This is a genomic window from Lacibacter sp. H375, from assembly GCF_037892425.1.
In the GTDB taxonomy this organism is placed as follows: domain Bacteria; phylum Bacteroidota; class Bacteroidia; order Chitinophagales; family Chitinophagaceae; genus Lacibacter.
Map to the genome: position 1 here is coordinate 3,229,061 of NZ_JBBKTT010000001.1, position 461,373 is coordinate 3,690,433.

Sequence of the window (461,373 nt, forward strand, 5' to 3'; positions counted from 1 at the left end):
TCCTGCTCGTGTTCAACGCCTCCTCCTTCAGCAATTTTCATTTGTGGTTCATAGGCTGCAATAAATAGATAAAGGATTTCTGTAACTGATCCCGGCGACATATACGCTTCATATACTTTTTTTATCTCTGTTACTTTGTAACCTGTTTCTTCTTCTGTTTCACGGCGTATGCAATCTTCAGGATTGTCTTTGTCTAACAAACCTGCACATACTTCAATGAGCATACCTGTTTCATTACCGTTGATGTATGTAGGCAAACGGAATTGTTCTGTAAGTATCACAGTTCTTTGTGGCAAATTGTATAACAATATTGCAGCTCCATTACCACGGTCATACGCTTCACGTTGCTGCACCTGTATGCTGCCATCTTTTTTGCGGTACTCGTAAGTAACTTTCTTTAAGGTGTACCAGTTGTTGGAAAGAATATCTGTTTGCAGAATGTTGATATTGCTGTTCATAGTTTGATGAAGATAAAGTTTATAAGAACAGGGAAGATATAATTGTATGCGGTTACAGACTTCAGCGGTTAATTATTTTCCTTTAGTAATTTGACTAACAAGAAACCGACGCTCATATTATTAATGCGATTTATTCGCCCGGTGTTAAATGTAATACCGTTAGCAGGTTGTTGAGTAATGCTACTTAAACCAAAGCCCGTTAAGGTATAAAATTGTGGTAATTTATCTTTTTCCCAATTAAGCCAGGCTGTTGACCCTCCAACCGCTCCACCTTTATTCAGCTTCAACTCTTTTCCTTCTATTAATTCTAACCTAAGGTAATGTCCGGCTTTAATTTCTTTTGTTTCACCGTTCACGTTTAAAGTTACAGGTTTGTCATCCTCATTCTCCCGCCCAAAAACAAAGACTACATTTTTTTCATGGTTAGCTGTATTTATATCTATCAAGGTATCGGATGCAGCATAGCTGTCAAGTATCAGCTCGCATTCATTTTTTGATGTGTTTCTGGTAAAAGAATTTATTTTGTAACAATTCGCACCAAGCTTAGTTGCTTTTTTTCGAATCTCATAGTAGAGTAACTCAATCGCCGCTTTTTTGCCTCTTACCTTTGCAGCAAATGTCGCAACGAACTGCATTGTACTCGTATCGGTTGATGGCTGAATAAAAGCAAAGACTTTCCCTTCAGTTAGATTTCCAACGTCAGCTTTTTTAAGTACTTCAACTTTTTGTGCGTGACAGTTTATTACAATAAGTGAAAATAGAGAAGCAAAGATTCTTTTCATTAGTTAAGGTGTTGAGGTTGGTGCTAAATTAATTCTTTTCAAGAATTCTCACCCATTCTTCATCTTATAAATCACCAAAAAGCCCAGAACGATCAATACCAGTATTAAAAAAGTAGTTACAATAATCAACGATTGATTGGGCACAGGCCTGTGTTTCCGTTTGCGGCGCTGCTGTTGTAATTGTAGAGAGAGTTGTTTATTGAGATCGGCTACGGCATGCTGCATCTTTTTTTCATCGGCCAGTCGAAGTCCTTCTTCTGCATCGCTCATCATATCAGACGAAGAAAGACGTTGCTCAACTGCATTTCGTTCTTCGGGCGTGAGATTTCCCTGCAGGTAGTTAAGTAATTCCTGTTCAGTGAGATCGTCACGCTGGTTCAATATGTCAAGCAGGTTATCGGCCATTATTCTGTTGTTTCAGTAAAATCATTTTCAAGTTACGTTTTCCATTCTGAATATAGCTTTTCACCTGCATTAAGCTGTAACCGGTAGTGGAAGCAATATCCGTATAGCTTTTTTTCTGCAGGTAAAACAGTTCAATACAGGTGCGTTGTTCAGGTATCAGTTCAGTTACGGCAATGGTTAGCCGCTCCAGTAATTCGTCTTTTTGTAAATGCTCGGTGTGGTTCACATCCTCGGCAGGTGTAGCCATCATCTGTTCACTTAATTCTTTGGGCAGTTTGCCTTTATCACGCAGCTGCATCAGGCAATGATTCTTGGCCACCATGTAGATCCAGCTTTTGAAATAATCCACTTTGTATTTGCCCAATTCTTTAATGGATTTTTCAAACACCTGTTGCACGGCATCCTTCGCTTCTTCTTCGTTTTTCAAATATTTCATGCATACACCAAACAACAAAACCGTATAACGTTGCAGTAATTGGCCAAGCCATTTATTATCGCCATCGTGGTAAAAGCGGTTGAGTAATTCCTGGTCGGGTATGGTGGAGTAGGTTGTATTCACAAACAGGTTTGTGATGGCAAATTAGTTATTTCTGTTGAAGAGATGCAAGGGCACACAAAATTCCATATATTCATAGTACTCAATTTCTTTGCATGAATAACGCCCTTTGTATTGTTCCGGTTGCACCTGTCCGTAAGGAGCCGCAACAAGAGTCTGAGATCACCTCTCAATTATTATTTGGGGAAGCGGTAGAATTATTGGCCTCTCATGGCGAGTGGGTTGAACTGATATGTCTTTATGATGGCTACACCGGTTATTGTTTACGCAACCAGCTTACAGAAGTAAATGAAGCTATTGCATTGCAAGACCAGGTAGCATTGGTGAATACATGGAGCGGTATCATATTGGTAAATGATGTACCCATGCACGTGCCATTTGGCAGCGCACTTCCCGGGCTACATAATGGTGAAGCCATTTGGGGCGATCATAAAATCAAAAGCAGTAGTAAGTTAGTAATGGAAGGAGCTTATGTGTTTGATGAAGAAAGCATCAGGCAGGTAGCATTTTTATATTTAAACTCAGCTTATCTTTGGGGAGGACGTTCGGTATTCGGTATCGACTGTAGTGGTTTTGTGCAAGGGCTCATGCGTTTCTTTGGAAAGAAATTACCACGCAACTCGGCCAACCAGGCAATGGTGGGAGAGGATCTTGGATTTTTGCAGGAAGCACGTTGTGGTGATCTTGCTTATTTTGATGATGAAGAAGGAAAGATCATTCATGTTGGGTTATTGTTGAACGATCATGAAATTGTACATGCCGCAGGTAAAGTACGTATCGATAATATTGATGGTGCAGGAATTCTTCACAGCGAAACGGGTGAACGAACGCATCGGTTGAGGATGATCAAACGGGTTTAAGGCACAAGACTCAAAAAGGTCAAAGCACAAGAAAAACCCAAAAGCCAAAAAACAAAATCCAGTAAAGAAGAGCGAACGCCCAACTCCGAACTCAGAACTTTTTGAATTAAAAACTCTTTATCCAATTCACAACTGCTTTCTCCCAACCAATCATTTTAAACGCAGTATAAAATAAGAGAATAGCAAATACTTTTTTCACAGTTTCCTGAGGCAAACTCAAACTCCATTTGCTTCCGAAGTAACTGCCCACTACAAAACCAAGCGCCAGTAATCCCACTACTTTAAAATCAACATGGCCCGCTTTGTAATAGTTGATCATACCTAATAAAGCTACAGGTAATACCAATAAACCCAGCGATGTGCCTTGCGCAGTGTGTTGACTAAAACCAAGAAAGAATACCAATGCAGGCACGACAATCAAACCTCCACCAACGCCTACCATGCCACCCAGTATACCGGCTGCCAACCCAATAATGAGTACGGCGATAATAATTGTTGTATCCATTTTTTTTGTTTGCATGTATTAAAGTTTGTCACGGTATTTGTCTTTGTAAAATCCGATTGCCTCTTCTATGATCTGAAAGGCTTCAGCTTTATTCTGAAAATTATCGATCTCCACCACTTTATTCTCAAGTACTTTATACTCTTCAAAATAGTGTTTCAGCTCGTGAAAGAAATGTTCAGGCAATTCATCAATATCCTTAATGTGTTTAACAGTAGGATCGTTACTGGCAACTGCAATAATTTTATCATCACGTTCGCCCTGGTCGATCATTTGCATATTACCGATCACCGTTGCTTCAACAAGGCACAGGGGTTGAATAGATTGTGAACAGATCACCAGAATATCAAGCGGATCGCCATCCTGTCCGAGTGTTTGAGGAATAAATCCGTAGTTGACGGGGTAGATAAACGAAGAGAATATTACCCGGTCGAGACGGAGCAAACCAGTGTCTTTATCAATTTCATATTTACTGCGACTGCCTTGTGAAATTTCAATGAGTGCGTTTACACGTTCTGGGGCTTTAGGGCCATAATGGGCGCCATGCCAGGGATGAAGGACTGTGATCATATAATGCGAAATGAATGATGAATGAGGAGCCGAAGTTAATGAGTTTTAATGGAGCTTATAAAAAGAAAAAGCGGTGAAGAATCACCGCTCCTTATTAACCAAAAGCTGTCGCCTTTATTCGGCAGCTCTACAGAGTTTATGCAACTATTGAATTGCTTTTAATAGTTGTTGTGCTTTACTTCACAGAACAGGAACTTCTTTTTCTTCGCCATTGATAGCCGCAATCAAACCTATGATCCAGAGTACAAACAAACCCAGCAATACAAAATAGAGCAGAATGGAAATGATCCAGCCGATGATCGGAATTAAAATCAGCACCCATTGTAAAATACTTACTCCAAAACCTGTAAGCATTAAAAATAGAGATTGCCTTAGGTGAAAAGCGCCCAGCTGCGTTTTGTTGTTACCATGCATTACAAAAGCAATGATCCAGCCGATAATAGTGAGGTAACTGATGATGGCAATCGATTTCCCGTCCAGTGCAGTTTTATTTGTATTTACATTTTCTGTTTGCATGATTTGATATTTGATTAATAATTGTTTGTAATTCTGCTTTTTTACAGGTTATTATTTTCTTTTTGCTAACCCCGTGAAAATTCCGCTCCCGGGGTGGTTGGCATCGTTCATCCACAAAACTCTTCCGCCTTTAATGGCTGAGAAATAAACATCAAAAGTTTTATCCTGGCCTCCAATATTTGAAAAAGACATCTGCCAGTTATTAAGTGATTTAAAAATACCGTCGCTTTTTGATTGTGCGGCATTGATAACTCCTCCGCCTGAATTAGTCATAACCGCTTCCCAATGATATTTGTTACCGCTGCTGAATTCATACCATTGTGATGCTGAAAAGGTGCTCATGCCGGCAAAATTGCCGCTGTAATAGTTGTAGTAAAATGTATTGCTTGAAAAATTGGCATCCCATCTGCCAGTATTATTAAGGTCTGTGGCAGCTACAGCAAACTTATTCCTGCCTGTCATATTATCTAGTTTATTGTACAGTTCAGGCTCATCTGCTTTTATTACAACACCCTGACTGTTATCAACTACATATCCGCCGGAATAATCGGTAACTTTTGCCCAACGAATAGTTTCAGGGTTAAAGCCAAACTCCTGGGTAAACGTTAATACATCCGGTGTAATGACTTCCATCCATCCCGCACTTCTGCGAAACAGAACAACAAAAACAGAATTGCCTGAATTATTTTCGGTAACAGTACCCATGCCGAAATAGGGACGGTTGTTTGTTTCTACATAAGCTGTTTTGTAATTGACTAATTGAGAGTAACGTGGTGCTACCAATATATTCCAGGCTGCAGTAGTAAGTTTATCAGGATCAGCAGGGAAAATTGTGCCTTCTTTTGGGAAATGCAAAAGTACTTTGATGTTTCCTTTTACAACTTCTACCCAATCTTCCTGTATGGTACTGGTCCATCCATCATCAAAATTGGTAGTATTAAATGCATAACCGGTGTTTACAGAAGTTGTTTGTTGAGTTGTCGTTGTTTGTTGTTGTTCAGGTGTTGTTTGTTGGGTAGTTGTCTGTTGCTCAGTTGTTATTTGTTGCTGTGTGTTTATTTGTTGTGTCGTTGTTTGTTGTTCAGGCATTGTTTGCTGTTGCTGCTGAGGAATTGTATTTTGAAATGTCGTAGGAGCAGCTCCTAATTCGCCAAAGTATAATTCAATGGATGTTTTCTTCTTTTCAAAATACAACACGAGGTTTCGACTATCTTTTTGTAACCATGCATATTTGTTGTCAGTTTCTAATGGTTGAATAGCATAGCCAAGATTACTTAGCTGTGCTACCAAAGAATCTGATGAGAAGCCTGATTCAGCAGGTAATGTCAATACTTCTACTTTTGAAACAGTTGTGCCTGCTTTTTTTGTTTCCATTTCAAGTAATGTTTTAGCAGTTATTTCCGTAAGGAAACGACTGTCCTGTTTACTGCCATTCGGTAAACTCATGCCGGAAATGGCAGATTGATTTACAGGGGTTACTTTCTTTTGTGCTATTGTAACAGCACTCTGGAAGAGGATGATCAGAATAATGAGTTGTTTCATTTCAGTGATACTTATGTTTCAAAAATACCGGTACGGTGCAATTCTTGTTATCCCTTAAAAGAAGGAAATTTAATTCATGGTTCAGCCCTTAGTAACTTTAATATTACTGATGTATACACCTGTTTCCTTTGAGTTGCTGGTGAAGTTCTCCCAGCTGATTGTATTAAATGAAAGCCCTGCCGGTATTCTGCAATCCTTACATATACCACCATAAGCCAGTTTCATATCTTTCCCTGAAACAGCAACTCTTGTATTATTTATAAATAATTGAATTTCTCCATTGTTGAAACTGAGTTTTACCTGCACTTTCCTTTTTTTATTTGTGAACTCTGTAAGACTCTTGGTATAAAATGCTCCTTCATTAAAGTTTTCCCTAAACAGGGGCGGGTTGGTGTGCAGTTCAAGTTTAGCTTCACCTCTGTAATTATTATTATACAAGTCAGCTTCATTGCCTGCACCTATAGTAAGTTGCACATAAGCGCCATCCTTTGCTTTATTCTCTCCTCCTGTGGCTAATAATGGGTAGGTGCTCAGATAGAGTTTAACTGTTCCACCAGATCTGCTGCTGAAATCATCTGTAACAATGTCAAAGCTGATAGAAAAATTTTGTGGCAGCGGTTTTTTTAAAGAGAATGGTGTTACCGTATTATTGTATCCCAGTTTCAGCCATTTTCCTGTTTCATTTTTAATTGTTGTAATGGTGGAGTGCTCGCCTGAAGTGCTCATCTTCCAGCCTTTGGCATTGGTACCCTCAGCATTTATTGAAAAATCATCTGCAAGTAATACATTGGGTGAAGTGCTTGTATTTATAAAACTTACTGTTTCCATGCCTTTTTTTCGATAAGTATCTAAACGGGCTTTCAGTTGTTGTTCATTTGCCGGTGTATAGGGTTTGCCCTTTACTTTATCCGGGTTAAAGAAATAATTATAAGCATACTCATAGTTGAAATTTTCTATAACAGATTTGTACATCTCATATTCCTGGTTGCCATCCGTTTTTGTTGTGTAGGGTACAGTTATATTAAGCCATTGCGGTTGGTCTGTTTTGCATTTTTGAAGTAATTCTTTTGAGTATTTGTACACTCTGTAATAGTCTTTATTATTAAAAGCAACTTCACGAATAACAAAAGGATCGGGATCTGTTTCAAAGCTGTAAATATTCATACTGTAATTATCTACGATGGCTGGCTCATTTAATGTGGCACTGTGTTTTGCTTTTAATTTTTGAATATTGAGCAGGTGTTTTTCCATTACTTTCTTTCGGCCCTCATATGCTTTTTCAACAGCTACTTTATTACTACTGCCAAACTGCTGCTCAATGGTCATTTTCAATTCTTTCAAAAGAATTTCAAATGATTCTTCGGCCATTTGTAGTAATTCACCTTTTGTAACAGCAACAATTGGGAGTTTATTGCCAGGCACAAGAAAGACTGATTGAACTTGTTTATTCTGCCATGTTAACCATGGATACAAATTCGGATGAATTTTCGGGTCAGCCTTTTTTCTTTCATCGCCAATTAAGTTACTTGCCGTTTTATCTTCTTCCCAGGTAAAAACATACCTGTCATCATTATTGATCCATGAAATTGGCCAGGTGCCCGGTAGTGTATTTACTTCAATATCAAAGCGTGTATATTCTTCTGATACAGGTTTGAAATGTCCTTTGGCATCTAACCATTTGCCGTTGTAGGTATAGCTTACGTTCCATACACGAAAGTCTATGCCATACGAATGTGGGGGATAGCGTTTAATAGGTCTGTATTCGCCAGCGGTAATGAAAAGTTTTTTATCATGAGTTCCCAGCCCGCCTACCGGAGTATAGGTTTGTCGCATCCATCTGATGATTTCATTTAAGTTTTCCTGCTGCTTTACAGAAAACGTTTTGCCTTCGCCTGTAAATGGTGTTGTTGCCTTTTTGGGTTCTGCAGTATACCAACCAATAATACTATCCTGTATCCTTTCTTCAGGTGTTAGTTGGGCCATTATTTGGTTTATAAGAAAAAAAGAAAAAACGATTGATGCCGATATCTTCTTCATGTTGATCATTTTAATTTTGAAAATGAACTTTCTCCTTTTGCGCTATAACCACTGTTAACACTCCAGCGGCTATCAGCACTTACGTTTACTGACGGAGCAGCTGGTAAACTTAGTTTTACGGTTTCAGGTTCAGTTACTTTTCCTGATTTAGAGATCATCCCTGGTGTTACTTCAACTTCGTTGTCAACTTCCAGTTTACTTGCGATGTCCAGTTCTGATTTTTCTTTTACAATAAAGTCAGCAATGATTCCATCTTCACTTCTCGTAAGTTCCATGCTTACGCCTAATTCATTTTTCAAACCTACTTCCACAGGAGCTTCTTCTTCCATTGTTTTTGGAAGCAAGCTTAATTCTTTATCTATCCCCATTTCAATGCTTCCCTTTTTAAATCCTTTTTCATCAATTTCGGCGTCCATTTTTATACCAACTCCGTTAATATCAGTTCCAATGCTTCCTGAACCATTTATTTCTCCTTTTTTATTAATCTCTGCACCTATATTCACATCAACCCCTTTTATTTCAGTCTCAATACTTCCGGTACCTTTTTTAAAATTTCCCTTTTTATCAAACTCTGCACCTACATTAATTTTTACTTCTTTTATTTCAATTCCAACAGATGCCTGTTCTATAAAGCCATCAAAATTTGCTGTAAGGCTTGCTTCAAATGGAAGCATGATTGGGTTGAGCTGAAGACTCATCGTATTACATCTCATAACAATGTTACCAAGGCCCGGCGTGTAAATACGATTATATATTTTACAATTCACTTCATCGTAGTCATTCAGAGGTTTTAGAATACTGTATTCTGCTTTTTTCTGTATATCTGAACTGCAAGGATATCCTAAATCACTTTCATGAAATAATTCATATAATCTTTCCAGAAATCCTGCACGTAAATTCAAAACAATCATTTGTGCAGAGGCATCTGTTTTGGCAGTGGAAGGGTAATAATAGTACATATTATAAAACTCAGTAAGCCAAAAAGAAACCGATAGTTCGTTGGATTTTATATTCAGCTGATTTGTTTTTTCAAGAAATTCATTGATAATGGGTAATTGACCTTCGCAATTGACCTGTTTGTTTGCACCTCTTTTGATTTCTTCGTCAAACCGGATTCGCTCTTTTTCTAAAGCTATGTCAAACTTGATTTTAAGTTCAGTCTTTTGTTTAACAAGCAGTAACAATTTTTCAGTGTATTGTTTTAAACGGCGATCAAAGTCTTTTGTATAATTGTTATATCGTTCAACAGCTTTACTATAATATGGAGAATAGATGTTGAATTTGCTGGCCTGTGCTTTTTTAAAGAACGCCTGTTCTGCAATGCTTGCATTTTTGCTTACAAGTGTCAATTGTGCATTAATCTTTTCCTTCTCTGCCTTAATGATTTCTCTGAATTCACGCCATTGCAATTCTATATTGCTACCTAAATTGGTTGCATAAATTTTTGGAACCATTGCTGCATATTCATGTAAATTAAACGTGGTGGAATAGTATACTCTTGGTGCATAAAATCTAACAGGCTTGTATTGATCTGCTTCCAATTCTTTTAACAGGTTGTTTTTTTGGGTGGTGACACTGTGTTTTAACGAGCGGTGCAGTGCAGCAATTGCTTCAGCCCTTTTGCCTCTTGCTTTCAGCAGCAGGCATTTTGTATAGTTCGCCTGCGGGTGGTAGGTATAAACACGAACAGCGCTGTCTAAATACTTTTCACCTTTCAACTCTTCACCCAGTTGCAACCATGCCTGCCCAAGATTATTAAGTATAGTGCTGTTGTTTTTATGAACACTGTTTAGCTTTTCAAGAATTGGCAATGCGATATGTGCGGCACCACCCATTGTAAGATAGGATGCAAAATTGTTTAGATTGTCTGCATTTGGAATTGCTTCAACTGCTTTGCCCATTAAGTAGGTTGCAGATTCTTTATACCCATACATCCACATGCCATTGGCTGCTGATGCAATCATAAATCCGTAATAAGGATCGTTTTTAAATTGATCATTTATTTTATCAGCCATTTGCCGGGCTTCCGGTTTTATTAATGATGCAATAGATAGGTTGGTTTTTTTGATGAATGCCAGTAACTGCTCTTTTGAAAAAATTGTTTTAGGTAATGCGTTAATCAGTGCTGTTTTCCTGGCAGGTACAACCCTGTTTTCATCCTCCCATGCAACAGCCAATTGTTTATCAGTAACACCTGACATGTTCTTCTTATTCGGAATTTTTATTCCCATGCTGTCGAACATTCTCCTTTCTTCCGGTGTCATATTTTTTAAGATGTTATCCATCTCATTCATCATTTCGTCCATTTCTTTTTGCGTGGGCGGTTTTTCCTGTGGTTTTACAGGTTTGGGTTTGTTTTGCGCAAACATGTTGCTGCATGCTAATAGCAAAAGGAATAAAAAAAGTAATGAGTAAAATTTCACTGTTGCTGGTTTAAAATTTATTAGTTGAATTCAATATTTTATTAGTTGAAACCTGAAGTATCTTTAAGTATAGTTGAAATAATGGGCGTAAAATTTCCATCGGCTCTGCATTCAAAAAATTGTTCCCATTGATTTAAAAAACCGCTTGTATTATTAAATACTATTGTTTTGTTGCCAAGGGTTGGATGCAGGTTGCCATTTTGATCTTTAAATTCCAGTGTAACACTGATGCCCTCAATGCGCCATGCATCTGTAAACAGGTGAGGCATATACATAATGCGGAGTATGATGCCTGATTGTTGAATATCAGTCAATAAAAAACTACCAATGTTTACAGTGTTAGTCCATTTGTATAAACCGAACTCATTTATACTGTTTACCTGCATTTCATTTCTTGTATTGGTGCCCGGTTGTTGAAATAAAATACCCTTGCCTTTTTGAATAAGCCACACTGTTACTTCTGAAGGGAATTCTTTATTGTCTCTTCCTGTGCTAATGCTTACCCGGGCATTCGTTAAAGTGTAAACCGGTGTTTGAGTAACATTGATTGGTTTTAGTGTTGAGATTTTTGTTGGGCTTAGTATTTGAGCATTGGTTATAACTGTGCTCAACAGGCAAGGAAGTATAATTGTAATTAACTTATTCATTTTGAATTGGATTGTATAGTTGGATAATATATTGCCAAATTTTTATTACCTGATATTAGTAGTTGCAGACACAGCCGCTTTATTCATTACCCATCTGCCACCGCCTCCTGCATTTGTGCCCGGGCCCCATGTTCCGTTAAGTTGGGTGCCGGTTAAAGATGCTGAGAATGAAAAACCAGAACTGGCGCCGTTGTAGGTGTAGGAACCGCTAAGTTGGTTATTTGAAAACGTGTAACGGCCCGATGCAATACTGTTGCCGCTTGCATCCAGTAATTTCATAGTGCCATCAGTATTTAATTGAAAGCAATAAAAATTCGCTCCATTACTGCTGCCATTACCCCATGTGCCTTTCCATACACCTGCTATGGAAGTTGGTGTAGACGTTGCAATGGTACCCGTTGTAGTACCCGGTAACGTTTTATAGGTTGTGTTAATCGTTGCGCCCGTGGCTGGTACTGTATTGCCCGCAACAGTTGTGCTTTGCGCCGGGAAAAACTCTATTTTCATCAGCACCGTGTAAATGCCGTGATCCCTTAAATTACCAACCGCAGTTTCATCATATTGCACAGGTATAACACCCTTGCCAAATCCCATATCGCTATTACTGATGAATGCGAGGTTAGGTGTGTTCAATACAACAAATTTTGGAGAGAAGTCGCCATATTTTTCCATACCGATGGGTCTTGTGCCGGGTTTCCCTAATTCCCCCTGCTCACCGCCCGCTTTCAATTTTGGCATACCAAGCTGGCTGGCTCCTAAAATAATTGACGTAGGGTTCATTGTTAAAATGCCGAATCCAATTGCAAGTGGTGCAATTTTTTGATTGATGCTGTATGCCATGCTTTGAATGGTAGAACTAAATCCTGCCTGGTTATCTGCTATGGGATCTTGTTCCCAACCGGTAGGTATGATGGTTAATATGTCGCCACTTGTCATGTCGTATTCTCCAAGAAGCAGATTAGCCCGGTAATTATCGCCGGCTTTAATTCCGCCTTTGTTATTGCCAAATAAATCAACCCAGGTGCCAACACTTATACGGTTTGAAAATTGACCGGATGCATCACCATAAACCGGTGTTCGTTTTTCATAATTTAGTTTCGTGTTGCCGTTTTTATCACCCAGCAGAAAGGAAAATGTAAAATAAACTTCATCGCCTTTCCCGTCTGAATGTAAAACATCATCCCAGGTTTCACGATAGCACTCAAAACCTGCAAATGATATACGAATGCGGCCTGATTGTGCCAGCATTGTATTAGATGTAGCAATGAATAACATCAAATAAAATAGCTTTTTCATGTGTATGTTTTTGTTGATGTAAAAATGATGCAGTGTCCTGATTGGCACCATCCCTTAAAAAAAGGATATTTTAAAACGGGTAAAAAATCATGTGAAAAAGGGAGGTGCTACTATAAAATGGTTGATTTTATTTGCAGTATGCCAATTTGATTTTATATTAAGACATGCAAAAACTACTGTTCTATATTTCCCTTTTCCTTTTTTCAGTTGCAGATGCACAAGTACTGATGAACAGGGACAGTCTTTTGAAATTACTGCCCACAATTAAGGAAGATTCAGCAGGTGCAGAATTTTATATTGTTCTTGGTCAGCAATATGAAAGCAGTGAACCTGAACTGGCGAAACATTATTATCACAAAGCCGGAATCATCAGTGAAAAAATAAATTACCCGGCAGGGGTGTTGCGCTATATTTTCAATTACACATTTGTACTAAACCTGCAGGGCAGATTTGACTCTGGTCTCGCTCTCAATTTAAAAGCAGTACCTATTGCAAGAAAACTGAATGATCCCGTCATGTTGGGGAAAGCATTGTTTAATGCAGGATCTTCATACAGGATGCTGGCACAATTTGAAAAGGCAATTTCATTATACGAAGAAGGGCGAAAAATATTTGCATCGAATGGCGATAGTTTGTTAATGGCCAGGAGTTATGATATTATACAAATGCTTTACTATAATCTCGAAAACTATGATAAAGGAATTTACTATGGTGAAACAGCGGTGAAATGGCTTCGTACAATTGACGATCCTTTGTGGTTGGGTACTACTTTAAATAATTTAGGCATGAATTATATAAAGAAAGGCGATAGTAAAAAGGCAAAGGAGGCATGGATGGAAGCGTTGGCCATCAGCAAAAAAATCGGCAACTTGGAAATGGAGGGCTCTCAAATGCTCAATCTTGGCGATTTATATATGCATGCAGGAGAATTCGCAATTCTCAAAGACTATTATGGCAAAGCATTGGATTTGTATACTCAACTTGATGGAGCCGAAGGTATTGCCATTGCTTTACGTGGACTTGCCATTTATGAATACTTCAATAAAAATTTCGAGGCAGCAAAAAAATATGCAGAGCGGTCGCTTGAAGTGATTAATAAAAACAACCTGCAGCTTGAAAAAATAAAAACACTAGAAACTTTATCGAGCATTCATATTGCTATGCAGGATCTAATTACCGGACAGAGATATATGCAGGAAGCAACAGTTCTTTCTGATAGTTTGTTAAATGACCGGGTACGCAAAGCTTCTATTGATGCAGAAACCAAATATGAAACTGCAAAAAAAGATGTGCAAATACAATTGCAGCGGGCAGTTATTAAACAAAAGAACACGCTCAACTACTTTTTAAGTGCGGGTGCTGCAGCGCTATTACTTATTTCAGTTCTTGGCTACCGCAATTACAAACAAAAACAAAACCTGCAGCAGCAACGCATAAATGAACTGGAAACCGAAAAACAATTAGCCGCAACTGAAGCAGTACTTAAAGGCGAAGAACAGGAACGCACCCGGCTTGCAAAAGATTTGCATGACGGTTTGGGTGGTATGCTCAGCGGTATTAAATATTCAATGAATACTATGAAAGGAAACTTAATCATGACGCCTGATAATGCACAGGCCTTTGAACGCAGCATGGATATGCTGGACAGTTCTATTAAAGAAATGCGCCGTGTGGCACACAATCTTATGCCGGAAGCATTGGTGAAATTTGGATTAGATACTGCATTGAAAGATTTTTGTAAGGACATTCATCAATCAGGTGCTTTGAATGTTTCATATCAATCTGTAGGTATGGAAGGAAAAGCACCAGATCAAACAACTGCCATTACAGTCTTTCGCATTGTGCAGGAATTGCTGAACAATACGTTGAAACATGCTGCTGCAAAAAATGCCATTGTACAGTTAAACAGAACTGATGATCAGCTTTCCGTTACTGTGGAAGATGATGGTAAAGGATTTAACACAGCTGTCTTGGAGCACAATCGTGGTATTGGCTGGGATAATATTCAAAACCGTGTGGATTTTATGAAAGGAAAGTTGGATGTAAAATCGGGTGAGGGTAAGGGAACATCGGTGCATATTGAAATAAACGTTTAAATGAAGATCAAAGTTTTTATTGTAGATGATCATTATATGGTGGTGGAAGGAATCCGCTCCATGCTGCAAACAGAAATTTCTGTTGAGTGGATGGGGCATGCTTCCAATGCTGATTCCTGCATGGCTTTTTTGAAACAACAGCAACCCGATGTGTTGCTCATGGATATTAATATGCCCGGAAAAAACGGTATTGAGTTGTGTGGCGAAGTAAAACAAAAATATCCCGGAGTGTTTGTGTTGGCGCTGAGTACATTCAATCAGCAAAGTTTTATTGAAAAAATGATGAATAATGGCGCATCAGGTTATGTGCTGAAAAATGCATCTCAACATGAACTGATGGAAGCGATAGAAACCGTTGCTAAAGGAAAAATATTTTTAAGTGAAGAAGCTGCAGCGATGCTTCGTAAAGATGACAATAGTGAAGTACCTGTTATTACGAGGAGAGAAAAGGAAGTATTGGAATTGCTGGCCGACGGATTAACAAACAATGAAATTGCTGAGAAATTATTTGTGAGTGCCACTACAGTTGACAGTCACCGTAAAAGTTTAGTAGCCAAACTGAAAGCCAAGAACACACCTGAACTCATTAAACTGGCATTTATCCATAAACTTATCGGAACATAAATGAAATGGATTTTATTAATATCTCTGTTAAGTATTCATGTAGCACTTTCAGCACAGGATACTATTCAGCGTGTGAAACTTTCGGAGTTGCAGCAAACAAGGCTACTGTCATCACCAAGACTCATAAAATCTTCATTAACAACGGCACAAAAAATTGAATTGCGTATCAATCAGTTTCTGGATTCAATGGTTCGTACAGCTGATGCCAGTCCTTTTTTTATACAAAAAATAAAAAACGGTGTGTCAAATATTTTATATGAATTCTGGAAGATGGGTATGCTCACTGGTTTAGCACAGGAACAAGCTTTCTATGTAAAATGCAATGCTCAAACAATGACAGCTAAAGATATTGCCGAAGGGAGATTGGTTGTAATAGCAGGGTATGCATTAATCAAGCCTGCTGAATTTGAAGTGATCCGTTTTGAACGGATGCTTATCAACAAAACTCCACTCCAATACGCAGCAAATTTCTGACCGCTTATTCAAAATCTTTATAGATCAGGTATTTCTTTCGTATCGCTTTAAACTTCGCTAATGCAGGCTCCCAACTCTTGCGTATTTCCTCTTCTGTCTTGCCATCTTTTATTTGTTGCATCAACGTGCCGTTGCCGGCAAGTTTATTAAAGAAATAATCTGTTGGTTTTCCACTGGCGGGTGCAATAAAAAATTCATCTTTATTGGGGAAAAGGTTATAGGCTTCCAGCAGCCATTTCAATTGCACTCTGCTGCCCGCAGTGATAAATACTTTATCAGCAGGCCCGCTTAGATCCCAACCATAACAAAGTTGATCTTTCAGTTTTGGATCTTTTGCGCCATCTCTGCTGCGGGGCGTAAAAGGTTTTAAAGTTTTTGGCAAAGAAGGATGCCCAAATATCTGGAATGGAATATTGGTGCCACGCCCTTCACTCAATACAGTGCCTTCAAAAAAACATGTGGAAGGATATAACCAGATCGATTGACTGTTGGGTAAGTTAGGTGAAGGCTTTACAGGCAACTCATACTTTGTTGTATGCGTGTAATTGTTACATGGGATGATCGTTAATTCAAATTTTCCATGACGACCAGCTAACTCATACAAGCGTGGTTCCAGCCATTCTTCATCATAGATCATTTGAGCATACTCGCCAATCGTCATGCCATACACAATTGGTACGGGTTGCATTCCAACAAATGATTTGTATGCGGGTTCAAGAACAGGTCCATCAACATAATGTCCATTTGGATTTGGACGATCAAGCACGATCAAATGTTTACCCCATTCTAGCGCTGCTTCCATGTAATACTCAAGTGAAGAGATGTAAGTATAAAATCGCACGCCCACATCCTGTATATCAAACAACATTACATCAACGCCGGCAAGATCTTCTTTTGAAGGTTTACGTTTTGTTCCGTAAAGTGAAATAACCTGGATGCCTGTTTTCTCATCTTTGTAATTTCCAATTTTCTCGCCTGCATCTGCAGTGCCACGAAAACCATGTTCAGGTCCGAAGATCACTTTAATGTTAACGCCCAGTTTTCGTAGTGAATCTACAAGATGACTTTTGCCAATGGTTGAGGTTTGGTTGGCAAATACAGCAACCGTTTTTCCCTCAAGCAGATCAATATAGTTGTCAAGATTTTCAGAACCGGTTTGAAACAACCTGTTCTTAATGGAGCCACGGTTATAACCGGAGCGGGCGTGTTTTTGCTGTGCTTCGGTATAAAAAGTTCCGAACAGAACCAGTAAAAGGAGTAATTGTTTCATTCCAAATGGTTTGTAGCTCAAAGTTGCACAATTAGTAGCGTAAAAAAAATTTATTGGCAGGGCTGGCATTTGCCAGTAATTTTGCCTGAAATAAATAATTTATGCAGCAGGCAAAAAAAGGTGATACCGTACGTGTGCATTACACCGGTAAATTGACAACAGGTGAGCAGTTCGATTCAAGCGCAGGCCGTGAGCCACTTGAGTTTGAGGTGGGTGCCGGAATGATGATCAAAGGGTTTGACGACGCCGTGGTTGGTATGGCCATTGGAGATAAAAAAACTATTAACATCCCTCCTCATGAGGCATATGGAGAACGTAACGATCAGATGGTGATTGATTTCCCCCGTTCAAATTTTCCTGATGATATGACGCCGGAAATCGGCATGCAGTTGATGATGAACAACAGTGCCGGGCAGCAGTTCCCAGTTACCATAACAGAAGTGCAGGAAGAAATTGTTGTATTAGATGCAAACCACATGTTAGCTGGTAAAGAACTGGTGTTTGATATTGAAATGGTTGAGATTGATGCAAAGGGATTGATCATAGTTCCTTAGTCATTAGTCGATAGCAAAAGTCCACAGCTGATTTTATTCAACTGTGGACTTTTTGTATTTAGAACAAAAAATTAACCACTATCTACTATCGGCTTCTGGTTTTTACTTCCTTCTCATCCACCATCCCAACCAAACACCCACCAAAGCCCAACTCACCAGGGCGTCCATCAAATAGGCGTTAATATCATGTATAGGATACCATATATGCCCGGTATATGGACCATTGGCAAAGCAAATGATCCCAACAAATATGCTGGCAAATAAATAAGTGCCAAAACCCTGCGCTGTCATCTTTGAGAATATCCATGCAAGCAAACAAACAATAATGATATTAGTCAATGCTCCTCTTGCCATGTTCATGCCCATATTCATGTTCCAGGCTTTGTAATAACTAAGCTGGGCCCATGGTTTTCCATCAACTTCTTTCATGAATTTCTCCATCTCTTCCGATGAATTTTCATTTTGAAGCCGGGGCATAAAATAAGTGCCTTCTTCCAAACCGGAATTGTTTAAGAATTGAAGAATTGTGTCTTGCTTGGACGTGTATTGCTGTCCTTTGTCATGAAGATTAGCAACTGCAAATGAAATAGTTTGCCATGCAAAAAGTACAATGCCGCCAACAAGGCCGCCGATGAGGATCTTCTTCATGTTTTTGATTTTGGTGAAGAAGTAAAGTAGAGATTCTGTTTAGCATTCACAAATTCTGAATGCACATTTATTCAACGCTGCTGTTGTATTTGCGCTGAAACAAAAAGAAGAGGACAATTGCCATCAAGCTGGTGGCGAATGTGGTAAGCCACGAAGCTTCAAGTCCAAATGCTCCTCCGGTCAAGAGAACGGAACCTTTCAGATTTTGTTCTAATAAGGATGGTAACGAAAGCCCGCTTACTTCAAAGCCGAGAACAGGGCCCTGCACAAAATTCCAGGTAAAGTGAAAGAAGATAGCAAACCAAAGGTTACGTGTGTAAATATAATTTACACCTAGCAACACACCCGCAATAAAAATATTGATGAATGCAATGAGCGACATGTGAGAATTTAATGAATGAAACCCGGCAAATAATAATGCTGAGATAGATAATGCGGGCAACACGGAAGTTGATTGCATTAAATTGTTAAGTATATAACCACGAAAAACAACTTCCTCCGAAAAACTTACCGACACAAGTATTATTATAGTGAGAGCAAATTCAGCTACATTAATATCTGCCACAAACCATTCCAGCAATTTCATGAGCCATAATACTGTAGCCATTACTGTAAGCAACAGTATGCCGGTTACAACACCGGCAGTACGTTCTTTCCCAAATCCATTCCATATAAGCCCAAGACTTTTGAATGATTGTTTATCGAATACTTTACGGAATAACCAAACAGTAAAAAATGAGATCAAAAAGTTTAGCAATATAAAGCCATAAAATGTTACTGTAGTTGTATAGGTCATTTCTAAAAGCCCATACACAAAACCAAGCCCTCCGTTTCCAAGAATAAGAAGGAACATATAAACCAATATAAAAAGCAGTGCCCTCAGCCAGCCTTTTTTGATAATGGGAGATGATTGCATAGAGTTGATTTTGGTATGAGTGCCGAAACACTGTTATTTTACAAGTTCAAAAATAAGCGTATGGCAACAGAAAACAACTACGGAACGGCAGAAAGGTTAATGCGGTATGTGCAGGTAGATACACAAAGCGATCCCGAAAGCAATAGCTCACCCACAACTGAAAAGCAAAAAGACCTGTCGAAGATATTGGTGGAGGAATTACTGGCGATGGGAATTTCGGATGCACATATGGACGCTTACGGCTATGTGTACGCTACAATTCCGTCAACTACTGAGAGGGATGTTCCTGTTATTTGTTTCTGCAGCCATGTTGATACTGCTCCCGATTGCAGCGGCACGAACGTAAAACCCATTCTTCATAAAAATTATTGTGGAGCTGATATTGTGTTGCCCGATGATGGAACACAAATCATCAGCCCTTCGAAGTATAAATATCTTAAACAACATATCGGGAAAGATATTATCACTGCAAGTGGAGCAACTTTACTTGGTGCAGATGATAAAGCAGGTGTTGCTATTATCATGAGTATGGCGAATTATCTAATACAGCATCCTGAAGTAAAACACGGCACGATTAAATTGCTGTTCACACCAGATGAAGAAGTAGGAAAGGGAACAGATAAACTCGATCTGCAAAAACTGGGAGCAACAGTTGCATATACTTTAGATGGAGGCGAGTTAGGTACATTGGAAGATGAAACATTTAGTGCAGATGGCGTAAAGATCATTGTGCATGGAGTAATTGCACATCCCGGTTATGCGAAAGGGATTTTGGTAAATGCATTGAAAATTGCAAGTGAAATATTAACTGCTCTTCCCAAAACGGAATGGAGCCCTGAAACAACAGAAAAACGACAAGGCTTTGTGCATCCTGTAAGTGTAAATGGCATTGCAGAAAAAGCAAGCATTGATTTTATTGTCCGTGACTTTACTGTTGAAGGTTTATTGCAACACGAAACAAGATTAAAAACAATTGCAGAAGAAGTGTTGAAACAATATCCAAACTGCACAATGGAGTTTATTGTAAAAGAACAATACCGGAATATGAAACAAGTGCTCGATCAGCATCCTGCAATTGTTGCAAATGCAATAGAAGCTTATGAGCGTTGTGGCTTAACAGTAGTAAAAGAACCCATCCGTGGTGGCACCGATGGTAGTCGTTTAAGTTATATGGGTTTGCCTTGTCCTAATTTATTTACAGGTATGCAGGCTATTCACAGCAAGCATGAGTGGATTGGAGTGGAGGACATGGAGCAAAGTGCCAATATGCTTGTTGAATTGGTGAAAGTGTGGGAAGAAAAAAGCTGAGTTACATTTTCACAAAATTACTTTCCGGTTTTTCTTCGGGCCAAATGCGGATGCCCCAGTAAATGGGGAAAGCAATGCTGTGCACAAAAATGAACAATAATACCCAGATGATCCGTTCTTCATTCTTAACACGCTTGTTGTTAATAGCGTGAATGATGAAATAGATCATAAGGCCAAGCTGAACAAAAACGAGTATGATAATGGAAGCTATAAATCCCATCATGTTACCAAAGAAAAATTCAGGTGGAATGTCACCGTGTTCTTGCTCCATTCGTATAATGTCCGGGAAGAAAGTTGTAAAAAAATAAACGAGGAATATTGCTGCAGCAATTAATGGCAAAAAAGCAAGAATACCGATGAATATTTTTTTAGAGCGGGTCATGATGGTTTGTTTTCTTAAAATTAAACATTCAGTTGCATAGTTTCTACCTGTTTATAAATGGAATGTACTACTTTGTATGAAATTTTTACAACTATGGAATTTCTAGTCAGTTATTGGTGGGTTTTACTCATCGCCTTTATCATTTTCAGTGGACTTGTTACCGTTAACCAGGGAACAATTGCCGTTATTACGATGTTTGGAAAATACCAGCGGATTCTTCGCCCCGGTTTGGGATTTAAGATACCCATTCTGGAGCAGATCTATAAACGAGTAAGTATTCAAAACAGAAGTGTGGAATTAGAGTTCCAGGCTGTAACCATAGACCAGGCAAACGTGTATTTTAAAAGCATGTTGCTTTATTCTGTACAAAATTCAGAAGAAGAAACTATTAAGAAAGTAGCATTTAAATTCATCAGCGATAAAGATCTGATGCAGGCGTTGATCAGAACAGTTGAAGGTTCCATTCGTGCATTCGTTGCAACGAAGCGCCAGGCAGAGATTTTAACGGCCCGAAGGGAAATTGTTGAGTACGTCAAAGAGCAAATAGATCATTCTCTGGAAGAGTGGGGTTATCATCTGCAGGATCTTCAGATCAACGATATTACGTTCGACCAACAGATCATGGAAAGTATGAGCCGTGTGGTAGCAAGTAACAACTTAAAAGCTGCTGCAGAAAACGAAGGACAGGCTTTGCTCATCACCAAAACAAAAGGTGCAGAAGCAGAAGGTAATGCTATTAAGATCGCTGCAGAGGCAGAACGTGAAGCCGCCCGTTTACGTGGACAAGGTGTGGCGCTCTTCCGCCAGGAGGTTGCAAAAGGTATGACTGAGGCAGCCGAACAAATGAAGCAGGCAAATCTTGACACCAATGTGATCCTCTTCAGTATGTGGACCGAAGCGGTAAAGAATTTTGCAGAGTATGGAAAGGGCAATATTATTTTCTTGGATGGTAGTGCAAGTGGCATGGAAAATACCATGAAGCAAATCCAGGCATTAATGGTGAAACAGGCCGGAGTATAAATTCTTCAAACTTATATTAGAAAGGGTTAGCATTGCTAACCCTTTTTCATTATTCAAAAGTATGATTACTGTAAGTATTCAATTTTGTAATCACCCACATGTTTCTCACTATCGGCAATCAGTCTCTTTTGCCGGAAGTAGTTAATGATTCCTGTTACAAATAGTATGGCCGAAATAATGAAAAAGGGGATCTCAAAAAAGCGGTTGTTTTCTATATGGAGCAGGCTTTTGATACTCAACCCTGCCACGAGAAAATATAGTGATGTTCGTATAAACGACAGGAGAGTTGTTTGATTTGCCATTTTAGTGCGTTGAATGGCCAGGCGCTCTCTTAAAATCAGATCTTTATTAAGGCTGTTATCAACAGTTGTTTCCATATCGTAAATATATCAAATTGTTCACCAAGCGATGATCGGTATCCGGATGTGATTAGTTTGTGCTATTGATATTGGATATAAACCGGCTGCGGCTTTAATAGTAGAATTTCTTTGGGCTGCATTATTTTGTTTCCATTGGAAACATCTTTTTTGTAGAATACTTTGAAGCCTGTAAATTGAACGGGCTGTTTAAAAATGAAATGATAGTAAGTGCTTTTTTTCAGTGCAGCATTTCCAAATCCATCCATGTTGATGATAATCTGCACCTCGGGGTACGTTTTAATTTCCCGATAATTAGTAAGCATTGGTGAGGTAAAGCGATGTACAACCAGCATTTTTGGCGGTAGCTTATATTTCAGTACGATGGATTGTAGCCATGCTGTTGCAAAATTGATATCGGTTGCATCAAAACTTCCAATGGCAGAGCCGGGAATTCTTCCTGTTTTCATGGAGTATTCAGCATCAATTCCAAGATGTACATTTGTCCGTTGTAAATACTTTTCTAACCTTGGAAGTTCCTGTTGCAAGGTGCTGAACCCGGGTTGCACATCGAGAAAAACGAGCCCCTGAATTGAATCGCCTAATGCAATAGCTTTCATAATCTCCTTTTCGGGCATTCGTAACCGATAGTAACCATCGCCTGCACTTCCCTGCGCTGTTACGGCAATGTAATGTATAGCCGGGATTACTTCTGTTAATGAATCGGCTTCTTCCCATAAATCTGTTTGTGCTTTTATTTTTTCCAGCAAAACGGGAGTTGAGTATTCGCCCAGTATTCCCATATTACGGCTATAGAAATTTCCATAGAATGCAACAACCCGTTTGTAAGGAACAATGGCACCTGCAGCCGGTAAAGCAGAGTTTACAGGCCATCTTCCGGTTTTATCGTTGTTTGCTAACTGCGTTACTTTTTTCTTGTAAAGCACTGTATCAAAACCTGTCTGCTTTGGTATGCTATCGGGAAAAGATATGTTGACGATTGACACGGGTACGTGGTCATTTGCTTTACAGGCATTGAATTGAAACAGTATTAAACCGTAAAGAAAAAAATTATAACAAAGGTTTTTTTGTGATATCGTGAAACCTTTTTTCACCGGCTATATTTTAGCAGGAAAGTAAGACACAGAACTACTTTTAAAAAGGACCTGTATTGTTTTCTTCGCTGATTCACATCATTAGTTCAAAGGTTATCGATAATTTATGACGAACGAATGAACAGCAGATCAAAAACGAGTTGCAGCTTTTGAATCAGTTCTTGCACTGATGGGCATCAAAGGTTCGCAAGACAGTTCTTTTTAATTTGCTTTTATGAAAACCATCCTTCATTTTCTTAGTGTTCTCTGCTTTGTTCTTCCATCCGGTTTTTTATCTGCTCAAATGGATCAACGTTTAAAAGTGCTTCGGGAAATACCTGTTTTAAGTTATCACAATATTTACCTGCATCCGCCCAAAGTCAATACGCTTTATATCAGTGTCGGTCAGTTTGCCTTGCAAATGGAAGAACTGTACAAAAGGGGGTACAACGCTGTGTTGCCGGATCAAATTGAAGCGTTTTATAAAAACGGAAAGGCGTTGCCTGATCATCCATTTCTGATTTCGTTTGACGATGCACATATTGAGCATTACACGTTGGCTCTACCGGTACTGGAACAATATAAGTTTAAAGCCGTTTTTTTTGTGATGACGGTTTGTATTGATAAAAAGGGATTTCTTTCCGGAAGTCAGATCGCTGATCTATCAAAACGTGGACATATAGTAGGAGCGCACACATGGGATCACCCCAATATGACGAAACTCTCAATGGCCAAATGGGATACAGAGGTAGTTAAACCTAAAGGAAAGCTGGAGTCAATTATAAATAAACCAGTTACTTGTTTTGCTTTTCCTTATGGTGCATGGAATGAACAGTTATTGCAGAGGCTGCACGAAAGTGGATTTACCACAGCATTTCAATTGCAAGGTAAACTCAGTAATAAATATCCGTTATTAACAATAAGGCGTATGATGGTGAGTGGAAATACGTCGCCGGAGGTATTGGTTAAACAAATGAAAGGGCTCTTTAAATAGCAGTTTGTTTGGGGTATCAAAATAAATTTCATCTTTATAGAGAAACAACAGAGCCGGCAAAAGCCGGCTCTGATAAAAAATTGCAATTACATTTTTGGCGGCGGATTAATCTTTGCGGTTGGCACTACATTCTTAACCGGCGTTGTTGATTTAAGAAAAGCAAATACTTTACTTATTTCTTCATCTGTTAAATTCTTATAGGCTTCCCATGGCATTGGAGGTAAGATCGGCCGTGTATTGTCCATGCCTTTGTATTTTCCTTCACGCAACACTTTTTTAAATTGATCTTCGGTCCACATACCTATACCTGTAGAATCGCTGCTAATGTTGGCTGTGTAGGATTGGCCCCACGGACCGATCATGGAAGTGAAGTCAGGGGCAAACAGCACCCAGCCTGCTTTCACTGTAGCTTCATCAAAAGGAGGAAGCTGAGAACCTGCCTGGTGACCCCCGAACCGAAGTTCAGGAATTATCTCAGGACCTTTTGGCCCCATACGTTTTGGTGAATGGCAGATCTCGCAATCGAGGCTTGCAACTAAACGTTCACCTTCTTTAATTTTATCTTCCGCACTTGGAGTGGAAGCTGTTGTTTCTTTTGTTTCTGTTGCCTGGTTGTTACAGGCGTTAATGAACAGAATGCATGCTAAAGCCGAGCCGGCAATCTTGAATGTGTAACGCATGATTGGTAGTTTTGGGTTTATGGTGATGGCTGCTTAAAGCAGACGTTAAAACAAATTGTCGAAAAAAGGTGATCTCATTCAGGTAAGAATATAGTGCGGAAAAGTATAGGGTATAGGTGATTTCGAAACCTAAAGTAATATCTTCTTTCAGCAAATCATAACTTTTTTGAAAATGAATTCTGCGCAACAGGAATTTTGATAAGCAAATTGCCCTGCAGGCGTGGGCTTCCTTACCCAGCTTAAATTAAAAAACCTGTTGCGCTGCAAATGGCTTAAATTCATTTGTGTTATTGATCTTTTTTGCACGATATGGCCTTGCTTGCTTTTTAATTACATCAATCAGCTGTAATTATTTTCAAGAAGATCAACAGGATATGAATTCTGCCGATACTGTTGTTAATTCGATTCCTGATACGGTTTTAGATGAGTCTCAGAAGGTTTGGGTCGATTCGTTTCCCATCGACAATCATTTAAATAATGTTGTTGACAGTGGAAAGGAAGTATCACGTGATCAATTGCTGGCATATGCAAAAACGTTGATTGGCACCCCTTACAAATATGCATCAATTGATCCTGCTGAAGGATTAGATTGCTCAGGTTTTATTACGCACGTGTTCAATCATTTTTCTATCAACGTTCCCAGGTCATCAGTTGATTTTACGAATTATGGAGTACCTGTTAATCTCGCCGACGCTGAGACGGGGGATTTAATTCTTTTTTCCGAAACAGATACCTTATCCAAAGTTGTTGGGCACATGGGGATAGTTACAGAAATTATTGATGGTGAATTGCAATTTATTCATTCAACTTCAGGTAAAGCGTATGCAGTTACGATCAGTAAATTGAATGAGCATTACAGAAAGCGGTTCGTTAAAGTCATCCGCATTTCCTATGCTCGTAATGGTAAACTTTAAAATCAGAGATTTTTTGAAATACTGAAAAAGAACGTGCTGCCTTTTCCTTCTTCCGACTCTAGCCAGATATCTCCACCATGTCGTTCAGCTATTTTTTTGCAGAGTGCTAATCCAATCCCGGTTCCTTTGTGTGTTGAATTTGAATGCAGGCGCTGAAAGATCACAAAGATCCTTTCAAAAAATTGCGGATCTATCCCCAGCCCATTATCCTTAATTGCGAATATCCAGTGTGTAGCATTTTTAGTGGCTGTTATATTTATTTGTGGGGGTGCTTCGCTTCTGTACTTGATAGCATTGCCGATCAGGTTTTGAAATAATTGCGACATCTGCAACCTGTTTGCTTTTATTACCGGCAATTCAGAATAAAAAATTCCGGCACCTGGTTCGTTCAACTCTTCCGGAAAGGTTTTAGTGATCTCGTTAACCACATCGGCCACATTCACTTCATGGTAGTCAACGGCGGTGATACTTGTTTTAGAATAATCGAGCAAATCGTTGATCAATGTCTTCATTCTTTTTGCTCCATCAACTGCGAAGTGGACATAAGTTTGTGCTTTTTCATCCAACTGGCCATCATATTTTTTTTGTAATAAACCCATGTAAGATGATACCATTCTCAGCGGCTCCTGCAGATCGTGTGAGGCAGCATAGGTAAACTGTTCAAGTTGTTTGTTAGTATCATTCAGTTCTTTATTCTTAAGAATTAACTCTTTTTCGATCAAGATCAGATTGTTGATCGTTTTTACCGCATATATAGCAATAGCGCTTAATAAAAGAAGGATCAAAAATATATTGACCAACAGGAGATATCCTTTTACATCTCTGGCCGTTTCACCCAATGCGTTTGAAAAGGCACTTTCTTTTTCTGAAAGTTGCGAAGAAAGAAAGTTGATCTCCGTTGTAAATTTTACTTTTTGTTCTGCAGATAAAGTACCAGTTTCAATTTGTGAATGAATTTGCTTGCCAATAGTATCAAATTTGTTGATAAGCGGCTCAGCTGACGCCCAGATGTTGATCGCTTTTTTCATAAACGGTGCTTTATGAAAATTTTTAAAGAGCCAGATCATATCAGGGATATCCTCTGCATGGTTTTTCCCCATAATAAAACCTTTCCTGGCAAGTTCAACAGGCTTTTGAGAGAGCAAGGCGTTTCTTGCTATATTATCGCCTTTTGGTACTTCAATCGATTTATTGACCGCATACCAATATGCAATGTTTTTTGATTCAACATAAGTAACGAGGTATAGGGACGCATCTTTCTGTCCCTTTGAGTATTCAGATTCACCATTGATGTATGCTCTTGCTGCCGAAAGTACTTTTATGGTATAGTAATTCGTAACGATCAGCAGGAGTGAAACGAAAAAGATGAAGAGTAACAGTAGTGATTTTTGCTTTTTCATGGATGCTTTTGGCAAACCCTAAGATAAGTGTAATAGTTGCCATGCACAATAGAGAGGGCTGTTTTTAAGAGAACACTTATTACTTATATGACTGTAGTGGAAATCACTTAAAGCATCAGGAAATTTGCGACGTTGAAGAAACTACTACAGGTTCTGCAGAGGCAATAATTTCTTTAATGATTAATACAAGTTGTTGCTGCAGGTCGTCTGTGTTTTTGTAGATCACCCGGTGATCACTTGCACCTGAAAGCGTAGTAGAATGTTCTGCTTCTTTATGCCGGAGATAAACTACAGGTTTGTTCTTCGCTTTTGCATAACCCGCTTCAATACCGATGCCGATACCTTTGTGCGATGTTTCTGCTATCAATAAATCACACTGCTCTAATTCAGCAAGTGCCGAACGCATCATTTCTTCTTCGTGCGTTTCTTCAAATTTGTAATGATCAACAAAAACAAATGATTCTACCTGGTGTTCTTCAAGAACACTCATAATAGCAGTAATGGCGGTGTTAAGACTCCTGCGACGTTGGTAGCTGATGGAGATATAGGCTTTCATACATGTGCAAAATACGGATTGTGGATGATGATTTTGATTTCTGGCCAAGCTGGTGATTGAAAAAAGTTAGTCACATGGCTGGGGAAAACCAGAAAATGATAGTTGTTTAGCCTGAAACGCCCTGAAATTAACGTCTCACCTGTTAGGTCAGGTCACATTTTTAACGAAAATAGTAAGCATTGCAACCTTTTTTGATTAGCAAAAGATGCTGAAATCAATTTCAATGATCTGTAATAACATTGGCAATTTGGTTTAATATATGTGGTGTTAAAGGAAAATAATGTTTTCTGAATTTTCACTTCGCTGAACTTTCTGCAAATAATATTGTTTGAGAGCGGGTGTTTCAGATGTATAGTAAGTAAGCATAAGCTTTTCTTTTTGTTTAACTTACGTATTCTTTTTTTGTCTGTGGCCACATTAATTGATAAACAGCTATAATGAAATTACGATTGTTCTTATGTTTATTTCTATTAATCACCTGCATTGTCAATGCACAGGTAAACACAGCTCAACAATTTTCTATAAGTGGAATAGTGAAAGATGAAAAAGGGAAAGCTATTGCGCTTGCAACGGTGAGTGTTTATAAAACAGCTGATTCAGTTCTTCTTACTGCAACTGCAACAGATGAAAAAGGAAGATTTAGTGTAAGTGTTAATCCTGGCTCTTATTATTTAGCAGTAACATTTCTTTCCTACCAGGAAAAGAAACCAAGCAATGTTGTGGTTGATAAAAATGTAAATCTTGGAACAATTGTATTGCAGGAAACTGTAAAACAAATGTCGGAGATCGTAGTTACGTCCGATAAAAAGATGATGGAACTGAAACTGGATAAACGCATCTATAATGTAAGCCAGGATGTAAGTAATATCGGGGCAAATGCATCTGAGATATTGGCGAATATCCCTTCAGTAACGGTGGACCCAGACGGCAACGTAAGTTTAAGAGGCAGCGAAGGTGTGCGTATTCTGATCGATGGGAAACCATCTGCATTAACAGGATTGCGTAGTACCGATGCACTGCGTAACCTGCAGGGAGCAATGATCGAACGGATAGAAGTGATCACCAACCCGTCTTCACGTTATGATGCGGCGGGTGAAACAGGCATCATCAATATCATACTCAAGAAAAATAAAACTAGAGGCTTCAATGGAAATTTCACAGGAACCATTGGCTATCCTTCAAATTTCAGTGGAGCATACAGCATCAACTACCGCACGCAGAAGATGAATCTATTCTCAAGCTTTGGAAGTAATTATCGACAAAATCCGGGCAATGGTTCTTCCACACAACAGTTCAGCAGTGTAGATACAAGTTTTATTTATAATCAAACGCAGAACCGAACAAGACGTGATTTCTCTGTTAACTTTATGGCGGGTATTGATTATTACATTTCGTCAAACACAACTTTCACGGGTTCTTTTTTAATAGATGGTGGCAGAGAAAATAATCTCAATAAATTATTATACGAAGATTTTAACAGCGTAGGGTCGTTAACGGGCAACAGTGAACGAACAGATGCCGAAACAGCTACCGAACGTGATACAGAGTTGTCATTTAATCTAACAAAGAAATTTCGAGGAGATAAGGAGCGAGAATGGACCACTGATTTTAAATGGACAAACAGTGGTGAAAAAGAAAGCTCAGACTATCTTCAAATATTTTCTGATGGTACAAAACCATTGTCGCAGAGATCGGGTAATCCTGCATACGAAGACAATCTCCTATTGCAAACAGATTACAGTCATGCATTTGGTAAAGACGGAAAGTTTGAGACAGGCTTGAAAGGAACTATCCGGAGAATTACGAATGAATTTTTAGTTGAAGAACAGACTGCCAATGGCAATTGGATTACACTGCCAGCTTTTGATAATAATATGGAATTTATTGAGCAAGTGTATGCAGTGTATGGGCTACTTGGTAATAAAGTAAAAAACTTGTCCTATCAATTTGGTTTGCGTGGAGAATTAACAGCCATGCGTACAGGGTTAGTAAAAACAAATGAGATCAATGAACGGCGGTATGTAAATCTTTTTCCTTCAGCAAGTTTATCTTATGCACTTGATGAAAAAAATACCTTGCAATTGAGTTATAGTTACCGGATCAACCGACCTGATTTTCGTAACCTTACGCCGTTTGCTGATTTTTCTGATCCACGTGTTTACTTCGTTGGTAACCCTAACCTCAATCCAGAATTCACACATTCAATGGAAGCTGGTCATTTGCTTGAATGGGAAAAAGGTTCTTTGCTTTCGGGTGTTTACTACCGTTACAAAACAGGCGTGGTAGAGCGCATACGTACTATTGATACGGTTACTGGTATCAGCAATATCATACCAATTAATCTGTCAACACAAAAGGAGTTAGGTGCTGAAATAACGTTTGCTGTTACAGCAGCATCGTGGTGGAAGATCAACAGCACAATAAATTTCTTTCGTGCAGTTGCAAATGGAAGATATGAGGATAAGGAATTGAATAGTGAAACTATATCGTGGACCAACCGCACAACGTCACGCATGACATTTTTTAAAGACCTCGATTTCCAGGCATCCGTAAATTATCAATCGCCACGCATAACAACGCAGGGTAAAACGTTGGCCATCTATTCAATTGATCTGGGATTAGTAAAAGACATTTTTAAAGGTAAGGGTACACTTACATTCAATGTGCGTGATTTGATGAACAGCCGACGAAGAAGAACAGTTGTAGATATTCCCGGCTACTATTCCAACTCTGATTTTTTATGGCGGCCACGGCAAATGACATTGACGCTTAACTTCCGCATCAACCAACAAAAGATACAACGGGATAACGATGACAATGATAATGGAAATATTGAAGGATAAATAATTTATACGTCCTTCTCTGCAAACGACAGTTCAATTTTAGAGATATTAGCTTCAACTTTACGGTACTGTACACCTGCCGTATCAAGCATGCGCCTTGATGCCAATGAAGTATCGCTGCCATTATATTTATCAGACAGATATATTACTTCTGTAATACCTGATTGAATAATTGCTTTCGCACATTCATTACAAGGAAACAATGCAGTATAAATTCTGCAGCCGTGCAGATCCATGCCAATGTTATTAAGGATGGCATTCAGTTCTGCATGGCACACATATGGATATTTTGTTTGCAGAAAATCGCCTTGCTTATCCCATGGAAATTCATTGTCATCGCAACCAGCAGGCAAACCATTATAACCCGCTCCAACGATCTTGTTTTTTGTATTCACAATACAAGCACCCACCTGTGTTGCGGGATCTTTACTTCGTTTTGCAGAAAGTAAGGCCACGCCCATAAAATATTCATCCCAGGAAATGTAGTTAGTTCGTTTGCTCATTTTTTAAATAGAATGCTTTAGTGAGATTTAAGGCGGCGAAGGTAATGTGAAACGTGGTTTTAACGCAGACGAAAACTTCTTTGCCTTACAGTTTCAAAAATTATTAATTAATAATTCGAATAATCCCAAGTGAAACAATCACTTATACCCCAATCGTACTTTTACCAAGTATTTTGTCTATTTAGCTCCTGACGAATTTTACTAGTTTTACATCGAATTAGTAAGTGTTTATATCTATCCAATCCCAATGAAAATGAATAATACCTTGGCATTTACCCTTATTCAGTTTCATAAGTATTTACGGGATTCGATTAAAATGAACAAACCGAAAGGTTGCTGATTACGTAGTTAAAAACCGTATATCAACTATCTGTTCATCGTATCAACACGTAAGAATTCAGTAATTCTAATCTGTACTTATGAAACATTTTTTATCCGTAATTATTCTGCTTGCAATTAACAGCACGGTTGGTAATGCACAATTATCAAATGGTGGAACACTCGCCAATTTTACAATAGATGCCGATACAAAAGTCGGTTACGCAAAATTTGGTACCACAACACTTCTTGCCTACAATAACGACGATTGGTTTCTGCCAGCTTCCTACTCTGGAACCGGGAAAGGTGTAATAGATACCACCGGGGCATCAGCTTTCAGAACACGTTTGATGGCGGGTAATAATATTTCATTCAGCCGCAGAATGAATGTAGTGAATAACACTGTTGTTAACGGCAGAATATGGGTTGATGGTTTGTATGTAAGAGACTATATAGGCAGCAACATCGATTCATTGAACATGTCTTATGACAGTACTACGTTTGGCAATGCCGCTAAAAACGCCGGTAACCCAAATACGAACTGGAATGTAGGTACACAAACTATCCCGGGTAAAAATGATCTGATTGATGGCTTTGCCCATTTGCGCAGAGATGGAAGTTCCCCAAGTGATTCTTTATGGATGAACTTTGCAATAAGCACTCTTGGTGTGTTAGGCACACGTTATTATGATATTGAGCTTTTCAAAAAATCATGTGTTTATAACAGTACAACTGGTTTATTCAGTACTGGTGGTACAGAAGGTGGACATTCAGAATGGAAATTTAATGCCAGCGGTCAAATAATTCAGACAGGTGACCTTATCATTTCAGCAACATTCAGCCCAGGTTCTGCTCCTGTACTCGATATCAGGATATGGGTTTCTGCAACAACGCACAGCACAGTAAACCCTGCTTTTTTCAATTTCAATTCTAATTTCGATATGCCATCCGGTGGTAGCTATGGCTATGCGCAGATTGTATCAAACGCAAATACTACTGCCTTTGGTGCAGGAACTTCAAACTACAGTGGCGTAGAACTTATCGATACTACTTATGCTACGCCATGGGGTGCTACAACGTTTAATGCAACAAATACACAGCGAATCTGGTCGCAAAATTTCAATCAACTTCAATTAGTAGAAACTGGAATTAATTTAACCCGAATCGGATTAGATCCTTCATTGTACACAGCCTTGGGTATGGGTCAATGTTCGCCTTTATTCAATTCTGTTTTCTTTAAATCACGTTCATCTGCATCGTTTACATCAAACCTGCAGGATTTTATGGGCCCTTACGATTTTGGCGCATTACCTGCTGCTTCAACCGTTGCTGCATCTTCTAATTTTCCGGCATTGTGTCCTAATAACCCTGTCAGTACATTGTTTGTAAACAATCCTGTTAGTACATCTCTCTACGAATGGAGCACACCCAATGGTAGTATTGCAACAAATCCAGCAGCAGGTACAACAATTGATATCAATGGTCCCGGTATTTATTATGTTGCCCAACGCTTATTCAGTGGATGCGAAGTGTATGCAATAGACACAATACAGATCGTTTATACATCCGGAAGCTGTTCTATCTTGCCAAGCAGTAAAATTGAGATCAACGGAACAGTGAAAGCAAATAAAGCAATAGTTAGCTGGAGAGTTGAAGATGAATTACTTTCTTTAAGCAATAAGTTTGTGGTGGAGAGAACCATTAACAATAGTACTTATGCAACAGTTGCTGAGGTTAATGCAGAAGCAGGCAAAACTGTTTATTCTATTGATGATCTTCTTTCTGCTCCTGCTACCGGGTACAATTACCGGATTAGAATTGTTAAGAAAGATAATTCAGGCGCTTACTCTTCATCAATTCTTGTAAAGACAAAACACCTGGATAATGAAGTAAGTTTTTATCCTAACCCGGCTCAAAATGAGTTGAATTATTATACTGGAGCAACAGCAAAAAATGCACAGGTTGGTATCTATGATATTTCCGGCGCAGTATTGCAGCAGGCAACGTTTTCAGGTAATAATGTTCGGTTGAATATCAGTTTACTTAAATCCGGTACTTATTATTTAAAAGTGCAGCAACAGGATGGAAGCGAAGCGAAGTTGCACAAGTTTGTTAAACTCTAACACTTTCTCTTGTTAATTGATAGTTTGTTTATTGGTTAAATAAATGAAGCCTTGTAAAAACAAGGCTTCATTTATTTAAAAAGAGTTGGGTTTATCTGGCCGGTGCCGGTTTTGGCATTTCTTTTCTTGGTAATTTCTCTGCACGTTGTGCTGTGTTGTAAACAAACGTAGCAACAATGGTTGCCATTTGTTTCAGATCATCAGCCACAAGGTGATCGTAACTATCCATTGTTGTATGATGCGTTCGTGTGTCATACTCAATTTCATCCTGGATAAACTGGAAACCAGGAATACCTATTTCATTAAATGAAATATGATCGGTGCCACCAGTATTTTGTAAGGTGAGGGTAGAAGCACCTGCACTATGAAATGGTTCAAGCCATTTTGCAAAAATCGGTTGCACTGCAGCGTTACCTTCTAAATAAACACCTCTTATCTTTCCTGTTCCATTATCAATATTGTAGTAAGCAGAAATTTTTCCTTGCTCGGGTTTTACTTCTTTGGTTACACGATCACCAACATTGTTTTTTATCCAGCCACGTGAACCAAGTAAACCCTGTTCTTCACCACTCCATAATGCAATACGGATTGTGCGTTTTGGTTGCAGGTTCAATGTTTTCATAATGCGCATTACTTCAAGCATAACAGCACAGCCAGATGCGTTGTCTGTTGCACCGGTTGAACCTTGCCAGCTGTCGAGATGGGCACCCAACATCACCACTTCATCTTTCAGTTTAGGATCAGTACCTTTTATTTCACCAATTACATTGTAACCTTTCACATCGTTTCCTGTAAACTCTGATTGTACATCGAGATCAAGTGAAACGGTTGTACCCATATTCACCAAACGGTTGATGGTTTTCATGTCTTCAAACGAAACAGCTATTTCCAAAATAGAAGGTTTACCATTGGTAAAATCAACACGATTGCCAGCAGGGCCTTGTACAAAAATAGTTCCATCGTGTGATGCAGGGCTGCTGGTTAAATAAGCAGCAGCACCTTCTTCAGTAATGAGTTGTTTAATGAGTGTGTTCAAACGTTGTGCAGCACCAAAGCGTGCAAATGCTTGCTGATTGCCACCGGGACCCTGTGGCTGCGGATTAGGTTTATAATCAGCCATTTTTTTTAATTCGTCATCTGTATAACGATTTGCATCAGGCTTAAAACTGTGCTTGTATTCATCAATACGATTGACCAACACAACTTTGTCTGCTAGTTTTCCCTTGTATTGAACCAATTCAGTTGAATCTTTTACATTGATAACCACAACATCTGCTTTCACCAAACCTTTTGTGCTTTGTGTCCATGTTTTTGGATAAGCCATAATGGGTTTGTAGTAAGGAGCAGTCATAGCGATGTAACTTTTCTTCAGTTGCCAGCCCTGGCCAAAATCGCCCCATGCTTCTAAACCTGCTTTATCAGCACCCCATTTTTTCAATTGGTTCACAGCATAATTTGCTGCACGGAAATAACCGGGTGAATTGGTCAAACGTGGACCGCTTACATCGGTAAGATGAAAAGCAATATCCATGATCTGCGAATTGGTAGTGCCTTCTTTAATGATCTTGTTGATGATGTCAAGATCTGTTTTTTCTTCCTGGGCAAATACAGAAAAGGCGCTGAAGAGCAAGCCTGTGAAAAGCAAGAATTTTCTCATGTTATTTGGTTTAAGGTTAAAGATATCTTTTGAAGAGGACCGTTTAGTTAGCAACTTAAGAAAGATGAGTGACATGTGTTGTTTTAATTCATGAAACGGCATAAACCACTGATTAGCGGAGTGCGATTGAAACTTTTTTTAGAAAAATCAAAAAAAATATTTGTTGAGGGTGATGCTGTTTTTTTTGATAATAAACTATCACAGCAATTGAAATCTGTTTAATTACAAAGCAAATAAAAGAGGATTAAAGTTCACATAAGTAAAATTTGCGCTCATTTTTTTCTTCAGTTAATTTTCTGCTTTACCCCACTTGGGTATTGAATTGTGAACAATTGAAATGAAATCAATGTTTAATCAATCGTTTTGATTTCTTAAACAAAAAGTGATTCCATTTTTCACAACTGAGTCTTTTTTTAAACCATAAAACCATATAAAAGATGTATTACACACTCCTTGAGATCTTACCGATCTCGAACGACAATTATGTTGCCTTTACTTTCTTTATCGGATGTATGGCAATGCTTGCGGCCTCTGTTTTTTTCTTTTTCGAAATGTGGAATACCGATAAGAAATGGAGAACATCCATTCTGGTATCCGGTCTTATTACGTTTATCGCTGCAGTACATTATTACTACATGCGGGATTACAATCTTGCTACGGGTCAATCACCAACATTCTTCCGTTATGTTGACTGGCTGTTAACCGTTCCTTTGATGTGTGTTGAGTTTTATCTCATTACAAAGAAGGCAGGTGCAAAAATGAGTTTGTTATGGAAATTGATCGCTGCTTCTGTGTTTATGCTCGTTACTGGTTACATTGGAGAAGCCATTTATCCTACTGAAAAACAAAGCTGGATATGGGGCTTTGTAAGCGGTCTTGCTTATTTCTACATTGTTTATCTTATTTGGTTTGGCGATGTTGCAAAGCTTGCAAACAATTCAGGTGCGGCGGTTGCAAAAGCAAATAAAACGCTTGCCTGGTTTGTATTGGTAGGCTGGGCAATTTATCCGATTGGATATATTGCGGGAACAGAAGGCGGTTTGTTTGGTGTGAGAGTGTTAGAGGGATTGTCACTTGATGTTGTTTATAACATTGGTGATGCCATCAACAAAATCGGATTTGGGTTAGTTATATATGCACTCGCACAGAGTGATAAATCTTCAAGCGCACAGGCTTGATGAATTCAAAACGGGAGTAGTGTGATTCTTTACTCCCGTTTCTTTTTAATTCGTGACAGTGATTGTTTTATTTCTACTAAACGGAAATTTATGATAAGGATTCTGTTACTGTTGGTCGGGCTGTTGTTGCTGATCTTTCATGCTTATATTTCGCCACTTTCAACACAAACGCAGTTTGTTATTTTTTTAGTGGGAATTGTTTTGCTTGGTGTTCCTCATGGAGCTGCAGACTTATTAGTTGCCAACCAAACAGCCGATCATGCAAAAAGGAATTTTTCTAAATTTTCTTTCCTGTTTACCTATATCGGGCGTTTAGGAATGTTTGCTGCCATTTTATGGTTTTTTCCAGTGGTAGGAAATTTTCTTTTTATTGCCTTTGCGGCTTATCATTTTGGCGAAACCGATTTGCATCGTTTCAAAACAAATACTATTGCAGGAAAATTATTTGTATTCAGCTATGGCCTGCTCATACTCGGTGTTATTTTGTTACAGCATTTTCACGAGCTGAAACCGCTGTTTGCATTTTTTGAATCGGGCCGTGAAAATGAAAATCTGATTAGTTTTATTGACAGTAAAAAGTATCTGCTTTTATCAATTTGTACTGTGTTCTTTTTTGCTAGTACCTTTTTTTATTTCTCCAGTACGCCTAATGATCAAACTGATTCCGGCTATTTCCTTTTGCAGCTGGCTGTTTTGTTATTGTTGCTGTTTCATCTGCCTATGCTGATTGGGTTTACGTTTTATTTCATTGTGTGGCATTCGGTTTTATCACTTACCAACATAGTTATTTATCTCAGGCGTAACAATGTATATGCACCGGGTGTAATTTTGAAGCAGATTGTATTTTATAGTGGTCTTGCAATGGCCGGAGTAAGTATGGTGGGTTTTGGTGGATTTATGTTTGTGAATACCAATACTATTCTGGTGTATGTATTTCTTGGTCTTGCAGTGCTTACAGCGCCGCATATGCAGATCATGCATGATATGTACAACCGTTTACGACTTGATAAGCAGCATGGGTTGTAACAGTTTGCTGTTACAATTCCACAAAATCCAAATCTTTTGCAAAGGTTTCTTTTGTTTTTATAACGGAGTAGATACCGATTGCAAGAATGATGATGCCTGTAACCCAGGCACCTGTTATATAGTTATTGAACACAGTTTTGCTTCGCAGAAATTGGAACAATAATAACATCAATGGCAGAAAACCTCGTACAAGGTTAGGAACTGATACAGCTACTGTTGACCGTAAGTTGGTGCCAAATTGTTCAGCACTCATGGTGATGTATAACACCGAAATACCTGAACCAAAACCAAGCCCCATACAAATGAGATACATGTTAAATGCACTGCCGCCTCCTCTGAACACAAAGAACAGCAGAATAAAGAAAGCAGTAATGCCATAGAAGATGTACAATGTTTTCTTACGGCTTTTTAAATAGTTGCTTAACAAGCCGGCACTCATATCCCCAAACACCAATGCTACATACTGTAACATCAATGCTTTTGGCTGATCAAAACCTGCAATACCAAACTGCTTTGCAAACTCATCAGAAAAACTGATGATGATACCAATGATATACCACACAGGCAAACCAATGGTGATGGCACGCAGGTAACGCATAAAGCGTTCTCTGTTGTTTAATAGCATGAAAAATTTACCTCTTGGAGTGTTGTCTTTTTTGACAGCGTTAAACATGTGGCTTTCAAGAAACCCAACACGCAGGAACAAAAGTGCAAGCCCCATACCACCACCAATAAAATAACAGAGCCGCCAGTTTTCATCGCTGAGGTAATGAATGAAATAAGCCGTGATGGTGCCAAACACACCACTGGTTGCAATAATAGTGGCTCCAATCCCTCTTTTTTCTTTTGGCAATAACTCGCTTGTTAAGGTGATACTTGCTCCTAACTCACCTGCAAGTCCTAATGCTGCAATAAAACGAATCCATCTGTATTGCTCAACATCTGTCACAAATCCATTAGCAACAGTTGCGAGTGAATACAATAAGATGGAACTGAAGAGCACACTTTTCCTTCCTTTCTTATCGCCCAGAATTCCCCAAAGAATACCGCCGATGGTTAAGCCCAGCATCTGCCAGCTCAATAAATTTTCACCAATGTTTTTTAATTCGTTTTCAGGAACGCCAAGATCAGTAAGACTGGAACGGCGTGTGATATTGAACAGCAGCAGATCGTAAATGTCAACAAAGAATCCTAAAGCTCCAACGATAACAGGTAAGGAGAAAATGCCGTATTGTTTTGGTTGCATGCAAACGTGATTAGGAACGGAAGATAAAATTATTCTGAATAAATTGATTTACTCGCCGGTAAGTTCGTGTCCGCAATGTTTGCAATAATTAGCGTCTACATCATGTCCCTCACGTCCGCAGGCGGGGCAGGTTTCATGTTGTTCTTTTTTGCGTCGCATAGCGGCTGTCATTTCAGAAGTAACGATTCCGGTAGGCACGGCAATAATTGCGTAGCCAATAAACATGATCACACTGGCGAAGAGTTTGCCTAAAGGTGTAACGGGTGAAATATCACCATAGCCAACGGTGGTAATGGTAACAATGGCCCAGTATATGCTGTCAGGAATGCTGTTGAATCCATTCTGTCCATTTTCAATGAGGTACATCATGGAGCCAAGAATAATCACAACTGTAAATACCACCAGCATAAAAATGGTGATCTTATTCATACTTGCACGGATAGCATAACGAAGGAATCGCATCTCGCCAAGGAAATGTGTGAGTTTGAAAATACGGAAGATGCGAAGCAGTCTTAAAGCTCTTAATACCATGAGCGATTGGGTACCCGCCACAACCAAACTTAAAAAAGAAGGAAGAATAGCCAGTATATCGATCAGGCCAATAAAGCTCAACGCATATTTCAACGGTTTTTCCAGAGTAAGTAACCGTAGCAGGTATTCCAATGTAAACAGGATGGTGAAAAACCACTCAAGTATGATAAAGATGCGGCCATACTTTAGATGTAAAGAGGCTATACTGTCGAGCATCACAATCAAAATACTTACAACAATCGCAACCAGCAACGTCACATCAAAGGCTTTGCCGGCCCTGGTATGGCTTTCGAAAATGACCGAATGCAATTTTTGACGTGCAGAATCAGAAAGTAATGCCATTATGTAATTTATTAATTAGTAAGCAAATGCTATACAGCAATTGTTGTGCTTGGTTTGTTGGTAGCTGACGAAGATCATCTGTTTATACGTTTCCTGTCAGTTGTTTCACAACCTTATTACTATGAGTACAGGGTACTTTTGCGGCAGCAAAAAGTTCGTCAAATCGAACCGTTGTTTTATTTATCACTATCCAAAAATTACCAGGCAGGTTATTGTCTGTTTATCTCAACTCATGAATTATTCTTCTCCGCACAGGTTTCATATTCCGGTAATGGGATTAGCATATACTGTTGATAGTCCTATTAAAGTTGCACGCTTTGGCATTTCATCAGTTATTTCCATTGTAGAAGACCGTTTGATCGAAATGATGCGTAGCCACTATTGTCAAACAGCCAATCTTCCTTATCAACCCATCGCCATACATGAAGAAGATTACAGGGCCAAACGTATTGCCGATTATCTCAACCTCGTCAATACAATTGTACATGACCAGGTGGAAAAATTGAAAGCAGCTGCTTTTGAAAAAGGATCGGAGATCATCAAGTATTTTGAAATGCTGCCGGAAGATAGTGCGTTGAAGCATTTATACAGGCAGATGATGAAGATGAGTAATGAGCCTGAAAAAGAAAAGATAGAAAGTTATCTGCGTTCGCAGATCGTTCCGGGTACAATTGATGTAAACATCATGACCAAGGTTGACAGGGAAACATTTACTAAAGAAGGAACATTGGTAGAAGATGGATCGGACGCTGTAGCTGCATTGCGTGGATTTGTAAAAAGTAATCTCAGCAATTCATCGGTGATCTTTTCTGCAGGTATGAATCCACGTTTGTACAACTATCTTGAACATTGCAAAGAACTTGATGCAAATGAAGAAGGTGTGTTTACAAAGAAAGTGGTTGTAAAAGTGAGTGATTACCGCTCGGCATTGATACAGGGAAAATATTTAGCGAAGAAAGGTATTTGGGTAAGTGAGTTCAGAATTGAATCAGGTTTGAATTGCGGCGGACATGCATTTGCAACAGAAGGTTATTTGTTGGGTCCAATTCTTGAAGAATTCAGATCGAAGAAAGAAGAGCTTACCAATTCGTTGTTTGAAATATTTAACGCTGCTCAGCAGAAAACGAATAACCGCAGTTTTGATACAGCACCAGCAATTGTTTATTCTGTGCAGGGTGGAATTGGTACACACGAAGAAGATGAATTTCTGCACACGCAATACGGTATTGAAAGCACTGGTTGGGGCACACCATTCTTATTAGTGCCGGAAGCCACCACAGTTGATGATGAAACCATGCAACTCTTATGTGCAGCAAAAGAAAAAGATGTGGTGCTGAGTAACAACTCGCCATTAGGTGTGCGTTTTCATTATCTCAAAGGAACAAGTTCTGCGAAAGAAAAGGCAGCAAGGATCAGCAATGGAAATCCCGGCAGCCCTTGCACGGAAAAACATTTGTCGTTTAATACAGAGTTTACCAAAGAACCGATTTGCACTGCATCTAAAAAATACCAGAAACTGAAACTTGAACAACTGCAATCACTCGAACTTCCAAAACAGGAATACGAAAAGCAGGTGCAGGAAGTTTTGGATAAAGAATGTTTATGCGTTGGTCTCAGCAACTCTGCTGCCATTAACTGTCAGCAGCCGTTTGTAAAGAAACTGGAAGCAGTAACAATTTGTCCGGGTCCGAACATCGCAAATTTCTCCAAAGTGGTTTCATTGCAAACCATGACCGATCATATCTACGGCCGTGAAAATATTATAGAAAATAAAAGCAGGCCGCACATGTTTATTGCCGAGCTGAATTTATACATGAATTATTTACGGGAACAACTCGCAGATAGTAAAGCAAATGAACAAGATGCAAAAAAGAAAAAATACATTGCTTCATTCTGCAACAACCTGCGTGAAGGCATTCAGTATTACCGAAGCCTAACCAATGTAGCAGCAGGTGGGAGAGAGGCTTTTGATGCTGCATTGCAGAAAACAGAAATGGAATTAGATGTTTTATTGTGTTGATTCAATATCGAAGAAAAGCAAAAGCCTTACTGTTTTCAGCAAGGCTTTTATGTTATGAATTCTCTCTTTTTATTCTTCAAACGAAATGCATCTGACGTTGGTTTATTGAAGAACAAATTGCTGTGTTAGAATTTTTCCTTGGTTAATTACGGTTACGAAATATACTCCGGAAGATAATTTTTCCAAATTGATCGGTATTATGATCTGTTCATTATTAATCGATGCTATTGTTTTCTCCCATATCAATTTTCCATCCCAACTTCTTAAAATAACTGAACTCTGACCTTTAAGCTTTGCTTTAATAACCAGTTGTGCAATGTTCTTTGCTGGATTTGGAGCAATCTTCAGTGAGCCCTCCAGCAGCTGTATACCTGATATGCCTGTAACAACATCAACAGAGCGAATGCTGATTTTTGATTGATTCGTAACAATTGGCAAATTATAATCGAAATAAATACTTGCTTTATTACGAATCGTATCTCCCGGCAGCAGATTTGCGTTTGCTTTTATTCTGAATAAAACATATCCATTACTTCCGGCTTTGTCCCGTGTGCTGTCTGGCAACATGATGTTTTTAAATAACCAACATACCTGATTGTTGTTTTCTACTGTTACTTTGTTCGAGTGACTACTTTCAATCATCTCGAAACTACCCCAGTTTAATTTAGATTCAAGTGTGTCCCTCAGTATTACGTTATACGCTGCTGCATTTCCTGTATTCTGGAACCGGATCATGTAATAGATCCATGCAGTAGAATCAATTTCAGTTTTTCGCATTATACCCGCCCTGTTATCACGTTTATCATTAGGGTCATAAGCATTTACTACGAGTTGGTTGTATTTGTATTCATTATCAGTTGCATCAATTTCGCCTGTGTATCCGTTCAAAAGAATGCCATATCGTAATGTGTCTCCACCATTCACGGTGGGGGGAACGGCAACTGTTCCACTTATTTTAATTGTAAATACAGAATCAGGATTTGGAAGAAGTGTACCAATGCTCCAGGTAATGCTGTCATTTGAAATTGAACTGGCTGCCGGCTTTAAACTGTCAATGATAATTCTTGGATCTTTGACAAGTTTAAGTTTAGCATTATAGATCGTGTCATTCCCTGTGTTTTTAACCGGGATACTGTAATATGCCCGAAACCCTGGTCGGGCTGGTGAGTTAGGTACTATTGAAACCATACCGTCCTTTACTTTCGTTATTGGTTGCAATCCAATATTTACGGTATCCGAAACTCCGATTTTTTTCGTGAAGTTAATGGTGATGTTGGAAGGAGTTACAGTATAATGGGATTTTGCCAAAGTCAATTGAATATTCACAAGTCCACTGTCGGTAGTTAAACGAAAGCTTCCTTTTTCTGAGTAAGCTATAGAACTTTTGCTGTTTACTGTTCCTGTAATTTTTGCCAGTTGAGTATAAGGTTTTTCAGTGGGGTCTTTAATGCCATTCTTGTTTGCATCAATATATATATGCCCAATGATTTCATTCTTCCCTTGCCCTTGCTGAAAGTATCTGTATTCTCCGTCAATTTTAATTGTTCTTCTATAAATATCAACAACGGTTGATGTTTGAAAGCTTGCATTTATGGCATAGGTGCCATGAACCGGATAGCCCCACTGGCCATATAAATCTCCTGAGTAGAATGGTCCTCCTCTTGATTGTATACCTTCCTGGGTTACGCATCTAATATTACCCCTTGTGAGATAGTTGATTTCGTAAGGGTTATTTTTCGACTGCCAGAGTTCTAATGCATTGCCGTCAAAATCTAAGGTTAAGTTGATACTGTCTTCCGTTCTACAGCCTGTTATGGTGTCAACCACAATATGACGGATTAACCTGTTTGCTGAATCGAGATTATGAAGTTGATAGAGAGGTGTACTGTAGCAATATTGTACCGCATAGTTAACAAGACCTGACGAGTATTTATGTTGCAGAAAAGGAGTAGAGCCTGTTGAAATAATATCCTTGTTGTCTAAAATCCAAGTATGTTTTTTTTGATTTGCTTTGTCGAGCGGCTTTCCTTCAAAATCATACTTTTCACTTCCATAACTTCTTTTGATCCTTATTTTGCCAGTGCAGTCTGCAAGTTGTACTTGTAATGTATCATAGAATTCTTTGTAGCATTTGCCGCCATTAAATTGAAGCACGACCTTAATATTGTACTGGCCGGAATTAGTATAGGCGTGTGTAGGAACAGAACTGAATGTAGCAGAATCGCCATCACCAAAAAACCATGTAAACCGTTCCATTGTTTCACCCGCAAAGTCTTTCTGCTGATTATAAAATGTAAATGTATTGTTTGCAAATGTATCAAGGAGCACAGGGTTAATGTTATTAACTGCAGCGTCGCAATTTGTTAGCTTGCTGATAATTACCTGGAAAGAACTTTGACTGGTACATCCTGAAATAGGATCACGAATGATATGTCTAATAATGTAAGTTCCTTTTTGTGGGTACTGATAGACAGGTTTTACATCATACAATGTTACACCGTTGCCCATTTGCCATTCGTGGGTACGGTAGTCCAACGCTGTATCGTTTGGAGTTAACTTAACGGTGCTTGTGTCTTTTATTAATACTGCACTTGAAATGCATGTGTAATTCGGCATTCTTGTTTCCACAAATTGAACAGAAGTGTCGCTCCCGCTTGCATTTGTTACAATTAATCTGATTGTATCTTTTTGAAGACGGTTGCTGATATAAGAAGTGCTGTAATCGTTACTTAGAAGTTGACCGTTTTTTGTCCATGTATATGTGTATCCTTTTGATGAAAGATTATTGAGTGATACTTTATTTTGAGTGCTTAGTTGTGAAAGGTCTGTCCGGAATACAGATTCTGGCAAAGGAGTACCTCCCTGGTTAGTTGTTCTGAATGTTCCCGGACCTGATACAGACTGGTAAGCTGTTTGTTGATCATAAAAATATAGCGCCTGAAAAGTATAACTGCTTGAAGGATTGTCAGGAACACCGATCATACGATCCCATGTTTGTCCGCTGGTGTTTGTTTTATATATACCATTGCCCATTTGGGCAATACCGGTACTGTCATTAAAAAAATGCCATTGTGAAAGAGAAAAATCCAGAGGCGCCTCCGGTATAGTTTTTTTTGTGAAACTAGTGCTTCCATTTAAAGATTGGTATATTCCGTTGCTGGTATAAACATATAGTTTATTAGTACCGGTTGCAAAAACATTATAAACTTCTGAACCTGCAAGGGAGTTAACCAAGGTGATAGTGCTAGATGTAGTTGATACTTTATATAAACCATTTTCGCCCGCAATATAGCCTTCCGTTTCACTAACAAAAGACAGTTCCCTCATTATACCTGTTATACTCGTGCCTACCGCATTCCAGGTGTTACCTCCATTGGTTGTTTTGAGTAATTGTTTTTGATGAATAGCAAAACCCACTGATGCCGAAACAAATTGCATGTCTACAACATATTGGGGCAAAGGGGTAGTATTAGCAGGTGCAGCATAAACAAGTTGCCATGTTAAACCTTTGTCTACACTTTTAACTATAACCGGTAGTAATATATATGAACCAAAAGCAAACAAAGTATTGCTTGAGTTTAAGTATACACCATCCAGAGTCATACCCAATGGTAACTCAGGTACTACAATGTTTCGTTTTGTATATGTTGCTCCTCCATTTGTGGTATAACCGATAAAATCATCACCGAGATAATCATTTACAGCCATGAAGCCTTCGTCCGCAGTTATGAAAGCATAACCTTCGATAAATTGTTCATTATTTACAGGGTAGGAGCTTACTTTTTGCCATTGGGCATAAGCCGAGAGAACAGAGCAAAAAAAGAGAAGCAGCAAAACAAATAGGTTTTTTCTCATTAAGGGTTGCTTTGCGTAAAAATAATCAATCGATTTTAATATATGTATTAAGGAACTAGCATATTTCAATGAAATGTTTCAGATTTTTAATTTACAGTGAGTAATGTCGGCTCTTTCAACGCAGCAAAAATTGTAGTTTTCATTAATTAAAAGAGCCATCATAAATGATGGCTCTTTTAATTAAAAATATGACTCCTCGGTATTATTAAATATCAATCGCTTCACCATAAGCAGCAGCAGTTGCTTCTTTCAACGCTTCGCTCATTGTTGGGTGAGGATGTACACCGTTGAGTATTTCATGATAAGTTGTTTCCAGTTTTCTTGCAACCACCACTTCAGCAATTAACTCAGTAACACCTGCACCGATCATGTGCGCACCAAGGAACTCACCATACTTCGCATCAAAGATCACTTTCACAAAACCATCAGTACTTCCTGCTGCACTTGCTTTACCACTCGCCATGAAAGGGAACTTACCAACTTTTACTTCGTAACCCGCTTCCTTCGCTGCTTTTTCTGTATAACCTACTGAAGCAATTTCAGGCGTGCAATAAGTACAACCGGGGATGTTATTGTAATCCATTGCTTCAGGAGCGTGGTTGTGTTTCTTTTCCATGTAAGCAATATGCTCAGCAGCATTAATGCCTTCTTTACTTGCAACGTGTGCAAGTGCCTGGCCGGGGGCCACATCGCCAATTGCATAAATACCAGCAACTGATGTTGCGCCATATTTATCAACAACAATTCTTCCTTTATCGGTTTTAATACCTGTTTCTTCCAAACCAATATTTTCAATGTTGGCAACAACACCTGCAGCACTTAATAAAATATCAGCTTCAAGTACCTGTTCACCTGCAGCAGTTTTTACGGTTGCTTTTACACCGGCACCTGAAGTATCAACTTTTGTTACTTCGGCACTTGTCATTATAGCAATGCCTTTCTTCTTGAACTGTTTTTCAAGTTCTTTCGAAATATCTTCATCTTCAACAGGCACTACACGTGGCATAAATTCAACGATGGTGATTTTAGTACCCATGCTGTTATAGAAATCAGCAAACTCAACACCAATAGCACCACTTCCTACCACGATCATTGATTTCGGTTGAGTTGGCAACACCATTGCTTCACGATAGCCAATGATCTTTTTGCCATCCTGAGGCATTGAAGGCAACACACGGCTACGGCCACCTGTTGCAATAATGATATATTTAGCTTCAACTGTTTGTTTGCTTCCGTCAGCTGCAGTTACTTCCAGTTTGCCTTTGCCGGCAACTTTTCCGTAACCCATGATCACATCGATCTTGTTTTTCTTCATCAAAAAGGTAACACCCTTGCTCATTTTATCGGCCACACCACGGCTGCGTTTTACCACACCGCCAAAATCGTGTTTAACATCGCTGGCAGAAATACCATAATCGGCACTATGTTTCATGTATTCATATACCTGGGCACTCTTCAACAAGGCTTTGGTTGGGATACAACCCCAGTTCAAACAAACGCCACCAAGGCTTTCTTTTTCAACAATTGCAACTTTAAAACCAAGCTGTGAAGCACGGATAGCGGCAGGATAACCACCGGGGCCGCTACCAAGAACAATTACATCGTATGCCATATAATTAATTTGAAGATTTGAAATTTGGCTGATTTGAAAAATTATCGGCAGCGAAGGTAACTTAAGTGAGGGAAATAGCAAAAGGCAAGAAGCTACCAGCCGATAGCAGATAGCCGTTAGTTGTTAGTAAAGCCAGAAGCTGTTTTGCCCACTTGTTACTATCCACTAACCACACCGGGCTGTCTTTTAGCTTTCCTCTAACACAAATCGTTAAAACATGGACGCATATTTGACTGTGGAAAATAAACAGTAAAAGCGCACGTTTAGATGCTTTGCAAGATTTACATTTGACCGTCGCAACCTTTTAGGAATGTGACAATTACTAAAACCATTGAACAGATATGAATTTCTTTCTTCTCCAGGTTCAAAATGCAGTTGATACCTTAACCAATGCAGCAACAACACAAGTGGTACCCAAAAAAGAAATGCATCTCATCGATCTGCTGATGCAGGCCGGTTGGATCATGATCCCGTTGTTATTGTTGAGCGTTGCTACCGTGTATGTGTTTGTTGAACGCTGGATGGCCATTAAAAAAGCAACAGAGATCGATGGTAATTTCATGAACATCATCCGTGATAATATCCTTAGCGGAAATGTAACAGCGGCACGCAACTTTGCCCGTAACACACAAAACCCTGTTGGACGTATCATCGATAAAGGCCTGCAACGCATTGGCAAACCCATCGATTCTATTGAGAACAGCATGGAGAATGTGGCCCAGCTCGAAATGTATAAACTGGAGCGTAACGTCAACATCCTTTCCGTGATCTCTAAGGTGGCACCCATCTTTGGTTTCGTTGGTACACTGGTTGGTTTGATGCAATTGTTCTTCAACATTAACGCAACGGGTGAGTATGAATTGAGTACCATTGCCGGCGGTATCTATACAAAACTGATCACATCGATCAGTGGTTTGGTGATTGGTTTGATCGCTTACCTGTGCCATAACATTCTGCATACACAGGTGGAGAAGGCATTGAATAAAATGGAAGCATCAGCTGCCGATTTCCTTGATGTATTGCAGGAACCAACCCGTTAAACCAACTCACGCATGAATCTCAGAAAGAAAAGAGCAGAATCATCGGAGGTGTTTACAGATGCGTTGAACGATATCCTGTTCATCCTGCTGATGTTTTTCTTGATAGTATCTACACTGGCTAATCCCAATGTGCGTAAAGCATCATTGCCAAAAGCCAAAAGCAATACCCGCAGTAAGCAAACGGTGGTGGTAACAATTGATGCGACCAATCATTTTTATGTGGGCTCAAAACCTGTTGATCCGTTATTGATGGATACAACACTTTCTCAAATGATCAGCGCTAAACGTAACAGTGGTGAAGAGGTGAGTATTGTCATCAATGCAGATCGTAATGCAACAATTGAAAGCTTTGCAGCCGTACTTCGTGCCGCTGATCGCTTAGGTGTGAAGGCGGTGATGAGTGTTGATAAGAAGGGAGTGCAATAAGATGTTGTTAGTGGATAGCCGACAGTAGTTAGTAGATGGCTCATTAACGGCTAATAACTAAAAACTATCGGCTTGCTTTCACCATCCGTTCGTTCCCACTCATATCTTTTTTCAATTCAACAGTAAAACCTTTGCGCTGAAATAGCTCAACAGTTTCTTTTCCCAATTGCTGGTTGATCTCAACATAAACAGAACCGTTCGGTTGGAGATGTTGTAATGCAAAATCAGCGATCTTTCGATAAAACAACAATGCATCTTCATCTGGAACAAACAATGCTTTGTGTGGTTCAAATTCCAGCACATGTTTACTCATTGTGTTTGCTTCTGTTGTTTTGATGTAAGGCGGATTACTGACGATGATATCATGCTTGCTTAATTCATTCCATTTACTTTTATCCAAAAAATCCAGCAACTTAAAGTTGATCTCTGCTTCATTATTCACCGCATTGGTTGTTGCTGTGTACAACGCATCGCTGCAAACATCAATGGCTGATACTCCTGTTTCTGGAAGATTTTTTTTGAGTGCGATGGGAATGCAGCCGCTGCCCGTTCCAATATCAAGGATAGAGAGTGAGGCGGTTTCTCTTCGTATATCGTACTTCATACCTCGTACATCCTTCACGATCCAATCCACCAACTCTTCCGTTTCCGGTCGGGGTATCAACACACTTTCATTTACTTCAAATTTCAACCCATAAAACCATGCTTCGTTCAATACATATTGCAGTGGACGATGCTTGAGCAGCTGCTGCAGAATACGATCGGTCTGTTGAGCTTCCTCAGCTGCAATGTTCTCTTGTTTGAGTTGCGGTAGTTTCTTTTTACCTACATGCTCCACAACTAACGCAGCCATTGCTTCAGCTTCAGATGGTTCGTGTGCAGCAGTTAACGCTTGCCGTAAGTGTTGATATTGTTCCTGCCAAGTCATACGCAAATCTACCTGCTTCTTCCGAAACCGCTATTTTTGCAGCCTTACAATGACCACCCACGAACAATATATGCAGCGCTGTATAGAACTTGCCCGTAAAGGCGCAGGCTCTGTAGCACCCAATCCAATGGTTGGGGCGGTATTGGTGCATGATGGTGAGATCATCGGTGAAGGGTGGCATCAGCAATATGGCGAAGCACATGCTGAGGTGAATTGCATTGCTGCTGTCATCCCGACGAAGGAGGGATCTTCCGATCAACGAATTCAACACTCCACTTTGTATGTTTCGCTTGAACCCTGTGCCCATTTCGGCAAAACACCGCCTTGCAGCGACCTCATCATCGAACACAAAATTCCAAAAGTGGTGATCGGTTGCCGTGATCCGTTTAAAGAAGTGGATGGCAAGGGAATTGAAAAACTGAAAGCTGCTGGTGTGGAAGTGACCGTAGATGTGTTGAAAGACGAATGTATTGATCTCAACAAACGCTTCTTTACATTTCACCAACAGCATCGGCCTTATGTAATTCTCAAGTGGGCGCAAACAAAGAACGGGATGATCGCTTCCGGGTCATCAAAGCGATTATTGATCAGCAATGAAATGACCAATCGATTGGTTCATCAATGGCGCAGTGAAGAAGCTTCCATACTTGTTGGAACAAACACTGCTTTGGTTGATGATCCACAACTCACCAACCGTTACTGGCCCGGCAAACAACCTGTTCGTCTGGTGCTGGATAAACAGTTGCGTTTACCAAATACTTTAAAGTTGTTTAATGATGATGCAAGAACAATTGTTTTTAATTCAATAAAGAATACTGAAGAAGGTAATGTGCAATACTATCAATTGCCGACGGATGCCGATGCCGTTCCTGCGTTGTTAAACGCATTGTATCAACTCAACATCAATAGCGTTATTGTTGAAGGCGGTGCTCAACTGCTGCAAAGTTTTATTGCTGCCGGTTTGTGGGATGAAGCACGCATCATTACCAACGAACAACTAACTGTTGATGATGGATTAAGAGCTCCACAACTTATCAACGCTGAACAGACATCCGAACAAATAATCGGTACAGATCGTATTGTGTACTACCGAAACTCATCACTCATTACTCATCGCTCATTATAATATGCTTTTACTTCTGCTTGGTAGTATTGTATTCAGTTCATGGCTAACATTGTCGTTTAAGCTTGTTGAGAAATTTGGCATTAACACTTTCCAGGCAATTGTATTCAACTACATTACTTGTGTTATTACCGGTTCATTTGTAAACGGCGCATTTCCCATCAATAATGAAGTGATAGGTGAGGAGTGGTTTAGGTGGGCAATGCTGATGGGAACAATATTTATTTCACTGTTTAATGTAATTGCCAAAACAGCACAAACGATGGGCGTGGCTGTAGCATCAGTAGGAAATAAATTATCGTTGGTAATTCCTTTCTTGTTTTCTATTTATTTATATAACGAGGAAGTAACAGTATTAAAAGTGGCAGGAGTGATTTTAGCCTTGCTTGCAGTAGTGCTCACCTGCTGGCCCGCACCCGGACATGTTGAACTTTCTGGTAAAGTTGTAAAGACCGCCTATTTTCTGTTGCCCGTGGTTTTATTTGTTGCAAGCGGTTTACTTGATACAATGATCAAGTATGTAGAGACAACTTACATCAACGAAGCGAACCAGAATGCTTATCTAATCAGTGCATTTGCTGCAGCCGCCTCTATTGGCATTATCAGTTTAATATTCCTTTATACAACTGGGCGGGTAAAGTTTGAATCAAAATCTGTTATCGCAGGCATTATCATTGGCGTACCGAATTATTTTTCCATTTGGTGTCTTATGGGTGTGCTGAAAGCTTATGCAGGCAACAGTTCTGCCATCATTCCAATTAATAACATGGGAATTGTTTTGTTCAGCACAGTGGCAGCGTTCCTGATGTTCAGGGAAAAATTAACAAAACTGAACTGGATCGGAATAATCATATCGATCGCTGCCATTGCACTGATTGCTTACGGTTAGTTTTCTTATTTACTATTCACCATTGACCATTCACAATATTAAATGAACGAAGAATTTTATTATACCATTGCCCAACCGGTTGTAGCCGAGTTTAAAGACCGGGGCAGTCGTTTTTTGGCCTATGCTTACCCGTTAAGTTCTGTTGATGATTTTAAAGCAAAGATGAAATTGTTGAAAGAAGAACATCCAAAAGCAGTGCATCATTGTTTTGCGTATCGCTTAGGTGTCGACGGAAATACTTTTCGTGTGAGTGATGATGGCGAGCCATCGGGCAGTGCAGGAAGGCCTATTCTTGGACAGATCGACAGCAAACAGCTTTGTAATGTACTGGTGGTAGTGGTGCGTTATTTCGGCGGCACGTTGTTAGGTGTACCTGGTTTGATCAATGCGTACAAGACTGCTACTTCGCTTGCTTTACAAACAACGCCCATCATTCAAAAGCAAATTGAAGTAAATTATCAGTTACACTTTGATTACACACGTATGAATGATGTGATGATGATTGTAAAACAATACAACTGTACGGTGGTAAAGCAAGAAACAAATCTGTTTTGTGACGTAGAGATTAGCATACCCAAGAACAGGTTAGAAGAAGTGTTGTTTAAGTTGGGAGAAATGCATACGGTTGAAGTAAGAAAGTTGTAAGTAGTAAGTTACAGGTTCTAAGTTCTAAAGTTCTGAGTTTGCAGTTTCAAGCTTGTGCCTTGGATTTTGTTTTTTGGGTTTTCTTGAACCTTGTTCCTTGTGCCTTACTCACGCTTTTCCCGTCATCTTATACACCAGCAATCCCACCACTTCTTTCAAATAGTTATCCCATCCCTGGAATGCATGATGCGATGGTGTAACTGATTCCCAGAATAACTGCGGATTATTGATAGAGGTAAAGTTGCAGGGATAGGCAACAGTATTCAGCCCCACTTTTGTAAACACCTGTTGCGATCGTTTCATGTGCATCGCAGAAGTAATGAGCAGGTAAGGTCCTTTCAACTGCAATGAATCAAGCAGTTTCTTTGAATACACTGCGTTCTCATAGGTATTACGGCTTTGGTTGTCACTCAGTATATCCTCTTTTGCAACACCCATCAGCAACAATTCTCCTTTTACAAAATCCGCTTCTTTGTATTGCTGCCGTAATACACTGCCGCTGCCACCGGTAATCAATATTTTTTTGATATGCCCGAGTTTGTATAAACGAACGGCCTGTATATAGCGATCGCTTGCGCCACCATAAAAACCCTGTTTGCTTTTAAATTCAAACGAAACAAAACCCGCCAGCAAAATACCCGCCGGGTATTGTTCGCCGGTGGTCATTATTTTTTGTTGGGCCTGCCAGCTAAGCGAAAGTTTATGAATGAGGTAGGGGTTTGAAAAGAGCAGGAACCAGGCAAAGCAAAAAATTATTCTGCGACGTTTCCTTTGCTGATCCTTTGTAAACAAGGTGATAAGTACAAATATCAGCAGCCAGTTAAAGGGCGAAATAAAAACGGAGAGGAGTTTCGATAACAGAAAAAACATGCCGTGAAGATAAAAATTTCCTGTTGCCAACAAAGAAAGGGGGTGAAAACAAACTTTAGCAGGGATTTTGCAGTGTATGAGAAGCAATATTTGATGAATAGAACTTAAAAACCTCTAACAACAAAAAAGAACATATGAAACAGATTGCTCTCCTGCTTGTTTTGCTGGTAACTGGTTTCGCAACAGCCGCACAATTAAAAGTAAAACCTGATTGCGGTGTTTTAACAGTTGATGTGTACAAAGGCTGGATCAATGAAACAAAGCCCAATATCGATCCTGAACAAATAAAGGCAAACCTACCTTGTTTTACCTCGTTTGAAAAAGAAGGATCTTCATCAACTTGCGGTGGTGGTGTTTATTTCGATGATAAAGGCTTTCGTTTTTATACGCAGCGTGATTACATTGTGATCAACGAAAAATTCAAGGGAAAATTTACGGCTCCTGTAATGGGCGTTAAAAAAGGAGGACTGTTCACCCGTTTTGGCAATCCCAAATTAAAGGATGCAAATTGGGAGGCCTATCAGATGGCTTACGGCATCATGATCGTTTATTATAATGCAAAAGGCGTAGTTAACAAAGTGATCATTAGTACCAAAACAACCGATGACATAGATCTCTGTAGTACAAACTGATCTTCTTTCAATGTTCTGTTTGGTGCGATGAAAGTTTCCATAGAAATTTGTAGTATTACAACAAATAATTTCTATGAAGCATACTTTAACGCTATTACTTTTTGCCGTACTTACTATCAGCGCTACTGCACAATTAAAAACCAAGCCAGATTGTGGTGCTATTACAGTTGATGTTTACAAAGGCTGGATCAATGAAGCAAAACCGAATGCTGATCCCGAGCAGATAAAAGCCAAACTCCCTTGTTTTACCTCTGCTGACAAAGAAGGAAATGAATCAGGCTGTGGTGGCGGTGTTTATTATGATGATAAGGGCATCTGCTTTTATATACAGCGTGATTACGTGGTGATCACAGAAGCATTTAAAGGAAAATTCACCGTACCGGTTTTGGGTGCTAAACGTGACGATCTGTTTGTACGTTTTGGTAATCCAAAAATGAAAGACGCAAATTGGGAAGCCTATCAAATGGCTTTCGGCATCATGATCGTTTATTATAACATGAAAGAGGTTATCAATAAAGTGATTCTGAGCACCAAGTCAATGGATGAAATTGACCTGTGTAATATCAACTAAACATTTATTTCTGTATAGTAACAACAGTGCCTGCTTTTGCATAACGGGCAAGATCATCTATATGGGTATTCTTGAGTGAAATACAACCGTTGGTCCAGTTGTAGTAACGGTCAATAAAATAATCGTTACCTCTTTCCACTCCATGGATGCCTATGCCGTTACCAACAGTTGCAGTTGCAGGTATCAGTCCATTCTTTTTTCGGAGTTTGTATTTGATCATGCTTTCAGTTGTTGGGTAATCTAACATCAACATCTTTTTCCACAGTTGATGATCCCTGCTGTATGCAATTTTAAATGAACCTTCCGGCGTTCTGCGGTCGCCCTGCATAAACTTATCTTCCAAAGGTTTTAAACCGAATACAACAGGGTAAGCAGCTAATAAACCTTTGCTATCGTACACACGCAATTCAAAATCAGATTTGTCAATGATTATGCGAACCGGGCCGCTGATTGTTCCTGCCGGCCGGTAATATTTTTGCATAGGACGAATACCGGTCTTGTCAACTTTAGTCGAAGGAGTAGAAACGGTTTTATATACAACGGGTCTTGCCTTTGTTGTTTCAGTAACCGAGGTTACGGGATTTGAATTGGTAGAACAGGCTATTGCAAGCACTGTCACAAGCAGTAGTACCGATGTAAAAAGTTTCATAGCATATCTGGTTTAAATAAAGCAGTTGAAACGGTTTTACAGAGTAGAAGAGGGTAGTGGTCGATTAAATAACGCTGCAAAATAAATGCTTATTGCATACAAAAAACAGGTTGGGGAAAGCCGGTTAGAAAATGTGAAAAACAACGTGGTAGCTTTACTTAAACCGCTTTTCTATTTACAGGAATTGGAGTGGTGTAAATTCTTTTCATTGAGTATTTCATGCAAAACAATCTCGGGTTATTGGCTAAAATACCAGAATGGGTAAATATTCTTTTCACCCCGGCATTTGAGGACCATGATATACGAGAAATAAAAAAAGTGGAAAAAACTGTTGAAGTACAACAAGAATTTACAGCGTCAGCAGCATGTCTTCATTTAATCCATTGTACTGGAAATGACCCAATGAGCGGAATCCGTTTTTCTGATAAAAACGAACTGCTTTAAAGTTGTCGGTTTGCACACCTCCCCAAAGAATGAGCTGTTTCACTTTCCTGTTTTTCATTTCGTCAATGACATAATTAAATAGTAATTGACCAACACCTGTACTTTGCCATTCATCTGTTACGGATGGTGCAATTGTGTAGCAATGATCGTAGGAAATCTCCACTCCATATTGTTGAAGCCGGGGGTAATCGTGATGCAGGTAGCCTTTTTTTAAAACTGTATAAGCGATGATGGTTTCGGATGCTGGGTCGAAAGCGATCCATGCTTCATGCTCCTGATTATTATAAAAAATTACCACATCTTCCTTATGAAAGGAGTGTGGCTGAAAGCGCTTTACTGTTGCCGGGCTTAGTTGATTTAGATATGTAAGCAATTGATCAAGATCATCACCTGTTAGTTGCTTGAGTATAACCGGCTTGTTTTGCTTTGTAAAGACTGTCATTATTTTAGATTATCAGTACTTAATTGATGTGATGTAAATCACTTGTTGATTCTCTCTAAGTAGTACTGATGCCTTCATGGTTTGTCACGACAATTTACGCATTTGTATCGCCCAGGGTTTTGGTTAGTGAATAATTCTTGTTTCCATATCTTCCAAGGCAACCCCTTTGGTTTCCGGCATCAGAAACCGAACATAGAGCAATTGTAATGCCATCATAATACAAAAGAAAAGAAAAATGGGTGCCCCTCCATATTTACCTGCAAACCAAGGGAAGGCATTTGCAATAATAGCAGCAAACACCCAATGGGTAAGGCTGCCAAATGATTGGCCACTTGCTCTTACTTCGTTCGGGAATATCTCGGAAATAAATACCCAGATAACAGCACCTTGTCCAATCGCATGTGCAGCAATGAACATGAAGACAAAAAACTGCATACCTGTATATTGATCGGTGTAAAATGCATAAGCCATTAATCCTAACGATATAATATAACCGATGGAGCCGATGTACATCAGTAATTTGCGGCCAAACCGATCGATGAGTGACAGACCGATCATAGTAAAAATTAAATTCACCAAACCAATGCCGGTTGATGATAGAAGTGCAGATGATGTACCAAGCCCAGTCATTTCAAACACACGTGGTGCGTAGTAAATAATAGCATTAATGCCCGATGCCTGGTTAAAGAATGCTAACAGAAATGCAAGTAAGATGGGCCAGCGGAATTGTTTTGAAAAGAAACTTGCTTTTGTTTTTCGTTCGCTGTGTTTCGATTCTATGATGGCTTTCAACGTTTGCTCTGCACTTGATGGGTCAATTTGATTCAATACATCGATTGCTTTTGCATCATCGTTTTTGTGCAACACCAGCCAACGTGGACTTTCAGAAATGAACAACGTCAGCAATGTAAATATTAGAGAGGGAATGGCAACAATACCCAACATCCAGCGCCAATCATTTTCACCGGTAGCGCCAAGTAAATAATTGGATACATACGCAATGAGGATACCAAACACAATATTGAATTGAAATAACGCTACTAAAAACCCTCTTTTCTTTGGCGGTGCAATTTCTGAAATGTATAACGGCGATACAACCGATGATGCACCAATACTGAAACCGCCCAGCACACGAAAGATCATGAACACATATACATCCTGCGCCATGGCAGAACCCAGCGACGAGGCGAGAAATAATAATCCGATCCAGAATAATGAACGCTTTCGTCCCAGTTTATCTGCAATCATACCGCCGAATAATGCACCAATGACGGTGCCGTACAATGCAGTGGCAATTGCAAGGCCATGCATGGCATCGCTCAATTGCCAGAGATGCTGAATCTTTTGTTCAGCACCGGAAATAACGGCAACGTCTAACCCAAATAAGAAACCGCTCAACGCAACGGTGAGCGACCAGAGAAGTAATTTGTTTGTTTGCATAACAATCGTGGTTTGTACAGGCGAAGCTTTCAAAAGGTCACTGTGAAAATAATCTTTCTATTTAAATTATGGGCATGATCGTTTTTGCAATCGTTTGATGTTTGGAGAATTTGGAATGGAGTGCTACTGCAAAATTATGCTACCTGCTTTCGAAAAGCTGCAGCTATATAAGCCAATGGTATACCAATGCAAACAATAAGAATAAGAATTGCTGTTAATGTTCCATTTAAAGTTGATGGCTGCTTAGTGGCGAATGATAATGGAACTACAACAAAACGCATTACAGCCCAGGTGAAAATGCCATAGCCAATTCCTGTAAGCAAACGATTTTGCAGTAGAGCGGGCCGCCTGCTAATGAGCCAGAAAAAGAAAACAGTAAAGCATATAGCAATGATGTAGTGAAACAAAAATCCCCAGGCGACCATAGCTGCACCGCCTTTCATTGCCACGTTGCCAAATACGCCACTGGCAATAAACTTCATAACGATGAAAGGATCTTTCCCTGTTTTAATAAAGAACTGAAGCATGGCAGCTGTAATATCGAGTGTGCCGACAATAATACCTGCCAGCAATACTTTTGCAGTAAACAGTTTACTCATTGGAGTTGATTGTTAAGGACAATTAAGTTAGATCATTTTCTTTGGCCTGTTTGCTGATTTGGATGAAAGGAAAATGGCCTGCACCAGCAAGCCATTTTTTATTTTAATTGGGGATCAATTGTGACTTCGTGACGAAGTAGAAGCCGCCATCTATTCATCTGTGTCAATGGTCTCTTTGTTGAAATTTTTCCAACTGAGAAAATGGTCGATCGTCAAATACAAAAACAAGGGGATACTCGTAATACGAAGAAAAAGATCCATTTTGTCTTTGTTGTCTTGACCACGTATTGCTAATACCAGGTTCGCTAACACCACCAAAAGTGAAAGAGCAAAAAGAAATAAGTGGGTGTTTTTTGATTTGAGCATTTTTTGAAGTTGGATTAATAAAGATAATCAGATCGTTTGAATATCTTTTGTTGTTTTGGAGATGCTAACCAAATGAAATACTGTTATCAGTTAGCCACCTTAATATAGCCATAACCTTCGGCCTGTTTCTTCACCAGTTCATAAATACCATCGGGCACAGTTTGCACACCTGGTAATAAATTTCCTTTGTTGATCTCGTGTACTTTCATTGCTACTTCACACACTTTAAAGGTTGCTTTGTTAGCTGCCACGATCTTTTGAATATCATCGGTTACCGATGATTTTTCTTTAGTGACCATACCCAGTGATTTGCCATAAAACACCACGACGATCTTTGCTTTAGGGTCAGCTTCGGTAATTAAGTTGATCCAGCGTATGACACGTGCATGCACTTCGGGATCGGAACTGGTAAGATCGAATGCTACATTGTATGGTTTGTCTTGCGCAAATAACTGTGCTGTGGCAATACATACCAGTAGAAACACAAATATCTTTTTCATAACCTTGTTTTTTAAGATGTATAAGTTACACAACTTAAAAGGGTATGTCAAGTGGTTCATTAATTTTTTTAAAACGAAACGTGACGATGCGTTCAATTCACATAGCTAAAATTCTTTCCTCCATCCTGAACTTCTATCTTTTTAATATCTGCAAGTTTTATTTCTTTACGAATAGCAGAAATAAATCTTGATCGTACGCCATATAAAGTGGAATCGGAGATAAACAGACGATCAAAATAGAAAATTGTTTTCTTTCCATTTAGTTCTGTAACTCTAACTTCAATTGAAGGAGAATTTGAGAACGCAACTGTGTTGCCGCTTTTGTCGGTGCAATAAATCAAGGGAATGCCGTTGGCCAGGTAATTATACTTTTCTCCAATGGGACCTCTTACAGTAACTGATTTTAATTTTGCCGAATCAATTGAGGCAAATTGTTTTTTCAGGCTTTCTGTTGTGATGTAATATGTTTTGCAGGAACAAAGTACAAGACAACAAAGGGTAACACCGAAATTTATTCTCATTATGTATAGCGGTTAAGTTTGCTAATTACTCGAAAAGCCCGCCTCTTCAGCCACTGTTACTTCACTATAATCTTTCACCACATTGTACAATGTATCACGCTCAACAGGTTTGCGATTCACTTGTTTAATGAGTGCAACTAATTGCTCGGTGGTCATGGTAGGCGTTTGTTCTTCGCTGCCGGCCATGCTGTAGATTTTTGTTGTATCATCAATAGTGCCATCAATATCGTTTACACCAAAGCTCAACGTCATTTGTGCATTGTGGCGGCCAAGCATTGGCCAGTATGCTTTAATATGCGGGAAGTTATCGAGGAACAAACGTGCAATGGCATACATCTTCATGTCTTCAACAACTGTGCTTTCCGCAACATTGCTCATATCATTATCCTGGTTACGGAACTTCAATGGAATAAACGTCTGGAATCCTTTTGTTTCATCCTGCAGCTTTCTTAATCGACTCATATGATCAACCCGGTGCCAATATTGTTCAATATGTCCGTACAACATAGTTGCATTACTGTGCAAACCAAGTTTATGAGCTGTAGCATGAATATTCAACCAGCCATCTCCATCAACTTTGTCGGCACAAATTTTTTCACGTATCTCCGGATGAAAAATTTCTGCTCCACCACCGGGAATAGAATCCAGACCATGACTGATGAGTATTTTTAATCCTTCTTCTGCACTCACTTTTGCTTTACGGAACATGTAATCGTATTCAACCGCAGTAAATGCTTTGATGTGTAAATCAGGACGATGATCTTTAATTGCTTTCAATAGATCAGCAAAAAACTTCAGATCCATTTTCGGGTGAACACCACCAACAATATGGACTTCGGTAACAGGAACGCCATCATATTTTTTTACCATGTGCAACATCTGGTCGATACTCAGTTCCCAGCCTTCATCACGTTTTGCATAAAGTTTAGAATAAGAACAGAAATTGCAACTGAACACACATACATTAGTAGGTTCAATATGAAAGTTACGGTTGAAGTAAGTGGTATCGCCATGCATACGCTCACGCACAAAATTTGCCAGAGCGCCTAAAAAAGGTAGACTTGCTTTTTCAAACAACAACACAGCATCTTCTTCACTGATGCGTTGTTTATTATAAATTTTATCGGCTATCTGTTGCAGATCTTCACTGATACGGTTGCCTTTGAGTATAGCTTCAATTCCGGTTTGCATAATATTTCTTTGTTTGATGTTGTTGCCAACGTTGTCGCTGTCAATATTTGGTGCATTGAACACCAATCACTAAAACAAAACAGCGCAACTTTTGCAAAGTTACGCTGAGAACGGTTTCAAAACTGAACCTATATCTGCTATATAACAGTTTAATTATTGACCTTGATCACCCTGAAAGTATCTGTATTTCGTGAACGATAAACGATCTGAACGGTGTAAATGCCACTACTCATACTGCCAAGATCAATTTCCTGGTAGCCGGGAGTAGGAATGGAGCCCGGTCGGCCGAGAGCAATACGTTTCTGCCATACTAACTGACCAACCTGGTTGTATACATTTATGTATTCAATGTTGGCAGGCGGATCATAATACTGCAAAGAGAACCTTTCTCTGAATGGGTTGGGTGTTATCATTACACCCTTTGCTTTCAGGTTTGGATTAACATCACGCACTACAATATTTATATCATCAATGTAAATGTTGTTTTCATAGTTCGTGGTATTGCGGAAAACCACTTGCATGTATTGAGCAGTTGCTCCGGAGAAATCGCCCAGAAAAACGCTATCTCGCCGCCATTCGTTTGCATCGGGTATAAAAAATTCTTCAACAGCAATATTGCCTGTGGTGATGAGGTCACGTCCCCATTTTTTATAAACAGAACGGAGTGTTTTACCACAATCATCGGTTACAAATATTTCCAATGTATCAGTTGGTACATCTGCCTGGAATGGATTTGTGAACATGGCTGCAGCCACCTGGAAGGTCAGGAAGGCCGAGTCTTTTCCTCTTACTTCAAGCAACGGAGATTTCATGAGGTCCTGATTGCCATTTACATCGTAATCAAAATTATTGATGAACATCGAGGCACTACCTGTTTTAGCTGCAGTAGTTGTGCGTTCCCAGGTGATGGCGTTATCAGGATTTATACGTTGCCAATTTTGAGGAGGAAAGGTTGTTGATTCAAATCCTTCTGTTAATGGTAATGTGCCGACAGGAAAAATAACTCCATCAATGCGGCCAGTATCATTTGTTAAACGTTGATCAACATTTCCATTTGGGTTTGATGTGTACACTATCAGATTCGCATTGGTGCCCGTACTCAGCGTCATTGGGTTCAGCGTAACATCAACCGATGCAAGCGGTGCGAGGTTGCCAGTCCAATTGGTTATAGTTGGGGTGCCTGTTCCAAATCTTGCAGTAATAGTAAGAGCGGTGATATTATCAGTTCCTGCATTGCGGATTGTTACAACAGGACGATAAGAACTGCTGCATACATAAATAAAATTAGTGCCGTTACTGCAAGGCCCAAGTGCCGCATCATTGAAGCGTACAAATTTTGCATCACGGTTAAATGTTGCAACTGGCGTACATCCGTTTGAAGTGGCTAAAGACTGCATCCAGCTAACTGTTGCAAGTGTTGCTTCCATACGCAATTGTTGTTGCGTGGTATACATCACCATTGCACGATCATCAACATAGTCCATATAGTTCATCCACATAATGCCGGGTGCAGTTGTTTGGCATGCATCGAGAATAACACTATCTGCAGCAGGCGCACCAAATGTGCAATCAAACTGTGAAGGTGTATCTGCAATACCATCATCATCAGTACAACTTTGTGCGCCATCACAATTATTGGGTCCCCAGATATGTTCAAGATCAAAAAAGTGACCAATTTCATGCGTAGCTGTGCGGCCCTGGTTATAAGGTGCCACCGCTGTTCCGTTTTTGCCAAATGCCTGGTAATTGTTTACAAAACCACGTTCGTTTAAAGGCACATCGGGTAAGGGTAATGAAGCGTAGTAAGCGTAACCTAAAAAGCCATCGGGCATTTCACAAACCCAGATATTTAAATATTTTGAAGCATCCCATGCATCGCTGCCGCCTTCACATGTAAACTTCACAGGATCTCCTTCACCGGGATCAGACAAAATTGACGAAGCAACACGAACAATTCCGTTCGTTGCTTCTCCAAGCGGATCTCTTTTTGCTAAACAAAACCGAAGATTGCCTTTGCCATATCGTGATTTGAATGCTGCAGGTATACGAACTGAATCGGCATTGAGACCTCCATAGTCTGCATTCAGCACATCAATTTGTGATTGTATCTGTGCATCTGTTACAAGACCAGGGTTTGGCAGAATCACGTGAACCACTACTGGAATTGTAATGAGCGCATTGGTACGTAAGAGTTGATTGATTTGATTGAGTTGATCGTAACGGGCAACGGTGGTTTGCCTGTTGTTCAACATCCGGGTCTTTAATCGTGGATCTTTTTTTACAGCCTCATCAAAAAGCGTTTGGGTACCGCAGCGTTGAAAGCTATTGGCACGTTTAATCACTGGTGTTTTTTGTTTTTGTGCCGATATGTTTAAACAGCAGGTGCTTATCAATAAAAGGAAGAGAACCGGTTTGATCAAGTTCATACGGGATGTTATACTGTGAATGTACGAAGTGTGGCTCAAAAAGGTTGCTTCAGTCAGTCACAGATTTTAACCGCTTGTGTAAACTTGCGACACAATGCCACGCTGTTTAACAATGATTTAGATGTTACAAAAACCGTTATCTTTCAAGCTAAATACAAACGTTCAATCAAAACAGTTGTTGATGAATCTTAAATCACGCCTTACGGTTTTAAGTTTTTTACAGTTTTTTATCTGGGGTATATGGCTTATTTCTTTGGGGGGCTATATGTTCGCCAATTTTAATAACCCTATTGATCCTAATCTGGGTTCCAAAGTAGGCAACACATACGGTACCATGGGCTGGGCATCGCTGTTTATGCCTGCGTTGATTGGAATCATTGCTGATAAGTATATCCGTGCCGAGATCATGTTGGGCATCAGTCATATTATTGCAGGCCTAGGATTGTATTACGCCAGCACGGTTACCAATGCCGGAGATATGTATTGGGCTATCTTCTTTGTAAGTTGTTTTTATATGCCAACTATCGGTTTGAGTAATTCTGTTTCTTACTCATTACTCAGTAGGCAAAACCTCGACATCCAAAAATCATTTGCACCCATTCGTGTATGGGGTACCGTTGGTTTTATTGTGGCTGAGTGGGCTGTTGATCTGTTGGGCTGGACGCAAAACAACAATCAGTTTTATTTTGCAGCAGTGGCGGGCATCATTACAGGCTTGTATTGTTTTACATTGCCACGTATTGAAGTAAGTACATCAACTGAAAAGAAATCGTTTGCTACCCGTTTGGGTTTAGATGCATTTCAATTGTTCAAAAGCCCGATGATGACGAAGTTCTTTTTGTTCGCTATGTTTTTGGGTGCTGCATTGCAGATTACAAACATGTTTGGTAATCCTTTCCTTGGCGATTTTGGAAAGACACCGGAGTATGCAGAAAGCTTTGCTGTAAAACATAGTAATATTCTGATATCACTTTCCCAGATATCAGAAACACTGTTTATTCTTGCTATACCGTTTTTCCTGAAACGTTTTGGCATTAAGCAGGTAATGTTGATCAGTATGATCGCATGGGTACTACGCTTTGCGTTGTTTGGTTTAGGTAATCCGGGTTCAGGACTTTCGTTGCTTATTCTGTCGATGATCGTTTATGGCATGGCGTTCGACTTCTTTAATATCTCCGGTTCGTTGTTTGTTGACAGGGAAGCAAAGCCGGGCATCAGAGCAAGTGCACAAGGTTTGTTTATGTTGATGACAAACGGACTTGGTGCTATCCTCGGTGGACTTTTTGCAGGACAGGTTGTTGATTATTTTACTGATGCTGCAGGTATAAAAGACTGGCCAAATATCTGGTATAGTTTTGCGGCTTATTCACTCGTAATTGCAGTACTGTTCTTTGTTACCTTCAAATACAAACATGATCCCAATTCAATAAGTTCTGTAGAGCATTAAAATAACAGCCTCCGTTTATAACGGAGGCTGTTATTTTGCGATGTCTGTTCACCTGCAAGGTGACTGCACAACAAATTATCCTTTTTTCACTTCCTTTGCCCATGCATCTTTCAATGTAACAGTGCGGTTGAAGATGAATTTATTTTCAGTCGAATCTTTATCTAAACAATAATATCCTTTGCGCAGGAACTGGAAACGATCAGTGAGTGTTGCTGTTTTAATTGCAGGCTCTGCATAACCTTTTACAACCGTCAACGAATCAGGGTTGATGTAATCTTTAAAATCACCTTCTTCGCTTGCAGGGTTTTCTACTCTGAATAAACGATCATATTCCCGTACTTCAACTTCTACAGCATCAGCAGCGTTTACCCAATGCAGAGTTCCTTTTACACTGATGCCGCTTGTATCACTTCCGCTTTTACTTTCAGGAATATAACTGCAATGAATAGCTGCAATAGAACCATCTTCATTCTTCACTACCTCATCGCATTTGATGATGTAAGCACTTTTCAAACGCACCATTTGCCCCGGAGCAAGACGGAAATATTTCTTTGGTGCCACTTCCATAAAGTCATCTGCTTCGATCAATATTTCACGGCTGAAAGGTAAAGCCCGTACGCCGGTTGTTGTGTCTTCAGGATTATTTTCTGAATGAAGTGTTTCTGTTTGTCCTTCAGGATAATTTGTGATGATTACTTTAATAGGATTGAACACCACCATTCTGCGGAAGGCAATTTTATTCAAATGTTCTCGCACACAAAATTCAAGTAAACTGAACTCAATGAGGTTGTCACGTTTTGCCACACCCACACGTTCTGCAAAATCACGAATGCTTTCAGGTGTATAACCTCTGCGGCGCAAACCACTGATGGTGGGCATACGTGGATCATCCCAACCGGTTACATGTTTTTCATTCACCAGTTGTAATAATTTGCGTTTGCTCATCACCGTATAGTTCAGGTTGAGCCTTGCAAATTCATATTGTTTTGATGGGAATATTTCTAATTTTTCAATACACCAGTCGTACAACGGACGATGAGGAATAAATTCCAATGTACAGATGGAATGAGTGATCTTTTCAATGGAATCACTTTGTCCGTGTGCAAAATCATACATCGGGTAAATGCACCATGCATCACCTGTGCGGTGATGATGTGCGTGTTTGATGCGATAGAGGAGTGGATCACGCAAGTGCATGTTGGGTGATGTCATATCGATCTTTGCACGTAATACTTTTTCGCCGTCTTTGTATTTTCCTGCACGCATATCTGCAAACAGTTGAAGATTTTCTTCTACTGTGCGTTCGCTGTATTTGTTGCGAACACCCGGTTGGGTAGGAGTGCCCTTTTGTTTGGCAATTTCTTCGCTGCTGCTGTCATCAACATAAGCCAATCCTTTTTTAATCAGCTTTACAGCAAAGCCATACAACTGCTCAAAATAATCAGATGCATAAAACTCATTGGCCCAGGTGAAGCCCAGCCATTTAATATCTTCTTTGATGCTGTCAACATATTCTGTGTCTTCAGTTACCGGGTTGGTATCATCGAAACGCAGATTTGTTTTGCCGCCATATTTAATGCCCAAACCAAAGTTGAGACAGATGCTTTTCGAGTGACCGATATGCAGGTAGCCGTTTGGCTCGGGAGGGAAACGGGTAAGAATAGATTCATACTTCCCGCTTTTAAGGTCTTCTTCAATGATCTCTTCAATAAAATTCAGGCTTTTTTCGTCGCTCATGCTTTCTTCAATTGAGGTGCAAAAATAAGGGTTCTGGGGCAGCCGTTAGTTATAAGTAAATAGCCGATAGTCAGTTGCCTGGTGTCTTGGGCTTCTAACTATTGGCTATCGGCTAATGACTTTATTATTGAAGTACCTGCAAGCTCTTTCTAATGATATCAACACATTCATGAATCTGTTCCTCCGTTATCACCAATGGTGGAGCAAAACGGATTTTATCGCCATGCGTTGGTTTTGCAAGCAACCCGTTTTCTTTCATTCCCATGCAAAGATCCCATGCTGCCTCGGGGTTGCTGTGTTTGATCACAATGGCATTCAATAAACCTTTACCCCGAACCAAACTGATAAATGGAGAGTTGAGTTTTTCAATTTCATCACGCAATAATTGTCCGAGTTGTTCTGCACGCTCAGCAAGTTTTTCGTCTTTCAACACCTGCAATGAAGTAATCGCAACAGCGCATGCTAATGGATTTCCACCATACGTACTTCCATGTTCACCGGGTTTGATCGTCATCATAATCTCGTCATCGGCTAACACTGCACTTACGGGCAATACACCACCGCTGAGTGCTTTGCCAAGAATCAAAATATCAGGACGAACATTTTCATGATCACATGCCAGCATTTTTCCTGTGCGACAAAGACCGGTTTGTATTTCATCGCCAATGAACAACACATTAGCTTCTTCACAATATTTCTTTGCAGTTGAAAGGTAACCGTCAGTTGGTACAACTACACCAGCTTCGCCTTGGATAGGTTCAACTAAAAAACCGCAAACATCTTTATCAGCCAATGCTTCTTTTAAAGCTTCCAGATCATTGTAAGGAATTACTTTGAAGCCCGGCATAAACGGTCCGAATTTCGTATAAGAAGAAGGATCAGTACTGAACGAGATCACCGTGCTAGTTCTTCCATGAAAGTTTTGTGCACATACAATGATCTTCGCTTTGTTTTCTTCAATGCCTTTTATTTCATAACCCCAACGGCGTGCTAACTTAATGGATGTTTCCACAGCTTCAACACCGGTATTCATCGGCAATACTTTATCATAACCGAAATACTGTGTGATGTATTCTTCGTATTCGCCTAATAGATTATTATGAAATGCACGTGAAGTAAGTGTCAGTTTTTGTGCCTGCTCGATCAATGATGCAACAATGCGTGGATGACAATGCCCCTGGTTAACTGCAGAATAACCACTCAGGAAATCGTAGTAACGTTTATCATCAACATCCCACATAAAAACACCTTCGCCACGTTTTAATACAACGGGTAGTGGATGATAGTTGTGAGCGCCGAACTGTTCTTCTTTATCAATAAAATGTTGTGTATTGGCAGATGTTGCTGCAATAGAAGTATGCATAGAAAAATGAATAATGAGTGATGAATGATGAGAAAATGCAAAAGAGTGATCAGCATGGCTGATCAGAAACAGTGCTGCACAACTTAGTGGTTGAGCAGATCGAGATTTTGCTGGAGAAAGGAATGTTGCTGTTTCATTGCCTTACAAAAATACTGGCTTACTTTCATAAAATAAAATCGGAGTTATGAGCTATACTGTCCCTGCACAAACCCGTATTGGTCATGTGCATTTAAAAGTTTCAGATATAGAACGTTCATTAGCTTTTTATCACGAACTGCTTGGTTTTGAAATCATACAACGTTATGGTTCGCAGGCTGTATTTATTTCGGCAGGCGGTTATCATCATCATATTGGTTTGAATACCTGGCACAGCAAAGGAGCAGGACCAGCACCTGTGCATGCGCCGGGTTTGTATCATACCGCTATTCTTTATCCCACAAGAAAAGATCTGGCGGTGATTTTGAAACGATTGCTGGAAGCAAAGTATCCGTTAACCGGTGCATCGGATCACGGTGTGAGTGAAGCGCTTTACCTTGATGATCCTGATGGAAATGGAGTTGAACTATATTGGGATAAACCAAAAGAAGAATGGCCGTTTGATGCAAATGGGAATTTACAAATGGTGACGAAGAGATTGGATTTGGAGGGGGTGCTGAAAGAAGCGGAGTAAGTTTTGTTACGGGTTATCAGTTGAGTGTTACGAGTAATCCTGGCAAGGTTTTAAACCCTGTCGTTGGTTGAAGAGAAAAATCAAATTAGTTTATAAAAATAATTTTCAGAAAAATTCAACTGTGGCTCTTCTTTAAATATCCCAAACACAGTGCTTCCACTTCCTGTCATACTTGCATAAGCAGCACCAGCATCATACAATTGTTGTTTGATAGTTGCAATCTCCGGATGTGCTTTGCTTACCGGTTCTTCAAAATCATTTGTGAGTTGATCTTTCCAGGTTTCAATGGGCTGCTGAATGATTGCTTTCAGATCATGACGAGCTGAGCCATTAATGTTCAACTGTGCAAATGCCCACCCAGTATTTACATGTATTCCCGGATTTACAATTGCAAAATGATAAGCTGATAAATCAAGCTCAATTGATGCTAAGATTTCACCTCTGCCTGTTGCATAGCAAGGTTTGTTTAAAATGAAGAACGGACAATCACTTCCCAACTGCAATGCATAATCAATCAACTGTTGAGTAGATAATCCCAATTGAAATTTATCATTCAATAACTTCAAAGCAAACGCACCATCTGCACTGCCGCCACCTAAACCTGCACCCATGGGAATGGCTTTGTGTAAATGCATTTGAACGGGTGGGAGAGCAGGGAAATCTTTTTTGAGTAAGCGATACGCTTTGATGCAGAGATTGGTTTCGGGATCGCCAGCGATAGGTAAGCCCGTGCTGGAAAATGTAATCGAAGATTCGTCAGTGGTGAGCGGTGAGGGGTGAGTGTCGTCCGTCAACTGTCGTGCATCGTCTCTTCTCACTACTTCCAACGCATCCTTCAACTGCACAGGATAAAAAACTGTTTCCAGGTTATGATAGCCATCTTCCCGTTTATTGAGAATATGTAATCCGAGATTGATCTTACAATTGGGAAAAACGATCATGAAATTGAAGATAAGAATGTTGCCGGCATGAACGTCAGTTCATGAAACATCATCAGCGTTTATTTCTTCCTGTTCGATAGCTCATCACGTATTGCGATGGCCCTGATATAATCTTCCTGCTCCAATACATCGTTGAGCAAGGTTTGCAGTTCTTCAATACTTAATGATTTGAGGTCTTCTTTTTCTTCACCACTGCTGCTAACCGGTGAACTGCTCACAGCCACTTCTTCTTTTTTCTTCTCTTCATCTTCCATTAAAATGCCGGCACTTTCAAGAATATTCTCGTAGGTATAAATGGGGCAGCCAAAACGAACAGCAAGTGCAAGTGCATCGCTGGTGCGGCTGTCGATCTCAACCGTATCATGGTCAGTAGAGCAAAGCAGTTTGGAGTAGAAGATACCTTCCTGCAGATCGTTGATCACTATCTCATGCAACTCCACATTAAAAGCCATCATGAAATTCTTCATCAGGTCATGTGTAAGGGGGCGACTGGGTTGCATACGTTCAAGTGCCACAGCAATAGCCTGTGCTTCAAAACCGCCAATAACGATGGGTAACCGACGCAGTCCGTTTACTTCACCTAACACAACTGCATAGCTGTGCGTTTGAGTGATGCTGTGCGAAAGGGCAACTATTTCCAGTTCTATCTTTTTCATAACCTGTCGGCAAATTTAAGGGCTTTGATTTGAATAAATACTATAAATGCCGATAGCCTTTAGCCGATCGTCGTCAGTAAAATTCTAACAACTTTCAACCAAAGGCTATCGATTAAAGACTATCCACTATCGGATGACTTAAGCTACTCCCTTTAGTTTCTTTACTTCCTGTATCATTTTCGGTACCACATCAAAAGCATCGCCCACAATACCATAGTCGGCTGCTTTAAAGAACGGTGCTTCCGGATCTTTATTGATCACAACGATCACTCTGCTGCGGTTTACACCGGCAAGGTGCTGGATAGAACCGCTGATACCGACAGCAACATAAAGATTGGGTGCAATGGCACCCCCTGTTTGTCCAACATGTTCGTGATGCGGACGCCAATGTGCATCGGCTACAGGGCGACTACATGCAGTAGCAGCACCGAGTAAACCAGCCAGTTCTTCGATCATGCCCCAATTCTCTGGTCCTTTCAAACCACGGCCACCACTTACCACCAATTCAGCTTCGCTTAACGGAACCTGTCCGGTTACCTTATTCGTTGCCGTTACTTTTACTTTTGCTGTATCAACAGTAAAATTTGCTGCAACCACTTCTGCAGTTCCTTCACCAGCTTCTGTCTTAAATGAGTTAGGGCTTAGGGAAAGAATTTTTACAGGAGTGCTCACAGCAATATGTGCAAATGCTTTTCCACTGAACACGCCTTTCTTTGCAACAAATCCATTACTTGTATCGGGCAAACCAACTGCACCGGCTACCAAACCTGCTTTTAATCTTGCACTCAGTCGTGGTGAAACAGCTTTACCTGTTACATTATGTGAAAGGACGATCACAGTTGCACCTGCAGCAGTGGCCACATCAGCAATTGCTTTGGTATACACCTGTGCATCCACATGGTTTAAGCTCTCGTTGGCAACATGATGAATTTTTGTAACACCATATTTCCCCAATGCTGCCACATCATCAGCCACTGTTCCCAACAAAACGCCTTCGGCACTTGTGCCGAGTTGTTTGGCTAAATGTGCACCATAAGTTAATGCTTCAAACGAAGATTTTTTTACATGACCTTCGGCAGAGTCGATGAATATTAAAACAGACATAAAATTTGAAAATTTGAAAATTTGAAAATGAGAGAAGATGATTGAATGGCTAATTTTCACATTAGCACATGTTCAAATTCTCAAATTACCTTGGCTTCTTCATGAAGTAATCTCACCAATTCTCCTACATTCTCCGGATCAACCAGTTTTACACCGGCTTTTGCAGGAGGCAATTCAAACGAAGAAACAGATGTCAATGCATCTACGGCTACAGGTTCAACTGCTTTCAACGGTTTTGTACGTGCGCCCATAATTCCTTTCATGTTGGGGATGCGTTGCTCGGCCATTCCTTTCTGGCAACTGACAACAACGGGCAGACTAACCTCGCATGTTTCTTCGCCACCTTCAATTTCACGATTGATCGTTGCAATTGTGCCATTGATGTCGAATTTGGTTGCAAGCGATACATAAGGTTGATCGAGTAACTCGGCAACCATACCACCAATAGATGAACCATTATAATCGATGGTTTCTTTACCTGTAAATACTAAGTCGTATGCACCTTGTTTGGCGATCTCTGCAATTTGTGCAGCAATATAAAAACTGTCGTGACTATCAGCATTTACACGAATGGCTTCATCGCCACCCAATGCCAAGGCTTTACGGATGATGGGATCTGCATCGGCAGGTCCAACAGTTACAAGATGAATAACGGTAGAAGGATCTTTTTCTTTCAGTTCAATGGCACGTACCAAAGCATACCATTCGTCGTACGGATTAATGATCCACTGCACGCCATCCTGCGCAAACTTTGTGTTGTTATCGGTGAAAGCTATTTTTGCGGTGGTATCAGGCGTTTTACTGATACAAACTAAAATCTTCATGCAAGCAAATTTTGTATGAGGTTAAAAATAGTTGTTTATGCAACTATACAAAGATAAAGCTTTGTGCTTCACGCCAGCAATATTGTAGCAAAAAATATTCACAGATATGGAGAGAATTGAACAGTTGAAGAAATTTCTGGAAGCAAATCCCACCGATAGTTTTCTGAAGCATGCATTGGCGCTGGAATATAGTAAGCTGGGCGATGATGAGACAGCCCGTCAACTTTTTGAAGGATTACTAGCCGATGAGCCGGGCTACGTTGGTTCTTATTACCATCTCGGTAAATTGTTTGAGCGGATTGGTGATAACGATAAAGCCATTGAATGGTACCAAAAAGGAATGCAGGTGGCGAAGGAAAAAGGAGAGCAGCATGCTTTGGGTGAGCTGAGAGGTGCCTGGGAGGAATTGACGTTTTAGGATTTTTTGTTTCCGGCCACTTTGCCTTGATTAATCTTTTGTTGCGTCGCACACTTGTACTACTTTGCTCACTTCATCTGTGATCTAATTACATGAATTTACTTTCCCGTTTTCAACAATACATTCAGCTTCATCATCTTTTTCAATCAAACGATCAACTACTGCTGGCCGTTAGCGGCGGAGTCGATAGCATTGTTTTGGTTGATCTCTGCCACAAAGCCGGCTACCGATTCAGCATTGCTCATTGTAATTTTCAATTGAGAGGAGAGGAGAGTGATGCAGATGAGACATTTGTACGTTCGCTCGGTGAAAAATACGATGTTGAAGTACTGGTGAAGAAATTCGATACAGAGGAATATGCAGCAGCAAACAAGCTGTCGATCCAGGAAGCAGCAAGAGCATTACGTTATACTTGGTTTGAAGAAATGGTCAATGGTCAATGGTCAATGGTTAATGGGGAAAAACAAGTTAAGGTGACTCATACTCATCACCCTTCGCTTATCACTCATCTCCTCACTGCCCATCATGCCGACGACAATATCGAAACACTGCTGATGAATTTCTTCCGTGGTACCGGTTTACATGGACTCACAGGTATTTCTGTTGAAAACGGACATATAAAGCGCCCATTGTTGTCATTTACAAAACAGGAGTTGCTGGATTATTCAACGGAACAAGGTTTGCAGTTCAGGGAAGATTCATCTAATCAATCATCCAAATACACACGCAACTTTTTCAGGAATGAAATTATTCCTGCTATTGAAAACGTATATCCGCAAGTAAAAACAAATCTCACGGATAACATCAACCGCTTTTTGGAAATAGAGCAACTGTACAAACTCTCAACACAAGCCATCATAAAAAAACTGTGCAGAGTCAAGGGTAATGAAATTCATATCCCTGTCAAACAGCTGCTGGAATACAAGAACAAAGCATTGATCTACGAGGTCATTCATCCATATGGTTTTTCAGAAAAGCAGATCGATGAGGTGTTGAAGCTGGCTGAAAGTGATTCAGGCAAGTACATCGATTCACCTTCCTTTCATTACCGCATCATCAAACACCGGCATTGGTTTATTATTTCAGCTGTTCAGTCGGTTGAATCTGCCACGATCATCATTGAAGAAAAAGATACAGAGGTTTTGTTTGAAGAGGGGCGTTTGGCATTCAGAAAAATTGAAGCTTCAAAAGTTGAATTTGCTTCACCTAATAACATTGCATTGCTCGATGTAAAAGGAATTGCTTTTCCAATGGTACTTCGTAAATGGAAAACAGGCGATTACTTCTATCCACTTGGTATGAAGAAGAAAAAGAAAGTGGCCCGTTTCCTAATTGATGCTAAACTTTCCAAAACCCAAAAAGAAAAACTGTGGGTGTTGGAAAGTAACAAGAAGATCGTTTGGGTAGTCGGCCATCGTATTGATGACCGGTTCAAATTGATTCCTTCAACCAAGGATGTATTACAGATCAGTTACATTAAAAACTAGGATGCATCAGTTGATCAATAAAACGATTGATGATCGCAGGCTCCATAATTAGTGTAAACGCAACGCCCCATGCAGCCCCCCATAAGTGTGCACTGTGATTTACATTGTCACCACCTTTGCGGTCCATGTAAATTGAATAGCCAACATACAATGCCGCAAAAATAATTGCAGGTACAGGAAGAAAGAAAACATAGATTGTTTGCCAAGGGGCCAACAAAATAAACGAAAACAGAACAGCCGTAACCGCACCCGACGCACCCAAGCTACGGTAACTGTAATTGTTCCGATGTTTAATGTAGGAAGGTATTTCAGACACTATGATGCCGGCAATATAAAAAAGCAGGTAGCCGGTCTTCCCAATCCTTGGGATAAACAGGATTTCCTCAACCAAACGGCCAAAGAAATACAAGGTGATCATGTTAAATGCAAGATGCGGAATATCGGCATGTATAAAACCTGAAGTAACAAAACGGTAGAATTGTTTTTTCTCCTGGATCATCGGTGGCCAGAAAATAAGATCGTTGATGATCTTCTCACTGTTGAACGCTGTAAATGAAATGATACAAGTGATGATGATGATAATAACCGTAATTGTAAACTCCATGCTATACGTTGTTTGTTTTCAAAGCTAATGAGAAATGGGCAATAGTCAGTTGTGAATGGTCAGTCGTGACTAGTCAAGTCAAACGCCAATTAACAACAAATTTAAAATCCTACATCCTAAGTCAGACATCCATTTAACTATGATGATACTTTTCGTTCCTGTTAATGCTGCAAGCTCTGTACACCTGTTCTGCAAGTATCAATCGTACTAATTGATGTGGGAAAACAAGTGGTGATAAACTCCATTTATAGTTCGCTCTTTTCATCACTGCTTCATCAATACCAAATGCCCCACCAATAAGGAACACCAGGTTCTTCACACTCTCGTTTCCACGCTTCATAATAAATTCTGCCAGGCCTTCGCTGCTGATCAGCTTACCACGTTCATCTAATGCAACGAGGTAATCATCTTTCTGCAACCAGCCGAGAATGATTTCACCTTCTTTCTTTTTCAGATCAGCTTCACTCAACATACCGGCGTTTTTAGGCACAGGAATAATGGTCCACTCAACCGGGTAGTAATTTGAGATGCGTTTTGTGAAATCTTCCACACCTGCTTTTACATACGGTTCATGTGCTTTGCCAATACTCCAGAATCGAATCTTCATATGTTCACTTACAAAAAGGTGATTAAACTGTTCGGCGGTAAATTTCGGAAGAACCGAATTGATCGTTCATTTTTTCTTTTACACAAAAAAACCGGCTGCAAAAATGCAACCGGTTCATGGAAAGTCAGGAAAATAATATTATTGCCCGATAGCATAATCTTTACGGAATGCTTCGAGTGTTTTCTTATACAGTTCAAGTTCAGGATTTAACTGCGCAGCTTTCTGATAGTATCCATATGCATCAGAATAAAAACGTGCCGACTCGAGTAAGAAACCGATCCTGAAATTTTCTTCAGCAGGAGTTTCAGCACCTTTTTCTGCATTACGTAATTGCGCCACTAATTTTTCAAATGATGCTTTGTCCCAAACATAGATCACTTTGCGTTTCTCAGGATCTTCATTCTTCACATTCACCTGCCAGAAGTAAGGCGTTCCTTTTTTCAGTTTCGATGCGAAGTCAGAAATAGGAACAGTTGTTTTCTTCACTACCTTTTGAAAAATTGGTTTTGTGGCATCAGCTTCATTGTAAATGTCGAATGTAAATTCATCGGCATCAGAATAGCATTTCCATGAAACTGGGAAATTGCCGGAGTAGTAGTTAATTGTATCAAGCCTTGAATCGATCCAGATACTAATATTCGTACGGCTAACCGCACCTACGTTATTCATGTAGCTTTTGCGGTTTTTTTCCGGGCTTCCTTTTGGAGTGGTAAGCTGGTTCCAGATAAATTTCAGGTAGTTTGAAGTAATGGAACTTTTGTTCGACAAACAGGAGTCTTTGAACTGGTCCATGGTATAGGTTCCGGGTTTTGTAATAGAAAACAAACTGCTTTCATTACAAATAATACTGATCAATGAGTTAGCGCCAACAGTAAGTGTTGATTTGTCGGTGAGCAATTTCCCGATCTGTGCTTTGGTCCCTTTGCTGTTTTCAACAACAGAAACAGAACCTTTTACCGAGTAGATGAGAAATGAATTTGCTTTTTGCGCCTGGGTTGTTGCACTGCAAAGAGTGAGCAACAGGAGAATGTGGATGTGCTTCATGTTAATTAATGTGATTTTGAGTGAAAACTGGTTTGAAAACCAAATTTTGTATGTAGCCATACGGCAAGCGCTTCGTAGAAATAGATTATATCGATGGCCAAGATAATCACAATCAGCGATATTTTGGTATCAATTTTAATGCTGAACCAGTCGAAACACATGATACCAACGTAAACCGAAAGAATGGCGAAAAATATCTGTGCCACTTTTGCCACCAGGTGAAACCATATATGGTCTTCAATATAATATCGCATGAAAAGTGCTACATGCAGCCAGGCAATAAGAATTGTAATGACCCAGAAAATGCCTGAAGGTATATCCCGGATATATTTTCCATCAAGTATCATAGAGATAATATTCGCATGGATCACAATTCCGTTCATATCAGGAGTCGACTTGCCTGCAAACTGTTTATTGAGCGGGGTAAAATGTTTATCCTCCACGTTAAACGGATCGGGATTGATGTAACCCATCAACACGATCTTATCTTTAAAAAGTTCAGGTGCAATATTGTCGTCCAGTAAGTCAGTGCCTTCGATCAGCATGTACTGATCGAGCTTACGGCTGTAATGAATTACTTCATACTCACGTTTTCGGTTCTTTAATTTTATAAAAGCTGCACTGTCTGCCTTTGCAACAATTGCCGCCGGAAAGCTTGTGTAAATTTTGCTTTTGCTTTTCTCAAATGGAGAAAAGTTTCGGATGGTGCCACCTTCCTCACCAATTAAATTGGCATAACCTCTGTTTGAAGTAAAAACCCCGAAGTAGCCGATTTTCTCAGGATCGGTTTTTCTCGTCCAGTCGAGTTGAGATACGATGACAAGATTGGGTGTGCTGCCGATCATATGCCTGAGCAATGAATCGCTTTGCTGTTCTTTGGGGCCGTTAAAATTCACATCAAGCCCTATTACCTTTGGTTGGGCAATCCTGAGTTTTTCAATCATCAACGCCAGGCCCATCCTGTCTGCATTGCCTATATTGAGGATAACAATTCGGTTATCAATCGGCGTGTTTTCATTTTTGTTCAGTACAGAATAAGAGATATCGTTAAAGTCAAGATCCTTTAAGGCCGTTTTAAAAGGATTGAGAATACCTGTATTTAATGGCAAAAGGGAAAACAAACCAATAACAATGAACACGGAAAAAGTCGACAGGATGGTATCCCGTTTAAAAAGATACCGCAGGTAGAAATGGTTAAGCCATTGATAGGCCCGTTTAAAAAATGATGTTGATTTTTTTCCGGTTGGTGGTTTTGGGGGCGAGTGCATTTAGTTTGATACTTGTCTTCTTAAATCTGTTTAACTACTTTCGCCTTCGAATATATGCGAAATTGTAAAGCCTTCCTTATTCTGTGTGCTGCATTTTTTATACTTCACACAGAAATATCATTAGCCCAGACCACTGCTCCAACTGCTGCAGTTGATACAAGCGCTACGCCTAAAGTCGGGCAAAGCTATGCAATGATATTAGGCATCTCAACTTACCAACATATTCGTCCTTTGTCATATGCCGACAGCGATGCAGGATTATTCCGTGATTATTTGAAATCAGCAGGTGCAGGAAGTATTCCTGACGACAGAATGCTTTTTCTTGTGAATGAACAGGCAACTTCTGCTAATTTCTGGGTGAAGGGAATGGCCTGGTTGCGGCAGAAAAATTTGAAACAAGGCGATCGCTTATATATTTATCTCGCAGGTCACGGCGATGCAATTAACCAGGATGAATATTTCTTTCTTACGTATGACTGTAACCCTGCGGGTGATAAAAATAATTACATTGTAACCGGCAGTATACAGTTATATAATTTAAAAAGCCGTATTGCAGAATTAAGCCGCAAGCAGGTAGAGATATACCTGATCATGGATGCCTGTCGCACTAATGAATTGCCGGGCGGTCAGGATGGGCAACAAATATTGAACTCTGCCATTTCAGAACGTAAAGCAGGTGAAGTGATCATGCTTGCAACAGGTGCCGGGCAAGAGTCGATGGAAGATGCTACTATCGGTACCGGACATGGGCTTTTTACCTATTACCTCGTTGATGGATTGAGTGGTTTGGCAGATGGCTACGAAGGAAAAGATGGCATTATTACATTGGTGGAGCTTCGTTCATATGTTTTATCGAAGGTGCCTGTGGTTGCAGAAAAGAAATATAAACGCAAACAGGAACCATTTATTTGTTGCGATGATAACGGTCGGAAATATGTTGCCAATGTTGACAGTGCATATTTATTGCAATGGGAGAAAGGTAAAAATCTCAACGGCATGACAGATGGTGAGGGAATTAATGACATGGTTGTTAATGCCAGGGGGAGAGGAGCAACACTTGCTGATACAAATATTATTCGAATCTATAGCCAGTTTAGCCAATCGATCAAGAACAACAAACTCACCGGCGACAGTTCTGCTAATTTTTACTTTGATCAGTTACAGAAATTTTTTCCAGATGATGTGCTGACGATTGATGCAAAACAAACACTTGCCGCCGAGTTTATCAATTTTGCGCAACGAAAGATCAATTTGTATTTAAGTGGAAAAGATGCAGCTGGCATACAGCAAATAAGAACGCAGCTTGATGATAATGACCGGAGCGAAGAAATTCAATCGGGTATTGAACGGCTTGAATATATTGCCGGGCTCGATTTTGAAAAAGTGGCAATGATGATGAAAAAGGCGATCGATCTTGTTGAGCCTACTGAGCAATCGTTAATCACATCATTGAAAGGGAAATTATATTTCTTCCAGGCAAGAAGTTATTTTGATGGAAAGAATAATGTTACCAACATGCAGGCTGCAAGAGATCTTATCTACCAGGCCTATGCGTTGGACAGTAATGCTGCCTACGTGCTTCACACAATTGCATCTTTACAATTACAGTTAAAGAAACCCGATAGTGCGGTGTACTACAGTTTAAAAGCCATCAGCAAAGCACCGAAATGGCGCTATCCTTATACAACAGCAGCATTTGCATATACGCAGATGAAGCGTTTTGATCTTGCCCGTACGTTTTATGAAAAGGCTATTTCAGTTGATCCTAAAAATGCAGATGCTTATGTTGATCTTGGTTACTTCGAATTTCAACAACGCAGGGTAGAGAAAGCAGAAAACTGGTATCGTAAAGGATTGCAGCTCGATCCTTCAAATGTATCGGCGCTCAATAACCTTGGTTGGCTAATGAAAGACAAAGGCAAGTACAAAGAGGCCATTGAATTTTTTAACCAGACTGTAAGAAAGGATTCCTCTTTTGTATATGCATATAACGGATTAGCAAGAGTGTATGGTGCTATGAAGCGTTACGACTCTGCACGTATCTTTTACCTGCGTAGTGTAAATTATTATCCCGACAAGGCTTATGTTTACGAATTGCTCGGTAACTTCTTTAAAGAGATCAACCTTGCTGATTCTGCCTTACATTATTATCACAGCTCCATAAAACTCGATTCAAACTATACACAACCATACCTTGATCTTGCTCGTTTGCATGAACAAGGACGACGTCCTGATTCTGCTGCTTTTTATCTGCAGAAGATCATCCGCATGAATCCTAAATCAAAAAATGCGTACATCAGTCTTGCAACCTTCTACCAGAATTCAAGAATGTACGATTCTGCCAATGTATATTTTAATAAAGCCATTGATGTGGATGCAGGCGATGCCGGTACTTATAATTCAATTGGTGTTTACTACTACAGGAAAAATCAAACAGATTCTGCAAGGAAATATTTCCTCACTGCCATTAAATTCGATACACTCAATTCATCACTGTACAGCAACCTGGCAGCAGTGTATGACCGTACACGTCAATACGATTCAGCTTTTCTTTGTTTAAACAGGGCGCTTGCATTAAGTCCCGGAAATGCGCAGATCTATAACAGCATTGCTTTGTTGCATAAGAAACAAAACCAACCGGAACTTGCTCTGGAAAACTACCGGCAGGCTTATCAATTCAATAATGAAAACATTTCAGTGTTGATCGATATGGCTGATTTGTTCCGTGATATGAGCGAACCCGATTCTTCCATCAGGTATTTGCAGGAAGCTATCAGGTTGCGGCCTGAGATTGCCGACCTGTACAATAGTGTGGGTGTGGTTTATCTCCGTTACAAACAATACGATTCGGCGAAAGTATATTTATTGCGTGCGGTTGAGTTAGACAAGTCATTATTCAGAGCGTATAACAATCTCGGCAACCTGTTTTATGTGCAGCAACGGTTCGACGAAGCATTGCCTTATTATGAATTGGCATTAAAGCTCGATTCTGTGTATGAGAATCCGCTGTTGTTCATTGGTCTGATACAAGTTAATACAGGCAAATACGATAAGGCCGTTCCTTATCTTGAACGTTTGGTGAAAGCAAATTCAAAAAGTGGCTCGGGCTATTATTACCTCGCTGTTTCTTACGCTGCATTAAAGAACGATGCAAAAGCTATTTCAACACTTGAAAATGCTTTGAAGCTGAAATACGGCGAAGGTGGAGAGGTGTGGAGCCAGAAAGAGTTTGCTGCGATCCGCAATACAGCCCCATTTAAAGCACTAATGGGAAAATATTTCCCCGGCGAAAAATTCTGATCGATTTAGGTAGTCTCTTCATCACAGTTTTATGCTAACGGTTATGCAAAACAATGCCCGTTATCTGAATAGTTGTAAATTTCAGCACAACTAAAATTGCTATGAGATTAATTACAACTGCAATTGCATTCCTTTGCATGTTTTCTGTTGTTTCAGCACAGGTAACGAAAGCTCCCGTTAAAAGCGAAGGCGAATCTTACTCTCAATTAATTCTTCGGGGTGTTACAATGATCAATGGTACAGGCGCACCTCCAATGGGACCTGTTGATATTGTGATCGAGAAAAACAAAATTGTACAGATCGCTAATGTTGGTTATCCCGGTGTTGTAATTAATAACGATCGTCGTCCTAAGTTAAAAGAAGGCGGCAAAGAAATGAACCTTGAAGGGCATTATGTATTGCCCGGTTTTATTGATATGCATGGCCATATTGGCGGCACCGGGCAAGGTGCGAATGCTGAATATGTGTTTAAGCTTTGGATGGCGCATGGCATCACCACAATTCGAGACCCTTCCTGCGGTAACGGTCTCGATTGGGTGCTGGAAGAAAAAAAGTTAAGCGCTGCTAATAAAATTACAGCACCACGCATTTTTGCTTACACTGCATTCGGACAGGGAAGCAAACAAACCATCTCCACACCAGAACAAGCTATTGCATGGGTTCGGGAAAATGCGCAGAAAGGAGCAGATGGCATTAAATTTTTTGGTGCAGCTCCCGATATTATGGATGCTGCTATCCGTGAAAATAAAAAACTGGGATTACGGAGTTGTTGTCATCATGCACAAATGGATGTGGCCCGTTGGAATGTGGTGAACTCTGCGAAAGCAGGTATGACCTCAATGGAGCATTGGTATGGTTTGCCCGAAGCATTGTTTACACAACAAACCATTCAACAATATCCACTCTCCTATAATTACAGCAACGAACAACATCGCTTTGAAGAAGCAGGTAAATTATGGAAACAGGCGGCAGCGCCATACAGTGATCATTGGAATAAAGTGATGAATGAATTGCTTGCACTTGATTTTACACTTGATCCCACTTTTAATATTTATGAGGCCAACCGTGATCTGCAACGTGCAAGACGAGCGGAGTGGCACGAAGATTATACCTTGCCATCACTCTGGAAATTTTATGAACCAAGTCGTGTCTCGCATGGCAGTTACTGGCACAGCTGGGGAACAGAGCAGGAAGTGCAATGGAAAGAAAATTACCGCCTGTGGATGACATTCATCAACGAATATAAAAACCGTGGCGGCCGTGTAACAACCGGCAGCGATAATGGCTTCATTTATCAAACCTATGGCTTTGGTTATATCCGTGAACTGGAGTTAATGCGTGAAGCAGGCTTTCATCCGTTAGAAGTCATTCGCTCTGCAACATTATATGGTGCACAGGCATTGGGTATGGAAAAAGAGATCGGCAGTATTGAAACAGGTAAGCTGGCTGATCTTGTTGTGATAGATGTAAATCCTTTAGAAAATCTTCAGTTGCTGTACGGAACCGGGGCTATTCAATTAAATACAGAAAATAAAGTGATTCGTGCAGGGGGGGTAAAATTTACCATCAAAGATGGTATTGTGTATGATGCAAAGAAGCTGTTGGCTGATGTAAAACAAATGGTGCTTGATGAAAAGAAAAAAACAGGCTGGCAATTAAAGCAGCCCGGAATGGAATAGTTTGCCTGAATTTGAAGGCAGTTGCGGGATGCCTATATATACCCGTAGACCAAATAAGTAATTAATACTTAATGATATAAGAGCCGCTTTTTGTGGCTCTTTTTTTATAAAATGATGTTGCTGGCACAATCTTTGGCAAAGGAGGGTAGAACAAATTTTTTTTTATGAGAAAGACAACTAAGGCCGTTTATTACCTACTATCACTGAGTATAGTATTGGCCGCATGTAAGGGAATGACAAAAACGCAAAAAGGCGCCATTATTGGTACAACAGGCGGAGCGGCAGTAGGCGCCGTTATTGGCCGGGCATCAGGTAACACAGCATTGGGAACCATTATTGGTGCCGCAGTAGGTGGCACGGCCGGTGTATTGATTGGCAAGAAAATGGACAAGCAGGCAGAAGAGATTAAAAAAGATGTGCCGAATGCAAAAGTAGAGCGTGTAGGCGAGGGCATTGAAATTGAATTTGAAAGTAAGGTATTGTTTGATTACGATCAGGCTGGCTTAAAATCAAGTGCAAAAACAAGTTTGAATGAATTTGTAACCATTCTCAAAAAATATCCTGATACAAACATCGAAATTCAAGGCCATACAGATAATAAAGGTTCAGATGCTTATAACGATGGGTTATCTCAACGCAGGGCTAATTCTGTAATGATGTACCTGATCGATAAGGGCATTCCTAATTCCCGTATGAATCCAAAAGCAATGGGTGAAAATTATCCCAAGTACAGCAATGATACAGAAGAAGGAAGAGCGCAAAACAGGAGAGTAGAGTTCCTGATCACAGCAAATGAAAAAATGAAAGCTGACGCTAAGAAAGAAGCAGGAAGCGGACAGTAATTAAAATCGAAATAACCCATTTATAAAAACTAAACTCATCATTATTATGAAAAAGATCTTTTTTTCGACAGCCCTGATTTTATCAGGGGCATATTTTACCGCAACGGCACAATCAACCAGTTCATCTTCGGGTATCAGTTTTGGTATCCGTGCAGGTGTGAATCTGCAGAACATTAATGGGAAGATGGCCAACGGTGACAAACTTGAAAACAAGCTTGTTCCACGTTTCCAGGGTGGACTTACAGTGGATATTCCATTAGCAGACCAGTTTTACGTTCAGCCTGCTGTTTTGTATTCCGGTAAAGGAGCTAAACTGAACGATACTGAGATTCAAACTTCATTACATTATATCGATGTTCCCGTAACATTTCTATTTAAGCCAATGTTAGGCACAGGTCATATGTTACTAGGTGTAGGTCCCTATGTAGGTTTTGCTATTGCGGGTAATGTTAGCGATGATAACGACAATGAACAAAAAATAGAATTTGAGAACGAGATTACTCCAGCGCAATATGCTTCCGGGCCTTATGCCCGTCGTTTAGATGCGGGTGCTAATTTGCTGGTAGGTTATGAAATGAGCAGCAAGTTCAGTATACAGTTAAATGCGCAGTTGGGTTTGGCAAAGATCAATCCTGAAATAACAGGCGTGAGCGATAAAACGGCATCACGTAATACAGGTTTTGGTTTGTCAGTTGGTTACAAATTCTGATAACGGGTTCATCCGTTCCTTATAATGAATCCCCCATGTATTGGGGGATTTTTATTTTTCTCCATAGAAACAGATAAAGATTTCAAATTTCAAACCAACCGTCTTATATTTGCAGCCCGTTAAACGGAATGGCTGCGTAGCTCAACTGAATAGAGCATCTGACTACGGATCAGAAGGTTTCAGGTTTGAATCCTGACGCGGTCACAAACAATGTAAAAGGGTTTCATTTATGAAACCCTTTTTTTGTTGCGCTACTTTTCACGGGTTTGTTGCTGCTGGTGACAATACATTTTTTTCGCTGCTTTCAATGCCTGATAATTATGAGTTGATAACAATCATCACCGTAACGCTACTATTTACACGAAATATCCAGGAAGATGACTCTTTTGGTGCTCCTTGCCTTACCGCTGCCATGGAGGCCACCGATGTAAAGCAATGGGTGTAAAAGGAAAAGCCAACCGGTTAAATGAGTACAGGTGCAGACAGGCATGCGGTGTGCATTCCGGAGTGGTGGTGTGGGGGTTGAAAGCGGTCGGATTTATACGTGGTGAGCGCTTTTAATAGGGAGTATCATGGGAGTTGAGTGGGAGTTGAGTGGGAGTATCCTGCCCTTATAAGCGAAGGATGAGCGAAGGATGAGGCGGTAGGCAATGAGCAATAGGCAAAGGGATTGGGAATTAGGGATTAGGTCTGCTGTACCGAACCTGGGAGTTAGGATTTATAAATCCCGGGTCCACTGCGTAAGCCCCCGGGCGTACAAATTTGTTCTACTATTTTAATGCTCCTTCATACACATTAGCTATACCTATCGTTTCTCCATGGATAAGCTGTATTTGAATAGCCTCTTTGTTCCCAGAAACCCAATTTGTTCTCTTTAAGAAACTCTATTCTGTTGATCCATTTAGCTCCTTTCCATGCATATAGCTGTGGAGTAATCATGCGTGCCGGACCGCCATGTTCTTTTGGTAATGGATTTCCATCTACAGTATGAGCAATCAATACATCGGGTTTCAATGCTTCTTCCAACGAAACATTGACACTGTAGTCGTCATAACTATAGCACATGATATGGGTTGCTGTTTCTTTGGGTTGTGCAACGGCTGCGAGGTCAATAAATCTTACGCCATTCCAAATCATATTGAGTTTTGACCAGGTGGTAACACAATGGAAATCGGAAGTGTCCTGCGATTGTGGTAAGGCAAGAAATTCTTCCCATGTGAGGTTTAAGGGATTCTCAACTTCTCCATCCACAATAAGTCTCCAGTCATTTAATGAAATAGCAGGTTGGTGGCCAAGATCCAACACCGGCCATTTATGCGTAATCGTTTGTCCTATTGGTAAAACAGGCATCCCATGTCGGTTAATACTGCCTGTGCCCAAAGGTTTGTCATCAGCAACTGAAGGGGTTGATTGAATTTTTGTTTCAAACCTTGCTTTCAGTTTCATCCTGGCTTCAACAATCCGGTTTAGTTTTTCAGATTCGTGCATTGTGCGTATTTATTTTATAAAAATAACGAATAACTCTCTCCATCATTGCCACTGTATATTCCGGTTACGGGAAAGTTCTTTTACATGTTAGTGATGTTAACTGGTTTTATGTTGGATGTAACCGATTCTTTATTCTTCGATATCTTTTTTTACAGTTGCCCGCTTTAATTTTTTATCGATGGCGATGGATGATAACGTTTCGAATAATTGTTGCACAGTTTCCGGTGGCGTCATTGATTTAAAATGTCTGCGTTGTCCATTGTAGTAAACGATCAGTGTTTTAATGGAAAAGATGCCAACACCGGTTGAAATGATTGGAGTAGCTAATTCATTTGGAGAGAGTGGTACCCCGGCACAGCTGATGGGAAAATTTGGATTAAATGCGGAGAGCATTGTTGTAAAGGTGAAAAAGGTTATGACCAGAAAATAAAAATGGTTCTGCTTGTCAAACAGAGGTCGTTTCCGCCCAACTTAAAAAAGCATTTCAATTTGAATTGCCTTTTCTTTTATTCGTGCCCAGGACTAGCCAAAGTTCGAACTTGCTCATCAACGATCTAAAGCAATTGCTGGAGTTCCATAAAACATAACTATTACGCATGCTAATGATTTGCTTTCTTCCCAGCTTTAAATTCACAACTAAAAGGACCAAACTTCGATTCAACTTCTCTAAAAAATGCGAGTTATGCAAATCCTACATTAAAATCAAAATGCGAAATCCAAAGTTCCTTGCTGACCCAAAAAGCAAGCTCCTTCGGATTGCATGATTATAGTATTCAGAAATAGAGCCAGTTAAACACTTCTCCATCATTAAGATATGTCTATCCTGTATGTTTCCCCCTTAACCAGCTCATATTCGGTCACAATAAAAAAAATAAAAATTATTAGAAAAAAGTTTGCGGGAGTAGAAAACTTTGTACATTAGCATTCAACAAAGTTGAATTAAAGTAAACAAAGGGTCGAAAAAGTAAACAAAGTTTCATGTTGGATATATTACTTGAAGAGAAAATAAGTAACCTCAATATCGGAGATAGAATTAAGGTGCTTCGCATGAATCAGAACAGAACGATGCAGGAAATTGCAGAGGCAAGCGAATTGTCGAAGAGTATGATTTCCAAAATAGAGAATAACAAAACCGTTCCATCTGTTGCGGCACTGGTTAAAATTGCAAAGGCATTAGGCACGAGCATTTCAAGTCTTCTTGAACATGAAGGATTTTTGAATGCCATTGTGACAACACGTCAGAAAGCCCTAGACAACTTAACCGCAACGGATAAAGGTTATTCAATTTACCCCTATGCTTCAGAGTACCACGAAAAAAAAATGCAACCGTTTTTATTTGTTGCAAAAAAGAACGAAGTGGTGCCGCATGAATTATCGCACGAGGGCGAAGAATTTATTTATGTAATTAAAGGCGAAATGAAGATGCAGGTAGGCGAAGTGGAACACCTGCTGAATGAAGGAGATTGCTTGTATTTTAATTCCGTACAAAAGCATGGTATTAGCCCTGTTTCAGACGAAGTAGTGTATTTAGACATTTTCGTGTAAGTCTCTATTCATGTTTTGGAGTTATTTTTTTAAACCATTTTTTGGTAACGGTATTTTATTGCCTGAACTATTTGATGATATTATTTTCTATATAACGATTGCTTAATTATTGCTTATGATCTAATACGCAGTTTTCACTTTTCATTTATTGGCCTAAAAAACGAATTGAAATATTCTTAGGGCCCCTTATTGTCTAAAATTTAAAAACTAAACAAAGATTGCTATATGTATCAGCCATCAACCAAACCAAAACCAAGCATGTTCTGCACACATGCTGACGTAATGAAACTAACTGGCATTCATTTGGGTTTACTTAGTGAAACAGTATTCATTAAAGGTTCCGCTTATAAAAAGACCGGAACGACACGAAAAAAATCCTTACTGCCAAGTATTTTATTTGGCATTCCTTTTTTACGAAGATTGAATTTTAAAAGCAGGGCAATAAGGTTACTGTCAGTCTTTTCATTTTGCGTTCTTTTTATATACACAGCTAATGGGCAATCAATTACAGTAACCGGCAAAGTTGCCAGCAGCGATAGCATTCTGGCTGGTGTAACTGTTAATATAAAAAATACGAATGAAACTACAACTACAAACAGCCAGGGGGTTTATACAATTAAAGCCACTCCCAATGCAACACTCATTTTTTCTTATGTAGGCTTTCTCAGTCAGGAGATAAAAATTGGCAATCAAACAACTGTTAATGTTACAATGACTGCAAAGAGCAGTAATTTAAATGACATTGTTATTGTTGGTTACAGTACACAGAGAAAAGGAAGTGTTACAGGTGCAGTAAGTTCAATTAGTTCAGCTGATTTAATGCGAACGCCACAATCTACAACCTCCGGTGCATTGGTTGGTAAAGTGCAGGGTATTACTGCACGTCAAACTACGGGAAGGCCCGGTGCCGGTACTGCAATTCAAATCAGAAATCTGGGCGAGCCTCTCTATGTTATTGATGGTGTTCCTCAAAGCGAAGGACAGTTTAATAATATAAGTGCCGAGGATATAGAAAATATTTCAGTTCTTAAAGATGCATCTGCTACAATCTATGGGTTTCGTGCATCAAATGGTGTTGTTCTTGTTACAACAAAGAAAGGTCGTTCCGCAGCTAAAAATACACTCAGCATTAATACTTATTATTCAATGCAGAACGTAACAAGATATCCCAACGCATCTGATGCATACACTTATGTACGTGCTCTAGCAGAAGCGGAACAAAATGAAGGAAGGACTGTAACCACAACACCTGATATTTTAGAAAAGTGGCGACAAGGCAAAGAGAAGGGATTTATCGGAACTAATTACCGTGATTTTATTATCCAAAAAAATGCGCCTCAGAAATACCTCAATATTAATACAAGTGGTGGTAATGATAAATTGAATTACTATTTATCGCTTGGAGGCTTGCAACAGGATGGCATTCTGAAGCAATACAATTTTAAACGTTGGAATTTCCAAAGCAATATAGAAGGCACTGTTAAAAAGGGTGTTAAGCTCGGAGCAAGGTTAAGCGGACGCACAGAAGGTCGATCTGAACCTGCTTCCACCACAGGTGCCAGCACATATGATAATCCGTTCTTAGCAATATTAACCATGTGGCCAACAGAGCGTATGTATGCGAATGATAATCCATTATACATAAACGCTGATGTAAGAAATCCCAGCCGCAATCCCTTGATTTATGACAGGAATGTCATTGGTACACAGGAGAACCTATGGCATAATATTGCAAGTATATTTTATGCAAACTTTGATTTGCCTTTTGGATTAACTGCCAAGGCAACCTACTCTTATAATTTTAAGCAGAATAGTAATGAATTACTTAGAAGGTCGATCAATTTTTATTCTTATAAATCAGCTACTGATACATACACTCCGGTTCCATTGAATCTTGCTCTTCGTAACAAAAGCAGACGTGAGATAAGAGAAAATTTCGCCCAATTACAACTTAGTTATAACAAAACGTTTGGACGAAATAGTATTTCTGCAACAGGTGCATACGAATATTCAAAAGTGGTTGATGAGTCAATAAGTATAAATGCTGTTCCACCGACAAATTATAGTCCGCAGATAAGATTATTAGATGTGAACGGTTTAACCGATGGATATGCAATTGCAAAAAGGGGCTCCTTTATCGGAAGGGCTAACTATGACTTTAAGCGTACATATCTTTTGGAATTACTTGGACGTTATGATGGATCTCATATTTATGCTTCAGGAAAAAGATGGGGCTTTTTCCCAGGTGTATCAGCAGGATGGGTATTGTCAAACGAAGATTTTTTTAGTGGACTAGGATTGGATAAAACAATCAGTAATTTAAAGTTCAGAGCTTCATGGGGTAAAACAGGCCAGGAGAGAGGCGTTAACGCATTCGATTATTTACCAGGCGGCGATTTTGGTAGTGGCAGCTATGTTTTCGACGGTGGTTTGGTTACAGGTATTGATGTGCGTGGAGTACCTATTACAAACATCACATGGGTAACCAGTACAATAAAAAACATTGGTCTTGATTTGGGTTTTTTCAATAATGATCTTACCGCAGAATTTGATCTTTTCTCAAGAGAGCTAACAGGAATACCGGCAGGACGTTATGATGTATTGCTTCCCAGCGAAGCCGGTTACGCTTTGCCTAACCAAAACCTTAACTCTGAAAGAACACAAGGAGTTGAAGGAATAATAAGGTATAGCAATAAGGTTAAACAGGTTGGTTATACGGTAAGTATTAACGGAACGCTGGCCCGGAGAAAAATCTGGGAAATCTATAAACCAAGATTTGGTAATTCATGGGACGAATACAGAAACAGAATTGATCATCGTTGGGCAGATATTCATTGGGGATACCAGGTTGTTGGACAATTTTCCTCAATGGAACAAATCAAAAACCATCCGGTAAATAATGATGGACAAGGAAACAGAACGCTTTTGCCTGGCGACTTGATTTTTAAAGATGTAAATGGCGATGGCATCATCAGCAACCTCGATGAGCGACCTATTGGGTATGCAGGATTAGACGGCTCAACATTTGGCGGCAATAATCCCTACCTCAGTTTTGGAGCAAGTGCCGGAATCAATTACAAAGGTTTCAGCATTACCACCGATTGGGCTGGTGCAACCATGCAATCCTATTACCGCATTTTCGAATTAGCAATTCCTTTTCAGGCAGGTCATAACGCTCCTGAGTACATTTTTAATGATCGCTGGCATCGTGCCGATCTGTTCGATCCTAATAGTGCATGGATTCCGGGAAGATATCCGGCAATACGACGTACAGGATCCGGTAATCATGTCAACTATACAAGACGAAGCGATTTCTGGGTACAGAATATTACTTACCTACGCCTTCGTAACCTGGAATTAATGTACACACTGCCTAAAGATTTTATCGGCAAATATGGCTTAACAGGTGTGAGAGTTTACGTAACCGGAACCAATCTTTTGAGTTTCGATAATATGAAACATATTCAGATCGATCCTGAAATCTCACAAAGTAATGGCCTGGTTTATCCGGTAATGAAATTATACACGTTCGGCATTAACATAACTCTTTAAAGACAGTTGCAATGAAAAGTTTACATAAAATCTCGATAATCATTTTCTTACTTACCGCTTTCATTTCGTGTAATAAAGACAAGTTGCTTGACACAGAATCGCAAACAATTTTTACGGATGAGCAGATATGGAAAGATCCCAAACTCATCAATGCTGTGTTGGCGAATTTATATGACAGGATGCCTAAATATGCAAACCTCCCTGTTGATTTTTATCCCAACTTCACAACGTTTGATGAAGCCATATGGTCAGGCCTTAACAACAATGATCTTGAAGTAAGAAACAATCTTATCAATTATGGTTTCGATCGTTGGCGTATTTGGGATTATGGCTATATACGTGATATTAATGTGGCCATAGAGAATATAGAAAAATCAGCTTCAGTTGAAGTAACAGAAACACTAAAAAAGCAATATATTTCAGAGTTGCGCTTCCTGAGATGTTACGATTATTTTGAAATGGTAAAACGGATGGGTGGTGTTCCGATTGTTACAAAACAATTATTGTTTGAAGCAGGAAAAGATGTTACAGCTTTGCAACTTCCCCGGAATAAAGAGGCAGAGGTGTATGAGTTTATTGCCAATGAAGTGGATTCAATTAAAAACAGTTTAGGCAATGCAGGAAGTAAAAGAAGAGCAAATAAGTTTACTGCATTAGCGCTGAAAAGCAGGGCCATGCTTTATGCGGCTTCTCTCGCAAAGTACAATAACAGTACCGGGTTTACCAATAGTTCACTGCCCAATGGAGAAGTAGGTATCCCCGCTGCAAAGGCGGCAGAGTATTATCAAAAGTCTTTAGATGCTTCTCTGGAGATCATTAACAGTGGCGGGTATTCGTTGTACCGTGTTAATCCAAATCTTGGAGAAAACTTCTATGATGCACTGGTAAATAAAAATGCCAACACGGAAGTGATCATGGCAACTGATTTTATCAAGTCGCAGGGACGCAGGCATACTTTCACATTTAATAACATTGCACGTTCATTATTTGAAGAAGGAGGTCAGGGATCTTCCAGTATTTCACCTTCTTTAAACCTTGTTGAAAGCTATGAATATCTTGATGGAACCGATGGTGTTTTAAAAGGTATCGGCACCGGCAGCAATACCGCTGCAGGACAGACTAACTGGATCTTCTATTCGAATCCACAGGATGTGTTTGCAAATAAAGATGCACGTCTTTATGGTACCATTATGTACCCCGGATCATCTTTTGCAGGTAAGCCTTTAAAAATGCAGGCTGGTGTGTATGTGTGGAACGCAACAACCAACAAATACGACAGAGTGGAAGGTGCATTAAACAGCACGCACACTGATGGCAAATTATTAACGGGTTTGGATGGGCCTCACAGAACTACCACTTTTGTTTCCAACACAGGATTTTATTTGCGTAAGTACATCGATGCAACACCGGGCGCCAGTACGTTAGCTTCACAAAGTGATACATGGTGGGTTGTTTTTCGCCTTGGTGAAATTTATTTAAATGCAGCGGAAGCAGCGTTTGAATTAGGACATTCTGCTGATGCACTTAACTATATAAATAAAGTCAGGGAAAGGGCAGGGTTCCCTGCAAATAGTCTTTCTGCATTAACTATTCAAAAAATCCAAAACGAAAGAAGAGTTGAATTGGCCTTTGAAGATCATCGTCTTTGGGATGTTATCAGATGGCGAATTGCAGATAAAATTTGGGACGGAACAACCAGCAATACGGCCTCTAACATTTATGCGCTTTATGTTTATAGGATAGTACGACCAGGGCATCCCAACGATGGTAAATATGTTTTTGATAAAATTATTGCTCCTCGTTTTAGGGCTCCACGTTTTTTCCGCACTGGAAATTACTATTCTTCTATAGCACAGGATGTGTTAAATAACAATCCAAAGCTCATTCCTAATCCATTTCATTAAAATCAAGAAAAATGAAACAGAATATATCTATACTTTCTTGTCTGTTCCTGCTGTTTTCCGCTTGCAAAAAAGATAACTTGAAAGAGCCTGGTGCGAAACTTACCGGGCGAATAATTTATCAAGGGCAACCAGTTGGTGTGCGTTCTTCAGGTGTTCAATTTGAAATATGGCAATCCGGATATCAATTATTCAGTAAAATACCTTTAAACATTGCGCAGGATGGAACTTTTTCTGCAGCTCTTTTTAATGGTGATTACAAGATCGTTCGTTCTGTTGGTGCCGGACCATGGGCAGATAATACAGATACAATCAATGTTAAGTTGAATGGCACAGCAAGTGTTGATGTGCCTATTGAACCTTTTTTTATTATTAAAAATGCAACGTTTGAAAAGAATGGAACAACAGGAATCAAAGCAACATTTACAGTTGAAAAAAACACAACTACCAAAACGCTTGAATTAGCCAGGATTTATATTGGTCCCAATTTAATTCTGGATCAAAATAATAATTCAGCTAACGCACAACTTACAGCAGCTTCTATTACTATTGGGCAACCTGTTACAATTAATATTAATATACCGGCAAGTATTGCAAATGAAGACTACATTTTTATAAGAGCGGCTGTAAAGACAGCCGGAGTTGCGGAATTACTTTATACACAGTCTCAAAAATTTCAATTAAAGTAAACAAGGGAAAGCAAACTTGTTCATTCGTTTTGTAGTGACAAATCGTTAGACAATAATTTTAAAATTTTTATACAATGGTTCTTGCAATTAGAAAATCAGCAATATGGATATTGATGCTGATTTCAATTTTCACAGCAACAAATGTGGTATCACAAAAGATTAACGGAGCAACTATTAATGTTGATCTTTCAAAAGCGATTGGTCCAATGTATCCGGCATGGGCATGGTTCGGTTACGATGAGCCAAATTACACTTACATGAAAGACGGCAAAAAGTTATTAACTGAAATTGCAGCATTAAGTCCTGTGCCTGTTTATGTGCGTGCGCATAGTTTGTTAGTTACGGGTGATGGTGAGGCGGCGCTGAAATGGGGATCAACAAATGCCTATACAGAAGATGAAAATGGAAATCCGATCTACAACTGGAAAATCATTGACAGTATATTCGATACATACGTTCAACGTGGTATGAAACCACTTGCACAAATTGGGTTTATGCCTCAGGCTCTTTCTACCAACCCAGAGCCTTACAGGCATTACTGGAAACCAGGCGATCCATATTCTGATATTGTAACAGGCTGGGCATACCCGCCAAAAGATTATAAAAAATGGGCAGAATTGGTTTATCAATGGGTAAAGCATTCGGTAGAACGCTATGGTAAAAAAGAAGTGGAAAGTTGGTACTGGGAACTTTGGAATGAACCCAATGGGTTTTATTGGAAGGCCAGCATGCAGGAGTTTCATAAACTTTATGACTACACTGCTGATGCAGTAAAGCGTGCATTGCCTACAGCAAAAATGGGAGGTAACAATGTTGCAGCAACTGCTGTCGAGGATGCACAAAAATGGTTACATGAATTTATCAAACACTGCTTAACTGGTAAAAATTATGTAACCGGCAAAATTGGGTCTCCGTTAGATGCAGTGTTGTTTCATGCAAAAGGATCACCACGGGTTATAGATGGACATGTGAGAATGAACATGGGTAGACAATTGAAAGATATTGAAACAGGATTTAAGATTGTTGCTTCGTATCCGCAACTAAAAAATATACCCATTATCATTGGTGAATCTGATCCAGAGGGATGTGCTGCATGCGGTATGGCTACTAACCCGGAAAATGCATACAGGAACGGCACCATGTATTCCAGTTATACAGCAGCTTCTTTTGCACGCAAATATGCGTTGGCAGATTTATATAAGGTTAATTTTTTAGGAGCAGTTAACTGGTCATTTGAGTTCGAAAATCAACCATGGTTTTATGGCTTCAGAGATCTTGCTACTAACGGTGTAGATAAACCAGTATTAAATGTATTCCGGATGTTTGGGATGATGAAAGGGAACCGTGTTAGCCTTACATCGAATCATGGGTACGACCTACGCACATCTGTTGATTCAAGTTTTCGAAAATCATATACTGATATTAACGGAATGGCTTGTAAGTCTGCAAATCAGGCAACAGTTATGATTTGGAACTATCATGATGATGATGTAAAAAGTGAAGCTGAAAAAGTATCTGTAACAATTAAAGGAGTCCCAACAAAACAGTTGATGCTGTACCACTATCGTATTGATGATAAATACAGCAACTCGTATGAGCTCTGGAAAAAAATGGGTTCTCCAAAAAGTCCATCAACAGAACAAATTGCAGAATTGGAAAAAGCCGGTCAGTTGCATTTATATGGTTCGCCGCAATGGATAAAATCAAACAACGGACAAGTGACTCTCAATTTTGAATTACCACGCCAGGGCGTTTCTTTCCTTAAACTGGAATGGCAATAAAAAGGGAAATTATTTAAGTATTACAAAGAATAACACAATATGAAAATTCAGGCAATCAGAACAAAACTATATCAATGGAAAGGCCCGGTTAAAACAACGGACACCATTTTTGCAACTCCCTTAAGTGCATTGCCCTTTCAAAGCGATGCGCAAGCTCCTTTCCGCTTTTTTAGTTGGTTGGTGGTTGAAGTTGAAACTGACGAAGGACATATCGGCTACGGTAATGCAGGATTGTGTCCCGATGTAACAAAACTTATTATTGATACAAAGCTGTCAGCATTGTTGCTGGGCGAAAATCCACTGAACACTGAATATCTATATGAAAAAATGTACAGGTCAACAGTTGCCTACGGAAGAAAAGGTGCTGCTGTGGCTGCAATAAGTGCCATCGATATTGCACTTTGGGATATCAAAGGACATGTAATGAAGCAGCCGGTGTTTATGCTATTGGGCGGTCGTACAAAAGCAACAATACCTACTTATTACAGCAGATTATACACCCGTAACCTTACGAATCTTGAAGCAGAAGCTGTACATTATAAACAAGAAGGTTTTACGGGAATGAAAATGCGTTGCGGTTATCCAATGACCGATGGTATGCAGGGACTAAAGAAGAATGTTGAAATGGTAAAAGTTGTTCGTGATGCTGTGGGTGATGATGTAGATATTATGCTGGAAGCTTACATGGGTTTCAATTATTCGTATGCTAAGCAGTTATTAAAAGAATTAGAACCGTATAATCTCAGATGGGCCGAAGAGTTACTGCTGCCTGATGAAATTCACAACTTCGCTAAATTAAAACAATCAACATCAATTCCGATATCAGGTGGTGAACACGAATATACACGCTACGGATTTCACGATTTGTTGCAGGCAGGTGCGTTAGATATTTTTCAATTTGATACCAATCGTGTGGGCGGTTTTACTGAAGCGCAAAAGATTTGTAATATGGCATTGGTACACGGAGTAGAAGTAATACCACATGGTGGACAAATGCACAACCTGCATGTTGTAATGAGTTCGTTCGCAGCTCCAATGGCTGAGTACTTTCCACAAACCGAAATTGAAGTTGGAAATGAAATGTTCTGGTACATCTTTGATGGTGAAGCAATAGCTGAGAATGGGCAACTGCAGTTGGATGATAACAAACCGGGAATGGGACTTACACTCAGTGATGAATATCTCGATCAGTTTGATATAATAACCAAAGAATCTTTTCTTAAGGTAAACGTGAATCTTTAAAAGCAGATATATGGAAAAACGAATTCTGGATCTTTTTAAACTTAATGGATACGTAGCCTTGATTGTTGGAGGGAACAGGGGCCTTGGTTTGTCAATGGCCAAAGCACTGGCAGAGGCAGGAGCAGCTATATCAATTGCAGCAAGAGATGAAGCTGCAAACAATAAAGCAGCAATATTGCTTCAGTCGGAATACAATGTGGAAGCAATAAGTATACAATGTGATGTAACAAATGAGCAAAGTGTAAAAGATGCTGTTGCAAAAACTGTTGAAAAATTTGGAAAAATTGATATACTGATAAATTCAGCGGGTATCAATATCAGGGGTTCAATTGAAAATTTGTCGGTAGAAGAGTTTACGAAAGTTCAACAGGTAAATGTAACAGGCGCATGGTTAGCTTGTCGTGAAGTACTTCCTTTCATGAAAAAAAATAAGTATGGCCGTATCATTAATATCGGTTCAATGCTTTCTGTTACGGCTATACCTGAGCGTACACCTTATGCTACCAGTAAAGGTGCAGTGCTGCAACTTACACGTTCATTGGCAATAGAAGTTGCAAACGAAGGTATTACAGTTAATGCGTTGTTGCCGGGCCCATTTGCTACGGATCTTAATCTTCCATTGTTAGAAGATCCGGAAAAATACAAAGCATTTATTGCAAAGGTACCAATGGGCCGTTGGGGAGAGTTGTATGAAATAGGTGGTATTGCTTTATACCTGGCAAGCCCTGCTTCAAGTTTTACTACAGGTAGTTGTATTTCTGTTGATGGGGGATGGGTATCTGTTTAAACTATATTCTAATAATTATTTATGAGAGAAAATATTCGTCTGGTTCAATTAGGTAATTCAGGTTTACAGAGAAAGCTGGCATTAGTACAAGAGCCTTTTTTGATTTTGCTAAATAACTTTAGTACAGCATACGATTTGATACTCGAAGTAATCAAAACAAAAACAGATGTACGATTACTGATTGAAAATACTCTTTCCTCTTTACAACTTGAGTACGATCTGGTTTATGAAGGGAAAACGGATTGGAAAATTTTGCCGTCGTTTGATTGTCCGCAAAATCCTTTTGCCTGCCTTGTTTCAGGAACGGGATTAACACATAAGAACAGTGCGCTTAACAGGCAGATGATGCATGCGGCAAAAGAAGAAACCCTCACCGACAGTATGAAAATGTATCAATGGGGGCTTGAAGCTGGTCAGCCAGATGATGGCCAAATAGGAGTACAGCCCGAATGGTTTTATAAAGGCACGGGGTTGATTCTGAAAGGGCACGGTGAGCCTCTTGTTATACCTGCATATGCCAACGATGGAGGAGAAGAGCCGGAAGTAGCAGGTGTATATGTGGTAAATGAAAACGGCCAGCCTTACCGTGTTGGTTTTACTACGGCTAATGAATTTTCTGATCATGTAATGGAACGAAAAAATTATCTCTACCTGGCACCTTCTAAAATACGTGGCTGTGCAATTGGACCTGAATTGGTTCTTGATATTGATTTCAGCAATTTAGAAGGAAGTGTAAAAGTTATCAGAAATCAAGAGGACTTATGGACGTCACAAATAAATACCGGTGAAAAAAATATGGCGCACTCATTGGCAAATCTTGAATATCATCATTTCAAGTATGAAGATCACCGTCAGCCATTTCAGGTGCACATTCATTTTTTTGGTGCAGATGCTTTCAGCTTTGGGTCCGGTATCAAGTTGCAAGGTGGAGATATCATGGAAGTAGAGTGGAAGGGGTTAGGAAGAGCTTTAAAGAATCCCGTATTAGTGGAAGACAGAACTGAAAAAATGATAGAAATACAGGCAATAAGTAAAAATCATTAAAGAAGTTTTAATCTAATAACAGTACAGTTTACATGAATAATATACACCCATCTTTTTCGGAAAATAAACCATTGCGGCTTCGGTGGGTAATGATAGCGTTTGCTTTTTTTGCAACCGTTCTAAATTATATACATCGCTTGTCATTTAATTATTTGAGTGCCGATGGTGAATTGAGGAAGCTTATTCCTGATGATGCTTTTGGGTATATCGGTACAGCTTTCTTTATAGCTTATATGTTGTCGAATGCTTTTTCCGGATTGTTAATTGACCGGGTTGGTACAAGAATTGGCTATTCAATTTGCATGGCTTTCTGGACAACTGCCGGATTGTTTCATGCATTTGCTGTAACACCACTACAATTTGGTATTTGCAGATTCATGCTGGGTATTGGTGAAGCGGGCAACTGGCCTGCAGCATTAAAACTTACCAGTGAGTGGTTTCCTCCGAATGAACGATCAACTGCTGCAGGTATATTTAACAGTGGTTCTGCGTTAGGTGCTATCATCGTTCCTCCCTTAGTTGCTGTTATGGCAGTAAGCTATGGATGGCAATCAACATTCATTATTCTCGCAGCGTTTGGATATCTCTGGTTAGTAGTTTATTGGTTTGTTTATTACACGCCTGAACATTCAGCAAAGCAAGCAAAAGCAAGAGTTATTCCAGCACTGAAACTTCTGAAAAATAAATATGTTTCAAAGCTGTTACTCGCAAAAATATTTATCGAACCACTATGGTACTTTGTTACCTTTTGGATTGGCCGTTACCTGGTTGATGTTCACAGTTGGGATCTGAAGCAAATTGGATGGTATGCGATGATACCATTCATCATGGCAGATCTTGGTAATATTATTGGAGGCTACTTTACACAATTTATCATCAGAAAAGGTGTTGCAATTCCAAAAGCAAGAAGAATTGCTATAGCAGTTTCAGGGGTATTGATGGCAGCGCCATTGCTGATTGCTCCTTTAATAGTTTCTACGCCTATGTCTGCTCTTATTGTTTTTGGATTATCCGGCTTTGGTTACACATCATATACTGCAAACGCTCTTGCTTTAACAGCGGATGTTGTTCCGAAATCTTCCGCTGCATCTGCATGGGGTCTTTCGTGTATCGGAAATGGAATTGGTGGTGCAATTTTTCAAACACTTTCAGGGCTTACACTTATCACATTTTCAACAAAGTTGGGTTATGCAGGGGCTTATCATATTCTCTTCCTTGGCTTTGGAGTTATGGTGGTAATAGGAGTACTTATTTTACTTTATTTGTCAGGTCCTTTTGCAAGGGATAAAGCTTTGGAAGAATATGCAAATGGAGACCAGCAACTTGTTGTTGCATAACAATTAATGAAGTGTACTATGATAAATAAATTTACAGGCGCAAATTATATCGGTTACGTTGTAAGTAAGGAAGGTACAACAACGTTCCAGGCATTTTCACCTGCAACTAATCGTTTTTTAGATGACAGATTTCATCTTGCAACTGAAAAGGAATTTGAGCAGGCACTTCAATTAGCTGAGCAAACATTTGTAACATATAGTGCTATTGCTGCGACAAAGCGGGCCGATTTTCTTGATGCAATTGCAGATGAAATTATTGCGCTTGGAGATGTACTGATTGATCGTTGTACCGCAGAAACAGCATTGCCTTCTGCTCGTATAATTGGAGAACGTGCAAGAACATGTAGTCAGTTGAAATTATTTGCACAGTTATTACGTGACGGTTGGTGGGTTGATGCCCGTATTGATACTGCGCAACCAGACAGACAACCTCTGCCAAAACCGGATATCCGTCGTATGTTGGTTCCGGTTGGTACAGTTGCAGTTTTTGGTGCCAGTAACTTTCCATTAGCTTTTTCAACAGCAGGAGGCGATACAGTCTCAGCATTAGCTGCAGGATGCCCGGTAATTGTAAAGGCGCACTCATCACACCCTGGTACCAATGAGTTAATTGCTTCAGCAATTATAAAAGCAGCCGAAAAAACGGGAATGCCGGAAGGAGTGTTTTCATCACTTTATCTTTCACATGAAGATGCTATAAAGCTTGTACAACATAGAGCCATTAAGGCTGTAGGTTTCACCGGTTCACGTGCAGTAGGTATGCGGTTATTTCATGCAGCAGCATCTCGTCCAGATCCAATTCCTGTGTTTGCCGAAATGAGCGCTGTAAATCCTGTTGTGTTGCTGCAAGGCGCACTAAAATTGAACAATGAAAAAATTGCAAAAGACTTAGCTGCTTCTATTACACTTGGTGCAGGCCAGTTTTGCACAAACCCGGGATTGATCTTGTTGATTGATGATGAACATTCTAAAATTTTCCTGAAAAGTCTTGAGCATGAAATTAACAGCAAGGAGCCTGCTGCAATGTTGAACAGAAATATTTATAAAGTTTATAATGATTGTTTGCAAATAAGGCAGCTGAGTTCAGTTGTTCAGTTGCTGGCGAAATCAGTTAAACAAGCTGATTCTGACAGAAGCGAAGCCCAACCGGTTGTGTATTCAGTTAGTGCAGAAAATTTTCTTTCCCATAAAGAATTAAGTGAGGAAATATTCGGCCCGGCATCTCTTGTGGTAGTATGTAAAAGCAATGACGAATTGTGTAAAGTATTGAGTTCAATGGATGGACAATTAACTGCAACAGTTCATGCATCAGCAGATGACGTATTGGAAACAAAGGCTGTAGTTGAAAGGATTACTCTAAAGGCAGGAAGAGTTATTTACGGTGGGTATCCAACTGGAGTTGAAGTATGCCATTCAATGCAGCATGGAGGACCTTTCCCCTCTACAACAGATGGACGTTCAACTTCTGTAGGCACAGGAGCAATCTATCGTTTTATTCGACCATTGGCCTATCAGGATTTCCCTGATCATCTACTTCCGGATTCATTACAAAATAGAAATCCTTTAGGCATATTACGATTGATTAATGGTGAATGGACAACCCGGGAGATTTAATGCTTATTACCCTAAAGTAAAATCAAAAAAGATATAGTCACACTTAAGCTGTGATTCTCAAAATCAAAAGAGCCATTTAAGTGATTTCAGGCGGCAGCAAACCTTGCCGCTTAATGATAAACCTGAATGAGCTGTGTTGTAATGGATAAAAATATTGCAGAGAATATTCATTGTAAAAATCTTAGCACTTATGTTGATTTGATCCAGTCTCAATAATCATAATTCATTAACCATTTTATTATTCAAGCATGTTTAAGAAATATAAGTTACACTTTACCGGCTTTGTTGTAGCTATCAGTCTTTTTATAAGCAGTGTTACCTATGCACAGCAGATAAATGGTGCGTATGAACTATTTCGTGATACAAAGCAAACTGTTGATAACAGAGTGAGCGATTTAATTAGTCGTCTTACACTTGAAGAAAAAGCAATTCTTTTAAATCATCGGGGAACAACAATTGAGCGATTTAATATTAAGTCGGATGGATGGAACCAATGTTTGCATGGCGTATGGTGGGATCGACCTACAACTATGTTTCCGGTTTCAATTGCAATGGCTGCAACATGGAATACAAAGTTGATTCATGACGTGGCAAATATTATTTCAGATGAAGCCCGTGCGATTTATAATGGTTGGCAAACTGATACAACATTTAAAGGAGAAAAGAAAGGTTTGATTTACCGGGCTCCGGTGATTAATGTAAGCCGCAATCCTTATTGGGGCAGAATCAATGAAAGTTATGGGGAAGATCCTTTTTTAACGGGAAGAATGGGTGTTGCATTTGTGAAAGGGCTCCAGGGAAATGATCCGAAATATTTAAAACTGATTTCAACATTGAAGCATTATGCCGTAAACAATGTAGAGGTCGACCGCATGAAACTTTCAGCCAATGTAAGTGAACGTATGTTGCATGAATTTTGGTTGCCTCATTTTTACGATTGTATCACTGAGGGAGGTGCGCAATCAGTGATGGCTTCTTACAATGCTATTAATGGAGTGCCGAACAACATTAACAAAATGCTTCTTACTGATGTGCTTAAAAAGCAATGGGGCTTTAAGGGATTTGTAGTATCCGATTTAGGCGGTGTAAATACAATGGTAAGAGGCCATGAAGCCGGAAAAATGAGCTTTGAAGAAGCAGTTGCTAAGTCTATTATTGCCGGTTGTGATTTTTCCGATAATGAGTTCATGGAATATATACCAATTGCAGTTAAGAAAGGATTGCTGCCTCAAGATCGTTTGAACGATGCTTTGTTTAGAGTTTTGCGTGGTCGTTTTTTATTAGGCGAATTCGATCCTGCATCAATGGTGCCTTACAGTAAAATATCACCATCAGTAATTGGTAGTCAAAAGCACAGAGCAATGTCGTTGAAAACAGCGCAGGAAGCAATTGTTTTATTAAAGAATAAAAACAACACATTACCTCTCGATCGTAGGAAAATCAAAACAATAGCGGTTATAGGACCTCATGCAAATTTGTTTACAGCTGGTGGTTATAGTGGTAAAGTAAAAGACCCTGTAACACCATTGCAGGGCATCAAAAATAGAATGTTACCGGGAACCGAAATTCTTTTTACCGAAGGAGCTCAAATAGCACCACCGAGAGACAGCACAGCTCAAAAGTTTGATAAAGAAAATGAATTAAAAAAAGCTGTTGAATTTGCAAAGAGGGCCGATGTAGTTATTTTATATGTTGGCACTACTCTGGCTATTGAAGCAGAGGGAAGAGATCGCAAATCGCTAGGGTTACCTGGTAATCAGGAAGAGTTGGTTCTTGCTGTTTTAGCAGTTAATCCCAGAACGATTGTTGTGGAAATGAACGCAGGTCCTTTAACTATTCCTGCTATTAAAGATAAAGTTCCTGCTATACTGGAAGCCTGGTGGTTGGGTGAGGAAGGAGGAAATGCGATTGCTGATGTTATTTTCGGCAATGTAAATCCTGGCGGTAAACTTCCATTAACGGTTTATGTTTCCGAAACGCAGGTGCCTTCAGTTGATGAATATGATGTTACAAAAGGTTTCACTTACATGTATGTGAAAGGAAAACCATTGTTTGCTTTTGGACATGGCTTAAGCTATACAAACTTCACTTATACGAACTTAAAAATAGCATCGAAGAAAGTTAAAGACAACGGAGTTGTCAATATCAGTGTTACTGTACAAAATACAGGTAAACGACAAGGAGATGAAGTTGTGCAGGTTTATGTGCATGATATTGAAAGCAGTGTTAAAAGACCCGCCAAAGAATTAAGGGCATTCGAAAAAGTAAGCCTTAGGCCTGGAGAAAAGAAGACACTTGATTTTGTAATTCCCATTAGGAAGTTTGCTTTTTATGACGAGAAATCACATGGCTTTATGGTGGAGCCTGGCTTGTTCGATATCATGATTGGTAGTTCGTCTGAAGATATCCGTTTAAAAGATAAAGTAGAAGTGATTGCTTCAAAATAAATCAGGTTAAAAAATGTTTGCCAATTCATTTCGAAAATTACCACATGAAATCAATTTATGTAAATGAATAATCAAGTTTAAAATATGAATATAATTAATCAAAAAAAATAGTATGAAGAAAATCAAATGCATACTTGTTATTTTAATCAGCAGTTTGTGTGTCAGTAACCTGTATGCTCAAAATGCACGCATTAAAATCGATATTGAGCGAACTGTGGGTGAGGTAAATAAACATATATACGGAAATTTTGTAGAGCATCTTGGTCGTTGTGTTTATGGTGGAATTTATGATACAGTATCAAAGCTCTCTGATGAAAATGGATTCAGAACGGATGTGCTGGCAGCTGTAAAAGAATTGAACCCAACAATTATTCGCTACCCCGGAGGTAACTTTGTTTCCAACTATAACTGGCTTGATGGAGTAGGACCAAAGTCTGATCGTATTCCACGATTGGAGCTTGCATGGTACACGTTAGAACCAAATACTTTCGGCACAAATGAATTTATGCAATATTGCAAGCGTGTTGGTGCCGATCCTTATTTCTCAGTAAATATGGGTACCGGTACAATTGAAGAAGCACGACGTTGGGTTGAGTATTGCAATGTTAAAGAAGGCCCTTACTATGCAGAATTAAGACGAAAACATGGTTTCCCTGAGCCACATGGTATAAAATACTGGAGTCTTGGAAACGAAATGGATGGTCCCTGGCAAATGGGACACATGAATGCTGAAGATTACGTAAAGAAAGCGAGGGAAGCTGCAAAGCTCATGCTGCGCACTTCACCAGAAATAAAATTAATTGCGGCAGGTTCGTCAAATTACCGTGAAGGTGCCGATCCGGATCATTGGAACTACACTATTTTAAATGGGCTGAAAGATGTGATCGATTATATTGCTTTGCATATTTATGTAGGCAACCCTGATACTAATTATTACAACTTTATATCAACACCATTGGTACTAGAGCAACGTACTAAAGTTGTAAAGGGTATGATTGATCAAGTAATGCAAACGGCGAACCGACTCAACCGTGATCCCATCTATATAGCATGGGATGAATATAATGTTTGGTACAGGGCCAGAAGAGGTAATGCAGCAAGAGGAAAAAATGCATTGGAAGAACGATACAACCTGGAGGATGCTTTAGTTATAGCTGGTTTTCTAAATGCGTTTGTCCGGAATGCAGATATCGTGAAGATGGCAAACATGGCCCAGCTGGTAAATGTAATTGCACCTATTTTTACAAATGAGCAAGGGATGTTTAAACAAACAATTTTCTATCCGTTGCAATTGTTTGCGAATAATGTGTATGGCACGTCTTTAGATGTATTCGTTGATTGTGAAACATACAATACGAATAAGTTCTTTGTAGGTCTGGGTGAAACAACTACACAACAAAGCAAGGTGCCTTACCTTGACGTGTCAGCAACTTACAAAGATGATGAAGTAGTTATTTGTGTTCTTAACCGCAATAAAGATCAGTCCATCAAAACAGATATTCTCTCACAGAATGGCGCTTTTGCGGGCAACATAGAAGTGTATGAAATAAATGGTCCTGATATTAAATCAACTAATGATTTCGGAAAAACAGAAGTGCAAACCGTAAAAAAGCCATTTGTAAAAGGAACAGACAAAACAATTACCTATTCTTTCCCGCCTCATTCATTTACGATTTTGAAGGGCAGGATTAGCAGGTAAAGGTTACAAGAGAAATAGACGCTTGGTGCAGCTAATATTGTTTACTGCAAACACACATCCTACAATAAATGATTTGATAATTTGGAAAAAACATACCCTTTATTCTTATTGCTAGGAGAAGATTTAACGGAATTGTTTAGCGACTTTGACTTTAACAAAGTAGAAGTTAGTACGTAATAAGAACAATCAAAATTTTCAAAAACGTAATTGTTTAATTTTTTTTTAATGTTATAGTTGTATGAATTCAACAATCGGAAATCAGTACGAAAATTGGTACTTTTTGTTGAAATATTGGGACTTTTAGGCGAACTAAATTAACTAATAATTGTCAATTTTACAATTATTGATTCCTAACGATTAAAACGAACTTGCTATGATTATAACTACTCTCACGTTTGTATCTACCTGACAAATTTAAATGATGCTGTATTACTCTTAAAAGTTTGCATGATCATTTTCATTTAAACCTGAACTAAGATTTTATACTCGAATTAAATATTTTAATTATGGACAGATGGCCCAATCATCGTCTGTATTTAATTGGCACTTTTATTTACTAAAAATAGTAGTGTATTAACAAACCTGCATTTATATAAAAACCAAAAAAACGATTATGAAGGAAACAAACTCCCTCCTGCCAAAAAAAATGATCGGACTACTGATTATTTTTTTTACCCTCTTTTTTTCAAACAGCCTGTATGCACAGTCCGCTATAACCGGAACTGTTGTAGATAAAGCAGGCAAACCAGTTAGTGCTGCCACTGTAACGGTTAAAGGAAAGTCTGTAGCCACCAAAACCGGTGATAACGGAAACTTTTCTGTAACTGCATCTCCTGACGATGTGCTTATAATTACATCAGTTGGTTTTGCAACTCAGGAAGTATCACTCAACGGCAAAACTTCGATAAGTATTGTAATGGATGCTGCTGCTTCCGATTTGGGGGAAGTAGTGGTAATCGGTTATGGTACACAACGGGTAAAAGATTTAACCGGTTCTGTTTCTGCCATTAATATTACTGAAACAAGAAAGTATTCCACCAGCGATATGTCGCAGCTTTTACAGGGCAGGGCAACTGGTGTGCAAGTAAATAGTGATGGCCAGCCCGGTGCTGCACCAAGTGTACGTATCCGGGGCTTCAGCACATTTGGAGGATCACAACCGTTTTATGTTGTTGATGGTGTTCCTGGTGCTAGTATTCGTGATTTTAGTCCGAATGATATTGAAAGCATGACTGTTTTAAAAGATGCATCAGCTGCTGCCATTTATGGTGCTGCAGCTGCAAATGGTGTAATTATTATTACAACAAAACAGGGGCGGAAAAACTCTGAAATGAAAATTACATACAATGGTTATTATGGTATTGACAAAGTATGGCAAATTCAGGATGTAACAAACCGTGCTCAGTATCAATTGCTCAACAATGAATCTCGTATCAATGCAGGCAAACCATTATTTCCTGCTAACGACCCAACAAATCCGTTGTTTGTAAATAATATTGATACTGATTGGCAAAAAGAAGGTTTAAAAACCGGGAACCGTCAAAATCACAATGTAAATATGTCTGGAGGTGGTGCAAATAGTACCTACAATATTTCTCTTGATTATTTTGATAACAACGGTACCTATGTAGGTAATGGCCCGGACTATAAGCGATACACTGCACGTGTTAATACTTCTGCAGAAAAAGGACGCTTTAAGATTGGTCAATCACTCAGCTATACACATTCAAAGGAAAATACACTCACCTTCAGAGACGATATCTTGTTAGGTGGTATTCCTCCATTGATTGGTTCGTTAGTAATTGCAATTCCAACAATGCCGGTTTATGACTCAAGAAATCTCAATGGGTTTGGTGGATCTAATTCTGAATTTAATGGAGCTAATTCATTAAATGGTATTGGTGTTAACAGCGTACTGGAAAACTATGTAGATGTGGACCGTACGTTTGCTAATGTGTATGGTGAATATAAAATCTTAAAGAGTAGCGGTCATAATCTTAAATTCAAAACAAGTTTGAATTACGATAAAACAATTACCAGGGATTACACATGGCAACCTGCTTTTTATTTTGGAAATTTTTTCAGTAGAAATATTGCCCGTTTGAATGATGACTCGAGAGTGTTTACAAATGCTTCAATAGAAAATACATTAGATTATCAAAAAGAGTTTGGCAAACATAATGTAGAAGCTTTACTCGGTCAATCGTATAGGTATGGAAGTTCGGTTTTCAGAGGAAGCAGAGCAGAAGGTTTCACCCTTCCTTACTATCCGGTAATTAACAATGGTCAGACACGCTCTTCCAGCGGCTCAGAATTTGAGAATGCGTTAAGTTCTTATTTCGGAAGGATTAATTATTCTTACGATGATAAGTACTTGTTATCAGCGTCGCTTCGCAGAGATGGGTCATCGAGGTTTGCGCCTGCAAATAAGTTCGGTTATTTCCCTGCAGCATCAGTGGGTTGGAAGATCAGCAGCGAGGAATTCTGGAAGGTTCCGGAGTCAATTGTTTCTGATCTTAAATTAAGAGCAAGCTATGGCAAATTGGGTAACCAGCAAATTGCAGATTATCAATTCCAGGGAACAATTAATACCGGAGTGGTTTATACGTTTAACGGTATCAGTTATACGGGTGGTTTACAAACTTTAGTTGCCTCGCCTGATATAAAATGGGAATCAAAGGAAATTGTGAATGTAGGTTTTGATGCAAAATTCCTAAATGGGGCAATTGATTTCTCGGCAGAATATTACAATGCAAAAAGTACAGATATCCTGGTTGGTATCACTATTCCTGCAAGTGTAGGTTTTTCAAACCTTAACCCTGTAGTAAATGCAGCATCTCTCCAAAATTCAGGATTTGAATTCTCTGCAGTATACCACAAACGGAAAGGCGATTTCACATTTGACATTTCTGCAAACTTCTCAACATTAAAAAACAAAGTACTGGCCTTGGGTGGTAATAATGAACCACTCGTTGGAGTTGGTGCAAGAACAGTTATTGGTGGCGAAGTGGGGGCTCATTACGGATTTGTATATGATGGTTTATTTCAGACACAAGCTGAGATTAATGCACATGCAACTCAGTTCGGAGCTGTACTTAAACCCGGAGATGTCCGTTACAAAGATATCAGCGGACCTGATGGCAAACCTGATGGTGTAGTGAACGAAGCATATGACAGAGTTACACTTGGAAGTGGTATTCCGAAATACAACTATGGTTTTTCATTTTCCGGTGCTTACAAAAATTTTGACTTATCGGTCTTTGCTTCAGGCAGCGCTAAGTTTTTAATCAACAGCAGAATGTATCGTGACCTGCATCATACAGCCGGTGCTATTAATTACCATGTTGATATGTTAAACAGATGGACACCCACCAATACAAACACTGATATTCCAAGGTTAAATGATGATGATGTAAACAACGGTAAAGACTCAAATCGTCCGGGTTGGTTACAGAATGGTACTTATCTGCGCATTAATACAATTGCAATTGGTTATACACTTCCCACTATTATTAAAGCTGTGTCTAACGCAAGAATATATGCTACAGTTCAAAATCTGTACTCGTTTCAGAAATACCAGGGTTATAATCCTGATTTCACATCTGGCGTGTTGAATCCCGGTTTTGATTTCGGCTCTTATCCTAAACCAAGAACGATCATGTTTGGCGTACAGGTTACATTCTAAACATCATCATACTTAAAAAAAATAATTATGAAAAAAATATCGATTCTCATCATCAGTTGCTTGTTTGTTATCAGCGGATGCGACAAGAAACTTGATTTGGTAAACCCGAATTTATTAACCTCATCAGATTACTGGAAAACCAAAGAGCAGGCCTATGCAGGTGTAACAGCAATTTACAATGCATTGACTGTTGATGGTTCTTACATGCGTTCATTTCCCGGTTTAACAGATAGTCGTGGCGATGATTTTACAGGTGACAGTCCATGGCTCGACCTGGTATTGACAGGGCAGTTTATCATACCATCAACTTCCGCTCCTGTATTCTGGATTTGGAGAGAGTTCTATCTTGTGATTAACAGAGCCAACCAGGTAATTTTCTATGTAAGCAAATACGATGAATCTGTATTGCCTGCAGCAGAAAAAAACAGACTGCTTGGTCAGGCATATTTCCTTCGTGGATTGGCTTACTATAACCTCGCTACCACGTTTAAAGAAGTTCCTGTAATTACAGAACCAATTACAACTCCCGCAGATTACAGTACACCAACTGCAACAGAAGAAGTTTTATGGAATCAGATATTTTCCGATTTTGCTGCCGCAGAAACCAATCTTCCAATTACATATACGAATGTTACAGGTTTGGATGCGGGTCAAAAAGGTAGAGCTACAAAAGGTGCAGCAGCGGGCATGTTGGCCAAATCGTATTTATTCAGAAAAGATTATGCAAAGGCTGGCACACAATTAGAGAAATTTTTCGCTGGTGGCCCCTTAGCAAATGTTTACTCGTTAATGCCTGATTACCGTGACAATTTCAGAGATGTAAACGAGAATAATGCAGAATCACTTTTTGAAGTTCAGTTTACAGAAGGCGTTGGCACCGATATTAACTGGTGTTGTGATCCTGTTGGTTCATGGAAACAAGTGCAGGCAATTTCTGTTACATACGGAATGGAAGGTGCTGGCTTTTCAGATTACCTGCCTACACGTTGGATATATGATGAATACAAACTGGAACAAACAGTTGATGGGAAAAGCGATCCTCGTCTGTTAGTAACAATTGCATCATATGAACCAGCAGACAATTCAACAATGGCTTATGGCCGTCCATGGTTCAATCCGATAAACAGAATTTATCCAAGAAAATATACAAATGATGGCGTGGGTAACGGTAAACCATTTGAAGGAGCAGCCGAATCGGGCATCAACTACAGAATCCTGCGTTATGCTGATATTTTGTTGATGTATGCCGAAGTGTTAAATGAAACAAACAGAACCAGTCAGGCTTATCCATTCATTCAGCAAGTGAGAACAAGAGCAAAGCTTCCAAACCTCGCTACTGTAAAGCCAAACATGACGCAAGCGCAGATGCGTGACCAGATTGCACACGAAAGAGCTTTGGAATTTGCAATTGAAGGGCAACGTATCAATGATATTATTCGTTGGGGATGGTTGTATGATGCAACAAAACTTGCCCAATTAAAAGCGCATGATGCTGACTTCAATTTTTGGAAACCAGGTAAAGAATACCTTCCAATCCCGCAACAGGAACTGGATGTAAATAAAAATCTTAAACCTAATTCAGCAAACTAATGATCTGAAGAATTGATAATTCCCGCTCGATTTCTGCGGACGGGAATTATCTTTTTCAAGTAACAAAGAATAATAAGTAATCATTTTTTGAACCGGTACAAACTATACTGTTTTTTTCTGCTGATTCCTTTCATGGAATATGGTTGCAGATCTGGTGCTGTTGCTGACAGCAAGTTCTATTTTACGTTAATTAAGGCTGATGATACCAATATTGACTTCAGTAATGAGATTACCGAGAGTGATTCGGTAAACGTGTTTAAAAACGAATACATGTATAATGGATCCGGTGTGGGAGTTGGTGATTTTAACAATGACGGCCTGCAGGATCTGTTTTTTGCCGGAAGTATGGTTAGCAGTAAACTTTACATTAACAAAGGCGATTTTAAATTTGAAGACATAACTACTCAGGCAGGTATTACAACCAACAGGTGGTGTACAGGCGTAACAGTGATCGATATTAATAACGATGGGTTTCAGGATGTATATGTTTCTTCTTCTCATTCGGCCAACGCCGAACAAAGAAAAAATCAGTTGTTTATTAATGATGGTAAACTTCATTTTACCGATCAGGCAGAGGCATATGGTTTGGCTGATACCGGTTACTCAACACAGGCAGCCTTTCTCGACTTTGATAAAGATGGTGATTTGGATATGTATTTACTAAATCACCGGCTTTATAGTCATACAGCAAATAATCTTCAACCTAAAGATACCAGTGGTACTTCTCTTGCACAGGATAAGCTCTACATGAATTTGGGTGTGTCTGCAGGCAAGAATCATCCTGTATTTAAAGATGTTTCACTACAGGCAGGTATAAAAGAAGATGGTTATGGATTGGGTATTGTTGTTACAGATGCAAACCAGGATAACTGGCCGGATATTTATGTTGCCAATGATTATATCGGTAACGACCTTTTATGGCTGAATAATCAGGACGGTACATTCTCTAACAGTATTTCGTCTTCATTGAAATACCAAAGCTATAACAGCATGGGGGTGGATGCAGCCGATATCAATAACGATCTGCTTCCCGATCTTGTAACATTGGATATGCTTCCCGACACTAATGAACGTAAGAAGATGATGCTCAACAGCAGCAACCAGGAAAAATTTGATATGCAGCAACGACTTGGATATGAGCCTGCTTACATGCGAAACATGCTTCATCTTAATAACGGTAATCGCCAGGTGAAAAATAAACAGGTTCCGTTTTACAGTGAAATCGGTCAAATGGCAGGCATATTTGAAACTGACTGGAGCTGGAGCGTACTTATGGCCGATTTTGATAATGATGGCTGGAAAGACATGCATATCACCAATGGGTTGGGTAAAGACGTAACCAATAATGATTATGCTACGTTTAGAAATTCACAAACACATGTAACCAATTATACATTTGGTGGCGGCACTTCTCAAAAACCGTTAGACACAAACACAATCGCATCGCTGCGAAAAGAAATTGATGAATATGGCAGCGTTAAAATGGATAATTATTTTTTCCGTAACAACGGCGATCTCACATTTAATAATATCACATCCCAAACTGGTTTTGCTATTCCATCTATTTCCAGTGGAGCTGCCTATGCAGACCTTGATAATGATGGCGATCTCGATCTGGTAGTAAACAATATTAACCAAGAAGCATTTGTTTGGAAAAATGAACTTCGTCAATCAATTTCCGATAGTACAGAGAATTTTCTTTCAGTACAACTCAAAGGCTCATCAACTAATACTGCAGGTTTAGGTTGTAAGCTGGTTGTTTATTCAAATGGTAAACAGCAGATCATTGAGCAATCACCCGTAAGAGGTTTTTCATCCAGTGTTGATTTCAGACTTCATTTCGGCATCGGAACTGCCACAATTATTGATTCACTTAGAGTGCAATGGCAGGATAATAAAGTAGAATTGCTTACGTCTATTAAATGTAACCAACAGCTTGTTGTAAATTATAAAGATGCGCATGAAAGTACATCTGCAAAAAAACAGTCTATTGGTCATACTTTGTTTGCTGAAATAAGTGTACCAGGCTTTGATTACAAACATGCCGAAGTTCAAAATTTTGATTTTGGTACACATCAACCTTTACTTCAACGATATTCACAATTAGGCCCCTGTATTGCAACAGGAGATATGAACGGTGATGGTCTTGCAGATTTTTTTGTGGGCGGTGCCGCCAACCAATCCGGTCAATTGTTTTTTCAAAAACCAGATGGAAGCTTTGCTTCAACCAATCTTGTTGAAGGCATGAAGCCTGAAGAAGATTTAGGTGCCGTTTTGTTTGATACTGATGCTGACGCTGATCTTGACCTGTTAATTGTTGGAGGCAGTTTTGAATTTACCGTAGCAAAATACAATCAACCACGACTTTATATTAATGACGGCAGGGGTAAATTTTTATATGATGCATCAGCTTTGCCGCTTATAACGGATATTACTGAGGCAATAACTGTAGCTGATTATGATGGAGATAAGGATGTGGATGTTTTTATTGGCGGTCGATTAACTCCGCAGCAATATCCACAATCGCCACGCAGCTATTTATTGCAGAATAACAAAGGAAAATTTACTGATGTAACGAAAGCAGTAAGTCCGGGGTTGGAATTTCCCGGGATGATTAATGCTGCACAGTTTACCGATTTCAATAACGATAACAAGCCTGATCTTGTATTGTCCGGGGAATTTACACTGATCCGTTTTTTCAAAAATGAAAATAACAAATTGATTGAAGTAACAGGCGAAACAGGTCTTACAAAAATGCGTGGTTTCTGGCGTTCATTACAACAGGCCGATCTGGATAAGGATGGCGATATGGATTATGTTGTTGGGAACATGGGTTACAACAATCGATATCGTCTTACTGCTGATAAGCCAATGGAACTGTATGCAAAGGATATGGATAAGAACGGATCCATTGATTTGATTCCTGCATATTATATCAAAAATAAAAATGGGAAAGTAGCGCTTTATCCGGCTTTAGATCGAAATCAATTAGCCGAACAGGTGCCTGCTGTTAAGAAAAAATATTTACTGCATAAGGATTATTCAGCTGTAACAATGAAGCAATTGGTGAACGATTTTGGTGCGGATGATTGGACAGTTTTAACCTGCGAAACCTTTTCGTCTGTTTGGATTGAGAACGAAGGGAATGGAAAATTTAAAACACATGTGTTGCCTGTACAGGTTCAGTTTGCGCCGGTAAACGATATTATAGTGGATGATGTTGATGCAGATGGTTTTCTGGATATACTGGTTGCAGGTAATGAATATCAAATGGCAGCAAGTACCGGACGGTATGATGCATCTTACGGACTTTTCTTAAAGGGTAATGGTAAAGGGGAGTTTGTTCCTGTTAATGCAACAGCGAGTGGATTGGTAATTGATGGAGATGTAAAGGATATGAAGTTGATTTCAATAAGTAATAAGGGCAAGGTTTTGTTGGTTGCTCCCAATGATGGTAAACTCAAAACATTTTCAGTAAAGCAATAACATAAAAAAATATGTAGGTATATATGAATACTTCGATCAAAATGAAAAAAACATTTTTAACTGCGGCATTATCGATCGCAGCTTTGGCCGGTTTATTTGCGCAGCAAAATTCAGCAACTATTAATACAGATGCCGGCAAACACATCATTAATAAAAACATTTACGGTCACTTTGCCGAGCACTTAGGTGCTTGTATTTATGGAGGGTTCTACGTAGGTGATACCAATAAAATCATTCCCAATACAAACGGTGTAAGAAACGATATCATCGATGCTTTAAAAAAATTAAAAGTTCCGAATTTACGTTGGCCTGGTGGTTGCTTTGCAGATACCTATCATTGGAAAGACGGCATAGGTCCGAAAGCAAACCGTCCTTCTATTGTAAACCGTTGGTGGGGAGGAGTAACCGAAGACAATAGTTTTGGTACACACGATTTTTTAAACATGTGTGAGTTGATAGGTGCAACACCTTACCTCGCAGGAAATGTGGGAAGTGGTACTGTACAGGAACTGGCCGATTGGGTGGAATATGTAAATGGAAAACCCAATACAAGCCCCATGAGCAATCTGCGTGTAAAGAACGGCCGCTTACAACCATGGAATGTTACTATATGGGGTGTAGGTAATGAAGCATGGGGATGCGGTGGCAACATGAAGCCTGAATATTATTCAAATTTGTTTCGTCAATATTCAACTTATATGACCGATTGGTCTAATAGTGATAAGCTGTTTCGTGTGGCATCAGGAGCAAACGTAGATAATTATAATTGGACAGAAGTATTGATGCGTGATATTCCGCATAACATGATGGAAGGTGTGGCACTGCATCACTATGCCCACTTAAAATGGACGGAAAAAGGATCAGCCACTAATTATAACGAAGCTCAGTATTTCGCAACAATGAAGTCGGCGCTTCGTATGGAAGAACTGGTAACAAGACATTCAACTATCATGGATAAATATGATCCGGAAAAACGTGTTGCATTGGTTGTAGACGAGTGGGGTGGCTGGTATGAAGTTGAACCGGGAACTAATCCAGGTTTTCTTTATCAGCAAAATACAATCCGTGATGCAATGATCGCCGGAGTTACGCTTAACATCTTTAATAACCACAGCGATCGGGTACGTATGGCAAACCTTGCACAAACAGTAAATGTCCTGCAAGCCGTTATTCTTACCAATAAAGAAAAGATGATTACAACGCCAACATATCATGTAATGGAAATGTACAATGTACATCAGGATGCAACGATGCTTCCGCTCCAGCTTACAACAAATGATTATGTGTTTGGTAATGAAAAATTGCCGGCGATATCTGTATCAGCTTCAAAAAATTCAGCAGGTGTTACACATATTTCATTGGTAAATATTGATGCATCAAAAGAGCAAACTATCAGCATTGATTTGCGTGGTGCGAAGTACAATACTGTTACAGGCCGTATTCTTACTTCGAAAAAGCTACAAGATTATAACTCATTTGATGAGCCAAACAAAATTCAACCCTCTGTTTTCAATGGAGCAAAGTTAATCGGAACAACTTTACAGTTAAAGCTCCCTCCATTTTCAGTTGTTGTTTTAACCTTGAAATAAAAAAGTATGAAACAGTTTCAATCAATCAAACTCAGTTCACTCATCGTTGCATTTTTGCTGTTGATGGGTGCATGTAAAAAAAATAGTGGAGGAGGTTCTACACCCGACCCCGTTCTACCTCCGGTAGCAGTATTCGATATCAACTCCATTAATGATACGTATGGACCCATTGCTCCGTTTGCAAATTTTCTGCAATGGGGGCCACATAATACACACGACCCTGCTATTATTAAGGATGGTGAATTCTATTACTCCTACAGTACGGATGTGGGCTATGGAATTGATGTGCGTGCAGGGCTTCAAATACGTCGTTCAAAGGATCTTGTACAGTGGACATTTGTTGGTTGGGTATTTAACAATCTGCCAGCAATGGGCGCAGCATACATTACACAAGCAGGCGGAACACCATTTAATTCACTATGGGCACCCTGTGTTGTAAAAGTAGGTTCAGAATATCGTTTGTATTATTCTCTTAGCAGTGCGGTTCCCCGTTTGAGTGTAATAGGTATGGCAACAGCTACCAATCCTGTCGGTCCATGGACAGAAAAGGGGCTTGCTGTAACATCGCTCAATAATAACTCAGTACAAACAAATGCAATTGACCCTTCAGTTATCATTACAGCAACCGGCGAACACTGGATGCACTATGGTTCCGGATGGGATGGTATCTATGCATTGCAGCTAAACCCTTCAACAGGGTTGGCTTTGGTGAGCGGCGATAAAGGGAAACGCATCGCCAACCGTGGTTTTACAGGTGGCAGATACAATGGTAATATTGAAGGGCCTGATATTATTTACAATGAAGCACTTAAAAAATATTATCTGTTTATAGCGTACGATTGGCTGGAAACAAAATACAATGTACGTGTAATGCGGGGCGATAAACCTGATGGTCCATTTTATGATTATAACGGAGCCGATGCAAACCTGAACGTGGATCATGGCCCCATGATTATTGCACCATACAAGTTTGCAGGCCATAGTGGATGGCAAGGTGTGTCACACTCTACAACATTTAGTGATGGTACAGGTAATTACTTTATTGCTCACCAGGGCCGTCCCGGTATTGATAGGTTTTATATGAATATGCATGTACGTAAGTTGTTCTGGACACAAGATGGCTGGCCGGTAGCGTCTCCCGAACGATATGCATGGGAAAAAGATTCACTCATTTCACAGGCTGATATAACAGGCGAGTGGGAGCAAATTGTACTTGGTTATAATGTGGTACCAGGCTATGCAGCCGAACAAACAAATCCTGACTTTCAAAACTCAGTGAATTTAACTATCAACGCTAATGGAACGTTGAATGGTAATGCAGCAAATACATGGACTTACACAGCGCCCTGGTTGCAGTTAAATTGGGCTAATGGCTTTACAGATAAAGTGTATGTTCAGAAAGGACGTGATTGGGAAAACAAAAAGAACACGATCATTTTTACAGGATTAAATAACCAGGGTACAGCCATTTGGGGAAAGAAAAAATAATATGAAACAGTATAACTTGAATATGTTAAGCTATTTTATGAAATTGAAATATCTTCTTGCCTTTACAATACTTGCGACATCTTCTTTTGCACAAACAAAAAAGATGCTTATAGTGAAAGCCAATCAACCTGTTGCAGATGTACAACCTACCATGTGGGGTGTTTTTTTTGAAGACATTAATATGGGTGCTGATGGTGGTATTTATGCTGAACTCATTAAGAATCGTTCGTTTGAATTCAGTAAACCCCTCATGGGCTGGAAAGTGGAGCAAAAGCCGTTTGTAGAAGGTGCAGTAACTGTACAAAACAGGCAAGCTGGTAATCTTCCAAATCCACGTTTTCTACGTGTGCAATTAAACAATTCAACAAAAGAAAGTCTTAGTATCACAAATGAGGGTTTCCGTGGAATGGGAATAAAGAAAAATTTGCGTTATGATTTTTCGTTTATGTACCGCACTTCTGCTGCCGGAATAAAAGTGCATGTGGAATTACTTGATGCAAAAAATGAAATTATCGGCAGCACTGTTACAGCAGTAGTAGCTTCAGGAACCGATTGGAAAAAGCAGGCTGTAAGTTTCAATGCATCAGCAACAGAAATAAAAGGACAATGCAGAATTTGGTTTGAAGGAACGGGAACGATTGATATGGATATGATTTCATTGTTTCCGGAAGATACCTGGAAAAAACGCCCTGGTGGTATGCGTGCCGACATGATACAGAAGCTTGCTGATATGAAACCCGGTTTCATTCGCTTCCCCGGCGGATGTATCGTAGAAGGTTTTGATCTTTCGCAGCGTTATCAATGGAAAAAAACAATCGGCCCCATTGAAGAACGTCAGTTAATTATCAATCGCTGGAATTTCGAATTTGCACATCGCCCCGCTCCCGATTATTTCCAAACATTCGGCTTGGGCTTTTTCGAATATTTTCAGTTAGCAGAAGATATCGGTGCAGAGCCTTTGCCCATTCTTAATTGCGGTATGGCTTGTCAATTTAATACCGCAGAGCTCGTTCCCTTAGATGAACTGCAGCCGTACATCCAGGATGCGTTAGATCTGATCGAATTTGCAAATGGAGATGTATCTACCGTGTGGGGAAGCAAACGGGCAGCGATGGGGCATCCTGCGCCTTTCAACTTAAAATTTCTTGGTGTTGGCAATGAAAACTGGGGACCGCAATACATCGAGCGGTTACAGATTTTCCAAAAAGCAGTAAAGGAGAGATATCCGGAAATTAAATTGGTAACAAGCTCCGGAACCGATCCTGATGGTGCACGTTTTGATTTACTCAATACAGAGTTACGCAAAATGAATGCAGATATTATTGATGAACACTATTACCGCAGACCAGAATGGTTTTTGCAAAATGCAAGACGTTATGACAATTATCCAAGAACAGGATCAAAAATTTTTGCCGGTGAATGGGCCGCACAAAGTGACAAAGTCGTAAGTGTTGAAAATAAAAACAACTGGTTAACTGCTATTACTGAAGCAGCATTTATGACAGGACTTGAACGTAACGCTGGTGTGGTGCATATGGCATCGTATGCACCGTTGTTTGCACACGTGGATGGTTGGCAGTGGAAACCTGATTTAATTTGGGTTGATAATTTGAATGCTTATGGCACACCGGATTATTATGTACAGAAATTATTCTCTCTAAATAAAGGAACGCATGTTGTTCCTATCACTATGAACAATGATGTGATTGTAGGGCAGGATAGCTTGTATGCATCAGCAGTAGTTGATAAAGCAAACAATGAATTAGTAATTAAAATTGTGAATGCTTCCGGAAGAGAACAGGTAAATGCAATACTAATTGAAGGAGTAAAAAAGCTGGCAACTCAAGGAACCCTCATCGTAATGCAGGATAACGATCTTACAAAAATGAATTCCATTGCACGTCCGCAGGATATAGCGCCGGCGGAAACTACCATTCCTGTAAAAGGAAAGAAATTTGATTATAAATCAGCTCCATATTCCTTCAGTATACTTCGGATCAAACTGCTTTAATTGTTATTTATGAAAAGTATTTTGATTGTCATTCTTTGTTTCTCTTCGCTGTTTGCAAATGCACAACGGCAACCTGATTCAGTTGGCACAGTAAAACCAACAAGGGAAACACCTGTGCACGATCCGGTGATGATTAAAGAAGGGAATACCTATTATCTCTTTTGTACAGGTTTTGGTATTTCTGTGTTTTCATCTACCGATATGAAAAACTGGAAAAAAGAAAAACCTGTTTTTGCTACAGCACCCAAGTGGGCAGTTGAAACTATTCCCGGTTACAAAGGTCATACATGGGCTCCGGATATCAGTTATCATAACGGCAATTATTATTTATACTATTCAGTATCGGCATTCGGAAAAAATACATCCTGCATTGGCGTTGCTGTAAACAAAACGTTGAATTCATCTTCACCCGATTATAAGTGGGAAGATAAAGGCAAGCTCATTCAATCAGTACCGGGCAGAGATATGTGGAATGCAATTGATCCCAATCTTATTGTTGATGAAAACAATGTGCCTTGGCTCAGCTTCGGTTCTTTCTGGAATGGAATGAAATTGCTGAAACTAAATACTGATCTCATCTCTATTGCTCAGCCGGAACAATGGCATACAATCGCATCACGGCCACGAACATTTGGAACTGCAGATACATCGGCAGGAGATGCGGCCATTGAAGCGCCGTTCATTTTTAAGAAGGGGGACTTCTACTTCTTGTTCGTTTCATGGGACTATTGTTGTCGTGCGGAAAAAAGCGATTACAAAGTAGTAGTTGGCAGAAGTAAAACGGTTACCGGTCCTTATCTTGACAAAAATAATGTTCCGATGACAGCTGATGGCGGATCGTTGGTAGTAGAAGGAGATACAAAAGAATGGTTTGGCGCAGGACACAATTCAGTTTACAGCTTTGGCGGGAAAGATTATATCATTTATCACGGATACGATGCATTAGATCGGGGTCGCTCAAAACTATTAATTAACCAACTGGAGTGGGATAGCCAAGGCTGGCCATTTTTAAAGCAATAAAGCTCATCTGAATAAGTTTGAGAATCTACTCTTGATAGAATCTTTGGAATAGCTGCAAAAAAGTCTATTACAAAGAAGTGTATAACGTAAAGGCTGCCGCCAGTACGCTATATTAACGACAAAAAAATATCAAACGGAATCGAAATATAAATTTTACGTCAACTACTTTAACCTCCACAACAACATGAAATTTTTTATCGACACAGCTAATTTAGCACAAATCAAAGAAGCAAATGAACTCGGCATACTGGATGGTGTTACCACCAACCCTTCGTTAATGGCGAAAGAAGGAATTACCGGAGATGCAGCTATTCAAAATCATTACAAAGCCATTTGTGAAATAGTGGATGGTGATATTAGTGCAGAAGTAATTGCAACTGATTATGCAGGCATAATTGCAGAGGGAAAAGTGTTAGCCGCTTTGCATCCAAACATTGTTGTAAAAGTTCCCATGATTAAAGATGGTATTAAAGCCATTAAATGGTTTTCGGATAATGGAATCCGAACAAATTGCACATTGATTTTTTCTGCTGGACAAGCCATACTTGCTGCAAAGGCCGGAGCTACTTATGTCTCTCCGTTTGTAGGTCGAATTGACGATAGCGGTTGGGATGGTATGCAATTGATTCAACAGATTGCCAACATTTATGCTGTTCAGGGATTTGAATCAGAGATTCTTGCTGCATCAATCCGTAATGCGAATCATATCATTATTGCAGCTGAAATGGGTGCACATGTTTGTACTTGTCCTTTAGATTCTATTCTGGGTTTATTAAAACATCCGTTAACAGATATTGGATTGGCGAAGTTTTTAGAAGACGCAAAAAAAATGTCATAAGCTATGCAAATTCAAAACTTAAAAGAAATCGCTTCGCAAGTACGTCGTGATATTGTACGGATGGTACATGCCTGCCAGTCGGGGCATCCGGGTGGCTCACTAGGTTGTGCAGACCTTGTAACTGCATTGTATTTTAAAGAAATGATGATCGATGAATCACGGGGAAAGGATGGGTTTCTGCAATTCTCACGGGCAGGGGTAGGCGAAGATCAGTTCTTTTTGTCTAACGGTCATATCTCGCCCTTGTTTTATTCAGTATTGGCACGGCGTGGATACTTTGCCGTTAGTGAGCTGGCTACGTTTAGAAAAATCAATTCACGTTTGCAAGGTCATCCTGCAACACATGAACACTTGCCAGGTATCCGCATTGCGTCGGGCTCATTGGGTCAGGGACTGTCGGTAGCTGCCGGGGTTGCTTATGCAAAAAAACTAAAGAAAGATACTACAACCGTTTTTGTATTAATGGGAGATGGTGAGCAACAGGAAGGACAGATTTGGGAGGCTGCACAGTTTGCACCACATTATAAACTGGATAACCTGGTTGCAATTGTAGACTGGAATAATCAACAGATCGACGGCCCTACAGAAAAAGTAATGAACAATCGTGATATAAAAGCAAAATACGAAGCATTCGGATGGGCAACGATTGATCTGCATGATGGCAACGATCTGCAGCAGGTTACAGATGCTTTAGCCAAAGCAAGATTGCTGGAAGGGAAGGGTAAACCGATTGTTATTTTAATGAAATCGGAAATGGGTTTTGGTGTTGATTTTATGATGCACACGCATAAATGGCATGGTACAGCACCCAATGATGAGCAGCTTGCAAAAGCACTGGAGCAATTACCCGAAACCTTAGGCGATTATTAAAAATTAACTACTACAAGAATGAAAAAGTATATATACACAGAAAAAAAAGATACAAGATCCGGTTTTGGTGCAGGCATGGCGGAATTAGGGAAACTTAATCCAAATGTTGTTGCACTGTGTGCCGATCTTGTTGCTTCATTGAAACTTGATGCGTTCATCAAAGAAAATCCCGGCCGATTTGTTCAGTGCGGAATTGCTGAAGCAAACATGATTGGTGTTGCCGCAGGTTTGGCTGTTTCTGGATATATTCCGTTTGCTACAACATTTGCAAATTTCGGTTCGGGAAGAGTGTACGATCAGATCCGCCAGAGTGTTGCGTATTCGGGCACGAATGTAAAAATTGCAGTATCGCATGCGGGATTAACATTGGGTGAAGATGGTGCAACACATCAGATTCTGGAAGACTTAGCGATGATGCGTGCAATGCCGGAAATGACAGTGATCAATCCATGCGATTATAATCAAACAAAAGCGGCAACCATTGCTTTGGCTGAACATGTTGGCCCGGCATATTTACGTTTTGGCCGTCCGGTAGTTCCTGTATTTACAGATGCCCATCAAAAATTTGAGATCGGTAAAGCGTGGATGGTGAACGAAGGAAAAGATGTGAGCATTATTGCAACCGGTCATTTGGTGTGGGAAGCAATTCTTGCAGGCGAACTGTTAGAAAAAGAAGGGATTGATGCAGAGATCATCAACATACATACAATTAAACCACTCGATGAAGAAGCCATACTGAAATCGGCAGCTAAAACAAAATGTGTGGTTACTGCAGAAGAGCATCAATTGAATGGAGGCTTGGGTGATGCCGTTTGTCAATTGTTGAGTCGTAATGCACCAACACCTGTTGAAATGATTGGTGTAAATAATTCGTTTGGTGAAAGCGGAACACCTGCCCAGCTAATGGAAAAATATGGTTTAAATGCAGCTAGCATTGTGGAGAAGGTAATGAAGGTAATGAGCCGAAAATAATTTTTGAATTCTAAATAATGGGTTTATGAGTAACAAAGCCTCATATTTGATTGGGTTAATTACTGATCAGATTTCGTTCGAACCCTTATTTTGAACAGAGCAAACAGTGAAGAACTTGCTTCATCGGTTTTTTATTATCTCCGTTGGAAAAGCAGTTTTACAAAAACATGAAGTTCGAACCGAAAGAGTTAATAAAATATTCAGTGAAATCGCAGAACAGGCAAACGTTTCGGTGGAAATAAAAATGGCGATTCATAAAAGAATCGCCAAAAATCTACTCTTGTGCCCGGGACTAGATTCGAACCAATACTAAAATTGTTCCAGTAATTTTCTCCTATGTTAATTTATTATACTACGGTTTTTGTAGATATGAGACGCTAGAGAAATCAAGCGAAACAAATGAACGATGTTTCACTGAAGAGCGGGTTTAAAAAAAATATTATAAGATACTTATTTGATTGTGAGCGGTTCTTGCATTAAAGTTTGAATCCTGACTCGGTCGCAACCCTGGCTTTCTGCAAAACCGCATTCCAAGTTGCGTGGAGTTTTTTTATATCCCTAACCTCCGACTGAATTCCATTTCTGTCATTCATTTGACAGTGCTCCAGTTAAATATCAAAACTAACTCTATTCTGTAATTCAACCGACAGCATCTTCGCATACACAACTATTTCTTTGTACTTCAAAAAAAGAAGTATGCGAATAGTTAAAAAGCCTGTGGCTGTTGAGCAGGCCATCAAAGAAAAACGTATTGAAGAACGTGTGATCAGTATTGTATTTACATTGACAATGTTGCTGATCGGTTTGTTTGTTAGTATTAGCAGTCATGCACAAAAGCAAAACGGTAAATACTTTAATAATGTAGATGCAAGTGGCGTGATCCTCGATGGTTATGATGCTGTGGCGTTCTTTACAGATAATAAACCAGTAAAGGGAAATGCAGCCTTTCAGTTTAACTACCAGGATGCAGTTTATTATTTTGCTTCGCAGGAACACCTCGATCTGTTTAAAGCTGATCCTGAAAAATACAAACCGCAATTTGGCGGATGGTGTGCTTATGCCGTTTCATTAGGCCGTATTGCACCAATTGATGTGAATACATTCTCGATTGTAAATGGTCGATTATTTATTCAGCACAACCAACGTGCAGTAAATGGTTGGAACAAAGATGTGCCGTCGAATATTATCCTTGCTGATAAATACTGGCCAAATGTAGCAGCCCATCACGGTAAACAAATTACGACCGATGAAGAAAAACAGTATTACAATAATACAGACAAAGATGGTGTGATCATGGATGGGTATGATCCTGTTGCTTACTTCACCGATAAAAAAGCGGTGAAAGGCTCATCTGAATTTTCAGCCCGTTATAATGGTGCTACTTTCTATTTCACATCACAGCAACATGCAGATATGTTTAAAGAGCATCCTGATATGTTTGCGCCTTTATATGGTTCGTTCTGCGGTTATGCAATGGCGTTTGCAAGACGAAGACCTGTTAATCCTGAGTATTGGAATATTGTTGATGGTCATTTGATATTGCAACATTCAAAAGGAGCATGGGAGCTATTTAATAAAGACATTCCTAAGTTCAAAGCCGAAGCTGATGTAAAATGGCCGCCCATCAAAGAACAAAATGCAGGTAAGAAAGTGAAATATGACAAACCTGTTTAATCGCCTCATCAAAAAACAATCAATATGAAAAAGATCATTGTATTCCTGTTCGCTGTATGCGCTGTAACAATTACAAATGCACAAGTAACGCAACACAATATTTCACTGGAATCGGCAAAGCTGATCGTAACAGAAGCAGTGAACTTTGCAAAATCGGTAAATGCGCCTGGTGGTGCGATTGCCATCGTTGATAATGGCGGCAATCTTGTGTACCTCGAACGGTTGGATGGAACGTTTGCAGCAGCAAGTGAAGTGGCAACAAAAAAAGCAAATACTTCTGCATTATTCAAAGCACCTTCTTCACGACTTGAAAATTCAATCAACGGTGGACGAGGTGCATTAATCACTGTTGGACATACATTTCTGCAAGGTGGTATTCCCATTCTTTTTGAAGGACAGGTGATCGGTGCAATTGGTGTAAGCGGAAGTGCCAGTGCTCAACAGGATGAAGATATTGCCAACGCTGGCGCAAAAATCAAGCTTAGTAAATAAGAATTGAATCATGAGCAAGATCTACAAAATCATTAAAATACAGATCATCCTGTTTTTATTACTACTCATCGGCATTGCTGTGTTTTCGCAGGAAACAAGACAGCTTGCTGTAGATAAGCCGTTTGCCGTTGCTGACCTTAAAACAACTGACGGTGCTGCATTGCTGAATGCGAAATGGTTTGCACAACCGGCGCATATTGTCAACACTTCCTTTAAACAACCTGGGCCCGGTACCAATGGAGATCAATTAAAATTATATCCGACCGGTGCAGCCATTCAAACAAATCAACTACATCCGCAAATAGGTGCAGTTGATTTTGAAAAAGGGTTTAAACCTGTTGCCACAACTGAATTGGAAAACAGGCAGGGCGCAGGTTTATTTTCTTTTGTTTGGTATAAAACTGAACTTACTATTCCTGCAAGTATTGGTACAACATCAACAAAAGACATGACAGCTGTTTTTGAAATTACAGTTGATGATTACAGTGAGATATGGGTGAATGGAAAACAACATCAAAGCTTTGGACAAAGTGGTAACGGAGTGATAGCAGGTTACAACACACGTAACCGTGTAGTGTTAACCAATCATGCTACAGGAGGAGAAAAATTTGTTATCTACATTCTGGGTATCAATGGAACAATAGGAAAACTTCCAGACAATTACATCTGGGTGCGCAATGCAGTTGTTGATTTTTATAAAAACGGATTGCCTGTTAAAAAGGAGTGGGCTGATGTTGGAAAAATTTATACCATCAATCAACAACTGAATAAGATCATTACTGCAGGAACCAAAGTTGAGAAAGTAGCAGATGGATTTTCATTTACTGAAGGACCTGTTTGGCATCCCGATGGTTATCTATTATTCAGTGATCCCAATACAAATACAATTTACCGTTACGATCCTTCAACACATAATGTAACGGTTTACATGAGTCATAGTGGTTATAGTGGTACAGATATTGGTGAGTATGGTCAACCAGGCAGCAATGGTTTGGCAATTGATAAAGAAGGACGATTAATTGTTGCACAACATGGTAACCGTCGTATCATTCGTCATGAAAAGAAAGGACCTGTTACAATATTGGCCGATAAGATTGATGGGAAACGATTCAATAGTCCAAACGATGTTGTGTTGAAAAGTGATGGTACTGTTTATTTTACTGATCCACCTTATGGGTTGCCATCTTTCTATACGGACAAGCGAAAGGAAACAGAGTGGCAGGGAATTTATATGATCAAAAACGGGAAAGTACAATTGGTATCAACTGATCTCGGCGGGCCTAATGGTCTTGCTTTTTCACCCGATGAAAAATATTTCTATGCAACCAACTGGGATATCCGTGATATTCATACAACAAAAACCATTTGGCGATACGAGGTGCAGCCCGATGGCACATTAAAGAATGGCAAAGTGTTTTTCGATTTTAATTTTACAGAAGATGAAGAAGCGCTTGATGGGTTAAAGATCGATAAAGAAGGAAATCTGTTTGTGTCAGCACCGGGCGGTTTATGGATACTGTCTCCCGACGCAAAGATCTTGGGCAAGGTTGTTACGCCTGAACGTCCCGCAAATATGGCTTGGGGCGATGATGGAAAATCATTGTACATGACGGCACACAGCAGTATTTACAAAATGCGGGTAAACATCGGCGGTAAGTTCAGTTGGGAATAAACAAATGGTATAAATTGTGCCGGGTAATATTGCCCGGCTCATTTATTATTAAAACGAATAATTATGAAAACAGCAATAGTTACAGGTGCTACCGGAAATCTTGGTCAGGCCGTAGTAAGAAAATTTATTGAAGAAGGATATTATGTGGTGGGCACTGTTATTCCAAACGATCCTGTGCAATTAGATTTTCCTGCTCATCAATACGAAGCTGTAACAGTTGATCTTTTAGATGAAGGTGCGGCTTCGGCTTTTGTATCATCAGTTATTGAAGAGCATGGAGCAATTGATGCAGCTGTATTAACAGTGGGCGGCTTTGCAATGGGTTCTATTGCTGATACGGCATCAGCTGATATTCTAAAGCAATACAAATTAAATTTTGAAACAGTTTATCATGTTGCCCGTCCGGTGTTTGTGCAAATGATGACACAAAAAGCAGGACGGATATTTATGATTGGATCAAAACCAGGCTTGTCTGCAGCAAACAGCAAAGGCATGACAGCTTATGGTCTTGCAAAATCATTGGTTATTCGTTTGGCTGAAATGATGAATGTTGAAGCGAAAGGAACGAACGTTGTAGCAAACCTCGTTGTGCCCAGCACCATCGATACGCCGCAAAATCGAAAATCAATGCCTGATGCTGATGTCAGCAAATGGGTGAAGGCAGAAGATATTGCCAATATCATTTACTATCATAGCAGCGATGAAGGTGCCATACTTCGTGAAACAGTGATAAAAGTTTATGGTAACGGTTGAGTCGACTATTCGATAAATCCTGTTCCCGAATGTATTTCATGCGACAGTTTTAATCCAAGGGATCATGAAACTTCGTTTATAATTCTACAATTTATGCTACAAGGGAAAAATATACTTATTACTGCCGGCCCAACCAGGGAAGCAATTGATCCGGTGCGTTATATCAGCAATCATTCTTCAGGCAAAATGGGATATGCTATCGCTGATGTTTGTTTACAGCAGGGTGCGAATGTTACACTTGTATCAGGCCCGGTGTGCATTTCGCTTTCGCATGAAAATTTAACGTTGGTTCAGGTGCAATCAGCCAATGAAATGTACCTGGCTTGTTGCCGTTATTTTGAAGAAGCAGATATTGTTGTGTTTGCAGCGGCAGTTGCTGACTACCGTCCGGCAATCATTGCACAACAGAAGATCAAAAAGTCAGACGAAGAGTTTTTTATCCGCATGGTAAAGAATATTGATATTGCTTATGAGTTTGGACAGATCAAACAATCACATCAACTTTCAGTTGGCTTTGCATTAGAAACAAATAATGAACTGCAGCATGCTATCGGTAAACTGGAGAAAAAGAATTTTGATATGGTTGTTCTCAATTCGATGAATGATGCACAGGCAGGATTTGGTTTCGATACGAATAAGATCAGTATCATCCGTAAAGATCAAACAATGGTTGAATTTGATCTGAAACCAAAGAGTGATGTGGCCATAGATATTGTAGAGGAAGCCGCCAGGCTTTACAAAGCCAAAGAGAATTCTGTACGGTCACTTGTTTAATGAAAGAAATTTATTCAGGCTTACAATAGATCAGTTCATCATTTTCTTTGAACCAACTCAGTCCCCCGGTTCTTTGCAATCCTTTCTTTGTATCAACATATAAAACGATCCAGTCGTCAACTTGCACTGCTCTTGCAGTAAGCCTTACGGGGTCAGCAACATAGTTTTTCACAAAATCGTTTAGTTTATTTCCTTTTTCATCGAGCAGCAGATAATAAAGTGGCCCGGCGTTTTGCTGACGAACATAAAAAACGGGACTGATGCCGCCGGCAATACAACGAATAGCACAATCACGATGTGGCTTTCCTCTACCCGGTTTCATTACACCGAAATAACATTTGGGATCAAGTACTTCACCAATCAGATCTACAGTGCCAAGTTCTTTTGTTTTAGGTTGATGAGAAGACGATAGTGTTGCTGCAATGCTAAGCAAGGGTTTATCATGCTTGTCAATTTGCAGTAACGATTTCCCGTCGTAGTAGATCAATGTTCCCTTGAGGGTGATCTGTTTTTGATCAAGGCTTACAGCACGCTCTTCTTCAAGTGAACGGATAATACCTTCAGCTCCATGTTTTCCATAGCCAACCAGCGGCATTGTAATAAAGCTGCTCCCGTTATTTTGTTGAGTATACACTTTAATGGATGGCACAGGAAACTGCTGATAGATACCCGTTACTTCTGTTAACTGTCCATATTCAAAAACAGAGTTTGAGAATTTTTTCTGTTGCATCGATACTAATGAAGCAAGTGCAAGAACCAATACTGCAACAACAACTATGGCTATTGTTACCTGTTTTGCATATCCTTTCGGTGCTGCGGGCATCCATCCTATATAGAATTCATTATTATTCATATCAATTTACTTTCTGTTTATAACAATGCTCCTTCACGTTCAGTTCCTTCAGCAAACGCAATTGGGTTTAACCATACTTTATTATGATTCACACGCACATCATATGTGCTTACTCTTTCTTTAAAAGGTGGTGGCGATTGCCCGTTATGTGGCAGGTATTGATAACCATGCCAGGGACATGTAATACAGCCATCAACGATCTTTCCTTCACCTAATGGCCCGCCCTGGTGTTTGCATACATTGTGAATTGCGTATAATTTTTGTTCATGCCTGTACACAGCGATGCGTTCCTGATCAATACAGAATATTTTTGCACGGCTGTCTTCAATTTCATCTGCTTCACACACATACACAAAACCATCCTCTTGCAGTTTAAACTTCATCTTATCGATCTTTCTTTCTTTTAGTCCTGCAAGCAGGTGAAGAATGATCAGCGAAGCCGAACCGGTAAACAGGATAAGTACAAACACCGGATTCTTTTCATATTGAATGACTCCCAGCATGACATGCATCACCACCAGTATATAAGCTGCATACACAAACATGTGCAATGTTTTCCAGACAATTGGGGAAAGATTGTGTAGCCAGAAATCATGACTGGTAATGGCCATTAAAAAGAAAATAATCAAAGCAAAAAATCCTAAGGCCTGGAATGGGAATGCCGGAATTGACCCATAATTTGTATTAGACAGAAATAAAGAAAGGAGTGGATTGGTGTTGCTCAGCGAATGAAACTGGATGATGCCGAAAATACCATGTACCGCTGAAAAGGAGAACATCGTTACTCCAAGATGTCTTCTGTTGTAGAGTAAAGGCATGAACTTTTTGTTCAATCTTGTTAGTGGACCAATAGAAAGAATGATGTGTAGTAACAACACCGCAAGGGTAGAAGTGCTTCTGATCAGTATTGTTTCGAATGTTGCTTCGCTATTAAACAGTAATGTAAGTGAAATGAACAAAGCAAGATAGCTGATGCAGAATGCTGCGATCCATCCATCATAAATTTTCTTTTGCCGGTTCCAGCCGACAGCACTATATGCGGTACTCATAATTGAAAGTTTAGTGTGTCGATGATCTGTTGATGAATAAAATCGTACAGCTGAAAACGATAGGTGTTATTCGAAAAACTATCTGTTTGAATAGAGAAACGATAAACTCCTCTTGTTTCAATCCGGCCAATCAATTCTTTGTTATTTCCTTCTTTTAGCTGATAAATAACAGCAGTGGGAACTTTTAATGGCAATTCATTTCTCCATTCCAATTGCAACTCACCTGCATTGCTTTTTCTTAGTTGAACTGTGTAGGCAGGGCGTTCAATTTTTTTAATGCTTATTGGAAATGCTTCGGGCAGATCGAGGGCAATCGCTTTTACTGGTTCTAATTGTGGAATAAGTAACCAGGAAACAAGCAGCATCACCGGTAGAAAAAGACCGATCAATACCCAGCTGATGCGATGACGCTTTCGCAGTTGCTTATTCATATGCCTGTTCTTTTAATGCTTTTCTCCACTTGCGGAGTAATACCGGCCAGAACACAATTACACCCGGGCTGATGATGATATAAAAACCAATACTGCTTCCTTTAGCTGTTTCATCAATATGGCGGATGCATTTGGCATAAAAGAACGGAACAAACAATACCCCGATCAACAGGTATATGAGCGCTATAATGAGTATGACAGATATGATCATAAAGATCCTTTATGCAAAGAGAGAACATTCACAGGAGTTTTGTTGTCGTTCAATTGACGCAGAAGAAAAAAACTGTTTATATATTAAGCACACTGTTCCACCCATTAAAACCATCGGGCTCACGCACAGGATTCTCCACATCTTCCACCCACATCTTATCATCAATTAAAAATTTGTAAGTGTAAGTGCCTTGTGGTGGCATTGGTATTTCAATTTTCCAAAATCCGTTGGCAGAAGGCTCCATCAGCAAAACATCCTGCGCCCAATAATTAAAACTGCCTGCAAGTGAAATCTGATGGGCACAACTATTCTGAATATGAAATTCGATCATTTTTTTTGGCCTGTTAATAAAAGGCGATGCATGTTGTTTCATTACAACCTCCCGGTTTAAAATGTTAAGCAATGCTCTGCGGGGACGGATATAACCATAACCTTGCTTTACAACGGGTACATCGGGCAGGCGTTTAGCAGTACTGAATAGCAGTCTGCGGATATTCAACGGATCAAGCTCCGGTTTGGCCTGCAATAACTGTGCAATTACTCCTGTTACCAACGGCGCAGCAAACGAAGTACCATCAACATGCATGTAGTGCCTGGAAAAAAACTTTGTTTGCATAACTCGGTTTGCCAGCAACTGCCTGTAATAAGTTACACTCATTTTTTCATTTCCGTTTTCGGGGAGCGAAGATTTTTTTTGCACATCGGGCCATTGCACCATTAACTCTTTATCAGAAAGCTGAAGGGCATCGTGTAATGCAGCTGCCTCCTCGGCTTCATTCGTGCAGGGCAAGATAGGTGCAGCGATCCAGATGGCATTTGCAACCAACTCAGGTTTATACAATCCATCGATTGTTGTGCCGAACGAAGAATGGTAACTGAACGGAACAGCAGTAAGATCATTTGCATCATCCACACCGCCAATACTGATCACATTCGGTGCATTTGCAGGTGGTTTGATCATGACTTCTGTGTTGTTCCCGGCTGCGGCAACAATATTGACGCCTGCATTAATGAGCTGTTCTGCAAGCTGATCAATTCCTGATTCATGATAACTCAAATTCTCATCAGCACTAACACTCAGGTTTACAATTTTAATATCATAGGTTAGATGATTTGCTGCAACCCATTCTAACGCTTTCATGATATTGGCCGTTGGTATCCTGCCATCATCATCCTGCACTTTGATCAATACAAGTTCAGCATCAGGTGCAATGCCTTTGTATAAACCATTGCTGCAATAACCATCACCGGCACACACAACACTTGTCATAGTTCCATGCCAGGCAGATGAATGAGGTTTGCTGAAAAAATCTTCAGTATTGTCGGGATGAGTAATGTCAATGATCTTCTTAATGCGGCTACGTGTTTTAACCAAATCATCATGCAGATAAAATCCACTGTCAATAAAACAAATGGTAACCCCTTTGCCGGTAAACCGTACATCTGTATCAATGCGAAGTGCTGAAGGGAGAATGATAAAGTCATCCAGACTTTTCACCGGGAAGTGCGGCCCAATTTCAGGAAGCATGCGTTGCTGCATCAACAATTCAGTATGGTAATAATCAATACAACGACTGCAGATGCCATCATCTATTGCCCAATCAGGAAACTGTTCTTTGATCTTATCTATAATCAATCGCTCACTTTCAAGATGAAAACGATAAATAAGTTTGTGTACTTCGTCGCCACAAAGCGGACAGGTAACGGCAGTTGTTTCGTTCATGGCAGGAGTTGATTGAATTATTTTCCGATTACATATTCTGTGATTTGCACGGCATGTCCATCGGGATCTTTCACAATAAATGATTTTGTGTGCACACCGTTTTGTTGCTGATGAATGAGTTTGTTTGAAACAACTTTGTAATTCGCTCTCTTTAGTTGCTTGTATAATTTTTCTGCATCATTGGTGATCATGTTTGTTTGCCAGAACCAGAGATCATCAGCTCTTGTATCAGGTGGATATGAACGGCCTGGCCCTGGTTTCAGGTATTCAAGAAACTCAACACCAGGTCCCGCAGGAGATCTGTAACCGGTAATATGTAATGATGCCCCTTGTACATTGTTGAGGTGTTCCTGCTCAATGCCTTTATTAAAACTTTCGCCATTTCGTTCAATACCTAATAACGTTGAGTAGAAACGATGACTGGTAGTTGTATTGCTGATGCCAATGGCTGTATGATCAATACCAAGAAATAGTTTCCCGTTTTGCTCTTGCCATTTTGCCTGTCCTTTCCCTTGAGGAAAAAAGATCAGTTCAAGATTATGCCCATCAGGATCGTGAAAGTAAAATGCTTTGATTCCTTCAGCTCCCGGAATTGATTTGGGCAAAGTTTGTGGTGAAGTTGATACATGCTCTACGTTGTGTTTGCGGAGTTGCTGATAGGCCTGTTCCATATCGCTTACAACAATCGCAATGTGTTGGAATGAAAGATCATTACTCTTCTGATCTTCACGAATACTGCGGCCGCCTGTTGTGAGATAATCAGTGAGCTCAATAAATTCATCGCCCAGTTTTAAACGCACAACCCTGATATTGATGCCGAACAAAGCTTTTAATTGTTCAACTGATACACCTTGCATTTCTTCATCACTCACTTTTTCGAAACCTAATACATCAGTATAGAAAGGGAGAGAACGATTCATGTCTTTTACCGTAATGCCAATTGCATCTACTCTTGTTACCTGTGCTGCTAATACATAATTGAGCAACACAGCCAATGCAAAAAGCAGGAAATATTTTAATAGCTGTTTCATATAAATAATTGAAGTGAAGTTTAGTTGGTGGCGATCTTTGTTTTTCTAAAGCGGATATATACCTCTGTTGCACTCAGCATTCCTGCAAGGGGTGCAATAATGTAGATGGGGAAGGCTGTCCATGTATTTGCAGGTAATGCACTTGCAAAAGAACGGGCTGGGTTCATACCAAAACCTGATATGGGACCTGCAATAATTACCCAGCAACAAACAAGACAAGCCGCAATTACTCTTGTATATTTTTTAAGAACAGGATCATCTGATGTAAACAATACCATGCTCATGGTTATGAATGCAATGATAAATTCTGTGATAGCAGCCGGAACAACACCTGCTTTGCCAGGGACAGTAACTACAGAATTTACCGGGAGATCAGTAAGCCAGCTGCCGATAAGTTGCTGCATAATATAAACTGCCAATGTTCCTCCGGTTATTTGAAACAGCGTAAAGAATACTGCATCATATTTACACATTTGCCCCGTGCGTAAAAAGCTAAGTGTAACCGCCGGGTTGATCTGTGCGCCACTTGCTGCAGTAAGGGGCGAATAAAAAATAAATAATGCGGTTGCTCCCATAAGCACACCCATGATCACTAAGCGTAAAAAACTGTTTTGCAAAAATTGATGTACAGGTGAAGCAGGAGCTTCAAGTAAAGCACCAAAGAAACAGGCAGAGGTCATAAATATCGCCAGACCCAATGCTTCCTGAAGATAATGTTTGTAATTTTTTTGAAAGGAGGCTTTGAGTTGCGTAATGCCATTATGGCCTGTAATGATGCGTATGGGCATTACTCTCATGCTGCAAAATGAAACAAGTTCAAAGAGATTTGCTGTCGGCTGATTGACGAATCAACGATAAATATTCCATTCAAATTCGTAGCTGATGCCCACAAGAAGATAGTGTTCGGTTTTGCGATTTGTAGCCAGGAAGTATTCCATGTGAGGTCGTACTTTTTTTGTGTTGAGAAGAATACCTGCGCCGGCATTAAAATAAAAACGGCCGGAGTGAATAAGTTCGGCATTCTGTTGATTTTGCTCTTTTTCAAATGTGTAACTTATTCCTGTTAATGGATAAATTGTCCAGTATTTTCCAATGTTGTTATGAAAGTGAATGTTCCAATCATAATCCCAGGCTGAGATTCGATAGGAGCTGTTTTGTTTAAATCGCTGCACCGGAAAGAAACGGTTTATTTCAAATCCTGTTGAAAGTTTGTTGTTTAGGAAATAGAAGGCACTAAAGTTGATGCCATGCTGGTTTGTTGTATGGTTGCGAATAGCCGCCACATCGATACTGATTTTTCGCTGAGCTTGAATGGCCAAACAGTAATTTGTAAACAGCAACAAAGCGACAGTGTGCTTAAGAAGTTTCATTACTTATTTCTTTTAATTCTTTCGATAGAAAGTAATTCAGTGCTGTGCGAAGAATAGCAATAGCAGTCAGTTGCCCAATATCATTCCAGCTGGGGGCAACGGCAGTAGCCAACACATCTGCACCGAGTAATAATTCTAGTGCAATGGCCACGGCACTTCCAAACTTCACACGCACCTGTTCGGCTGTGTACCATTTTTTAGCAGGTACAAAGTAAATGAAGAGTGTTTTCACCACTGCCCAGCCAATGATCACCGCTGCAAGTATCTCAACCGCATGACTGATATTGATTGTTATAAATTTTGCTGTTTCTTCCATAGTAGAATCAAATGAATGCCTCCCGAAGAATCGGGACGCTGTTGTTGAACCACATCAAAGAATTAGACAGGATGAATAATTTCTACCGGTTTCTTTTCTGTTTTTTGCTGAAACCATTGATGAAGAATATGATCACCTACACGCAATGCATTGGCAGCAATGGTGAGTGCAGGATTAAATGCGCCACAACTTGGAAAAAAGCTGGCATCAACCACATACACATTTTCAAGATCATGCGTTTTACAATTCAGATCGAGTACCGATGTTGAGGGATCGGTGCCAAAGCGGAGTGTTCCGTTCTGGTGACTCATACCACTGATGTCGAGATCATAGCCAGCCCATTGCACATCTTTATAGTCAGGATCAATTTCTCCCAACTGTTGAAAGATCTGTTTGAGTTTAGCTTTCAGTTTTTCATACGCTGTATAATTGGTGCGTGTGTAATGCACCTGTATACTTCCATCTTCACGAAGTGTAACACGATTATCAGGCGATGGAAGATCTTCAGCAGTAAGCCAGAAATCGATCGTCATTTCTTTTAGTTCATTGTACGATTTACCAGGAGCAATTTTTTCTGCCATCCATACAATACTATCGGGATCATTACGACCCATCAATTGAATTTCTCCCAATGGATATTTGCTGTCGTCAGCACCATGATAGAAATCTGCAAGACCAAGACTCTTCTGGAAAACACTATCGTTCTTCTTTTTGGTAAATGCTACCAGGCACCCATTGTGGTGCAACATCAAATTACGGCCAACCTGGTTGCTGCTGTTTGCCAAACCTGTTGGATGTAATTCATTTGCGCTTCGAAGAAATAATGCGGCACTGTTTACAGCGCCACATGCAACGATCACCAAGTCAGCTGTGAAATGTATCTCTTCCTCGTTTACAATTGCATCAACACCTGTTACACGTTTTCCTGTTTCGTTTGTGATCAGTCGTTTTGCATAGGCATTGGTGAGCAGCGTAACATTTTGTTTTGCCAATGATGGTCGCAGAGCAACGGTATGGGCATCTGCTTTTGATTCAGTAGGATCGGGGAAACCATCAAAGTTTTCCAATAGTACCGGTGATTCGTTAGGATTAAGATCCTGTGGTCTCTTCATACCCATAGGTAACGGAAAAGGATGCAATCCTAACTGTTTCATTTTTTCGGACAGGTCTGCAATCACCGGTTCATAGGGCAGGGGAGGAAACGGATAGCTGTAATTTGTTTTTGGTTCTGTAGGATCTGTATGGCGCTCGCCATGTACATGATATAAAAATTCAGCTTGTGTATAGTATGATTCCAGTGTGTTGTACCCGAAAGGCCATGCAGGAGAAGTGCCGCCGTAATGGTTCACTTCCAGAAAATCACTTTCACGAAAACGAAAGAGCGCAGCGCCATACATTTTACTATTACCACCCACATTGTAATGTATAAACGGTTTGAAGGGTTTGTTATCCTGGTCATACCAATTTTCATTGGGACGATAGCGACCGTTGGTTACCACCTCTTTTGCATCCCAGTTTTCTTTTTCACGGGGAATAAAGCCGCCACGTTCAAGAATCAGGATTCGTTTTCCGCTTTGCGCAAGCTTGTAGGCGATGGTGCTTCCGCCGCTACCTGTGCCAATGATGATGATATCGTAATGGTTTTGCATATTGTTTTTTCAACTACAAAATGAATCATTTGAGAAGAAAGCCGTTGTCAATTATCTGACCAATAGAAGAAGATTATTTTAGTGAAATGAATTCGGTTGATTAATCACCTGCTTTACTTCTATATCAAACAGAATCACTTATTTTTAATTCGGGTGATCAACTGAAATCATCATCACACTCTTTCAGTCAGTTCAGTTGATCTTTTAATTAAGTATAAACAGATAGTAATAATGAAACTCGATCTTTATCAAATAGATAGTTTTACTGATAAAATATTCGGAGGCAATCCGGCATGCGTTGTGCCGCTTGAAAGCTGGTTACCTGATGATTTGCTCTTTAAGATCGCAAAAGAAAATGCAGTTGCTGAAACGGCTTTTTTTATTCCGCTTACTGATTCGAACTCAGAAGTAGCAAGCTTCGATCTCCGATGGTTCACACCTGAAATTGAAATGGATCTATGTGGCCATGCAACGCTTGCAACAGCACATGTGTTGAAAAGATTTCTTAGCCACACTGAAAACAGTATAAGCTTTCAGTCTAAAAGCGGCATACTTGAAGTGTCTGTTGCAAACGACATGTACACCTTAAACTTTCCATCAAGAATGCCGGTTGAAGCTGAGTTGCCGGGAATAATCAAAACTTCGCTGAGTATACAACCAAAGGAAGTTTTTAAGTCGAGAGATTATGTATTGGTATATGCAAGTGAAGAGGAGATAACTGGTATTCAAATCAACAGGCAGATTCTTGATCAGATCAATCTTGATCCGGGTGGAGTTGTGATTACTGCACCCGGAAATGATTGTGATTTTGTATCAAGATATTTTACACCGCAGGCATCTATATTTGAAGACCCGGTAACAGGCTCATCTCATTGTTCATTAATTCCTTTCTGGAGCAAGCGGCTCAATAGAAAACAGATGACTGCATTGCAACTTTCTGACAGGGTTGGAAAATTATATTGTGAAGATAAAGACGAGCGGGTACTGATCGCCGGTAATGCAAGGACCTATTCAGTTGGTACTATTTGGATTGATTAGTCTTTCTACTATTGACTGAGATTTTTTTGCAGGAACAGATCTATTTTCTCTGCGATTTCTTTCGAATATTCTTCCAGTGCAAAATGCCCTGTATTATAGAAATTAAATTCAATGTTTTTCAGATCACGTGCATAAGCCAATGCGCCTTCTTTTGTAAAGAAAATATCTTTTTCACCCCACACTACTAAAGCAGGAGGTTGGTATTCTCTGAACATTTTATGAAACAATGGATAATCTCTTACGTTATTGCGGTAATCGTAAAACAACTGGTATTGGATTTCTTTCACGCCCCGCCTGTCGAGCAGGTATTGATCGAGCGTGTATGTATCAGGTGAGATATTTGATGGCTCACTAACTCCGGCGGTGTACTGCAATTTTGTTCCTTCGAGTTTCATAAAGTCATAAACAGCTTTTTTCTTTTGCGGATGATCAGGGTCATTCCAGATCGCTTTTAACGGAGCCCATGTATCGGCCAAGCCTTCTTCATACGCATTTCCGTTTTGTATAATAAGACATTGCAGTAATTCTGGACGTTTTGTAACTAAGCGAAGTCCAACCGGGGCGCCGTAATCCTGTATGTACATCGAGAGTTTCCTGATGCCAAGTGTATCAACAAATGATTCAATAACTGAAGCGATTTGTTCAAAACTATAGTTGAACTTTTTTGCATCGGGCACACTGCTGTGACCAAACCCCGGATAGTCAGGTGCGATCAACCTGTATTTTTTATTCAATAAAGGAAGCAGGTCACGGAACATGAATGAAGAAGACGGGAAGCCATGCATCAACAAGATAACCGGCGCATCTGCAGGGCCCGACTCCCGGTAGAAGAGATCAATGCCGTTCAGGTGAATTGTTTTATGATAAATGTTCACGGTTGTGCATCTTGTTGAAGGTTTTTTTATTTCTTTCATTGAGCAGGATGAAACTATTGTAAGGATGCAAATGCAACTGCTATCCCGGTTTGTGTTTTCATTGGTTGAAATAATTATTTCGATGTTTTGATGATGCGTTCCAATGCATACTGTCCGCCACCGATCATGAGTAATGCCAATGCCATTCCAATCCACAACAGGAAGTATTCGTAACCTTCGCCTTTTTGATTGCCAAACCAGTTGCTGAAAAACCCATATTGAACATGAGACGTAAATGCAATACCAGCTGCAAGAAGTACATAAGCTGCCGCAATGACTCTTGTGCCAAGCCCTGCAATTAAGGCAATTGCACCAATCGATTCAAGTAGAATGACAAGAAACCCGATGAGCCATGGTAACCCAACTGTTCCTGAGAAATATTGCATAGTGCCGGTAAAGCCATAGCCGCCGAACCAGCCAAATAATTTTTGTGCACCATGAGGAAATACCACAAGCCCTAACAAAATTCTTAATGTTATTGCTGCAAGTGAAAGCGGTTGAAATGATGAGTTTTTCATTTGTGTATGATCGTTTAATTGCCGTAAAAAAATTGTTCTTTGATGATTTTGCCATCTTTCCATTCCTGCACAGAAACCTGTGTATAATTGCGCACACCCCAATCTTTGTGCGTATAATCATAATGCCATTGTACCATCGATGTGTTATCGCCTGTAATTATTTTAAGCGGTGTGGCAGATCGGAATTCAGTGATTGCTGCAAAGAATGCTTCTTCACGAAGCCTGTTAGCTTCTTTTCCGGTTGTGGGTGTTGTTTCATTTTCCTGCATCACCACATCGTCATGATAGTAGTGATCAAAAGCTTCCAATGCTTTACCATTTAACACCAATTCATTGAGGTGTTGAATTTTTTCGAGAATAATTGACATATACTTTGTGTTTTAGAACCACAAAGATCTTACAACAGGAAGGCGAAAAAAATAAACCAGGTTAATAAATCACAGGCAGTAATTATTTTTCTTTCAGTAACTGTCTGCGGACTTTACTGAGAAATTCTTTGGTAATTCCAAGATAGGAAGCTACCATGTATTGCGGCACACGGTGTTCAATGGAGGCATATTGTTCCCTGAATTTCAGGTAACGCTTTTTAGCTGGCTCACTGTAATTTACTACAATTCTGTTTTGCGATGCAACAAATGCCTGTTGAATGATGAGTCTGAAAAAACGTTCAAGCTTAGGCACCTGTTTGTAGAGCTCTTGTAGGTCGTCATAATGGATCTGAGCCAATTCTGTTTTTTCCACACACTGAACATTCAGCTTTGCGGGTTCTCTTGAGATAAAACTACCCAGGTCGGCCGTCCACCAGTTTTCGATGGCAAGCATCACAATGATTTCCTGTGCATCCTGGTCAATGAAATAAGTTTTTACACAGCCGGATAAAACAAAACTTTCAAAGTTGCAAACATCACCATTCTTTACAATGAAATCGGATTTCCCGAATTTTCGTACGGTAACTTTTGAGAGCAAAAGAGATTCCTCCTCTTTTGTAAGTGTGACATATCTATTAATGTAGTCAAGTAGTGGTTGCAATTTCATGCATTACTTTTTTTAATATGAAGCTACATGGTTTTAATGATATCCTTGCTTCTTCCATATTTATTGGCAATACTGTTTCTGCTGCTCCCGGTCTCATATACGACAATCTATTTCTTCAATCTTTCTCAATTTCATAAACAAAAAATAACGTTTAATGAAAAGTGCTGCTGTTATTATTTTATTGTTCATTGTCTCATCCTGCACAAAGGGAAAATTTATACAGCAGGAAGGAAATCTTGTGCCGAATACGGTTGAGCAGGATCCTACGCTACCGGCTCTTGCTGTAAATGGTACAGTTTTTCATGCAGAAACATTTGGCAATCCTCAAAACAGCATGTTGGTTATTTTGCATGGAGGGCCGGGAAGCGATTATCGTTACCTGTTAAACTGTAAGGAGTTTGCAAGTAAAGGCTACTTTGTAATTTTTTTCGATCAGCGTGGATCGGGGTTGTCTAAACGTCATAATAAAGAAGATTTTTCCATACAACTCATGATCGATGATCTGAATGCTGTAATTCTTCACTATCGAAAATCTCCAACACAAAAACTTTTTTTACTCGGGCATTCCTGGGGAGCTATCCTGGCAACGGCGTATATCAATCAAATTCCTTCTAAAGTAAATGGTGCAATTTTTTGTGAGCCAGGTGGATTTAAATGGACCGATATTGAAGCGTATGTTAAAAGAGCAAGAGATATACGATTTACAAGCGAGGTTTTAAACGATGCATTTTATCTCGATCAGTTTATTACAGGGAAAAAAGATCAACATGCAATTCTGGATTATAAACTCGGATTGTTGGCTGCAGCTGAAAGTTCTGTAGATAATCCTACTGGCAACGAGGCTTTATTGCCATTTTGGAGAGCCGGTGCAGTTGTGAATAAAGCATTATTTGAACTTGGTGAGAAGCAACAGCCAGACTGGACGGGTAATTTGCAAATGTTTACTCCACCGATATTGTTTGTATATAGCGAACGGAACAAAGCCTACGGCTTAGATCATGCAAGGTATGTATCATCGGCATATCAGCAAGTTCAATTGCAACGGATAGACAATGCCGGACATGATTTTTTAAGTTTCCCATCGGGATGGATACAATTTTTTCCAGTGGCTTTCCAGTATTTAAATTCTTTGTGAAATGAAAAGCATCGTTTTTGTTGCGGTTTTATTCAGCAGTTTTGCTGTAAAAGCTCAAACTGTAAATTGGGCTTCAGATCATCAGAACGCAAGGCATCTTGCTTCGGGGCAGTTGGCGATTGATAATGCGTTAACCTATTCAATTCAATATGGCTATCGTCTCAAATCCAAACGGCAAACAATTATCAATTTTGAGTATGTTGCTCCTTTCGGTAAAACAATTGCTGATGATTTTAATATTAAGACCGGTGCACACTTTATGTGGGTGAAAAAAGGGGACTTCTATTTTGCTACTGAATTCCGGACAGTACTTCGACGATTTGAAAACGACTATACCCGTTTAGTAAATATTGGTGCAGATGTTTCAACCACAATCGGCTATTACAGAAAGCACTGTTTTGTTGCAGCAGAATTGGGTTTTGATAAAGCAATACTCACACATTTCAAACATTCAACAGAGTACAAGGAAGTTTTTCCTGAAGTGAAGGACGGCTGGTATGAACCATCAACTGCAGGTATTTTATATTCCGGGATTCGTCTTGGCTATTCAGCCCGTAACACTACCGTTTACCTGAAGGCAGGTAGAAAAATTGAGCAGCATTTTCAAACGCAACCGTTGTTACCGTTCTATACCCAGATTGGTTTTGTAATACAGTTTAAAAAAAACGGCAGCAAAAAATAATATTGATGTAAGGATAAATGAAAGCTGTGCGAGGATCAGTTGTGCATCTCTTTAACAATGCGTAGCCACTCTGCCACGCCCCATGCCTGTGCCACACAACCTCTTGGCGTATGCGGAGCATCTGCATCAAATATTTCGGAAACAGAACCAATACATCCTTCATTGAGATGATAAGCAAATGAGTCGATGATCTTTTTAATTTGTTTTTTTGAATTGGTGATTCCTGTTTTTTTGATTGCATCAGCATAAGGCCCCAGCAACCAGCTCCACACAGTGCCTTGGTGATAAGAACCGTCACGTTTTAATGGTAAACCTCCATATACTCCAACATAGCGTTCATCTCCCTGAGGTAAACTTCGTAAACCAACAGGCGTGTATAATTCACTTGTAACAATATCTAATACAGCTTTTGCTTTCTCTCCTTCAAGTAAAGAGAATGGCAGACTGATAGCAAATAATTGATTGGGACGAAGCGATGGGTCAGGATTTCCGTCTTCATCGATCACATCATATAAATAGCCTGCTTGTTTGTTCCAAAAGGTTGCTTCAAAACTCTGTTTTGCTTTTTCAGCACTTAGTTCCACTGATGCTGCATCTTCTTCTTGCTTGTTCTTTCTCAACAGATCAGCAAAAATGCGAAGTGCATTATACCACAAGGCCTGTACTTCAACCGGCTTACCCATACGTGGTGTGACAACCCAGCCGCCAATACGTGCATCCATCCAGGTTAGTTGCTGTCCTTTTTCACCGGCGTACAATAAACCATCCTCTGTTACATGAATATTGTAACGTGTTCCTTTAAAATGCCAATCAATAATTTCTTTTAGTACCGGCAACAGTTCTGATAAGACAAACTCTTCATCAGCAGTTGCTGCCAGGTATTTATGTATTGCAATAAAATACCAAAGAGTACCATCTACATTATTATACTCAGGTGGTTCATTATTATCCTGGAAGCGATTAGGCAGCATGCCCATACTTACTGATTGTGCAAAGGCTGATAATATTTTCTTTGCATCATTATACCTGCCTGTACTCAGGCAAAGCCCGGGTAATGCGATCATTGTATCTCTTCCCCAATCGGTAAACCAGTGGTAGCCGGCAATAATTGTTTTAAGATCATCACCACGTTTTACAATGAATTGATCGGCTGCCAAGAGTAATTGTTTTGTTACATCATCTGTGTTATTATCCAGTAAAGAAAGTTTGCGTTTTTCTTCTTCCTGGAATAGCATCCCCGCATCTTTATCTGAAGGATCAACAGTTGAAATAATAACACCCAGAAAATCTCCTTTCTGAAGTTGAACAGAGAAAACACCATGACTCAGCAGGTCTTCCTCAAAATTTAATCCACGGTATTGCTCAACACTGTATTGAGAACGAGTGAACCATTCAGGTGCATGCTGATAAGTTGCTGCGGGAATTTTAATGAACAGATCGGTTTCGCTATCAGGTATTGTGTGAAAAACATCATTTGCAAATTCAGCATTCCATTGTAATTGCGGACCTTCATGTTGTAAGGAATGATATCCTCTTGCTGCAACAAATGGTCTTAATTCGAGTGTGAAAGGCTCTGTTGCTTCTTCAACTTTGTAGAGAACAAGCGTTGTGTTTTCATTCTGCACCATTGCAATCGTTTTGCTTAAGTGCACATGGTCTGAACGATAGTTCCATTGCGGGAACAACTCTTTACTGAATAGCTGTAGATAGTTATTCCCGTTGGGGTGTATCGTATTGTTGGGATAAAGATTTGTACCAAGCTCATAACGCACCGGCCCAACAGATGAATTCGTAACAATCGTTTCATCAAGTTTTGAAAGCAGGTTCATCCGTTCTGCAGGTGGTTTGGTGGCAGCAACCAGCAAACCATGATACCTGCGTGTGTTGCAGCCAATGATCGATGAAGATGACCATCCACCTAAACCATTTGTTTCGATCCATTCATGACGGATGGCTTCGGGAAAATCAGCCAGTATTGTTTTGTCTTTTTGTAACATGATGATGATATTTCAATCGCTTAGTCAGCAACTTTTAATGTACCGTTCTGTTGTTTCGCAGTTGCATCGGTTTTGTTGATGCGTTGAATCAGTTCTGCTACAACACCGGTCCATCCCGTTTGGTGCGATGCGCCAACACCTCTTGCCGTATCGCCATGGAAATATTCGTAGAACAAGATAAGATCTTTAAAATGCGGATCATCTCTGTAGATAGTATACTGATCATTTGCAGGACGATGTCCATCTTCGCCCATTTCAAAAATGGAAACAAGACGTTTTGAAATTTCTTCTGATACTTCACTCAACATCATCTTATTCCCTGAACCTGTAGGAAATTCAACTTTGCAGTCAGATCCGTAGTAGTCACAATACTGCTCCAATGCTTTGACCAATAAATAGTTCATCGGCATCCACACAGGTCCACGCCAATTACTATTGCCGCCAAACAAGGAAGAAGTGCCTTCAGCAGGTTGATAATCGAGCCCAAACTCTTCTCCATTGATATTTACAGAGTAACCATGTTCATGAATTTTTGAAATAGAACGAATGCCGCCTTTACTCAAAAATTCTTTTTCATCAAGTAATGCCTTTAGCAAACGTTGTAAACGATCTTTTGGCACAAGCGATAACAAAATATCATCGTGTTGTTTCAGGTTTTCAATAACAAGGTATTGACCATTGTCTTTGCGGTATTTCTGAAACCATTTTAAACGTCGGTAGAAATCAGGTACTTTTTCAAGCTGTTCCTTTTTTAATACCAAAACGGCAAACATTGTAGAGAGCCCAACAAGGCTTCTTACTTTCAATGGAATATATCTTCCATCAGGCATTGCCAAAACATCATAAAAGAATCCTTCTTCTTCATCCCAGCTTCCGGTCCAGTTTTCACCAATACGATTTAAACTTTCAGCGATGTAAACAAAGTGTTCAAAAAACTTCGTGGTTACATCTTCATAGTTCTTGTTGTATTGTGCAATTTCCAAAGCCATCTCCAGCATATTTAAACTGTACATCGCCATCCAGCTTGTGCCATCGGCTTGCTCCAATACACCACCACCGGGAATCATATTACTGCGATCAAACACGCCAATATTATCAAGGCCAAGAAACCCGCCTTCAAATACATTGTTGCCTTTGTGATCTTTCCTGTTTACCCACCACGTGAAGTTGATCAATAGTTTTTGAAATACCCGTTCCAGAAAATCAATATCGCCTTTGCCGGTTTTTTCTTTTTCCATTTTGTACACCTGCAAACAACTCCATGCATGCACAGGTGGATTCACATCGCCAAAACTCCATTCATACGCAGGTAACTGACCGTTGGGATGCATATACCATTCACGTAAAAACAAAATGAGTTGTTCTTTTGCAAACTGCGCATCAACCATTGAAAGCGGCACACAATGAAATGCAAGATCCCATGCCGCATACCAGGGATATTCCCATTTATCGGGCATAGAAATAATATCTTCATTGTTGAGCGAGTGCCAGTGATGATTACGACCATTCTTTCTTGATTCCGGTGGAGCTATCTGCCCTTTGTCGCCATTGAGCCAACGTGGAATATCAATATTGAAGTATTGCTTACTCCATAACATACCGGCAAATGCGTGTCGTTGAATATTTTTTTGCTCCTTGTTTTCCTTTACAAGAATTGTTTCATAAAATTCATCAGCTTCTGCAATGCGGTTGTTAAATACTTCTTCAGCCTTATCTGCTGATAATGGTTCAACAGGTAATTCTCTACCCAGGCGCAGGTAAATGGTAGTTGATTCTTTTGCTGCAAGATTTACTTCATACATGGGCGCAAGTTTTGTTCCCTGTTTTTTGTCTTGCAGCAAATCATATTGTTGATCAATAACAGCGGTATGAAATGCATCTTTCACAAAAGGACTTGCATTTGGTTGATCGTATAGCCGCTGTGTATTTGTTTCATTCTCTGTAAAAAGGGTACGAAGAGGTTTGTCATAGGAAAAATAATAGGTGCCCAATTCAGGATGCTGTAATTGTACACTGAAATCATTCAACTGTGTGATAGATGGTTTTTCATTTAATAAGCCAAAGCTCCAGAGGTTACGAAACCATAGGGTAGGGAGTAGTGCAAGAAATGCAGTTTCATCGGCACGGTTATGAATGCTGATACGGATATAGATGTCTTCTGCATTCTGCTTGGCATATTCTGTTACAACATCAAAATATTTTCCTTCGTTGAATAAACCCGTATCAAGTAGTTCATATTCTTTTTCAAACCTGTTACGGTTGCGGTTTGCATTAACAAGATCAGCATAAGGATATTCTGCCTGTGGATACTTATACAAATGCTTCATGTAAGAATGCGTCGGCGTACTATCAAGATAATAATACAACTCCTTAACATCTTCACCATGATTGCCTTCGTTGCCGGTTAAACCAAATAACCGTTCTTTCAGGATAGGGTCTTTGCCATTCCATAATGCAACTGCAAAACAAATCCGCTGCATCTCATCACTGATGCCTGCAATACCATCTTCCCCCCAACGATAAACACGACTGCGGGCATGATCATGCGGAAAATAATCCCATGCATTGCCATGTTCGCTATAGTCTTCACGCACTGTTCCCCACTGCCGTTCGCTGAGGAATGGACCCCATTTTTTCCAGCTCTTATCTGTCAATCGTTTTTGTTCTGCGTTCATGCTGTTTTATTTTGATGTCGGTTTTCGTTTTTTGAATTTCTTCTGTATTTACATTTTTTCTACTTACCCATTATCTTCAAAACCTGGATACAAAGTCATACCACCATCTACAAACAACGTGGTGCCGTTAATATAATCTGAATCATCACTTGCCAGCCAGGCAGCAGCTTTACCAATATCTTCTACTTGTCCAACACGTTTCTGCGGAATAAGTTTTAATAACTGCTGTAAATGTTCGCTTGTATCCCATGCGTCATGATTAATAGGAGTAGCAATGGCGCCGGGGGCAATGGAATTGATACGAATATTTTTTGGCGCATATTCCTGTGCAATAGTTTTCATCATCAGGTTTACGCCTCCCTTACTCGCTGCATAGTTTGCATGACCAGCCCAGGGAATTACTTCGTGCACACTGCTCATGCAAATGATCTTGCCAGCACTTTTCGATTTACCATTAACACCCCTGCGCAAAAATTCTTTAATAGCTTCTCTTGCACAAAGAAACTGGCCGGTAAGGTTAACAGCAATCACAAAATTCCATTGCTCCAATGTCATTTCGGTAAAAGGTGCATCTTTTTGCAAGCCTGCATTGTTAATGAGAATATCAACTGTTCCAAATTGGTTGATGACATCTGCAAACATTTGCTGCACCTGGTCTTCTTTACTTACATCGCATTGATAGCTGATAGCTTTGCCACCGTTGGCAATAATTTCTGCTACAACTTTCTCCGCCATTTCTTTTCCGTTTACTACGGGATAGTTCACCACAACTGTTGCGCCTTCCTTTGCAAGTTCTTTCGATACACCTGCGCCAATACCACTGCTGGCACCTGTTACAATAGCTATCTGTTCTTTTAATTTTTGGTTCATGTTGTTTTAATAAAGCGTTGAATAATGTGATGGTTGTTTATGTTCTTTATAATCGGCTAATCCCTGTTTGATCAGTTGCAGTTCAAAATCGGTGACGATGTTCAGGTAGTTTTGATAGGCTTCTTCTGCTGAGCTGTATGGATTCAAAGGGTCTGGAGTTGTATATTTTTCCGGCGACATATAACTGAAGTAATCAGATGCCTGTAATAATTTCCATGTTTTACTTAGTGCCGGATTATTACATCGGTTCACGGCTTTTTCAAGGCTGAAAATTTTATGCAGCATTTTATTCTGCATCGCATTTTCGCAACGGCTGCTGCTGTTTCCCCCGTTTGTTGCCCACGAAATAGTTTCACTCACATCATACACGTCATTTGACGGATGTACGGCAAGTATTGTTGAAGGCGTTGCAAACAGCCAATCAGGGTTTTGTAAAATGTGGCCGGGTAAGGCTTCAAGAAAATCAAAAATGCCTGTCTCTTTTGTTTTATAGATGCCAAAGGTTTGATAGTCGAGCATCAGGTTGATACATTCTGTATCTGCCGGATGTGAATGTATCCATGATGCAAATTTTTCGGCTGTCAACGGACGTTCGGGCCATTCTTCATCTGCAAAACGAAACGCAATATCATCACTCATCCTGAAGTTACGGAGCAATAACGGGATTTTATTGCCAGGACTTGTAAAGGTTTTGTTTCGTGAACGATGATGCAATAACTGATCGACAGATTCACAAAATATTCCTTCAAAACCAAGTGAATGAATAAAAGCTGCAAGATTATTGTCATGGATTAGTTCTGTATTTCGAAACAGAGTTGGCGTTGTGTTAAGCAATTGCTCTACGATCTGTTTGTGTTTTTCTACCTGGCGTTTAAATTCAACATTTGAATACAGCCAGCTGGCAGAATTGTTACATGGCTCTCCAAGTATTTCAACGCAATCTGTTTGTACAAGTCGTTTAAATTGTTGCAGCACATCTGGACGGTAAAGCTCAAGTAACTCAAACATGATTCCGCTTATAGAAAATGCTGCTTTTAAATTTCCTTCGTACTCTTTAATGAGTTTTAATAAAAGACGATTGGCAGGCACCAAGCAATCGTCTGCTAGACGGTTTAGTTGGGCAATGGTAGCATCTTTATCAAAATAGTTATGGACTAACCCTACATCACTCGATGTGTAGTTTGCTAATGCATAAGGTTGATGCACCCTGAATATGAATGATACAAATGGCATGTTTAGATCCCGTTGTTAAGATTTTCGGAAGAATGGCTCTGTGGAAACAGAACCATTATTTCCTAACCCTAAATCAACCTTGTGAGAAAGGTTTAATGAATGCAAAGCTAATTGGCAGGGTGCTGTTAGACTGTCTTGTTAATTACAGTTATCGTAAATTAATTGCCTAATTCCAGATGAACTGATCGTTCAGTTCAATGTGTTTACGGTTGTAAAATAAAAGGCCCTCATCCCTCAGTTCATTAAAAAGCACATTTACACTTTGTCTGCTGGTTGCAATTACATTCGCAATGTCAGTATGTGTTAAATAGTTATTGAGAATAATTTTATCACCAACACGGTTGCCATCCGTCATAGCCCAGTTTTTGATAAAACGGATCAGGCGGCTCTTCGCATCACGAAATACGAGATCGGAATGCTTTGATTCAAGTTTGCGTAATTTTTTGTTGACCAGGTTTGCGTATGCTATTGCAATTGCAGGATTGTGATGCATGATCTGCTTCAGATCACCGATACTGAAGATGCACACCACTGTATTTGCTGTAAGTGCCTCGGCATATTCATCAATAGCAGTATTGCCTTCCATACTCAGGTCGCCGAAAATATCAGGTGCAGTTAAAATGTCTTTGATAAGTTCGTTGCTGTCATCGTTGTTGATCTCGGCAATTTTTATTTTTCCCTGAATGAGTAAAAATATCTTACTGAAGCTTGCATCTCCATAGCCAAAGCTTTCATTCCGGTAAATGGTTTTTACTTTCATTAACTCAAAAGCCTGTTGGATGCTCTGCTCGGTTGCATTTGCAAAGAGCGGGTGACTTTTTAAGTAGGCATACTTAATTTCCGGTGACATGGTTTACTGTTTTAAAGGTTTAATGTTTATGATTAATGGTCTATTCAGTTTGTAATACGGCTGATGACTGTTTGCAGAATTGTTTTTATTTCTCTATGGCTCTCCGCAAAAGCTAATGTTGCCACTGGTTGGTTGTTTTTGTAGTCAACATCAGGCAGTTGTATCAAGCCCAATTCGTATTCACTTATTTCTTCAATTTCAAACAGCTGTAAGGAAGTGAAACTTCCAAAGTGCTGTTGGTACCATGCTTTTAGATCGTTACGCATAACAAATGATTTTTAGTTGATTTGTTCATCAGTATTTTCTGAAAGTGCCTGTTCTATTTTTTCGATCAATAACTGTTTTGATGTTAACCCGGTTGTGTGATCAACTACAGTTCCGTTTTTAAACAGCAGGATCGTAGGCAATTCCATAATGCCGAAGCGTTCGGCAAGACTGTTATCATGTTCTGTATCTACAATAAAAAAGTTTGCAACACCACGGTAAGAGAGAGACAGTTCTTTGTAAAACGGTTCAACTATCTGGCAGGCTCCGCTCCATTGTGTTTTAAACTTAACCAGTGATAATAATTTGCTCTCTGTTACTTTCGTTTGGAATTCTTCCGCTGTTATTTGCTTTGGCATATTGTAAAATTTCGGCATGGTATTTAAGGCCAACGGCATGCCGCATTTGTTTTTGCATGTAATGATTGCCCTGAAATGCTTTGCAGTAAAGGGTTTCCGGATTTTCAACTATTGTATCTAGTCAAGTGGTGAGCCTTTTTTTCTCCCAACCTGTTGGGAAAATCCCAACAGGTTGGGATTTTTTTTATTGGGAATATTCAGCCTTGTCTAATAAGAATAAAAAAACCATCCGTGTGGATGGTTGGATATTTTATGAAATAACATAAGATCATTTTGGCCGTGAGATACCAAGTTTTTTCATACGTGCTTCAAGTGTTGTGGCATTGAGACCTAAAATTTTCGCAGCACCTTTTTCTCCACTTACTTTCCAGTTTGTTCTTTCTAATGTTTGAATGATGTGTTCCTTTTCAACATCTTCCAATGTTTGGTTTGATGAAGAACTGTGATTGGCTGTTGATGTTCCGGAAACAGCAGGTATCCAATCGCCATATTCAAGAACAGAACCTTTTGAAATGATCAGGGCACGTTCAATTAAATTCTCCAGTTCACGAACATTACCCGGCCAGTTGTATTGGTGAAGAGCAGTTAAAACATCAGGGGCAACTTCAGTTATCTTTCTGCCCATTTTTGTTTCATGCTTGCGGATAAAATGTTTTACAAGCAGTGGAATATCTTCTTTACGGTCACGCAATGGGGGAGTGATGATCGGGAAAACATTCAAACGATAATAAAGATCTTCACGAAATTCTTTTTTCTCGATGGCTGTTTGCAGATTTCGATTGGTAGCAGCAATTATTCGAACGTTTACTTTCATTGTTTTAGGATTACCCAAACGTTCAAACTCACCTTCCTGCAATACACGTAACAGTTTTGCCTGTAATTCAACAGGCAGCTCGCCGATTTCATCTAAGAAAATTGTCCCTGTGTCTGCCAACTCAAAGCGACCGATCTTTTTTTCCATTGCACCTGTAAATGCACCCCGCTCATGACCAAACAATTCACTTTCGATGAGATTGGCTGGAAGTGTAGCACAGTTTACTTTCACCAAAGGACGTTTATTTCGATTGCTGATATTATGTATGGCTCTTGCAATTAACTCTTTACCGGTTCCGGATTCCCCAAGAATTAATACCGTTGCATCAGTAGAAGCTACCTGTTCAATTTGTTGCAGTACTTTATGAAATTTTTTACTGGTACTTACAATGTCTTCAAAGTTGTGATTGTACTTTATCTCTTCCTGCAGGTATTGGTTCTGTGCTTTTAAACGAGCCTGTTCCTGTTCCATCAATACACGTTCTGTAATATCAATGAACATCGTTCTTGTAAATTGGCCACCAACATCGGGGTTCGACCACCACTGTATCCATATTGGAGCACCGGTATCTTTGCGCCGCAATTCAAGAACAATTCCACTTGTGTCTGTACCTCTGCCAATTGAAGCAAACGCTTCTTTCAGTCGTTTTTGTGCGTCAGGTGTATCGGGCACAAGTGAACTTCCATAAGTATAGGGCACTTCTTCTGGTTTAACCCCCAGAATTTTCAACGCTGCCCTGTTTGCTTTTATAAATTTCGAATCCAGACCTTCGTGGACATAAGCAATGGGTGCCTGCTCAAACAGATCTTTGTAACGTTGATCGCTTTCTTTTAAACTTAAATCTAATGCTTTGTTGAGTTCTTCCAGTTTTTTAAGTGCGGAAAGCCTATCCATTTCAGCACCTGCTCTTGCGGCAAAAATGCGGAGTATGTTTGCTTGGTTCTGATCGCTCGTCATGGGAATACTATCTAAGGCAGCAATATGTCCCAACACTTCACCTGTTTCGGGACTATTAATTGGAACAGCGATATACGATTGAATTCCTTTCTCTCCCGGGAAACTTTTTTCTAATTCATCTGCACAGAAATAATCCTTTCCGTTCATTACGTATTGACAGGGGGTTCCCTCCAGATCGTATTCAATATTTTCCAGTACTTGTTTACGGTCAACATAGGAGATGGTGCGTACTCTCGTTTTCTCTTCATTCGCACATTCTGACACAAGCGCATAACGTACACCTAAAACTTCCGTTACAATTTTGGTTAGACCTTGCAAATAGTCCATACCGGTGAGAGCAGCAGTACCTTCTGAAATGATGCGAAGTATATCTTCTTCTTTTTTTATTTTTCGAATATCCCTTACGATACTGCACGAAAATTCTTGTCCATTGTATTCAATATAATTTCCGGTTATTTCAACTTCATAGAGATAACCTTCTTTATGGCGATGTTTTGCTTCAAACGTAATTTTCTTTGCTTTCTTTAGTTTTTTCCAGAAGCCCGGAAAATCCTGTACAATATCAGATGGGTTAAGTTCAGGCACTTTCATTGTTAATAATTCATCACGACTTCTACCTGTCATGTAAGTAGCCATGTCATTTACTTCAATGATATTGCCGTTTGCATTTACCCAAAATACAGCCTCGTGAAGATTGCGTAAGGTTTGCCGGTATAGTTCGATGTCATATTTTTTCTGTTCCAGTTCTTTTTCAGATTGCATCCGTTCCAACTCACTTGCCAATTGCGCTGCGAAAATCATCAACACAGCGATGCGGTCTGTTTGATCAGTGATTGGGTTGGGATCTGATGCTGCGATATGACCAAGCATTTCACCTGTAAGTTTACTGATGATGGGCACAGCAACATAAGCTTCAATTCCTTTTGCTCCTGAGTGGAATTTTTGTGCCGCTTTCGGCAAATAATAGGGATCACCATTTATAACCATACTGCAGGCTGATTCGGCTGTGCTGTATTCAATATTATCCAGCACTTTGTCGCCCTCAACAAACGCAACTGTACGTAACCGAGTTTTTTCTTTATTGGCACATTCTACAACAAAGCAATAGCGCATACCAATAATGGCGGGGATTTTTTTCGCAAGTTCAAGTATGTAATCATGTCCAAAGCGTCCGAGAGTGGCGTCAGCCACCTGGGCGAGAAGGCTATCTGCCAATTGTTTATGATCTGCTGTATCGATCATTTGGCTGTGAATTGAGGGTTTGTTTAAAGTTACAAATTCAACACCGAAAGTCAAGATAAGTGCAGAGGAGAATTGTCGTGAAAATGACAATAGTTTATTATTGTGAAGCCTGAAAGTAATATGTTGATCATTCTTCAGGGTATAAAAATGCAAGGACGATTCAAGAATCTGCTTCACTAATTGTAAAATGGAGGGGTGATTACTTAATGTTGAGGACAATAAGCTAAGCTTAATAAAAAAAGATTGCACCACTTTTAGCCAACAATCCTCACGTTAGTCTAATATTCGGATATCATTTGTAGATTTACTGGAAAGTGAAATGATGCGAAACAAATTGACGATGTTTCACTGAAGAGCGGGTTTAGAAAAGTTGATATATGTTATTTGTTTGATTATCAGGGCGTCTTATATAAAAGTTTGAATCCTGACGCGGTCACACAGAATGCAAAAAGGGTTTCATTTATGAAACCCTTTTTTTGTTGCATTACTTTCATGTTTTTATTGCTGATGGTCACATTCCTTTTTTTGCTGCTTTCAATGCCTGAGCATTGTATGTAAATCATAATAAACAGTGTTATTCCACTTTTTTACGACTATTCACGGTTTTTTTTTGCATGCCGGCCTGCTCTTTGCCATGGAGGCCAGCGTGTAAAGAAATGGCCACGAAAGAAGAAAGCTAACAGGTTTAAAGTAGAAGAGGATAGGACTGGCAAGGCCGTACATTTTTGTTAGGGCTTGATGGAGTTGAAGACTGACGGATTTATACGCTTGATACGCTTTATATAGGGAGTATCATGGGAGTTGAGTGGGAGTATCCTGCCTTTATAAGCGAAGGTGTCTAGTCCTAAAATAGCTGGTTCATCCTAAAAAGAAGCAATACAGGTGAATATTAAGACGTATTGATAGCATCAATAGTATAGTTGGGTTGGGCAAGCACAATTCTTCTATACTATTGTCTTGACACAAAAGAAACAAAAAGTCAAGCCGGAACAAATTACCCCCCCCCCCCATGTTTCTCCTTACGCCCTGATTAAACTTGGGTATAACTCATGAGTTTTTTGCGTAAAAAAAATAACACGTACTTCAATAAATAGCTTTGCGTGCTGCAAAAGATGTTAATAATCCGCCTTTTGCAACATTTTCATCACTGATTTGCAACAATCCCGACACCTCTCTCATAAAAGCCCAGTGTAGTTTTACGGCATCACTTCAAGGATTTAAGATTGCTTTTATGAGAATACGATTGCTATTGCTAAGTTTCGTTTGCCTTTCTTTTTTTAGTGCCGTTCTGGCGGGCATTCCATCTTATATTCAAACCAAAGATGGGGTTATTGTTTTCACTGATCCGTTGTTTACAGGTACTGCGCATGCAGTTAAGCTGGAGGTGGTTTGCGATCATATTATCAGGGTTATTGTTTCACCCGATAAGGAAATATCAATAACCCAAAGTTTAGTTACAGTTTATGGTAAACGGACAGATATTCCCTGGAATATTGTTTCTGATAAAGAAAAGCTAACGCTTACAACCAAGAGTATTAGTGCAGTAGTTAAGCTGAAAAATGGCGCCGTTTCTTTCTATGATAGGAAAGGTAATATTATAGTGCATGAAAAACCATTGTTTGGAAGAAGTTTTCAACCGGCAATATTTGATGGACAACCCTTTTACGGTATTACGCAGACATTTCAAGTAAGCAATAATGAAGGCTTGTATGGTTTGGGTCAACATCAGGACGGTATTATGAATTACAAGGGTAAGCAGGTTACCTTTTTCCAGAACAATACAGAAGTAGCCGTACCCTTTTTAATTTCCTCAAAAAACTATGGCATTTTATGGGATAATTATTCCTTGACAAAAGCCGGAGATGCAAGATCATTTCATCCGCTTTCAACCCTTCAGCTCTTTTCAAAAAGTGGAGACCAGGGATGGCTTACCGCATCTTACCGCAATAACAAATCAAAAAAGGATGATGTAGTACTTGAGCGACCTGAGACTGAGATCAACATGGAATACCTCAATGATTCTAAAATAATACTTCCAAAAGAGTTTACAGGTGCAACAGGTTCTGTAACATGGGAAGGTAGTATTGCCAGCTATTTTTCAGGAGAGCATCAGTTGCGATTCACGTTGGGTGGCACTCTGAAAGTTTGGATAAACGGAAAATTGGTTTTGGATCGTTGGCGTAAAGCATGGAACCCCGCATCTGTAATAGTGCCGGTTACCTTAAAGAAGGGGGAGAAAGTGCCGGTAAAAATTGAATGGATTCCCGAATCACCTGAATCATATTTATCGTTAAAATGGCTTGAACCGCTTTCTCAAAAAGAACAAAATCTATTCAGCTTCTCTTCGGAAGCAGGAAAGCAGATTGATTATTATTTCATTCATGGAACGAACATGGATGAAGTGATTTCTGGTTACAGAACATTAACGGGCAAAGCACCCATTGTTCCCAAATGGGCATTAGGTTTCTGGCAAAGTCGTGAGCGATATAAAACACAAGAAGAACTTCTTTCTACAGTTGAAGAATTCCGCAAGCGAAAAATTCCATTGGACAATATTGTTCTTGATTGGAATTATTGGCGGGAAGCGGAGTGGGGTAGCCAGGATTTTGATGAAACAAGATTTCCTTCTCCTGATAGTATGATTAGTGTGTTGCATAAGAAATACAATACGCAGATCATGATATCGGTGTGGCCAAAATTTTATGAAGGCATTGCAACATATAAAGAATTTGATAAAAAAGGCTGGTTGTATAAAGGTAATATCGAACATCGCCAACGTGATTGGATTGGCGAAGGATATGTATCAACATTCTATGATGCATTTAATGAGCAGGCCCGCAAAGGTTTTTGGAATTTGATCAACAAAAAAATATACAGCAAAGGAATTGATGCATGGTGGATGGATGCAAGCGAGCCTGATATTCTTTCAAATGTAAATCCAGAAAAAAGAAAACTGCAAATGACACCAACTGCTTCGGGCAGTGCAGCAGAATTTTTAAATGCATATCCATTACAAAATGCAAAAGGAATTTATGAAGGGCAGCGTTCAACCGATTCATCTAAGCGGGTGTTTCTTTTAACACGTTCAGGATTTGCTGGTTCGCAACGCTATGGCGCCGCAATTTGGAGTGGTGATATTGGTTCTACCTGGGACGACATGAGAAACCAGATATCTGCCGGTGTAAATTTTTCGATGTCTGGTATTCCTTATTGGACCATGGACATAGGTGGTTTTGTTGTACCGGAAAAATTTGAAAAACCTAATGCTGAAAATTTAGAAGAGTGGCGTGAGTTGATGACCCGTTGGACACAGTTTGGTGCTTTTGCTCCTTTATTCCGTTCACATGGTCAGTTTCCATATCGTGAAATTTATAATACTGCACCAGATAATCATCCGGCATACAAAAGTTTTCTTTATTACGATAAGTTGCGTTACCGTTTACTTCCTTATATCTATTCATTAGCGGGAGCAGCCTATCATAATAATTATACAATTATGCGTGGATTGGCAATGGATTTTGCAAAGGATACGGCTGTATTGAATGTAGCAGATCAATATATGTTTGGTTCAGCCTTACTTATAAATCCAGTGCATACATATAAACAAATAAAACGTTCTGTGTACTTACCAAAAAACAATGGTGGCTGGTACGATTTATATACTGGAAAATGGTATTCAGGTGCTCAACATATTATGGCCGACGCACCGTATGAGCAAATGCCTGTATTTGTGAAAGCAGGTTCAATTATACCTTTTGGACCTGAGTTACAATACACTTCTGAAAAACAGGCTGATACAATTTTATTGAATGTTTATGCTGGTGCAGATGCTTCCTTTAATTTATATGAAGACGAAGGAACAAATTATAATTATGAAAAAGGGGCGTCCTCAATTATTCCCATTTACTACAATCATGAAAATGGAGCAATAACCATTGATGAACGCAAGGGAAAGTTCAAGGGGATGCTTGATAAACGGGTTTTCAAAATCAATCTCATCAACAACCGCCGGTCTAAGCCATTAAATTTTAACAGCTCCACAGATAAGTCGATTAGTTACAGTGGAAGCAGAATAACGATAAAACTATACAAGCCATAAATACACACGTATATGAATTCAACCAAAACGATTCGCTTAAGATTAAAACTGCTTTCGGGTATTCTTACACTACTGCTTTTTGCAAGCACCAATAGCTATGCGCAATCAAAAGTTAGCGGAACAATTACTAACGAGCGAACATCAGCTCCCTCCGCAGGAGCTACTATTACAGTTAAAAACACCAAACGTTCTGCCGTTGCAGATGATGCAGGTAGGTTCTCCGTTGAAGCTTCAACCGGTGATGTATTGGTCATTACAATGGTAGGATATGCAAAAAAAGAAGTAACAATTGGCAAAAACACCAGTATTCAGGTGAAGCTTTCTGAGAGCAGTTCACAATTGGATGATGTGGTAGTGATTGGTTATGGAAGAACGAAACGTAAAGACGTTACCGGCTCTATTTCCAGTGTTACCGGTGAAGAACTACGCAGAACTGTTCCCACAACGATTGACCAGGCTTTGCAAGGCAAGGTTGCTGGTGTAATGGTGCAGCAAATTTCCGGTCAACCTGGTGGTGGCGTATCTATCCAGATCCGTGGAGTTTCATCCATCAGTGGAAACAACTCACCTTTGTATGTAATAGATGGTGTTATCATTCCATCTTCCGGCGATCCGGGTAGCGGATCTAATCCATTAAACACAATCAATCCTTCCGAAATTGAAAGTATTGATGTGTTAAAAGATGCATCGGCATCTGCTATCTATGGTTCACAGGCCACCAATGGTGTAATCGTTATTACTACCAAAAGAGGAAAGGCTGGAACTCCAACAATTTCGTATGATAGTTATTATGGTTTCCAGGCAATACCTAAAAAACTTCCTACAGTTAATTTACAGGAGTTTGCTACGTTGTTGAATGACCGTTCTGTTGTATGGCAGTTTGATGCAAGACCAGAACTTGCAAATCCAAAGTATTTAGGAATGGGCACCGATTGGCAATCGGAATTGTTCCGAACTGCTCCAATGCAAAATCATTCCATTACAATTAATGGTGGCGATGCAAGAACACAATATTTACTTTCAACTTCTTATTTTAACCAGGAGGGTATTGCCCTTGGTTCTGGTTTTAAAAGATATTCGGTTCGTTTGAACTTAGATAATAAAACAACCAACTGGCTGAAAATTGGAACAAGTATTCAGTTAGCACGTGTTGATGAGAATGTGAATTCAACCACATCAAGCGTTATATCAAATGCGCTGAGCTTAACACCTGATGTGCCTGTAAAAAATTTAGATGGCAGTTGGGGTGGTGTTACCAATGATGCAGGTTGGGTTGTACCTATTCCCAATCCGGTGGGGCTTGCGCTTTTGAATTCGCATACAAAGAAAAGAAACCAGGTATTTGGAAATGTGTATGCCGAAATTCAGTTTTACAAAGATCTATCACTGCGAAGTGAACTATCCGGAAATTTTGATTTTGCCAATGAAAAATCGTTCAACCCTACGTATGATTTTGGAAGGGCGATCAATACATTGAATTCATCATCATCTTCTTCCGGGCAGAATACTTATACAGTGGTTCGCAATTTTCTTACCTACAACCATTTATTTGGAAAACTTAATGTAAACGGATTAGCTGGGCATGAAGCACAACTAAGCAGCTTTGAATTTGTATCTGCATCAAGAAGAAATTTTCCTTCCGATAATGTTACATCAATCAGCAGTGGCGATGCCAATACTGCTGCAAACAGTGGCACATGGGGTTCAGGACCAGCACTGGAATCTTATTTTGGCCGTGTAAACCTGGGATGGAACGACAGGTATCTGTTAACTGGTAATGTGCGTAACGATGGCTCCTCAAATTTTGCTCCCGGCCGACGCAGAGTAACAACTTATTCCGGCGCCTTTGCTTGGAAAATAAACAACGAGAATTTTTTAAAGGATGTAACATTTGTGAATGAATTAAAACTGCGGTTAGGCTACGGCGTTACCAACAACCAAGGCATACCCGGTAATACATTCGTTACCATGCTTACCTCTGTAAACAATGGTCTTTCAGGTTCTGCGCAATTTCAATCAAACCTTGAAAACCCATTTGTAACATGGGAAAAAACAAAATACTCCAATGCAGGAATTGACGGAACGTTTTTGAACTGGAGACTCAGTTTTTCATTTGATATATATGATCGCAACACAAACGGACTTTTATTAAAACTGCCACTGCCTTTGTTTTCCGGAACCACAACAGGCTGGTCGCCCGGAGCTATGCAGGCACCTTATGTAAATATTGGTGCGGTTAGCAATAAAGGATATGATTTCAGGATCAGCTCTACAAACATCAGGGCGAAAAATGTTACATGGAGAACTGATTTTACAGTTTCACACAATGTAAACAAGATAACAAGTTTGGGTAATGGCGGCGATGGTGCAAACCTTTCTCAAACGCTCAATAATTATGTTTTTGCAAAAACGGTTGTCGGTCAGTCAATCGGATCGTTTTATGGATGGAAGTTCGATGGCATTTTTTCAAAGCCGGAAGATTTTACGTCTCATGCATTGCCTGTAGATCAAAGCGGAAATCCTTATCCTGTTTCGCCAAACGGTGGTGGTATCTGGTATGGTGATAGAAAGTTTAAAGATTTGAATGGCGATGGCGTTATTGATACAAAGGATCAAACATTTTTAGGGTCTCCTTTACCGAAGTTTCAATTTGGTTTCAACAACTCCATTACGTATAAAGATTTTGATTTAAACATTTTTCTTAGTGCAAGCCTGGGGAATAAAGTGCTTAACCAGTTAACGATTTCTCAAACCTATCCCCGCAATAATACCAACTATTTCAGATCTGTGATGGACTATGCAAAAGTTGTATATGTTGATCCTAATGGACCACGTGATGACGTTAACAATGCTTATGTTTCAAATCCAAACACAACAATACCGGGTTTGCGAAATGATAATACAAACGAAAATCTCCGTCCGTCTGATTTGTATATCGAAGATGCTTCGTTTATCAGGTGTAAAAACATTACGCTGGGTTACAGAATTCCTGCAAAAATATTATCCAAAGCACATATACATGCGCTCAGAGTGTATGCAACTGTTTCAAACGCTTTCATTATAACAAAGTATACCGGTATGGATCCTGAAATTGGTTCATGGAATCCATTACAGGCAGGATGGGATGGCGGATATTATCCGCAATCCAGAACATTTACGTTCGGATTAAACCTGAATTTAACCAAATAAAAAACGATTGAAATCATGAAACATATTAATAGCATAATATTGGTTGCGGTGGTTACTGTATTTTGTTTCGCCTGTAAAAAAAGCTTTCTCGACCGCCCTTCGCAATCACAAATAAGTTCGGATAACTTTTATAAAACCACTTCAGATTTAAGATTAGCCACTGCCAGTCTTTATGGAGGTGCTACCTGGGGTATTTGGCATCACGAAGCCTATTTGCCTTTAGGGGATATATTGAGCGGAAACGGCAACCGTCAATGGATCAGTGATTGGGTACAGCTTTATACACGTACCATTACTGCGGGCAATAGTGTACTGCAGGGAGGATGGAAGGGCTTGTATAATTTAGTTGGCCAATGCAATGGCGTTATTAATTCCATTGAAAAAAAGGGAGCTGCATCTATTAGCCAGGCAGATAAAAATGCGGCTCTTGGTGAAGCAAAGTTTATTCGTGCAATGGCTTATTATTATCTCGTTAGTTTGTGGGGTGCAGTTCCAATTATTGAAGACAATAGTAAACTCATTCAGGAACCGTTAGTAAATCGTCACATTGTTTCCGATGTTTATAAGTTTATCACACTCGATTTAAATTTTGCTGCCAAACATTTACCTCGTACTGATGAAAAAGGTCGTGTTACTACCTGGTCGGCACAAGGCATGCTGGCGAAGGTTTACCTTACAAGGGCAGGTCTTGAAGGCAACGGAAACCGTAATCAGAATTATTTAGACAGTGCAAAGCATTTCGCAGCAATTGTTTGTAATGAGAGCGGTTTGAATTTATTGGATAATTATTATAACCTGTTCAGATCTCAATACAACGATAACCCTGAGTCCTTATTTGCGCTTCAGTGGGCTACTGGTCCAAGTATTAGTTGGGAAGAAGGCAATTTATTGCTGACCTATTCTCCATCAAATGATATTAACCCGCAAAAAAATGGTGCATGGACTGCTTTGTCGCCTACCTATGATTTGTATCTGAATTATGATGTAAAAGATAGCGTAAGAAGAAAAGCTTCGTTTACTCTCAATGGAGACTTTTATCCTGAATTGAATGCAGCAGGAGGCGGATACACGGCTGGCGGACAAAGTATGAAGAAGCATATTATCGGAAACGAAAAAGATAATAATTCACCCACTATGACCTATACAGCATCTATTGAACATGATGCGCTGCTTCGCCTTGCAGATGTTTATTTAATTTATGCAGAAGCGATCCTTGGGAATAATGGAAGCACTTCCAATGCTGAGGCATTGAAATATTTTAATAAAGTAAGAGTAAGAGCTGGTGTTGATCCGGTTTCAGCAATAAATATCGACGACATTCTTAAAGAAAGAAGAATTGAATTCGCTTTTGAAGGACAATACTGGCTGGACCTCGTTCGTCTTTCGTATTGGAATCCTACCAAAGCGGTAAATATTCTCAACAACCAGCAACGGGTAACATTTGCATATGCAAACGGAGTAGCAACTCCCGATGCACCTATTGGCACAGCCGTTGTACCTGCTACAATTTCTGCTTTTACATTACAGATACCAGCATCTGAACTGGCTGCTGATCCCAAACTTGCTGAACCTCCTGTTAAATACTATTAATCTCAAACGATATAAAATACTATTATGAATAAAAGATTAAAAGACCGCTTGTATTTTTTGTCGCTGTCAATAATGATCGTGGCATTATTATCGGCGTGTAAAAAAACGATGGAGATGCCTCCTGTCATTTCTGAGATCAGGAGTTATGTAGCTTCTCCCAATGATTCTGTTCTTAACAGCCTGGTAGCCGATGGCCAATGGGTAGTTATTTCGGGCAAGAATTTAAAAAATGCAATACAAATAAAGTTTAATGGTGTAAATGCATCGTTCAACAGCACTTTGTTTGCAGAGAACAGTGCAGTGGTGCAAATACCAGCAATCATGTTTTCAACAATTGACACGACTAAGCTTTATAAGCTAGAATATACAACCACCGGCGGCTCAACCACGTTCGATTTTAAATTAGGACCCGGTGCGCCAATTATTTCGGCTATCTCAAATGTATTTGCCAACCCCGGAGACTCTGTATTCTTATATGGCTCCAATTTGGTTTTGGTTCAAAGTCTTTCGTATGCAGGAACTCCCATAACATCATTCAAATCAAATCTTGATGGAACCTCTCTTGGTTTTAAGATGCCGGCACAACAACCAACGGATCGTGTATTACTTACTACAAAGGGCGGATCAGTGGATTTCAAAATTGTGGCAACCCCAACAATTACACATGTTTCAAATGAAAATGCTATTGCAGGTGATTCGGTATATGTGTATGGCACTTATTTGAAAAATATTCAATCATTCAATTTTGGCGGTGCAACGATCACTTCTTTTGAATCATCCGCTGATGGTAGTGCTGTGGGTTTTGTGATGCCTTCCATTTCAGCAAGTGAACCAATAACCATTACTACTCCGTTTGGCAGTGTTACAACCATTTTCAAAGTAAATAACCAGATCAGTACTACTGGTATGTTAGCGAATATGGAGTGGGGTAGCTATTTCGGTTGGGGATGGTGGGGCGCTTCAGGACTTACAGTTAACAGTGTGGCAAATAGTGGCGGCTGGATTACAGTAAAACCCGACTTCGACGGAATATTAGGCAAGAATAACAGCATGTTTGTTTCATTTAATACAAGTAGTATTCCGGCAGGTGATGGACAGTCTTTTGGTCCTTATAATTTCCCTATTGGAGGTAATGAATGGGTGCCAGTCTCAAATCTTTCTGACCCAGTGGGCAATTGGGCAATTAAGTTTGAAATAAGCATTGCGAAACCATGGAACGGTGGTACGCTTTGTTTTGAATCTGGTTTTGCCGGAGGTAGCTACATTGCCCGTTATGAGCCCTGGCAAATTTCCGCTAACGCCACAGCAGCAGTTTCTACCAAAGGATGGCAAACAATAACTATACCCCTGTCTTCATTCCGTGCCGCAGACCCAACGCTTGGTCCTGGCAAAGGAGCTTCGGTTTCAAGTTTAGCCAATTTATTAGGAGCCACCGGTAATACAGGTTTGAGTATTTACCTGCATAACTATGCTACAGGTGCAACCACCACCGGGTTTTATGCTGCATTTGATAATGTGCGTGTTGTAAAAATAAAATGACCTTATAAAATATTTTTCACAGAAACATAGATGAGCCTCAGGATGGTTAATGAACATTTGGCCATCGCAAGTTATACTCTAACAATAGGCTTCGCTCCTGAATACAAAAAACAAAAAAATGAGTAGTTACAGACTGATAGGTTTTTTAATGGCGATATTACTTTTTACAAGTTGTAAAAAAAAGAACGTTACTGCTAATCCCGAACTCTCTGCTTCCCCGTCGGAGATTAATCTTCCCGCCGAAGGTGGAACAGCAGATTTGACAATTAACGGAAATGCAAATTGGACGATCAGTAATGCTGCTTCATGGTTGCAACTAAGTAAAGCATCAGGCAATAGTGGTAGCAATACTATCAAGTTAACATCAACATCAAATGAAACAGGTTCTACCCGGTCTGTATATTTATCAGTAAACTTTTCAAACGGACAGGCAAGGAGAGTAAAGGTATCACAACGGCCCACCTTATACCCGTCTTACAACACTTCTCCCAAAGCGCCTGATTCAACAGGAATGAGCACTGCTGTGCAATTGGCTGCCAAATTCAAATTGGGCTGGAATATTGGTAATACAATGGAGGCACCTAATGGTGAAACGGGTTGGGGCAATCCTCAGATCACAGAGTCGTACATCAAATTTGTAAAACAGCAAGGGTTTACTGCTATTCGACTTCCATGTGCATGGAACTGGACGCATTTAAGCGATGAAAAAACCGCAAAGATCGATCCCGCTTGGCTCAACAGGGTTAAAGAAATTGTTGGATACTGTGTAAACAATGGACTGTATGTTATGCTCAACGTTCATTGGGATGGTGGCTGGCTTGAAAATAATATCAATCCGCTAAAGCAGGATTCTGTTAATGCAAAACAAAAAGCAATATGGGAACAAATTGCTACTGCCATGCGTGATTTTGATGAGCACCTCATGTTTGCAAGCGCCAACGAACCCAATGCTGATGATGCTGCGGAGATGGCAATTTTAGCATCCTATCATCAGACATTTGTTAATGCTGTTCGTTCAACAGGTGGGAAAAACAGCCACCGTGTTCTTATTGTTCAGGGGCCAAATACAAGTGCGACATTGACATATAATTTAATGAATACACTTCCTAAAGATCTAACAGCCAATCGCCTGATGGTTGAAGTGCATAACTATACGCCTTCATTGTTTTGTTTCATAGGTGAAGATCAAAGCTGGGGCAGGATGATTTATTACTGGGGCAATGGGAATCATTCCACCATTGAACCCGATCGTAACGCCACTTTTGGAGAAGAGAGCGAAATCATTGCTGACTATAACAAGATGAAAACTGCATTTATTGATAAAGGGATTCCTGTAATAATGGGTGAGTATGGAGCTTACAGGCGCAAGGGCCCAACTAATATTCCAAAAGATATGGTGAAGCATGAAGCTTCGGTTGACTATTGGACAACCTTCACTACCAAAGAAGCATTAGCCCGTGGAATAAAACCATTTTGGTGGGATACAGGTGGTGCGTTGGATAGAAGTAATAACACCGTAAAAGATCAGCGTACAATTGATGCTCTTATTGCAGCGACGAAGTAAAGTTTTTTGATAAAAGATGAACTGGCCGGTTGAGGATAAAGCGATATGCCAAACGCAACCGGCCTTTTCAACTTTGCAACAATTGTGATAACCCAATATTTTATAATAGAAAAAACTAAACGATCATGCAGCATTTTAATCTATCCGGATACTTGTCAAATAGAGTATCTCAGCAATCCAGAAAAAAATCAATTGCCTTATTATGCTTCGTTTTTTTAATTAGTCTGTTTCATTATGAAGTAAAGGCTCAAACATCAGGTTATACCTGGAAGAATGCACCTATTGGTGGGGGCGGTTTTGTAACAGGAATCGTTACTCATAAAACATCTGGCGACAGGTACTGCCGCACCGATGTAGGCGGGGCATACCGTTGGGATGCTGCCAACAATAAATGGGTTCAGCTGCTCGACTGGATTAACGAGTCAGAGAATGGATTTATTGGGGTGGATGGTTTGGCGCTGGATCCGCAGAATGCAAACAATGTTTATATGCTCTGCGGTACTTCTTATATCAACAACGGAAGAACGGCCATATTGAAATCAACCGATAAGGGAAATACATTCACGTATACAGATGTCACTTCCAAATTTAAAACGCACGGAAACGGGAACGGACGAGGCAACGGAGAACGTCTTGCTGTCGATCCCAAAAACAGCAACATATTATTCTGCGGAACCAGGGGCAATGGATTATGGAAAAGCACAGATGCCGGCGTTACCTGGAATCTTGCGTGGAATGCTGTAACAACCACTCCCAATGAAAACGGAATATGCTTTGTACTTTTTGATCCCTCAGGCAGTGTGGTAAACGGAGCCAGTCAAACCATTTACATAGGCGTTTCACGCACCGGAGGTGGGAACATTTACAAGAGCACAAACGGAGGTACCAGCTTTACCGACATTACTCCCACTACCAGTTTTATGCCGCATAGGGCGGCGCTGCAGGGAACTACAATGTATGTAACTTATGCAGATGGTGCAGGTCCGGCAGTTAATGGAGATGGAAAGTTATATAAGCTCAATACTTCTACAGGTGCATGGACAAACGTTACACCCGTTCATTCAAAGGATTATTCATACGGTGGCGTAAGTATCGACCCTACGAATGTTAATCGTGTGATAGTTTCCACCTGTGGTATGTATTGGAACAACCAGTTTGGTACAGGCTGGGGAGATTTTATTTTTATTACTACTGATGGAGGAGCGACCTGGACGCTTAAAAATGGCTCAAATGCCACCTATGATGCTAACGGTATGGAATGGTCCAGAGGGGGGGCGATTAACTGGATGGACTGCATCGAGTTTGACCAAGACAATCTTTTAAAAGTTCGGGTAATCGGCGGAGGTGGAGTATACACCTGTTCGGATATTACAGCCACAAATACATCCTGGAAATATGATGTGATCGGTATTGAAGAAACAGCATTTCTTGACGGCACAAGTATTCCCGGCGGACCGTTTATTTCTTCTTTCGGAGACGTATCAGGCTTTATGCATGAGCCGCTGACTTCTGCTCCTTCAACCAGACTTTCTCCTGCAGGTGGTTATAATAACCATAGTATTGCGTATGCCGCCGGCAACACAAACAAAGTTGTAAGAATTGGTAATGGAGATAACATTGTTTATTATTCAAATGATAAGGGCAGCACATGGACAGGAGCTTCTTCAAATATGGGCGCATCGGGAAGAGTAGCTGTCAGCGCAGATGGAGGTACTATATTGCATTGCCCCGGAGGTTCCTCAACAACATACTATACCACTAACAATGGAGGAAACTGGTCGGCCTGCTCAGGTGTGTCGCTCGGAGATGTTGCTCCGGCAGCTGACCAGGTAAATTCAAATTATTTCTACATATTCCATCCATCAACAGGGCAGATGTTCAGAAGCTCCAATAAAGGAGTGAGTTTTTCAGTAGCAGGCACGCCGGGTGCCTCAACAGCAAATCATCCGTGGGAATCTGTGTTGATACGGACAGTGCCCGGTTTTGAAGGACATCTATGGGTTCCTCTTGGCCGCAACGGACTAAAATATTCAACTAACGCCGGAGCGGCTTATACTACAGTTTCAAATGTAAGCTATTGCAAATCGATAGGGGTAGGAAAGACAATGCCCGGATCTAATTATCCTGCTGTTTTCATTTGGGGAACAGTGTCGGGTGTCACCGGCCTTTTCAGATCAACAGACCAGGGTGTTACATGGCTCAGGCTGAATGATGATGCCAACCAGTTTGCAGGAGCGCCATTGCTTATTGGAGATATGAACGTTGCCGGAAGAGTATTTATGAGTGCCGGCGGAGGAAGAGGTGTGATTTATTGGGAGCCTTCTGGTTCCTGCACACCAACTGCTATCACTCCGTACGTGCAGATTAACGGTGGGGCATGGCAGCAAACCGCCAATGCTTCTTTAACTGCAGGAGGCACTGTCATGTTTGGCCCGCAACCTGTAACAGGAGGATCGTGGAACTGGAGCGGCCCGAATAATTTTAGCGCAACAACACGTGAAGTAACCATTTCAAATATTCAGGCTAACCAGGCAGGTAATTACGTAGCTACATATACCAATGACGGAGGATGCCAAAGCACACAGACCTTTAGTGTTACTGTGACAACAGCCGCCACAGGCTCCATACTGAGAGAATACTGGACATGTATTAACGGCAGTACAATTAGCAGTCTTACTTCCAATGTCAATTATCCAAACAATCCAACGGGTAGCGTGCAACTCACCAGTCTTGAAGGCCCTACAAACTGGACAAATAACTACGGTACGAGAATACGTGGATATGTTCACCCTGCTACAAGCGGAAGCTATACGTTCTGGGTGGCCGGAAATGATAACACGGATTTGTACCTGAGTACAAGTGATAATCCTGCTAATAGTTCAAGGATAGCTTATGTGAATGGTTCGACAAATTCAAGACAATGGAATAAGTATGCCTCACAACAATCTGTAACCATCAACCTCACTGCCGGACAGAAATACTACATCGAAGTCCTTCACAAGGAAGGTACTGGTGCAGATAATGTAGCTGTAGCATGGCAAGGCCCCGGTATTTCACAACAGATAATTGCAGGAAGCTATCTTTCACCGTTTGTTCCGGCAGGCGGCGGTAATTCATCTGCCACTGTTAGTCTTAATGAAGATGAAATCAATCTTTATCCCAATCCATCCAATAAGGGAAGGTTTACTGTTATCCTTCCGGAAACTTCAGAAAATGCGACAGTGAAAATTTTTGATAACCAGGGACGCATGGTTTATGAAAAGAGCACTCAAGGCAATAAAAAAATTGAGATCGATTCGCAGCTTCAACCAGGGCTTTACATTGTGAGAATAAATTGTAAAGCATATAGTTTCACGAAAAGACTCATTGTTAATTGATAAATCTTCTTCAATCACCTGGAATTCTTCAATAAAAGCATTCCAGGTTTATTATACAAAACAATACCATTAAAAATAGTTCGATTGATGATGCTAAAAATGTGGATGTCGAAAAAAGAAGTTGAGCAAAAATTTTCTTGCGTAAATGTTACTGCCGGTTAAACACCTGCAGTGCGTTGAAAACAGAAAAACGAGGTTGAAGTTTCTTAAGTACAAATAAAAGGCAAGGAAATTATTCTTAACTATTAAGAACAGTGCAAGTAAAATGTTTAAAAAATTATCTGCCGTTGCATACATTGGTTTTTTATTTTTTTTCTTATTGTTTGATGAAAACGTTTGGGCACAGGAACGGCCACCCATTCGATTAGGCCCCGATGATAAGCCGGCTTACAACAATCCACCTGTTGGCTTCAGGAACAAACGAGAGAATATTGCTCATGGTACAATCAGCACTGTTCAGTACGATTCCAAAACACTTTCGTCACGTCGGGAGATGTTGGTGTATACTCCTGCCGGTTATTCACCTGATCGAAAGTACCCGGTAATTTATTTATTGCATGGTCTCAATTCAGGTGCAGGTCAATGGCCGTACTGGGTGCGTGCAGATCATGTTATTGATAACCTGATAGCCGATGGTAAAATTGAACCTGTAATTATGGTTTTCCCTAATTGCAATACCAATGTAACAGTATCCAATCCCAAACCTGATGAACAGGAAGAACGAAAAGGGGGATTTAAAGGTTATGGTAAATCGTTTGAAAACGATTTGCTCAACGATATTATTCCTTACATCGAATCGCATTATTCTGTATACACCGATCGTAAGCATCGTGCACTTGCAGGTTTGTCCATGGGTGGTGGACAGTCGTTGAATATTGGTCTCTCGCATATCAATACGTTTGCTTTTGTTGGCGGATTTTCATCAGCCCCGAATACAAATGAATTCGGAGGACTTAATAACATCAAACTGTTACCTGATCTGTTGCCAGCAAAAGAACAACTTGCATTGCTTTGGCTTGGCTGTGGCAGTAAAGATGGCTTGATTGGTGTGAGCCAGCGTGTGCACAATCATCTGAAAGAACAAAAGGTACCACATGTATGGCATGTAGATGACAATGGACATGATGATGTTGAGTGGGCCAATAATCTTTATCTTTTTGCACAGCATATTTTCAAAAAAAGCAAGGGAAATTTATCTCAACTCAGTTTGCCAAAAGTGTTTAGCAGTAATATGGTTTTGCAAAGGGATATTCAAATTCCTGTGTGGGGTAATGCCAGCCCGGGAGCAACTGTAGTGGCAACACTTGGAAAGATACGAGCAACAGCAAAAGCCGATAGCAAAGGAAAATGGATGATGCATTTTCCAAAGTTTAAAGCAGGGGGGCCTTATACACTAAAAATTATTGAACAGGAAAAGCCGGCAAATGTTATTGAGCTAAAAGATATTTTAATTGGTGATGTTTGGGTTGCTTCTGGTCAGTCAAATATGGAGTGGCAACTGCAGTTGGCAAAAGATGCTGCTAAAGAAATTGCCAATGCCAATTTTCCAAAAATTCGATTTCTTTATGTGAAGCAGGGCAAACAAATAAAACCTCAAACTGATATTCAAACTGATCAATGGAAAATTTGTGACACATCAAATGTGAAGGAATGGTCAGCGGTTGCGTACTTTTTTGCACGTAAAATTCACCAAGATCAAAATATTCCGATTGGTATTATTCAAAGCACCTGGGGCGGCACCGCCATCGAATCATGGATGAGCAGAGAAATGCTGCTTACTTCACCTGTTACAAGGGAAAGAACACTTGTTGTTGATACAATTTCAATAAGCCAGGAAGATATTATTCAGGACAGTTTGAAACAGATACGTTTTTGGGATATAATCTATAATCCGCAAAATAATGCGGACAAGTTAGTCCCGTCTGCAGAATTTAATGATGCCGGTTGGACTGAAATCGAAATGCCCAATGTGATAAAAAATTTTGGAATCGGTCCTTTTGAAGGTATCGTGTGGTTAAGAAAAAAAATCAACCTGCCTGAATCTTATCATCAAAAAGAATTAACCATCAGCCTTGGTCATCCCGAGATGAATTATACGCTCTACTTTAATGGTCAGGAAATTTGTAAAAATGTTTGGTATTCCAATCCAACACATACGTATACCATTCCGGCCAACCTGGTAAAGAACGGAGAAAATATTATCGCATTAAGAATGGCTATGTTATGGACAGGTGGTGGATTGAATCCGGCAGATACAGTTTTTATTTCCGATGGTTCATCTGAAATTTCATTAGGCGGTAAATGGGTTTACAAAAAAGATGTTGAACCTGCACTTCCTAAAATGCATAATTATCAGCAAAACCCTTCTGTTATTTTTAATAACATGATCTACCCGGTTATTCCTTATGGCATCAAAGGATTTATCTGGTACCAGGGTGAATCAAATGCAGCAGCGGCTTATGATTATCGAACATTATTTCCTATGCTGATTGCAGACTGGAGACAACGCTGGCAACAAGGTAATCTTCCATTCTTATTTGTGCAGTTGGCCAATTACATGAAAACAAAACCACTTCCAGATGAAAGTGAATGGGCAGAATTGAGAGAAGCACAAACACGAACCTTATCGCTACCTAACACAGGCATGGCTTGCGCTATTGATATTGGAGAAGCGGGTGATATTCATCCGAAAAACAAACAGGACGTTGGCTACCGTTTGGCATTGCTGGCCAACAAAATGGTGTATAAACAAAATGTTGTTGCTTCCGGGCCACAGTATAAAAGTTATAAAATAGAAGGCGATCATATCAGGATCAATTTTATTAATAACGGTACGACGCTTAAAACAAAAGATGGAAAAGAAATAATTGGTTTTTCCATTGCCGGTGCCGACAAAAAATTTTATTGGGCCACAGCAACTATTGAAGGGAATGAAATTGTAGTATCATCTGCAGAAGTAAAAAAACCAGTAGCAGTGAGATATGCGTGGGCCGATAACCCCGAATGTAACCTCATAAATTCTGAAGGGTTGCCAGCAGTTCCATTCAGAACGGACGACTGGAAAGGCATCACCCAAAAATAAATCAACGTTCAACCGGTTCCGGAATAATTCTTAAAGAAAAATATGAAATCGAAATTAATTGTAACTGTTTGTATCCTGTTTTGTCATTCACTTTTTGCACAGGTTACTAAATTGGAAAGTCCTGACAAATCCATCGTACTAAATGTATTCTTATCAGCTTCCGGTAAAATTCAATACAGCATAAAAAAATCCGGCGCCAGCGTTATTGAACCTTCGGCTTTGGGTGTTATGATGAAAGGGCATGATTTTACACAAGGCATGAAGTTATTGACGACATCAAAACCGGTGCGTATAACAGATAGTTATCAAACGAAGAATGCAAAAAAAAGCAACATTGTTTACCAGGCCAATCAACTGGTACTGTCTTTTACTAATGAAGAAAAGAAAAAAATGGAAATCATTTTCCGGTTGTCAAACGATGGTGTTGCTTTCCGGTATTCTTTTCCCTGGATAAAAAATAAGGAGACAATTATTGGAGAACATTCCTCTTTTACATTTGATAAAAATGCTAAAGCCTGGCTGCAACCAATGAGTGAAGCAAAAACAGGTTGGCAAAAAGTTCATCCATCTTATGAAGAACATTACTTGCAGGATATTGTTGTTGGCACAGTGTCGCCGTTAAAATCAGGTTGGGTGTATCCGGCTTTATTTAAAACAAATAATACTTGGGTGCTGATTACAGAAGCAGCACTTGATGGTGCTTACTGTGGTACAAGATTAATTAACGACTCTGCTTCGTCTGTTTATTCAATTGGCTTTGCCGATCCCAGGGAAGTGTTTACAGGTGGCGGTTATTTGCCACAAAACAACAAGCCATGGCTTACACCGTGGCGCATTATAACAATAGGCAGTTTGAAAACAATTGCAGAATCAACATTGGGTACAGATCTGGCACCAAAAGCTATTGCGATAGATCATTCATTTATTAAACCAGGCAAAGCATCCTGGAGTTGGATAAACAGCAAAGATGACAATATCATTTTCAGTGAACAAAAAAAATACATTGACTATGCTGCTGATATGCATTGGCAATATTGCCTGGTAGATGCTGCCTGGGATGCTAAGATTGGATATGACAGCATAAAAATTCTGAGTGACTACGCTGCTAAGAAAAATGTTGCATTGCTATTATGGTATAATTCAGCAGGCGATTGGAATACGGTAACCTATACTCCAAAAGATAAGTTGCTGACGAAAGAAGGAAGGGAAAAAGAATTCAGTCGTATTCAGGCAATGGGTATTAAAGGTGTAAAGATTGATTTCTTTGGTGGCGATGGACAAAGTATGATTGAATACTACATTGACATTTTGAATGATGCCGCAAAATATAAGCTGCTTGTAAACTTTCACGGCGCAACATTACCAAGAGGATGGCAAAAAACATATCCTCATCTTATGACAACCGAAGCAATTTATGGAATGGAGATGGTAACATTTGATCAGAGTGCAGCAGATAAGCAGGCCAACCATTGCGCTATGTTGCCGTTTACGAGAAACGCATTCGATCCAATGGATTTTACACCGATGAATCTTACGGGGCTTACATCATCTAATTGTATAAGGAGAACAACTCCTGCATTTGAACTTGCACTTTCAGTTCTATTCTTATCAGGCATACAACATTATGCCCAGGCACCGGAAGGGATGGGGAATGTTCCAAAAGATGTAAAACTCTTTTTGAAAACAATTCCTGATTATTGGGATGATGTAAAATTTTTAGAAGGATTTCCAGGAAAGTATGCTGTGATTGCCAGGCGTAGCGGTAACAAATGGTACATAGCAGGCATAAATGGAACAACAGACGAGAAGAAACTAAGTGTTGACCTTACTGCATTTAAGAAAAGCAAAGTAACTCTTTTCACAGATGGTGAAAAGGGAATGCTGTTCTCAAAAACTGAAATGAACACACTCAAAAATAAGAAAGTGAATATTACATTAAATGGAAATGGTGGTTTTGTAATGGTGCTTGAATGAGCGTGAAAGGAAATGATTACGGGGATATGAGAGTTTAACGATACTGCAAAAACGCATCATTTGAAAAATGTTTGGTTAGAATTTAACCGAATAAACAAGCAGCCTGGTATAAAAATATAATTAAAATATTGTTGCATATAACAAAAAGAACAATCTCAAAAAATGAAGAGAATTGCATACTTGGGAATCTTTCATTTGCTGATTACAATCAGTACTGCTAATGCACAGGATTACAACATTACTGAAACTGGTATTAATACAGCAATTAATGGTGTTAACATAGAAGTTCAGTTCTATGCGCCATCAATAGTAAGAATTACAAAATATCCAACAGGAGCTAAGTTTGAAAAACAAAGCCTTGCTGTGATAAAATTTCCGGAAAGGGTTTTATTTACCACAAAGAAAAACAAACATGAACTGTTGCTGAAAAGTAAAGCGATAAATATTAAGATAAACCTTAAAACAGGTGAGATTAATTATTTATCAGGGTCGTCAGTACAACTTCTCAAAGAAAAATCCGGTGGCACTTCGTTCAAAGAAATAATTGATGCTGGTGAAAAATCCTATTCTGTTTCACAGTCGTTTGAATTGGAAAAAGCAGAAGCTATTTATGGGTTAGGCCAGCAACATGATGGCAAAATGAGTAAACGAAATGTGAAACTAAGAATGGTGCAGGGAAACCTGGATGATTACATTCCTTTCTTCCAATCAGTAAAGGGTTATGGTTTGTTTTGGGATAATTATTCTCCAACACTTTTTGAAGACAACCAGGATAGCACCGTCTTTAAATCGGACGTGGCTGAAGGAGTGGATTATTATTTTATGTATGGAGGCAATGCAGATGCTGTTATTGGCTGTATGCGTAACCTCACCGGGCAGGCACCCATGTTTCCTTTATGGACCTATGGTTTCTGGCAAAGCCGGGAACGATACAAAAGCCAGGAAGAGCTGGTGGATGTAGTAAAAAAATATCGGGATTTGAAAGTTCCACTTGATGGGATCATTCAGGACTGGCAATATTGGGGGAATAATTATTTGTGGAATGCAATGGAATTTTTAAACCCCGGTTTTCCTGATCCACAGAAAATGGTAGATGATGTGCATGCTCACAATGCTCATGCAATTATTTCTATATGGAGTTCTTTTGGGCCAATGACAAAGCAATATAAAGAACTCAACAAAATGAATGCATTGTTCAATTTTCGCACATGGCCTTCATCTGGTGTGGAAACATTTCCGCCCAAAATGGATTATCCCTCCGGTGTTAAAGTGTATGATGCATTTAATCCTGCCGCCCGTGACCTTTATTGGAAATACCTGAATGAGGGCATTTTTAAGTTGGGCATGGATGGTTGGTGGATGGACTCATCCGAGCCTGACCATTTAGATGAAAAAAAAGAAGACTATGATGAGAAAACCTATTTAGGCTCGTTTCGTAAGGTTCGCAACGCTTATCCATTAATGTCTGTAGGCGGGGTGTACCAACATCAGCGCCAAGTATCTTCACAAAAAAGAGTTTTTATTCTTACCCGCTCTGCATTTGCCGGTCAACAGCGTTATGGTGCCAATACCTGGTCGGGTGATACAAAAGCATCCTGGAAAAATTTTAAAAACCAAATATCGTGCGGACTTAATTTTTCGCTTTCAGGCATACCTTATTGGAATAGTGATATTGGCGGATTTTTTTTATGGGATTATAAAAGCCCACTTCAAGACCCTGATTACAGAGAAATGCATGCTCGTTGGATACAGTTCGGCACTTTTTGTCCAATGATGCGTTCTCATGGCGAAGGGTATCCCCGTGAAATTTACCAGTTTGGTGCAAAAGGAAATCCTACTTATGATGCAATAGAAAAGTATATTAATCTTCGCTATCTGCTCCTTCCTTATATCTACTCAAACTCCTGGCTGGTTACATCCAGCCAATCCAGTATGATGAGAGCACTGATGATGGATTTCTCTAAGGATAAAAAGGCGCTTGACATAAATGATGAATATCTTTTTGGGAAGTCCTTCCTGGTATGCCCGGTTACCCAACCAATGTATTGGAAAACAGAACGGCGTAATAATGACTCGGTAAAAGTGGTTGACTATAGTACCATTAGAGAAAAAGAAGTGTACCTGCCAAAAGGAACAGACTGGTACGACTTCTGGACCGGAGAAAAATTTACAGGCGGACAGACTGTTTTAAAAAAAGTACCACTGGATATTTTGCCATTGTATGTAAAAGCAGGGTCAATAGTACCTCTGGGATCTAATGTCCAGTTTGCAACTGAAAAGAAATGGGACAGCCTGGAAATAAGGATTTACAAAGGCACTGATGGCAACTTTACATTGTATGAAGATGAAAATGATAATTACAATTATGAAAAAGGAATGTATTCAACCATTCAATTTCATTGGAACGATGCTAAAAAAACACTTACAATAGATAAACAGAAGGGTAGCTTTCCCGGCATGTTGAAGAACCGGGTGTTTAATATTGTTATAGTAGATTCTAATAAAGGTAATGGCGATCGTTTATCTAATAAGTATGATAAAACGATCAACTACAATCAAAACAAAGTGGTAATAAACTTCAAATAATATTTACCGGTTTATAATAGAGTAATCTTCCGTTTTAATTTGTGCAGTTAGCAAATTACATGAAAACAAAACCGCTTCCATAATAAAAATTGCACCCCATAACAAAACGGCCTTATGCCCCCAATAAGATATTACAAACCTGAACTAGACTTGCTTCGCTTTTGTGCATTTCTATTTGTGTTTTTTACACATCGAATGGACCTTGCACCAATTGACCCTTCACAATATTATTGGGGACATCATATCAGTTTGGTTGGAGTTTATGGAGTTCCACTCTTCTTTTTTCTAAGTGCATTTTTAATAACAGAATTACTTACTAAGGAACATGAGCAATTTGGGAAAATCAATATCAGATCTTTTTACATAAGACGCATTCTTCGCATTTGGCCATTGTATTTTACTTTCTTTTTTGGGATGGTATTAGTTACACAGTTTTCAGACAAATTCGGGCATATTACACCCGGAACACAACTTGCATTTAGTTTATTTTCCGGCAACTGGTATATTAGTTTTAATCAATGGCTTTCGTCTTATCCTATTAATCCGCTTTGGAGCATTTCTGTTGAAGAACAACTTTACATTTTACTTCCGTTAGTTGTATTTTATGCAGGCAAAAGAGGGTTAAAAATTTTTTCATTTCTGGCACTCCTGGCAGCTTACGCCACTATTATTTACTATGCTCAAAAGCCCACAAAAGGATTTAGCGGCGAATGGACAAACAGCTTTGTGCAATTTCAATTTTTTGCAGCAGGAATTCTTCTCTCCGTTTATTTAAAGGGATGGCAACCAAAATGGCATGTAGTTCCAAGAATTGCAATGTTTTTTGCAGGACTGGTATGTTGGTTGTTAGCCTCAATTGTTTGTGGAATTCATGCAGATGCTCCACACCTCTCAACTATTTCACAAGCTATTGCTGGTTGGTTTTTGATACTTGCCGGAGTTGTACTGTTTTTTCTGTCGTTGTATGGAGCTTCGTCAAAATATATGCCACCTGCATTGGTGTACCTCGGTCGTATATCTTATGGCATGTACATTTTTCATATCACCATGTTTTGGCTGGTATATCAAATATTTAAAGAGGAACTGGCATCTTTTAGTACAATGATTGGTTTGTATGAATGGAAAAACAATATTGGCTTTATTATCGCCTTCCTTGCTACTGTAATTATATCATTGTTGTCGTATAGATTTTTTGAAAAGCCATTTCTACAGTTGAAAAGGAGATTTACGTTTATTCCTTCAAGGGATTAGTTTGATGACGCATGGAGTAGGTTTGATAAGAAGCATTGCATAGAACGCTCTTGAATTTAGGAACACACTAAATAAATTAACTGTCTAACTTAAAAGATATGAATACTCAAAATGCTGTCAAGACACACTTTTTTTTAATGATCTTAATGTTTGTTTCAAGTGTGTCAAAGTCGCAAACTGCAAGCACTTTTAAACTGATCAGCTCAGCTTTCGAAGACGGGAAGCCTATCCCTGCTAAATATACATGCGATAGCTTAAATATATCACCACCACTTAGTTGGATGGGAATTCCTCAAAAAACGAAAAGCTTTGCAATAATTATGGATGATCCGGACGCACCAATGGGTACCTGGGTACATTGGGTAATTTATAATATACCAGGCACAGTAACTAGTCTTGAAGAGAAATTAAGCGTCCAAAAAATCAAAGCGACAGAGGGTTTGAATAGTTGGAATAAAAAGGGATACAATGGTCCTTGTCCCCCGTATGGAACGCATCAGTATAATTTCAAATTATTTGCTTTGGATGAAACCTTAACATCAAAAGATGGGATGACCAAAGCTGATCTGCTGGAGGCACTGAAAGGTCATATACTTAGTGAGACTACATTAAACGGCTTATTCAGGAATTAATAAATTGACGGAATTCAATTCAGATAGAAAAGTATGAAGCGAACCTTTTTATTTGTAACAATTTTATTTTTTGCGATATCAACCTTCGGGCAGACAATTAAAAATAGGAATAGCCAAATAAATAGGGTTTAGTAAGCTTACGCACTTTTTTTAATCCCATTGAAATAAGCAGGGTTGGGCGGAACTTAAATGAAAGAGTGATTCAGAAAATCTCAAGGATTTGAAACCATTCTAAAAAAAACAAAACAAATAAATCAAGTGATATGATAAGAAAACTCTTTTTTGGAATCATCTTTTCCTCAATAAATTTTCTTTTCGCACAAAATATTCCTGATTGGGAAAATCCTGATGTTAATGGCATAAACAAAGAAAAGCCGCATGCTTATACTTTTTTGTATGAACAGAAAGCAAATAATCCCGCTGTTCGGTCACTTAACGGTATGTGGAAGTTTAAATGGTCACCCGATCCGCAGTCAAGAACGGTAGATTTTTATACGGAGAAATATTCAACAGAAAATTGGACGCACATCCTGGTTCCTGGAAACTGGGAAATGCAGGGATTTGGAACACCCATTTATACCAACGTTACTTATCCATTCAAAAAAGATCCTCCAAAAGTTACAAGCGAACCGGAAAAACATTTTACAAGCTTTCTTGAGCGAAATCCTGTTGGCAGTTATTGCACAACCTTTACCATTCCTGAAAACTGGAACAATAAACAAGTATTCATAAACTTTGGCGGTGTACTATCGGCAATGTATGTATGGGTGAACGGACAAAAAGTTGGGTACAGCGAAAACTCCATGTCGCCTGCCGAGTTTGATATAACAAAATACATTCGTAAAGGTGAAAACAAACTTGCAGTTGAAGTTTATCGTTGGTGCGATGGCAGCTACCTGGAAGACCAGGATATCTGGCGATTGAGTGGCATTTTCAGAGACGTAGATTTAATTGCACGGCCAAAAACTTTTATCAGTGATTTTTTTGTGAACGCTGTTCCGGATAATTCCTTTACCAACGCTGACATTTCCATTGACATTAGTATTGATAACCGTTCCGTTCAAAACGTTTCAGGATTGTACGTGGATGGAGAAGTATCAGGTTTCACATCACAAGGTGATCGGGTTGATCTTTCATTTATCAGAAAAATACCCGTGCTCCAAAAATTAAATCAGGCGTCAATCCAATTAAAATCGTTGATAAAACATCCCAGGCTTTGGAGTGCCGAAACACCGGAGTTATATCATTTTATTCTGAAACTAAAAAACAATAAGAACGAGATTGTTGACAAAGCCGAATGTTATTTCGGTGTTCGTAAAATTGAAGTAAGAGAAGATGTATTTTATATCAATGGCAAAGCTGTTAAACTCAAAGGAGTGAACCGCCACGAACAACACCCACGTACCGGAAGGCATGTGAGCCGCAATACAATGATTCGTGATCTGGAACTGATGAAGCAGGCAAATATCAATATGATACGCACCAGTCATTATCCCGATGAACCATTGTTTTATGAGCTTTGTGACAAGTATGGTTTTTATGTAATGGACGAAGCAAACCAGGAATCGCATGGTTTTGGAATTGGCAATAAAGAGATGGGCGATGACCCGATATGGAAAAAATCGCATATGGAAAGAGCTGTTTCATTGGTACAACGGGATAAAAATCATCCCTGTGTTATTTTCTGGTCTTTAGGAAATGAAGGAGGCAAAGGACAGAATTTAATAGCTATGGCTGAGGCCATAAAAAAACTGGACACAAGCCGGGTAATTTATTCTGATTCACACCGTGATGTTGCAGGAATTTATGATGAAGGATACCTGCATCCTGATGATCTGAAAAACTTAGGCGAAAAAATAAAAAACAAGCCGGTATTTATGCGTGAATACGCACATGTAATGGGTAACTCCGGTGGAAACCTGCAGGAATACTGGGATGTAATTTATGCCGATTCAAGTCTTACTGGCGCTGCTATTTGGGAATGGGCAGACGGGGGGCTTGCAAAAAAGAGGGATGGCTCCCCTTTGAAACTTACCGGACATCCGGATGATTATGAGTTGAAAGATGATGAGTTTTTGTCTTACGGCGGTGATTTTGGCGATCAACCAAACGAAGGGAATTTTTGTGTGAGAGGATTGGTTTCAGCCAATAGAAAACCATATCCTCACTACTACGAAGTGCAGAAAGTTTACCAGCCGGTTATATTTCAACTGTTGAAAGATAAGAACACAATCAAGGTTACAAATCATTTTGATTTTCTTCCGCTTGGCAATTTCGATTTTGAATATGAATACACATCGAATGGCAAATCGTTACAAAAGGGAACGGTGCATTGCGGCAACATTTTGCCAGGCATGTCTTCAAACATCACGGTTCCTTCATTGCAAACAACAGACACTGCTTCCTCAGAAATTTTTCTGAATACTTATGCAAAACTAAAGACTGCAACGCTGTGGGCTGAAGAAGGTTTTTGTATTGCACGTGAGCAATTCCTTATTAAACCATATATGTGGGCAAAGCTGTTGACGGTAGAAAAACAAGTAGTAGTTACTGAATCATTATCACAAATAGAATTAAAGACAGAAAAAATGTCTTTTACACTAGACAGAAAAAATGGTTCATTAGTAAGTTGGAAAGTTAATGAACAGGAATTGTTGAAAGGGAAACTTGAACCTTATTTCTGGAAAACAGCAAACGATAATCAAAAACAAAGTGGCTTCGTGAAAGAGTTAGGTAAATGGAAAAAAGCAGCAGAAAATGCGGTGGTTAAAAATGTTAATGTATCAAGGCAAGGCAATTTGGTAACTGTTAAGTTTGATATGAATTTACCAACTATCGGTGCCAACTATACGCTGAGTTACCAATTGAACGGTGAAGGAAAACTACAGATTGAAGCGACATACAAACCGTTGAGCGATACCATTCCGCTGATTCCTAAATTTGGCATGAGAGTTCGTATTCCGGAAAGTTATAGCAGAATTGATTGGTATGGTCGTGGCCCATACGAAAATTACCCCGACAGGAAAACTGCTTCTTTAATAGGATTATACAATTCTTCATTAACTAATTTCATTACAGCATATCCGGCACCGCAAGACAATTCTAACCGTTGCGATGTTCGTTGGGTTTCTTTAAGTACCCAAAACAATAACAACATTAAAATAACAGGTTTGCAGCCCCTCAATTTCAGAGCATGGCCTTATACAGAAGATGATTTGGAAAACGCAACGCATGACTACCAGCTTCCCAAACGTGATTTTATTAACCTGAATATTGATTTGAATATTCACGGAGTTGGCGGCGATGATACATGGGGGGCGAAAACAATGGACAAGTATACCAACGCTGGTAATAAAGCCTATTACTTTGGTTTTATTATGGAATATAGCGGGAAATTATAGATTACGATAAATGATCCGACAGAAGTAATAAAATTGTGTATCTTAATTCAAATAAAAAAAATTACTGCGAAGTGCGTAACGATTCCATCGGCTATAGTTATTTTGAGATCAGAATAAAATATACCGATTTATTATTAGTCGGCTGATTCCTGGCATTGAACTAAATTGAATTCTGTTTAAACAAGTCAGATATGATGATCCGCAATTTTTTTATGGAATTATTCTTTCTTTTTTCTGCCGGCATCGGTTAACACATTTGCACAATGGTCATTTCACCTGTTGAAAAAATATTCAATGATATTGCGTTGTAAAAAAATCGAAACACATTATTATTAAATGGTAAAGCAACGTTTGATTAAAAAATCGGAGGAAATCTTACGGTCAAATCAACAAGTTTTAGCGTACTTTATACATCAACTCGTTTTGTTTTTTGTATTCACCCGGCGTAAGACTGGTAACTTTTTTAAAAATTTTTGCAAAATAAGGGACATTTTCAAATCCGGTTTCTGCAGCTATTTCATTAAAGGATAAACTTGTAGTTGCAATTAAATATTGAGCCCGTTCAATTCGCTTCTCATGTATATAATTCAACGGTCTTTCGCCTGTAGATTGTAAAAATAATCTTGAAAAATAATCGTGCTGCAGATTTGCTCTTTTAGCCAGGTCAGCTACAGTTATATTCTTTTTCAGGTTTAACTGTATATGCCTCATTGCATCAAGGATCTTTGATGGTATCGGATTAGAATTGCTGGACTTAAAATGGTCAGAACTTAAGAAACGGGAAATAAGCTGCAGCATGATCCCTTGTGTTTCATAGTAAATTGAATCGCTGACGTTGTTGTTAAGATCCTGGTAGCTTTTGTAATACGCATTTTTTTCATAATCTTTTGGGTTGTCGGAACGGTTAATACCTCTGCCTGGATTTATTTCCAGCAACCTTTTGAAGTTTATAATGTCTGTTTTACTTGCAGGTGATTTAATAATTTTTCTGTTGTACTCAAAAATTGAAATACCCTCTGCAGACTCTTCAAAAAAATGAAGAAAGTACTGGCTTAAATAATCGTTACAGCGTAAATGGCAAGACGTAAAGCTTGGGATAATGTATAAATAGCCTTTTTCCAGTTTAAGCTTTTCCTGTCTGCTTGAAATAAATCCTTCTCCATCATCAATATAATAAATCCGAAAATAGGGACTGATCACATTGGCATAGTTCCACTGTTCATTCAGCTTAACATAGTTCACATGCAGCAGTGAAAAATTATGTCTCAGTAGTCTTTTGCTCATCAGCAAGTTATTTAAAACTTGAAAAAAGTCGGATTTGTATAAAACAAAGTCTTATTCATGGAATGATCGGATGAAAGATAGGGAATAGATTTGTTATTGAGATATTCAGATCATACATCATACACTTGCCATAGTTATGAATACAGCACTTCCTCAAAGCGCAACAACAGTAGCAGCTTCTAAAACAGGCTTTGCGTTCATTTTAGTTACCTCTTTATTTTTTTTAGAGCGCTTTTCAAACAACCTGGGCCTGTTCCCGATTATTCAACATAATAAAGTCGATCTATAAATTTAATAGGATGGTCATAAAAGAGCATACAAAAAAAGACGATACAGCTACTCCTGTTCTGCCGCCAGTAATTTTTGGAACAAGTGGGCTTGGAAATTTATTTGTTGTACTCACGGAGGAGGAGAAGCTGGATATTATTAAAGAATGTATCCGACTTTCTAACGGAAAAGTCGTTTTTGATTCTGCTGGCAAGTATGGCGCCGGGCTTGCTCTTGAAACACTTGGTAAATTATTAAAGCAGTTAAATATTCGTACGGAAGATGTTATCATAAGTAATAAGCTTGGATGGCTACGTACAGAATTAAAGACACCCGAACCTACGTTTGAACCAGGTGTGTGGAAAGATTTGAAACATGACTGTATACAAAAGATCAGTTACGACGGCATCATAGAATGTTTCGAACAAGGCAATGAACTGCTGAATGGATATATTCCTCAAATGGTTTCGGTGCATGATCCTGATGAATATATGGCGGCAGCAAAAGGCTATCCTCAATCCGAAAAATTATATGGGGATATTCTCGATGCATACGAAGCATTGTATGATCTGAAGAAAGAAGGAAAAGTTCAGTCTGTTGGTGTAGGTGCAAAAGACTGGAAAATAATAAGACGAATTGCGGGAGATGTTGAATTAGATTGGATCATGATTGCCAACAGCATGACCATTAAAAGACACCCTAAAGAACTTTTGGATTTCATCGAGGAGATGAATAGCAAGGGTGTTTATGTTATTAATTCCGCTGTGTTTCATTCAGGCTTTTTGGTTGGCAGCAACTATTTCGATTACCAATTGATAAAACGGGGTATTGTTGCATATAATGCATTGCTGAAATGGAGAGAAGATTTTTTTTACACATGCCAACAATTCAATGTAAAGCCTGCGGAGGCCTGTGTTCAGTTTGCGTATAATGTTCCCGGAGTAAAAAGTATCGCATTAAATACCACTCATGCAAATCGTGTCAAATCAAATCTGAAAATGGTGGACGCACATATTCCAGTGGAATTTTGGAAAGAATTAAAGAACAAAAACTTAATTGAAGTGGATTTTATTTCCTGGCTTCAACAATCAATTCAGAAGTGAATAAATAGAACAAAAATGAAAACATTAGTTTGTACAACCCCCGGGGAGTTTGACTATGCAGTCGGCGAACGGCCTGAATTAAAATCAGGGGAAGCCATAATAAAGATCAAACGAATTGGAATTTGCGGAACCGATCTGCATGCGTTTGAAGGAACGCAACCTTATTTTGAATACCCACGTATTTTAGGACACGAGATTTCAGGCGAATTGATTGCAGTTGATGATGCTCCTGGTTTTGAAATTGGTGAAGCGGTCACATTTATTCCTTATTTCTATTGTGGAAAATGCATTGCATGCCGAAATGGAAAACAAAATGCTTGTGTGAATATTAAAGTGTGTGGTGTTCATCAGCATGGAGGCATGGTTGAATATCTTTCGGTTCCTTCTTATTCTTTAATTCATGGTGAAGGATTAAGCTTCGACGAACTGGCGCTTGTGGAACCGTTGGCCATTGGAGCACATGGAGTGAGGAGAGCGGGAGTAACAAAAAATGAATTTGTTTTGATCATAGGTGCAGGGCCAATAGGATTGGGAACAATTGAGTTTGCACGCATAGCAGGAGGAAAAGTTATTGTTCTCGATATCAATAACAACCGGTTGAAGTTTTGCAAAGAGAAATTACATGTTGAGCACACGATCAATGCGCTGGAGGCAGATGTTGCGGAGCAGTTAATGAAAATTACCATGGGCGATATGCCAACAGTTGTTATTGACGCCACTGGAAATTTAAACGCTATTAATACTGCGTTTCAATATATGGCACATGGCGCACGATTTGTTTTAATTGGATTGCAGAAAGGAAAAATTTCTTTTAGTCATCCTGAATTTCATAAACGGGAAGCAACGCTAATGAGCAGCAGGAATGCCACACGGGAAGATTTTGAACATGTCATTTCCTGTATGAAACGGAAAGAAGTAGATCCAACTACATATATCACACATCGTGTAGTATTTGAACAAGTGAAAGAGGAATTTGAAGGATGGCTTAACCCGGCTAAAGCTGTCATAAAAGCAATGGTGGAAATGAGCTAATAAGGTTTCATCAATAAAAAAAGTGAACACACTGAAACAATGCAAATACCATTGTTGAGGCCAATGAAATAAACTAATAAATAATTGCAGAGGTGTTTTAAAAACAAATAAAGTAACAAATGAAGCTGTTAATCCTTTTTCTTTTTTGCTTGTCAACCTCACTGGCTGCTTTCGCAAAAGAGATTTTATCTCCGGATAAGAATATTAAGATCGTGGTTAGTGCGCTAAAGTCATCAGTGAACAAACCTGGTTACACGGTATATTTTAAAGTACTGTATAAAAAAGGTTCGGCATATGTAGAAGTAATGAAAAATTCCGTTTTAGGAATTTCCCGGAAAGATCAATCATTTACCGATAATCTAAGGTTGGTGGGAGAGTCTAAAATAACTCAAGTGCACGATCAATATAAAATGATTTGCGGTAAACGTAACCTATGTGAGAATTTTGGCAGGGAAAAAACCTTTAGTTACAAAAATGCAAACGATCAATCTTTAGATATTGTTTTCAGAGTTTATAATGATGGTATTACATTCCGGTATATTTTCCCCAACCGGTCCGATTCAGCTGTAAGTATCATTAGTGAAGCCACAACTTATAATTTGCCAGAGAGCACACACCGTTGGATGCAGCCTTATTCTGTTGCGTATGAAGATTTTTTTCCGCTTAGTAAAAATGGTTTGAGCATAAACAAAGAACAGGAGTGGGGGTTTCCTGCGTTATTTAAAATTAAGAACGAACCTGTTTATGCATTAATTTCCGAAGCCGATGTTTCTGAAAACAATTGTGCAGCAAAATTATCTAACCTCAAAAATGCCAATGCATATCATGTAAAATATCCTTCGTTAGGTAACAATACAAATGAAACCGGAGTTACTGCAATATTGCCATGGACTTCGCAGTGGCATACACTCATGGTTGGGAAATTGTCAGCTATTGTTGAATCAACTCTGATCACAGATGTGAGCCAGCCAAACCAATTAAAAGAAACTGATTGGATAAAGCCGGGTGCAGTATCATGGGTCTATTGGGCAAACAATCATGGTTCGAAGGATTATAAAAAAGTTGTTGAGTATGTGCAGCTCGCATCAGAAATGAACTGGCCATATGTACTCATTGATTGGGAATGGGATGTAATGGGAAACGGTGGCAATATTTTGGATGCCGTTAACTACGCAAAAAGCAAAGGCATTAAACCTTTGATGTGGTATAATTCCGGTACAGCCTGGCTCGATCCCACACCGAACGATCGCTTACAGACAGCAGAAAAACGTGTTAAAGAATTTTCGTGGCTCAATAAAATTGGGGTATTCGGAATCAAGGTGGACTTTTTTGCAGGTGATCAGCAAGATATGATGAACTATTACATTGATATTTTGAAAGATGCGGCAAAATATCATCTGTTGGTGAATTTTCATGGAGCCACAATTCCCAGGGGGTGGGCACGTACCTATCCCAACCTGATGACAACAGAGGCGGTGTACGGTGCAGAATGGTACAACAATACACAGGTATTGACAGATAAAGCAGCGGCTCATAATGCTACGCTTCCCTTTACACGCAATGTGATTGGTTCTATGGATTACACGCCGGTTACTTTTTCAAATTCACAACATCCGCATATTACATCTTATGCTCATGAGCTGGCCTTGTCTGTTGTCTTTGAATCGGGGCTTCAGCACTTCGCCGACAGACCTTCAGCATTTCACTTGTTACCAACAGAACCAAAAGAATTTTTAAAACAGGTGCCGGTTAGCTGGGATGATACAAAACTAATCGATGGTTATCCGGGAGAAAAGGTCATTATTGCCCGCAGGAAAGGAAGCAAATGGTATATCGGCGGATTGAACGGGCAGGATCAAACACAGACCTTAATAGTAAAGTTCGATTTTCTTGATAAACGGAATTATAATTTTCAACTTATCAAAGACGGGAAGGATAATAAATCTTTTTCTTCTGAAACGATAAAAATTAAAAAAGGGGACAATGTGAAAATTGAATGTCTTCCAAGAGGAGGGTTTGTTGCTGTCCTGGAAGTTCAAAATAACAAAGACAATTAAATGATTAAACCATATAAAATGAAAAGATACTGTTTGGCTGTTGACTTAATAGATAATCCGGATTTGATTGCCGAATATGAAAACTGGCACAAAAGAGAAAACGTATGGCCGGCGATCATGAAAAGTATTACTGATTCAGGTATCAGTAACATGGAAATTTACCGAACGGGAAACAGGTTGTTCATGATCATGGAAACATATGATGATTTCAGTTTCGAACGCAAAGCAGCTATGGATAATGGTAGCCCCAAGGTGCAGGAATGGGAGCAATTAATGTGGAAATTTCAACAACCATTGTCATGGGCAAAAAAAGGCGAGAAGTGGATTTTGATGGATAAAATTTTTCAATTGTAATTGCCTCATTAATATTATTAATAAGTAATTAAACAACTTACAAAATGAAACGCAGAACATTAATTAAAGGGATGGCAGCAGCATTACCTTCAATGTGGTTATCCAGTGCATTGGGCAATGATTTTTTGCAAGCAGAGTATTTAAGTGAAGCAATTGCAAAAGGACCATTCAAACCAACATGGGAATCCTTGCAGCAATATAAAACACCTGAATGGTTTCGTGATGCAAAGTTTGGCATGTGGGCACATTGGGGGCCACAGTGCCAGCCCGAAGCCGGTGATTGGTATGCAAGAAATATGTACGAAGAAGGATCATGGCAATATAAAATTCATCTACAGAAATATGGTCATCCTTCAAAGTTTGGATTTAAAGATGTGATCAATGAATGGAAAGCTGACAAATGGGATCCGGAAGAATTAGTGAGCTTGTATAAAAATGCTGGTGCAAAATATTTCATGGCAATGGCTAACCACCACGATAATTTTGATTTATACAACAGCAAATACCAAAAGCATTGGAACTCTACCAAGATTGGTCCTAAAAAAGATCTGATTGCGGGTTGGGCGAAGGCAGCAAAAAATAATGGGCTTCCTTTTGGTGTAAGTATTCATGCATCTCATGCATGGATGTGGTATGAGTACGCTCAGCTTGCTGACAAGAAGGGAGAACTGGCTGGTGTGTCTTATGATGGCAAACTCACCAAAGCTGATGGAAAAGGAAAATGGTGGGAAGGTCTTGATCCACAGGAACTGTATGCACAAAATCATGAATTAAGTAAGGGTTATGACTGGGAGTGGAAGAAAGGTGTCATAACTACACCAACAAAAGATTATTGCAATAAGTTTTACAATCGTACAATAGATCTGATAAACAAATACGATCCTGATGTGGTTTATTTTGATGATTCGCAATTACCATTATGGCCTGTTAGTGATGTAGGCTTACGCATTGCTGCTCACGTGTATAATAAAAGCATTAAAGAACACGGAGAACTTCGTGCAGTGATCAATGGAAAAATTTTAGATGAAAATCAACGCAAGGCTATGGTATGGGATATTGAGCGTGGACAAGCCAACGACATTCAACCATTGCCATGGCAAACCGATACCTGCATTGGTGGTTGGCATTATGATCGGGGATTGTATGAACGTAATGGTTACAAAACAGCGGCAACTGTTATTCAAACTTTGGTTGACATTGTTAGCAAGAACGGTAACTTGATGTTGAACATTCCGGTTCGGGGTGATGGCAGTATAGATGAAAAAGAAAGAAAGATTGTTGAAGAAATTGGTGTGTGGATGAAAGTAAATAGTGAAAGTATTTATGGTACAAGACCATGGAAAATATTTGGAGAAGGGCCTGCACAACAAACTTCGGCAAAGCTCGACGGACCAGGATTTAATGAAGGCAAAACAAAACCATTTACGCATGAAGATATTCGTTTTAATGTTAAAGAAAACCAGCTTTATGCCACTGCAATGGGATGGCCGGAAAATGGGAAGCTGCTTATAAAAAGTTTAGCCAGCAATAGTTCATATCATATTCCCGGCATTCAAAGAATTGAACTGTTGGGAATGAATGAGCCATTGTCATTTGAATATACTGAGCAAGGGCTCTCAATAACTCTACCTCAAAAGAACAGCAATCTACCAGCGTACGTTTTCAAAATGACACATAAATAGTTTTTTTTAAAAAAAAGTTGCTTATAACAAGCTATGCGTTAAGGATTTTAAAATCAGGATGTTTCAACGGCAAAAGCTATTTGAGTGAATAAAATCAAATAGATTGGGTGATGATAAATTTATTATAGAAAGTTATTGCGTTCTGTTGTAATTAGATGACATTGAAAATTCAGTAATACAGGCCATTTTGTTACCTTGATGCTCTATTTCAGATAGAAATTGAATGGGATATTAAACTGTGCTGTAAAAATTGCCGGGGGTTAAACTTGACGTGATGCGTTTTATTATTTCGATAATTGTATTCTTACAATCGCTTTCAGTTTTTGCTCAAAGTGAGCAATATAATTTTTATAAACTCGATACTTATACTGGTCTTTCGCATAACCAGGTTACTGCTATACTAAAAGATCAGGATGGGTTCTTATGGTTTGGTACCATGTCGGGACTCAATCGTTATGATGGTTATTCCTGCAGGGTATTTCGTAAAACCTATAATGACAGTTCATCGCTGCCCGATAACAGTGTTGAATCACTCTATGAGCTTCCCGATGGAAAGATTTGGGTATTAACTGGGGGAGGGACTTGTATTTATAATTCCTATACTGAAAAATTCGATCCTGATTATAATAAGTATTTGCAATCTCTTGGTCTTCCATCCGGCGGAATCAGCAAAGTTGTAAAAGGAAACAATGGCCGGTATTGGTTTTTGTATAATAATCAGGACATATTCCTGTATTCAAGCACAGATAAGAAATCAAAACCTTTCAGACAGAATTTCAGCAATCAAAACCTGGAAAAAATCACATCCATTAAAGAAGCGAAAGACGAAAAATTATGGATTGTATATGAGAATGGATTTTTACAGCAGTATGATCTTATATCAAACAAGATCATTTTCAACAGTACCACTTTGCAATATCTGAATAAAGGGATCAATTTATATAATTTGTTTATCGACACCGATGGGGATATTTGGCTGTGGGCTGTCAATACCGGAGCTTTTCTTTTTCAGCCAAAGTTTAATTCAGTCAGGCAGTTTAATGAAAATTCATTCCCGTCAAAATTGAATACAAATCTGGTAACCGAAATTGTACAGGATAACAATGGGTTGATCTGGGTGGCTACTGACCATGGCGGTGTAAACCTCATCAATAAAAAAAATAACTTCAGCACCAGTTACCTGGTAAATGATCTCAAAAACCCACGGAGCCTTAGTCAAAATAGCGTACGAACAATGTATAAGGATGACAACGGAATCATCTGGCTGGGAACTTATAAACAGGGGGTAAATTATTTAAACAGCAACATTGTATTATTTCCGCTTTATCGCCACCAGGAATCGAACGTAAAGAGCCTTCCTTATGATGATGTCAATAAGTTTGTTGAAGACAAGTCAGGTAATCTCTGGATTGGCACCAATGGTGGAGGGTTGATTTTTTTCGACAGGAAGCAAAATACATTCAAACAATACCTGCACGATCCAAACAATAAAAACAGCCTTAGCAATAACGTAATTGTAAGCTTGTGGATAGATCATCAGGATGTTCTCTGGATAGGAACATACTTCGGCGGCCTTAACAGCTTCGATGGAAAGAAGTTCACACACTACCGGCATAGCGACAGTGATTCGTTAAGTTTATCATGTGATAACATCTGGGAAATATTTGAAGACAGGCAAAACAATTTATGGATAGGTACACTTGGTGGTGGGTTAGATCGTTTTGACAAAAAGACAAACAGGTTTGAACACACCCAATATAAAGGAACCCGGGATCCTTTACCATCCAATTACATTTCTTCTATCCTCCAGGATAAGGAGGGCAATTTATGGGTAGGCACCTCTGGCGGATTAACAGTTTTTAAAAAAAATAAAACCGAGACATTTTCTTTTCAGCAAACCAGCGATAAAAGCAGCTTAAGCAATGACAATGTTATCTGTCTTTTAGAAGACAACAAAGGAAGGATTTGGGTAGGAACACGGGAAGGTTTGAATTTGTTTAATGAGCAAACAAAAGGATTTCAAACATTTACTACAGCAGATGGATTGCCAGGTGATATTATTTTGAATATTCTGGAAGATAAACATCACACACTTTGGATTTCCACACCAAACGGATTATGTAATGCTATTCCAAAACAAGATAAAACCGGAATCGCATTTTCTGTTATTACTTATGATGTAACGAACAACCTGCAAAGCCGTGAATTCAACGACAACGCAGCACTTAAAACACGGGCAGGCGAATTGATCTTCGGCGGGCCTTCCGGGTTTAATATTATTAATCCCGATAAAATTCAAAAAACGGCTTATCGCACAAAAATTGTTTTTACGGGTTTGCAGATTTTAAATAACAATGTTGAGCCGGGCGAATTGATCAATAACCGGGTTTTGTTGAAGCAATCTTTATCGCAACTGCAAAGTATTGACCTGAAGTACAAAGAAAATGTATTCACAATTGAATTTGCTTCTCTGGATTTTGGGCACAATGCCGGCAACAAATACGCATACATGCTGAAAGGGTTTAACTCAGACTGGTTGTATGCCGATGGTACGCAGCGAAGAGTAACTTTTACCAATCTCAATCCCGGAAAATATACGCTTAAAGTAAAGGTTTTAAATCATGATGGCGTTTGGAGTGATGAAAAAAGTTTGCAGATCAACATTCACCCACCATTTTGGCGAACCAATATTGCATATATCATTTATGCCTTAATCATTGCCGGATTATTCTGGCTTGCAAGGCGAATTACCATTGACAGAATTCATATGCGCTATGAAGTGCAGCATCAACGTAGAGAGACCGAAAGAGCACATACGCTTGATCAGTTAAAAACTAAATTTTTCACTAATGTTAGCCATGAATTCCGCACACCCTTAAGCCTCATTATTTCCCCACTAGACAAGATCATAAAGCAAACAACAGACGAAGAACAAAAAAAGCAATTGAACCTTGTGCAACGCAACGCAAAACGGTTGCTTAGCCTGGTAAATCAATTGCTCGATTTCAGGAAAATGGAAGTGCAGGAAATAAAATTGCATCCGGCCATTGGTGATATTATCGGGTTTAGCAGAGATATCTGCGACTCGTTTTTAGATATTGCCGAAAAAAAGAATATACAGTTATCATTCTCTTCGGACGTTGAGAGTCTGGAAATTTATTTTGATAAGGATAAGATTGAAAAAATATTATTTAACCTGCTTTCAAATGCTTTTAAATATACACATGATAACGGGATGGTGAGCCTTAACATGACGTATAATCCTCCTGACGGTAATGAAGATGATGGAACGCTGGCAATTGAAATAAAAGATAACGGTATTGGAATTCCTGCAGGTATGGAGGAAAAAATATTTGAACGATTCTTTCAAACAGATGTTCCGGAAAGCATGGTGAACCAGGGAACAGGAATTGGCCTGGCCATTACAAAAGAGTTTGTAAGGTTGCACAACGGTATCATTACTGTAAAAAGTGAACCTGAGCAGGGTACCTGTTTTACAGTTTTACTACCGGCGAAGAAGATTCATCATACTCCGGATCGTACTGCAAATAATCAAGTTCAGGTAGAAGATGTTGAACAGACAATGCCAGAGGAAGGCCAAAGGATCAGCAGAAAAAAAACAATTTTGGTAGTAGAAGACAATGAAGACATCCGCTTCTATTTAAAAGACAATCTAAAAGCACAGTATAAGGTTGAAGAGGCTACTAACGGAAAAGAAGGCTGGGAAAAAATTAAACACCTGAACCCCGACCTTGTAGTAAGCGACATTATGATGCCATTGATGGACGGAGTGGAACTGGCCAGGAGAATTAAAACAGAAACGCTCACCGCCCACATTCCTGTCATTTTACTTACAGCTATGGGCAGCGAAGAGAAACAATTGGAGGGATTAAAAGTGGGTGTGAATGATTATATCACCAAACCATTCACCTTTGAAATACTGGCTTCACGCATCAGGAATTTGCTGGCGCAGCAGGAACTATTGCAGAAAAGATTTCAAAAGCAAATTGAGGTTAACCCGGCTGAAGTAACAATAACATCAGTTGATGAAAAATTCCTGAAACAAGCGCTGGAACTTGTTGAGAAAAATATGGACAAGCCTGAGTTTTCAGTTGAAGATTTCAGCCGTGACATGTTTATGAACCGTGTTACATTGTACCGGAAAATTCTTTCGATTACCGGTAAAACGCCCATTGAATTTATCCGTTCCATTCGTTTGAAAAGGGCAGCTCAGTTGCTCGAAAAAAGCGGCATGTCAATTGCCGAAATTGCATACGAGGTGGGTTTCAATAACCCGAAAAACTTCACAAAAGCTTTTAAAGAAGAATTCAGAATACTCCCTTCGCAATATCTTGCCAATAGAAAAGAAAAAGATGCTTAAAGCTGAAGAACCCTGCTCTGGTTTTCTTGAAAAAGAGTTTTTTATATCATAGCAGTAAATTTTGCTAATTAAAACTGTAAAAATCGTTTGCTCACTCTTTTGTTTCAATAAATATTCTGAAAATCATCCACTTGCAACATTTTGTAACCTAGTCTGCAACATTTGAGCAACCTGTGCTGCTACCCACCTGAGTACTTTTATGCAACGGTTCTAAGTGAAAGATTGCTGTTATGAAAATTCGATTGCTACTGCTACATTTTTTTATCTCTCTCCATTCAAAGCCATGGCTTTGTTTCTCTATTTATTCAACTCATAAGGCAGGGTTATCGATTTTACTTGTGCAAAGTTTACCAGCACAACAACAACAACTGTTGGGGGCCGGGAAAGAGCGTTTGTTAGTAAACAACATAAAAACCTATTTATCCATTCAATAATAAATATGCAAGTATGAACCATTCCAAAACGATTCGCTTAATGTCACTGCTGCTATCGGGATTTTTTTCCGTGTTCCTGGTAAGCACAAATGTGTGCGCACAAACAACAAAAGTTAGTGGCACAATTATCAATCAGCGTACTGCCGAACCTGTGGCAGGAGCAACAGTTACCGTGAAAAACACCAATCGCTCTGCAAGCGCAGATAACGCCGGAAAGTTTACGATTGATGCATCTGCCGGTGAAGTGCTTGTTATTACCTCTGTTGGCTATATTTCTAAAGAAGCAACAGTTGGATCCGGCTCTTTAAGTATTCAACTGCAGGAAACCGACAACAAACTGGAAGAGGTTGTTGTGATTGGTTACGGCACCCAAAAGAAAAAGTTGGTTACTGGTGCTAATTTGCAGGTAAAGGGTGAGGACATTCAAAAGCAAAACACCACCAACGCTTTGCATGCTATGCAAGGCCAGGCGCCAGGTGTGCAAATCACCTCTTCATCAGGACAGCCCGGCTCGGGATTCAATATCGTTATTCGGGGTAAAGGTACCATTGGCAATTTCGGGCCATTGGTTGTGGTTGACGGAGTTCAGGGTGTTAATATAAATTCTATTAATCCTGCCGACATTGAATCCGTTGATGTTTTAAAAGATGCAGCTTCTGCAGCCATTTATGGTTCACAAGCTGCTAATGGTGTAATCCTTATTACAACAAGAACAGGAAGGCAAAATCAAAAAGCACAAATTACGCTGGATGTTTTTTATGGCGTTCAAAACCTTGCATGGAAAGCTCCGCTATTAAATTCAAAGGAGTATGCCATTATCATGAACGAGCAGGCACTCAACTCAGGTAAATCACCATATTTCACCAATGATGAAATTAATAAACTGCCGGTGAGTACCGATTGGCTTGGTCAGATGTTTGCCAATAATGTTCCCACTCAAAACTATGTATTGAGTGTAAATGGTGGCAACGCTGGTTCTGTGTATTCCACATCACTGGGTTATACCGGACAGGGCGGTATTGTAGGTGGCCCGTCTATTTCGAATTACGAACGTTACACATTTAAAATAAACACAGAGCATAAATTGTATCAGGATATTGTGAGACTGGGACAACATCTTACAATAAACAATGTAAACAGTCATGGCATTGCAACAGGAGGCCAATACAGTAACTCACTGCGTTCTGCTTTTTCAACTACGCCTTTTTTGCCAATGTATGATTCAACCGGCAATTTCTTTAGGTCAGATGATAAGCCGTGGAATCCTGGAAAAGTAGGTGATCCCCAGTGGGATAACAGCGTATCCAATCCATACGCTTCAATGGTTTACAATTCTAATAACAGGAACAGTGGCCAGAATCTTTTTGGCGATGCATATTTACAAATTGAACCCATTAAAGGATTGAAACTTCGTACAAGTGTTGGGCTTAATTACTGGAGCAATAAAAGTCATGGTTTCAGACCGGTGTATCAACTTTCCATTTTTGATATGAATGATACATCTACCGTATTCCAGTCAATGGGTAGCGGCAGAACAATTCAGTTTGACAACACATTAAGTTATGATTTCAGGATTGCAAAGAATCACAGTTTTAATGTAATGGCTGGTACCACCGCCATCAATACAAAGGGTTCCAGCCTGTCTGGCTCCAACTGGGATTTACGTGTTGTAGATATGGAACATGCTTATCTTGACGTTGCTCAAAACAGAGCTCCCGAATCAAATCATCTTTCTGCAAGCGGTGCTCCGTTTGAAGATGCGTTGCTTTCTTATTTCGGAAGGGTGCAGTATAACTTCAATGAAAAATATTTATTCTATGCTACTTTCCGTGCCGATGGTTCTTCCAAGTTTGCACCGGATCATCGCTGGGGTTATTTTCCTTCCGTTTCTGCGGGCTGGGTTGCTTCAAGGGAAAATTTTATGCAGAACATTAGCTGGTTAAATTTTCTGAAGCTTCGTGCAAGTTGGGGCCGTGTAGGTAATCAAAGTGTTCCTGCTTACCAGTTCCTGTCGCCTATCAGTTTTAACCAGGCGGGTTATGCATTTGGAAATGCTGAAGGCATTAATACTCCGGGCGCCTATCCCAGTCGCTTAGCTAATCCAAACGTAAAATGGGAAACATCAGAGCAAACAAATATTGGATTTGATGCCACACTGATAAGAGGGTTGAACGTTGCATTTGACTTTTATATTAAAGAAACAAAAGACTGGTTGATAACAGCACCAATTCTTGCCACTGCAGGTGCAGATGCCCCATTGATCAACGGCGGTGATGTAAAAAATACAGGTGTTGAACTGGCTCTTAACTATCGCAATACAATTGGTAGAAACTTCAGTTATTCAGTTGGTGTGAATGGTTCGTATAATAAAAACAAAATCGGCAACATTCCAACCAATGATCATATTATACATGGTAATACCAATGTATTGTTTGCCAACTCGCTTGAGTTTTACAGGGCACAAAACGGTTTGCCTGTTGGTTATTTCTGGGGTTTGAAAACAGCAGGTATTTTCCAAACGGAAGCAGAGGTTCTTTCGTATAAAAACAAAAGTGGTAAAGTTATTCAGCCCGAAGCTAAACCCGGTGATTTGCGTTATGCTGATTTGAATGATGATGGTGTAATTGACAACAATGACAGAACAATGATTGGCAATCCCAATCCTGATCTTGTTTTTGGTTTCAATGTATCACTTGAATATAAAGGCTTTGATCTTATGGTGCAAGGATCGGGTGTAGCTGGTAATGAATTGGTGAAATCATGGAGAGGTCCCGGAGGCCGTGGTAATTACACTGCTGAAATTTTAGATCGCTGGACTGGGCCCGGCACATCAAACAAAATTCCAAGAGTAACAGAAGAAGGAGCTAACTGGGCACAGTTCTCTGACCTGTACATTTACGATGGCAGTTTCGTACGCATCAACACCATTACATTAGGTTATGATTTAGCACACATCGTAAAGAAAAATTATCTGAGTAAAGTAAGAATATACGCTTCTGTATTAAATGCTTTCACTTTCACAAAGTATAACGGACTGGATCCTGAAGTTGGGCACAATGAAGGTTTTTCTACAGGAGTAGATGTGGGATATTACCCAAGACCAAGAACAATGATGGTTGGCGCAAATATTCGTTTTTAATTAAACAACAAAATGAAAATGAAACGAAGTATGATAAAATTTTCATCTGTAAAATGAAATGCAATGAAAATTTTATCATGCGAAGTTCCATCTGACAAACAATAAAATAAAAAATTATTCAGATGAAAAAACTAAAATTATATATACCCGTCATCGCTTTGTTATCGTTGACGGCCTGCAAAAAAAGTTTTCTGGATACAGAAGATGTAACAAGTGCTACTGAACAGAATTTTTATAAAACACAATCGGATGCATTTAAAGCATTAGTGGGAGTGTATGATGGATTGCAACGTTCCGGTTCATCTGGTTTTGGATTGGCTGTTGTTGCCACGGAAGTTATGTCCGATAATGCATTCGGCGCCAGCGGCAATGCAGATGGATTTGGCATCCAGATGATGGATGAGTTTGATAAGCTCCGTTCACCTTCTGACCAGGACATGTTTGGTGATAACTGGAGTGTTTATTACAAGGCTATTTATCGTGCTAATATGTTGCTGAAAAATCTTGGCCAGGTGGATTGGAAAGGCAACGATAATTTGCGTAAGCAATATGAATCAGAAGCAAGGTTTATACGTGCTTATCTTTATTTTGATATGGTAAGGTTTTGGGGCAATATACCATTGCTTACAGCACCAACTACCGAAAATGTAGCACAGGCAAAACCAGATGACGTTTATAAGCAAATCGCTGAAGATTTAAAATTTGCTGTTGCCAATCTTCCCGCCACCAGTTATACTGCGCAGGCTCCTGCAACTTTTGGAAGGGTTACAAAATGGGCAGCCCAAGCATTGATTGGCCGTGTCTTTTTATATTATACCGGTTATTATGGTAAACCCGATCTGGTGGGCGTTGTGTCTAAAACCGAAGCATTAGCTGCCCTTGAAGATGTAATTAGTAACGGAGGTTTTGGTCTTGTTGAAAACTTCGCCAACCTGTGGCCAGCCGCATCGCTTAATAATTATGTTGGCGAGAATAATAAGGAAACTGTTTTTAGTATCCGTTATACCTATACCAGCGATTGGAATGGCAATGTTGATGGCAATCATTGGATGGTAATGATGGGCATACGTGTCCAGTCTATTTACCCTTATGGACTTGGTTGGGGAGCTGGAACTGTAAATCCAAAACTTTGGAATGCATATAGTGTAAATGATACAAGGCGAAATGCATCTATTATTTCAATTGACGGAGAAAGCCTCGATTTCAAAAACAAAAAAGATCAAAGGGAGTACACAGGATACTATACAAAAAAGTACACCCCAATGGCCGATGCGGCAGGTGCAAGTCTTGCTGAGAAAATGGGTGGTGTAAGTTTTATGATCAGCCAGTACCAGGATTTTGTATCCATCCGCTATGCAGATGTTTTATTGATGGCTGCCGAATTAGGATCACCAAATGCTCAGCAATATTTTGATGATGTACGTAAAAGAGCTTACGGCACCAACTTTGCCCAAACGCCCGTAAACCAGGCAAATATTATAAATGAAAGAAGATTTGAGTTTGCAGGAGAAGGAGTTCGTTACTGGGATTTGCTTCGTCAGGGTATAAATGTAGCTGCATCAACCATTGCTGAAACAGTAACCCTCGAAAATGGTGGCGTGGCTACGGTGAAGACAATTTCAGCATCAAAGATCATTGAAACAAAAGGGTTGTCTCAAATTCCTTATTCACAAATCACTTTGTCTAATGGCGTATTGAAACAAAACGCCGGATGGTAATTGTTTTAATTAATTAAAAATTAGTAAACATGAAATGATCCATTAAAATTTTGGAGCAAATTGATGCAAACAGCGATGAAATTTTTGTGGCGAATTCCATTTGGCCAAAAACCAATAAAAAATATACAAATGAAAAAGTTAAGTCACTCCATAATAGTAGTTTGCGGATTAATCATCCTGCTTTCGGGATGCAGGCCCGAAAAGATAGAACTTGGGCCGGCTTTAGATAAAACGGCATTGAAATTTACAGTTAGTCCAAGCGCTAATAACCCCAATGACATCGTTCTTAAAAGCCTTACTCCTAATGCCACCCCTTATTGGGTATCGCCATCAGGAAATTCGATTAGGATAACTGATACTGTAAACATTCCATTCCCGGGTACTTATACCATTAAATACGCTGTACAAAGTCGTGGAGGTCTTGTATATGCAGATCCTGTAACTATAACGATCAATTCGATCGATCAGAATACGGTGAGTCAGCCTATGTGGGTTGCACTAACAGGTGGATTGGGGAAATCAAAAACATGGGTACTGGATCTTGATGCAGCCGCTAAAAGCAAATATTTTGACGGGCCGTTTTACTTTGGTGGTACAGGATGGGAATGGGCTCCTAAATTTAGCGATATACCCTGGGCTGGAGTTTCAGCAGGCGATTATGGTACCATGACTTTTGATTTGATGGGTAATGCAAATTTCAGCTCCGATAATAAAATGTTTCCCGACTTATCTGGAACAGGCACATTCATGCTGTACACGAATACAAATGAGTTGCAAACAATCGGCGCCCAGGTATTACACGACAAAGCACAAGGTGGCCAGGTTGCAAACTGGAATGCAAAAATGCTGATCAAAACACTTACCGACAGTACAATGCAACTCATCGCTAAAAAAGATGCGAATAACTGGCTCATCTATAATTATACAACAAAGCATTATTACGATACGCATTAGAGCTATTTAAGAATTTTACACTGTTGTCATAGCCTTGGCTATGACAACAGTGTAAAATGTGTTTCGCTGGTGAATGGAAATAGCGATATCTATTACCGCACCTAAAATTTATAAGTTTCTCATATAGCAGCCATCGATGGCCTGTGAGTGTTAACGGAAGTTAAATCATCTTACAGGCCGTATTTTCTCACCGTAGGTGGTTTATGATCATCAAACCGGTGTGGCAAATAAATCGTACACGGGTCTATTTCTATAGTGCCCGTCATTTTTTGCTTTTTATGTCGATCATTAATTTCTGTAGAAGCGCACAACATGAAATGGCAATTTTTAAATAATTGAAATAACTGTCTATGCAAAAAAATAATTCAACGGGCTATTGGCATAGCAATTATAGGTAACCTGTGGGGCGGTTGGTGAAAGCCAGATCGTCCTGCAGGTCTTTTTGCACGCATCGGCTCACAATAATTAGGTTGGGCACAATGAGAAATTATAAAATAGAACAATTGAAAAAAAATGTAATTGCAATGGTAGCAATCTTAGTGGTTGCTGTGTTAAATGTAAAATCGCAAGAGCGAAACTCATTCTTTCCTGAAAAAGATTTGATCACAACAGGCATCTATTATTACCCCGAACATTGGAAAGAAAGCCAGTGGGAGCGGGATATAAAGAAGATCGCTGATATGGGTTTTGAATTTGTACACCTCGCTGAATTTGCATGGTATAAAATGGAACCCGAAGAAAGGAAGTTTGAATTTGCATGGCTTGATAAGGTAGTGAACCTTTGCGCAAAGTATCATTTGAAAGTGCTGCTTTGCACACCTTCTGCAACCACTCCGACATGGATGCGTATCAATTATCCTGAAACGTTCAGCATGGATGGTCATTATATCCGTGCTGAAAATGGAACACGGGGATTAGCTTCTATTGTAAATCACAAGTATCGGAGTTACGTTGGCAGAATAGTAACGGAAATGGCTAAACGCTACGGAAGAAATCCAAATGTGATCGGTTGGCAAATAGATAATGAACCAGGTGCTGTTTCTGATTACAGTCCATCGTCGCAGGAAGCATTCAGAACATGGTTAAAAAATAAGTACAAAACCATTGATGCATTAAATGCTGCATGGGGGGCAGCTTTCTGGAGTCAATGGTTCAATAATTTCAACCAGGTAATTATTCCAAATACAAACTTAGTAGGATGGTGGGGTAATAACCCACATGCCCTACTTGATTTTAAAAGATACGCTGCAGATGCGCAGGCCGAACTTCTCGATTTCCAGGCAGGCACATTGAGAAAATACATTTCAAAAGATCAATACATCACCACCAATTATACGGCAGTTTCAACCGGTGCCGATGCAATGCGCACAAAGAAGCTTGATTTCGCAACTTATACTGCTTACCCCAATGGTGGAACTAACAATATTGGAGAGCAGGGATTCAGATTGGGAAATAGTAAAGTGATCTTATTCGCTGCTGATTATTATAAATCGCTGAGTGGTATATCCGGGGTAATGGAAATTCAACCCGGTCCTGTTAATTGGGGAAGTTATAATCCATTACTGCTTCCGGGTACTGTGCGTATGTGGTTGTATCACACGTTTGCTGCCGGTGGAAAAATTGCCTGTTCATATCGCTTCCGTCAAATTACTTATAGTGCGGAGCAATATCATGCAGGTATCATGAAAACTGATGGTATTACGCCTTCACCAGGTGGAGAAGATTATATGCAGTTCATGAAAGAAATAAAGGAGCTACGCAAACAATACAAGCCGGATGTTAGCATGCCTGAAAAATTGACTGCACGATCAACAGCTATTATTTGGAATCTTGAAAACTACTGGACCATTGACAGACAAAAACAGACTTACCAGTGGGACACATGGAATTATCCAATAAAGTTTCTCGAAATAGCAAAATCTTTTGGTGCCCCTGTTGATATAATTTCGGAAAAGGCAGACTTGTCTAAATATAAGTTTGTCATTATTCCTGCTTACGAAATGGTTGATGCTGCTTTGGTAAAAAAATGGAATGAATATGCAGCAAACGGTGGGCATTTAATTATTACTTGTCGCACTGCAACGAAAAATCGCATGGGTCATTTTTGGGAAGCTGAAACTGCTGCACCTATAACAACACTTATTGGAGCCCAGGTGAAAGCTACTGATATGCTTTCCAATTATTCACAAGGTGATATTGTGATGAACTCAACAAATTATAAATGGAACAACTGGGCTGATTTACTAGATCCGGATGAAAACACAGAAACGGTAGCCATTTACAATAACCAGTTTTATAAAGGTAAAGCGGCAGTAACAAAGCATAAAATTGGCAAGGGTACTGTAACATACATTGGTGTGGATACAGATGATTCAAAACTGGAGAGAGATGTGTTGCGTAAAATTTTTACCGATGCAAATGCCAGTGTTGAAAATTATCCAGAGGGTATTTATGTGTATTGGCGTGATGGCTTTTATGTTGCCGTAAATTATTCGTCTGACAACTACACAATGAATATTCCCGGATCAAGTAAAATTTTAATTGGAGAAAAAATATTGAAACCTGCCGATGTACTGGTATGGAGTGAATAGTTATTAAATGGAAAAAATATAGAGATGAAAAAAACAGTTTTGTTATTATGTGTTTTACAAATTACAGTTTCAATAGTATCAACAGCGCAAAGAACAATTACGATTGATTACAATAAAACATCGGGAAAACTAAATACGATGTTTAAAGAGTGTGTTGGCGCAGGCAGGGCTAATGAAGGTCTTCGTGCAGACTGGCAGCAGCAGTTAGCATATGTAAAAAAGCAATGCGGGTTTAAATACATTCGAATGCATGGTTTGCTTACCGATGATATGGCAGTTTATACTGAAGACAATAAAGGCAACCCCGTTTACAATTATATGTATGTTGATGCATTGATCGATTTTTTGCAAAGCATAGGAATGAAACCATTTGTGGAACTTGGTTTTATGCCGAATGCTTTGGCAAGTGGGCCTCAAACTATTTTCTGGTGGAAAGGTAATGTAACACCACCAAAGGATTATGAAAAGTGGGCGGCGTTGGTTCGAAATCTTACACAACATTTTACTGAAATATATGGAGCTGAAGAAGTAAAGACCTGGTATTTTGAAGTGTGGAATGAACCAAACTTAACTCCCGGATTCTGGACAGGTACCCAGGAAGAGTATTTTAAGTTATACAAATACGCTGCGCATGCAGTTAAAAGTGTAAATAAGGAATATCGTGTAGGCGGCCCCGGTACTGCTGGTGCTGCATGGGAAGCGGAAACGATTGAGTTTTGTAAAAAAAACAATGTACCCATTGATTTCGTTAGTACACATTCGTATGGTGTTACACAAGGTTTTTTAGATGAGTATGGACAAGGCGGTACTGCATTAAGTAAAGATCCCATGAGTGTTAGTGGCGATGTGTTGCAATCAAGAAATGAAATTCAAACATCGTCAAAACCAAACCTTGAATTACATTACACCGAATGGAGTTCTTCTTACACTCCTGCAGATCCTCTTCACGATAGTTACCATGAAGCGGCTTATATTTTAGAAAAATTAAAACAAGTGGGCAATTCGGCTAACTCAATGTCGTATTGGGTTTTCACCGACATTTTTGAAGAACCTGGTCCACGTCATACTCCTTTTCACGGTGGCTTTGGATTACTCACTATCCAAGGTATTAACAAACCAGCCTTTTATGCTTATCAGTTTTTAAATAAGTTAGGACATACAGAATTACAGAATACTGATTCCCGTTCATGGGTTACAAAAAATGCACGTGGCGATGTGCAAATGTTATTGTGGGACTTTACATATACATTACCAGACTCAACCAACAATCAAAATTATTACATCAAAGATTTGCCGGCAAAATCGAAAGGCAAAGTGAAAATTAATTTAGCGAATGTACCTGCCGGCAAATACACAATGGAAATTTACAAATGTGGTTACCGGATAAATGATGCTTACACAAGCTATCTGGATATGGGTAAGCCAAACCAGTTGAACAGGGAGCAGGTTGAGAAAATAAAAAATCAAAACAATGGTAAACCTCTTACCACACAGCAAATTGAAGTCAAATCCAATACTTCTTTTTCAAAAGAAATCGAGATCAGGGAAAACGATGTTATTATGGTAAACCTGGTTAAACGCTGATTAAAGAATGTGTTTTAATAAAAAAATTGATGAAGATGAAAAATAGAATAGTCGCCTTGAGTATTGTTGTTTTTACAATGATTAGTAGTGCAAAGGAAACCCGTTCTCAAACAGTATCGCCTCCTGTAAAGTCATTAAGCTCTAAGTATGATGCTGAAATTGATAAATTAATTTCAAAGATGACACTGGAAGAAAAAATAGGCATGTTACATGGCAATAGTATGTTTTCAACCGGTGGGGTAAAACGTTTAGGAATTCCGGAATTAAAAATGGCCGATGGACCATTGGGGGTTCGTGAAGAAATTTCCAGAGACAATTGGTCTGCGGCTGGTTGGGATAATGATTTTGCAACTTATTATCCAGCCTCCGGAGCTTTAGCCGCCACATGGAATACGAAAATGGCTTACACGTTTGGCAATAGTGTGGGACAAGAATTGCGTGCAAGAGGCAAAGACATGTTGCTTTCGCCGGCAATTAATATTGTTAGAACACCGCTGGGTGGTAGAACTTATGAATATTTAACTGAAGATCCATTTTTGAATAAAAAGATGGCTTTGCAGTTAGTAATAGGATTACAAAACAACGATGTAATGGCTTGCATCAAACACTTTGCAGCCAACAACCAGGAAACTAATCGTGATTTTTATGATGTTCAGATGGATGAACGAACCCTTCGTGAAATTTATTTACCGGCATTTGAAGCAGCCGTAAAAGAAGCCAAAGCATATAGTATCATGGGTGCCTACAACAAATTCAGAGGCGAGTATTTATGTGAGAATGATTATATGCTCAACAAAATATTAAGAAATGAATGGGGTTTCAAAGGCATTGTTGTTTCCGATTGGGCTGCAGTTCATAGCACCGTAAAATCTTTGAAAAACGGGTTGGATATTGAAATGGGAACACCCAAACCTTTCAACGAGTTTTTCCTTGCCGATAAACTAATTGCTGCTGCAAAGGCTGGCGAAATTTCGGAAGCAGAAATTAATATACACGTAAAAAGAATTTTGCGCACTTTATTTCAGGTAAAGGCAATGGGAGCTAAGGACAGGGTGAAAGGCAGCATTGCTACAGAGGCACATTACCAGGATGCTTACAGAATTGCTTCTGAAGCGGTGGTATTGTTAAAAAATGAAAACAATGCATTGCCAATAAAATTAGGTGGTATAAAATCTATTGCTGTGATTGGAAATAATGCAACAAAAAAAAATGCATTGGGCGGTTTTGGTGCCGGAGTAAAAACAAAAAGAGAAATCACACCGTTAGAAGGGTTAAAAAACAGGTTGCCTGGTTCGATAAAAATAAATTATGCCGAAGGTTATTTAGAACGTTATGAAGAAAAAAAATCAGGTAAACTAGGTGATATTACGTTGAGTGGTCCTGTAACCATTGATCAATTAGACCCTGTTAAATTACAAGAAGCTATTGAAGCTGCTAAAAATTCAGATATGGTGATTGTTTTTGCAGGCTCTAATCGTGACTACGAAACCGAAGCATCTGACCGTCGAAATTTAAAGCTTCCTTTTGGGCAAGAAGAGCTGATAAAAAAAATATTGGAAGTAAATCCAAAAACCATTGTGGTTTTGATTGGTGGAGCTCCTTTTGATATAGACGAAATAGGCAAAAAAACTTCGGCTTTAGTTTGGAGTTGGTTCAATGGTTCTGAAGGTGGAAATGCTTTGGCAGATGTATTGTTAGGAAATGTAAATCCTTCAGGCAAACTACCATGGACAATGCCAAAAAACATTAACGAATCGCCTGCGCATGCAACCAATAGTTTTCCGGGAGATAAAACGCTTACATACAACGAAGGGATTTTGGTAGGTTACCGGTGGTTTGATACAAAAAAAATTGAACCTCTTTATCCATTTGGTTACGGCCTTTCTTACACTGATTTTTCTATCAGCAATTTTACTACCGACAAAAAGAGTTACGGAAAAGGAGAAACCATCCGTGCAAAATGTACAATAAAAAATAATGGCTCACGCTATGGAGCTGAGGTCGCACAGTTGTATGTAAGCGATCCGGTTTGTTCTGTACTGCGTCCAGAAAAAGAACTCAAAGCTTTTGAAAAAGTTTTTCTAAAGCCAGGCGAATCGAAAACAATTGAGCTGACTATCAAAGTTGCTGATCTCGCTTTTTACGACGAAATAAAAAAAGGCTGGAACCTTGAAGCAGGCGAATTTGTATTGCACATCGGAAATTCATCACGCAATATTTCAAAATCAGTAAAAATTTCAGTTAAATAAAATTCATAAGACATAGGGTTTAGTATATGAAAAAAATTGCAAGAACAGGGATTGTATTGCTTACAACTTTTTTTTATCAATCGTTAAGTTGTGCTCAAATAACATTGCCAAAAGTATTTGGCGATAGTATGATTTTGCAAAGGGATGTAGCCATCCCTGTGTGGGGACAAGCTGTTCCGGGCACATCGGTTATTGCACAACTCGGAAAAATTCGTGTTGCTACAAAAGCAGATAGCAAAGGAAAATGGATGATTCGTTTTCCAAAATTTAAAGCAGGTGGTCCTTATACTCTTAAAATTTCTGAACAAGGAAAAAAGAATAATGATATTGAGTTGAAAGGAATATTAATTGGTGATGTATGGCTGGCTTCCGGTCAATCAAATATGGAATGGCAGGTGCAACAATCGAAAGATGCACAAAATGAAATTGCAAAAGCAAATTATCCAAACATCCGGTTTCTATTTGTTGAGCATGATATTAAACTTACTCCTCAATCAGATATTGCAGCCGGTCAATGGAAAACATGCGATACAAATAATGTAAAACAGTTCTCTGCTGTTGCCTATTATTTTGCCCGTAAAATTCACAAAGAACAAAACGTACCCATCGGTATTATTCAAAGCACTTGGGGTGGCACACCGGTAGAATCGTGGACAAGCAGGGATATGTTGCTTTCATCGCCAATAACAAAAAACACAATGCTTGCCAATGATACGCTTACCACACAGCATTTTGTAAATGACACGATGAATATGAATCGTTTTTGGGATATTGTTTTTAATCCCCAGAACAATGCTGATAAAACAATTCCTTCACCGGATTATAATGACGCAAGTTGGTCGGCAGTAGGGATGCCACGCCTGGTTAAAGATTTTGGGATTGGAAATTATGAAGGGATCATGTGGATGCGGAAGAAAATTACATTGCCAGCATCTTTTGCAGGAAAAGATCTGGTGCTGAATATTGGCCACCCCGAAATGAATTACTCACTTTATTTCAATGGCGTTGAAATATGCAAAACGATATGGAATAATAACGCAAAACAATCTTATACTATTCCTGCCAGTATAGTGAAGAATGGAGAAAACACAATTTCACTACGCATAGCGATGCTATGGGGTGGTGGTGGATTAAATCCTCCTGCAGATAATATTTATATCACTGACGGTAACACCAAAGTTTCGTTAGCAGGAAGCTGGTTGTATAACAAAGATATTGAGCCGTTGATGCCCAAGATCCGTAACTACCATTATTATCCTTCATTATTGTTTAATGCTATGATCAATCCGGTGATCCCATATGGCATCAACGGATTTATCTGGTACCAGGGAGAAGCAAATGATGGCGATGCATACAATTACCGTAAACTATTTCCGATGATGATTAATGATTGGAGACAACGCTGGCAGCTGGGTAACCTTCCTTTTTTATATGTTCAATTGGCCAACTTCAAAAGAGCAAAAGACCTTCCTTCTGAAAGTGAGTGGGCTGAATTAAGAGAAGCGCAAACAATGACTTTATCACTGCCCAATACTGCAATGGCGTGTATTATAGATATTGGTGATGCTGATGATATTCATCCAATCAATAAACAGGAAGTGGGCCGTCGCCTGGCTTTAAATGCAAACAAGCTGGTATATAAACAAAACAATATCGCATCAGGTCCATTATATAAAAGTTTTAAAAAAGAAGGGAATCGAATTCGTATCAGTTTTACCAATACCGGCACCGGTCTTTCAACAAAAGATGATACAGAAATTAAAGGATTTGCCATTGCAGGCAAAGACAAACAGTTTTACTGGGCTAATGCTGTTATCAAGGGAAATGAAGTTGTGGTTTATTGTGATAAGGTGGCTGAACCTGAAGCTGTGCGTTATGCATGGGCCGATAACCCGGTTTGTAACCTCATTAATAAAGAAGGATTACCTGCCATTCCTTTTAGAACAGATACTTGGAAGGGAATTACTCAAAAGTGAAATCGATGACTCGTATAAAAGCGATTAAAGTCTTGCAAAGAATTGAATTGATGAATCACAAAAGAGGAAAATGAAGATAAAACTATCGACAATTATTTGTGTCCTGTTATTTCATTCGCTCATTGCCCGGCAAAACTTTCCATATCAGAACAGCGTTGAACGAAAGCAATTATTCGATTATAACTGGAAATTCTTTTTGGGCGACACGGCATCTGCCAAGTCAAAAGATTTTAATGATAAAAATTGGCGAAGTCTTGATCTGCCACACGATTGGAGTATCGAAGGAAAAATAAATCTTAAAAACCCTGCAGGTGGTGGAGGTGGATATTTTCCTGCGGGAGTAGGATGGTACCGCAAAACCTTTCATGTGCCCAATGAATGGAGAGGCAAAAGAGTGTCCATTTATTTTGAAGGAGTTTATATGAATTCTGAAGTTTTTGTCAATGGAAAATCGCTTGGCATATATCCGTATGGTTATTCATCTTTTAGTTATGATCTTTCAGCTTATCTGAATGTTGGTAATGAAAATGTGATATCAGTAAGGGTAGATAATTCAAAGCAAATGAACAGCAGGTGGTATAGTGGCTCAGGTATCTATCGCCATGTCTGGATGATGGTTACCGATCCTGTGCACGTGAAGCATTGGGGTGTTGCAATTACAACTCCCGATGTTAGTTCAAGTAAAGCAACTGTGCAGGTGAAAACAATCGTAAAAAATGAAATATCTTCAACACAGAGCATTGTACTTAAAACCCTTCTTTGGAATAAAAATTTTAAAACTGCAGGAAATAATCAAACAAGAATAGAATTAGCTGCGAATAGTGAGAAGGAAATTACGCAGACAATAATAGTAACGGATCCTTTTTTATGGACACCTGAAACACCTCATTTATATTCGGCCCAGGTACAGGTAATAAAAAACAAAAAAGTAGTTGACGATACTAAAACCAATTTTGGTATTCGCTCCATAAAATTTAGACCTGAAAATGGTTTCCAGCTAAATGGCAAAACAGTAAAACTTAACGGGGGCTGTGTTCACCATGATAATGGTTGCATCGGCGCAGCAGCTTTCGATCGTGCAGAAGAACGCAAAGTTGAATTGCTTAAGGCTGCCGGTTTTAATGCAGTAAGAACTTCTCACAACCCACCATCCGAAGCATTTCTCAACGCCTGCGATAAACTGGGTTTGTTGGTAATGGATGAATCATTCGATTGTTGGAAAGTTGGTAAAAACAAATTTGATTATGCCATGTATTTTAATCAATGGTGGCAACGTGATATAGGAGCAATGATCATGCGTGACCAAAATCATCCTTCAATTATAATATGGAGTATTGGTAATGAAATTCCTGAAAGAGGAAGTGCCGAAGCCATTACAACTGCCACAATGCTTTCAGATGCAATTAAGAAGATTGATCAAACACGCCCTGTAACATCAGCAATTGTAGTGAATGAAAAGAAATGGGAAGCATATGATTCGCTGATGGCAGTGCATGATGTTGCAGGTTACAATTATCATTTGTACAGTGCACCGGAAGATCATAAAAGAGTTCCTTCACGTATCATAGTTCATACAGAATCGTATCCCAAAGATGCTTTTGCTAATTGGAAATTGGTACAGGAGAATAACTATGTGATTGGTGATTTTGTTTGGACGGCAATGGATTATCTCGGTGAGTCAGGAATAGGACGGTGGTACTATTCGGGTGATGTGCCGGGTGAGCATTGGGAGAATGATTTTTTTCCATGGCATGGTGCTTATTGTGGAGATATTGATTTAATAGGATGGAGAAAACCTATATCACATTACCGAAGTATGTTGTATAATAATACAGAGAAACTATATATGGCTGTTCGTGAGCCCAATCCGGATCCGTTGGAAATTAAAACTACCTGGTGGTCGGTGTGGCCAACATGGGAGAGTTGGACATGGCCAGAGTATGTCGGAAAAGAAATGCAGGTAGAAGTTTATTCAAAATATCCCGGCGTGCGGCTTTACCTGAATGACAAAATTGTTGGTGAAAAACCAACAACCAAAGAACAGGAGTTTAAAGCTACATTTTCATTGCCCTATTCGCCCGGTATACTTAAAGCTGTTGCTGTAGAAAATAATAAAGAGATTGAATCAACCATTCTGCAAACTTCCGGTGATGCAGCAAAAATTAAACTCATGGCAGACCGGAAAGAAATAGAAGCCAATGGGCAGGACTTGATATATGTTACAATTGAATTAACAGACAAGAATGGAATATTTCAACCAAATGCCTCAAACTGTTTGAATTTTAAAATTGATGGGCCAGGTATTATTGCAGGAATAGATAATGCTGACATCAAAGACACCGATCCATATACTGGTGATACACGAAAGGCATGGCATGGACGAGCATTAGTTGTAATAAGAAGTTCTCGTAACATTGGTGATATTAAATTTACCGTTGGTTCTCCTGGTTTAGAAGATGCTACATTAACGATTAAAACGGTAGTTGAAAAAAAATAGCAAAAAATATTCGCCTCCGCCTGGTTGGTTGATTTAGATTTTACGCATTCAGGATATAAAAAGCGATGCCTTAAGTGATAAGAAAAATCGATTCATCTGAATCGCTTTTCTATTCGTGCCCAGAACCGGATTCGAACCAATATTCAAATTGTTCTGAGAATTTTCTTTCAAGTTAATTTAGTTCACTACAGCTGTTGTAGTTTTTAGGTGCAGGTGAAATAATTCGAAACATCTCAACGATGTTTCAGTAAAGAATGGGTAAAAAAATTGTTGAAAGATTTTTGTTTGTTTGTCAGCGGGTCCTGTCTTTAAGTTTTAATCCTAAAACGGTCACAAGCGATACAAAAGGTGTTTAATTTGTCAACCCCTTTTTTGGTTCACTCCTTTTCATGGGTTTGTTGTTGATTGTGGCAATGCATTTTTTTCGCTGCTTTCTATGCCTGAACATTCTATGCTGATCTCGATAAACAGGGTAACTCCACTTTATATACGAATATTCACGGAGGCGCTTTTTCTTGCTTGTCTGCCAAACTTTTGTCATGGAGGCCAGCGATGCAAAGAAATGGGCACAAAAGAAAAAAGTTAACAGGTTTCTTTTGTCTTCACACAAAAGAAACAAAAAGTCAAGCAACAACAAATTAGCCCCATGTTTCTGCTTACGCCCTGAATTAACTTTGGTACTACTGTGATGAATTGCTGTTGTGCTAATACGATCATCCTGTGTGACGCAGTTTGATTGGCGGCGCTGAATTTGAATAGGGTTGTCATCTCTCGGATGCGAGGGATCTGTTGGGTAAATGCTGGTTCAACTACGTGTATCATATTTGAAAGATGGGAAGTATCAAATTATTATTTCGGATGGTAACGTTTTTGCAGCCAATAGCATTTTGTAAAACGTAATTGCCGCAACGGTGAATTTACTTCTCTTGTTTTCTAAGATGAATAGAGGAAATTTTCTTGTTGATCAAAATTATTTGTGCATAAGTAGTTGCTTTATGTGAATAGTAACAATTCCACTACACTACGGTAATCTTTCCATAACAGTTCAGTAAGACATCGGTAACATTGAACAGGCAGTTTTGCGAAATCAATCATTCAAAACTTACTGTCTTATGTTTTCACTATCAGCAACCAAAGGATTAGTGTTATCGCTGATCTTTCTAATGAGCCTTCCTTTTGTGTTATCTGCACAGGATATTACAGGCAAAGTCATTTCTAAATCAGATGGGCAGCCTGTACAGGCTGCATCAGTACAAGTAAAGGGAACGAACAAAGGGACGTACACTGGTAATGCTGGCCAGTTTTCACTCTCGGCAAAAACCGGTGATGTACTGTTACTAACTGCAGCAGGGTTTTTGGAAACAGAAATTACAGTTAACGGAAGCACTACAATCACAATTGAACTGGACATTAATCCAAAATCACTAAATGAAGTAGTGGTAACAGCGTTGGGTGTTAAGAAAGAAACCAAGCGTATTACATACTCAATTCAGGATGTAAAGACATCTGAACTGGTGAAGGCAAGAGAGCCAAATGCTGTGAACAGTTTAAAGGGAAAAGTAGCAGGTTTAAACGTAAACGTAAACAACGAGTTGTTGCGTGCACCTTCTATCAACTTTCGTGGCGAAGGAAATATTTTATTTGTTGTAGATGGTGTACCTATTACAACTGATACATGGAATATCAGTCCCGATGATATTGAAAGTTATACAATGCTGAAAGGGCAAACAGCATCTGCATTATATGGTGCCCTTGCACGTAACGGCGCCATCATCATCAATACAAAAAAAGGAAGCAAGGATAAAAGAGGTTTTTCTATTGAGTTCAACTCAAGTACCATGTTTGAAAAAGGCTTTCTTGCATTTCCACTTTACCAGGACGAATATGGACCTGGTTCAAGAGGTAAGTATGCATTTGTAAACGGTCTTGGTGGTGGATTGAATGATAATGACTATGATGTGTGGGGTCCACGTTTTCAAGGTCAGCTTATACCTCAATACGATGGTATCCGCACACCGGGTCAAACATATACTACCACGTTTGCTGACGGTTCAAGTATTACCGGTAACATTAAACCTACTCCGTGGGTTGCAAGAGGTAAAGAGAACTTCAGACGTTTTCTTGAAACGGGTGTACTCAGTACAAACCACGTTGCTATTGGTGCAACAGGTGATAAATACAATGTGCGTTTTGGTGTAGGGCATACTTATCAGAAAGCAATTGTGCCAAACATGGGTTTGAATACAACCAACTTTAATTTAAGTGCAGGGTATGAATTCAACAGCAAAATAAAATTAACAGCTGATATCAATTACAGCCGTCAGTACTCACCCAATTTTCCGGACGTTAACTATGGCCCCAATAGCATGATCTACAACATGGTGATCTGGGCAGGTGCCGATTGGAATGTTGATGATATGAGAAACTATTGGCAGGAAGGCAAGATCGGTACACAACAGATCTATGCCGAATACCAACGTTACAACAATCCATGGTTCATGGTTAAGGAATGGTTACGTCCGCATTATAAGAATGATGTGTATGGCTATCTTTCATTGAACTGGAAAGTAGCAAAGGGAGTTGAATTAATGTATCGTCCTGGCATTTCAACTTATAATATTTTCCGCCAAGAAAAAATGCCATATTCTGCAGGTTCTTATGGCCGTGATGAAAGAATGGGCGACTATCGTGAAGACACACGCATGTTTTTTGAAGCCAACAACGAACTTCAGGTGAAATACAATTCCAAATTCTTCAACAACTTTTTAAGTGTGGATGGTTTTGTAGGAGGTAATGTTCGCACTGCACGTTACAATGGAACATTTGCAAGTACCGATTATCTTAACATTCCCGGTTTATACACATTAGCCAATTCTTTGCGTGCTCCACGTATAGCTTCAGTTGCCGCAGAAGGTTTAACGTTGAGTACCTATGGTTCATTTGACCTTGGTTTAAGTAAGTATGCTGTTGTGGGTATTACCGGACGTTACGATAAACAAAGTACGCTGCCTTTACAAAACAACAGTTATTTCTATCCATCAGTAGGTGTGTCAACAGTTATTTCAGATTATATTGACAACTTACCTAAAGTAGTTTCATTTTTAAAACTGAGAGGCTCATATGCTGAAGGAAGAAGTGCAGGTTTGAATGCATTTGTTGGTCAGCCTTCTGTCGGTATTGGTACAGGACAAGGTTATGGTCAGCAATATTATTCACCTCTCAACATGGGTTTGTATGAACTCACATCAATTGGTTACAGCATTGCTAATACTGGAACATATAATAATACATTAGGTGCAAGCTATGCAAATGGGTTATTGAATCCTGAGTTGGTTGCTGATAACAGGAAAACAACTGAAGTTGGTTTAGATATTCGCTTTCTGAAAAACAGAATCGGGTTAGATGTAACGTGGTTCCGTTCAATCAGTGAATTACTTACACAACGTTCTGATATCATTTCTCAATCATCAGGTTATAACAGTGTAACAGATAACTACGGCAAAGTGCAGAACATGGGTTGGGAAGTAATGATCAATGCCAATGTTATTGCTAAGAAAGATTTCCAATGGAATGTGAACGTGAATTGGTCAACATTTAAACGTACATGGAAAGAACATCCAAATCCAAACTTCTGGAGTAAGAATGGTTCACGTGTTGATCTCATTTACCAGGAAGGGTTCATCAAAACACCAGATGGTCAATTGGTTCATGGTGCTGATGGTATACCGATGCGTTTCAGAGATGCAGGCGCAGGTGCGGCAAGAAGAATAATGGGACACGCTGATCCTGACTGGAGCTGGGGTGTAATCAATTCATTTACTTATAAAGGATTCCGTTTAAACTTTCAGTTTGATGGTGTAGTTGGTGGTGTGTTTCATGATTACGTTCGTCAGAAAATGTTGCAAGGTGGTCGTCATATCGAAACTGCAACAGGCTTATGGGGACAACACCGTCCAAATGATGTAACCGGTGGTTCATTTGTGGCACCTGGTGTTACATTAACCGGTGGTGCAATTCAGTTAGATCCTAACACAGGAGAGATCCTTAACTACAAACAACTCACTGCTGTACCAAATACAAAAGTAACAACTGTTCAAAGTTATGTGAGCCGTTATGCCGGGTTGGAAGAGTTGAACATTATTGATAAAACGTTTGCCAAGTTAAGAGAGGTAACACTTACCTATCAATTACCTGCTTCACTGATTGGGAAATCGGTTATCAAAAAAGCAGAAGTATCATTAGTGTGCCGCAACGTGTATCTGTTCTTTAACAAACGTTACAAAGACGTGGACCCTGATCAGTATACACAGGATGGAGGTTCTGGTTTGCAAACACCAACCACACGCCGCTTTGGTTTCAACATCAACCTTACTTTCTAAGAACATCTAAAGAATAAAAAAATGAAAAAGTTTATTTATATACCTGTTGTATTGTTCGTCTTAGTCTTAGCTTCCTGCCAGAAGCGTTTTGAAGAACTGCAAAACAACCCAAACATTGCAACGTCTGTTCCTCCAGATCTTATTCTTAACCGCTTAATGAATGGAGTAGCCGGTGGTATGGGAGGTATTGAGCCTTGGGGAGCTGTAGCTCGTTACAACCAATACTTCTGCCGCAACTTTGAATACTATGGCGATAATCAGTATAACTGGAATAGCGGCCCTTTTTCCATATACCAGGATATTTTAAAGAATGTTGTACAAATGGAAGCAGAAGCAGCAAAAAGTTCCGGTACTGATAAGACACCTTACCATGCCATTGCGAAATTTCTGAAGGCGTATTACTATTACAACCTTACATCACTTATGGGTGATGTCCCAATGAGTGAAGCAGCAAAAGCATTGGATGGAATATTGCAACCTAAATATGACACACAGAAAGAAATTTTTCTGCAAATATTAAAATGGCTGGAAGAAGCAAATACTGATTTTGCTTTTCTAAAGAGCAGTACAAATCTTACAGTGAAAGGTGATATTTATTATGGTGGTGATTATGACAGATGGAGAAAATTAGTAAACAGTTACAAGCTCCGTGTGTTGATCGCATTAAGCAAAAAAGATACAGATGCTGATCTGCGTGTAAAGCAGCGTTTCCAGGAAGTATTAAGCAATCCCGCTTCATTTCCTGTTTTTGAAAGCATGGCAGATAACTTTAAGTATGTGTACATCACACCAACAAATAACTACAGCACCAATCCTGTTTCATTTGGTTTTGATGCCATTCGTTATAATATGGCAGAAACTTATGTAAAGAACAGTGCCGAAACGAATGATCCACGCATTTTAGTTACCTGCGAGCCTGCATGGAAACTGGTAAATGATAATGGTTGGGCACCTACTGATTTCCGTGCCTATGTTGCAGCAGGAACAGGTGAGGCAATGGATGTGATGGAAAGCAAGGCACACAGTTACAATGTTTGTCACATCAATCGTTATCGTTATTACAGAACATTTACCGGAGAGAACTTCATCATTGCCGGCTATCCTGAAATGTGTTTCAATATAGCTGAAGCCATCAACAGGGGATGGGCTACAGGTAATGCTGAAGATTGGTACAAAAAAGGTATCCAGGCTTCTATTGCGTTCTATGGTATTGCGGAAGGAACAAACACAGGTTACTATCTGCCCATTGGTAAAACATTGGGCGAGTGGACAACAGCTAATTTCAATTTCAACTTCACAACCTATTATAACCAACCAAAAGTTGTGTACGAAGCTGGTGCTGCAGGTTTGAATAAGATCTTATTGCAGAAGTATCTTTCTTTCTTCCAGAACTCCGGTTGGGAATCATATTACAACTATCGTCGTACAGGAGTTCCTGCATTTTCAACAGGCATTGGCATTGGTAACAATGGAAACATTCCCAAGCGTTGGGCTTATCCTTCAAACGAACAACAACGCAATGCAACAAACTGGAAAACTGCAGTTGACCGTCAGTTTACAGGAGCCGATAACATCAATGGTGAAATGTGGTTGATCAAATAAAATCGTTTTAGATATACAGCAAGTTTTCTCATGCATAATCAATCGGCGGAGCTATTCTTAGCTCCGCTTCTTATTACTCATTCAGTAAAATAATTTTATGAAATTTAAGTTTGGGATAAATGTTATTTTGGCAATAGTTGCTTTGTTGTTTTCAGCAACTATAGTTGCGCAGCAAAAAACAGAACATGTTGTAGTAATTACACTTGATGGTTTTCGCTGGCAGGAATTGTTTCATGGTGCCGATAGTTTCATCATCAATAACAACAAATACACGGATGATATCAAAGGCATGAATGAAAAGTACTGGTCCGCTACAACAACTGAGCGACGGAAAAAACTTTTACCTTTTTTCTGGAATACGGTTGCAACACAAGGCCAATTATATGGCAACAGAGGTTTTGGTAACTATGTAAACAATGCAAACCCCTATTGGTTCTCGTATCCGGGATATAATGAAATTTTCACTGGCTTTCCTGACACAGCAGTAAACTCCAACAATAAGAAGTGGAATAAAAATGAAAACGTACTGGAGTTCATCAACAAGCAAAAGGGATTTGAAGGAAAAGTAGCAGCCTTTACTTCTTGGGATGTATTTCCTTATATTCTAAATGAAGAGCGTAGCAAAATTTATGTGAACAGTGCATTTGAAAAAACAAAATTCAAATCACCAACTTTTGAACTACTTGATGACATGCAGGATCATGCACCACGTATTTTAGGCGATGGTGTGCGTCTTGATCTTTTGACCTTTTACATCGCAAAGGAATACCTGAAAACATACAAGCCAAGAGTGCTGTATATCGGCTTTGATGAAACAGATGATTTTGCTCACGCTGGAAAGTATGATCTGTATCTCCAATCTGCTTATATGGTTGATCAGCTAATTGCTGATATGTGGGGTTGGTTGCAGGTTGATCCGTATTATAAAAATAAAACCACACTCATTGTTACAACCGATCATGGCCGTGGCGATGCAGATAAAGATCAGTGGAAAGATCATGGGGCAAAAGTGCCCGATGCATCGGAGATATGGTTAGCTGTCATGGGCCCCGACACGGAAGCATCAGGTGAAGTAAAAACACCTATGCAATTGTATCAACGCCAGGTGGCAACAACCATTGCTTCCATACTTGGCTTTACGTTTCAGCCCAAACAGCAAGTGATGGAACCGGTTGAAACCATCATGCGCAAACGATAATCCTTTTATTCTTTTTTCTAAACAGTTATATTTAATAGTCATTTTCGGTTATTATAAACTTTAATCATACTTGTATGAAGTATTTTCTTGCTCTTGTAGCATTGGTCAGTTTGTTTTTTTCAGCAACAGCACAACAAAAAGTGCAATTGCCAAATGGCTGGTACCTGTCGCCCGCCGGCAGGCATTTGCCATTAGGTGATTTGCCATTAAACATTGCTGTGAGCAAAAGCAAGAAACTGATGGCTGTTACCAACAACGGTCAAAGTGTGCAAAGCCTTCAGTTGATCAATCCAGCAACAGAAAAAGAATTGGATCGTGTGATCGTTGCGAAATCATGGTACGGGCTAAAATTTTCAGCCGATGAAAAGTTCCTGTATGCCAGTGGTGGTAATGATAACTGGATACTGAAATATGCAATTACCAATAACAAACTTCAACTGAAGGACTCTATTAGTCTTGGGAAAAAATGGCCGGAGAAAATTTCACCGGCAGGTATTGAAACTGATGATGCTGCAAAGCGCATGTATGTTGTAACAAAAGAAAATAATTCGCTCTACGTCATTAACCTGGTTGATAAAAAGATCATACAACAAGTTCCATTAGAGGATGCAGCTTATACCTGTTTGCTTTCTGCAAATAAAAAAGAACTCTACATTTCTGTTTGGGGTGCAAAGAAAGTAGTTGTGTTTGATATTGCTGCCGGCAAGATCACAGCACAAATTTCCGTTGGTGAAAATCCAAATGAACTATTGCTGTCAAAGAACGGCAAGCAACTTTATGTTGCCAATGCAGGCGATAATTCTGTTTCTGTGATTGATATTGCTGCCCGTAAAGAACTGGAAGTATTGAATGCAGCTTTGTTTCCCAATGCACCAACAGGATCAGCAAGTAATGGTTTAGCGTTGAGTGAAGATCAGAAAACATTGTATGTAGCGAATGCCGATAATAATTGTTTGGCAGTGTTTGATGTAAACAAGCCCGGTTTCAGTAAGTCGAAAGGATTTATTCCGGTTGGTTGGTATCCAACAAATGTAAAAGTGATCGGTAAAAAAATATTTGTAAGCAATGGCAAAGGCTTTACCTCAAAACCAAATGCAAAAGGCCCTGATCCTACAAAGCGTGACCAGGAAGTTACTTATCAGCAAGGCGATTATAAAAACAAACAAAGCCGTGTGGAATACATTGCCGGTTTGTTCAAAGGAGAAATGAGTATTATAAATGAACCGAATGATGTAAAGCTGGCGGCTTACTCAAAAATGGTGTATGATAACACACCTTATACAAAAGAAAAAGAACTGCACGCAAAAGGTGAAGCAGGTAATCCCATTCCAATGAAGGTGGGTGATCCTTCACCTATCAAATATGTATTCTATATTTTAAAAGAAAACAGAACATACGACCAGGTACTTGCTGATGTGCCCGGTGGTAATGGTGATACTTCGTTGCTATTGTTTGGCGAACGAGTAACTCCTAACCAACACAAGCTGGTAAAAGAATTTGTGCTGCTCGATAATTTTTATGTGGATGGAGAGGTGAGTGCCGACGGGCATAACTGGAGTACAGCAGCGAATGCCAATGACTATCTCGAAAAAACATGGCCTACTAACTACGGCGGTCGTGGCGGACAGTATGATGCAGAAGGAAACAGGGGAATAGCAAATCCTGATCGTGGATTTATCTGGGACTATTGCAAACGTGCAGGCATCAGCTACCGAACCTATGGTGAATTTGCTGATGATTACAAAGCAAATATTCCTGTTCTTGAAAATCATTTCTGTCCTTACTTCACCAGTTGGGATGAAAGTGTGAGAGATACAACACGTTTTTATCAATGGAAGCGTGAGTTTGATTCGTTGCTTGCCGTGAATGCAGTGCCTCGTTTTAACTCATTGCGTTTTATTAATGACCATACAGAAGGACAACGCATTGGTAGGCCAACTCCGTTTGCACATGTGGCAGATAATGATTGGGCCGTTGGTTTGTTTGTAGAGTATTTAAGCAAGAGTCCTATCTGGAAAGAGACAGCCATCTTTATTGTGGAAGACGATGCACAGAATGGTCCAGATCATGTAGATGCACATCGCACAACAGCTTACGTAGCTGGCGGGTTTGTGAAGCGCAAATTCATTGATCATACAATGTACTCCACTTCATCAATGTTGCGTACAATTGAATTGATCTTAGGTTTGCCACCTATGAGTCAGTATGATGCAGCTGCAGAACCAATGTGGCGTTGTTTCAGTTCAACTCCTGATCTTACGCCATTTTCTTCAGTGCCTGCATTGGTTGATCTCAACGAAAAAAATACCAAGAACACAGCAAGTGCAAGACTCAGTGAAACATTCGATTTTAGTAAAGAAGACCGTATTCCCGATCTGGTATTTAGTGAAGTGATCTGGAAAGCTGTGAAAGGCGAAGAAAGTGTAATGCCTGCGCCACGCCGCAGTGCATTTGTAAAAATGGTGGATAATGATGAAGAAGAAGAGGAAGAAGAAAGAGAACGCAGTAAGAAAGGGAAAAAATAAAGTTACCTGTTGATCTGTTAGAATTTTATGTTGAGAATATCATACCTCATTTTCATTTTAGTTGTAAGTGCCAATGTATTTGCACAATCTGATACAAGTATTACTTCGTTAAGCGAAGTGGTTGTTACCGGTAACAGAAGTGAACAAAAGGAAGCAACGATTCCCTATACGATCAATACAATAAAGCGAAAAGAACTCGACTACTTTCAGCCACGCACAACACCGGAAGCACTAATGGGGGTAACAGGTGTATTTGTTCAGAAAACAAATCATGGCGGAGGTTCAGCTTTTCTTCGTGGATTGACCGGCAATCAAACCTTGGTATTAGTTGATGGCATACGTTTGAATAATGCTACGTTTCGTTACGGCCCCAATCAATACCTGAATACCATTGATGCATTCAGTATACAGCAGATCGAAGTGTTGAAAGGCACAGGCTCTGTGCAATATGGTACTGATGCGTTGGGTGGAGTAATACAGCTGTTTACAAAAGAACCTTCTTTCCTCGAAAATGATCAGCAGAAAAAAATAAGCGGTTTAGTATCGGGCAAATTGATGTCGGCAGGAATGGAACAAACCGGAAGGGCAGAGTTGAAGTACATTAATAAAAAAATTGCCGCAACGGCAGGATTTACTTTGCGGCATTTTGGCGACATGTTAGGTGGTGATACCACAGGTTTTCAAACGCCAAGTGGATATAACGAATTTGCTTATGATGTTAAGCTGAAATTTTTGTTGAAACAGAATATTGAATTAATCACTGCACAGCAACTTTTACGTCAAAGTCATGTGCCGGTTTATCATAAAGTGCGGCTTGAAAATTTCTCCGTAAATGAAATGGAGCCGCAACAGCGGATGCTCAGTTATGCAAAACTCAAACTAAAAACCAGTAACCAGGTTCTGCAACAGATTGAAGTAACGCTTTCGCATCAACAATCAATTGAAGGACGCAACAGTCAAAAAAACGGCAGCGCTGTTTTGCGTAAAGAACGGGATGAAGTAAATACAGCCGGTTTAACAATTGATGTACGTTCTGTTTTAGCTAACAACTGGACAGCCAATTCCGGTATTGATATTTACCTTGATAAAGTGAACAGCTCACGTGCAGATATAAATACTGTCACACAAAATAAAAACTTGTTGCGTGGTCTTTACCCTGATGGGGCAACGTATGCCAACTATTCCATTTTTACACTTCACCAGTTTCAATTTAATCAACTACAGTTAAATACAGGTGTCCGTTATAATTTTTTTGACATACGGATGACTGATACAAGCCTTGGAAATACGATCATCAAACCATCTGCATTGGTAGGCAACCTTGGTATAGTTTATACGATAGCGAAACAACATCATCTCTTTGCAACTTTCAGCAATAGTTATCGTGCACCTAATGTGGATGACATGGGCACATTGGGTATTGTCGATTTTCGTTATGAAGTACCTGCTTATGGTTTATTGCCCGAACGATCTTATAATTATGAAGCAGGTTATAAATGGCGCTCACGTAAAGTGAAATTTACTGCTACAGCTTATTACATGCAGTTGAAACAACTCATTACACGTGTGCTGGTAGAAGGTGAGCAGATCAATGGCTACAATGTATATGTAAAAGAAAATACCGATGAAGCATTTGTGAAAGGAGTGGAAGCTGATGCCGATATTGAGCTAACAAAGAATTTGGAATTGCAAACCGGAATGGCCTATTCTTACGGTCACAATGTTACACGCAAAGAACCGCTGCGTCGCATTCCTCCATTTAATGGGCGTGTTCGTGCAACTTATAATAAACAGGCATGGTTTGCATCAGCTGAATACTGGTATGCTGCAAAACAAACCCGGTTGGCTCAAGGCGATAAAGATGATAATCGTATTCCGAAAACAGGTACGCCTGGTTTTAATGTGATTAATCTTTATGCCGGTTATCAATGGAAGCAACTTCAACTTCAAACAGGATTGCAAAATCTGTTTAACCAGGACTACCGAACACATGGAAGTGGTATAAATGGTTATGGCAGGAGCGTATGGCTTCACATTCAATTGATGTTTTAGTAACATCTTCTTCATGTACGACGGCTAATTTGTGCTCTAAATAAAAATGGAACATGGAGAAGGTTCGGGCAATACAAATTGCCGATGAAATAATTTCACTGTATGAAAAATACGGCGGTAATGAATATTATGGCGAGGCTGTAACTCAATTACAACATGCCTGCCAGAGTGCAGAGCTTGCACAACAGTGCGGTTGCGATGTAGAGATGATACTGGCTGCTTTTCTGCATGACATTGGACATATCTGTGCAGCGGGACATAACTTAACCGTAATGGATAATTATGGTGTAATGAACCATGAAAAAATCGGTGCGGCTTATTTACGCAACAGACGTTTTGCTGACCGCCTCATTCAATTGGTGCAGGCACATGTAAGTGCCAAACGTTATCTCACATTCAAAGATCATAACTACTACAATCATCTTTCAGAAGCAAGTAAGCAAACGCTAATTTATCAAGGTGGCAAAATGAGTCATGATGAAGCGATTGTTTTTGAAACAGATCCGTTGTTTGAACAAATGATACAAATGCGAAAGATAGATGAAGAGGCGAAAGATGAAAGCAAACAACCCGGAGAATTAGCAAGGTACCATCAAATGATCGTTCAACACCTGGAACAGCGAACTGCCTCGCCTGTTTATTATTAAAATAGTTTTCCTAAGTAATACAAACAATATGCAGAATTATTCATTGGTCGTGTTCGACATGGCAGGTACTACCGTTCGTGATAAAGGAAATGTAGCAGATTCATTCATCCGTGCATTTCAGCAATTTGGTATCGAAGTACCGGAAGAAGATGTAAACAAAGTAATGGGCTGGCGTAAAATGGATGCGATCCAGTTATTGCTTTCAAAATATTATACCGGAAAGCTGGAAGAAAATAAAGTGCTGGTTGATCAGATCCATGATGTATTCATTGATAACATGGTTACGTTTTACGAAAATGACGAAGACTTGCAACCAATGGAACATGCAGAGAAATTATTTTCATCACTGAAAGAGAAAAATATTAAGGTTGCATTGAATACAGGGTTTACCCGGAGGATAACAGATGTAATCTTAAAAAAACTGGAATGGGATAACAGCAGGTTGATTGACTTTGTTATTGCCAGTGATGAAGTGCCGGAAGGTCGGCCCTACCCATTTATGATTCAGCAGCTGATGCAGAACAGTGGTATCGCCAATGCTGCTGATGTTGTAAAAGTGGGCGATACCGAAGTGGATGTACAAGAAGGAAGAAATGCGGGCTGTGGATTAGTGGTGAGTGTTACAACAGGTGCTTACACAAAAGAACAGTTACAAGATTATCAGCCAGATCATATCATAGATTCACTCAGTGAATTACCAGCCCTCATGGCATGAGTCTTACATTGAAACACACAGACTCAAAAAAGCAAACTCCTCGATGGGTAGTGCCTGTTTATGCAGCGCTGATAAGTTTTCTGACTTATGCATCTGTGTATGCATATCGCAAACCATTTACTGTTGCGGAGTTTGAAGGGCTTGCTTATTGGGGTATCCGTTATCAAACATTGCTGATCATATTCCAGGGCATAGGTTATATGCTCAGTAAATTTTATGGTATCCGTTTTATTTCAGAACTGAAACGGATGGGCCGTTGGAAAACAGCCATCACATTAATTGGTATTGCCTGGTTCTCATTATTCCTGTTTGCAATTGTTCCGCCGATTGCGGGCATGTTTTGTTTATTGGTGAATGGTTTCGCATTGGGATTTATGTGGGGCATTGTGTTTAGTTACATTGAAGGAAGAAAAGCAACCGACTTTATTGGTTCTGCCATGGCAGTGAGTTTTATTTTTGCCGGTGGTTTTACACGCACTATTTCAAAATGGTTGTTGGTAGAATGGAATGTAAGTGAACAGTGGATGCCATTTGTAACCGGTCTTATTTTTGTCTTGCCTTTACTTTTTCTTATCTGGTTGTTGGAACGTATCCCTTCACCTGACAATGATGACATTGAACAACGTGCAGAACGTGTGAATATGAATAGCAGTGATCGTAAAGTTATTCTCACAACATTTGGTTCAGGTCTTTTCATTATTACACTTGCTTATGTATTCCTGACTGTTATCCGTGATCTGAGGGATAATTTTATGTCGGGCATCTGGACAGATCTTGGCTATGGGAATGATTATGGCATTTTCATTAAAACAGAAACCATTACTTCTGTAACAATTCTTGTGCTGGTAAGTTTGTTAGTGTTGGTGAAGAAAAATATGCAGGCGTTTCGGCTCATTCATTTACTTATCTGCATTGGTTTTATATTGACGGGTCTATCATCGTTTTTATTTATTAGTGGATTGTTGGACGGTGCAATCTGGATGCAATTGGTTGGGCTGGGTTTGTATATGGCTTACATTCCATTCAACTGCATTTTCTTTGAACGGATGATCGCCACATTCAAATTAAATGGCAATGCCGGTTTTTTAATGTACCTGGCTGATTCATTTGGTTATGCAGGTACCATGTTGGTGATGCTTGCAAAAGAGTTGCTGATCGTTGAAGCAAACTGGTCGGAATTTTATGCAAGAGCTGCTTTGTTCTGCGCTATTGTCGGAGTATTGAGTGTACTTTTTTCATTGGCATATTTTAATCGTAAATATTTTTTAGCAAAGACGTTTTATTATGGCTAACCGGAAGGCAATTGTAATTGGAGCAGGTATAGTTGGATTGGCAATGGCAAGAGCATTGGCGAAAAAAGGATTCGCAGTAAAAGTGTTTGAGCGAAACAGCTTTGCGACAGGTGCTTCTATTCGAAACTTTGGAATGATCTGGCCCATTGGTCAACCCGATGGTGAATTATACGAACGTGCATTGCGCAGCAAAAGTATTTGGCAAGAAATTTCAGATGCAGGTCCATTCTGGAGCGATCCTGTCGGTAGTTTGCATGTGGCACATAATCCACTTGAGTGGATTGTGTTGCAGGAATTATATGAATCATTTAAAGCTGATCGACCCGTACAATTACTTTCAGCTGATGAATTGTTGCAACGATCAGATGCCATAGTAAGCAATAACTTATTTGGCGGATTGTACAGTGCTGATGAATTGATTGTTGATCCCCGGGAAGCAATTGCATCATTACCCTCTTTCCTGCAGGAGAAGCATGCAGTTCAATTTTACTGGGATAAATGTGTAAGCTATATTGCCGATAGCACTGTTTACATCGGTAATGAAGAAGAACATGAAGCCGATATTGTTTTTATTTGCAGTGGTGTTGATTTTGAAACGTTATACCCGGAAGAGTTTGCAAACCACCCACTGATTAAATGTAAACTGCAAATGATGCGATTGAAAACACAGCCAGATAGCTGGCGTATCGGCCCTGCGTTGTGTGGAGGTTTATCGCTTATTCATTATAGCAGTTTCAAAGTAGCCGACTCGTTACCATTGTTGAAAAAAAAGTATGCAACGGAGATGGATGAATACCTGGATTTTGGTATTCATGTGATGGTGGCGCAAAACCAAACTGGTGAATTGACCATTGGTGATTCGCATGAATATGGGGCAACCCATGATCCATTTGATAAGGAACACATCAATCAACTCATCAAAGACTACCTGCGAAAATTCGCTTGCTTCAAAGATCATTCAGTTGTGCAAACCTGGAATGGCATTTATCCAAAACTCACAAATGGAGAAACTGAACTATTTTTTTCACCTGAAGCAGGAGTGTATGTATTGAATGGTTTAGGTGGTGCCGGTATGACATTGAGTTTTGGTTTAGCGGAGGAAGTGGTTGCAGGGCTATAGAATTCTCAATTGCAGGAATATAATATTGTACCGACAAAAAAAGCGGTTTATTTGAATTAAACGGACCATATTTCATTAAGGGTAAACTTTCAGGAATTTTTATAGCCATTTGTTTGGATAAAATGCGATTATTTGCTTCAAACCCTCTCACTTCTAGCTGAATTTGTTTTTAATGTTTCACTCTAGTTTTAATATGTCGGTGCAATCCTGCAAAATGCTGACTATGCTGAAGCCCTTAGTTGATGTATCAATTACACTAATAAGTTATCGTCAATCCTCCGCCTAATCCCATATCACTATCATAGTGCGTGGAAAGAGAAATGTATTTCGTTAAGATATACCTGAATCCAGCCATGTACTCTTTATCACTGTTCGCCATAAAGTTGAAACGTAACCTGCTGCTGACAGGGATATCTTCTCTGCCTAATTGCACACGCAACTTTCCTTCCGTGTCAATCCTTGCATCAGCTCTTACCATCATAGGCAACGTATATTGAAAACCAAAACAAACAACTCCACGTTTATCTTTTGTATTCACTTGCCCGAAAAGATTCTTCTCAGCTTCTCCATGTTTACGATAGCGCCAGTCGAATCCGATATAAGGCATCAGCCATTGGTTACGTCCAATCAACCTACCAATGTGTAATTCATTTTCAAATCCTTTTGCTGCAGTTAATCCCAAACGCCATTCGTTCTGCAGCATCCATCGTGTATTGGAATACATGATCTCTCCATCGCTGCCCGTGCTTTCCAAACCAACCTGTGCTGAAAAATACATACGACGGTCATCATGATACACTTTTTTCAATGCTTTCTTAGGATCGGGTAATTGTGGATTAGGAGGTGTGTTCTCATAGGTAAATATTCGACCCATGCCACTCATCATGTGATAAAGGATGTGGCAATGAAAATACCAATCGCCATATTTTTCTGATGCATGAAACTCAATGGTATCTGTTTCCATTGGCATAATATCAAGTACGGTTTTTAGTGGAGAATATTCACCTTGACCGTTTAGTGTGCGGAAAAAATGTCCATGTAGATGCATGGGGTGACGCATCATGGAATTGTTGGTTAAAATAATACGGATGTTTTCACCTTGCTTGATCATTATTTTATCCGACTCAGAAATGGTTTTATTATCCATTGTCCAAACATATCTTGTCATGTTGCCGGTAAGTTCAAACTTCAATTCACGAACGGGGCCTTCGGGTAATGTTGTTTTCTTCGGCGCTTTCAGCATGGCGTAGTTTAGTGTAACAATGGATTTATTACTGTCAACAATTTCAGGATACATTACCGTATTCATATCCATCTGCTGCAAACTCATGTTCATATCCATGTCATTCATACTGCCATCCATATTCATCATGTCGTTCATCATCTTCATACCTTCGAAGTATTTGAGTCGTGGCATTGCACCGGCTGCATGTTTTGCTCCGTTGCCTAACCAAAGAGATGTACTTCTTGTACGATCTTCAGATGTTGATAGTAACTCATAGCTGCCATCTTCAGGAATTGTAACCATTACATCATAAGTTTCGGAAACACCCACAATAAAGCGATCTACTTCCACCGGCTCTACTTCAGCACCATCATTTGCAATAACACTCATCTCTCCTCCTGCAAACTGCACCCAGAAATAGGTTGATGAACTCCCGTTGATAATACGTAGCCGAACTCTGTCACCTGCTTTGTATTGTTTCTTTTCTTCTGATATTTTTCCGTTGGTGAACAGTGCGTCATAATACACATCACTTACATCCATTGCAAGCATGCGTTTCCATTCGTTTGTGATTTTTACACCGAGTCTTTTTTCTTTCAACGCCTGCAGATAATCCTGTGTTGCTTTCTTTTTTATGGCATACCAATCTGTTGCATAATGAAGTGAACGTTCTACCTGGTTGGGGTTTTCATTTGTCCAATCGCTCAGCAACACTACTTCTTCAGCTATCGCTTGTTTTTCTTTTTCATGAATAACAATCGCACCATACATACCGCTCTGTTCCTGCAACATGGTGTGCGAATGATACCAATAGGTACCATGCTGCACAATGGGGAAACGGAAAATATGTGTGCTGTGGTCTTTAATAGGTGCTGTTGTTAAATAGGGAACTCCATCCTGTTCGTTCGGTAAGATCAATCCGTGCCAATGAATAGATGTTTCCATATGCATCTTGTTGTGCACATGAATTTCAGCAGTGTCGCCTTCAGTAAAATGAAGGGTTGGTGCCGGAATGGTTCCGTTAATTGCAACGCCTTTCGCCTTCTTACCTGTGTAATTAACAATTGTATCGGTTACATACAAGTGATAAACAATCTTGTTGCCGTTTCTGGTCATGAACGGCTCTTTTGCAGTTGTTGCCTTTTGCATGCCATGCTGAGCGCTTGTTTGCATTACAAAAAAGATGACCGCCAAAAGACTGTAGATCGGTTTCATGTTGATTACTGTTTAATCGTTTCTTTTACGTTTCCACAGGTAAGCATTTTGTTTCCATAGTATGGATTCCTGATAGCTTTATCTGCACTTAACCAATAAGATTTCTTCATAGAACAGTAATCGACATAAATTTCTTGATCTGACATTTTGATTGCTTTTGCAAGACTGATCATGTTATTTGACATTGAAGAGAATAATTCCCTTTGTTTATTGATGTCGTTTGATGCTGCAACCGAAGATGCATCGGCTTGAAGTTTTTGTTTCACCGGATCAAATGCTTTTACTTCTGCAGCAGAAGCGTTTGAATTATTTACAGCCTCAATAGCTGATTTAAGCTCTGCTGCAGCAGCGGCTGATACTGAGCTGTTGCCGGCAACAAGTTCATTCTTTAGTTTGTAGTAGGCATTTAATACTGCGGAAACTGACTTGCTTTGTGCTGCTGCCACAGTACAAATGAAAACAGCAAGTGCAAGGAACAATGATTTCATATTTGTTTGAGATGAAGTTGAGAAATAAAGTATAGCCGGTAAAGATTCTTACCAGCTATACTGTTTACTGTTGAATAGCTTCGGCTTTGTAGCCAGCTTCTGTAACTGCTTTAATGATGTCGCTGGTAGTGATTGCCTCATCTGTTTCAATACGAAGGATCTTATCAGGATTCGTAATGTCCACTTCCCAATTATCCTTGCCCGCTACCTGATCAAGAAAAGGAGTTGCTTTTGCAATACAGCCTGAGCACTTGATGTTTGTTTTGAATGTTAATGCGTCCATCTTTCAAAAATTTAATCGTTCAATCTTTTTACCGGCTAATTGCCGGTTTGTTTACGATGTAAAATTAGAAAGAGGGGAATGACCGACTGTTACATAATAAGGAGGGAGATGTATATAATTTCAGTATGGAAACTAATACGGGCTTATTCTGTGATCTTGTCGAGAGGTTTGCGTTTGTTTTCTTTCAGTTGCTTGAAATGCGATGGGGTTAAACCTGTTACTTTTTTAAACTGCTGCGACAGATGCTGTGTGCTGCTGTACCCCATCTCATAGGCAATTTCACTGAGGTTTTTTTCATCATACATCAGCAATTCTTTGACTTTTTCAATGCGTTGAAGAATGGCATACTTTTCAATTGTAATACCTTCTACTGATGAAAACAGGCTGCTGAGGTAATGGTAATCCATGCCAATCTTTTCTTCCAGCATAGCGGATAATTTCAGGTTGAATTCATCCGCATCTTTACCATGTATGAGCGATACAATAACTGTTTTAATACGATCTACGGTCTTCGCTTTCTTATCGTCCAGTAACTCAAATCCCTGTTGCTGCAACATGGCCCGTAGTTTTTCCACTTGTGCTGTGTCTGGTTCCTCACTCAGTTCCACCTGGCCCAATTGAATGTTTTTGTAGGAAAGCTGCAATTCATCAAATTGCTGCCTTACAACCATAACACATCGGTCGCACACCATGTTTTTTATATGCAGAATTACAGACATTGTACTGCAAATATAATCACAGAAAAGGAACATGCCATCAGTCGCCCTGTAATACAGAACAGCAGATTTTATACAATTCTCACCAAATCATATAACAACGCCGGCAGTTCCCTTCTTTTACTTTGTTGTACCAAATCAAAATGCTATGCAACAAACAGTTTTTATTAAAGGAATGGTTTGCAACCGCTGCATTACCACCGTTACACAGGAACTAAAGAATCTGGGTATTGAACTGGACGAAGTAAACCTGGGTGAAGTGAAGTTTGCTGTACAAGCCCCGTTTACAGATTATGAAGGGCTTAACAAGAAGCTTGCACCGCTCGGGTTTAGTGTTTTGGAAAATAAACGCAGAAAACTCGTTAAAGAAGTAAAGCAGATTGTCGCCGATGTATATTCAGGTGAGTTTGACTTCCCGCATCATTTTCGGTTTTCTGATCTGCTGGCACAAAAGCTGGGTAAAGATTACGATTTCATCAGTCAGCAGTTCTCAGCTGAGGAGGGTACAACAATTGAAAAATTCGTTATTGAATATCGTATTGAAAAGATCAAAGAATTGTTGGTGTACACATCGCTTACGTTGGCAGATATTTCTTTTCAACTTGGGTTCAGCAGCGTTGCACATTTGTCCCGCCAGTTTAAACAACAAACAGGATTAAATCCATCTCATTTTAAAGCGATGCGGCAAAGCCGGGGATGAACAGTCTGCAGCTTGAAATTATATACAACAGTGCACTGATTGTATAACAACAAACGGAGAAGTGCAAATTAGCTTTGTACAAAGAAAATTTATGGAACAAGAAACTATTAATAAGAAATCTGTTTCAGCAAAAACAAAAAATAAAACACTTGTGAAAGAGACATTTCCCGTTCTTGAAATGACTTGTGCAGCCTGCGCTGTAAGTGTTGAATCAATGCTGAAATCAGTTGAAGGGGTTAAAGATGCCGGGGTAAATTTTGCCAACCAGGATGCATGGGTTGAATATGATTCTGCAATTGCTACACCTGAACAATTCCAGGAAACTATCCGTTCAATTGGTTACGATATTATTATCGAAAAAGAAAATCAAGATGAGATAAAAGAAGCTGCACAGCAAAAACATTATGAGGCAGTGAAGCAACGTACCATCTGGTCGTCTGTTTTATCAGTGCCTGTTGTTATTATCGGTATGTTCTTTATGGATATGCCTTATGGCAATTATATTATGATGGCACTCGCCACGCCGGTTGTGTTTTATTTCGGCAGAAGTTTTTTTGTAAATGCATGGAAACAGGCCCGTCATGGAAAAGCGAATATGGATACCCTGGTTGCTTTAAGTACAGGTATTGCCTGGCTCTTTAGTGTCTTTAATACGTTTTTCCCGGAATTTTGGCATGCACGTGGCTTGCATGCACATGTTTACTTTGAAGCCGCTGCCGTGGTAGTTGCATTTATATCGCTTGGAAAAATGCTGGAAGAAAAAGCAAAGTCAAACACATCATCTGCTATCAAAAAATTAATGGGTCTTCAGCCAAAAACAGTTACGTTGATGCTGGAAGATGGTCATACACAGGAATTACCCGTGAGCCAGGTGAAAAAGAATTTTATCTTATTAGTAAAGCCTGGAGAGAAAATTCCCGTTGATGGTGAAGTTACAGGAGGTGAATCTTTTGTTGATGAGAGTATGATTACCGGTGAACCAATACCTGTTGAAAAGAATGCAGGCGATAAAGTATTTGCAGGAACCATAAACCAAAAAGGAAGTTTTCGCTTTCGTGCAGAAAAAGTTGGAGCAGAAACATTGCTTTCGCAGATCATTAAAATGGTGCAGGAAGCGCAGGGGAGTAAAGCTCCGGTACAAAAGCTGGTTGATAAAATTGCGGGCATCTTTGTGCCCATTGTAATCGGTATTTCTATTCTCACTTTTATTGCATGGATGTTGTTTGGTGGCGAAAATGCATTTACACATGCATTGTTAACTGCAGTTACAGTGTTGGTGATTGCCTGTCCTTGTGCGTTGGGTTTAGCTACGCCCACTGCTATAATGGTTGGTGTGGGTAAAGGCGCTGAACATAATATTCTTATTAAAGATGCAGAGAGTTTAGAGCTTGCACATAAAGTGGATGCAATTATTTTAGACAAAACAGGTACCATTACTGAAGGCAAACCTGAAGTGAGTGACGCAATGTTTGCTGAGAATATTGACATAAAGCAGCTGAAGTCTATTTTATTGTCAATTGAAATGCAATCGGAACATCCGCTTGCAGAAGCAGTGGTGCGTTTCTTTCAAAAAGAAAGGATCACTCCTGTTGCGTTGCAGCAAATAGAAAGTATTACCGGTAAAGGTGTAGCTGCTTTATATAACGGCAAACAATACTTTGTTGGTAATGCTAAATTGCTGCAGGATAATGCCATTGCCATTAGTGAGCAGTTTATTGCACGCACCAATGAATTGCAGCAGCAGGCAAAAACGGTGATTGCTTTTGCAGAGAATAAAACAGTAGTAGCGGTTATTGCAATTGCTGATAAAATAAAAGAAAGTTCAAAGGCTGCTGTTGAAAGTTTACAGAAAAAAGGTATTGAAGTGTATATGCTTACAGGAGATAATAAGCAAACAGCAGCTGCTATTGCAAAAGAAGTTGGATTGAAAGAATATAAAGCAGAAGTAATGCCGGCAGACAAAGCCGCATTTGTACAGATGCTGCAACAGCAAGGCAAAGTAGTTGCAATGGTGGGCGATGGTATTAACGATAGCCATGCATTGGCACAGGCCGACGTAAGTATTGCCATGGGTAAAGGGAGTGATATTGCAATGGATGTTGCAAAGATGACTTTGATTACTTCCGATCTTACCAGTATTCCTAAGGCTTTAAGTCTTTCCAGGAAAACAGTAAATACGATTAAGCAAAACTTATTCTGGGCCTTTATTTATAATCTTATCGGTATACCAATTGCTGCCGGTGTATTGTATCCCATCAATGGATTCTTGCTTGATCCAATGATTGCAGGAGCTGCCATGGCATTAAGCAGTGTAAGTGTGGTGAGCAACAGTTTACGTTTGAAATATTCATCTTTAACTTGATGTTAAATTGAATAACTGATTACCCTTATCAATTATTCAAGTTAAAAGAAATGTTTTTTTGACAGGTGTAGTAATTCTAAATAACTTAATAGAGGTAAAGGATTAACCAACACTGTACAATAGAAACATAAATTGTAAAATAAAAATTTGATTAGTGAAAGCTGTACAATTTCAATCAAAAGATATTCCGCTTGCTGTATCTGAAGTAGAAAAGCCATTTCCTGGTAAACGTGAGGTGCTTATTCAGTTACATTATGCGGCATTGAATCATTTGGATTTATGGATCTGGCAGGAAAAAGTTCTGGATAGGGCTGTGATATCTGGTTCAGACGGTAGTGGAATCGTAATAGCTGTAGGCGAAGAAGCCGACACTTCACTAATAGGTAAGGAGGTAGTGATCAATCCCAGTATGTATTGGGGTGATGATAGTCGTTTCTTCGGTGAATCTTACCAGATTTTGGGAAATCCAACTAACGGAACATTCGCAGAGTACATAAAAATTGATCAATCTTTTGTGTATGAAAAACCTCCTCACTTATCTTTAAAAGAAGCAGCTGCAATTCCATTGGCTGCTCTGACTGCCTACCGGGCATTGTTTACGAAAGCTAAAATTACAGCCAGTGATACCGTATTAATTACCGGTATTGGCGGTGGTGCTGCTTTGTTTTTATTACAGATGGCTGTTTCTGCAGGTGCTGTGGTTTATGTTACATCTTCTTCGGAAAAGAAAATAACCCAGGCAATTGAGTTAGGTGCTGCCGGTGGCTTTAATTATAAAGATGCTGACTGGGTTCATAATGCAAAAAATAGTATTGGTGGTTTTGATGTAATTGTAGATAGTGCCGGTGGTAACGGTTTTGCATCACTTACTGAGGTTGCCAAGCCTGCTGCAAGAATTATTCTTTTTGGCAGAACAGCCGGTGATATCAATCATCTTAAACCATCAGTTATTTTTAATAAGCAGTTGCTGATCTCAGGAACAATGATGGGCACTCATGAAGAATTTAGAGCGATGCTTAATTATTATTCTGAACATAAATTATATCCAACAATAGATAGAATCTTTTCGCTAAGTGAGATAAACGAAGCTGCTGATTATATGCACTCAGGAGAACATTTTGGCAAGATCTTGCTTTCGGTCATATAAATCTTCAATGAACTTTCGATTTCATAAATAGTCATAAAATATGGCAACTGTGCTGAGATTCTTATTAAAGGCCTTGCCAGTTGGCTATTAATTTGCTTGTATGATGTGTGAAGGAGTTATGTAGTGAAAGGTTTGTGATAAGCAATTTAGGTTTTAATGATTCATCTTTCGATTGACAACTATAATACAAGAACAGTAGGTTTAAGTTGGTTTTGGTTGAGCCCTGCAAAATGCAGGGCTTTTTTATCATCAACCTAATTATATACATCAGCGGGCTTATAGTATAACACAAACGCTCAGGTGGCATTGTAGCTTTGAATTGTGAGTCTGATGTAGCACAAAAACTTAAAGCAGTTTATTTTTTGATTTAAGATACAGTGCAACATTTGTGTAGCAAAATCGGATTCGGCATAGTAAAGTATTAAAACCGGCAGGTTTAAAAGCTCTAATCAGTCTTTACTTCCTGATACATTGAACGTTTTAAAATCTTGGTAAACGCCAAGAACTAAGTTCTATGCTGTTTCGATTTTTGTATTCTGAAAAAGTTAAACAGTTAAAGTTTGTCAGAATGTTTTTGGACAATTAATACGCCTGGCGATGAGAATATTCAGGGCGAATAACCTATAATAAAAAAATTATGGAACTCATTACTTTTAAAACCAACATCAGCAGTGAGAAAGCGCTGCAAAGGGTTGCTCCATTGTTAAACAATGCGGTTGGATCTGCTAACTGGCAATTGGATATTATGGGCACCGAAAAAAAACTGATGGTTTATTCTCCCGGCGTCATAAATGAAATGAAGGTGATAGATGCAGTGCACAAGGCAGGTTTTTATGCCGTTAATATCGAAGACTTTTATGCCATTTTCTAATATTATTCATTAAAAAATAACTGCTATGTATTCTATAATTATGGTATTTCTGATAGTTGTTGGCTCGTTTACAGGAATTATTATTTTGCCCGCTGCTGTTACCAATAAATTGGTTGGGAAGCAACAATTGAAAGCGATTCAAGTAGCTGATGCACCTGCTGCATTACCGAAACGGGGAGTATACACCGTTTCAACAGAGGAATATTATTTAATTCATTGATTATTCTTTTGTAAACATACATTCATTATTCAACCTTATCACATGTATTTTAAATCCATTTTGTTTATCACTGTAGTCTGTTTCACTATTGTTATCGGTTGTAGAAAACCTGCTGAACCGGTTCCTTCAGCACCTGCACTTGTTGACAGTTCTTCTTATCTCCAACTTGCTTTAACAGGTATGGAGCCAAACCAGGGAGGTTTGTATGCAATTCTTAGTATTACAAAGGAAAATGGAGATTCAGTTTTTACCAACCGTAAAATTGCTGTTACCACTGCTAATCAGCAATACATCAGTGAAAAAATAAAACTTGAAAAAGGTAGTTATAAACTCAGTAAGCTGATGGTTGTAAAATCATCTGATACTGCTAAGTATGCAACGCCGATAAAACAATCAGCTAAAGCAGCACTCGTTAATGCTTCATTGCCGATACAAATAAATATTAGTGCTGCGGGAGTACAGCCTGCATCAATTTCTGTTTTACCTGTTTCTTTTTCTGAATCGCCTACGTTGTTTGGCTATACAACAACAGATTTTGGTTTTGAACCATATTTTACAGTTCAGGCACATTTGCAAATTACCGTAGGTACAGTTGTTTACGACAGTTTGCCGGGCTTTTTGAAAGTGGAAGCTGTAAATGCAAATGGCCACCATTGGTCTAGAGAAGTTGATTTGAGGCAAGGTATTACTAATGTGCAGGTTCCTAAGGATTATAGCAACTACACATTCAGTGTTAACAAATGGAACACCAGCATTCAAAAGCAATACAACAGTTCTGAAGTGAGCAATAAGATGCTTGTGACATTAGCCGGAAACCGTTCTGCCAAACGCATTGTTGAAGAATCAGTTTTTATTGAAAATTCAGGTGCAACAACAGCGGAGAGCAGGTCTGAATATTTCTATAACTCAAACAGCAAATTAAAATCTATCCGTTACTATCAAAGATCTATACAGGTTTCAGGATTGCCACTTACGTTTGTTTACAATTTTCATTACTCACATCCGGATGCATGGGATACTGTGTATCGGTACAATGCCAACCAGCAACTTACTGGCTACACAGCTATAGAACGTAACGGCAATTTGATCCGTTCAATGTTTAATAAAAGTTATGATCAACACACTGGTGCTGCCGTTTCTTACAGCGTTGTAAACGATATTAATGAAACCCTGGTTGATTACCTGTTCAGTAATAACAACAGTATGCAGTACAGAATAAAATTTAAGCATGGAAATAAAATTGAAGATCGTGCGCAAACTTCAACAGGTGGTGCAGAATCCGGCACATATGACTATGATGCCTTTGTAAATCCTTATCACCAGTTAGGATATGATGATCTTTACTTCACCAATTCTTCAAAGAATAATTTAAAGTCGATGTTAAAAGGATATGCCGGTGGTTTTCCAACAGTCATTCCATATCGGTATGAATATGTTTATGATGAGGATGGGTATCCCAAAGAATCGTATGTAAGCTATAAAGGATATTCATCGCAACAACATTTATACAGGATCAAAAAAGTTTTCCGTTACCAGTAGGTTTTAGGTTCAGAGCTGATATATTCTATCAGTAATAGAAGGGATTGTTTTCAATCCCTTTTTTTATTTGTGGAAATGATATACATCATTGCTGCCATAGTATAATAATGAGGCGTTACTGCATATCTAATTTTGTTTTTAAATAATCGAAAAATAAAAACAGATTTTATGCAAGTCAATTTTTTGAAATCAATCAGTATGGTGCTGTTTATTGCAATTTCAGCAATAGCCTGTTCATCAAAAGCATCAGGCGATAAGCAAACGAACAAAACCGCAGCAATTGTACCGGCTTTACCGGTAGATGTAAAGATTGTTGCAGCTGCTAATATTGATCAGAGCGAAGTGGTTGCAGGTTCAATTGTTGCAAACCGTGTTGTGGACATTACCGGCGAGTTGCCAAAGAAAATCAGCATGGTGTTATTTAAAGACGGAAGCTTTGTAGAAGCCGGGCAAGCCCTGTATAAATTACAGGACAGTGATATTAAAGCACGTATTCGGCAGCTGGATGCAGAAATGAATCTTGCAGTCATTAATGAAAAGCGGTTGAGCGAATTGTTAAGAACGGAAAGTGTTCGCCGGGAAGAGTATGATGTTGCACTCGCACGTTTACAATCATTGCAGGCTCAAAAAGAATTGCTTGAGGTTGAGTTATCGAAAACAGTGATCAAAGCTCCGTTTTCAGGACTTATTGGAATCAGCAAAGTATTTACGGGATCATTTGTAACACCGGGTGTACCATTGGTAAGCCTGGTGGAGCAACAGGTAATGAAAATTCAATTCAGTGTTTCTGAAAAATATATATCTGTTGTTAAGCCCGGCAGTAAAATTTATTTCACTACAGAGTTGAATAGCCAAATGGCTACTGCTGTTGTTGTATCAACAGAGGCTTCACTTGATGCTCAATCTCGAAATATCATAGTACAGGCACAATTCTCAAATGCAGGTAATAAATACAAACCAGGTATGTCTGCACGGGTGTCGTTCAGTACATCAGGCAAAAACGAAAAGAGTATTATGCTTCCAACTGAAGCATTGATTCCAGGAGGTAATGGCTACAGTGTGTTTGTAGTCAGGAATGGAGTTGCAAAACTTATTCCCGTAGTAATCGGTAACAGGAATGAAAGTGAAGCTGTGATTAAATCCGGACTTCAACCAGGTGACAGTGTTATGATATCAAATACACTTCGTGCTGCTGATGGTACTCCCGTTGCAGTTGTATCACATAAATAATCACCCAGTAAAAAAGAGTATATGAGTTTACCATCATTAAGTATAAAGAAGCCGGTATTGGCGGCAGTGTTTTCTGCATTGATCGTAATTGCAGGATTGGTTGGCTGGCGTTACCTGGGGGTGCGTGAATTTCCAATGACGGAACCGCCCGTTATTTCAGTTGTCACATTTTACCCCGGCGCAAGTCCCGATGTAATTGCTTCAAAGATCACCAAGCCAATGGAGGAATCCATTGCTGAAGCGAATGGAGTACGTACTATCTCCAGTGAATCGAGAGAGCAGGTAAGTGTTATATCCATTGAGTTTAACCGTGATGTTGATCTGGAAGATGCATTGAATGATGTAAGGGATAAAGTGGCGAAATCAAAAAATCAATTGCCGGCTGATGTAGATCCACCAATCGTAGAAAAAGCTACTTCACCTGATAATCTTGTTGCATTTCTTGAGGTGGAGAGTGATACTAAAGACATCAAAGAAGTAAGCCATCTTGCATCAACAGTTATTAAAGACCGGATGCAATCGATACCCGGTATTCAACGGGTGGCAATTGTTGGTGAACACAAATACGCCATGCGTTTACGGTTCGATCCTGTAAAACTGGCGGCTTATCAACTCACACCCGAAGATATACGTGTGGCATTACAACGTGAAAATATTGATCTGCCTTCGGGACGTATTGAAGGTAACAGTAATGAACTGAGTGTTCGCACACTTGGCCGTTTAACAAAACCGGAAGAATTTAATGAGATGATCATTAAACACACCGCTGGCTCTGTTATTAAGTTGAAAGATGTTGGCTTTGCTGAACTGGGGGAAATGAATGAGCGGAATGCAATTATCAACGAAACAGGAGGCAGCAATATTGTAGGAGTTGGTGTTGCCATACAAATTCAACGTGGAGCCAATGCTATTGAAGTGGTGGATGAGTTTTATAAAAGACTGGATCAATTACGGAATGAAATTTCAAAAGAATACCGTTTGATCGTTGGGTTTGATTTTACCCGTCCAGTACGTGAATCAATAAAGGAAGTGGAAGAAACACTTTTCATTGCATTCGGCTTGGTGGTTATCATCATCTTCCTGTTTCTGCGAGACTGGCGATCAACTATTATCCCTGTGGTAGCAATTCCGGTTTCCATACTATCGGCATTCTTTATCATGTATATCGCAGGCTTTTCAATAAACGTATTAACCTTGCTGGGTCTGGTACTTGCAATTGGATTGGTGGTTGATGATGCCATTGTAGTGCTCGAAAATATTTACAAAAAAGTAGAGGAGGGCATGAGCCCTGTACAGGCTGCTTTTGCAGGAAGTAAAGAAATTTATTTTGCTGTGATCTCTACTACTATCACATTGGCAGCAGTATTTATGCCAATCATCTTTATGGGAGGTATCAGCGGACAGTTGTTTAAAGAGTTTGCGATTGTAGTTTCAGGTTCGGTATTGGTATCGGCTTTTGTTGCATTAACATTATCGCCAATGCTCAGTGCTTATCTTTTAAAGAAACAGGTAAAGCCCAATTGGCTTTACCGCACAACTGAACCATTTTTTATACGATTGAATAATGGTTATGGCTCATTGCTGCGCAGGTTTATGAAACATCGTTGGATGGCCTGGGTATTCTTAGTTGCAACTTCTGCCATCATTTACTTCGTTGGAAAGAAATTGCCATCTGAGCTTGCCCCGGTTGAAGACAGAAGCAATATGAGTTTAATTGCAATTGCACCCGAAGGTGTTTCATTTGAAAAGATGAAACAAAACATGATGGAAGTAGGAAAGTTTGTGAATGATTCAACAGATGGATTATATCAAACATACTCTATGGTTGCTATTTCGTTTATTCCTGCTCCGGCACCAACAAGTTTTGCCGTACAGTCTATTTACTTGAAAGACCCGAAAGAAAGGAAAACATCTATTCAGCAATTGTATAATAAGTATGGGATGGCATCTGGTAATTTCAGAAACATTTTATTGTTTCCTTATCTGCCTCCAACTATTGGAACACGCTATGGTGGAGGTATGCCGGTACAATTTGTATTACAGGCTGCTGATCTCGACAGTGTAAATGCAGTGCTGCCCAAGTTTTTGAACGCTGCAAGACAAAGTCCGAAACTGATGTTTGTAGATGCTGATCTGAAAATGAATAAACCGGAATTAAAGATCAATATCGACAGAAGTAAAGCTGCGTTGATAGGGGTATCTATCCAGGAAGTAGCAAGAGCATTACAGCTTTCTTTCTCCGGCCAACGCTATGGTTATTTCTTACGCAACGACAGACAATATGAAGTGATTGGACAAGTTGAACGTACAAACAGAAATGATATCAGTGATCTACGTTCAATTTATGTTCGTTCGGCAAATGGTGCAATGATCTCGTTGGATAATCTTGTTACAATTGATGAAGGTATTAGTCCTGCCGCAATCTATCGTTATGATCAATATACATCAGCAACCGTCTCTGCAGGTTTGGCACCAGGTGTAAGCCTTGCCGATGGTATTGCAGAAATGGAACGTATCAAAAAAGAAGTATTAGGCGAAAATTTCAAAACATCACTTGCAGGTCAGTCCAGAGATTTCAAGGAAAGCCAGGGTAATATCAATTTCACACTCATTCTTGCTTTGTTACTCATCTATATGATACTGGCGGCACAGTTCGAGAGTTTGCGTGATCCGTTAATTATTATGCTTACTGTACCAATGGCTGTTACAGGTGCATTGTTGAGTTTACATTGGTTTGGTCAGAGTCTGAATGTGTTCAGCCAGATCGGAATCATTACGTTGGTTGGATTGATTACGAAGAATGGAATCCTGATTGTTGAGTTTGCAAACCATTTGAAAGATTCCGGATTGTCGAAACTTGAAGCAGCTATCCAGGCAGCTGAACAACGTTTCCGTCCGATTCTGATGACTTCGTTAGCAATGATCTTTGGTGCGCTGCCAATTGCAATGACCAACAACAGCCGCCAATCATTGGGAATTGTAATTGCAGGTGGTTTGATCTTCGCAGGTGTTCTTACACTCTTCATTATTCCTGCAGTGTATTCCTACCTGTCTTCACGTAAACGTAAAAAAGAAGTAGAAGAAATCACCGAAACACCTGCAGCTTAATTTATCGGACTACATAAAATAAATTGTTATGAAAAAATATTTTATAAACGGAGTTGTGCTTGTTTCGCTGCTTGTTTCAACTCGTCTTGCAAATGCTCAATCAGTTGTTATGAACCTGAAAGAGATACTGCAGAAAACATCAATTGGTAACCGTCAGTTGCAGATACGAGCCATCGAACTGAAGCGTACAGAAGAATTGCTGAAGGAAGCAAACAGTTATTTGCTTCCCACTTTACAGTTCAACAGCAGTTATATGGTTTTTACCGAACGACCGGTTATTTACCTGCGTGATGAAACGGCAATGCCAAAAGTAAATGATACTAAATACGGAGGTCGTCTCGCTTTTGATGCAAACGTAACAGCGAATTATGCTATTACAAATCCGGTGGTGAAAAATGAAATCAAATCAGTTGTTCTTCAACAGAAAATAGAACAACAAAATATGCGTGCTTACGAAGAACAGATTGCGTTGGAAGTATCGCAGCTTTATTTCACCATCCTGTTTTATGAACAACAGAAAAAAGTACTTAAGCAAAGTCTCATACGTAATGAGCAGGCGCTTAAAGATGCGAAGAACTTGTATCTCCAGGGAAAAAATCTTAAAGCAGATACGCTCAGTCATTCAATTTCGGTTCAGAACATACAGATATCACTGGCATCACTTGATAACCAGGTTCGGATTACACTGTTACAACTAAAGCAATTAATGGGTGTTGAAAGCACAATGGATCTTTCTTTTTCAGATACTCTTTCAGCAGAAGATGAAAGCTTGAATTTGAATGTACCAGCTTCTTTATTAGAAATTGCCCGGCAGAACAGATCCGATATGGCGCTTGCAAAGCTGGGGATTGAACAAAGCAAAATTCAGTTACTCAAAACCAAGTCGCTTTACAAGCCTCAATTATCAGCCTTTGCGCAATACCAGGTGCAGTCGCAGGCAGATGATTATCGCTTCCGCTACTATGGATTACCACGCACATCGTTTGCCGGCTTAAGGTTGAGTGTACCTATTTACTCAGGCAACAGGTTGAAGTATCAATCGGCAGCAACTTCAATTTCAATTCAACAAAAGAAATTGGCATCGGCCGACCTTGATGCAAAAATCGAAACAGCGCTTACGGCACTTACTCTAAAATTGCAGGATGAAAAACAACAGGCGGCCTTGCAAAAGAAAGTCGTAGATGTTGCCCTTGTTAATTATAAAATGATTGATGAGCGATACAGGGCTGGACTAAGCAACCGGCTCGAGCTGAATGATGCAGAGCTTGCGCTCACAAAAGCAAAACTGGAAGAGTCTCGTTTGTATTATTCCCTCCAGCTTCTGGCAATTGAGTTGAAAAAAAATATGGGCATCTTGAAACTAATAAATGACTAAACAGACTATGGAAAAAATAATAGATGTAAAATGGCACTCATCCCAACAAATGCTGGTAGCCAAATTAAGTGGAAAGCTGAATGCTGAAGATATCAGGCATTGGAACAATTTGTTGCTGGGTGCTATGGATAATCTGAATGATAACTCGGTGTTTAAGATAGTGGTAGATCTCCATGGCTTTGAGGCTGAAGATATGGAAGTGCATAAACAATTCCGAACAATTATTCCGGCGTTACTTGCAGATTACAACTACCGTATAGGTTACCTTGATATGTTTCCTGAGGCCAATATTGAATTAAAACAAACAAGAGGTATCAGGTGCATTGCGATGGCAAATGTTCATCACAATGCAGAAAAAATGCTCGACTATCAAACCCGCTTTGGAAATGAGCACGAACATTATTTTACAGAATCGGATATGGCTCTTGCATGGATAAAAAAATATGTGTCGGCAAACTAATGAATGAAGAATGATAAATAAGACCGTTTAATATAATAAATCAGTAAGCCTGCTAAATGCGGAAGGCTTACTGATTTTCGGGGTATAGAAACCTGTTATATAGATATGCTGCTATCATTCTCAAGGTATATACAAACACTAGCAATTAATATAGCAACATCATCTTTTCATGAGTTTCTTTGAACTGAAGTTTGTAAATTACCACTACTAATTTCTGTTTAATGTTGCGATTATTCACCTTGTGTTTTTTTGTTAGTTCACTGCTGGCGGCATGTCGTGGAATAAGAACCTTGCCATTTGATCATTCTTCCAGGCAGGTGACGAACCGGCCGCACATGATCGCTGTTTTTATGGATGGTACGAGAGGCAAAATTCATCAGGATGCCCGCAGGAATACAAATGTGTTGAAAGCTTTTTACCTGGCCGACACTACTGTTAAGAAACTTTACATTGAAGGCGTGGGTGCAGGCAACAGGGTGAAGGATGGAATGTATGCCCTCACCACAAATGAACGGGTGATGAGAGCTTATCGTTTCCTTACTGAAAATTACAGGCAAGGTGATTCAATCTGTTTGGTTGGTTTCAGCAGGGGTGCTAACCAATGCCGCATACTATCGGGCCTCATTTATACCATTGGCCTTATTGATCTCAGGCAAATAAAAGAAGAAAAGGAAAAGCAAACATTACTGCTGCAACTTTATGAGCTGTATTGTTCCACAACGACAGCTGTTAAGAAGCAAACATTGGCAAGCCATATGAACCAGTGGGAAGTCGATCACCCCGGGCAATCGATTGCTTATGATACCAGCGGAAAAACGATGATAGATGTAATGGGCTTATGGGATACCGTAGAAGCTTTTGCCATTAACGACGAATTTGAAACCTGCACACCTATTCCACACCACCTGAATCAAGTGTACAATGTGAAAAAAATTTTTCACGCATTATCGCTTGACGATAACCGTGCATTTAATTACACACCCATTTTAGCTACACATAAGGAAGTTGAATTGGGGCCTCATCAGCATCTTGATTCAATAGTGGAAGAAGTTTGGTTTAATGGAAGCCATAAAGATGTAGGTGGCGGTATTAAAAATAAGAGAAGAGACCAGTTAAGTGGCATTTCTTTAAAATGGATGTTGGCTGCATTTAAACCCTATAATATTTTTAGAGACACTGTTTTTCAGACAAATATTTATGGCGAGGTGAATGACATGCGTAGAAAATGGCATCTCCGTAAAACCTCTCCCGGTGACACGTTACGGGCCATAGATAAATATTGGAAACAGATGAATACGAGCTGGAATAATCACCGCCTGATGCTGCATCGATCGGTAATAGACCGGTTGGATTCGGGAACAATACAGTATTTTAAATTTAAAAGTAGAAAAGACGGTTCGAAACGAGCGGATTGGTACGAATGGGAACCATTTAAAAATTGCTTTAAAAAAGATACAGTTAACGGAAAGGAAAGAATCAGGTTTCGTACCGATATAATTTGCCCTTGTATTAAAATAGTAGATGATAAAAGCGCAAAAAACCAAGCAGTAGAAAATTCTGTGCAAACGACGGCTGGGCTAAAAGCACATATGGGCAATGGTGAAAAAATTGAAAGCTTTCTCGGTGTTGCCCATAGAATTGGAAGAAGGTGTAAACAAACGCATGCAAAAGGCTGGTATGTTTAAAACAAATGCATATGAAAACTTTTGCTGATAAAATAATCGCATTCAATAGACAACTTAATTTTTCAGAAATCTTACCAAAGGGAATCAGTATCATGAATCCTTTCAAAGAGAATAAAAATGCCTTTTCTGTTTCTTCTGAATTTTATAAGAAATATTATAGCGATTATAATTCTAGACATTTGATTTTAGGCATTAACCCCGGGAGATTCGGTGCCGGTATTACCGGTATACCGTTTACAGATCCCAAACGGGCTGTTGACAAATGCGGATTATCATTTAAGGGTGAATTAAAACACGAACCTTCTTCTGTATTTGTTTATGAAGTAATAGAGGCCTTTGGTGGTGCTGATTCTTTTTACAAACGTTTTTATATTAACTCGGTTTGCCCGCTGGGTTTCACCGCCACAACTGAAAGGGGGACGGTAGTTAATTACAATTATTACGACAGTAAAGAATTGTTAACCACAATGCATGATTTTATTATCAAAAGTATTGAACAGCAAATTTCGCTGGGAGTTAATACCGATCTGGTGTTTTGTTTTGGAACGGGGAAGAATGAAAAGTTTTTAAGGAAACTGAATGGTGAGAAAAAATTTTTCAGAAAAATAATATCATTAGAGCATCCAAGATACATAATGCAATACCAGTCAAAAAATAAACAGTTTTATATCAATAATTATATTTCAACATTTAAGCAACTAAAAGGGTTGTTCCCAGATTGAAAAAACGCTCCTCTATCAAACCTTCTTCAGCAAAACTCATGAGCAGTACTTTGTTAATCCGGAGACTGCTTCTGCATGGATAAAAAAATCTGAGCCTGAATTAATATCAGTTTGCAGCTGAGAAATAAACGAGCAGATATCCCTTGCAATAGAAATTCATGATATCAGAATGTGGTTTATACCTGTTACCATTCCTGAAAATTGAGCTGATTCAGTAAGCACAAATTATATACAATCCACTCTGTTTAGTATAACAGTGAAGCCTTCGCATGAATTTATTTTCGTACTCAAATAAATTTTTATGCAAACAACATTAAACATTTCAACAATGAAACATGAAAAGAGATGGACAGCACTTGCCTTGTTATGTGCTGCACAATTCATGGTAATCATGGATACATCGATCATTGGCGTAGCATTACCTGCTATTAAAACGGAACTGGGTTACACACAAAGTGGCTTACAATGGATCTTTAATGCGTATGTAATTCTCTTCGGCGGTATTTTATTATTAGGCGGTCGTCTTTCCGATTTATTTGGTGCACGTAAAATTTTTATGTGGGGATTTGCAATTCTTGCTGCAGCTTCATTCTTTGCAGGTGCAGCCTGGTCACCTGAAGTATTAAACACTAGTCGTGCACTACAGGGCTTAGGTTCTGCCTTAATTGCTCCTGCTGCAATGACTTTATTAATGTCAACCTTTACCGATCCGCAAGAGTTGGGTAAAGCATTTGGTTTCTGGGGAGCATCGGCAGCAGCAGGTGGTTCAGCCGGGGTTTTTCTGGGCGGGGTTATTACAGAGTGGCTCGATTGGCGTTGGGTGTTTTACATCAACATACCTATTGCACTCATCGTACTTGCATTCAGCAAACAATATCTTGTTGCAGGACGTAAATCAATTGGCAAAGTCGATTGGGCCGGTGCAATACTTGCTACAGTTTCATTAATTCTGTTGGTTTATACAATTGTTACTGCAGAATCGGCCGGTTGGTTTTCAATTCAAACAATTGGCTTGCTGGCGGTAGCCGTTATGCTGTTTGTTGTATTTATTAGTTTACAAAAACGTAAACAGGATCCTTTACTTCCGCTACAGATTTTCAAGGTGCCTAATCTTGCAGCAGGTAATATTGTAATGGCGTTAATGGCAGCCGCCTGGATACCGCTTTGGTTCTTTCTGAATCTTTATTTACAACAGATACTTAAGTTAAATGCATTTAACAGCGGACTGGCTTTGTTACCTATGACTATTGTGATCATGATTGTAATGGTTGGGCTTACAGGTAAGCTTGTTGCTAAGTTTGGATTTAAACGAAATCTCGTTGCGGGTTTAATTTCATTAACGGCTTCACTAGTTCTCTTTGCGTTGGTACCAACCAATGGCACTTATTGGGTGAATGTGTTGCCTGCTTCATTATTGGGTGCATTAGGTATGTCACTTGCATATATACCCGGTACAATGGCTTCAATGTCGGGCGCTAAACCGGAAGAAACAGGTCTTGCTTCAGGTATTGTTAATACCAGTTACCAGATTGGTTCAGCAATTGGACTTGCTGTTATTGCAGTAATTGCTGCAGCTGTAACAAAATCAGGAATTACTGCCGGAGTAACTGACACAGAAGCATTAAACAATGGATTTCAAATTGCATTTATCAGTGCTGCTGTAATAGGAGCTGTTAGTGTATTGATTGCTGTGTTTAAAATCAAACATTCAAAATAATTGTTACAAGTCTTATTTCAAAGCCCTGCATTTCAAAGCAGGGCTTTTCTATTTTATGGCATGTATAAAATATACAACTCATAGTTTATAGTATAACAACACCCGGTAAAGGCGATGGTATTTTTATGTTATGAATGAAACGATGCTTATCCGCTAAAAACTTAATCAGGATTAAGAAGAAAACTTAAGATAGTTTATTGCTCATCGCTTCTAATGAATTCAATTTTGACTTGCAATTTCACCATTATGGAACTCATTACATATAAAACTGAAATTAAAAATGAATCAGCCGCAGGAAAAGTTTCTTTGCTTTTAAATCAACTTATTGGTTCTTCTAACTGGCAATTGGATTTGGAAAGCGATGATGGTCTTTTAACTGTTTTTTCGCCCGGAGCTTTGAATGAGCCTGAGATAAGAGCTGCTATACAGAAGGCAGGGTTTGAAGCTAAAAGTATTGAAAGAATTTATTCAATCTATTAATATGAAACTGAGAGACATTTTCAATATGCTGCTTTTAGCTGCTATCTGGGGCAGTTCGTACCTTTTTATCAGAATAGTAGCGCCGGTTATCGGTGTATCGTTAACAATGGGTACAAGGGTGCTTATTGCTGCCTTATTCCTTTCTGTTCTGTCATTGGTTTACGGACAATTTCCTTCTTTTAAAAAGTATTGGTGGCAATACTTATTATTAGGCGCTTTAAATATGGTGTTGCCCAATCTGCTGGTCGTATTTTCTGTCATGCAGTTAAATGCTTCAATGGGTTCTGTTTTAAATGCAACCACACCTTTGTTTACATTACTGATTGCAAGAATATGGCTGAAAGAAAAACTTAGTGTTGCAAAAATTACCGGTCTGCTGTTGGGTATTGCCGGAATTGTAATACTGGTGGGATGGAATCCTGTTGTTGTTAATGGCAAAGCAATGATTGCTGTATTAGCTTCTATTCTTGCATCAGTAAGCTATGGCGTTGCTAATGTATTTACACGCATAAAATTTACAGGAAGCAAGCCGATGCAAACTGCCTCCGGTCAAATGATGGGTGCTGCTGCTTTAGTACTGCCTTTTATGTTTGCCGGAACAAACGCACAAACATTCTCTTTACCTGTATTTACTCCGCTTCTTATTCTGGGTATTGTTTGCACAGCACTGGCCTTTATCATTTACTTTAAACTCGTGAGCAGTATGGGATCTGTAAATACTTCAATGGTAACAATACTGGTTCCTTTTTTTGGAATTCTATGGTCGGCTGTTTTCTTGAAGGAGCCGGTTACAATCGGATTGTTGATAGGATTGATTTTTATAATCACCGGACTCACATTGGTAATCCGTTCGGCTAATCACTCAGCACGTACTGTAGTAAAAGTACCAGTGATTGTTTCAAAGACGAATGATGTTTCGCCGTTATTAACTGTAATCACTAAGAAAATATTATAGCGAAATAACTTATAATAAAAAAAGTAAAATAATGAAACAACAATTTTTTTACACAGGCAATCACTGGACTGGTTTTATAACAAGAGTGGCGTTGGGTTTACTCATACTGCCACACGGTTTGCAAAAAGCTTTTGGCTTACTTGGTGGATATGGATTTAAAGGCACTATGGGATGGTTTACTGAAACCATGCATATACCCTGGCTGCTTGGAGCCTTTATCATTATTACAGAATTTATTGGCGCCATTTCTTTAATCGCCGGATTTGCTACAAGGTTTTGGTCGATTATGATGATTCCATTAATGATTGGCGCTATACTAAAAGTTCATTTGCCCCACGGCTGGTTTATGAATTGGGATGGTATTTTAAAAGGAGAGGGATTTGAATTTCATATTGCCATAATTACTTTATCTGTAATAACCTTATTAAACGGGGCTGGGCGTTTTTCATTTGACAGAAAAATTGCTGCCGCTTAAATTAAATTTTATGAGCGAAAAAATAAAACTGAATAAAGCAGAACCCGCAGCCATCAAAGCAATGCTGAGTCTTGAAGAATATGTGGCGGCAACAACTGTATCTCTTGTTCATAAGGAACTGATAAAAGTCAGAGCCTCGCAAATAAACGGTTGTGCTTTTTGCCTGGATATGCATATTAAGGAAGCAAAAAAAATAGGTGAAGATGAACAAAGGCTCCACATGCTGGCAGTGGGGCGGGATTCAGATTTATTTTCGGGCGAGGAGAAAGTAATTCTTGCACTTACAGAAATCATTACGCTCATTCACAAGAAGCGAATACCGGCAAAGTTGCTTGCCAGAGCAAAAGAATTATTTGGAGAAAATTACCTGGCACAATTGATTATGACAATCATAACCATTAATGCCTGGAACAGGATAGCAATATCTACAGATTTATAATGCCTTTTTACCCTGCTTTCTTAAGCTGTGTTACAAAAGGGTTATCAGAAATATTTAAAAAATGTACAAAACAGATGAACTTCAAATTATGAGTAACATTTAAAAATTAAGAACAATGAAACAATTATTTACGATTACAACAGCAATTGCAATTATTATTTTTAGTGCCAGCGTAAACGCACAGTCAAAAAAAACAAGTGCCAAAGGTGTTCGCTGGAGTATTGGTGCTGAGGCAGGAGTTCCTGTGGGTAAGTTTAATACCCCTGTACAATGGAACCTGGGTGGTTCTATTCAGGCTGATTTTAATGTAGCCAAAAGAGTGTTGTTTATTACAGCTAATACAGGATTCAATAATTTCTTTACTGAGAGTGGTGTTAAAGGTGATGTACAGATGATTCCTGTAAAAGCAGGTTTAAAGTATTTCCCTGCTAAGAATTTTTATATTCAGGGTGAAGCAGGTGTATCTTTTCTTACCAGCAAGGACAAGAACCAGGCTGATAGATCTGCTTCTTTCGTATATGCTCCTCAATTAGGTTATCTCATTCCTTTAGGTAAAAGAAATTACCTGGATGCAGGCATCCGTTTTGAAAGCAATTCCAAATTCTATGATAATGGCAGCCAGGCCAACTTCTTTGGTTTGCGTGTTGCCTATGCCTTTAATTCAAAATAAATATTCCAACCTCATAATTTGATAAAATAGCCTCTTCGGAGGCTATCTGTTTTAGAAGCTTGCTGATAATTTTGTAATTTACCAATACTGTTGTTGCCCAATATTTAAATCACGATTCGTTTATGAGTGAGTTATATTCAAATATTTTCCGCCACATATCTGCTTATGTTCCGCTGCAGGAAGAAGATGAGCAACTTATTGCAGGATATTTAACTACAAGAAAAATCAGGAAACGTCATTTTCTTGTATCAGAAGGAGAGCACTGCCGCAGTGAAAACTTTGTGGTGAAAGGATGTTTCCGTGCATATTATGTAGATGACAAAGGCAAGGAGTACCTGTTACGTTTTGCTATGGAAGATTACTGGATTACTGATCTGAATAGTTTTACAAACAACGTTCCTTCCCGTCAGTTTATAGAAGCACTGGAAGATAGTGAAGTAATATGCATTACCCGCCAGGCATTAGATGCACTGTTGATGGATTTACCAAAACTGCATAAATATTTTATGCTTATTTACCGTAATGCCATCATTAATAATTACGACCGTATTCAGCAGAATTTTTCTTTACCGGCATTGGACCGGTATCGCAATTTTCAAAAGCGATATCCTCAACTGGAACAACGGGTACCCCGTTATATGATTGCCTCTTATCTTGGAATTACTCCTGAGTTTCTCAGCAAAGTAAGCGCACATAAATAATACATTGGTATTTTGTTTTCTTAAACTTGGTTAAGTAAAAATCTTAAACTGTTTCATTGTACAAGTTTTTGTTTCTGAGCAATTTTACATCGTCAAATAAAACAGATTGCAATCTTTAAAGTGTTGACGGTTTAATTAAAGTTTAAAAAATAAAAAGAATGGAACAGAAGTCAATTTTTCAAAAAGTAGCAGATCCTGTTACACCGGAAAATTCCGTATTGTTATTGGTAGATCATCAGTCAGGTTTAATGGCTGGTGTTGGTACTACTGACCCGCATTTGTTAAGAGATAGTCTTGTGGGTGCTGTAAAGGCAGCTAAAGTATTAGGCATACCGGTTATTTTAACGGAGGTAACACCCAATATCTGGGGTCCTTTTATTCCCGATGTTACCGCCATTGTACCTGACGTAAAAGTTATCAGCCGCAGTATCATTAATGCATGGGATGATCCCGAAGTAAGAAAGGCGATTGAAGCAACAGGGCGTAAAAAAATCCTGATCGGTGCTGTAACTACCAATGTATGTCTTGCATTTCCGGCGGTATCCTTAACTGCTGAAGGTTATGATGTACATGCCCTGATGGATCTTGCCGGCACGTATAACGACTTGCTGGATCGTTCTGCATGGGAATATCTGAAGCAGGGCGGTGTGGTTATCAGCTCGTCTTACACAGCATTTTGTCAAATGATTTATGATAATGCAAGACCTGTGGCAAATGAAGTTTATGCTGCATTGGATGGTTCTCCCTGGAGATATACATTCCATGCTTTACTCAATAAAAAGTAAAGACGTAGTTGTTTAGTTTTCATGAGTGGTTTTGGTTGATGAAAAGCCGGGGTTCTTCCCGGCTTTTTTATTAGGTTAAATTTGAATTTGCTTAACTGTGAACAAGATAATAATACTGTTAAACTGAAAAACGGGATTAATATCCTTACATCAAAATAGTTGCTATTGCAGTTGTGGAGAAGAGTTATATCGGTAGTGTAATTGAAATTTATATTGCTGATGAATTAAGAAAGGCTTAATGAATCTTTACGGCTATTACCAACTAATGATTTTTTTTTAAAAACTATAGTTCATTTATTTTATTGTCAATAAATCCCGGGCATAAACTTTCAAACACCAAGGTAGGAGAAGTAACTGCCATAGCTCCGCACACCGCTCCATATTGCAAACATTTTTGTAGTGAGAAGTTTTGGAGATAGGCATACAGGAAACCGGAAAAAAAACTATCACCGGCGCCATTACTATCTGTTATCGGAACGTTTTGTAAAGCAGGCTGCTCCAGCCATTCGCCATTTTTGGTGAGCAGGCTGGCGCCTTGCTTTCCGTGGGTGCAAATCACTAATTCTTTACCCCTGTTCATCAATTGCTGCATAGTGTTTTTATAGTCAGGCAAATTATCAGAACTTAAGTGGATGAATTGAGCTGCATCAATAAAGTCTTCATGATACATATTTTTTCCATCGTAATCATGCAAGTCTGTCCACACCGGTTTGTTATGTTTTTTTATTAGTGGAATCAAATGCCGGCAATAAGAAATAATATTCAGTACAATCAAGGTGGAACGTTCGAGCAATTTCTCAATAACAGTTGTATTGTGCTCAATAATTTCTGACGATTGTTTAATGAACATGGATATCCTTCCGCCGTTTGCATCCATAATATTAATATGACGTTCAGTTCCTGCCGGGTCTGTATCAAAAAAGGTTTCTACTCCTTGTTCTTTCAGGAAGAGTTTGATTTTTGCCCCATACTCATCATTTCCAACAACAGAATACAACGTGTTGGATAAACCCAGTTTGGTTAACGCCAGTGCTTTGCCGCTCCCCGTAGATCCTACACCTTCGTTGAAGGGTGCTTTGTGTATGGTTTGCGGAATTGGTTGTGGAAAGTTGGACAAGTACACAACATGATCAAACGTTGTACCTCCCAAAACAGCTACATGTTGATTCATTAATCAAATTTTAGTATAAAAATTGCAAATATCTTTTATTTCTGATTCTTCACTGCTGCTGTTTAAATAATTACAGGCAGTCACCATTGACTCAATTGAGCGGAAATTTTATACAAAATGGCCGTGATAGTGCAAAGGGACAGTCTCCTTAGACTAATAGATTTGTTTAAAAAAGTGAAGCAACATTATTCCTGGAAAACAGCTGGTATTATCAGGGAAACATCACAGTCGGTTACCATATTTTTCGACACCCAAGGCATTGATTTCTCTTTCAAGGCAGGGCAATTTATAAATCTTACGTTATCGATTAATGGAGAAAGCTTTACCCGCTCATATTCATTAAGCAGTGCTCCCGGCGAGGAAAAATATCCGGCAATAACTGTAAAAGCTGTGGCAGGAGGAATAATGAGTAATTATATTGTAGGGTATGCCGAGGAGATCACAGAATGGGGAATCGACGGGCCGCATGGTTTATTTCATGTTACAAACGAAGATAAAAACAGCAGGTGGATTGTATTGATAGCAGGTGGTAGTGGCATTTCTCCGCTTTATTCAATTTTAAAATATCTATTGATATCATCTGCAACCAATATTTTACTGATCTACTCCAACAAAAACGAAGAAGATGTAATTTTTGCAGATGCATTAACTTATATGCAGCGATCATTTTCTCATCGTCTGAGAATTGTAAAGGTTTTTACAGATCGTACCGGAATCAGTAATTCAAGGTGGACTGAAATTATTGAAGGCCGTCTCACTCGCATCCGTTTAAAAAAGATCATCAAACAATACTTAGGTGAGCAGTACCTGTCTGCTCAATATTTTGTTTGTGGTCCGGAAGGGTTACAAAATTTGGCATCAGAAGTAGCTGACGGTCTTGGTATTCCTGTTAATCAATTTCATAAGGAAAGCTTTTTTCCTAAATCTGAAAAAATTTCAATTAGTCTGCCACAAATAATGCAGGAAGTGTTACTTCATCACTATGAGCGAACCAATTTACTGGAGATAGCACCAGAGAAAACAATTCTTGACGCAGCCTTGGAAGATCATGTCCCTGTGCAATATTCCTGCAAAAACGGAACCTGTGGAATGTGTATTGCGAAACTCACTTCCGGTAATGTGCATATGAAACAGAATTATGCATTACAAGCCGACCAAATAGCCAAAGGCTACATTTTGCTTTGCCAGAGTCATCCATTGGATAGCAATGTTACAGTTGAAGTAAATGAATCTATCTGAAAAATATAAACTTTATGGGCTATAGTATAATAACAACAGTATCTGTATAGAATAATTTTGAATCAGAATAATTGATAGAATTTGTAAATATTAAAACGTAAAAAAATGAACGAAGAAACACGCACAAATCAAACAGGCAGGGCATTTTGCCTCTTTGATAACATTGACATTGCAGATTACTCAAAACTGGAAGAATATAAAGAGAAAGTTTTTCCGGTTGTAAGTGCATTTGGAGGTAAATATTCAGTTGCCAGTGAACGTATAAGAGTGGTTGAAGGGAATTGGCGGCCTCGTTTTTAGTAATGATTGAGTTTCCGAGCTTTGAGGAAGCCAATCGATGGTATGATTCGGAAGAGTATAAAGAGTTGAAAAATTTGCGACAGTCTTCGGGAAAGTTCGACGGGATTATAGTAGAAGGACTCTGAAATTAGTGGAGGAACTGATATTTGAATCCAGGGTCTGAATCCAAAATCTTAAATCTTCGAAAGTAAACAGTTAAAAGGATTGCATAAGCGAGCAATAAAAATAGTGGTATGAAAAAGTATACACATATTATCAATGGAATGCATGGTGAACACTGTGTAAATGTTATTAAAACTGTTCTCTCAAAACAGCAAGGAGTTACAATCCATGATGTGGAGCCGGGCAAAGCAATAATTAGTCTTGATGAATCTTTAAATTCAAACGATAGCATTATATCAGCTATCGAAAAAATGGGTTATAAAGTAGTTAGGTGATAGTACTGTTACCAATTGTATCAGACGATCGACAGGGGTACAGTCGCTGGTAAGAGGGAATATTGAAATACGCAGGATGCCGGCAAATTTTCAGCAAGTTTCGGGTTTGATGATGCCAAACTTCTCTCGACATTTACAGTAAGAAATTACAGTGAAATGAAGGAGCAACAACCGGTGACATACAAACGAATTGCAGAAGCAATTGAGTACATCAAGGCAAATTTCAGGGAGCAGCCCAATCTTGATGAAGTTGCAAAGAAGGTGCATTTAAGCCCGTTTCATTTTCAAAGGCTGTTCAGCGAGTGGGCCGGCACAAGTCCTAAGAAATTTTTGCAGTACACAACATTAGAATATGCAAAGGAACTATTAAAAGAGAACCAGGCCACGTTGTTTGATGCGGCTTACGAAACAGGTCTTTCAGGCACAGGAAGATTGCATGATCTGTTTATAAATATAGAAGGGATGACTCCGGCCGAGTATAAAAATGGAGGTAAAAATCTTGATATCAACTACAGTTTTGCAGAAAGTCCTTTCGGAAATATCATCGTAGCATCAACACAGAAAGGCATTTGTTATATGGCTTTTGCCGACGATGAACATCTTGCATTTGATGCACTGCGAAATCATTTCCCGAATGCCCGTTTGAGACAAATGGTTGATCTCATTCAGCAAAACGCTTTATACATCTTCACGCAGGATTGGACAAAACTCAATCAAATAAAACTGCACTTAAAAGCAACCGACTTTCAACTAAAAGTTTGGCAAACATTGTTGAAAGTTCCAATGGGAAAGCTTACGACCTATGGAGCAATTGCTGATATAATAGAAAACCCAAATGCTTCAAGGGCTGTAGGTACTGCAATTGGCAGTAACCCTGTAGCATTTTTAATTCCCTGTCATCGTGTTATTCAATCTTCCGGTGTAACAGGAGGATATATGTGGGGTACAACAAGAAAAACGGCCATCATTGGTTGGGAAGGAGCGAAAACACATCCACAGTAATTGCGCAAGTTTCGGGTTTTCTGTTTTTTACAGATTATTCAACTTTGTGTTGAATAAGACAAGAATAAAAAAATGAAAACATTTATCTTAATACACGGCTCATGGCATAGCTCGTGGAACTGGCACAAAGTAATTCCCATTTTGGAAAAGCTGGGGCATAAAGTATATGCAATTGATTTGCCGGGTATGGGTAGAGATAAAACGCCCATCAGCAAGGTGAAGCTTCACTCAACTGTACAAGGTGTTTGCGATTTAATAGACAGTATTGAAGGAAAAGTTATTCTTGTTGGTCATAGTAAAAACGGAATTGTTATTTCGCAGGCTGCAGAATATCGTCCTCAAAAAATTGAAAAATTGATTTACCTCGCAGCGTATTTAATACCAAACGGGAAAACACAGGCAGAGTATTCTGCATTAGATGTAAATGGTGTATTGAAGCCATACGTTACCAGGCATCCGGAATTGAATGCGCACACATTGCAAACGGAAATTTATAAAGAAGGTCTTTACCACGATTGTGATGATTCTATTACAGAGTTGGCTAAACTCTTGTTAAGTCACGAGCCGGTAGAATCAGGCATCACGCCTTTGCAATTAACTGAAGCAAATTTCGGTTCAGTACGCAGATTTTATATTGAATGTACCGACGACCGGGCTGTTACGCCATTTATTCAACAGAAAATGTACAATGAAACTGTTTGCGAAAAAGTTTACCGGATGCATACCAGCCACTCCCCATTTTTTAGTAGGCCGAAAGAGCTTTGTGATTTGTTTATGGAGATAGCTTCGTTTTAACAGTCAATGCTCAAAAATGGAATAAACAGCAAAAAGAAAGCGGATCAAATGAATGACTTTCTATTTACTGTCCCTTTTGCATGCGAATATTTATTACGATAAAAAGCAGAGTTCCCACCTTAAGGCAGGAACTCTGTTCGATTAACATAGGAACGGTATAAACTAATCCGATTGTTTAATCAGCATTGTTGTCATTTTCCTTTCGCCTTGTATTACTTCTAAGACATACATTCCAGGGGAATACCTGTTGCCAATTTGTATCGTTTGTCCCGCTGTTATGTTTCTTATCAACTCCATTTCCTTGCCAGTGATACTAAGCACCCTTACATTAATCGGCGTTTTTGTATCCATGCTTTCGATGTTGAGCATAAAATACGAAGTACTTGGATTGGGATATGCTTTGATGCCAAATTTCAGAACCGACAGTAAATCGATCTGCTCAACATTGTTGTTACTTCTTGTTGTTATTGCAGAACAAATTCCTCCACCCGAAACAGCCGCTTCGCCGCCATTTAAACTTTGTTGAATTGTTGCTGTTCCATTCCAATTGCTCGAATACCAAATACCACCTGCTTTCCGGTAAAGTGTAACGGCTACTTTCTGATTACATTGGTTTTGATAAATAACCATTTCAAATGTTGATCCACCTTCGATTTGAACAAGGCTCAGATCCGGCATCTGTTCGTATAGATTGGCTTTTGCACTGAATGTAGCAGTGGCAGTTGGTGTGCCTACATTTAAGGATGAAATGGCACTGGTAGCAATAATGTAGGTATGCAGTTCTGTATCTAACATTCCATCAGGTTTATAATAACTGCGTATTAGTAAATTGGCTTTACCTTTTGGATTTGTTCCGGACTTGGTATAAGAGATGTCGGCCTGGAAATCTGTATTCAATCCTGACTTGCCCCTGATATAACCGGAAGAACTGATATTTTCTATTCTTCCGCCACCTACCATGTATCCACCTGGTACCGGTTTAGAAACCGTAACGATTGTTTGAGCCGATGACAGGTTCGGGTTATTCGTATATGCTCCGGAAACACCAACTGCTATCTGGAAGTTTTGTGCATTATTCGATCCAATATTAAAGTTCACAATAGCACTTGCTGTACCAATTGAACCATCATTGATATCGATTAAACCTACAGGAAGATTTTGTGCCCCGTTGATTGGCGTTAATGTATTGCCATTCACAATGTAGAAGGTAACTTTTGCACCTCTCATATCACCTCTTGGTGCATTATTATCTCTGATAGTAGTTGACAATGTAACTGAAGCAGAATTTGAATTTGGTCCTGAAGTCCATGCAAACAAAGTACCTGTGTAGAAACCAACAAAGTCGTTATAAGGACTTGCATTGCGAGCCAATACTGTTAGCGGTTTCGCTTGCGAACTTCCTTCATAATTATTATTTGTACTGCTGAATAATGCAGTAACTATATAAGGATTTGCTGCAGGAAGATTCGATACCTGTGGTGCCATAGTTGCTTGAACCATACCTTCCTGATCACCAGGGATTGGTACTACTGCAACAGGTGAACCATATGCTATACCTCCAATAGAGAATTGCACAGTTCCTGTTAAAGCACCTGCTGTGTTTGCCGGTTTTATTTTTGCAGTCATTGTTAAAGGATCCATATAACGAACCGTTGCGGCGCTTGTAATCAGCGTAGTTGTTGTGCCTGCCTTGTTAATTTTTGCATCCGTTGTTGCTGCGTTATTCAACAATGTATAATTGCCTGCATCATTTCCGGAAATGTTGATGCCTGATACAGCAACATCCCATGTTCCGGCATTAAAATCGGCAAAGTTCGCTGTAGTGAATGATGCGGATAAATCATCTCCGGCAACTTTATCTGTGGAAAGTATAACGTCAGCTACTGTGTTTCCATCATACACTTTATCAACACCGGTAGCTGTAACCGTTAAGTCTTTAGCTGTTATAACAGCATTGTTACTTGTAGTAGCATCGGTTTGTGAAAGCTCGTAGTTACCTGCAGCAGCTCCTGTTAGTTCAAGACCCGAAACAGTTATTACGTGATTTGTACTTACAATTTTAGAATCAAAATTGGCACTTGTATGAGTAATATTGAAGACATCATTATTTATTCTGTCATCAGATAACTTCACATTTGCTGTTGTGTTTAAAGGATCGGTCGTAACACTTGCATCTGTATTACCATCATATACTTTAGAAAAACCTGTTGTGGCTGTTACAGTAAGTGTTCTTTTTTCAATTTGAAGATTACCATTATCAATATCAATATTGTAGTTAGGATTTGAACCTAGGGCAATAGTAATTGGGTAGATACCTGCTGATGAAAACTTCTCAGCACTGGTTGAAAGGGTATAGTTTAAAACATCGCCATTGATCGTACCAGCAACAGTTGCATCAAGAGCTGGGTTATCATCACCATACGTTTTTGTTTTATCATTTGCTGCAATGGTTGCTGTAATCGGATGAACAGTAAGGCTGACTACATTGGCAGAAATAGTTCCGCAACTGTTTGTTACAACACATTTGTATTGGTAACCGCTCATTGAAACTGTTAATGAACTGATATCAAGTTGCGCAGAATTATATCCTGTGTAGATACTTCCCGGATTATTTTCAGAAGCAGTAATGTTTGCAAACCCACTGCCTGTATTGATTTGCCATTGGTAAATGATAGCTGTACCTTCTCCAACAAATGAGAAACGTGCTGTATCACCATAGCTTTTCTCCCTGTCAACCGGCTCTGTTGTAACAGACGGTACAACACAAGTTAAGTCATAAGCACCTGTTATAGTACGAGGCTGCGTTGGAGTGAATTGATTGTTATATCCCCGTTGAGAAGAAGCTGCAATAGTTCCACCGCTTGAACTCACACCTGAAAGTGAATACACATTTCCGCCCGGAACAGTAACTGTTGCAGGGTAAGAGAAATAGATCTCTTTATTGGTAGCCACAGGTGCTGTGAAATCTGTTGCTGCAGTTAATGGCGCACTCAGTGTAGTAGGGTTAGTGTAAAATTTGTAATTCACACTTGCAGCGGTTGCACCTACAGGTAAACCATTTGTTGTGAATGTAACATCGCTTATTGGTTGTTCTTTTATTACTATTTTATCAAGAAAAGGAGCATCAGTACCTGTTGCTCGCATTTCAATGCTGTTGATACCTTGTATTAATGCAAGCGGAATCGTTTTTATACCTGGCGAGCCGCCTTCAAAACACCAGTTACCGGTTGGGCCAAAAGCGTAAGTAACAAACGCCGCTCCGTTTACGGAGATTCTTAAATTACGAACTGTCTTAGAAATATAGGAAACGTCAACATCATAAGTCTTTGCTTCGGCACATAAAATATTATTGTAACGGATACCATTTGCAGAAGGTAAGCCAGGGTTTGCCAACGAACCGTTTGAAGATGTAGTGCAGGCAACAATAGTTGTTGTGCCCACCATTTCTGCCAACTCTGCTTCAAGATCAACATTTGTTAAAGGTGCTTTTTCCAGTTTTATTTTGTCCATTGCAGGAGCATCTGTGCCTGCAGGTGTAAGTTCAATTGTATTCAAACCTCTTCTCAATATCACTACAACTTCATGTATTGCCGGAGAACCTAGGGTAGGATTTGAAGCGTCAATAAAACACCAGTTGCCTGAAGGCACTACGGTCTGTCTGTTCATGAGTGTTCCATTCACTCTCACTCTGAAATTCCTGGCAACTTTGCTCATGTAAGACACTTTTAATTTATAAGCCCCTGCATCTTCCGCAACAATTTGAGTAAAACGAATACCATTAGAGGTTGAAAGACCCATAGAAACCTGTTGTCCGTTCGATGAATTAACGCAAGATTGAATTGTTGTTGTACCAAACCTTTCTGCAAGCTCTGCTTCAAATTCTAATTGTGCAGAGAGCAGTAATACATTCGGGTCAGTTGCTTCAGGATTTTTTCCCTTTGTTGATACAGCAAGACGATCAACCTGTACATTACCACCGGCAATTGCAATTTTTACGATGTGCTGACCAGCAGTCAAAAAATAACTGAAACTTCTGTCTGCCGTTCCGTAACTGTAATGAAATTTCTTCCAATACCATTCATAAACTGCACTTCCCAAACGATCCCATTTACGATAGGGCTCATCATCAACAGCGATCCATAAACTGTTCTCGCCTGCATTGATAGCTTTTATTTTTGCCCACAGTTCATATTCATCAGCCTGTGCAATATTGATGGTGAATGTAATTTGATTATCAGTGCCTGCGGGAGGTTGAGGTGAAGTGATGTTGTTTGCACTCTTGAGATATGCGCCTGCAACTGCACTGGTAGATGTTTCAATGTTCCAGTTTGCACCACGTGGCGCATTTTCTGCTTCATGGAAAGTGAGGATGTCAGTTACATCCAAACCAAACTTCACATTAGAAGGAGTACAGTAACCGGTATTTTTTATCAACGCTTCCAGATTCTCTTGACCGTTAGTAATCACAATCTGATCAAGCTTAATATTGGCGTTGGGGAATTCAACCGTTAAGCGATGCAACCCGGTTCCGAGGTCATAAAATCTTGGCATCTGGAACCATGTAAAGGTTGCACTTGTAAACGGTGACAACTGTTCCGTTGCAGCACCGTCCATTCCTATTTTGATTGCTCCCGTTCCGTTTGAAGCTGAGCGGATATAAATACGATAAGTACCTGCAACTGATGTTTCAAATTCAAAATGTATTTGTTTGGCCAGTGCTGTTGCACCTGCAAGACTTGCATCGCCTTTCAAGTATAAACCATTTGATGCGTTTGCATCAGGTAATACCGTCCATTGATTACCGATATATTTTCCACACTCTGCTTCAAAAACAGTTGTGTTTAAAACTGGAGTGACATAAGTTTGATCTAATCCATCAAGATTGTTTGCACATTTAACTGTTGCTGCAGGTATTGAAGGCGATGATATATGATTCATATATAATTCGCCGATGTTGGTTAATACACCATTCTCATAATAATTCGCCGGCGTTTGCGGAACAGTAGCATATTGAGGATTGGGTTGGAAGTATGCATACCGCTCTACATAATCTAAACTTTCAAGATAGGGAAGAGCCAGTTCAAGAAACGCCTGCTGAATTGGATTGCCACGATTTGGATTGGCATTAAATTCTGTGATCCAGATCGGTAATTTGTAAATATTGTAAACGCTTGCGAGATAGGATTTGAACCGATTGAAAATTTGTTGTGGATCAGCATTCGGGCTGTTGGCAGGATTGCTTCCCCAATCGTACCAATGCACAGCAACAAAATCAAAACGCACATCTTTTGCTTTTGCAAGAGTTGCAAAATCTTTTAACCAGCCGGTTGGTCCGTTTTCTCTTGGTGCCGGTGTTCCTAACCTTACACCAAGACTCATTAGATTTTCGTAATAGGCAACTGCTACTGCAGGCTCACATAGATTATTAAACTGACCTGATTGATCTTCGCAGTTATCAGATTCATTGAAACCTAAAACATGCGTTGTTTTTTTCTTGCCGGTGATCAGGTTAAGTGCAGTTGGGAATGTTCCGCTTGCTCCCCATGCCATCGGTACATATTCGTAATTAGGTAATGAATTATTATTATTGTTCCAGTTATAAAACCAACCGGTATTCAATTGATCATAAAAACCACCTGTACCTTTTTTGATCACCCAGTTCCATGGTACAACCCTAATGAAACTTACATTTCCCTGTAATGCTGCATCAAGCGTATTCACTGTAAGGTCTGCCTCTGATGCAATGTAAACCCTGCTTTTTCCTGTGCCGTTATCGTTTACAGCCAGTGTGGCCATAAAACCTCTCTTAAGTTTGAATGAACGGATGTTGTTATTCATTCCATTGGGTACGGATGCGCCTTTGTAAATAATATCTTCATTTACATCGGCAGAAGAACCTTGCAAATTTGAACTGCTGTAAATCTTTGCAGGAGCAAATGAACCTGAAAGCGGCCTTACAACCGAGCCGCTTTGATAATATTGATTGATGCGGAAATTATTATCTAAAGTACCTGTAACATCATTTATAAAAATATTACTCAATTTTGCTTGAAGGCTTACTGGATTATCCTGCTTGAAGTAAACCCATGATGCAGCATCGAGAAAATTCAATGAAAGAGAAGCTGACATTGTTCCCTGTTGCAGATAAACGGTACTCTCATTATTTAATGATAACACGCCTTGTGTTACTGAACCGTTTGTTACAGTAATAGTAGAACTTACCAAAGTGAGCCCAAGTTGGGTACAACCAAAAAATATATTTCCACTCGCTGTTACACTTGCCGATGAAATATATAGATTGAAATTAATTGCTGCACCAGGCTCTAATGTATTAGCATCGGGATGAGGATTGTTTACAAGATCAGGTACAGAAGGACAAATCTGATATAAATAGGGGCTTGAAGCATTGCAGGATTGTCCTGTGTTATCTTCAGTTGCCATTCGCCAGTTACCTTCATTAAAGAAATCATTGTCTGTTTCACCTGTCCAGTACAAGTAACTTGTTGATGGATCACAAGGGTTTGCAGCTTCCCGAGCAGAAGCAGAAAGCGAAACAAAGCATAATAAAATGAGTGAAAATAGAAATGCCTGAAGCTGGCTACTAATTTTAAACATGGCAAATTAAGTTTTGATTATTTCTAATAATCCAAAACTATTTTCTTACGATTATAATCACGGCGACAATCAATTCATTAAAGGGGTCGTTTTGTCTTAATTTGAATTCGCTAAATGATGAATGATCGAGATGGTTAAGCACTTGTAGAATCATTCCGTACTTTTTCTTTTTTAATGATTGCCTTAGCTATGTTTTATCTTTTAATTCAATCTGCTGTTGATTATTCGACAGTAGATTATGGCTTTGACACATTACTACCTCTTTCATGAACTAACTGTTTCTTCAACCGATTGAATTCGGCTCTATTTTTAGTTTTTAATGACGTTATCTTTAGTACACATGTCAAAATATTTCTTACTAGCGGCTTCTATTTTCATTGCGAGTCTTTCGTTTTCTCAAACCCGCCTGCCTGCAATGTTTAGTGATAACATGGTATTGCAGCAGCAGCAATTGGTTTCCGTTTGGGGAATCGACAAACCCAATACAAAAATATCTGTGAAGGGAAGTTGGGGAAATAATTCAACAGCAACAACCGATGCCACCGGTCATTGGAAACTAAAATTACAAACGCCAAAAGCGGGTGGCCCTTATACGTTAGAGGTTAAAGGAAGTAAAACAGTAACCTTGAAAAATGTATTGATCGGTGAAGTGTGGTTCTGCTCAGGCCAATCAAATATGGAGATGCCCTTAAAAGGTTATATGAATCAGCCTGTCATTGGCAGCAATGAAACTATCTTGAATTCAGCCAACGATAAAATACATTTTATCAATACGCCCCATGGTTCCAGTTTAACAGCGCTGTACGATTTAAAGACGGAGTGGAATGTTGCCTCACCAGCTACTGCAGGCAGCAGCAGTGCCGCTGCATATTTTTTTGCTAAAAAATTGCATGCTGTTTTGGGTGTACCTATTGGCGTGATTCACTGCTCATGGGGTGGTTCTAAAATTGAAAGCTGGATGGATGAAGAAAGCTTAGCCGGATTTAAAAATAATAAAGTGCCTGATACATTGCCAGCAAGAGAGCCGCAAATTATACCTACGCTTATGTATAATTCATTATTGCATCCATATATTGGCTATACCATTAAGGGTGTTATATGGTATCAGGGTGAATCAAACAGAGTGAATGCTGATGAATATCTTGGATTATTTACTTCAATGATCAAGCTATGGCGCACTAAATGGCAACAAGGTGATTTTCCTTTTTATTATGTGCAAATAGCGCCACATGAAACAAGAAATCTGAATGCTGCTTATTTGCGTGAAGCACAGTTTCAAACAATGCTCTCGGTACCAAATACAGGTATGGCTGTTACAATGGATATTGGAGAACCCAACTTAATACATCCGTCACAAAAAGAACAGGTTGGCAACAGGCTCGCTTACTGGGCACTTGTAAAAGATTATCATATTGCCGGTATTTCATGCAGCGGGCCGGTATTTAAAAAAGCAGAAAAAACAGAAGATAGTAAGATGATACTCGCTTTTGACTATGCTGAAATGGGTTTAACAGGTTTTGGAAAACCTCTTACTGATTTTGAGATAGCAGGCGAAGACAAAATATTTTTTCCTGCACAGGTAAAAATTGTAAATGATAAAAGAGGTAACTTATTGGTATGGAATGATGACATTAAAAAACCCGTAGCAGTTCGCTATGCATTTAAAAGCTGGGTACAGGGCAGCTTGTTTAATACCCAGGGATTGCCTGCATCTTCTTTCAGAACAGATAATTGGTGATTATTATCCTCTTCTTGTTAGTTATTGAATAGAATACCCCCCTTTTTTGAAGGTATGCTTTCGGCTTTTTTAAGCAGTTACGATTAGCTTTAAGTAGTTAACGCAATTAGCTTTTAGAGATCTAAGCAAGCATCTTATCAATGTTGCCTTATAAGTTTTAATCATCAGTTCAATGAAAATCAAAAAGATATTATCCTTAACATTTCTTGTCTGTTTTAGTTTTTCTTTAAAAGCTACAAATTATTATATCAACTCAGTAGTTGGAAATGATGCAAATAAAGGAACAAGCTCAACTCATTCCTGGAAAACCGTTTCGCCGGTAAAGTTGATTCAATTAACCGCCGGCGATTCTATTCTTTTTGCGACAGGGCAAAAATTCACAGGGATGTTGGCGCTCATCAATATTAAAGGTGATGCGCAACATCCTGTGGTGGTAACAAGCTACCTGTATAAAGGAAATAAATCAAAACCTGTTTTAGATGCAGGTGAAGAATTAAATGCATTGTTGATCCAGAATTCTTCATTCATACATGTAAGTGGAATTGAATTTACAGGCATATTACCTTATCAAAAAAGTACCACAGCTAACAAAACTGAAATGCGTTGCGGCATTCTTGTTGAAGTAACGAAAGATGAAGCATTTGAAAATATTAAGTTGAGCGGGGTAATAGTTCATGATGTGTATTACAATCCTAAAGGGTTTACACGTTCAGCTGCTGAAATTAAAACAGCAAATGGTACGCAGAGTTATGGTTGGGGAATCCGTGTCATTAATAATACAAAGGCAGGGCGATTAATGAATATGAAGATTTTAAAATCTGAAGTATTCAACGTCAGTCATACAGGAGTGAAAGCTACCGGCAACATTAACAGCATTCAACAATTGGAAATTGCTGAATGTAACGTTCACCAAACTGGTGGTCCGGGTATGCAGTTTTCGGGAGTTACAGACGGACATATTCATCATAACAAAATTGATCATTCAGGTTCAACGGCAGATAGCAGAAACTGGGGTCGTGGCAGTGGTTTGTGGACATGGAGTTGCAGCAACATCCTCATTGAACACAATCGCTTTGAAAATGCAAACGGCCCCGGCGATTCTGCAGGTGTACATATTGATTACAATTGCAGTGATGTAATAGTTCAGTATAATGTAAGTGCAAATAATGCCGGCGGTTTCTGCGAAATTTTAGGTAACAACTACAATTGTGCATACCGTTATAACATCAGCGTCAATGATGGTTATAGAGTAAAAGGAATGAATGGTGCTTTTCAGGAAGGGAAAATTTTCTGGCTAAGCGGTTACCAGGGCGATCAAAAGAAAAATGCAGGCCCGTACAACAGCTACTTTTACAACAATACCATTTATGTTGCAGCCAATATTATTCCAAAGATAGCAGTGAGCAGCAGTGCTGATGGAGTACTTATTGCAAACAACATCTTTTACTTTGAAACGGCTGCTCAAATGGTGGCAGGTGATCAGAAGAAAAAAGAAGTGGATGTTGACGGTGTACCGAATGTTGTATTTACCAATAATCTTTTTTTACGTCCCGATAATTGGCCTTCGGAAATTCCATTACAAGATGCAACACCAATCATTGGCGATCCTTTGTTTAAAAACAAAGGTGGGGTATTAGTAAATGATTATTTGCCTGGAAATAAGAATCTGATTTTGAACAAGAGTATCACCGTTCAACCAATTCCAAAAGATACAATTGGTATTCGAATAGGGTTGCAAGTTGAGCATGATATTTTAGGTAATCCTATTCAGGGAAAACCAGACATAGGCGCAATTGAATTGAGTGAGAATAAAAAGAAATAATTCTAAACAACATCCATTGAACAAAAGAAGAATTCAAACCGGAGTTATTGGTCTGTCCGCATGCATGCTGATTGTAACTGCATGGGCGTTTACAAAAAAATCAAAACAGGAAATTACAATCAACCAGGACAGGCCCAATGTCATTATCATTCTTACCGATGATCAGGGTTATGCTGATGTTGGTTTTAATGGTTGTAAAGATATTCCAACACCAAACATCGATCGTATTGCAAAAAACGGTGTTGTGTTTACAAATGGTTATGTAAGTTATGCAGTATGTGCGCCAAGCCGTGCAGGTTTAATTACAGGCCGCTACCAGGATCGTTTTGGTTACAGCCGTAATCCGTTGTATAAACCATTTGATCCAACTATTGGTCTTCCTTTAACTGAACAAACATTACCGGAGCTGTTAAAGCAAAACGGTTACAATACAATGGGTATTGGTAAATGGCATTTAGGTGTGCATGAGAAATTCCGTCCATGGAACAGAGGCTTCAATGAGTTTTTTGGATTTCTTGGAGGAGGGCATCGTTATTTCCCGGAAGAATATAATATCACAAATCAGGATAGTGCAAAAAACGAAGGAGAAAGTTATCGCACCAAACTCATCCGTAAAGAAACCGTGATAGAAGAGAAAGAATATTTAACAGATGCACTGTCAAGAGAAGCTGTTTCATTTATTGAACGAAACAAGCAGCAACCATTCTTCCTCTACCTCGCTTATAATGCACCGCATTCGCCTTTGCAGGCCACTCCAAAATATTTGAGTCGCTTTGATCATATAAAAAATCCGAAGCGTAAAACCTATGCAGCAATGGTAAGTGCAGTAGATGATGGTGTTGGTGCAGTGTTGGACAAGTTGCAACAATTGAATCTTAGTGAAAATACCATTGTTATTTTTCTTTCAGACAATGGCGGACCTGAAACAGATAATGGCAGCGATAATGGCCCGTTACGTGCAGGTAAGAGTTCTCTGTTTGAGGGCGGGATACGGGTTCCGTTTGCCATGCAATGGCCCAAACAGATAAAAGCAAACACGAAATATGAGCAACCGGTTATTTCGTTAGACATTTTTGCTACAGTAGCAGCCAATATTGGCAAAATATCTGCACCGAAAAATGAATTGGATGGTGCAAACCTCTTGCCTTATATCAAAGGAGCAACAAAAGGTTCACCACATGAGTATCTGTTTTGGCGACAATTTGATCAAAAGAGCTATGCGGTACTTCATCAATCCGGGTTCAAACAGGTAATTCTGAAAGATTCCAGTTTCAATTTGTATAATCTGAAAACTGACATTGAAGAAAAAGTCAATATCGACGATAAGAAAATGATGAGTGTCTTCGATCAGCAGCGAAAAAAATGGGAAGCCAATACCATTGCACCACTTTTTTATGGCTTGAACCAGGAACAGCTTTACGAACGGCAAAAGAAATCACAAGAGAAAAAGAATTAACTTAATTGGATAGTGGTGCAGTTTAGGATATGATCCATTCATTATTCAAGAAAATTTGATAAGCAATTGAAAATGCGGGTACAAAACCCATAGAAATTGGAAACTTTCGTGTAAGAAAACAGCCATTTCTAACCTGATAAATAGCACAATCGTATGGTGACAAAACAAAAAAGTACAAATATTGAAAAGAATAATCATCGGATAAACATAAAACTTGCCGTAATCTATTTTCTGTTAGTGCTGCTGTTTATTTCACTGCTTGTATTTTTGTAGCACTAAAGCAGTATGGGTTCAAATAACTTCAATAATCGTTGAATTCATCTAAATTGTAAGTTCGTATAACGATTAATTTAGAAACGCTTTGCCTTCCTCCACTAATAAATACGCTTGCCTGCTGCTTTTCATTGCTGTAACGTTTGCCGGTTACACGCAACAAGCCAATTCCTTTATCAGTATTACAGATGAACTGGTGAACAATGAAGTTACCTCCATCATTCAGGATAAAAATGGGTTTATCTGGCTTGGTACAAGAGGCGGATTGCAACGTTTTGATGGTTATGAAATGAAATTGCTCAAGAATGATTTCGGGAAAGGTGGTAACCTGTTAAGTCAATCAATTGAAGTATTGCAGAGTGGAAAGCAGAATAATATCTGGATCGGCACAAAGTCGGGCGGACTGAGTGAGTACAATCTCAACAGCGGAAAAATAGCAAACTATCCAAACAACAATGCTAACAGCGCAGGATTTAATGCCGATTACATTCTTTCCATATTAGATACAGATAGTGAAAAGTTATTGATCGGCACCTGGAAAGGTTTTCAATACCTCAACAAGAAAACCGGTGAATTCAAAATTGTTAATAGTGTTTGGAAGACATTCGATATTCAGCCGGATGGTAATGCAGGTTACTGGCTGGCCACCAACAGCGGGCTGAAGCATATTAATCAGAATCTGGTCAACGATGTCTCTTACAACTTCGGAATTAACGGCGTTAACATTACGTCAATCGTAAACGATAAATCCAATAGTTGTCTGTGGCTTGGTAGCTGGAACGAAGGCTTGTTTCAATTTAATCTCACAACAAAAGAGTTTAAGAATTACCGGCATCAACAAAATAACGCCGCTTCAATAAGTTCAAACAACACCTATCGTATTTTGCTCGATTCGAAAGGTACATTATGGGTTGGAACATGGGGTGGGGGCTTAAACCGCTTTGACCGCAACACAAACAGCTTTGAAAAAATCAGCTTAAATGTTCCGGGTATTTATACCAACGACAACCAGATTATTTTAACCATGCAGGAAGATCCATCCGGTTTGTTATGGATTGGAACTGACGGTACCGGTGTTTTTAAATTTGATCTGAAACAAAAAAAGTTTTCGAACATTGGCTATGAAAATAAATTGAATTCATTATTGGGAAGTACGCATGTGCTTTCGGTGTATGTAGATCCGTTCAATAAACTTTGGTTGGGAACAAAAGGTGGTGGTATACAATATTCAACAGATTGGAAGACATTTACTCAATTTAATATTGAAGACTCTGAAACAGGTAACCCTTCGGGGCTGCCCTATGTCAGCCGTTCTTTTTTGCAGGAGGGTGATTACTTGTGGGTTGGTACAAATAAAGGATTGATACGTATCCTGAATAAAGGACAAAAGCCATCAGCATATGATGTTTTTGAACCAGGGTTTGGGGGGGATGCCGGTTTCATCAGCGCAAGAAAGGCAACTCAAATTATAAAAGATTCTTCTGGTAGAATTTGGATTGGAACTCAGGAAAACGGGCTCAGCTATATTGCCGGTTTCGATAAAAAAAATCAACCAATATTTAAAAACTATATGCCGGCATATGGAGTAAAGGGCGCTTTGCAAAATGAACGGGTAAGTTGTTTATTGGTTGATTCGAAAAAACGATTATGGATAGGAACATATAAGGGACTCCATTTGTATCAACCATTAACGGATCAGTTCCAGGTATTTACTCAAACAGATGAATATGAAAACTCCATCAGCAACAATACTATTCTTTGTTTGGCCGAAGATAAATTTGGAAACATCTGGGCGGGCACGCAATATGGCTTGAACAAAATTTCCGGTTATGATGGCAGTAAATTAAATGTAACGGGTTTTACAACCAAGGAAGGACTTCCCAGCGATTATATACATGCTGTTATTCCGGATAAAGAAGGAAACATTTGGGCAAGCACAAACAAAGGCATCGTTCGATTTAATCAATCAACAAAATCATTTGCTGTTTTTGACAAGCGTGATGGTGTTCAGTCAATCGTTTTTTCTGAAAACGCATCCTGTAAAGATGCAAGCGGTCGTCTCTTCTTTGGTGGGTTGGAAGGCCTGACTTATTTTTTTCCTGACAGTATCAAGATCAATCAATTTTATCCGCCGATTTATTTTACCAACTTAACGGTGAATAATATTCCGTACGAATTTGGTACTGGAAAAGGAGATAGCTCTATTCTGAATAAACCATTCTACAAAACAGAAACCATAACACTCAATCATAAAGAAAACATCTTCTCTATTGAATTTGCTGCGCTGGATTACCATGCACCGGATAAAAACGAGTACATGTATAAGCTGGAAGGCTTTAATGAAGATTGGGTATATGCCGGCAATAAGCGCCTTGTTTCATTTACGAATTTGAAGCCAGGTACTTACCAGTTAAAAGTAAAAGCAACAAACAGTGATAAAACATGGAACCCGACTCCGCATGAATTAACGATAAAAATTCTGCCTCCACCATGGAAAACATGGTGGGCATACAGCATCTATGTAACTGTTTTTATTTTTCTTCTTTGGTTAACACGGTATCTCGGGTTGCGACAGGTTGCACTAAAGAACCAATTAACACTCAGTAAGCTTGAACGGCAGCAGGAAAATAAACTAGCCGATTTTAAAGAGCGGTTATTTACAAATATCTCGCATGAGTTTCGAACACCGCTAACGCTCATCCTTGGCCCTCTCGATGATCTGTTGCAACGGAAAAAGTTTGAAACGCAAGTTGAAAAGAGCCTGCGTCTGATTCAGAAGCAATCGAAGAGAATGTTGCGTATGGTTAATCAGTTGTTAGATTTTCAAAAAGCTGAAGCAGGAAGTTTAAAACTTTCACTGCAGCCGGGAGAGATTGTTTCATTTTGTCATGACATCTTTATTCTTTTTAATGATGAAGCAAGCAGAAGAAACATTGATTATACGTTTCACTCACAGGAAAAATATCTCTCATTTACATTCGATCACAATAAACTTGAGATCATCATATTTAATATTTTATCGAATGCATTTAAATTCACGCCTGTTGGGGGGCAGATTATATTCTACGTAAAGAAAAATGCAGATAAATCCTGTGAAATAAGCATTCGTGATAATGGAAGGGGAATTCCTGCCAATGAAATTGAAAAAATATTTGATCGCTTTTACAGGGGAAGGTCAGAAGATGCTACAACCATCTCCGGTACAGGAATCGGTCTTTCGTTTGTAAAAGAATTAACTGAACTGCACGGCGGAACGATCGTTGCTGAAAGTGATGGAACTCATGGAAGTTTGTTTACAGTAAAGTTGCCGCAGTCAAACGTTACTGAGTCGTTGTTGAATATTTCTGCAGAACCTTTGAATCATACCAGTCAAAACATTGAAACAACTTTAAATTCAGTTATTATGCCTGAAGAAAATGATCAGATCAGTCAGGAACATGATCTTCCAATTATCCTTGTGGTGGAAGATGAATCTGATATGCTGCAGTACATCTACGAGATTTTATCTCCGTCGTTTAAGGTAGTAACAGCAACAAACGGCAGAGAGGGTATTGAAAAAGCATTTGAAACCATTCCTGATTTGATTGTAAGTGATGTAATGATGCCCGAAGTAGATGGTATTGAGTTGTGTAAGAAGTTGAAGTCTGATAAAGACACATCGCATATTCCGATTATTCTGCTTACTGCATTGTCGGATTTGGCGCATCATGTACAAGGTATTCGTGAAGGAGCCGATGTGTATTTGCCCAAGCCGTTCAACTCACAGTTATTGCTGGTACATATTCATAACCTCATTAACTCAAGAAATACGCTGAAAGAATTTTATGCCAAACGCATTTTTCTCGGTACCGGAAATTTTGAAATAAAAACCTTTGAAGAGGAGTTTTTGGTAAAGCTGATGAAGCTGGTGGAAGAAAATATTTCGAACAGTAATTTTAATAACGATGATCTGGCTACGCTCATGTTTATGAGCCGATCAACGTTTTACCGGAAATTAAAAGCAGTAACTGGTATGTCGGGTAATGAGTTCATCCGAACCGCTCGGTTAAATTACGCAGCCAAACTATTAGAAAGCGGTAACTATTCAGTAACTGAGGCTGCATATGAAGCAGGGTTTAACGATATCAAGTATTTCAGAAAGCGTTTCCAGGAACAGTTTACCGTTTCTCCATCGGAATACAAAAAATAAACTGCCGGTTGTGTTTGCTGAAGTTGATAAAAACTCTATTGATTCCTGCTTTTGTACACCCTTATATAATCGATATACGCTTTGTCTGTATTTCCATTTTGAATAAACTCATTTTTTCGTATGTCTCCATCTACCCAGTTATTTGCACCAAAACAACTTCCCGATACATAAATGAACTCAGCTACATGCGGAATCAGTTTGGCGTCAGTCATGGTTGCTACTACTTCACCGTCAAAATAGAATTTCAAGTATGAAGGTGTCCATTCAAAACCATACACATGAAATTCCGTATCATGCATGTTTGGCGCCTTGATCAGTCTTCCGTTAGATTTATGTGCAGGCTTTTCATAACCATCCCAGTGCAGGCCTAACGAAAATGCATGTTCTTTCGTTGCCTCCACAATATCAATTTCAGCGCCATCATTTGCTGTGCCATCAACTCCTTCTTTTGAACTCATTCCTTTTCTTAAAGAAGGCATCATCCAAAATGCTGTTTGATGACCATTGGGTTTTACTACATGCATGCGGCATTCAAAAAAACCATAGGTAGGGGTGTATTTGTTTTGTGATGTAAATCTACCGGCGTTGTAGGCAGTGTCATTGATACCCGATTTCCGGTAATAGATATAGATGTTTCCGTTTTTTTCCTCCAGTTGATCTTTATCTGCAAAGAGTGTAATATCAATTCTCTTTTTGATGGAAGTTTCAATATTCCATTTCGTTGTATCAATTTCAGTGTCATTAAATTCATCCGAAAAATCAAGCTTCCATGCTTTTTGCAAATCCCTGCCAGAAATGGAATCATTCTTTATAAAAGGGATTACCTTTTTCGGTGTTTGTTTATCAACCAGTTTATTTCGTCGTGATTGAGCCGCACAAATTTGCGCCTGCAGGCAAAGAGCAATCAGGAACAGGAACAGGCGTGAAAGTGGTTTCATTTTTCATTTATTCAGTGAAGCCCTAAAATAGCGAACTTCTGTATGTGGTGTTCAATGCTTTCAGGCTTGGTACAAATAACACCCATTTTAGACGCATATGTTGCCTTCAAAAGAAAACATTCAGAATAAGTTTACCGACGTAAAGCTTCTTCAAAAAAAGAAGCCCCATTATTCAAATTACAAGATTAATCATCAGTAGTTAACATGCTTATCGAATCTCCATCTGTAAAACGGGAATTGAAGTCTGAAGAAATTGAGGCCGATATGATCATTATTGGCGGTGGCCTTGCAGGAACTTGTTGTGCTATTACTGCTGCAAGAGCAAATATAAAAGTAGTGTTGGTTCAGGACAGACCGGTGCTGGGTGGTAATTCATCAAGCGAAGTTCGTTTGTGGGTATTGGGTGCTACTTCGCACATGGGAAATAACAACCGCTGGGCAAGAGAAGGAGGCGTCATCAACGAAATTTTATTGGAAAACGGATACAGAAATCCTGATGGCAATGCATTGATGTTTGATATCATACTGCTTGAAAAAGTTGTAATGGAAAAAAATATCACCTTGTTGTTGAATACTGCTGTATATGATATTGAAAAGAAAGATGCTGATACAATTCAATCAGTAAAAGCATTTTGTCCGCAAAACTCTGTTTCCTATATTTTAAAAGCTCCGTTGTTTTGTGATGCGTCGGGTGATGGTATTGTTGGCTTTCTTGCAGGTGCTGCTTTCAGAATGGGTGCAGAATCAAAAGATGAATTCGGAGAAAAGTTTGCACCATCGGAAGAGTATGGTGAGTTGCTGGGTCATTCCATTTATTTCTATTCAAAAGATACGGGCAGAAAAGTAAAATATGTTCCCCCATCTTTTGCAATTGATGTTACAAAAGAAATTCCCCGTTATAAAAGTTTTAATACAAAAGATATTGGTTGCCGTTTGTGGTGGATTGAATATGGTGGCAGACTGGACACTGTACACGAAACAGAAACAATCAAATGGCAATTATGGAAAGTAGTATATGGTGTTTGGGATTATATCAAAAATTCAGGCAAATTTCCTGAAGCAGAAAATCTCACTCTTGAATGGGTGGGTCATGTGCCGGGCAAACGGGAGAGCAGAAGATTTGAAGGCGATTACATATTAAAACAACAGGACGTTATAGAGCAAACTGAATTTGAAGATGCAGTAGCCTTCGGCGGATGGAGTGTTGATCTTCACCCGGCAGATGGTGTTTTTAGTGAATTGAAAGGATGTAATCAATGGCATTCAAAAGGTGTTTACGGAATTCCTTATCGTTGTTACTACAGCCGCAATATCAGCAACCTGTTTTTAGCCGGCCGTATCATCAGTGCATCGCATGTGGCGTTTGGTTCTACAAGAGTTATGGCAACCTGTGCACACGGCGGTCAGGCCATTGCATTAGCAGCGGCTTTATGTAAAAAATACAATGCATTACCAAAAACGATTGGAAAGAACAGAATAAAAGAATTGCAGACAGAGCTGATGAAAACAGGTCAGCATATTCCGGGTTTTCAATTGCATGATGACAATGATCTTGTACAAAAAGCAAGTAGTATAGAAGCAAGTTCTACATTATCGCTGTCTGAAATTCCTCAATCGGGAGATTGGCAGCAACTCCAATATTCAACAGCACAAATGCTGCCTGTTGGTAAACAGAAGATGCCGGCTATTACATTTTGGGCAAGAGCAAAACAACCAACTTTACTTAAAGTACAACTTCGTGTAAGTAGCAAATCTTTCAACCACACACCCGATGTTATTGTTGCAATAAAAGAATTACAAATACAGCAAGGTGAAAATGAATATCAAATTGAATTTGATCATGCATTTGAAGAAAATCAATATGCTTTTGTTTGTTTTATGAGTAACAGCGAAGTAGAGTTGGCATCAAGTGATAAAAGAATTACCGGCTTGTTATCTGTTTACAATGCTGTTAATCCTGCAGTGTCGAACTATGGAAAACAGGAACCAACTGGCGATATTGGTGTGGAAGGATTTGAATTCTGGTGTCCGCAGCGAAGACCCGCCGGTAAAAACATTGCGATGAAAATAACACCTGCGTTGCAAGCTTTTTCTCCTGAACACTTAAGAAACGGATTGCAGCGGCCTGTTAACAGCACGAATGCATGGGTTGCTGATTACGGTACAAATGAAGCGGAAATAAAAATTGTTTGGGATGAATCGCAAACCATTAATAAGGTGGAATTATTTTTTGATGCAGATTATGATCATCCGCTTGAATCGGTATTGCTGCTGAATCCTGAAGACAAGATGCCTTTCTGTGCTGATGAAGTAAAAGTGTTCAATTGCAATAATGAGTTAGTTGGTGAAATTTCAGGAAACTATTTAGCACACCGCACCATCCAATTTGATGAACCGGTAACAGCAACGGAATTAAAAATAAAAATTGCTAACTCAGATAGTACAGCACCTGTATCTCTGTTCGAGGTAAGGTGTTATTAAGCGTTCAACATGAAATGCCATAAACTAATATTACTGTTCATAGCTTTTATAACAACTGTTGCTGCAAAGTCGCAGGAAATATCTTTGAACGGCCAGTGGAGTTTTGCATTAGATCCTTTAGCAAGAGGAGAAGTAATGGGATGGAATCAACCCTGGAAAATCAATGAAAAAGACAGCAGCAATGGTTATGCGGCAGATCGTTTTGATAAAGTAATTGTTCCGCATTGCTGGAGTACTGATATACGTTACAACTTTGTTGGCAAAGCATGGTACAGGAAAGCTTTCAAACTTCCTGCAGATGCAAAAGATCAATTGATCAGGATTCGGTTTGAAGCTGTGTTTTATAAATGCCGCATTTTTATCAATGGTGAATTGGCAGCATATCACGCAGGTGGTTACACTCCGTTTACGGTAAACATCACCAAATTTATTAAATACAGCGAATTGAATTTTATTGCTGTGGAAGTAGATAATTCATGGACGGAATTAACAGTTCCGGGTGCAAGAATGGGAGATCATCCTTCAGCACAATTTTTTCCATGGTATGAGTATGGTGGTATTACAAGAGATGTGAGCTTATTAATCACGGATAAAATTTATATAAAAAATCAAAAGATCGAATCCATTCCTGATTTGAAAACTGGAAAAGCACAGGTAAAGATCATCACATGGGTTGAAAACAGATCGTTGTCAGATGCGGCCATTACAATAAAACCAACTATCAGCAACAGAACTTCTGGATCAAAAATTGAGAGTGGAAATGCGTTGGTGAAATCCATCAACATAAAGGCCTTTACTACAGAAAAAATTATTCAGCAATATGAATTGTTATCAGCTGAAGTGCTACTGTGGGATTTTGATAATCCTAATTTGTACGATGTTACGACTGCAATTGAATCAGGTAATAAACGCATCAATCAATACGAAACTTATTTTGGTATTCGTGAATTCAAAGTGGCTGGCACTCAACTATTGCTTAATGGAAACCCTGTTCGTTTAGCAGGCAGTAACCGCCACTCAGATCATCCCGTATATGGCTCTACTGAACCTGCTGAGCTTGCAAAGATCGATATGGAATTGCAACGCAATGGTCATATGATTTTTGCAAGAATGAATCACACACCGGTAAGTAAACATTTTTATCGCTGGGCCGATGAGCATGGTTATTTATTGGTTGCTGAAACCCCCAACTGGCAAATAAGTCCTGTATTAATGGCTACCCAAAATGTGAAGGATGATTTTGAATCTCAGTTGAAGGAGATGGTGGAAGCTTGCTGGAACAGTCCTTCTGTTGTGGCATACAGTACAGGTAATGAGTATGCCAGCTGGACACCTGAAGGTGATGAATGGACAAGAGAGCAATTTGAACAATACCGCTTATTGGATACAACAAGGCTTTTAACGTTTGTTGCTATTGGTACTGCAGTGAATCCTGTCAACCTGAAATTACCGCATGATGCATTCAGGTATTGTGATTTTTTAAATTTTAATAATTACTCAGCTATTGAAGGGTTGGAAAGAAACATCAACTACCTGCATGAGAAATATCCCAACAAACCCATTTTCATCAGTGAAACGGGAATGCGTTCAGATGAAGTAAAGAATGAGCAGGTACGGATCGATCATTTAAAAGGATTGATTGATGTGATCAACAGGCATCCCTATGTCGTTGGTTTTTCTTATTGGAGTTATAATGATTATCTCAGTCGCTTTGCGGGTACCAATAAAGATGGGTACAGACCTTGGGGAATTGTAGATGCCAATAGAAAGCCAAGAGCATTGTATAAAGCGTTTCAAAAAGAATTATCGCCGGTAACAATAACTGTTCAAAAAAATAAAATTTTAATTACAGCAAAAGCAGGATTCCCTTCTTATACCATCAGCAATCATGTTTTAAAATTGATGGAAGGTGAAAAGTTGAACAGCAGTTACACTGTACCCGAAATAAAACCAGGAAGCACAGTTGAAATAATTCTAAAGAAAGCAATTTCTAATAGCCGCATTGTGATCGAAAACAAAGGTGGCATTGTCATATTCGACAGTTCGCTATAAATGCTAACGAAGTCAGTTAATGGGTTTAAAAACAGTAGTTGTTAAAAATGATTAGGAAAATAAAAGGAATGCGCTGGTGGATTGTGGGATTGCTGTTTACAGCAGCCGTACTTAATTATATCGACCGGCAAACTCTTTCTGCATTAGCACCTACTATTCAAAACGACTTAGGCATGACGGATGTTGACTATGCCAACATCGTTAATATTTTTCTTATTGCTTATACCATTGCTTATATCATATCCGGACGAATTGTAGATAAAGTTGGAACGAGGGCTGGTACATTGTTTTTTGTAATCTGGTGGTCTGTTTCAAATATGCTTACTGCAGCAGCAAGAGGAATTACCTCCTTGGGTGTGTATCGTTTTATGTTGGGCTTAGGCGAAGCCGGTATATGGCCTGCTGCATCTAAAGCAGTATCAGAATGGTTTCCTGCAAAGCAAAGAGCATTTGCCATAGGATTATATACCATGGGCGCAACCATTGGCGCAACAATAGCACCTTATGTGGTGATACCTTTAGCCACTTATGCATATGCGGATAAGATGCCTTCCATTGCAAATTGGTTGGGCCAGGGCACCGGGTGGCGATTGGCATTTATCATCACCGGTTTTGTAGGATTACTCTGGATTGTTCCGTGGCTTTTAATTTACAGAACACCACAAAAAAGTAAACACATAACCAAAGAAGAGCTGGATTATATTGAACAGGATAATACATCAGATAAAACTGAAATTGATAAACCCAATGAAACATGGTCGTGGAAAAAAGTATTAACGTTTAGGGGTACCTGGCTGTTATTGCTGGCCCGTTTAATTACTGATCCTGTTTGGTATTTCTTTCAATTCTGGTTTCCGAAATATTTATCAGCAGAACGGGATTTATCACAAAACGATTTAAAGATCACATGGGTAATTTATGCCGCAGCCGGAGTAGGTAGTTTATTCGGCGGTTGGCTTTCAGGTAGATTCATTAAAAATGGTAAACAGGCAGTTTCAAGCAGAATGAAAGTGATGCTGCTTTGTGCTTGTGTCATGCCATTAGCTCCACTCATCAGTTATGTAACAGGTATAAATAGTTCAATCATTCTTTCTGCAGCTGTTGTATTAGCTTCATTGGCATGGCTGATCAATCTCAGTTCAATTATTGTTGATATTGTTCCAAGCCATTCATTGGGAACAGTGTTTAGTATTGTAGCTGCAGGAAGCACACTCGGCGGTATTATGATGAACATGATTGTTGCGGCAATGGTATCAGGCCCATCAGTAAAAGCATCCGGTTTTTTAGACCAGGGCTTGCATGCTATATTATCACCAATATTAGAACTTGTTCAGGGTAAAGGTTATGGATTATGGTTTTTGATCATCGCTTTTTTGCACCCGGTTGGGTGGTTCTTATTAAAACTTGGCGGTATAGCAAAATTGCAACCGAAAGTAAAAAGTAATTTAGCTGAATAGGTAGATAAGTACAGCGCCGAATAATTGAATCAGGTAGAATCGAAATATTTATTTTATGATTGGAGTTGAATGTACTTCTACACATTTGTAATACATGATGATACATTTTTAGCCCGCTAACCAGATCTTACAAAAGGGTAATGAAAGCCCACCAATAGAGGTTTTCAGACTTGGTTTAATATTTTTTGAATAGCAACAATAAAAACTTTTATCGTTGTTAAATGCTACATCAGCACCCCTTTTTTGAATGAAAAGGTTAATTTGCTTGCGATAATTTAGCTTTCATGTAGAGGTGAGCCTGCCTCAAAATAATTTAAATAGAAAAAATGATCAAACGATTCTTGCTTGGACTACTTGTCCTGTCAGTTAGCATTTCTTTGCATGGCCAAATAACAAAAAATAAAAAGCCAAATATCATTTTAATTTATACCGATGATCTTGGTTATGGAGATCTTGGTTGTTACGGTGCCACAGCTATTGCAACACCTAATATGGATGCACTTGCAAAAAGCGGGGCAAGATTTACCAATGCACATGCAACGTCTGCTACCTGCACACCATCACGTTTTTCATTGCTTACAGGAAAGTATGCATGGCGCAAAGAAGGTACAGGTATTGCTCCCGGTGATGCATCGTTGATCATTCCTGTTACAGGAACAACATTGCCTGGTATGTTACAAAAAGCAGGATACAATACAGCAGTGATTGGTAAGTGGCATCTTGGATTGGGTGATGGAAAAGGTATTGACTGGAACGACAAAATAAAACCCGGCCCTGCAGAGATTGGATTTAATTATTCATTCCTGATTCCTGCAACCGGCGACAGAGTTCCCTGTGTATTTGTAGAAAATCAACAGGTAGTTAATCTCGATAAAAATGATCCGATAAAAGTTAGTTACACAGGGCCAGTTGATCCAAATGCACCTACCGGCAAAAAGAACCCGGAGCTGTTGAAAATGCAACCGTCGCACGGGCATGATATGACGATTGTAAATGGTGTGAGCCGTATTGGATATATGACTGGTGGTACATCAGCTCTTTGGAAAGATGAAGATTTTGCCGATGTGCTGGTGCAAAAAGCAAATGCTTATATCAGCAATCAAAAAAACAATCCTTTCTTTTTATATTTTGCTACGCATGATATTCATGTGCCACGTCTTGCGCATTCACGGTTTGCTGGAAAGAGTGGCATGGGGCCGAGAGGCGATGTGTTACTGCAATTAGACTGGACAGTTGGTGAAATTATTTCTATTCTTAAAAAGAATAACCTCCTTGAAAATACACTCATCATTTTTTCAAGCGATAACGGGCATGTGGTTGATGATGGTTATAAAGATGACGCTGTTGAAAAATTAGGCAATCACAAACCAGGCGGAATTTATCGTGGCGGAAAGTACAGTGCGTTTGAAGCAGGTACAAGAGTGCCGTTTATTGTTAGCTGGAAAGGAAAAGTAAAACCGGGCACAACCAATAACGCATTGTTCAGCCAGATAGATCTTTATGCTTCGCTGGCAAAACTTGCAGGAGCAAAAGTTGAAGCAGGGCAGGCGCCTGATAGTAAAAACTATTTACCTGTATTGCTCAATCAAACAAATAAGCCCCGTGAGTTTTTGGTAGAGCAATCAATTAACTCAACACTATCATTGCTGGTTGGCAACTGGAAATATATTGAACCTTCAAAAGGTCCAAAGGTGAATAAGGATACCAATACCGAACTGGGCAATTTGCCTGAGCCGCAACTATACAATTTGGCTAATGACCCAAGTGAAACAAAAAATCTTGCTGCTGTTCATCCCGATAAAGTGAAAGAAATGCAGGCATTGCTGATGAAAATTAAACAAGGCAGTACTGTAAAATAACAGTTTGGTTCTTCTGATAATTCAACTTCCAATCACAAAATCATGATAATACATACTTCACTAAAATATTTGTTTGTTACTGTTTGGAGTATGGCTATAATAGTGACTGCAGAAGCGCAACAGAATAAGAGCAAACCCAACATCATTGTTATACTTGCTGATGATCTGGGCTGGAAAGATCTTTCATGTTATGGAAGTACGTTTTATGAAACGCCGAATCTTGATGCGTTGGCAGCAAAAGGTGCAAAGTTTACCAACAATTACACCACAAGTCCTGTTTGCAGTCCCACCCGTTCAAGCATCATGACAGGGAAAAATCCAATCAATACAAAAGTTACTGACTGGATCAAAGGAAGGCAGGAAAACGGAAATGCAAAACCATTTGAAAAATTAATTACACCGGCTACGGCATTTGAATTATCCCTCAATGAAAATACAATTGCAGAACATGCATTAAAAAACGGCTATCAAACATTCTTTGCCGGTAAATGGCATTTAGGTGAAGAAGAGAAACACTGGCCATTGAATCACGGTTTTCAAACGAATAAGGGCGGATGGAGTAAAGGTGGCCCAACAGGAAAAATAAATGACAGCACCGGTGGTTATTTCACTCCTTACGGCAATCCAACATTAACTGATGGCCCGGCAGGAGAATATATTACTGACCGGCTTGCAAACGAGTGCATCAGTTTTATTCAAAAAGAAAAGCAATCGCCTTTTTTCCTGATGTATTCTTTATACGCCGTGCACAATCCTTTGCAGGCGCCTGCAGCATTGATTAAAAAGTATAAAGAAAAACAGCAACGGCTTGGTTATACTGACAAAGACCGATTCATTAAAAATGAAGAATGGATGAAGAATCAAACTGATTGGAAACAGCGTTTGGTTCAGGACCATGCCGTTTATGCTGCAATGATTGAAAACATGGATTGGAACATTGGTCGCATTATTCAATCGTTGAAAGAAAAAGGATTGCTTGAAAATACATTGATCATTTTTACATCAGACAATGGTGGATTGAGTACGGCAGAAGGAAGTCCCACCACCAATATTCCGTTGAGAGCAGGTAAAGGCTGGTTGTATGAAGGCGGAATAAGAGTGCCGATGGTTATGTATTGGAAAAATAAACTGCAGCAAGGCATTGTTTCAGATTTACCCGTTAACACATCTGATATTTTTTCTACTGTTGTAACAGCCATCAACAAAACCTACAAGAAAGAAACTGCTGTTGAAGGAGAAGATATTTTAAAGCTCTTATCAAATCAAAAGAAAACAGCAGACAGAGCATTGTACTGGTATTATCCGCATTACAGTAACCAGGGCGGTAAACCAGGTGCGGCTATCAGAAAAGGAAAATATAAACTCATCTATAATTACGAAGATGACAGTATTGAATTGTACGATCTTTCAGTTGATGTGAGTGAAAAGAAAAACCTGGCTACTCAAAATGTTCAGGTAGCAAAGCAATTGAAGAAACAACTCGATTTATGGCTTGCAAACAATAAGGCCGGTGGCTTTAAGCCCAATCCGGGATATAAGCAATAATCAAAAAATAAAATTATGTTCAGCAACAGATTCATATATAAAAGCTCACTTCTTTTCGCAAGTTTACTATTTGTGAGTGTTTCTCTTATGGCTCAAAGTTCATTGAGAAAACGGCTTTCGTTTAATGAAGGATGGCTCTTTAAGAAAACAACAGATTCTGCTGCAGCTCAAACTCAATACAAAGATTCAGACTGGAGAAAGTTATCGTTGCCACACGACTGGGCCATTGAAGGGCCATTCAAACCAGAATATAATCCACGTACAGGCGGACTTCCCATTTTTGATAAAGCATGGTATCGTAAGCGTTTCAAAATAGATGCATCAGCAAAAGGAAAAATTGTTACACTTGAGTTTGATGGTATTATGTATAACTCATCTGTTTACGTTAATGGTCAGAAAGTATATGATCGACCTTATGGCTACAGCAGTTTTGAAATTGATATAACACCCTACATTCAATACGGCAGTGAAAATGTGATTGCCGTAAAACTAAGTCCACAGGAATTATCTGCAAGGTGGTACTCCGGTGCAGGCATCTACAGAAATGTATGGATGGAAATAAAAAATCCTGTGCATGTAAAACATTGGGGAAATCATATCACTACACCTGTTGTTACAAAAGATAATGCAAAGGTGAAAGTGGAAACAATGATTTCCAGCAAGCAAAAAACTCATGCTGGGAACTATCAGATCAAAACAATTATTGTAGATGCAAATGGGTCAGAAGTTGCAACTGCAATGAATAAATTCAACTTTACTGCAAGTGAAGCAACAACTTTTCAGGAGCTGGAAGTAAATAATCCGAAGTTGTGGGATATGGAAACGCCGCATCTCTACAAAACAATTTCAACTATTTATAAAAACAATATTGCTGTTGATACTTATGTTGAAACATTCGGCATACGTACCATTCAATACACAAGAGAAGGATTCTTTTTAAACGGAAGAAAGGTAAAAATGAAAGGTGTTTGTTTGCATAATGACCTGGGTGCATTGGGTGCAGCTGTTAACTACAGAGCTACAGAACGTCAGTTGCAAATCATGAAAGAAATGGGTGTGAATGCGATCCGTACATCACACAATCCTGCATCGCCTGAGCAATTGGATCTATGTGATAAGATGGGACTTTTAGTACAGGAAGAAGCATTTGATTGTTGGGAAATGCCTAAAGTTGAAAATGATTACAGTAAGTATTGGGCGCAATGGCATGAACAGGATCTGCGTGATATGATTCGTCGTGACAGAAACAGGCCATCGATTGTTATGTGGAGTATTGGTAACGAAATAAGAGAACAAAATAAAGAAGATGGTTATCTCATTGCCCGATCACTTGCAAAGATTTGTAAAGAAGAAGATCCCAACAGACCAACGACTGCAGGGTTCAACAATTTTGCTGCAGCCATTAAAAACGGACTTGCTGCTGAAATAGATTTAGTGGGCGCCAACTATAAACCGACAGACTATGCACCAACGATGAAACAATACCAGGATTGGATCGTTTACGGATCGGAAACAGCATCATGCGTATCATCAAGAGGTGTTTATCATTTACCATTGGAAAAATATGATAAGCATCCATCATTGCAGGTAAGCAGTTATGATAATCAAAGTCCAAGCTGGGCTTATCCACCCGATGTTGAATTTCATTTCCAGGATTCTTTGCCTAATGTGATTGGTGAGTTTGTATGGACTGGTTTTGATTATTTAGGTGAGCCAACGCCTTATGGTGGAAAAGATAATCTTACACATGGTAATTGGGATGTTGATTGGCCATCGAGAAGTTCTTATTTCGGTGCAGTGGATCTGGCAGGTTTTCCGAAAGATCGCTTTTATTTATACCAAAGCCGCTGGACAACTGAACCAATGGTTCATCTCTTACCACATTGGAATTGGGAAGGAAGCGACATCACAGAAATTCCTGTTTACTGTTATACTAATTGTGATGAAGCGGAATTATTTGTAAATGGTAAATCGTATGGAAGAAAAAAAATTGGAGTAGACAAAACCAGTATTCCTGTTTCCTTTTTTGCATGGAAAAACAGACCAAAATATTTCGAATCGCCCTACCGACTTAACTGGAATGTACCATTTGAAAAAGGGGAAATAAAAGTGGTCGCCTACAAGAATGGAAAACAAGCGGCTACAAAAACTATCAAGACAGCAAAGAATCCAAACCAAATTAAGTTAATACCCGATAGGAAAGTGATTTATGCAGATGGAGATGATTTATCATTTGTAACTGTTAGAATTGAAGATGAGAATGGCAACTTCTGTCCACTTGCAGATAATAGAGTTGACTTTAAGATATCAGGACCTGCAACGATAGCTGCAGTTGATAATGGAAACGCTGCTTCTACCGAACCATTCCAGGCTAATTACCGCAAAGCGTTTAACGGCTTATGTTTATTGGTAATTAAAAGTAAAAAGGGAGCAGCAGGAGTTGTTAAAATTGAAGCTTCATCACCGGGATTAAAAACTTCAGTTATTACCGTTGTTACAAAATAGCAAGAGCATCACCCATTAAGTATATCAGCTAAATAAAAATTACTGACTTAAGAAATTCAAAATTGCTCAGGTTGTACGACCTTAGTGCTTATTCGGAAAAAAACAATTGATATGCTGTTGTCATTTTTAGTGAGGAGATGTAAAATTTGTTTCTATTCAAAAAGAAGCCTGCCTTTTGCGATAATATTGTTTTTGGGTTCCTGTAATAATTCAAATGACTCAGCACAGAATCAAAAACAGGATTCAGCTCATACCTGTATGGCCGTTCCATCAAGGTTTGGTGCAGACACCTCTTCATCATCTATTGGTTTTAATGGCGATACCACTACTGCAGGAATGGTATTTATCCCCGGAGGAAGTTTTGAAATGGGAGCTGATAATGAACAGGCATCAGAAGATGAGTATCCAAAACACAAAGTAACGGTTGATGCATTTTACATGGATGTTACAGAAGTTACCAATGCCCAGTTCCAAAAATTTGTTGATGCTACTGGATATATTACCACTGCAGAACGTAAACCCGATTGGGAAGAATTAAAAAAGACAGTGCCACCCGGTACAGCAAAACCAGCCGATAGTTTATTGGTAGCAGCATCGTTGGTATTTAAGCCGAGTAATGGGCCAGTTGATCTCAATAATTATTCGCAATGGTGGAGTTGGGTGGCAGGTGCAGATTGGAAACATCCTGAAGGACCTAACAGCAGTATTAAAGGAAAAGAAAATTTTCCTGTTGTGCACGTTAGTTGGGACGATGCAATGGCTTACTGCAAGTGGGCAGGTAAACGTTTGCCAACAGAAGCAGAGTGGGAGTATGCTGCAAGAGGTGGTTTGAACAATAATATTTATCCGTGGGGAAATGAACATGTAAACATTGGTGCAGCAAAAACAAATAGTTGGGAAGGAAAGTTTCCTTACTCAAATGAACAACGTGATGGATTTATAAAGTACGCTCCGGTAAAAACATACAACTGTAACAAGTATGGTTTGTTTGATGTGGCAGGAAATGTGTGGGAGTGGTGCAGTGATTGGTATGATCATAACTATTACAAATCAGTAGCTAGCAATACTGTTGTAAATCCAAACGGTCCGCAAAAAAGTTTCGATCCGCAAGATCCTTATACACCAAAACGTGTATTACGTGGCGGAAGTTTTCTCTGCAACGACAGTTACTGCAGCGGTTACCGTGTTGCAAGAAGAATGAAAAGCAGTCCTGATACTGGATTGGAACATACAGGTTTCAGGTGTGTGAAGGATGTTGCTAAAAAATAAGAGATACATTACTATATTTTCATAGTGCCATAAGAACTAAAATATTTCTTAGTAGACCTAAACGGGTTCTCAATAACTATTTCATGAGTTTAAAAATAAAGTATCAACGTGCAATTGTCTTTTTTGCATTTGCAATAGCCTGTATTCATTCCACAGCACAAATACTACAACCGTCCACTAAACCAAACGCTGCACAAAAGGAATTGATCAAACGTGGCTATGGTATGTTCATTCATTTTGGCGTTAATACATTTACTGACCTTGAATGGTCAGATGGTACTACACCTGCAACTGCATACAATCCAACTAACCTTGATCCTGATCAATGGGTGCGTACTGCAAAAGAAGCGGGCTTCCGTTATGTGTTGCTGATTACAAAACACCACGATGGTTTTTGTTTATGGGATAGCAAGTACACTGAATATGATGTGGCTTCTTCTCCGGTTAAAACAGATGTAGTGAAAGCAGTTGCGGATGCCTGCAAAAAATACGGTTTGCAGTTTGCAATTTATTATTCGCTCTGGGACAGACATGAAGCTTCTTTTAATGACAAAAACCCGCAAGTATATATCGACTATATGCTCAATCAATTGAAAGAACTGTTCACCAACTATGGTTCTATTTGTGAGTTGTGGCTCGATGGCGGTTGGAAAAGAAGCCCTTCTGATTGGGGCATAGATCAGGTATATAAATTAGTGAAACAGTATAACCCCAAGTGTGCCGTAAGCGTTAATCATACGATCGTAAATGAAGAAGGCAAACGGAAATTTACATTGCCATCTTTAATGACAGAAGACAATAAATATTTCTTTCATTATTTCCCAAGCGATTTCAGATTATGGGATCCGAAGATCATTACCAAATTTGACAAAAAGCAATATCTGCACGAAGGGAAATCGTATTACCTTCCTTATGAACATACCATTTGTCTCAGCAGTCGCTGGAACTGGTTCCAAAAATCAGCACAGCTTCCGGTAAGAGAGTTAGATGAACTGCAGGAATTATTTTACTGGTGTACTGATAATGATAATTCACTGGTGATAAATGTTCCTCCTGATAAAACCGGCAGGATACGGGAATACGAAGCACTTGCTGTCATTGAATTAGGAAAGCGATTAGGCTTATCTGCAAACAAACCATTGCCGAAGAATGGTAAATTTATTTCGTTGCTAAAACCAGCTGCTGCAACAAGCGAGTTTGTTGACAAAGACATTACCTACAAAGCAGCATTTGTAAACGACGGAAGTCTTGACAGCCGATGGCTTGCCATTGATACGTTGGCTGAATTGACAATTGATCTGAATCCTGCTGAAGCATTTAATAAGATCAGTATTTTTGAATATCAAGACACCCGAAATTTACCCGATGGATTTTCACAACTAAGAACCGGTAGAATAAAAGAATATAGCATTGATATTTTACAGAAAGGACAATGGCAAACAATTTACTTAGGTACTGAGCCCATGGGTGATTGTAAAGTGATCATGCTGCCACGAAACTGTAAGACAACTAAGTTGCGGTTGAAGATACTAAAAGCAACAGCGCCTCCTTCTTTGTATGAATTATCTGTGATAAACATGCAGTAAATGATTCTGCTGTAATTAAAAAAACCAAGAACATGAATAGCTGTATCATTTCTTTATAGTATGATTGATTCTTATATAAAACTCTCCTGAACAATAACTGTTATTGTTTGTTTAATTTGTTCAAAGCAATTGATAATAGAAAGTAGAACATTTTTACAAAACAAGCCTCCTGTTTCAAACACTGCCCGTTAACACTCATGAACTGAATGCACCTCTTTTTTGAAGCGCTTGGCCACCAGGCAAGTGAAATATAGTTGCTTACTTAGTTGTGTAATTCTAAATCAAACTAAAACTGAAACGATGCTTGTGCTAAAAAGGAATTTACCCTCTCACATTGGCTTATTCTGCTTCTTGCTATTAATGAGCCTTAAGTCATTTTCACAAACAACTACTGTTAGCGGCACTGTTACAAATGCAGGAGATAATACGCCAGTAGCAGGAGTGTCAGTTGTTCAACAAGGTTCAGAAAAGGGAACCACAACCAACCAAAAGGGTTTTTTCAGCTTAAGTGTATCGGGAAGCAAACCTGTCCTCGTTTTTAGTAGTGTCGGGTTTCAGACTTTTACACTCGCATGGGATGGTTCATCGGCCATTGCGGTAAAGCTTGAGCCCGAAGTTGCTGCGTTGCAGGATGTGGTAGTGGTTGGTTATGGTACACAGAAAAAAGTAAACCAAACCGGCGCAACACAAACGTTGAAGTTTAGCGATGCAGTTAACCAACCTGTCAGTAATTCAGGTCAGTTAATGTATGGAAAATTTTCCGGCGTGCAAATTACCCAAGGCGGCGGGTTGCCGGGTGCTGATGGTTCAAGTGTGTTAATAAGAGGTTTGGGAACATTCGGTTCATCTACTCCGTTAGTGGTAATTGATAATATACAGTATTCAGGATTAAATGAATTTAATAATCTGTCGCCTGCAGATATCGAATCGATTTCAGTATTAAAGGATGCAGCGGCCGGCGCTATCTACGGTGCACGTGCAGCAAACGGAGTAATTATTGTTACCACCAAAAAAGGTAAAAGTGGTGCGGGCACAGTTGTATATAACAGTTATTATGGTATTCAGGAGGCAACAGTGGTACCTAAATATTTAAACGCACCTGATTATGCAACATTAATCAACGAGAGAGATATTAATCAAACCGGCCCAACAACTTCGTTAAGATATACGCTTGATGAAATTCAGGCAATGCAGGATGGAAATAAGCCTGACCAGTTTAGTAATACCAATTGGGCAAAAGAAATATTGCGAAGGGCTCCTATGCAAAATCATTACCTGGCATTTTCCGGCGGTGGACAAAATACAACTTACCGTTTGTCTGTTGGTTATTTTAACCAGGAAGCGATTGTACGAGGTAAGTTTAAAACCGAACGGTTTAATCTCAGCTTTAACCTCAATTCACAAGTAAAGCCCTGGCTAAACATCAGCAACGTTACAAATTCGTATTGGGCAAAAGTAATTGGACCTACGGGAGGATCAGATGCCATTTTAGGCGAAACAGGTATCATCAATCAATTCCAACGTTCGCATCCTGTTGTACCTGCTTATTATTCAAACGGAGAATATGGTTTTGTGGATGGTTCCTATTTAAAAGTAAATGCAGGTCCGCCAATCACCAATCCACTCAGACGTGGTGTGTTAGGCGATTATAAAGACAATGAATTGAATATTGCCGACAGGATTGCTGTAAAAGCTGACATCTTTAAAGGTCTTTCATTTGAAACCAGTGGAAGTGCGAATGTGCTGTTTGGCTACACATCAAATTTCACACCCACCAGTGATGTGAAAGATTGGGCAGGTAATATTGTTTCACAAAACTTAGTAAACTCTTTACGTAAGAGCAACCGCTTTAATTACCGGCTGTTAAATGAAAATATATTACGCTATGCCAAAAAGTTTGGCACTAGCCATGATCTTTCTGTATTAGCAGGCCATTCAGTTATTTATAACCGCAGCAATGGGTTTACAGGTAATTTGGAAGGATTCCCAACAAATAATTTACAGGAGTTCAATGGAGGAGGTAATTTAAATCCAAATGTATCAGGCAGTGCAAGTGTAGAAAAGCTGCAGTCTTTTTTTGGAAGAGTGAATTATATACTCAACGGAAAATATTTGTTTGAAGCGAATGTAAGAAGGGACGGTTCTTCAAAATTCGGACCGAATAATAAGTATGGAACTTTCCCCTCTGCATCAGCAGGCTGGAGAATAAGCGAAGAAAAATTCATATCGAAAATAAAATGGATTTCTGATTTAAAATTAAGAGCCAGTTGGGGAATCACCGGTAATGATAACATTGATAACAATCTCTACTCTCAAAACTATTCCGTTTCAGGCGACTACTTTATTGGTAACACAATTGTAAGTACAGTGGCTTTAACGTCACTTGCAAATGAGAATATCCGTTGGGAAACAGTGGAGCAATACAATATTGGGTTGGATGCCGGTTTCTTCAGCAACCGCTTACAATTCACCGCCGATCATTTCAAACGCATAAGCACTGATCTTTTATACAGTAACTATCCCATTCCTGCTACGATAGGCATATCAAGTTTAGGCGCACAAAACGCTGCTGATATGGTAAATGAAGGCACAGAGTTGAGTTTGAACTATCGGAACAAAAGCAGAAAATTAAACTACAGCTTCGGTGCCAGTTTGAGTTTATTTAAAGACAATAAAGTGACCGGCCTGGGACAAGGCGGCAGAGAAACGATTGGTGCTGAAACAATCATAAGAGTAGGTGTTCCTTTTAATGCTTTATTCGGCTACCAGGTAATTGGTATTTTCCAAACTGCTGCTGAGGTTGCAGCCGCTCCCCGACAATTTGCAAATACCCGAACAGCTCCCGGAGATTTTCAATATGCTGATCTGAATAAAGACGGTGTTATTAATGAAAGCGACCGGACTATTATTGGTAATCCATTCCCAAGATCGGTATACAGTGTTAATGGAAACCTGGATTATATGGGAATTGATTTCACTTTTACTGTGGAAGGTGTGGGAAGAATTGAACGGGTGTTGAATGATAACGGGCAGCGTGTAATGGAAGACAGCAGGAATAATGTACTCTCTTATTTGATTGACCGCTGGACTCCGGCTAATCCGTCCACTAAATATCCACGTGCAGGCGGGCAGAATAATGCAGTTGTTTCTACTTTTTTTGTGGAAGATGTATCCTATACACGTTTAAGAAATGTAGAACTTGGTTATACATTGCCTGTTAAGCTGAGTGGTAAATTCGGAATTTCCAAGTTGCGGTTTTATGTAAGCGGACAGAATTTACTCACCGTAACAAAGTTTGAAAATTTTGATCCTGAAAGACAAAGAGGCGGAAGTACAGATCAAAACGCTCCGCTGTACAAAGTGTATACGTTTGGTTTAAATGTTAAATTTTAATTGTAAATAATTAATATAAAAAGACTCACATGAAAAAATTACTATTTCTTATTTCAATTGTTGCTTTTACGTCGTGTAAAAAAAGTTATTTGGAGAGCCCATCTCTCGGTAGCCTGGCAGCAGAAAATTTCTGGAAAACGGAAAGTGATGCATTGTTGGGTATACATGCCATTTATGATGCTTTGCAGGATCGCATCCAGTATAGCGGTAACCTAAATGGTTTTGCAGCCGCAGGTTTCCCCATGTATGATTGTTTTGGCGATAATGTTTTTAATGCTACGGGTTGGCTGTTTGTAGGACCGGGTAATTATATGTTGGGCAATGTTGATCCTAATTACCAGTTATTTCAAACGCTGTGGGGATCGCTGTACAGGGGTATTGGCAGGGCAAATCTTGCGATTGAAAACATCCAGAAGATGCCGGAAACTGCAATCACTGCTCAGAAAAAAAATCAACTGCTGGCACAGGCTTATTTTCTAAGAGGGTTGTTTTACTCTCATATAGCTGTGTATTATGTGGAGGCACCACTTGTTTTAAAAGTGCAGACATTAGAAGAGGCGCTTGTGCCAAAAAATTCGTATCAGGAAATTTCAGATCAGGTGGTTAAAGACTTGAAATTTGCTGCAGATAATTTGCCTGTTTCTTATCCTGCTGCACAGTATGGTTATGCTACTAAGGGTGCTGCCCTGGGTATTTTGGCAAGATTTTATTTATACAATAAAGATTACCAGGGTGTGCTGGATGCTACTTCAACTCTTTTGACTTTGGGCTATAGTTTGAATGGAAATTATGCTCAACTGTTTACTGAAGCTGGAGAATCGTCTAAAGAAATAATATTTGCAGTTCGGTTCAACCAGGATGTATCTAGTAATAATGAATTGTTTTCAGCAACTTTTTTAACCATTCCAAGGGTTGAATCTGCGCCAATGAAAAATTTAGTGAATGAATACTATTGTACAGATGGTAAACCCATCACAACTTCTCCTTTGTACAATCCGGTTAGTCCCGGTTTAAACAGAGACCCCCGTTGCGGCGCAACAATCTATTTCCCCGGGGATATTTTTCTTACAGATTTAAACAGGGCCTTTACAGGAAATACTGCAACCAAATTTGGACAACGCAAATATGTTAGAAGAGCTGCTTCTTCCACAGGTATTGCAGTTTCATCACCCGGAGGTCAGGATTTTATTGTACTTCGCTATGCAGATGTTTTATTAATGCGTGCAGAAGCATTTCTTGAAACAAACCAGTTGTTGAATGTATATCCATTAATAAACCAGGTGAGAGCAAGGGTGTCAATGCCTTCAATTGAATCAGTTGAAGGAAGCGGCTTATCGCAAACAGCATTGAGAGCAATTGTAAGACGTGAACGACGTGTGGAATTAGCTATTGAGGGTTTACGGTTTTTTGATTTAAAGAGGTGGGGTACTATGCAGGCCGCTTTTCAGGCAGTAGTTGCAGATGCAGTCCCGGGTTATGCTCCTACTTATCGTGGATTAAAATCTGAAACGTTTCCAATTCCAGTTACTGAGTTGAACGTTAATAATAAACTTGTGCAAAATACCCCGTGGCAATAAACCACCTTATTTTTTTACATCTATTTATTAAAAATGAAAACAATAATTATAAATATTTTATTACTGTCAGTTGTTTTTACAGCCTGTAAAAAAACAGAAGGTGATAAATACAATGGATTTCAGTCAAGCAACAATTTAACGATTGCTTCGGGCTTAAATATGGGAGAACAAAGAGTTACGTTAAGCCCAGATTCTATTTATTCAGATATTAATTCCGGCCCTTTGTTTAAAGCATTGCCTGCCGGTTTTGACAATAACATTGCGTCTTTTGATCTGCCGAAAGGTTATATGGTGGTTTTTGCAGAAAATAATGATGGCTCCGGCGAATCGTCCTGTTATGTAGCATCGAAAGCGCCTATCCGGCTTAATTTCTCGCCAAGGCTGAGAGATAAGGTTTCATATATACGCTATATACCAATCGATAATCCTTCAAAGAAAGGTGTTGCGTTTACAGATAGCAATGTGGTGAAACAATTTAATACTTCATGGTATTATGGCTGGAGTATAAACAGACCATCATTTGGACCAATGAATTTTATACCAATGACATGGGGCAAAGGAACTGCTACGGTGGCTGATGTAAATTATTTGGTGGGTAGAAAAGATATCAATCATTTATTGTCTTTTAATGAACCGGATAATTCCGGCCAGTCAAATATTGCCAGCATCGACACTGCCATTGCCAGGTACAGAATAATGATGCAAACCGGATTGAGATTAGGTTCTCCGGCTGTTGAACAGAATAACGCATTTGTTGCAGGTAAATGGTTGCCCATGTTTATGGATTCTGCAAAAGCTAAAAAACTAAGAATCGATTATGTTTGTTTGCATTGGTACGATTGGGGGAATGAAAACAGCAATACAGGCGGTGATACGCTCGTTGCAGAGCAAGTGTTCACAAGGTTTAAAGCGTATGTTGAAAGAGCCAGGTTAACTTACCCTGATCAAAAATTATGGTTAACAGAGTATAATTGTAATCCAAGCAGAAATGCCCGTCCTAATCTGATAAAATATTTTATGCAGTTATCGTCTGAATGGCTGAATACTGTTCCATACGTAGAGCGGTATGCATATTTTCAAACACGCACAGGTGCTGTAGATGCAAACGGCAACTTGAATGATCTGGCAAAATTCTGGAATAGTTTGCCTTCTCCGCCTGTTTTTCCGGTAAACATTGATTAATTAAATCTTATTTGCTTATTTAAAATAACCCCATAATCTATTATATGGGGTTGCTTTTTTGTTCAGCTTCTGTAAACTTGTATTTTCTTAATAAAAAGGAAAGGAATTATGTGAACGTTGTGGAGTGATAACATTTTATACTTGTTATCTAAACGAAAACGAGTTGTAATTGATAAATAATTTTTCTGTTGGTATTACTAGTTAAGTATTGGGAAACCCTGTTAGCTTTAATGTTTATATGCAACCAAGTGTGCTGCACTTGGATTATTGGCAAGGTTTCATGTTTATAATAAAAATTATCAGTGTGTGCTGTATGCAACATCAACTTTGCTCATGCCGGGTTATAATTTAAATACCAGTTACGCACAGTTGTTTACCGAGCAAGATTTGCTGGTCAAGGTTGTGCGATGCCAAATGGTGGCTGGCCTCTCACATTTTATGGTCGGATATTGTAGAACTGTAAAAAGGTTTTTTGGTATGGAAAGTAGACGATAATTATGATTGGATATAACTTACAAAAGGGTTTCAATGTTTTTTACATTGAAACCTTTTGCATATAAATCCATTCTCAGATTCCATTATTTATATAAATAATAAGATGCAATAATGCTAAAATATTTAGTAATTCTGATTATCTTTGTTTCAAATGTTGCCGACAAGAGCTCATATTATTGCCCAACTGCAAAGGGATTTGTTGAAGATTACAGGTATTAAACCTGCAGGCAATTTTGAATCATTGCCTGCAGGTTTGGGCTTTTTAAAGAAACATCTGCCACAGGCAACTTTTCCCCTCGGTGCAGTCCATGAATTTGTGAGTAGCAGTAATGAGAGTAATGCTGCTACCGAAGGCTTTGTGTCGGCATTAATGGGTACAGTAATTAAAACGAATGTGGCAACAGTTTGGATCAGTTCCAAAAAAACATTATTTCCACCCGCATTGAAATTGTTTGGTATTGATCCAGACCGAATCATTTTTATCCACTTGCATAAGGAAAAGGATTTGCTGTGGACAATGGAAGAAGCCTTAAAATGTAATGGACTATCTGCGGTTGTTTGTGAATTGCAGGAGCTGAGTTTTACATCATCACGCAGGTTTCAGTTAGCTGTTGAACAAAGTTTGGTAACAGGATTTATTCTGCGTGTCAATCCACGCAAATTAACAGCAACAGCGTGTGTCAGCCGCTGGCAAATTTCTTCATTAGCAAGTGAAGCAAGTGGTATGCCTGGAGTTGGTTATCCAAGGTGGAATGTGGAGTTATTAAAAATGCGAAATGGGAAACCGGGTTCATGGCAGGTTGAATGGAATGCAGATGCGTTTCGTTTGCATGAGAATTTCGCAGCAATTGAGTTTGAGCAACAAAAGAAAACGGGATGAGATGGCGAAGCGATTTGTGGCGATATGGTTCCGTTATTTAAAAACGGATTGGTTTGTGCGTCGGGAAAAAACATTAAGTACAATTCCATTTGTACTAACCATTCCGGATCATGGACGTATGCTGATTACTGCAGCAAATCAATTAGCAGAACAGGATGGTATTTATAAAGGCATGGTAGTGGCAGATGCAAGAGTGATTATTCCTTCATTAAAAGTGTTGGATGATCTGCCTGGCTTACCTGAAAAACTATTGAAAGGGTTAGGCGAATGGTGCATCCGGTTTACACCTGTAGTAGCTATTGATTTACCAGACGGACTTTTGCTCGATGTTTCAGGTTGCGCACATCTTTGGGGAGGAGAAAAATTATACCTGCAACATATCATTGATCGCTTATGGAGTTTAGGCTATCATGTTCGTGCTTCAATGGCTGATACAATTGGCGCTGCTTGGGCTTTTGCACGATATGGAAGTAGCCCAACTATTATTGAATCAAACAAACAGGCAATAGCTTTACTTGCATTGCCACCAGAGTCTCTTCGATTGGAATCTGAGACTTTTGAACGTTTGCATACTTTAGGACTTCGAAATATTCAGCACTTTATCAACATTCCACGTTCTGTTCTTCGTAGAAGATTTGGGGAAGCATTTATTCAGCGATTAAACCAGGCTTTAGGTTTTGAAGAAGAAATGATCATACCTGTTCAACCCATTGCCGTTTACTGCGAACGGTTGACTTGTCTTGAACCGATCACCACCTTAACCGGAATTGAAATTGCATTGCAACAGTTATTAGAAACTTTGTGCAATAAACTTAAGAAAGAACAAAAAGGGTTACGCACAGCTTGTTTTAAATGCTATCGCATAGATGGGAAAACTGAAACAGTTGAAATAGGAACTAACCGGGCAACAACAAATACACAGCATTTATTCAAACTGTTTGAATTAAAACTATCAACCATTGAACCTGCATTCGGTATTGAATTGTTTACGCTTGAAGCAAAGAAGACAGAAGATGTCTGTTCATCTCAAATAACATTATGGCAACATCCTGCAGGTTTGAAGGATGCAGGTATAGCAGAATTGATGGATCGCATTGCAGGGAAACTTGGTGCACATACCATTCAACGTTATTTACCTGCTGAACATTACTGGCCTGAACGATCATTCAAATCAGCACAACATTTATTAGAAGCAAACACAACAACATGGAAAGTTGACAGGCCAAGGCCATTGCAATTATTACCCTCACCTTCACCAATAGAAGTAACAGCACCTGTTCCTGATTATCCGCCCATGATGTTTCGTTATAAAGGCACATTACATAAAGTTATAAAAGCAGATGGCCCGGAACGTATTGAACAGGAGTGGTGGTTACAGCAAGGACAGCATCGTGATTATTATTATGTGGAAGATGAAACCGGTTGTCGTTATTGGATATTTCGTTCAGGACATTACACCGATGAGTCGTATCAATGGTTTCTTCATGGGTTCTTTGCTTAAAAATTTAGAAGTATGCGTTATGTGGAATTACAGGTAACAAGCAATTTTAGTTTCTTACGGGGTGCTTCTCACCCGGAAGAGTTGGCTGAGCAGGCTGCAGCTTATGGCTATAAAGAGATCGCCATCACAGATCGAAACAGTTTAGCAGGAATTGTAAGGGCACATGCTTCAGCAAAAAAGTGTGGCATAAGGATTATACCAGGTTGCCGACTTGATTTAGCAGATGGTGCAAGTTTACTTGCTTATCCTACCAATAAAGCAGCATATTCCCGGTTGTGTAATCTTCTTTCAACAGGTAATCTCCGTGCTGAAAAAGGTGAATGTCATTTGTATAAGGCAGATGTGTATCTGTATGCAAAAGACATGCTGTTTGTTGTTTTGCCGCCAACAACATTGAATCATGAATTTGATATTGAAGAATCATTTAAACAGAACCTGCAGGAGTACAAACAAAAACTGGATGGCCAATTATACATGGCAGTTTGTCGTTATTATAATGGTGATGATGCAAAATATTTATACAGAATCGCACAACAGTCTGTAAAATTCAATGTGCCGATGGTAGCAACCAATGATGTGCATTATCATAATGTAACAAGAAGAGAGTTGCATGATATTGTTACTTGCATTAGAGAAAAATGTACTATCTACAATGCAGGATTTCGTTTGCATCCCAATGCCGAACGCTATTTAAAACCGGAAGAGGAAATGTTTCGTTTGTTCCGGCATTATCCGGAAGCGATCAGGCATGCTGAAGAAATAGCAGAAGCTTGTCAGTTCTCTTTAGATGAATTGAAGTATGAATATCCTGAAGAGATCATTACCGAAGGACGAACACCACAGGAAGAATTAACACATTTAGCCTGGTTGGGAGCAAAGCAACACTTTGGTGATAACGTACCAACAAAAACAATTGCAGCAATCAAACATGAATTAGCTTTCATTGAACAAATGAATTATGCTTCTTACTTCCTTACGGTGTACGATATTGTACGCTTTGCAAGAAGTCAGAACATTTTATGTCAAGGTCGGGGCTCAGCAGCCAATTCAACCGTTTGTTTTTGTTTGGGGATTACTTCTGTTAACCCCGAAAAATTTGATCTGTTATTTGAGCGGTTTCTTTCAGCAGCACGCAACGAACCACCTGATATTGATGTTGACTTTGAACATGAACGAAGAGAAGAAGTAATTCAATACATCTATCAAAAATATGGCAGAGACAGAGCTGCTATTGTAGCAACTGTTACGCAGCAGCATCAGAAAGGGGCCATTAGAGATGTAGCAAAAGCAATGGGGCTTTCAGTTGACATGATCAATCGTCTTTCACAAGCTGTTGGTTCAATGGGTGAATTTCCTGAAGAGAATTTTGCACAGACTCGTTTTACCGATCAAGGCTTTGATTTTAATGATCAGCATTTGCGAAAAGTATTATCGCTTACCAAACAGTTTATCGGTTTTCCAAGACAGCTCGGTCAACATACAGGAGGCTTTGTCATCACCAGGGGAAAACTAACTGATCTCTGTCCGGTACTTAATGCACGAATGGAAAACCGAACCTGCATTGAATGGAACAAAGATGATATTGATGCACTCGGGTTTATGAAAATTGATGTGCTGGCATTAGGCATGCTTACCTGTATACGTAAAGCATTTGATTTAGTAAAGAAACATTATGGTCCTGAGCTTACGCTTGCCAATATTCCACAAGATGATGCGGCTGTTTATGAAATGATCTGTCATGCAGATACAATTGGAGTGTTTCAAATTGAAAGCCGTGCACAACAATCGATGCTTCCACGATTAAAACCCAGAACATTTTATGATTTGGTAATTGAAGTTGCCATAGTAAGACCAGGGCCCATACAAGGCGATATGGTGCATCCATATTTGCGCAGACGTAATGGAGAGGAACCTGTTGAATATCCTTCGAAAGAGTTGCAAGATATATTGGGACGTACACTAGGTGTTCCGTTATTCCAGGAGCAGGCAATGAAGATCGCTATTGTTGCTGCAGGGTTTACAGCAGCAGAAGCGGACGAATTACGAAGAAGTATGGCAACATTTAAAGCACAAGGGAAGGTTTCAAAGTTTGAAAGCAAACTGATTGATGGAATGATGAAACGTGGATACCAACTGGAATATGCGCAACGTGTATTTCGTCAGCTGGAAGGTTTTGGTAGTTATGGTTTTCCTGAAAGTCATGCTGCAAGTTTTGCATTGCTAGTATATGTATCGTCATGGTTAAAACACTATTATCCCGATGTGTTTGCTTGTGCTTTACTAAACAGTATGCCGATGGGGTTTTATCAACCTGCACAAATTGTGATCGATGCTCAGAAGCATAGAGTGGAAGTGAAGCCGGTTGATATTAATTATTCCACCTGGAATAATCTGCTTGAAGAAAAGTCAGGTAACTACTATATATTACGATTAGGTTTTCGCCAGGTAAAAGGGATGAGGGAAGATGATGTGAATGTGTTGTTGAATGCAAAAACAGGTTTTTATCAAAGTATTGATGAACTACGCATTATCGGTTTATCAGAAAATGTTTTAAAACAATTAGCAGATGCCGATGCATTTCGTTCAATAGGGCTTGATCGCAGACAAGCACTTTGGGAGATGTCAAAAAAAGATACTGCTATAGGAGTGTTTGAGGGGCAAGCAAATGATGATCCTGATGAAAAAGATGTTTCATTGCCTTTGATGAGAAAATCAGAACATGTTGTACATGATTATGCAACAACGGCTCTTTCATTAAAAGCACATCCGGTGAGTTTTGTTCGGGAAAAACTGGGGCAACTTCATGTCATCAACATCAGTGCACTGCCCAATTGCAAAGATGGACAAGTTGTAAAAGTTGCAGGGCTGGTATTGGTACGCCAACGACCGGGCACTGCAAAAGGAGTTTGCTTTATGACCATTGAAGATGAAACCGGTTTTGCAAATGTTGTATACTTTGAAAAATTGTTTGAGAAATTCAGGAAAGAAATATTACAGTCACGTTTAATTATGGTAGAAGGGAAATTGCAGATTGAAGGTGAGGTAATTCATGTCATTGTAAGTAAGTGCTATAATATGACTAAACTTCTAAGACAGCTTACCTCAAATCATGAGAACGAACTTGATAGTCCTACATTATTTGATCATTCGGTAGGTAAACAAAAAAATAAAGTTGCTTCTACTGTTATCAACGAGCAGAAAGTTTTTTCTGAAGGAAGGAATTTCAGATAATAATTGAACAATTGTATTGTTTTTAATTAGCCGATCTTTTTATTTACAAAAATAATGACCTGCCGAAGCAGGTCATTTTGTGTGGAATAAGTACCTCTTAATCCTTTGTTGCAGTAATTTGTCCCCGTATTTCCCCACCCGCATGAAGAGTAGTATGCAGATTATAATACAACTTACCGCTCAATAGGAACTGCTCGGTAGAATCAGGCAAACTAGCTGTGCCTTCAAGTTTTCCGGATGTACCATTAAGCATAATGGTCAATGGAATTAACACGCCTGCATTAGCACCTGCAAATGCTGGCCCATGTATATGCGCCTGTGTTACAGTACCAGAAAGATTTTTCCACTCAATTTTGTATTCCAGCTTATTATCATCGCCATCGTATTCGCCGGTAAGAGTTGCGGTGCCCGTTGTGGTAACTGCCGGTACTTCCTGCGCACCACTAGCTGAACCGCTTAAATTGTACTCCTGCTCATCTTTGTCTTTTTTACAGGCTTCCATACTACCCAAGATGATCACTGCCATCAGGACTAACCAGCCTGTTTTTTTCCATCTTTTCATACTTGTTCATTTTTTTTGTTGATTCTGAAATAAAATTAACTATGAGATAATTCCAAAAATGCGACCAGAGCCTAAGTTTGTGGATAAAAAAATCTTGAAGAGCGATGTTTTGTTGAGAAAAAAAAAGATGATGTATAATATAAATTAGAAATAGTAATGTTGAAGATGCCAATGCAAACCGGCTGTCTCATCGCAAACTTAAACGTGCGCCAATTCCAATATTGATTATTTCATGAAATTTTATTCCTTTAGAATTGCTTGCAAAACTTATAAGCTCCCGGTCGGTAATGCCCAGCTCATAATACAAACCGAATTTGTTTCTTGTAATACCACCTCCTGCAAAAAATGCAATGTGTGCGGCCGTGGGAAAGCCGTAGTAATCAAATGATCCCAGGGAAAGATCATATTGCTTTCCAAATGCATAATTAACAAGCAGGCCGGTTGTAAGTAAATCAAATTTGTAGTTGTTCGACTGTATGGAAACAGGCATCCACGTTAGCTTGCCGGAGATGGAATGAATATTGATGCCGCCAATTTTCTCAGGTACATAACCGTAAAAGAAATCTGCCTGTAATTTCTTCTTTGCAAATTCATAGCCTGTGCCAACTGAAATAAAACCTATTGTTCCTGCAAACTGTAATTTAACATGATGTGGTGCAATGCCTTTCTTTTTTTTTTCTGTTTGTGCCTTGGCGCAAACAGAAAAAATTGAAATATAAACTATCGTGAGCCATGCTTTCATCAATAAAACTTTTCTGATACAGAAAATTCTTCTCCATTCACTGTTATCATTACATAGCTGCGTTTATGAGATGCTGCTGCAACTACGTAAGTTGGCCCGCCCTCGTAAGGTTGTAGCTGTTTGAATTGATGTTCATGTCCATGTAATGACAATCTTGTTTTATGTTGGGCAGTCAATAGCTCTGCAAAATCAGACTCTAGTTTTTTATCGAAATCAACACTGAATGGCGGCACGTGAGAAACAATAAAAATATTGTCTGGCGCCTGGTCATTTAATTGTTGTGACAGCCAGTTAATATCGGGAATTTCTCCATTATAATTTACCTCTCTTGAATTACTGTTAATACATATGAATTTGTTTTTTCCGTAAGTGAAGGAGAAATTTTCAGGGCCAAACATTTCTGTAAAGATCTTTCGGCCATTAGCAAGCATATCATGATTTCCAATGACGGCTACATAAGGAGTTTTCAGTTTCCCAAATTTAGAAGCGATCCAGTTGAATTCTTTATTCAAACCAAAATCTACAAGGTCGCCCGCCACCAATATGAACGAAACATTGTTTAATGAATTAACATGACTAACAAAATCATCCACTTCATCATAAAACCGCTGTGTGTCACCTAATAAAATAAAGTTGAAGGCTGTTTTTGATTCCAGCTTTGCAATTTTTTCAATGTTGCTGCTGTTCAGCGCTTTTTCCTGCGGGCGTATTTCATTTGGATGAAATACAAACCGTTTACACGACGACAGCACCAGTAAAGGCAACAAATAATATAGTAGTTTATTCATAGCTTGTTGCTTACAAAAAATGCAACATACATGCCATTTAAGTTCAATCATTATAATTGCACATAGTATAGATGTTTAGATTGAACAGAGGAAGAACGGGGAAAATATTACCCTTTATCATCAGTTATTGAACTATCATTTCAGCATAAGCGGTAAATAAGATAAAAGACAACAAGAAGTATTGTTGCCTTTGTTATATAAATGTATTTTTAGCAGTCACCATATTTCACTGCAGTAAATTCAATATTCATTTCTTATTAAGAAGCTGTGTAGGAAAAATCCTGTACACCAATTCCTGCTTCGAGCAATATTCCTTTTTTCTTTTTAGCAAATACAAGTACCCGGAACTCACATTTCTATTTCCTACGCTGGCATTATCCAGATCAGTTATAACGGTATATTCTCAGATCTGTATCCGATTCACCCATTAAAGAGACTCCAAAAAAAAACAGGCGTAAGAATCATGCCGGAACTAATACAAACAGCGATGAATTCGTGAGCATTTTTATAGGAAAGAAAATCCACAATTAAGCATTGCAGATGAGTGCTTAAAATAGACGCTGCTTGTGATTTTATTTTTTTTATCACAACATTAAATAAGATGAAAAGCTGATTTGCCAGGCTGAATTGACCTGTTGAAGCGGATAGAAATTTATGCTGTTTAATTCAGTTTGAAACGATATGCCAAAAGCTCAACGATGCTGGTATGTTATTTGTTTCTGCCGCTTTTATAAGATATCAGAAGTGCTTTTTAATTACAGCTTTCTTTAATTACTACAAAATGTCTTCAATACAACATAGCAAGAGAACTTCCGGTGAACATTCAACTTATTGGATTCAATCGACCGCTACAATAGCGTATCCTTCACTTCAAAGCAATATTGAAACAGATGTTTTAGTGATAGGTGGTGGTATAGCTGGCTTAAGTACAGCTTACTGTCTTGCAGGAGCGGGCAAACAAGTAGTGTTGATCGAAGATGGACTCATTGGAAGCGGGGAAAGCGGCCGCACAACGGCACATTTAACGCATGCACTGGATGATCGCTACGATGAATTGCAAAAAATATTCGGCGAAGAGAAAGTAAAGATCATTGCTCAAAGTCATACCGCCGCCATTGACTGGATGGAGCAAGTGATCAACACCGAAAATATTCATTGCGATTTCATGCGGGTAGATGGTTATCTGTTTGTGCATGCCAATGATAAATTTGAAACACTGGAAAAAGAATTTGATGCTACCCGCAAAGCTGGTTTGCCAACCGAACTGTTAAACACTGTGCCCGGTATTTCAAATGTGAAACAGCCCTGTATCCGTTTCCCAAAGCAGGCACAATTTCACATCATGAAATATTTAAATGGTCTTGCACGTGCAATTGAAACGAAAGGGGGAATAATTTACACTGATACACATGCTACAAAGATCAACGAAGGTGAAGTAATTGCTAATGGGTATAAAATAACTGCAAAGCACATTGTAGTTGCAACAAACACCCCTGTGAATGATCTTGTGGCCATTCATACAAAACAATTTCCTTACCGCACGTATGTAATTGCGGGGCTTGTTCCCAAAGGTTATTTAGAACCTGCGCTCTGGTGGGATACGGGTGATCATAATTCTAAATGGATCACACATCCATATCACTATGTAAGGTTGCAGCCGTTTACCAGCCAATATGATTTGTTATTGTCCGGAGGTGAAGATCATAAAACGGGGCAGGCCGATGCAGAAGGTATCCCTGAAACAGAACGTTATGCCCGGTTAATAGAATGGACACGTGAGCATTTTCCAACAATGCAGGAGATCGCTTACCATTGGTCTGGTCAGGTAATGGAGCCATTAGATTCATTGGCATTCATTGGAAAAAATCCGGGCAGCGAAAACATTTACATCATTACAGGTGATTCAGGAAATGGAATGACACATGCAACCATTGGCGGCTTATTGATCACCGATCTTATTAACGGAAAGGAAAATAATTGGGAGGATATCTACAAACCTACACGCATTCCATTGAAAGTTGCCGGAAGTTATATCAAGGAAGCATTAAGTATGGCAGGGCAGTATGTTGACTGGGTATCGAAAGGAGATATTAAATCATTTGATGAGCTTCAGAATGGCAGCGGCGCCATTGTAAGTGACGGGTTGAGAAAACTGGCAGCTTATAGAGATAGCAAAGGAGAGTTGCTTGTATATAATGCTTCCTGTCCTCATTTAGGTTGCGTTGTTCAATGGAATGCTGATGAAAAAACATTTGATTGCCCATGTCATGGTTCGAGATTTTCAAAAGAAGGAACGGTTGTTAACGGACCTGCTATTTCAAAGCTTAAACGTATTACTGTAAAAGAGCCGGAGAAGCACAATGCATAGAGCCGGTTGCTGTAATTACCTCTTACATTATGGCACCACAAAAAAGTATAACACGCTTAATGATAGTTGAAAACAGGTATAAGAACAAGTATTCAGTTGCTGCTTGCGGGCTTGCTAATTGCTTTGGAAAAAAATAATCAAGTTCCGGAATCTGCAAATGCCGACAGAACAACTCTTGCAAAACGAAGCAATGCCACGGGAATCTTAAAACAAGGGTGTTATATGATCATTGAAGTAACAAAAGGAGATTAAGAAAGAAAATTTGTAAAATATAATCAACAAAAAAAACAGACCATGAAACAAGTAAGAAAAGGTTTTATAACCGTGTGTATCTTTTTTTTAGCAGCATGTAACAACAGTGGTGAAAACGCTTCAGCAAATAGCGACACTGCCACAACACAAACCGATCACACAACAACACATCAACCATCGTTATCACACGACAGTGCTGCAGCTCACGGCAACCTCATGAAATCAATGGATGATATGATGAGCAACATGAAGAAAATGCAAATGACAGGCGACTTTGATATAGATTTTGCAAACATGATGATAGAACATCACCAGGGTGGAATAAACATGGCGCAAGTTGAAATTTCAAACGGTAAAGATGAGAAGATGAAAACAATGGCGCAGGAAATTACCAGGAAGCAAAAAGAAGAGCAGCAAAAGTTAAGAGAATTTATCGGCAGTTATAAACCATCCGGCATGAAACATGGCGAAGGTGAACTGCAAAAATCGATGAGTGGTATGGATAGTAAATCGAAGGCCATGCAAACAAATGCTGATGTTGATAAAGATTTTGCAGTAATGATGATCTCGCATCATGAGCATGCAGTTGAAATGGCAAAAATGCAACTTAAACATGGCATGTCGGCTGAATTAAAAAAGATGGCGCAGGACATGATCAATGATCAGAAAAAAGAAATAAGTGAATTTAAAACCTGGTTGAACGCAAGGGACAAATAATCCGCCCATCCGCCAGCCCGGGGTGTGGTGCAACCAGCCCCGGGATTCAGAAAAAATAATATCCCAGGTGCCTTTGGGTGAATGACCCGAGGCAAGTAAAACGTTCAGCAACAAACGGCTGATGCTGCGTTCAGATCCTGCTCCGGGCTCTATTCGTCATCTTCCTTTAATATGCAGTCGAGTGTAATGTAAATGAATCGATGCAATGGAACAAGCGAATAATATTCTACGAGTTCCTTACAATAAACTCAACTGCGATACAAATTGTAAACCTGCAAAATGGGAACGTCTGTCCTCATCGTTAATTTTCTTTTTCCCTTCCAAATTAACTGCTACACATCATTGAGTATTCTGTAGTGGTATTTCTGTGCACAGCATGGGGTACTAATTACCCAATGAACCGGCCATTCGCTTATTCTCACCCTATGTGTTTTATGGCACGCTATTTAAAACTAATTCAGACATAACAACGGATGGCGGAGCCATTCAATTTCATAACAATAAAACTTTTAATCATGGCAGAAGAACGTAACAAACCATCTCAAGGCGCAGGTCGTGGTGGAAATCAGGGCGAGAGCGATGAGCAACGTTTAAAGAGGGAAGGTGAAGAACAAAGGACAGGAAATGAAAGAGGAGGGCAAGGTAACGGCAACGACAGGAATCAAAGTGAAAGCGATGAGCAACGCCGAAACCGTGAAGGTAATGAACAACGTACCGGAACTGAAAGTGGCGGACAAGGTAACCGCAGCGACAGAAACGAAGATGAAGGACGAGGCATGGAAGGCGGACAACGCAGACAGGATTCCGGAAGAGAGGGTGATAACAAAAGCAGGGATTCCCGCTCTGGTGGAATGTAGATTTTAACGATTGCAAAAGAGGTCTTCTTCCAACGAAGAAGACCTCCCTTTTTTTTGACAGGTGAATGGGTGTGCAAACAGCTTGTCATAATAGATGACGTCAGCAAAAAAAATGACCATCCTTGTGGATGGCCTTTTTGCAAATTTGTTTACTTGTTGGCGAAGACATATACAGAATTACCAATACGGTTAACCTATCGGTTGTTGCTGCGTGCAGATCTTGAATTGGGTTCCATTCCGATTCGGCCTTCGTAAGTGCTGCTGTTGCTTTTGTCTTTCCTTGCTTCTTTCTTTTTTTGATAGGCTTGTTCGTGTGGTTGCTTGCTGCTCACACGTTTGCTATCTTCTTTCTTTTTTCTTGGATTGTCCATAGCATTTATTTTTTAATGAACGACCCAAATGTTATGCCACTCCAGCGAACGAATATTTTATCATGGAATACAACGCAAAGGAAATAGAACTATAGAACCCCTTGTGGTTAACTATCTTAGATTATGGATAAAAAAATGATACTGGCTGAGCTTCATAAAAAAATGATTACAGAAATACAGGATTATGCAATCATCTTACTTGATATTGACGGAACTATTTTATCATGGAATAAAGGAGCAGAAAAAATAAAGGGATATAAAGAAGAAGAAATACTTGGGCAAAACTTCAGATTGTTTTATATGCCTCAAGACAGACAAGCTGGTCTTCCGGAACAATTAATTGAACAGGCAAAAAAGGAAGGTAGTGCAAGGCATATTGGAAGACGGGTTAAAAAAGGAGGAATAATATTTTGGGGTAGTATTCTCATTACTGCTTTGCATAACGACGATGGGGAAGTGATAGGTTTTACGAAATTAACAAGTGAGGTGAACGATTACAGCAATGAATAAAGCTGCAGCGTTGCACATGGGCATTTAGAACATATAGATGACATTCCTGTGGTTCAGTTCATGCCCCTTGCACAGGGAAGAGTGTTAAACAAATAACATCCCAGGCTCAAACCAAAGTTCCACAATCTATTTCAGCAATAATGAAAACACTGTTAAACCTCGAAAGCTGTGGATAACAAAATCTTGTTCATTATATCCTCGCATAGTTTTTGTTATTCTACCTGAAAATTCGATCCTGTTCTGAAAATGGAAAATTTACGAAACCTGGAAACCCATGTATTAATGGAGATGCTTGTGAGGCAAACTGCTGAACTAACAGCTAAGATTGCCGGCAGGGATCCCCGTGGTGCCGACCAATATGAATACGATTTAGCAATGATACAGGCTGAATTAAATTCCCGTCTTCAGACGAAACAGAATACTACAGTTTCTGATACCGGTATAGAGTTTACATCTCCCGTACATCCCGCTGCTGCAGCGCCCGAGCCCGGAAGTCAGAGTACGACTGCATAATAACCGGGCTTACATACAATATTTATTTTACCGCATATTACCGATGCTTCATACAGTCAGGCCAATCACCCTGATGCTGTTGTTGATTCGGTTTTATTTTCTATAAAGCTCAGATCGCAGTTTGCAGTTAAGCGGAAGTATTAGTTGGTTGAAAAATGATTACTTTCTTATTTATCTGGTACGGTTTTATAATTACAAAGGCAGGGGTTGTTCTCTTGTCTCCTCAAGCGGAGCTTTCTTTATTTTTCTCTTTTGCCGGTTTTACAAATAAGGACAGTTGTATGCCGGTGTAAGGAATCTAAAAATGAATGAATGTGTGAAGGAAAGTTGTGTACCCCTTTGTGAAAAAATATGGATGCCGGAGAGAATTCCTTCATCAGCAGAAGTAGGTGAGCATGGCATAGTATTTTCTAACTCTTTTAAAACATTTATTATGCGGGCAATCTGGACGGGAGCCATCGGCTTCGGGTTGGTAAATATTCCCATTAAATTATTCAGTGCAGTAAAACAAAGCGAACTGGAACTGGATATGCTGGATAAAAAAGATATGTCGAATATCCGCTTTAAACGGGTAAATGAAAAAACGGGCAAAGAGGTGCCGTGGCCTCAGATCATAAAAGCGTATAATCTCAATGATAAATACGTGGTGTTAGATGAGGATGATTTTGCACGTGCAGCTCCTGAAAAAAGCAGGATCATTGAAATAAGTGAGTTCATCCAAGAAAAAGAGGTGGATAGTATTTATTACGAAATGCCATATTATGCGGAGCCTGAAAAAAATGGCAGTAAAGCTTATGCATTGTTGCGGGATGCATTGCGTAAAACAGGGAAAGCAGGCTTGGGAAGTTTTGTATTGCGCAGCAAAGAAAGCCTGTGTTTAATTAAAGCGGAAGGTAAAGTGATTGTTGTAAACAGGATACGTTTTGCAGAAGAAATCCGCAGCACATCGGACTTAACACTGCCTGCTGCAACAACCAAACCTGCTGAAATGAAAATGGCCGTACAGTTGATCGATCAGTTAACAGATAGTTTTGATCTCACAAAATATAAAGACACTTATACGGCCAAGTTGCTTAAAGTAATAAGGGCGAAAGCAAAAGGCACCATGAAAGCTGTGCCGCAAATGAAAATTGTTCATTCACGTGCTACCGACCTGGTGGCGCAATTAAAAGCCAGCCTTAAAACAGCTGATAAAAAAGCTTCCTGATGTCGTTGGCCACTTACAATAAGAAAAGAAATTTCAAAAGCACTTCTGAACCACGAGGTAAACTGGCGAAAGAAGATGAACTACGATTTGTTGTTCAGCGACACCATGCAACGAATATTCATTATGATTTCAGGTTAGAAATGCATGGAGTGCTATTGAGTTGGGCTGTTCCCAAAGGGCCTTCGTTGAATGGCGCAGACAGACGCCTTGCCATGCATGTAGAAGATCACCCGGTGAGTTATATTAATTTTGAAGGGACAATACCGAAAGGAAATTATGGTGCAGGTACAGTAGAAGTGTGGGATCATGGCCGTTATATTCCGCTGAATGAAGATGGTGAACCGATCTCTGAAAAGCTGGCTTACGCAATGTATAAAAAGGGTAGTTTGAAAGTTGAGTTGAAAGGAAGAAAACTAAAAGGTGAATTTGCATTGGTGAATATGAAAAAGGATGACGGTAAAAGCTGGCTGTTGATCAAACACAAGGATAAGTATGCTGTAACTGAACAATACAATGCTGAAGAATTCAGCAAGAATAAGCGAAAAGAAGAATTGGCAACTATAAAAACAACAGCTAAGAAACAGGTAAAAAAAAAGCCCGCCCGGAAAAGAACCCGAACGACCTGATTGATTTAGTTAGAAACAGTAAAAAGATGAGTGACTACATCCATCCTATGCTGGCTACTCCAAATGAAAATATATTTGATGATAAAGCGTGGATCTTTGAATTGAAACTTGATGGATACCGTGCAATTGCAGAGTTGCGTAAAGACGGAATTTTATTGTATTCCCGAAATGGGTTATCCTTTCTTGAAAAATTTCCACTGATCGTTGCCGGTTTAAAAAAAATAAAACAACAGGTTGTACTCGATGGAGAAATTGTATTAACTGATGAACATGGGAAACCCGATTTTCAGAAGCTGCAACATTACCAGGAAAACACCCACCTGTTTCTGCAGTATTATGTTTTTGATTTGTTAAGTGTTGATGGAAAGAAAATGCAGGATTTGCCGTTGCTGGAAAGAAAAAAAATGCTGAAGAAAATTATAGGCGCAAATCCGTTGATACGTTATTGTGATCATATTGAAGAGCAGGGCAAAGCTTTTTACAAAAAAGTAGTGACGGAAGGGATGGAGGGAGTTATTGCAAAACGAAAGGAGAGTGTTTACATACAGGGTTATAGAACAACAGACTGGTTGAAAATAAAAAATGTACACACACATGAAGCGATCATTTGCGGCTATACTGCCGGGCGTGGCAGCAGAAAACATTTCGGTGCATTGATATTGGGACAGTATAAAAATAATCAGCTGCAATACATTGGTCATACTGGCACCGGTTTTAATGAACGCACATTGAAAGACCTCTGGTCATTACTGCAACCGCTGAAGAGTGCCCGTTCGCCATTTTCACAAACGGTTAAAGTAAATGCAGCGGTGATTTGGGTAAAACCAAAACTGGTAGCAGAGCTCAAGTATACAGCTATAACAGAAGATGGAATGATGCGGCACCCGGTGTTTCTTCGTCTTCGTCCTGATCAGGATGCAAAAACGATTACTATGAACAAAGAAAAAAAAGTAAAGGCTACAGCTGCGAAAATGAAACAAAAGCCATTAAAGGAAACAGAGCAGCCTGTTGAATCGAAAGAAATCTCAGTGGCAGGAAAGAAACTTGCTTTTACAAATCTCAATAAAGTTTTCTGGCCATCCGAAAATTATACAAAAGCTGATCTCATTGATTATTACGACAGCATTGCAGATTACATTTTACCTTATCTCAAAAACAGACCATTATCTCTCAAACGAAATCCAAATGGTATTCAGGATGCAGGTTTTTATCATAAAGATGCCGGTGGCGATGTTCCATCATGGATAAAAAAAGCAAACATCAAATCTGCATCAACAAACAAGATCATCCATTACCTTGTTTGTAATAATAAAGCCACCCTGCTTTTTTTGGCAAACTTTGGTTGCATTGAATTCAATCCATGGAATTCACTTACAACTAAACTCGATAAACCATCTTACCTGGTGATTGATATTGATCCATCAAAAAAGAACAAGTTTGAAGATGTTATTGAAACTGCACTTGTAACAAAAGCCATACTCGATAAAGCGGGTGCTGTTTCTTTTTGCAAAACCTCTGGCGCCAGCGGATTGCATGTGTATGTGCCAATGGGTAATAAATATGAAGATGAAACTGTGCGGAATTTTGCGCATCTCATTGCTTCGCTGGTTGTAGAGCAGTTGCCGCAAATTACTACGTTGGAAAGAAGTCTTGCAAAACGCAGCGACAAAAAGATATATGTTGATTATCTGCAAAACAGGAGAGGACAAACCCTTGCTTGTGCATATTCATTAAGACCGGTTGCTGGTGCATCGGTATCAACACCACTCAGCTGGAAAGAAGTGAAACCTGGTTTAGATCCTTTGGATTTTCATATTGGCAATATCGTTACCAGGATAAAGAAGAAAGGAGATCTTTTTGCGCCGGTGTTAGGTGCCGGCGTGAACCTGGTAAATTGTTTAAAGCAATTGGATATATAATAAATGATCATTTCGTTGGATTAACCAACAGCGTGTCTTTAACGGGATGGCATGAAGCTTGTTTTTTCTACTTCATTACTTATCGAAAAAATATGTGATCATGAAAGATGCACGGTTTGATGTGGTGTCGCTACTGTTTTTTTTATTTCTTCTTTCAGCATTTTTATTTGTAAGCCCGACCGGTGGGAGCATCCGTGGAACTGTTGTTCCTGCTGATAGTGCTTTGCGTGCCTGTGCAATAAGGTTAAGAGACACTGTAAAAGCAAACGTTGTTGGGGGAAAGTTTATTATTGTTAAACTCAAGCCCGGTAAATATGATATTCTGATAGAACCTGTGCCACCTGCCAAGGGTATAAAATTCAAAGCCATTATGGTGAATGAAGGCAGGGTAACTGATGTAGGCGTCATTCAGCTGGGAAAGCAGAAAGCAAAATAAATAAACCAAGGTAGTGCTACAGGTATTTTGATTTATTCGAGTTTTTTTCCACTTGCTCAACAAATGAAGTGAGAATGGGATCAGCAAAATCTTCATATGCGTTGATAAGTATTCCCTTCCTCCCGTCTTTCGTTTCCACCAAATACATAATGGTATTTTCAGAAGGATCATCAGTTAATTCAAATTGGTAATAACTATTGATCACAACTTCTTCCGGCTTATAATAATAGAAATTATTTTTTACGTATAGTCCTGATTTTGTTACCTCAAAGTGTGAGACGTAACCGTCGGCTTCTGCTTTTCTGATACAGTTTAGAAGAACAGGGATTTCTGTTGGATTGGGTTGACCTTTCATAACCTTATTTTAAAAAGAGGTGCAGCGGTGCTGCACCTCCCGTAAATAATCAGCGACGCTCAACATCACGCAATGCTCTGATCTTATCATGCGAATCAGTAAGTGAACGCATTTGTTTTTCAAGTACCGCTCGAACATCGGCACTGAGTTCATGATCCTGCAACGCTGTGCTGTAAGCTCTTAAAGCAGCATCTTCTCCAAACTCACAGGATTCCAAAGCAGCTTTTCTGTCGTTGGTGCTGAATGTTGCTTTTACACCCATCCAGGCACGATAGATCTTACCTCTTCCCGTCGTTCCTTCTTCCGGTTCATCCAGATATTGCTGCAATTCATTTTTGAATTGCTGGCTTTGTGCAGCCATATCTTTGAACAGGTTGCGGAGATCTTCATCTTTATCTTCTTCAAGAAAATCTTCGGCTTTATGGTAACCCTCAATACGGTCGTTGTTGATCTCTACCAGATCAGCAAGAGCTTCACGATTTTGTTTCATTGTTTCTGTTTGTTCCATCTTGATTAATTTTTATTGTTTACAAATTGTAATTATGTGGAACTGATTCCACATTTATTTCCCCAGCTACAGTTTAGTAATGATGTAATAAGGTTTATTCCGTCTAATCGTCTATACTTTGTTTTATACTTAAATAAAATTTGAAAAAACCATACCAGCTTCAAACGTTCTTTATCTTTCATTTTAACTTTCATGGGCAATATTGAGCATTAGGGAAAAGCTATGACCACAAATGAGGCAGAACGTTTATCGAAAGAATAGTAGTGAATGATTCACTAAGGATAAAAAAGTATATGGCTAACAGTTAATAAAAAATACAATCTAGCCCTACACGCAAAGTATCATGTGTTTCAATAAATAAGTTGTTGAAGAAAAAAGATTAGCAAGCACAGATTTTAAAGTGGCATGGTTTTGCACACAGTCAGTATGATAGCAATTTTCTCACTACTTAAATCAAATATTATGTTACGATGGACAGTGATATTTTTGATCATCGCAATAGTGGCAGCTGTTTTAGGATTTACAGGAATAGCTTCAGGAGCAGCTGCGGCAGCGAAGATCGTATTCTACATCTTTATTGTAATCTTCCTCATTTCTCTCATTTTCGGCAGAACTAAAGGAAGGGTTTAATAATCTTTAATCACTAAAAAAAGGGATATGACAAAAGGATCAAAGATCATTATCAGCGTAGCCGGTGCATTGGCAGCTGGTTTAATCATCAATTATCTGCTGCATACTGAAAAGGGCTCAGAGATTGGGCAACAGTTGAAAAAAGCAGCAGGCGACTTGCTTGACAAAGGGAAGGAATTGCTGGTTAAATCAAAAGAAGAGTCAGAAGCAAATTTAAAAGAAGCTACTGTTTAACAACCCTCTCTTTTAAGCTGATCATGAAACGAACTGTGCGGAAACAGGAAACACTTTATTAAGCAAGCCTGTTTTTCGACTAGTCTGTATAGTTATAAAAAGAGTCGTGCTTTCGCTTGATCTCTTTTATTTCTGGTTGTTCTCTCAGTGTGACAGTCGCAGCGTTCTTTACCCGGTTTGCTTGCTGCTGTCACACTTTCTTATAACCCGCTTGATTTATTATTTGGGTGAGAAGAATTCCTCATGCTTTAATATGATTATGAAAACAATCCTTCTCATCACTAAAGTACCCACTACATTACTGTTGCTTTTATAAAGCGAAAGCATTTAAATCTGTTTACTGGTAACAGTACTTGAGATATTCACCTTGCTGATTATTTGCGTTAATAGCTACATAAAATATTAATCTATAAAAACATCAACACATGGCAACAAAAAAATCAAAACCAGTTGTTTTCAAAAAAAATGAAGAGAATAGTAAAGCAGTGAATTTGGCGCCGCATACAGAGGAAAGTATAAATGAAACGATGACCACCGACCAGGGAGTAAAAATAAATGACGATCAGAATTCGCTGAAAGCCGGAAATAGAGGTTCTTCTTTGCTGGAAGATTTTATACTCCGTGAAAAGATCACACACTTTGATCATGAACGCATACCTGAACGTGTGGTACATGCACGTGGCTCAGGTGCACATGGTGTGTTCAAAGTTTACAAATCGATGAATAGGTTAACCAAAGCCGGTTTTTTAAATGATCCATCTGTTGAAACGCCAGTATTTGTTCGTTTCTCCACTGTGGTAGGTTCAAGGGGTTCAACTGATCTTGCAAGGGATGCGAGAGGGTTTGCTGTAAAATTTTATACACAGGAAGGGAATTTTGATTTGGTGGGTAATAACATGCCGGTTTTTTTTATACAGGATGCAATGAAGTTTCCTGATCTGGTACATGCAGTAAAACCCGAACCGCATAACGAAATGCCACAGGCTGCTGCAGCACATGATACTTTTTGGGATTTTATTTCACTCATGCCTGAATCAACTCATATGATCATGTGGGCCATGAGTGACAGAGCTATTCCAAGAAGTTATCGGATGATGGAAGGGTTTGGTGTACATACATTCCGCTTTATTAATAAAGCAGGAGAATCCAATTTTGTAAAATTTCACTGGAAACCGATATTAGGTGTTCATGCAGTAACATGGGATGAAGCACAAAAAATTTCAGGAAAAGATCCGGACTTTCATCGCAGAGATCTTTGGCGGGCTATTGAGAGCGGTGCTTTTCCCGAATGGGAATTAGGCATACAGGTTGTGCCAGAAGCGGACGAGCATAAGTTTGAGTTTGATTTGTTAGATCCTACCAAGCTTATACCTGAAGAACTGGTGCCGGTGCAGAGAATTGGGAAAATGACACTCAATAGAAATCCGGATAATTTTTTCGCAGAAACAGAACAGGCTGCATTCCATGTAGGCAACATTGTTCCCGGTATAGATTTCACCAACGATCCACTTTTACAAGGCCGTTTATTTTCTTACACTGATACGCAGCTCATTCGTTTAGGTGGACCTAACTTTCATGAAATACCTATCAACAGACCTGTGGTAACGGTTCATAACAATCAACGTGATGGTTTTATGCGTCAACAAATCAATAAAGGAAAAACAAGTTATCATCCTAATTCGTTAGGTGGTGGTTGTCCCTTTCAGGCGACGATGGCTGAAGGTGGATTTACTTCGCATGCGGAAAAAATTGATGCGCAAAAAGTGAGGGAAAGAAGTCCGAGTTTTCTTGATCATTTCAGTCAGGCAAAATTATTCTTTAACAGCCAGTCAGATGTTGAGAAAGATCATATTGTTAATGCACTCTCATTTGAATTGGGTAAATGTGAAACGGAAGCCATTCGTGTGCGTATGCTGGGCATATTATCACAGGTAGAAAAAAGCCTGGCATCGCAGGTTGCTTACAATCTTGGCTTGCATGTTCCAAAAACACCTGAGTATCCCATGAATCATAGTATTCCTGCAGATGGCGATGTTGCAAAGTTACAGCCAGTGAAGGTTAAAAGCAGTTTACAAAAGTCGGAGGCGTTAAGCATGGCGAATACCGTAAAAGATAATATACGCACAAGAATGATAGCCATACTTGCTGCTGATGGTGTAGATGAAAAATCGTTAAGTGCGATGCAGAAAGCGTTGCAGGCAGAAGGAGCTACAACGGAAATCATTGCACCGAAATTGGGAATGCTGACAGGCGACAAAGGCACTGAAATACCAGTGAAACAAAGTCTGTTTACAACTGCATCAGTATTTTATGATGCAGTATATATACCGGGCGGAATAAGCACTGCTACTTTGGCCGCAGAACCCGATGCTATTCATTTTTTAAATGAAGCTTATAAGCATTGCAAAGCAATAGCTGCTGACACATCCGCACTGCAGCTATTTGAAGCAACCTATTTTCATAAGAAATTGCCGGACGATAATAGCAAGGAAACTGCATTGACCGAAGGAATAGTAATTCATGATAACATTAAAGAACTTTCATCAAGATTCATCTCTGCTGTTGCCAAACATCGTTTTTGGGATAGAGAAAAGCCAAAAAAGGTTCCCGCATAAAAAATCTGAAATACTTACGAATAATAAATATCCGGATTGGGAATAATGGTTGCAACAGCATGAAAATTTGCTTTGTAGTTCTTCCTGTTCATTTTATAATACCAGGCACCTCTTTTTGAATTGTCTTTATCTTTTTCATTGAGCTTTTCCAGCAGGTTCATCGATAAGATTTTCCTGCTGAAGTTGCGGTTGTCCATTTCAATGTCATACACTTCTTCATAAAGGCTTTTCAATTGAGGTAAAGTAAATTTTGCTGGCAGTAATTCAAAGAGGATGGGGTGGAAGGCAGATTTATAACGTAACCGGGCTTTTGCTTTCTCCACCATTTGTTTATGGTCGAAAATGAGTTTTGGATGTTTATTGATATCAAACCATTCGGCATGGAAATCGTCGGTAATTTGTTTTTTATACTTGTTGATGTCGATCAATGCAAAGAAGGCGACTGAAACCGTACGTTCAACCGGGTCACGGCCTGGCTCACTGAAGGTTGATAATTCTTCCAGGTAAACATTTGATAAACCCGTACGGGTGTGCAGTACACGTGCTGCTGCCTGTTCAACGTTTTCGTTAGCGAATACAAAACCTCCCATTAAACTCCAACTGCCCATTTCGGGTTCCAATGCCCGTTGAACGAGGAGAATCTTTAATTGCTTTCCATCAAAACCAAAAACGATACAATCGACAGCTAAGAAAACCCTGGCTTGGTCAGGATAACGGCTCATAGTATTAACAGTTATTAGTAAGATAAAAATAACTGTAATTTTGACAGTTAAAAAATTTTATTTTACTTTGTTACACCCTAAAGGGTCATAATCAATAGTCGGCGGGTAGTTTCCACTCTCCGCCCTTTTTTAATCTTTATTAATAACAACAGGTTATTTCGTTTGCGTTTTGCTTTGCTTTTGCATCAAACAAATAATTCTGAACGAAACTGAATGCTATATGAAAGAAAATTTAAAAGCTGAATTTTTGCAGCGTTACGAAAGCGAACCTGCTGTTATTGTTCGATCTCCCGGTCGTGTAAATATAATCGGTGAGCACACCGATTATAACGAAGGCTTTGTATTGCCTGCGGCAATTGATAAAGCTGCTTATGTTGCTTTATCTCTTCGCAATGATGATGAAATTCATTTAACTGCTTTAGATCTGAATGAAACATTTTCTACAACTGTTGCTGAGTTAAAGCCTGTTGGCGATATTAGCTGGCCTAATTATATTCTTGGTTCAGCAGCACAATTCATAAAGCGTGGACTTAAGTTACCGGGATTCAATGCGATACTTTCCAGTGACGTACCCATTGGCGCTGGTTTATCTTCATCTGCAGCAGTTGAATGTGCAACGGTATATGCATTGAACGAATTATTGCAAACAAATATTGATCGTGTTGCAATGGTGGAGATGGCGCAAAAAGCTGAGCATGAATATGCGGGTGTAATGTGTGGCATCATGGATCAGTTTGCTTCAATGATGGGGAAGAAAGATCATGTGATCAAACTTGATTGCCGTTCACTTGCTTACGAATATGTTCCTTTTAAGCTTGATGGAATAAAGATATTATTGCTGAATACGAACGTAAAACATTCTCTTGCTTCATCTGAATATAACACAAGACGTAATGAATGTAATCAGGCTGTTGATTGGATTAAAGTGCATCATCCTCAAGCAACATCGCTCAGGCATGCAACCATTGCAATGTTAAACGAGCATGTGTTGCCAAAAGATAAAACGATCGATGACCGCAGCCGTTTTGTTGTGGAAGAGATCGATCGATTGCTTACCGGTTGTGCTGATCTTCAACAAGGAGATATTGCGGCACTCGGTAAAAAAATGTTTGCAACACATGATGGTCTCAGCAAAATGTATGAAGTGAGTTGTAAAGAGCTCGACTTCCTGGTTGATTTTGTTCGTGATCGTTCCGAAGTGATTGGTGCACGTATGATGGGCGGTGGTTTTGGTGGTTGCACAATTAACCTGGTAAAAGAATCGGCTATTGAAGAATTGATCAAGGCAATTAAACCGGCCTACGAATCTGAAATGGGTTTACAACTCGATTATTACATCGCTTCCATTGAAAATGGAACAGAAATTATATAACCATGTTTGACAGTAAAGAACATTCGCACACACGTTTAAATATTCTTACAGGCGATTGGATACTTGTTTCACCACATCGTATGAAACGTCCGTGGCAAGGTAAAGTTGAAACAGTGCCCGCAGATAACAGACCTGCTTACGATCCCAACTGTTATCTCTGTCCGGGTAATAAACGTTCAGATGGAAGTATGAATCCTTCTTATGCAGATGCATATGTTTTTACCAATGATTTTTCTGCATTATTACCTGAAACACCGGACGGAGGAGAAAGCGACCAAGGTCTGCTCATCAGTAAAAGTGAAACCGGTATTTGTAAGGTCATATGTTTTTCGCCTGATCATAGTCTTACCCTTCCTGTTATGCAGGAAGATGCAATTGTAAAAGTGATCCATTTATGGAAACAGGAGTTCAAAGAACTTTCGGAATATAAGCATGTCAGGTATATCCAGATATTTGAGAACAAAGGTGAGATCATGGGTTGCAGTAATCCACATCCGCATGGACAGATATGGGCTTCTTCTTCCTTACCATTGGAATTAACGAAAGAAACCACGCAACAAAAAAAGTATTATGCACAACACGGAAGAAGTTTGTTGAGTGCTTATCTCGATCTTGAGTTGCAAAAAAAAGAGCGCATTGTTGTAGAGAACGAACATTTTGTAGCGCTGGTTCCATATTGGGCAGTGTGGCCGTATGAAACAATGATCATAAGCAAACGGCATGTGCAAACCATTTTACAATTCACGCCTGAAGAAGAAAAAGCATTTGCTTCTATTCTAAAACTGCTTACGACCAAGTATGATAACCTGTTCAACATCTCTTTCCCCTATAGCGGAGGTATGCATCAGGCTCCTGTAAACGATGGAGAAGATCATGCTGAGTGGCATTGGCACATGCATTTTTATCCGCCATTATTACGAAGTGCAACCGTAAAAAAATTCATGGTTGGCTATGAAATGCTGGCGAATCCGCAACGGGATATAACTCCTGAAGCTGCTGCCGCAACATTGCAGCAGTTACCTGCCTCTCATTACTCGCTTCGATAAAATACATTTATTCAACATAGAAAAACAATTGTTTGCGGGTAAGCAAACAGTTGTTTTTTTTATGCAATTATGTTTTGATTCCAGCTTTTTTGGGGTTTAGTTTCAATTTATGCAATCGTTTTCCCAACTCATTTCAAAACGGATTGGATATATTTGGGCTCTTATTTAATAAATTTAGAAAGTATGGCCAGAAAGACTGCTTCCATGGATCTTCTAGACAGTTTTGAGAAAATTCCCACCAAGATTTTTACTGATGCAAAGGAAGGATCGGCCTATGCTGCAACACAGATCGCTGAATTAATTCGTGAAAAGCAATCGAAGAATGAAAAATGTGTGCTTGGTCTTGCCACCGGTTCAACTCCAAAGTCATTATATGCGGAACTGGTGCGGATGCATAAAGAAGAAGGACTCAGCTTTAAGAATGTAATTGCGTTTAACCTCGATGAATATTATCCCATAGAACCTGATGCTATCCAGAGCTATCATCGATTTATGAAACAACAGTTGTTTGATAAGGTTGATATTGATCAGAACAACTGTCATATTCCTGATGGTACAACTGAAAAAGAGAACATCAAACAACATTGTTCTGCTTATGAACAAAAAATTGCAGATGCCGGTGGTGTTGATCTGCAGGTTTTAGGTATTGGTGTAAACGGCCACATTGGTTTTAACGAACCCGGCTCAAGTGTTTACACAAAAACCAGGTTAACTACACTCACCAACTCTACACGATTAGCAAACAGCTACGAGTTTGCCAATATCAGTGAAGTGCCACGTTTGGCAATAACGATGGGTATTGGTACAATTCTGAAAGCAAAGAAAATTATACTCATGGCATGGGGCCCAACAAAAGCCCCGGTTATTCAACAGTCTGTTGAAGGCGATGATACAGAACATGTGCCTGCTTCATTGTTGCAGAATCATGATGATGTAACATTTGTAATTGACGAGATGGCTGCGGCTGAGCTTACACGTTATAAAAGTCCATGGCTTACCGGTGAATGTGAGTGGACAGACAAAATGATCAAACGTGCCGTGGTGAACATGGCACTTAAACTCAACAAACCAGTCTTGAGTTTAACCAATACAGATTATAACGAATACGGCTTAAGTGATCTGCTGGTAGAGAAAGGTGATGCCTATGAAATTAACCTGCAGGTCTATTATTTATTGCGTGATAGTATTACAGGTTGGCCGGGCGGTAAACCCAATGCAGTGATCCCGAATCATCCTGAACGCAGTACTCCTTATCCAAAGAAAGTGATCTTGTTCTCACCACATCCAGATGACGATATTATATCAATGGGTGGAACCTTTCAGCGTTTACACGACCAGGGACATGAAGTGCATGTGGCTTATCAAACAAGCGGAAACATTGCTGTAACCGATGAGTTCGTTACACGCTTTCTCGATTTTGCAGTTGGGTTTGAACAGATGTTTGGTATTGATGCCGATAAATCCAAGAAGATATTAAGCGAAGCAAGAGGCTATCTTGAAAAGAAAAAATCGAATGAAGTTGATACAAAAGCGATACGTGAGATAAAAGGATTGATACGTCGTTGCGAAGCAGCAGCAACCTGTCGTTATGTTGGTTTGAAAGAAGGACAATGGCATTTTCAAAATCTGCCTTTCTATGAAACAGGAACGGTAGAGAAAAATCCGATGGGCGAAGAAGATGTACGACTCACAATGGAACTCTTCCGTAAAATAAAACCACAACAGGTGTATTGCGCCGGCGACTTTGCTGATCCGCATGGTACTCATCTTGTTTGTTTCAACGTGGTACTTGAATCGCTGAGACGAATTAAAGCAGATGGTGATGACTGGATCAAAGATTGCTGGTTGTGGTTATACAAAGGTGCATGGCAGGAGTGGAATATTGAAGAGATTGAAATGGCAATACCAATGAGTCCTGAACAGGTGATGAAGAAACGCTTTGGTATTTTTATTCATCAATCGCAAAAAGATATGGTACCGTTTCAGGGTAGCGATAGCCGTGAGTTCTGGCAACGTGCTGAAGAACGTAATGCAGCTACTGCTGATCTGTATGGAAAGCTTGGTTTAACACAGTATGCAGCTATGGAAGCATTTGTGCGATGGCATTATTAACAGGCAATTGAATTATATTACTTCAGCTGATCAATGTTTTGATCAGCTGTTTTTTTACTGGACTATTTTAATTTCCGTTTGTCAGTTTTATTTTCCGTTCATGCGGGTAAAACAACTTGAGGGAGAGAATACATAAATATGTCAACACATAGAAAATAGTTTTGCGGACCAAATCAAAACCTTATTATCTATGCGTTTTTCATCTATCGCAATGGCAGCATTACTTCTGCAATTATTCATTTTTTCCGGTTGTAAAAAAAATACAAAACCTCAGCCACAAAGCCCTGTTGATATATCAACCGTTAAGATCAACGACTTTCGATTTTCGGAGGTGAATTATTCTTCGATCCACATCGAACATCCAACAGTTGTGAATGGGATTGAAACAGTGCCGGGGCAGATTACCATCCGAATACCAAAAGGTAACACAGGATTGCAATTAACTCCACTTGTTTCCAATTTCCAAAAACAAGGATACAGCATTGCCCCACAGTTGGGGGTAAAGACAGATTTTCTTTACAAAGAACAGTTGTACACGATTACTTCTGCAAGCGATCCGCAGAAAAAAATAAACTATCGTGTAACTGTGCAGGAAGAACCTGTTGCCGGAATACTTGCAATCACAAATTTTCGTTTTTTGAAATCAATGAACTCCCAGCTTTCAGAAGATATCTCGGCGGTTCAGATAATTAATGGAAATGGTTCCATTGGTAAAATACATGTAATTGTGCCGGCAGATACTCACTTTGGAGCACTTACCCCGGTTATCGAGCACAATGGAACACAAGTTGTTTACACACAAAATGCTTTTGATGTTCCGGCGAACAGTACAAACGTTTATCCGCACACGGGCCTGTCGATTGATTTCGCTTATCCTAAAGGTTTTTATATTGCGGTGAAGAGGGGTGGAGAGGTGATGACCTACAGTGTGATTGTAGATGTTGAAAAACCGATCGTATTTGTAAGCGATTATGTAATCATGTCTGGTTTGCAAAGTGGGATTACCCAAACTGTGAAAGTGGGCGAGTTGTATAATCGTGGTAACAGACCCATAACAATAACGCAGATAGCTCATAGCGATCATGTGCCATATGGATCAGACCTGCGCACTTTTGTAACAATGCCCTCCGGTGGACTTTTACCTGGTGAAAAAGTAGATGTGAAAACAACTTTACTCGAAGGGTTTTTTGATCCGGGCACTTACGAAGTGAAGGCAAGTTTACGGCCAAGCTTTTTTCAGGAACCTGAAATACAGAATTATTTACAGCCCTCATTTTTTAATCTGAAAGTTCAATTGCAATAAAACGAAAGAGGAACTGCAGTAAGCAGTTCCTCTTTCGTTAAAATTATATCAAGCTGCTTTAATCTTTTATTTCGATCACACGCTCTTCAACATTTTCTATTCCTTCTGCAGTAACTTTTTTGGTTGATACACTGTAAATAACCCAACCATAATCGTGTATACGTGAACCTATCTCTAGTTCATTCACAAGGTTTTTGATGCCAAGATCTTTGGGTGCAGTTTTTCCTGCTGTTTTTGCAATTTTGCTGACATATTCTGTTACTGCAGCCAACAGTTGTTTTTCATCAACAGTTTGTTCATAGCGTAAAATATAGTTTCCATCTTTTTCATTGATCTCATCAAGATAAAGTACTACATCGGCATCAAACGGTTTACCACCAAATATGTTTGGTATCTGTATGTTTGCTTCTGTTGTTTCGCCCTTGATGTATTTTCCACCATAAAACATATAAAACTGTTGAATGTCGTTAATGGCAATTGACTCAATATTTTCTTTGCTGTTATAAACCTTTCCTACCTCGGCCATGATCTCCATTAGTTTCGGTTCGTTTTTAAATTCCTGCAGCAAAAGAGTAGAAGTCTTTTTCAGATGATCCCTTACTTCCTGCCAGTTGAGCAAATCTTCAAAACTTCCCATTTCATCTGTTTTAAAACGGATAGTAAGGTCCTGGAAAACTGCGTCAATTTTTTGCCTGATGAGTTCGCCGCCGGTAACTCTGTAATTATTGTACTTCCATTCGATCACATATGAATTTGCTGTTGAATCAACGATGGTAATATCTACATCGTAGGTCAGTTGCGATTTAGAAATTGTGTCGCCTTCTCTTATTTTAAATTTATCGGTGGTAATGGTATAACTCTGCTTTTCATTTATATCCCAATAACCGATGGCCTGCACGGTTGAATCTTTGTAATTGATTTGGGCAAATGCCGTTGCATTGAAAAGTATGGAAAATAAAATTGCGAGAAATTGTTTCATATTGATGGTATAGATAATAAATAATATTAAATGATCACCTCAAATTACCAAAAAAAGAATGCCGGCGCAGTTTTCCGGACCTGTTCTTTTGTGTTGCTACGGTAATTGTTTATGAAGAAAAGTAACGGATGGTAACAGTGCAATGAACTGCGCCGGAAGGTGAACTATTGTTCAGCAGAATTATGTCCGTAGAATTTAAAGCTTGCATATGCATTGCCAATGATTATTGTAACGCCCTCCCTAATTGTGCTAAACCTGTTGTTGAGTGCAGTACTAATAAAAAAAAGAGTAGTATATTTTACAAAATGTAAAAAATACCTGTCATAAAGTAAAATATGCATTACATTTGTAAAAACTAAAAAAATATGTCAAACGAATTCTTATTACCAAATAAGTATAAACTTATTGGTTGGTGTCTTTTGATACCTGCTGCAATTTTGGGTCTTATTCTCACTTTTACAAGCATGGAGACTTTCCGTGTCAATTCAAAAGTATTTGCAATCATTAATGAGCCTCTAATGGAACCTACTGAATTTTTTAAAGTAGTTAATTCTAATATTACGCCAACAATTGTTGGGGCTTTATTTATCGTTGGAGCAATGATGGTAGGCTTTTCAAAAGAGAAAAGCGAAGATGAATTTATAGCAAAAGTTAGATTGTCTTCTTTACTCTGGGCAGTTTGGATAAATTATATTTTATTGTTTTTAAGTTTTGTGTTTGTGCATGGTTTCTCTTTCTTAAATGTTATGATGTATAATATGTTCACAGTGTTAATTATTTTCATTGTGAGGTTTAATTACATTTTGTATAAAAACTCCAAATCTGTGTCTGATGAAAAATAATATTAAGGTTGAAAGAGCTATCAAAAACATGACGCAAGAGGAGCTGGCAAATAAAGTATCAGTTAGCCGGCAGACGATTAATGCGATGGAGGCAAACAAATACGTGCCTTCTACTGTGTTGGCCTTAAAAATTGCAAAGGTTTTTTCCAAGTCTGTTGAAGAGATATTTTTCCTTGAGAAAGGGGATTAGAATTCCGGAAAATATTTCGGTGGAAGCTTTATCAGAAGAAGTTACCAATCCAAGTAAAATATTTAATAAGTCAGTTCGTCGCTATCGAATTTTGCTTAAATCCACCTGCCTTTAGGCAGGTGGATTTAAGCATTTATCCAATCCCTTCCAAACTTCCACCTTTCGCAAACAGACGATCTATCTGTTTTTCTATAGCTGCATCTTTCTCAACAGGTGGCGCATGGTGTGGCTTCAATCTTGCATCAAACACAACAGGTCCTTTGCAGCCCCAATGCTTATACTCAACAAAAGAAGCAATGCCATACACATCATGACTGGGATTGCATCTGGTATATGTAACCCACAAGTAATTGCGGAGATTGGCAGCAACAAAATTACTTTCATCACAAACAATGATTTGAGCTACGGAATTCAGTTCATGGTTCATGGCTGCTAGTTGATGGTTTAATAAATCTAACTCTTGTTGCGCTTCTTTGTAGGTTGTAAACTTCTTTGTTTGCAAAGCAACAACACCAGGCATGCAGAGTTGCGGATTTTCGAACTGTTGTAATTCTTTCAATGCAGCGGGGACTTCTCTGCACAAATCTCTTTTCTTATCACCATATGCTGCTAAAACTAATTTGCTGCCACTGTTTAAACCGGTACCTGAATAATCTAATGTATCAATGGTAGTGTTGGTGTGAAAGTGGAGATCTCTTGTAAGATCAATGCGTTCAAAAATATATTCTAAATAAGGCTGCACATTGTGTGTGTGCAGTTGATTGCTGTCATCGGCTGTGATAAATAAAAATTTCGCAAGACTCAGTTGCCCTGTGCCCAATACATGATTGGCGATGGTCAATAATTCCGCCGGTTGTTTGGTGGGAGTGTAAGGTGTGTAACGTTCGCTACCTATTGCAAGTAATAAGGGATGCACGCCGGCAGCATCAACCGCATGTACTTCTTTCAAGCCCGGTACTTCCTGTGGAATAGCGTTGCCCGTTAGTTCGTGTATCAGTTCGCCAAAGCTGGTATCTTCCTGTGGTGGACGACCAACAACAGTAAAAGCCCAGATAGCATTCTTCTTTGCATACACATTGTTCACCTTCATTACCGGGAAAGGATGTGTTAAACTGTAATAACCTAAGTGATCACCAAATGGTCCTTCGGGTTTATTGTGCAATGGATCAACTTCACCTGTTATGACGAAATCAGCATCAGTACTGATAGCGTTTCCCAATGCATCGTATGCATAACGAAAACGTCTGCTACCCAATACACCGGCGAATGTCATTTCACTGATGCCTTCAGGCAAAGGCATCACCGCACTCAACGTATGCGATGGTGGTCCGCCAACAAAGCAACTTACTTTCAAAGGTTGTCCTTTCGCATTTGCTTTTGTTTGATGAATACCAATACCACGATGCAATTGATAATGCAAACCGATCTCCTTATTCAACTCATAATCGTTCCCACTAAGTTGAATGCGATACATGCCGAGGTTCGATTTCATGATGCCGGGTTTATCTGCATCTTCTGTATATACCTGTGGTAATGTTACAAAGGCGCCGCCATCCATCGGCCAGTGTTTAATAAGCGGAAGATCGCTCACCTTTATTTTATCAAACGAAAACGAAGATTGTTTTTTGGGTAATGCTTTCAGTGCTGCTAACCCTGTACTGAGGTTTTGAATGGGGCTCTTCAAAGCTTTCATAGGATCGCCTTTCAGTTCAATCAGCTTTTGTACCAATTGCAGTGTATCACGGAAAATGAATTTGCTGCGATCGAGTGTGCCAAAAATATTTGAAGCGGCCCGGTATTTCGATCCTTTCACGTTTTCAAACAAAAGGGCAGGGCCTTTGGCTTCATACACACGCAGATGGATAGCCGCCATTTCAAGGTGCGGATCAACTTCTTCTTTTATGCGTACAAGATGACCATTCTTTTCAAGATCGATCAAGCATTCTTCTAGTGAGCTGTATGCCATAATTCTTCAAAGGTAGGTGGAGAACTGTTTCGAGTTACAAGTTGGGGTTCCCGGTTGAGGATGAAGGTTACGGGTTATGGGTTATGAGTGGTTCACCGCAGGTTTTCTGCTAAGCTTGCAGAATGGTATAAGTTATCAGTCCCATAACCTTTAACTCATAACCCGTAACTTCTTCTACTCTAAACAAAATCGTCGTATAAGTGTTTAAACAACTTCACTCATCTTTGCAGTATGGTTCAGGCATATAATTTTTTAGCATCGTGGCAGTTGTTCCCGGAAAAATGCAGTTACGAATTTGGCGAAACACCCAAGAGCGGCAACTGTAAAATTGAATCGGTGAAAAACGGAACGGCACTTTCCATGAGCATCAACTGGGTTACTCATCTTAACGAAGCATTTTATACTTCCTATAATTTTGTGCCCGATGCAACAACACATCCATTTGAGAATACAGAAGTGGCACAACAGATCCGTTCAGACATTCCCAACTCATCAACATTGGTTGTAGAGCTCATCACGAACGGACAAATAAAGTTCACCGCTACGCATGAAATAATGCCCAATGGTTTTTTACGCATCACACAAAAAGGCTTTACACCAGAGTATAAACGATATACCAATGTAGAAGTGTATCACAAGCAAATGAGTGTGTTACCTTATGCATCAAGCATTGGAGGTGTGGCTATCCGCCCAACAAAAGAAGGTGTTATCCGTCACCAGGCATTGACGGCCATGGAAGAGCAAACCAATATGCAGCTCGACCAAATCAAACAACAAATTGAATTATTAGCAAGACAGGCGCAGGAAATTATAAAGCGCAAAGAATTATCGTTGATGATCTATGATGCAAAACTGAACTTTCGCCCGGTGATTGGGCAGGTGTATCATTTATACCAGAAAAATGATGATAGTTATTTATTGTCGATGGTGAGTCCGAAGGAGTGGGGAGGTACGGGGCCGTTTAAACAATTTGTTGCTTCAGCAAAGTTGTTGGCTGACCATACGTGGATGGAAGTGAGTTGAGGAAGCCGGTAGTTGATAGTTCAAAGTTGAAATTCATTGTTCATGGTAAGACTGTCCAGACAGCGGTTTGAAACAAGAATTGGGAATTTGGATTTTGTTTTTTTGATTTTACCATTTGGTTTTCAACATTGGATTTTGTTTTTTGGATTTTGGTTCTTAACATTTGTGTGATGAATTTTCCAATAGAAGTAAAGAAAAGCAACGTTGCAGGCAAAGGTGCTTTTGCACAAAAAGCGATTCCTGCAAAAAGGAAACTCGGCAACATGGCGGGTGAAATTATCAGCTACAAAGAAGCGCAACGCAGGGTGAAGCAACAGCATGCAGGTGAATTGCTGATGGTGGAGTTTGATAACGATCCTGTGGCCTTGGATGCAAGTATCAACCGCAATGCATTATCCTACATCAATCATTCCTGCGATCCTAATACATATATGCGTCGTGCATACAGGCAGGTAGAGTTCTATTCAAAACGTGCCATCAAAAAAGGAGAGGAGCTTACCTGCGATTATGGTGAAACACATCATGATGGAAAATTACCTTGCAAATGCGGAGCGAAGAATTGCAGGGGATTTATTTAAAAGGTACAAGGCACAAGAAGAAACAAGGCACAAGCATGCAATAACAAACTGTGCTAAAAATGTGCAGGCTGAAATCTTGTTCATTGTCCCTTGTTTCTTGAACCTTGTTCCTTTTGTATTCTTCTTACCTTTACGGCATGACCAAGCTCTCCGTTAACATCAACAAATTTGCCACACTCCGCAACAGTCGTGGTGGTAACAGACCCAATGTTTTGCAAGCTGCCATTGATGCACAAAGATTTGGTGCCGATGGTGTAACTGTTCATCCCCGCCCCGATGAGCGACATATCCGTTATGATGATGTGCGACAGATCAAACAGATCATCACTACTGAATTTAATATTGAAGGCAATTGCCGTGAGCAATCTTTTGTTGACCTGGTATTGGAAGTAAAGCCGCATCAGGTAACACTTGTGCCGGATACATTAGGCCAACTCACCAGCGATCATGGTTGGGATACTATTCAAAATAAAAAGTATCTCATTGATATGATCGCCGTGTTTAAAAATGTCGGTATCCGTACGTCCATTTTTGTTGATCCTGAAATAAGAATGATCGAAGGAGCAATGGAAACAGGCACCGATCGTATTGAACTTTATACCGAAGGTTATGCAAAACGCTATGCGGCTGATCCTCGTGAAGCCGTGCAGCAATACCTTGTTGCGGCTACACGTGCCCGTTCGATGGGCTTGGGCATTAACGCCGGTCATGATCTTGATCTGCACAATCTGCATTACCTCATTCAAACTATTCCCTGGATCGATGAAGTGAGTATTGGTCATGCATTGATCTGCGATGCATTGTATTTAGGATATGAAAATGCCATTCAATTGTATAAACGTCAGTTGAATGTGGAATAAGTTTGAAGTTTCAAATGTTTTCGTTAAAAGTTAAGAGTTACGTGTACTCATCATCTTTCCGTCTTACTGCCTTCCAGTCAAAAAAACATTTAATCTCATTTATATGTCAAACATTAATCTCATTATCGAAGAGCGTGCCGTTAACATCGGAAAATTTATGGTAGGCAGGTTGTTGCCATTCCGTCAAAAAAGAATGGTGGGCCCATTTATTTATATCGATCATATGGGTCCTGTTCAAATGAACGAGCGGGAAAATGTTGATGTATTTGCACATCCGCACATCGGGTTGAGCACACTTACGTTTTTGTTTGAAGGAAGTATGATGCACCGTGACAGCATTGGTACAGAAATGGAAATAAAACCCGGCGCTGTTAACTGGATGACGGCTGGCAAAGGCATCGTTCACTCCGAACGTACACCTGAATACCTGCGCCATTCAAGCAAAACCATGCACGGCTTGCAGATATGGGTGGCATTGCCAAAAGAGCTGGAGCAAATGGAGCCTGAATTTTTTCATATTGAAAAAGAACAGATACCTGCATGGGAAGAAAATGGGTTGCAGTATAAATTAATTGCAGGCGAAGCATGTGGACGAAAATCGCCGGTGCCCGTTTACAGCAAGTTGTATTTGATCGAGATCAAAAGCTCAACTACACAAACCGTGAAATTAGGAAGTGAATTGTATGGCGAATCGGGTTTGTATATACTCGATGGAAGTATTGAAAGTGAAGGCAATTTGTATGAACCCAAACGCCTGCTCGTAGCAAAAGACAGCAAGCTCTGCGAGTTTACCATTACAGCAGGCAGCAGTATTTATATTTTTGGTGGTGAGCCTTTTGCTGAAGAACGTTTTATCGATTGGAATTTTGTTTCATCAGACAAAGCACTTATTGAAGAAGCAAAACAAAAATGGATCGCTCAGGAGTTTGATAAGATAAAAGGAGAGGAGAACGATTTTGTTCCTTATCCGGCACCGAAGAGATAACCGGCCGTTATGGGCTAAGTGTTATGAGTTATGGGTACTCATCACTCATCATTGATCACTCATCGCTTGAACGATCACCCGTAACCTATAACCTTTAACTCATAACTTATCATCCATTTCCCCATTTCGTTCATCATTTACCTCATTACATACATGCTATGGTAGTGCAGCAGTCGAGCGCAAATTAGTTTTGTTGAAAATAAACCATCATGAACTATCTTTTGCCTCATACCATCGAAAATGTACTCGGCGAAAAGCTTGTATTCCTTGCAACTGAAAAAGGAGAGGAAGGCGATAAGCTAATTGTTGAAAATTTTGTTGATCCCGGTTTTGGCCCCATTATGCACACACATTGGTTGCAGGATGAATGTCTTACAGTAGTAAAAGGACGCATTGGTTATTTGGTAAAAGGCGGCACAGAGCAATTTGCAGGTGAAGGCGAAACTGTATTATTTAAACGTGGTGTGGCGCACCGTTTCTGGAATGCCGGTGATGGCGAATTGCATTGCAAAGGATGGATTTATCCTGCACATAACATTATGTTTTATCTCACCTCCATCTTTGAAGCACAAAACAAATCGGGCAAAGCACAACCCGAAGTATTTGATGGGGCTTATCTCATCACCCGTTATAAAACAGAATTCGACGTAGATATAATTCCTCGGTTTGTAAAAAAAGTGATATTGCCCGTTACTTGTTTCATTGGCAAAGTGTTAGGCAAGTACAAACATTTTGAACATGCTCCTGCTCCGGTAAGAAAGTGAGTTTCGATAGGTTACGGGTTACAAGTTATGAGTTAAGGGTGCTCATAAACTGCAACCTTTAACTCATCGCTTTTTATAACATCGTTGGCACAGGTGTGCAAGGAATATGTTTTCGTAACGCCGCATCGACTGCCCGGGAGCTGGTGCAACCGACCACTGGATTCAAAATAAATAAAATATAAATCGAATAGTACACCTTGTGAAATCTCCGCAGACAAATCCAACAAAATAGTTTGCTAACTTTAACCACGATGACAGCAGGTATTTTAAATACAATCGGGCAATTCACCGGTTTTGACTGTGAGCTTTTTGAGAACCATACAACAATACAAAAGCTTAACAGAAACGAGCTCTTATTAAAAGAAGGCGAAGTTTGTACCTCTTTCTATTATGTGCTGCAAGGTGCATTTGTTCAATTTCAAATGAAGGATATTGATGAACAGGTGATTGATCTTCACTTGCAGCATGAATGGATGTTTAACCAGGAAAGTCTTACCGGGCAACTGCCTTCAACCACCAACATAAAAGCATTTTCTGAGTCTGAAATACTGGTTTTAAGCCTCAACAGCTTTCATGCTTTGTGTGCCCGCTCACAGTCTTTTTTGCAATTTGGAAAAATCCTGAACCAGACGAAATACAGAACTTCTCTTTACGATAGTTCACTAAGTCCTTCAGATAAATACAGGTTTATCAATTCGGCCAAACCCGGGTTAACAACAGTTTTTCCATTAAAACTGATTGCCTCTTATCTTAAAGTAACACCTGAAACGTTAAGCAGGGTAAGAGCTGCCAGTTAAATTTCTTGATCAGAATCAAGTGATGGTTTAAAAAGTATTTACAACCTTTGAAAAAAAAATATGCTCACTGCTATCATCGCCAAACTGCCGATGCGTAACAAAACTGTTACCCAAAATTATTTTGTAAACAAGTTAGGTTTCAAATATATTGGAAGCGACGACTTTGATCATTATCTCATTGTAGAGAAAGACAATTTACAAATTCATTTTTTTGAGTTTAAAACACTCGACCCTAAAGAAAACTACGGGCAGATATACATACGTACAAACAATATAGATGAATTGTATCAGTCTTTATTAAATAATAAGGTTGACATTCACCCCAATGGTCACCTTGCAAACAAACCCTGGCAACAACGTGAATTTTCTTTACTTGACCCCGATAATAACTTACTCACTTTTGGGCAAAGCCTGTAAATAATAAAACGTACACAGTCTTTAGTCTTTTACTATTGTTGACTGGCAAGCCCAAGTAACTTCTCACCCTTGTATTGTGCAACAAGCCACAATACAAGCCCTCAACATTATTTGTAACTTTAAGAAAGGGACACTTTATCGTCAGCCCAATTGAGGATTGGCTAAACAACTTTTCAGGAAATAAGCCTGATATTTCAGACAATTCTTAATAGGAGAAGACCTGCTATAGCGTCTCTTGGCATCCAAAATTCACAACAAAAAAAACTGCCATGACACACGCATCCAGTAACAATCAAAAAAAAGAAACAGCAAGGGTTGAACTCTTTAGTGATGGAGTATTTGCAATTGCCATTACTCTTTTGGTGTTGGAATTGATTCAGATATTGCACCCCGGAACTGAAACAGATCTTTTAACAACCTGTTTCCATCATTGGCACTCTTTCCTTGCATTTTTTATTGGGTTTATTACCATACTTGTTTGTTGGATAAATCATCATGTTGCTTTTGAGTATATTCAGAAAGTGGATACAAGGTTTCTGTGGGTAAATGGATTTTTATTGTTTGTTGTAACATTTACACCATTTCCTACGGCTATATTGGCTCAGTACATGCAAACAGAAAGTACCGTTGCGTTAGCGGTGTTTGGATTTAACTACATATTAATTTCAATTGCAGCAAACGGCATTTGCCAGTATGCGTACAATCATCACTTAATTGCAGAGGAGGACCGCTCTTTTTTTAATTCATACAGGTTAATTTATCGTTACAGTATTTTTTATAATATACTGGCGTTCTTTATTTGTTTCCTTTCTACCTGGGTTGCGGTGTTTTTATACATTTTTCTGTTTGTCTTGTTTGCCCGGCCCAAAGAATTGGCATTGCAGCTTCAAAAAATAATTAAGAGACAGAAGAGTAAATCAAAAGCAAAAGAACCGCCACAAAATGGAGAAGCTGAAAATGTGGTCGCCGGTATGGAAGATGATATCAACGGCCCAATTTAATGTATTCAGGCACAAAGTTTTTTTCCGTTGATGGTTAATACAACGGAAAGGATCAGCTGTTCAGTGGTTTTAAGAAAGTAAAGTGTGAAAACATGTTTCGTTATCGTACTTTGTAACGAAACATCTTAAACATGAACAGTATAACCGATGAACAATTGCTGGAACAGTTTCAGCAAATTGAAGACAATTTCAACGCTGCAGTAATCAGCAACCGTGTTGATGATATAAAAAAATGCATAACAGGGGATTGGGTGCTGGTTGACAGCCAGGGCGGAATTATACCACAAGAAGGATTCTTTAATGTGCTTGAAAAAGGATTGCTTTCTCATACAACAATGACAAAGAAAATATTAAGAGTAAAACTTTACGATAACATTGCCTTGGTAACTGGTCGGGGACAGAATACCGGAACATGGCAAGGGCAACCAATGGAAGCAGATGAATGGATCACCGATGTTTATAAAAAAGAAAATGAACGGTGGCTTTGTGTATTAACTCATTTAACGCCGGTAAAAAAGTAGGTTCACAAATGAAATAAGCCCGTGTTTTCATTGTTATCATTTAACTTTAGTAAACATTGCCTGCAATCAAATAATAACCAATGAAAATACATGCAACATGAAATCAATCATCGTCCTTTTATTCTTGTTTTTGAGTTCCGCAGGTTTTAGCCAGGATGTAAAGTCAGACTTCAGCCATATTGAAATTATCATAGATTCAGCTTCGTTTGAAAAACTGGTAGCAAACGATTTTATCAGAACTAAACTGGCTCCTTTTACTTATGACACCATGATGCTTTCTCCGCTGGTGCTCAGCTATTATATTTATGGACAAAACAATTTCATTCATTTCAATCCTGCAAGGGGCTATTTTGCTACCCAACGTGGAACGGCCTACGTGATTTTTCAAACCCGAAGGCCGGGACAGGGGAGACTTTTGGAAAAAGCGTTTCGGGAAGTTGCCGCCGACTCAATTGTTTTGTATGATTTTGAAGGACCTGGTTTTACATTGTCGGAAGTTGTGTATACTCATCACGACCGGATAAGTAAAAAGAAGCAGAATAATCTTATACCAATGTTGAGTTCGTACTCTGTTGATACCTATCGTAAATGGGGCTTTGGTGATTCTGTCGAAGTGAGCATGAAACAGTTTCTTGCAAGAGAGCCGGTAAAAGAAAACAAACTGTTTGAAACTATTGTTTCCATTGAATTAGTAATTACACAAAAAGAACTGCAGGATCTTATACCTGTTTTAAAACTTGCCGGATACCGTAAAGAGAGAAATAAGTTTATAAAGACCAATGAGCCAACTATTTCTTATGTGGTGAATAATACAGTTAATATATCAAAGGTTAAAAAACTCACAGTAAGACTTTCTGAAGATGCGGGTAACAAAAGCTTCAACTTTGGCAAAATGAATTTGCTCATAAAGAAAAGCAGTGCGGTGTTTACTTTTGACTAGACATTTGTTTCTCCTTTTAATTGTGTCTTAACGAAACATGTTTTTCAGTTCACATCATTTCTTATATTAGCTTACTGTTGTTTTAGTGCGCCCGGTAAATATTCAAACCCAATCATCTTACTGCATGAGAAGAAATTATTTTTTCTGGGCCAGCTTATTTTTGCTGTTTCTGTCGCTGGTTGCGTTTTCAGATAATCTGTTTTACGATGTGGGGCAAAAGAGTAACAGCGATCCAAAATTCATCATTCATGGCTTGTTTTTTCTTGCGTGGTTTATTATCCTGGTAATACAAACAGGATATATACGAAAAGGAAATTACAATGCACATCGTACACTCGGCATAACAGGTATGTTGATAGGTTTGGGTGTAATCGTCAGTACTTTTTATGTGTTTGTAGCGGTGTATAAGGGGTGGTCGGTAATGCCTTCTTATGTAAAAGCAAACAGGTTCTTCACCATAAGTTTTGCTGTTCTTATTTTGCTGGCTTATATCAATCGTAAGTATGGCGTAAAGCACAAACGGTATGTTTATGTGGGAACACTTTATGTATTGGGGCCTGTGCTCGACAGGGTTGCCGCAAAAATGATGATCGATACGGATGCGGGTTTTGTATTATTTGAAACCATTATCTGGAATACGTTGTTTATTTCACTGTTTGTATATGATTGGCGCACGCTCAGGAAAATACATCCCATCAGTTGGATTGGCTACATCTGGTTTTACATGGTGTGGACACTTGCCAGCGTACTTTAGGTGATTGTTGTTCTGTTGCTTAACGGTTATCTTCTCCGACTAACCGTTTTTATTCCCAAGCTTGAAACGTATCATGGGCTTATTTCCAGCTCATTAAGGTTAAGGAGTGTAGAATTAATTCCTCAGATAAAATGCAGGTTACTTTACCTGAGATAGTATGAGTATGGCATGGTTTTGTTAAGTCTTAGGTAAGATTATTCACTAAAAATTAAAACAATGAAAGTTTCAACAAGCCTGAAGTATGCATTCTCTGCACTGGTGCTGTTCCTCGTTAACATCGCCTTATATGCACAGGAACGAAAAGTAGATGTGGATATAGATCTCGATAAAAATGAGGCTCAATGGTATAGTAATCCGATTGTTTGGGTAATTGGCGGCGCAGTTTTTATCCTGCTGCTCGTTGCGCTTCTTCGTGGTGGAAAAGCGAAAGGTTAAGAGGGTCATTTTTTATTATACAGTTATCAGATGATCAAATGCCTGTTATAACAAACAGGCGTTGATCATTTGATTGAATTTTATCGTGCATTAATTAAACTTAAAGACCAATAAATTATGGAATCAGAAATTCTTGAGTTAGAAAAAAAGTATTGGCAGGCAATGGAAGATCACGATTTTGATACGGTGAAAAAGCTCACCCGTTTCCCTTGTATTGTTGCCGGTAAAAACGGCGTTCAAAGTGTTGATGAAGCTGCATTTAAAAATATGTTTGAGTCTGGCAGCAACGCAAAAATAAAAGTGCTGAATATTTCCAATGTCGAAAGCCAGGCGGTTAGTAAAAAAAGTGCTGTGATTGCTTATCATGTTGAACTTGGAACGGCATACGATGTACAGGGCCCGTCAATGAAATGTGCCTGCACGTCAACATGGACAAAAGAAGATGACGGATGGCTTTGTGCGCTTCATACAGAAGCCGAGTTAGCGCAATAGCTATCTAGTTAATAAAAAATCCTCGCTGGCGTTGAATGATCTTGCTAAACATTTGCGCCAGGGAGTACTATAGATAAAATGGAATTGTTAGTGAGGAATAATACCTACGTCAACAAGAGTTCTTACAACTTACAATTCAGAACTTGTACTTTTATTAGAACTATCCTCCGGTTTGTCCTGTTCTGATTTTTATTTTCTTCTTGCCCGCATTCTTTTTTTCGTAATCGAGAATCTCTTTGGGTTTTACTTTTTCTTTGGGCGTATCTTTTTTAGTAGTGTTTGCATCAGCAGGATCGTTGGGATCTTTTTTAATAATGCCGTTTGCTGAACCAGTACCATCGTCCAGCTTGCCAAGGATAAAGTTTTCCTTACGTAACACTTTGCCTGAGCCCGGTTCATAGATTGTCCAGAAACCATGCGCTACTGAAGATGCTTCCAGCTTTACTTCCACGAGATATACTTTCTTAGGATCGTTCACATCATACACTTCAATTGTTTCAGTTGGTTTCTCCGGATTTTGAGCAAGCCAGCTTTCTTCACGAATCATATCGCCCATGGCATTAAAGTATTGTTGTTTACCGTGCTTGTTTCCCCAACGGTAAAATTCAATGGCTAATACATCGCCCATAAGTGTGTACACACGCCACGGGCCTTCTTTCTTTCCATTACGGAATTCGCCTTCTTCTTCATAACCAGGTTCGCCACGCACTTCTTCATATCGCACCACCCATTTGCCTTGCTTCAGGTCTTTCATGTCGGTGCAATTCAATGTATCGCCCTTAACACTAATGGTATAGTCCTTACATTGTGCTGAACCGTTCATCCAAAAAAGCAACATCGCCACAACAGTTAAGGCGGGTATTCGTAAGTTTGAAAGGTTGAATAGTTGATTCATTTGTCTATTTTTCATTTGATTTCGGACAGATAATACTGATCGTTTTCGGTATTCTTCAAAAAAACATGAGATTAAAAAACCAAAGCTGTATGCTCCATTACAAAACGATGGCAATGTTCAAAAATTGCCTGATCAAAGTTACTCCCGTTCTCCCGTTTCTGCTCTTTGTTCTTACCAGTAATGCACAAATTAAGCCAACCCCTGCCGAAGAAAGACTGAAAGGCATGGAGTTGCGAAAGCAAATGGAGAAGAAATCTTTGTTAAAAGATGCAAAATTCCGCAATATCGGTCCATCCGTGATGAGCGGAAGGGTAAATGATGTGGAAGTAAATCCTGAAGACCCAACAGAGTTTTATGTGGCTTATGCCAGCGGAGGCTTGTGGCATACAAAGAATAACGGACAATCATTTACACCCATTTTTGATAATGAAGATGTAATGACCATTGGGGACATTGCTGTGAAGTGGTATGGCAGTCGTGTGATTTGGGTGGGTACAGGTGAAGTAAACAGTAGCCGTTCATCTTATGCAGGTAATGGTGTATACAAAAGCAGCGATAATGGTAAAACATGGGAATACCTTGGTTTGCCCGAAAGTCATCATATAGGTAAAGTGCAATTGCATCCAACCGATCCTAATACTGCTTGGGTGGCGGCATTAGGTCATTTATATTCGGCCAATAAAGAACGTGGTGTATATAAAACAGTTGACGGTGGTAAAACATGGAAACTCACGTTGTCAATTGATGATAACACCGGTGCAGTTGAAATGGAGATGAATCCAAACAACCCGAATGAATTATATGCGGCCATGTGGCATCGTACACGCCGTGGCTGGTTGTTTACAGAGAGCGGACCAACAAGCGGTATTTATAAAAGTACTGATGGCGGTAATACCTGGAGCAACATTACAGCACCGGGCAGTGGTTTTGCAGAAGGGAAGAAGCTTGGTCGTATTGGGTTGAGTGTGTATGCAAAAAATCCAAACATTGTTTATGCCGTCATTGATAATTACAATCCATTGCCTGATACTGCAAAGAAAAAGCCGGTGAGTGATACTGTTCTTCAACTCACCGATTTTAAAACCATGACGGCTGATAAATTCCTAGGTCTTGATGATAAAAAACTGGATACGTTCATGCGTAAGCAACGTTATCCTGCAAAATATACCGCAGCATCTGTAAAAGAAATGGTTCGTGCGGGGAAAATTCAACCCATTGCTATGTGGGATTATTTTGATGCAGGTGATGATGGTTTCAGCAACGCAGGTATTAAAGGTTGTGAAGTGTACCGTAGTGATGATGCAGGTAAAACATGGAAACTGGTGAATAATAAATTGCCGCAGGTGTTCAGCACGTATGGTTATTACTTCGCAAAAATTTATGTGTCGCCAACAAATCCGGATAAAGTGGTAGTGCTTGGTGTAAATGCATGGATGAGTACTGATGCAGGTAAGACCTTTAAAAATATTGAAGGAAGAAATGTGCATTCCGATCATCATGCATTGTGGATCAATCCCAAAAAAGATTCACACATGATCAATGGTAATGATGGTGGTATTAATATAACCTATGATGATGGGGCAAACTGGTTTAAAGCCAATTCAGCGTCACTTGGCCAATTTTATGCCATTACGGTTGATGATGCAAAACCTTACAATGTATATGGTGGCTTGCAGGATAACGGTACATGGTACGGCCCAAGCAACAACCGTGAAACAGTTGACTGGCACGACAACGGCAGCTATGCGTTTAAATCAATTGGTGGTGGCGATGGCATGCAGGTGCAGGTTGATACAAGAGATAACACAACTGTTTATGCAGGATCACAATTTGGTGCTTACAGCCGTGCAAATAAAAACACGCCGTTTATGGGTCGTGTAAATGTGCGGCCGCAACATGAGCTTGGTGAAAAGCCATTACGTTTTAACTGGCAATCACCCATTCTTTTATCAAAACATAACCAGGATGTATTTTATTTCGGCACAAATCGTTTTCACCGCAGCTTTAATAAAGGCGAAAACAGTGCTAACCTCAGCAACGATCTTACAGGTGGGAAAAAAGAAGGCAATGTTCCGTTTGGAACATTGGTCACCATGAGTGAATCGCCTTTGCGTTTTGGGTTGATCTATACAGGTAGCGATGATGGGTTTATTCACGTAACAAAAGATGGTGGCTATAGCTGGAGTGCGGTACATAGCAAGCTTCCAAAGAATGTACAAGGGCTTTATGTTAGCCGTGTGATTGCATCGAAATTCAAAGAAAGCAGGGTATATGTTACGCTGAACGGTTACCGTAACGATCATTTTGCAGCATGGGTATTTGTAAGTGAAGATTACGGTACTACCTGGAAACAACTGTTTACTGATCTGCCTGCCGAACCGGTGAATGTAATTCGTGAAGATCCAAAGCAGGAAAATCTCCTGTATGTAGGAACCGATCATGGATTATATGTATCGTTCGACGGGGGTGCAAGCAGCATGGCATGGATGAGCGAGTTGCCTCGTGTAGCGATTCATGATATTGCGATCCAGGAAAGGGAAAATGAAATTGTGTTGGGTACACATGGCCGGAGTATTTATATTGCTCCCCTGGGTGAGGCACAAAAACTGGCTGCCGACAAAGCCTATCACGACAAGAAAAAGGCAGATTTAAAATAACATTAATCGCCATTTGTCATTCAGGCAACAATATTGCTGGTAATTTGTTTTATCTTGAAACTCTAATAAAAAACAGAAGAACATGAAACGTATTTTCAGTTTAATGACCGTTTTCGGTTTGTTGCTTTCCATTACAGCTTGTGCACAAAATCAAACAAAGCCTAGTCCGCCTGCATCAACAGAGTTCAAAGCGGGTGGTGCAAACATTAAGATCAGTTACAGCGCTCCTTCGGTAAAAGGAAGAGAGATTTGGGGTAAGCTGGTTCCTTATGGCGAAGTATGGCGTACAGGTGCTAATGAAGCAACCGTATTTGAAACCGATAAGGATATTAAAATAGAAGGTAAAACATTGCCTGCCGGTAAGTACGGACTGTTTACAGTGCCGGGCAAAGATGAGTGGGTGATCGTTTTCAACAAAACATGGAAACAGTGGGGCGCTTACCAATACAAAGCAACAGATGATGCTTTGCGTGTAACGGTTAAGCCAACCGCAGGTGACATGACTGAAACACTTAAGATCGATGGCGCCGCCGACGGTGTTACCATCAAATGGGAAAAATTAAGTGTACCATTTAAGATTTCACAATAAGTATAAACCATCAATGTGTGATCGATCCCCTGAGCAATCGGGGGATTTTTCATTTCACAGCTTATCCACAACCAGCAAGGGTTTCAATGCTGCACTGTAATTAATGAGTAGTTTGCACGGGAATGAAGGATTCGAGGAACATATTGCTGGTGATCGTTTCACTATGTTTGATTGGCACATGGGTTTATCATCTCTACGATAAAAATAAATATGCCAATACTGATGTGTTGCTGCCCGTGAAAGATTCGCTTGCTGAGCAAACAAAAGTGAACGATTCATTGCGTGTTGCTTATAATGGTTTATTGCGCCAGATCGATTCATCACGTACCGCAGCGGTTGTTGATACTGCATTTGTTCCGCTTGATTCAACCAGGAATGCTATTGATAGTTTACGTAATGAAATTGCTTCAATCCTCGCCATCAACAATATCACCAAGGAAGATCTGCGCAGGGCAGAGGAAAAGATAAAACAATTGCAGCAGCGGTTATCTTCTTCAGCTTCAACGCCTGTAACTACTTCAACTGAAATAAAGAATACAACGTCTCCGGCAACAAATCGTGTAGAAACCATCAGTAAACCAATAGCAGAAGATCCTGTGTTTACAGCATCGGCCATCAGTTTCAGAGCAATACAATCGGGTAAGGAACAGGTAACGGCCAATGCAGATGCAACAGGTTATTTCAGCATTGCCTGCACGGTTCAAAACCCCACAGCTTCATTCAGCGATACGGAAGTGTATATGGCGTTGATCGATCCTTCTGGTGATGTGGTACAGGATGATCCCTGGCAATCAGGTATGCTCACTACTTCTAACAACGATCGTATTCCCTATACCCGCAAAGCAAAACTTTCTTATGCAAAAGGTGATGCAAGCCGCATCGCAATGAATCTGAAACTGTCTGCGTATGATAAAGGCATGTACAGTGTGCAGTTCTATCATAATGGAGTTAGGATTGGACGCACAAACCTGCGATTGAATTAGATCAGCTTTTCACTTAATCACATTTTTTTCACAGTTGCTTAAATGCGTTGCATTAATGGGTACAACAGAGTTCCTTTGTGTTACTTTTACCCAAAGTACAACTTACATTATGTTGAAGAAGCAAGTTTTGTTACTGGTGTCCCTCGTTATTACGTTGGGTTATCAGTCATCTGCTCAAACCAGCACCCAAACTAAATATACAAGTGTTCCTGATCTTTATGCGGGCATTGAAGTGGGATCGAAAGGAGTGAAGCTGAGTGTGATAGAAATGAAAAAAAATAAGGAGACAGGTAATAGTTTTTCCATTGTTAAAGACACTTCTTTCAATACTGACTTCATTTCCTTTACACAACCAACCTTTGATGCAACGGCTACAAGTTTTGCCGGAATGTTTCAAACAGCAGTTACAAAGTTTAATATTCCATCAAAAAGAGTGTTTACTGTTATAAGCAGCGGTGTAAAGATGCAGGCAGAAAAAGAGAACAAAAAAGAATGGGTAGAGAAACTTATCAAAGAATTCCGTTCTAAAGTAAATGAACCAACACGTAAGGTTGAAGTGGTGGATGTGCAGCAGGAAGCAAAATTATCCCACCAGGGAATTGTGCCTGCAAATCGTCGTTACAACACTTTTCTTATTGATATTGGCAGTGGTAATTCAAAAGGTGGTTTCTTTCCTTATGGTAATGATAGCTATTTCTATCTCTTTCAATTATCATGGGGTACAAAGAGTACAGCCAATGCCGCAGAAAAAATGTGTGGCGATGATAAGTCGCATGAAAATTACACACGCCAGTTGTTGCGTGTAGCAGCAGGTGCCGAAAATACAGAGATCGCCTATACGGTTAATACGAGTGGCAGCTATCCTGTGAGCGATCATATTGCATTCAGTGGTGGTATTGCCTGGGCAACTGCAACGTTGTTGTATCCCGAATTAAATAATAACCCTGTAGTACCGGTTACTTATGAAGATGTGGAGCGTTTCCATAAACGTGTTACAGAAAATTATTCTTCCTTCTCTGAAAGCTATTTAATGAGCAAGCTCACAAATGGCAAATGGGATAAAAAACTTATTTCATCTGAAGTAAAGCGTGTGCATGGAGTGTTCGATCAGCGTTCACTCATGGCCGGTAGTGCATTGCTGCTGCGTATTATGCGCCAGTTCAAATCGGTGAACGAAGCCAAACAATTTTATTTGATCAAAAACGGCCAGGTAGGCTGGGTATCAGCATATGTTGATAATGCTGTTGATTAATGTGTACTTCTACTCCATTATATAAAAGCTCCGGCATTTGCCGGAGTTTTTTTTATTTAGATTAAACCACATTGTCATTTGATGGTCTATGCATCCAACCTTTGTATTACCTCGTTAAATAGAAAGGCATTTAATCCGTCACCATAACAATCCTTAATAATAGTTTGGCATGGTGTTTGGCAATCATCAAAAAAATATGTTTATGAAAATCAAACTTCTTTGTCTTGCTTTTTTTGCTGTAACGATCAGCAGTGTGTCAGCGCAAAATTCTTCAGTATTTATTAAAGCCGGTTACAACCTTGCGAATATCTCTATCAGTGAGGATGGAGATGTTGATGAAAACAGGGCGTTGTCAAGTTTTCATGTGGGACTGCAAGGTGATATCTCACTTATTAAAAACATTCTTTCTATTCAACCTGGATTGATGTTTACAGGTAAAGGCTCAAAGTTGCAAACAGGTGAACCTGGTCAGAATGGCTATTTCCGTTCAGTTGTGAATCCTTATTACATTGAAGTTCCTGTAAACGTAGTTCTGAAAGCGCCATTAGGTGGTGATGCAAAATTCTTTGTTGGTGCAGGTCCTTATGCCGCTGTGGGTATAGGTGGCAAGAGAAAACTGGATTATCAGGTAATTGGTATTGCGTATAACAGAACTGATAAAATTGAATTTTCAGATGATGATCCTACAACACAAGGTGAAGAGGGCTCAGGTTATGGAATCCTTCGTCGTTTCGATTATGGTTTAAATGGAACCATTGGTTTTGAAGGTGAGAAAGCAATGCTCTCAGTGAATTATGGATTGGGTTTAGCAAAACTTCAATCAGGTGCTGATAATAATGTTGATGAAAAAAATAAGCATAGAGTTCTGAGTTTTACGATCGGTTTCCGTTTGTAATAACCTGCCGGACTGAGAAGGGCGCATTGCTTAGCAATGCGCCCTTTTATTTTACCGCTGAGGAGATGATTATAATTGATGCGAATGATAGACTAGCTGATAATATTATTACAGTTGCCGATATATTTACTATCGACTTGTAACTACCGGCTTTCGTTTTTCTACTTCTTAAATTTGTTCTTCAACGCTGCCAATGCATCATTTACACTCAAGCTGGTTAAGTCTTCTTCTTTTTTGAACCTTGTTGCCGGGCCGTGTATCTTGGGCCTTGCACTTCGGGCAGGTGCTTCCTCTGTTTGTTTGATGGAAAGTGCAATACGCTTACGTGCAATATCAACTTCCACAACTTTCACCATCACTTTATCATTCAGTTTTAATTTTTCTGCGGGGTCAGTAATGTAATCATGTGAAATTTCAGAAACATGAACTAATCCATCCTGCTTCACGCCAATATCAACGAATGCACCGAAGCGTGTGAGGTTGGTAACCATACCGGGTATCACCATTCCGGGTGTAACATCTTCAATCTTAAAAATGTTAGCATATTCAAATGCTTGTGCTTCGCTTCGTGGATCAAGTCCCGGTTTCACCAATTCTTTCAGGATGTCGGTTATAGTTAATTCACCAATTGTTTCGCTCACATATTTTTTTGCATTGATCTGTTTAATTGTTGCTTCGTTGCCGATTAGCTCTTCCACTTTCAATTGCAGATCATTCGCCATTTGCTCAACAACAGGATAAGCTTCGGGATGCACGGCGCTTTTATCCAATGCGTTCTCGCCATCATTAATGCGTAAGAAACCTGCGCATTGTTCAAATGCTTTATCGCCAAGCCTTGGTACTTTTAATAATTGTTTACGTGACGTAAATCGACCTATCTCATTTCTATACTTCACAATGTTTTCTGCAATGCTGCTGTTGATACCACTCACATAACTCAGCAAATGTTTACTGGCCGTATTTAAGTTTACACCCACCTGGTTCACGCAACTTACTACTGTTTGATCAAGTCGTTCCTTTAAACGCATTTGATTAACATCGTGCTGGTATTGACCAACACCAATACTTTTCGGATCGATCTTTACCAATTCAGCCAACGGATCCATTAACCTGCGACCAATACTTACAGCACCACGTACCGTTACATCTTTATCTGGAAATTCTTCACGTGCAACTTCACTTGCACTGTAAACAGATGCTCCATCTTCATTCACCAAAAAGATAGGCAAGCCAAGATTTAATTTTTTAATGAATTGTTCTGTTTCTCTTCCTGCTGTGCCATCACCTATAGCAAATACTTCTGTCTGGAATGCTTTCACCAAATGACGGATGGTCATTTCAGAGGTATAAAGCTTGCCAGGCTCATGAATAAAGATGAGATCAGTTGTTTGGAGTTCACCTTTTTCATCTAAACACACAACTTTACAACCTGTTCTGTAACCAGGATCAAGTGCAAGAATTCGTTTGCTGCCAAGCGGACTGCTCAACAAAAGCTGACGTAAATTTTCTGCAAATACGGTAATCGCTTCTTCATCGCCTTTTTGTTTTAACTGCGAACGGAATTCTGTTTCAAGACTTGGTTGCAGTAAACGTTTATAAGCATCTTTGATCGCTTTCTTCACGTGTGTAGTGCTTTCGCTCATGCCTTTTACATATTGCGCATCGATCAATTCAATTGCCAACTCTTCTTCAGGTTCAATGCTCATTTTCAAAACACCTTCTGTAAATCCACGAAGAATCGCAAGGATACGATGTGAAGGTATTTTATGTACAGGCTCACTGAAATCAAAATAATCTTTGAATTTTACACCTTCTGTTTCTTTGTCTTTCATCACGGTGCTCTTCACCAATGCTTCATCTTCAAAAAACTTTCGGAGTTTGGCACGCACATTCGCATCTTCATTCACCATCTCGGAAATAATATCTCTTGCACCTTGCAATGCATCTTCTGCCGTTGCTACTTTTTCATTGATGAACGTTGCTGCCTGTTCATTAACGGCAATATCTTTTTGCTCAAGTAATAACAAAGCCAATGGTTCCAAACCATTTTCTCTCGCCGTTTGTGCTTTTGTTTTGCGTTTGGGTTTGTACGGGAGATAAATATCTTCCAGTTCATTTAATGTAGTTGCTTTATCAAGCTTAGCTTGCAAAGCGTCTGTCATCTTTCCCTGTTCGGTAATTGTTTTTTCTATAAACGTTTTACGTTCAGTAAATTCTTTCAGGAATTTTGCCTGATCCTGTATTTGTTGAATAGCCACCTCATCCAGGTTGCCGGTCTTATCTTTCCGGTATCGGGCAATAAAAGGAATCGTTGCTCCTTCGTTCAATAATTCTATCACAGCCTCGACCTGCTGCACTCGCAGGCTCAGCAAACCTGCAATCTTTGATGAAAATTCTGTCATTCTTCTTCAGTTAAACTTGTTTAAAAGGGGATGCAATATAGCTGTGCTTCAGTAGAAAAAAAATTTGTTCATTTCAAACATTAGAACAAAATAATAAGTAAAGTTCAGTGACATGATTATGACAAAACACATGCAAAATAAAGTGGTTATGTAAAAAACGTACAAGTGAGGTTTCGTTCAACCCGACTTTTTTACCACTCTTCAAAACAAACAAGTTAAAACGCAGCATCACATAAACATGTGTTGTCAGTTAATTCATAGTGTACGTTATTCGCACACTTTTAATTGATCTTAACAAAGAGAGGATCAATCAATTTATTAATCACATCAAAACCTTATCATTCATGACAAGAGAAAACCTCAGGGTTCTCTTTGCATTTGTGATTGGTCTGTTCTCCGTTGCCTTTGTGCAGGCACAAACAGTAACGGGGAAGATCACATCACAAACAGGAGAACCACAACCTTTTGCTACAGTACAGGTAAAAGGTACGCAAACCATTACTACTGCAGACGCACAAGGAAATTTTTCAATCAAAGCAAAACAAGGTGATGTTTTAATTTTCACTAGTACTTCTTTTGAACGTAGAGAAGTACCTGTTGACGCAGCAGTGATGAATGTAACGGTAACAGCCACTTTTAATGCATTAAAAGAAGTGGTGGTAACAGGTTACAGCACACGTTCAAAAAGATCTAACATTGGTTCGGCGTCAACAGTTGTGATCGACGACATCCGCACACAACCCATTGCATCATTCGATCAAATTCTGCAAGGTCAGGCACCGGGATTAAATGTAAAAACAGGTTCAGGTCAACCTGGTCGCAATGCAGATGTGATCATTCGTGGACGCACATCTGTAAATGGTTCTGTTGATCCATTATACATTGTTGATGGTATAGAAGTAAGAGCCGGTGATTTCAGCACTATGAACCAAGGTGATTTTGAAAGTGTGTCTGTATTAAAAGATGCAGCATCAACAGCAATCTATGGTTCACGTGGTGCAAACGGTGTTATTGTTGTTACTACCAAGAAAGGCAGAAGTGGAAAAGTTCGGTTTGCTTACGATGGCCAAATTGGCGTTTCAACATTACCAGAGAACAAGTTGAAACTGATGAACACACAGGAGAAACTTGATTTTGAAATGAACATTGCAGGTAATCCATGGGGATGGTCGCCTGCAGAAGTTGCTGAGTTCCGAAATGTGAATACAGATTGGAACGATGCTGTTTTTCGTGATGGTAAAATGCAGTCGCACCAGATCAGCGCAAGCGGAGGTAATGAAAAAACGACATTCTATACCTCATTCAATTATTTCGACCAGGAAGGTGTAACCATCAACACTGGGTTAAAACGTTACAACGGACGTTTGAATCTTTCACACGCAGAACGTAATATCAAGTTTGGCGTGAACTTAGCTGGTGGCTGGTCAAAATTCAGAGGAACATTTGAAGGTGATCAAAGTATTGGTTCGCCTTTGAATACAGTTATCTGGGCATTGCCTTACGAGAAAGTTTATAATGACGACGGTACTTATGCAGGTTCGGTACAATTCCCGTTCTGGTTAAACCCGGTTGAAGAATTAGTTGTCAATGGAGATAACAGCTGGCAATTAAAATCAACAGGTAACGTGTTTGTAGAATACAATATTCCATGGATCAAAAATCTTACCTATCGATTAAATGCGGGTGGTGATTATTCTCAAATCGAAGGATTTGGTATTACAAAGAATGGTACACAATCGGCTCAGCAAAATGCAGCATTCGGAAGTGCATTTGCAGGCGAAGGTGCGTTGGCAAGAAGCCTCGACCGTCGTTTCCGTACAACGATCACCAATAGTCTTACATATAAAACTACATTTGGTGAAAATGATGATCACGAGTTAACTACTTCTTTGTATACTGAATACATCCGACGCAAAGGACGCAGTTTCAATTTTACCGGTTATGGTTTGTTGTTGCCGTTTGATAATGAAGCTGGTCTTGTTACAGGCACTGCTGCCAATGGATATATTCCAGTTGTTGGTGGCGGCTTTCCTGAAAACAGTTCTTTGCTTTCTTATTTTGGAACAGCAGATTATTCTTTCCGCAACAAATACTTTCTTTCACTTTCCGGAAGAACAGATGGCTCATCACGTTTAAGTCCTGCAAATCGTTGGACGCAGTATGGTTCAGTGGGTGCAGGTTGGATCATTTCAGAAGAGAAATTCTTTAATTTAAATGCGATCAATTACCTCAAGTTAAGAGCAAGTTTCGGCGCAGTGGGTAATCAAAATGGTATTGGTGAATTCCCTTATATACAACAGTACGGACGTGGCACTTATGGCGGACAGGGTACGTTAAGTATCAACAGTCTTGGAAATGCTGAACTTACCTGGGAAAAAAGAAGAACAGCAAACGTTGGTGTTGAAATAGAATTCTTAAAAAGCCGTATCAGAACATCCGTTGAGTATTATAACAGCTTAACAACAGGTTTATATTTCCAACCTACTGTACCAGGTACAAGCGGTGGTAACGGTACTATTCTCGCAAACAATGGAAGTATGGAGAACCAGGGGATTGAAGTAAATCTTTCGCTCAAAGTTATTAACGCAAAAGATTTTAAATGGACAATTGATGCAAACTATGCATACAATAAGAACACTATTAAATCATTACCAGATAATCAAACCTTCCAATTGTATAAGAGCTTCCAAGCATTGCAGGTAGGCAAACCATTGAACAGTTTTTATCTTGTACAATATGCAGGCGTTAATCCTGCAAATGGTAATTCGCAATATCTGAAGGCTGACGGTAAAACTATCACAGAAGATTATGATGCAAATGATCTTACGGTTTTAGGAACAAGTGATGCGCCTCATAACGGAGGTCTTACAAATACATTCAACTTTAAAGGATTGGAGCTTTCTGCTTTCTTTGTTTATTCACAAGGCAACTACGTGTACAACAATGCCCGCTTCAATGTTGAGTATTATGCATACACCACATCAGGTTTTGCACGCAGCGGTTTAACTGCCTGGACAACTCCGGGACAGCAAACAAACTTCCCTCGGATTGATGAAGCTACACAAGGACAAACAACACGTTTCTTAGAAAAAGGCGATTTCCTTCGCTTGCGTAATGTGATGCTTTCTTATTCATTACCGAGAAGTGTAACGGAAAAACTGAAAATACAGGGACTGCGTTTGTTTGTGCAGGGCCAGAATCTTTACACATGGCATAAGTTCCAGGGATGGGATCCGGAAGTTTCAACAATCGTTAACTCCGACGCTAATTCAAATGCTGCTGTAAGTGGTGCGCAATACCCATCCTTACGTAGTGTAAACTTTGGTTTGAATTTAAATTTTTAATGAACGAAATTTTTAAGATATGAAGATGACACTAAAACCGGTTTACATCATGCTTGCCCTGCTGCTCACAGGATTCATGGCATGTAAGAAACCATTAGACACAATACCTGATACTTCATTAACGGATCTAAAAACGTTTGATGACGTACGCAGTGCGTTACGTGGTGCGTACGATGGTTTCCAGAGTAACAACTATTATGGCAGCCCGGCAGCCTCCGGTTCGGCCAGTGCATGGAGTGCGTTACCTGAACTGATGGGTGATGATTTTGTTGAGGCATTAGAAAGTTTAGGGAATTGGAATATTATGAGCGAAATGAGTTATGCTTCTGATAATGGCGTTGCTGCTGCAGCGTTCATTCAACCCTATGAAATTATTTCAAGAGTTAATAACCTGCTGAAGTTTGTTGAGAAATATGAAACCGGTTCAACAGAAGCTGAGGCAAAACGCATTAAAGCTCAGGCATTGGCAATTCGTGCACATGCGCATTTTGACCTGATGCGTTATTTCGCTGTTGATTTTGGTCGTAACTCAACGGCGTTAGGTGTACCATTTGTAACTGTTTTCGATCCTCAAAAGCCGTTTGCTAATTTACCTTCCCGTAACACCGTAAAAGAAAACTATGATGCAATTCTGAAAGATCTGGGAGATGCATTGGTCGCTTTTCGTGCTGGCGGAAATACTACCGGCAATGGCTCACGCAACTATATAGACAGTGTGGTTGTTTATGCTATGCGTGCACGGGTAAATTATTACGCTTCTGAATGGAATGCTGTAATTGCCGATGCAAATATTGCATTGGGATTAAGACCCGTTGGCTCAGCAGCAAATTATATTTCTGCATTTGCCACCGCAGGTGAAGCTGCTCCGTCAAGTGAAGTGTATTGGGCAATCCCTTCTGATAATGCTTTACGTCCCGGTGGTGCTATCAGCGGAGCAAGCCCTAACTACCGTGTAACAGCAGCCATGAGTGCAATCTTACAAGCCCAAGGCGGTGCTTATGTTGACCCGGGTGTAAACCGTTTCAACCAGGCTGGTTCGGGTGGTATTCAACGTACACTCAGCTGGAAGTATCCCGGTATACGCAGCTTTAAAGTTTTCCGTGCGGGAGAATTGTTGTTGATGCGTGCTGAAGCGAAACAACGCACCAATGACCTTAGCGCATTAACTGATCTCAATACATTGCGTACAAATCGTGGCGTGGCAATTGGAGCGGAAGTTGGCGCTGCATTGCTCGATGCTATCTTGTTACAACGCAGGGTTGAATTGTTGGGCGAAGGTCATCGCTGGTTTGATTTGCGCAGAACTACCAAAACAATTGTGCGTACAGAATGTGGTGTTGCCGGAGGTTCACGGGCAGCAAACTGCAATATCGGACCAACATCAAGGTCATGGACATTCCCGATCCCTTTCAATGAAATAAAAGTGAATCCCAATCTTGTTCAAAATCAAGGCTACTGATACTGATTAACGAAGGGTTTAATAAGAAAGAGCTGTTCAGGTAATACTGAACAGCTCTTTTCTTTACGATTGTTGCTCGTGCTCTTCCTGTTGCGGAAGATGTGCATTCATCACTTCTTCGATCTTCTCGTGCAACACCGCTGTTGAGGAAGTCACCCAGTCGGGCAGATCGTGGTTTTCCAGTATTTTCCACTTGTTATCTTCTTTGTGCATTTTAAAGAGTAACCTGTTGCCACGTTCATCGGCCACATCTACGCTGAACATGCCTTCTTGAAGGCCACCAAGCTTTCTGAAGTTAAATTCACGTAGGCGTCCATCTGCCTTGATGAGACGGGTGAATTGAATGTTTTTTACGACTTGTAGTTTCATCAGTAAGTTTTTAAAAGTTGTGTGTGCACAGTTTTACCGATGCGGATATGGGGACATTTTATAAAGCAAAACTCATGCACAAATGATTTTTTGTGGAAAACTTGCCTTTTACAGCTGTTAAAAAATCAGATTATTGCTGATCTGCTTTCAATGTTTATTGCTCATTGAGTAATTCAATTCGCCGATTAAACAAACATTCAGTCTTTAATGATCCGGGCTTCTTTGATGATATCGATCTGCGGGAATTTGTTGATAAACCATTTATTGCCCTTAAAGTAAATTGTATCAGCCGGTTTCATGGCATCATTGCCATAGCCTGAAAAGAATTGTCGCACCACATCCATACCAGTAATCACTTTTGCGAAAGGTACAAAACCTTTCACGCCACCTGCATTTAACGTATCATACGTGAGATTATTTCGCAGGTTGATGAAGATGGAGGTTTTGCGGGTGTTGGGAGCGCCACGTGAAAAACAAATGGTACTGTCGGTATTGGAGCCAACCACGGGTTCGTCTTTCAGATTTTTTCCTTGCCAGAATATATTCTTCTGTTTGTCTTCGCTAACACCAAACTGCACCAAAAAATCTTTCACCACCCGAAAGATCACAGTGTTGTTATAATAACCACTGCGGATGAGTTGATAAAAACGGTCAGCGCCAAGCGGCGACCAGCTTCGATATACTTCAACAGTGAAGTTGCCTTTGCTGGTAACGAACTCTGCTTTGAATGTTTCAGGTGCTTTTAATTTTAAGAGATTGGCATCTGTCTTTAATACCTGTGCCTTTGTTTGCAACAAACAAAAAGCTGCCAACAAAAAAGAAAAAATCGTTTTCATGAATTGTATCTCCGTCTGCTAAAATTAATAAACCCCGACTGAATTCAGACGGGGTTTATTACACTCAGAACTTTAGAACTAAAAAACTTTATTTCTTCGCTACACCACCTTTCTTGCTGTCAACACTGATGGTATATTTTCCGCTGCCCTGCACCACCCAACGAACAGTAACAGTTGATAAGCCCGGAATATTCTCCACTTTAATTTTCTCCGGGTTACTTGTTTGTTCTGTTGTGATGTTGAGATCAGCATTTTCAACGATCATTCCCGCAATCGCTTTTACACCGCTGATGGAAATATAATCAGGACGTTCGATTTTGTATTTCAGATCATGACTGCTGTGCGTTGGCATAATACGGCTGTTTGAAATGACAGCAGTTACTTCTTTCAATCCATTGCCTAAGTCTTTTTCAGTAACTGTATCAACTTTCAACAATGGTGTATGATATGCATGATAGATGGTGAAAGCCATGTTACGATGTGCGTCACTCTCTAATAAAAAGCCGGGGTGTGCACGACCGAAATTTTTCTTGAAGCCGCCAATTTCAATTTTACCGTACTGCGGATGATCATATTCATGCCAATCAACAAATGCATCTTTAAATAAAAGATAAGTATCAAAGTTGAAGTTGGTATTATCCTGCGGGTTACGGGTTGCGTCTTTATTAAAAAATAAAAAGGGCGTCCATAATTCGTTTGAATAAGTGTAGATGCCACGGCCACCATAGAACCAATCGAGTTCACCACCGTAAGCAGGGTAGAGGTCTTTATGAACAACGAGATAACGGTAACCGGGAATCAACTCTTCACCTTTCTTTGCAATAATATCATACACCTGTATGTCTTGCGGATTGTAAGTAACCTGGTCTGTTGGATCACCGGGGCCACGTAAGATCATACCACCTGCATTGTGATACGATTGTGCTCCTGCAATATTCGGATGCTTCATTACAAAGTCCATCACTGCTCTTGTTTCGGGTAATGAGAAGGGATATTTATACGCACCATTCTGTATATAGTTTGGTTGCCATCCCCAGCCCCAATCACGGTTAGGATCGTATTGAAAAGTATAACCGTCTTCGTTCACCACACCATCACCATCATTATCTTTTCCTTCAAGACCAAGCATTTCATATTCACCTTTTTCATCGGGTCCAACCTGTATCATTCTGCGTGGATCAGACGGATCAACACGTAAACGTCCATTTGGATTTTTGCGGCGCATGATCAATACTTCATTATCACCATCCAGGTCATCGTAACCATCTTCATCAACTAAACCATCACGATCATTATCAACCGGCAATACACCCGAACGTGGTGAACTTCCTGTATTGGGTTCGTGAAAATAACTATCACGTCCATCAGGGTTGATGGTTGGAACGATATAAAAAACTTTATCGGCCAATAACTCTTTAATGAAGCGAGTGTCTTTAAATGATTCTGTTAAATACCATGCGGTGTACATCGAGAACTCTGCACCTTGAACTTCGTTTGAGTGAATATTGCCATCGATATACATGCCCGGTTTCTGATCAGTATTGCCTGTTTTAAAATCAGTAATGGTAAGGCACCAGATATCTCTGCCTTTAAATGATTTGCCGATCGATTGCAGTTTTGCTAACTCAGGGTGCGCTGCTGCAATCTTTTTCAGGATATCTGTAATGCCTGCATGATCGTAATAACGGTTCCAACTGATAGCAACTTTTGGATTAGCCGGTGAGCCAGATGCTTTAAATACCTGGTCAGCCGTTTGTGCAGTCGCAAACAATGCTGTAAAGCTGAAAGCTGTTGATACGATGAATTGTTTTATCTGAAATTTCATTTTTGTAATTTTTAGCGTGAACATTAAAGCGTAACCTCAATTGTTTTTGTGCCTGTTGTTGGGCTGCCTGCTTCAATTGTGATCTTGCCGCTACCTTTGATCAGCCAGCTCAGTTGTTTGGAGCTGTAACCTTCCAACGCATTCAACAGTTGAATCTTTTTTCCACTGATTATCGATTGGCTGCTGCTGTTGTTCACTTTTACATTAATGCGTTTTACCCAGTAACTGCGCTCGCCCAATTTTGAATGAGAAGGCAATGCAGATTTGTTGATCACATCAAGGGTAACTCTTGTTAATCCATTTGCCAGCTTTTCTGTTTGCACATTAATGATGTCCAGTTCCGGTTGAGACGCAGCGAGTTTGATTAAAAATGCACTATGCTTTTTTACAAGATCAGAAACAAGTGAGTAGGGGGGCGTGTTTTGAGCAAACGGATCAACACCGCCAACTTCTACTTTCTGATTAGGGAAATCGGGATGCTGAATTGTTTTCCATTCTGTAAACACATTGCTGACGTTTTGTTGCGACGCCCAACGGAGATAATTTGCGGAAGCATCTTCTACAATGAATGCTTTTTCATTCTTAGCGGTATCAGGTTTTGTTTTTGGTACCCACCATCCCGGTGTGCTGAAACTGAAACGGCCATAGTGATAATATCCCCATGATAACAGATCACCACCGCTCACTGATGATGCAGGCGCATCTTTCAAGCCAACAGTTTTGTTATAAAGTTCGCTTACCATGCTGTTCACTTTTGTATCGGGCATTAACCAGCCAGCAAGAATAGGAGCCGTTGCTGCCTGTGCATTAAAAGAGTAAGGCGTACTTAAATTATTATTGCTGCTGAAACTGATCACTGCATATACATTAAAGCGATCAAACAACTCATCAAGCAATGCTCTTGTTTCTTTTTCACTTGCAGGAAATTCACCGGAGCCTTGTGAAAAAGAAGGATGTTTGAAAGTTAAATTCTTATTGAACCAAACGCCGCCTTCTCCATCTTCATTAAAGCTGCCGTCTTTGTCATTGTCTTTTCCTTCAGCAAAAACAAGATAGTTTCCTTTTTCTCCTTTGCTAACATCGGCTTTGATCAATACTCTCGGGTCATTCGGATGAACACGATGTGTACCAACAGGTGATTCAATACGCATCCAGGTGATCTTGCCATTGCCATCAAGATCATCATAATCATCTTCATTATTGTTTCCATCACGGTCGTCATCTGTAGAGGTGGCATTGCCCTGGCGTTCGTAACGTAGCGATGAAAAGTATTGTTCCATTGCATCAGGACTCATGTTAGGAAAAATATAGTACGTGGTTTTGTTGAGCAAGTTCTTGATACTGTCGGTTGCAATGCCTTGCATCAGTTGTTCTGCAAAACCAATGGCGAGTTCGGTGCTTAATGGCGCATTTCCTTCCACACCACCAATCACTGCAATGGCAGGTTTTGTTTCTGTGTTACCTGAGCCGATGGTGATCTGCCAAATGTCTTTGCCGCCGTTTGTTTTAGTCAGCGATCTTACTTTCACCCATTGTGGATTTGCTTTTACCAATGCATTGATGCGGTTGGTTTGCTGGGCGAAGTTGCTGTAGCTGGTTTGTGCAGTTATGCTGTTGTAACATAAAAGGCACAACAAATAAATACCTATTCTTTTCATCATAAAGAAATTGTTTTGGAAACCGAATATACTGAAAACAAAACCCTGCAACATTGCTTTTGATGAATGGTGGAATGGGGTGATAGGAAGATGTAGGAATCAGGAATTGGGGATTAGTAGTTGGGGGTCGCTTTGCTTTATCTGAATTTTGCAGAAAGAGTATAACAAACTTTCTCGTTAATGCGATAGAATATTTCGTTGTTTACCTTCCTTGCTCTTCGCAGATTGCGTCTGTCGAGTAAGATCCCCTTCTCATCGTAGTATTGCGGCTGGCTATAAAACGTAAGAATAAAATATTTTTCAGGAGCAAAAGGCGCACGAAGCGATTTGTTGCGAATAGACATGAACGTAAGCAAACGCTTCTCTCCAGCCACATAATAGTCGAGTTTGTTCACCCAGGTGCAATGTGCTTTCTTCATATACTGCAGTAAATATGCAGTTGCGGTTGTATCGTATCCGTATTTGTATAAACTGTCGTAGAGTGATGGGTCGTTTAAATTAAATTCATACACATAACGAATGCTGTCAGTTTTCATTTCAATTAATACATGCCTGAATTCCTCATCTGTAAAGCCAAGCGATAATAGTTTTGTTTGGGCAATATGGCTATAGACAGCTTCTATCCCCACAATATCTTTTTCATGTTCATTGTAATAATTTATAGGGAACTGTCGTGACACAGAACAGGAGGTTGTGGTTACGATGAACAGTGCGAAATAAATAATATGTTGCAGGTGCTTGCTCATTTCCTGTTTTTTACACTCCAGCTAACGCCATAGAGTATACGTTTAAAAGTGCTTAATTCAATTTGTCGTTGTGTGGTAAAGCCTGCGTCCCAGTAAGTCATTGTGACGATGCCATTTTCTTCAGTAAGTTTTTTCAGGATCACAAAATGTGTAGGGATGTGTTTTTTTATTTTTGCATGATTCTTACGGCGAAGAACTGCGTTATTGAGATAAAGAAAGACATCGCCAATCTCTAATTTTTCCTGCAGGAATTCAACTGGCTTTCTCAGCTTTAGTCTTGTGAGATCGTAACCAATACATTGTATTTCTGCTTTCATGGTTACACGCAGCATGTCATTAAATTTTGAAAGATTGGTTGCTGCCCACAAGCCAAGCTCTCTTCCTTCTTTATAGTTAAGATGAAAAAGATTGATATAACCTTTGAAATGATCGGCCAACGTAAAGAACAACATTTGATCAGCATCGTTACGATCCAGTTCGCCTTCATATAAAACCAATCCCACCCGTCTACGTACTGCATCAGATGGTTTGTACATTACCCCGGCATATTCTGCTTTGCCATTTTTATACAGATTGATCATGAATTGCACATATCCCAGGGGATCCTGTCGTGTTAATGCATAACCCACCGCAGCGAACGCACAGAAGTTGGTGTTGCGGCCAGCATACAGAAAAACAGGATGTTCAATATTTCGTTCCAGGTTTTGTAAAAACAATTGCTGATTCACCGAGGCCCATTGGGTACTGTTGGTAAGCTTGGTTTGTTTCAAAAAGGCTAAAGCCTGTTGTTGTTTGCCGGCAAAAGAAGTTCCATTTGTTTGAGAACGGGAACAAATGGGTACACTGAAAATGAAGTAAAAACAAATAATAACCTTTGATAATCTCATGCTTCGCTGTTGCGTGGTAAAAATAATGAGAAACTTGTTACGGCCACTTCCTATTAAACGCCATTTGACTGTCAGATTTTTTGGCTTCAGTGCTTGCATTTCGTAAATGAAATGATTAATTTGGAATACTTACTTCCTGCAATCCGAATCTATTAATTCTAACAGCTGCTTTGTGGGTCATTTATTTATTCAGCAGCATCTGTGCTTACCCTCGTTTTATTTCAAAACCTAAAAACAAAAAAGCAATGAAAGAGAAAACGCAAAAACATGTACCGGCACGCAGGAAATTTTTGACTGCCGTTGCTGCAGGTGCTGCTGCATTAAGTTTGGCTTCTTTGCCAAAAGCAGTTCAATCAGCACCATTACTAAATGATGACGTTTTAGCCGATGAAAGCAATCCCGACGAATGGTTTAAACAGATCAAAGGAAAACACAGAATGGTGTTTGATGCTACACAACCGCACGAGGTGTATCCGTTTGCATGGCCAAAAGTTTTCCTGATGACCAACGAGGCTACGGGCACTGCTCCAAAAGATTGCAGTGTTGTGGTAGTGCTGCGGCATACAGCCATTGGCTATGCTATGGAAGATAAGCTCTGGGAAAAATATAAGCTTGGTGAATTGTTTAAAGCCAATGATCCAAAGACAGGTAAAGCGGCAACACGCAATCCTTTCTGGCAACCAAAGCCGGATGATTTTGTAATTCCTGGTATTGGTGCAGTACCGTTGGGTATTAATGATCTGCAAAAAGATGGTGTAATGTTCTGTTACTGCCAGGCGGCATTTTCCGTTTATTCTGCTGTTGCAGCAGGTATGGCGAAAATGGATGTGGAAGCTATTCGTAAGGAATGGCTCGCCGGTATACTGCCAAATATTCAACCTGTTCCTTCAGGCGTATGGGCATTAGGCAGGGCACAGGAACATGGGTGCGGTTATATTTTCGCCGGTTGATAAAAGTAATCCCTCGTTGATCTTTCATCAGCGAGGGATTATTGTTTATAATCAGTAATAAGTTGGGCAATTGAAGCTTTTACATTGAAAAGCCGGGTGCAACATTTTCATAACCACTTTTAATTACTGTTGAGATCATTTTGAATTTTTCAAAAGCGTTGATGTAATGTATTTTGTGAGCAGGAATAATAATCCCTGTTCCTAAATGCAATTCATGTTTATTGTTTTCGATGGTGATCTCAGCTTTCCCGTCGATGATCTGAACAAAAGTATCGAAGGGGGTAATTTTCTCACCTTGTTCTTCGCCCTGATCAAAGGAAAGTGCCGTAACATTTCCCGTTGTTTTGCGGATGATCGTTTTGCTTACCACAGCATTAGGGACATAATCGATAATCTCAACCACTACATGTGGTTTTCCTTTTTCCAATTCTCCGTTGTCGTCCTGCATATTGTTACTTTGCATGTTTTTCTGTTTTATATGATTCCCATTCATGTAATTCGAAATGGCCTCTTGTAAAACGATATTAGTAAATGTAAACTATTTTGGCAGCTTATTCGATTAAATTGCATAGCAATACAAAACAGACCGTTTTAATGATTATAAAACAAAACCCGTTTCATTTGAAACGGGTTTTGTTTGTTGCATGAAGCAAATAACTTCTTGCTCTTTATTAATAACGATACAATTCAGATTTGAACGGACCACTCTGTGGAATACCGAGGTACTCAGCTTGTGCAGGAGTTAATTCATCTAATGTAGCACCAACTTTTGCAAGATGTAAACGTGCAACCTTTTCATCCAGATGTTTTGGAAGAACGTACACTTTGTTTTCGTACTTGCTGTGGTTCTGCCACAATTCAATCTGCGCTAATGTTTGGTTGCTGAATGAGTTACTCATCACGAATGATGGGTGACCTGTTGCACAACCTAAGTTTACCAAACGGCCTTCAGCTAACAGGATGATATCTTTACCATCGATGTTATAAAGATCAACCTGTGGTTTAATGGTATCTTTTGTATTGCCATAGTTTTGGTTCAACCATGCAACATCAATTTCAATATCAAAGTGTCCAATGTTACAAACAATTGCTTTATCCTTCATCAATTTGAAGTGTTGACCAGTGATCAAATCACGACAACCTGAAGCAGTAACGATAATATCCGCTTCCTTCACTGCATCGATCATACGCTTTACTTCAAAGCCATCCATTGCAGCTTGCAATGCACAAATAGGATCGATCTCAGTAACAATTACACGACAACCTGCACCACGTAAACTCATGGCACTTCCTTTACCCACATCACCATAACCTCCAACAACTGCTACCTTACCAGCCATCATTACATCAGTTGCACGACGGATCGCATCAACTAAACTTTCCTGGCAACCGTATTTGTTATCGAACTTAGATTTTGTAACGCTGTCGTTAACATTGATCGCAGGCATTGGTAATGTACCTTTCGCCATACGCTCATATAAACGGTGAACGCCGGTTGTTGTTTCTTCACTCAAACCTTTAATGCCGGCAACGAGTTCAGAATAGTTATCTAATACGATGTTGGTTAAATCACCGCCATCATCAAGGATCATATTCAACGGACGATCAGGTGAACCAAAGAACAATGTTTGTTCAATACACCAATCAGCTTCTTCTTGCGATTGACCTTTCCATGCATAAACACCAATACCTGCAGCAGCAATTGCAGCAGCAGCCTGATCTTGTGTAGAGAAGATGTTGCAAGAGCTCCATTTTACTTCAGCACCTAATGCAATCAATGTTTCAATCAACACAGCTGTTTGAATGGTCATGTGCAAACAACCGGCAATACGTGCACCTTTCAATGGTTGAGAAGCGCCATATTCTTCACGAAGACTCATTAAGCCAGGCATTTCTGCTTCCGCCAAACGAATTTCTTTGCGGCCCCATTCGGCCAATGTGATATCTTTTACTTTGTACTTCAGATCGAAGTCAATTGTGTTTCTTGTGAGCGTTGACATATGTAATGTTTTAGATGGCAAAGGTAGTTTTTCAGGATAAAATAATACGAATGTGAATAAATTCAGGAAATCATTCTAATTTGGTGGTATATAAAAGGATAAAAACCTGATTACCCATGGCAAAAGCGACGAAAACAGAACAAACGACTAAAGAATCGGTTACACTCGATAAAACCGACCTCAGCATTCTTCGTCTCCTGCAACAAAATGCAAGGATGACGGTGAAAGAGATCGCTGATAAAGTACACCTGAGTACCACGCCTGTGCACGAACGTATCAAGTGGCTTGAACGAAGTGGTGTAATCAAACAGTATGCGGCTTTGATCGATCATGCAAAAGTAAAGAAAGGGTTGATGGTGATCTGTTATGTATCGCTAAAAGAGCACAGCAAAAATGCAGGCACAAAATTTATTAAGCATATTAACGAGCTGCCTGAAGTGATCGAGTGCTATAATATTTCAGGCGAGTTTGATTTCATGTTGAAGGTGGTGGCAGAAAACATGGATGATTATTATAACTTTCATGTAAACAAACTGAGTCAAAGCGAAAACATCGGTAACGTGCAGAGCGTATTTGTGATGGGCGTGTTGAAGCAGACACATGTGATGGTGTAGACAAGTTCGATGTATGCAACGTCAGGTGCCCTCGTAGGACGTTTAACAGCGAATAATTATCATTTTCAAATTATCAACTATAAATTAAACATCTATGTACAACTACGACACTGTAACCGAAGCAATCAACGACTTAAAAGCAAGAGGATTTACGCTTGATTTCAATTTGCAGACAAATGCTTTGCAATGTTTCAATCCCGATCTCAATCTTGAACCCGAAGAATTTGAGATCAAAGAGATTTATCGGTTTGAAGGTGATACCAATCCATCAGACGAAGAAATTGTATATGCCATTGAATCGAAAGACGGACACAAAGGAGTGTTTGTAAATGGTTATGGCACTTCAGCCGATGTCGTGGGATCTGATATGATGAAGAAGCTGGTTGATCATCATAACCAATAATCTTATTCCATTTTTGGGAGCAGGTAAATAATGAAGCCGAAGAAGATAATGAGTGCTGATACATGAATAGCAACAAATGGTTTTGCTTCAGGTTCTCCTCTTGTTAATTTGATAAAGTAACGGGCGGAAAAGAACAGGCTTATAATGGGGAAAGCCCAGAATGCATAAACAAGAAGTGCATTGCGATATGGAAAGCCGGGTGTGATGTAAACATTGAACAAGTTAACGATGTAGAGTAAGTATAATACAATTGTAATACTGATGTTAAGAAAACGATCGGAGAAATTGAACTTCATTTGCCTTATATCTTGAATTGAGTTTGTTGTTGCTCTTTAAATATCGGGATGAAACATATTCTTTGAAAGATTATGATGCTCTTTAATGGCTTTCTTTGAAAGCCATACTGCAAAGATGAAGGAACCAACTGCTCCAACAAACAATAAACCATCGCTCAGGTATTTATTGACAGTGGGATTTCCCTGCAGGAATAAAAAGAAATCATAGGTTCCATGAAAGAATGCAGCCCAGAAAATACCGGTGAACAAGTAAAACTTTCTTCGTTCCGGTTTAAACTTTGCCTTACCTGCAAAATACCCCATGAGAACGGCAAATGTTGCATGTGCAGGTACACTTAAAAACATACGCACCACTGCAGTGCCTAAGCCATGTTGCTGCACATACAAAATATTCTCTACTGTTGCAAAGCCCATCCCGATCATTACGCTGTACACAATGCCATCAAAAGGTTCGTCAAAACTTTTCCTGGGATAAGCATACGACCGAAGCATAATGTATTTGCTCCATTCTTCACTCAGCCCAACAATGATATAGGCAAACACGGCTGTATACAAAATTCCACCACCCATCAACCTTTCTACAGGTTTTACCGTAAGTAGTTGAATAATGATTGCGGGGATAATGCTTAGGCACCCGAGCAGAAAACATAATAGCAGGTTGAAATGTGGCTCACGGTTAAACCGGTCTTTCAGAAAAATGTAAAGACTGATAGCAATACCGGGTGCAATGGAAAGGGCGAGCAGAAGCATGGCGGTGAAATTGCTTAAAGATACTTGCAGAAGATGATTTTATTTGCTCAGTTCAATTTATTTTTAAGTATGAATCGGAAATCTTTTATTGCAACGATTGTATTTTCTGTTTTGTTGACTTGCCAGTTAAAAGCGCAACGCTTTGGAGGTAATCCACCTTCACTGAAGTTTTACCAGTTGAATACCGATACTGTGCGTATCATCTTTCCAAAAGGTTTGGAGAAACAAGCAAAAGAAGCGGCCTGGTTATCACATCAGTTGGTGCGTGATTCAGCAGCTTCATCGCTTGGATATAAATTACGAAAGTTCAATGTTGTGCTGCAAAATCAAACCACGGCCTCAAATGCATATGTTGGCCCGGCACCGTGGCGCAGTGAATTTTATATGATGCCTGATCTGTCGAATCTTGGTAGTGGCAGTATTCCATGGCATCAGTATTTAACCTTACATGAATTCAGGCATATTGAGCAGTTTTCAAACTTCAATCGTACCATTCCAAAAATTGCAGGTTTCTTTTTTGGTCAGGAAGGACAAGCGGTTGCTATGAATCTTGCTGTGCCCGATTGGTTTTGGGAAGGTGATGCTGTATGGCAGGAAACAGTGAACAGTAAACAGGGGCGTGGACGATTGCCTTCTTTCTTTAATTCCTATCGCTCGCTTTGGTTAGCGAATAAAAATTATTCTTACGAGAAATTACGCAACGGTTCTTATCGTCACTTTGTTCCCAATCATTATGATCTCGGTTATCTGCTGGTAAGTTATGGCCGTGAAAAATATGGCAATGATCTGTGGACAAAAGTGAACAACGATGCGCTGGATTTTAAAGGATTATTTTATCCATATCAAAAAGCAGTGAAGCGGCATACAGGCGTTGCTTACAAACAGTTTGTGAACGATGCATTCAACTGGTATAAAGAGGAAATGAAAACAAAAGAATCGTCGGTGTTTCAGTCGCTTCAATCGATCAATAAGCCAACAAAGAACAGTGTGGTGAATTATGAGTATCCGTTTATTACGGATGATGGGAGTGTTTTGGTGTTGAAGTCGGGTTATAGGCAAATACCGAGATGGGTGCGTATTCATACAGATGGACAGGAAGAAAAATTGAGAGTGAAAGATATTGCCGATGATAGTTATTATTCTTACAGAGATGGGAGGGTTGTGTACACGGCTTTCGATACGGATGCCCGTTGGGGATGGAAAACTTATTCTGTACTCAAGGTATGGGACACAAGAGTCAATGAAGTTAAAAAGATCAGCAGCAAAACAAGATTATTCCAGCCAGATATTTCGCCCGATGCAACTGCTGTTGTTGCCGTGAATGCAGGAACAGATCAACAAACAAATCTCAGATTACTGCAATTGAATGACAGTGGAGTTGTTGATCTGTCAAACGCAAATCAATACATTTATACCTATCCCCGTTTTACTGCTGATGGTTCTTCTGTGATCAGTGCTGTGAGAAATACAAAAGGGGAAATGACATTGTTGCAAACAAATCTTTCATCGAAGCAGGAAGAGATTTTATTTCCGTTCAGCAATGCAGTATTGGCGTATGTGCAGGTGGCAGGTGATACGGTGTTGTTTACTTCTTCTCAAAAAGGAACAGATGTTTTGTATTTGTATGATATAAAAAGTAAAAAGTTGTTTCGTGCAGCTGATTTACCCAATGGAAATTACCAGGCAAGTCTTGATACAAAATCGCAAACAATTATCTGGAACACATTTACTGCTGATGGTAATATGTTGCTGAAACAAAAGTTGAGTGAAGCAAAACTGGTGGAGGAGAAATCAGCTACTCCATTAAGTGATCTGTATTTATCCGGTAAAACATTTGCAGCTACTGACCTGTTGAAAAATGTACAGCCTTTAGCTGGTGAAGTAACTCGTTATCGCTCAGGCAAAGGGTTGTTGAACATTCATAGCTGGAGGCCTTTTGCAGATGATCCCGATTACGGCATCACATTCTATAGCCAGAATATTCTCAACACATTCGTTGGTGAATATGGATATACGTATAACCGCAATGAGGGTTATAACCAGGTGTCGGCCGATTTGATCTATGGTGGATGGTATCCGCAATTATCAGTTGGTGCATCCCAAACATGGAACAGGAATTTTGCATTGAATGAGGATACAACAATCACATTCAACCAAACAAATCTGAATGCAGGTTTTAGTATTCCGCTGAACTTTACGGGAGGAACAACGTATAAGAATCTTACGCTGTCTGCCACTTACAATACTGAACAATTCAACTTCACAGGTATTGCCAAGAAGATTCTTAAAGATCAGCAATTCAATTATATCAGCACCAGCCTTAACTGGGTTACACAAAGTCAGCAGGCGAGGCAACAAATATTTCCCAAGTGGGCAAATGTTATATCGTTGCGATACAGAAGAACTACAGATGGGCAACTAGGTAATCAGTTACAAGGCAATATCGGATTTTATGTTCCTGGTTTATTCCGGAATCACAGTATTGCTTTTTTTGCAACAGGCTTTGCACGTGATACACTTCGTGGTTCTGCTTTCAGTAATAATTTTCCTTTTGCAAGAGGATATGCTGCTTTCAACTATCCACGTATGTGGCGCTTCAGCACGAACTATCATTTCCCTATTGCCTATCCTGAATTCGGAATTGGCCAGATGATCTATTTCCTGCGGGTGAGGGCAAATCTATTTTATGATTACACGGCTATCAAAAGTTTGCGAACGGGGAATGTGTTTCCATTTGAATCTGTGGGAGGAGAATTGTTTTTTGATACACGCTTGTGGAATGTGCAGCCGTTTTCGTTTGGTGTGCGTTACAGTTATTTGTTAAGTGTAGATGATCTTGGATTGAATCGCAACCCACATCAGTTTGAGTTGGTGTTGCCGTTGGATTTGTTCTAGTTGAGTATAAGTAAAAAGAAAAAGCCGATTGGGTTTTCAATCGGCTTTTTCTTTTTTGTGTTATTAGTTACATCACCTTTATTTTGATTTCGGGTGCAGTATAATAATAGCCAAACCGGTCTTTCACAATAATATCCGTGATAATGATCTCGTCTTCCTTTTTAATGATCTCGTACAGATTTTTTTGCCAGAGTTTCGATAAGTAGCCGGAATTTCTAACGTTGGTTGCAGTAGAGTTATACTTGCTTTTTATTTCACCTGTTTTTTCATCTTCATATTTATCCTTGCTGCGATGCACCACAATAAAACGTGACACATGATAACGGTTTTTTTTATCGTCGATTACCCACACAGCCGAGTCAATAGTTGTTAAAACCATTTCAAGCGGAAGATCACCACCCTTTGTTTTGCCCCAAAATGTTTGAAGTGGCGGTGGTTTTAAGGTGTTAGGCTTCGGTTTGTTCTGCGCCTTTGTTTGTAAACTTAAAAGCAACACCAACAGAGGCAAGAGTAAACGGAATGGTCTTTTCAGCAACATGAATCTTATTGATTTGTGTTATAACGATGCAAGGCTTTCTTCTATTGCTTTGATCTTGGCTTCGGCATCGGCTTTCTTTTTCTTCTCAATATCTACCACTTCTGGTTTAGCGTTCTGCACAAAGCGTTCATTGCCGAGTTTCTTTTCAACAGACAGAAGAAATCCTTTCAGGTACTCAAGGTCTTTGAGCATCTGTTCTTTTTGAGAAGACGTATCAATTGCCTGTTCAGTTGCAATGTAAAATTTATCCTTTTGGATAACTGCTGAAATAGTACCAGCTACAGATGCAGATACATATGATATACTCTCAGCATTCAGTTGTTTTGCAAGTATTGATTCAATTGCCCGGTATAACTGTTGCTGATCTGTTTCAATTGAAAGTTTAATGGCTTCTTTTGGTTTGATCTGGTTCTTCACCCGAATATCACGCAAAGCAGTGATCACTTCTTTCAATTGAATAGCAAGTTGTAATACCTCTTTATCTGCTTTTGCAGCTGCTGAAATTTGTTTGATGGTGATATCGTCACCTGCTGCTCTTTCTTTTAATGCGTGGTAAATTTCTTCTGAAATAAACGGCATAAACGGATGAAGCAACTGCATCAGCTCTTCAAAGAAATCAACTGTTTTGTTATATACTGCAGCGTCGATCGGTTGTTCAAAACCAGGCTTCACCCATTCCAAGTACCAACTGCAGAAATCATCCCAGATTAGTGAGTAGATCGTTTTCAATGCTTCACTCAAACGGAATTCTTTGAACAACTGATCGATCTCAGCTTTCGCTTCATTTAACCGGTTATCAAACCATTCAACAGCAAAATTACTTTCAGCTGTGGTCTGTTGTCCGTTGCCTGTCGTCCTTGCTTCCCACATCTTCACCAGCTTCAATGCATTCCATAATTTGTTGTTGAAGTTGCGGCCTTGTTCATTGCTGCTTTCGTCCCATAACAGATCGTTACCTGCCGGAGAGGAGATGAGGATGCCGAAGCGACAGGCATCTGCACCATATTTGTCGATCAACTCAAGCAAATCAGGAGAATTGCCGAGGCTCTTACTCATCTTACGTCCTTGCTTATCTCGCACAATACCTGTGAAGTAAACTTCTTTAAATGGAATTTCTTTTTGGTATTCCATGCCAGCCATGATCATACGGGCCACCCAGAAAAAGATAATTTCGGGAGCAGTGACCAAGGTATTGGTTGGATAATAATACTGCACATCTGCATTGCCGGGATTGCTGTAACCTTTAAACACTTCAAAAGGCCAGAGCCAGGAAGAGAACCAGGTATCGAGGCAATCTTCATCTTGTGAAAGTGTATTGCCAACAGGAGCTTTACCAAATTTTGTTTGATATTGTTGCAGCGCATCTTCGTGTGTAGCCGCAACAACATAATTTCCATCAGCATCATACCAAGCAGGGATACGATGTCCCCACCAAAGCTGACGACTGATACACCAATCCTTAATATTCTCCATCCAATGACGATAGAGATTCTTGAATTTGGCGGGGTAGAATTTTATATCATCATTCATCACCACATCCAGTGCAGGGCCGGAGATCTTTTTCATATCTACCCACCATTGCAAACTCAAACGTGGTTCAACAACTGCATCGGTGCGTTCGCTATATCCAACTTCACTGGTATAATCTTCTGTTTTAATGAGGTGACCTTTTTCTTCAAGTTCAACAACGATCTTTTTTCTTGCTTCAAAACGGTCTTCGCCAATTAATATCTGTGCATCATCATTCAATGTTCCATCTTCATTGAAAATATCAACTACTTCCAGGTTGTGCTTTTGACCCAACTGGTAATCGTTCATATCATGCGCAGGCGTAACTTTCAATGCACCTGTACCAAAATCCATTGTTACATATTCATCAGTAATGATGGGTATGCGGCGGTTGATAAGCGGAACAAAGGCAAACTTGCCATGCAGGTGTTTGTAGCGCTCGTCTTTTGGATGCACACAAATCGCTGTGTCTCCCATGATGGTTTCAGGTCGAACAGTGGCAATGATGATATGTTCATCGGTTCCTTCAATTTTATATTGAAGATGATAAAGTTTCTGATTGGTCTCTTTCCGGATCACTTCTTCATCACTCAAAGCAGTTTTTGCTTTCACATCCCAGTTGATCATGCGCTTGCCACGGTAGAGAAACCCTTTATTATACAGATCAACAAACACATTGATCACAGATTGGTAGTAATCGGGATCCATTGTAAAACTGGTACGTTCCCAATCTAAACTGCAACCCATTTTCTTTAACTGCTGTAAAATGATGCCGCCGTATTTTTCTTTCCATTCCCAGGCATAGCCGAGAAATTCATCCCTGCTGATGGAAGCTTTCTGAATCCCTTTTTCACGGAGCATCTGCACCACTTTTGCTTCGGTTGCAATGGAAGCATGGTCGGTACCCGGCACCCAACAGGCATTTTTACCCTGCATACGGGCACGACGAACAAGCACATCCTGGATGGTATTGTTGAGGCAATGGCCCATGTGCAACACGCCTGTCACATTGGGCGGAGGGATCACGACCGTATAAGGTTCACGATCGTCAGGAGTGCTGTTGAAATACTTCTGTTCGTTCCAGTAGCTGTACCACTTTTCTTCGGATGCCTTATGTTCAAAATTCTTGCTCAGTTCCATGCAGGATGTATCTTTTTTGGTGGGCAAAGTTAAGGAAAGCGAGGCTGATTGGCCGAAGGAATCCTCTGGTTGAGAAGGGGATAGAAATGAAAAAGCTCCATTACTGGAGCTTTAAAAAAAGGTGAAAAAGGTACTTAGCTGTTCTTACGAACAGCAATTGAGTAAATTTCTTATCATAGGCAATTGATTAACCGAACATTAATAAGGTAATCAATGCAATCGCTGCGAAAAATACAATTACAAAAATTGTAGTTTTCACTGTGTCACTCATTTGTGATGAATTTGATGCCATAACTTTTACGTTTAAAAGGTTACAAATTACTTCACAGGAAATACGGAATTCTAATCGTACTGTTGAGTTCTTACAGGAGTGGTAGAGGTAAATCTTATACGAATTTACTTTAGTTTGAGCAGTCGGCAAAAAATCTGTTGTTTTTATTTTAAATTGCCGATACGTATATCTACGTGACTATGCTTTACGCAATAACAGATATTGAGACAACTGGAGGGTATGCGGCTTCAAACGGTATTACTGAAATAGCAGTTTATATCCATGATGGCCAGCATATTGTAGATAGTTTTGAAACGCTGGTCAATCCGCATCAACCAATTCCCCGTTTTGTACAATCGTTAACAGGTATCACAGATGATATGGTGCAGCTGGCACCTTCGTTTGAAGAAATTGCCCCACGTCTGATGGAGCTATTCCAAGGAAAAGTGTTTGTGGCGCATAACGTCAACTTCGATTACTCGTTTGTTAATCACCAATTACAATCGCTTGGCTACAATCTGAACTGTAAAAAATTATGTACTGTTCGTTATGCAAGAAAGATCTTTCCAAAACTTGCATCGTACAGCTTAGGCAATCTTTGCAGGCATTTTGAAATTCCATTGTACAACCGTCACAGGGCAGCGGGTGATGCAAAAGCAACTGTTCAATTACTGGAACTGTTGCGCAAGAATGATGTGAATAATCATTTGCAGACAATGATCGGGAAGCAATCGAAAGAACAATATCTGCCGCTACATCTCAATAAAGAAGATATTGATCAATTACCACTCACACCTGGTGTGTATTATTTTCATGATGCAAAAGATAAGATCGTTTATGTGGGTAAGGCCCTGCAGTTAAAGAAGCGTGTTACCAGTCATTTTTCCAATAACAAACCTTCCCGTCAAAAACAGGAATTTCAACGAAACATCCATCGCATCTCTTATCAACAATGTGGCACTGAGTTGATGGCCTCGGTGTTGGAAACGATCGAGATCAAACGACTGTGGCCAAAGTATAACCGTGCTATTAAAGGGTACGAAGCAAGTTATGGTTTGTACTTGTATGAAGATGGAAATGGTTACATGCGGTTGGCGGTTGACCGGAAACATAAACATCTCCCGGCTGTGCATTTGTTTTACAGCAGGTACGAAGGTGTAACAGAATTAAAGAGACTTATCAAGGAGTTTGAATTGTGCAACAAGCTTTGTTTTATTGATACATCGAATGATCGTGTTTGCAGTGCTGAAGGATGCAAAGGGGCTTGCAATGGAACCGAACCGGCAGCTGCTTACAATGAAAGGGTGCAAAAAGCTGTGGATCAACTAAAGCAGGAATTACCAAGTTTTGCAATACGGGAGCGATCTTATTTTAATGAAAAAGACAGTTGTATTTTAATGGAAGGCGGTCGTTTTTATGGAATGGGATATGTGGCACCAGAATTTGATTTCAGTGCAAAAGATGAACTGCGTAATCAATTGCAGGAATACCCGGAATATGATTTTGTAAGAAACATCATCAAGCGATATGCTTTAGAACAACCCGATAAAGTTGTGTGGTTGTAATATTAAAAGCAAGAAAATCCAAAACCCAAATTCCAAAATCCAGAAAACCGTTTAAATATTCAAACCGCAAACTTAGAGCTGAAGAACTCAGAACTTATTTTATTGCCTCGTCCATGTATCAGTTCTTCCAATAAGTGAAACGCCAATGAAGCCACGCACTTTAATGGAGTTGTTATTTTCCATGGTTATTTTGCAGGAATAGGTTTTACCGTTCTTAGGGTCATAGATTTTTCCGCCGGTCCATTCGTTTTTATCAGTGTATTTAAAGCCCCACATATTTACCAAGCCCAAAACAGATCGTGAATGATTCTTTTCGTCAGGGTGATTGATATCTGTTTTTGGCTTACCGGTTTTAGGGTCGTTGGGCTCTTTCAACCAGGTGATCTTTCCCTGGTACTTGTCGGCGTTTTTATAAATTTGAATAATGCCAGTACCTTCACCATTTTTCCAGCTGCCAACTATAGCATCAGGATTATTTTGTTTTACTGCAAACGAAGAGATCGCCAGAACAAGGCAAAAAGACAAAGTTGCGAGAAGGATTTTTTTCATACGACAAATTTTTACTGATTGATATTGCGGGGTTTTCAAATACTCCGTTTATTCAAAAGTAAACAACCATTAGTATAATTTGTTGCATCTAATGCCTCTTTGAAAAAAAATTTGATTATTTAACCTTCATACAACATCTTTGCAACTCAATGAACAATGCAATTGTAAATAATCAGTGGTGGTGGCATACAACTCTAAGGGGTCTGTAATGCTATTACTGTGATTGTTCCAATCATATTCAGACCCCGAAGTTTTTCGGGGTTTTTTATTTGCTGAAACTGAAATGAATTAAACGGATCATGAAGAAAATTAAGATAGAAACGACTTGCAAAAAAATGCTGGCAGATGTGTTTACACCAGTTGGCATTTATCTCAGGCTGAGGGATCGGTTCCGGGATACCATCCTGCTCGAAAGTACAGATCATCATGCAGCCGAAAACAGTTGGTCGTTTATTGGTATCAATGCCATTGCAGGGATGGAGATCAGCTCCACAACAAGCATTGAATTTAAATTGCCCGGACAAAAACCTGAACGTATTGCTATTAAACAGCCAACAGAAGTGCCGCAGCAGTTGTTCGATTTCATGAATCGGTTTGAAGCAAGCGGCGATTGCAAAGAAGCAAAATTTGCACAAGGTCTTTATGGTTACACAACATACGATGCAGTTCAATTCTTCGATACCATCAAACTGAATGCAGAACGAAAAGATCCCGCTGCTATTCCGTTAATGCGTTACCGTTTGTATCAATACCTGATTGCTATCAATCATCATAAAGATGAATTGTTCATTTGCGAAAATAAAATAGCAGGGATTGAAAGTGATGTGGCAGTTGTAGAAAGTTTGATCCGCAGCAAAGATGTGCCTGTTTATCCGTTTGCAGTAAAAGGTGAAGAAAGTTCGAATGTAACCAATGAGGAATATGTGGAGATGGTGAAGAAAGGCATTGCAAGTTGTCACAGAGGCGATGTGTTCCAGATCGTATTGAGCAGACGATTCCAGCAGTCGTTCAGTGGCGATGAGTTTAATGTGTACCGTGCTTTACGCAGTATCAACCCTTCTCCTTATTTATTCTTTTTTGATTACGGCGATTATAAGTTGATGGGTTCATCACCGGAATCACAGATCATCATTAATAATGGTAAAGCTGTTGTTCATCCCATCGCCGGTACATTCAAACGTACTGGTGATGATGAAATTGATCAGCAGGAAGCGGAACGTTTGCTGAAAGATGCGAAAGAAAATGCTGAGCATGTAATGTTGGTTGATCTTGCAAGAAATGACCTGAGTCGTGTGTGTGATGATGTAAGTGTGGCACATTACAGGCAGGTTCAATATTACAGTCATGTGATTCATTTGGTAAGTGAAGTGGTGGCAAAGGTTCGTCCCAACTCGAATCCATTTGAATTATTAGCCAAAACATTTCCTGCAGGTACATTGAGTGGTGCGCCAAAAATCAAAGCCATGCAGTTGATCGATGCAAACGAACCAACAGCCCGTAGTTATTATGGTGGCGGTATCGGCTTTATGGGTTTTGATGGAAGTTGCAATCATGCCATCATGATCCGTACGTTCATGAGCCGACAAAATACGTTGGTGTATCAGGCCGGCGCAGGTGTAGTGGCAGCAAGCAAACCTGAAAGTGAACTACAGGAAGTGAATAATAAATTGGGAGCATTGAAGAAGGCGATTGAATTTGCAGTAAGTATTAGTTAATAGTTGATGAACATGACGACAATGAAAATTTTAGTATTCGATAATTACGACAGCTTTACATACAACCTCGTTCATTTGGTTGAGAAGATCACACATATAAAAGTTGATGTGCATCGTAACGACCAGATTCCATTAGAGAAAGTGAAGGAGTATGATAAGATTATTTTATCACCTGGTCCAGGTATTCCTGAAGAAGCAGGTTTGTTGTTGCCATTGATCAAGGAATATGCAGCAACAAAATCTATTCTTGGTGTGTGTTTGGGTCACCAGGCAATTGGTGAAGCATTTGGAGGAACGTTGACGAATTTGTCAACTGTATTTCATGGAGTGGCAACGCCTATTAAAATCCAAAATCCAAAGAATCCAAAACCCAATGGCGTGTTGAATGGACTTCCTGATACAATTGAAGTTGGTCGTTATCACAGTTGGGTGGTGAATAAAGAAGGTTTCCCTGCTGAATTAGAAATAACTGCCGAAGATGAAACAGGAATGATCATGGCTTTGCAACATAAAACATATGATGTGCAAGGTGTGCAGTTTCATCCGGAAAGTGTATTGACGCCGGTAGGCGAGGCCATACTTCGTAATTGGTTGAAGGCTTAATTTGAAAATGAGTGAATTTGAAAATTTGAAAATGAAAAAGATACTTCAGTTACTGTTTGAACATAAAAGCCTGGATCGTCAACAGGCGAAAGATGTGCTGCTGAACATTGGCAAGGGCATTTACAACGAACATGAGATCACAGCTTTCATGACAGTGTATCTCATGCGCAGCATTACTATCGAAGAGCTGCAAGGCTTCCGTGATGCGTTGCTTGAACTTTGTGTGCCGGTTGATTTGAATGGACATGCAGTACTCGATATTGTCGGCACAGGTGGTGATGGAAAAAACACCTTCAACATTTCAACGCTCTCTTGTTTTATTGTGGCTGGTGCAGGACAAAAAGTTGCGAAGCATGGTAACTATGGTGCATCAACCATCAGTGGTGCAAGTAATGTAATGGAACAGCTGGGTTATAAATTCAAGAACAATGTTGATCAGCTGAAACGTGAAGTGGAAGAGGCAAATATTTGTTTCATGCATGCGCCGATGTTTCACCCGGCATTAAAAACAGTTGGGCCTATCCGTAAGAATCTCGGGATGCGTACCTTCTTTAATATGCTGGGGCCAATGGTGAATCCTGCAAGTCCGGCGTATCAGTTGGTGGGCGTGTTTAGTTTAGAGATGGCGAGAGTGTATAATTATTTATTGCAACAAGCAGGTGGAGCATTCACCATCATTCATAGTTTGGATGGATATGATGAAATATCCTTGACCAACGATACAAAAGTGATCACCAACAAAGGTGAGTTCATTATGACTCCTGAACAGTTGGGCAAACGCATGGTACAGCAAACTGATATACATGGTGGCAACAGCATTGAAGAAGCAGCAAAGATCTTTACAAAGATCTTAAGCGGCGAAGGAACATGGGCGCAGAACGCAGTGGTAATGGCGAATGCAGCAATGGGTTTGTATTGCACAGGTGCATATAAAACTTATGATGATGCATTTGCGGCGGCAGTTGAAAGTTTGGAAAGTGGACGGGCAAATAACTGTTTGAAAAAATTGATTGAATTACAATAAGCATGAATATTTTAGATAAGATCATTGTTCAGAAACGAATTGAAGTAGAGGAGCGTAAAGCAAAAGTGAGTGTAATTGAATTACAGCAGCAACCGTTGTATGCAAGACCGGTTCTTTCGTTGAAACAGTTTCTGCTCGATGATACAAAGACAGGAATTATTGCAGAGTTTAAACGTCAGTCGCCATCCAAGGGTGTGATCAATGGCAAGGCTGATGTGGTGGAAGTAACAACGGCTTACACAAACAACGGTGCATCCTGTTTGAGTGTGTTAACCGATGAACAGTTCTTTGGCGGCAGTACAAACGATCTGCTGAAAGCAAGAGTGAACGAAATCCCTATCTTAAGAAAAGATTTCATTGTTGATGAATACCAAATCACAGAAGCAAAGGCCATGGGTGCTGATGTGATTTTGCTCATCGCTGCCTGTTTAACCTCTGCAGAAGTAAAACGTTTAGCGATCTTTGCTAAATCGCTTGGGCTGGAAGTGTTGCTGGAACTGCATGCAGAAGAAGAACTGGAACATATTTGTGAGGAAACCGAAATTGTTGGTATCAACAACCGCAATCTTAAAACATTTGAAGTGGATATTGAACGGAGTTTACGCATGGCCAAACAAATTCCGGCGGATAAAATTAAAGTAGCAGAGAGCGGAATCAGCTCCGTTGAAAATATATTATTGTTCAAAGCAAACGGGTTCAGGGGATTTTTGATCGGTGAAAATTTTATGAAAGAAGAGAATCCCGGAAAAGCATTTGAACAATTCACCCAACAATTAAAAAAAGCAGAAGCATGAATATTAAAGTTTGCGGTATTACCCAATTGAAACAGGTACAACAGTTAGAAGGATTAGATATTGATTTTGTCGGATTTATTTTCGACAAGAATTCTCCCCGTTATGTGGAAGGAAAGCTGGATAAGAAAGAGATCAAGAAAGCGGATTACGACATGAAGAAAGTGGGGGTGTTTGTGAATCCATCGTACAGCGATATCCTGGATGCAATTGAAGATTATGGTTTGGATGTGGTGCAACTGCATGGTGAAGAAACGCCTGAGTTTTGCTCTGATCTCAATGAAGATGTGGAAGTGATCAAAGTATTTCATATTGATGAATCGGTGAAAGATATTGATGGGTTGGTAGCGCCTTATGATGAAGCATGTGACTATTATTTGTTTGATACAAAGAGCGGTAATCAGAAAGGTGGCACAGGGAAACAATTCGAATGGGATGTTATTGCAAAAAGTAAAATTGAAAAACCGTTTTTCCTGAGTGGTGGTATTGGTATTGAAGATGTTAAACGCATCAAAGCATTTAAGCATCCTGATTTTTATGGTGTGGATGTTAACAGCAAAGTGGAGAAAGCACCCGGTGAAAAAGATATGAGTTTAGTGTTGCAGTTTAAGTTAGGGATGAAATAGTCTGAACTGTGATTTGTGAGATGACAGGATTGTTGGGATGAATAACGATTGCGTTTGCTTACAACCAACCAATTAAGGCAAAGCGTATGAGAATTAAAGTTTGCGGCATGACCGATTTGCAACAGATGCACCAATTAGGAGAAATGGGTGTTGAGTTTGCCGGAATGATCTTTTACCACAAATCACCAAGGTTTGTGTTGAAGCATTTAAACGGTGTGCAGGTGAAACGGGCGAAGCTGAAAGTTTACAAGGTGGGTGTGTTTGTAAATGCGTCGTATGATGAGATCATTAACCATGTAGAGAATTTTGGGTTGGACATGGTACAGTTGCATGGTGATGAAACACCGAAGTTCTGTGAAAAGGTATCGGATTATATTTCTGTGATCAAAGCATTCCGTATTACTGATGATGATAATATTCCCTGGAAGATCAAAGATTATGTGGAAGCGGTGGATATGTATATGTTTGATACGATGGGTGCAGGTTACGGCGGCACGGGAAAAAAGTTTAACTGGAATATGCTCAAAGGCTTGAACATCGGTAAACCATTTTTCTTAAGTGGAGGCATTGAGCCAACCGATGCAGCAGCCATCAAAGAGTTTGCAAAAGAAGAAGTAGCAAAGGATCTGTTTGCATTGGATATGAACAGCAAGTTTGAAACAATGCCCGGCATGAAGGATATGGAACTGGTGAAGAAGTTTGTGGGTGAGTTGAGAGGATGAGGTTAAGACAGAGGCACGGAGACGCAGAAAAATTGAATGTTTTGAAATGATTTTTTGATCAATGAGAGTTGTAGTAATTATTTTATTTAGCCTTTTTACTTTGTTAGCAAAAGCCCAATCGCCATCTATTCTTGATTTGGTTGTGATTGGTAAGGATACAATTGTTGCATCAACTTATGATATGTCAATAATTGTGTCAAATGATGGCGGGAAAACGTGGAAGACGACCCAACGTCAATTAATGAAAAAGTTGGGCTTGGATGGTACACGTATTTGGGGTATTGATAGTTGGATCGGAATACACGAGAGAAGTTATTCCAGACTTTTTTATTCCGATGATATTGGTAAGACATGGAAACAAATCGAGTTAAATACAGGTTTGTTTTTTGCAATGGAGTTTATTGAAATTGGAGGTAGGCTTTGGATTGTTGATGATCGGGGAAATTTGTGGGAACATAGGAATACAAATGTTGAAACAAGTTTTAGCTGGAAAAAAAGAACAAACTTCGAAGAATACAATGGAGGATTCGATGTTTATGCTGTAGGGGATACTTATAGCAAAATAACGAGAGATACAATTTGCTTGTTCAATGTTAAAAGCAAGAAGTATAGAAAGTATATTAACCCTGTCGAATCTACAAGATTGTCTTTGCATTTGGATAGTACTACTGTCTTTCAGGTGACAAATTCAGGGGCAATGGTTAAAGTTGACTTGAAAACATTAAAGATTTCTTTGGTTACAAGAATCGAAGATGTAAAATGGCTACAATCGCTGTTATATGTGAACTCTAATTTTTACATTTTAGGGAGTGAGAGTAAAGGAAATTATGAAGATGCAGTTCTAACTAGGATAAATTCAAAATTTGAGCCTAAAAAAATTGAAGGGCTGAAAGGATTAGATCATGATTTCTGTTTTATTGATAAATATAAACGGATATGGATTGGCACAACTAAGGGAATGTTTGTACTTGAACCTGGCAGTGATAAATGTAGACAGATTCTATAAAGATGACTAGAATTACAATTCGTACAAGTGTGCGACGCAACAAAAGTTAAATAGTAGCAAAGTAGTTGACTACATAAAGAAATATATATGGAAACAACATATCAAAAACCTTCTTCGCAAGGTTATTACGGAAAATTCGGTGGAGCATATATTCCTGAAATGCTGCATCGGAATGTGGAGGAATTGCAGAGCCGATACCTCGATATTATGAGCGATGCTGCTTTTCAAAAAGAGTTCAGGGGGTTGCTGAAAGATTATGTCGGTCGTCCTACACCGTTATTTTATGCAAAGCGGTTGAGCAAACAATTCAACACAAATATCTGGCTGAAGCGGGAAGATCTTTGTCATACCGGAGCACATAAGATCAATAACACGGTGGGACAAATTTTGCTGGCTGAACGTCTCGGTAAAAAACGCATCATTGCAGAAACTGGTGCAGGACAACATGGTGTGGCAACTGCAACAGTGTGTGCGTTGAAGGGCGTGGAGTGTATTGTGTACATGGGCGAAAAAGATATTGAACGCCAGGCGCCTAATGTGGCTCGTATGAAAATGTTGGGTGCAACAGTGGTGCCTGCAACAAGCGGCAGTAAAACATTAAAAGATGCAACGAATGAAGCCATTCGTGACTGGATCAATAATCCTAACGATACGCATTACATCATTGGCAGTGTGGTAGGTCCGCATCCTTATCCTGATATGGTAGCGAAATTTCAAAGTGTGATCAGCGAAGAAATGCGTTGGCAGTTGAAGGAACATACAGGCAACGATTTGCCAACGCATGTAATGGCATGTGTGGGTGGTGGCAGTAATGCAGCCGGTGCGTTCTATCATTTCTTAGATGAGTTGAGTGTGAAGTTGATCGCCGTTGAAGCAGCAGGCCATGGTGTAAACAGTGGCATGAGTGCTGCAACAACACAACTTGGTAAACCCGGTGTGTTGCATGGCAGTAAAAGTTTGTTGATGCAAACAGCAGATGGACAGGTGGTGGAGCCGCATAGTATTTCGGCCGGTTTGGATTACCCGGGTATTGGTCCAATGCATGCGAATTTGTTTGAAAGTGGACGTGGTATATTTTTAAGTGCAACAGATGAAGAAGCGTTGGCTGCTGCATTTGAAGTGAGTAAGTTGGAAGGGATTATTCCGGCGTTGGAAACAGCGCATGCGTTTGCAGTGTTGCATAATTATAAGTTTAAAGAAGACGACCAGGTGATCATTTGTTTGAGTGGAAGAGGGGATAAGGATCTGGCGACGTATATGAAGGCAATGGAAGGAAGAGTATAGAATCAAGAACATAGAAGTTAGAATTTATGAGCAGAATAAAGGATTTGTTTGAACGCAAAAGCAAAAATTTACTGAATGTATATTGTACAGCAGGCTATCCGCAGTTGAACAGTACCGTTGAAGTAATGAAAGCGCTGCAAGAAAATGGTGCAGATCTCATTGAATTGGGTATGCCGTACAGTGATCCATTAGCTGACGGTCCTGTGATTCAACATAGCAGTACCATTGCATTAGCAAATGGCATGACCATTGAAACGTTGTTTGCGCAACTGAAAGATGCACGGAAAGAAATTACTGTACCGATCATTTTAATGGGTTATATGAATCCTGTGTTGCAGTATGGCTTTGAACGTTTTTGTAAAGATGCGGCGGCTGTTGGTGTGGATGGATTGATCTTGCCTGATCTTCCGGAATATGAATTTGAAACGGAGTATGGTGCTGTCATCAAAGCCAATGGTCTGGATTTTATTTTCTTAGTTACTCCTGAAACAAGTGATGAGCGAATTAAACGATTAGATAGTTTAAGTACAGGTTTTTTATATGCCGTTTCATCTTCATCTACAACAGGTAGTGATAAGAACATGACTGATGTAAATGCTTATCTGCAAAAGTTAAAGGCAATGCAGTTGAAGAACCCTGTGTTGGTGGGATTTGGTATTAAAGACAAACAGACTTTTGAAACTGCCTGTGCAAATGCTAATGGAGCAATTATTGGTACAGCATATATCAAGGCTTTGGAAGGAAAGGTTGATGTGGCAGGAACAACAAAAAAGTTTCTGTCCGGAGTGTTAAGTTGAGCGACAAACGGGACTCGAACCCGCCACCTCGAGTTTGGGAAACTCGCACTCTACCGGATGAGCTATTGTCGCTTAAATGATAAAAGAAAGTTACTATGAATTTGGCAATTGTAAAATACAACGCAGGAAATATTCAGTCGGTGCTGTTTGCATTGGAACGATTAGGCGTTGATGCAAAAGTGACGGATGATCAGGATGAATTGTTTGCTGCTGATAAAGTGATCTTCCCGGGTGTGGGTGCTGCACGAAGTGCTATGGATAGTTTGAAAGAGAAAGGGTTGGATGCTGTTATTAAACAACTGAAGCAACCTGTGCTCGGTATTTGTGTGGGTATGCAGTTGCTGTTTGAACATTCGGAGGAAAGTGATACAGCATGTTTGGGAATTATTCCGGCAAAGGTGAAACTGTTCAAGAGTGAAGAGATCAGCCCTGACATTCCTATTAAAGTGCCGCAGGTTGGATGGAATGACATTTATAATCTGAAAACCGATCTGTTCAAAGATGTGCCGGAACATAGTTATATCTACTACGTACATAGTTATTACGCAGAAATGAATCCGTATTGCATAGCAACATCTAACTACGGATTGGAGTATGCGGGGGCTGTGCAGAAAGATAATTTTTATGGTGTGCAGTTTCACACTGAGAAGAGTGCTAAAGTTGGCGACCAGATCTTAAAAAATTTTATAGAAAAATAGTATGCAGATTATACCAGCCATTGACATTATTGACGGGAAATGTGTGCGATTAACAGAAGGAGACTATTCACAAAAGAAAATTTACAACGAACATCCTTTAGAAGTTGCAAAGGAATTTGAAGGTGCAGGATTACAACGTTTACATTTGGTTGATCTCGATGGCGCAAAAGCAGGCGCCGTTAAGAATTGGAAAGTATTGGAAACAATTACTTCTAAAACTTCACTCATTATTGATTTTGGTGGTGGTATTAAACAGGAAGAAGATGTAAAGATAGTTCTCAATTCTGGTGCGGCATTGGCAACAGTTGGAAGTATTGCTGTGAAAGATGAAACGAAGTTTGTAAGCTGGTTGCAACAATTTGGCGCAGAGAAATTTTTATTAGGTGCTGATGTAAAGAATGAAAAAATTGCTGTAGGCGGTTGGCTGGAAACAACGGATATCTGGATCTACGATTTCATTGAAAAATATATCAATCATGGTGTGCAGCAGATCTTCTGCACCGATGTAAGTAAAGATGGCCGACTCGAAGGGCCATCAACTGAACTCTACAAAAATATCATTCAAAAATTTCCTCATCTGCATTTCATTGCCAGCGGCGGCGTAAGCTCAATGAAAGATCTGGATGAATTAGCTGAGATCGGTTGTAATGGTGCTATTGTTGGCAAAGCCATTTATGAAGGCAGAGTAACATTGAATGAATTGAAGAAGTTCAGTTAAACTATTTTCTTCCGAAACGGTTCTTCACAATATCTACAAGCTGCAAAGCATCGGGTGTAAGCTTGAGTGCAAAAACGCCGGCAATAAATATTGCTGCAAACAGACTGCTGCGAAGAATAATTCCCATCCAGCCAGTCATTTCCTTAAGCAAATAATAACTGATAAAATAGGAGGCAATTCCTGTCAACACAGCAAGAATTGTTTTATAGCTGAATGGCTGCAGATTATATCGCTTCCATAAAAATGTATAGCGAACAGCGTTGTAAATAATAAATGCAACCAGGTTTGCGTAGGCACTTCCCTCAATACCAAACTTCTTGATCAGTACATAGTTCAATGGTAAACTGATCGACAATAACAAGACACCTGTAAGAAATTCAAACTTCCATTGTGTAGAGGTCATAATGATCTGCGAGTTAACACCTGTGCCTGCATCAATAATTCTCGATATACCAAGAATAAAAATAACAGCAAGTCCCGTGCTGTATTGTGATTGAATATCGAGTAAACGGAATGCATCTCCAATGTTAAGCCATATTCCTCCAAAAATAAAGAGAGCAGCCACTAAGAGGTTAATGGAAGATCGCTGATAGATCCGGTTGATCTCCTGCATATTTTTATCTTTCCATGCCTGAGATAAAGCAGGCAAAGTAATCGAGATCATGCTGCGTTGTGGTATCTGTATAAGATTCGCAATGTAGGATGATAGGGCATAGATGCCTGTTGGTACCAGCCCCATTAAGCTGGCAATAAAAATGCTATCCATCACCTGCGATAAAATAAAAATCACCTGCCCGGAAAAAACGAACGCTGCAAGTGTCAGCATTTTAGTTTTGAACTTCTTTGTTACACGGCTTACATTAAATGTAAAATGAAGCTGTCCGTTCTTTTTCATTGAAATTGCCAGCAACACAGCGGTAATCAAAAAACTAAACGAAAACAGTTTGATAAACAGATCAAATTCGAGAAGATTGAATAGGTATAACGCAATCAGTATTGTGGTAAGTAACCTGAATCCTGTTTCACGGAGAAAAGCCGGGTAAATGGTTTTCCGTGCATTGTTGCTCAATGTTTCAAGAATGGTAAACAACAAAAGCCCCAAACCAAAAGGGAATACCCATTTGTAATAATCAACAAACAATGGAGAGCGACCGGAAAATTTACGTACGATCAGTGGTTCAAAAACAAGACCTCCGATTACAACTAAAACAAAACCTGCAAGTACTGTTATTAGAACCCACGTTGCCAAGTCATTTTCTTTTGGAGCAAGATTGTCTTTATAGTAAGGGAAAAATTTATAGATCACTGAAATGGTTCCAAGACTTGCAACAGCATACATCAGCTGTCCAACATCAAAGAACAAACGTGTAAGCGCATACTCATCCGGATTAAAAATTCCATTCTTTGTAAAAAGCCACGTATTAATAAAACCAACAAAAAAGCCTATGTAGATAACAATGCTGGAGATAATGGCTTGTTTCCTGATTTGTCCCATACGTGGCCGAAGATATTATTTTACCTTTTTATAAGTCACATAAAAGTTCTTATCCATCAGTTTGCTGATGTCTTCACCTGCTTTAAAGTTGGTGCGGTATTTCTGCCAGTTTTCTGTAGCCAGTAATTGGCCATATTTGCCATTGCTGTTGCCGGGTAAGCGGATGGGCATGTTAAAGCCTTTTACACAATTTGCCCAGCGATAATTTAACACCTGGCTGTTGTTTTCAGTATTGAGATAATATTCCAGCGTTGGTACTTGTGTTGTGCGCAGGTATTGATCAAACATTTTACTGAGGTTATATCCTGTACGTTTCGAAATGAAATCTTCGATCTCTGCACCTGTAACAGTTTTGTGATAATATTTTTCGTTCATATCACGTAACAACATCCGGAATGTGCTTTTATTGTCAATGATCTGGCGCACCATATGGATCATGTTAGCAGCTTTCGGATACATATCACCGCTTCCCTCTTTGTTCACGTTGTATTTGCCAACAATAGGAATATCGTTCCTGATATTTCGCCGCACACCTTGCACATAGGCATCGCCTGCTTCAGTACCAAAAATATAATCAGTGTAAAGTGTTTCGCTGTAGTTGGTAAAACCTTCATGCACCCACATATCGGCAATGTCTTTGCTGCTGATGTTGTTGCCATACCACTCATGACCACTTTCATGAATGATGATGAAATCAAATTTCAATCCCCAGCCTGAACCACTAAGATCTGTGCCTTTGTAACCATTTTGGTATTCGTTACCGTAAGCCACTGCACTTTGGTGTTCCATTCCAAGATGATTGCTTTCCACCAGCTTGTATCCGTCCTCATAAAAAGGATAAGGACCAAACCAATATTCAAATGCACGAAGCATTGGCTTCACCTGTTCAAATTGCTTTTTTGCTTTTTCAAGATTGTAATCGAGCACATAATAGTCCAGATCGAGTTTGCCCTTTTCCCCTTGCAGTGTATCACCGAAATGTACATACTTGCCCACGTTCATTGTAACATCATACAGGTTGATCGGGTTAGTTACAACCCATGTCCACACTTTGTTTCCTTTTCCATCAGCAACTACATTTTGCAATCTGCCATTAGAAACATTCATCAACGTATCAGGAGCAGTTATACTGATGCTAACGCCATTATCAGGTTCATCGCTCTGGTGATCTTTACAGGGCCACCATACACTTGCACCTAAACCCTGACAAGCAACGTTGATCCATGGATTACCGTTCTTATCTTTTTTCCAAACAACACCACCATCCCAAGGCGCACGTAAAGCCGGCTTAGGTACACCATGATAAACAAGATAGAGTTGATGCAGATCTTTATCAGCAGTAAGCGGTTTCGGCATTCTTCGTTTTGGCATTTCAATATACCACGCATGCCCATCACGGGTAAAACTCACCGGCACACCATTTAATACAGCACTGTCAATGATCAACGGATCCTGCAAATCGATCTGCATGCGATTTCCTTTTCTCTTTACAAGTCTGAATGAGATAGTATTGCTGCCACTGATGGTGAAATTCTTAAAATTTGGTGTTACAGCTAAGTCATATTTCACCACATCCCACCAGACACGTTCAGGAGTTATTGAACCACGCAATGTATCTTGTCTCGTAAGTTTTTCATTGTTATGAAAAGATTGCGATTGAACAAGTACGGATTGAAACAGGAGGATCAGGAATAAGCTAAGGAAGGTTGGTAAATTCTTTTTTTGCACCGGATTTGTATTTGAGCCTAAATTTAGCAGTAATTCTTTATGCAGAAAGCGAAAATTATATTAATGGGAGTGATGAGGTGTCTACTCCAGTTAAGGCAATATCGTATTACTCATTACTCATTATTCATCATTCATCTGGCAATACTCCTTTCCTGTGGTAAAGCCAAAAAGAATGAGCAGAATATTTTTCGATACAATGAAGTAAGTGGTATCAGTTCGCTTGATCCAGCATTTGCCAAAAGTCAGTCAGTTATTTGGGCAACCCACCAACTATACAATACACTTGTTGAAACAGATGATCAACTGCATATTGTTCCTTCACTTGCAAAAAGCTGGGGGGTCAGTGATGATCGTTTGCAGATCACTTTTTATTTACGGAATGATGTGTTCTTTCATGATCACGCTGCATTCCCGAATGGCAAAGGACGAAAGATGACGGCATCAGACGTTGTGTATAGTTTTCAACGGCTGATGGATAAAAACACCGCCAGCCCCGGTGCTTGGATATTCAATAACAGGGTTGATGCAGCATCAGGTTTTACTGCCGTTGATGACACAACCTTTCGTATTACGTTATTACGACCTTTTGTGCAGATACTTGGTGTGTTGAGTAATGTGTATTGTTCGATTGTGCCAAAAGAAGTGGTGGAGAAATACGGGCCTGATTTCAGACGCAATCCTTGCGGCACCGGTCCATTTCAATTTAAAGCATGGGAAGAAGGACAAGCATTGATACTGGTGAAAAATAAAAACTATTTTGAAAAGGATAGTGCAGGTGAACGTTTACCTTATGTAGACGGCGTTAAAGTGAGCTTTCTTGACAATAAGGCGAGTGAGTTTATGGAATTCAGGCAAGGGAATCTTCATTTCATTAATGATATTGATGCTTCGTTTAAAGATGAAGTGCTGAATAAAAAAGGAGAGTTGCGCAGTGAATGGAAAGATAAAGTTGTGCTCAATAAAAATCCATATCTCAATATTGAATACATCGGAATACTGGTTGATTCAACGAATCCATTGGTGAAGAATTCTCCATTGCGGTTGAAAGCAATCCGGCAGGCGATCAATTATGGATTTGATCGAAGAAAAATGATGCTGTACCTGCGTAACTCCATTGGTACTGCTGCTGAAAGTGGCTTTGTGCCAACAGGTTTGCCCAGCTTTGATTCAACCATTGTAAAAGGTTATTCGTATGATCCTGAAAAAGCAAAAGCATTGTTGCAGCAAGCTGGTTTTAATTCTATGAAAGATGTGCCGGAGATAAAACTGCTCACTATTCCTATCTATGCAGATCTTGGCAGTTATATTGCCCGCCAGTTGCAGGATATTGGGTTGAATGTAAAAGTGGAAGCTGTGCAGAAAAGTTTATTGCTTACGCAAACATCAAAAAGTGAAGCATTGTTTTTTCGTGCGAGCTGGATTGCTGATTATCCTGATGCAGAAAATTACCTGAGTGTGTTCTATGGAAAAAATCCTGCACCACCCAATTATACCCGATATAAAAATGCAGCGTATGATGCGTTGTATGAACAATCAACAAGAGAACCAAACGATTCTATCCGTTACAAACTATACCAGCAAATGGATCAAATGCTTATGAACGACGCACCGATTGTTCCGTTGTGGTATGACATGGTGATTCATCTTGTGCAACCAACGGTAAAAGGGTTTAAACCAAATGCGTTAAACTGGTTAGAACTGCGAAGAGTCAAGTTGAAGTAAATCCAGTTCTAAAGTTCTAAGTTCTGAGTTGCTGATTGAAGTTTCTTCTTATTTTTTGGATATTGGATTTTCGCTTGTGCCTTGTTCCTTAACTTTTTCTTTTCTTATCCTTAAACACTTTTTCAAACTTATCCAGTTTGGGTTTAATCACATAGTAGCAATAAGGATTTGAATTCTTGTTGAGATTGTAATAATTCTGGTGATAGTTTTCTGCTTCGCTGTAGTTTTTGTAAGCTTCAACAGTTGTAACAATAGGAGCGCTGAAAGCACCACTCTTGTTTAATTCCTCTTTATATTTTTCTGCTTTTGCCTTTTGTTCTGCATTATGATAAAACACTGCACTACGGTACTGCGGACCAACATCATTTCCCTGGCGGTTTAACGTTGTAGGGTCATGTGTTTGCCAGAAAATTTCCAGTAATTCATCAAATGAAATTTTCTTAGGATCAAATACGATCTGTGCAACTTCTGCATGACCGGTGGTTTTTGTGTTCACCTGCTCATACGTTGGGTTTTTAACATGTCCGCCGCAGTAACCACTCGTTACTTTTAACACACCTTCCACTTGTTGAAAAACAGCTTCTACGCACCAGAAACAACCTGCGCCAAAAGTGGCTGTATCAGTAACAGCTCCTTCATTGCCTGTGCTTCCTGCAAAGGCAACACTTGATAAATTATCGCTCATAGTTTTATTATTCGGTTCACTTGTAACACAGGAAAAAAAATGAAACGATCCGGTTACAGTGAAAATGCTCAAAAGTAATTTACTCCACATATCGTTCTCGTTTTTTGCAATATGCAATGTACGTGCAAAATTGTGCCAGAGGTTTTCACCGGCATGTAGTACAGACGACAATTTAAGGATTTTAGAATCGCTTTAACGTTTCCTTTTAAGATTAGCCTTCTTTTGCTATCTTCAAATTAAACAGTGTTGACTTACCAGCTTTTTACTAATGGATAAGAATACAATTATTACTTTACTCATATTAGCCACACTTGGTATATCATGGAGCATCGTTTATCTGATGATTATTTACCGTTCCTTTAAAGATCAAATGTGCGGTATGCCGTCAATTGTATTGGCCTTTAATATGTTTTGGGAATTTTTGTACTCGTTTGTTTTTTTGAACGAAGGGCAACAAATTCAAATATGGGTCAACAGGGTTTGGTTCTTGTTTGATGTTGTTATTTTTATCTCTTTCATAATGTACGGGGCCAGGGGTTGGCAAACAGAGAAGCGCCGGTTTTTTGTACCGTATGTGTTGTTTACTTTAATTTCTGCTTTTAGCATACTCTATTTAATGCAGTTAGATTTTGGCGAAAAAGCAATTACATATTCAGCCTTTCTCATTAATGTGCTGATGTCTGCCTCTTTTATTGATCTGTTATTGAAACACGAGGATTTAAAGGGACAATCCTTTGGCATTGCCTTTTTTAAAATGCTGGGCACACTTGCGGCAACCATTGTGTTATTTCAACGATATAGCCAGCTTTTGCAATTGCTGGGTATTTTATGTTTTGTGTTAGACCTTATCTATATCTTCATGATTGCTGACCTATACAAAAAAGCAAACCTTCACCTGGTAACCCGCCGTGTAAAAGTCTGATTATTTTATGTAATTCATTTCTCCGGCTTTAATTGCCACAGCCAGATCGTTTTCTTTTGGTGGAATGGGACAATTGTAGCCAGTAGTGTAAGCGCAATAAGGATTGTAGGCTTTGTTAAAATCGATCACATAAGTATTGTTACTAATGTCAGAAATATTCAGATCAATATAACGGCCGCCTCCGTACGTTTCTCTGCCCGATGTAAAATCGGTGAAGGGAATAAATAAATGTTCCTTGTATTTTTCAGAACTCATGAGTGAGCGTGATTGATAGATATGCAGTGTAACTGCTGTATCGTGAATGCTGAAACGGATAATTCCATACACACGGTATTGTTGTTTGGTATTTCCAGATGTACTCATCATAAACCATGGGCTGTTTTCTTTTCGCACAAAAACAGCGGTAATGCGGTATTGCTGCTGCACGGGGTAAAACTTCATTTTTTGCTTGTCGTTGCCCGTTACCACTTCATGATCGGTAACATATTTTTTCAAGAATAGGTTGAGTGAATCTTCATAGCTGATTTGTGCAAATGCAAAAAAGGGAAAGGAAATAAGAAACAGGAAGCATAGTTTCATAAGTGGCATTATTTAAGGCAATTTAAGAAACCGGTCGGAAAACTGAACAAAAGATAGTTGCTGCCGTGGGCATTGTGGCAAAAGAGTGCGACGCAAGGAACGCTGAATAGATTTACCTTTGCCGGCAACAAAAAAGTGGTTTTCTGTGATTAAATTTTTTCCCGATTCGGCCCTCGTGCAGTTGGAGTTTGATAAAGTGAAGGCGTTGTTACATGAGCATTGCAAAACGGAGTATGCAAAAAACAAGGCAGAGGAGCTTCGTATACATACAAAAAAGGAATATATAAAACTTGAGTTGCAGCAGAGTTATGAGTTTATGCTGTTGCTGCAGCAGGGACAGTATTTTCCAACCGATTATATTCTCAATCTTTCACGTGAACTGAAATTATTATCGATACCCGGTGCGGTGTTAACGGAAGAACAATTGGTGCAGATCCGCAAGCTTACTGTTAATGCACAAAGTATTTTTCGTTGGTTTGATGCAGAACGCAGACTGGCTTATCCTGCCTTAACAGAGGTGATTGAAGGAACCTATTATGAAAAAGTAATTCTTGAACTGATCAATGATGTGCTGGATGATAGTGGAGTGGTGAAAGATGATGCGAGTGAAGAGTTGGGTAATATCCGCATGAGTTTATACCGCAAACGAAATGAATTACGCAGGGAGTTTGAAAAAGTGTTGAAGCGTTTACAGAAGCAGGGTTATGTTGCTGATATTGAAGAGTCGTTTTTAAGTGGCAGGAGAGTGGTAGCGCTGTTTGCAGAACAGAAGCGACAAGTGAAAGGTATTTTACATGGCGAAAGTGAAACAAGGAGAACGGTGTTTGTTGAACCTGAAGAAACGATTGAACTCAACAATGATATTTTCAGTTTAGAGAATGAAGAGCGCAGGGAAGTATATCGTATACTGAGGCAACTGACTGAACAACTTTCAGTTTATGCATCCTTACTTACAACTTACCACGGCATTTTAGGCGAATACGATTTCATTAGAGCCAAAGCGAAGTTGGGTGTTGACATGCAGGCGAATTTTCCAATGCTTACAGATAAGGCAGTGATTGATCTAAGAGAAGCATATCATCCGTTATTGCTGTTGTACAATAAGAAAAATCAAAAGCCAACAATACCAACAAATATCCGCCTTGATGAAAAGAGCAGGATATTAGTGATCTCCGGACCAAACGCCGGTGGTAAAACCGTTACCATGAAAACAGTTGGGCTCATGCAATTGATGGTGCAGAGTGGTTTGCTTGTGCCGGTGCATCCTGATAGTGAATTCGGCATTTTTAAACAGGTGATGATCCATATTGGTGATACACAAAGCATCGAATATGATTTGAGTACATACAGCAGTCATTTGCTGCACATGAAACATTTCATGGAGACAGCAAACGGACGAACATTATTTTTCATAGATGAATTGGGCAGTGGCAGTGATCCGAATCTTGGAGGTGCATTTGCAGAAGTGATCTTACAGGAATTGGTGAAAAAGCATTCGCTTGGCATTGTTACCACGCACTATCTCAACCTGAAAGTAATGGCGAACCATACGCCGGGTATTGTAAACGGTGCCATGAGTTTTGATGAAAAGAGTTTGCAGCCGTTGTATAAACTGATATTCGGTAAGCCAGGCAGTTCATACACCTTTGCTATTGCAGAACGTATTGGATTAAGCAAGCAATTGATCGATCGTGCAAGAGCACTGGTGGATGAAGATCATTTCAGGTTAGATAAATTGTTAAATACGGCTGAAAGCGATCTCCGCCAAATTGAAAAGAAAGAAAAGGAGCTGCATCGTTTGCTGAAAGAAAATGAACGGTTAAAAAAGGAAATGGAGCAGGTGATCAATAAAGAAAAACATCAGCAGCAGGTTGAATTGTTGAAGCAGCAGAATAAGATCACGGAAGACCGCATTGCTTATCTTAAGGATATGGATCGCAAACTGAAAGCTATAGTGCAGGAGTGGAGGAGAAGTGATAATAAGGCTGAGGTAATGAAGCAGATCAATGCCTTGCTGTTTGATCAGAAACAAAAACAGGTGGCTGAGAAAAAAGATAAAAAGCTCAACGAAAAGTTTAAAGAAGTGGGTGGTGAGATCAAACCGGGCGTTAAAGTAAAGATGATGAAAAACCGCCAGGTGGGTATTGTAAAAGAGCTGCGGGGTAAGAATGCGGTGGTGCAGTTGGGGGCTATTCCGATTACAGTAAGTTTAAACGATTTGGTAGTTGTAGTAGATAAAGTTGAAGAAGCGTAAAACAACAGGAGGGAGGAATGGTACAACAGTTTATATAGTTGTAACCGCTGTGGCCCTTTCTGGCAAATAGATGGTGAAAACAGAGCCTTCTCCGGGGCGTGATGATGCGGAGATAAGACCATTGTGTTTATCTACAATCTTTTTACAAATTGATAATCCTACACCCGTTCCTTCAAACTCATGATGGCTGTGCAGTCGTTTAAAAACAAGGAATATTTCTTCAGCAAAGTTGGGATCAAAGCCAATTCCATTATCGGTAATTAGGATCTTGTGATAGTCTGTGTTTGCATTTTGTAATTTAACCGGGAGTTTTTCTTTTTTAATCTTTTCTGATGAAATATAAATATCAGGAGGTCTGCCATTTTTTTTGAATTTTAATGCATTGCTGAGAAGGTTATAAAACAACTGGCGCATTAATACAGGAGCAGCATAAATAGCCGGCAACGCATCCGCTCTTATATTTGCATTTGTTTTTTCGATCTCAAGATCAAGATCGCCAACTACTTCTTTTATGATAATGTTTAGATCGGAAAGTTGAAAATCAGAGATACTAAGTGATTGTCTTGAGAAACTCAGCAAGTCATTGATGAGTGACTGCATTCTTTTTGACGAGTTGATTATTTTTTCAAAGTACTTTTGTGTTTCTGCTTTGCCGTCTTTGCTGTTTAAAATTTTGTCACTGAATATCATAATCTTTCGCAGCGGCTCCTGCAAATCATGAGAAGCCATATAGGCAAACCGATCGAGCTCTTCATTTGCAAGTTGCAGTTGATGATTATTTTGAAGAAGTTGCGCATTTAGCAGTTTTACTTTTTGTTCAGATGCTTTTCTCTCTTCTATTTCTTTTTGTAACGAACGGTTAGCAGCAAGTAGCTTTTTTTCCTGCTGAACCAATTGATGAGTTTTCCTGTAGAGCTCCACAAACACTTCCACTTTTACTCTCAATAGTTCCGGATTGATAGGTTTGTATATATAATCAACACCACCCATCTTATAACCTTTGAAAAGATAATCTTCATCATAGTTATGAGCCGTGATAAAAATAATTGGGATGTTTTTTAGTTTCTCTCTTTCATAGATCATAGTGGCAGTTTCCAGTCCATTGATATCGGGCATTTGCACATCCATCAGGATAAGCGAAAAGTCATGCTCATGCAACAGGATTTTTAATGCCGCCCTGCCTGAATTCGCTTTTACGATCGTATAATTGTCTTTTTCAAGGATTGCTTCAATAGAAAATAGATTGTCCTCCCTGTCATCTACTACAAGTATTTTAATATCAGCTTTAGAAGATACGTTTATGGGTTTTGTATCCATACGTTATTTGTATAGCCATACTCTCATCAAAGAAAGTAATTGGTCTATTTTTACAGGTTTCGTAATGTAATCCGACGCCCCGGCTTCAATACATTTTTCACGATCGCCCTTCATTGCTTTTGCTGTAACAGCAATAATTGGAAGGGCACTATTTTTATGTTCTCTTCGTATCTTTTGAGTGGTTTCATATCCATCCATTTCCGGCATCATGATATCCATTAAAACCATGTCAATATTAGTATTCAGATCTAGTATTTCCATAGCTTCTTTACCACTTTCTGCTGTAATGGTATTGATCTTGTATCGTTCAAAAGCTGTGGTCAATGCAAACAGGTTTCTAACATCATCATCCACTACAAGTACTTTTTTATTGGTCAACACATCACTCTTTGATCGAAGATTTTCAATCAGCCGTTTCTTTTCAGGAACAAGATTCTTGTGATCAATGTGAAGGAGTAACACTGTTTCTTCAAGCAATAGCTCAAGTGAAGTGATATCTTTAAGTAAGATCCTGTTGGCATATTGCTTCAGCTGGGTTTTTTCTTTTGGAGAAAAATCTTTGGCTGAATAAATAAGAACCGGTGTTGTTTGCAATTTTTTTAATGATGCAATTTCTGTTACCATGTCCAGACCATTAATGTCAGGAAGCATATAGTCCACAATGATGCAGTCGTATTCTTGTTCCCTGATCTTTTGCAAAGCCTTTTTGCCATTGTCCACGATCTCAAGATGAATGAGATCGTTATTGTCCAGCATTTTACTTATTTGCGAAGAATCGATCTCATTATCTTCTACCAGTAGTACATTACGCTGGTAGCGTTCATTATAATTGATAATATCGCTGAATATTTCATTTAAAACTTCGGAGTTTAATGGCTTTAAATTGAAACTCCTTGCACCTCGTTGCATGGCAAGTAAACGGTTCTCTTCACCAGATATTAAATGAACAGGGATGTGACGGAAATTAATATCATTTTTAAAGAGATCAAGTATTCTCCATCCACTTGCATCAGGTAGTTTCACATCCAACGTAACAGCTATTGGATTGTATTTGTTTACAAGGTCAAACACTTCGCCGAAATGAGTGGCCACCACTACTTTAAGATCGGCTTCATGTGCTTTATCAATCATGATTTTGCCAAACCTTATATCATCCTCTATCACCAATACTGTTTTATCGCCTCCGGCAATATTGTTTCTGTCATCACCTAGTTCATTAATGATCTCGTTTAAAGCGTCCAGATCTTTTGTGTCACTTACTTTGATCGTAGGCACTGATTGTAAAAGCGCATCGGCTGAATCGCCTTCGGCCAGTTTATACTCGCTCACCTGCAGGCTGCTTTGTTTTTCACGTTTAATATTTGCTGAATCATAATCTATTGGGAGGAATAACGTGAAGCTGCTGCCGTAACCAATTTCGCTTTTTAGTTCAATAGAACCACCCAGCAGGTCAGCAAGGCCACGGCTGATGGATAAGCCTAAACCGGTGCCACCATATTTTCTACTGGTAGAACCTTCTGCTTGTTGAAATGCCTCAAAGATGATATTCTGTTTGTCTTTTGAAATTCCAATTCCAGTGTCTTTTATTTCAAATGCAACAACACGTTGTGCATTGTCTAAACTTTTATGTCCCGGCTTCCAGTTGTGATCCGCTTCGTAAATACGAAGTTTCACTTCGCCTTTCTCTGTAAACTTAAAGGCGTTTGATAAAAGATTTTTCAAGATCTGGTTAAGACGTTGAGCATCTGTTTCGAGACTTGCCGGCAATTTGTCATCCACTTCAATACTAAAGCGGAGATTCTTATTTTCAGAAATGTGTTTAAATGTTGTTTCAACAAAAGTGGTAATATCATGGAACTGTAACTTGATGAAATCAGTTGAGATATAGCCAGATTCAATTTTCGAAAGATCAAGAATATCATTGATCAATTGAATGAGATCATCACCACAGCTGTGAATGGTTTTAGCATAACTTACCTGTTTCTCGTTGAGATTGCCATCATGGTTTTCATACAACTGTTGGGCAAGAATCAATAGCGAGTTTAATGGCGTTCTTAACTCATGCGACATGTTTGCAAGAAACTCTGATTTATATTTTGATGTTAATTGCAACTGCTCTGCTTTTTCTTCCAACGACAGTCTTGCTTCTTCAACCTCTCGGTTCTTATCTTCAACCTCTTCCTTTTGTTTTGCCAGCAGATGGGCTTTGTCCTGTAATTCTTCATTTGTTCTGCCCAATTCATCGGCAAGAGATTGCGATTGCACCAATAATCCCTCTGTTCTTGTATTCGCTTCAATTGTATTTAAAACTATACCGATACTTTCTGTTAACTGACTTAAGAAGTCGAGGTGAGTTTCGCTGAATGAATCAAAAGAAGCCAGTTCAATTACGGCTTTAATTTCTTTTTCAAACAACACCGGCAAAACGATGAGATTTAGTGGAGAAGCTTTACCAAGACCCGAACCTATCTTGATATAATTTTTCGGAACATTGGATAACAGTATTCTTTCCTTATCCAAAGCGCACTGACCAACCAACCCTTCACCCAATGCAAATTCTTTTGACGTTTTTACTTCTTCACCATAAGCATAGGCTGCAAATAATTTTAGTTTTGGAATTTTGATATTCTCATCTTGTTCCAGAATGTAGAACATGCCTTTTTGTGCATTTACTACCTGTGCCAATTCGGAAAGAATTCTGCGTGTTACAGTATTCAGATCTTTTTGTCCCTGCAACATCTGTGTAAACTTTGCAAGGTTTGACTTCAGCCAATCCTGTTCGTGATTTCGTAGCGTTGTTTCTTTCAGGTTTGCGATCATCTGGTTAATGGTGTCTTTCAATTCTTCCACTTCACCTTTTGCTTCTACACGAATCATTTGTGTAAGGTCACCTTTCGTTACAGCAGATGCTACATCAGCAATGTTACGAACCTGTGTGGTTAAGTTTTCTGCAAGCTGGTTCACATTCTCAGTCAAGTTTTTCCAGATACCTGATGCACCCGGTACAGATGCTTGTCCACCTAATCTACCTTCAACACCCACTTCTCTTGCAACGTTTGTTACCTGGTCAGCAAATACTGCCAGTGTATCAATCATTTCATTGATCGTATCGATCAGCTGTGCAACTTCACCCCGTGATACAATTGATAATTTTTGTTTGAGATTACCTGTTGCCACCGCAGTTACAACTTTAGCAATACCACGTACCTGGTTGGTAAGATTCGATGCCATCATGTTCACGGAGTCGGTCAGATCTTTCCAGGTACCTGCTACACCTTGCACCTCAGCTTGTCCGCCAAGTTTTCCTTCGGTACCAACTTCTCTTGCCACCCTTGTTACCTCAAATGCAAATGAGTTCAACTGATCTACCATGGTATTGATAGTATTCTTCAGATCAAATATTTCACCCTTTACATCAATGGTTACTTTTTTCGTTAAGTCGCCCGATGCAACCGCTTTCGTTACTTCCGCAATATTTCTTACTTGTGATGTAAGATTACCAGTCATTTGATTCACGGAGTCTGTTAAGTCTTTCCATGTTCCTGCAACACCGGGTACAAAGGCCTGTCCTCCGAGTTTACCATCAGTACCTACTTCACGGGCGACCCTTGTTACTTCTGATGCAAATGCTCGAAGCTGATCCACCATGGTGTTCAGCGTTTCTTTCAATTGCAATATTTCTCCACGAACGTCAACGGTAATTTTTCTCGACATATCTCCATTCGCCACAGCAATCGCCACATCAGCAATGTTCCTTACCTGTGCGGTAAGGTTGCCTGCCATCTGGTTTACCGAATCTGTTAAGTCTTTCCATGTACCACCAACACCTGGTACGTTTGCCTGTCCACCAAGTTTTCCATCCGTACCTACTTCTCTTGCAACACGGGTTACTTCCGATGCAAATGAACGAAGCTGTTCCACCATCGTGTTGATGGTATTCTTCAATTCAAGAATTTCGCCTTTTACATCCACTTCAATTTTTCTTGACAAATCACCGTTTGCCACGGCGGTTGTTACTTCGGCAATATTTCTTACTTGTGATGTAAGATTCGAAGCCATTTTATTTACTGAGTCAGTTAAATCTTTCCAAAGTCCTTCCACACCCGGCACATCAGCCTGTCCTCCGAGTTTACCTTCACTACCCACTTCACGGGCCACACGGAATACCTCTGAACCAAATGAGTTCAACTGATCCACCATGGTGTTGATGGTGTTTTTCAATTCCAGGATTTCACCTTTAACATCCACGGTGATTTTTCTTGAAAGATCACCTTTCGCAACCGCCGTTGTTACATCGGCAATGTTGCGCACCTGCGATGTAAGATTCGATCCCATCTGGTTTACCGAATCGGTTAAGTCTTTCCATGTACCACCTACACCTTGCACTTTCGCCTGTCCGCCGAGTTTACCTTCGGTACCTACCTCAAGTGCCACACGAGTTACTTCCGATGCAAATGAGTTCAACTGATCCACCATTGTATTGATGGTGTCTTTTAGTTCAAGAATTTCACCGGCAACATTTACAGTGATTTTTTTAGATAAATCACCTTTAGCCACCGCTGTTGTTACATCAGCAATATTTCTCACCTGTGCAGTAAGGTTAGATGCCATGAGATTAACTGATTCTGTTAAGTCTTTCCAGGTACCACCCACATCCTGCACTTTTGCCTGTCCACCCAGTTTACCTTCTGTACCTACCTCAAGTGCCACACGTGTTACTTCCGATGCAAATGAGTTCAACTGATCCACCATGGTATTGATGGTGTCTTTTAATTCGAGAATTTCTCCTCTTACATCCACTGTAATTTTTCTTGACAGGTCACCTTTTGCTACTGCTGTTGTTACCTCTGCAATGTTGCGCACCTGTGCAGTAAGATTTGATCCCATCTGGTTTACTGAATCAGTAAGATCTTTCCATACACCGCCAATTCCTTTTACTGTTGCCTGTCCGCCGAGTTTACCTTCGCTACCCACTTCACGTGCCACCCTGGTTACCTCCGCAGAGAAAGAATTCAATTGATCCACCATGGTATTGATGGTGTTTTTCAATTCAAGAATTTCTCCTTTTACATCCACGGTAATTTTTCTCGACAGATCACCTCTTGCTACAGCAGTTGTTACTTCTGCAATATTTCTTACCTGTCCGGTCAGGTTAGAAGCCATCTGGTTTACCGAGTCGGTAAGATCTTTCCATGTACCTCCAATACCTTGTACCTCTGCCTGTCCGCCAAGTTTACCTTCAGTACCTACTTCTCTTGCCACACGAGTTACTTCAGATGAGAAGGAGTTCAACTGATCCACCATGGTATTGATGGTGTTTTTTAATTCGAGGATCTCTCCCTGAACATCCACAGTAATTTTTTTCCGGAGATCACCTTTGGCCACGGCAGTTGTTACTTCTGCAATACTTCTTACCTGTGCCGTAAGATTCCCTGCCATTTGGTTTACAGAATCGGTCAGGTCTTTCCATACACCTGCCACACCTTTTACTTTTGCCTGGCCGCCCAGTTTACCTTCACTACCCACTTCTCTTGCCACACGGGTTACTTCCATGGAGAAGAGGTTTAACTGCTTCACCATGTCATTTACTTCAGCAGCAATCTTTGCAAATTCACCCTGTAAAACATGATCGCCGATTTTTAGTGGCATTTCCTGCGACAAATTTCCTTTGGCCACAGAGCTGATAACATGTGCTATTTCAATAGTGGGGTGAACAAGATCAGAAATAAGGCTATTAATAGAATCAACACTGGTACTCCACGATCCCCTGGCGGAGCGGGGTAGTTCTACCCGGTGATTAAGATGTCCTTTTTTGCCAATGGTATTGCGGGCCAGCGAAAGTTCTTCCACCAAAGACTCATTGAGCGATATAATGGCGTTGAGTGTATCACAAATTTTTCCGCCAAGACCAAGTTTGTCAATCGGCATACGCACGTTGAAGTTTCCTTCCTTTACTTCAGTAAGAACAAGTAATAATTCACGGGCATCCAATTCATCGGAATATTCTTCTTTTGACTTTAAAGAAGTTCGAAGTAAACCGGTTGCAGATGAGGAATCAGCAACTTTTGATGAGTTAGTTTTTTTGATCTTGGTTGCTACAACTTTTTTCACAACACCATTTACTTCTTTACCTGTTTTTGTACTAGCAGCAGTTTGGTTGCGGCTTTTTCTCATATTGCTTAATATGTATTAAGGGTAAACAATTATATTTCGATGATTTATCTGAATAATCAAAAGAAGAAATCAATTACCGTTTTAGTTGATTTTGAAAAAGAATAAGAAATTATTTATCTTGGGTAAAAGGTTCAGAAACAGGCATAAAAATTATGCCACATAAAATATAAACATGAGTTCCACCCAAACCAAATTTATACTGGTAGGAGAAGATGATAAAGATGACCAGGAATTACTTGCCGAGATATTTACTTCCATCGATGATTCTTACAGGCTAATGTTTGTGGATACTGGTAATGAAGCAATGAGTTTACTTCACAAGTTGAATGACGATCAGAGACCTTGCCTTATCCTTTTGGATTTTAATATGCCTCAGGTGAGTGGGGCAGACATACTGAAGGAGATTAACCGTCTTGAGATATATGGAGATATCCCGAAAATAATCTGGAGTACATCTGGTTCTGACTATTACAAAAAAATATGCCTTGACTTGGGTGCCACCGATTACCTGATTAAGCCCTCCAACTTAAAGGAGCTGCAAAATGCTGTAAGGTATATGCTTTCGTTCTGCGAAAATCCTGCTTAAAAAATCAGGCAATAACATTGTTGAGCAAGCTTAAGGAAATTGGTTTCTCCCAAACAGTAATATTTGGACAATTTGTAGAAAAATCTGATTTGGCCCGGTGGGCGCTTATAAGAAAAATTTTTAAGTGGGGAAATTTTTCTACAATCTCATCCACACTTTCCCATCCTTTGCCATCCGGTAAATTATTATCTAACAATAATATCTCCGGTTTCTCCCTATTTAACAACTCAACTCCCTCCTTCAAATTGTGGGCCACCAGCACTTCCTGTTTTCGGGATTGGAAGTAACTTTTTATGATCGTGCAGTAATCAACTTCATCATCAACGATTAAAATTTTTTGCTTACTCATTTGGTAATAATCATTATAAACTCATTAGTAAATCAAACGAATCCGGGGTAAACCAATAGAAATTTTAAACGCCGAGGATCACAATTTTTAAAATAACTTTTAAGAAGTCAAAACTGAAGGCATTTTAAGTTAAATGTATTGACTGAAATATCCTCGATATTATTATTAATGCGAAATACAGATCAATTTAGAATCCCAAAAAACATTCCAGAGTTAAATTAGGAACTTTATTTGCTTCAACTAGAAAATATAAGTCTCGCACAATAATGACCGGAAATTACTTTTAGAAATCTTAAACTAATATGTTCCACCATGCAAGACCGGCGCCTGAAGACTGAAACAGCTAAAGATGAATATAAACAGATGTATAATGAGCTTGTTGAAATTGCAGCCCATGATCTGAAAGCTCCATTGAGAAAATTAGCTGTTTTTACTGATCGTTTAACCGCAAAATTTTCTGCTCAGGGAAACGATGAGGTAAATGAATATGTACATCGCATTCATTCCTGCATTAATGAAATGAATGAGTTGATTGATGCAATGACCGAGTATGCCGGCCTAACACCTGGTAGTATGACAATTGAAAAATGTGAACTTACATTGATAAATGAAAAAGTGTTTAAGCTATTGGGATCAGAAATAAACGAAGCTGAAACAAATTTAGAAATAAGTGACTTGCCGCAAATTGAAGCTGACGAAAATCAGCTTGTACGTCTTTTTCGAAGTTTGCTAGAAAATGCATTAAAATTCAGAAGACCGGGCAGCTTGTTGAAGATTAAAATATTTTCAGAAGTAGTTACAAACGATGAAAAAAACAAATTCCATCTTGAAGAGAAAGGGGAGTATCATAAAATTTCAATTAAGGATAATGGCATTGGTTTTAAACAAGAACATGCCGAAAAGATTTTTCACCCACTCGTTCGTTTAAATGGCAAATCAAGTTACCCCGGAAATGGCCTCGGCCTGGCCATGTGTGAGAGGATCGTAACCAATCATAAAGGGATTATGTACGGTGAAAGTAATGAAGAAGGTACACAGTTTTCAATAATATTTCCTGAAAAGAACTAGCGAATTACCATGCCCCAGTCAGATAAGATCCGCATTGCAATTGTAGATGATGATCAAGATGATTATTACATTATCAATGACTATATAAGTGATATAGATGGGAAAGATTTTATAGTGCATTGGTATAAAGATTATTCTACAGCTTTGCAAAAAATCAGAGAAAGGGATTACCACCTTTATTTCATTGACTATCGCCTCGGCAGCCAAACCGGACTTGATCTTTTGCATGAAGCTACGGCAATGGGTTGTGATGAACCAATTGTATTGCTCACCGGTAATGGAAATAAAGCCATTGATATTATGGCCATGGAAAGTGGGGCCACTGATTATCTTGTAAAATCTGAATTGAACACGGAAAAACTAGAACGTTGTATTCGTTACTCTCTTGACAGGGCAAGATTTTTGAAAGAATTAAAAGCAAGAGAAAACAAGTATCGTAATCTTTTTGAAAACTCTAAGGATGCTGTTTTCATTGCCGATGAACATCTCCGTTTTGTTGAAGTAAATAATTCAGCTTCGCTATTACTGGGATTTGCTGTAAATGATCTTTATAGCCGCAGCTTAAATGATTTTATTAAAGAAGGAACGCAAAAGAACAGGATCTCGCAAATACTCAAGAATGGAAAAAATACAAATGATTTCGAAATACGCATTCATCCACGTGATGAGCCGGTAAAAGTTTGTCTGCTTTCTTTATCGTTTCATGAAAATGAAAATGACGAAATGGTTGTGCATGGTATTTTGCACGACATCACTAATATTAAAAAAGCAGAACTATCTAACCTGCAATCAGAAAAATTGGCGGCAAACGAAAGATTGGTTCGTATGCTGGCGCATGAAATAAGAAATCCTCTCAATAATATAATTCTTACAACAGAACATCTGTTGCTTAGAAAAGAGGACGATGATGTTGAGCGAAATTTTCTGTCCATTTTACAACGAAATGGAAGTCGCATTAACCAGATCATAACTGAATTGCTGAACCTTACCAAACCACCTGAACTCGTTTTTGATAATTATTCATTACAGGAAATTTTAAATGAAAGTCTTGCTGTGGCACACGACAGGATAGAATTGGAGAAAGCAGTAGTTGAAAAAATATATCCCGATGAGCCACTTGATATTAAAGCAGATAAGCCAAGGCTTGTGATGGCTATTACCAATATCCTGATCAATGCAATTGAATCGATGGAAACAGGTAAGGGTAAACTGGATGTGGTGTTGGCCGATGCGCCTGAACACTTCAGCGTGTCAATAAAAGATAACGGCGTGGGTATATCCGAAGAATACATCTCAAAATTGTTCGATCCTTTTTTTACGCTCAAAAAAAATGGAACGGGTCTTGGACTTGCGGTTTCTTACTCCATTATACAATCGCACCGAGGGGCAATAGTGGTAGATACGGCTGTTGGAAAAGGCACGAATTTTATCATCAATTTCAAAAAATAGATTTTAGCAACTGTGATACATTTCAACGAAAGTTTGACCAATTTGCTGGTTGCAGGGGATAAAACTGACTAATCTGAAACGAATTTGAACTGTTGTTGATTAAACTATTTCCAATTCATTTTCCTTAATTAGTTCACTGTCTAAAATCTTAATGCAGTTTATTTTCTCTCCTTTTTTGCAGAATCATTTTTGCGGTATGAATTGGCGCACTGCTGTTTTCCGGCAAATAAATTCTTGTAGTTGACAATAAGCGGCTATTGCTATTGTTATTATTGACGGATATTAATTGTAGTATGCTCATACATCGTGCTGAGATGCACGGCTGTGCGTCGGATTTTTTATTCCCAAAAAATTAAAGATGAACAGGAGAGATTTTTTTGTAAACACATCGTTGTTTGCTGGTGCATTACTTGCAGAGCAGTTTGCTGCAAAGGCAAGCATAACTGCTGAACCTAAATCGGAGATCCGGTTGCTTCGCAACGCAACCGTTGTTATTAAGACTTGCGGGTTGCAGATTCTTGTTGATCCTATGCTGAGTGAAAAGGGGCAGTTGGATCCTATACCTTGGTCAAACGATCAACGAAATCCTTTAATTGATTTACCTGTCAGTTCAGATGAGTTGCAAAATATTATTGATACTACAGATATTGTTCTGTCTACTCATTTGCATCCTGATCATTGGGATATAACAGCAACTGAGCTTCTTCCAAAATCAAAACTGATTATATGCCAACCGACGGATGAAACAGTTCTTCTAAATGCGGGATTTAAAAATATTGTTTCTGATGAAAATTTATTTCAACATCCCATAGTTATTCATCGGGTGCCGGCACAACATGGTCATGGCGAGTTACTTGAAAAAATGTCGCCGACAAGCGGTTATATCATTAAAACAAATGGACAGACAATTTATATAACGGGCGACACCGTATGGAGCGAGTCATTACATAATAACCTGATCAAATATTTACCGGATATAGTTATAGCAAACGCTTGCGCTGCTAGGTTCAATTTCGGTGAAGCTATTACATTAACGGCCGATGACATTGTTCATATCGCTGATTCCTGTAAGACGAATTCTAAGATTATTGTTGTGCATATGGAGGCCATAAATCATTGTTTGTTGCAACGAAAGGAATTGGATACTGTTCTTACGAAATATCATCTACATGATAAAGTACTTGTGCCAAACGATGGAGATGCGATAATCATTTAGGGTTTGTAATACTCATACTCTGGTTATGACATTCATCGATTTAATGAAATTGATTTTGGTAGGCGCAATTTGGGGTAGCTCATACCTGCTTATGAAACTGGCTGTTCCACTAACAGGCGCAACATTTACAACCGCAGCCCGCATATCGGTTGCTGCGGTTGCGATCCCATTCATTGCCGTGGTACGCAAACAGTTTCCGGATATAAGGACAAAATATAAGTATTACGCCGTACTGGGATTACTAAATCTCGTTATTACCTACATCTGGATTACCTGGATGAGAAAATAACGAATACATCTGTTTTAAGTTTTTTTGTCATCACAGTCAGTTTATTTTTTGTGTTGAAGCCCACTGACAAATAAAATCCTCGGTGTATATATTAATAACTTCCTTCGTTAAATATTTTTTTGACAATCCTACTGGTTCATATTTAGAACCTTTTCTTATTTTTAGGATATGAGCTATCAACTGCTTCTTGATAATTTCAAAAAATTTATCAACCTCACGCAGACGGAGGAAGAGTTGGTATTACAGCACACTATTGAAAGACGTTTTAAGCGGGGTGATTTTCTAAACAGTGAAGGGGAGGTTAACCGATTTACCAATTTCATTACAAAAGGAAGTGCCCGTGTTTATTATATTGAACCAAACGGTCATGAGCACGTTGTTCAGTTAGGCATCTGCAAATGGTGGATAGGTGATTTTCCCAGTTTCATTGCACAAACCAAGGCAGACATGTATACGGAAGCTCTCGAAACAACTGAGGTGCTGGCATTTTCACATGATCAGTTGCAGCTTGTTTATGAAGCTGTGCCTAAAATGGAACGCTTCTTTCGGCTGTTGATACAAAATGCTTATGGCGCCTTTCACAAGCGTGTCCTGCAGTCGCTCAGCCTTGATGCAGAGCAACGTTACATTGCTTTCAGAAATGCATATCCTGAAATGGACTTGCAAATCCCTCAAAAGCATATTGCTTCTTATTTAGGTATGTCGCCGGAGTTTCTAAGTACGATAAAGAAACGTATCGTAGAAAAAGAAAGAGAAGGCAAACGACAAAAAAACTAAAATAATCTCCGCAAAAAAATACCGGTGTTAACTTTCATTGTTCCAGGATAACCGTATTCATTTACGTTAACTGCAATACCCATCTGGAATTTCTTTACATACATACCTATTCTTGCACGCTGATAACTTCTGTTGTGGTGATAGGGACCTGTGTTAGTCATGAACTGCAAGCGAGAATATAATTTTGTTTTCTGTGTTAACTGCGGTTCATATTCAATCATTCCCATCAATTCAACACTTCCGCCATTTATTACATCAGCCCGGGGTACCAGAACAACCAGTCCATTTTTAAATTGATGTGCAAACTGCACAGCAACTGCAGGTCTGATGCCGGTAACATTTGTATAGAATATTCCTCCCATAAATGTAATACTACGCCCGGCCTGCAGACTGATATAGGCCTGGTTCATTATTTCATTACTCATGCCTCCTTTACCCGGATCATGTTCATACCAGTTGCTGATGTTCGCAATGTGTACGATGCCGGTCTTCCCGTTTTCTTTGAACTTTTGATGAAAAAGATGCTGATAGAATAAGTAGCGGTTGCCAGGCATAATTTCTGAAGTATAAATTTGTGCCGACAGATGATTGCATACCTGAAGGAAAAGTATAAAAAGTAAACAGGTTCTCATTTCTTTTTTGTTTAGTTGTGATGATGATCATTATTGTTTGCAAAGTTTTACCTGTAAACCTTGGCGAAAAATAAACTGTATTAAGAAATACAAACTGCCGATGATGTTGATGAGATCTTTTTTGAAAAAACTTAAACTGCATTATTTTTTAAAGGAAGGGCGCAGATCATTTTTGCAATTAAAAAATGGAAAAAATGAATTGGTTATTTCAATCCGGTGATCATGCAAGAGGTTTGATTGCCCGACTTACACTAGGTATGGTTATTTTACCGCACGGACTTCAATTACTGTTTGGTTGGTTTGGCGGCTACGGCTTTAGCGGAAGTATGCAATACTTTACCGACACGGCAGGCCTTCCATGGATCGTTGGTTTTATGGTCATCCTGCTACAGTCTTTTGGATCGTTACTGCTTATTGCCGGAGCTGCAGCAAGACCTTTGGCATTAGCGATCATTTTTTTATTTTCAGGTATGATCATTACAGCACATCTCGATTATGGCTTTTTTATGAACTGGTACGGAACGCAAAAGGGTGAAGGTTTTGAGTATCATTTGCTGGTGATTGGTCTTTCATTTTTGCTGATGGTTGATGGTGCTGGAAAATATTCTATTGATTACCTTTTGTTAAAGAAGGCAAATGCTCAAAAGTAACTTCTAAAGCGATAGTTTATGATCAAGGGATTGTTCGAAACACATTTGTATGTAAAGGACCTTGAACGTTCTGTAAAATTTTATAAAAATGTTCTCGGGCTGGAGGAATGTCACAGAGATGAAAAACGAAACATCGTCTTTTTCTGGGTGGGTGCACCGCAGAAATTTATGTTAGGTATCTGGCAAATGCCCGAGGCAGAAGTGATGCCACGACATTTTGCATTTGAATGTGAACCGGAATGGGTTCTAAATAATTCGGTGCGTTTCCTGCACAATAAGAATCTATCGTGTTATAATTTTTTAAACGATGGACCAGATCGTCCAATGGTATTTGCATGGATGCCGGCAGTGTCTATTTACTTTAATGATCCCGATGGTCATGTGCTTGAATTTATTGGTATACTCGATGGAACAGCAAAGCCCGAACTGGGCGTTATCTCCTATGAGGATTGGATCAGTGCTGCATCCAGCTAAGTAGTGCACTGTATTTTGTTTTTTGATAGTTGTGGCCGGGTTTCTACCTGGCCTTTTTCTTAATCTGGATTATTTTATTCGGCCTCCGTTCAACTCAATTTTGAACTCTAAAAAAAAAGATGTATGAAAAACGTATTGGCAATTGCGGCAAGTAACAAAAAGGTTTCGATCAATAAGATACTATTACTTTATGCTGCAAAAAAACTAAAACATGTGACGGTAAATTTATTGTCTCTTTCAGAAATTGAACTTCCCGTTTATAATGAAGAAACAGAAAAGCAAACAGGTATACCTGCAGCTGTAGAAACAATCTATGATAGGTTTTCTGAAGCCGATGCATTTATCCTTGCTTGTCCTGAACATAACGGGTTGCCTCCCGCAGGATTTAAAAACTTATACGACTGGCTTTCCCGTATTAACCCGCAGGTGTTTCAGCAAAAACCTGTATTGCTGTTGAGTACTTCATCAGGAATGAATGGCGGCGCAGCCAATCTGCAGTTGCTGAAGGGGCTGCTGCCAAGATGGGGTGGTGAGCCTGCAGGTATGTTTTCGTTGGGGGATTTCTATGAGAACTTTAATTGTACTGATATTAAAATCAAAGACCCTTTACTTGAACTGCAGCTTACAGAACAAGTTCAGAGCTTTGAAGCAGGGTTGCTTCAGGATTTGCAGATAGCTTAGTTTTTATTTTAAAAAATTTTGGCTTGGAAAACTTGTAACCTTACTTTTGCGCCGGAGAGATGGCAGAGCGGTCGAATGCGGCGGTCTTGAAAACCGTTGACTGTCAAAGGTCCGGGGGTTCGAATCCCTCTCTCTCCGCTCATGGATAAACCGATCGGTGAATAAAACCGGTCGGTTTTTTTGTACGTCTTAATGCAAACGTTTGCTTTAATTGCTTTCGTAAATCGCAGTTTTTTTTGTTAAGTCTTTTCCCGATAAACCTCAGAATTTCACTATTTTACCGCCCAATTGTTGATTATGAAGATTCAATTCTATCTGCGTTTTTTTACGCAGTATGGCCAAAGCCTCTTTGTTTCTGGAAATTGTGAGGCTCTTGGCAATAACGATCCTGCTGCTGCTTTGCCCATGCAATACTTAACAGATGAATTCTGGACGGTGAGTATTGAGCTTGGAAAGGATTTCGAAAACGAACTTCAGTATAACTATATTCTCAAAAGCGATAAAGGTGAAGAGGTTGTTGAATGGGGCAACGATCGTGAAGTGGAGGTGATGAAATTAGGAGTGGAAGAACTAACGCTCATTGATACATGGAACCACGCAGGTGAATTTGAAAATGCATTTTACACACAGCCATTCCTGAATGTGTTGTTGCCGAAACATAAAGAAGCGAAATCAAGATCGTTTAAAGCAGTAACCCATGTGTTTAAAGTAAAAGCACCATTATTGAAAGAAGACGAGGTACTGTTTATCTCTGGCAGTAATGATACGCTCTCCAAATGGAGTACTACAGAACCAGTGCTCATGCATATGGAAGACAACTGGTGGACTGCCCGGTTAAATTTTTCGTCGGAAAGTTTTCCTGTTGCGTATAAGTATGGCGTGTTCAATACAAAAACAAAAAGCTTTGTTGCATTTGAGAGCGGTAATAACCGTATTCTTTACGACAGTTATGGCAGGAAGAAGATCACCATATTACACGATGGATTTGCTCTGCTGCCCAACAATACATGGAAAGGAACCGGTGTTGCCATTCCTGTTTTCAGTTTGCGTACACAAAAGAGTTTAGGTGTTGGTGAGTTTACTGATATAAAAGCATTGGTTGATTGGTCGAAGAAGGTGAATATAAAACTTATTCAGATTCTGCCGATCAATGATACAACTGCCACACATACGTGGATGGATTCTTATCCCTATGCAGCTATCTCTGCATTTGCATTGCATCCCATCTATCTCAATATTGAGGCAGTTGCAGGCAACGCCAATCATCCTGTAGTGAAATCGCTTAAGAAGAAACAAAAAGAACTAAACGGATTAGTCGATATCGATTACGAGGCGGTGATGAAAGTAAAATGGGCTTCCGCAAAAGAATTATATGCAGAACAAAAGAAAGCGATGCATGAAGATGCGCTGTTCTTTGAGTTCTTTGAATTGAATCGTCATTGGTTGGTACCCTATGCGGCATTCAGTTATTTGCGTGATAAATACAAGACGCCAGATTTCGGCCAATGGAAATCGCATAGTGTGTATGATGAACATGCTATACAGGAGTTTGTCGATCCCACAAAAAGGCACTACGATGAAATAGGTCTTTATTATTTCATTCAATATCATTTGCATTTACAATTACAATCTGCAACTGCCTACGCACATGCAAACGGTATTGTCGTGAAAGGAGATATTCCTATAGGTATTTACCGTAACAGTTGCGATGCATGGGTTGAACCTGAGCTCTATAACATGAGTATGCAGGCAGGTGCACCGCCAGATGATTTTGCAGTGAAGGGACAGAACTGGGGATTCCCAACCTATAACTGGCAACGCATGGCGCAGGATGGTTTTAAATGGTGGCGTCAGCGGTTTGAGCAAATGAGCAATTACTTTGATGCATTCCGCATTGATCACATTCTTGGTTTCTTCCGCATCTGGAGTATTCCAATGCATGCTGTAGAAGGTATACTTGGATACTTTGTTCCTGCAACACCTGTTCACATAAACGAATTTGGTTCACGTGGTTTACAGTTCGATTATCAACGTTTTTGTCGTCCTTTTATAAATGATGATGTGTTACGTGAATTAATGAACGGTGATACAGAAGTGCTGAAGCCATACCTCAATCATATTGGTAATGGTCAGTTTGAATTAAAAGAAGAATTCAATACACAACGAAAAGTAGAAACACATTTTGCAAAGCTTGAAGCAAACGATCATAACGATTGGATAAAACATGGTTTGTATGATTGTATCAGCAATATGATCTTCTTTGAAGTGGAAGGCAGTCAATCGCAGCAGTTTCATTTCCGCATCAGCATGAGTTCAACTTCATCGTTCCGTTATCTTGATGGAGCAACGAAAAATAATCTTGATGATCTGTATGTAAATTATTTTTACCGCAGGCAGGATGATTTCTGGCGCAAAGAAGCAATGGCGAAATTGCCTTACCTGAAACGATCTACAAATATGCTGGTGTGTGGCGAAGATCTTGGCATGGTGCCGGATTGTGTGCCTGATGTAATGAATCAATTAGGTATGCTGAGTTTGGAAATTCAACGCATGCCGAAAGATCCATCTAAACAATTCTTTCATCCTTCAACAGCTCCATACTTAAGTGTTGTTACACCAAGTACACATGATATGAGTACGATACGTGGATGGTGGGAAGAAGATCGTATGCTGACTCAAAAATTTTTCACACACGAACTGGGACAATTTGGCGAAGCACCTTACTATTGCGAGCCATGGATCGTACAGAAAATAATTTCACAGCATTTACATTCACCTGCTATGTGGAGTATTTTCCAGATACAGGAATTGCTGGGTATGAGTGGCGAACTGCGCAGAGAGAATCCACATGATGAACGCATTAATGTGCCTGCTAATCCCAAAAATTACTGGCGTTACAGGATGCACATCAATCTTGAAGATCTGGTACACGAAGAAAAATTTAATGAAGAGTTGAAGGGACTTATTGTGGCAAGTGGGAGAGGATAAGGGTCATAAGTTTTAAGTTCTTCGATTTGCGTGTTCATGTTTGTTGCAAATTGTTTTCTTGTGCCTTTTGTTTTGGTTTTTGCTTTTCTTCTTGTGCCTTATACCGTGTGCCTTCTATCTTGTAACTTGTATCCTTATTAAAAGTTTTCTCTCGATGCCTTTACAAGTCCGTTATAAAAAAACAGAACTTCCGTTTCGTTATCCGTTTACTATTTCTAAAGGAACGAAAACACATCAGCCTGCATTAGTTGTTGAACTTGAGCATCGTGGTGCAAGAGGTTATGGCGAAGCGCCGGCCATTGCCTATTACAATTTACCGGTTGATAAAATGGTGGAAGATCTCGAACGAAAAAAAATGTTCGTAGAGAAATTTGCTTACACAGATCCCGAGCGTTACTGGCATTACCTGCATCATTTATTTCCGCAGAATAATTTTCTTGTTTGTGCATTGGATATTGCCAGTTGGGATATGTATGGCAAACTAAGAAACAAGCCCTTGTATCAACTCTGGAATTTAGATTACAGCAAAGCGCCAATTTGCGATTATACTATTGGCATTGATAGTGTAGAGAAGATGGTAGAGAAGATGAATGAAAAGCCGTGGCCGATTTACAAGATCAAAGTAGGAGTGCCCGGTGATGTAGAATTGGTAGCTGCATTAAGAAAACACACTGATGCTGTTTTTCGTGTTGATGCAAATGCAGGCTGGACGCTGGAAGAAGCATTAGAAAAAATTCCGCAATTAAAAGACCTAGGGGTTGAGTTTATTGAACAACCACTTGCAAAAGACAATTGGGAAGGGATGAAAGTTTTGTATAATGAATCGCCTTTGCCGTTGATAGCAGATGAAGCTTGTGTGTTCGAAAGTGATGTGCAGAAATGTTATCGTCATTTTCATGGCATCAACATCAAGCTTACAAAATGCAGTGGTATTACACCTGCAAAACGAATGATCGATAAAGCGAGAGCGTTGGAAATGAAGATCATGATCGGTTGTATGAATGAATCAACCATTGGTTCAGCAGCCATTGCACATCTTGCGCCATTGGTCGACTATGTTGATATGGATGGACCGTTGTTATTGGCGGAAGATATTGCAACCGGTTTAACGTATGATCATGGAAAAGTTACTGTGAGTGAGAAACCAGGTTTAGGTATTCAATTGCTCGAAGATTTTTGATCTTACATAAACAGGTTGATCAATAAAAAAGGAGCCAGATAGCTCCTTTTTTATTTTATTCGATTTTAAACGTCAGTTAAGCATCCCAAACCAATGCGCTGGCACCAAGAATTGCAGCATCTGCTTCCTTGAGATCGCTGTACAGTATCTTTACTTTGTTTTTAAATATTTGAATCAAATTTGCCTCCATCGCCTGAATAGTTGGATTCAATATCAGGTCGCCTGCTTTTGTTAATCCACCAAACAAAACAATTGCTTCAGGCGAAGAGAACATTACAAAATTGGCTAAGGCTTCTCCTAAAATTTGTCCGGTAAATTCAAAAATCTGGTTAGCGATAGCATCGCCTTGTTCAGCGCATTTGAATACGGTTTCACTCGTTAAATCATCAATGGCGTAGTTGCGTAAAAGACTCGGTGCGCCGGGATTTTCGCTCAGCATTTCAATGGCAGTTTCACGTACGCCTGTTGCAGATGCATACGATTCCAATGAACCACGTATGCCTGTTCCTTTGTGCAAGCGTCCGCCTGGACGTATCACGGTATGTCCTAATTCACCTGCAAAACCATCATGGCCCAAAACAATTTTCCCATCAATCACAATGCCGCTTCCCACGCCGGTACCCAATGTAATAGTGATGAAATGTTTCATGCCTTTGGCTACACCATACATCATTTCACCAACCGCTGCAGCATTTGCATCGTTGGTAAGTTTAGTTGGGATCCCAAACTTTTTCTCTATCAAGTCAGCTACCGGAATAATGCCTTTCCATTTAAGATTTGGTGCATATTCAATGGTGCCTGTGTAGTAGTTTCCATTCGGTGCGCCCACACCAATACCTTTAAAATAATCGTTGCCGCCGTGGTTGGCAATCATTAAACGTAACTTACCATACAATCCTTCAATGAAATCTTCTGCATTTTCATATGCATCCGTACGTATACGGTCCTGTTCAAGAATAATTCCATGTCGGTCAACAATTCCGAATTTGGTATTTGTTCCGCCAATGTCAATTCCTACTGCATAATCTTTGATCATAGTTCGTTATTCGTTTATAACAATTAAATTTTTACGATTCATTAATGTGCGCCGCCACCTTCTAGTTTATCGTAGTCGATGCCTTGTGCTTTTAAAATTGATTTAGCTTTAATAGCATAAAATGCGAGGTAAGCAAAACATGCTACCCCAACAAGATAAGACCACTGAATACCAAGTATAGCATCATCGGCCACAACACCTTGCACAAGACTGATGATACCACCACCCATGATCATCATGATCAAAAAGCTAGCACCTTCATTGGTATGTTTGCCCAAGCCTGCAATTGCCAATGTAAATATACAAGGCCATAATGTACTGCAGAACAAGCCAACACTAATGAATGCATACACACTCAACATGCCATCGGCCAACATGCCAATAAATAAAGCAGCAATGCCCATGAGCGAATAAATAAGGAGTAAACGGGCAGGGCTTCCTTTACTCATGATATCACCGGCGATCATAAAAATAATGACAACTGCGTAGATATAGAATTTAGAAAGATCGTGTTGTGCAATAGCATTTACCAATAGAAACACACCGAACGCAATGTAGGGCATTAAGAAACGAAGTATCTGTGCTGTACTTTTGTTTACGCCAAAAGCGCCTGTTGCAGATGTCCAGCGACCAATCATTAAACTTGCCCAGAACAACGATACATAAGGAGCTATCTGATCCGTAGGAGTATTCAGATGCTGTTTCATAAATTCCGGAAGGTTTGACGCTGTTGAAACTTCAACACCAACGTAAACAAAAATGCCGATCATACCCAATACCAATTGAGGGTATTGTAGCACGCTTTTCTTATGCACCACTTTCGATGTGTCTTCTGCTTCAGAGCTTGCAACTGCATCAAGATCGATCTTGTTAGGAACAGATGACATTCTGAATATCACAGCTGCAATAAGAAAAGCAGCGCCTAATATCAAATAAGGTGTTTTGATACTTTCCACACTTGCAACATTCGATGCACCAACAGAACCAAAAATGGCAAAGCTTACGATCAAAGGTCCAATGGTTGTACCGAAGTTGTTTACACCACCCGCCATACTTAAACGTTGTGAACCTGTTTTAGGATCGCCCATTACAATGGCAAGCGGATTGGCTGCTGTTTGTTGTAAAGAAAATCCAAGACCAACAATAAACAAACCTGTAATCATTAATCCAAACGATGCAGTTTCTGCAGCAGGGTAGAACAAAAGTGTTCCTAATGCAGAAATGATAAGACCTAACGAGATGCCATTTTTATAGCCTATCTTATTCAATACATCACCTCCTAGTGCTTTTGACACTACGAAATAGATAATTGAACCAACAGTGTAGGCAACATAAAATGCAAATGAAACCATTTGCGACTGCCATTGTTCAAGGTTGAGTTTTTCTTTAAAAACGGGGATTAAGATGTCATTTGAAGCTGCTACAAATCCCCAGAAAAAGAAAACGGAGATCAGGACCCCAAATTGAGACCATTTTGTTTGCTGAGACATAAATCAAATAGTAGTTGTTTGTAAAGGCTGAAAGTATGCAAGAAATTGCTTTATGAAAAATTATTTATTGTTTTTTGGTGCAAGCAAAAGTCCTTCCTATATTCAATGCAACAAATAGTTATAATTTCTTGCCAATGGAAATTCTTCATGTGAGTGCCGAATGTTACCCGGTTGCTAAAGCAGGCGGTTTGGGTGATGTGGTTGGCGCTCTACCTAAATACCAACAAGACGCAGGTCACCAGGCAAAAGTGGTAATGCCAATGTATCGTACCAAATTCCTGATGAATAATGAATGGGATGTGGTGCACAAGGGTTACACGAATATCGGCGACTACTTCTTCGATTATACCATCATCAAAGAAAAAACCAATGTGCTTGGTTTTGGTCTTTATTTAGTTGATGTGAACGGCTTACTCGACAGGGATAAGATCTACGGCTACGACGACGATGTACAACGCTTCGCTGCTTTCCAGGTTTGTGTCGTTGATTGGATCGCATCCTGGCAGTTTAAGCCGGATGTTGTTCACGTGCACGACTATCATGCAGGATTGATTCCGTTCATGATGCAACATTGCTATCGTTACAACCAGTTGGCAACAATACCAACTGTGTTAACCATTCATAATGCACAATACCAGGGTTGGATGACTTGGGAGCAAAGTACGCTGCTTCCTCCCTATGATGAATGGAAGCGTGGTATGCTGGAGTGGGGCACAAGTATCAATCCTTTGGCGAGTGCTATAAAATGTGCAACCAAGGTAACAACCGTAAGCAACAGCTACCTCGAGGAACTCAAATACATGAGCAATGGACTTGAAGCATTGTTTGAATATGAGAAAGGCAAGTGCAGTGGTATATTAAACGGTATTGATACAGATGTTTGGAATCCCGAATCAGATAAATACATCAAACACGATTATTCGCTGGCAACGGTTGAAGAAGGCAAAGCAAAAAATAAAGCACAGTTATGTGAAACATTCGGACTTGATATGAACAAGCCGTTGTTTGTTTTCATTGGCCGGTTGGTTGGTGAAAAAGCTGCTGACCTGTTACCGGGGGTAATTGGCGATTCATTTTATTACATAGGCAGGCGTATGAACTTCCTCATTCTTGGAAGTGGTGAGCCTGATGTCGAAGCAAAACTAAATGGCATGTCGCCCATTTCACAAGGCGATTACAGTTGTTACATCGGTTATAATGAAGGGTTGAGTCACCTGATGTATGCAGGTGCTGATTTCTTATTGATGCCCAGCCGGGTTGAGCCTTGCGGTTTAAACCAGATGTATTCCATGCGTTACGGAACAGTGCCATTGGTTCGTAATACGGGTGGATTGAAAGATACAGTGAAAGATGTTCTGTTGCCGGGGGGGTACGGACTTGTGTTTGATAATGCATCTGTAGGTGATGTATGTAATGCTGTGTGGCGTGCCTGTGAATTATACAGTAACAAAGAAAAATTTACTGCTGCACGTGAACGAATGATGCAGCTTGATTTCAGCTGGGAATCCAGCGTTCAACAATATCTTGCTTTATACCAAAGTTTGCGATAATTTTAGAATAAGACCCTAACACTTAAATTGTTCATATGAGTAAATCAGCTGCAAAAAGTACATTGGCCGTTATCCTTGGTGGTGGCGCCGGTACACGTTTATACCCGTTAACAGCAAGCCGCAGTAAACCCGCAGTGCCCATTGCAGGTAAATACAGGTTAGTTGATATTCCCATTTCAAACTGTATCAACTCTGGCATTAACCGGATGTTTGTATTAACTCAGTTTAATTCTGCTTCGCTTAATAAACACATTAAGAACACCTATCACTTCAGCATGTTCAGCAATGCGTTTGTTGATATTCTTGCGGCAGAGCAAACACCCGACAATTCGGGTTGGTACCAGGGAACGGCAGATGCTGTTCGCCAGTGTATCCGTCACGTGCAGCAACATGAAGCTGATTATGTGTTGATCCTCTCTGGTGATCAATTATACCAAATGGATTTTCAGCAAATGATCGAAGATCATGTTGCTGGCGGTGCAGATATCAGCATTGCCACTATTCCCGTTGCAGAACGTGAAGCACCTGAGTTTGGTATTTTGAAAGCAGATGATAAGAGCTGCATCACCTCCTTCATTGAAAAACCTAAGAAAGAAATATTAGGAGAGTGGGTGAGTGATACGGGTGATGAAATGCGTAATATGGGTCGTGTTTATCTCGCATCAATGGGTATTTATATTTTCAATAAGCAATTGTTGATTGATCTTTTACAGGAAGAATATAAAGATGCAACTGACTTTGGTAAAGAGATCATGCCGAAGTCGATTGAAAAATACAAAGTAGTAAGCTATCAATATGATGGTTACTGGACAGATATTGGAAATATTTATTCCTTCTTTGAAGCGAATCTTGCGTTAACACAAGAGATACCTGATTTCAATTTATTTGACAATACGAAACCTGTTTACACACGTGCACGTATGTTGCCGCCGGCAAAGATCAGCGGCACAACACTCGAGAAAACAATTATCGCAGAAGGTTCCATCATTCTTGCAAGCAGGATCGAGAATAGTGTGATAGGCATTCGTTCACGTATTGGTCATGGCACTACTGTTGTAAGCTGCTATATCATGGGTGGTGATTATTTTGAAACACTCGATGAAATGAATCACGCAGCTTCACGTGGCATTCCAAAGATCGGAATTGGCGAACGTTGCTATATTAAGAATACAATTATTGACAAGAACTGTCGCATAGGTAATGATGTTCGCATTAACGGTGGTCATCATTTGCCAAACACTGATCATTCGTTATACACGGTGAAAGATGGCATTGTGGTGATCAAGAAGGGCGCAATAATTCCTGATGGATTCGTGATCTAACCTTTTCTCCCCGGGACAAGGTTAGCATATACTACTATTGATTATGAACTTAAACATGATCTTCTTTCAGGGGGAAGAAGGTCATTGATTGCTATGGCTGCAGGTACTTCCATGGGCTCTTCTTCTACGGGATTGGTGCCCAAACCGAAACTCTCTTTTTGGCAGATCTTTAATATGAGTTTCGGGTTTCTCGGAATTCAGTTTGGCTTTGCTTTACAAAACTCAAATGCAAGTGGTATTCTCCGAAACTATGGTGCAGACGTTGAACATCTTTCATGGTTTTGGCTGGCTGCACCCGTGGTTGGTTTAATTGTGCAACCTATCGTAGGTCATTACAGCGATAATACCTGGACGAGACTTGGCCGCAGAAGACCTTACTTTTTAGTAGGTGCAATTTTATCATCAGGTGCATTAACGTTAATGCCTAATGCAGGAATATTAGGAACCATTGCTCCTTTGGTAATTATTGGCGCAGGTTTTCTTATGATCATGGATGCGTGCTTCAATCTTTCAATGGAACCTTTCCGTGCATTGGTTGCTGATAATCTTCCCGATTCACAACGTACTGCGGGTTTTTCTATTCAAACATTTTTGATTGGTATTGGTGCAGTGTTGGGTTCATGGTTGCCTGCTATACTTGCTTACTTTGGTGTATCAGAAAGTGCGCCTGATGGTGTAGTGGCAGATAATGTGAAGTATGGTTTTTACATTGGCGCTGCAGTTTTCATCACAAGTATTCTTATTACTGTATTTAAAACAAAAGAATACCCACCTGCTGAATATGAAAAGTATCATGGCAAATCAGAATCGCATAATGCCGGGTTAGGCAGCATTTTTACAGATCTGAAAAAGATGCCGAAGACCATGAAACAGCTTGGTCTTGTGCAATTTTTCAGTTGGTTTGCTTTATTTGGTATGTGGGTGTTTACAACAGATACCATTGCTACGCATATAATGGGTTTGCCGATAGAAGACCGCAGTTCAGATATGTATCGTAAAGCGCAAAGCTGGACGGGCGTGATCTTTGGAGTTTATAATCTTGTATCAGCTATCTATGCTTTATGTCTGCCGTTTATTGCAAATAAGATCGGTCGAAAACAAACGCATGCATTGTCGTTGGTAATTGGTGGTATTGGTTTGATCTCGATTTTCTTTGCGCCCAATAAAGAATTTCTCATCTTCTCCATGGTATGTGTTGGTATTGCATGGGCGAGTATTCTTGCAATGCCCTATGTAATTTTATCCAGTTCTATCCCTGCCGGCAAGATGGGTATTTATATGGGCATCTTTAATTTCTTTATTACACTTCCACAAATTCTCAATGGAATCATTGGTGGTCCAATGGTGAAGAACGTTTATAATAATCAACCTGTGTATGCAATTATTCTGGCAGGTGCTTTTATGATCTGTGCAGCTATAAGTGTGATCTATGTTTACGATCCCGGTGCAATCATCATCAAGCAGGAGAAAGCAGCGTCCTGACCTTTAGTATTATTCTTGCTGAAAAATTTATAATATGAAAAAAATAATTATAACCTTCAAGTTACTGCTCCTTGCAGTAACTTTTTCGTTTGCACAAAACATATACAATCTTTATCCGGCTAATTGGTGGGTTGGTATGAAGTATAACAAACTTCAGGTGATGATAAATGGTATTGATGTTGGAAAACAGGCAGGCTTTTCTATCAATTACCCGGGTGTTACGTTAACAAAGGTGAATAAATTTCAGAGTAAGAATTATGTTATATTGGATGTTACCATAGCGCCCACTGCAAAACCCGGAACTGTTGGTATACGTTCAAAATCAGCAGATGGTAAAGCTGTGAATTTTGAATTCTCATTGCAGGCAAGAAGGTCAGGTAGGGGAACAGTGTTTGCCAATGGTGCTACTTCTTCTGATCTGATGTATCTCATCATGCCCGATCGTTTCAGTAATGGCGATCCTTCAAATGATCGTGTGCCGGGTATGCTCGATCAAACACTTCGTCGTGATACAGTTTTCAATCGTCATGGCGGTGATCTGAAGGGCATTGAAAATAAACTCGATTACCTAAGTGATCTTGGCGTAACTGCCTTGTGGTTAAATCCCATTATTGAAAATGATATGCACGAACGTACCGAGCATGGTTATGCATTTACCAATCATTATCGTGTTGATCGTCGTTTAGGTGGCGATGAAGCATACAAGCAACTTATTAAAGCTGCGCATGCAAAGGGATTGAAAGTGATTCAGGATGCCGTGTATAATCATATTGGTTTACAACATTTCTTATTTAAAGATCAGCCAGACAGTACGTGGTTTCATCGCTGGCCAAAGTTTACGCAAACTAATTATAAAGACCAGGTGTTATTTGATCCCTATGCAGCAACAGAAGATAAACGAATTATGAGTGATGGATGGTTTGTGCCATCCATGCCCGATTGGGATCAAACTAATCCCTTTGTTGCAAACTTTTTAATTCAGCATGCTATATGGACAGTTGAAGAATATGGTATTGATGGTTGGCGCATTGATACCTATGCTTATAATGATCTTGCATTCATGAACCGTTGTAATAAAGCATTGTATGATGAATATCCCAAGATCAGCATCTTTGGTGAAACATGGGTGCATGGTGTTCCTAACCAAAGTTTCTTTTGTGAGAATAATTATACCACTAAGTACAAAAGCAATTTACAGGCAACAACGGATTTTCAAACACTGTTCTATGGTATACAGCCCGCATGCAATGAAAAATTCGGCTGGACCGAAGGTGTAAACAAACTCTACACAACAACAGCGCAGGATTTTCTTTATAAAGATCCCATGCGCCAGGTGATCTTTTTAGATAATCATGATCTGCCACGTTTTTATTCAGTCGTGGGTGAAGATACTTCGAAATACAAAATGGCATTTTCATGGATGCTTACGTTCCGTGGTATTCCGCAAATGTATTATGGTAATGAAATACTCATGACCGGTTTAACATCGCCAAACGATGGTTACGTGCGCCAGGATTTTCCGGGTGGTTGGGAAGGAGATAAGGATAACAAGTTTACAGCGGCAGGACGTACAGAAAAGGAGAACAGGATATTTAACTATATAAAGCGACTGGCAAATTTTCGTAAAACTTCATCTGCAATTAAAACAGGTAAGTTGATGCAATTCCTGCCCATTGATGGTGTGTATGTTTACTTCCGTTATGATGCAAAGCAAACCGTGATGTGCATTATGAACACTAATGCTGAACCAAAAACTATTGATCTTAATCGCTTCATGGAACGGATCAAAGGTTTTCAAACAGCAGTTGATGTAGCTGCAGGTGTAGAGTTCCGGTTAGAAAAGAACCTGCAGTTAATGCCGGTATCTAATTTGGTATTGGAGTTGAAATAATTAATATGATTCATGTAAATAAAAAAAGAGGTGATTGCTACAACGGCAATCACCTCTTTTTGTTAATGCTATTAATTTTTTTTACAACAAACTATTCCACATCACTTTTGAACCATATTTACCCCATTCGCTCATTGCTTTTGTAAGGTCTTTTTGATAAACGCTCCATGTAACTGTCTTCCCTTTCTGCTTTGGTGTAAGTGAAGTTGGTGTTGGGTCTTTTAATTCCACTTTGGTAGCAAACCAGGTCATTTGTAGACGAGGAACTGCTAGGCCGAGGATCATACCTGGCAAACCGCCAAAACTTTCCGGACCACTGCTTACAGTAATTTCATCGGTATAAAAAGCAACAATATAAACTGAATCGCAAATAATAGTAACAGCTTTTCTGCATTCAAATCCAGCAATGGTTCTTGTTTCGTTTGTGATGCGCCATTTGTATTGCTGCAAGCTATCTTTTACAAGGTATGTTTGTTCAAAAATATCTCTCTGTAAAGCGATCTGTCCGTTGCGTATATCTTTTACAGTTACATCGCTCTCACTTGGCTTCCGTCCCCAAACATATTTTCCTGCAGCATCTTCTTTCAGCATTTTGTATACTGTTTTATCTTCTGTGAACTCCATAACATAGGTTTCGCTTACCATTTTCGGGAATGCTTTTTTCATTTCTATGATCCAGGTGTTTTCTTCTTCTTCCTGATCGTAATACGAAAACTGGTTGCTTCGCTTTTCAAATTCAATACGTCCACTGTTGATGAATTTTACCTGTGCTACCGCAATTGCTGCGGTTGCGAGAAAAAACAAACTGATAAATATATGTTTCATGATAATTTGCTTGTGTTGATGAAGATTTAAAATTCAGCAGGTTTACCGTTTTTAGTAAAGTTCCAGGTGAATGAAAGCAACCAGAAGCGACGTATATTCTGGAACGTATTCTCTGAAATAATATTACTGGTTATGTTACGCCTTATTCCCAGGTTTTGATTTAATAGATCGTTCACGGAAAGTTTTACTTCAAAAGCATCTGTTTTACTAAACGTACGACGGATGGAGCTGTTTAGTAGAAACACATTTCGTTGATTAGCAAAAGTTGATGTTTTTTGATAAACGTTCAGCTCACCATTGAGATTAAAGTATAGCTTTTGCTTTTTGAATTTTGTTTCGATATAAGGGTAGGCATTTAAGCTCCAGTATTTTGTAACAACACCTTTGTTAATGGAAGATCGGGAATTGTTATACCTCGGTTCAATATTCACATTAAAATTAAGCCACTTATCACTCCACTTACCAAGACCAAGTCCTGCTCCAACACTATAATTGTCACTTACGTTACGAATTCCATTTACTTCATTTATAAATCTGCTCACGTTACCACTGGCATTAAAGTGAAGGTTTACACCCTTAAATACTTCAAACCCATACATGGTCCATACATTGCCGTTATAGTTTCCGTTTGTGTTGATGGTTTTATTGGTTCGTTCGCCTGTAAGAATGTTAAGTGTATTTGAATTGGTAATGGCTCTATTAACAAATGAAAAATTTCCTGACAGATAAAAATTCCTGCTTTTGATGATCTTGTAATCATTCATGTTAATGGAGAAATTATGCCGGAACGCCTGCTTCAGGTCGGGATTACCCACGGTAATATTCAGCGGATCAATATTGTCAATGATCGGGTTGATCTGTTGCAGCGTTGGGTTTTGCGTACTGCCGTTATACGATAATGTAAAGCTCTTTTGTTTTTTCGGCGTGAACCTGATGGTTGCTCTTGGTAACAGATTTGTAAATGCAATTGTTCTCACATCTCCTTTGTTCAATTCTTCAAGATTGAAATTGGTTCGTCCAACAGCTGTACCAAATGAGGCCACAATTTTTTTACCGTTGTATCTGAACGAAACACCTCCATTATGATCGGTTGTGCGGAATAGGAAGTGATTACTAAGTGTATCGACGATGTCTTTATAACTGTCATTAGTAGTAGGGCGCTCAAAAGTGTTACGCTCGGCGTTATTGCGGCTGAAATTATTCTTGTAAGTCAATTCAAGGTTCCAGGTTTTGCTGATGGGCTCAGTATAAATTATACTATTCTGTATCGTTTGCTGGCGTTCGTTATTTGTTTTTTTCTGATCTACATCATCTTCATCAACCAACAGGCCATTGTTGTCATAAAATTTATTGTTCGAAAAAAGAAAGCCATCGCCGAGTCGGGTATTGTTACTATAGTTTCCTGTATAGCTGATTGTACGACCCGCTTTTTTCAAGCGCTTACGGAAACTTAACTCAGACGTGAAATCACGGTTCTCCGTATCAGTTGCTGTGCTTCTTGTTTGCTCATTGATCAATTGTCCATCATCGCCAGTGCTACTTCCGGTGAAATGGTTTTCTCGTTGGCCCGTTACAAGCGAGCCATTTGCTTTTAGTTTAATGCTGCTGCTTGAATCAATTGTCCAGTCGTACAAAGCATTCAGTTTGTTTCTGCGTCGGTAAGTATTAAATATTTCAGATGTTGTGTTGGTGAAACTGCTGTTTTCTAAAATGCTTTGGGTAATGCTTCCATTGCGACCTGTTACCGTTTGGTCGTTAAATTGGTAACTGCCGTTTATGCTGTTCTTGTCTTTATTCCATTTATTTATGTAAGATAAACCACCTGTTGTTGCTGTAGGCAATCCCTGGCCATTTGCAAAATCATCACCTCCATCACTCCACATCATAATGCCCCCATCTTCCATTATCTGCATGTTTTCATTAGAAGAACTTCCGAAGTTGCGTTGCTCATTCCAATTCAAACCTTCAAAGCTGGTGTTGTTGTGCGTAACATAAGCAGCTATCTTTTGTTTTTTCTTAAAAGAGTTGATCATTGCTTTACCGGTTCGATAATTGTCGAAATCGCTTCCCAGTTCAATTTTTCCAAAATATCCTTTCTTCTTATCATCCTTCAATTCAAGATTGATGGTTTTTGTTTTTTGTCCGTCATCCACACCAGTAAATTCAGCTTGTTCACTTTTCTTATCAAACACCTGTACCTTGTCTACAATGTTTGCACGAAGATTTTGTGTAACCACAGCAGGGTCGTCACTGAAAAATTCTTCCCCATCAACCAATATCTTTTCAACTTTTTGTCCTTGTGCAGTTATTTCTCCTTTGGAATTCACTTGTAAACCAGGTAAGCGTTTCAATAATTCCTGTACGTTGGCATTTGCATCAACTTTGAAACTGTCTGCTTTGTATTCGGTAGTGTCACCTTTTATACGGATTGCACTTACTTTCTGTTGAATAATAATTTCTTCCAAGAGTTTACTCCTGGGAATAATGGTGACTGTCTTGTTTAACGTAGCATCCCCACTAATATCAATTTCGTCAACATACTCAGCATATCCAGGGTAGCTGATCATGAAAATATACTTCCCTTGTGGAATATTTTTAATTTCAAAAAAGCCTTCGTCGTTTGTACGTGTAAATTTTGACAGAATTGAGTCCTGTGTTCTTATCAGGCTCACAACGGCCTGACTCAGTTTCTTCCCTGAACTGGTATCGGTTATGTAACCGGAGATTTTGTTTTGCTGACTAAAAGACTGGAAAGAACAGAACAAGCAGATACTGATAAACAGTAAGAGTTTGGGTGATCGCATGGTGTTGGTTATGGGATGATGAAGGTTTTGGTTGATAATTGAGCGCTATATTAAAATCTTTTTGTTGCACATTATGTATGAAAGATGTTAAAGTGTTATATTTCCATACAAACGGTATTGCACTTTTTTATAAGTGTGCAATTAGCGAAATAAGTGTTTGCGTTCAACTAAAAACTAAGCAAATGGGAACTGCCAAAAAATACGAGGACTATCATTTCGTTGATACTACAAAACCCGTCTGGAATTACTCCCGTTTTGAGGGAGATGATATTGCCAATTTTCAAAATGGAACGAACTATCGGTGCGATGAATTATTTGGCTCGCATGTAATGGAAGTATTGGGAACAACGGGTTATTACTTTGCCGTGTGGGCACCAAACGCCACTTTTGTTTCAGTCTTCGGAAATTTTAATGAGTGGAACAAAGAGAGTCATCCATTATTCGTTCGTCTTGATAATTCTGGAATATGGGAAGGGTTTATTCCAAATCTTCCTCAGGGTTCTTCTTACAAATATCATATACATGGATATGCCGGTCAGAAATTAGATAAGGGTGATCCTTATGCAAATTATTGGGAAGTGCGGCCAAATACTGCATCAAGAACATGGCAACTTGAATACGAATGGCAGGATGTAGGATGGATGGAGAAACGAAAAGAACATAACAAACTTGATGCGCCGTGGAGTGTGTATGAAGTGCACCTTGCAAGCTGGATGCGTCCTGATAAAAACAACGAAGAAGTTTATCATACCTATGATTTCTTCCGTGATAAATTGGTGAACTATGTAAAGGAGCTTGGCTTCACACATGTGGAGTTAATGCCGATTATGGAACATCCGTTTGATGGAAGCTGGGGTTATCAAGGTGCAGGTTATTTTGCACCAACATCACGCTATGGAACTCCTCAAGAGTTTATGAAACTGGTAGAGGCTTTTCATAACGAAGGTATTGGCGTGGTGCTTGATTGGGTGCCTTCGCATTTCCCTTACGATGCACATGGACTTTTTATGTTCGATGGGACACATACCTACGAGTATGCCGATATGCGGAAAGGCTATCATCCCGATTGGAACAGTTATATCTTCAACTATAAACGTGGTGAAGTAAAATCATTCCTCATCAGCAGTGCCATGCATTGGTTCCGGAAATATCATATTGATGGCATTCGGGTTGATGCTGTATCGTCCATGTTGAAACTGAATTATTCCCGCACAGCAGGGCAGTGGGAGCCAAATGAATTTGGCGGCGACGGAAACCTGGAAGCCATTGCTTTCATCAAAGATCTGAACGAAACCATCTTCCGTGATTTCCCCGACGTACAAACAATTGCTGAAGAAGCCACTGACTGGCCTGGTGTGAGCAAGCCAACTTTTGGTGATGGTCTTGGCTTTGGAATGAAATGGATGATGGGTTGGATGCACGACACACTTAAGTACTTTAAGCAGGATCCGGTGTATCGTCAGTTTCAGCAAGATCAGTTCACTTTCAGTATGATGTATTATTATGACGAAAATTTTATGTTACCTCTCAGTCATGATGAAGTGGTGCATGGAAAGAGTCCGATGTTGTACAAAATGCCGGGTGATGAATGGCAAAAATTTGCCAATCTGAGACTGATGTACAGCTATATGTTTACCCATCCCGGCGGAAAACTTTTGTTCATGGGTAATGAATTCGGAGCCACGAGTGAATGGAATTACAAAAGCGAGTTACAGTGGGAGCTGCTTCAGTTCGATTCGCACAATGGGGTGCTGGAATGTGTAAAGACCCTTGCCAGTCTACTCAAATCAGAACCAGCCTTGTACGAGAATCAATTTAATAAATTCGGTTTCGAATGGGTTGATCTGAATCGAGGAGCAGAATCAGTAATGGTTTACAAGCGAAAAGGTAAAAAACCTGAAGACGATATTGTGGTGGTTTTGAATATGACTCCGGTTGTGCGGAGAGATTGGAAGTTACATGTACAAGGAAAACAGAATTGGACTGAATTATTCAATAGTAATGATCGTAAATACTGGGGCACAGGTGATGTGTTTAACCCTGAAATAGGCATAAGAGTAGTGGATGGCGAGTCCGACTGGTACGAACTAAATCTACATTTGCCTCCTTTGGGTGCAATTTTGCTAAAGTAAACACCTAAAAATGTAAAAAATGGCAAGATTTATGCGAGTAGAATTACGCTTGTAACTAAATTTATAATCTCTAATTTTACACAATATCCAAAATAGAAATCCCATGAAAACCCGGTTGTTCATCGCCGCTACTATTTCCCTCTTCTCACTGGGGGCTTTTGCACAAAACAGAGACAGTTCCAACGCCGTTTTACAAAGGGCTATTACTGCCAAACAGGAGCGTCGTATCCAGTTGGCAATTAATCTTTTTGAAACAGCGGTAAAGTATGATACCACCAATATCGAAGCCCTGAAAGCAATGGGTGAATATGGTATTGAAAGTAAGAACTACCGGCAGGCAGTTGATGCTTACACCCGTTGGTACAGGTTAGAGCCAAACAACGAAGCAACTTTTCAACAATTAGCAAATTTGTATTTCAATCTTGGTCGTCATAAAGATGCATTGGAATTTACTTCTAAATGGGAGAAACTGCATAAGGATAAACCCATGCACTACATTTCAGGCATGTGTCATTATTATTTAGAAGATTATCCGCAAGCCATAAACCGTTTGTTGCATGCTGCAGAAACAGATACAGCAAATGCAGTAATGTTTTACACAATTGGCCGTAGCTATCTGGAAATGGAGCGTTATAAGCAAGCAATTCCATATTACCAGAAAGCAGCGAATGCCGATCAAAAGAATGCACGTTATCTCTATGAAATGGCAATGGTGTATTACGCCATTCCTGACGATAAGAACGCCATTGCAACATTTGAGCTTGCCGCACAACGTGGCTGGCAACAAAATGCTGATTTCTTTGAAAGCTTAGCTTATTGCTATATGAATCTTGGCAACTTTGCTAAGTCCACCGAGAATCTGGAGAAGTCATTGGAAAAACGCCCTCATAGCTTAACTGTTCGTTATGCATTGGCTGAGTCTCTCTATAAAGGTGGCCGTTATAAAGATGCCATTGACAATTGGGATATGGTGTTACAAACTGATAATAAAAATGCAAGAGCCTTATATATGATCGGAATGGCATATCAAAAAATGGGTCAGAAAGACAAAGGCATGGCGCTTTGCGATAAAGCCATTGAAATGGATCCATCTTTAAACAGCTTAAAGCAGAAGAAAATGGACATGGGCATGTAAGATTTTTTGCGATTCCTTATACGTTACGGGCTGCAATTTTTTGCGGCCCGTTTCATTTTACACATTTGTGGATAGATGAACGACAGTTTAAACATCAAAAAATCAATAAATTTGCCGTTTATGGCAGAAGTAAAACAGGTGCGTGTTGCAATATTGGATATGTATGATGGCGTTGCCAACCAGGGCATGCGCTGTATACGTGAAATACTCAACAGCTTCGCCGATATAAACGTATTGGATCTTACCTGGGATGAGTTTGATGTGCGTGGTAAATGTGCCGTACCGGATTTATCTTCTTATGATGTGTTTATTTCATCGGGCGGCCCCGGCAGTCCTTTGGAAAGTGAAGGAACTGATTGGGAGAGTACATTCTTCAAATGGGTAGGCGATGTAAAAGCTTGGAATGACAATCCTTTGAACGAACAGAAGAAGCCGGTGTTTTTTATTTGCCATTCCTTTCAATTAGCCTGCAGGTATTTTAATGTTGGTAATGTTTGTGTACGCAAGTCGACTGCGTTTGGTGTGTTCCCTGTTCATTTTATTGGTAATGCTTCCGATGAAGTGGTATTTGGCGGATTGAAAGATCCATTCTATGCCGTTGATAGTCGGGATTACCAGGTGATACAACCCGATCATAAACATCTTCGTGAAATAGGAGCTACACTGCTCTGCATTGAAAAGGAACGACCACATGTTCCGTTTGAACGTGCAATTATGGGTGTGCGTTTCAACCAATACATGATCGGTACACAATTTCATCCCGAAGCTGATGCTATTGGTATGAGTATGTACCTGCAAAAAGAAGATAAAAAGAAAACGGTGATCGATAACCATGGGTTTGAAAAATGGAAGAGTATGATCGAACACCTGGAAGATCCTGATAAAATTTTGTTGACTTACTCTCACATATTGCCCAACTTCCTGCATCATGCAGTTTTTTCGATGGATACCGTTGAAGCATAAAGTCTTTCTCAAGTAAATAAAATCTGATACTTTTAGAAGACAAAATATCTTCTATGATTCCTTCAATCCGAAAGGCGTTTAACGGCAGTTTTACTATTGAAAAATATGAAGCATTCTTAAAAGATCTTCATAGCAAACATCCGGGAGATATTGAGTTCCGTGTAAGCGAAACCCCTGTATTTGTTGATAAAGCTTTCAAACAAAAAATGATTGACGCATGTGAAAGCATAGTTGATGTTATTTGTAGTGAAAAGTTTTTAGCGATGACGGAGCGTGCAATTCCTGCAGGCGAAAAAGTGCCTAGTGAAAATAAGCAGTCGCACATGATCGCTTTCGATTTTGGTGTGTGTATGAATGAAAAAGGAGAACTGGAACCACAATTGATCGAGATGCAGGGCTTCCCAACTTTATTTGGTTTCCAGGTATATTATCCTGAAGTGGTTGAACGGCATTTTCCAATTCCATCAAACTACAGTCAATACCTGAATGGTTATACAAAAGAAACTTACATTGAGATGTTACGCAAATTACTCATTGGAAATTTGCCAACAGAAAATGTAATACTCCTTGAAATAAAACCTGAAGAACAAAAAACACGTATCGATTTTTCCTGCACAAAAGATTACACAGGTATTGAAGTAGTTTGTTTAACCAAACTTATTCAGGAAGGAAGAAAACTTTACTATTTGAAAAACGGTGTAAAAACAGAGATCAAACGTATTTATAACCGCATCATCTTTGATGATCTTAAAGCAAACAAAGAAAAGCTGGGCAATGTGGTTGATATAACTCAGGATCTTGATGTAGAGTGGGTGCCTCATCCCAACTGGTTCTATCGCATCAGCAAGTTTACACTTCCGTTTATTGATCATCCTTATGTACCTGAAACATTTTTCCTGAATGAGATCAAACAATTACCTGCTGATCTTTCTAATTATGTACTGAAGCCTTTGTTTTCTTTTGCGGGACAAGGAGTGATCATTGATGTTACACAGAACGATATTGATGCAATTAAAGACCCTGAGAATTTTATTCTTCAACGCAAAGTAAAGTATGCTGATGTAGTTGAAACACCTGATGATCATGCAAAGGTTGAGATACGCATGATGTATGTTTGGCCAGATGGTGATGAACGTCCTCATGCAGCCATTAACCTGGCACGCTTGAGCAAGGGAAAGATGATTGGAGTGCGCTACAACAAGGATAAAACCTGGGTAGGAGGAAGTGTGGCGTTCATGGAAAAATAAAACGGTGTTTGTGTTACAGCTTTCGGTATTTTAAATAGCCCCCATCTGTGTAGCAATTAGGTGTGCTTAAGTGAAGTGTGCCTTCTTCTATAGAGATGTACATATCGATCGGGTTAGGATCAGTTGTAGAGAGAAAAGTATTTCTGCCAGTATTGAGGCAATCATTTTTAATTTGAATTGAAAAGTTACCCTCGAAAATTATCATATTATTCTTTTTACGCTTATGGACATTACCTTTTTCAAATAACAAAATATTTCCGTTGCCGGGTGCGAAAAGAGTAGAACCGTTCATATTACTCATTGCTTCAAGCTCCCATTCGCCAATTAATTGAGATTCGATTTTAGAGGTTGCTGAATCCTTTTTACATGATACGAATGCAATTGCAAGTAGAAATAAAATGAGAATTCTTTTCATCTTGTTTTATGTGGTTGACAACTCCAACGAAATTTTCGTTGCATATATAAATTAAGTACCACTCAAAAACTCTCCACCAATATAATCTACAACAGCTGGAAGACTTTTTGTTTCCTCATATATTTTCAATTGTCTGTCGGCACCGGTGCCTTTATTCAATATTTCAGGAATATAATTAATGGCATGTCGGCAACCTAACTCATCAACAACATCATCAACAAAGTCGAGTAATTCATAGATAAGTGCACGTGTGTTTGTTTCTTCTTCCTTACCAAAATCGATCAGGTAGCCATCAATTCCGTAGCGGCTGGCCCGCCATTTATTTTCATTGATCAGTGCCCGTTGATATTGTATGAAATTCAGATTTTTATTACGGAGTTTGTAAAGCTTGGCAGTAATTGCCTGAAACAATGCGGTGATAGCGATGGTTTCCGCAACAGTCATAGGTACATCGCAAATTCGAAACTCAATAGTGTTGAAGAAAGGATGCACACGCAAATCCCACCATATTTTTTTTGCATTGTCAATGCAGTTGGTTTTTATCAACAATGAAACATAATTCTCATACGCCTCAATACTGTCGAATGATTCAGGAATACCTGTACGAGGGAACTTGTCAAACACTTTTGTACGGAATGATTTATACCCAGTCATCCGTCCTTCCCAAAAAGGAGAGTTGGTGCTGAGTGCATACACATGCGGTAAAAAATAACGGGCAGAGTTGGCTAGGTGAATAGCCATCTTCCTGTTCTCCATTCCAACGTGTACATGCAAACCAAAAATGAGGTTACTCCGTGCAGCTTCCTGCAGTTCATTTACAATTTGATTATATCGTACATGATCTGTAATTAACTGATCCTGCCAATGGCTGAAGGGGTGTGTTCCACTTGCGCCTACCGCTAAACCAAGATTGCCTGCAATACCGCTGATGGTTTTACGCAGTAATGAAACATCAGTAATAGCTTCATCAATGTCCTGGCAAATATCAGTGCCAACTTCCACCACGGCCTGGTGCATCTCAGCTTTCACTTTGTCTTTAATTACTTTTTGGCCTTCGCTTACAATTTTCTGTTCATGGCTTTTTAATTCCCTTGTTGTGGGATCATACACCATGTATTCTTCTTCAACACCTAATGTGAATTGTTTGAAATTAATGTTACCCATTGTCGTTAATCAAATTAATAAAGCGGTTGTTTATTCGCACCACGTTTTACATATTCTCCCCAGGTTAAATTATCAGCACCATCTTTCTGTTCAAGAGCCCTTTCAATTGCATAGCTGGCAGATGCTTCAACTACCCAATCAAAATTTTCCTGGCCTACACTTGCAAGATCGGCATCAGGGGCAGGGTTGCAAAAATCAATGGCATAAGGAACACCATCTCTTAATGCCAATTCAACTGTATTAAAATCGTAACCAAGATAATTGTTGATACGGAGTACAATATCTGTCATCATGTTTAACTTCTCTGCGGATGGTTGAAAATCGGCAACGTAACGTAAATGATGTGGGTTGCGTGGTTCATAACTCATAATACGCACATGCTTACGTCCAATGCAATAACAACGATAGTATTCTTCAAACACAATTTCTTCCTGCAACAACATCACCAACTGATTTGTTTCTGCATGCTTTTCAAAAAACTCTTCCGCATTACGCAGCTTATAAACATTTTTCCATCCACCACCGGCAAATGGTTTCATGTAAGCAGGAAAACCAATATAATTGAACATGCCTTCCCAATCCATTGGATAAGCAAGGTTGCTGAACGATTCGTCGCTTGTATCATCGGGTCGTTCTTTTGAAGGAAGGATCACAGTTTTGGGAACAGGTACATCGATCTTTGTTGCGAGACAGTTATTAAAAAACTTATCATCAGCACTCCACCAAAACGGATTGTTGATCACAGCAGTTCCGGTAATGGCTTCGTTTTTTAGATATGCACGGTAATGCGGTACATCCTGCGAAATACGATCGATGATCACAGCATACCCGTTGTTTACGCCTTGCACCACTTTGTCTATAAGCACAGGTTCGGCCACAATGCCGGGAATATTTTTACTGTTGATCCTTTCAACAAAAGCAGTAGGAAAGGAGCGTTCTTTGCCATGAAGAATACCGATCTTTTTCATATTTAATGTTTATGGTCTTGAAAATGATGTTGAAGTTGCAGGCAATGTTGCGGTTAATTATTGCTTTAATATAGTACACAATTCGCTAACATTAACTTGCACCGTAAAATAATTTTACCTGCATTTCCTTATTTTTGAAAATATGCTTATGGAGAAATTGAAGCACATGGTATTTGAATCGGTGCTGTTGAAGTCGGAGTTGCTTGAACGGGATATGAAAATTGATATGTATCTACCTACATCTGTACACGATCCTTCCGAGATGAGTTTATTGCTTATTAATGATGGACAGGATCTTCCAAAAATGCCTTTCAATGAAATGCTGGATGAATTGTACGGACAACAAAAAATTAAACCACTTTTTTGTGTGGGTATTCATTGCGGTGCCGATCGTAAAATGGAATACGGTATAGCCAGCCAGGCCGATTATCTTGGCAGGGGAGCAAAGGCAGGAGCGTATACCAATTTTATTTTTGATGAGTTACTTCCGTTCTTACGTAGCCAGTATCATGTGCCACAGTTTAAAGAGAAATCGTTTGCCGGTTTTTCCTTGGGAGGCTTAATGGCAATGGATATTGTATGGAATCATCCGCACGAGTTTAGTAAAGTGGGTGTTTTTTCAGGTTCGTTCTGGTGGCGGCAAAAAGCATATGAAGATGGGTATACTGATGAGGCTGATCGCATCATGCACAACCAGGTGAGAGAGGGTGTTGCTGCTCCCTGGTTAAAGTTTTTTTTCCAAACCGGATTGCTTGATGAAAAACTGGATCGTAACAATAATGGCATTATCGATTCAATTGATGATGTACTTGACCTGATCGCTGCATTAAAAAAGAAGGGCTATAGTGACGAAGCCATCCGTTATCTTGAAATGATAGATGGTAAACACGATGTACCAACCTGGGCAAAGGCATTTCCAAAATTTTTGGAGTGGGGTTGGGGAAATGATGTTTAATGTTTTGCTGTAGTGCTTTACTAATCGCTTAACGTAATTACATAAAAAAGTCCCGAAATAATTCGGGACTTTTTTATGTGTTCTGATTTATCAGAATGTATAACGGATAGTTGCCTGACCTCTCCAACGTGAAGAGTTGTAAGCACCTGCCTGAAGATCCAGAATATCGGCTGCAGTTCTGTTTCCGGTATTTCTGTATGTCATATTAGGCTTCAATTGACCATTAACTAAAGTAGTGCTATAGTTTGTACTTTCAATATTGATTAACTGATATTGATCAACACCTGGGGTACGGTAAATGCGTCCCCAGTTTCTGTTGAGAAGGTTTGTGAAGTTGAAAACATCGAGAATAACAGAAAGCTTGTTGCTGATGTTGCCTGTTTTCAATACAAAATCCTGTTGAATTCTTGCATCAACAATGTGACTGAATGGTAAAACTGCACCATTTCTTTCTGCAAATTGGCCTCTTCTTGAATTCAGATATTTATCATTACTGATATAAGCATCTAAAGCGGTCCACTGATCAGCTACTGAATAAGTAGTAGACCCTGAAGTATAAGGGACTGCCATGCGGCTCCAATCTGCCAGGTCTCTCGGTACATAAATCAGATCGTTGGTTTCATTGTTTACACCATTTCTGTCATAAATCAAACTACGTGTGTAAACATATGAATAAGGAGTACCTGATTGTCCATTGTAGAACGCTGTAACAGTTGTAGCCAGTTTATCTTCTAAGTAAGAGAACTTCTTAGAAACATATAAGTTGATTCTGTGCAATTGAGCAAAATCACTTCTGCTTAATTGAAGATCACTTCTGCCTGTTGAAGTTTCCATGAAACGCCAGTTACTGTTGTTCTGACTGCTAGTGCCATCAAACACGCTGTATGAATCACCATAAGAATAATTGGCATTAAGCGCCCAGCCTTTAGAGAAGGCTTTATCAATTGCTACAGACAAGTTGTAAGAGAAACCTTTCTGTCCTTTAGCATTTGTAATGATGAAGATACCTTCCGAGTAAGGATTTTGGCTGCCTGCAACTGTACCGTTCATATCAATACGGTTATAAGTTGTGCTGTTTGAGAGATAGGTGGTTTGTCCCAAAATGTTAGTTAAACCTTTGTATGCAAAAACGTTCTTGTAATCAACCTCGTTGATGTTCTTTTGATATAAGATATCGGCAGAAAAATTCCATCTGTTACCAAGATCTTTTTCAATACCTAAAGATGCTTTCAACACTTTTGGTAATTTAAAATCAGGGGCAATCAAATCGATTTGGCCACTTGGAGGTCTGAATGTGAGACCAACATCCTGAGGCTTGTATTGATTAAATGGATCGGCTCGGAAAGTAAAACTTGGTAACGCATTAATTTGTGATGAGTTCAAACCAATACCACCGACGTTAACACCTGTATTATTATAGGCGCCGCCAGGCCAAACTAAAGGAATACGGCCGGTAAACATACCAATACCACCTTTAATACGTAATTTTTGTTCACGGATGTTATATGTAAATCCAATCCTAGGTGATAAACTTACTTGTGCATTTGGGCGAATGCCTGATCTTGCTCCAAGCAAATCATGATAAAGACTGATCTGTGGTACCGCATATTTGTTGAAAAATGTATCTTCGTTAGGTATGGTAAGGAATTCAAAATTATCAACACGCACACCATAATTCAATTGGAAATCGTTTGTGATATCCCATTGATCAGCTACAAAGAAGCCCATACGTAATGTATTGAACTCAGTACCGGCTGCACTACCGTCGCCAACTTTATCATCAACTAAAGAAAAGGAACGGTTATAAGTTGCAGGGCGTAAATCATCTAACCAAGCCTGTACACTGTTGTAAGTATATGAGCCGTAGTTCTGACGAACGAACAAATTATAGGAATTACTAAACTCCAGATCTACTCCGGCCTTTAACTCATGACCTTTACCTAATCTTACTTTGAATTCATCAAAGAAAGCAATATTGTTTTGCTTAAGCTGGTTACCTGTAGAGAACTCTTCAGTACCAAACGTATAGCTTGATCCGTTAGCCGAATTCAATAATACACGTGGGAAATCTGCACCCAATGCATCCCTGTCATCAAGCACATTAGTGAATGTAAGCAATGCTTTATTTGAAATATTATTTGTAAAGTTTGAAAGCAATTCTGCAGAAGCAGAATGAGTAGTACTTGGGAAAAGGTAACCACCGTTAAAGAAACGTATCTGTGTGCTTGTACTTGCTGATGTAAGAGAACGTTCTGAACCAGTATAACGGTAAGATACATTCAACTTATGTTTGTTGTTTAAATTAAAGGTGAATTTGGAAGCAAGTTTATTACTTACAACTAAATCAGGAATATTTTCCCATGCACCTGGATCATAACTGAATGTCTTCAACTTGTCTACAATTCGTGCAACTGTATCTCTAAAAGTAGAAACCCGGAAAGTTGATGCGTCAAAAGGCTGCGGTCTTTCATCATCCTGTCTTTCAAAACTAAGGAAGAAAAACGCTTTATTTTTAATGATCGGACCACCCAAAGTGATACCAAATGTTTGTGCAGTAAAGTCGGGAACTCCTGTTGCTGCATTTTTTAGTCCTGTTGGAGTTTTTCCAGCAAGTGATTGATTTCTGAAAATATAGTAAGCAGACCCCGTTAATTTATTTGTACCACTTTTTGTAGTTGCATTGATTGAACCTCCCGTAAAGTTACCTAATGATACGTCGTAAGGTGAAACGCCAACCTGGAAGGCATCAATTGCATCAATACTTATGGGTGGTGAGCCGGTTTGTCCTCCATTTGAACCTGTTTCACTTATGCCAAATACATCGTTATTCACCGCTCCATCAATCATCAATTGATTGTAGCGATTATTTTGGCCGGCAATTGAAATGCCGCCACCATATGTAACACGGGCTTGCGGGGTTAAACGAACAAAATCAGTTAACTGACGTCCAACAGTTGGAAGATTGGCTAATCGATCTCTGCCAATATTTGTTTCCATGCCGCCTTTAGCGCCTGACCTTGTACGGCTTCCTGTAACTACTATTTCCTGGAGAGTTACATTAGCTGGTGCAAGAAGAAATTCTAAGCGGAAGGTTTCTCCAAGATTTAGGAAAATATCTTCCTGTTTTTGTGCCTGTAAACCAGCATAGGTTACCTCGACAGTGTAGGGGCCGCCCGGAGCAATATTTGACAATGTGAAAGCCCCACGGGAAATCGTGGTAGTTTGGTAAACAGAACCGGTGGGTTGATGTTTTGCAACCACAGTTGCGCCAACCAAAGGTTCCTTTTTGTCTGATTGGACAACCCCGGCTAAGTTACTCGTAGTTACCTGTGCCGCAACAGCAAGTGTGAAGAACATTGCTAATACCGCCAGCAGTAGTTTTCTGATTTTTAGCATACTTTATAGTTTTACGTGTGCAAATAAACAACAATCTTACCTATGGAAAGCAAACAAATATTAACATTTCGTAAAGAAAGACAATGCCTTCCTGCATCATGCTGCAAAGGGAAATTTTATGATTCAACAGTTGGGGATGATTTGTGGAAAGCCTGCTGTTTTCAACTAACTTTGCGGCCTTAAATCTAATTATGCTTCATACTATCGAAAGTGCGATCGAGGATATCCGTAATGGTAAAATGGTGATTGTGGTGGATGACGAGGATCGTGAAAATGAGGGAGATTTCATTATTGCAGCCCGCCATGTTACGCCTGAAGTGATCAATTTTATGAGCAAAGAAGGACGTGGTCTCATTTGCGCTGCTATTACAGATGAGCGCTGTAATGAGTTGAAACTGGAACCGATGGTTTCATCAAATACATCTCTCCACGAAACTGCTTTTACAATTTCGGTCGATCTTACCGGTCCCGGCACCGGAACCGGTATTTCTGCACAGGACAGAGCTAAAACTATCCAGGCACTGATAAATAAGGATACAAAACCGGAAGATCTTGCCCGTCCCGGACATATATTCCCTCTTCGTGCAAAACCAGGAGGTGTACTTCGCCGCAGCGGACACACAGAAGCTACCATTGATTTGGCCCGTTTGGCAGGACTCGAACCCGCCGGCGTGTTGGTGGAAATTATGAACGAGGATGGCAGCATGGCCCGTCTTCCTCAATTGGAGATCATTGCGGAGAAGTTTGATGTAAAGATCATATCCATAAAAGATCTTATTGAATACCGGCTGAAGATCGATTCACTCATTGAAGAGATCGTTCGTGTCGAAATGCCGACAGCTTATGGTCATTTTCAACTGATCGCTTTCCGTGAAAAAGAAACGGCACAGGAACATCTTGCCTTAATAAAAGGAACATGGGAAAATGATGAACCAGTGTTGGTGCGTGTACATTCATCTTGTTTTACGGGTGATATTCTTGGTTCGCTTCGTTGCGATTGTGGTGATCAATTACATTGTGCTATGCAAATGGTAGAAAAAGAAGGGAAGGGTGTAGTGTTGTATATGAACCAGGAGGGAAGAGGTATTGGACTGTTCAATAAACTGAAAGCTTATAAACTACAGGAAGAAGGTTTAGATACAGTAGAAGCAAATCTTCATTTGGGTTTGCCAATGGATGCAAGAGATTATGGTGTAGGTGCACAAATACTTCGCACACTAAATGTTTCTAAACTGAAACTCATCAGTAACAATCCCAAAAAGAGAGCTGGATTACTAGGTTATGGTTTAGAGATCGTGGAAACAGTTCCTGTCAGGATCGCTCCAAACGAATACAATCAAAAATATCTCGAAACAAAGCGTGATAAATTAGGTCATGAAATTTTGAAGTAAGATCAGAATTCAAAATCTCTCACATAAGAGAAACTGATACCGGTTCTGTTTGCTGCACGCCATTGCACATCGTACACACTGCGGTAAAAACCGATTAAGCGGAGTTTGCCATCGGGAGTAAGTAGCCATTCCAGGGTAAAGTCAGGCGTTAGCTGATTATTATTTTGAATAGGCGTGTTTTGTCCTGTGTTTACTAATAGGGAACCACCGGCTTTTAAAATTAGTTTACCATTTAATAAACGTTTGGTTACACCAAACCTGCTGGTGCCGCCAAAATTTTGTGTTTCAGCATCTGTGCCTGAAATTAATCCTGGTGTAAATGTTACGTATGGGTCGAGGTTCAACTTGTTAATGCCTGGGATATTCTTTAAAATAATACCGAGACCCGATTGTACCTGTTGTGCTAAAAACTCGGTAAGCGTACCTGCAACGCTTGTGCCTATTCCACCAATAGCATTTGCAGCATTTGCATTGTTACTCAGGAATTGATTAAACACCAGCAATGAGAAGACCTGGTTGTTTAGTTCATTCGGATTGCTGTACATCCGTTGGAAACCACTCATCGTAATAGGGTTGGTACGACAGGGATGTCCTTGCGGTAATTCAAAACGAAATGAGATAACCGGGTTTGATAATGAACCTGAAAGATTACTGATTACTGTTAAAGAGTTTTGCTCGTTGCTGCTGCAAAGATCAGCAGGCAAAGCAACCCTGTCAATTTCATAACGGGCATCAATATTAATGCGTGCGTTGTAGGGATCACCATTCCACTCAACAACTCCATTGTTAATGATAAATTGCTTTTTAATGAGGGCCTGCCAGTTAAACGTATAACGTCCTTTGGTGATGTTGTAACGGCCACTCATAGACGTGCCTTCGTTGGTGCTAACCCTGATGTTTAGATTGCCATCACCCTGTCCTTCGATGATATCATTTGTGGCTTCATCAAGAATCAAATAAATTTTTGCAAGAGGATTTGGAAATACATCAAGATCAACGGTGAGGTTTGAAGATTCTTTTACTTTCGATTCAACCTTCATCTCTTTACCATATTGGCGGAACACAATAAAATCAGCAGTTCCGGTTACACGGGAATCAGATGTGGGCAGATAAACTTTAGAACTATCTGTAGGAGTTCCCCTAAACTTCATTACAATGTTATCAACTTCTCCTCTGATAGTGCCGCTGGCATCAGCAACAACATGTCCATAGAAAAGACTGTTATCTCTTTTAGTTGTATTCAAAACAAGAAAACCACGCCTTGTGTCATTTGCATGAAACTCCATATTAAATGCCATCTTCTTGAAAAACTGGTGATACATTTTTCCCGAAAAAGTAGCGGTGCGGTTAGCAGTATCTGTAAGAATCAGACGGCCGAAATCAATTTCTCCTTCTTTGAAAATGATCTCAGCACCTTCGTTCATTTTATAACGGCACTTGGTATAGTCAAGCACAAAAGATGCGTCACTTAATTTTACATTACCAATCAGGTCTGGAGCACTGGCATTTCCTTGCAAACGGATTACTCCATTTGCTACACCTTTCATATCCGTCATAATAACAGAAAGATACTTTTCAAGAATACTCAACTTCAGATTCTTTGCATCAATCACCTGGTCAATGGTGGGGTTCTTTGGATCTTTGATATTGATTCTTCCACTGCTCAAAAATTCATATAACGGATTATCAGAAACAATGTTTGAATTTATCTCACCTGTTTCAACGTTATAATTACCCGTGATCTTCACTACGCCAATCGAATCATTATTAAAACGGAAACGTTCTGCATTTAGATCTGCGTCGATCCTGATTTTACCATATGGATTAACAACGTTTATTTGTCCTGTTACCTGTCCTTCAAGCCGGGGATCTTTTAAAACATATGGCATTACATCTTCGAGGTGCACGTTATTAAGTTCAACCACAAAATCTTCGGTTGTACCTGTCTCTGAAAACTTAGTATAAGCTTTGATCGATTCATTTCCCGATTCAAGTTTGATGCTTTCGGAATGGATCATTTTCTTACCTATGAACAGATCGCTCTTGTCTTCAATATTCCATACCTTATCGTTAATGACTAAGGTAGAGGGTTGGAATACAATTTCAACACCATCTCTGTTGGTTTTGATCTTTGCATTCAGGTTCGCATCTTTCAATGTTTGCGATGCTCTTGTGCGTATGTTCACCGAACCTGTATCATTTGCAGCAGTAACAGTAAAAGTTGTTTGTGGCAAACTAAGACTGTCATTAAAAATTACTTCGCTGATTGCACCTTTCAGATCCAGTTTCTTATAATCGCCGGTAGCAGTAATAGCAATGCTGTTAAAACCGATGTCCTTGTATTTAAACTCAGGTACATCGGTTTGCAGATTGAATGAGCTTTCATTTGTGCTTATACGGCCTTTTATGATACTGTTGTTGAATCCTGTTACAGGTATATTGAGCATGTCAATGTACTCAGCAATATTCCTTGTAGTTATATCAAATGCAAAATCCTGGTTCTTTACCTGTCTCTTTGGTTGTGGAATATAGGCGGGGAAATAAATATTTAAAAAAGATAAAGCTGTGTTAGGGAGATCAAGGATGTTAAAATTACCAACAATGTTCACATCTGCTTCATTGCTGCGTGCAGCTAATTGTTTTTTGCCATCAACAATAATTGAAGAGAGTGAAAAATAATCGAATGAAAGTTGATTGGTGTCGTTTGTCAATACTGCATTTTGCAGGTTAGCAGTGCCAAGAAAATCGTCAATTGTTTTTCCTTTAAAATCAAGATTAACAAATGACTTTAAACGAAGCTTTGTTTTTGTAAGGCCAAGTTCCTTGAAGTTAATATTGTATACATCACCTGTAAGATTATAACTCGGAGTGTCTTTGCTTAAGTTCACCATCCCTGTTAAGTTAACCGAAAGGTTACTGTCATTAACAAGAAAGGAACCATCAAACTTTCTTTTCTCGTAAACACCTTTTGCAGTAATATTTCTGTAAGTATATCCATCGAGATAAAATGCCTGGATATTGCCATCAACTTCCGCAAACAATGTTTTTGGATTAAAGCCACGACCTTTCAGCGAGCCATCCATTACTATTGTTCCAAACAATGGATCTTTAATAAAAGTGCCCAATGCAAAACCATTTGTTTTGATCTTGCCCGAATAGATAGGTTCACTTTTATCTGGAAGCTTCAGGTTAATATCGGTTACGAGCATACCAAGATTTGTTTGTAGTGTGCCGTAGGTTACAAAATCTTTAAAGAAACCTGTGAATGATCCGGCAAAATTGAGATAACTTATCTTGGAAATAGCGGGGTAAGTTATTTTTCGAATTGGCGGATAAATTGATGCTGCGTCTTCATAGGAAGTTTGCAGCCTGTTTGCCTTCAGATCTAGAAAGGTGTTATTGATATCGGGAAGACCATCCATTGTAAAGCTTCCGTCAAGTACTGTTTGCCTTAATGTGTTGATGACAATATCGGTACCCTTCAAATGGTCAACTGTGCCTCTTACTTTTCCTTTAATACTGATCTTGTCATTCCAGTCTTTTAACACGGGAGCAAAGAATGCTATATCATCACTATGTAACTCGCTGTTTTCAAACTCACCTTCCATGCGTACATGCGTTATAAACTCACTCATGTCGTGCTCAAATTGCTCAAACCGCATTGCAAAAAAATTACTTAACCTGCTCTTGTTGGTTCGGGCAGTTAAGTTTTTAAACTCCATTCCCTGGGGGTAAAACAGGAAATCGGCATCAAGCTGTTTTACTTCAAATCCACTTCTTTCTTTTGCTGTGAGTTGAATATTTGCTGTTAAACTGTCGCCAATGAACTGTACATTTTTAAACTGCCCGTTCAACTTTGTAAAACGAAGATGAGCACCATCAAAATATTCGAACGGTTCACGCTCTGTGAGATTATCGATCCTGAATTCACCGTCGTCAATTTTCAAACTCTTAGCACTCATTTTCCATCCGGCTTCATTCCAATGTTGCACAATAACTTCACCTGTGTGATAAGCACTGTCTGGTTTACTTGCCCGTTTTGCTCTTTTTCCTATATACTTGTTAATAGAAAAGTAGGGTAAGGTTATTTCTATTGTTTCGGCTTCAATGATTTTTTTCGGGACATCAAATGTTTTAAGATCAACAAGCAGGTAACCTAATTTTCCCGACATTGTTTGTCCGAGCCATTCATCTTTCTGAATAATAGTAATATTTTTTAGTTCAACCTTTTTCAGGTCAAGCTCTGTTTGTGATTTCTTACCCGATGATTTTTTAGGAGATGAAAAATAATCGATAAGGAACTGGTAGTTCCAAACACTGTCTGTACGGTGGGCAAACAAGTGCGTTTGTTCAAGACCAATATACTTGAGCTCAATCTTATCATTCAGAAAAAACCAATCAGCAAGATTGGTACTAAGCCGGCCAATGTAGGCAAGCGTGTCTTTATTTTGATCTTTCACCAAGACGCCCTCAATTAGCGCCTTGTCAAACAAAGCAAAATCCACATGCTTAACCGAAACTTCCGTCTTTAATTCATTTGCCAGCCATTTCGCAGCTTTTCTGCTAAGCCAGTTTTGCATGAAACTTGTTTGAACAAGCAACCACACCGCTACCAGAAGCAGGAACAGGACAAGTAAAGTGCGGGTTAGTATTTTTAAGATTTTTCTAGCCAAGGTATTCGATCTGTAAAAGTAACCATTCGGCCTGTTACGGCAAATTCAATACCACTATTAACAAAACAAAAAATGCTGGGTGATATTGCAGCTTGCGTGTTAAAAGCCCCAAAATCTTAATGCAGGATTTCCTGTACGTGTTTTTTTATGTTGGAGGCGATTTTTTCCATTGGCAGATCGTTGGCATCAATACCAAACGGATCTTCAATTTCTTCAGCTACCAATTCAAGACTGGCCAATACGTAAAACACAAATGTTACAACCGGAATTACGTAATAGCCCATGGTAAACACATAACCAAAAGGGAGTGTCATTACATAGAAGAAGATAAATTTCTTAATGAACACACTGTATGAAAAAGGGATGGGGGTATTTTTAATGCGCTCGCAGGCGCCGCATATTTCGGCAAATGATTGCAGCTCTGCATTGAGTATGATCAACTCGTCACCCGTAATTTTTCCCTGCTGATGCAGCAAGTACACCCGTTTAAAGAGTTGTGCTGCTATCTGGTTAGGAATGTGTTTTCCCTGATCAATAGTTGCCAACAGATGCCCATGATCATCCTCATCAAACAAAGCGGTTTTTGTTGACTCCTGCTGCAAATGGTTCATTAAGCTGTATGCATAGAAAGGAATACTGCTGCTGAAGAACATCCGGTTATTCTTATCGTCTTCTTTCAGAATGGCAGCAAGCTTAATAGACAAGTTGCGACTGTTGTTTACAAGTGCCCCCCAGAGTTTACGACCTTCCCACCAACGGTCATAGGCAGTATTGGTACGAAACACAAGTAACATTGAAATTGCAAAGCCCAGCAGGCTATGCATCATGGGGATATTCTTGAGATGATTGTTGTCGGAAAGATTGAAAACTTCCACTTCAAGCACAGCAATAACAGCAGAATAAACAGCTATGCCGAACAGCAATGGCGACAACTTACGGATGGTATCCGATTTATGTAACCGGAATATGAACGTGAACCACTCTTTGGGATTATACCTGATCATAACAGTAACTGGTAAGCGACAAAGTTCTTACTTTTTCTTTCCGAACCAATAACCAATTCCTGCACTGATTGTTCTGTATCTTAAATTGCCTGCATCATTTGTATTGATCATATTGCTCAAGCCATGAGAGTAGTTAAGTAATAAACGAAGCCCGTTCGTGGTTTCATATCCAAGGCCCAGATGCCACTCAGCATCAAACTGGCCGTAGCGTGTAAAACCATAATGCAGATCTCTGTCAACAGGGCTGCCGTTTTGATCTTGTTTGGTCTGCTTTCCAAGTAAGCCAAAGCCTAATGATGGACCTGTGCTGATGAACAACGTGTTTTCATTTCTGTCAGGATGTTTAAAATCGATTTGCACCAGTGGCATTACTCTGAATTGCAGCTCGTTTACTTTGCTGAATTCATTGGGCACTAATGTTTTTGCTTTCATGCCACGGTAATTAAAATCGACTTGTGGCGTAAAGAACAGGCGGTTGTCAAAAGGGATCTTCATCATTACTCCGGCATTGCCGCCATGTGTGCCTTCAGTTTTGGTTACAGTGTAAGCAGAAAGGACATAGCCATAACCACCTCGTACACCATAGTATATTTTACCAAGACCTTGAGATTTAGTAACAGACGAAATAACGGTACAGAAAGTAAGCAATAGAAAGAACGATTTCATGTTATAAGTTAATTTAGTGATTGCCGCAATGGGTTAATACTGCTCAATTAGCTGAGCAAGTCTCTCAAGATCGGATCTTAAATGGAGGGCATTCACAACAACCCGGTTTACCGGGTCGCTTTCAGGATGAGGATAGCCGAATGAAGATATGATAATATTGTTCTGTAACAGGTACGGAGCGATGCCTTTTTTCGCTACTACAAATACAGGAGTTCCTTCACCGGCCACAAATGTATCGTTTGTTGTGAGTTTTTGCAAGTATTCAATGTTTTGCAGCAATATTTCCCGTTGTTGAGTGAATAAATCACCTGCTTCGGTCCAGGCATAAGCTAAGGAAGGCATTAACGGAGTGCTGGTGGCAAAGTTCACATGCCTTCGCACAGCGGCTATCCATTTCCGTGAGCCGGTAATTGCGCCACCGTTAATATGAAATGCTTTTGATAAAGAGAAATTCAGCAACAGATCGAAATGTGAAGGCAGGTTTAATAATGAAGCAATGCCTTTTCCATTATTCCCCAGCCAGCCAATGCCATGCGAATCATCAACAATGAGTGTGATGTTGAAGTTTGTTGGTGTAGAAGCAAGAAATGAAAAATCATTGATGTGACCGGGAGTTGGGTTGATGCTGTCGGCAGCAACAGCAAATTGAAATTCACCCGCCGCAGCACATTCATCCAGGAATTGTTGCCATGATAGTTTATCAGGTATTTTAATAATGCCCGGTAATGCGGATGAAGCGGGGTGGGTATGTGGCAAACAATAAACTTTCATTTCCTCACTAACCACATCAACTGCTGTGCGTGCAGATAAAAAACCTGAAGAAAAAACAGCAGCATCTTGTGTTGATGTAAATGCAGCCAATTGCTCTTCCATTTTTGCATAGAGATCAAGTGCTGTATTGGAAATGCGTGATGACGGATAAACCACACCATACAGATCAATGCCTTTTTTTACAAGATCAGTAAACGTTCTGTTCAATCCCAAACCCAAATAGGAGTAGCCCGAAAAAAACAAGTGTTCTTTTCCATCAATGATGGTTGTTCTGCCCGGTGCTTGTGATAAAGTAACCATTAAGGTTTTTGCATTTGATCATTGAATTGTTGTGATTGGCCTTTTGGTATTGAGAGGCTTTGCCACTGCTTATCTTTTATCATGCGTCCAATGTAAACGATTTGTCCAACATGGTAGGGATAGTGTGCCAGCTGACGATTAAGAGCATCAACAACCGAAAGTTCTTCGCTTCTGATGGTGATTGTTTTCAGCAGATCATCTGCAGTAAGATTTTTTACAGCGTAGAGATAACATGCCCAACCTTCTTCCCATCTTTTCAGCAAGGCTTCTTTGCTCAATTGCTGTTCTTCAAATTCAATATCACGGTTGCGCCATTCTTTTTCTCCATCGTCTGTTAAAAAGTTTGTGAAGCGACTAAGCATGTTACCAACAATATGCTGAATGATGATGGCAATGCTGTTGCTTGCTTCATTTGGTTGATAATGAAAATCTGCTTCGTTTAATTGTGCAAATGTTTTATCGGCCAGCTCTTTGTAGTAAGTGCTGCGTTTAATGTAAGATGATAAAAAGGTTTCTGCTAAAGACATTTCAGATATATGATTTAGGATGTTTGATTTCTGATTTAATATAGCAACTTGTGCTTTGTATTTTGTTTTTTGGCTTTTGGGTTTTCATCTTGTTCCTTTACGGTCAATATCCTTCTGCATGATCATCGCCACGGTTATCAGCAACTGCTTCAACAACTCCGTTTATAACCTTAATTGCTTCAAAGCGACCAATATTACCACGCTCAGTAATTTTATAGCCCATCTCTTCCAGTTTTGTTCGTAACTCCATCGGGAAGGCTTTCTCAACATACACTACATCGGGCAGCCATTGGTGATGGAAACGAGGTTTCCAAACCGCATCTTCAAGACTCATATTAAACTCCAGTATGTTCAACAATACCTGGTAAACTTGTGTAGGAATAGTTGTTCCTCCAGGAGAACCAACGATCAAATAGGGTTTCCCATTTTTCAAAACAATAGTAGGCGTCATAGAACTCAGCATGCGTTTGTTTGGGGCAATGGCGTTGGCTTCAGTTCCTAATGCACCGTACATATTTGGTACGCCTGGTTTTATACTGAAATCATCCATCTCATTATTCAATATAAAACCCGCACCAGCAACAACTGTTCTGCTTCCATAGCCACCATTTAGTGTTGTAGTAACTGAAACGGCATTACCCATCGCATCATACACAGATAGATGAGTGGTTTCTTCACTCTGGGGGTTCACATTACCATGCCCCGTTGTTTTACTATTTCCGGCTTTGCCAAATTCAAAATCGCTCATCCGTTGCTGTAAGTAAGAAGCTGAAGTAAGCTTTTTCACGGGCACTTTCACAAAATCTTTATCGCCTAAAAATTCTGCACGGTCGGCATAAGCCCTGCGTTCTGCTTCGATCATTAACTGAACAGCCTGCCATGAATGAAAGCCGTATTGACCAATATTTCTGTTCTCCACCATGCCCATCATCTGTTGAATTAAAATGCCGCCGCTACTAACTAGTGGCATACCAACAATTGTATAGTCTTTATACTTTGATACCATTGCTACACGTTTTGCCGTTTTATAGTTCTTAAGATCGGCTAACGTAATAAAACCTGCACCACGTTTCATTTCGGCCACAATCAACCGTGCAGTTTCTCCTTCGTAAAATCCTTTCTGCCCAAAATCACGTATGCGTTTGAGTGTATTGCTTAATTCTTTTTGAATGAGCGTATCGCCTGCTTTCCATCCTCCATATTTTATAAAGGCTGATGATTTTGTACTGTAACGCACAAATTCGCCCATTGTATTATTTAAACTTCTTGCTTCTGATTCAGTGATCACAAAACCTTTTTCTGCCAGATCAATGGCCGGTTGTATTAGCTGTTTAAACGGAAGTATTGCGTACGCATGTGCTGAGAACAAACCGGCCACAGTACCCGGTACACCTGATGCTAAATGACCATTCTGGCTCAGTTCAGTTTGAGCATTACCATCTTTATCAATATACATGTCTCTGCCTGCAGCGCCGGGAGCTTTCTCCCGGTAATCGAGAGCTAACTGTTCACCTTTACTTGTTACAGCTACCATAAAACCACCACCACCAATATTGCCAGCTCCCGGGTATACTACTGCCAGTGCTAATTGTGTGGCAATAGCCGCATCAAATGCATTACCGCCTTTCTTCATAATTAAAACACCTACTTTACTTGCAAGTGGGTGAGCGCTTACAACTGCAGCCTTACCGCCGCTTATTTTCTTTTCAATTGTATAATTGTAAGGATTGTATTGCGCAATTGATGGAAAGCATGCAATCAACAGAACTATGGCAACCAGTTTTCTCATGAACTTAATTTTACCGAAATTAATTTTTTACTGGGTAACTCCACTTATCTTAGGCATAAATTAAACCAACTGTATGATAAGCGGCTGACTCTATGTTGGTCGCTTTTTTAAATTTGCAACCATAATTTAAAGTATGAGAAATAATCTTTCCCTGTTAATTGCGCTGTGCATTTCCGTAACAGCAATGGCGCAAGTGCAAAGTCCTGAACAGTTTCTTGGTTATAAGATTGGCACACGGTACACGCCTCACTGGAAAGTGGTGAGCTATTTTCAGCATGTAGCGGCAAATGCGCCAAAAACAGTAAAGCTCCAGCAGTACGGTCAAACAAATGAAGGCCGTCCGTTGATGGTTGCATTTATTTCTTCAGAAGAAAACATGGGCAACCTTGAAGCCATTCGTGTAAACAATTTACGACTTGCAAATCTTACAAAAGACAAGGCGGCACCAAATGAAACAGCACCTGCAATTGTATGGATGAGTTATAACGTGCATGGAAACGAAACATCAAGCAGTGAAGCAGCATTGATGACGGTGTATGCTTTGGTTGATCCTTCAAATACAAAAACAAAAGAATGGTTGAAGAATACAGTTGTGGTGATGGATCCTTGTATTAATCCTGACGGCCGTGACCGTTATGTGAACTGGTTCAATTCTGTTGTGGGTGTAAATGCAAATCCACGTATGGATACCCGTGAGCACCGTGATCCATGGCCGGGTGGTAGAACCAATCATTACAATTTTGATTTGAACCGTGACTGGGCCTGGCAGACACAGGTTGAAAGTCAGCAACGGTTGAAATTATACAATCAATGGATGCCACAGATACATGTGGATTATCATGAGCAGGGAATTAATGAACCGTATTATTTTGCTCCTGCAGCAGAACCTTTTCATGAAGTGATCACACAATGGCAACGTGATTTTCAAACAACTATTGGTAAGAATCACGCAAAATACTTTGACGCCAATGGTTGGTTGTATTTCACCAAACTCCGTTTCGATTTATTCTATCCTTCTTATGGTGATACCTATCCCACATACAATGGAGCTATAGGTATGACCTATGAACAGGGTGGTGGACCTGCAGGTGGTGCAACTGCATTAACAGAAGAAGGTGATACCTTAACTCTGTTAGACAGAGCAACACATCATTTCACAACCGGACTAAGCACAGTTGAAATTTCTTCCATTAATGCAAACAAACTCATCACTGAGTTCCGGAAGTTTTTTAATAAAGGAGTAAGCAGTGGTTTTGGTGAATACAAAACCTTTGTAATAAAGAACAATGCAAAAGATGCCGATCGCATTGCTGCGTTAACACAATTACTCGATAAGAATGGTATTGAATACGGAACTGCTTCAGGTGCAGGTAAAGGCTACAACTATTTTACAGGCAAAGATGAAAGTTTCAATGTTGCCAATGGAGATCTCGTGATCAGTTCTTTTCAACCTCGCTCTGCCATGGTACAAGTGTTGTTTGAACCAAAATCAAAACTAAGCGATTCTGCAACCTATGATATTACTGCATGGAGTTTACCTTATGCATATGGCTTGCAGGCTTTTGCTTCAAAAGATCGTATCACCACAAGTGCGTATCAAAAACCTGCACAGGTAAATAATTCTTCTGCCGATGCATATGCATATGTAATTAAGTGGGAGAGTGTGCAAAGTGCGAAAGTGGTAGGTGATTTGCTGGAGAAAGGAATCAAGCTTCGTTATACTGATGTGCCGTTTGAAGTTGGCGGACAGAAATTTGATCGTGGTTCTATCATCGTCATGAAAACAAGTAACCAATCATTTGGAACACAATTGTGGAAGCATGTTGCTGATGCTGCTAATGCAGCAAACGTAAAAACCTATCCTATTTCTACAGGTTTTGTTGATGCCGGTGGTGATTTGGGGAGTGATCTTGTTACTCCCATCAAATTTAAAAATGTGGTATTGCTTACGGGTGAAGGTGTGAATGGAAATGCAGCAGGTGAGATATGGCATTTCTTCGATAAGCAATTGGAATATCCTGTTTCGTTGGTATATGCAAATGATATCAGTCGCATTAATTGGCAGCAAACAGATGTGATCATTATGCCCGATGGTAACTATCGTTTCCTTGCTGATAAGGCTTCGGCTGATCAATTGAAAGATTGGGTAAGCAAAGGGGGTAAAGTAATTGCGCTGGAAGGTGCGGCTTCTTCATTCGCAAGGTTAGATTGGGGTTTGAAATCAAAGAAAACAGATGAGGTGGCAAGCAAAGATCCGTACGATCCATTACGTTCGTTCGAAAATCGTGAGCGTGATTTTGTGCGTAACATGACACCTGGGTCTATTTACAAAGTTGAACTAGATAATACACATCCATTGGCATTCGGTTATCCTAATTACTATTTCACGTTAAAAATGGATGACAACATTTTCGACTTCTTTAATAACACCGGTTGGAATGTTGGTGTGATCAAGAAAGAAGGCCAGCTTGCAGGTTTTGTTGGTTCTAAGCTCAAAGACCGTTTGAAAGATGGATTATTGTTTGGTGCACAAAACATTGGTCGTGGATCAGTCGTGTATATCACTGATGATATTATGTTCCGTAATTTCTGGGAAAACGGGAAGTTGATGTTGTGTAATGCGGTGTTTTTTAATTAAGTACTTTATTTCAATAACAGAAAGCCCAGAGGAATTATCGCCGGGGCTTTCTGTTATTGCAAAGTCAAGCTTTCGCCAATAGTTTTCCACATTCCTGCAAGTTGTTGAGAGTTTGTGCGGTTTTATGCAGCATTTTAGTACATTTATTGCACGCCAAAACCAAAGCATTGCTTAAGAAAGAACGACATGCCTTCATCATGCATCAGCTAAACCTTCACAACAAGGTTTTGTCAAACGATCTATGCCAAACCATGGACGTATCAGAAGATACGATACGAAGAGATTTGCAGGAACTTTCAGCTGCAGAAAAATTAATTAAGGTTCACGGCGGTGCCCTATCGCTTTCGTTTAATGAAGTACAATTTTCAACTGATCATTTATATTCTCCTGAAAATAAGCGAATCATTGCTCAAAAAGCAGTGTCTTTAGTTACTAATGGCATGTTTGTTTTAACAGGAGGTGGAACCACTATTGTTGAAATGGCCAAAGTGCTGCCACCACAACTGCGTGCAACATTTATTACAGGCAGTATCCCCGCTGTAAATGAATACCTGAAACATCCTTCGATAGATATTGTGATGATTGGTGATAAGTTACTTAAAGATTCAAAGATCACTTGTGGCTCTGAAGCCATCAGCAAAATACGTCAGCTTAATGCCGATATCTGTTTTTTAGGAATTAATGCCATCGATATTAAAAGTGGTGTAACGGAAAATGATTGGGAAGTTGCAAACCTGAAACGTGAAATGATCGAAGCTTCAAAGAAAGTAGTGTGTTTGAGTATATCGGAAAAGCTAAATAGTTCGCAACCATTACGGATCTGTGGGTTGGATAAGATCACACATCTTATTACGGAACTGTCGCCTGATGATAAACGATTGAATGATTACCGGCAAGCCGGAATTACTGTTTTATAACGTGTATTCTTAAACTACCAAATAAACAAAGATTATGAGAAAACTCTTGCAATGTAAAGACAAGCTGTTATTGCTGTTTTTCTGGTTACCCGTATTCGTTTTCGGGCAAGACAGAGCAATAACAGGCACTGTCATTTCCGATGATAATACTCCATTACCGGGAGCTACTATTTCGGTAAGGGGTACTAACCGTTCTGTAACATCGAATGCATCGGGTGTGTTTACTATTAATGCGGCAAGTGGTGCCGTGTTAGTTATAAGCTACATTGGTTTTGAACAGCAAACTGTAAGGGTAGGTACCAGCACAACGCTTACAATTACACTTCGTGCATCTAAAAGCAGCTTAGGCGAAGTGGTAGTAACGGCGTATGGTATCAGAAGAGAAAAGAAATCACTTGGATATTCAACACAGGTGGTTGATGGGGAAGATATTGCTAATACCCGCCGTGAAAACTTTATTAACTCACTTGCCGGTCGTGTGGCAGGTGCCACAATAACACCTTCGTCGGGTGTGCCGGGTGCATCTTCACAAATTGTACTACGTGGTGCTACATCTATTGGTGGTAACAACCAGCCTCTATTCGTTGTGGATGGAATCCCTTACGATAACCAAACATTGAACCAGGAAAATCTTGTTGGTGGTTCGGTTTCTTTTGCTAACAGAAATTCCGACTATGGCAACCGTGCGATGGATATTAATCCAGATGATATAGAAAATGTTACCATCTTAAAAGGACCTGAAGCAACGGCTCTTTATGGCGCAGATGGTGCATCGGGTGCAATTGTGATCACCACAAGAAAAGGCAGATCAGGCAAAGCAAGTGTATCGTATGATAACTCGTTTCGAGTAGAGAATGTGTACCGTTTCCCTGAGGTACAAAAAATGTACACGCTTGGAAACAATGGTATTTATGATCCTAATTATATAACAAATCCCTTTCTTGTACTTGGTTCTGCGGCAGGTGCAGGTATCCCTGCAGCTTTTGGTCCTAAGATTGAACCAGGTACTGCAACATTCAATAATGCAGAGAATTTTTTCAAAAACGGGTTTACGCAACAACACAATCTAAACGTTGAAGGAGGAAGTGACATTGCTACTTACCGTTTCTCGACCAACTATACAGACCAAACAGGTGTAGTACCAAATACAGGTTTTGAAAAATTCTCAGCACGTTTAATGGGGTCAACAAAGATTGGTAATAAACTGCGGTTGACTACCAGCATGAATTATGTAACAAATACAACAACCAAGGCAAGTAAAGGTGCGGGTGGATATTTGCTTACTTTGTTAACATGGCCAACAACATCTGACGTTCGTAATTTCCAAAAGCCAGATGGTACAAAAATCCCTCTGCGGAATATTACAAACTATTCATTGGAATATGATAATCCATTATGGGATGTTTATAAAAATCCTGGTATGGATAAGGTTGACCGCTTGACAGGAAACCTTAATCTTTCTTATGATGTAACAAGTTGGTTAAACCTTGGTGCTGTTACAGGTATTGATTATTACACACAATATGGTACACTGGCTGTTCATCCTCTATCACGCTTTGGTGTTGCAGGTAATGGTTTTTATTCTTTGTACCAGCAAACAACACGCAACTTCAGTAATACACTCAAAGCAACTGCAACCAAAAAGTTTGGTGATTTCAGTAACTCGTTTACAGTTGGATTTTATACAGAGAATAACTATACGAAAGTTGAATCGCAAAAAGGGGAACGCTTTTACGAACGTGACTTCCTCGGTATTAATAATACTGACCCTCTTTCACGTGATGCACGCACTGCTATTTCACAAGTACGTAAAGTGCGTTTCTTTGGAAACTATATTTTAGGTTATAAATACGTTTATCTCTCATTAGCAGGAAGCCGTGAGGGTTCTTCAACATTCATGTCGAAAGTTGTAAATAAAGATCCTTTCTTTAACTATGGCTCTTCTTCACTCAGTTTTGTTGCATCCGACATTCCTGCTGTTAAAGAAGCTTTGCCTTGGCTCAACCTTGCAAAAGGGCGTATTTCTTATGCAACAACAGGTAAAAGCCCTTCATCACCCTACATCATCGACTATCGTTTTACCAGCCAGATCACTACAGGCGGTGGTTTTGCATATGATGTTACTGGTAACAATTTCGATCTGGTACCTGAACGTTCTAACAATCTCGAATACGGAGCGGAGTTTTCAATGTTTAAAGGGCGCCTCCGTATGGATATTGCCCGTTATCATTTGCTTAGCAAAAACCAGATACTGGCGGCGAGAGCTTCTTACGGAACAGGGTTTGTAATTAAATGGTTTAACGGTGGAGAAGTAGAAAATAAAGGTATTGAGGTGCAACTGTCTGGTACTCCAGTTGAATCGAAAGATTTCAGGTGGGAAACAACTATCAACTTCGATCGCAATGTTGGTACTGTAAAAACGATGCCTGCTAGTTTACCTACTTACTACGATTCTGATACATGGGTTTTCGGAAATCTTCGCTCACAATATTTTCCCGGTGCTAAGATTGGAAACATGGCAGCAAATACTGTTAGCAGAAACAATGCAGGGCAAGTGTTGATAAGCCCAACAACAGGATTGCCTGTTCGTAACAATGATTTCAAAACAGTAGGAGACCGACAACCAGATTTCAAAATAGGTTGGGTTAACTCGATACGTTACAAGCAATTTGACTTGTCGTTTAATATCGATTTCAGAAAAGGCGGAGACGTGTTTAATGCAACAGAATATTTTCTTTACCTGACCGGGTACAGTGTTAAAACACTTGATCGTGATAAACCACGTGTAATTGAAGGTGTGTTGCTGGATGGTTTTGAAAATACGGCCAACCCAACAAAGAACACGATATCTATTACACCTATGCATAACTCAGCGTTCTATTCAAGCACAACAGCTGCCACTGAGGAAGATTTTGTTGAAAATGTAAACTGGGCACGCTTGCGTGATGTAACTCTTCGTTACACATTGCCTGCAAGAATGCTTTCAGGTGTAAAATTCATTAAATCAGCTTCGATCTATTTTACGGGAACAGATCTGTTGATGATCACAAACTATAGTGGAGCCGATCCTGCTGTAAATGCTAACACTGCATCGAACCGTGGTTTTGGTGGTGCAGGTATCGATTACGGAGCATTAAGTATTCCACGTGGTTTCAACTTTGGTTGTGCTATTAAATTTTAAATCTTTTGAACATGAAAAAGAAACTTCTTCATATACTTCTTCTTTCAGCTGTGTTGATCAATACAACAGGCTGTAAGAAATATCTTGATATCAATGCTGATCCGGATACACCGCAGCAGCCAGATGTATCGTCGGTATTTCCTGCAATGCTCTCGGGTATTCCCAGGGGTACTCAGTTTGATGCCCGTTACATTTCAAAGTATATCCAAAACTTTGCGCAAAATGCTGCAGCGAATGCCTGGGATACTCATGGGCATCAGAACTATCCAAACCCCTCCGATATTGGAGGCGATATCTGGCGTCAGTGCTATTATGGTTTAGGTGCAAATCTGAATTATATTATTGATAATGGTAAGCGAAAAGGACAATGGGACTATGTTGGTGCTGCCTACGCTCTTAAAGCCATGATGTTCCAGATGGCAACTGATCAATACGGCGAAATTATTTACACCGAAGCCTTTAAAGAAAATACATCTTTGTTTAAGTACGACAACCAGGATGTTGTTTATAGAGGTGTGGATTCATTATGTCGTCTTGCATTGATTTACCTTCAAAGAACTGATCTAAGTCCATCTAACTCTTTACTGTCAAGAGGTGATTTTGTGTATGATGGCAGCACTGCAAAGTGGATAAAATTTGTAAATGGCTTATTAGCTAAGAACTTTCATCGTGTTACCAACAAGACATCCTATAATGCAGATTCGGTAATCTATTATGTGGACCGTTCGTTTACAAACGGCAACGACGATTTTTTGGTGCCATTTGATGCAACAAAAAATGACGATACAAACTTCTTTGGAACTTATCGTGATAATCTTACTTCATTCAGGCAAACCAAAATGATCGTTCAGTTACTTGACGGAACTACGCTTGCAGGAAGTGCTGCCGGTTATAACAGAGACCCAAGAATGCGGCACATGATCAGTGCATCAAATGATACAACAAATGGCAATGGCGGGTATTACTCACTTGAGCCCGGATTAGCTGATCCTAACACACTTAATAAGCGTGTGTCTACACCTTTTGGAGACTCGTTATATGCCAACCCCAGTGCAAGCCGTTACGATCCTTCACGTGGTAAATATTTATTCCGTGACAAGGCCGTTTCGCCTGTGATGTCATATAGTGAGTTACAGTTTATAAAAGCTGAAGCTGCATATAAAAAGGCAGGCGGTGGAGATGCGGTTGCATACCAGGCTTACCTGAATGGAATCAACGGCCATTTTGATTTTATCAATCGTTCAACTTATCCAAGAAGCAATGTACCGATCTACAATACAACTGTTATCTCATCAACACAACGTTCAGCTTATTTAGCGAGTGCAAACGTGAAAGCGAGTGCCGCAACACTTACACTTACCGACATCATGCTGCAGAAATATATAGCTTTATGGGGTTGGGGTTTTCTTGAAACATGGGTAGATATGCGTCGTTATCATTACACCGATAATGATCCTGTTACTATGCAGCCAGTGTATAAAGGATTTATTGTTCCAACGGCTATCCCTTCCACAAATAATGGCAGACTGGCGTATCGTATCAGGCCTCGTTTTAATTCAGAATACGTATGGAACCTCGATGAATTAATTCGAATAGGCGGAACGACGGTTGATTATCATACAAAAGAAATGTGGTTCAGTCTACCTTAACTAATATAAATTATTGAATATGCGTAACAGAATTATTCAACTCTTATGTTTTTCAACAACAGTATTAATGTTGTTGACATCATGCGAGAAAAATGAACTCAACACAACAGAAGTAAATAAACTAAAAGACAATGAAGCGGAAGTAAAAGTGATGTTTGCTTCTTTCTACCGTTCAAATCCACGTATTTACATTAAGATTAACGATCAGTTGGTAAGCAGTGTACTTACAACGTTTACACCATTTCCTGGTGGGGGGTTGAATACAGGTGGTGGAAGTACTGCCGATTATCTGCGTGCTACAGCTGGGCAAAATAAATTTTCAGTGGCCGTGCCAAAGTTTGGTACAAATGAAGACTCACTTCAGTTAGCCTCTGTACAACATAGCTTGACAGCAGGGAAAAAATATTCTCTATATTTTGCTGATACAAGCACCACTACAACCAGCCTTTTAGTAGAGGATTCATTAACAGCACCTGACTCCGGTTATGTAAGATTTAAATTTGTAAACATGATGCCTGATGCACCCGGCGGTCTTGACTTATACATCGGAACGGTAAAAGTAGCTTCGGCTATTCCGTACAAGGGAGTAAGCCCTTCCTTTGTATTGCCAACCAATAATGCTTCGTCAACCTGGGCTATAAGGGAGGCGGGTGGAACAACAAACCGTGTAACGTATGCAAATGCATCATCACTTTCCAACCAGCGGGTGTTTACTGTAATTGCAAGAGGATATTATTCTATTTCATCCACTTCTACAGCAGAGCCACGACGACGACTGATAAGTCTTATCTACAACCAATAATAAACAAAGGGTGTGTTGAAAAACACACCCTTTTCTTTTTTAAGAATAAAAATCATTGCTTTGCATTTAAACCTGCAAATACAAAAATTGAAACGCAGCGACCTCTTCTACATCCGCCTCTCTTTCTTTTTCAGCACGCTCATATGTGCGGTAAAATTTGTTGCGTGGATTATAACCGGTTCATTGGTGATCTTATCCGATGCGTTGGAATCCATTATTAATGTAGTGGCAGCGGCGTTTGCCTGGTACAGTATATATCTTTCGAACAAACCCAGAGATACTGAACATCCATATGGACATGGCAAAATTGAATTCTTCTCCATCGGCTTTGAAGGGGCAATGATTTTAATTGCTGGGTTTGGCATTTTGATACAAGCCATCCTTTTCTTTTTCAATCCCCCGGAATTACATGCATTAACAGCAGGTTTGTGGTTAACACTTGCTGGTGGTGCGGCTAATTTTATGTTAGGGTTCTTTTTGTTGAAAAAAGGAAGGCAGAACAACAGCTTAACGCTGCAGGGAAACGGGAAACATATTTTAAGCGACAGTTATTCAAGTATAGGTGTTGTGGTAGCGATCGTATTGATATTGCTCACGGGTTATAAATGGATCGACCCGATTGCATCGGCGGTTGCAGCGGCAATTATTATTTACACCGGGTTTAAACTTATGAGTAAATCTGTACGAGGACTGATGGATGAAGTGGATATGAAAATTGTAGATGAACTGGTCGAGATACTGAAAGACAAACGGCAACCCGACTGGATAGATATGCACAACCTGCGTGTACAACGATATGGCAGTTTGTACCACGTGGATTGCCATGTAACGATGCCTTATTACTTTTCCTTAGAAGAAGTGCATGAAGAGATTACAAAGCTTGACAAAGTGCTGAATTCAAATTTTCAAAAGGGTAGTATCGAATTTTTCATTCATACCGATCCTTGTATTACTTCAAGCTGCACACACTGCCAGTTAGCTGAATGCAAAGTGCGGACACAACCATTTATTCAAAAGATTGAATGGAGTAAAGAAAATTTGTTACCGAACAGGAAACATTCTTTTTCAGATTAAATCCTATTCTTCTCCATAACTGAATTTCAGCGGAGTTAATGCTTCGATCAATGGTTTCACCCTGTAAATATTCCTGTTGAATTTATTGCCAAGAATAATAATCGTGAGTGAATCAGGAAGCACACGGTAAAACGTTGAATTATTACCATGCCACCAGCCATTGTGATAAATGATCTTGTTATTATTTGCTAATGTGTACATTCTCCAGCCAAAACCATAATTATGAATGCCGGGCTTCTCAAAACTGTAAGGTTGAAATGCTGAATCGAGAGTTGATTGTTTAAAGAGTTTATTTCCATACAGTGCCTGATCCCATTTCAACAGATCTTTCACCGTGCTGTAAATATTTTTATCACCATAAGTTACATCCAAATAAGTAAATGCTTCCTGCACACCATTCCACATATAAGAAGGTGTAGCCGTTGCAGAATCGTTACGGTTAAACACTTTGGTGTTGGTCATTTGCAGTGGAGTGAAAAATGTTTCCTGCAAATAATCTGCATACGATTTGCCTGATACACGTTCAATGATCAACGCCAGTAATACGAAATTTGTATTTGAATAATTGAAACGTCTGTTAACAGCGTTTTGAAGATCCGGTTTGTGTTGAATTAACGTTTGCAATACATCTTCATTGGTAACTTTTACATTGTCGTCCCAATTTATCTTTTCAAGATAGTAAGCGTAATTAGGTAAACCACTTCGTTGGTTCAATAAAATTTTAACCGTCATACCTTCATAAGGAAAACCGGGAAAGAATTTTTGCAAAGAATCATTGATGTTCAGTTTGCCTTCTTCTGCCAGCTTCAACACAGCCATAGCTGTAAATGTTTTAGTAGTAGAAGCAATATGAAACGGTGTGTTGGCAGTAATAGAATCTTTCCCTTTCAAATGAGCAAAGCCATTGTATTGTTCAAACACCACCTGGCCTTTTTTGGCAACCAGCATAGCTCCATTGAACCCGGTTCGCTTCAACGATGAATCATAAAAATCCTCAGCAATACGTCTGCATCTTTCAGCCTCAGCTTTTGAAAGGCTGCTTGCAGCTACATTAATAATATCCTGTTCTGCCTTATTTTTCTTTTTTGTGGAAGACGCACCGCAGCCCGAAAGTAACAGGGTAGCGGCGATATAATAAAAGAACGTTCGTTTTCTAACCAATGTCATGCTTTAAATTCGGTCGTTTGGATTGAATAATAACGGTGATTGTTTGTCCTTATTTTGAAAATTTCAAAACAACCCAATTCTATTGTTGTTCAGTGGACTATCTTTGCGCTGCAAAATAAGCAAATCATACATACGATCATGGCAGAAAAAAAGACTACCAGTTACCCCAAAGACAAGATCAATATTTTATTGCTTGAAAATATCAGCGAAGCAGCTGTGCAAAATATAAAAGACAGCGGATATGCAAGTGTTAAAAAACTCAGCGGTGCTTTAAGTGAAGAAGAACTTATCAAAGAAATAAAAGATGTGCACCTGCTTGGTATCCGTTCAAAAACACAGATCACGCAGAAGGTGCTTGATGCTGCCAATAAACTTCAAGCAATTGGTTGTTTTTGTATTGGTGTAAACCAGGTGAATTTGAAAGCCGCTACGTCCAAAGGAGTAGTTGTGATGAATGCACCTTATAGTAATACACGTAGTGTGGCCGAATTAGTAATTGGTTTAAGTATCATTCTCATCCGTCGCATTATTGATAAGAACAAAGCGGCACATGAAGGAATCTGGAACAAGGACGCAAAGGGAAGTTATGAATTGCGTGGTAAAACGCTTGGCATTATCGGTTATGGAAATATTGGAAGCCAGGTAAGTGTATTGGCAGAAGCTCTTGGTATGAAAGTGATCTACTATGATGTTGTAACAAAATTGCCATTGGGTAATGCTGTTCAGTACAGGCATATGAAAGATGTGTTGAACAAAGCTGATATTGTATCGTTGCATGTACCGGAAACAAGTCAAACAAAGAACCTCATCAATAAAGCAGCCCTTAAACAATTTAAAAAGGGAGCGATTCTTTTAAACTATGCAAGGGGAGAAGTGGTTGATCTTGATGCATTGCGCCAGGCATTACTTGATAAACATTTATCAGGAGCAGCAATTGACGTATTCCCTTGGGAGCCTGAGAAAAATGGAGATCGTTTTCAAACACCATTACAGGATCTGCCAAATGTTATTCTTACTCCACATATTGGAGGAAGTACAGAAGAAGCTCAGGAGAATATTGGTGAAGATGTAAGTAATAAACTGGTGAAGTATCTGGAAGGTGGTACCACTATAGGCTCACACACAGTGCCTGAGTTAGCATTACCTGTGCAGGAAGGTACACACCGCATTTTGCATATTCATAAAAATGTACCGGGTGTACTGAGCCAGATCAATACACAACTCAGTAAACACAACATCAACATACTTGGTCAATATTTAAAAACAAACGACCAGATCGGTTATGTGGTGTTAGATGTTGACAGTAAACTCTCTAAGAAAGCAGTTGAGCTTTTGAAAGAAGTAAAAGAAACGATTAAGGTGAGGATGGTGTATTAAAACGAAACTTCCACAAAATGAGGCCCCGTTCTTGCGGGGCTTTTTTATGGGCAATTAAATTATTCCGATATTTTCAAAAAATATTGAAAACTTCGTAACTTTACAACATCAAACAAACAATATGAAACTCATCATACTCGGTGGCGGCTTCGGTGGTTTACGGTTAGCGAATCTTCTCAGCAATAAAGAAGGGATCGACATTACTCTCATTGACAGGTTTAACTATCACCAGTTTCAACCTTTGTTTTACCAGGTGGCAACAGCAGGGCTAGATGCATCGAACATTTCGTTCCCTCTACGTAAAGCTTTTCAAAAAAGTAAGAATGTGCGTATCCGTATGGCAGAAGTGGAGCGTATTGATACAGTTGCCAAACAAGTGATCACAAATGAAGACACTTATACCTACGATTATCTTGTAATTGCTACCGGTGTTTCCACCAACTTCTTCGGCAATAAGAACCTGGAAGAACATGCATTCCCAATGAAAAGTACTGTGGAAGCATTACAGCTGCGTCATAAACTCATACACAATTTTGAAGATGCATTGCATGCAGACAATAAAGATGAATTACAACGCTTAATGAATGTGGTGGTTGTGGGTGGCGGACCAACAGGTGTGGAACTGAGTGGCGCTATTGCTGAAATGAAAAAATATGTGTTGCCGAAAGATTATCCTGAACTCGATTTCAGCATGATGAATATTTATTTGCTCGAAGGCACAGGCAAAACTCTTGCAGCCATGAGTGAACAAAGCAGTGCACATAGTTTAAACTATCTGCAACGATTGGGTGTTACCGTTATGACCAATTCTTTGCTGCAGGATTATGATGGCGAAAATGTAACTCTGAAAGATGGTACAAGCATTCCTTCTAAATTAGTCATATGGGCGGCAGGTATCAAAGGAAATATTCCGGCAGGTATTGACCCTTCCTTAATTGCACGAGGCAACCGTATTAAAGTAGATGAGTTCAATTTTGTGCAGGGACTTAACAATGTATTTGCCATCGGCGATATTGCATATATGGAAGAAGAACAATTTCCCAATGGTCATCCACAGGTTGCACCCGTTGCCATACAGCAGGCCACATTACTGGCAGCAAATTTGCTGAATCTGCGACAAGGAAAAATTGCAAAAGCATTCCGATACAAAGACAAAGGTGCTATGGCAACTGTTGGTCGCAACCTTGCTGTGGTGGATGTGCCAAAACCAAAGCTCCACTTCGGTGGTTTCTTTGCATGGCTCATCTGGATGGGTCTGCACCTCATGTTGATCCTTGGTGTAAAGAACAGGTTCTTTGTGTTTACAAACTGGTTGTATAATTATTTTACTTACGATCAGAGCTTGCGGTTGATCTTTAAAGAGTTTTATAGAAGAGAAGGAGAGGAGAAGGGAATTGGGAATTAGGATTTGGGAATTAGGATTTGGGAATTAGTAATTAGTAAGCAGGTAGATAAGTATAGATGTAGATAAGTATTCAGTCGGAAGCTTGTCAATTTTCTGAATAAAAGTAATTGATGAAATGAGTGATAAAAAAACAGAAACAAAAGCATTTCTTACAGGCGAATGGCGGAACCTGGTGATGATGAATTTTGTGGTACCGGAACATGTATTAAAACCTCATCTTCCCAATGGAGTTGAGCTCGATGCGTTTGATGGGAAATGTTATGTAAGTTTTGTGGCCTTTCATTTTCTTGATACCAAAGTAAAGGGTATCGGCTTTCCGTTTCATAAAGATTTTGAAGAGATCAATCTCCGGTTCTATGTAAAATATCCTTCGGCTCAGGGAATGAAACGTGGTGTTGTGTTCATCAGTGAACTGGTGCCCAAACGCATGATTGCGTGGATCGCTAAACTTATTTACCAGGAAAAATATTCTTATTCTCCAATCAAAAGTAAGATTGAACAAACCAATGAACGTTACCTCACTTTTGAATGGGGTAGGGAACGGGAACATGAGTTGAAAGTTGAAACAGCCATACAGGTAAAGCCGATTGCAAAAGGCAGCAAAGAAGAATTCATCTTTGAACATTACTGGGGTTATACATCGCTGTCAGCTTTTCGCACAGGTGAGTATAAAGTTGAACATCCACGCTGGAATATTTATCCCGTCAATAATTTTTCTTACAAGATCGATTTTGGAAAACTTTATGGCGAAGGTTTTTCTTTTCTCAACGATAAGCAACCCGATTCGTTGTTTGTGGCCGAAGGTTCGGAAGTGAGCGTGTATGAACGTACGATACTCAAATAATAGCTATTACTGCAGCATCCTGTTTTAACAGCTGACTGTTGAAGACCTGTCTGGTAATAAAAAAATCAGCTAACTTTCCCTGTAAAAACATTCGGCATGAAAACAACTCCCGAACATGATGAACGCATTGCAAAAATGATCTTTGCATCAGTATATCCGCATTATGTAACAAAG

Annotated in this window: 353 protein-coding genes, 3 tRNA genes and 1 pseudogene (2 of these 357 only partly in view); 229 read left to right on the forward strand and 128 right to left on the reverse strand. The window is 39.5% G+C overall.

The window, feature by feature from the left end; all coding sequences use genetic code 11:
- The 4 genes from nudK to WG954_RS14040 all read right to left on the reverse strand — a co-directional run.
- On the reverse strand, positions 1-458 hold the 5' portion of the coding sequence (nudK, locus tag WG954_RS14025) for a GDP-mannose pyrophosphatase NudK (protein WP_340437270.1). Its footprint begins 121 nt before the window's first position; only the first 458 of its 579 coding nucleotides appear in the window; the start codon lies at positions 456-458; its stop codon lies beyond the left edge, outside the window.
- A 68-nt stretch (positions 459-526) separates the two neighbouring features.
- Entirely contained in the window at positions 527-1,240 is a 714-nt protein-coding gene (locus WG954_RS14030; protein WP_340437272.1) for a hypothetical protein, read from the reverse strand.
- A 48-nt stretch (positions 1,241-1,288) separates the two neighbouring features.
- Positions 1,289-1,645, reverse strand: a complete 357-nt coding sequence (locus WG954_RS14035) for a hypothetical protein (protein ID WP_340437273.1) — start codon at positions 1,643-1,645, stop codon at positions 1,289-1,291.
- Complete coding sequence (locus WG954_RS14040; protein ID WP_340437274.1) at positions 1,635-2,204, reverse strand: RNA polymerase sigma factor; 570 nt, start codon at positions 2,202-2,204, stop codon at positions 1,635-1,637. The genes WG954_RS14035 and WG954_RS14040 overlap by 11 nt, the downstream gene beginning before the upstream one ends.
- Before the next feature lie 92 nt (positions 2,205-2,296).
- Here WG954_RS14040 and WG954_RS14045 point away from each other — a divergent pair, with 92 nt between their 5' ends.
- Positions 2,297-3,061 (forward strand): C40 family peptidase, encoded by a 765-nt coding sequence (locus WG954_RS14045; RefSeq protein WP_340437275.1) that lies wholly within the window; start codon positions 2,297-2,299, stop codon positions 3,059-3,061.
- A gap of 106 nt (positions 3,062-3,167) precedes the next feature.
- Here WG954_RS14045 and WG954_RS14050 read toward each other — a convergent pair whose 3' ends face one another.
- From WG954_RS14050 to WG954_RS14085, 8 genes are all read right to left on the reverse strand, one after another.
- Positions 3,168-3,581, reverse strand: a complete 414-nt coding sequence (locus WG954_RS14050) for a sulfite exporter TauE/SafE family protein (protein ID WP_340437276.1) — start codon at positions 3,579-3,581, stop codon at positions 3,168-3,170.
- A 3-nt stretch (positions 3,582-3,584) separates the two neighbouring features.
- Positions 3,585-4,133, reverse strand: a complete 549-nt coding sequence (locus WG954_RS14055; RefSeq protein ID WP_340437277.1) for an inorganic diphosphatase — start codon at positions 4,131-4,133, stop codon at positions 3,585-3,587.
- 180 nt (positions 4,134-4,313) lie between these two features.
- The gene (locus WG954_RS14060) at positions 4,314-4,649 is read right to left on the reverse strand and encodes a magnetosome magnetite crystal formation protein family (protein ID WP_340437278.1); all 336 of its coding nucleotides are present in this window, start codon (positions 4,647-4,649) and stop codon (positions 4,314-4,316) included.
- Positions 4,650-4,700: 51 nt separating this feature from the next.
- The gene (locus WG954_RS14065) at positions 4,701-6,191 is read right to left on the reverse strand and encodes a hypothetical protein (protein WP_340437279.1); all 1,491 of its coding nucleotides are present in this window, start codon (positions 6,189-6,191) and stop codon (positions 4,701-4,703) included.
- Positions 6,192-6,272: 81 nt separating this feature from the next.
- Positions 6,273-8,228: a hypothetical protein gene (locus WG954_RS14070; protein ID WP_340437280.1), complete on the reverse strand. Its 1,956-nt coding sequence runs from the start codon at positions 8,226-8,228 to the stop codon at positions 6,273-6,275.
- A 5-nt stretch (positions 8,229-8,233) separates the two neighbouring features.
- On the reverse strand, positions 8,234-10,651 hold the full coding sequence (locus tag WG954_RS14075) for a tetratricopeptide repeat protein (protein WP_340437281.1): 2,418 nt from the start codon (positions 10,649-10,651) through the stop codon (positions 8,234-8,236).
- Positions 10,652-10,692: 41 nt separating this feature from the next.
- Positions 10,693-11,298: a hypothetical protein gene (locus WG954_RS14080; protein WP_340437282.1), complete on the reverse strand. Its 606-nt coding sequence runs from the start codon at positions 11,296-11,298 to the stop codon at positions 10,693-10,695.
- Between the two features lie 45 nt (positions 11,299-11,343).
- The gene (locus tag WG954_RS14085) at positions 11,344-12,594 is read right to left on the reverse strand and encodes a hypothetical protein (RefSeq protein WP_340437283.1); all 1,251 of its coding nucleotides are present in this window, start codon (positions 12,592-12,594) and stop codon (positions 11,344-11,346) included.
- Positions 12,595-12,758: 164 nt separating this feature from the next.
- On the opposite strand from WG954_RS14085, the gene WG954_RS14090 reads away from it, so the two are divergent.
- The 3 genes from WG954_RS14090 to WG954_RS14100 are packed head-to-tail and all read left to right on the forward strand — an operon-like array spanning position 12,759 to position 15,788.
- Positions 12,759-14,690 (forward strand): tetratricopeptide repeat-containing sensor histidine kinase, encoded by a 1,932-nt coding sequence (locus WG954_RS14090; protein ID WP_340437285.1) that lies wholly within the window; start codon positions 12,759-12,761, stop codon positions 14,688-14,690.
- Positions 14,691-15,314 carry a response regulator gene (locus WG954_RS14095; protein ID WP_340437286.1) on the forward strand — a complete coding sequence of 208 codons (624 nt, stop codon included), beginning with the start codon at positions 14,691-14,693 and terminating at the stop codon, positions 15,312-15,314.
- Complete coding sequence (locus tag WG954_RS14100; RefSeq protein ID WP_340437287.1) at positions 15,315-15,788, forward strand: hypothetical protein; 474 nt, start codon at positions 15,315-15,317, stop codon at positions 15,786-15,788.
- Between the two features lie 4 nt (positions 15,789-15,792).
- Here the strand turns inward: WG954_RS14100 and WG954_RS14105 are convergent, their stop codons facing one another.
- A complete protein-coding gene (locus WG954_RS14105; RefSeq protein WP_340437288.1) occupies positions 15,793-17,058 on the reverse strand; it encodes an exo-beta-N-acetylmuramidase NamZ family protein in 1,266 nt (421 codons plus the stop codon).
- Positions 17,059-17,159: 101 nt separating this feature from the next.
- Between WG954_RS14105 and WG954_RS14110 the strand changes: the two genes are divergently transcribed.
- On the forward strand, positions 17,160-17,612 hold the full coding sequence (locus WG954_RS14110; protein ID WP_340437290.1) for an FKBP-type peptidyl-prolyl cis-trans isomerase: 453 nt from the start codon (positions 17,160-17,162) through the stop codon (positions 17,610-17,612).
- Positions 17,613-17,714: 102 nt separating this feature from the next.
- On the opposite strand, the gene WG954_RS14115 is transcribed toward WG954_RS14110, so the two are convergent.
- A complete protein-coding gene (locus WG954_RS14115) occupies positions 17,715-18,260 on the reverse strand; it encodes a hypothetical protein (RefSeq protein WP_340437291.1) in 546 nt (181 codons plus the stop codon).
- A 67-nt stretch (positions 18,261-18,327) separates the two neighbouring features.
- Positions 18,328-19,176, reverse strand: coding sequence for a CPBP family intramembrane glutamic endopeptidase (locus tag WG954_RS14120; protein ID WP_340437292.1), 849 nt, complete (start codon positions 19,174-19,176; stop codon positions 18,328-18,330).
- Between the two features lie 60 nt (positions 19,177-19,236).
- Here WG954_RS14120 and pepT point away from each other — a divergent pair, with 60 nt between their 5' ends.
- Positions 19,237-20,484 (forward strand): peptidase T, encoded by a 1,248-nt coding sequence (gene pepT, locus WG954_RS14125; RefSeq protein ID WP_340437293.1) that lies wholly within the window; start codon positions 19,237-19,239, stop codon positions 20,482-20,484.
- Position 20,485: 1 nt separating this feature from the next.
- Here pepT and WG954_RS14130 read toward each other — a convergent pair whose 3' ends face one another.
- Positions 20,486-20,866 (reverse strand): hypothetical protein, encoded by a 381-nt coding sequence (locus WG954_RS14130; protein WP_340437295.1) that lies wholly within the window; start codon positions 20,864-20,866, stop codon positions 20,486-20,488.
- Positions 20,867-20,959: 93 nt separating this feature from the next.
- Here WG954_RS14130 and WG954_RS14135 point away from each other — a divergent pair, with 93 nt between their 5' ends.
- Positions 20,960-21,886, forward strand: a complete 927-nt coding sequence (locus WG954_RS14135; protein WP_340437296.1) for an SPFH domain-containing protein — start codon at positions 20,960-20,962, stop codon at positions 21,884-21,886.
- 65 nt (positions 21,887-21,951) lie between these two features.
- On the opposite strand, the gene WG954_RS14140 is transcribed toward WG954_RS14135, so the two are convergent.
- Both WG954_RS14140 and WG954_RS14145 read right to left on the reverse strand, forming a co-directional pair.
- Positions 21,952-22,263: a DUF202 domain-containing protein gene (locus tag WG954_RS14140; protein WP_340437297.1), complete on the reverse strand. Its 312-nt coding sequence runs from the start codon at positions 22,261-22,263 to the stop codon at positions 21,952-21,954.
- A gap of 62 nt (positions 22,264-22,325) precedes the next feature.
- Entirely contained in the window at positions 22,326-23,249 is a 924-nt protein-coding gene (locus WG954_RS14145; protein WP_340437298.1) for a hypothetical protein, read from the reverse strand.
- Between the two features lie 322 nt (positions 23,250-23,571).
- Between WG954_RS14145 and WG954_RS14150 the strand changes: the two genes are divergently transcribed.
- Entirely contained in the window at positions 23,572-24,330 is a 759-nt protein-coding gene (locus WG954_RS14150; RefSeq protein ID WP_340437299.1) for a polysaccharide deacetylase family protein, read from the forward strand.
- Between the two features lie 86 nt (positions 24,331-24,416).
- On the opposite strand, the gene WG954_RS14155 is transcribed toward WG954_RS14150, so the two are convergent.
- Positions 24,417-25,010 carry a c-type cytochrome gene (locus tag WG954_RS14155; protein ID WP_340437300.1) on the reverse strand — a complete coding sequence of 198 codons (594 nt, stop codon included), beginning with the start codon at positions 25,008-25,010 and terminating at the stop codon, positions 24,417-24,419.
- 374 nt (positions 25,011-25,384) lie between these two features.
- On the opposite strand from WG954_RS14155, the gene WG954_RS14160 reads away from it, so the two are divergent.
- A complete protein-coding gene (locus WG954_RS14160) occupies positions 25,385-25,924 on the forward strand; it encodes a C40 family peptidase (protein ID WP_340437301.1) in 540 nt (179 codons plus the stop codon).
- A gap of 2 nt (positions 25,925-25,926) precedes the next feature.
- Here the strand turns inward: WG954_RS14160 and WG954_RS14165 are convergent, their stop codons facing one another.
- Positions 25,927-27,324, reverse strand: coding sequence for a sensor histidine kinase (locus WG954_RS14165; protein ID WP_340437302.1), 1,398 nt, complete (start codon positions 27,322-27,324; stop codon positions 25,927-25,929).
- 115 nt (positions 27,325-27,439) lie between these two features.
- The gene (locus WG954_RS14170; protein ID WP_340437303.1) at positions 27,440-27,880 is read right to left on the reverse strand and encodes a nucleoside 2-deoxyribosyltransferase; all 441 of its coding nucleotides are present in this window, start codon (positions 27,878-27,880) and stop codon (positions 27,440-27,442) included.
- 437 nt (positions 27,881-28,317) lie between these two features.
- Here WG954_RS14170 and WG954_RS14175 point away from each other — a divergent pair, with 437 nt between their 5' ends.
- A complete protein-coding gene (locus WG954_RS14175; RefSeq protein ID WP_340437304.1) occupies positions 28,318-30,723 on the forward strand; it encodes a TonB-dependent receptor domain-containing protein in 2,406 nt (801 codons plus the stop codon).
- Between the two features lie 5 nt (positions 30,724-30,728).
- On the opposite strand, the gene WG954_RS14180 is transcribed toward WG954_RS14175, so the two are convergent.
- Positions 30,729-31,226, reverse strand: coding sequence for a deoxycytidylate deaminase (locus tag WG954_RS14180; protein ID WP_340437305.1), 498 nt, complete (start codon positions 31,224-31,226; stop codon positions 30,729-30,731).
- Positions 31,227-31,645: 419 nt separating this feature from the next.
- Here WG954_RS14180 and WG954_RS14185 point away from each other — a divergent pair, with 419 nt between their 5' ends.
- Positions 31,646-33,667 carry a T9SS type A sorting domain-containing protein gene (locus tag WG954_RS14185; protein ID WP_340437306.1) on the forward strand — a complete coding sequence of 674 codons (2,022 nt, stop codon included), beginning with the start codon at positions 31,646-31,648 and terminating at the stop codon, positions 33,665-33,667.
- Positions 33,668-33,758: 91 nt separating this feature from the next.
- Here the strand turns inward: WG954_RS14185 and WG954_RS14190 are convergent, their stop codons facing one another.
- Complete coding sequence (locus WG954_RS14190) at positions 33,759-35,324, reverse strand: M20/M25/M40 family metallo-hydrolase (RefSeq protein WP_340437308.1); 1,566 nt, start codon at positions 35,322-35,324, stop codon at positions 33,759-33,761.
- A gap of 437 nt (positions 35,325-35,761) precedes the next feature.
- On the opposite strand from WG954_RS14190, the gene WG954_RS14195 reads away from it, so the two are divergent.
- Complete coding sequence (locus tag WG954_RS14195; protein ID WP_340437309.1) at positions 35,762-36,502, forward strand: bacteriorhodopsin-like; 741 nt, start codon at positions 35,762-35,764, stop codon at positions 36,500-36,502.
- A 90-nt stretch (positions 36,503-36,592) separates the two neighbouring features.
- Positions 36,593-37,528: a Brp/Blh family beta-carotene 15,15'-dioxygenase gene (locus WG954_RS14200; protein WP_340437311.1), complete on the forward strand. Its 936-nt coding sequence runs from the start codon at positions 36,593-36,595 to the stop codon at positions 37,526-37,528.
- Positions 37,529-37,538: 10 nt separating this feature from the next.
- Here WG954_RS14200 and WG954_RS14205 read toward each other — a convergent pair whose 3' ends face one another.
- Both WG954_RS14205 and WG954_RS14210 read right to left on the reverse strand, forming a co-directional pair.
- Entirely contained in the window at positions 37,539-38,774 is a 1,236-nt protein-coding gene (locus WG954_RS14205; protein ID WP_340437313.1) for an MFS transporter, read from the reverse strand.
- 48 nt (positions 38,775-38,822) lie between these two features.
- A complete protein-coding gene (locus WG954_RS14210) occupies positions 38,823-39,647 on the reverse strand; it encodes an ion transporter (RefSeq protein ID WP_340437314.1) in 825 nt (274 codons plus the stop codon).
- Positions 39,648-39,768: 121 nt separating this feature from the next.
- Between WG954_RS14210 and WG954_RS14215 the strand changes: the two genes are divergently transcribed.
- The gene (locus WG954_RS14215; RefSeq protein WP_340437316.1) at positions 39,769-41,667 is read left to right on the forward strand and encodes a hypothetical protein; all 1,899 of its coding nucleotides are present in this window, start codon (positions 39,769-39,771) and stop codon (positions 41,665-41,667) included.
- A gap of 102 nt (positions 41,668-41,769) precedes the next feature.
- On the opposite strand, the gene WG954_RS14220 is transcribed toward WG954_RS14215, so the two are convergent.
- Positions 41,770-45,522 (reverse strand): DUF7619 domain-containing protein, encoded by a 3,753-nt coding sequence (locus WG954_RS14220; RefSeq protein WP_340437317.1) that lies wholly within the window; start codon positions 45,520-45,522, stop codon positions 41,770-41,772.
- 205 nt (positions 45,523-45,727) lie between these two features.
- Positions 45,728-47,134, reverse strand: a complete 1,407-nt coding sequence (gene lpdA, locus WG954_RS14225) for a dihydrolipoyl dehydrogenase (RefSeq protein ID WP_340437318.1) — start codon at positions 47,132-47,134, stop codon at positions 45,728-45,730.
- Between the two features lie 341 nt (positions 47,135-47,475).
- Here lpdA and WG954_RS14230 point away from each other — a divergent pair, with 341 nt between their 5' ends.
- Complete coding sequence (locus WG954_RS14230; RefSeq protein WP_340437320.1) at positions 47,476-48,174, forward strand: MotA/TolQ/ExbB proton channel family protein; 699 nt, start codon at positions 47,476-47,478, stop codon at positions 48,172-48,174.
- Between the two features lie 12 nt (positions 48,175-48,186).
- A complete protein-coding gene (locus WG954_RS14235; RefSeq protein ID WP_182806292.1) occupies positions 48,187-48,600 on the forward strand; it encodes an ExbD/TolR family protein in 414 nt (137 codons plus the stop codon).
- Between the two features lie 64 nt (positions 48,601-48,664).
- Here the strand turns inward: WG954_RS14235 and prmC are convergent, their stop codons facing one another.
- Positions 48,665-49,528 carry a peptide chain release factor N(5)-glutamine methyltransferase gene (prmC, locus tag WG954_RS14240; RefSeq protein WP_340437321.1) on the reverse strand — a complete coding sequence of 288 codons (864 nt, stop codon included), beginning with the start codon at positions 49,526-49,528 and terminating at the stop codon, positions 48,665-48,667.
- Between the two features lie 49 nt (positions 49,529-49,577).
- Here prmC and ribD point away from each other — a divergent pair, with 49 nt between their 5' ends.
- From ribD to WG954_RS14255, 3 genes are read left to right on the forward strand one after another with little or no spacing between them, the layout of a single operon-like run.
- Positions 49,578-50,654, forward strand: coding sequence for a bifunctional diaminohydroxyphosphoribosylaminopyrimidine deaminase/5-amino-6-(5-phosphoribosylamino)uracil reductase RibD (ribD, locus tag WG954_RS14245; protein WP_340437322.1), 1,077 nt, complete (start codon positions 49,578-49,580; stop codon positions 50,652-50,654).
- A 1-nt stretch (position 50,655) separates the two neighbouring features.
- The gene (locus WG954_RS14250; RefSeq protein ID WP_340437323.1) at positions 50,656-51,540 is read left to right on the forward strand and encodes a hypothetical protein; all 885 of its coding nucleotides are present in this window, start codon (positions 50,656-50,658) and stop codon (positions 51,538-51,540) included.
- 42 nt (positions 51,541-51,582) lie between these two features.
- Positions 51,583-52,185, forward strand: coding sequence for an IMPACT family protein (locus WG954_RS14255; RefSeq protein WP_340437324.1), 603 nt, complete (start codon positions 51,583-51,585; stop codon positions 52,183-52,185).
- 108 nt (positions 52,186-52,293) lie between these two features.
- On the opposite strand, the gene WG954_RS14260 is transcribed toward WG954_RS14255, so the two are convergent.
- Positions 52,294-53,055 (reverse strand): YdcF family protein, encoded by a 762-nt coding sequence (locus tag WG954_RS14260; protein WP_340437325.1) that lies wholly within the window; start codon positions 53,053-53,055, stop codon positions 52,294-52,296.
- 134 nt (positions 53,056-53,189) lie between these two features.
- Between WG954_RS14260 and WG954_RS14265 the strand changes: the two genes are divergently transcribed.
- Complete coding sequence (locus tag WG954_RS14265) at positions 53,190-53,687, forward strand: hypothetical protein (protein ID WP_340437326.1); 498 nt, start codon at positions 53,190-53,192, stop codon at positions 53,685-53,687.
- Between the two features lie 73 nt (positions 53,688-53,760).
- Positions 53,761-54,258 (forward strand): hypothetical protein, encoded by a 498-nt coding sequence (locus WG954_RS14270; RefSeq protein WP_340437327.1) that lies wholly within the window; start codon positions 53,761-53,763, stop codon positions 54,256-54,258.
- Between the two features lie 4 nt (positions 54,259-54,262).
- Here the strand turns inward: WG954_RS14270 and WG954_RS14275 are convergent, their stop codons facing one another.
- The 9 genes from WG954_RS14275 to WG954_RS14315 form a co-directional block, all read right to left on the reverse strand.
- The gene (locus WG954_RS14275; protein ID WP_340437328.1) at positions 54,263-54,907 is read right to left on the reverse strand and encodes a L,D-transpeptidase family protein; all 645 of its coding nucleotides are present in this window, start codon (positions 54,905-54,907) and stop codon (positions 54,263-54,265) included.
- Between the two features lie 349 nt (positions 54,908-55,256).
- Positions 55,257-55,793, reverse strand: a complete 537-nt coding sequence (locus tag WG954_RS14280; protein ID WP_340437329.1) for a GNAT family N-acetyltransferase — start codon at positions 55,791-55,793, stop codon at positions 55,257-55,259.
- 123 nt (positions 55,794-55,916) lie between these two features.
- The gene (locus WG954_RS14285; RefSeq protein WP_340437330.1) at positions 55,917-57,233 is read right to left on the reverse strand and encodes a sugar porter family MFS transporter; all 1,317 of its coding nucleotides are present in this window, start codon (positions 57,231-57,233) and stop codon (positions 55,917-55,919) included.
- 134 nt (positions 57,234-57,367) lie between these two features.
- Complete coding sequence (locus WG954_RS14290) at positions 57,368-57,832, reverse strand: hypothetical protein (RefSeq protein ID WP_340437332.1); 465 nt, start codon at positions 57,830-57,832, stop codon at positions 57,368-57,370.
- A 150-nt stretch (positions 57,833-57,982) separates the two neighbouring features.
- Positions 57,983-58,198 (reverse strand): hypothetical protein, encoded by a 216-nt coding sequence (locus WG954_RS14295; RefSeq protein ID WP_340437334.1) that lies wholly within the window; start codon positions 58,196-58,198, stop codon positions 57,983-57,985.
- A gap of 86 nt (positions 58,199-58,284) precedes the next feature.
- A complete protein-coding gene (locus WG954_RS14300; protein WP_340437335.1) occupies positions 58,285-58,698 on the reverse strand; it encodes a DsrE family protein in 414 nt (137 codons plus the stop codon).
- Positions 58,699-58,790: 92 nt separating this feature from the next.
- Entirely contained in the window at positions 58,791-59,219 is a 429-nt protein-coding gene (locus WG954_RS14305; protein WP_340437336.1) for a hypothetical protein, read from the reverse strand.
- 21 nt (positions 59,220-59,240) lie between these two features.
- Positions 59,241-60,410 carry an aminofutalosine synthase MqnE gene (gene mqnE / locus WG954_RS14310; protein ID WP_340437337.1) on the reverse strand — a complete coding sequence of 390 codons (1,170 nt, stop codon included), beginning with the start codon at positions 60,408-60,410 and terminating at the stop codon, positions 59,241-59,243.
- 149 nt (positions 60,411-60,559) lie between these two features.
- Complete coding sequence (locus WG954_RS14315; RefSeq protein ID WP_340437338.1) at positions 60,560-62,836, reverse strand: M43 family zinc metalloprotease; 2,277 nt, start codon at positions 62,834-62,836, stop codon at positions 60,560-60,562.
- Positions 62,837-63,017: 181 nt separating this feature from the next.
- Here WG954_RS14315 and WG954_RS14320 point away from each other — a divergent pair, with 181 nt between their 5' ends.
- The gene (locus tag WG954_RS14320) at positions 63,018-64,283 is read left to right on the forward strand and encodes a nucleoside permease (RefSeq protein ID WP_340437339.1); all 1,266 of its coding nucleotides are present in this window, start codon (positions 63,018-63,020) and stop codon (positions 64,281-64,283) included.
- Positions 64,284-64,358: 75 nt separating this feature from the next.
- Here the strand turns inward: WG954_RS14320 and WG954_RS14325 are convergent, their stop codons facing one another.
- Positions 64,359-66,020 (reverse strand): glutamine--tRNA ligase/YqeY domain fusion protein, encoded by a 1,662-nt coding sequence (locus WG954_RS14325; RefSeq protein ID WP_340437340.1) that lies wholly within the window; start codon positions 66,018-66,020, stop codon positions 64,359-64,361.
- A gap of 124 nt (positions 66,021-66,144) precedes the next feature.
- Positions 66,145-67,383, reverse strand: coding sequence for an ornithine--oxo-acid transaminase (gene rocD, locus WG954_RS14330; RefSeq protein WP_340437341.1), 1,239 nt, complete (start codon positions 67,381-67,383; stop codon positions 66,145-66,147).
- Positions 67,384-67,567: 184 nt separating this feature from the next.
- Between rocD and WG954_RS14335 the strand changes: the two genes are divergently transcribed.
- Positions 67,568-68,053: a VOC family protein gene (locus WG954_RS14335; RefSeq protein WP_340437342.1), complete on the forward strand. Its 486-nt coding sequence runs from the start codon at positions 67,568-67,570 to the stop codon at positions 68,051-68,053.
- Positions 68,054-68,133: 80 nt separating this feature from the next.
- On the opposite strand, the gene ispE is transcribed toward WG954_RS14335, so the two are convergent.
- The 4 genes from ispE to WG954_RS14355 all read right to left on the reverse strand — a co-directional run bounded on the left by ispE (position 68,134) and on the right by WG954_RS14355 (position 71,578).
- On the reverse strand, positions 68,134-68,994 hold the full coding sequence (gene ispE, locus WG954_RS14340; protein WP_340437344.1) for a 4-(cytidine 5'-diphospho)-2-C-methyl-D-erythritol kinase: 861 nt from the start codon (positions 68,992-68,994) through the stop codon (positions 68,134-68,136).
- A 59-nt stretch (positions 68,995-69,053) separates the two neighbouring features.
- Positions 69,054-69,650: a bifunctional nuclease family protein gene (locus tag WG954_RS14345; protein WP_340437345.1), complete on the reverse strand. Its 597-nt coding sequence runs from the start codon at positions 69,648-69,650 to the stop codon at positions 69,054-69,056.
- Positions 69,651-69,788: 138 nt separating this feature from the next.
- Positions 69,789-70,754, reverse strand: coding sequence for an electron transfer flavoprotein subunit alpha/FixB family protein (locus tag WG954_RS14350; RefSeq protein WP_340437346.1), 966 nt, complete (start codon positions 70,752-70,754; stop codon positions 69,789-69,791).
- Positions 70,755-70,834: 80 nt separating this feature from the next.
- Entirely contained in the window at positions 70,835-71,578 is a 744-nt protein-coding gene (locus tag WG954_RS14355) for an electron transfer flavoprotein subunit beta/FixA family protein (protein WP_340437347.1), read from the reverse strand.
- A 106-nt stretch (positions 71,579-71,684) separates the two neighbouring features.
- Between WG954_RS14355 and WG954_RS14360 the strand changes: the two genes are divergently transcribed.
- Entirely contained in the window at positions 71,685-71,996 is a 312-nt protein-coding gene (locus WG954_RS14360) for a tetratricopeptide repeat protein (protein WP_340437348.1), read from the forward strand.
- Between the two features lie 92 nt (positions 71,997-72,088).
- The gene (gene tilS, locus WG954_RS14365) at positions 72,089-73,483 is read left to right on the forward strand and encodes a tRNA lysidine(34) synthetase TilS (RefSeq protein WP_340437349.1); all 1,395 of its coding nucleotides are present in this window, start codon (positions 72,089-72,091) and stop codon (positions 73,481-73,483) included.
- Here tilS and WG954_RS14370 read toward each other — a convergent pair.
- From WG954_RS14370 to WG954_RS14385, 4 genes are all read right to left on the reverse strand, one after another.
- Entirely contained in the window at positions 73,473-74,087 is a 615-nt protein-coding gene (locus WG954_RS14370; RefSeq protein ID WP_340437350.1) for a rhomboid family intramembrane serine protease, read from the reverse strand. The two genes, tilS and WG954_RS14370, sit on opposite strands and share 11 nt — an antisense overlap.
- Before the next feature lie 133 nt (positions 74,088-74,220).
- On the reverse strand, positions 74,221-74,694 hold the full coding sequence (locus WG954_RS14375; protein ID WP_340437351.1) for a 23S rRNA (pseudouridine(1915)-N(3))-methyltransferase RlmH: 474 nt from the start codon (positions 74,692-74,694) through the stop codon (positions 74,221-74,223).
- Between the two features lie 138 nt (positions 74,695-74,832).
- Positions 74,833-75,738 carry a hypothetical protein gene (locus WG954_RS14380; protein ID WP_340437352.1) on the reverse strand — a complete coding sequence of 302 codons (906 nt, stop codon included), beginning with the start codon at positions 75,736-75,738 and terminating at the stop codon, positions 74,833-74,835.
- A 5-nt stretch (positions 75,739-75,743) separates the two neighbouring features.
- Positions 75,744-77,006, reverse strand: a complete 1,263-nt coding sequence (locus tag WG954_RS14385) for a CHASE2 domain-containing protein (protein WP_340437353.1) — start codon at positions 77,004-77,006, stop codon at positions 75,744-75,746.
- Positions 77,007-77,060: 54 nt separating this feature from the next.
- Between WG954_RS14385 and WG954_RS14390 the strand changes: the two genes are divergently transcribed.
- From WG954_RS14390 to WG954_RS14415, 6 genes are all read left to right on the forward strand, one after another.
- Positions 77,061-80,306 (forward strand): tetratricopeptide repeat protein, encoded by a 3,246-nt coding sequence (locus WG954_RS14390; protein ID WP_340437355.1) that lies wholly within the window; start codon positions 77,061-77,063, stop codon positions 80,304-80,306.
- A gap of 101 nt (positions 80,307-80,407) precedes the next feature.
- Positions 80,408-81,985: an amidohydrolase family protein gene (locus WG954_RS14395; protein ID WP_340437356.1), complete on the forward strand. Its 1,578-nt coding sequence runs from the start codon at positions 80,408-80,410 to the stop codon at positions 81,983-81,985.
- A gap of 164 nt (positions 81,986-82,149) precedes the next feature.
- Entirely contained in the window at positions 82,150-82,827 is a 678-nt protein-coding gene (locus WG954_RS14400; protein ID WP_340437358.1) for a YiaD family glycine zipper/OmpA-like lipoprotein, read from the forward strand.
- A 46-nt stretch (positions 82,828-82,873) separates the two neighbouring features.
- The gene (locus WG954_RS14405; protein ID WP_340437359.1) at positions 82,874-83,536 is read left to right on the forward strand and encodes an outer membrane beta-barrel protein; all 663 of its coding nucleotides are present in this window, start codon (positions 82,874-82,876) and stop codon (positions 83,534-83,536) included.
- Between the two features lie 130 nt (positions 83,537-83,666).
- Positions 83,667-83,740: transfer RNA gene (locus WG954_RS14410), tRNA-Arg, on the forward strand.
- Between the two features lie 25 nt (positions 83,741-83,765).
- Positions 83,766-83,981, forward strand: coding sequence for a hypothetical protein (locus WG954_RS14415; RefSeq protein WP_340437360.1), 216 nt, complete (start codon positions 83,766-83,768; stop codon positions 83,979-83,981).
- 350 nt (positions 83,982-84,331) lie between these two features.
- Here WG954_RS14415 and WG954_RS14420 read toward each other — a convergent pair whose 3' ends face one another.
- Positions 84,332-85,024 carry a sulfite oxidase-like oxidoreductase gene (locus tag WG954_RS14420; RefSeq protein ID WP_340437361.1) on the reverse strand — a complete coding sequence of 231 codons (693 nt, stop codon included), beginning with the start codon at positions 85,022-85,024 and terminating at the stop codon, positions 84,332-84,334.
- 129 nt (positions 85,025-85,153) lie between these two features.
- Complete coding sequence (locus WG954_RS14425; RefSeq protein ID WP_340437362.1) at positions 85,154-85,417, reverse strand: hypothetical protein; 264 nt, start codon at positions 85,415-85,417, stop codon at positions 85,154-85,156.
- A 585-nt stretch (positions 85,418-86,002) separates the two neighbouring features.
- Here WG954_RS14425 and WG954_RS14430 point away from each other — a divergent pair.
- The 27 genes from WG954_RS14430 (at position 86,003) to WG954_RS14560 (ending at position 127,576) form a co-directional block, all read left to right on the forward strand.
- Positions 86,003-86,569: a helix-turn-helix domain-containing protein gene (locus WG954_RS14430; RefSeq protein WP_340437363.1), complete on the forward strand. Its 567-nt coding sequence runs from the start codon at positions 86,003-86,005 to the stop codon at positions 86,567-86,569.
- A 225-nt stretch (positions 86,570-86,794) separates the two neighbouring features.
- Entirely contained in the window at positions 86,795-90,121 is a 3,327-nt protein-coding gene (locus tag WG954_RS14435) for a SusC/RagA family TonB-linked outer membrane protein (protein ID WP_340437364.1), read from the forward strand.
- Positions 90,122-90,132: 11 nt separating this feature from the next.
- Positions 90,133-92,025 (forward strand): RagB/SusD family nutrient uptake outer membrane protein, encoded by a 1,893-nt coding sequence (locus WG954_RS14440; RefSeq protein ID WP_340437365.1) that lies wholly within the window; start codon positions 90,133-90,135, stop codon positions 92,023-92,025.
- An 11-nt stretch (positions 92,026-92,036) separates the two neighbouring features.
- Positions 92,037-92,711 (forward strand): DUF3823 domain-containing protein, encoded by a 675-nt coding sequence (locus WG954_RS14445; protein ID WP_340437366.1) that lies wholly within the window; start codon positions 92,037-92,039, stop codon positions 92,709-92,711.
- A gap of 74 nt (positions 92,712-92,785) precedes the next feature.
- Positions 92,786-94,492 carry a GH39 family glycosyl hydrolase gene (locus WG954_RS14450; protein WP_340437367.1) on the forward strand — a complete coding sequence of 569 codons (1,707 nt, stop codon included), beginning with the start codon at positions 92,786-92,788 and terminating at the stop codon, positions 94,490-94,492.
- A gap of 39 nt (positions 94,493-94,531) precedes the next feature.
- Positions 94,532-95,734 (forward strand): enolase C-terminal domain-like protein, encoded by a 1,203-nt coding sequence (locus WG954_RS14455; protein ID WP_340437368.1) that lies wholly within the window; start codon positions 94,532-94,534, stop codon positions 95,732-95,734.
- Between the two features lie 10 nt (positions 95,735-95,744).
- The gene (locus tag WG954_RS14460) at positions 95,745-96,521 is read left to right on the forward strand and encodes an SDR family NAD(P)-dependent oxidoreductase (RefSeq protein WP_340437369.1); all 777 of its coding nucleotides are present in this window, start codon (positions 95,745-95,747) and stop codon (positions 96,519-96,521) included.
- 21 nt (positions 96,522-96,542) lie between these two features.
- Positions 96,543-97,565: an AraD1 family protein gene (gene araD1 / locus WG954_RS14465; RefSeq protein WP_340437370.1), complete on the forward strand. Its 1,023-nt coding sequence runs from the start codon at positions 96,543-96,545 to the stop codon at positions 97,563-97,565.
- An 89-nt stretch (positions 97,566-97,654) separates the two neighbouring features.
- A complete protein-coding gene (locus WG954_RS14470) occupies positions 97,655-98,902 on the forward strand; it encodes an MFS transporter (protein ID WP_340438920.1) in 1,248 nt (415 codons plus the stop codon).
- A gap of 18 nt (positions 98,903-98,920) precedes the next feature.
- A complete protein-coding gene (locus tag WG954_RS14475) occupies positions 98,921-100,516 on the forward strand; it encodes an aldehyde dehydrogenase (NADP(+)) (protein WP_340437372.1) in 1,596 nt (531 codons plus the stop codon).
- Between the two features lie 248 nt (positions 100,517-100,764).
- Positions 100,765-102,963 carry a glycoside hydrolase family 3 C-terminal domain-containing protein gene (locus tag WG954_RS14480; protein ID WP_340437374.1) on the forward strand — a complete coding sequence of 733 codons (2,199 nt, stop codon included), beginning with the start codon at positions 100,765-100,767 and terminating at the stop codon, positions 102,961-102,963.
- A 112-nt stretch (positions 102,964-103,075) separates the two neighbouring features.
- Positions 103,076-104,662, forward strand: a complete 1,587-nt coding sequence (locus WG954_RS14485) for an alpha-N-arabinofuranosidase (protein WP_340437375.1) — start codon at positions 103,076-103,078, stop codon at positions 104,660-104,662.
- Positions 104,663-105,275: 613 nt separating this feature from the next.
- Positions 105,276-108,347 carry a SusC/RagA family TonB-linked outer membrane protein gene (locus tag WG954_RS14490; protein WP_340437377.1) on the forward strand — a complete coding sequence of 1,024 codons (3,072 nt, stop codon included), beginning with the start codon at positions 105,276-105,278 and terminating at the stop codon, positions 108,345-108,347.
- Positions 108,348-108,374: 27 nt separating this feature from the next.
- Positions 108,375-109,937, forward strand: coding sequence for a RagB/SusD family nutrient uptake outer membrane protein (locus WG954_RS14495; protein ID WP_340437379.1), 1,563 nt, complete (start codon positions 108,375-108,377; stop codon positions 109,935-109,937).
- Between the two features lie 270 nt (positions 109,938-110,207).
- On the forward strand, positions 110,208-113,423 hold the full coding sequence (locus WG954_RS14500; protein ID WP_340437380.1) for a VCBS repeat-containing protein: 3,216 nt from the start codon (positions 110,208-110,210) through the stop codon (positions 113,421-113,423).
- 23 nt (positions 113,424-113,446) lie between these two features.
- Positions 113,447-115,012, forward strand: a complete 1,566-nt coding sequence (locus WG954_RS14505) for an alpha-N-arabinofuranosidase (protein WP_340437381.1) — start codon at positions 113,447-113,449, stop codon at positions 115,010-115,012.
- A gap of 6 nt (positions 115,013-115,018) precedes the next feature.
- Positions 115,019-116,500: an arabinan endo-1,5-alpha-L-arabinosidase gene (locus WG954_RS14510; RefSeq protein ID WP_340437382.1), complete on the forward strand. Its 1,482-nt coding sequence runs from the start codon at positions 115,019-115,021 to the stop codon at positions 116,498-116,500.
- A gap of 103 nt (positions 116,501-116,603) precedes the next feature.
- Positions 116,604-118,511, forward strand: coding sequence for an alpha-L-arabinofuranosidase family protein (locus tag WG954_RS14515; protein WP_340437383.1), 1,908 nt, complete (start codon positions 116,604-116,606; stop codon positions 118,509-118,511).
- A gap of 9 nt (positions 118,512-118,520) precedes the next feature.
- Positions 118,521-119,531: an arabinan endo-1,5-alpha-L-arabinosidase gene (locus WG954_RS14520; RefSeq protein WP_340437384.1), complete on the forward strand. Its 1,011-nt coding sequence runs from the start codon at positions 118,521-118,523 to the stop codon at positions 119,529-119,531.
- A 184-nt stretch (positions 119,532-119,715) separates the two neighbouring features.
- The gene (gene fsa, locus WG954_RS14525; RefSeq protein ID WP_340437385.1) at positions 119,716-120,369 is read left to right on the forward strand and encodes a fructose-6-phosphate aldolase; all 654 of its coding nucleotides are present in this window, start codon (positions 119,716-119,718) and stop codon (positions 120,367-120,369) included.
- 3 nt (positions 120,370-120,372) lie between these two features.
- On the forward strand, positions 120,373-121,239 hold the full coding sequence (locus tag WG954_RS14530) for a transketolase (protein WP_340437386.1): 867 nt from the start codon (positions 120,373-120,375) through the stop codon (positions 121,237-121,239).
- A gap of 18 nt (positions 121,240-121,257) precedes the next feature.
- Positions 121,258-122,211: a transketolase family protein gene (locus WG954_RS14535; protein ID WP_340437387.1), complete on the forward strand. Its 954-nt coding sequence runs from the start codon at positions 121,258-121,260 to the stop codon at positions 122,209-122,211.
- A 696-nt stretch (positions 122,212-122,907) separates the two neighbouring features.
- Entirely contained in the window at positions 122,908-123,885 is a 978-nt protein-coding gene (locus tag WG954_RS14540; protein ID WP_340437388.1) for a YHS domain-containing (seleno)protein, read from the forward strand.
- Positions 123,886-123,909: 24 nt separating this feature from the next.
- Positions 123,910-124,377, forward strand: coding sequence for a GlcG/HbpS family heme-binding protein (locus WG954_RS14545; RefSeq protein ID WP_340437389.1), 468 nt, complete (start codon positions 123,910-123,912; stop codon positions 124,375-124,377).
- A 10-nt stretch (positions 124,378-124,387) separates the two neighbouring features.
- Complete coding sequence (locus WG954_RS14550; protein ID WP_340437390.1) at positions 124,388-126,049, forward strand: SMP-30/gluconolactonase/LRE family protein; 1,662 nt, start codon at positions 124,388-124,390, stop codon at positions 126,047-126,049.
- A gap of 63 nt (positions 126,050-126,112) precedes the next feature.
- Complete coding sequence (locus tag WG954_RS14555; protein ID WP_340437391.1) at positions 126,113-126,802, forward strand: SDR family NAD(P)-dependent oxidoreductase; 690 nt, start codon at positions 126,113-126,115, stop codon at positions 126,800-126,802.
- A 93-nt stretch (positions 126,803-126,895) separates the two neighbouring features.
- Entirely contained in the window at positions 126,896-127,576 is a 681-nt protein-coding gene (locus WG954_RS14560; protein WP_340437392.1) for a phosphopantothenoylcysteine decarboxylase domain-containing protein, read from the forward strand.
- Between the two features lie 10 nt (positions 127,577-127,586).
- Here the strand turns inward: WG954_RS14560 and WG954_RS14565 are convergent, their stop codons facing one another.
- From WG954_RS14565 to WG954_RS14610, 10 genes are all read right to left on the reverse strand, one after another.
- Positions 127,587-128,429, reverse strand: coding sequence for a hypothetical protein (locus tag WG954_RS14565; protein WP_340437393.1), 843 nt, complete (start codon positions 128,427-128,429; stop codon positions 127,587-127,589).
- A 17-nt stretch (positions 128,430-128,446) separates the two neighbouring features.
- Complete coding sequence (locus tag WG954_RS14570) at positions 128,447-129,478, reverse strand: Rieske 2Fe-2S domain-containing protein (protein WP_340437394.1); 1,032 nt, start codon at positions 129,476-129,478, stop codon at positions 128,447-128,449.
- On the reverse strand, positions 129,475-129,909 hold the full coding sequence (locus tag WG954_RS14575; protein ID WP_340437395.1) for a hypothetical protein: 435 nt from the start codon (positions 129,907-129,909) through the stop codon (positions 129,475-129,477). Before WG954_RS14575 ends, WG954_RS14570 begins: the two co-directional genes overlap by 4 nt.
- Positions 129,902-130,120: a hypothetical protein gene (locus WG954_RS14580; protein WP_340437396.1), complete on the reverse strand. Its 219-nt coding sequence runs from the start codon at positions 130,118-130,120 to the stop codon at positions 129,902-129,904. Before WG954_RS14580 ends, WG954_RS14575 begins: the two co-directional genes overlap by 8 nt.
- A gap of 76 nt (positions 130,121-130,196) precedes the next feature.
- Positions 130,197-131,843 carry a S8 family serine peptidase gene (locus WG954_RS14585; protein WP_340437397.1) on the reverse strand — a complete coding sequence of 549 codons (1,647 nt, stop codon included), beginning with the start codon at positions 131,841-131,843 and terminating at the stop codon, positions 130,197-130,199.
- Positions 131,844-131,860: 17 nt separating this feature from the next.
- The gene (locus WG954_RS14590) at positions 131,861-132,874 is read right to left on the reverse strand and encodes a VOC family protein (protein ID WP_340437398.1); all 1,014 of its coding nucleotides are present in this window, start codon (positions 132,872-132,874) and stop codon (positions 131,861-131,863) included.
- A gap of 20 nt (positions 132,875-132,894) precedes the next feature.
- Positions 132,895-133,671, reverse strand: a complete 777-nt coding sequence (locus tag WG954_RS14595; RefSeq protein ID WP_340437399.1) for an aquaporin — start codon at positions 133,669-133,671, stop codon at positions 132,895-132,897.
- Positions 133,672-133,722: 51 nt separating this feature from the next.
- Entirely contained in the window at positions 133,723-134,244 is a 522-nt protein-coding gene (locus WG954_RS14600; RefSeq protein ID WP_340437400.1) for a hypothetical protein, read from the reverse strand.
- Entirely contained in the window at positions 134,231-134,560 is a 330-nt protein-coding gene (locus tag WG954_RS14605; RefSeq protein ID WP_340437401.1) for a DUF1622 domain-containing protein, read from the reverse strand. The genes WG954_RS14600 and WG954_RS14605 overlap by 14 nt, the downstream gene beginning before the upstream one ends.
- A gap of 62 nt (positions 134,561-134,622) precedes the next feature.
- Complete coding sequence (locus tag WG954_RS14610) at positions 134,623-136,209, reverse strand: FAD-dependent oxidoreductase (RefSeq protein WP_340437403.1); 1,587 nt, start codon at positions 136,207-136,209, stop codon at positions 134,623-134,625.
- Positions 136,210-136,440: 231 nt separating this feature from the next.
- On the opposite strand from WG954_RS14610, the gene WG954_RS14615 reads away from it, so the two are divergent.
- Positions 136,441-137,247 carry a PhzF family protein gene (locus WG954_RS14615; protein ID WP_340437404.1) on the forward strand — a complete coding sequence of 269 codons (807 nt, stop codon included), beginning with the start codon at positions 136,441-136,443 and terminating at the stop codon, positions 137,245-137,247.
- A gap of 8 nt (positions 137,248-137,255) precedes the next feature.
- On the opposite strand, the gene WG954_RS14620 is transcribed toward WG954_RS14615, so the two are convergent.
- The 4 genes from WG954_RS14620 to WG954_RS14635 all read right to left on the reverse strand — a co-directional run bounded on the left by WG954_RS14620 (position 137,256) and on the right by WG954_RS14635 (position 139,714).
- Complete coding sequence (locus WG954_RS14620) at positions 137,256-138,161, reverse strand: alpha/beta fold hydrolase (protein ID WP_340437405.1); 906 nt, start codon at positions 138,159-138,161, stop codon at positions 137,256-137,258.
- Between the two features lie 74 nt (positions 138,162-138,235).
- Entirely contained in the window at positions 138,236-138,679 is a 444-nt protein-coding gene (locus tag WG954_RS14625) for a DoxX family protein (RefSeq protein ID WP_340437406.1), read from the reverse strand.
- 14 nt (positions 138,680-138,693) lie between these two features.
- On the reverse strand, positions 138,694-139,047 hold the full coding sequence (locus tag WG954_RS14630) for a nuclear transport factor 2 family protein (protein WP_340437407.1): 354 nt from the start codon (positions 139,045-139,047) through the stop codon (positions 138,694-138,696).
- An 82-nt stretch (positions 139,048-139,129) separates the two neighbouring features.
- The gene (locus WG954_RS14635; RefSeq protein WP_340437408.1) at positions 139,130-139,714 is read right to left on the reverse strand and encodes a Crp/Fnr family transcriptional regulator; all 585 of its coding nucleotides are present in this window, start codon (positions 139,712-139,714) and stop codon (positions 139,130-139,132) included.
- 154 nt (positions 139,715-139,868) lie between these two features.
- On the opposite strand from WG954_RS14635, the gene WG954_RS14640 reads away from it, so the two are divergent.
- Positions 139,869-140,849 carry an alpha/beta hydrolase gene (locus WG954_RS14640; RefSeq protein WP_340437409.1) on the forward strand — a complete coding sequence of 327 codons (981 nt, stop codon included), beginning with the start codon at positions 139,869-139,871 and terminating at the stop codon, positions 140,847-140,849.
- Position 140,850: 1 nt separating this feature from the next.
- On the forward strand, positions 140,851-141,531 hold the full coding sequence (locus WG954_RS14645; RefSeq protein ID WP_340437410.1) for a hypothetical protein: 681 nt from the start codon (positions 140,851-140,853) through the stop codon (positions 141,529-141,531).
- A gap of 35 nt (positions 141,532-141,566) precedes the next feature.
- On the opposite strand, the gene WG954_RS14650 is transcribed toward WG954_RS14645, so the two are convergent.
- The 8 genes from WG954_RS14650 to WG954_RS14685 all read right to left on the reverse strand — a co-directional run bounded on the left by WG954_RS14650 (position 141,567) and on the right by WG954_RS14685 (position 152,792).
- Complete coding sequence (locus WG954_RS14650; protein ID WP_340437411.1) at positions 141,567-143,528, reverse strand: amylo-alpha-1,6-glucosidase; 1,962 nt, start codon at positions 143,526-143,528, stop codon at positions 141,567-141,569.
- A gap of 20 nt (positions 143,529-143,548) precedes the next feature.
- Complete coding sequence (locus WG954_RS14655; protein ID WP_340437412.1) at positions 143,549-146,203, reverse strand: MGH1-like glycoside hydrolase domain-containing protein; 2,655 nt, start codon at positions 146,201-146,203, stop codon at positions 143,549-143,551.
- Positions 146,204-146,266: 63 nt separating this feature from the next.
- Positions 146,267-147,073, reverse strand: a complete 807-nt coding sequence (locus tag WG954_RS14660; protein ID WP_340437413.1) for an SDR family oxidoreductase — start codon at positions 147,071-147,073, stop codon at positions 146,267-146,269.
- 6 nt (positions 147,074-147,079) lie between these two features.
- Positions 147,080-148,306 (reverse strand): glycoside hydrolase family 57 protein, encoded by a 1,227-nt coding sequence (locus WG954_RS14665; protein ID WP_340437414.1) that lies wholly within the window; start codon positions 148,304-148,306, stop codon positions 147,080-147,082.
- Positions 148,307-148,472: 166 nt separating this feature from the next.
- Positions 148,473-149,156 (reverse strand): Crp/Fnr family transcriptional regulator, encoded by a 684-nt coding sequence (locus WG954_RS14670; protein ID WP_340437415.1) that lies wholly within the window; start codon positions 149,154-149,156, stop codon positions 148,473-148,475.
- A 44-nt stretch (positions 149,157-149,200) separates the two neighbouring features.
- Complete coding sequence (locus WG954_RS14675) at positions 149,201-149,422, reverse strand: hypothetical protein (protein ID WP_340437416.1); 222 nt, start codon at positions 149,420-149,422, stop codon at positions 149,201-149,203.
- Positions 149,423-149,434: 12 nt separating this feature from the next.
- The gene (locus tag WG954_RS14680) at positions 149,435-149,818 is read right to left on the reverse strand and encodes a thioredoxin family protein (protein ID WP_340437417.1); all 384 of its coding nucleotides are present in this window, start codon (positions 149,816-149,818) and stop codon (positions 149,435-149,437) included.
- Between the two features lie 229 nt (positions 149,819-150,047).
- Positions 150,048-152,792 carry a sigma 54-interacting transcriptional regulator gene (locus tag WG954_RS14685; protein WP_340437418.1) on the reverse strand — a complete coding sequence of 915 codons (2,745 nt, stop codon included), beginning with the start codon at positions 152,790-152,792 and terminating at the stop codon, positions 150,048-150,050.
- 1,231 nt (positions 152,793-154,023) lie between these two features.
- Between WG954_RS14685 and WG954_RS14690 the strand changes: the two genes are divergently transcribed.
- The 12 genes from WG954_RS14690 (at position 154,024) to WG954_RS14745 (ending at position 181,076) form a co-directional block, all read left to right on the forward strand.
- Complete coding sequence (locus tag WG954_RS14690) at positions 154,024-156,891, forward strand: glycoside hydrolase family 31 protein (RefSeq protein ID WP_340437419.1); 2,868 nt, start codon at positions 154,024-154,026, stop codon at positions 156,889-156,891.
- 12 nt (positions 156,892-156,903) lie between these two features.
- Positions 156,904-160,080 carry a SusC/RagA family TonB-linked outer membrane protein gene (locus WG954_RS14695; protein ID WP_340437420.1) on the forward strand — a complete coding sequence of 1,059 codons (3,177 nt, stop codon included), beginning with the start codon at positions 156,904-156,906 and terminating at the stop codon, positions 160,078-160,080.
- Between the two features lie 15 nt (positions 160,081-160,095).
- On the forward strand, positions 160,096-161,670 hold the full coding sequence (locus WG954_RS14700; RefSeq protein WP_340437421.1) for a RagB/SusD family nutrient uptake outer membrane protein: 1,575 nt from the start codon (positions 160,096-160,098) through the stop codon (positions 161,668-161,670).
- Between the two features lie 24 nt (positions 161,671-161,694).
- On the forward strand, positions 161,695-163,209 hold the full coding sequence (locus WG954_RS14705) for a glycan-binding surface protein (protein ID WP_340437422.1): 1,515 nt from the start codon (positions 161,695-161,697) through the stop codon (positions 163,207-163,209).
- Positions 163,210-163,327: 118 nt separating this feature from the next.
- Positions 163,328-164,773 (forward strand): cellulase family glycosylhydrolase, encoded by a 1,446-nt coding sequence (locus WG954_RS14710; protein WP_340437423.1) that lies wholly within the window; start codon positions 163,328-163,330, stop codon positions 164,771-164,773.
- A gap of 125 nt (positions 164,774-164,898) precedes the next feature.
- Positions 164,899-168,150: a T9SS type A sorting domain-containing protein gene (locus WG954_RS14715; RefSeq protein WP_340437424.1), complete on the forward strand. Its 3,252-nt coding sequence runs from the start codon at positions 164,899-164,901 to the stop codon at positions 168,148-168,150.
- Between the two features lie 265 nt (positions 168,151-168,415).
- Positions 168,416-171,232: an alpha/beta hydrolase-fold protein gene (locus WG954_RS14720; protein ID WP_340437426.1), complete on the forward strand. Its 2,817-nt coding sequence runs from the start codon at positions 168,416-168,418 to the stop codon at positions 171,230-171,232.
- 42 nt (positions 171,233-171,274) lie between these two features.
- Entirely contained in the window at positions 171,275-173,206 is a 1,932-nt protein-coding gene (locus tag WG954_RS14725; RefSeq protein WP_340437428.1) for a glycoside hydrolase family 97 protein, read from the forward strand.
- A 162-nt stretch (positions 173,207-173,368) separates the two neighbouring features.
- Positions 173,369-175,792: a glycoside hydrolase family 31 protein gene (locus tag WG954_RS14730; RefSeq protein WP_340437429.1), complete on the forward strand. Its 2,424-nt coding sequence runs from the start codon at positions 173,369-173,371 to the stop codon at positions 175,790-175,792.
- A gap of 114 nt (positions 175,793-175,906) precedes the next feature.
- Positions 175,907-177,043 carry an acyltransferase family protein gene (locus WG954_RS14735; RefSeq protein ID WP_340437430.1) on the forward strand — a complete coding sequence of 379 codons (1,137 nt, stop codon included), beginning with the start codon at positions 175,907-175,909 and terminating at the stop codon, positions 177,041-177,043.
- A 98-nt stretch (positions 177,044-177,141) separates the two neighbouring features.
- Entirely contained in the window at positions 177,142-177,675 is a 534-nt protein-coding gene (locus WG954_RS14740) for a YbhB/YbcL family Raf kinase inhibitor-like protein (protein ID WP_340437431.1), read from the forward strand.
- Between the two features lie 263 nt (positions 177,676-177,938).
- Positions 177,939-181,076 (forward strand): glycoside hydrolase family 2 TIM barrel-domain containing protein, encoded by a 3,138-nt coding sequence (locus WG954_RS14745; RefSeq protein WP_340437432.1) that lies wholly within the window; start codon positions 177,939-177,941, stop codon positions 181,074-181,076.
- A 396-nt stretch (positions 181,077-181,472) separates the two neighbouring features.
- Here WG954_RS14745 and WG954_RS14750 read toward each other — a convergent pair whose 3' ends face one another.
- The gene (locus tag WG954_RS14750) at positions 181,473-182,360 is read right to left on the reverse strand and encodes a helix-turn-helix domain-containing protein (protein ID WP_340437433.1); all 888 of its coding nucleotides are present in this window, start codon (positions 182,358-182,360) and stop codon (positions 181,473-181,475) included.
- Between the two features lie 136 nt (positions 182,361-182,496).
- Between WG954_RS14750 and WG954_RS14755 the strand changes: the two genes are divergently transcribed.
- From WG954_RS14755 to WG954_RS14870, 24 genes are all read left to right on the forward strand, one after another.
- Positions 182,497-182,649, forward strand: coding sequence for a hypothetical protein (locus tag WG954_RS14755; protein WP_340437434.1), 153 nt, complete (start codon positions 182,497-182,499; stop codon positions 182,647-182,649).
- A gap of 10 nt (positions 182,650-182,659) precedes the next feature.
- Positions 182,660-183,730: an aldo/keto reductase gene (locus WG954_RS14760; RefSeq protein WP_340437435.1), complete on the forward strand. Its 1,071-nt coding sequence runs from the start codon at positions 182,660-182,662 to the stop codon at positions 183,728-183,730.
- A 15-nt stretch (positions 183,731-183,745) separates the two neighbouring features.
- Positions 183,746-184,762: a zinc-binding alcohol dehydrogenase family protein gene (locus tag WG954_RS14765; protein WP_340437436.1), complete on the forward strand. Its 1,017-nt coding sequence runs from the start codon at positions 183,746-183,748 to the stop codon at positions 184,760-184,762.
- A gap of 119 nt (positions 184,763-184,881) precedes the next feature.
- Entirely contained in the window at positions 184,882-186,819 is a 1,938-nt protein-coding gene (locus WG954_RS14770; RefSeq protein ID WP_340437438.1) for a glycoside hydrolase family 97 protein, read from the forward strand.
- A gap of 18 nt (positions 186,820-186,837) precedes the next feature.
- Entirely contained in the window at positions 186,838-187,173 is a 336-nt protein-coding gene (locus tag WG954_RS14775) for an L-rhamnose mutarotase (RefSeq protein ID WP_340437439.1), read from the forward strand.
- A gap of 44 nt (positions 187,174-187,217) precedes the next feature.
- Entirely contained in the window at positions 187,218-188,855 is a 1,638-nt protein-coding gene (locus tag WG954_RS14780) for an alpha-L-fucosidase (RefSeq protein WP_340437440.1), read from the forward strand.
- Positions 188,856-189,129: 274 nt separating this feature from the next.
- Complete coding sequence (locus tag WG954_RS14785) at positions 189,130-193,236, forward strand: hybrid sensor histidine kinase/response regulator transcription factor (protein ID WP_340437441.1); 4,107 nt, start codon at positions 189,130-189,132, stop codon at positions 193,234-193,236.
- A gap of 474 nt (positions 193,237-193,710) precedes the next feature.
- Positions 193,711-196,809, forward strand: coding sequence for a SusC/RagA family TonB-linked outer membrane protein (locus tag WG954_RS14790; protein ID WP_340437442.1), 3,099 nt, complete (start codon positions 193,711-193,713; stop codon positions 196,807-196,809).
- A 122-nt stretch (positions 196,810-196,931) separates the two neighbouring features.
- Positions 196,932-198,527: a RagB/SusD family nutrient uptake outer membrane protein gene (locus WG954_RS14795; protein ID WP_340437443.1), complete on the forward strand. Its 1,596-nt coding sequence runs from the start codon at positions 196,932-196,934 to the stop codon at positions 198,525-198,527.
- A 129-nt stretch (positions 198,528-198,656) separates the two neighbouring features.
- Positions 198,657-199,481 (forward strand): hypothetical protein, encoded by an 825-nt coding sequence (locus WG954_RS14800; protein WP_340437444.1) that lies wholly within the window; start codon positions 198,657-198,659, stop codon positions 199,479-199,481.
- 524 nt (positions 199,482-200,005) lie between these two features.
- On the forward strand, positions 200,006-202,072 hold the full coding sequence (locus WG954_RS14805; protein WP_340437445.1) for a beta-galactosidase: 2,067 nt from the start codon (positions 200,006-200,008) through the stop codon (positions 202,070-202,072).
- 24 nt (positions 202,073-202,096) lie between these two features.
- Positions 202,097-203,656: a GH39 family glycosyl hydrolase gene (locus WG954_RS14810; protein WP_340437446.1), complete on the forward strand. Its 1,560-nt coding sequence runs from the start codon at positions 202,097-202,099 to the stop codon at positions 203,654-203,656.
- A 35-nt stretch (positions 203,657-203,691) separates the two neighbouring features.
- Positions 203,692-205,905 carry a glycoside hydrolase family 3 C-terminal domain-containing protein gene (locus tag WG954_RS14815; RefSeq protein ID WP_340437447.1) on the forward strand — a complete coding sequence of 738 codons (2,214 nt, stop codon included), beginning with the start codon at positions 203,692-203,694 and terminating at the stop codon, positions 205,903-205,905.
- A gap of 26 nt (positions 205,906-205,931) precedes the next feature.
- Positions 205,932-207,881, forward strand: a complete 1,950-nt coding sequence (locus tag WG954_RS14820; RefSeq protein ID WP_340437449.1) for a sialate O-acetylesterase — start codon at positions 205,932-205,934, stop codon at positions 207,879-207,881.
- 70 nt (positions 207,882-207,951) lie between these two features.
- Complete coding sequence (locus WG954_RS14825) at positions 207,952-210,378, forward strand: glycoside hydrolase family 2 TIM barrel-domain containing protein (RefSeq protein WP_340437451.1); 2,427 nt, start codon at positions 207,952-207,954, stop codon at positions 210,376-210,378.
- A 1,112-nt stretch (positions 210,379-211,490) separates the two neighbouring features.
- Complete coding sequence (locus WG954_RS14830; RefSeq protein ID WP_340437452.1) at positions 211,491-214,757, forward strand: SusC/RagA family TonB-linked outer membrane protein; 3,267 nt, start codon at positions 211,491-211,493, stop codon at positions 214,755-214,757.
- Between the two features lie 21 nt (positions 214,758-214,778).
- Entirely contained in the window at positions 214,779-216,359 is a 1,581-nt protein-coding gene (locus WG954_RS14835; RefSeq protein WP_340437453.1) for a SusD/RagB family nutrient-binding outer membrane lipoprotein, read from the forward strand.
- Positions 216,360-216,456: 97 nt separating this feature from the next.
- On the forward strand, positions 216,457-217,557 hold the full coding sequence (locus WG954_RS14840; RefSeq protein ID WP_340437455.1) for an alkaline phosphatase family protein: 1,101 nt from the start codon (positions 216,457-216,459) through the stop codon (positions 217,555-217,557).
- Between the two features lie 74 nt (positions 217,558-217,631).
- Positions 217,632-220,082: a beta-propeller fold lactonase family protein gene (locus WG954_RS14845; protein ID WP_340437456.1), complete on the forward strand. Its 2,451-nt coding sequence runs from the start codon at positions 217,632-217,634 to the stop codon at positions 220,080-220,082.
- Positions 220,083-220,109: 27 nt separating this feature from the next.
- Positions 220,110-222,134 carry a TonB-dependent receptor plug domain-containing protein gene (locus WG954_RS14850; RefSeq protein WP_340437457.1) on the forward strand — a complete coding sequence of 675 codons (2,025 nt, stop codon included), beginning with the start codon at positions 220,110-220,112 and terminating at the stop codon, positions 222,132-222,134.
- Between the two features lie 53 nt (positions 222,135-222,187).
- Entirely contained in the window at positions 222,188-222,781 is a 594-nt protein-coding gene (locus WG954_RS14855) for an HD domain-containing protein (RefSeq protein ID WP_340437458.1), read from the forward strand.
- 28 nt (positions 222,782-222,809) lie between these two features.
- Positions 222,810-223,496, forward strand: a complete 687-nt coding sequence (locus WG954_RS14860) for an HAD-IA family hydrolase (RefSeq protein WP_340437459.1) — start codon at positions 222,810-222,812, stop codon at positions 223,494-223,496.
- Complete coding sequence (locus tag WG954_RS14865) at positions 223,493-224,788, forward strand: DUF5690 family protein (protein WP_340437460.1); 1,296 nt, start codon at positions 223,493-223,495, stop codon at positions 224,786-224,788. The genes WG954_RS14860 and WG954_RS14865 overlap by 4 nt, the downstream gene beginning before the upstream one ends.
- Positions 224,781-225,908, forward strand: a complete 1,128-nt coding sequence (locus WG954_RS14870) for a TIGR03364 family FAD-dependent oxidoreductase (RefSeq protein WP_340437461.1) — start codon at positions 224,781-224,783, stop codon at positions 225,906-225,908. Before WG954_RS14865 ends, WG954_RS14870 begins: the two co-directional genes overlap by 8 nt.
- 256 nt (positions 225,909-226,164) lie before the next feature.
- Here WG954_RS14870 and WG954_RS14875 read toward each other — a convergent pair whose 3' ends face one another.
- The 4 genes from WG954_RS14875 to WG954_RS14890 all read right to left on the reverse strand — a co-directional run bounded on the left by WG954_RS14875 (position 226,165) and on the right by WG954_RS14890 (position 229,838).
- A complete protein-coding gene (locus tag WG954_RS14875; RefSeq protein WP_340437462.1) occupies positions 226,165-228,348 on the reverse strand; it encodes a multicopper oxidase domain-containing protein in 2,184 nt (727 codons plus the stop codon).
- A gap of 5 nt (positions 228,349-228,353) precedes the next feature.
- Positions 228,354-228,836: a DUF3347 domain-containing protein gene (locus tag WG954_RS14880; protein WP_340437463.1), complete on the reverse strand. Its 483-nt coding sequence runs from the start codon at positions 228,834-228,836 to the stop codon at positions 228,354-228,356.
- Between the two features lie 64 nt (positions 228,837-228,900).
- The gene (locus WG954_RS14885; protein ID WP_340437464.1) at positions 228,901-229,119 is read right to left on the reverse strand and encodes a heavy-metal-associated domain-containing protein; all 219 of its coding nucleotides are present in this window, start codon (positions 229,117-229,119) and stop codon (positions 228,901-228,903) included.
- Positions 229,120-229,262: 143 nt separating this feature from the next.
- Entirely contained in the window at positions 229,263-229,838 is a 576-nt protein-coding gene (locus WG954_RS14890; protein WP_340437466.1) for a helix-turn-helix domain-containing protein, read from the reverse strand.
- Between the two features lie 145 nt (positions 229,839-229,983).
- On the opposite strand from WG954_RS14890, the gene WG954_RS14895 reads away from it, so the two are divergent.
- The 20 genes from WG954_RS14895 to WG954_RS14990 all read left to right on the forward strand — a co-directional run bounded on the left by WG954_RS14895 (position 229,984) and on the right by WG954_RS14990 (position 251,476).
- A complete protein-coding gene (locus tag WG954_RS14895) occupies positions 229,984-230,535 on the forward strand; it encodes an AraC family transcriptional regulator (protein WP_340437468.1) in 552 nt (183 codons plus the stop codon).
- A 91-nt stretch (positions 230,536-230,626) separates the two neighbouring features.
- Positions 230,627-232,897 (forward strand): heavy metal translocating P-type ATPase, encoded by a 2,271-nt coding sequence (locus WG954_RS14900; RefSeq protein ID WP_340437469.1) that lies wholly within the window; start codon positions 230,627-230,629, stop codon positions 232,895-232,897.
- 154 nt (positions 232,898-233,051) lie between these two features.
- Positions 233,052-234,044 (forward strand): zinc-binding dehydrogenase, encoded by a 993-nt coding sequence (locus WG954_RS14905; RefSeq protein WP_340437470.1) that lies wholly within the window; start codon positions 233,052-233,054, stop codon positions 234,042-234,044.
- 637 nt (positions 234,045-234,681) lie between these two features.
- On the forward strand, positions 234,682-234,915 hold the full coding sequence (locus tag WG954_RS14910; protein WP_340437471.1) for a heavy metal transport/detoxification protein: 234 nt from the start codon (positions 234,682-234,684) through the stop codon (positions 234,913-234,915).
- Positions 234,916-234,940: 25 nt separating this feature from the next.
- Positions 234,941-235,135: a hypothetical protein gene (locus WG954_RS14915; protein ID WP_340437472.1), complete on the forward strand. Its 195-nt coding sequence runs from the start codon at positions 234,941-234,943 to the stop codon at positions 235,133-235,135.
- Positions 235,136-235,177: 42 nt separating this feature from the next.
- Positions 235,178-236,674, forward strand: a complete 1,497-nt coding sequence (locus WG954_RS14920) for a hypothetical protein (RefSeq protein WP_340437473.1) — start codon at positions 235,178-235,180, stop codon at positions 236,672-236,674.
- Positions 236,675-236,842: 168 nt separating this feature from the next.
- A complete protein-coding gene (locus tag WG954_RS14925) occupies positions 236,843-237,904 on the forward strand; it encodes an efflux RND transporter periplasmic adaptor subunit (protein ID WP_340437474.1) in 1,062 nt (353 codons plus the stop codon).
- Between the two features lie 21 nt (positions 237,905-237,925).
- Positions 237,926-241,012, forward strand: a complete 3,087-nt coding sequence (locus WG954_RS14930) for an efflux RND transporter permease subunit (protein ID WP_340437475.1) — start codon at positions 237,926-237,928, stop codon at positions 241,010-241,012.
- 28 nt (positions 241,013-241,040) lie between these two features.
- Positions 241,041-242,387 (forward strand): TolC family protein, encoded by a 1,347-nt coding sequence (locus WG954_RS14935; RefSeq protein ID WP_340437476.1) that lies wholly within the window; start codon positions 241,041-241,043, stop codon positions 242,385-242,387.
- A 7-nt stretch (positions 242,388-242,394) separates the two neighbouring features.
- Positions 242,395-242,847, forward strand: coding sequence for a hypothetical protein (locus WG954_RS14940; protein ID WP_340437477.1), 453 nt, complete (start codon positions 242,395-242,397; stop codon positions 242,845-242,847).
- 335 nt (positions 242,848-243,182) lie between these two features.
- A complete protein-coding gene (locus WG954_RS14945) occupies positions 243,183-244,532 on the forward strand; it encodes a phospholipase effector Tle1 domain-containing protein (protein ID WP_340437478.1) in 1,350 nt (449 codons plus the stop codon).
- Positions 244,533-244,543: 11 nt separating this feature from the next.
- Positions 244,544-245,254 (forward strand): uracil-DNA glycosylase family protein, encoded by a 711-nt coding sequence (locus tag WG954_RS14950; RefSeq protein WP_340437479.1) that lies wholly within the window; start codon positions 244,544-244,546, stop codon positions 245,252-245,254.
- Positions 245,255-245,582: 328 nt separating this feature from the next.
- Positions 245,583-246,971, forward strand: a complete 1,389-nt coding sequence (locus tag WG954_RS14955) for an MFS transporter (RefSeq protein WP_340437480.1) — start codon at positions 245,583-245,585, stop codon at positions 246,969-246,971.
- 246 nt (positions 246,972-247,217) lie between these two features.
- A complete protein-coding gene (locus WG954_RS14960) occupies positions 247,218-247,451 on the forward strand; it encodes a heavy-metal-associated domain-containing protein (protein WP_340437481.1) in 234 nt (77 codons plus the stop codon).
- Position 247,452: 1 nt separating this feature from the next.
- Positions 247,453-248,406 (forward strand): DMT family transporter, encoded by a 954-nt coding sequence (locus WG954_RS14965; protein WP_340437482.1) that lies wholly within the window; start codon positions 247,453-247,455, stop codon positions 248,404-248,406.
- 31 nt (positions 248,407-248,437) lie between these two features.
- The gene (locus tag WG954_RS14970; protein ID WP_340437483.1) at positions 248,438-248,881 is read left to right on the forward strand and encodes a DoxX family protein; all 444 of its coding nucleotides are present in this window, start codon (positions 248,438-248,440) and stop codon (positions 248,879-248,881) included.
- 10 nt (positions 248,882-248,891) lie between these two features.
- On the forward strand, positions 248,892-249,320 hold the full coding sequence (locus WG954_RS14975) for a carboxymuconolactone decarboxylase family protein (RefSeq protein WP_340437484.1): 429 nt from the start codon (positions 248,892-248,894) through the stop codon (positions 249,318-249,320).
- A gap of 115 nt (positions 249,321-249,435) precedes the next feature.
- A complete protein-coding gene (locus WG954_RS14980) occupies positions 249,436-249,990 on the forward strand; it encodes an outer membrane beta-barrel protein (RefSeq protein WP_340437485.1) in 555 nt (184 codons plus the stop codon).
- 122 nt (positions 249,991-250,112) lie between these two features.
- On the forward strand, positions 250,113-250,691 hold the full coding sequence (locus tag WG954_RS14985) for a Crp/Fnr family transcriptional regulator (RefSeq protein ID WP_340437486.1): 579 nt from the start codon (positions 250,113-250,115) through the stop codon (positions 250,689-250,691).
- A 158-nt stretch (positions 250,692-250,849) separates the two neighbouring features.
- Positions 250,850-251,476: an isochorismatase family protein gene (locus tag WG954_RS14990; protein ID WP_340437487.1), complete on the forward strand. Its 627-nt coding sequence runs from the start codon at positions 250,850-250,852 to the stop codon at positions 251,474-251,476.
- Positions 251,477-251,759: 283 nt separating this feature from the next.
- On the opposite strand, the gene WG954_RS14995 is transcribed toward WG954_RS14990, so the two are convergent.
- A complete protein-coding gene (locus tag WG954_RS14995; RefSeq protein ID WP_340437488.1) occupies positions 251,760-252,647 on the reverse strand; it encodes a carbohydrate kinase family protein in 888 nt (295 codons plus the stop codon).
- 174 nt (positions 252,648-252,821) lie between these two features.
- Between WG954_RS14995 and WG954_RS15000 the strand changes: the two genes are divergently transcribed.
- From WG954_RS15000 to WG954_RS15020, 5 genes and pseudogenes are all read left to right on the forward strand, one after another.
- Entirely contained in the window at positions 252,822-253,886 is a 1,065-nt protein-coding gene (locus WG954_RS15000) for a flavin reductase family protein (protein ID WP_340437489.1), read from the forward strand.
- A gap of 105 nt (positions 253,887-253,991) precedes the next feature.
- A pseudogene (locus WG954_RS21645) lies at positions 253,992-254,311 on the forward strand (DUF1330 domain-containing protein).
- A 108-nt stretch (positions 254,312-254,419) separates the two neighbouring features.
- The gene (locus WG954_RS15010; protein ID WP_340437491.1) at positions 254,420-254,623 is read left to right on the forward strand and encodes a heavy-metal-associated domain-containing protein; all 204 of its coding nucleotides are present in this window, start codon (positions 254,420-254,422) and stop codon (positions 254,621-254,623) included.
- A 156-nt stretch (positions 254,624-254,779) separates the two neighbouring features.
- The gene (locus WG954_RS15015) at positions 254,780-255,625 is read left to right on the forward strand and encodes a bifunctional helix-turn-helix domain-containing protein/methylated-DNA--[protein]-cysteine S-methyltransferase (RefSeq protein WP_340437492.1); all 846 of its coding nucleotides are present in this window, start codon (positions 254,780-254,782) and stop codon (positions 255,623-255,625) included.
- Positions 255,626-255,697: 72 nt separating this feature from the next.
- Entirely contained in the window at positions 255,698-256,420 is a 723-nt protein-coding gene (locus tag WG954_RS15020; RefSeq protein ID WP_340437493.1) for an alpha/beta fold hydrolase, read from the forward strand.
- Between the two features lie 162 nt (positions 256,421-256,582).
- On the opposite strand, the gene WG954_RS15025 is transcribed toward WG954_RS15020, so the two are convergent.
- Positions 256,583-263,035 (reverse strand): glycosyl hydrolase, encoded by a 6,453-nt coding sequence (locus tag WG954_RS15025; RefSeq protein WP_340437494.1) that lies wholly within the window; start codon positions 263,033-263,035, stop codon positions 256,583-256,585.
- Positions 263,036-263,375: 340 nt separating this feature from the next.
- Between WG954_RS15025 and WG954_RS15030 the strand changes: the two genes are divergently transcribed.
- The 4 genes from WG954_RS15030 (at position 263,376) to WG954_RS15045 (ending at position 272,513) form a co-directional block, all read left to right on the forward strand.
- Positions 263,376-264,773, forward strand: a complete 1,398-nt coding sequence (locus WG954_RS15030) for a sialate O-acetylesterase (RefSeq protein WP_340437495.1) — start codon at positions 263,376-263,378, stop codon at positions 264,771-264,773.
- 172 nt (positions 264,774-264,945) lie between these two features.
- Positions 264,946-266,595, forward strand: coding sequence for a right-handed parallel beta-helix repeat-containing protein (locus WG954_RS15035; RefSeq protein WP_340437496.1), 1,650 nt, complete (start codon positions 264,946-264,948; stop codon positions 266,593-266,595).
- Between the two features lie 16 nt (positions 266,596-266,611).
- Positions 266,612-268,051 carry a sulfatase-like hydrolase/transferase gene (locus WG954_RS15040; protein WP_340437497.1) on the forward strand — a complete coding sequence of 480 codons (1,440 nt, stop codon included), beginning with the start codon at positions 266,612-266,614 and terminating at the stop codon, positions 268,049-268,051.
- A gap of 361 nt (positions 268,052-268,412) precedes the next feature.
- Positions 268,413-272,513 (forward strand): hybrid sensor histidine kinase/response regulator transcription factor, encoded by a 4,101-nt coding sequence (locus WG954_RS15045; RefSeq protein ID WP_340437498.1) that lies wholly within the window; start codon positions 268,413-268,415, stop codon positions 272,511-272,513.
- A 35-nt stretch (positions 272,514-272,548) separates the two neighbouring features.
- On the opposite strand, the gene WG954_RS15050 is transcribed toward WG954_RS15045, so the two are convergent.
- Positions 272,549-273,451 (reverse strand): glycoside hydrolase family 16 protein, encoded by a 903-nt coding sequence (locus tag WG954_RS15050; RefSeq protein WP_340437500.1) that lies wholly within the window; start codon positions 273,449-273,451, stop codon positions 272,549-272,551.
- 204 nt (positions 273,452-273,655) lie between these two features.
- Between WG954_RS15050 and WG954_RS15055 the strand changes: the two genes are divergently transcribed.
- The 14 genes from WG954_RS15055 (at position 273,656) to WG954_RS15120 (ending at position 300,464) form a co-directional block, all read left to right on the forward strand.
- Positions 273,656-275,932, forward strand: a complete 2,277-nt coding sequence (locus WG954_RS15055; protein ID WP_340437501.1) for an FAD-dependent oxidoreductase — start codon at positions 273,656-273,658, stop codon at positions 275,930-275,932.
- Between the two features lie 9 nt (positions 275,933-275,941).
- Positions 275,942-277,984 carry a glycoside hydrolase family 2 protein gene (locus WG954_RS15060; protein WP_340437502.1) on the forward strand — a complete coding sequence of 681 codons (2,043 nt, stop codon included), beginning with the start codon at positions 275,942-275,944 and terminating at the stop codon, positions 277,982-277,984.
- Between the two features lie 47 nt (positions 277,985-278,031).
- Complete coding sequence (locus WG954_RS15065; protein WP_340437503.1) at positions 278,032-279,441, forward strand: MFS transporter; 1,410 nt, start codon at positions 278,032-278,034, stop codon at positions 279,439-279,441.
- 326 nt (positions 279,442-279,767) lie between these two features.
- On the forward strand, positions 279,768-281,300 hold the full coding sequence (locus WG954_RS15070; protein WP_340437504.1) for a sulfatase family protein: 1,533 nt from the start codon (positions 279,768-279,770) through the stop codon (positions 281,298-281,300).
- 42 nt (positions 281,301-281,342) lie between these two features.
- Positions 281,343-282,845: a sulfatase gene (locus tag WG954_RS15075; RefSeq protein ID WP_340437505.1), complete on the forward strand. Its 1,503-nt coding sequence runs from the start codon at positions 281,343-281,345 to the stop codon at positions 282,843-282,845.
- Between the two features lie 102 nt (positions 282,846-282,947).
- Positions 282,948-285,350: a beta-galactosidase GalB gene (gene galB, locus WG954_RS15080; RefSeq protein ID WP_340437507.1), complete on the forward strand. Its 2,403-nt coding sequence runs from the start codon at positions 282,948-282,950 to the stop codon at positions 285,348-285,350.
- A 258-nt stretch (positions 285,351-285,608) separates the two neighbouring features.
- Positions 285,609-286,619: a formylglycine-generating enzyme family protein gene (locus tag WG954_RS15085; protein ID WP_340437508.1), complete on the forward strand. Its 1,011-nt coding sequence runs from the start codon at positions 285,609-285,611 to the stop codon at positions 286,617-286,619.
- 83 nt (positions 286,620-286,702) lie between these two features.
- On the forward strand, positions 286,703-288,205 hold the full coding sequence (locus WG954_RS15090) for an alpha-L-fucosidase (RefSeq protein ID WP_340437510.1): 1,503 nt from the start codon (positions 286,703-286,705) through the stop codon (positions 288,203-288,205).
- Positions 288,206-288,565: 360 nt separating this feature from the next.
- Positions 288,566-291,598 carry a SusC/RagA family TonB-linked outer membrane protein gene (locus WG954_RS15095; RefSeq protein ID WP_340437511.1) on the forward strand — a complete coding sequence of 1,011 codons (3,033 nt, stop codon included), beginning with the start codon at positions 288,566-288,568 and terminating at the stop codon, positions 291,596-291,598.
- Between the two features lie 29 nt (positions 291,599-291,627).
- Positions 291,628-293,175, forward strand: a complete 1,548-nt coding sequence (locus WG954_RS15100) for a RagB/SusD family nutrient uptake outer membrane protein (RefSeq protein ID WP_340437512.1) — start codon at positions 291,628-291,630, stop codon at positions 293,173-293,175.
- A 33-nt stretch (positions 293,176-293,208) separates the two neighbouring features.
- Complete coding sequence (locus WG954_RS15105) at positions 293,209-294,357, forward strand: glycosyl hydrolase (RefSeq protein WP_340437514.1); 1,149 nt, start codon at positions 293,209-293,211, stop codon at positions 294,355-294,357.
- Positions 294,358-295,048: 691 nt separating this feature from the next.
- Complete coding sequence (locus WG954_RS15110) at positions 295,049-295,732, forward strand: ImuA family protein (protein WP_340437515.1); 684 nt, start codon at positions 295,049-295,051, stop codon at positions 295,730-295,732.
- 1 nt (position 295,733) lies between these two features.
- On the forward strand, positions 295,734-297,233 hold the full coding sequence (locus tag WG954_RS15115; protein WP_340437516.1) for a Y-family DNA polymerase: 1,500 nt from the start codon (positions 295,734-295,736) through the stop codon (positions 297,231-297,233).
- Between the two features lie 12 nt (positions 297,234-297,245).
- Complete coding sequence (locus WG954_RS15120) at positions 297,246-300,464, forward strand: error-prone DNA polymerase (protein WP_340437517.1); 3,219 nt, start codon at positions 297,246-297,248, stop codon at positions 300,462-300,464.
- Between the two features lie 97 nt (positions 300,465-300,561).
- Here the strand turns inward: WG954_RS15120 and WG954_RS15125 are convergent, their stop codons facing one another.
- The 3 genes from WG954_RS15125 to WG954_RS15135 form a co-directional block, all read right to left on the reverse strand.
- On the reverse strand, positions 300,562-301,026 hold the full coding sequence (locus WG954_RS15125) for a CHRD domain-containing protein (RefSeq protein WP_340437518.1): 465 nt from the start codon (positions 301,024-301,026) through the stop codon (positions 300,562-300,564).
- A 187-nt stretch (positions 301,027-301,213) separates the two neighbouring features.
- Positions 301,214-301,768, reverse strand: a complete 555-nt coding sequence (locus tag WG954_RS15130; RefSeq protein ID WP_340437519.1) for a hypothetical protein — start codon at positions 301,766-301,768, stop codon at positions 301,214-301,216.
- Positions 301,768-302,556, reverse strand: a complete 789-nt coding sequence (locus WG954_RS15135) for a metallophosphoesterase family protein (protein ID WP_340437520.1) — start codon at positions 302,554-302,556, stop codon at positions 301,768-301,770. Before WG954_RS15135 ends, WG954_RS15130 begins: the two co-directional genes overlap by 1 nt.
- 781 nt (positions 302,557-303,337) lie before the next feature.
- Between WG954_RS15135 and WG954_RS15140 the strand changes: the two genes are divergently transcribed.
- The 3 genes from WG954_RS15140 (at position 303,338) to WG954_RS15150 (ending at position 306,750) form a co-directional block, all read left to right on the forward strand.
- Positions 303,338-304,924 (forward strand): FAD-dependent oxidoreductase, encoded by a 1,587-nt coding sequence (locus tag WG954_RS15140; RefSeq protein ID WP_340437521.1) that lies wholly within the window; start codon positions 303,338-303,340, stop codon positions 304,922-304,924.
- A 294-nt stretch (positions 304,925-305,218) separates the two neighbouring features.
- The gene (locus WG954_RS15145; RefSeq protein WP_340437522.1) at positions 305,219-305,893 is read left to right on the forward strand and encodes a DUF305 domain-containing protein; all 675 of its coding nucleotides are present in this window, start codon (positions 305,219-305,221) and stop codon (positions 305,891-305,893) included.
- Positions 305,894-306,408: 515 nt separating this feature from the next.
- Positions 306,409-306,750, forward strand: a complete 342-nt coding sequence (locus WG954_RS15150; RefSeq protein ID WP_340437523.1) for a hypothetical protein — start codon at positions 306,409-306,411, stop codon at positions 306,748-306,750.
- Positions 306,751-306,944: 194 nt separating this feature from the next.
- Here WG954_RS15150 and WG954_RS15155 read toward each other — a convergent pair whose 3' ends face one another.
- Positions 306,945-307,121, reverse strand: a complete 177-nt coding sequence (locus WG954_RS15155; protein WP_340437525.1) for a hypothetical protein — start codon at positions 307,119-307,121, stop codon at positions 306,945-306,947.
- Between the two features lie 123 nt (positions 307,122-307,244).
- Between WG954_RS15155 and WG954_RS15160 the strand changes: the two genes are divergently transcribed.
- From WG954_RS15160 to WG954_RS15185, 6 genes are all read left to right on the forward strand, one after another.
- On the forward strand, positions 307,245-307,631 hold the full coding sequence (locus WG954_RS15160; protein WP_340437526.1) for a PAS domain-containing protein: 387 nt from the start codon (positions 307,245-307,247) through the stop codon (positions 307,629-307,631).
- 282 nt (positions 307,632-307,913) lie between these two features.
- Complete coding sequence (locus tag WG954_RS15165; RefSeq protein ID WP_340437527.1) at positions 307,914-308,144, forward strand: hypothetical protein; 231 nt, start codon at positions 307,914-307,916, stop codon at positions 308,142-308,144.
- Positions 308,145-308,499: 355 nt separating this feature from the next.
- Positions 308,500-309,351 (forward strand): non-homologous end joining protein Ku, encoded by an 852-nt coding sequence (gene ku / locus WG954_RS15170; RefSeq protein ID WP_340437529.1) that lies wholly within the window; start codon positions 308,500-308,502, stop codon positions 309,349-309,351.
- The gene (locus tag WG954_RS15175) at positions 309,351-309,977 is read left to right on the forward strand and encodes a DNA polymerase ligase N-terminal domain-containing protein (protein ID WP_340437530.1); all 627 of its coding nucleotides are present in this window, start codon (positions 309,351-309,353) and stop codon (positions 309,975-309,977) included. Before ku ends, WG954_RS15175 begins: the two co-directional genes overlap by 1 nt.
- A gap of 26 nt (positions 309,978-310,003) precedes the next feature.
- Positions 310,004-311,896, forward strand: coding sequence for a DNA ligase D (gene ligD, locus WG954_RS15180; RefSeq protein WP_340437532.1), 1,893 nt, complete (start codon positions 310,004-310,006; stop codon positions 311,894-311,896).
- A gap of 100 nt (positions 311,897-311,996) precedes the next feature.
- Positions 311,997-312,332 carry a hypothetical protein gene (locus WG954_RS15185; protein WP_340437533.1) on the forward strand — a complete coding sequence of 112 codons (336 nt, stop codon included), beginning with the start codon at positions 311,997-311,999 and terminating at the stop codon, positions 312,330-312,332.
- Between the two features lie 16 nt (positions 312,333-312,348).
- On the opposite strand, the gene WG954_RS15190 is transcribed toward WG954_RS15185, so the two are convergent.
- Together WG954_RS15190 and WG954_RS15195 are read right to left on the reverse strand one after the other, a co-directional pair.
- A complete protein-coding gene (locus WG954_RS15190) occupies positions 312,349-312,687 on the reverse strand; it encodes a hypothetical protein (RefSeq protein WP_340437534.1) in 339 nt (112 codons plus the stop codon).
- A 49-nt stretch (positions 312,688-312,736) separates the two neighbouring features.
- Entirely contained in the window at positions 312,737-313,195 is a 459-nt protein-coding gene (locus tag WG954_RS15195) for a PA2169 family four-helix-bundle protein (protein ID WP_340437535.1), read from the reverse strand.
- Positions 313,196-313,657: 462 nt separating this feature from the next.
- On the opposite strand from WG954_RS15195, the gene WG954_RS15200 reads away from it, so the two are divergent.
- The 3 genes from WG954_RS15200 to WG954_RS15210 all read left to right on the forward strand — a co-directional run bounded on the left by WG954_RS15200 (position 313,658) and on the right by WG954_RS15210 (position 316,674).
- On the forward strand, positions 313,658-313,825 hold the full coding sequence (locus WG954_RS15200; protein ID WP_340437536.1) for a DUF1328 domain-containing protein: 168 nt from the start codon (positions 313,658-313,660) through the stop codon (positions 313,823-313,825).
- 27 nt (positions 313,826-313,852) lie between these two features.
- Positions 313,853-314,059 (forward strand): YtxH domain-containing protein, encoded by a 207-nt coding sequence (locus WG954_RS15205; protein WP_340437538.1) that lies wholly within the window; start codon positions 313,853-313,855, stop codon positions 314,057-314,059.
- Between the two features lie 425 nt (positions 314,060-314,484).
- Complete coding sequence (locus tag WG954_RS15210; protein WP_340437539.1) at positions 314,485-316,674, forward strand: catalase; 2,190 nt, start codon at positions 314,485-314,487, stop codon at positions 316,672-316,674.
- Positions 316,675-316,688: 14 nt separating this feature from the next.
- Here WG954_RS15210 and WG954_RS15215 read toward each other — a convergent pair whose 3' ends face one another.
- Positions 316,689-317,396 (reverse strand): NUDIX hydrolase, encoded by a 708-nt coding sequence (locus WG954_RS15215; RefSeq protein WP_340437540.1) that lies wholly within the window; start codon positions 317,394-317,396, stop codon positions 316,689-316,691.
- A gap of 220 nt (positions 317,397-317,616) precedes the next feature.
- On the opposite strand from WG954_RS15215, the gene galK reads away from it, so the two are divergent.
- The 4 genes from galK (at position 317,617) to WG954_RS15235 (ending at position 323,229) form a co-directional block, all read left to right on the forward strand.
- Positions 317,617-318,768 carry a galactokinase gene (galK, locus tag WG954_RS15220; RefSeq protein ID WP_340437541.1) on the forward strand — a complete coding sequence of 384 codons (1,152 nt, stop codon included), beginning with the start codon at positions 317,617-317,619 and terminating at the stop codon, positions 318,766-318,768.
- 2 nt (positions 318,769-318,770) lie between these two features.
- Positions 318,771-319,814, forward strand: coding sequence for a UDP-glucose--hexose-1-phosphate uridylyltransferase (locus tag WG954_RS15225; RefSeq protein WP_340437542.1), 1,044 nt, complete (start codon positions 318,771-318,773; stop codon positions 319,812-319,814).
- A gap of 183 nt (positions 319,815-319,997) precedes the next feature.
- Entirely contained in the window at positions 319,998-321,926 is a 1,929-nt protein-coding gene (nagB, locus tag WG954_RS15230) for a glucosamine-6-phosphate deaminase (protein WP_340437543.1), read from the forward strand.
- A 190-nt stretch (positions 321,927-322,116) separates the two neighbouring features.
- On the forward strand, positions 322,117-323,229 hold the full coding sequence (locus tag WG954_RS15235; protein ID WP_340437544.1) for a hypothetical protein: 1,113 nt from the start codon (positions 322,117-322,119) through the stop codon (positions 323,227-323,229).
- 58 nt (positions 323,230-323,287) lie between these two features.
- Here WG954_RS15235 and WG954_RS15240 read toward each other — a convergent pair whose 3' ends face one another.
- Complete coding sequence (locus tag WG954_RS15240) at positions 323,288-324,208, reverse strand: hypothetical protein (protein ID WP_340437545.1); 921 nt, start codon at positions 324,206-324,208, stop codon at positions 323,288-323,290.
- Positions 324,209-324,573: 365 nt separating this feature from the next.
- On the opposite strand from WG954_RS15240, the gene WG954_RS15245 reads away from it, so the two are divergent.
- Together WG954_RS15245 and WG954_RS15250 are read left to right on the forward strand one after the other, a co-directional pair.
- Positions 324,574-325,050: a hypothetical protein gene (locus WG954_RS15245; RefSeq protein WP_340437546.1), complete on the forward strand. Its 477-nt coding sequence runs from the start codon at positions 324,574-324,576 to the stop codon at positions 325,048-325,050.
- A complete protein-coding gene (locus WG954_RS15250; protein ID WP_445298455.1) occupies positions 325,040-325,240 on the forward strand; it encodes a helix-turn-helix transcriptional regulator in 201 nt (66 codons plus the stop codon). The genes WG954_RS15245 and WG954_RS15250 overlap by 11 nt, the downstream gene beginning before the upstream one ends.
- Before the next feature lie 133 nt (positions 325,241-325,373).
- On the opposite strand, the gene WG954_RS15255 is transcribed toward WG954_RS15250, so the two are convergent.
- Positions 325,374-327,206, reverse strand: a complete 1,833-nt coding sequence (locus WG954_RS15255) for a UbiD family decarboxylase (RefSeq protein WP_340437547.1) — start codon at positions 327,204-327,206, stop codon at positions 325,374-325,376.
- A gap of 231 nt (positions 327,207-327,437) precedes the next feature.
- Between WG954_RS15255 and WG954_RS15260 the strand changes: the two genes are divergently transcribed.
- The 13 genes from WG954_RS15260 to WG954_RS15320 all read left to right on the forward strand — a co-directional run bounded on the left by WG954_RS15260 (position 327,438) and on the right by WG954_RS15320 (position 336,773).
- Positions 327,438-328,229 (forward strand): DUF2452 domain-containing protein, encoded by a 792-nt coding sequence (locus WG954_RS15260; protein WP_340437548.1) that lies wholly within the window; start codon positions 327,438-327,440, stop codon positions 328,227-328,229.
- Positions 328,230-328,399: 170 nt separating this feature from the next.
- Positions 328,400-328,807, forward strand: a complete 408-nt coding sequence (locus WG954_RS15265) for an SET domain-containing protein (protein WP_340437549.1) — start codon at positions 328,400-328,402, stop codon at positions 328,805-328,807.
- 137 nt (positions 328,808-328,944) lie between these two features.
- Positions 328,945-329,667, forward strand: a complete 723-nt coding sequence (locus WG954_RS15270) for a pyridoxine 5'-phosphate synthase (RefSeq protein ID WP_340437550.1) — start codon at positions 328,945-328,947, stop codon at positions 329,665-329,667.
- A gap of 103 nt (positions 329,668-329,770) precedes the next feature.
- Positions 329,771-330,652 carry a pirin family protein gene (locus WG954_RS15275; RefSeq protein WP_340437551.1) on the forward strand — a complete coding sequence of 294 codons (882 nt, stop codon included), beginning with the start codon at positions 329,771-329,773 and terminating at the stop codon, positions 330,650-330,652.
- Positions 330,653-330,861: 209 nt separating this feature from the next.
- Positions 330,862-331,416, forward strand: a complete 555-nt coding sequence (locus WG954_RS15280; protein WP_340437552.1) for a cupin domain-containing protein — start codon at positions 330,862-330,864, stop codon at positions 331,414-331,416.
- A 251-nt stretch (positions 331,417-331,667) separates the two neighbouring features.
- Positions 331,668-332,213: a Crp/Fnr family transcriptional regulator gene (locus WG954_RS15285; RefSeq protein WP_340437553.1), complete on the forward strand. Its 546-nt coding sequence runs from the start codon at positions 331,668-331,670 to the stop codon at positions 332,211-332,213.
- A 60-nt stretch (positions 332,214-332,273) separates the two neighbouring features.
- The gene (locus WG954_RS15290; protein ID WP_340437554.1) at positions 332,274-332,630 is read left to right on the forward strand and encodes a bleomycin resistance protein; all 357 of its coding nucleotides are present in this window, start codon (positions 332,274-332,276) and stop codon (positions 332,628-332,630) included.
- A gap of 269 nt (positions 332,631-332,899) precedes the next feature.
- Entirely contained in the window at positions 332,900-333,631 is a 732-nt protein-coding gene (locus tag WG954_RS15295; protein WP_340437555.1) for a TMEM175 family protein, read from the forward strand.
- A gap of 131 nt (positions 333,632-333,762) precedes the next feature.
- The gene (locus WG954_RS15300; RefSeq protein WP_340437556.1) at positions 333,763-334,152 is read left to right on the forward strand and encodes a nuclear transport factor 2 family protein; all 390 of its coding nucleotides are present in this window, start codon (positions 333,763-333,765) and stop codon (positions 334,150-334,152) included.
- Between the two features lie 97 nt (positions 334,153-334,249).
- Entirely contained in the window at positions 334,250-335,092 is an 843-nt protein-coding gene (locus tag WG954_RS15305) for a DUF5829 family protein (protein ID WP_340437558.1), read from the forward strand.
- A 124-nt stretch (positions 335,093-335,216) separates the two neighbouring features.
- Positions 335,217-335,846 (forward strand): hypothetical protein, encoded by a 630-nt coding sequence (locus tag WG954_RS15310; RefSeq protein ID WP_340437559.1) that lies wholly within the window; start codon positions 335,217-335,219, stop codon positions 335,844-335,846.
- 216 nt (positions 335,847-336,062) lie between these two features.
- Positions 336,063-336,281 (forward strand): hypothetical protein, encoded by a 219-nt coding sequence (locus WG954_RS15315; RefSeq protein WP_340437561.1) that lies wholly within the window; start codon positions 336,063-336,065, stop codon positions 336,279-336,281.
- Positions 336,282-336,398: 117 nt separating this feature from the next.
- On the forward strand, positions 336,399-336,773 hold the full coding sequence (locus WG954_RS15320; protein ID WP_340437562.1) for a nuclear transport factor 2 family protein: 375 nt from the start codon (positions 336,399-336,401) through the stop codon (positions 336,771-336,773).
- A gap of 160 nt (positions 336,774-336,933) precedes the next feature.
- On the opposite strand, the gene WG954_RS15325 is transcribed toward WG954_RS15320, so the two are convergent.
- Positions 336,934-337,668: a toxin-antitoxin system YwqK family antitoxin gene (locus WG954_RS15325; protein ID WP_340437563.1), complete on the reverse strand. Its 735-nt coding sequence runs from the start codon at positions 337,666-337,668 to the stop codon at positions 336,934-336,936.
- Between the two features lie 89 nt (positions 337,669-337,757).
- Between WG954_RS15325 and WG954_RS15330 the strand changes: the two genes are divergently transcribed.
- The 5 genes from WG954_RS15330 (at position 337,758) to WG954_RS15350 (ending at position 344,044) form a co-directional block, all read left to right on the forward strand.
- Positions 337,758-340,325 carry a VPS10 domain-containing protein gene (locus tag WG954_RS15330; protein ID WP_340437564.1) on the forward strand — a complete coding sequence of 856 codons (2,568 nt, stop codon included), beginning with the start codon at positions 337,758-337,760 and terminating at the stop codon, positions 340,323-340,325.
- Positions 340,326-340,407: 82 nt separating this feature from the next.
- A complete protein-coding gene (locus tag WG954_RS15335; RefSeq protein WP_340437565.1) occupies positions 340,408-340,914 on the forward strand; it encodes a DUF2911 domain-containing protein in 507 nt (168 codons plus the stop codon).
- A 122-nt stretch (positions 340,915-341,036) separates the two neighbouring features.
- Positions 341,037-341,897 carry a DUF8428 domain-containing protein gene (locus tag WG954_RS15340; protein ID WP_340437566.1) on the forward strand — a complete coding sequence of 287 codons (861 nt, stop codon included), beginning with the start codon at positions 341,037-341,039 and terminating at the stop codon, positions 341,895-341,897.
- A gap of 109 nt (positions 341,898-342,006) precedes the next feature.
- On the forward strand, positions 342,007-343,149 hold the full coding sequence (locus WG954_RS15345; RefSeq protein WP_340437567.1) for a hypothetical protein: 1,143 nt from the start codon (positions 342,007-342,009) through the stop codon (positions 343,147-343,149).
- Between the two features lie 202 nt (positions 343,150-343,351).
- A complete protein-coding gene (locus tag WG954_RS15350; RefSeq protein WP_340437568.1) occupies positions 343,352-344,044 on the forward strand; it encodes a porin family protein in 693 nt (230 codons plus the stop codon).
- A 161-nt stretch (positions 344,045-344,205) separates the two neighbouring features.
- Here the strand turns inward: WG954_RS15350 and WG954_RS15355 are convergent, their stop codons facing one another.
- A complete protein-coding gene (locus WG954_RS15355; RefSeq protein ID WP_340437569.1) occupies positions 344,206-346,446 on the reverse strand; it encodes a Tex family protein in 2,241 nt (746 codons plus the stop codon).
- Positions 346,447-346,790: 344 nt separating this feature from the next.
- Between WG954_RS15355 and WG954_RS15360 the strand changes: the two genes are divergently transcribed.
- Both WG954_RS15360 and WG954_RS15365 read left to right on the forward strand, forming a co-directional pair.
- Positions 346,791-349,790: a SusC/RagA family TonB-linked outer membrane protein gene (locus WG954_RS15360; RefSeq protein WP_340437570.1), complete on the forward strand. Its 3,000-nt coding sequence runs from the start codon at positions 346,791-346,793 to the stop codon at positions 349,788-349,790.
- A gap of 19 nt (positions 349,791-349,809) precedes the next feature.
- A complete protein-coding gene (locus tag WG954_RS15365; RefSeq protein WP_340437571.1) occupies positions 349,810-351,249 on the forward strand; it encodes a RagB/SusD family nutrient uptake outer membrane protein in 1,440 nt (479 codons plus the stop codon).
- Between the two features lie 63 nt (positions 351,250-351,312).
- Here WG954_RS15365 and WG954_RS15370 read toward each other — a convergent pair whose 3' ends face one another.
- From WG954_RS15370 to WG954_RS15395, 6 genes are all read right to left on the reverse strand, one after another.
- A complete protein-coding gene (locus WG954_RS15370) occupies positions 351,313-351,618 on the reverse strand; it encodes a hypothetical protein (protein WP_340437572.1) in 306 nt (101 codons plus the stop codon).
- A 197-nt stretch (positions 351,619-351,815) separates the two neighbouring features.
- Positions 351,816-352,454: a peptidylprolyl isomerase gene (locus WG954_RS15375; protein WP_340437573.1), complete on the reverse strand. Its 639-nt coding sequence runs from the start codon at positions 352,452-352,454 to the stop codon at positions 351,816-351,818.
- A gap of 88 nt (positions 352,455-352,542) precedes the next feature.
- On the reverse strand, positions 352,543-354,279 hold the full coding sequence (locus WG954_RS15380; RefSeq protein ID WP_340437574.1) for a M14 family metallopeptidase: 1,737 nt from the start codon (positions 354,277-354,279) through the stop codon (positions 352,543-352,545).
- Between the two features lie 23 nt (positions 354,280-354,302).
- Complete coding sequence (locus tag WG954_RS15385) at positions 354,303-355,940, reverse strand: M14 family metallopeptidase (RefSeq protein WP_340437575.1); 1,638 nt, start codon at positions 355,938-355,940, stop codon at positions 354,303-354,305.
- A gap of 134 nt (positions 355,941-356,074) precedes the next feature.
- Positions 356,075-356,683 (reverse strand): hypothetical protein, encoded by a 609-nt coding sequence (locus WG954_RS15390; protein ID WP_340437576.1) that lies wholly within the window; start codon positions 356,681-356,683, stop codon positions 356,075-356,077.
- A complete protein-coding gene (locus WG954_RS15395) occupies positions 356,680-357,570 on the reverse strand; it encodes a hypothetical protein (protein WP_340437577.1) in 891 nt (296 codons plus the stop codon). The genes WG954_RS15390 and WG954_RS15395 overlap by 4 nt, the downstream gene beginning before the upstream one ends.
- Before the next feature lie 245 nt (positions 357,571-357,815).
- On the opposite strand from WG954_RS15395, the gene WG954_RS15400 reads away from it, so the two are divergent.
- On the forward strand, positions 357,816-358,520 hold the full coding sequence (locus WG954_RS15400) for a twin-arginine translocation signal domain-containing protein (protein ID WP_340437578.1): 705 nt from the start codon (positions 357,816-357,818) through the stop codon (positions 358,518-358,520).
- Between the two features lie 79 nt (positions 358,521-358,599).
- Here WG954_RS15400 and WG954_RS15405 read toward each other — a convergent pair whose 3' ends face one another.
- Both WG954_RS15405 and ahcY read right to left on the reverse strand, forming a co-directional pair.
- Positions 358,600-358,983 (reverse strand): cupin domain-containing protein, encoded by a 384-nt coding sequence (locus WG954_RS15405; RefSeq protein WP_340437579.1) that lies wholly within the window; start codon positions 358,981-358,983, stop codon positions 358,600-358,602.
- A 208-nt stretch (positions 358,984-359,191) separates the two neighbouring features.
- Positions 359,192-360,520 (reverse strand): adenosylhomocysteinase, encoded by a 1,329-nt coding sequence (gene ahcY, locus WG954_RS15410; RefSeq protein ID WP_340437580.1) that lies wholly within the window; start codon positions 360,518-360,520, stop codon positions 359,192-359,194.
- Between the two features lie 116 nt (positions 360,521-360,636).
- Here ahcY and WG954_RS15415 point away from each other — a divergent pair, with 116 nt between their 5' ends.
- Together WG954_RS15415 and WG954_RS15420 are read left to right on the forward strand one after the other, a co-directional pair.
- Positions 360,637-361,134 carry an Lrp/AsnC family transcriptional regulator gene (locus WG954_RS15415; protein ID WP_340437581.1) on the forward strand — a complete coding sequence of 166 codons (498 nt, stop codon included), beginning with the start codon at positions 360,637-360,639 and terminating at the stop codon, positions 361,132-361,134.
- A 94-nt stretch (positions 361,135-361,228) separates the two neighbouring features.
- A complete protein-coding gene (locus WG954_RS15420) occupies positions 361,229-361,537 on the forward strand; it encodes a hypothetical protein (RefSeq protein WP_340437582.1) in 309 nt (102 codons plus the stop codon).
- Positions 361,538-361,539: 2 nt separating this feature from the next.
- Here the strand turns inward: WG954_RS15420 and WG954_RS15425 are convergent, their stop codons facing one another.
- Positions 361,540-361,833, reverse strand: coding sequence for a hypothetical protein (locus WG954_RS15425; RefSeq protein WP_340437583.1), 294 nt, complete (start codon positions 361,831-361,833; stop codon positions 361,540-361,542).
- A gap of 36 nt (positions 361,834-361,869) precedes the next feature.
- On the reverse strand, positions 361,870-362,583 hold the full coding sequence (locus WG954_RS15430) for a PrsW family intramembrane metalloprotease (protein WP_340437584.1): 714 nt from the start codon (positions 362,581-362,583) through the stop codon (positions 361,870-361,872).
- A 69-nt stretch (positions 362,584-362,652) separates the two neighbouring features.
- Between WG954_RS15430 and WG954_RS15435 the strand changes: the two genes are divergently transcribed.
- Positions 362,653-365,478: a hypothetical protein gene (locus WG954_RS15435; RefSeq protein ID WP_340437586.1), complete on the forward strand. Its 2,826-nt coding sequence runs from the start codon at positions 362,653-362,655 to the stop codon at positions 365,476-365,478.
- A gap of 67 nt (positions 365,479-365,545) precedes the next feature.
- Here WG954_RS15435 and WG954_RS15440 read toward each other — a convergent pair whose 3' ends face one another.
- Positions 365,546-366,016, reverse strand: coding sequence for a hypothetical protein (locus WG954_RS15440; protein ID WP_340437587.1), 471 nt, complete (start codon positions 366,014-366,016; stop codon positions 365,546-365,548).
- 18 nt (positions 366,017-366,034) lie between these two features.
- Positions 366,035-368,665, reverse strand: coding sequence for a valine--tRNA ligase (locus tag WG954_RS15445; protein WP_340437588.1), 2,631 nt, complete (start codon positions 368,663-368,665; stop codon positions 366,035-366,037).
- A 471-nt stretch (positions 368,666-369,136) separates the two neighbouring features.
- Here WG954_RS15445 and WG954_RS15450 point away from each other — a divergent pair, with 471 nt between their 5' ends.
- Positions 369,137-370,501 carry an exonuclease domain-containing protein gene (locus WG954_RS15450; protein WP_340437589.1) on the forward strand — a complete coding sequence of 455 codons (1,365 nt, stop codon included), beginning with the start codon at positions 369,137-369,139 and terminating at the stop codon, positions 370,499-370,501.
- Between the two features lie 99 nt (positions 370,502-370,600).
- Here the strand turns inward: WG954_RS15450 and WG954_RS15455 are convergent, their stop codons facing one another.
- A complete protein-coding gene (locus WG954_RS15455) occupies positions 370,601-371,050 on the reverse strand; it encodes a DUF2147 domain-containing protein (RefSeq protein WP_340437590.1) in 450 nt (149 codons plus the stop codon).
- 299 nt (positions 371,051-371,349) lie between these two features.
- Between WG954_RS15455 and WG954_RS15460 the strand changes: the two genes are divergently transcribed.
- The 9 genes from WG954_RS15460 to trpA all read left to right on the forward strand — a co-directional run bounded on the left by WG954_RS15460 (position 371,350) and on the right by trpA (position 379,618).
- Positions 371,350-372,765, forward strand: a complete 1,416-nt coding sequence (locus WG954_RS15460; RefSeq protein ID WP_340437591.1) for an anthranilate synthase component I family protein — start codon at positions 371,350-371,352, stop codon at positions 372,763-372,765.
- Positions 372,766-372,786: 21 nt separating this feature from the next.
- Positions 372,787-373,368 carry an anthranilate synthase component II gene (locus WG954_RS15465; protein ID WP_340437593.1) on the forward strand — a complete coding sequence of 194 codons (582 nt, stop codon included), beginning with the start codon at positions 372,787-372,789 and terminating at the stop codon, positions 373,366-373,368.
- 31 nt (positions 373,369-373,399) lie between these two features.
- Positions 373,400-374,392 (forward strand): anthranilate phosphoribosyltransferase, encoded by a 993-nt coding sequence (gene trpD, locus WG954_RS15470; RefSeq protein WP_340437594.1) that lies wholly within the window; start codon positions 373,400-373,402, stop codon positions 374,390-374,392.
- 2 nt (positions 374,393-374,394) lie between these two features.
- Positions 374,395-375,186, forward strand: coding sequence for an indole-3-glycerol phosphate synthase TrpC (gene trpC, locus WG954_RS15475; protein ID WP_340437595.1), 792 nt, complete (start codon positions 374,395-374,397; stop codon positions 375,184-375,186).
- Entirely contained in the window at positions 375,183-375,809 is a 627-nt protein-coding gene (locus WG954_RS15480) for a phosphoribosylanthranilate isomerase (protein ID WP_340437596.1), read from the forward strand. Before trpC ends, WG954_RS15480 begins: the two co-directional genes overlap by 4 nt.
- An 86-nt stretch (positions 375,810-375,895) precedes the next feature.
- Positions 375,896-376,531 (forward strand): phosphoribosylanthranilate isomerase, encoded by a 636-nt coding sequence (locus WG954_RS15485; protein ID WP_340437597.1) that lies wholly within the window; start codon positions 375,896-375,898, stop codon positions 376,529-376,531.
- A 61-nt stretch (positions 376,532-376,592) separates the two neighbouring features.
- Positions 376,593-377,537, forward strand: a complete 945-nt coding sequence (locus WG954_RS15490) for a WD40/YVTN/BNR-like repeat-containing protein (protein WP_340437598.1) — start codon at positions 376,593-376,595, stop codon at positions 377,535-377,537.
- Positions 377,538-377,624: 87 nt separating this feature from the next.
- Positions 377,625-378,821 (forward strand): tryptophan synthase subunit beta, encoded by a 1,197-nt coding sequence (gene trpB, locus WG954_RS15495; RefSeq protein WP_340437599.1) that lies wholly within the window; start codon positions 377,625-377,627, stop codon positions 378,819-378,821.
- A gap of 26 nt (positions 378,822-378,847) precedes the next feature.
- Positions 378,848-379,618, forward strand: coding sequence for a tryptophan synthase subunit alpha (gene trpA, locus WG954_RS15500; RefSeq protein ID WP_340437600.1), 771 nt, complete (start codon positions 378,848-378,850; stop codon positions 379,616-379,618).
- Here trpA and WG954_RS15505 read toward each other — a convergent pair.
- Positions 379,618-379,690 (reverse strand) — tRNA-Gly (locus WG954_RS15505). The two genes, trpA and WG954_RS15505, sit on opposite strands and share 1 nt — an antisense overlap.
- 23 nt (positions 379,691-379,713) lie before the next feature.
- On the opposite strand from WG954_RS15505, the gene hisH reads away from it, so the two are divergent.
- Complete coding sequence (gene hisH, locus WG954_RS15510) at positions 379,714-380,316, forward strand: imidazole glycerol phosphate synthase subunit HisH (RefSeq protein WP_340437601.1); 603 nt, start codon at positions 379,714-379,716, stop codon at positions 380,314-380,316.
- A 1-nt stretch (position 380,317) separates the two neighbouring features.
- Positions 380,318-381,034 (forward strand): 1-(5-phosphoribosyl)-5-[(5-phosphoribosylamino)methylideneamino]imidazole-4-carboxamide isomerase, encoded by a 717-nt coding sequence (gene hisA / locus WG954_RS15515; RefSeq protein ID WP_340437602.1) that lies wholly within the window; start codon positions 380,318-380,320, stop codon positions 381,032-381,034.
- A gap of 1 nt (position 381,035) precedes the next feature.
- Here hisA and WG954_RS15520 read toward each other — a convergent pair whose 3' ends face one another.
- Positions 381,036-382,529, reverse strand: a complete 1,494-nt coding sequence (locus WG954_RS15520; RefSeq protein WP_340437603.1) for a lipopolysaccharide biosynthesis protein — start codon at positions 382,527-382,529, stop codon at positions 381,036-381,038.
- Between the two features lie 15 nt (positions 382,530-382,544).
- Entirely contained in the window at positions 382,545-384,257 is a 1,713-nt protein-coding gene (locus tag WG954_RS15525) for a M1 family metallopeptidase (RefSeq protein WP_340437604.1), read from the reverse strand.
- 72 nt (positions 384,258-384,329) lie between these two features.
- Between WG954_RS15525 and WG954_RS15530 the strand changes: the two genes are divergently transcribed.
- Positions 384,330-385,979: an ABC transporter substrate-binding protein gene (locus tag WG954_RS15530; RefSeq protein ID WP_340437605.1), complete on the forward strand. Its 1,650-nt coding sequence runs from the start codon at positions 384,330-384,332 to the stop codon at positions 385,977-385,979.
- An 88-nt stretch (positions 385,980-386,067) separates the two neighbouring features.
- On the opposite strand, the gene msrA is transcribed toward WG954_RS15530, so the two are convergent.
- The gene (msrA, locus tag WG954_RS15535; protein ID WP_340437606.1) at positions 386,068-386,835 is read right to left on the reverse strand and encodes a peptide-methionine (S)-S-oxide reductase MsrA; all 768 of its coding nucleotides are present in this window, start codon (positions 386,833-386,835) and stop codon (positions 386,068-386,070) included.
- 97 nt (positions 386,836-386,932) lie between these two features.
- Here msrA and WG954_RS21650 point away from each other — a divergent pair, with 97 nt between their 5' ends.
- Positions 386,933-387,586 carry a transmembrane-type terpene cyclase gene (locus tag WG954_RS21650; RefSeq protein WP_445298456.1) on the forward strand — a complete coding sequence of 218 codons (654 nt, stop codon included), beginning with the start codon at positions 386,933-386,935 and terminating at the stop codon, positions 387,584-387,586.
- Here the strand turns inward: WG954_RS21650 and WG954_RS15545 are convergent, their stop codons facing one another.
- Positions 387,587-388,165 (reverse strand): DUF1684 domain-containing protein, encoded by a 579-nt coding sequence (locus WG954_RS15545; protein WP_340437608.1) that lies wholly within the window; start codon positions 388,163-388,165, stop codon positions 387,587-387,589. It abuts the gene before it with no gap.
- A 148-nt stretch (positions 388,166-388,313) separates the two neighbouring features.
- Between WG954_RS15545 and WG954_RS15550 the strand changes: the two genes are divergently transcribed.
- Positions 388,314-390,419, forward strand: a complete 2,106-nt coding sequence (locus WG954_RS15550; RefSeq protein WP_445298467.1) for an endonuclease MutS2 — start codon at positions 388,314-388,316, stop codon at positions 390,417-390,419.
- Positions 390,420-390,449: 30 nt separating this feature from the next.
- Here WG954_RS15550 and WG954_RS15555 read toward each other — a convergent pair whose 3' ends face one another.
- Positions 390,450-391,736 carry a sensor histidine kinase gene (locus tag WG954_RS15555; protein WP_340437610.1) on the reverse strand — a complete coding sequence of 429 codons (1,287 nt, stop codon included), beginning with the start codon at positions 391,734-391,736 and terminating at the stop codon, positions 390,450-390,452.
- 3 nt (positions 391,737-391,739) lie between these two features.
- Positions 391,740-397,910, reverse strand: a complete 6,171-nt coding sequence (locus WG954_RS15560; RefSeq protein WP_340437611.1) for a HAMP domain-containing protein — start codon at positions 397,908-397,910, stop codon at positions 391,740-391,742.
- 172 nt (positions 397,911-398,082) lie between these two features.
- Between WG954_RS15560 and WG954_RS15565 the strand changes: the two genes are divergently transcribed.
- On the forward strand, positions 398,083-398,496 hold the full coding sequence (locus WG954_RS15565) for a response regulator (protein ID WP_340437612.1): 414 nt from the start codon (positions 398,083-398,085) through the stop codon (positions 398,494-398,496).
- 4 nt (positions 398,497-398,500) lie between these two features.
- On the opposite strand, the gene WG954_RS15570 is transcribed toward WG954_RS15565, so the two are convergent.
- Positions 398,501-398,845: a response regulator gene (locus tag WG954_RS15570; RefSeq protein WP_340437613.1), complete on the reverse strand. Its 345-nt coding sequence runs from the start codon at positions 398,843-398,845 to the stop codon at positions 398,501-398,503.
- A 312-nt stretch (positions 398,846-399,157) separates the two neighbouring features.
- On the opposite strand from WG954_RS15570, the gene WG954_RS15575 reads away from it, so the two are divergent.
- From WG954_RS15575 to WG954_RS15595, 5 genes are all read left to right on the forward strand, one after another.
- Positions 399,158-399,913 carry a sensor histidine kinase gene (locus WG954_RS15575; protein ID WP_340437614.1) on the forward strand — a complete coding sequence of 252 codons (756 nt, stop codon included), beginning with the start codon at positions 399,158-399,160 and terminating at the stop codon, positions 399,911-399,913.
- 9 nt (positions 399,914-399,922) lie between these two features.
- Entirely contained in the window at positions 399,923-401,362 is a 1,440-nt protein-coding gene (locus WG954_RS15580) for a hybrid sensor histidine kinase/response regulator (RefSeq protein ID WP_340437615.1), read from the forward strand.
- A gap of 391 nt (positions 401,363-401,753) precedes the next feature.
- Positions 401,754-402,578, forward strand: coding sequence for an MBL fold metallo-hydrolase (locus WG954_RS15585; protein ID WP_340437616.1), 825 nt, complete (start codon positions 401,754-401,756; stop codon positions 402,576-402,578).
- A gap of 25 nt (positions 402,579-402,603) precedes the next feature.
- Positions 402,604-402,867 (forward strand): EamA family transporter, encoded by a 264-nt coding sequence (locus WG954_RS15590; RefSeq protein WP_340437617.1) that lies wholly within the window; start codon positions 402,604-402,606, stop codon positions 402,865-402,867.
- A 168-nt stretch (positions 402,868-403,035) separates the two neighbouring features.
- Positions 403,036-403,644, forward strand: a complete 609-nt coding sequence (locus tag WG954_RS15595) for a Crp/Fnr family transcriptional regulator (protein ID WP_340437618.1) — start codon at positions 403,036-403,038, stop codon at positions 403,642-403,644.
- Here WG954_RS15595 and WG954_RS15600 read toward each other — a convergent pair.
- Entirely contained in the window at positions 403,641-404,276 is a 636-nt protein-coding gene (locus tag WG954_RS15600) for a hypothetical protein (RefSeq protein ID WP_340437619.1), read from the reverse strand. The two genes, WG954_RS15595 and WG954_RS15600, sit on opposite strands and share 4 nt — an antisense overlap.
- Before the next feature lie 194 nt (positions 404,277-404,470).
- Between WG954_RS15600 and WG954_RS15605 the strand changes: the two genes are divergently transcribed.
- From WG954_RS15605 to WG954_RS15630, 6 genes are all read left to right on the forward strand, one after another.
- The gene (locus WG954_RS15605; protein WP_340437620.1) at positions 404,471-404,926 is read left to right on the forward strand and encodes a DoxX family protein; all 456 of its coding nucleotides are present in this window, start codon (positions 404,471-404,473) and stop codon (positions 404,924-404,926) included.
- A gap of 18 nt (positions 404,927-404,944) precedes the next feature.
- On the forward strand, positions 404,945-405,400 hold the full coding sequence (locus tag WG954_RS15610) for a VOC family protein (RefSeq protein WP_340437621.1): 456 nt from the start codon (positions 404,945-404,947) through the stop codon (positions 405,398-405,400).
- A 123-nt stretch (positions 405,401-405,523) separates the two neighbouring features.
- Entirely contained in the window at positions 405,524-406,081 is a 558-nt protein-coding gene (locus WG954_RS15615) for an NADPH-dependent FMN reductase (protein ID WP_340437622.1), read from the forward strand.
- Between the two features lie 53 nt (positions 406,082-406,134).
- Positions 406,135-406,219 (forward strand) — tRNA-Ser (locus tag WG954_RS15620).
- 159 nt (positions 406,220-406,378) lie between these two features.
- Positions 406,379-409,069 carry a 4-alpha-glucanotransferase gene (locus WG954_RS15625; RefSeq protein WP_340437623.1) on the forward strand — a complete coding sequence of 897 codons (2,691 nt, stop codon included), beginning with the start codon at positions 406,379-406,381 and terminating at the stop codon, positions 409,067-409,069.
- 154 nt (positions 409,070-409,223) lie between these two features.
- Entirely contained in the window at positions 409,224-410,249 is a 1,026-nt protein-coding gene (locus WG954_RS15630) for a dipeptide epimerase (RefSeq protein ID WP_340437624.1), read from the forward strand.
- 76 nt (positions 410,250-410,325) lie between these two features.
- Here the strand turns inward: WG954_RS15630 and WG954_RS15635 are convergent, their stop codons facing one another.
- Both WG954_RS15635 and WG954_RS15640 read right to left on the reverse strand, forming a co-directional pair.
- Positions 410,326-411,285: an ROK family protein gene (locus tag WG954_RS15635; protein ID WP_340437625.1), complete on the reverse strand. Its 960-nt coding sequence runs from the start codon at positions 411,283-411,285 to the stop codon at positions 410,326-410,328.
- A 41-nt stretch (positions 411,286-411,326) separates the two neighbouring features.
- Complete coding sequence (locus tag WG954_RS15640) at positions 411,327-412,775, reverse strand: MFS transporter (RefSeq protein WP_340437626.1); 1,449 nt, start codon at positions 412,773-412,775, stop codon at positions 411,327-411,329.
- A 134-nt stretch (positions 412,776-412,909) separates the two neighbouring features.
- Between WG954_RS15640 and WG954_RS15645 the strand changes: the two genes are divergently transcribed.
- The 4 genes from WG954_RS15645 to WG954_RS15660 all read left to right on the forward strand — a co-directional run bounded on the left by WG954_RS15645 (position 412,910) and on the right by WG954_RS15660 (position 419,020).
- Positions 412,910-414,325, forward strand: coding sequence for a glycogen synthase (locus WG954_RS15645; RefSeq protein WP_340437627.1), 1,416 nt, complete (start codon positions 412,910-412,912; stop codon positions 414,323-414,325).
- A gap of 35 nt (positions 414,326-414,360) precedes the next feature.
- Positions 414,361-415,647, forward strand: coding sequence for a glucose-1-phosphate adenylyltransferase (locus tag WG954_RS15650; protein WP_340437629.1), 1,287 nt, complete (start codon positions 414,361-414,363; stop codon positions 415,645-415,647).
- Between the two features lie 93 nt (positions 415,648-415,740).
- Entirely contained in the window at positions 415,741-417,129 is a 1,389-nt protein-coding gene (locus WG954_RS15655) for an MFS transporter (protein ID WP_340437630.1), read from the forward strand.
- Positions 417,130-417,163: 34 nt separating this feature from the next.
- Positions 417,164-419,020, forward strand: coding sequence for a glycoside hydrolase family 13 protein (locus WG954_RS15660; protein ID WP_340437631.1), 1,857 nt, complete (start codon positions 417,164-417,166; stop codon positions 419,018-419,020).
- An 81-nt stretch (positions 419,021-419,101) separates the two neighbouring features.
- Here the strand turns inward: WG954_RS15660 and WG954_RS15665 are convergent, their stop codons facing one another.
- Positions 419,102-419,845, reverse strand: a complete 744-nt coding sequence (locus WG954_RS15665) for a GLPGLI family protein (protein ID WP_340437632.1) — start codon at positions 419,843-419,845, stop codon at positions 419,102-419,104.
- Positions 419,846-419,871: 26 nt separating this feature from the next.
- On the reverse strand, positions 419,872-422,649 hold the full coding sequence (locus WG954_RS15670) for an outer membrane beta-barrel protein (protein WP_340437634.1): 2,778 nt from the start codon (positions 422,647-422,649) through the stop codon (positions 419,872-419,874).
- A 182-nt stretch (positions 422,650-422,831) separates the two neighbouring features.
- On the opposite strand from WG954_RS15670, the gene glgB reads away from it, so the two are divergent.
- From glgB to WG954_RS15690, 4 genes are all read left to right on the forward strand, one after another.
- Entirely contained in the window at positions 422,832-424,781 is a 1,950-nt protein-coding gene (glgB, locus tag WG954_RS15675) for a 1,4-alpha-glucan branching protein GlgB (RefSeq protein ID WP_340437635.1), read from the forward strand.
- Positions 424,782-424,884: 103 nt separating this feature from the next.
- Positions 424,885-425,916: a tetratricopeptide repeat protein gene (locus WG954_RS15680; RefSeq protein ID WP_340437636.1), complete on the forward strand. Its 1,032-nt coding sequence runs from the start codon at positions 424,885-424,887 to the stop codon at positions 425,914-425,916.
- Positions 425,917-426,036: 120 nt separating this feature from the next.
- Positions 426,037-426,879, forward strand: a complete 843-nt coding sequence (locus WG954_RS15685; RefSeq protein ID WP_340437637.1) for a type 1 glutamine amidotransferase — start codon at positions 426,037-426,039, stop codon at positions 426,877-426,879.
- Between the two features lie 53 nt (positions 426,880-426,932).
- The gene (locus WG954_RS15690) at positions 426,933-428,126 is read left to right on the forward strand and encodes a hypothetical protein (protein ID WP_340437638.1); all 1,194 of its coding nucleotides are present in this window, start codon (positions 426,933-426,935) and stop codon (positions 428,124-428,126) included.
- 13 nt (positions 428,127-428,139) lie between these two features.
- Here the strand turns inward: WG954_RS15690 and WG954_RS15695 are convergent, their stop codons facing one another.
- From WG954_RS15695 to WG954_RS15705, 3 genes are read right to left on the reverse strand one after another with little or no spacing between them, the layout of a single operon-like run.
- Positions 428,140-428,541, reverse strand: coding sequence for a hypothetical protein (locus WG954_RS15695; RefSeq protein ID WP_340437639.1), 402 nt, complete (start codon positions 428,539-428,541; stop codon positions 428,140-428,142).
- Between the two features lie 51 nt (positions 428,542-428,592).
- A complete protein-coding gene (locus WG954_RS15700) occupies positions 428,593-429,705 on the reverse strand; it encodes a carboxylate-amine ligase (RefSeq protein ID WP_340437641.1) in 1,113 nt (370 codons plus the stop codon).
- Positions 429,706-429,719: 14 nt separating this feature from the next.
- Complete coding sequence (locus tag WG954_RS15705; protein ID WP_340437642.1) at positions 429,720-430,673, reverse strand: ATP-grasp domain-containing protein; 954 nt, start codon at positions 430,671-430,673, stop codon at positions 429,720-429,722.
- Between the two features lie 148 nt (positions 430,674-430,821).
- On the opposite strand from WG954_RS15705, the gene WG954_RS15710 reads away from it, so the two are divergent.
- A complete protein-coding gene (locus tag WG954_RS15710; protein WP_340437643.1) occupies positions 430,822-431,628 on the forward strand; it encodes an alpha/beta hydrolase in 807 nt (268 codons plus the stop codon).
- Positions 431,629-431,718: 90 nt separating this feature from the next.
- Here WG954_RS15710 and WG954_RS15715 read toward each other — a convergent pair whose 3' ends face one another.
- Entirely contained in the window at positions 431,719-435,024 is a 3,306-nt protein-coding gene (locus WG954_RS15715) for a TonB-dependent receptor (protein WP_340437644.1), read from the reverse strand.
- Between the two features lie 191 nt (positions 435,025-435,215).
- Here WG954_RS15715 and WG954_RS15720 point away from each other — a divergent pair, with 191 nt between their 5' ends.
- Positions 435,216-436,415 (forward strand): bifunctional 3,4-dihydroxy-2-butanone-4-phosphate synthase/GTP cyclohydrolase II, encoded by a 1,200-nt coding sequence (locus WG954_RS15720; RefSeq protein ID WP_340437645.1) that lies wholly within the window; start codon positions 435,216-435,218, stop codon positions 436,413-436,415.
- 2 nt (positions 436,416-436,417) lie between these two features.
- Here the strand turns inward: WG954_RS15720 and WG954_RS15725 are convergent, their stop codons facing one another.
- From WG954_RS15725 to ggt, 6 genes are all read right to left on the reverse strand, one after another.
- The gene (locus WG954_RS15725) at positions 436,418-440,995 is read right to left on the reverse strand and encodes a translocation/assembly module TamB domain-containing protein (RefSeq protein ID WP_340437646.1); all 4,578 of its coding nucleotides are present in this window, start codon (positions 440,993-440,995) and stop codon (positions 436,418-436,420) included.
- Positions 440,996-441,204: 209 nt separating this feature from the next.
- Complete coding sequence (locus tag WG954_RS15730) at positions 441,205-442,092, reverse strand: bestrophin family protein (protein WP_340437647.1); 888 nt, start codon at positions 442,090-442,092, stop codon at positions 441,205-441,207.
- A gap of 27 nt (positions 442,093-442,119) precedes the next feature.
- Complete coding sequence (locus WG954_RS15735; protein WP_340437649.1) at positions 442,120-442,758, reverse strand: porin family protein; 639 nt, start codon at positions 442,756-442,758, stop codon at positions 442,120-442,122.
- Between the two features lie 33 nt (positions 442,759-442,791).
- Positions 442,792-443,829 carry an aminotransferase class I/II-fold pyridoxal phosphate-dependent enzyme gene (locus WG954_RS15740; protein ID WP_340437650.1) on the reverse strand — a complete coding sequence of 346 codons (1,038 nt, stop codon included), beginning with the start codon at positions 443,827-443,829 and terminating at the stop codon, positions 442,792-442,794.
- Complete coding sequence (locus tag WG954_RS15745) at positions 443,829-444,356, reverse strand: DUF1572 family protein (protein ID WP_340437651.1); 528 nt, start codon at positions 444,354-444,356, stop codon at positions 443,829-443,831. Before WG954_RS15745 ends, WG954_RS15740 begins: the two co-directional genes overlap by 1 nt.
- A 103-nt stretch (positions 444,357-444,459) precedes the next feature.
- Positions 444,460-446,145 (reverse strand): gamma-glutamyltransferase, encoded by a 1,686-nt coding sequence (ggt, locus tag WG954_RS15750; protein WP_340437652.1) that lies wholly within the window; start codon positions 446,143-446,145, stop codon positions 444,460-444,462.
- Positions 446,146-446,278: 133 nt separating this feature from the next.
- On the opposite strand from ggt, the gene WG954_RS15755 reads away from it, so the two are divergent.
- From WG954_RS15755 to WG954_RS15780, 6 genes are all read left to right on the forward strand, one after another.
- Positions 446,279-448,783: a M14 metallopeptidase family protein gene (locus tag WG954_RS15755; RefSeq protein ID WP_340437653.1), complete on the forward strand. Its 2,505-nt coding sequence runs from the start codon at positions 446,279-446,281 to the stop codon at positions 448,781-448,783.
- 167 nt (positions 448,784-448,950) lie between these two features.
- The gene (locus WG954_RS15760; protein WP_340437655.1) at positions 448,951-449,700 is read left to right on the forward strand and encodes a DeoR/GlpR family DNA-binding transcription regulator; all 750 of its coding nucleotides are present in this window, start codon (positions 448,951-448,953) and stop codon (positions 449,698-449,700) included.
- A gap of 34 nt (positions 449,701-449,734) precedes the next feature.
- The gene (locus WG954_RS15765) at positions 449,735-452,881 is read left to right on the forward strand and encodes a SusC/RagA family TonB-linked outer membrane protein (RefSeq protein ID WP_340437656.1); all 3,147 of its coding nucleotides are present in this window, start codon (positions 449,735-449,737) and stop codon (positions 452,879-452,881) included.
- Positions 452,882-452,892: 11 nt separating this feature from the next.
- Positions 452,893-454,530 carry a SusD/RagB family nutrient-binding outer membrane lipoprotein gene (locus tag WG954_RS15770; RefSeq protein ID WP_340437657.1) on the forward strand — a complete coding sequence of 546 codons (1,638 nt, stop codon included), beginning with the start codon at positions 452,893-452,895 and terminating at the stop codon, positions 454,528-454,530.
- A gap of 19 nt (positions 454,531-454,549) precedes the next feature.
- Entirely contained in the window at positions 454,550-455,332 is a 783-nt protein-coding gene (locus WG954_RS15775; protein ID WP_340437658.1) for a DUF4397 domain-containing protein, read from the forward strand.
- 15 nt (positions 455,333-455,347) lie between these two features.
- The gene (locus WG954_RS15780; RefSeq protein WP_340437659.1) at positions 455,348-456,406 is read left to right on the forward strand and encodes a cation diffusion facilitator family transporter; all 1,059 of its coding nucleotides are present in this window, start codon (positions 455,348-455,350) and stop codon (positions 456,404-456,406) included.
- Positions 456,407-456,409: 3 nt separating this feature from the next.
- Here WG954_RS15780 and WG954_RS15785 read toward each other — a convergent pair whose 3' ends face one another.
- Complete coding sequence (locus tag WG954_RS15785; protein ID WP_340437660.1) at positions 456,410-457,573, reverse strand: serine hydrolase domain-containing protein; 1,164 nt, start codon at positions 457,571-457,573, stop codon at positions 456,410-456,412.
- Between the two features lie 138 nt (positions 457,574-457,711).
- On the opposite strand from WG954_RS15785, the gene serA reads away from it, so the two are divergent.
- The 4 genes from serA to WG954_RS15805 all read left to right on the forward strand — a co-directional run.
- On the forward strand, positions 457,712-458,950 hold the full coding sequence (serA, locus tag WG954_RS15790; RefSeq protein WP_340437662.1) for a phosphoglycerate dehydrogenase: 1,239 nt from the start codon (positions 457,712-457,714) through the stop codon (positions 458,948-458,950).
- A 121-nt stretch (positions 458,951-459,071) separates the two neighbouring features.
- Positions 459,072-460,355 (forward strand): NAD(P)/FAD-dependent oxidoreductase, encoded by a 1,284-nt coding sequence (locus WG954_RS15795; RefSeq protein ID WP_340437663.1) that lies wholly within the window; start codon positions 459,072-459,074, stop codon positions 460,353-460,355.
- A gap of 115 nt (positions 460,356-460,470) precedes the next feature.
- Entirely contained in the window at positions 460,471-461,199 is a 729-nt protein-coding gene (locus tag WG954_RS15800) for a YqjF family protein (protein ID WP_340437664.1), read from the forward strand.
- A 96-nt stretch (positions 461,200-461,295) separates the two neighbouring features.
- A protein-coding gene (locus tag WG954_RS15805; RefSeq protein WP_340437665.1) for a DUF2200 domain-containing protein crosses the window boundary here: on the forward strand, positions 461,296-461,373 show its beginning. It continues 288 nt past the right edge of the window; the window shows 78 of its 366 coding nt (coding positions 1-78); its start codon is at positions 461,296-461,298; its stop codon lies off the right edge, out of view.

What these genes read in the sequence shown, in the direction of transcription:
- WG954_RS14030 (WP_340437272.1), bottom strand. Translation starts at nt 1,240, where the DNA reads ATGAAAAGAATCTTTGCTTCTCTATTTTCACTTATTGTAATAAACTGT.
- WG954_RS14035 (WP_340437273.1), bottom strand. Translation starts at nt 1,645, where the DNA reads ATGGCCGATAACCTGCTTGACATATTGAACCAGCGTGACGATCTCACT.
- WG954_RS14045 (WP_340437275.1), top strand. Translation starts at nt 2,297, where the DNA reads ATGAATAACGCCCTTTGTATTGTTCCGGTTGCACCTGTCCGTAAGGAG.
- WG954_RS14050 (WP_340437276.1), bottom strand. Translation starts at nt 3,581, where the DNA reads ATGCAAACAAAAAAAATGGATACAACAATTATTATCGCCGTACTCATT.
- WG954_RS14055 (WP_340437277.1), bottom strand. Translation starts at nt 4,133, where the DNA reads ATGATCACAGTCCTTCATCCCTGGCATGGCGCCCATTATGGCCCTAAA.
- WG954_RS14060 (WP_340437278.1), bottom strand. Translation starts at nt 4,649, where the DNA reads ATGCAAACAGAAAATGTAAATACAAATAAAACTGCACTGGACGGGAAA.
- WG954_RS14065 (WP_340437279.1), bottom strand. Translation starts at nt 6,191, where the DNA reads ATGAAACAACTCATTATTCTGATCATCCTCTTCCAGAGTGCTGTTACA.
- WG954_RS14070 (WP_340437280.1), bottom strand. Translation starts at nt 8,228, where the DNA reads ATGAAGAAGATATCGGCATCAATCGTTTTTTCTTTTTTTCTTATAAAC.
- WG954_RS14080 (WP_340437282.1), bottom strand. Translation starts at nt 11,298, where the DNA reads ATGAATAAGTTAATTACAATTATACTTCCTTGCCTGTTGAGCACAGTT.
- WG954_RS14085 (WP_340437283.1), bottom strand. Translation starts at nt 12,594, where the DNA reads ATGAAAAAGCTATTTTATTTGATGTTATTCATTGCTACATCTAATACA.
- WG954_RS14090 (WP_340437285.1), top strand. Translation starts at nt 12,759, where the DNA reads ATGCAAAAACTACTGTTCTATATTTCCCTTTTCCTTTTTTCAGTTGCA.
- WG954_RS14095 (WP_340437286.1), top strand. Translation starts at nt 14,691, where the DNA reads ATGAAGATCAAAGTTTTTATTGTAGATGATCATTATATGGTGGTGGAA.
- WG954_RS14100 (WP_340437287.1), top strand. Translation starts at nt 15,315, where the DNA reads ATGAAATGGATTTTATTAATATCTCTGTTAAGTATTCATGTAGCACTT.
- WG954_RS14105 (WP_340437288.1), bottom strand. Translation starts at nt 17,058, where the DNA reads ATGAAACAATTACTCCTTTTACTGGTTCTGTTCGGAACTTTTTATACC.
- WG954_RS14110 (WP_340437290.1), top strand. Translation starts at nt 17,160, where the DNA reads ATGCAGCAGGCAAAAAAAGGTGATACCGTACGTGTGCATTACACCGGT.
- WG954_RS14115 (WP_340437291.1), bottom strand. Translation starts at nt 18,260, where the DNA reads ATGAAGAAGATCCTCATCGGCGGCCTTGTTGGCGGCATTGTACTTTTT.
- WG954_RS14120 (WP_340437292.1), bottom strand. Translation starts at nt 19,176, where the DNA reads ATGCAATCATCTCCCATTATCAAAAAAGGCTGGCTGAGGGCACTGCTT.
- pepT (WP_340437293.1), top strand. Translation starts at nt 19,237, where the DNA reads ATGGCAACAGAAAACAACTACGGAACGGCAGAAAGGTTAATGCGGTAT.
- WG954_RS14130 (WP_340437295.1), bottom strand. Translation starts at nt 20,866, where the DNA reads ATGACCCGCTCTAAAAAAATATTCATCGGTATTCTTGCTTTTTTGCCA.
- WG954_RS14135 (WP_340437296.1), top strand. Translation starts at nt 20,960, where the DNA reads ATGGAATTTCTAGTCAGTTATTGGTGGGTTTTACTCATCGCCTTTATC.
- WG954_RS14140 (WP_340437297.1), bottom strand. Translation starts at nt 22,263, where the DNA reads ATGGAAACAACTGTTGATAACAGCCTTAATAAAGATCTGATTTTAAGA.
- WG954_RS14150 (WP_340437299.1), top strand. Translation starts at nt 23,572, where the DNA reads ATGAAAACCATCCTTCATTTTCTTAGTGTTCTCTGCTTTGTTCTTCCA.
- WG954_RS14155 (WP_340437300.1), bottom strand. Translation starts at nt 25,010, where the DNA reads ATGCGTTACACATTCAAGATTGCCGGCTCGGCTTTAGCATGCATTCTG.
- WG954_RS14160 (WP_340437301.1), top strand. Translation starts at nt 25,385, where the DNA reads ATGAATTCTGCCGATACTGTTGTTAATTCGATTCCTGATACGGTTTTA.
- WG954_RS14165 (WP_340437302.1), bottom strand. Translation starts at nt 27,324, where the DNA reads ATGAAAAAGCAAAAATCACTACTGTTACTCTTCATCTTTTTCGTTTCA.
- WG954_RS14170 (WP_340437303.1), bottom strand. Translation starts at nt 27,880, where the DNA reads ATGAAAGCCTATATCTCCATCAGCTACCAACGTCGCAGGAGTCTTAAC.
- WG954_RS14175 (WP_340437304.1), top strand. Translation starts at nt 28,318, where the DNA reads ATGAAATTACGATTGTTCTTATGTTTATTTCTATTAATCACCTGCATT.
- WG954_RS14180 (WP_340437305.1), bottom strand. Translation starts at nt 31,226, where the DNA reads ATGAGCAAACGAACTAACTACATTTCCTGGGATGAATATTTTATGGGC.
- WG954_RS14185 (WP_340437306.1), top strand. Translation starts at nt 31,646, where the DNA reads ATGAAACATTTTTTATCCGTAATTATTCTGCTTGCAATTAACAGCACG.
- WG954_RS14190 (WP_340437308.1), bottom strand. Translation starts at nt 35,324, where the DNA reads ATGAGAAAATTCTTGCTTTTCACAGGCTTGCTCTTCAGCGCCTTTTCT.
- WG954_RS14195 (WP_340437309.1), top strand. Translation starts at nt 35,762, where the DNA reads ATGTATTACACACTCCTTGAGATCTTACCGATCTCGAACGACAATTAT.
- WG954_RS14200 (WP_340437311.1), top strand. Translation starts at nt 36,593, where the DNA reads ATGATAAGGATTCTGTTACTGTTGGTCGGGCTGTTGTTGCTGATCTTT.
- WG954_RS14205 (WP_340437313.1), bottom strand. Translation starts at nt 38,774, where the DNA reads ATGCAACCAAAACAATACGGCATTTTCTCCTTACCTGTTATCGTTGGA.
- WG954_RS14210 (WP_340437314.1), bottom strand. Translation starts at nt 39,647, where the DNA reads ATGGCATTACTTTCTGATTCTGCACGTCAAAAATTGCATTCGGTCATT.
- WG954_RS14215 (WP_340437316.1), top strand. Translation starts at nt 39,769, where the DNA reads ATGAGTACAGGGTACTTTTGCGGCAGCAAAAAGTTCGTCAAATCGAAC.
- WG954_RS14220 (WP_340437317.1), bottom strand. Translation starts at nt 45,522, where the DNA reads ATGAGAAAAAACCTATTTGTTTTGCTGCTTCTCTTTTTTTGCTCTGTT.
- lpdA (WP_340437318.1), bottom strand. Translation starts at nt 47,134, where the DNA reads ATGGCATACGATGTAATTGTTCTTGGTAGCGGCCCCGGTGGTTATCCT.
- WG954_RS14230 (WP_340437320.1), top strand. Translation starts at nt 47,476, where the DNA reads ATGAATTTCTTTCTTCTCCAGGTTCAAAATGCAGTTGATACCTTAACC.
- WG954_RS14235 (WP_182806292.1), top strand. Translation starts at nt 48,187, where the DNA reads ATGAATCTCAGAAAGAAAAGAGCAGAATCATCGGAGGTGTTTACAGAT.
- prmC (WP_340437321.1), bottom strand. Translation starts at nt 49,528, where the DNA reads ATGACTTGGCAGGAACAATATCAACACTTACGGCAAGCGTTAACTGCT.
- ribD (WP_340437322.1), top strand. Translation starts at nt 49,578, where the DNA reads ATGACCACCCACGAACAATATATGCAGCGCTGTATAGAACTTGCCCGT.
- WG954_RS14250 (WP_340437323.1), top strand. Translation starts at nt 50,656, where the DNA reads ATGCTTTTACTTCTGCTTGGTAGTATTGTATTCAGTTCATGGCTAACA.
- WG954_RS14255 (WP_340437324.1), top strand. Translation starts at nt 51,583, where the DNA reads ATGAACGAAGAATTTTATTATACCATTGCCCAACCGGTTGTAGCCGAG.
- WG954_RS14260 (WP_340437325.1), bottom strand. Translation starts at nt 53,055, where the DNA reads ATGTTTTTTCTGTTATCGAAACTCCTCTCCGTTTTTATTTCGCCCTTT.
- WG954_RS14265 (WP_340437326.1), top strand. Translation starts at nt 53,190, where the DNA reads ATGAAACAGATTGCTCTCCTGCTTGTTTTGCTGGTAACTGGTTTCGCA.
- WG954_RS14270 (WP_340437327.1), top strand. Translation starts at nt 53,761, where the DNA reads ATGAAGCATACTTTAACGCTATTACTTTTTGCCGTACTTACTATCAGC.
- WG954_RS14275 (WP_340437328.1), bottom strand. Translation starts at nt 54,907, where the DNA reads ATGAAACTTTTTACATCGGTACTACTGCTTGTGACAGTGCTTGCAATA.
- WG954_RS14280 (WP_340437329.1), bottom strand. Translation starts at nt 55,793, where the DNA reads ATGACAGTCTTTACAAAGCAAAACAAGCCGGTTATACTCAAGCAACTA.
- WG954_RS14285 (WP_340437330.1), bottom strand. Translation starts at nt 57,233, where the DNA reads ATGCAAACAAACAAATTACTTCTCTGGTCGCTCACCGTTGCGTTGAGC.
- WG954_RS14290 (WP_340437332.1), bottom strand. Translation starts at nt 57,832, where the DNA reads ATGAGTAAACTGTTTACTGCAAAAGTATTGCTGGCAGGTATTATTGTC.
- WG954_RS14295 (WP_340437334.1), bottom strand. Translation starts at nt 58,198, where the DNA reads ATGCTCAAATCAAAAAACACCCACTTATTTCTTTTTGCTCTTTCACTT.
- WG954_RS14300 (WP_340437335.1), bottom strand. Translation starts at nt 58,698, where the DNA reads ATGAAAAAGATATTTGTGTTTCTACTGGTATGTATTGCCACAGCACAG.
- WG954_RS14305 (WP_340437336.1), bottom strand. Translation starts at nt 59,219, where the DNA reads ATGAGAATAAATTTCGGTGTTACCCTTTGTTGTCTTGTACTTTGTTCC.
- mqnE (WP_340437337.1), bottom strand. Translation starts at nt 60,410, where the DNA reads ATGCAAACCGGAATTGAAGCTATACTCAAAGGCAACCGTATCAGTGAA.
- WG954_RS14315 (WP_340437338.1), bottom strand. Translation starts at nt 62,836, where the DNA reads ATGAACTTGATCAAACCGGTTCTCTTCCTTTTATTGATAAGCACCTGC.
- WG954_RS14320 (WP_340437339.1), top strand. Translation starts at nt 63,018, where the DNA reads ATGAATCTTAAATCACGCCTTACGGTTTTAAGTTTTTTACAGTTTTTT.
- WG954_RS14325 (WP_340437340.1), bottom strand. Translation starts at nt 66,020, where the DNA reads ATGAGCGACGAAAAAAGCCTGAATTTTATTGAAGAGATCATTGAAGAA.
- rocD (WP_340437341.1), bottom strand. Translation starts at nt 67,383, where the DNA reads ATGCATACTTCTATTGCAGCAACATCTGCCAATACACAACATTTTATT.
- WG954_RS14335 (WP_340437342.1), top strand. Translation starts at nt 67,568, where the DNA reads ATGAGCTATACTGTCCCTGCACAAACCCGTATTGGTCATGTGCATTTA.
- ispE (WP_340437344.1), bottom strand. Translation starts at nt 68,994, where the DNA reads ATGATCGTTTTTCCCAATTGTAAGATCAATCTCGGATTACATATTCTC.
- WG954_RS14345 (WP_340437345.1), bottom strand. Translation starts at nt 69,650, where the DNA reads ATGAAAAAGATAGAACTGGAAATAGTTGCCCTTTCGCACAGCATCACT.
- WG954_RS14350 (WP_340437346.1), bottom strand. Translation starts at nt 70,754, where the DNA reads ATGTCTGTTTTAATATTCATCGACTCTGCCGAAGGTCATGTAAAAAAA.
- WG954_RS14355 (WP_340437347.1), bottom strand. Translation starts at nt 71,578, where the DNA reads ATGAAGATTTTAGTTTGTATCAGTAAAACGCCTGATACCACCGCAAAA.
- WG954_RS14360 (WP_340437348.1), top strand. Translation starts at nt 71,685, where the DNA reads ATGGAGAGAATTGAACAGTTGAAGAAATTTCTGGAAGCAAATCCCACC.
- tilS (WP_340437349.1), top strand. Translation starts at nt 72,089, where the DNA reads ATGAATTTACTTTCCCGTTTTCAACAATACATTCAGCTTCATCATCTT.
- WG954_RS14370 (WP_340437350.1), bottom strand. Translation starts at nt 74,087, where the DNA reads ATGGAGTTTACAATTACGGTTATTATCATCATCATCACTTGTATCATT.
- WG954_RS14375 (WP_340437351.1), bottom strand. Translation starts at nt 74,694, where the DNA reads ATGAAGATTCGATTCTGGAGTATTGGCAAAGCACATGAACCGTATGTA.
- WG954_RS14380 (WP_340437352.1), bottom strand. Translation starts at nt 75,738, where the DNA reads ATGAAGCACATCCACATTCTCCTGTTGCTCACTCTTTGCAGTGCAACA.
- WG954_RS14385 (WP_340437353.1), bottom strand. Translation starts at nt 77,006, where the DNA reads ATGCACTCGCCCCCAAAACCACCAACCGGAAAAAAATCAACATCATTT.
- WG954_RS14390 (WP_340437355.1), top strand. Translation starts at nt 77,061, where the DNA reads ATGCGAAATTGTAAAGCCTTCCTTATTCTGTGTGCTGCATTTTTTATA.
- WG954_RS14395 (WP_340437356.1), top strand. Translation starts at nt 80,408, where the DNA reads ATGAGATTAATTACAACTGCAATTGCATTCCTTTGCATGTTTTCTGTT.
- WG954_RS14400 (WP_340437358.1), top strand. Translation starts at nt 82,150, where the DNA reads ATGAGAAAGACAACTAAGGCCGTTTATTACCTACTATCACTGAGTATA.
- WG954_RS14405 (WP_340437359.1), top strand. Translation starts at nt 82,874, where the DNA reads ATGAAAAAGATCTTTTTTTCGACAGCCCTGATTTTATCAGGGGCATAT.
- WG954_RS14415 (WP_340437360.1), top strand. Translation starts at nt 83,766, where the DNA reads ATGAAACCCTTTTTTTGTTGCGCTACTTTTCACGGGTTTGTTGCTGCT.
- WG954_RS14420 (WP_340437361.1), bottom strand. Translation starts at nt 85,024, where the DNA reads ATGCACGAATCTGAAAAACTAAACCGGATTGTTGAAGCCAGGATGAAA.
- WG954_RS14425 (WP_340437362.1), bottom strand. Translation starts at nt 85,417, where the DNA reads ATGCTCTCCGCATTTAATCCAAATTTTCCCATCAGCTGTGCCGGGGTA.
- WG954_RS14430 (WP_340437363.1), top strand. Translation starts at nt 86,003, where the DNA reads ATGTTGGATATATTACTTGAAGAGAAAATAAGTAACCTCAATATCGGA.
- WG954_RS14435 (WP_340437364.1), top strand. Translation starts at nt 86,795, where the DNA reads ATGTATCAGCCATCAACCAAACCAAAACCAAGCATGTTCTGCACACAT.
- WG954_RS14440 (WP_340437365.1), top strand. Translation starts at nt 90,133, where the DNA reads ATGAAAAGTTTACATAAAATCTCGATAATCATTTTCTTACTTACCGCT.
- WG954_RS14445 (WP_340437366.1), top strand. Translation starts at nt 92,037, where the DNA reads ATGAAACAGAATATATCTATACTTTCTTGTCTGTTCCTGCTGTTTTCC.
- WG954_RS14450 (WP_340437367.1), top strand. Translation starts at nt 92,786, where the DNA reads ATGGTTCTTGCAATTAGAAAATCAGCAATATGGATATTGATGCTGATT.
- WG954_RS14455 (WP_340437368.1), top strand. Translation starts at nt 94,532, where the DNA reads ATGAAAATTCAGGCAATCAGAACAAAACTATATCAATGGAAAGGCCCG.
- WG954_RS14460 (WP_340437369.1), top strand. Translation starts at nt 95,745, where the DNA reads ATGGAAAAACGAATTCTGGATCTTTTTAAACTTAATGGATACGTAGCC.
- araD1 (WP_340437370.1), top strand. Translation starts at nt 96,543, where the DNA reads ATGAGAGAAAATATTCGTCTGGTTCAATTAGGTAATTCAGGTTTACAG.
- WG954_RS14470 (WP_340438920.1), top strand. Translation starts at nt 97,655, where the DNA reads ATGATAGCGTTTGCTTTTTTTGCAACCGTTCTAAATTATATACATCGC.
- WG954_RS14475 (WP_340437372.1), top strand. Translation starts at nt 98,921, where the DNA reads ATGATAAATAAATTTACAGGCGCAAATTATATCGGTTACGTTGTAAGT.
- WG954_RS14480 (WP_340437374.1), top strand. Translation starts at nt 100,765, where the DNA reads ATGTTTAAGAAATATAAGTTACACTTTACCGGCTTTGTTGTAGCTATC.
- WG954_RS14485 (WP_340437375.1), top strand. Translation starts at nt 103,076, where the DNA reads ATGAAGAAAATCAAATGCATACTTGTTATTTTAATCAGCAGTTTGTGT.
- WG954_RS14490 (WP_340437377.1), top strand. Translation starts at nt 105,276, where the DNA reads ATGAAGGAAACAAACTCCCTCCTGCCAAAAAAAATGATCGGACTACTG.
- WG954_RS14495 (WP_340437379.1), top strand. Translation starts at nt 108,375, where the DNA reads ATGAAAAAAATATCGATTCTCATCATCAGTTGCTTGTTTGTTATCAGC.
- WG954_RS14500 (WP_340437380.1), top strand. Translation starts at nt 110,208, where the DNA reads ATGTATAATGGATCCGGTGTGGGAGTTGGTGATTTTAACAATGACGGC.
- WG954_RS14505 (WP_340437381.1), top strand. Translation starts at nt 113,447, where the DNA reads ATGAATACTTCGATCAAAATGAAAAAAACATTTTTAACTGCGGCATTA.
- WG954_RS14510 (WP_340437382.1), top strand. Translation starts at nt 115,019, where the DNA reads ATGAAACAGTTTCAATCAATCAAACTCAGTTCACTCATCGTTGCATTT.
- WG954_RS14515 (WP_340437383.1), top strand. Translation starts at nt 116,604, where the DNA reads ATGCTTATAGTGAAAGCCAATCAACCTGTTGCAGATGTACAACCTACC.
- WG954_RS14520 (WP_340437384.1), top strand. Translation starts at nt 118,521, where the DNA reads ATGAAAAGTATTTTGATTGTCATTCTTTGTTTCTCTTCGCTGTTTGCA.
- fsa (WP_340437385.1), top strand. Translation starts at nt 119,716, where the DNA reads ATGAAATTTTTTATCGACACAGCTAATTTAGCACAAATCAAAGAAGCA.
- WG954_RS14530 (WP_340437386.1), top strand. Translation starts at nt 120,373, where the DNA reads ATGCAAATTCAAAACTTAAAAGAAATCGCTTCGCAAGTACGTCGTGAT.
- WG954_RS14535 (WP_340437387.1), top strand. Translation starts at nt 121,258, where the DNA reads ATGAAAAAGTATATATACACAGAAAAAAAAGATACAAGATCCGGTTTT.
- WG954_RS14540 (WP_340437388.1), top strand. Translation starts at nt 122,908, where the DNA reads ATGCGAATAGTTAAAAAGCCTGTGGCTGTTGAGCAGGCCATCAAAGAA.
- WG954_RS14545 (WP_340437389.1), top strand. Translation starts at nt 123,910, where the DNA reads ATGAAAAAGATCATTGTATTCCTGTTCGCTGTATGCGCTGTAACAATT.
- WG954_RS14550 (WP_340437390.1), top strand. Translation starts at nt 124,388, where the DNA reads ATGAGCAAGATCTACAAAATCATTAAAATACAGATCATCCTGTTTTTA.
- WG954_RS14555 (WP_340437391.1), top strand. Translation starts at nt 126,113, where the DNA reads ATGAAAACAGCAATAGTTACAGGTGCTACCGGAAATCTTGGTCAGGCC.
- WG954_RS14560 (WP_340437392.1), top strand. Translation starts at nt 126,896, where the DNA reads ATGCTACAAGGGAAAAATATACTTATTACTGCCGGCCCAACCAGGGAA.
- WG954_RS14565 (WP_340437393.1), bottom strand. Translation starts at nt 128,429, where the DNA reads ATGAATAATAATGAATTCTATATAGGATGGATGCCCGCAGCACCGAAA.
- WG954_RS14570 (WP_340437394.1), bottom strand. Translation starts at nt 129,478, where the DNA reads ATGAGTACCGCATATAGTGCTGTCGGCTGGAACCGGCAAAAGAAAATT.
- WG954_RS14575 (WP_340437395.1), bottom strand. Translation starts at nt 129,909, where the DNA reads ATGAATAAGCAACTGCGAAAGCGTCATCGCATCAGCTGGGTATTGATC.
- WG954_RS14580 (WP_340437396.1), bottom strand. Translation starts at nt 130,120, where the DNA reads ATGATCATATCTGTCATACTCATTATAGCGCTCATATACCTGTTGATC.
- WG954_RS14585 (WP_340437397.1), bottom strand. Translation starts at nt 131,843, where the DNA reads ATGAACGAAACAACTGCCGTTACCTGTCCGCTTTGTGGCGACGAAGTA.
- WG954_RS14590 (WP_340437398.1), bottom strand. Translation starts at nt 132,874, where the DNA reads ATGAAACAGCTATTAAAATATTTCCTGCTTTTTGCATTGGCTGTGTTG.
- WG954_RS14595 (WP_340437399.1), bottom strand. Translation starts at nt 133,671, where the DNA reads ATGAGAGTAATGCCCATACGCATCATTACAGGCCATAATGGCATTACG.
- WG954_RS14600 (WP_340437400.1), bottom strand. Translation starts at nt 134,244, where the DNA reads ATGAAACTTCTTAAGCACACTGTCGCTTTGTTGCTGTTTACAAATTAC.
- WG954_RS14605 (WP_340437401.1), bottom strand. Translation starts at nt 134,560, where the DNA reads ATGGAAGAAACAGCAAAATTTATAACAATCAATATCAGTCATGCGGTT.
- WG954_RS14610 (WP_340437403.1), bottom strand. Translation starts at nt 136,209, where the DNA reads ATGCAAAACCATTACGATATCATCATCATTGGCACAGGTAGCGGCGGA.
- WG954_RS14615 (WP_340437404.1), top strand. Translation starts at nt 136,441, where the DNA reads ATGAAACTCGATCTTTATCAAATAGATAGTTTTACTGATAAAATATTC.
- WG954_RS14620 (WP_340437405.1), bottom strand. Translation starts at nt 138,161, where the DNA reads ATGAAAGAAATAAAAAAACCTTCAACAAGATGCACAACCGTGAACATT.
- WG954_RS14625 (WP_340437406.1), bottom strand. Translation starts at nt 138,679, where the DNA reads ATGAAAAACTCATCATTTCAACCGCTTTCACTTGCAGCAATAACATTA.
- WG954_RS14630 (WP_340437407.1), bottom strand. Translation starts at nt 139,047, where the DNA reads ATGTCAATTATTCTCGAAAAAATTCAACACCTCAATGAATTGGTGTTA.
- WG954_RS14635 (WP_340437408.1), bottom strand. Translation starts at nt 139,714, where the DNA reads ATGAAATTGCAACCACTACTTGACTACATTAATAGATATGTCACACTT.
- WG954_RS14640 (WP_340437409.1), top strand. Translation starts at nt 139,869, where the DNA reads ATGAAAAGTGCTGCTGTTATTATTTTATTGTTCATTGTCTCATCCTGC.
- WG954_RS14645 (WP_340437410.1), top strand. Translation starts at nt 140,851, where the DNA reads ATGAAAAGCATCGTTTTTGTTGCGGTTTTATTCAGCAGTTTTGCTGTA.
- WG954_RS14650 (WP_340437411.1), bottom strand. Translation starts at nt 143,528, where the DNA reads ATGTTACAAAAAGACAAAACAATACTGGCTGATTTTCCCGAAGCCATC.
- WG954_RS14655 (WP_340437412.1), bottom strand. Translation starts at nt 146,203, where the DNA reads ATGAACGCAGAACAAAAACGATTGACAGATAAGAGCTGGAAAAAATGG.
- WG954_RS14660 (WP_340437413.1), bottom strand. Translation starts at nt 147,073, where the DNA reads ATGAACCAAAAATTAAAAGAACAGATAGCTATTGTAACAGGTGCCAGC.
- WG954_RS14665 (WP_340437414.1), bottom strand. Translation starts at nt 148,306, where the DNA reads ATGCCATTTGTATCATTCATATTCAGGGTGCATCAACCTTATGCATTA.
- WG954_RS14670 (WP_340437415.1), bottom strand. Translation starts at nt 149,156, where the DNA reads ATGTCACCGGAAATTAAGTATGCCTACTTAAAAAGTCACCCGCTCTTT.
- WG954_RS14675 (WP_340437416.1), bottom strand. Translation starts at nt 149,422, where the DNA reads ATGCGTAACGATCTAAAAGCATGGTACCAACAGCACTTTGGAAGTTTC.
- WG954_RS14680 (WP_340437417.1), bottom strand. Translation starts at nt 149,818, where the DNA reads ATGCCGTTGGCCTTAAATACCATGCCGAAATTTTACAATATGCCAAAG.
- WG954_RS14685 (WP_340437418.1), bottom strand. Translation starts at nt 152,792, where the DNA reads ATGATCGATACAGCAGATCATAAACAATTGGCAGATAGCCTTCTCGCC.
- WG954_RS14690 (WP_340437419.1), top strand. Translation starts at nt 154,024, where the DNA reads ATGAGAATACGATTGCTATTGCTAAGTTTCGTTTGCCTTTCTTTTTTT.
- WG954_RS14695 (WP_340437420.1), top strand. Translation starts at nt 156,904, where the DNA reads ATGAATTCAACCAAAACGATTCGCTTAAGATTAAAACTGCTTTCGGGT.
- WG954_RS14700 (WP_340437421.1), top strand. Translation starts at nt 160,096, where the DNA reads ATGAAACATATTAATAGCATAATATTGGTTGCGGTGGTTACTGTATTT.
- WG954_RS14705 (WP_340437422.1), top strand. Translation starts at nt 161,695, where the DNA reads ATGAATAAAAGATTAAAAGACCGCTTGTATTTTTTGTCGCTGTCAATA.
- WG954_RS14710 (WP_340437423.1), top strand. Translation starts at nt 163,328, where the DNA reads ATGAGTAGTTACAGACTGATAGGTTTTTTAATGGCGATATTACTTTTT.
- WG954_RS14715 (WP_340437424.1), top strand. Translation starts at nt 164,899, where the DNA reads ATGCAGCATTTTAATCTATCCGGATACTTGTCAAATAGAGTATCTCAG.
- WG954_RS14720 (WP_340437426.1), top strand. Translation starts at nt 168,416, where the DNA reads ATGTTTAAAAAATTATCTGCCGTTGCATACATTGGTTTTTTATTTTTT.
- WG954_RS14725 (WP_340437428.1), top strand. Translation starts at nt 171,275, where the DNA reads ATGAAATCGAAATTAATTGTAACTGTTTGTATCCTGTTTTGTCATTCA.
- WG954_RS14730 (WP_340437429.1), top strand. Translation starts at nt 173,369, where the DNA reads ATGAAGAGAATTGCATACTTGGGAATCTTTCATTTGCTGATTACAATC.
- WG954_RS14735 (WP_340437430.1), top strand. Translation starts at nt 175,907, where the DNA reads ATGCCCCCAATAAGATATTACAAACCTGAACTAGACTTGCTTCGCTTT.
- WG954_RS14740 (WP_340437431.1), top strand. Translation starts at nt 177,142, where the DNA reads ATGAATACTCAAAATGCTGTCAAGACACACTTTTTTTTAATGATCTTA.
- WG954_RS14745 (WP_340437432.1), top strand. Translation starts at nt 177,939, where the DNA reads ATGATAAGAAAACTCTTTTTTGGAATCATCTTTTCCTCAATAAATTTT.
- WG954_RS14750 (WP_340437433.1), bottom strand. Translation starts at nt 182,360, where the DNA reads ATGAGCAAAAGACTACTGAGACATAATTTTTCACTGCTGCATGTGAAC.
- WG954_RS14755 (WP_340437434.1), top strand. Translation starts at nt 182,497, where the DNA reads ATGAATACAGCACTTCCTCAAAGCGCAACAACAGTAGCAGCTTCTAAA.
- WG954_RS14760 (WP_340437435.1), top strand. Translation starts at nt 182,660, where the DNA reads ATGGTCATAAAAGAGCATACAAAAAAAGACGATACAGCTACTCCTGTT.
- WG954_RS14765 (WP_340437436.1), top strand. Translation starts at nt 183,746, where the DNA reads ATGAAAACATTAGTTTGTACAACCCCCGGGGAGTTTGACTATGCAGTC.
- WG954_RS14770 (WP_340437438.1), top strand. Translation starts at nt 184,882, where the DNA reads ATGAAGCTGTTAATCCTTTTTCTTTTTTGCTTGTCAACCTCACTGGCT.
- WG954_RS14775 (WP_340437439.1), top strand. Translation starts at nt 186,838, where the DNA reads ATGAAAAGATACTGTTTGGCTGTTGACTTAATAGATAATCCGGATTTG.
- WG954_RS14780 (WP_340437440.1), top strand. Translation starts at nt 187,218, where the DNA reads ATGAAACGCAGAACATTAATTAAAGGGATGGCAGCAGCATTACCTTCA.
- WG954_RS14785 (WP_340437441.1), top strand. Translation starts at nt 189,130, where the DNA reads ATGCGTTTTATTATTTCGATAATTGTATTCTTACAATCGCTTTCAGTT.
- WG954_RS14790 (WP_340437442.1), top strand. Translation starts at nt 193,711, where the DNA reads ATGTCACTGCTGCTATCGGGATTTTTTTCCGTGTTCCTGGTAAGCACA.
- WG954_RS14795 (WP_340437443.1), top strand. Translation starts at nt 196,932, where the DNA reads ATGAAAAAACTAAAATTATATATACCCGTCATCGCTTTGTTATCGTTG.
- WG954_RS14800 (WP_340437444.1), top strand. Translation starts at nt 198,657, where the DNA reads ATGAAAAAGTTAAGTCACTCCATAATAGTAGTTTGCGGATTAATCATC.
- WG954_RS14805 (WP_340437445.1), top strand. Translation starts at nt 200,006, where the DNA reads ATGGTAGCAATCTTAGTGGTTGCTGTGTTAAATGTAAAATCGCAAGAG.
- WG954_RS14810 (WP_340437446.1), top strand. Translation starts at nt 202,097, where the DNA reads ATGAAAAAAACAGTTTTGTTATTATGTGTTTTACAAATTACAGTTTCA.
- WG954_RS14815 (WP_340437447.1), top strand. Translation starts at nt 203,692, where the DNA reads ATGAAAAATAGAATAGTCGCCTTGAGTATTGTTGTTTTTACAATGATT.
- WG954_RS14820 (WP_340437449.1), top strand. Translation starts at nt 205,932, where the DNA reads ATGAAAAAAATTGCAAGAACAGGGATTGTATTGCTTACAACTTTTTTT.
- WG954_RS14825 (WP_340437451.1), top strand. Translation starts at nt 207,952, where the DNA reads ATGAAGATAAAACTATCGACAATTATTTGTGTCCTGTTATTTCATTCG.
- WG954_RS14830 (WP_340437452.1), top strand. Translation starts at nt 211,491, where the DNA reads ATGTTTTCACTATCAGCAACCAAAGGATTAGTGTTATCGCTGATCTTT.
- WG954_RS14835 (WP_340437453.1), top strand. Translation starts at nt 214,779, where the DNA reads ATGAAAAAGTTTATTTATATACCTGTTGTATTGTTCGTCTTAGTCTTA.
- WG954_RS14840 (WP_340437455.1), top strand. Translation starts at nt 216,457, where the DNA reads ATGAAATTTAAGTTTGGGATAAATGTTATTTTGGCAATAGTTGCTTTG.
- WG954_RS14845 (WP_340437456.1), top strand. Translation starts at nt 217,632, where the DNA reads ATGAAGTATTTTCTTGCTCTTGTAGCATTGGTCAGTTTGTTTTTTTCA.
- WG954_RS14850 (WP_340437457.1), top strand. Translation starts at nt 220,110, where the DNA reads ATGTTGAGAATATCATACCTCATTTTCATTTTAGTTGTAAGTGCCAAT.
- WG954_RS14855 (WP_340437458.1), top strand. Translation starts at nt 222,188, where the DNA reads ATGGAGAAGGTTCGGGCAATACAAATTGCCGATGAAATAATTTCACTG.
- WG954_RS14860 (WP_340437459.1), top strand. Translation starts at nt 222,810, where the DNA reads ATGCAGAATTATTCATTGGTCGTGTTCGACATGGCAGGTACTACCGTT.
- WG954_RS14865 (WP_340437460.1), top strand. Translation starts at nt 223,493, where the DNA reads ATGAGTCTTACATTGAAACACACAGACTCAAAAAAGCAAACTCCTCGA.
- WG954_RS14870 (WP_340437461.1), top strand. Translation starts at nt 224,781, where the DNA reads ATGGCTAACCGGAAGGCAATTGTAATTGGAGCAGGTATAGTTGGATTG.
- WG954_RS14875 (WP_340437462.1), bottom strand. Translation starts at nt 228,348, where the DNA reads ATGAAACCGATCTACAGTCTTTTGGCGGTCATCTTTTTTGTAATGCAA.
- WG954_RS14880 (WP_340437463.1), bottom strand. Translation starts at nt 228,836, where the DNA reads ATGAAATCATTGTTCCTTGCACTTGCTGTTTTCATTTGTACTGTGGCA.
- WG954_RS14885 (WP_340437464.1), bottom strand. Translation starts at nt 229,119, where the DNA reads ATGGACGCATTAACATTCAAAACAAACATCAAGTGCTCAGGCTGTATT.
- WG954_RS14890 (WP_340437466.1), bottom strand. Translation starts at nt 229,838, where the DNA reads ATGTCTGTAATTCTGCATATAAAAAACATGGTGTGCGACCGATGTGTT.
- WG954_RS14895 (WP_340437468.1), top strand. Translation starts at nt 229,984, where the DNA reads ATGCAACAAACAGTTTTTATTAAAGGAATGGTTTGCAACCGCTGCATT.
- WG954_RS14900 (WP_340437469.1), top strand. Translation starts at nt 230,627, where the DNA reads ATGGAACAAGAAACTATTAATAAGAAATCTGTTTCAGCAAAAACAAAA.
- WG954_RS14910 (WP_340437471.1), top strand. Translation starts at nt 234,682, where the DNA reads ATGGAACTCATTACTTTTAAAACCAACATCAGCAGTGAGAAAGCGCTG.
- WG954_RS14915 (WP_340437472.1), top strand. Translation starts at nt 234,941, where the DNA reads ATGTATTCTATAATTATGGTATTTCTGATAGTTGTTGGCTCGTTTACA.
- WG954_RS14920 (WP_340437473.1), top strand. Translation starts at nt 235,178, where the DNA reads ATGTATTTTAAATCCATTTTGTTTATCACTGTAGTCTGTTTCACTATT.
- WG954_RS14925 (WP_340437474.1), top strand. Translation starts at nt 236,843, where the DNA reads ATGCAAGTCAATTTTTTGAAATCAATCAGTATGGTGCTGTTTATTGCA.
- WG954_RS14930 (WP_340437475.1), top strand. Translation starts at nt 237,926, where the DNA reads ATGAGTTTACCATCATTAAGTATAAAGAAGCCGGTATTGGCGGCAGTG.
- WG954_RS14935 (WP_340437476.1), top strand. Translation starts at nt 241,041, where the DNA reads ATGAAAAAATATTTTATAAACGGAGTTGTGCTTGTTTCGCTGCTTGTT.
- WG954_RS14940 (WP_340437477.1), top strand. Translation starts at nt 242,395, where the DNA reads ATGGAAAAAATAATAGATGTAAAATGGCACTCATCCCAACAAATGCTG.
- WG954_RS14945 (WP_340437478.1), top strand. Translation starts at nt 243,183, where the DNA reads ATGATCGCTGTTTTTATGGATGGTACGAGAGGCAAAATTCATCAGGAT.
- WG954_RS14950 (WP_340437479.1), top strand. Translation starts at nt 244,544, where the DNA reads ATGAAAACTTTTGCTGATAAAATAATCGCATTCAATAGACAACTTAAT.
- WG954_RS14955 (WP_340437480.1), top strand. Translation starts at nt 245,583, where the DNA reads ATGAAACATGAAAAGAGATGGACAGCACTTGCCTTGTTATGTGCTGCA.
- WG954_RS14960 (WP_340437481.1), top strand. Translation starts at nt 247,218, where the DNA reads ATGGAACTCATTACATATAAAACTGAAATTAAAAATGAATCAGCCGCA.
- WG954_RS14965 (WP_340437482.1), top strand. Translation starts at nt 247,453, where the DNA reads ATGAAACTGAGAGACATTTTCAATATGCTGCTTTTAGCTGCTATCTGG.
- WG954_RS14970 (WP_340437483.1), top strand. Translation starts at nt 248,438, where the DNA reads ATGAAACAACAATTTTTTTACACAGGCAATCACTGGACTGGTTTTATA.
- WG954_RS14975 (WP_340437484.1), top strand. Translation starts at nt 248,892, where the DNA reads ATGAGCGAAAAAATAAAACTGAATAAAGCAGAACCCGCAGCCATCAAA.
- WG954_RS14980 (WP_340437485.1), top strand. Translation starts at nt 249,436, where the DNA reads ATGAAACAATTATTTACGATTACAACAGCAATTGCAATTATTATTTTT.
- WG954_RS14985 (WP_340437486.1), top strand. Translation starts at nt 250,113, where the DNA reads ATGAGTGAGTTATATTCAAATATTTTCCGCCACATATCTGCTTATGTT.
- WG954_RS14990 (WP_340437487.1), top strand. Translation starts at nt 250,850, where the DNA reads ATGGAACAGAAGTCAATTTTTCAAAAAGTAGCAGATCCTGTTACACCG.
- WG954_RS14995 (WP_340437488.1), bottom strand. Translation starts at nt 252,647, where the DNA reads ATGAATCAACATGTAGCTGTTTTGGGAGGTACAACGTTTGATCATGTT.
- WG954_RS15010 (WP_340437491.1), top strand. Translation starts at nt 254,420, where the DNA reads ATGAAAAAGTATACACATATTATCAATGGAATGCATGGTGAACACTGT.
- WG954_RS15015 (WP_340437492.1), top strand. Translation starts at nt 254,780, where the DNA reads ATGAAGGAGCAACAACCGGTGACATACAAACGAATTGCAGAAGCAATT.
- WG954_RS15020 (WP_340437493.1), top strand. Translation starts at nt 255,698, where the DNA reads ATGAAAACATTTATCTTAATACACGGCTCATGGCATAGCTCGTGGAAC.
- WG954_RS15025 (WP_340437494.1), bottom strand. Translation starts at nt 263,035, where the DNA reads ATGTTTAAAATTAGTAGCCAGCTTCAGGCATTTCTATTTTCACTCATT.
- WG954_RS15030 (WP_340437495.1), top strand. Translation starts at nt 263,376, where the DNA reads ATGTCAAAATATTTCTTACTAGCGGCTTCTATTTTCATTGCGAGTCTT.
- WG954_RS15035 (WP_340437496.1), top strand. Translation starts at nt 264,946, where the DNA reads ATGAAAATCAAAAAGATATTATCCTTAACATTTCTTGTCTGTTTTAGT.
- WG954_RS15050 (WP_340437500.1), bottom strand. Translation starts at nt 273,451, where the DNA reads ATGAAACCACTTTCACGCCTGTTCCTGTTCCTGATTGCTCTTTGCCTG.
- WG954_RS15055 (WP_340437501.1), top strand. Translation starts at nt 273,656, where the DNA reads ATGCTTATCGAATCTCCATCTGTAAAACGGGAATTGAAGTCTGAAGAA.
- WG954_RS15060 (WP_340437502.1), top strand. Translation starts at nt 275,942, where the DNA reads ATGAAATGCCATAAACTAATATTACTGTTCATAGCTTTTATAACAACT.
- WG954_RS15065 (WP_340437503.1), top strand. Translation starts at nt 278,032, where the DNA reads ATGATTAGGAAAATAAAAGGAATGCGCTGGTGGATTGTGGGATTGCTG.
- WG954_RS15070 (WP_340437504.1), top strand. Translation starts at nt 279,768, where the DNA reads ATGATCAAACGATTCTTGCTTGGACTACTTGTCCTGTCAGTTAGCATT.
- WG954_RS15075 (WP_340437505.1), top strand. Translation starts at nt 281,343, where the DNA reads ATGATAATACATACTTCACTAAAATATTTGTTTGTTACTGTTTGGAGT.
- WG954_RS15085 (WP_340437508.1), top strand. Translation starts at nt 285,609, where the DNA reads ATGGCCGTTCCATCAAGGTTTGGTGCAGACACCTCTTCATCATCTATT.
- WG954_RS15090 (WP_340437510.1), top strand. Translation starts at nt 286,703, where the DNA reads ATGAGTTTAAAAATAAAGTATCAACGTGCAATTGTCTTTTTTGCATTT.
- WG954_RS15095 (WP_340437511.1), top strand. Translation starts at nt 288,566, where the DNA reads ATGAGCCTTAAGTCATTTTCACAAACAACTACTGTTAGCGGCACTGTT.
- WG954_RS15100 (WP_340437512.1), top strand. Translation starts at nt 291,628, where the DNA reads ATGAAAAAATTACTATTTCTTATTTCAATTGTTGCTTTTACGTCGTGT.
- WG954_RS15105 (WP_340437514.1), top strand. Translation starts at nt 293,209, where the DNA reads ATGAAAACAATAATTATAAATATTTTATTACTGTCAGTTGTTTTTACA.
- WG954_RS15115 (WP_340437516.1), top strand. Translation starts at nt 295,734, where the DNA reads ATGGCGAAGCGATTTGTGGCGATATGGTTCCGTTATTTAAAAACGGAT.
- WG954_RS15120 (WP_340437517.1), top strand. Translation starts at nt 297,246, where the DNA reads ATGCGTTATGTGGAATTACAGGTAACAAGCAATTTTAGTTTCTTACGG.
- WG954_RS15125 (WP_340437518.1), bottom strand. Translation starts at nt 301,026, where the DNA reads ATGAAAAGATGGAAAAAAACAGGCTGGTTAGTCCTGATGGCAGTGATC.
- WG954_RS15130 (WP_340437519.1), bottom strand. Translation starts at nt 301,768, where the DNA reads ATGAAAGCATGGCTCACGATAGTTTATATTTCAATTTTTTCTGTTTGC.
- WG954_RS15135 (WP_340437520.1), bottom strand. Translation starts at nt 302,556, where the DNA reads ATGAATAAACTACTATATTATTTGTTGCCTTTACTGGTGCTGTCGTCG.
- WG954_RS15140 (WP_340437521.1), top strand. Translation starts at nt 303,338, where the DNA reads ATGTCTTCAATACAACATAGCAAGAGAACTTCCGGTGAACATTCAACT.
- WG954_RS15145 (WP_340437522.1), top strand. Translation starts at nt 305,219, where the DNA reads ATGAAACAAGTAAGAAAAGGTTTTATAACCGTGTGTATCTTTTTTTTA.
- WG954_RS15150 (WP_340437523.1), top strand. Translation starts at nt 306,409, where the DNA reads ATGGCAGAAGAACGTAACAAACCATCTCAAGGCGCAGGTCGTGGTGGA.
- WG954_RS15155 (WP_340437525.1), bottom strand. Translation starts at nt 307,121, where the DNA reads ATGGACAATCCAAGAAAAAAGAAAGAAGATAGCAAACGTGTGAGCAGC.
- WG954_RS15160 (WP_340437526.1), top strand. Translation starts at nt 307,245, where the DNA reads ATGGATAAAAAAATGATACTGGCTGAGCTTCATAAAAAAATGATTACA.
- WG954_RS15165 (WP_340437527.1), top strand. Translation starts at nt 307,914, where the DNA reads ATGGAGATGCTTGTGAGGCAAACTGCTGAACTAACAGCTAAGATTGCC.
- ku (WP_340437529.1), top strand. Translation starts at nt 308,500, where the DNA reads ATGCCGGAGAGAATTCCTTCATCAGCAGAAGTAGGTGAGCATGGCATA.
- WG954_RS15175 (WP_340437530.1), top strand. Translation starts at nt 309,351, where the DNA reads ATGTCGTTGGCCACTTACAATAAGAAAAGAAATTTCAAAAGCACTTCT.
- ligD (WP_340437532.1), top strand. Translation starts at nt 310,004, where the DNA reads ATGAGTGACTACATCCATCCTATGCTGGCTACTCCAAATGAAAATATA.
- WG954_RS15185 (WP_340437533.1), top strand. Translation starts at nt 311,997, where the DNA reads ATGAAAGATGCACGGTTTGATGTGGTGTCGCTACTGTTTTTTTTATTT.
- WG954_RS15190 (WP_340437534.1), bottom strand. Translation starts at nt 312,687, where the DNA reads ATGAAAGGTCAACCCAATCCAACAGAAATCCCTGTTCTTCTAAACTGT.
- WG954_RS15195 (WP_340437535.1), bottom strand. Translation starts at nt 313,195, where the DNA reads ATGGAACAAACAGAAACAATGAAACAAAATCGTGAAGCTCTTGCTGAT.
- WG954_RS15200 (WP_340437536.1), top strand. Translation starts at nt 313,658, where the DNA reads ATGTTACGATGGACAGTGATATTTTTGATCATCGCAATAGTGGCAGCT.
- WG954_RS15205 (WP_340437538.1), top strand. Translation starts at nt 313,853, where the DNA reads ATGACAAAAGGATCAAAGATCATTATCAGCGTAGCCGGTGCATTGGCA.
- WG954_RS15210 (WP_340437539.1), top strand. Translation starts at nt 314,485, where the DNA reads ATGGCAACAAAAAAATCAAAACCAGTTGTTTTCAAAAAAAATGAAGAG.
- WG954_RS15215 (WP_340437540.1), bottom strand. Translation starts at nt 317,396, where the DNA reads ATGAGCCGTTATCCTGACCAAGCCAGGGTTTTCTTAGCTGTCGATTGT.
- galK (WP_340437541.1), top strand. Translation starts at nt 317,617, where the DNA reads ATGAAAGAAAATTTAAAAGCTGAATTTTTGCAGCGTTACGAAAGCGAA.
- WG954_RS15225 (WP_340437542.1), top strand. Translation starts at nt 318,771, where the DNA reads ATGTTTGACAGTAAAGAACATTCGCACACACGTTTAAATATTCTTACA.
- nagB (WP_340437543.1), top strand. Translation starts at nt 319,998, where the DNA reads ATGGCCAGAAAGACTGCTTCCATGGATCTTCTAGACAGTTTTGAGAAA.
- WG954_RS15235 (WP_340437544.1), top strand. Translation starts at nt 322,117, where the DNA reads ATGCGTTTTTCATCTATCGCAATGGCAGCATTACTTCTGCAATTATTC.
- WG954_RS15240 (WP_340437545.1), bottom strand. Translation starts at nt 324,208, where the DNA reads ATGAAACAATTTCTCGCAATTTTATTTTCCATACTTTTCAATGCAACG.
- WG954_RS15245 (WP_340437546.1), top strand. Translation starts at nt 324,574, where the DNA reads ATGTCAAACGAATTCTTATTACCAAATAAGTATAAACTTATTGGTTGG.
- WG954_RS15250 (WP_445298455.1), top strand. Translation starts at nt 325,040, where the DNA reads ATGAAAAATAATATTAAGGTTGAAAGAGCTATCAAAAACATGACGCAA.
- WG954_RS15255 (WP_340437547.1), bottom strand. Translation starts at nt 327,206, where the DNA reads ATGGCATACAGCTCACTAGAAGAATGCTTGATCGATCTTGAAAAGAAT.
- WG954_RS15260 (WP_340437548.1), top strand. Translation starts at nt 327,438, where the DNA reads ATGGTTCAGGCATATAATTTTTTAGCATCGTGGCAGTTGTTCCCGGAA.
- WG954_RS15265 (WP_340437549.1), top strand. Translation starts at nt 328,400, where the DNA reads ATGAATTTTCCAATAGAAGTAAAGAAAAGCAACGTTGCAGGCAAAGGT.
- WG954_RS15270 (WP_340437550.1), top strand. Translation starts at nt 328,945, where the DNA reads ATGACCAAGCTCTCCGTTAACATCAACAAATTTGCCACACTCCGCAAC.
- WG954_RS15275 (WP_340437551.1), top strand. Translation starts at nt 329,771, where the DNA reads ATGTCAAACATTAATCTCATTATCGAAGAGCGTGCCGTTAACATCGGA.
- WG954_RS15280 (WP_340437552.1), top strand. Translation starts at nt 330,862, where the DNA reads ATGAACTATCTTTTGCCTCATACCATCGAAAATGTACTCGGCGAAAAG.
- WG954_RS15285 (WP_340437553.1), top strand. Translation starts at nt 331,668, where the DNA reads ATGACAGCAGGTATTTTAAATACAATCGGGCAATTCACCGGTTTTGAC.
- WG954_RS15290 (WP_340437554.1), top strand. Translation starts at nt 332,274, where the DNA reads ATGCTCACTGCTATCATCGCCAAACTGCCGATGCGTAACAAAACTGTT.
- WG954_RS15295 (WP_340437555.1), top strand. Translation starts at nt 332,900, where the DNA reads ATGACACACGCATCCAGTAACAATCAAAAAAAAGAAACAGCAAGGGTT.
- WG954_RS15300 (WP_340437556.1), top strand. Translation starts at nt 333,763, where the DNA reads ATGAACAGTATAACCGATGAACAATTGCTGGAACAGTTTCAGCAAATT.
- WG954_RS15305 (WP_340437558.1), top strand. Translation starts at nt 334,250, where the DNA reads ATGAAATCAATCATCGTCCTTTTATTCTTGTTTTTGAGTTCCGCAGGT.
- WG954_RS15310 (WP_340437559.1), top strand. Translation starts at nt 335,217, where the DNA reads ATGAGAAGAAATTATTTTTTCTGGGCCAGCTTATTTTTGCTGTTTCTG.
- WG954_RS15315 (WP_340437561.1), top strand. Translation starts at nt 336,063, where the DNA reads ATGAAAGTTTCAACAAGCCTGAAGTATGCATTCTCTGCACTGGTGCTG.
- WG954_RS15320 (WP_340437562.1), top strand. Translation starts at nt 336,399, where the DNA reads ATGGAATCAGAAATTCTTGAGTTAGAAAAAAAGTATTGGCAGGCAATG.
- WG954_RS15325 (WP_340437563.1), bottom strand. Translation starts at nt 337,668, where the DNA reads ATGAATCAACTATTCAACCTTTCAAACTTACGAATACCCGCCTTAACT.
- WG954_RS15330 (WP_340437564.1), top strand. Translation starts at nt 337,758, where the DNA reads ATGCTCCATTACAAAACGATGGCAATGTTCAAAAATTGCCTGATCAAA.
- WG954_RS15335 (WP_340437565.1), top strand. Translation starts at nt 340,408, where the DNA reads ATGAAACGTATTTTCAGTTTAATGACCGTTTTCGGTTTGTTGCTTTCC.
- WG954_RS15340 (WP_340437566.1), top strand. Translation starts at nt 341,037, where the DNA reads ATGAAGGATTCGAGGAACATATTGCTGGTGATCGTTTCACTATGTTTG.
- WG954_RS15345 (WP_340437567.1), top strand. Translation starts at nt 342,007, where the DNA reads ATGTTGAAGAAGCAAGTTTTGTTACTGGTGTCCCTCGTTATTACGTTG.
- WG954_RS15350 (WP_340437568.1), top strand. Translation starts at nt 343,352, where the DNA reads ATGAAAATCAAACTTCTTTGTCTTGCTTTTTTTGCTGTAACGATCAGC.
- WG954_RS15355 (WP_340437569.1), bottom strand. Translation starts at nt 346,446, where the DNA reads ATGACAGAATTTTCATCAAAGATTGCAGGTTTGCTGAGCCTGCGAGTG.
- WG954_RS15360 (WP_340437570.1), top strand. Translation starts at nt 346,791, where the DNA reads ATGACAAGAGAAAACCTCAGGGTTCTCTTTGCATTTGTGATTGGTCTG.
- WG954_RS15365 (WP_340437571.1), top strand. Translation starts at nt 349,810, where the DNA reads ATGAAGATGACACTAAAACCGGTTTACATCATGCTTGCCCTGCTGCTC.
- WG954_RS15370 (WP_340437572.1), bottom strand. Translation starts at nt 351,618, where the DNA reads ATGAAACTACAAGTCGTAAAAAACATTCAATTCACCCGTCTCATCAAG.
- WG954_RS15375 (WP_340437573.1), bottom strand. Translation starts at nt 352,454, where the DNA reads ATGAAAACGATTTTTTCTTTTTTGTTGGCAGCTTTTTGTTTGTTGCAA.
- WG954_RS15380 (WP_340437574.1), bottom strand. Translation starts at nt 354,279, where the DNA reads ATGAAATTTCAGATAAAACAATTCATCGTATCAACAGCTTTCAGCTTT.
- WG954_RS15385 (WP_340437575.1), bottom strand. Translation starts at nt 355,940, where the DNA reads ATGATGAAAAGAATAGGTATTTATTTGTTGTGCCTTTTATGTTACAAC.
- WG954_RS15390 (WP_340437576.1), bottom strand. Translation starts at nt 356,683, where the DNA reads ATGAGCAAGCACCTGCAACATATTATTTATTTCGCACTGTTCATCGTA.
- WG954_RS15395 (WP_340437577.1), bottom strand. Translation starts at nt 357,570, where the DNA reads ATGAGATTATCAAAGGTTATTATTTGTTTTTACTTCATTTTCAGTGTA.
- WG954_RS15400 (WP_340437578.1), top strand. Translation starts at nt 357,816, where the DNA reads ATGAAAGAGAAAACGCAAAAACATGTACCGGCACGCAGGAAATTTTTG.
- WG954_RS15405 (WP_340437579.1), bottom strand. Translation starts at nt 358,983, where the DNA reads ATGCAAAGTAACAATATGCAGGACGACAACGGAGAATTGGAAAAAGGA.
- ahcY (WP_340437580.1), bottom strand. Translation starts at nt 360,520, where the DNA reads ATGTCAACGCTCACAAGAAACACAATTGACTTCGATCTGAAGTACAAA.
- WG954_RS15415 (WP_340437581.1), top strand. Translation starts at nt 360,637, where the DNA reads ATGGCAAAAGCGACGAAAACAGAACAAACGACTAAAGAATCGGTTACA.
- WG954_RS15420 (WP_340437582.1), top strand. Translation starts at nt 361,229, where the DNA reads ATGTACAACTACGACACTGTAACCGAAGCAATCAACGACTTAAAAGCA.
- WG954_RS15425 (WP_340437583.1), bottom strand. Translation starts at nt 361,833, where the DNA reads ATGAAGTTCAATTTCTCCGATCGTTTTCTTAACATCAGTATTACAATT.
- WG954_RS15430 (WP_340437584.1), bottom strand. Translation starts at nt 362,583, where the DNA reads ATGCTTCTGCTCGCCCTTTCCATTGCACCCGGTATTGCTATCAGTCTT.
- WG954_RS15435 (WP_340437586.1), top strand. Translation starts at nt 362,653, where the DNA reads ATGAATCGGAAATCTTTTATTGCAACGATTGTATTTTCTGTTTTGTTG.
- WG954_RS15440 (WP_340437587.1), bottom strand. Translation starts at nt 366,016, where the DNA reads ATGTTGCTGAAAAGACCATTCCGTTTACTCTTGCCTCTGTTGGTGTTG.
- WG954_RS15445 (WP_340437588.1), bottom strand. Translation starts at nt 368,665, where the DNA reads ATGGAACTGAGCAAGAATTTTGAACATAAGGCATCCGAAGAAAAGTGG.
- WG954_RS15450 (WP_340437589.1), top strand. Translation starts at nt 369,137, where the DNA reads ATGCTTTACGCAATAACAGATATTGAGACAACTGGAGGGTATGCGGCT.
- WG954_RS15455 (WP_340437590.1), bottom strand. Translation starts at nt 371,050, where the DNA reads ATGAAAAAAATCCTTCTCGCAACTTTGTCTTTTTGCCTTGTTCTGGCG.
- WG954_RS15460 (WP_340437591.1), top strand. Translation starts at nt 371,350, where the DNA reads ATGAAGAAAATTAAGATAGAAACGACTTGCAAAAAAATGCTGGCAGAT.
- WG954_RS15465 (WP_340437593.1), top strand. Translation starts at nt 372,787, where the DNA reads ATGAAAATTTTAGTATTCGATAATTACGACAGCTTTACATACAACCTC.
- trpD (WP_340437594.1), top strand. Translation starts at nt 373,400, where the DNA reads ATGAAAAAGATACTTCAGTTACTGTTTGAACATAAAAGCCTGGATCGT.
- trpC (WP_340437595.1), top strand. Translation starts at nt 374,395, where the DNA reads ATGAATATTTTAGATAAGATCATTGTTCAGAAACGAATTGAAGTAGAG.
- WG954_RS15480 (WP_340437596.1), top strand. Translation starts at nt 375,183, where the DNA reads ATGAATATTAAAGTTTGCGGTATTACCCAATTGAAACAGGTACAACAG.
- WG954_RS15485 (WP_340437597.1), top strand. Translation starts at nt 375,896, where the DNA reads ATGAGAATTAAAGTTTGCGGCATGACCGATTTGCAACAGATGCACCAA.
- WG954_RS15490 (WP_340437598.1), top strand. Translation starts at nt 376,593, where the DNA reads ATGAGAGTTGTAGTAATTATTTTATTTAGCCTTTTTACTTTGTTAGCA.
- trpB (WP_340437599.1), top strand. Translation starts at nt 377,625, where the DNA reads ATGGAAACAACATATCAAAAACCTTCTTCGCAAGGTTATTACGGAAAA.
- trpA (WP_340437600.1), top strand. Translation starts at nt 378,848, where the DNA reads ATGAGCAGAATAAAGGATTTGTTTGAACGCAAAAGCAAAAATTTACTG.
- hisH (WP_340437601.1), top strand. Translation starts at nt 379,714, where the DNA reads ATGAATTTGGCAATTGTAAAATACAACGCAGGAAATATTCAGTCGGTG.
- hisA (WP_340437602.1), top strand. Translation starts at nt 380,318, where the DNA reads ATGCAGATTATACCAGCCATTGACATTATTGACGGGAAATGTGTGCGA.
- WG954_RS15520 (WP_340437603.1), bottom strand. Translation starts at nt 382,529, where the DNA reads ATGGGACAAATCAGGAAACAAGCCATTATCTCCAGCATTGTTATCTAC.
- WG954_RS15530 (WP_340437605.1), top strand. Translation starts at nt 384,330, where the DNA reads ATGAGGTGTCTACTCCAGTTAAGGCAATATCGTATTACTCATTACTCA.
- WG954_RS21650 (WP_445298456.1), top strand. Translation starts at nt 386,933, where the DNA reads ATGGATAAGAATACAATTATTACTTTACTCATATTAGCCACACTTGGT.
- WG954_RS15545 (WP_340437608.1), bottom strand. Translation starts at nt 388,165, where the DNA reads ATGAAACTATGCTTCCTGTTTCTTATTTCCTTTCCCTTTTTTGCATTT.
- WG954_RS15555 (WP_340437610.1), bottom strand. Translation starts at nt 391,736, where the DNA reads ATGGATACAAAACCCATAAACGTATCTTCTAAAGCTGATATTAAAATA.
- WG954_RS15560 (WP_340437611.1), bottom strand. Translation starts at nt 397,910, where the DNA reads ATGAGAAAAAGCCGCAACCAAACTGCTGCTAGTACAAAAACAGGTAAA.
- WG954_RS15565 (WP_340437612.1), top strand. Translation starts at nt 398,083, where the DNA reads ATGAGTTCCACCCAAACCAAATTTATACTGGTAGGAGAAGATGATAAA.
- WG954_RS15570 (WP_340437613.1), bottom strand. Translation starts at nt 398,845, where the DNA reads ATGAGTAAGCAAAAAATTTTAATCGTTGATGATGAAGTTGATTACTGC.
- WG954_RS15575 (WP_340437614.1), top strand. Translation starts at nt 399,158, where the DNA reads ATGCAAGACCGGCGCCTGAAGACTGAAACAGCTAAAGATGAATATAAA.
- WG954_RS15580 (WP_340437615.1), top strand. Translation starts at nt 399,923, where the DNA reads ATGCCCCAGTCAGATAAGATCCGCATTGCAATTGTAGATGATGATCAA.
- WG954_RS15590 (WP_340437617.1), top strand. Translation starts at nt 402,604, where the DNA reads ATGACATTCATCGATTTAATGAAATTGATTTTGGTAGGCGCAATTTGG.
- WG954_RS15595 (WP_340437618.1), top strand. Translation starts at nt 403,036, where the DNA reads ATGAGCTATCAACTGCTTCTTGATAATTTCAAAAAATTTATCAACCTC.
- WG954_RS15600 (WP_340437619.1), bottom strand. Translation starts at nt 404,276, where the DNA reads ATGAGAACCTGTTTACTTTTTATACTTTTCCTTCAGGTATGCAATCAT.
- WG954_RS15605 (WP_340437620.1), top strand. Translation starts at nt 404,471, where the DNA reads ATGAATTGGTTATTTCAATCCGGTGATCATGCAAGAGGTTTGATTGCC.
- WG954_RS15610 (WP_340437621.1), top strand. Translation starts at nt 404,945, where the DNA reads ATGATCAAGGGATTGTTCGAAACACATTTGTATGTAAAGGACCTTGAA.
- WG954_RS15615 (WP_340437622.1), top strand. Translation starts at nt 405,524, where the DNA reads ATGAAAAACGTATTGGCAATTGCGGCAAGTAACAAAAAGGTTTCGATC.
- WG954_RS15625 (WP_340437623.1), top strand. Translation starts at nt 406,379, where the DNA reads ATGAAGATTCAATTCTATCTGCGTTTTTTTACGCAGTATGGCCAAAGC.
- WG954_RS15630 (WP_340437624.1), top strand. Translation starts at nt 409,224, where the DNA reads ATGCCTTTACAAGTCCGTTATAAAAAAACAGAACTTCCGTTTCGTTAT.
- WG954_RS15635 (WP_340437625.1), bottom strand. Translation starts at nt 411,285, where the DNA reads ATGATCAAAGATTATGCAGTAGGAATTGACATTGGCGGAACAAATACC.
- WG954_RS15640 (WP_340437626.1), bottom strand. Translation starts at nt 412,775, where the DNA reads ATGTCTCAGCAAACAAAATGGTCTCAATTTGGGGTCCTGATCTCCGTT.
- WG954_RS15645 (WP_340437627.1), top strand. Translation starts at nt 412,910, where the DNA reads ATGGAAATTCTTCATGTGAGTGCCGAATGTTACCCGGTTGCTAAAGCA.
- WG954_RS15650 (WP_340437629.1), top strand. Translation starts at nt 414,361, where the DNA reads ATGAGTAAATCAGCTGCAAAAAGTACATTGGCCGTTATCCTTGGTGGT.
- WG954_RS15655 (WP_340437630.1), top strand. Translation starts at nt 415,741, where the DNA reads ATGGCTGCAGGTACTTCCATGGGCTCTTCTTCTACGGGATTGGTGCCC.
- WG954_RS15660 (WP_340437631.1), top strand. Translation starts at nt 417,164, where the DNA reads ATGAAAAAAATAATTATAACCTTCAAGTTACTGCTCCTTGCAGTAACT.
- WG954_RS15665 (WP_340437632.1), bottom strand. Translation starts at nt 419,845, where the DNA reads ATGAAACATATATTTATCAGTTTGTTTTTTCTCGCAACCGCAGCAATT.
- WG954_RS15670 (WP_340437634.1), bottom strand. Translation starts at nt 422,649, where the DNA reads ATGCGATCACCCAAACTCTTACTGTTTATCAGTATCTGCTTGTTCTGT.
- glgB (WP_340437635.1), top strand. Translation starts at nt 422,832, where the DNA reads ATGGGAACTGCCAAAAAATACGAGGACTATCATTTCGTTGATACTACA.
- WG954_RS15680 (WP_340437636.1), top strand. Translation starts at nt 424,885, where the DNA reads ATGAAAACCCGGTTGTTCATCGCCGCTACTATTTCCCTCTTCTCACTG.
- WG954_RS15685 (WP_340437637.1), top strand. Translation starts at nt 426,037, where the DNA reads ATGGCAGAAGTAAAACAGGTGCGTGTTGCAATATTGGATATGTATGAT.
- WG954_RS15690 (WP_340437638.1), top strand. Translation starts at nt 426,933, where the DNA reads ATGATTCCTTCAATCCGAAAGGCGTTTAACGGCAGTTTTACTATTGAA.
- WG954_RS15695 (WP_340437639.1), bottom strand. Translation starts at nt 428,541, where the DNA reads ATGAAAAGAATTCTCATTTTATTTCTACTTGCAATTGCATTCGTATCA.
- WG954_RS15700 (WP_340437641.1), bottom strand. Translation starts at nt 429,705, where the DNA reads ATGGGTAACATTAATTTCAAACAATTCACATTAGGTGTTGAAGAAGAA.
- WG954_RS15705 (WP_340437642.1), bottom strand. Translation starts at nt 430,673, where the DNA reads ATGAAAAAGATCGGTATTCTTCATGGCAAAGAACGCTCCTTTCCTACT.
- WG954_RS15710 (WP_340437643.1), top strand. Translation starts at nt 430,822, where the DNA reads ATGGAGAAATTGAAGCACATGGTATTTGAATCGGTGCTGTTGAAGTCG.
- WG954_RS15715 (WP_340437644.1), bottom strand. Translation starts at nt 435,024, where the DNA reads ATGCTAAAAATCAGAAAACTACTGCTGGCGGTATTAGCAATGTTCTTC.
- WG954_RS15720 (WP_340437645.1), top strand. Translation starts at nt 435,216, where the DNA reads ATGCTTCATACTATCGAAAGTGCGATCGAGGATATCCGTAATGGTAAA.
- WG954_RS15725 (WP_340437646.1), bottom strand. Translation starts at nt 440,995, where the DNA reads ATGCAAAACTGGCTTAGCAGAAAAGCTGCGAAATGGCTGGCAAATGAA.
- WG954_RS15730 (WP_340437647.1), bottom strand. Translation starts at nt 442,092, where the DNA reads ATGATCAGGTATAATCCCAAAGAGTGGTTCACGTTCATATTCCGGTTA.
- WG954_RS15735 (WP_340437649.1), bottom strand. Translation starts at nt 442,758, where the DNA reads ATGAAATCGTTCTTTCTATTGCTTACTTTCTGTACCGTTATTTCGTCT.
- WG954_RS15740 (WP_340437650.1), bottom strand. Translation starts at nt 443,829, where the DNA reads ATGGTTACTTTATCACAAGCACCGGGCAGAACAACCATCATTGATGGA.
- WG954_RS15745 (WP_340437651.1), bottom strand. Translation starts at nt 444,356, where the DNA reads ATGTCTTTAGCAGAAACCTTTTTATCATCTTACATTAAACGCAGCACT.
- ggt (WP_340437652.1), bottom strand. Translation starts at nt 446,145, where the DNA reads ATGAGAAAACTGGTTGCCATAGTTCTGTTGATTGCATGCTTTCCATCA.
- WG954_RS15755 (WP_340437653.1), top strand. Translation starts at nt 446,279, where the DNA reads ATGAGAAATAATCTTTCCCTGTTAATTGCGCTGTGCATTTCCGTAACA.
- WG954_RS15765 (WP_340437656.1), top strand. Translation starts at nt 449,735, where the DNA reads ATGAGAAAACTCTTGCAATGTAAAGACAAGCTGTTATTGCTGTTTTTC.
- WG954_RS15770 (WP_340437657.1), top strand. Translation starts at nt 452,893, where the DNA reads ATGAAAAAGAAACTTCTTCATATACTTCTTCTTTCAGCTGTGTTGATC.
- WG954_RS15775 (WP_340437658.1), top strand. Translation starts at nt 454,550, where the DNA reads ATGCGTAACAGAATTATTCAACTCTTATGTTTTTCAACAACAGTATTA.
- WG954_RS15785 (WP_340437660.1), bottom strand. Translation starts at nt 457,573, where the DNA reads ATGACATTGGTTAGAAAACGAACGTTCTTTTATTATATCGCCGCTACC.
- serA (WP_340437662.1), top strand. Translation starts at nt 457,712, where the DNA reads ATGGCAGAAAAAAAGACTACCAGTTACCCCAAAGACAAGATCAATATT.
- WG954_RS15795 (WP_340437663.1), top strand. Translation starts at nt 459,072, where the DNA reads ATGAAACTCATCATACTCGGTGGCGGCTTCGGTGGTTTACGGTTAGCG.
- WG954_RS15800 (WP_340437664.1), top strand. Translation starts at nt 460,471, where the DNA reads ATGAGTGATAAAAAAACAGAAACAAAAGCATTTCTTACAGGCGAATGG.